Annotated in this window: 430 protein-coding genes, 7 pseudogenes and 3 riboswitches (2 of these 440 running past the window's edge); of the genes and pseudogenes, 215 read left to right on the top strand and 222 right to left on the bottom strand. The window is 68.8% G+C overall.

Annotation, left to right across the window (positions count from 1 at the left end; genetic code table 11):
- From BOX37_RS17110 to BOX37_RS17080, 7 genes are all read right to left on the bottom strand, one after another.
- Nucleotides 1-216: the 5' end (the start) of a 3-oxoacyl-ACP synthase III family protein gene (locus tag BOX37_RS17110; protein WP_071928531.1), read on the bottom strand. 834 nt of this gene lie to the left of the window's left edge; 216 of the gene's 1,050 nt are visible here — the first part of the coding sequence; the start codon lies at nt 214-216; the stop codon falls past the left edge of the window.
- Between the two features lie 462 nt (nt 217-678).
- Entirely contained in the window at nt 679-2,064 is a 1,386-nt protein-coding gene (locus tag BOX37_RS17105; protein WP_071928530.1) for a condensation domain-containing protein, read from the bottom strand.
- A 10-nt stretch (nt 2,065-2,074) separates the two neighbouring features.
- The gene (locus BOX37_RS17100) at nt 2,075-2,932 is read right to left on the bottom strand and encodes an ABC transporter permease (RefSeq protein WP_240504904.1); all 858 of its coding nucleotides are present in this window, start codon (nt 2,930-2,932) and stop codon (nt 2,075-2,077) included.
- Nucleotides 2,929-3,891 carry an ATP-binding cassette domain-containing protein gene (locus BOX37_RS17095; protein ID WP_071928528.1) on the bottom strand — a complete coding sequence of 321 codons (963 nt, stop codon included), beginning with the start codon at nt 3,889-3,891 and terminating at the stop codon, nt 2,929-2,931. The genes BOX37_RS17100 and BOX37_RS17095 overlap by 4 nt, the downstream gene beginning before the upstream one ends.
- Nucleotides 3,888-5,144, bottom strand: a complete 1,257-nt coding sequence (locus BOX37_RS17090; RefSeq protein ID WP_071928527.1) for a glycosyltransferase — start codon at nt 5,142-5,144, stop codon at nt 3,888-3,890. Before BOX37_RS17090 ends, BOX37_RS17095 begins: the two co-directional genes overlap by 4 nt.
- A 2-nt stretch (nt 5,145-5,146) precedes the next feature.
- Nucleotides 5,147-6,574: a condensation domain-containing protein gene (locus BOX37_RS17085; protein ID WP_071928526.1), complete on the bottom strand. Its 1,428-nt coding sequence runs from the start codon at nt 6,572-6,574 to the stop codon at nt 5,147-5,149.
- A 330-nt stretch (nt 6,575-6,904) separates the two neighbouring features.
- Nucleotides 6,905-7,591: a TVP38/TMEM64 family protein gene (locus tag BOX37_RS17080; protein ID WP_084759758.1), complete on the bottom strand. Its 687-nt coding sequence runs from the start codon at nt 7,589-7,591 to the stop codon at nt 6,905-6,907.
- Between the two features lie 145 nt (nt 7,592-7,736).
- On the opposite strand from BOX37_RS17080, the gene BOX37_RS17075 reads away from it, so the two are divergent.
- The 6 genes from BOX37_RS17075 (at nt 7,737) to BOX37_RS17050 (ending at nt 14,378) form a co-directional block, all read left to right on the top strand.
- Nucleotides 7,737-9,608, top strand: a complete 1,872-nt coding sequence (locus tag BOX37_RS17075; protein ID WP_071928525.1) for a methylmalonyl-CoA mutase family protein — start codon at nt 7,737-7,739, stop codon at nt 9,606-9,608.
- Nucleotides 9,608-11,872 carry a methylmalonyl-CoA mutase gene (scpA, locus tag BOX37_RS17070; RefSeq protein ID WP_071928524.1) on the top strand — a complete coding sequence of 755 codons (2,265 nt, stop codon included), beginning with the start codon at nt 9,608-9,610 and terminating at the stop codon, nt 11,870-11,872. Before BOX37_RS17075 ends, scpA begins: the two co-directional genes overlap by 1 nt.
- Nucleotides 11,869-12,966 carry a methylmalonyl Co-A mutase-associated GTPase MeaB gene (gene meaB, locus BOX37_RS17065; protein WP_084759756.1) on the top strand — a complete coding sequence of 366 codons (1,098 nt, stop codon included), beginning with the start codon at nt 11,869-11,871 and terminating at the stop codon, nt 12,964-12,966. Before scpA ends, meaB begins: the two co-directional genes overlap by 4 nt.
- Nucleotides 12,967-13,166: 200 nt before the next feature.
- Nucleotides 13,167-13,496 carry a hypothetical protein gene (locus BOX37_RS17060; RefSeq protein WP_071928523.1) on the top strand — a complete coding sequence of 110 codons (330 nt, stop codon included), beginning with the start codon at nt 13,167-13,169 and terminating at the stop codon, nt 13,494-13,496.
- A 46-nt stretch (nt 13,497-13,542) separates the two neighbouring features.
- Nucleotides 13,543-13,908, top strand: a complete 366-nt coding sequence (locus tag BOX37_RS17055; protein ID WP_071928522.1) for an ArsR/SmtB family transcription factor — start codon at nt 13,543-13,545, stop codon at nt 13,906-13,908.
- The gene (locus BOX37_RS17050; RefSeq protein ID WP_071928521.1) at nt 13,905-14,378 is read left to right on the top strand and encodes an SRPBCC domain-containing protein; all 474 of its coding nucleotides are present in this window, start codon (nt 13,905-13,907) and stop codon (nt 14,376-14,378) included. Before BOX37_RS17055 ends, BOX37_RS17050 begins: the two co-directional genes overlap by 4 nt.
- Before the next feature lie 8 nt (nt 14,379-14,386).
- Here the strand turns inward: BOX37_RS17050 and BOX37_RS17045 are convergent, their stop codons facing one another.
- Complete coding sequence (locus BOX37_RS17045) at nt 14,387-15,874, bottom strand: multicopper oxidase family protein (RefSeq protein WP_071928520.1); 1,488 nt, start codon at nt 15,872-15,874, stop codon at nt 14,387-14,389.
- A 159-nt stretch (nt 15,875-16,033) separates the two neighbouring features.
- Between BOX37_RS17045 and BOX37_RS17040 the strand changes: the two genes are divergently transcribed.
- From BOX37_RS17040 to BOX37_RS17030, 3 genes are all read left to right on the top strand, one after another.
- On the top strand, nt 16,034-17,167 hold the full coding sequence (locus tag BOX37_RS17040) for a sensor histidine kinase (protein WP_071928519.1): 1,134 nt from the start codon (nt 16,034-16,036) through the stop codon (nt 17,165-17,167).
- Nucleotides 17,164-17,793 carry a response regulator gene (locus BOX37_RS17035; RefSeq protein WP_071928518.1) on the top strand — a complete coding sequence of 210 codons (630 nt, stop codon included), beginning with the start codon at nt 17,164-17,166 and terminating at the stop codon, nt 17,791-17,793. Before BOX37_RS17040 ends, BOX37_RS17035 begins: the two co-directional genes overlap by 4 nt.
- Nucleotides 17,794-17,940: 147 nt before the next feature.
- Nucleotides 17,941-18,981: an alpha/beta hydrolase gene (locus tag BOX37_RS17030; RefSeq protein WP_071928517.1), complete on the top strand. Its 1,041-nt coding sequence runs from the start codon at nt 17,941-17,943 to the stop codon at nt 18,979-18,981.
- Here BOX37_RS17030 and BOX37_RS17025 read toward each other — a convergent pair whose 3' ends face one another.
- From BOX37_RS17025 to BOX37_RS17015, 3 genes are all read right to left on the bottom strand, one after another.
- Complete coding sequence (locus BOX37_RS17025; protein ID WP_071928516.1) at nt 18,982-19,863, bottom strand: amidohydrolase family protein; 882 nt, start codon at nt 19,861-19,863, stop codon at nt 18,982-18,984.
- A complete protein-coding gene (locus BOX37_RS17020) occupies nt 19,860-20,903 on the bottom strand; it encodes a nucleoside hydrolase (protein WP_071928515.1) in 1,044 nt (347 codons plus the stop codon). The genes BOX37_RS17025 and BOX37_RS17020 overlap by 4 nt, the downstream gene beginning before the upstream one ends.
- Nucleotides 20,904-21,053: 150 nt before the next feature.
- Nucleotides 21,054-22,481: a CoA transferase gene (locus BOX37_RS17015; RefSeq protein ID WP_240504903.1), complete on the bottom strand. Its 1,428-nt coding sequence runs from the start codon at nt 22,479-22,481 to the stop codon at nt 21,054-21,056.
- 171 nt (nt 22,482-22,652) lie between these two features.
- Here BOX37_RS17015 and BOX37_RS17010 point away from each other — a divergent pair, with 171 nt between their 5' ends.
- Nucleotides 22,653-23,396, top strand: a complete 744-nt coding sequence (locus tag BOX37_RS17010; protein ID WP_071928514.1) for an LGFP repeat-containing protein — start codon at nt 22,653-22,655, stop codon at nt 23,394-23,396.
- A gap of 6 nt (nt 23,397-23,402) precedes the next feature.
- Here BOX37_RS17010 and BOX37_RS17005 read toward each other — a convergent pair whose 3' ends face one another.
- Nucleotides 23,403-23,783 carry a DUF2784 domain-containing protein gene (locus tag BOX37_RS17005; protein WP_071931591.1) on the bottom strand — a complete coding sequence of 127 codons (381 nt, stop codon included), beginning with the start codon at nt 23,781-23,783 and terminating at the stop codon, nt 23,403-23,405.
- A 72-nt stretch (nt 23,784-23,855) separates the two neighbouring features.
- The gene (locus BOX37_RS17000; protein WP_071928513.1) at nt 23,856-25,286 is read right to left on the bottom strand and encodes an SDR family oxidoreductase; all 1,431 of its coding nucleotides are present in this window, start codon (nt 25,284-25,286) and stop codon (nt 23,856-23,858) included.
- 235 nt (nt 25,287-25,521) lie between these two features.
- Between BOX37_RS17000 and BOX37_RS16995 the strand changes: the two genes are divergently transcribed.
- Nucleotides 25,522-26,073, top strand: a complete 552-nt coding sequence (locus BOX37_RS16995; RefSeq protein WP_240504901.1) for a TetR/AcrR family transcriptional regulator — start codon at nt 25,522-25,524, stop codon at nt 26,071-26,073.
- Here BOX37_RS16995 and BOX37_RS16990 read toward each other — a convergent pair.
- Nucleotides 26,070-26,426, bottom strand: a complete 357-nt coding sequence (locus tag BOX37_RS16990) for a hypothetical protein (RefSeq protein WP_071928512.1) — start codon at nt 26,424-26,426, stop codon at nt 26,070-26,072. The two genes, BOX37_RS16995 and BOX37_RS16990, sit on opposite strands and share 4 nt — an antisense overlap.
- A gap of 248 nt (nt 26,427-26,674) precedes the next feature.
- On the opposite strand from BOX37_RS16990, the gene BOX37_RS16985 reads away from it, so the two are divergent.
- Nucleotides 26,675-27,373 (top strand): hypothetical protein, encoded by a 699-nt coding sequence (locus BOX37_RS16985; RefSeq protein ID WP_071928511.1) that lies wholly within the window; start codon nt 26,675-26,677, stop codon nt 27,371-27,373.
- A gap of 3 nt (nt 27,374-27,376) precedes the next feature.
- On the opposite strand, the gene ligD is transcribed toward BOX37_RS16985, so the two are convergent.
- From ligD to BOX37_RS16970, 3 genes are all read right to left on the bottom strand, one after another.
- Nucleotides 27,377-28,378: a non-homologous end-joining DNA ligase gene (gene ligD, locus BOX37_RS16980; protein ID WP_071928510.1), complete on the bottom strand. Its 1,002-nt coding sequence runs from the start codon at nt 28,376-28,378 to the stop codon at nt 27,377-27,379.
- Nucleotides 28,375-29,454, bottom strand: a complete 1,080-nt coding sequence (locus BOX37_RS16975; protein ID WP_206045668.1) for an ATP-dependent DNA ligase — start codon at nt 29,452-29,454, stop codon at nt 28,375-28,377. Before BOX37_RS16975 ends, ligD begins: the two co-directional genes overlap by 4 nt.
- A gap of 132 nt (nt 29,455-29,586) precedes the next feature.
- Entirely contained in the window at nt 29,587-29,979 is a 393-nt protein-coding gene (locus BOX37_RS16970; RefSeq protein WP_071928509.1) for a cold shock domain-containing protein, read from the bottom strand.
- Between the two features lie 217 nt (nt 29,980-30,196).
- Here BOX37_RS16970 and BOX37_RS16965 point away from each other — a divergent pair, with 217 nt between their 5' ends.
- Complete coding sequence (locus BOX37_RS16965; RefSeq protein ID WP_240504900.1) at nt 30,197-31,720, top strand: condensation domain-containing protein; 1,524 nt, start codon at nt 30,197-30,199, stop codon at nt 31,718-31,720.
- Here the strand turns inward: BOX37_RS16965 and BOX37_RS16960 are convergent, their stop codons facing one another.
- The 6 genes from BOX37_RS16960 to BOX37_RS16935 form a co-directional block, all read right to left on the bottom strand.
- Complete coding sequence (locus tag BOX37_RS16960) at nt 31,721-33,034, bottom strand: pyridoxal-phosphate dependent enzyme (protein WP_071928507.1); 1,314 nt, start codon at nt 33,032-33,034, stop codon at nt 31,721-31,723.
- A complete protein-coding gene (locus tag BOX37_RS16955; protein WP_071928506.1) occupies nt 33,034-34,437 on the bottom strand; it encodes a type III PLP-dependent enzyme domain-containing protein in 1,404 nt (467 codons plus the stop codon). The genes BOX37_RS16960 and BOX37_RS16955 overlap by 1 nt, the downstream gene beginning before the upstream one ends.
- Nucleotides 34,434-35,684 (bottom strand): heavy-metal-associated domain-containing protein, encoded by a 1,251-nt coding sequence (locus BOX37_RS33350; RefSeq protein WP_240504898.1) that lies wholly within the window; start codon nt 35,682-35,684, stop codon nt 34,434-34,436. Before BOX37_RS33350 ends, BOX37_RS16955 begins: the two co-directional genes overlap by 4 nt.
- Nucleotides 35,685-35,716: 32 nt before the next feature.
- On the bottom strand, nt 35,717-35,968 hold the full coding sequence (locus BOX37_RS16945; protein ID WP_071928505.1) for a hypothetical protein: 252 nt from the start codon (nt 35,966-35,968) through the stop codon (nt 35,717-35,719).
- A gap of 46 nt (nt 35,969-36,014) precedes the next feature.
- The gene (locus tag BOX37_RS16940) at nt 36,015-36,449 is read right to left on the bottom strand and encodes a CBS domain-containing protein (protein ID WP_071928504.1); all 435 of its coding nucleotides are present in this window, start codon (nt 36,447-36,449) and stop codon (nt 36,015-36,017) included.
- A gap of 88 nt (nt 36,450-36,537) precedes the next feature.
- Nucleotides 36,538-36,771 carry a hypothetical protein gene (locus tag BOX37_RS16935; protein ID WP_071928503.1) on the bottom strand — a complete coding sequence of 78 codons (234 nt, stop codon included), beginning with the start codon at nt 36,769-36,771 and terminating at the stop codon, nt 36,538-36,540.
- A gap of 357 nt (nt 36,772-37,128) precedes the next feature.
- On the opposite strand from BOX37_RS16935, the gene BOX37_RS16930 reads away from it, so the two are divergent.
- Nucleotides 37,129-37,362, top strand: coding sequence for a DUF397 domain-containing protein (locus BOX37_RS16930; protein WP_071928502.1), 234 nt, complete (start codon nt 37,129-37,131; stop codon nt 37,360-37,362).
- Nucleotides 37,363-37,380: 18 nt separating this feature from the next.
- Complete coding sequence (locus tag BOX37_RS16925; protein WP_071928501.1) at nt 37,381-38,265, top strand: helix-turn-helix domain-containing protein; 885 nt, start codon at nt 37,381-37,383, stop codon at nt 38,263-38,265.
- Between the two features lie 77 nt (nt 38,266-38,342).
- Here the strand turns inward: BOX37_RS16925 and BOX37_RS16920 are convergent, their stop codons facing one another.
- From BOX37_RS16920 to BOX37_RS16905, 4 genes are all read right to left on the bottom strand, one after another.
- Nucleotides 38,343-38,597: a hypothetical protein gene (locus BOX37_RS16920; RefSeq protein WP_071928500.1), complete on the bottom strand. Its 255-nt coding sequence runs from the start codon at nt 38,595-38,597 to the stop codon at nt 38,343-38,345.
- Between the two features lie 348 nt (nt 38,598-38,945).
- Nucleotides 38,946-39,602, bottom strand: a complete 657-nt coding sequence (locus BOX37_RS16915) for an SDR family oxidoreductase (RefSeq protein WP_071928499.1) — start codon at nt 39,600-39,602, stop codon at nt 38,946-38,948.
- A gap of 35 nt (nt 39,603-39,637) precedes the next feature.
- Entirely contained in the window at nt 39,638-40,126 is a 489-nt protein-coding gene (locus BOX37_RS16910) for a DUF2599 domain-containing protein (RefSeq protein ID WP_071928498.1), read from the bottom strand.
- A gap of 93 nt (nt 40,127-40,219) precedes the next feature.
- Nucleotides 40,220-40,471, bottom strand: a complete 252-nt coding sequence (locus BOX37_RS16905; protein WP_071928497.1) for a hypothetical protein — start codon at nt 40,469-40,471, stop codon at nt 40,220-40,222.
- 285 nt (nt 40,472-40,756) lie between these two features.
- Here BOX37_RS16905 and BOX37_RS16900 point away from each other — a divergent pair, with 285 nt between their 5' ends.
- Entirely contained in the window at nt 40,757-41,950 is a 1,194-nt protein-coding gene (locus tag BOX37_RS16900) for a lipase family protein (protein ID WP_071928496.1), read from the top strand.
- Nucleotides 41,951-42,181: 231 nt separating this feature from the next.
- The gene (locus BOX37_RS16895; RefSeq protein WP_071931587.1) at nt 42,182-43,543 is read left to right on the top strand and encodes a lipase family protein; all 1,362 of its coding nucleotides are present in this window, start codon (nt 42,182-42,184) and stop codon (nt 43,541-43,543) included.
- 4 nt (nt 43,544-43,547) lie between these two features.
- On the opposite strand, the gene BOX37_RS16890 is transcribed toward BOX37_RS16895, so the two are convergent.
- Nucleotides 43,548-45,098, bottom strand: coding sequence for an acyl-CoA carboxylase subunit beta (locus tag BOX37_RS16890; protein WP_071928495.1), 1,551 nt, complete (start codon nt 45,096-45,098; stop codon nt 43,548-43,550).
- Nucleotides 45,099-45,496: 398 nt separating this feature from the next.
- Nucleotides 45,497-46,723, bottom strand: a complete 1,227-nt coding sequence (locus BOX37_RS16885) for a PucR family transcriptional regulator (RefSeq protein WP_071928494.1) — start codon at nt 46,721-46,723, stop codon at nt 45,497-45,499.
- A 207-nt stretch (nt 46,724-46,930) separates the two neighbouring features.
- Between BOX37_RS16885 and BOX37_RS16880 the strand changes: the two genes are divergently transcribed.
- Nucleotides 46,931-47,407 (top strand): HAD-IIIC family phosphatase, encoded by a 477-nt coding sequence (locus BOX37_RS16880; protein ID WP_071928493.1) that lies wholly within the window; start codon nt 46,931-46,933, stop codon nt 47,405-47,407.
- 145 nt (nt 47,408-47,552) lie between these two features.
- Here BOX37_RS16880 and BOX37_RS16875 read toward each other — a convergent pair whose 3' ends face one another.
- Both BOX37_RS16875 and BOX37_RS16870 read right to left on the bottom strand, forming a co-directional pair.
- A complete protein-coding gene (locus BOX37_RS16875) occupies nt 47,553-49,142 on the bottom strand; it encodes a GMC family oxidoreductase (RefSeq protein WP_071928492.1) in 1,590 nt (529 codons plus the stop codon).
- A 154-nt stretch (nt 49,143-49,296) separates the two neighbouring features.
- Nucleotides 49,297-50,787 (bottom strand): FAD-dependent oxidoreductase, encoded by a 1,491-nt coding sequence (locus BOX37_RS16870; protein ID WP_071928491.1) that lies wholly within the window; start codon nt 50,785-50,787, stop codon nt 49,297-49,299.
- Nucleotides 50,788-50,924: 137 nt separating this feature from the next.
- Between BOX37_RS16870 and BOX37_RS16865 the strand changes: the two genes are divergently transcribed.
- Nucleotides 50,925-51,446: a glutathione peroxidase gene (locus BOX37_RS16865; RefSeq protein ID WP_167659954.1), complete on the top strand. Its 522-nt coding sequence runs from the start codon at nt 50,925-50,927 to the stop codon at nt 51,444-51,446.
- A gap of 11 nt (nt 51,447-51,457) precedes the next feature.
- Here the strand turns inward: BOX37_RS16865 and BOX37_RS16860 are convergent, their stop codons facing one another.
- From BOX37_RS16860 to BOX37_RS35355, 3 genes are read right to left on the bottom strand one after another with little or no spacing between them, the layout of a single operon-like run.
- Nucleotides 51,458-52,675, bottom strand: coding sequence for a DUF7373 family lipoprotein (locus BOX37_RS16860; protein WP_156910434.1), 1,218 nt, complete (start codon nt 52,673-52,675; stop codon nt 51,458-51,460).
- Entirely contained in the window at nt 52,651-53,484 is an 834-nt protein-coding gene (locus BOX37_RS35360; protein ID WP_071928489.1) for a serine/threonine-protein kinase, read from the bottom strand. The genes BOX37_RS16860 and BOX37_RS35360 overlap by 25 nt, the downstream gene beginning before the upstream one ends.
- Nucleotides 53,484-54,080, bottom strand: a complete 597-nt coding sequence (locus BOX37_RS35355) for a serine/threonine-protein kinase (RefSeq protein ID WP_071928488.1) — start codon at nt 54,078-54,080, stop codon at nt 53,484-53,486. Before BOX37_RS35355 ends, BOX37_RS35360 begins: the two co-directional genes overlap by 1 nt.
- Nucleotides 54,081-54,134: 54 nt before the next feature.
- On the opposite strand from BOX37_RS35355, the gene BOX37_RS16845 reads away from it, so the two are divergent.
- The 6 genes from BOX37_RS16845 to BOX37_RS16820 all read left to right on the top strand — a co-directional run bounded on the left by BOX37_RS16845 (nt 54,135) and on the right by BOX37_RS16820 (nt 61,695).
- Nucleotides 54,135-54,890: an NAD(P)H-binding protein gene (locus tag BOX37_RS16845; RefSeq protein WP_071928487.1), complete on the top strand. Its 756-nt coding sequence runs from the start codon at nt 54,135-54,137 to the stop codon at nt 54,888-54,890.
- 95 nt (nt 54,891-54,985) lie between these two features.
- Nucleotides 54,986-55,816 carry an SAM-dependent methyltransferase gene (locus tag BOX37_RS16840; RefSeq protein ID WP_071928486.1) on the top strand — a complete coding sequence of 277 codons (831 nt, stop codon included), beginning with the start codon at nt 54,986-54,988 and terminating at the stop codon, nt 55,814-55,816.
- Nucleotides 55,817-56,108: 292 nt separating this feature from the next.
- Nucleotides 56,109-56,921, top strand: coding sequence for an LppX_LprAFG lipoprotein (locus BOX37_RS16835; protein ID WP_071928485.1), 813 nt, complete (start codon nt 56,109-56,111; stop codon nt 56,919-56,921).
- Between the two features lie 205 nt (nt 56,922-57,126).
- A complete protein-coding gene (locus tag BOX37_RS16830; RefSeq protein WP_071928484.1) occupies nt 57,127-58,596 on the top strand; it encodes a fatty acid desaturase in 1,470 nt (489 codons plus the stop codon).
- A gap of 70 nt (nt 58,597-58,666) precedes the next feature.
- Entirely contained in the window at nt 58,667-59,836 is a 1,170-nt protein-coding gene (locus BOX37_RS16825; protein WP_071928483.1) for a type III polyketide synthase, read from the top strand.
- Nucleotides 59,837-59,847: 11 nt separating this feature from the next.
- Nucleotides 59,848-61,695, top strand: coding sequence for an ATP-binding cassette domain-containing protein (locus BOX37_RS16820; protein WP_071928482.1), 1,848 nt, complete (start codon nt 59,848-59,850; stop codon nt 61,693-61,695).
- A 55-nt stretch (nt 61,696-61,750) separates the two neighbouring features.
- Here the strand turns inward: BOX37_RS16820 and BOX37_RS16815 are convergent, their stop codons facing one another.
- Nucleotides 61,751-62,632 carry a glucosyl-3-phosphoglycerate synthase gene (locus BOX37_RS16815; protein WP_071928481.1) on the bottom strand — a complete coding sequence of 294 codons (882 nt, stop codon included), beginning with the start codon at nt 62,630-62,632 and terminating at the stop codon, nt 61,751-61,753.
- Nucleotides 62,633-62,866: 234 nt separating this feature from the next.
- On the opposite strand from BOX37_RS16815, the gene BOX37_RS16810 reads away from it, so the two are divergent.
- From BOX37_RS16810 to BOX37_RS16785, 6 genes are all read left to right on the top strand, one after another.
- Entirely contained in the window at nt 62,867-64,288 is a 1,422-nt protein-coding gene (locus tag BOX37_RS16810; protein ID WP_071928480.1) for a TerD family protein, read from the top strand.
- A 45-nt stretch (nt 64,289-64,333) separates the two neighbouring features.
- Nucleotides 64,334-64,530: riboswitch (cobalamin riboswitch) on the top strand.
- Between the two features lie 28 nt (nt 64,531-64,558).
- A complete protein-coding gene (locus BOX37_RS16805) occupies nt 64,559-65,596 on the top strand; it encodes an ABC transporter substrate-binding protein (protein ID WP_071928479.1) in 1,038 nt (345 codons plus the stop codon).
- On the top strand, nt 65,593-66,591 hold the full coding sequence (locus tag BOX37_RS16800) for a FecCD family ABC transporter permease (protein ID WP_084759748.1): 999 nt from the start codon (nt 65,593-65,595) through the stop codon (nt 66,589-66,591). Before BOX37_RS16805 ends, BOX37_RS16800 begins: the two co-directional genes overlap by 4 nt.
- Entirely contained in the window at nt 66,588-67,655 is a 1,068-nt protein-coding gene (locus BOX37_RS16795; protein WP_156910433.1) for a FecCD family ABC transporter permease, read from the top strand. Before BOX37_RS16800 ends, BOX37_RS16795 begins: the two co-directional genes overlap by 4 nt.
- A complete protein-coding gene (locus tag BOX37_RS16790; protein WP_071928478.1) occupies nt 67,652-68,440 on the top strand; it encodes an ABC transporter ATP-binding protein in 789 nt (262 codons plus the stop codon). Before BOX37_RS16795 ends, BOX37_RS16790 begins: the two co-directional genes overlap by 4 nt.
- The gene (locus BOX37_RS16785; protein ID WP_071928477.1) at nt 68,437-69,048 is read left to right on the top strand and encodes a (2Fe-2S) ferredoxin domain-containing protein; all 612 of its coding nucleotides are present in this window, start codon (nt 68,437-68,439) and stop codon (nt 69,046-69,048) included. The genes BOX37_RS16790 and BOX37_RS16785 overlap by 4 nt, the downstream gene beginning before the upstream one ends.
- A 300-nt stretch (nt 69,049-69,348) precedes the next feature.
- Here BOX37_RS16785 and BOX37_RS16780 read toward each other — a convergent pair whose 3' ends face one another.
- Entirely contained in the window at nt 69,349-70,092 is a 744-nt protein-coding gene (locus BOX37_RS16780; RefSeq protein WP_071931583.1) for a GbsR/MarR family transcriptional regulator, read from the bottom strand.
- A 227-nt stretch (nt 70,093-70,319) separates the two neighbouring features.
- Between BOX37_RS16780 and BOX37_RS16775 the strand changes: the two genes are divergently transcribed.
- Entirely contained in the window at nt 70,320-71,519 is a 1,200-nt protein-coding gene (locus BOX37_RS16775) for a cytochrome P450 (RefSeq protein WP_071928476.1), read from the top strand.
- Between the two features lie 108 nt (nt 71,520-71,627).
- Here the strand turns inward: BOX37_RS16775 and BOX37_RS16770 are convergent, their stop codons facing one another.
- From BOX37_RS16770 to cysD, 5 genes are read right to left on the bottom strand one after another with little or no spacing between them, the layout of a single operon-like run.
- The gene (locus tag BOX37_RS16770) at nt 71,628-72,761 is read right to left on the bottom strand and encodes a sulfotransferase family protein (RefSeq protein ID WP_071928475.1); all 1,134 of its coding nucleotides are present in this window, start codon (nt 72,759-72,761) and stop codon (nt 71,628-71,630) included.
- 17 nt (nt 72,762-72,778) lie between these two features.
- Nucleotides 72,779-73,564, bottom strand: coding sequence for an SDR family oxidoreductase (locus BOX37_RS16765; RefSeq protein ID WP_071928474.1), 786 nt, complete (start codon nt 73,562-73,564; stop codon nt 72,779-72,781).
- Nucleotides 73,561-74,778 (bottom strand): hypothetical protein, encoded by a 1,218-nt coding sequence (locus BOX37_RS16760; protein ID WP_071928473.1) that lies wholly within the window; start codon nt 74,776-74,778, stop codon nt 73,561-73,563. The genes BOX37_RS16765 and BOX37_RS16760 overlap by 4 nt, the downstream gene beginning before the upstream one ends.
- Nucleotides 74,775-76,652, bottom strand: a complete 1,878-nt coding sequence (gene cysC, locus BOX37_RS16755) for an adenylyl-sulfate kinase (protein WP_071928472.1) — start codon at nt 76,650-76,652, stop codon at nt 74,775-74,777. Before cysC ends, BOX37_RS16760 begins: the two co-directional genes overlap by 4 nt.
- Nucleotides 76,652-77,557 carry a sulfate adenylyltransferase subunit CysD gene (gene cysD, locus BOX37_RS16750; RefSeq protein ID WP_084759746.1) on the bottom strand — a complete coding sequence of 302 codons (906 nt, stop codon included), beginning with the start codon at nt 77,555-77,557 and terminating at the stop codon, nt 76,652-76,654. Before cysD ends, cysC begins: the two co-directional genes overlap by 1 nt.
- A gap of 90 nt (nt 77,558-77,647) precedes the next feature.
- Between cysD and BOX37_RS16745 the strand changes: the two genes are divergently transcribed.
- The gene (locus BOX37_RS16745; RefSeq protein WP_071928470.1) at nt 77,648-78,580 is read left to right on the top strand and encodes an IclR family transcriptional regulator; all 933 of its coding nucleotides are present in this window, start codon (nt 77,648-77,650) and stop codon (nt 78,578-78,580) included.
- 486 nt (nt 78,581-79,066) lie between these two features.
- Nucleotides 79,067-79,999, top strand: a complete 933-nt coding sequence (locus tag BOX37_RS16740; RefSeq protein WP_071928469.1) for a DUF8017 domain-containing protein — start codon at nt 79,067-79,069, stop codon at nt 79,997-79,999.
- Nucleotides 80,000-80,020: 21 nt separating this feature from the next.
- Here BOX37_RS16740 and BOX37_RS16735 read toward each other — a convergent pair whose 3' ends face one another.
- Entirely contained in the window at nt 80,021-80,536 is a 516-nt protein-coding gene (locus BOX37_RS16735; RefSeq protein WP_071928468.1) for a MarR family winged helix-turn-helix transcriptional regulator, read from the bottom strand.
- A gap of 108 nt (nt 80,537-80,644) precedes the next feature.
- Between BOX37_RS16735 and BOX37_RS16730 the strand changes: the two genes are divergently transcribed.
- Both BOX37_RS16730 and BOX37_RS16725 read left to right on the top strand, forming a co-directional pair.
- Entirely contained in the window at nt 80,645-82,720 is a 2,076-nt protein-coding gene (locus tag BOX37_RS16730; protein ID WP_084759745.1) for an MMPL family transporter, read from the top strand.
- A 61-nt stretch (nt 82,721-82,781) separates the two neighbouring features.
- Nucleotides 82,782-83,672, top strand: coding sequence for a DUF5995 family protein (locus BOX37_RS16725; RefSeq protein WP_071928467.1), 891 nt, complete (start codon nt 82,782-82,784; stop codon nt 83,670-83,672).
- A gap of 62 nt (nt 83,673-83,734) precedes the next feature.
- On the opposite strand, the gene BOX37_RS16720 is transcribed toward BOX37_RS16725, so the two are convergent.
- Nucleotides 83,735-85,462, bottom strand: coding sequence for a GMC oxidoreductase (locus BOX37_RS16720; RefSeq protein WP_071928466.1), 1,728 nt, complete (start codon nt 85,460-85,462; stop codon nt 83,735-83,737).
- 99 nt (nt 85,463-85,561) lie between these two features.
- On the opposite strand from BOX37_RS16720, the gene BOX37_RS16715 reads away from it, so the two are divergent.
- From BOX37_RS16715 to BOX37_RS16695, 5 genes are all read left to right on the top strand, one after another.
- Complete coding sequence (locus BOX37_RS16715) at nt 85,562-86,278, top strand: MerR family transcriptional regulator (RefSeq protein WP_071928465.1); 717 nt, start codon at nt 85,562-85,564, stop codon at nt 86,276-86,278.
- A gap of 7 nt (nt 86,279-86,285) precedes the next feature.
- On the top strand, nt 86,286-87,026 hold the full coding sequence (locus BOX37_RS16710; protein WP_071928464.1) for a TetR/AcrR family transcriptional regulator: 741 nt from the start codon (nt 86,286-86,288) through the stop codon (nt 87,024-87,026).
- Nucleotides 87,027-87,133: 107 nt separating this feature from the next.
- The gene (locus tag BOX37_RS16705) at nt 87,134-87,706 is read left to right on the top strand and encodes a hypothetical protein (protein WP_071928463.1); all 573 of its coding nucleotides are present in this window, start codon (nt 87,134-87,136) and stop codon (nt 87,704-87,706) included.
- Between the two features lie 62 nt (nt 87,707-87,768).
- On the top strand, nt 87,769-88,413 hold the full coding sequence (locus tag BOX37_RS16700; protein ID WP_071928462.1) for a LysE family translocator: 645 nt from the start codon (nt 87,769-87,771) through the stop codon (nt 88,411-88,413).
- Between the two features lie 136 nt (nt 88,414-88,549).
- Complete coding sequence (locus tag BOX37_RS16695; RefSeq protein ID WP_071928461.1) at nt 88,550-89,548, top strand: AurF N-oxygenase family protein; 999 nt, start codon at nt 88,550-88,552, stop codon at nt 89,546-89,548.
- Between the two features lie 21 nt (nt 89,549-89,569).
- Here BOX37_RS16695 and BOX37_RS16690 read toward each other — a convergent pair whose 3' ends face one another.
- Complete coding sequence (locus tag BOX37_RS16690; protein ID WP_071928460.1) at nt 89,570-90,295, bottom strand: TetR/AcrR family transcriptional regulator; 726 nt, start codon at nt 90,293-90,295, stop codon at nt 89,570-89,572.
- 38 nt (nt 90,296-90,333) lie between these two features.
- The gene (locus tag BOX37_RS16685) at nt 90,334-91,656 is read right to left on the bottom strand and encodes a family 1 glycosylhydrolase (RefSeq protein ID WP_071928459.1); all 1,323 of its coding nucleotides are present in this window, start codon (nt 91,654-91,656) and stop codon (nt 90,334-90,336) included.
- Between the two features lie 395 nt (nt 91,657-92,051).
- On the opposite strand from BOX37_RS16685, the gene BOX37_RS16680 reads away from it, so the two are divergent.
- Nucleotides 92,052-92,534, top strand: a complete 483-nt coding sequence (locus BOX37_RS16680; protein WP_071928458.1) for a nitroreductase family deazaflavin-dependent oxidoreductase — start codon at nt 92,052-92,054, stop codon at nt 92,532-92,534.
- Here BOX37_RS16680 and BOX37_RS34930 read toward each other — a convergent pair.
- Nucleotides 92,531-92,830, bottom strand: a complete 300-nt coding sequence (locus BOX37_RS34930) for an LLM class flavin-dependent oxidoreductase (RefSeq protein WP_071928457.1) — start codon at nt 92,828-92,830, stop codon at nt 92,531-92,533. The two genes, BOX37_RS16680 and BOX37_RS34930, sit on opposite strands and share 4 nt — an antisense overlap.
- Before the next feature lie 321 nt (nt 92,831-93,151).
- Here BOX37_RS34930 and BOX37_RS34925 point away from each other — a divergent pair, with 321 nt between their 5' ends.
- Nucleotides 93,152-93,454: an NUDIX domain-containing protein gene (locus tag BOX37_RS34925; protein WP_276207202.1), complete on the top strand. Its 303-nt coding sequence runs from the start codon at nt 93,152-93,154 to the stop codon at nt 93,452-93,454.
- A gap of 5 nt (nt 93,455-93,459) precedes the next feature.
- Here BOX37_RS34925 and BOX37_RS16665 read toward each other — a convergent pair whose 3' ends face one another.
- Nucleotides 93,460-94,167 carry a cation diffusion facilitator family transporter gene (locus BOX37_RS16665; RefSeq protein WP_156910432.1) on the bottom strand — a complete coding sequence of 236 codons (708 nt, stop codon included), beginning with the start codon at nt 94,165-94,167 and terminating at the stop codon, nt 93,460-93,462.
- Nucleotides 94,167-94,496, bottom strand: coding sequence for an ArsR/SmtB family transcription factor (locus BOX37_RS16660; protein ID WP_071928456.1), 330 nt, complete (start codon nt 94,494-94,496; stop codon nt 94,167-94,169). The genes BOX37_RS16665 and BOX37_RS16660 overlap by 1 nt, the downstream gene beginning before the upstream one ends.
- 136 nt (nt 94,497-94,632) lie before the next feature.
- Here BOX37_RS16660 and BOX37_RS16655 point away from each other — a divergent pair, with 136 nt between their 5' ends.
- Entirely contained in the window at nt 94,633-95,292 is a 660-nt protein-coding gene (locus BOX37_RS16655; RefSeq protein ID WP_071931580.1) for a DsbA family protein, read from the top strand.
- A 57-nt stretch (nt 95,293-95,349) separates the two neighbouring features.
- Nucleotides 95,350-95,901 carry a dihydrofolate reductase family protein gene (locus BOX37_RS16650; RefSeq protein WP_071928455.1) on the top strand — a complete coding sequence of 184 codons (552 nt, stop codon included), beginning with the start codon at nt 95,350-95,352 and terminating at the stop codon, nt 95,899-95,901.
- Between the two features lie 172 nt (nt 95,902-96,073).
- Here BOX37_RS16650 and BOX37_RS16645 read toward each other — a convergent pair whose 3' ends face one another.
- A complete protein-coding gene (locus BOX37_RS16645; RefSeq protein WP_071928454.1) occupies nt 96,074-97,279 on the bottom strand; it encodes a site-specific integrase in 1,206 nt (401 codons plus the stop codon).
- Nucleotides 97,280-97,352: 73 nt separating this feature from the next.
- Nucleotides 97,353-97,592 (bottom strand): hypothetical protein, encoded by a 240-nt coding sequence (locus tag BOX37_RS16640; RefSeq protein ID WP_071928453.1) that lies wholly within the window; start codon nt 97,590-97,592, stop codon nt 97,353-97,355.
- A 128-nt stretch (nt 97,593-97,720) separates the two neighbouring features.
- Between BOX37_RS16640 and BOX37_RS16635 the strand changes: the two genes are divergently transcribed.
- Complete coding sequence (locus tag BOX37_RS16635) at nt 97,721-98,320, top strand: hypothetical protein (protein WP_071928452.1); 600 nt, start codon at nt 97,721-97,723, stop codon at nt 98,318-98,320.
- A gap of 734 nt (nt 98,321-99,054) precedes the next feature.
- Here BOX37_RS16635 and BOX37_RS16625 read toward each other — a convergent pair.
- Nucleotides 99,055-99,438: a YybH family protein gene (locus BOX37_RS16625; protein WP_167659953.1), complete on the bottom strand. Its 384-nt coding sequence runs from the start codon at nt 99,436-99,438 to the stop codon at nt 99,055-99,057.
- Nucleotides 99,439-99,540: 102 nt separating this feature from the next.
- Here BOX37_RS16625 and BOX37_RS16620 point away from each other — a divergent pair, with 102 nt between their 5' ends.
- Nucleotides 99,541-99,975, top strand: a complete 435-nt coding sequence (locus BOX37_RS16620; RefSeq protein ID WP_071928449.1) for a winged helix-turn-helix transcriptional regulator — start codon at nt 99,541-99,543, stop codon at nt 99,973-99,975.
- Between the two features lie 57 nt (nt 99,976-100,032).
- On the opposite strand, the gene BOX37_RS16615 is transcribed toward BOX37_RS16620, so the two are convergent.
- The 3 genes from BOX37_RS16615 to BOX37_RS16605 form a co-directional block, all read right to left on the bottom strand.
- A complete protein-coding gene (locus BOX37_RS16615) occupies nt 100,033-103,176 on the bottom strand; it encodes a carboxyl transferase domain-containing protein (RefSeq protein WP_071928448.1) in 3,144 nt (1,047 codons plus the stop codon).
- An 84-nt stretch (nt 103,177-103,260) separates the two neighbouring features.
- Nucleotides 103,261-104,211 (bottom strand): aminoglycoside phosphotransferase/kinase family protein, encoded by a 951-nt coding sequence (locus BOX37_RS16610; RefSeq protein ID WP_071931579.1) that lies wholly within the window; start codon nt 104,209-104,211, stop codon nt 103,261-103,263.
- 109 nt (nt 104,212-104,320) lie between these two features.
- On the bottom strand, nt 104,321-105,229 hold the full coding sequence (locus tag BOX37_RS16605) for an LLM class F420-dependent oxidoreductase (RefSeq protein ID WP_071928447.1): 909 nt from the start codon (nt 105,227-105,229) through the stop codon (nt 104,321-104,323).
- A gap of 293 nt (nt 105,230-105,522) precedes the next feature.
- Here BOX37_RS16605 and BOX37_RS16600 point away from each other — a divergent pair, with 293 nt between their 5' ends.
- The 4 genes from BOX37_RS16600 (at nt 105,523) to BOX37_RS16585 (ending at nt 108,738) form a co-directional block, all read left to right on the top strand.
- Complete coding sequence (locus BOX37_RS16600) at nt 105,523-105,885, top strand: hypothetical protein (RefSeq protein WP_156910431.1); 363 nt, start codon at nt 105,523-105,525, stop codon at nt 105,883-105,885.
- Entirely contained in the window at nt 105,882-106,868 is a 987-nt protein-coding gene (locus BOX37_RS16595) for a protein kinase family protein (protein ID WP_156910430.1), read from the top strand. Before BOX37_RS16600 ends, BOX37_RS16595 begins: the two co-directional genes overlap by 4 nt.
- A gap of 683 nt (nt 106,869-107,551) precedes the next feature.
- Complete coding sequence (locus BOX37_RS16590; protein ID WP_071928444.1) at nt 107,552-108,502, top strand: coiled-coil domain-containing protein; 951 nt, start codon at nt 107,552-107,554, stop codon at nt 108,500-108,502.
- A 50-nt stretch (nt 108,503-108,552) separates the two neighbouring features.
- Nucleotides 108,553-108,738: a hypothetical protein gene (locus BOX37_RS16585; protein WP_071928443.1), complete on the top strand. Its 186-nt coding sequence runs from the start codon at nt 108,553-108,555 to the stop codon at nt 108,736-108,738.
- 13 nt (nt 108,739-108,751) lie between these two features.
- Here BOX37_RS16585 and BOX37_RS33345 read toward each other — a convergent pair whose 3' ends face one another.
- A complete protein-coding gene (locus BOX37_RS33345; RefSeq protein ID WP_084759742.1) occupies nt 108,752-110,461 on the bottom strand; it encodes a glycoside hydrolase domain-containing protein in 1,710 nt (569 codons plus the stop codon).
- Nucleotides 110,462-110,744: 283 nt separating this feature from the next.
- On the opposite strand from BOX37_RS33345, the gene BOX37_RS16570 reads away from it, so the two are divergent.
- The 7 genes and pseudogenes from BOX37_RS16570 to BOX37_RS16540 all read left to right on the top strand — a co-directional run bounded on the left by BOX37_RS16570 (nt 110,745) and on the right by BOX37_RS16540 (nt 118,353).
- On the top strand, nt 110,745-112,190 hold the full coding sequence (locus tag BOX37_RS16570; RefSeq protein ID WP_240504897.1) for a S8 family serine peptidase: 1,446 nt from the start codon (nt 110,745-110,747) through the stop codon (nt 112,188-112,190).
- 8 nt (nt 112,191-112,198) lie between these two features.
- Nucleotides 112,199-112,822: a maltokinase N-terminal cap-like domain-containing protein gene (locus tag BOX37_RS16565; RefSeq protein ID WP_071928441.1), complete on the top strand. Its 624-nt coding sequence runs from the start codon at nt 112,199-112,201 to the stop codon at nt 112,820-112,822.
- 116 nt (nt 112,823-112,938) lie between these two features.
- On the top strand, nt 112,939-114,144 hold the full coding sequence (locus BOX37_RS16560) for a GNAT family N-acetyltransferase (protein WP_071928440.1): 1,206 nt from the start codon (nt 112,939-112,941) through the stop codon (nt 114,142-114,144).
- 160 nt (nt 114,145-114,304) lie between these two features.
- A pseudogene (locus BOX37_RS16555) lies at nt 114,305-114,814 on the top strand (ABC transporter); the annotation flags it as partial.
- Nucleotides 114,815-115,098: 284 nt separating this feature from the next.
- A complete protein-coding gene (locus BOX37_RS16550; RefSeq protein ID WP_071928438.1) occupies nt 115,099-115,665 on the top strand; it encodes a DUF308 domain-containing protein in 567 nt (188 codons plus the stop codon).
- Nucleotides 115,666-115,887: 222 nt separating this feature from the next.
- Complete coding sequence (locus BOX37_RS16545) at nt 115,888-117,300, top strand: three-helix bundle dimerization domain-containing protein (protein ID WP_240504896.1); 1,413 nt, start codon at nt 115,888-115,890, stop codon at nt 117,298-117,300.
- 186 nt (nt 117,301-117,486) lie between these two features.
- Nucleotides 117,487-118,353: an alpha/beta fold hydrolase gene (locus BOX37_RS16540; protein ID WP_071931576.1), complete on the top strand. Its 867-nt coding sequence runs from the start codon at nt 117,487-117,489 to the stop codon at nt 118,351-118,353.
- Between the two features lie 50 nt (nt 118,354-118,403).
- Here BOX37_RS16540 and BOX37_RS16535 read toward each other — a convergent pair whose 3' ends face one another.
- Nucleotides 118,404-118,778 carry an SHOCT domain-containing protein gene (locus tag BOX37_RS16535; protein ID WP_071928437.1) on the bottom strand — a complete coding sequence of 125 codons (375 nt, stop codon included), beginning with the start codon at nt 118,776-118,778 and terminating at the stop codon, nt 118,404-118,406.
- A gap of 113 nt (nt 118,779-118,891) precedes the next feature.
- Nucleotides 118,892-119,422, bottom strand: a complete 531-nt coding sequence (locus BOX37_RS16530; protein WP_071928436.1) for a winged helix-turn-helix transcriptional regulator — start codon at nt 119,420-119,422, stop codon at nt 118,892-118,894.
- A gap of 60 nt (nt 119,423-119,482) precedes the next feature.
- Between BOX37_RS16530 and BOX37_RS16525 the strand changes: the two genes are divergently transcribed.
- Nucleotides 119,483-120,127, top strand: coding sequence for a dihydrofolate reductase family protein (locus tag BOX37_RS16525; RefSeq protein WP_071928435.1), 645 nt, complete (start codon nt 119,483-119,485; stop codon nt 120,125-120,127).
- Between the two features lie 6 nt (nt 120,128-120,133).
- Here BOX37_RS16525 and BOX37_RS16520 read toward each other — a convergent pair whose 3' ends face one another.
- Both BOX37_RS16520 and BOX37_RS16515 read right to left on the bottom strand, forming a co-directional pair.
- Nucleotides 120,134-121,534: a DUF2252 domain-containing protein gene (locus BOX37_RS16520; protein WP_240504895.1), complete on the bottom strand. Its 1,401-nt coding sequence runs from the start codon at nt 121,532-121,534 to the stop codon at nt 120,134-120,136.
- A gap of 153 nt (nt 121,535-121,687) precedes the next feature.
- On the bottom strand, nt 121,688-138,031 hold the full coding sequence (locus BOX37_RS16515) for a non-ribosomal peptide synthetase (RefSeq protein WP_071928434.1): 16,344 nt from the start codon (nt 138,029-138,031) through the stop codon (nt 121,688-121,690).
- A 257-nt stretch (nt 138,032-138,288) separates the two neighbouring features.
- Here BOX37_RS16515 and BOX37_RS16510 point away from each other — a divergent pair, with 257 nt between their 5' ends.
- Complete coding sequence (locus tag BOX37_RS16510) at nt 138,289-139,524, top strand: PucR family transcriptional regulator (protein WP_071928433.1); 1,236 nt, start codon at nt 138,289-138,291, stop codon at nt 139,522-139,524.
- A gap of 89 nt (nt 139,525-139,613) precedes the next feature.
- Here the strand turns inward: BOX37_RS16510 and BOX37_RS16505 are convergent, their stop codons facing one another.
- Both BOX37_RS16505 and fdxA (BOX37_RS16500) read right to left on the bottom strand, forming a co-directional pair.
- Nucleotides 139,614-140,090 carry a MarR family winged helix-turn-helix transcriptional regulator gene (locus BOX37_RS16505; RefSeq protein WP_071928432.1) on the bottom strand — a complete coding sequence of 159 codons (477 nt, stop codon included), beginning with the start codon at nt 140,088-140,090 and terminating at the stop codon, nt 139,614-139,616.
- A 308-nt stretch (nt 140,091-140,398) separates the two neighbouring features.
- A complete protein-coding gene (gene fdxA / locus BOX37_RS16500; protein WP_071931574.1) occupies nt 140,399-140,734 on the bottom strand; it encodes a ferredoxin in 336 nt (111 codons plus the stop codon).
- 238 nt (nt 140,735-140,972) lie between these two features.
- On the opposite strand from fdxA (BOX37_RS16500), the gene BOX37_RS16495 reads away from it, so the two are divergent.
- The gene (locus tag BOX37_RS16495) at nt 140,973-142,220 is read left to right on the top strand and encodes a hemolysin family protein (protein WP_071928431.1); all 1,248 of its coding nucleotides are present in this window, start codon (nt 140,973-140,975) and stop codon (nt 142,218-142,220) included.
- A 4-nt stretch (nt 142,221-142,224) separates the two neighbouring features.
- Here the strand turns inward: BOX37_RS16495 and BOX37_RS16490 are convergent, their stop codons facing one another.
- Nucleotides 142,225-142,803, bottom strand: a complete 579-nt coding sequence (locus tag BOX37_RS16490) for a CGNR zinc finger domain-containing protein (RefSeq protein ID WP_071928430.1) — start codon at nt 142,801-142,803, stop codon at nt 142,225-142,227.
- 81 nt (nt 142,804-142,884) lie between these two features.
- Here BOX37_RS16490 and BOX37_RS16485 point away from each other — a divergent pair, with 81 nt between their 5' ends.
- The 3 genes from BOX37_RS16485 (at nt 142,885) to BOX37_RS16475 (ending at nt 144,729) form a co-directional block, all read left to right on the top strand.
- The gene (locus tag BOX37_RS16485) at nt 142,885-144,057 is read left to right on the top strand and encodes an epoxide hydrolase family protein (RefSeq protein WP_071928429.1); all 1,173 of its coding nucleotides are present in this window, start codon (nt 142,885-142,887) and stop codon (nt 144,055-144,057) included.
- Nucleotides 144,058-144,076: 19 nt separating this feature from the next.
- Complete coding sequence (locus tag BOX37_RS34050; protein WP_156910429.1) at nt 144,077-144,280, top strand: hypothetical protein; 204 nt, start codon at nt 144,077-144,079, stop codon at nt 144,278-144,280.
- A gap of 92 nt (nt 144,281-144,372) precedes the next feature.
- On the top strand, nt 144,373-144,729 hold the full coding sequence (locus BOX37_RS16475) for a hypothetical protein (protein ID WP_071931573.1): 357 nt from the start codon (nt 144,373-144,375) through the stop codon (nt 144,727-144,729).
- 56 nt (nt 144,730-144,785) lie between these two features.
- Here BOX37_RS16475 and BOX37_RS16470 read toward each other — a convergent pair whose 3' ends face one another.
- Nucleotides 144,786-145,382: a TetR/AcrR family transcriptional regulator gene (locus tag BOX37_RS16470; protein WP_071928427.1), complete on the bottom strand. Its 597-nt coding sequence runs from the start codon at nt 145,380-145,382 to the stop codon at nt 144,786-144,788.
- Between the two features lie 77 nt (nt 145,383-145,459).
- Between BOX37_RS16470 and BOX37_RS16465 the strand changes: the two genes are divergently transcribed.
- Entirely contained in the window at nt 145,460-145,696 is a 237-nt protein-coding gene (locus tag BOX37_RS16465) for a DUF1272 domain-containing protein (protein WP_071928426.1), read from the top strand.
- 580 nt (nt 145,697-146,276) lie between these two features.
- Nucleotides 146,277-147,587, top strand: a complete 1,311-nt coding sequence (locus tag BOX37_RS16460; RefSeq protein WP_071928425.1) for an SAM-dependent methyltransferase — start codon at nt 146,277-146,279, stop codon at nt 147,585-147,587.
- Here the strand turns inward: BOX37_RS16460 and BOX37_RS16455 are convergent.
- Nucleotides 147,515-148,468 (bottom strand): helix-turn-helix domain-containing protein, encoded by a 954-nt coding sequence (locus tag BOX37_RS16455; protein WP_071928424.1) that lies wholly within the window; start codon nt 148,466-148,468, stop codon nt 147,515-147,517. The two genes, BOX37_RS16460 and BOX37_RS16455, sit on opposite strands and share 73 nt — an antisense overlap.
- A 110-nt stretch (nt 148,469-148,578) precedes the next feature.
- Here BOX37_RS16455 and BOX37_RS16450 point away from each other — a divergent pair, with 110 nt between their 5' ends.
- Both BOX37_RS16450 and BOX37_RS16445 read left to right on the top strand, forming a co-directional pair.
- A complete protein-coding gene (locus BOX37_RS16450; RefSeq protein WP_071928423.1) occupies nt 148,579-149,367 on the top strand; it encodes an SDR family oxidoreductase in 789 nt (262 codons plus the stop codon).
- A gap of 11 nt (nt 149,368-149,378) precedes the next feature.
- Nucleotides 149,379-150,455 (top strand): NAD(P)H-dependent amine dehydrogenase family protein, encoded by a 1,077-nt coding sequence (locus BOX37_RS16445; RefSeq protein WP_071928422.1) that lies wholly within the window; start codon nt 149,379-149,381, stop codon nt 150,453-150,455.
- 2 nt (nt 150,456-150,457) lie between these two features.
- Here the strand turns inward: BOX37_RS16445 and BOX37_RS16440 are convergent, their stop codons facing one another.
- Nucleotides 150,458-152,251, bottom strand: coding sequence for an AMP-dependent synthetase/ligase (locus BOX37_RS16440; protein ID WP_071928421.1), 1,794 nt, complete (start codon nt 152,249-152,251; stop codon nt 150,458-150,460).
- A gap of 45 nt (nt 152,252-152,296) precedes the next feature.
- Nucleotides 152,297-153,646: a YhgE/Pip domain-containing protein gene (locus BOX37_RS16435; protein ID WP_338039860.1), complete on the bottom strand. Its 1,350-nt coding sequence runs from the start codon at nt 153,644-153,646 to the stop codon at nt 152,297-152,299.
- 77 nt (nt 153,647-153,723) lie between these two features.
- Here BOX37_RS16435 and BOX37_RS16430 point away from each other — a divergent pair, with 77 nt between their 5' ends.
- The 5 genes and pseudogenes from BOX37_RS16430 to BOX37_RS16410 all read left to right on the top strand — a co-directional run bounded on the left by BOX37_RS16430 (nt 153,724) and on the right by BOX37_RS16410 (nt 156,424).
- Nucleotides 153,724-154,311, top strand: coding sequence for a TetR/AcrR family transcriptional regulator (locus BOX37_RS16430; protein ID WP_071928419.1), 588 nt, complete (start codon nt 153,724-153,726; stop codon nt 154,309-154,311).
- A gap of 39 nt (nt 154,312-154,350) precedes the next feature.
- Nucleotides 154,351-154,737 (top strand): annotated as a pseudogene (locus tag BOX37_RS36155) (aminoglycoside phosphotransferase family protein); the annotation flags it as partial.
- A gap of 110 nt (nt 154,738-154,847) precedes the next feature.
- A pseudogene (locus BOX37_RS35830) lies at nt 154,848-155,234 on the top strand (aminoglycoside phosphotransferase family protein); the annotation flags it as partial.
- A gap of 24 nt (nt 155,235-155,258) precedes the next feature.
- Complete coding sequence (locus tag BOX37_RS16415) at nt 155,259-156,023, top strand: arsenate reductase/protein-tyrosine-phosphatase family protein (RefSeq protein WP_071928416.1); 765 nt, start codon at nt 155,259-155,261, stop codon at nt 156,021-156,023.
- Complete coding sequence (locus BOX37_RS16410) at nt 156,020-156,424, top strand: VOC family protein (RefSeq protein WP_071928415.1); 405 nt, start codon at nt 156,020-156,022, stop codon at nt 156,422-156,424. The genes BOX37_RS16415 and BOX37_RS16410 overlap by 4 nt, the downstream gene beginning before the upstream one ends.
- Before the next feature lie 296 nt (nt 156,425-156,720).
- Here the strand turns inward: BOX37_RS16410 and BOX37_RS16405 are convergent, their stop codons facing one another.
- From BOX37_RS16405 to BOX37_RS16385, 5 genes are all read right to left on the bottom strand, one after another.
- Nucleotides 156,721-159,108, bottom strand: a complete 2,388-nt coding sequence (locus tag BOX37_RS16405; RefSeq protein WP_071928414.1) for an ATP-binding cassette domain-containing protein — start codon at nt 159,106-159,108, stop codon at nt 156,721-156,723.
- A gap of 52 nt (nt 159,109-159,160) precedes the next feature.
- A complete protein-coding gene (locus tag BOX37_RS16400; protein ID WP_071931572.1) occupies nt 159,161-159,571 on the bottom strand; it encodes a VOC family protein in 411 nt (136 codons plus the stop codon).
- Between the two features lie 10 nt (nt 159,572-159,581).
- Nucleotides 159,582-160,025 carry a helix-turn-helix transcriptional regulator gene (locus BOX37_RS16395; protein WP_071928413.1) on the bottom strand — a complete coding sequence of 148 codons (444 nt, stop codon included), beginning with the start codon at nt 160,023-160,025 and terminating at the stop codon, nt 159,582-159,584.
- 169 nt (nt 160,026-160,194) lie between these two features.
- The gene (locus BOX37_RS16390) at nt 160,195-160,983 is read right to left on the bottom strand and encodes a DUF1460 domain-containing protein (RefSeq protein ID WP_071928412.1); all 789 of its coding nucleotides are present in this window, start codon (nt 160,981-160,983) and stop codon (nt 160,195-160,197) included.
- 49 nt (nt 160,984-161,032) lie between these two features.
- Entirely contained in the window at nt 161,033-162,073 is a 1,041-nt protein-coding gene (locus BOX37_RS16385) for an NAD(P)-dependent alcohol dehydrogenase (RefSeq protein ID WP_071928411.1), read from the bottom strand.
- 286 nt (nt 162,074-162,359) lie between these two features.
- On the opposite strand from BOX37_RS16385, the gene BOX37_RS16380 reads away from it, so the two are divergent.
- The gene (locus tag BOX37_RS16380; RefSeq protein WP_071928410.1) at nt 162,360-163,409 is read left to right on the top strand and encodes a glucose 1-dehydrogenase; all 1,050 of its coding nucleotides are present in this window, start codon (nt 162,360-162,362) and stop codon (nt 163,407-163,409) included.
- On the opposite strand, the gene BOX37_RS16375 is transcribed toward BOX37_RS16380, so the two are convergent.
- A complete protein-coding gene (locus BOX37_RS16375; RefSeq protein ID WP_071931571.1) occupies nt 163,396-164,127 on the bottom strand; it encodes a DsbA family oxidoreductase in 732 nt (243 codons plus the stop codon). The genes BOX37_RS16380 and BOX37_RS16375 overlap by 14 nt on opposite strands.
- A 124-nt stretch (nt 164,128-164,251) precedes the next feature.
- On the opposite strand from BOX37_RS16375, the gene BOX37_RS16370 reads away from it, so the two are divergent.
- Both BOX37_RS16370 and BOX37_RS16365 read left to right on the top strand, forming a co-directional pair.
- Nucleotides 164,252-165,007, top strand: coding sequence for a histidine phosphatase family protein (locus BOX37_RS16370; protein WP_084759736.1), 756 nt, complete (start codon nt 164,252-164,254; stop codon nt 165,005-165,007).
- A gap of 49 nt (nt 165,008-165,056) precedes the next feature.
- Nucleotides 165,057-166,328: a threonine/serine exporter family protein gene (locus tag BOX37_RS16365; RefSeq protein ID WP_071928409.1), complete on the top strand. Its 1,272-nt coding sequence runs from the start codon at nt 165,057-165,059 to the stop codon at nt 166,326-166,328.
- Between the two features lie 71 nt (nt 166,329-166,399).
- Here BOX37_RS16365 and BOX37_RS16360 read toward each other — a convergent pair whose 3' ends face one another.
- A complete protein-coding gene (locus tag BOX37_RS16360) occupies nt 166,400-166,945 on the bottom strand; it encodes a TetR/AcrR family transcriptional regulator (RefSeq protein WP_071928408.1) in 546 nt (181 codons plus the stop codon).
- A 214-nt stretch (nt 166,946-167,159) separates the two neighbouring features.
- Between BOX37_RS16360 and BOX37_RS16355 the strand changes: the two genes are divergently transcribed.
- Together BOX37_RS16355 and BOX37_RS16350 are read left to right on the top strand one after the other, a co-directional pair.
- Nucleotides 167,160-167,768, top strand: coding sequence for a TetR family transcriptional regulator (locus tag BOX37_RS16355; RefSeq protein WP_071928407.1), 609 nt, complete (start codon nt 167,160-167,162; stop codon nt 167,766-167,768).
- A gap of 22 nt (nt 167,769-167,790) precedes the next feature.
- Nucleotides 167,791-168,447: an enoyl-CoA hydratase/isomerase family protein gene (locus BOX37_RS16350; RefSeq protein ID WP_071928406.1), complete on the top strand. Its 657-nt coding sequence runs from the start codon at nt 167,791-167,793 to the stop codon at nt 168,445-168,447.
- On the opposite strand, the gene BOX37_RS16345 is transcribed toward BOX37_RS16350, so the two are convergent.
- From BOX37_RS16345 to mshC, 7 genes are all read right to left on the bottom strand, one after another.
- Entirely contained in the window at nt 168,448-169,284 is an 837-nt protein-coding gene (locus BOX37_RS16345) for an Abi-alpha family protein (protein WP_071928405.1), read from the bottom strand. It abuts the gene before it with no gap.
- A 3-nt stretch (nt 169,285-169,287) separates the two neighbouring features.
- The gene (locus BOX37_RS16340; protein WP_071931569.1) at nt 169,288-170,706 is read right to left on the bottom strand and encodes a DUF445 domain-containing protein; all 1,419 of its coding nucleotides are present in this window, start codon (nt 170,704-170,706) and stop codon (nt 169,288-169,290) included.
- 92 nt (nt 170,707-170,798) lie between these two features.
- Nucleotides 170,799-170,948, bottom strand: coding sequence for a hypothetical protein (locus BOX37_RS34045; RefSeq protein WP_156910428.1), 150 nt, complete (start codon nt 170,946-170,948; stop codon nt 170,799-170,801).
- A gap of 28 nt (nt 170,949-170,976) precedes the next feature.
- Nucleotides 170,977-171,762, bottom strand: a complete 786-nt coding sequence (locus BOX37_RS16335) for a universal stress protein (RefSeq protein ID WP_071928404.1) — start codon at nt 171,760-171,762, stop codon at nt 170,977-170,979.
- Between the two features lie 86 nt (nt 171,763-171,848).
- Nucleotides 171,849-172,547 carry a dienelactone hydrolase family protein gene (locus tag BOX37_RS16330; RefSeq protein ID WP_071928403.1) on the bottom strand — a complete coding sequence of 233 codons (699 nt, stop codon included), beginning with the start codon at nt 172,545-172,547 and terminating at the stop codon, nt 171,849-171,851.
- A 77-nt stretch (nt 172,548-172,624) separates the two neighbouring features.
- The gene (locus tag BOX37_RS16325) at nt 172,625-173,245 is read right to left on the bottom strand and encodes a TetR/AcrR family transcriptional regulator (RefSeq protein WP_071928402.1); all 621 of its coding nucleotides are present in this window, start codon (nt 173,243-173,245) and stop codon (nt 172,625-172,627) included.
- Between the two features lie 148 nt (nt 173,246-173,393).
- Nucleotides 173,394-174,632 (bottom strand): cysteine--1-D-myo-inosityl 2-amino-2-deoxy-alpha-D-glucopyranoside ligase, encoded by a 1,239-nt coding sequence (gene mshC / locus BOX37_RS16320; protein WP_071928401.1) that lies wholly within the window; start codon nt 174,630-174,632, stop codon nt 173,394-173,396.
- Nucleotides 174,633-174,927: 295 nt separating this feature from the next.
- Here mshC and BOX37_RS16315 point away from each other — a divergent pair, with 295 nt between their 5' ends.
- Nucleotides 174,928-175,353 (top strand): helix-turn-helix domain-containing protein, encoded by a 426-nt coding sequence (locus BOX37_RS16315; protein ID WP_071928400.1) that lies wholly within the window; start codon nt 174,928-174,930, stop codon nt 175,351-175,353.
- Nucleotides 175,350-176,201 carry an alpha/beta fold hydrolase gene (locus tag BOX37_RS16310; protein WP_071928399.1) on the top strand — a complete coding sequence of 284 codons (852 nt, stop codon included), beginning with the start codon at nt 175,350-175,352 and terminating at the stop codon, nt 176,199-176,201. The genes BOX37_RS16315 and BOX37_RS16310 overlap by 4 nt, the downstream gene beginning before the upstream one ends.
- Before the next feature lie 60 nt (nt 176,202-176,261).
- On the opposite strand, the gene BOX37_RS16305 is transcribed toward BOX37_RS16310, so the two are convergent.
- The gene (locus BOX37_RS16305) at nt 176,262-176,531 is read right to left on the bottom strand and encodes a hypothetical protein (protein WP_071928398.1); all 270 of its coding nucleotides are present in this window, start codon (nt 176,529-176,531) and stop codon (nt 176,262-176,264) included.
- A 175-nt stretch (nt 176,532-176,706) separates the two neighbouring features.
- The gene (locus BOX37_RS16300) at nt 176,707-177,675 is read right to left on the bottom strand and encodes a helix-turn-helix transcriptional regulator (RefSeq protein ID WP_071928397.1); all 969 of its coding nucleotides are present in this window, start codon (nt 177,673-177,675) and stop codon (nt 176,707-176,709) included.
- Between the two features lie 113 nt (nt 177,676-177,788).
- On the opposite strand from BOX37_RS16300, the gene BOX37_RS16295 reads away from it, so the two are divergent.
- Nucleotides 177,789-178,184 carry a RidA family protein gene (locus BOX37_RS16295; RefSeq protein WP_071931568.1) on the top strand — a complete coding sequence of 132 codons (396 nt, stop codon included), beginning with the start codon at nt 177,789-177,791 and terminating at the stop codon, nt 178,182-178,184.
- Nucleotides 178,185-178,220: 36 nt separating this feature from the next.
- Here the strand turns inward: BOX37_RS16295 and BOX37_RS16290 are convergent, their stop codons facing one another.
- Genes BOX37_RS16290 through BOX37_RS16275 form a run of 4 tightly spaced genes read right to left on the bottom strand, consistent with a single transcriptional unit; the run spans nt 178,221 to nt 181,351 of the window.
- Entirely contained in the window at nt 178,221-179,018 is a 798-nt protein-coding gene (locus tag BOX37_RS16290) for an SCO1664 family protein (protein WP_071928396.1), read from the bottom strand.
- Nucleotides 179,019-179,022: 4 nt separating this feature from the next.
- Complete coding sequence (locus tag BOX37_RS16285; protein WP_071928395.1) at nt 179,023-179,610, bottom strand: DUF3090 domain-containing protein; 588 nt, start codon at nt 179,608-179,610, stop codon at nt 179,023-179,025.
- Nucleotides 179,611-179,660: 50 nt separating this feature from the next.
- Nucleotides 179,661-180,377: a histidine phosphatase family protein gene (locus BOX37_RS16280; RefSeq protein WP_071928394.1), complete on the bottom strand. Its 717-nt coding sequence runs from the start codon at nt 180,375-180,377 to the stop codon at nt 179,661-179,663.
- A gap of 32 nt (nt 180,378-180,409) precedes the next feature.
- On the bottom strand, nt 180,410-181,351 hold the full coding sequence (locus BOX37_RS16275) for an undecaprenyl-diphosphate phosphatase (protein ID WP_206045896.1): 942 nt from the start codon (nt 181,349-181,351) through the stop codon (nt 180,410-180,412).
- 227 nt (nt 181,352-181,578) lie between these two features.
- On the opposite strand from BOX37_RS16275, the gene BOX37_RS16270 reads away from it, so the two are divergent.
- The 5 genes from BOX37_RS16270 to BOX37_RS16250 all read left to right on the top strand — a co-directional run bounded on the left by BOX37_RS16270 (nt 181,579) and on the right by BOX37_RS16250 (nt 186,911).
- Nucleotides 181,579-182,556 (top strand): aldo/keto reductase, encoded by a 978-nt coding sequence (locus tag BOX37_RS16270; protein WP_071928393.1) that lies wholly within the window; start codon nt 181,579-181,581, stop codon nt 182,554-182,556.
- A 17-nt stretch (nt 182,557-182,573) separates the two neighbouring features.
- Entirely contained in the window at nt 182,574-183,587 is a 1,014-nt protein-coding gene (locus BOX37_RS16265) for a heme/hemin ABC transporter substrate-binding protein (RefSeq protein ID WP_156910427.1), read from the top strand.
- Complete coding sequence (locus tag BOX37_RS16260; RefSeq protein ID WP_156910426.1) at nt 183,584-184,705, top strand: FecCD family ABC transporter permease; 1,122 nt, start codon at nt 183,584-183,586, stop codon at nt 184,703-184,705. The genes BOX37_RS16265 and BOX37_RS16260 overlap by 4 nt, the downstream gene beginning before the upstream one ends.
- The gene (locus BOX37_RS16255) at nt 184,702-185,583 is read left to right on the top strand and encodes a heme ABC transporter ATP-binding protein (RefSeq protein ID WP_071928391.1); all 882 of its coding nucleotides are present in this window, start codon (nt 184,702-184,704) and stop codon (nt 185,581-185,583) included. The genes BOX37_RS16260 and BOX37_RS16255 overlap by 4 nt, the downstream gene beginning before the upstream one ends.
- Before the next feature lie 401 nt (nt 185,584-185,984).
- Nucleotides 185,985-186,911: an SDR family NAD(P)-dependent oxidoreductase gene (locus BOX37_RS16250; RefSeq protein ID WP_084759732.1), complete on the top strand. Its 927-nt coding sequence runs from the start codon at nt 185,985-185,987 to the stop codon at nt 186,909-186,911.
- Nucleotides 186,912-186,915: 4 nt separating this feature from the next.
- Here BOX37_RS16250 and BOX37_RS16245 read toward each other — a convergent pair whose 3' ends face one another.
- Nucleotides 186,916-188,508, bottom strand: a complete 1,593-nt coding sequence (locus BOX37_RS16245) for an MFS transporter (RefSeq protein ID WP_071928390.1) — start codon at nt 188,506-188,508, stop codon at nt 186,916-186,918.
- 434 nt (nt 188,509-188,942) lie between these two features.
- On the opposite strand from BOX37_RS16245, the gene BOX37_RS16240 reads away from it, so the two are divergent.
- A complete protein-coding gene (locus BOX37_RS16240) occupies nt 188,943-192,215 on the top strand; it encodes an AfsR/SARP family transcriptional regulator (RefSeq protein ID WP_071931564.1) in 3,273 nt (1,090 codons plus the stop codon).
- Here the strand turns inward: BOX37_RS16240 and BOX37_RS16235 are convergent.
- Genes BOX37_RS16235 through BOX37_RS16225 form a run of 3 tightly spaced genes read right to left on the bottom strand, consistent with a single transcriptional unit; the run spans nt 192,202 to nt 195,197 of the window.
- Nucleotides 192,202-194,298 (bottom strand): MMPL family transporter, encoded by a 2,097-nt coding sequence (locus tag BOX37_RS16235; RefSeq protein ID WP_071928389.1) that lies wholly within the window; start codon nt 194,296-194,298, stop codon nt 192,202-192,204. The genes BOX37_RS16240 and BOX37_RS16235 overlap by 14 nt on opposite strands.
- Before the next feature lie 2 nt (nt 194,299-194,300).
- Nucleotides 194,301-194,834, bottom strand: a complete 534-nt coding sequence (locus tag BOX37_RS16230) for a WKL family lipoprotein (protein ID WP_240505366.1) — start codon at nt 194,832-194,834, stop codon at nt 194,301-194,303.
- A gap of 6 nt (nt 194,835-194,840) precedes the next feature.
- Nucleotides 194,841-195,197, bottom strand: a complete 357-nt coding sequence (locus BOX37_RS16225) for a hypothetical protein (protein ID WP_071931563.1) — start codon at nt 195,195-195,197, stop codon at nt 194,841-194,843.
- 165 nt (nt 195,198-195,362) lie between these two features.
- Here BOX37_RS16225 and BOX37_RS16220 point away from each other — a divergent pair, with 165 nt between their 5' ends.
- From BOX37_RS16220 to BOX37_RS16210, 3 genes are read left to right on the top strand one after another with little or no spacing between them, the layout of a single operon-like run.
- Nucleotides 195,363-196,373: an SMP-30/gluconolactonase/LRE family protein gene (locus tag BOX37_RS16220; protein ID WP_071928387.1), complete on the top strand. Its 1,011-nt coding sequence runs from the start codon at nt 195,363-195,365 to the stop codon at nt 196,371-196,373.
- The gene (locus tag BOX37_RS16215; protein WP_071928386.1) at nt 196,373-196,627 is read left to right on the top strand and encodes a DUF5703 family protein; all 255 of its coding nucleotides are present in this window, start codon (nt 196,373-196,375) and stop codon (nt 196,625-196,627) included. The genes BOX37_RS16220 and BOX37_RS16215 overlap by 1 nt, the downstream gene beginning before the upstream one ends.
- Before the next feature lie 7 nt (nt 196,628-196,634).
- Nucleotides 196,635-197,714, top strand: a complete 1,080-nt coding sequence (locus BOX37_RS16210; protein WP_071928385.1) for a quinone-dependent dihydroorotate dehydrogenase — start codon at nt 196,635-196,637, stop codon at nt 197,712-197,714.
- A gap of 5 nt (nt 197,715-197,719) precedes the next feature.
- On the opposite strand, the gene BOX37_RS16205 is transcribed toward BOX37_RS16210, so the two are convergent.
- Nucleotides 197,720-198,115: a hypothetical protein gene (locus BOX37_RS16205; protein WP_071928384.1), complete on the bottom strand. Its 396-nt coding sequence runs from the start codon at nt 198,113-198,115 to the stop codon at nt 197,720-197,722.
- 354 nt (nt 198,116-198,469) lie between these two features.
- Between BOX37_RS16205 and BOX37_RS16200 the strand changes: the two genes are divergently transcribed.
- The 3 genes from BOX37_RS16200 to BOX37_RS16190 all read left to right on the top strand — a co-directional run bounded on the left by BOX37_RS16200 (nt 198,470) and on the right by BOX37_RS16190 (nt 202,768).
- Nucleotides 198,470-199,963 (top strand): PfkB family carbohydrate kinase, encoded by a 1,494-nt coding sequence (locus BOX37_RS16200; RefSeq protein WP_071931562.1) that lies wholly within the window; start codon nt 198,470-198,472, stop codon nt 199,961-199,963.
- A gap of 98 nt (nt 199,964-200,061) precedes the next feature.
- Nucleotides 200,062-200,811: a GTP cyclohydrolase II gene (locus BOX37_RS16195; protein ID WP_071928383.1), complete on the top strand. Its 750-nt coding sequence runs from the start codon at nt 200,062-200,064 to the stop codon at nt 200,809-200,811.
- 130 nt (nt 200,812-200,941) lie between these two features.
- Entirely contained in the window at nt 200,942-202,768 is a 1,827-nt protein-coding gene (locus BOX37_RS16190) for an AMP-dependent synthetase/ligase (RefSeq protein WP_071928382.1), read from the top strand.
- A gap of 59 nt (nt 202,769-202,827) precedes the next feature.
- Here BOX37_RS16190 and BOX37_RS16185 read toward each other — a convergent pair whose 3' ends face one another.
- Nucleotides 202,828-203,355 carry a YbhB/YbcL family Raf kinase inhibitor-like protein gene (locus tag BOX37_RS16185; RefSeq protein ID WP_071928381.1) on the bottom strand — a complete coding sequence of 176 codons (528 nt, stop codon included), beginning with the start codon at nt 203,353-203,355 and terminating at the stop codon, nt 202,828-202,830.
- A gap of 34 nt (nt 203,356-203,389) precedes the next feature.
- Entirely contained in the window at nt 203,390-204,751 is a 1,362-nt protein-coding gene (locus BOX37_RS16180; protein WP_071928380.1) for a M20/M25/M40 family metallo-hydrolase, read from the bottom strand.
- A gap of 157 nt (nt 204,752-204,908) precedes the next feature.
- Between BOX37_RS16180 and BOX37_RS16175 the strand changes: the two genes are divergently transcribed.
- Nucleotides 204,909-205,868: an endonuclease/exonuclease/phosphatase family protein gene (locus tag BOX37_RS16175; RefSeq protein WP_071928379.1), complete on the top strand. Its 960-nt coding sequence runs from the start codon at nt 204,909-204,911 to the stop codon at nt 205,866-205,868.
- A gap of 121 nt (nt 205,869-205,989) precedes the next feature.
- On the opposite strand, the gene BOX37_RS16170 is transcribed toward BOX37_RS16175, so the two are convergent.
- From BOX37_RS16170 to BOX37_RS16160, 3 genes are read right to left on the bottom strand one after another with little or no spacing between them, the layout of a single operon-like run.
- A complete protein-coding gene (locus tag BOX37_RS16170) occupies nt 205,990-206,538 on the bottom strand; it encodes a DUF1990 family protein (protein ID WP_071928378.1) in 549 nt (182 codons plus the stop codon).
- 23 nt (nt 206,539-206,561) lie between these two features.
- A complete protein-coding gene (locus tag BOX37_RS16165; protein WP_071928377.1) occupies nt 206,562-207,608 on the bottom strand; it encodes a DUF6745 domain-containing protein in 1,047 nt (348 codons plus the stop codon).
- On the bottom strand, nt 207,608-207,934 hold the full coding sequence (locus tag BOX37_RS16160) for a hypothetical protein (protein ID WP_071928376.1): 327 nt from the start codon (nt 207,932-207,934) through the stop codon (nt 207,608-207,610). The genes BOX37_RS16165 and BOX37_RS16160 overlap by 1 nt, the downstream gene beginning before the upstream one ends.
- Before the next feature lie 154 nt (nt 207,935-208,088).
- Here BOX37_RS16160 and BOX37_RS16155 point away from each other — a divergent pair, with 154 nt between their 5' ends.
- From BOX37_RS16155 to BOX37_RS16115, 9 genes are all read left to right on the top strand, one after another.
- Nucleotides 208,089-209,069, top strand: a complete 981-nt coding sequence (locus BOX37_RS16155) for an STM4015 family protein (RefSeq protein WP_071928375.1) — start codon at nt 208,089-208,091, stop codon at nt 209,067-209,069.
- A 6-nt stretch (nt 209,070-209,075) separates the two neighbouring features.
- Nucleotides 209,076-210,170, top strand: a complete 1,095-nt coding sequence (locus BOX37_RS16150) for an STM4014 family protein (protein WP_071928374.1) — start codon at nt 209,076-209,078, stop codon at nt 210,168-210,170.
- Nucleotides 210,167-211,003 carry an STM4013/SEN3800 family hydrolase gene (locus BOX37_RS16145; protein WP_240505365.1) on the top strand — a complete coding sequence of 279 codons (837 nt, stop codon included), beginning with the start codon at nt 210,167-210,169 and terminating at the stop codon, nt 211,001-211,003. The genes BOX37_RS16150 and BOX37_RS16145 overlap by 4 nt, the downstream gene beginning before the upstream one ends.
- Nucleotides 211,000-212,337, top strand: a complete 1,338-nt coding sequence (locus tag BOX37_RS16140) for an STM4012 family radical SAM protein (protein WP_071928373.1) — start codon at nt 211,000-211,002, stop codon at nt 212,335-212,337. The genes BOX37_RS16145 and BOX37_RS16140 overlap by 4 nt, the downstream gene beginning before the upstream one ends.
- The gene (locus BOX37_RS16135; RefSeq protein ID WP_071928372.1) at nt 212,337-213,278 is read left to right on the top strand and encodes an STM4011 family radical SAM protein; all 942 of its coding nucleotides are present in this window, start codon (nt 212,337-212,339) and stop codon (nt 213,276-213,278) included. Before BOX37_RS16140 ends, BOX37_RS16135 begins: the two co-directional genes overlap by 1 nt.
- Nucleotides 213,275-214,192, top strand: a complete 918-nt coding sequence (locus tag BOX37_RS16130; RefSeq protein ID WP_071928371.1) for an ADP-ribosylglycohydrolase family protein — start codon at nt 213,275-213,277, stop codon at nt 214,190-214,192. Before BOX37_RS16135 ends, BOX37_RS16130 begins: the two co-directional genes overlap by 4 nt.
- A 345-nt stretch (nt 214,193-214,537) precedes the next feature.
- Nucleotides 214,538-214,789, top strand: coding sequence for a hypothetical protein (locus BOX37_RS16125; protein WP_071928370.1), 252 nt, complete (start codon nt 214,538-214,540; stop codon nt 214,787-214,789).
- Between the two features lie 31 nt (nt 214,790-214,820).
- Entirely contained in the window at nt 214,821-215,429 is a 609-nt protein-coding gene (locus BOX37_RS16120; RefSeq protein ID WP_071928369.1) for an NAD(P)/FAD-dependent oxidoreductase, read from the top strand.
- Complete coding sequence (locus tag BOX37_RS16115) at nt 215,426-218,611, top strand: ATP-binding protein (RefSeq protein WP_071928368.1); 3,186 nt, start codon at nt 215,426-215,428, stop codon at nt 218,609-218,611. The genes BOX37_RS16120 and BOX37_RS16115 overlap by 4 nt, the downstream gene beginning before the upstream one ends.
- Nucleotides 218,612-218,630: 19 nt before the next feature.
- On the opposite strand, the gene BOX37_RS16110 is transcribed toward BOX37_RS16115, so the two are convergent.
- Nucleotides 218,631-219,719 carry a metallophosphoesterase gene (locus tag BOX37_RS16110; protein WP_071931560.1) on the bottom strand — a complete coding sequence of 363 codons (1,089 nt, stop codon included), beginning with the start codon at nt 219,717-219,719 and terminating at the stop codon, nt 218,631-218,633.
- A 75-nt stretch (nt 219,720-219,794) separates the two neighbouring features.
- Nucleotides 219,795-221,018 (bottom strand): hypothetical protein, encoded by a 1,224-nt coding sequence (locus tag BOX37_RS16105; protein WP_240505364.1) that lies wholly within the window; start codon nt 221,016-221,018, stop codon nt 219,795-219,797.
- A gap of 192 nt (nt 221,019-221,210) precedes the next feature.
- Here BOX37_RS16105 and ppk2 point away from each other — a divergent pair, with 192 nt between their 5' ends.
- Entirely contained in the window at nt 221,211-222,146 is a 936-nt protein-coding gene (gene ppk2 / locus BOX37_RS16100) for a polyphosphate kinase 2 (protein ID WP_206045839.1), read from the top strand.
- A gap of 5 nt (nt 222,147-222,151) precedes the next feature.
- On the opposite strand, the gene BOX37_RS16095 is transcribed toward ppk2, so the two are convergent.
- On the bottom strand, nt 222,152-222,889 hold the full coding sequence (locus BOX37_RS16095) for an SCO6745 family protein (RefSeq protein WP_071928367.1): 738 nt from the start codon (nt 222,887-222,889) through the stop codon (nt 222,152-222,154).
- Between the two features lie 58 nt (nt 222,890-222,947).
- Here BOX37_RS16095 and BOX37_RS35825 point away from each other — a divergent pair.
- Nucleotides 222,948-223,106: pseudogene (locus tag BOX37_RS35825) on the top strand (Sir2 family NAD-dependent protein deacetylase); the annotation flags it as partial.
- Nucleotides 223,107-223,197: 91 nt separating this feature from the next.
- Here the strand turns inward: BOX37_RS35825 and BOX37_RS16085 are convergent.
- Both BOX37_RS16085 and BOX37_RS16080 read right to left on the bottom strand, forming a co-directional pair.
- Nucleotides 223,198-224,742, bottom strand: a complete 1,545-nt coding sequence (locus tag BOX37_RS16085; RefSeq protein WP_071928366.1) for an AMP-binding protein — start codon at nt 224,740-224,742, stop codon at nt 223,198-223,200.
- Nucleotides 224,743-224,775: 33 nt separating this feature from the next.
- The gene (locus BOX37_RS16080) at nt 224,776-225,918 is read right to left on the bottom strand and encodes a hypothetical protein (RefSeq protein ID WP_071928365.1); all 1,143 of its coding nucleotides are present in this window, start codon (nt 225,916-225,918) and stop codon (nt 224,776-224,778) included.
- Between the two features lie 150 nt (nt 225,919-226,068).
- Here BOX37_RS16080 and BOX37_RS16075 point away from each other — a divergent pair, with 150 nt between their 5' ends.
- The 4 genes from BOX37_RS16075 to BOX37_RS16060 are packed head-to-tail and all read left to right on the top strand — an operon-like array spanning nt 226,069 to nt 228,217.
- Entirely contained in the window at nt 226,069-226,326 is a 258-nt protein-coding gene (locus tag BOX37_RS16075) for a hypothetical protein (RefSeq protein ID WP_071928364.1), read from the top strand.
- Nucleotide 226,327: 1 nt separating this feature from the next.
- Nucleotides 226,328-227,002, top strand: a complete 675-nt coding sequence (locus BOX37_RS16070; protein WP_071928363.1) for a HemK2/MTQ2 family protein methyltransferase — start codon at nt 226,328-226,330, stop codon at nt 227,000-227,002.
- Complete coding sequence (locus BOX37_RS16065) at nt 226,959-227,204, top strand: CDGSH iron-sulfur domain-containing protein (protein WP_071928362.1); 246 nt, start codon at nt 226,959-226,961, stop codon at nt 227,202-227,204. Before BOX37_RS16070 ends, BOX37_RS16065 begins: the two co-directional genes overlap by 44 nt.
- Nucleotides 227,201-228,217, top strand: a complete 1,017-nt coding sequence (locus BOX37_RS16060; protein WP_071928361.1) for an iron-containing redox enzyme family protein — start codon at nt 227,201-227,203, stop codon at nt 228,215-228,217. Before BOX37_RS16065 ends, BOX37_RS16060 begins: the two co-directional genes overlap by 4 nt.
- Here the strand turns inward: BOX37_RS16060 and BOX37_RS16055 are convergent.
- Complete coding sequence (locus BOX37_RS16055) at nt 228,189-228,620, bottom strand: ATP-binding protein (RefSeq protein ID WP_071928360.1); 432 nt, start codon at nt 228,618-228,620, stop codon at nt 228,189-228,191. The two genes, BOX37_RS16060 and BOX37_RS16055, sit on opposite strands and share 29 nt — an antisense overlap.
- 148 nt (nt 228,621-228,768) lie before the next feature.
- Between BOX37_RS16055 and BOX37_RS35335 the strand changes: the two genes are divergently transcribed.
- Entirely contained in the window at nt 228,769-229,152 is a 384-nt protein-coding gene (locus tag BOX37_RS35335; protein WP_084759728.1) for a hypothetical protein, read from the top strand.
- Here BOX37_RS35335 and BOX37_RS16045 read toward each other — a convergent pair.
- The 10 genes from BOX37_RS16045 to BOX37_RS16000 all read right to left on the bottom strand — a co-directional run bounded on the left by BOX37_RS16045 (nt 229,132) and on the right by BOX37_RS16000 (nt 237,313).
- A complete protein-coding gene (locus BOX37_RS16045) occupies nt 229,132-229,554 on the bottom strand; it encodes an STAS domain-containing protein (protein ID WP_071928359.1) in 423 nt (140 codons plus the stop codon). The genes BOX37_RS35335 and BOX37_RS16045 overlap by 21 nt on opposite strands.
- Before the next feature lie 137 nt (nt 229,555-229,691).
- Nucleotides 229,692-230,531 carry an RNA polymerase sigma factor SigF gene (locus tag BOX37_RS16040; RefSeq protein WP_071928358.1) on the bottom strand — a complete coding sequence of 280 codons (840 nt, stop codon included), beginning with the start codon at nt 230,529-230,531 and terminating at the stop codon, nt 229,692-229,694.
- Nucleotides 230,532-230,618: 87 nt separating this feature from the next.
- A complete protein-coding gene (locus tag BOX37_RS16035; RefSeq protein WP_071931556.1) occupies nt 230,619-231,056 on the bottom strand; it encodes a hypothetical protein in 438 nt (145 codons plus the stop codon).
- A gap of 40 nt (nt 231,057-231,096) precedes the next feature.
- On the bottom strand, nt 231,097-231,309 hold the full coding sequence (locus tag BOX37_RS16030) for a hypothetical protein (RefSeq protein WP_071928357.1): 213 nt from the start codon (nt 231,307-231,309) through the stop codon (nt 231,097-231,099).
- Nucleotides 231,310-231,749: 440 nt separating this feature from the next.
- Nucleotides 231,750-232,052 (bottom strand): hypothetical protein, encoded by a 303-nt coding sequence (locus tag BOX37_RS16025; protein WP_071928355.1) that lies wholly within the window; start codon nt 232,050-232,052, stop codon nt 231,750-231,752.
- A gap of 60 nt (nt 232,053-232,112) precedes the next feature.
- Nucleotides 232,113-232,772 carry a class I SAM-dependent methyltransferase gene (locus tag BOX37_RS16020; protein WP_071928354.1) on the bottom strand — a complete coding sequence of 220 codons (660 nt, stop codon included), beginning with the start codon at nt 232,770-232,772 and terminating at the stop codon, nt 232,113-232,115.
- Nucleotides 232,773-232,855: 83 nt separating this feature from the next.
- Nucleotides 232,856-233,389: a DUF4334 domain-containing protein gene (locus BOX37_RS16015; RefSeq protein ID WP_071928353.1), complete on the bottom strand. Its 534-nt coding sequence runs from the start codon at nt 233,387-233,389 to the stop codon at nt 232,856-232,858.
- A 17-nt stretch (nt 233,390-233,406) separates the two neighbouring features.
- On the bottom strand, nt 233,407-235,017 hold the full coding sequence (locus BOX37_RS16010) for a GMC oxidoreductase (RefSeq protein ID WP_420811626.1): 1,611 nt from the start codon (nt 235,015-235,017) through the stop codon (nt 233,407-233,409).
- Between the two features lie 50 nt (nt 235,018-235,067).
- Nucleotides 235,068-236,516: a flavin-containing monooxygenase gene (locus BOX37_RS16005; protein WP_071928351.1), complete on the bottom strand. Its 1,449-nt coding sequence runs from the start codon at nt 236,514-236,516 to the stop codon at nt 235,068-235,070.
- Nucleotides 236,513-237,313: an alpha/beta fold hydrolase gene (locus tag BOX37_RS16000; protein WP_071928350.1), complete on the bottom strand. Its 801-nt coding sequence runs from the start codon at nt 237,311-237,313 to the stop codon at nt 236,513-236,515. Before BOX37_RS16000 ends, BOX37_RS16005 begins: the two co-directional genes overlap by 4 nt.
- 152 nt (nt 237,314-237,465) lie before the next feature.
- On the opposite strand from BOX37_RS16000, the gene BOX37_RS15995 reads away from it, so the two are divergent.
- Entirely contained in the window at nt 237,466-238,125 is a 660-nt protein-coding gene (locus tag BOX37_RS15995) for a TetR/AcrR family transcriptional regulator (RefSeq protein WP_071928349.1), read from the top strand.
- Here the strand turns inward: BOX37_RS15995 and BOX37_RS15990 are convergent.
- The 3 genes from BOX37_RS15990 to BOX37_RS15980 are packed head-to-tail and all read right to left on the bottom strand — an operon-like array spanning nt 238,068 to nt 240,288.
- The gene (locus BOX37_RS15990) at nt 238,068-238,736 is read right to left on the bottom strand and encodes a TetR/AcrR family transcriptional regulator (protein ID WP_071928348.1); all 669 of its coding nucleotides are present in this window, start codon (nt 238,734-238,736) and stop codon (nt 238,068-238,070) included. The two genes, BOX37_RS15995 and BOX37_RS15990, sit on opposite strands and share 58 nt — an antisense overlap.
- Nucleotides 238,730-239,818, bottom strand: coding sequence for an NAD(P)-dependent alcohol dehydrogenase (locus BOX37_RS15985; RefSeq protein ID WP_071928347.1), 1,089 nt, complete (start codon nt 239,816-239,818; stop codon nt 238,730-238,732). Before BOX37_RS15985 ends, BOX37_RS15990 begins: the two co-directional genes overlap by 7 nt.
- A complete protein-coding gene (locus tag BOX37_RS15980; protein ID WP_071931555.1) occupies nt 239,818-240,288 on the bottom strand; it encodes a DUF4334 domain-containing protein in 471 nt (156 codons plus the stop codon). Before BOX37_RS15980 ends, BOX37_RS15985 begins: the two co-directional genes overlap by 1 nt.
- Before the next feature lie 92 nt (nt 240,289-240,380).
- Between BOX37_RS15980 and BOX37_RS15975 the strand changes: the two genes are divergently transcribed.
- Entirely contained in the window at nt 240,381-240,944 is a 564-nt protein-coding gene (locus BOX37_RS15975; RefSeq protein WP_071928346.1) for a TetR/AcrR family transcriptional regulator, read from the top strand.
- Nucleotides 240,945-241,145: 201 nt separating this feature from the next.
- Nucleotides 241,146-243,983: an AfsR/SARP family transcriptional regulator gene (locus BOX37_RS15970; protein WP_071931554.1), complete on the top strand. Its 2,838-nt coding sequence runs from the start codon at nt 241,146-241,148 to the stop codon at nt 243,981-243,983.
- A gap of 1 nt (nt 243,984) precedes the next feature.
- Here BOX37_RS15970 and BOX37_RS15965 read toward each other — a convergent pair whose 3' ends face one another.
- On the bottom strand, nt 243,985-245,160 hold the full coding sequence (locus BOX37_RS15965) for an acyl-CoA dehydrogenase family protein (RefSeq protein WP_071928345.1): 1,176 nt from the start codon (nt 245,158-245,160) through the stop codon (nt 243,985-243,987).
- A 103-nt stretch (nt 245,161-245,263) separates the two neighbouring features.
- On the opposite strand from BOX37_RS15965, the gene BOX37_RS15960 reads away from it, so the two are divergent.
- Nucleotides 245,264-246,004 (top strand): PIG-L deacetylase family protein, encoded by a 741-nt coding sequence (locus BOX37_RS15960; RefSeq protein WP_071931553.1) that lies wholly within the window; start codon nt 245,264-245,266, stop codon nt 246,002-246,004.
- A 45-nt stretch (nt 246,005-246,049) separates the two neighbouring features.
- Nucleotides 246,050-246,409 (top strand): SGNH/GDSL hydrolase family protein, encoded by a 360-nt coding sequence (locus BOX37_RS15955; RefSeq protein ID WP_071928344.1) that lies wholly within the window; start codon nt 246,050-246,052, stop codon nt 246,407-246,409.
- On the opposite strand, the gene BOX37_RS15950 is transcribed toward BOX37_RS15955, so the two are convergent.
- On the bottom strand, nt 246,365-246,631 hold the full coding sequence (locus tag BOX37_RS15950; protein ID WP_071928343.1) for a hypothetical protein: 267 nt from the start codon (nt 246,629-246,631) through the stop codon (nt 246,365-246,367). The two genes, BOX37_RS15955 and BOX37_RS15950, sit on opposite strands and share 45 nt — an antisense overlap.
- A gap of 32 nt (nt 246,632-246,663) precedes the next feature.
- Here BOX37_RS15950 and BOX37_RS15945 point away from each other — a divergent pair, with 32 nt between their 5' ends.
- Complete coding sequence (locus BOX37_RS15945) at nt 246,664-246,909, top strand: hypothetical protein (RefSeq protein ID WP_206045838.1); 246 nt, start codon at nt 246,664-246,666, stop codon at nt 246,907-246,909.
- 7 nt (nt 246,910-246,916) lie between these two features.
- On the opposite strand, the gene BOX37_RS15940 is transcribed toward BOX37_RS15945, so the two are convergent.
- The gene (locus BOX37_RS15940; protein ID WP_071928342.1) at nt 246,917-247,555 is read right to left on the bottom strand and encodes a TetR/AcrR family transcriptional regulator; all 639 of its coding nucleotides are present in this window, start codon (nt 247,553-247,555) and stop codon (nt 246,917-246,919) included.
- Nucleotides 247,556-247,735: 180 nt separating this feature from the next.
- On the opposite strand from BOX37_RS15940, the gene BOX37_RS15935 reads away from it, so the two are divergent.
- Both BOX37_RS15935 and BOX37_RS15930 read left to right on the top strand, forming a co-directional pair.
- Complete coding sequence (locus BOX37_RS15935; RefSeq protein ID WP_071931552.1) at nt 247,736-249,145, top strand: NAD(P)/FAD-dependent oxidoreductase; 1,410 nt, start codon at nt 247,736-247,738, stop codon at nt 249,143-249,145.
- Nucleotides 249,138-250,910: a hydroxysqualene dehydroxylase gene (locus BOX37_RS15930; RefSeq protein ID WP_071928341.1), complete on the top strand. Its 1,773-nt coding sequence runs from the start codon at nt 249,138-249,140 to the stop codon at nt 250,908-250,910. Before BOX37_RS15935 ends, BOX37_RS15930 begins: the two co-directional genes overlap by 8 nt.
- A 4-nt stretch (nt 250,911-250,914) precedes the next feature.
- Here the strand turns inward: BOX37_RS15930 and car are convergent, their stop codons facing one another.
- Complete coding sequence (gene car / locus BOX37_RS15925) at nt 250,915-254,403, bottom strand: carboxylic acid reductase (RefSeq protein WP_071928340.1); 3,489 nt, start codon at nt 254,401-254,403, stop codon at nt 250,915-250,917.
- Complete coding sequence (locus BOX37_RS15920; RefSeq protein ID WP_071928339.1) at nt 254,400-255,923, bottom strand: carboxylesterase/lipase family protein; 1,524 nt, start codon at nt 255,921-255,923, stop codon at nt 254,400-254,402. The genes car and BOX37_RS15920 overlap by 4 nt, the downstream gene beginning before the upstream one ends.
- 104 nt (nt 255,924-256,027) lie before the next feature.
- Here BOX37_RS15920 and BOX37_RS15915 point away from each other — a divergent pair, with 104 nt between their 5' ends.
- Together BOX37_RS15915 and BOX37_RS15910 are read left to right on the top strand one after the other, a co-directional pair.
- Nucleotides 256,028-256,807 (top strand): uracil-DNA glycosylase, encoded by a 780-nt coding sequence (locus tag BOX37_RS15915; RefSeq protein WP_071928338.1) that lies wholly within the window; start codon nt 256,028-256,030, stop codon nt 256,805-256,807.
- 128 nt (nt 256,808-256,935) lie between these two features.
- Nucleotides 256,936-257,472, top strand: a complete 537-nt coding sequence (locus BOX37_RS15910) for a P-loop NTPase family protein (protein ID WP_071928337.1) — start codon at nt 256,936-256,938, stop codon at nt 257,470-257,472.
- On the opposite strand, the gene BOX37_RS15905 is transcribed toward BOX37_RS15910, so the two are convergent.
- From BOX37_RS15905 to BOX37_RS15890, 4 genes are read right to left on the bottom strand one after another with little or no spacing between them, the layout of a single operon-like run.
- On the bottom strand, nt 257,460-258,509 hold the full coding sequence (locus BOX37_RS15905; RefSeq protein ID WP_071931551.1) for an ABC transporter ATP-binding protein: 1,050 nt from the start codon (nt 258,507-258,509) through the stop codon (nt 257,460-257,462). The genes BOX37_RS15910 and BOX37_RS15905 overlap by 13 nt on opposite strands.
- Nucleotides 258,506-259,318 carry a molybdate ABC transporter permease subunit gene (modB, locus tag BOX37_RS15900; protein WP_071928336.1) on the bottom strand — a complete coding sequence of 271 codons (813 nt, stop codon included), beginning with the start codon at nt 259,316-259,318 and terminating at the stop codon, nt 258,506-258,508. The genes BOX37_RS15905 and modB overlap by 4 nt, the downstream gene beginning before the upstream one ends.
- Nucleotides 259,315-260,091: a molybdate ABC transporter substrate-binding protein gene (gene modA / locus BOX37_RS15895; protein ID WP_071928335.1), complete on the bottom strand. Its 777-nt coding sequence runs from the start codon at nt 260,089-260,091 to the stop codon at nt 259,315-259,317. The genes modB and modA overlap by 4 nt, the downstream gene beginning before the upstream one ends.
- Nucleotides 260,092-260,102: 11 nt before the next feature.
- On the bottom strand, nt 260,103-260,501 hold the full coding sequence (locus BOX37_RS15890) for a TOBE domain-containing protein (RefSeq protein ID WP_071931550.1): 399 nt from the start codon (nt 260,499-260,501) through the stop codon (nt 260,103-260,105).
- A 158-nt stretch (nt 260,502-260,659) separates the two neighbouring features.
- On the opposite strand from BOX37_RS15890, the gene BOX37_RS15885 reads away from it, so the two are divergent.
- On the top strand, nt 260,660-261,670 hold the full coding sequence (locus BOX37_RS15885) for an Acg family FMN-binding oxidoreductase (RefSeq protein WP_071928334.1): 1,011 nt from the start codon (nt 260,660-260,662) through the stop codon (nt 261,668-261,670).
- 4 nt (nt 261,671-261,674) lie between these two features.
- Here BOX37_RS15885 and crcB read toward each other — a convergent pair whose 3' ends face one another.
- Together crcB and BOX37_RS15875 are read right to left on the bottom strand one after the other, a co-directional pair.
- Nucleotides 261,675-262,040 carry a fluoride efflux transporter CrcB gene (gene crcB / locus BOX37_RS15880; protein WP_071928333.1) on the bottom strand — a complete coding sequence of 122 codons (366 nt, stop codon included), beginning with the start codon at nt 262,038-262,040 and terminating at the stop codon, nt 261,675-261,677.
- Entirely contained in the window at nt 262,037-262,519 is a 483-nt protein-coding gene (locus tag BOX37_RS15875; protein WP_071928332.1) for a fluoride efflux transporter FluC, read from the bottom strand. The genes crcB and BOX37_RS15875 overlap by 4 nt, the downstream gene beginning before the upstream one ends.
- 18 nt (nt 262,520-262,537) lie before the next feature.
- Nucleotides 262,538-262,625, bottom strand: a riboswitch (Fluoride riboswitch).
- Nucleotides 262,626-262,713: 88 nt separating this feature from the next.
- On the opposite strand from BOX37_RS15875, the gene BOX37_RS15870 reads away from it, so the two are divergent.
- From BOX37_RS15870 to BOX37_RS15860, 4 genes and pseudogenes are all read left to right on the top strand, one after another.
- A complete protein-coding gene (locus BOX37_RS15870) occupies nt 262,714-263,124 on the top strand; it encodes a hypothetical protein (protein WP_071928331.1) in 411 nt (136 codons plus the stop codon).
- Between the two features lie 117 nt (nt 263,125-263,241).
- Nucleotides 263,242-263,751, top strand: a pseudogene (locus BOX37_RS35330) (GAF domain-containing protein); the annotation flags it as partial.
- A 106-nt stretch (nt 263,752-263,857) separates the two neighbouring features.
- Nucleotides 263,858-264,079, top strand: a complete 222-nt coding sequence (locus BOX37_RS35325) for a sensor histidine kinase (RefSeq protein ID WP_240505496.1) — start codon at nt 263,858-263,860, stop codon at nt 264,077-264,079.
- A gap of 93 nt (nt 264,080-264,172) precedes the next feature.
- Entirely contained in the window at nt 264,173-265,036 is an 864-nt protein-coding gene (locus BOX37_RS15860; protein ID WP_071928329.1) for a universal stress protein, read from the top strand.
- A 3-nt stretch (nt 265,037-265,039) separates the two neighbouring features.
- Here BOX37_RS15860 and BOX37_RS15855 read toward each other — a convergent pair whose 3' ends face one another.
- On the bottom strand, nt 265,040-265,363 hold the full coding sequence (locus BOX37_RS15855) for a hypothetical protein (protein ID WP_071928328.1): 324 nt from the start codon (nt 265,361-265,363) through the stop codon (nt 265,040-265,042).
- Between the two features lie 170 nt (nt 265,364-265,533).
- Here BOX37_RS15855 and BOX37_RS34035 point away from each other — a divergent pair, with 170 nt between their 5' ends.
- Nucleotides 265,534-265,734 (top strand): hypothetical protein, encoded by a 201-nt coding sequence (locus BOX37_RS34035; protein WP_156910424.1) that lies wholly within the window; start codon nt 265,534-265,536, stop codon nt 265,732-265,734.
- A gap of 97 nt (nt 265,735-265,831) precedes the next feature.
- Nucleotides 265,832-266,005, top strand: a complete 174-nt coding sequence (locus tag BOX37_RS15850) for a CsbD family protein (protein WP_071928327.1) — start codon at nt 265,832-265,834, stop codon at nt 266,003-266,005.
- A 75-nt stretch (nt 266,006-266,080) separates the two neighbouring features.
- Here the strand turns inward: BOX37_RS15850 and BOX37_RS15845 are convergent, their stop codons facing one another.
- The gene (locus BOX37_RS15845; protein ID WP_240505363.1) at nt 266,081-266,506 is read right to left on the bottom strand and encodes a hypothetical protein; all 426 of its coding nucleotides are present in this window, start codon (nt 266,504-266,506) and stop codon (nt 266,081-266,083) included.
- Nucleotides 266,507-266,589: 83 nt separating this feature from the next.
- Here BOX37_RS15845 and BOX37_RS15840 point away from each other — a divergent pair, with 83 nt between their 5' ends.
- On the top strand, nt 266,590-266,847 hold the full coding sequence (locus BOX37_RS15840) for a hypothetical protein (protein ID WP_071928325.1): 258 nt from the start codon (nt 266,590-266,592) through the stop codon (nt 266,845-266,847).
- 19 nt (nt 266,848-266,866) lie between these two features.
- Nucleotides 266,867-267,430, top strand: coding sequence for a type 1 glutamine amidotransferase domain-containing protein (locus BOX37_RS15835; RefSeq protein ID WP_071928324.1), 564 nt, complete (start codon nt 266,867-266,869; stop codon nt 267,428-267,430).
- A gap of 125 nt (nt 267,431-267,555) precedes the next feature.
- Here the strand turns inward: BOX37_RS15835 and BOX37_RS15830 are convergent, their stop codons facing one another.
- Nucleotides 267,556-268,371: an NAD(P)H-binding protein gene (locus tag BOX37_RS15830; RefSeq protein ID WP_071928323.1), complete on the bottom strand. Its 816-nt coding sequence runs from the start codon at nt 268,369-268,371 to the stop codon at nt 267,556-267,558.
- A gap of 237 nt (nt 268,372-268,608) precedes the next feature.
- Between BOX37_RS15830 and pepN the strand changes: the two genes are divergently transcribed.
- On the top strand, nt 268,609-271,086 hold the full coding sequence (pepN, locus tag BOX37_RS15825) for an aminopeptidase N (protein ID WP_071928322.1): 2,478 nt from the start codon (nt 268,609-268,611) through the stop codon (nt 271,084-271,086).
- 156 nt (nt 271,087-271,242) lie between these two features.
- Here the strand turns inward: pepN and BOX37_RS15820 are convergent, their stop codons facing one another.
- The 7 genes from BOX37_RS15820 to BOX37_RS15790 all read right to left on the bottom strand — a co-directional run bounded on the left by BOX37_RS15820 (nt 271,243) and on the right by BOX37_RS15790 (nt 278,151).
- Complete coding sequence (locus BOX37_RS15820; protein WP_240505362.1) at nt 271,243-271,764, bottom strand: DUF8020 domain-containing protein; 522 nt, start codon at nt 271,762-271,764, stop codon at nt 271,243-271,245.
- 217 nt (nt 271,765-271,981) lie between these two features.
- Entirely contained in the window at nt 271,982-272,845 is an 864-nt protein-coding gene (locus BOX37_RS15815) for a M48 family metalloprotease (protein ID WP_071928320.1), read from the bottom strand.
- Between the two features lie 89 nt (nt 272,846-272,934).
- The gene (locus tag BOX37_RS15810; RefSeq protein WP_071928319.1) at nt 272,935-273,723 is read right to left on the bottom strand and encodes a MerR family transcriptional regulator; all 789 of its coding nucleotides are present in this window, start codon (nt 273,721-273,723) and stop codon (nt 272,935-272,937) included.
- Between the two features lie 91 nt (nt 273,724-273,814).
- On the bottom strand, nt 273,815-275,332 hold the full coding sequence (locus tag BOX37_RS15805) for a flavin-containing monooxygenase (protein ID WP_084759721.1): 1,518 nt from the start codon (nt 275,330-275,332) through the stop codon (nt 273,815-273,817).
- Nucleotides 275,329-276,249 carry a reductase gene (locus BOX37_RS15800; RefSeq protein ID WP_071928317.1) on the bottom strand — a complete coding sequence of 307 codons (921 nt, stop codon included), beginning with the start codon at nt 276,247-276,249 and terminating at the stop codon, nt 275,329-275,331. The genes BOX37_RS15805 and BOX37_RS15800 overlap by 4 nt, the downstream gene beginning before the upstream one ends.
- A 1-nt stretch (nt 276,250) precedes the next feature.
- A complete protein-coding gene (locus tag BOX37_RS15795; protein WP_071928316.1) occupies nt 276,251-277,144 on the bottom strand; it encodes an SDR family NAD(P)-dependent oxidoreductase in 894 nt (297 codons plus the stop codon).
- A 2-nt stretch (nt 277,145-277,146) separates the two neighbouring features.
- Entirely contained in the window at nt 277,147-278,151 is a 1,005-nt protein-coding gene (locus BOX37_RS15790; protein WP_071928315.1) for an alpha/beta hydrolase fold domain-containing protein, read from the bottom strand.
- A 111-nt stretch (nt 278,152-278,262) separates the two neighbouring features.
- Between BOX37_RS15790 and BOX37_RS15785 the strand changes: the two genes are divergently transcribed.
- Nucleotides 278,263-279,303: a ferredoxin--NADP reductase gene (locus BOX37_RS15785; RefSeq protein ID WP_071928314.1), complete on the top strand. Its 1,041-nt coding sequence runs from the start codon at nt 278,263-278,265 to the stop codon at nt 279,301-279,303.
- Nucleotides 279,304-279,311: 8 nt separating this feature from the next.
- On the opposite strand, the gene BOX37_RS15780 is transcribed toward BOX37_RS15785, so the two are convergent.
- A complete protein-coding gene (locus tag BOX37_RS15780) occupies nt 279,312-280,091 on the bottom strand; it encodes a helix-turn-helix transcriptional regulator (protein WP_071928313.1) in 780 nt (259 codons plus the stop codon).
- A 230-nt stretch (nt 280,092-280,321) separates the two neighbouring features.
- On the opposite strand from BOX37_RS15780, the gene cynS reads away from it, so the two are divergent.
- Genes cynS through BOX37_RS15760 form a run of 4 tightly spaced genes read left to right on the top strand, consistent with a single transcriptional unit; the run spans nt 280,322 to nt 283,787 of the window.
- Complete coding sequence (gene cynS / locus BOX37_RS15775) at nt 280,322-280,774, top strand: cyanase (RefSeq protein WP_071931549.1); 453 nt, start codon at nt 280,322-280,324, stop codon at nt 280,772-280,774.
- A 29-nt stretch (nt 280,775-280,803) separates the two neighbouring features.
- Nucleotides 280,804-282,051, top strand: a complete 1,248-nt coding sequence (locus BOX37_RS15770; protein ID WP_071928312.1) for an ABC transporter substrate-binding protein — start codon at nt 280,804-280,806, stop codon at nt 282,049-282,051.
- A complete protein-coding gene (locus BOX37_RS15765) occupies nt 282,048-282,935 on the top strand; it encodes an ABC transporter permease (protein WP_084759720.1) in 888 nt (295 codons plus the stop codon). Before BOX37_RS15770 ends, BOX37_RS15765 begins: the two co-directional genes overlap by 4 nt.
- Nucleotides 282,936-282,971: 36 nt before the next feature.
- Nucleotides 282,972-283,787 carry an ABC transporter ATP-binding protein gene (locus BOX37_RS15760; protein WP_071928311.1) on the top strand — a complete coding sequence of 272 codons (816 nt, stop codon included), beginning with the start codon at nt 282,972-282,974 and terminating at the stop codon, nt 283,785-283,787.
- Between the two features lie 20 nt (nt 283,788-283,807).
- On the opposite strand, the gene BOX37_RS15755 is transcribed toward BOX37_RS15760, so the two are convergent.
- Nucleotides 283,808-284,089: a hypothetical protein gene (locus BOX37_RS15755; protein ID WP_071928310.1), complete on the bottom strand. Its 282-nt coding sequence runs from the start codon at nt 284,087-284,089 to the stop codon at nt 283,808-283,810.
- Between the two features lie 198 nt (nt 284,090-284,287).
- On the opposite strand from BOX37_RS15755, the gene BOX37_RS15750 reads away from it, so the two are divergent.
- From BOX37_RS15750 to BOX37_RS15735, 4 genes are all read left to right on the top strand, one after another.
- On the top strand, nt 284,288-285,073 hold the full coding sequence (locus BOX37_RS15750) for a GTP pyrophosphokinase (protein ID WP_071928309.1): 786 nt from the start codon (nt 284,288-284,290) through the stop codon (nt 285,071-285,073).
- 165 nt (nt 285,074-285,238) lie between these two features.
- Nucleotides 285,239-286,036, top strand: a complete 798-nt coding sequence (locus tag BOX37_RS15745; protein WP_071928308.1) for an SAM-dependent methyltransferase — start codon at nt 285,239-285,241, stop codon at nt 286,034-286,036.
- A 225-nt stretch (nt 286,037-286,261) separates the two neighbouring features.
- Nucleotides 286,262-286,522 carry a hypothetical protein gene (locus tag BOX37_RS15740; RefSeq protein WP_071928307.1) on the top strand — a complete coding sequence of 87 codons (261 nt, stop codon included), beginning with the start codon at nt 286,262-286,264 and terminating at the stop codon, nt 286,520-286,522.
- A gap of 90 nt (nt 286,523-286,612) precedes the next feature.
- Nucleotides 286,613-288,175 carry an FAD-binding oxidoreductase gene (locus BOX37_RS15735; RefSeq protein ID WP_071928306.1) on the top strand — a complete coding sequence of 521 codons (1,563 nt, stop codon included), beginning with the start codon at nt 286,613-286,615 and terminating at the stop codon, nt 288,173-288,175.
- A gap of 6 nt (nt 288,176-288,181) precedes the next feature.
- On the opposite strand, the gene BOX37_RS15730 is transcribed toward BOX37_RS15735, so the two are convergent.
- Entirely contained in the window at nt 288,182-289,000 is an 819-nt protein-coding gene (locus BOX37_RS15730; RefSeq protein ID WP_071931547.1) for a cyclase family protein, read from the bottom strand.
- Nucleotides 289,001-289,116: 116 nt separating this feature from the next.
- A complete protein-coding gene (locus tag BOX37_RS15725) occupies nt 289,117-290,775 on the bottom strand; it encodes a bifunctional 3'-5' exonuclease/DNA polymerase (protein ID WP_071928305.1) in 1,659 nt (552 codons plus the stop codon).
- Nucleotides 290,776-290,969: 194 nt separating this feature from the next.
- On the opposite strand from BOX37_RS15725, the gene BOX37_RS15720 reads away from it, so the two are divergent.
- Nucleotides 290,970-292,157, top strand: a complete 1,188-nt coding sequence (locus BOX37_RS15720; RefSeq protein ID WP_071928304.1) for an AI-2E family transporter — start codon at nt 290,970-290,972, stop codon at nt 292,155-292,157.
- Here the strand turns inward: BOX37_RS15720 and BOX37_RS15715 are convergent.
- From BOX37_RS15715 to BOX37_RS15705, 3 genes are read right to left on the bottom strand one after another with little or no spacing between them, the layout of a single operon-like run.
- Complete coding sequence (locus tag BOX37_RS15715; protein WP_071931546.1) at nt 292,126-292,818, bottom strand: TetR/AcrR family transcriptional regulator; 693 nt, start codon at nt 292,816-292,818, stop codon at nt 292,126-292,128. The genes BOX37_RS15720 and BOX37_RS15715 overlap by 32 nt on opposite strands.
- A 9-nt stretch (nt 292,819-292,827) precedes the next feature.
- Nucleotides 292,828-294,993 carry a 3-hydroxyacyl-CoA dehydrogenase NAD-binding domain-containing protein gene (locus tag BOX37_RS15710; RefSeq protein WP_071928303.1) on the bottom strand — a complete coding sequence of 722 codons (2,166 nt, stop codon included), beginning with the start codon at nt 294,991-294,993 and terminating at the stop codon, nt 292,828-292,830.
- 29 nt (nt 294,994-295,022) lie between these two features.
- Nucleotides 295,023-296,234 carry an acetyl-CoA C-acetyltransferase gene (locus tag BOX37_RS15705; protein WP_071928302.1) on the bottom strand — a complete coding sequence of 404 codons (1,212 nt, stop codon included), beginning with the start codon at nt 296,232-296,234 and terminating at the stop codon, nt 295,023-295,025.
- 201 nt (nt 296,235-296,435) lie between these two features.
- Between BOX37_RS15705 and BOX37_RS15700 the strand changes: the two genes are divergently transcribed.
- Nucleotides 296,436-297,584: an acyl-CoA dehydrogenase family protein gene (locus BOX37_RS15700; protein ID WP_071928301.1), complete on the top strand. Its 1,149-nt coding sequence runs from the start codon at nt 296,436-296,438 to the stop codon at nt 297,582-297,584.
- A gap of 27 nt (nt 297,585-297,611) precedes the next feature.
- On the opposite strand, the gene BOX37_RS15695 is transcribed toward BOX37_RS15700, so the two are convergent.
- Nucleotides 297,612-298,223 (bottom strand): TetR/AcrR family transcriptional regulator, encoded by a 612-nt coding sequence (locus BOX37_RS15695; RefSeq protein ID WP_240505361.1) that lies wholly within the window; start codon nt 298,221-298,223, stop codon nt 297,612-297,614.
- A gap of 98 nt (nt 298,224-298,321) precedes the next feature.
- On the opposite strand from BOX37_RS15695, the gene BOX37_RS15690 reads away from it, so the two are divergent.
- The 8 genes from BOX37_RS15690 to BOX37_RS15655 all read left to right on the top strand — a co-directional run bounded on the left by BOX37_RS15690 (nt 298,322) and on the right by BOX37_RS15655 (nt 306,128).
- Nucleotides 298,322-299,203: a metal-dependent hydrolase gene (locus BOX37_RS15690; RefSeq protein WP_071928299.1), complete on the top strand. Its 882-nt coding sequence runs from the start codon at nt 298,322-298,324 to the stop codon at nt 299,201-299,203.
- Entirely contained in the window at nt 299,200-300,225 is a 1,026-nt protein-coding gene (locus BOX37_RS15685) for a PDR/VanB family oxidoreductase (RefSeq protein WP_071928298.1), read from the top strand. Before BOX37_RS15690 ends, BOX37_RS15685 begins: the two co-directional genes overlap by 4 nt.
- Before the next feature lie 19 nt (nt 300,226-300,244).
- A complete protein-coding gene (locus BOX37_RS15680; RefSeq protein WP_071928297.1) occupies nt 300,245-300,454 on the top strand; it encodes a hypothetical protein in 210 nt (69 codons plus the stop codon).
- A gap of 2 nt (nt 300,455-300,456) precedes the next feature.
- Nucleotides 300,457-301,914 carry a flavin-containing monooxygenase gene (locus BOX37_RS15675; protein ID WP_071928296.1) on the top strand — a complete coding sequence of 486 codons (1,458 nt, stop codon included), beginning with the start codon at nt 300,457-300,459 and terminating at the stop codon, nt 301,912-301,914.
- The gene (locus BOX37_RS15670) at nt 301,911-302,786 is read left to right on the top strand and encodes a short-chain dehydrogenase/reductase (protein WP_084759718.1); all 876 of its coding nucleotides are present in this window, start codon (nt 301,911-301,913) and stop codon (nt 302,784-302,786) included. Before BOX37_RS15675 ends, BOX37_RS15670 begins: the two co-directional genes overlap by 4 nt.
- Nucleotides 302,783-303,730, top strand: a complete 948-nt coding sequence (locus tag BOX37_RS15665; protein ID WP_084759716.1) for an alpha/beta hydrolase — start codon at nt 302,783-302,785, stop codon at nt 303,728-303,730. Before BOX37_RS15670 ends, BOX37_RS15665 begins: the two co-directional genes overlap by 4 nt.
- Nucleotides 303,727-305,526 (top strand): fatty acid--CoA ligase FadD11, encoded by a 1,800-nt coding sequence (fadD11, locus tag BOX37_RS15660; protein WP_071928295.1) that lies wholly within the window; start codon nt 303,727-303,729, stop codon nt 305,524-305,526. Before BOX37_RS15665 ends, fadD11 begins: the two co-directional genes overlap by 4 nt.
- A 128-nt stretch (nt 305,527-305,654) precedes the next feature.
- The gene (locus BOX37_RS15655; RefSeq protein ID WP_071928294.1) at nt 305,655-306,128 is read left to right on the top strand and encodes a hypothetical protein; all 474 of its coding nucleotides are present in this window, start codon (nt 305,655-305,657) and stop codon (nt 306,126-306,128) included.
- A 24-nt stretch (nt 306,129-306,152) separates the two neighbouring features.
- On the opposite strand, the gene BOX37_RS15650 is transcribed toward BOX37_RS15655, so the two are convergent.
- Together BOX37_RS15650 and BOX37_RS15645 are read right to left on the bottom strand one after the other, a co-directional pair.
- Nucleotides 306,153-307,697 carry an MFS transporter gene (locus BOX37_RS15650; RefSeq protein ID WP_071928293.1) on the bottom strand — a complete coding sequence of 515 codons (1,545 nt, stop codon included), beginning with the start codon at nt 307,695-307,697 and terminating at the stop codon, nt 306,153-306,155.
- Nucleotides 307,698-307,769: 72 nt separating this feature from the next.
- Nucleotides 307,770-308,690, bottom strand: a complete 921-nt coding sequence (locus BOX37_RS15645) for a D-alanyl-D-alanine carboxypeptidase family protein (RefSeq protein ID WP_071928292.1) — start codon at nt 308,688-308,690, stop codon at nt 307,770-307,772.
- Nucleotides 308,691-308,796: 106 nt separating this feature from the next.
- On the opposite strand from BOX37_RS15645, the gene BOX37_RS15640 reads away from it, so the two are divergent.
- Nucleotides 308,797-309,813 carry a glutathione S-transferase family protein gene (locus BOX37_RS15640; RefSeq protein ID WP_071928291.1) on the top strand — a complete coding sequence of 339 codons (1,017 nt, stop codon included), beginning with the start codon at nt 308,797-308,799 and terminating at the stop codon, nt 309,811-309,813.
- A gap of 27 nt (nt 309,814-309,840) precedes the next feature.
- On the opposite strand, the gene BOX37_RS15635 is transcribed toward BOX37_RS15640, so the two are convergent.
- A complete protein-coding gene (locus tag BOX37_RS15635; RefSeq protein ID WP_071928290.1) occupies nt 309,841-310,560 on the bottom strand; it encodes a class I SAM-dependent methyltransferase in 720 nt (239 codons plus the stop codon).
- A gap of 320 nt (nt 310,561-310,880) precedes the next feature.
- Between BOX37_RS15635 and BOX37_RS35820 the strand changes: the two genes are divergently transcribed.
- From BOX37_RS35820 to BOX37_RS15615, 4 genes are all read left to right on the top strand, one after another.
- Complete coding sequence (locus BOX37_RS35820; RefSeq protein ID WP_276207256.1) at nt 310,881-311,009, top strand: hypothetical protein; 129 nt, start codon at nt 310,881-310,883, stop codon at nt 311,007-311,009.
- 58 nt (nt 311,010-311,067) lie between these two features.
- Complete coding sequence (locus BOX37_RS15625) at nt 311,068-311,610, top strand: HNH endonuclease (RefSeq protein ID WP_167659950.1); 543 nt, start codon at nt 311,068-311,070, stop codon at nt 311,608-311,610.
- A complete protein-coding gene (locus BOX37_RS15620; protein WP_071928288.1) occupies nt 311,607-311,861 on the top strand; it encodes a WhiB family transcriptional regulator in 255 nt (84 codons plus the stop codon). The genes BOX37_RS15625 and BOX37_RS15620 overlap by 4 nt, the downstream gene beginning before the upstream one ends.
- Nucleotides 311,862-311,972: 111 nt before the next feature.
- On the top strand, nt 311,973-313,640 hold the full coding sequence (locus BOX37_RS15615) for a substrate-binding domain-containing protein (RefSeq protein WP_071928287.1): 1,668 nt from the start codon (nt 311,973-311,975) through the stop codon (nt 313,638-313,640).
- Nucleotides 313,641-313,772: 132 nt separating this feature from the next.
- Here BOX37_RS15615 and gcvP read toward each other — a convergent pair whose 3' ends face one another.
- From gcvP to BOX37_RS15580, 7 genes are all read right to left on the bottom strand, one after another.
- Nucleotides 313,773-316,583: an aminomethyl-transferring glycine dehydrogenase gene (gcvP, locus tag BOX37_RS15610; protein ID WP_071928286.1), complete on the bottom strand. Its 2,811-nt coding sequence runs from the start codon at nt 316,581-316,583 to the stop codon at nt 313,773-313,775.
- A gap of 160 nt (nt 316,584-316,743) precedes the next feature.
- Nucleotides 316,744-316,841, bottom strand: a riboswitch (glycine riboswitch).
- A gap of 84 nt (nt 316,842-316,925) precedes the next feature.
- Entirely contained in the window at nt 316,926-317,483 is a 558-nt protein-coding gene (locus BOX37_RS15605; RefSeq protein ID WP_156910422.1) for a MerR family transcriptional regulator, read from the bottom strand.
- Between the two features lie 169 nt (nt 317,484-317,652).
- Nucleotides 317,653-318,126 carry a bifunctional nuclease family protein gene (locus BOX37_RS15600; RefSeq protein WP_071928284.1) on the bottom strand — a complete coding sequence of 158 codons (474 nt, stop codon included), beginning with the start codon at nt 318,124-318,126 and terminating at the stop codon, nt 317,653-317,655.
- Between the two features lie 237 nt (nt 318,127-318,363).
- A complete protein-coding gene (gene ftsR, locus BOX37_RS15595) occupies nt 318,364-319,146 on the bottom strand; it encodes a transcriptional regulator FtsR (RefSeq protein ID WP_156910421.1) in 783 nt (260 codons plus the stop codon).
- 70 nt (nt 319,147-319,216) lie between these two features.
- Nucleotides 319,217-319,702: an oxoglutarate dehydrogenase inhibitor Odhl gene (odhI, locus tag BOX37_RS15590; RefSeq protein WP_071928282.1), complete on the bottom strand. Its 486-nt coding sequence runs from the start codon at nt 319,700-319,702 to the stop codon at nt 319,217-319,219.
- 179 nt (nt 319,703-319,881) lie between these two features.
- Entirely contained in the window at nt 319,882-320,280 is a 399-nt protein-coding gene (gene gcvH, locus BOX37_RS15585) for a glycine cleavage system protein GcvH (RefSeq protein WP_071928281.1), read from the bottom strand.
- 42 nt (nt 320,281-320,322) lie between these two features.
- Nucleotides 320,323-320,958: a CDP-alcohol phosphatidyltransferase family protein gene (locus BOX37_RS15580; protein ID WP_071928280.1), complete on the bottom strand. Its 636-nt coding sequence runs from the start codon at nt 320,956-320,958 to the stop codon at nt 320,323-320,325.
- A 132-nt stretch (nt 320,959-321,090) separates the two neighbouring features.
- Between BOX37_RS15580 and BOX37_RS15575 the strand changes: the two genes are divergently transcribed.
- The 3 genes from BOX37_RS15575 (at nt 321,091) to BOX37_RS15565 (ending at nt 324,143) form a co-directional block, all read left to right on the top strand.
- Complete coding sequence (locus BOX37_RS15575; RefSeq protein ID WP_071928279.1) at nt 321,091-322,488, top strand: DUF2252 domain-containing protein; 1,398 nt, start codon at nt 321,091-321,093, stop codon at nt 322,486-322,488.
- Between the two features lie 100 nt (nt 322,489-322,588).
- Complete coding sequence (locus tag BOX37_RS15570) at nt 322,589-323,479, top strand: hypothetical protein (RefSeq protein ID WP_071928278.1); 891 nt, start codon at nt 322,589-322,591, stop codon at nt 323,477-323,479.
- A gap of 43 nt (nt 323,480-323,522) precedes the next feature.
- A complete protein-coding gene (locus tag BOX37_RS15565; RefSeq protein ID WP_240505360.1) occupies nt 323,523-324,143 on the top strand; it encodes a phosphatase PAP2 family protein in 621 nt (206 codons plus the stop codon).
- Nucleotides 324,144-324,167: 24 nt separating this feature from the next.
- On the opposite strand, the gene BOX37_RS15560 is transcribed toward BOX37_RS15565, so the two are convergent.
- Both BOX37_RS15560 and BOX37_RS15555 read right to left on the bottom strand, forming a co-directional pair.
- Nucleotides 324,168-326,099, bottom strand: a complete 1,932-nt coding sequence (locus tag BOX37_RS15560) for an acyl-CoA dehydrogenase family protein (protein ID WP_071931541.1) — start codon at nt 326,097-326,099, stop codon at nt 324,168-324,170.
- A gap of 162 nt (nt 326,100-326,261) precedes the next feature.
- A complete protein-coding gene (locus BOX37_RS15555; RefSeq protein WP_071928277.1) occupies nt 326,262-327,758 on the bottom strand; it encodes a sugar transferase in 1,497 nt (498 codons plus the stop codon).
- 483 nt (nt 327,759-328,241) lie between these two features.
- On the opposite strand from BOX37_RS15555, the gene BOX37_RS15550 reads away from it, so the two are divergent.
- From BOX37_RS15550 to BOX37_RS15535, 4 genes are read left to right on the top strand one after another with little or no spacing between them, the layout of a single operon-like run.
- Nucleotides 328,242-329,510, top strand: a complete 1,269-nt coding sequence (locus BOX37_RS15550) for a class I SAM-dependent methyltransferase (protein WP_071928276.1) — start codon at nt 328,242-328,244, stop codon at nt 329,508-329,510.
- On the top strand, nt 329,510-330,286 hold the full coding sequence (locus tag BOX37_RS15545) for a glycosyltransferase family protein (RefSeq protein WP_071928275.1): 777 nt from the start codon (nt 329,510-329,512) through the stop codon (nt 330,284-330,286). Before BOX37_RS15550 ends, BOX37_RS15545 begins: the two co-directional genes overlap by 1 nt.
- Nucleotides 330,283-330,933 carry a PIG-L deacetylase family protein gene (locus tag BOX37_RS15540; protein ID WP_071931540.1) on the top strand — a complete coding sequence of 217 codons (651 nt, stop codon included), beginning with the start codon at nt 330,283-330,285 and terminating at the stop codon, nt 330,931-330,933. The genes BOX37_RS15545 and BOX37_RS15540 overlap by 4 nt, the downstream gene beginning before the upstream one ends.
- A 2-nt stretch (nt 330,934-330,935) precedes the next feature.
- The gene (locus BOX37_RS15535) at nt 330,936-331,970 is read left to right on the top strand and encodes an NAD-dependent epimerase/dehydratase family protein (protein ID WP_071928274.1); all 1,035 of its coding nucleotides are present in this window, start codon (nt 330,936-330,938) and stop codon (nt 331,968-331,970) included.
- On the opposite strand, the gene rfbC is transcribed toward BOX37_RS15535, so the two are convergent.
- Nucleotides 331,948-332,511 (bottom strand): dTDP-4-dehydrorhamnose 3,5-epimerase, encoded by a 564-nt coding sequence (gene rfbC / locus BOX37_RS15530; RefSeq protein WP_071928273.1) that lies wholly within the window; start codon nt 332,509-332,511, stop codon nt 331,948-331,950. The genes BOX37_RS15535 and rfbC overlap by 23 nt on opposite strands.
- 14 nt (nt 332,512-332,525) lie before the next feature.
- On the opposite strand from rfbC, the gene BOX37_RS15525 reads away from it, so the two are divergent.
- Nucleotides 332,526-333,641 carry a class I SAM-dependent methyltransferase gene (locus tag BOX37_RS15525; protein WP_071928272.1) on the top strand — a complete coding sequence of 372 codons (1,116 nt, stop codon included), beginning with the start codon at nt 332,526-332,528 and terminating at the stop codon, nt 333,639-333,641.
- An 18-nt stretch (nt 333,642-333,659) separates the two neighbouring features.
- Here BOX37_RS15525 and BOX37_RS15520 read toward each other — a convergent pair whose 3' ends face one another.
- The 6 genes from BOX37_RS15520 to BOX37_RS15495 are packed head-to-tail and all read right to left on the bottom strand — an operon-like array spanning nt 333,660 to nt 340,592.
- The gene (locus tag BOX37_RS15520) at nt 333,660-334,763 is read right to left on the bottom strand and encodes a glycosyltransferase family 4 protein (protein ID WP_240505359.1); all 1,104 of its coding nucleotides are present in this window, start codon (nt 334,761-334,763) and stop codon (nt 333,660-333,662) included.
- Nucleotides 334,750-335,781, bottom strand: coding sequence for a glycoside hydrolase 5 family protein (locus tag BOX37_RS15515; protein WP_156910420.1), 1,032 nt, complete (start codon nt 335,779-335,781; stop codon nt 334,750-334,752). The genes BOX37_RS15520 and BOX37_RS15515 overlap by 14 nt, the downstream gene beginning before the upstream one ends.
- Nucleotides 335,726-337,333, bottom strand: coding sequence for an oligosaccharide flippase family protein (locus tag BOX37_RS15510; RefSeq protein WP_071928271.1), 1,608 nt, complete (start codon nt 337,331-337,333; stop codon nt 335,726-335,728). Before BOX37_RS15510 ends, BOX37_RS15515 begins: the two co-directional genes overlap by 56 nt.
- Nucleotides 337,330-338,391, bottom strand: a complete 1,062-nt coding sequence (locus tag BOX37_RS15505) for a glycosyltransferase family 4 protein (protein ID WP_071931537.1) — start codon at nt 338,389-338,391, stop codon at nt 337,330-337,332. The genes BOX37_RS15510 and BOX37_RS15505 overlap by 4 nt, the downstream gene beginning before the upstream one ends.
- A 5-nt stretch (nt 338,392-338,396) precedes the next feature.
- Complete coding sequence (locus BOX37_RS15500) at nt 338,397-339,761, bottom strand: O-antigen ligase family protein (protein ID WP_071928270.1); 1,365 nt, start codon at nt 339,759-339,761, stop codon at nt 338,397-338,399.
- A gap of 3 nt (nt 339,762-339,764) precedes the next feature.
- A complete protein-coding gene (locus BOX37_RS15495) occupies nt 339,765-340,592 on the bottom strand; it encodes a glycosyltransferase family 2 protein (protein WP_071928269.1) in 828 nt (275 codons plus the stop codon).
- A 269-nt stretch (nt 340,593-340,861) separates the two neighbouring features.
- On the opposite strand from BOX37_RS15495, the gene BOX37_RS15490 reads away from it, so the two are divergent.
- From BOX37_RS15490 to BOX37_RS15470, 5 genes are all read left to right on the top strand, one after another.
- Nucleotides 340,862-342,013 carry a GumC domain-containing protein gene (locus BOX37_RS15490; RefSeq protein ID WP_156910419.1) on the top strand — a complete coding sequence of 384 codons (1,152 nt, stop codon included), beginning with the start codon at nt 340,862-340,864 and terminating at the stop codon, nt 342,011-342,013.
- Nucleotides 342,014-342,102: 89 nt separating this feature from the next.
- A complete protein-coding gene (locus tag BOX37_RS15485; RefSeq protein ID WP_071928267.1) occupies nt 342,103-343,269 on the top strand; it encodes a GNAT family N-acetyltransferase in 1,167 nt (388 codons plus the stop codon).
- A complete protein-coding gene (locus tag BOX37_RS15480) occupies nt 343,269-344,600 on the top strand; it encodes a glutamate-1-semialdehyde 2,1-aminomutase (RefSeq protein WP_071928266.1) in 1,332 nt (443 codons plus the stop codon). The genes BOX37_RS15485 and BOX37_RS15480 overlap by 1 nt, the downstream gene beginning before the upstream one ends.
- Nucleotides 344,597-345,709: a glycosyltransferase gene (locus tag BOX37_RS15475; protein WP_071928265.1), complete on the top strand. Its 1,113-nt coding sequence runs from the start codon at nt 344,597-344,599 to the stop codon at nt 345,707-345,709. The genes BOX37_RS15480 and BOX37_RS15475 overlap by 4 nt, the downstream gene beginning before the upstream one ends.
- Nucleotides 345,710-345,985: 276 nt before the next feature.
- A complete protein-coding gene (locus BOX37_RS15470) occupies nt 345,986-348,010 on the top strand; it encodes an SDR family oxidoreductase (RefSeq protein WP_071928264.1) in 2,025 nt (674 codons plus the stop codon).
- Nucleotides 348,011-348,106: 96 nt separating this feature from the next.
- Here BOX37_RS15470 and BOX37_RS15465 read toward each other — a convergent pair whose 3' ends face one another.
- Entirely contained in the window at nt 348,107-348,988 is an 882-nt protein-coding gene (locus BOX37_RS15465; protein WP_071928263.1) for an NmrA family NAD(P)-binding protein, read from the bottom strand.
- Nucleotides 348,989-349,107: 119 nt separating this feature from the next.
- Here BOX37_RS15465 and BOX37_RS15460 point away from each other — a divergent pair, with 119 nt between their 5' ends.
- Complete coding sequence (locus BOX37_RS15460) at nt 349,108-349,590, top strand: NUDIX domain-containing protein (RefSeq protein ID WP_206045837.1); 483 nt, start codon at nt 349,108-349,110, stop codon at nt 349,588-349,590.
- A 145-nt stretch (nt 349,591-349,735) separates the two neighbouring features.
- Here BOX37_RS15460 and BOX37_RS15455 read toward each other — a convergent pair whose 3' ends face one another.
- Genes BOX37_RS15455 through BOX37_RS15440 form a run of 4 tightly spaced genes read right to left on the bottom strand, consistent with a single transcriptional unit; the run spans nt 349,736 to nt 352,504 of the window.
- A complete protein-coding gene (locus BOX37_RS15455; protein WP_071928262.1) occupies nt 349,736-350,926 on the bottom strand; it encodes an NAD(P)/FAD-dependent oxidoreductase in 1,191 nt (396 codons plus the stop codon).
- Entirely contained in the window at nt 350,923-351,105 is a 183-nt protein-coding gene (locus tag BOX37_RS15450; RefSeq protein WP_071928261.1) for a rubredoxin, read from the bottom strand. Before BOX37_RS15450 ends, BOX37_RS15455 begins: the two co-directional genes overlap by 4 nt.
- The gene (locus tag BOX37_RS15445) at nt 351,102-351,278 is read right to left on the bottom strand and encodes a rubredoxin (RefSeq protein WP_071928260.1); all 177 of its coding nucleotides are present in this window, start codon (nt 351,276-351,278) and stop codon (nt 351,102-351,104) included. Before BOX37_RS15445 ends, BOX37_RS15450 begins: the two co-directional genes overlap by 4 nt.
- A complete protein-coding gene (locus BOX37_RS15440; RefSeq protein WP_071931535.1) occupies nt 351,278-352,504 on the bottom strand; it encodes an alkane 1-monooxygenase in 1,227 nt (408 codons plus the stop codon). Before BOX37_RS15440 ends, BOX37_RS15445 begins: the two co-directional genes overlap by 1 nt.
- A gap of 143 nt (nt 352,505-352,647) precedes the next feature.
- Here BOX37_RS15440 and BOX37_RS15435 point away from each other — a divergent pair, with 143 nt between their 5' ends.
- Nucleotides 352,648-353,256 (top strand): TetR/AcrR family transcriptional regulator, encoded by a 609-nt coding sequence (locus tag BOX37_RS15435; RefSeq protein WP_071931534.1) that lies wholly within the window; start codon nt 352,648-352,650, stop codon nt 353,254-353,256.
- Nucleotides 353,257-353,263: 7 nt separating this feature from the next.
- Here the strand turns inward: BOX37_RS15435 and BOX37_RS15430 are convergent, their stop codons facing one another.
- Complete coding sequence (locus BOX37_RS15430) at nt 353,264-353,926, bottom strand: cutinase family protein (protein WP_071931533.1); 663 nt, start codon at nt 353,924-353,926, stop codon at nt 353,264-353,266.
- Between the two features lie 192 nt (nt 353,927-354,118).
- On the opposite strand from BOX37_RS15430, the gene BOX37_RS15425 reads away from it, so the two are divergent.
- Nucleotides 354,119-355,813 carry an FAD-binding dehydrogenase gene (locus tag BOX37_RS15425; RefSeq protein ID WP_071928259.1) on the top strand — a complete coding sequence of 565 codons (1,695 nt, stop codon included), beginning with the start codon at nt 354,119-354,121 and terminating at the stop codon, nt 355,811-355,813.
- A 9-nt stretch (nt 355,814-355,822) separates the two neighbouring features.
- Here the strand turns inward: BOX37_RS15425 and BOX37_RS15420 are convergent, their stop codons facing one another.
- From BOX37_RS15420 to BOX37_RS15365, 12 genes and pseudogenes are all read right to left on the bottom strand, one after another.
- A complete protein-coding gene (locus BOX37_RS15420) occupies nt 355,823-356,653 on the bottom strand; it encodes an IclR family transcriptional regulator (RefSeq protein ID WP_071928258.1) in 831 nt (276 codons plus the stop codon).
- Between the two features lie 126 nt (nt 356,654-356,779).
- Nucleotides 356,780-357,925, bottom strand: coding sequence for an Mrp/NBP35 family ATP-binding protein (locus tag BOX37_RS15415; RefSeq protein ID WP_071928257.1), 1,146 nt, complete (start codon nt 357,923-357,925; stop codon nt 356,780-356,782).
- Between the two features lie 11 nt (nt 357,926-357,936).
- The gene (locus BOX37_RS15410; RefSeq protein WP_071928256.1) at nt 357,937-359,301 is read right to left on the bottom strand and encodes an FAD-dependent oxidoreductase; all 1,365 of its coding nucleotides are present in this window, start codon (nt 359,299-359,301) and stop codon (nt 357,937-357,939) included.
- The gene (fdxA, locus tag BOX37_RS15405) at nt 359,298-359,633 is read right to left on the bottom strand and encodes a ferredoxin (RefSeq protein ID WP_071928255.1); all 336 of its coding nucleotides are present in this window, start codon (nt 359,631-359,633) and stop codon (nt 359,298-359,300) included. Before fdxA (BOX37_RS15405) ends, BOX37_RS15410 begins: the two co-directional genes overlap by 4 nt.
- Nucleotides 359,630-360,385 (bottom strand): ABC transporter ATP-binding protein, encoded by a 756-nt coding sequence (locus BOX37_RS15400; protein ID WP_071931532.1) that lies wholly within the window; start codon nt 360,383-360,385, stop codon nt 359,630-359,632. Before BOX37_RS15400 ends, fdxA (BOX37_RS15405) begins: the two co-directional genes overlap by 4 nt.
- Complete coding sequence (locus tag BOX37_RS15395) at nt 360,382-361,245, bottom strand: ABC transporter permease (RefSeq protein WP_071928254.1); 864 nt, start codon at nt 361,243-361,245, stop codon at nt 360,382-360,384. Before BOX37_RS15395 ends, BOX37_RS15400 begins: the two co-directional genes overlap by 4 nt.
- 31 nt (nt 361,246-361,276) lie before the next feature.
- The gene (locus BOX37_RS15390; protein WP_071928253.1) at nt 361,277-362,698 is read right to left on the bottom strand and encodes an ABC transporter substrate-binding protein; all 1,422 of its coding nucleotides are present in this window, start codon (nt 362,696-362,698) and stop codon (nt 361,277-361,279) included.
- Between the two features lie 21 nt (nt 362,699-362,719).
- Nucleotides 362,720-362,947, bottom strand: coding sequence for a 4Fe-4S dicluster domain-containing protein (locus BOX37_RS15385; protein WP_071928252.1), 228 nt, complete (start codon nt 362,945-362,947; stop codon nt 362,720-362,722).
- A pseudogene (locus BOX37_RS15380) lies at nt 362,947-365,612 on the bottom strand (fumarate reductase/succinate dehydrogenase flavoprotein subunit). Before BOX37_RS15380 ends, BOX37_RS15385 begins: the two are co-directional and overlap by 1 nt.
- Before the next feature lie 5 nt (nt 365,613-365,617).
- Nucleotides 365,618-366,433 (bottom strand): GntR family transcriptional regulator, encoded by an 816-nt coding sequence (locus BOX37_RS15375; protein WP_071928251.1) that lies wholly within the window; start codon nt 366,431-366,433, stop codon nt 365,618-365,620.
- A gap of 57 nt (nt 366,434-366,490) precedes the next feature.
- A complete protein-coding gene (locus BOX37_RS15370) occupies nt 366,491-367,483 on the bottom strand; it encodes a LysR family transcriptional regulator (protein ID WP_071928250.1) in 993 nt (330 codons plus the stop codon).
- Nucleotides 367,484-367,518: 35 nt separating this feature from the next.
- Complete coding sequence (locus BOX37_RS15365) at nt 367,519-368,112, bottom strand: YdcF family protein (RefSeq protein WP_071928249.1); 594 nt, start codon at nt 368,110-368,112, stop codon at nt 367,519-367,521.
- Nucleotides 368,113-368,230: 118 nt separating this feature from the next.
- On the opposite strand from BOX37_RS15365, the gene BOX37_RS15360 reads away from it, so the two are divergent.
- On the top strand, nt 368,231-369,238 hold the full coding sequence (locus BOX37_RS15360) for a YeiH family protein (protein ID WP_240505358.1): 1,008 nt from the start codon (nt 368,231-368,233) through the stop codon (nt 369,236-369,238).
- 18 nt (nt 369,239-369,256) lie between these two features.
- Here BOX37_RS15360 and BOX37_RS15355 read toward each other — a convergent pair whose 3' ends face one another.
- Entirely contained in the window at nt 369,257-369,670 is a 414-nt protein-coding gene (locus BOX37_RS15355; RefSeq protein ID WP_071928247.1) for a winged helix-turn-helix transcriptional regulator, read from the bottom strand.
- A 110-nt stretch (nt 369,671-369,780) separates the two neighbouring features.
- Here BOX37_RS15355 and BOX37_RS15350 point away from each other — a divergent pair, with 110 nt between their 5' ends.
- Nucleotides 369,781-371,064, top strand: coding sequence for an MFS transporter (locus BOX37_RS15350; RefSeq protein ID WP_240505357.1), 1,284 nt, complete (start codon nt 369,781-369,783; stop codon nt 371,062-371,064).
- On the opposite strand, the gene BOX37_RS15345 is transcribed toward BOX37_RS15350, so the two are convergent.
- On the bottom strand, nt 371,054-371,527 hold the full coding sequence (locus BOX37_RS15345) for a hypothetical protein (protein WP_071928245.1): 474 nt from the start codon (nt 371,525-371,527) through the stop codon (nt 371,054-371,056). The genes BOX37_RS15350 and BOX37_RS15345 overlap by 11 nt on opposite strands.
- Nucleotides 371,528-371,682: 155 nt before the next feature.
- On the opposite strand from BOX37_RS15345, the pseudogene BOX37_RS36375 reads away from it, so the two are divergent.
- A pseudogene (locus BOX37_RS36375) lies at nt 371,683-371,727 on the top strand (hypothetical protein); the annotation flags it as partial.
- A 2-nt stretch (nt 371,728-371,729) separates the two neighbouring features.
- Here BOX37_RS36375 and BOX37_RS15335 read toward each other — a convergent pair.
- Both BOX37_RS15335 and BOX37_RS15330 read right to left on the bottom strand, forming a co-directional pair.
- A complete protein-coding gene (locus BOX37_RS15335; RefSeq protein ID WP_071928244.1) occupies nt 371,730-372,311 on the bottom strand; it encodes a hypothetical protein in 582 nt (193 codons plus the stop codon).
- A 4-nt stretch (nt 372,312-372,315) separates the two neighbouring features.
- Nucleotides 372,316-372,966 carry an HAD family hydrolase gene (locus BOX37_RS15330; RefSeq protein ID WP_071928243.1) on the bottom strand — a complete coding sequence of 217 codons (651 nt, stop codon included), beginning with the start codon at nt 372,964-372,966 and terminating at the stop codon, nt 372,316-372,318.
- A gap of 193 nt (nt 372,967-373,159) precedes the next feature.
- Between BOX37_RS15330 and BOX37_RS15325 the strand changes: the two genes are divergently transcribed.
- Nucleotides 373,160-373,834, top strand: a complete 675-nt coding sequence (locus BOX37_RS15325; RefSeq protein WP_071931531.1) for a PaaI family thioesterase — start codon at nt 373,160-373,162, stop codon at nt 373,832-373,834.
- A gap of 277 nt (nt 373,835-374,111) precedes the next feature.
- Complete coding sequence (locus tag BOX37_RS15320; RefSeq protein WP_084759707.1) at nt 374,112-375,362, top strand: serine hydrolase; 1,251 nt, start codon at nt 374,112-374,114, stop codon at nt 375,360-375,362.
- A 139-nt stretch (nt 375,363-375,501) separates the two neighbouring features.
- On the opposite strand, the gene BOX37_RS15315 is transcribed toward BOX37_RS15320, so the two are convergent.
- On the bottom strand, nt 375,502-375,948 hold the full coding sequence (locus BOX37_RS15315) for a hypothetical protein (protein WP_071928241.1): 447 nt from the start codon (nt 375,946-375,948) through the stop codon (nt 375,502-375,504).
- A 152-nt stretch (nt 375,949-376,100) separates the two neighbouring features.
- A complete protein-coding gene (locus BOX37_RS15310; RefSeq protein ID WP_206045895.1) occupies nt 376,101-376,391 on the bottom strand; it encodes a hypothetical protein in 291 nt (96 codons plus the stop codon).
- A 279-nt stretch (nt 376,392-376,670) separates the two neighbouring features.
- On the opposite strand from BOX37_RS15310, the gene BOX37_RS34030 reads away from it, so the two are divergent.
- The gene (locus BOX37_RS34030) at nt 376,671-376,817 is read left to right on the top strand and encodes a hypothetical protein (RefSeq protein WP_156910418.1); all 147 of its coding nucleotides are present in this window, start codon (nt 376,671-376,673) and stop codon (nt 376,815-376,817) included.
- 61 nt (nt 376,818-376,878) lie between these two features.
- Here the strand turns inward: BOX37_RS34030 and BOX37_RS15305 are convergent, their stop codons facing one another.
- Complete coding sequence (locus BOX37_RS15305) at nt 376,879-377,526, bottom strand: response regulator (RefSeq protein ID WP_071928239.1); 648 nt, start codon at nt 377,524-377,526, stop codon at nt 376,879-376,881.
- Nucleotides 377,523-378,671, bottom strand: coding sequence for a sensor histidine kinase (locus BOX37_RS15300; RefSeq protein ID WP_240505356.1), 1,149 nt, complete (start codon nt 378,669-378,671; stop codon nt 377,523-377,525). The genes BOX37_RS15305 and BOX37_RS15300 overlap by 4 nt, the downstream gene beginning before the upstream one ends.
- 110 nt (nt 378,672-378,781) lie before the next feature.
- Between BOX37_RS15300 and BOX37_RS15295 the strand changes: the two genes are divergently transcribed.
- Both BOX37_RS15295 and BOX37_RS15290 read left to right on the top strand, forming a co-directional pair.
- Nucleotides 378,782-379,330 (top strand): hypothetical protein, encoded by a 549-nt coding sequence (locus tag BOX37_RS15295; protein WP_156910417.1) that lies wholly within the window; start codon nt 378,782-378,784, stop codon nt 379,328-379,330.
- 141 nt (nt 379,331-379,471) lie between these two features.
- A complete protein-coding gene (locus tag BOX37_RS15290; RefSeq protein WP_071928237.1) occupies nt 379,472-380,881 on the top strand; it encodes an MDR family MFS transporter in 1,410 nt (469 codons plus the stop codon).
- A 165-nt stretch (nt 380,882-381,046) separates the two neighbouring features.
- On the opposite strand, the gene BOX37_RS15285 is transcribed toward BOX37_RS15290, so the two are convergent.
- On the bottom strand, nt 381,047-382,051 hold the full coding sequence (locus tag BOX37_RS15285; RefSeq protein ID WP_071928236.1) for a hypothetical protein: 1,005 nt from the start codon (nt 382,049-382,051) through the stop codon (nt 381,047-381,049).
- A gap of 227 nt (nt 382,052-382,278) precedes the next feature.
- On the opposite strand from BOX37_RS15285, the gene BOX37_RS15280 reads away from it, so the two are divergent.
- Together BOX37_RS15280 and BOX37_RS15275 are read left to right on the top strand one after the other, a co-directional pair.
- Nucleotides 382,279-383,271, top strand: coding sequence for an LLM class flavin-dependent oxidoreductase (locus BOX37_RS15280; RefSeq protein WP_071928235.1), 993 nt, complete (start codon nt 382,279-382,281; stop codon nt 383,269-383,271).
- 339 nt (nt 383,272-383,610) lie between these two features.
- Nucleotides 383,611-384,189, top strand: coding sequence for a pyridoxamine 5'-phosphate oxidase family protein (locus tag BOX37_RS15275; protein ID WP_071928234.1), 579 nt, complete (start codon nt 383,611-383,613; stop codon nt 384,187-384,189).
- A 7-nt stretch (nt 384,190-384,196) separates the two neighbouring features.
- Here the strand turns inward: BOX37_RS15275 and BOX37_RS15270 are convergent, their stop codons facing one another.
- A complete protein-coding gene (locus tag BOX37_RS15270) occupies nt 384,197-385,138 on the bottom strand; it encodes a LysR family transcriptional regulator (protein ID WP_071928233.1) in 942 nt (313 codons plus the stop codon).
- A gap of 76 nt (nt 385,139-385,214) precedes the next feature.
- Here BOX37_RS15270 and BOX37_RS15265 point away from each other — a divergent pair, with 76 nt between their 5' ends.
- Nucleotides 385,215-386,432 (top strand): MFS transporter, encoded by a 1,218-nt coding sequence (locus BOX37_RS15265; RefSeq protein WP_071931529.1) that lies wholly within the window; start codon nt 385,215-385,217, stop codon nt 386,430-386,432.
- 66 nt (nt 386,433-386,498) lie between these two features.
- Here BOX37_RS15265 and BOX37_RS15260 read toward each other — a convergent pair whose 3' ends face one another.
- A complete protein-coding gene (locus BOX37_RS15260) occupies nt 386,499-387,230 on the bottom strand; it encodes a glutamine amidotransferase (protein ID WP_071928232.1) in 732 nt (243 codons plus the stop codon).
- Between the two features lie 61 nt (nt 387,231-387,291).
- Entirely contained in the window at nt 387,292-388,209 is a 918-nt protein-coding gene (locus BOX37_RS15255) for an SMP-30/gluconolactonase/LRE family protein (protein WP_071931528.1), read from the bottom strand.
- A 250-nt stretch (nt 388,210-388,459) separates the two neighbouring features.
- Here BOX37_RS15255 and BOX37_RS15250 point away from each other — a divergent pair, with 250 nt between their 5' ends.
- Nucleotides 388,460-389,206 carry a M50 family metallopeptidase gene (locus BOX37_RS15250; protein ID WP_071928231.1) on the top strand — a complete coding sequence of 249 codons (747 nt, stop codon included), beginning with the start codon at nt 388,460-388,462 and terminating at the stop codon, nt 389,204-389,206.
- Here BOX37_RS15250 and BOX37_RS15245 read toward each other — a convergent pair.
- Nucleotides 389,197-389,679 carry a gluconokinase gene (locus tag BOX37_RS15245; protein ID WP_071931527.1) on the bottom strand — a complete coding sequence of 161 codons (483 nt, stop codon included), beginning with the start codon at nt 389,677-389,679 and terminating at the stop codon, nt 389,197-389,199. The two genes, BOX37_RS15250 and BOX37_RS15245, sit on opposite strands and share 10 nt — an antisense overlap.
- Nucleotides 389,680-389,819: 140 nt before the next feature.
- Here BOX37_RS15245 and BOX37_RS15240 point away from each other — a divergent pair, with 140 nt between their 5' ends.
- Nucleotides 389,820-390,737, top strand: a complete 918-nt coding sequence (locus BOX37_RS15240) for an LLM class F420-dependent oxidoreductase (protein WP_071931526.1) — start codon at nt 389,820-389,822, stop codon at nt 390,735-390,737.
- 12 nt (nt 390,738-390,749) lie between these two features.
- Here BOX37_RS15240 and BOX37_RS15235 read toward each other — a convergent pair whose 3' ends face one another.
- Together BOX37_RS15235 and BOX37_RS15230 are read right to left on the bottom strand one after the other, a co-directional pair.
- Nucleotides 390,750-392,786 (bottom strand): CocE/NonD family hydrolase, encoded by a 2,037-nt coding sequence (locus BOX37_RS15235; RefSeq protein WP_240505355.1) that lies wholly within the window; start codon nt 392,784-392,786, stop codon nt 390,750-390,752.
- A 333-nt stretch (nt 392,787-393,119) separates the two neighbouring features.
- Nucleotides 393,120-394,757 carry a PucR family transcriptional regulator gene (locus BOX37_RS15230; RefSeq protein WP_084759705.1) on the bottom strand — a complete coding sequence of 546 codons (1,638 nt, stop codon included), beginning with the start codon at nt 394,755-394,757 and terminating at the stop codon, nt 393,120-393,122.
- Between the two features lie 135 nt (nt 394,758-394,892).
- On the opposite strand from BOX37_RS15230, the gene pruA reads away from it, so the two are divergent.
- Together pruA and BOX37_RS15220 are read left to right on the top strand one after the other, a co-directional pair.
- The gene (gene pruA / locus BOX37_RS15225) at nt 394,893-396,545 is read left to right on the top strand and encodes an L-glutamate gamma-semialdehyde dehydrogenase (RefSeq protein WP_071928229.1); all 1,653 of its coding nucleotides are present in this window, start codon (nt 394,893-394,895) and stop codon (nt 396,543-396,545) included.
- A complete protein-coding gene (locus BOX37_RS15220; RefSeq protein ID WP_071928228.1) occupies nt 396,545-397,501 on the top strand; it encodes a proline dehydrogenase family protein in 957 nt (318 codons plus the stop codon). The genes pruA and BOX37_RS15220 overlap by 1 nt, the downstream gene beginning before the upstream one ends.
- A gap of 67 nt (nt 397,502-397,568) precedes the next feature.
- Here BOX37_RS15220 and BOX37_RS15215 read toward each other — a convergent pair whose 3' ends face one another.
- Complete coding sequence (locus BOX37_RS15215) at nt 397,569-399,635, bottom strand: AMP-binding protein (protein ID WP_071928227.1); 2,067 nt, start codon at nt 399,633-399,635, stop codon at nt 397,569-397,571.
- 314 nt (nt 399,636-399,949) lie between these two features.
- On the opposite strand from BOX37_RS15215, the gene BOX37_RS15210 reads away from it, so the two are divergent.
- Nucleotides 399,950-402,520, top strand: a complete 2,571-nt coding sequence (locus BOX37_RS15210; protein ID WP_071928226.1) for an ATP-dependent Clp protease ATP-binding subunit — start codon at nt 399,950-399,952, stop codon at nt 402,518-402,520.
- Nucleotides 402,521-402,574: 54 nt separating this feature from the next.
- Here BOX37_RS15210 and BOX37_RS15205 read toward each other — a convergent pair whose 3' ends face one another.
- From BOX37_RS15205 to BOX37_RS15195, 3 genes are all read right to left on the bottom strand, one after another.
- The gene (locus BOX37_RS15205; RefSeq protein WP_071928225.1) at nt 402,575-402,967 is read right to left on the bottom strand and encodes a hypothetical protein; all 393 of its coding nucleotides are present in this window, start codon (nt 402,965-402,967) and stop codon (nt 402,575-402,577) included.
- 130 nt (nt 402,968-403,097) lie between these two features.
- A complete protein-coding gene (locus BOX37_RS15200) occupies nt 403,098-403,907 on the bottom strand; it encodes a carbohydrate-binding protein (protein WP_240505415.1) in 810 nt (269 codons plus the stop codon).
- A 482-nt stretch (nt 403,908-404,389) separates the two neighbouring features.
- Nucleotides 404,390-405,613, bottom strand: a complete 1,224-nt coding sequence (locus BOX37_RS15195; protein ID WP_071931524.1) for a cytochrome P450 — start codon at nt 405,611-405,613, stop codon at nt 404,390-404,392.
- Between the two features lie 200 nt (nt 405,614-405,813).
- On the opposite strand from BOX37_RS15195, the gene BOX37_RS15190 reads away from it, so the two are divergent.
- A complete protein-coding gene (locus BOX37_RS15190) occupies nt 405,814-406,368 on the top strand; it encodes a TetR/AcrR family transcriptional regulator (RefSeq protein WP_071928223.1) in 555 nt (184 codons plus the stop codon).
- A gap of 5 nt (nt 406,369-406,373) precedes the next feature.
- Here BOX37_RS15190 and BOX37_RS15185 read toward each other — a convergent pair whose 3' ends face one another.
- From BOX37_RS15185 to BOX37_RS15165, 5 genes are read right to left on the bottom strand one after another with little or no spacing between them, the layout of a single operon-like run.
- A complete protein-coding gene (locus BOX37_RS15185; RefSeq protein ID WP_071928222.1) occupies nt 406,374-407,576 on the bottom strand; it encodes a cytochrome P450 family protein in 1,203 nt (400 codons plus the stop codon).
- A 2-nt stretch (nt 407,577-407,578) separates the two neighbouring features.
- On the bottom strand, nt 407,579-408,178 hold the full coding sequence (locus BOX37_RS15180) for a GTP-binding protein (protein WP_071928221.1): 600 nt from the start codon (nt 408,176-408,178) through the stop codon (nt 407,579-407,581).
- On the bottom strand, nt 408,153-408,503 hold the full coding sequence (locus BOX37_RS15175) for a DUF742 domain-containing protein (RefSeq protein WP_071928220.1): 351 nt from the start codon (nt 408,501-408,503) through the stop codon (nt 408,153-408,155). Before BOX37_RS15175 ends, BOX37_RS15180 begins: the two co-directional genes overlap by 26 nt.
- Nucleotides 408,503-408,913, bottom strand: coding sequence for a roadblock/LC7 domain-containing protein (locus BOX37_RS15170; protein WP_071928219.1), 411 nt, complete (start codon nt 408,911-408,913; stop codon nt 408,503-408,505). Before BOX37_RS15170 ends, BOX37_RS15175 begins: the two co-directional genes overlap by 1 nt.
- On the bottom strand, nt 408,891-410,279 hold the full coding sequence (locus BOX37_RS15165) for an ATP-binding protein (protein WP_071931523.1): 1,389 nt from the start codon (nt 410,277-410,279) through the stop codon (nt 408,891-408,893). Before BOX37_RS15165 ends, BOX37_RS15170 begins: the two co-directional genes overlap by 23 nt.
- A 293-nt stretch (nt 410,280-410,572) precedes the next feature.
- Here BOX37_RS15165 and BOX37_RS15160 point away from each other — a divergent pair, with 293 nt between their 5' ends.
- On the top strand, nt 410,573-411,004 hold the full coding sequence (locus BOX37_RS15160; RefSeq protein ID WP_071928218.1) for a type II toxin-antitoxin system Rv0910 family toxin: 432 nt from the start codon (nt 410,573-410,575) through the stop codon (nt 411,002-411,004).
- 80 nt (nt 411,005-411,084) lie between these two features.
- On the opposite strand, the gene dapA is transcribed toward BOX37_RS15160, so the two are convergent.
- On the bottom strand, nt 411,085-411,987 hold the full coding sequence (dapA, locus tag BOX37_RS15155) for a 4-hydroxy-tetrahydrodipicolinate synthase (protein WP_071928217.1): 903 nt from the start codon (nt 411,985-411,987) through the stop codon (nt 411,085-411,087).
- A gap of 70 nt (nt 411,988-412,057) precedes the next feature.
- On the opposite strand from dapA, the gene BOX37_RS15150 reads away from it, so the two are divergent.
- Nucleotides 412,058-412,954 carry a LysR family transcriptional regulator gene (locus BOX37_RS15150; protein WP_071928216.1) on the top strand — a complete coding sequence of 299 codons (897 nt, stop codon included), beginning with the start codon at nt 412,058-412,060 and terminating at the stop codon, nt 412,952-412,954.
- A 153-nt stretch (nt 412,955-413,107) separates the two neighbouring features.
- Here the strand turns inward: BOX37_RS15150 and BOX37_RS15145 are convergent, their stop codons facing one another.
- Nucleotides 413,108-413,830: a GntR family transcriptional regulator gene (locus BOX37_RS15145; protein ID WP_240505354.1), complete on the bottom strand. Its 723-nt coding sequence runs from the start codon at nt 413,828-413,830 to the stop codon at nt 413,108-413,110.
- A 159-nt stretch (nt 413,831-413,989) separates the two neighbouring features.
- On the opposite strand from BOX37_RS15145, the gene BOX37_RS15140 reads away from it, so the two are divergent.
- From BOX37_RS15140 to BOX37_RS15115, 6 genes are all read left to right on the top strand, one after another.
- Complete coding sequence (locus BOX37_RS15140; protein ID WP_071928214.1) at nt 413,990-414,982, top strand: BMP family protein; 993 nt, start codon at nt 413,990-413,992, stop codon at nt 414,980-414,982.
- Nucleotides 414,983-414,987: 5 nt separating this feature from the next.
- A complete protein-coding gene (locus tag BOX37_RS15135; RefSeq protein ID WP_071928213.1) occupies nt 414,988-416,553 on the top strand; it encodes an ABC transporter ATP-binding protein in 1,566 nt (521 codons plus the stop codon).
- 161 nt (nt 416,554-416,714) lie between these two features.
- The gene (locus BOX37_RS15130) at nt 416,715-417,785 is read left to right on the top strand and encodes an ABC transporter permease (RefSeq protein ID WP_071931522.1); all 1,071 of its coding nucleotides are present in this window, start codon (nt 416,715-416,717) and stop codon (nt 417,783-417,785) included.
- On the top strand, nt 417,782-418,708 hold the full coding sequence (locus tag BOX37_RS15125; RefSeq protein ID WP_071928212.1) for an ABC transporter permease: 927 nt from the start codon (nt 417,782-417,784) through the stop codon (nt 418,706-418,708). The genes BOX37_RS15130 and BOX37_RS15125 overlap by 4 nt, the downstream gene beginning before the upstream one ends.
- Before the next feature lie 29 nt (nt 418,709-418,737).
- A complete protein-coding gene (locus BOX37_RS15120; protein ID WP_071928211.1) occupies nt 418,738-419,718 on the top strand; it encodes an ornithine cyclodeaminase family protein in 981 nt (326 codons plus the stop codon).
- Nucleotides 419,715-420,191 (top strand): nucleoside deaminase, encoded by a 477-nt coding sequence (locus BOX37_RS15115; protein ID WP_071928210.1) that lies wholly within the window; start codon nt 419,715-419,717, stop codon nt 420,189-420,191. The genes BOX37_RS15120 and BOX37_RS15115 overlap by 4 nt, the downstream gene beginning before the upstream one ends.
- A gap of 11 nt (nt 420,192-420,202) precedes the next feature.
- Here BOX37_RS15115 and BOX37_RS15110 read toward each other — a convergent pair whose 3' ends face one another.
- On the bottom strand, nt 420,203-421,573 hold the full coding sequence (locus BOX37_RS15110; RefSeq protein WP_071928209.1) for an MFS transporter: 1,371 nt from the start codon (nt 421,571-421,573) through the stop codon (nt 420,203-420,205).
- A 104-nt stretch (nt 421,574-421,677) separates the two neighbouring features.
- On the opposite strand from BOX37_RS15110, the gene BOX37_RS34025 reads away from it, so the two are divergent.
- Nucleotides 421,678-421,815: a hypothetical protein gene (locus BOX37_RS34025; RefSeq protein WP_206045835.1), complete on the top strand. Its 138-nt coding sequence runs from the start codon at nt 421,678-421,680 to the stop codon at nt 421,813-421,815.
- A 36-nt stretch (nt 421,816-421,851) separates the two neighbouring features.
- Here the strand turns inward: BOX37_RS34025 and BOX37_RS15100 are convergent, their stop codons facing one another.
- Together BOX37_RS15100 and BOX37_RS15095 are read right to left on the bottom strand one after the other, a co-directional pair.
- The gene (locus BOX37_RS15100) at nt 421,852-423,150 is read right to left on the bottom strand and encodes an RNA polymerase sigma factor (protein WP_071928207.1); all 1,299 of its coding nucleotides are present in this window, start codon (nt 423,148-423,150) and stop codon (nt 421,852-421,854) included.
- A gap of 11 nt (nt 423,151-423,161) precedes the next feature.
- Nucleotides 423,162-423,581 (bottom strand): YciI family protein, encoded by a 420-nt coding sequence (locus BOX37_RS15095; protein WP_071928206.1) that lies wholly within the window; start codon nt 423,579-423,581, stop codon nt 423,162-423,164.
- Nucleotides 423,582-423,840: 259 nt separating this feature from the next.
- On the opposite strand from BOX37_RS15095, the gene BOX37_RS15090 reads away from it, so the two are divergent.
- Both BOX37_RS15090 and BOX37_RS15085 read left to right on the top strand, forming a co-directional pair.
- Nucleotides 423,841-424,620 carry a crotonase/enoyl-CoA hydratase family protein gene (locus BOX37_RS15090; RefSeq protein WP_071928205.1) on the top strand — a complete coding sequence of 260 codons (780 nt, stop codon included), beginning with the start codon at nt 423,841-423,843 and terminating at the stop codon, nt 424,618-424,620.
- Nucleotides 424,621-424,696: 76 nt separating this feature from the next.
- Nucleotides 424,697-425,563 (top strand): sugar nucleotide-binding protein, encoded by an 867-nt coding sequence (locus tag BOX37_RS15085; protein ID WP_071928204.1) that lies wholly within the window; start codon nt 424,697-424,699, stop codon nt 425,561-425,563.
- Here the strand turns inward: BOX37_RS15085 and BOX37_RS15080 are convergent.
- The gene (locus BOX37_RS15080; protein ID WP_071928203.1) at nt 425,535-426,149 is read right to left on the bottom strand and encodes a TetR/AcrR family transcriptional regulator; all 615 of its coding nucleotides are present in this window, start codon (nt 426,147-426,149) and stop codon (nt 425,535-425,537) included. The two genes, BOX37_RS15085 and BOX37_RS15080, sit on opposite strands and share 29 nt — an antisense overlap.
- Nucleotides 426,150-426,292: 143 nt before the next feature.
- Here BOX37_RS15080 and BOX37_RS15075 point away from each other — a divergent pair, with 143 nt between their 5' ends.
- Entirely contained in the window at nt 426,293-427,225 is a 933-nt protein-coding gene (locus BOX37_RS15075; protein WP_071928202.1) for a metal-dependent hydrolase, read from the top strand.
- Between the two features lie 12 nt (nt 427,226-427,237).
- A complete protein-coding gene (locus BOX37_RS15070) occupies nt 427,238-428,377 on the top strand; it encodes a DUF7802 domain-containing protein (protein ID WP_071928201.1) in 1,140 nt (379 codons plus the stop codon).
- A 165-nt stretch (nt 428,378-428,542) separates the two neighbouring features.
- Here the strand turns inward: BOX37_RS15070 and BOX37_RS15065 are convergent, their stop codons facing one another.
- A complete protein-coding gene (locus BOX37_RS15065) occupies nt 428,543-429,541 on the bottom strand; it encodes an oxygenase MpaB family protein (protein WP_084760828.1) in 999 nt (332 codons plus the stop codon).
- Between the two features lie 497 nt (nt 429,542-430,038).
- Between BOX37_RS15065 and BOX37_RS15060 the strand changes: the two genes are divergently transcribed.
- Complete coding sequence (locus BOX37_RS15060) at nt 430,039-431,760, top strand: AMP-binding protein (RefSeq protein WP_240505353.1); 1,722 nt, start codon at nt 430,039-430,041, stop codon at nt 431,758-431,760.
- 65 nt (nt 431,761-431,825) lie between these two features.
- Nucleotides 431,826-433,052 (top strand): PucR family transcriptional regulator, encoded by a 1,227-nt coding sequence (locus tag BOX37_RS15055; protein ID WP_240505352.1) that lies wholly within the window; start codon nt 431,826-431,828, stop codon nt 433,050-433,052.
- Between the two features lie 4 nt (nt 433,053-433,056).
- Here BOX37_RS15055 and BOX37_RS15050 read toward each other — a convergent pair whose 3' ends face one another.
- Genes BOX37_RS15050 through BOX37_RS15015 form a run of 8 tightly spaced genes read right to left on the bottom strand, consistent with a single transcriptional unit; the run spans nt 433,057 to nt 441,704 of the window.
- Nucleotides 433,057-433,506: a type II toxin-antitoxin system Rv0910 family toxin gene (locus tag BOX37_RS15050; protein ID WP_071928200.1), complete on the bottom strand. Its 450-nt coding sequence runs from the start codon at nt 433,504-433,506 to the stop codon at nt 433,057-433,059.
- Nucleotides 433,507-433,535: 29 nt separating this feature from the next.
- On the bottom strand, nt 433,536-434,771 hold the full coding sequence (locus BOX37_RS15045) for an aminotransferase class I/II-fold pyridoxal phosphate-dependent enzyme (RefSeq protein ID WP_071928199.1): 1,236 nt from the start codon (nt 434,769-434,771) through the stop codon (nt 433,536-433,538).
- Nucleotides 434,772-434,828: 57 nt separating this feature from the next.
- Nucleotides 434,829-437,636, bottom strand: a complete 2,808-nt coding sequence (locus BOX37_RS34020) for an MMPL family transporter (RefSeq protein WP_167659947.1) — start codon at nt 437,634-437,636, stop codon at nt 434,829-434,831.
- 11 nt (nt 437,637-437,647) lie between these two features.
- Entirely contained in the window at nt 437,648-438,820 is a 1,173-nt protein-coding gene (locus tag BOX37_RS34660; protein ID WP_071928198.1) for a nitroreductase family protein, read from the bottom strand.
- On the bottom strand, nt 438,813-439,553 hold the full coding sequence (locus BOX37_RS15030; RefSeq protein WP_071928197.1) for a class II aldolase/adducin family protein: 741 nt from the start codon (nt 439,551-439,553) through the stop codon (nt 438,813-438,815). Before BOX37_RS15030 ends, BOX37_RS34660 begins: the two co-directional genes overlap by 8 nt.
- The gene (locus tag BOX37_RS15025; protein ID WP_071928196.1) at nt 439,550-440,245 is read right to left on the bottom strand and encodes a dihydrodipicolinate reductase C-terminal domain-containing protein; all 696 of its coding nucleotides are present in this window, start codon (nt 440,243-440,245) and stop codon (nt 439,550-439,552) included. The genes BOX37_RS15030 and BOX37_RS15025 overlap by 4 nt, the downstream gene beginning before the upstream one ends.
- Entirely contained in the window at nt 440,242-440,505 is a 264-nt protein-coding gene (locus BOX37_RS15020) for an acyl carrier protein (protein ID WP_071928195.1), read from the bottom strand. Before BOX37_RS15020 ends, BOX37_RS15025 begins: the two co-directional genes overlap by 4 nt.
- A gap of 20 nt (nt 440,506-440,525) precedes the next feature.
- Nucleotides 440,526-441,704 carry an acyl-CoA dehydrogenase family protein gene (locus tag BOX37_RS15015; RefSeq protein WP_071928194.1) on the bottom strand — a complete coding sequence of 393 codons (1,179 nt, stop codon included), beginning with the start codon at nt 441,702-441,704 and terminating at the stop codon, nt 440,526-440,528.
- 311 nt (nt 441,705-442,015) lie between these two features.
- Between BOX37_RS15015 and BOX37_RS15010 the strand changes: the two genes are divergently transcribed.
- Nucleotides 442,016-443,494: a class I adenylate-forming enzyme family protein gene (locus BOX37_RS15010; protein ID WP_167659946.1), complete on the top strand. Its 1,479-nt coding sequence runs from the start codon at nt 442,016-442,018 to the stop codon at nt 443,492-443,494.
- 20 nt (nt 443,495-443,514) lie between these two features.
- Here BOX37_RS15010 and BOX37_RS15005 read toward each other — a convergent pair whose 3' ends face one another.
- Complete coding sequence (locus BOX37_RS15005) at nt 443,515-444,363, bottom strand: oxygenase MpaB family protein (protein ID WP_071931517.1); 849 nt, start codon at nt 444,361-444,363, stop codon at nt 443,515-443,517.
- Between the two features lie 40 nt (nt 444,364-444,403).
- Nucleotides 444,404-445,567: a thiolase family protein gene (locus tag BOX37_RS15000; RefSeq protein WP_071928192.1), complete on the bottom strand. Its 1,164-nt coding sequence runs from the start codon at nt 445,565-445,567 to the stop codon at nt 444,404-444,406.
- Nucleotides 445,568-445,923: 356 nt separating this feature from the next.
- Here BOX37_RS15000 and BOX37_RS14995 point away from each other — a divergent pair, with 356 nt between their 5' ends.
- The 12 genes in view from BOX37_RS14995 to BOX37_RS14940 are tightly spaced (at most 41 nt apart) and all read left to right on the top strand, a layout consistent with a single transcriptional unit that may run on beyond the window.
- Nucleotides 445,924-446,148, top strand: a complete 225-nt coding sequence (locus tag BOX37_RS14995) for a hypothetical protein (RefSeq protein ID WP_071928191.1) — start codon at nt 445,924-445,926, stop codon at nt 446,146-446,148.
- A complete protein-coding gene (locus BOX37_RS14990) occupies nt 446,148-446,333 on the top strand; it encodes a hypothetical protein (protein ID WP_071928190.1) in 186 nt (61 codons plus the stop codon). The genes BOX37_RS14995 and BOX37_RS14990 overlap by 1 nt, the downstream gene beginning before the upstream one ends.
- A 41-nt stretch (nt 446,334-446,374) precedes the next feature.
- Nucleotides 446,375-447,226: an MlaE family ABC transporter permease gene (locus tag BOX37_RS14985; protein WP_071928189.1), complete on the top strand. Its 852-nt coding sequence runs from the start codon at nt 446,375-446,377 to the stop codon at nt 447,224-447,226.
- 1 nt (nt 447,227) lies between these two features.
- Nucleotides 447,228-448,091: an ABC transporter permease gene (locus BOX37_RS14980; protein ID WP_071928188.1), complete on the top strand. Its 864-nt coding sequence runs from the start codon at nt 447,228-447,230 to the stop codon at nt 448,089-448,091.
- A 9-nt stretch (nt 448,092-448,100) separates the two neighbouring features.
- Nucleotides 448,101-449,534, top strand: coding sequence for an MlaD family protein (locus BOX37_RS14975; RefSeq protein WP_071928187.1), 1,434 nt, complete (start codon nt 448,101-448,103; stop codon nt 449,532-449,534).
- Nucleotides 449,531-450,553 (top strand): MlaD family protein, encoded by a 1,023-nt coding sequence (locus BOX37_RS14970; RefSeq protein WP_071928186.1) that lies wholly within the window; start codon nt 449,531-449,533, stop codon nt 450,551-450,553. The genes BOX37_RS14975 and BOX37_RS14970 overlap by 4 nt, the downstream gene beginning before the upstream one ends.
- Nucleotides 450,550-451,563 (top strand): MCE family protein, encoded by a 1,014-nt coding sequence (locus tag BOX37_RS14965; RefSeq protein ID WP_071931516.1) that lies wholly within the window; start codon nt 450,550-450,552, stop codon nt 451,561-451,563. The genes BOX37_RS14970 and BOX37_RS14965 overlap by 4 nt, the downstream gene beginning before the upstream one ends.
- Nucleotides 451,563-452,669, top strand: coding sequence for an MCE family protein (locus tag BOX37_RS14960; protein WP_071928185.1), 1,107 nt, complete (start codon nt 451,563-451,565; stop codon nt 452,667-452,669). Before BOX37_RS14965 ends, BOX37_RS14960 begins: the two co-directional genes overlap by 1 nt.
- On the top strand, nt 452,666-453,772 hold the full coding sequence (locus BOX37_RS14955) for an MCE family protein (RefSeq protein ID WP_071928184.1): 1,107 nt from the start codon (nt 452,666-452,668) through the stop codon (nt 453,770-453,772). Before BOX37_RS14960 ends, BOX37_RS14955 begins: the two co-directional genes overlap by 4 nt.
- Complete coding sequence (locus tag BOX37_RS14950; protein WP_071928183.1) at nt 453,769-454,953, top strand: MCE family protein; 1,185 nt, start codon at nt 453,769-453,771, stop codon at nt 454,951-454,953. Before BOX37_RS14955 ends, BOX37_RS14950 begins: the two co-directional genes overlap by 4 nt.
- A 16-nt stretch (nt 454,954-454,969) precedes the next feature.
- Complete coding sequence (locus BOX37_RS14945; protein ID WP_071928182.1) at nt 454,970-455,566, top strand: hypothetical protein; 597 nt, start codon at nt 454,970-454,972, stop codon at nt 455,564-455,566.
- A protein-coding gene (locus BOX37_RS14940) for a TetR/AcrR family transcriptional regulator (protein WP_071928181.1) crosses the window boundary here: on the top strand, nt 455,563-455,965 show its start. It continues 821 nt past the right edge of the window; 403 of the gene's 1,224 nt are visible here — the first part of the coding sequence; its start codon is at nt 455,563-455,565; its stop codon lies beyond the right edge, outside the window. The genes BOX37_RS14945 and BOX37_RS14940 overlap by 4 nt, the downstream gene beginning before the upstream one ends.

Genomic DNA, 455,965 nt, shown 5'->3' with positions numbered 1-455,965 from the left:
GGACCGGGAAAGACAGTCCTGCGCGGCCTTGATCGCCAGGGTGAACGAATCCTCGCGGCTCTCCGGCCGGGTGTCACGTACGCGGCGTTCTTTCACACCGGTGATCCGTTCCAGATCGAAGGACGGCGGTGTTTTCAGACGCGATATCAATTCGGCCGTGGACAAGATACTCGACGGAAGATATGCGCCGATGGATTCGAAACGCGAATGCGACACGTGAGCTCCTGAATGCGTTCGGAAAGGGGTGTCAAAGGACGATTTCGCATCGTCGATGGGAACGAACCCTACCGGAGCGTCAGCGCCCTGCGCGTCGTTGATGCGACGGTCACAGTCGGCCGATTCAGCAGGTGCGACAACGGGTTTCGCGGATTGTGGTTATCGGTCGGCAAACTGCGAGTGTGCGTGTCTTGCTGGATGGCAGTCGACGTTCATCGTCAGCGGCTATAACTCGGCTATCGCCTCTGATGGCACTGCCGACCGGTGTGGAGTGTCACAGATCGGTGCCCGCGCAGTGAGTGACTTCACCCTGACGCGGGTCAGCGAATAGATCCCGTGGCGATCCACCTTGTTCTCGGAGCAGAATCGCCCTCCCAAAATTTGTCTCCGGACAGTAGTGCGCGCAACGGCGCCGCCACGCAATTCGGCGAGGCAGTCGTCGGATTCCTGCGTTCGGGTCGGTCACCAGAAGCGCGGAGTGAGCGCCCACGCGGCGAACTCGGCGGCCAGCAATCCGTGCAGAGCGGAACGGGTGGGGAAGCGGTCGGGGTCGGCGCCGGTCACCACCAGGGTCACGGTGTCGTCGTCGCAGGAGAAGGCGAGGTTGACGCCCACCTCGACTTGGCGGAACAACTCGACCGGGCCCGGATTGACGACCGGGCGCATGATCACCGCGCGCGCCCGGTGCCCGCCCAGCATCGCGATGTTCTGGGCTGTACGACCCATGTTGGTGCACAGGCATTCCGGCGCCTTGGCGGTGCGGGCGAAGCGGTGCAGCACCCTCTTCGGCAGCAGCATCTGCACCGGTTGCAGGTGCTGGATCGCGGGGATTGTCGCGGGATCGCGATAGGCGAGTCCCGCGGCCTTGAGCGCGGCCCGGACGGCTGGTAGGTCGGTGCGCGCGCCGTGGCGGTAGGTGACGCTGATCGGCAGGCCGGTGGTGGCATTGGCCCGGGGATCGTCGGTCTCGCGCAGCGAGTGCGGGATGTCGACGCGGACCTGGGCACCGTCGGCGATGCGGCCGCTACGCCCCAGGAGTCCGACCGCCACCCCGATGAGCAGGCCGTTGGTGGTCCCGCCGTGCGCCGCGGCCACGGCTTCCCACTCGGCGAGGTCGAGCTGGACGATGGCGTCGGCGGCCTGCCAGGTGTCGGCGTGCGGCAGGCGTGGCTGCGCCGGACGCGGATTGCGGTCCGGTTCACGCACACCCCGGGCGCGGCGAGCTGCCCGGATCCCGCGGGCGACGGCGCGTAGCTGGCCACGGGCATCGGCGAGGTCGGCGGAGAAACGTCCCGCGCCGGCCACCGGGCCGACGAGCCTGCCCGCGCTGGCGATCCGGTCGGGGGCCTCGCCGCGCGCGAGCCGGTCGAGCGAGTCGACGATGGCGTGCATCATGCCGCCGCCGTCACAGACGACGTGCGAGGCGACCAGGGTGACCACGGTGCCGCCGGATTCGGTGGGAGCCCCGGCGAGCTGCCACACCAGGCCGCGTTCGGGATCGAATTCCACCGCGGCCTGGGCGAGGTACCAGTCGAGCACGTCGTCCTCGGGCACCGGGGTGTCCGACCAGCGCAGCGGCAGGGACTCGGTCGCGGGCTCCCAGTGCGGGCGCGCGATCGGGAACCTGGTGGTGCGCACCCGGCGGGCGATGAACCCGGTTGCCAGATGCGCGTGCCAGCGGGCGAGCAGATCCCGGTCCACCGGGGTGTCGAACCGGTAGGCCAGTTGATTGACCAGGGCGTTCGGGTAGAGGCTGTGCAGTTTGAAGAACAGATCGTCGTCGGCGGTGATGCGGTTGAGGCCGGTGGGTCCGGCGGCCACCGCGACGGCGGGGGAGGTGACGGTCATCGAGGACTCCTCATCGAGAACGCAGGGTGCGCACGGTCAGCGGCGCGAAGACGGCGACGACGACCACCGAGGCCACCAGTGACCACCAGGCATCGGCGCCGACGGTGCCGTGCGCGGACAGGGTGCGCACCGCGGAGACCAGATACGAGACCGGATTCAGGTCCGAGACATGCCGCATCCAGGTGGGCATGGCCTCCTCGGGCACCAGGGCGTTGGAGGCGAAGCCGAGGAAGGTGAGCACGAGCATCGACATGCCCTGCACGGCGGCGGGCCGGGCGACGGTGGCGCCGATGAAGGCGAACAGCCAGCTGATGGCGGTGGTGGCGAACACGACCAGGACCGCGCCCGCCAGGAAGCCCGCGGTGTGCTCGGGCCGGTATCCCATGCAGAATCCGACGATCACGACGGTGATCGCGGCGATGAGATAGCGCACCGTCCCGGCCAGCAACGCGCCGGCGACGGGTGCGGACCGGGCGATGGGCATCGCGACGAAGCGGTCGAAGACGCCGGAATGGATGTCCTCGGACAGTTGCACGCCGGTGGCGACCGAGGAGGTGAGCACGATCTGGACCAGTACACCGGGAATCATCAGCGGCAGATACGCCTGCATGCTGCCCGCGATGGCGGTGCCGAAGATGCTGCCGAACAGGACGGGGCCGATGATGGGCAGCAGGATGGCGTCGTAGAGCAGCTGCGGACTGTGCCGGAAGGTGAGCAGGCCGCGCCAGGCCATCATCAGTGAATGTCGCAGGGCGGCAACCGGATTCACTCGGGTGACCCGAGGCGCGCGGACCACCTGGAGTGGCACCGCGGCGGTGTCGGTGGTGAGAGTCATGGCGGGTCTCGAACTTTCACGCAGGGCGGTCATGCCGCATCCACTCGGTCGGTGGATCGCGCGTGGCCGGTCAAGGCGAGGAACACCTCGTTGAGGTCGGGCCGGTCCACCGCGAAGCCGCGCAGCGCGATGTCGGCGGCGCGGCAGGCCGCGACGATCTCGGCGCCGTCGGCGACCTCGCGCAGCGGGATGGTCAACGTCCCCGACGACGAGCCCTCGGGCACCGCACCGGTGAGCTCGTGGATCAACGCCTCGGCGCGGCGCAGATCGGCGGTGTCGGGGATGTCGAGGCGCAGTACCTGATCGCCGATCGAGGACTTGAGTTCGGCCGCGGTGCCCTCGGCGACCAGCGTGCCACGATCGATGACCGCGATCCGATCGGCCAGCGCGTCGGCCTCCTCGAGGTATTGGGTGGTGAGCAGGACCGTCGCGCCCCGAGCGACCAGACCGCGCACGATGCCCCACATCCGATCGCGGGTGTGCGGGTCGAGGCCGGTGGTCGGCTCGTCGAGGAAGATCAACGGGGGCACCGTGATCAAGGTGGCGGCCAGATCCAGGCGTCGCCGCATCCCGCCGGAGAAGGCGCTGACACTGCGCCGCGCCACCGCGGTGAGCTCGAACTCCTCGAGCAGTTCGTCGCCGCGCCGGGCCGCCTCGCGCCGGGACAGGCCGAGCAGTCGGCCGAACAGGCGCAGATTCTCGGCGGCGGACAGTGTTTCGTCGACCGAGGCGTACTGGCCGGTGAGCCCGATCATCGACCGCACGGCCGTCGCGTCACGCACGACGTCGTAGCCGAACACCTCGGCGCTGCCCCGGTCGGGACGCAGGAGCGTCGCCAGCATCCGGACAGTCGTGGTCTTGCCCGCGCCATTGGGGCCGAGCATGGCGAACACCGAGCCGGCGGGAATGCTGAGGTCGACGCCGCCCACGGCGGTGAAGTCACCGTAGGACTTGCCGAGCCCGCTGGTACGGACGGCGATCTCGGTGCTCACTGTCGCCTCCCGGCATGGTGGAAGACCGGCGTCGGGGCGGTCAGGGGGACAAGGGCTTCCACTTCGTCGGCGGCGCGGGCCACCCCGTGTTCGGGGAAGCGGCTCGCGTAGGCGGCGGCGCGGGCTACGACATCGGGATCGGCGACCCGGTCCAGGAGGGTGGTGAGCGCGCGTGCGTCGAGGTCGGCGGCTCGCGCCGTCGCGGCGAGCCCGAGCCGAGACAGCGCGCGTCCCCAGTAAGGCTGGTCGGCCTGGATGGAGCAGATCACCTGAGGCACACCGGCTCTCAGTGCGGCGGCGGTCGTTCCCGCGCCGCCGTGGTGCACCGCCGCGACACAGCGCGGCAACACCGCGGCATGGTCGAGCTGGTCGACGATCGCCATCTCCTCGCTCAGCAGCGGGGCGATGCCGGCCCAGCCCGCGGCCAGCAGCAGGCGGCGATCACGTCGGGCGCAGACCGCGCGCAACATCGCCACCAGCGCCGCCGGATCATCCACGGTCATCGAGCCGAAACCGACATAGATCGGCGCCGCTCCCGCGTCGAGCCACCGTCCGAGCGCGGGATCGGCCCGGCCGCCGAGGAATCCGTCGGCATCCACGGCGAACCCGGTGACCGGGTGGCGCGCGGGCAGTTCGGCGGCCAGCCCGGGAAACAGGTCGACGTCGTAGGCCTGGATCGACACCCGCTCACGCAGCGGATGCTCGACGATCCCGAACTCGGCCAGTGGCTGGGCCAGCGCGGCATCACGGGCCCAGCGCAGGCCCGCCCAGATGCGCCGATTGAGCGCACCGGGAATCCGGGCACCCCATGCCGTGGGCACCACCGGCACCGAGCGATTCGGGTGGATCGGGAAGAAATGCACTGCGGCCAACGGCACACCGACCCGCCGCGCGGCCTTCTCGGCCGCCTCCTCGCCCGCCATCCCGGTCACCACCACGTCGTGACCGGGCGCGAGGTCGAGCAGATCGCGCACCGCCTCGGCCACCCCGCGCCGTTGCAGATCCAGCACCGCCCGCACCCGCTGCCGCGGCGAGGCGCTGCGGAATCGGCGATCGGCGTGCTGGGTGCGCAACAACTCGGCGCTGTCGCGCCCGAAGCCGACCGCCGCGATGCCGAGCGTGTCGGCGAACTCGACGAGATTGGGCGAGAGCGCGAGTGTCACCGAATGCCCGCGAGCGCGCAGCTCGCGGGCCAGCAGGATTCCCGGCTGGGCATCGCCGCGGCTTCCGGTGAAGGCCAGCAGTGCGCGCATTCTCAGCCCGCGCTCAGTGCCGCCGACGCGGTCTCGGTCGAGGCCGCCGCCGCGGCCGGCGCGGCGATCGTGGTCACCGCGTACATCGCTCTGGCGAATTCGGTGAGGAACCGGTCCATCACCGGATCGGGCAGGCCGGCCGGGTAGCGGGTGGAGACATAGAGGCCGTCGGGGCCGCGCACGACCCAGAAGTACACCTCCTCGGTCGAATACGACACCGCGCGCAGCGTGCGGCCGCGCAGATCGGCGACGAGTTCGTAGTCGGGCAGCATCCGGATGTCGAGGAACGAGGCACCGAAAGTCGGGCCCTCCATCGCACCGACCATCGCCAGCGACCGGCCCCAGGAGGCGTCGTTGCACACGTGCGCGCGTTTGAGCGCGGCGCGCGTCGCGTCGAGCGCGGCGGACATGTCGGCGCCCGGTGGCAAGGTGATGTCGACGGGGACAACGTTGACGAACCAGCCCATCGATTCGAGCCAGGTCAGATCGGGGCGGGTGGCGATCGGCATCACGGTCCGGAAGCGGTCGTCGCCGAAGACCTCCCGGGACGCGGTCGCCAGGGCGGCGAACACGGTGACCGAGAGCCGATGCTTGATCCGGTCGAGCACGTCCTCGACCTCCTCGAGTTCCTCGAGGGTCAACAGGGTGCGCGAGAGACTGGGCTGCGCGTGCTCGCCGGCGAGTTCGGCGACCTGACCGGCGGCGAAGCGAGGCATCGGCGAGCCGGGCGCGCCGAGGAACTCGCGCCACACCGCGACGGCGGGGGAGTCGGGGGTGAGTTCTTCGGCGGCGGCGCGCTCGATCGCGGCGTAGTCGGCGGGGCTGCCGAAGGTGGCCGAATCGCGGATCTCGCCACCGGTGGTGACCGCGCAGTAGAGGGTGCGCAACTCGAGGATGAGCACGGCCTGGGAGTAGGCGTCGAGCACCGAGTGGTCGGCGCCGACCAGGACGGTGAAGTCGTCGGTGTCGTGGGCGACGGTGGCCACCAGCAGATGCGGCCAGGTCAGCGGGGACAGTCGCAGTTCCAGTGTCTCGCAGAGGAACTCGTTGATCAGCTCACCATCGACGAGATCGGGGACCACGGCGGCGGTGACGCGCACCGTGCCGGGCGCGGTCGTCACCCGGTGGTAGTCGCCGTCGCGGGTGGGGGCGACGGTGGTGCGGAAGCCCTCGTGGCGGTCGTGCCACAGTTCGAGGGTGCGCGCCCAGGCCCGCTGGTCGAGCGGGGCGTCCATCTCGAAGACGGTGCCGATCCAGCGCCCACGGCCCGGGCGCGGATCGTCGGGATCGAGAAAGCCCAGATACTGCGCGTGGACACTTGCCAGCGGGCGTTCGTCGTCATACCAGGCATCGGGTGAGGACAGCGCGGGGGTCCAGAGCGACAGTTCCCCGTCGCGAATCCGGAATTCGGACAGATGGGTGTATTCCATGCCGGGTCACCTCATAGGGGGTGCAAGCCGATATCGGCGCGAATGGAGTGCGGTGATCGCGGGATGCGACACCGGGTGTTGCTCTGGATCCCCGCACCGGATGTAGCTGGCGAACCCTGGGCTATTTGCGAGTCTATAACTCTGAGAGTTTTCTGAAACACATCTTAGTCACAACTAAGAGATGTGAAGTAAATCACTTTCAAATTGCGTCGGATTGCCAGCGTAATCCGCGCTCCTGAAGTAGGGAGCCCACTCCGTGTTGTCGGAGGTCCGGACCCGGCCCGCGGGCCGCACCAGCGTGATGTGCGATGGTGCGGGCGCGCCGAGTGGTCAGCCAGCGGTCGGCACGGGTTCGACCGGCTCGGTTTCGGGCGCAGCGGGCAGCGGCAGCCTGGCATCGAGGACCAGTCCGATCAGTCCGAGCGACAGGCAGATCGCCGACATCGCGATCGCCACCGGGTGGGTGTCCCCGGCCAGCGATCCGGCCAGCACCGCGGTCGAGATCGTGCCCGGCGCCGAACCGGCGAGGGTGGCGACGAGATAGGGCGTCAGCCGGACCGAGGACAGGCCGCAGCAGTAGTTGACGATCGAGAACGGGGCGACCGGGATCATTCGCAACGCTGCCACCGAGAGCCAGCCGCGCCGGGCGAGTCGCTCGTCGATTGCTCGCACCGCCGGATGGGTCAGATGCTCGGCCACCCGATCGCGGCCGAGCGCGCGGACCCCGAGCAGGGCCACCGCCGCGCTCACCGCACTGGCCCCGAGCGCGATCGTCGAACCGAGCACCGGACCGAACAGCACCCCGCTGGTCACCGTCAGCACGGTGCGCGGCACCGGCGCCACCGCGACCACCGCATAGAAGAGGAAGAACAGCACCGGCAGCAGCGGACCCGCGCCGCCCGCCCAATCCCGGATCTGCTGCGGGCCAGGCAGCGGCACCTGCGTCGCCAGCACGAACAGTGCGGCGAACCCGGCCAGGGCCAGGAGCAGGCGCGGGGAGCGGATCAGTCGAGACACCGGCTCAGCGTACCGACCGGTAGGGGATGGCCCGAGTGGATGGACACGGTGTCACAGTTAGCATCAAGGAGGAATCCGGGCATATCCCGGTTCACCGGAGTGTCGGACCAGCGCTACAGCGCCGGTGGAAGAGAGAACAGCAGCTATGCCGATTGGTTCAGAGTCCGGGGCGGGCATCGCGCCGGAACCGGTACCCGAATACGCCGCATGGCGTCAGGGCGTGGCGGGCGTGTTGGCCAAAGCGCGGCGGGTCGAGGCCGCCGAACTCCCCGCGGAACCCGAGCACCTGCTCGACGAGACCACCTACGACGGGCTGACCATCGCCCCGCTCTACACCCGCCGCGACGAGCTGCCCGAGCAGCCGCTGCCCGGCGCCTTCCCCTACGTCCGCGGCGGCGACGCCACGCGTGACCCGCAGCGCGGCTGGTTCGTCAGCGCCTTCGCCGGGGAGGACGACGCCGAGGCGACCAACCGGGCGATCCTGACCGGCCTGGAAAACGGCGTGAGCGCCATCGCGCTCGGTGTCGGGCCCTACGGCGTGGCCGTCGACGACATCCCCGTCGCGTTGCGCGGGCTGCTGTACGAGCTGGCCCCGCTGACGCTGGTCGCCGGTGCGGCGACCAGCTCGGCCGCCCAGAAGGTGTTCGAGGTCCTCGACGGCTACTCGATCGACGATCGCGCGCAGATTCGGGTCGGCCTCGCCGCCGCCCCGCTGACCAGTGCCTTCACCGGCGCCGAAGACGTCGACCAGGCCGAGGCCGTCGCGCTGGCCGTCCGCGCGATCGCCCGGCCCGAGTCGGTGCGCGCGATTACCGTGGACGGCATCGCCTTCCACAATGCCGGCGCCGCCGACGCCCAGGAAGTGGGCGCGGCCATCGCCGCCGGGCTGGCGTATCTGCGCCTGCTGACCGGTGCCGGGGTCGACATCGCCGACGCGTTCGGTCAGCTCGAGTTCCGCTTCGCGGCCACCGACGACCAGTTCGCCACCATCGTGAAATTCCGTGCGGCCCGGCGCCTGTGGGCTCGGGTCGCGCAGGTGTGCGGCGCCCCCGCCTTCGGTGCCGCACCGCAGCACGCGGTCACCTCGGCCGCCATGATGACCCAGCGCGATCCGTGGGTGAACCTGCTGCGCACCACCCTGGCCGCCTTCGGCGCCGGTGTCGGCGGCGCCGATTCGGTCACGGTCCTGCCCTTCGACGCGGCACTGCCCCCGGGCGAACTGGGTGTGTCGACCACGTTCTCACAGCGCATGGCCCGCAACACCCAGTTGCTGCTGCTCGAGGAATCCCACCTCGGCCACGTGCAGGACCCGGCCGCCGGCTCCTGGTACGTCGACGCGCTGACCGACGAACTCGCCGCCAAAGCGTGGGCATTCATGCAGGAACTCGAGGCCGAGGGCGGCTACCTCGCCGCGCTCGACTCCGGTGTGCTGGCGGCGCGGATCGCCGAGACCGCCGCCACCCGCGCCGCCGATGTCGCGCATCGCCGCGCCGCGGTGACCGGTGTCAACGAGTTCCCCAACCTCGCCGAGGCGCCGCTGTCGGAGCAGGCCCGCGAGCGGGGGCCGAACGTGCGCTACGGTGCCGCGTTCGAGACGCTGCGCAACCGGTCCGACGCCTACCTCGCCGCCCACGGGGCCCGCCCGAAGGCGCTGATCGTGCCGCTGGGCCCGGTCGCCGAGCACAACGCGCGGACCATCTTCACCGCGAACGTGCTGGCCTCCGGCGGGATCGAGTCGGTCAACCCCGGCCCGCTGGCGATCGACGCAATCGCCGCCGCCGCCAGGGAAGCCGGTGCGCGCATCGCGGTCCTGTGCGGCGCGGACAAGCGCTACACCGAGCAGGCGGGCGAGGCGGTGGACGCCCTGCGCGCCGCCGGCGTCGAGACCGTGCTGCTGGCCGGGCCGGAGAAATCGGTCGCGCAGTACAGCGGAACACAGCGTCCCGACGGGTACCTCGCCCTGCGCATCGACGCGGTCGCGGTTCTGTCGCAGCTGCTGGAGAAGGTGGGAGCCTGATGACCACGTCCGATATCGAGCACGTCGTCGGTAGCTTCGCCGAGGTACCGCTCACCGAGCACACGCCCGACGCGGCCGCCGTCGACACCGAGCAGGTGCGCGAGTTCGTGGCGAACGCGGCCACGGCGAACCACACCACCCCCGAGCAGCTCGTCTGGTCCACGCCCGAGGGTATCGACGTGCCGCCGGTGTTCACCAAGGCCGACCGGGACGCTGTTGTCGCGCAGGGGTATCCGCTGGACACGGTGCCCGGCGTCGCGCCGTTCCTGCGTGGTCCGTACCCGACCATGTACGTGAACCAGCCGTGGACGATCCGCCAGTACGCGGGCTTCTCCACCGCCGCGGACTCCAACGCCTTCTACCGCCGCAACCTGCAGGCGGGCCAGAAGGGTCTCTCGGTCGCCTTCGACCTCGCCACCCACCGGGGCTACGACTCCGACCACCCCCGCGTCCAGGGCGACGTGGGAATGGCGGGCGTCGCGATCGACTCGATCCTGGACATGCGCCAGCTCTTCGATCAGATTCCCCTGGACCAGGTGTCGGTGTCGATGACCATGAACGGCGCGGTGCTGCCGATCCTGGCGCTCTACGTTGTCGCCGCCGAAGAACAGGGTGTGGGCCCCGAACTGCTGGCCGGAACCATTCAGAACGACATTCTGAAAGAGTTCATGGTTCGCAACACCTACATCTATCCGCCCAAGCCCTCCATGCGGATCATCTCCGACATCTTCGCCTTCACCAGCGCCGAGATGCCGAAATTCAACTCGATCTCCATTTCGGGCTATCACATCCAAGAGGCCGGTGCGACAGCCGATCTGGAGCTGGCCTACACCCTCGCCGACGGCGTGGAATACATCCGCGCCGGCATCGCCGCGGGCATGGATGTCGACAAGTTCGCGCCGCGGCTGTCGTTCTTCTGGGCGATCGGAATGAACTTCTTCATGGAGGTCGCCAAGCTGCGCGCCGGGCGCCTGCTGTGGAGCGAGCTGGTGTCGAAGTTCGAGCCCAAGAGCGCGAAATCGCTGTCACTGCGCACCCATTCGCAGACCTCGGGCTGGTCGCTCACCGCACAGGACGCCTACAACAATGTGGCGCGCACCTGCATCGAGGCGATGGCCGCGACCCAGGGTCACACCCAGTCGCTGCACACCAACGCCCTCGACGAGGCCCTCGCGCTGCCCACGGACTTCTCCGCGCGCATCGCCCGCAACACCCAGCTGCTGATCCAGCAGGAGTCCAACACCACGCGCCCGATCGACCCGTGGGGTGGCTCCTACTACGTCGAATGGCTCACCCACCAGCTCGCCGAACGCGCCCGCGCGCACATCGCCGAGGTGGAGGCGCACGGCGGGATGGCTCAGGCCATTGCGGAGGGCATTCCGAAGCTGCGCATCGAAGAGGCGGCCGCGCGCACCCAGGCGCGTATCGACACCGGACAGCAGCCGGTGATCGGTGTCAACAAGTACCAGGTCGAAGAGGACCAGCAGGTCGAGGTTCTCAAGGTCGAGAACTCGCGGGTGCGTGCCGAACAGATCGAGAAGCTGGAACGCCTTCGCGCCGAACGGGACTCGGCTGCGGTCGAACAGGCGCTGGCCAACCTGAGCCGCGCCGCCGCGTCCTCGGAGGGCGGCATGGAGAACAACCTCCTGGCTCTGGCCATCGAGGCCGCGCGCGCCAGTGCCACCGTCGGTGAGATCTCCGACGCGCTGGAGAAGGTCTACGGCCGCCATCAGGCCGAAATCCGTACCCTGTCCGGTGTGTACCGCGACGAAGCAGGCAAGGCCTCCAATATCGGCGCCGCCATCGAACTGGTGGAGGAATTCGCCGAGGCCGAGGGTCGCCGCCCGCGCATCCTGGTCGCCAAGATGGGTCAGGACGGTCACGACCGCGGCCAGAAGGTGATCGCGACCGCCTTCGCCGATCTCGGCATGGACGTCGACGTGGGTCCGCTGTTCCAGACGCCCGAAGAGGTGGCGCGTCAGGCCGCCGACAACGACGTGCACATCGTCGGCGTCTCCTCGCTGGCCGCCGGTCACCTCACCCTGGTGCCCGCCCTGCGGCAGGCACTGGCCGAGGTCGGGCGGCCCGACATCATGGTCATCGTCGGCGGTGTCATCCCGCCCGGTGACTTCGACGAGCTCTACGAGGCAGGCGCCGCGGCGATCTTCCCGCCCGGCACCGTCATCGCCGACGCGGCGATCGATCTGCTGCAGAAGCTGGGCGCCTCCCTCGGGCACGAGATCGGCGGCGGCGCAACCGAATGAGCGACGCCGCACACGGGGCCGAGGGTGGGACGGCCCACCCTCGGCTCGGCACGACCGTAGGTGTCGGCGCACCGCGCAACGCGGGCCGCACCGCGCCGGGTGCGCGGCAGGCCATCGACATCGACGCGCTCGCCACGCAGATCCAGGCCGGTCAGCGGTCGGCGCTGGCGCGGGCGATCACCCTGGTCGAATCCACCCGCTCCGACCATCGGGAACTGGCCCAGCGGCTGCTGCTTCGGCTCGGTACCGAACCCGGTGCGGTCGTGTCGAACCGGGTCGGCATCACCGGTGTCCCCGGGGTCGGCAAGTCGACCTTCATCGACGCGCTCGGCATGAAACTGCTCGCCGAGGGGCATCGGGTGGCGGTGCTCGCGGTCGACCCGTCCTCGACCCGCACCGGCGGCTCGATCCTGGGCGACAAGACCCGCATGGCGCGCCTGGCCCTGGAACCCGACGCGTTCATCCGCCCCTCACCGACCGCGGGCACGCTCGGCGGCGTCGCCAAAGCCACCCGCGAGACCATCGTGCTGCTCGAGGCGGCCGGATACGACGTGATCCTGGTCGAGACCGTCGGCGTCGGCCAGTCCGAGGTGACCGTCGCCAACATGGTCGACGTGTTCTGCTTCCTCACCCTGGCCCGCACCGGAGATCAGTTGCAGGGCATCAAGAAGGGCGTGCTCGAGCTCGCCGAGCTGGTCGCGGTCAACAAGGCCGACGGCAAGCACGAACTGGAAGCCAAGGGCGCGGCCCGCGAACTCCAGGGCGCCCTGCGCCTGATCCACCCGCACGACGCGCTCTGGCGACCCCCGGTTCTCACCATGAGTGGTCTGGAAGGCATCGGCCTCGACAAGTTCTGGGACACCGTCCTCGAACATCGCCGAGTCCTCACCGAGGCGGGCGAATTCGCCGAGAAGCGCCGCCGCCAACAGGTCGACTGGACCTGGACCATGGTCCACGACCAGATCCTGCGCCGCCTGGCCGACAATCCGACGGTGAAATCCGTTCGAGCGCAGGTGGAATCCGCCGTTCGCGCCGGCACCCTCACTCCCGCCCTGGCCGCCGAGCAAATCCTCACGGCGTTCGACGGGGAATAGGCGCGCATCGCGTCACCGCGGATTCGCTGCCATCGTGGTGGTGGTGGTTGCTCGCTTGCTGGTGAGTGCTGTTTGCCCAGCTGAGAGCTAGTATCGCTGGCATGATAGCCGGGCGGGATGGGATTTGCCAGCTGTTGTCTGGGCGGATTTTCGTGGACCGTGGAGGGTGGAAGCGAAAGTCTGGGCCCCGGGAGGCACTGATGGCGATCTTCCGTACGGGTCGAACGATCGGCAGCGATCGCACTCCCGAGCGTGCCGTTCTCGGCGACGACGGCCGCTGGCGCCTCACCTGGCTTCCCGAGCTGCCCCTCACTCGCGACCAGGCCGTCGCGGGTCTGCGACTGGACGAGATCCTCAGTGACCCCACCCTCGTCGACAGCCGGGTGGCGATCGCCGAAGCCGCCACCTGTGCCGACCGTATCGGCATCATCGTCGAACAAGCGGTGATCCGCCTCTGGAAGCGCACCCTCACCTCCCTGGCCCTGTGTGCCGTCGCCATGACGCGCATGGGCCTGAAGCGGGCGGGCTGACGGATGGGGGTTGCGCGAGCGCCGCGTTCCGTGAATATTTAGGTATGTGCCTAAGTATTCACGTGCCGAGCCGGGCGGAGGACTCGACAGTGTCTTCCGGGCCCTGGCCGACCCGACTCGGCGAGCGATCGTCGAGCGGCTCGCGCGGGGGCCCGCGTCGGTGTCGGACCTGGCCGCGCCGTTCGACGCGGCCCTGCCGACGATCGTGCAGCACCTGAAGGCGCTGGAAGCGGGGCAGGTCGTCAGTTCGGCGAAGATCGGCCGCGTGCGCACCTACCAACTGGTGCCGGGCGCCTTCGGAGCCGCGATCGAATGGCTGGGGCGCCAACGTCCACCGGCCGAGCGGCAGCTGGACCGGCTCGCGGCACTACTCGAGAAGTCAGCGAAAACCACACAGGGAGAAGAACAATGAACAACACGGTCACCCGCTCCATCAGTCACGCTCAGTTCACCATCGAACGCGAGGTGCCCGTGGCGCCCCCGGTCGCCTTCGGCGCGTTCGCCGACCCCGCTGTCAAGAGCGAGTGGTTCGGCGGTGAAGAAGGCTGGGAGCTGGGCGAGGTGTCGGTCGACTTCCGCGTCGGTGGCTTGGAGGTCAACGAGGGCACCTTCGAACAGAAGCTGACCTCCCGTTTCGTCGCCACCTACACCGACATCATCGAGAACGAACGCATCGTCTACACCTACGACATGTGGGTCAACGGCACGCACATCTCCACCTCGGTCGCCACCTGGGAATTCGAACCCGTCGCCGCGGGCACCAAACTCACCCTTGTCGAATTCGGTGCCCACCTCGACGGGTTCGACACCGGCGCCGAGCGAGAGGAAGGCACGCGCGTGCTCGTCGACGCGCTGGCCGCCTACCTCGAATCGCAGGCCTGACCGGCTGGTCAGCCATGGTCCATGCCGCTCATGTCCATCGCCATCGGGGCAGGCTGCTGGCCCGGGGCGAGGACGAGGAATTGGCCCATCATGCCCTTGTCCTCGTGGTGCAGGAGGTGGCAGTGGTACATGTACGGGTAGGTGGGGTCGGCGTGGTCGGCGAAGTGCATGGCGAGGGTGTAGGTGGTGTCGGGGGCGGTGTAGACGGTGTCCTTCCAGCCGGACAAGGCCGGGGGCGGGGGATCGCCGTCGATGGCGAGGATCTGGAATTGCACGTCGTGGACGTGGAAGTTGTGTGGCCAGTTGTCCTTGTTGCGGACCGACCAGACCTCGGTGGTGTCGACGGGGATGGTCATGTCGATGCGATTCATGTCCATGCGGCGGTTGTTGATCATGAACCACTGCAGGTCGAAGGTGCGGGTCGGCGCGGCGGTGGCCGCGGCGAGGGGAGTCATCGGGACCAGGGCCGTGGGGAGGTCGGCGGCGGGTCGCAGAGCGTCGGCGGCGCGCAGGGTCAGGATGTCGAAGGTGTCGTCGAAGCCGAACTCGGCGGCGCGATCGACGCCGGTGCGGTCGGTGATCGGCAGCGACCGTAACGTGACGTTCTCGCCGGGGCGCAGGGTGACCAGCAGCTCGGCCCGTTCCCCCGGACTGAGCTGGATCTGTTCCAGCGCAACCGATTCGGAAAGCAACCCGCCGTCGGTCGCGACCAGCTGAAACGGTCTCCCGTCGGCGAAGGCGAGGTTGTAGAGACGCCCGGACGACCCATTGAGGATGCGCAAACGGACACGTTCGGTGGTGACGGTGAGGTGGGCGTCGGTGATCCCGTTGGTGACGATGGTGTCGCCGAGCAGCCCGACATCGGTGGTGTCGGATTCGTCGATCCGGCCATCGGCGGTGAAGCGGCGGTCCTGGATCACCAGTGGAATGTCGTCGACCCCATACTCTCTCGGCAGACCGAACTCCGCGGCGCTGTCGTCGTCGATCAGGAAGAAGCCGGAAAGGCCGCGCTGCACATGCTTCTCGGTCGCGCCGTGCGGATGCGGGTGGTACCACAGTGTCGCGGCGTGTTGCTGGACGGTCCAGCCCGGCGCCCAGACCGCACCGGGGGCGATCATCTGATGGGGGCCACCGTCGAACTCCGCGGGCACGTGCATGCCGTGCCAGTGCACCGAGGTCGCCTCGGGCAGGTCATTGGTGATGGTGAACGCGACCTGCTCACCGCGGCGGGCCCGCACGGTCGGGCCGAGCACCGACCCGCTGTACCCCCAGGTCGGCGTCTGTATCCCGCGAACCATTTCGGTGCTGCCCGGCTGGGCCCGCAGGGCGAACCGGCGGACCCCGTCGGCGCCGACAGTGGACGGGGCCAGCGGCGGGATCGGCAGCGGACGGGTCCCGGTCGTCGACGCCGGCGCCGAGGGCTGGATCGAACATCCGGCGGCGTACGCCACCGGAACGAGGGCGAGACCGGTGAGAAATCCTCGTCGCGAGACCAACGTGCGCTCCTTGTCTGTGCGTGGACCTCCAGTTTCGAGCGGTCGCGGTCGCGGCGACTCCGCCGAACAGCCGGACCCGACCAGCCCGTTTCCGACCGCGCGGTGGTTGCGGACGCGCCGATCGCGTGCTACTGCTCATCCGTCCCCTAGCGTGGGTACGTGATCGACATCCGTGCTCCTCGGCAGCTGCTTCGCTGGCTGCCACTGGTCCTGATCCCGGTGCTGCTGCTGGCCAGCACGTATCCGGGCCAGTACCGGGTGCCCGCGCACTATTGGCTGCTGGCGATGGCCGCGGGCGTGGTGTTCCTCGCGGGCGCGCGTCGGCCACTCACGGTGTCGATCGTGCTGTCGGCCCTGGCCGTCCCGATGCTGCGCACCCCGGCGTGGGGTGTGTCGGGCCTGGTGCCCTACCTGGGCGCGGTGGCGCTCGTCGACGTGATCGCGCGTTCGCACCGGCAGGCGCCGGTCTGGGTGGCGACGGGCGCGTGGGCCGCCGCGGTCGTCTTCGGTCACCTCGGCCTGCACGACACCTCGATCGGGCGTGCCTCCACCGTGGTCGAGGCCGCGGCCTACGTGGGCCTGCCGCTGCTGCTCGGGCTGTACCTGCGCGGACAGCGCGACCTGGCCGAGAACCTGCGGATGCGCGCGGCCGACGCCGAAGCCCGCACCCGCATCGACGAGCGTGCCGCCCTCGCCAGGGAGCTGCACGATGTGGTCGCCCACCACATGGCCTCGATCATCCTGCGGATCTCGGTGGCCGGACATGTGGTGCGCACGGCTGATCCGCGGGTCGTCGCCGTCCTCGACGACGTACGCGGTACCGCCGCCGACGCCCTCACCAACATCCGCCGGCTCCTCGCCGCCCTGCGCGACCCCGACCTCGGCACCGTGGCGCTGGTCGACCCCGAGTCCGTCGCCACCGAGATCGCCGCGGCCGTCGACCGGGTGCGCGCGGCCGGGTTCACCGTCGAGGCCGAGCTCGAACCCGACCTGGACGGACTCGACGCCATCACCCGGCTCACCCTGCTGCGCCTCGTGCAGGAGTCGCTGACCAATGTCATGAAGCACGCGGATCGGGCTGTGCCGGTGCGGTTCCGGATCGGCCGAGGCGACGGCGGCATCGGCGTCGAGGTCGTCAGCGGTGGTGCGGCCACGGCCGCCCTGCCCGGGCACGGCATCGTCGGAATGCGGGAACGCGCCGCACTCGCCGGGGGAACGCTCGCTGTCGGCGCCGAGGAGGCGAACTGGGTGGTGCGGGCCTGGCTGCCCGAGCGAACAGGGGAGCTGAGGTGATCCGGGTTCTGCTGGTGGACGATCAGCGGCTGATCCGCGCCGGTCTGCGGATGCTCATCGAGGACACCGACGATCTCGTCGTCGTCGGGGAAGCGGCCGACGGTGTCGAAGCGGTTCGCCGCTACGCCGAACTCGTGCCCGACCTCGTCGTCATGGACCTGCGTATGCCCGGCCTGGACGGGGTCGCCGCGACACGGCAGATCCTCACTTCCTCGCCGCGAGCGAAAGTGCTGGTACTCACCACCTTCGACGACGACGAGCACCTGTTCCCCGCCCTCGCCGCCGGCGCCGCGGGCTATTTCGTCAAGGACACCGACCCCGCCGTCCTGCTCGACGCGATTCGACGCACCGCCGAGGGGGACCTGCTGTTCTCGCCGACCCTGCTGCGCCGACTGATCGACCGTGCGCTTCAGACCCGAATTGAATCTCCCTCGGCACCAGCGGATTTGACAGCCCGCGAACTCGAGGTGCTGCGCCTGGTCGGCGAGGGACACGGCAACCAGGCGATTGCCGACCGCCTGCACCTCGGTGTGAGCACTGTCAAGACCCACATCGCCAACCTCCTCGACAAGACCGGCACCGACAACCGCGTCCGGCTGGCCGTCTACGCCTCCAAACTGACCTGACGCCGCACACGGTCGAGTTGTCGCCGAGGCGAATCGGACCGTTGTGTTCGGTGACAAATCGGTAAGAGCCGGTAACGGTGATGTGATCTCACTCGATATTGTGACCGACCGCACTGAGCGGTCGGTTTCGGTGTGGAGGTGTGATCGATGAGGTGCCGCGGCGCAGTCTCGGCGTTGGCGGCGGTTCTCGTCGCCGTGGGCTCGACGGTGATGGGTACCGGTGCGGCGGGGGCGAAGGAGCCCGGCGTCGCGGCGGCCAACCGGGCGGTCGCGATCGACGGATCACGGGCCGAGGTGATCGCGGTGCAGGGACGGCAGGTGACGGTGCGGATCCATTCGGCCGCCATGGGCCGCGATGTCGAGGTGAAGGTGCAGCGGCCCGCGGATACCTCGGTGCCGCGTCCGGCGCTGTATCTGGTCAATGGCGCAGGCGGCGGCGAGGACACCGCCACGTGGGAGGAGAACACCGATGTGGTGGACTTCCTGGCCGACAAGCCGGTCAACGTGGTGATGCCGGTCGGTGGCGCGTGGAGTTACTACACCGACTGGCGTGCGCCCGATCCGATGCTCGGCGTGAACAAGTGGCGCACCTTCTTCCTCGATGAGCTGCCCGCGCTCGTCGATGCCCTGTTCGCCACGACCGGGCGCAATGCGATCGCCGCGAACTCGATGACCGTCACCTCCATCCTGCAACTCGCGATCGCCAAGCCGGGGCTGTACCGCTCGGTCGCCGCCTACAGCGGCTGCGCGCAGATCAGCGATCCGATCGGACGGCAGTTCGTGAACCTCGTCGTCGGCACGGGCGGCGGTGACGCGTCCAACATGTACGGCCCGCCCGGCGACCCGGCGTGGGTCGCCAACGATCCGGTGGTCAATGCCGAAGGGCTGCGCGGGACCCGGCTCTACATCTCCACCGGCAACGGGCTGCCCGGCGAGCACGACCGGCTCGGTGATCCACACCTGGTCACCTGGGGGCCGGTCGGCCTGGCCAATCAGGTCGTCGTCGGCGGGGTGATCGAGGCCGCGACCAACTGGTGCACCAAGAACCTGCAGGATCGGCTCATCGAACTCGACATCCCGGCCACCTTCGACCTGTCCACCCAGGGCACCCACTCATGGGGCTACTGGCAGAAGGCATTCAAGAACTCCTGGCCGCTGCTGGCCGAGGGGTTGGCGATTCCCGCCTGATCAGTCGAGGTCGAACAGCTCGACGGCGTTGTCGTGACAGACCTTGCGCAGCCAGTCCGGGCCGAGTTCGAGACGTTCGAGCGCGGCGACGGACTCGGCGTACGGGTACGGGATATTGGGGAAGTCGCTGCCGAACAAGATGCGATCGGCGAAGCGGCGCAGACGATCTCGTTCACCGGTCGGGAAGGGGGAGTCGCCCTCGCTGAAATCGGTCCACACCATGGTGGTGTCCAGATACATCTGCGGGTATTGCTCGGCCAGATCGAGGAACTCGGTGTACTCCGGGGTGCCCATATGGGCGACGATCAACCGCAGTGTCGGAAAGCGCCGCAGCAGTTCGGCGATCGGGATGGGACCGGTGAATTCACCGGGTGCCGGGCCGGATCCGCAGTGGATGACGACCGGCGTGCCTGCCTCGGCCAGGATCGACCACACCGGGTCCAGCAGCGGGTCCAGCGGTGAGAACGCGCCGACCTGGATGTGCACCTTGAAGACCCGCGCGCCACGGTCGAGTGCCGTGCGGACGTAGTCGGGCGCTTCGGGCTCCGGATAGAACGTGGCGGTGTGCAGACAGTCGGGGGTGCGGGCGGCGAAATCGGCAGTCCAGTCGTTGAGCCAGGCACCCATCTGCGGCTTGTGCGGATAGACCAGCGAGGTGAACGCCCGGACACCGAAGTCGCGCAACGTCTTCAGCCGCACCTGCTCGTCATCGCGGTAGGTGATCGGCCAGGCGCGCCCGGTCAGCGGGCCGGCGGCGTCGAAATACGCCCACACCTTGCGCATCACCTGATCGGGCATGAAATGGGTGTGCACGTCGACGATCGCGGGCAGCTCGAGGCGGCGCCGGAAATCGGCGAGGTAGACGGCGGTATCGACGGTCATGACGGCGGCTCCGGGTACAGGCGCCGGGCCAGCGCCCCGACGCGGGTGACGAGACGTTCGAAGAACACGGCGGGATCGGTGCCGATCACGATGTCGGCGTTGGGTTCCCGGCCCCACATGCCCGCCCAGTCGGCGACCGTGGTCGCCCGGGTGATGGTGCCGGCCAGTTCGACGTCCACCGTGGCCGGGCGGGTGGTGGCCAGCGCCGGATCGAGGGCGACCGCGGCGGCGAACGGATCGTGCATGTGCGCCAGATAGCCCAGGTCGTAGAGGTGGTGGAAGTCGAAATAGAATCGCACCGCGTCGGTGAGGTAGCGGATGACCGGATTGCTCGCCGCCGAACGCCATTCGGGCTGGTCGCCCGCGTCGACGCGCTCGATCGGCAGGCTGTGCGCCGCCTCGGCCAGCGCGATCAGGTGCTCGGGGCGCATCTCGATGGTCTCGGTGATGTCGAGCGCGCACACCAGGGGTCTGCGATCCGGCGGCGCCGCCGAGAACGCGTCGAACACCTCCTTGGCCGCCTCCGGGTCGACGTGGATGTTCCACTCGTTGGTGGGCGTGGTGTTGCCGGGATGGTTGAACGCCCCGCCCATGATCACCAGCCGCCGCAGCAGGCGTGGCAGCTCCGGCTCGATCCGCAGTGCCAGCGCGAGATTGGTGAGCGGGCCGGTGCACAGGCCGATCACCTCGCCCGGCTGCGCCCGCGCCAGCTCGACCCACATCGAGGCGGCCGAGCGGTCCGAGAGCGGATGCGTCGGGACCGGCAGTTCCGCGTAGCCGAGGCCCTGCGGGCCGTGGGTGTCCTCGGTGGTGCGCAATGGGACGGCGAGGGGTTCGTCCGCACCGGCTGCCACCTCGATCCCACCCGCCCCCGTCAGCTCGAGCAGCGCCGCGGTGTTGATCGCGACCTGGGCGGTCGGCACATTGCCGGCAGTCGCCGCGATCCCGATGATCTCGGCCTCCGGGGACGCCAGCAGATACAGCAGCGCCAGCGAGTCATCGATCCCGGTGTCGACGTCGAGGATGATCTTCTGCGGCACAGCTCGACCCTAGCCGGGCGCCAGACCAGGTCGGCGGCAGGTCTGCCGATGGAGCGGCCACCGCTGTGCCGAAAGCCTCGCTCGAGGGCCGTGCCGGGCTACTCGGTGGACGTTGCCGAGGCGGTCAGGGTGCTCGCCGGGGATCGATGTTCACCAGCGGGGATCGTGCCCGCCGTATTCCGGTGCGGGCCAGCGATAGTCGGCGTACTCGGCGAAAGCCGGTGCGGCGGTGGTGACAGCACCGTGGGTGACCGCGACCGCCGGGTCGGGCGGTTCGGCGGCGGGGTGGTCCGGTGTGCGGTCACCGGCGAGTAGCCAGGATGCGGTGCGGGCCAGCGAGACCCGGACATCACGGCCGTGCCCGTCGTCGGCGCGGGCTCGCAACGCGTCGATCGTCCCGGCGGCCAGCAGATAGCCCGAGGCATGGTCGAGCGCCTGGGCGGGCAGCGCACCCGGGCGGTCCATCGAGCCTTCGATCAGTGAGATGCCCGTCGCGGCCTGCACGATGCTGTCGAAGCCACGTCGGTCACCCCACGGCCCCGCGACACCCCAGGCCGAGACGCTCGCGTGGATCAGTCCAGGGCGAGTACGGACGCCGACTGTGGCGAGCGCGCCGGGTCGGTAACCGGTCACCAGGACATCGGCCTCGCTCAGCAGCTGCTCGAACAGTGTGAGGTTGGTGCGCAGATCGAGCAGGGTGGATCGTTTGCCCTGGCAGGTGTCGCGGAACTGCCAATCGATCTCGGACAGGCGGGGTGGATCGATGCGGAGCACATCGGCGCCGAGCAGCGCGAGAGTCCGGGTGGCGACCGGGCCGGCCAGCACCCGGGTCAGATCGAGCACCCGGATCCCGCGCAGGGGCCGGTCGACGGTGGGGGCATGCCTGGACAGGGCGCCGGACCGTGGTGGGACCCGTCCCGGCGTCGGTTGTGCCCTCCCGGTGGGTGATGGTGGACGGCCGGTGGTTCTGGTGCTGACCTGGTCGATCGACTCGGCAGTTGGCCGGTCGGCCGCTCGGCGGTCGAGAGCGACCAGTGGTCCCGCCGCCGCGGCGCGACCCATCGGACTGTCCGACCATTCGCCCTCCGCGCGCACGCGCACCGCGATCGCGCCCGCGTCGAGTGCCAGCACTTCGCACTCCGCACCCGGGAGGGCGGCCAGCCTGGCGCCGACCTGCTCGGCGTCGACATCGTCGGCCAGACCGAGTGCCGCGGCGAGGCGTTGGCGGTGATGGGGGTAGTTGGCATGCGTTCGTACCCAGCCATCCGCGGTGCGGAAGAACCCGGACAGGGGGTTGAAGATCGAGGGCACGGCGCCACGGTGACGGAACAGCCGCTCACTGGCGAACGTCGCGGACACCCGGGTGGGGTCGAGCACCACCGGCCGGGGAGCCAGCCCGCTCGCCGCGCGAAATCGGTTCACCGCCAGCTGTACCGCGGCGACCGAACCCCCGGCGAGCGGCCAGACCGGTAGCGTGGCCGCGAGCCGGGCACCCGGATCGGCGAGGTCGGCCCACGTCGACGGCGCGAGTCCCGGTCCGGCCTCGTAGGCGTGCACAAGCTGCTGCGCGGTGGTCACGTCGACCAGCGTAGCTGCGGAAACGATGGGTGAGGAGGTGCTGCGGGTGTCAATAGGACTGCCACGGAATGGATTCGGGCCCTGCGCTTCCCCGCGGTGCCGCTCGGTATCGGGGCGATAACAGCGGCCTGTGCGCCCGCCTCGGCGCAATCCGGGTGGCCGATCTGTTCGGTGACGACTTCGACGCAGACCCTCGCCACCGGATCGGCCATCGACGATCGATACAACGGTGACCCGGCACTGCGTGCTCTGCTCGGCGCCCCGACCGGCCCCGAACGCGAGAGCGAGGAGGGCGGGGTGTTCCTGCGCGACCATGCCGGCCCGCCGGAGGGCCCGGGAACCCTGTACTCGCGGGCCGGCACCGGCGTGCACGAGGTACACGGCCTGATCAAGGAGACGATGTGGAACGTGGGCGGGCACCGCGCGACCGGTGTCCCGATCACCGATGAGTGCCCGACCGCCGCACTCGGTGGCCGCTACAGCCATTTCAGCCGCGGTGGAACCACCCCGGAGGCATCGATCTACTGGCGGCCGGGGACGACGGCGCACTGGGTGCACGACTACGGGCAGGGCGGCTACGGCATCCACCGGAAGTGGGCCGACTCGGACTGGGAGAGGGGTCGCTACGGCTGGCCGACCACCCACACGATGAGCCTGGAGAACGGCTGGTACAACCACTTCACCGGCGGCGACTGGCAGGGCGCGTCGATCTATTGGAGCCCGCAGACCGGCGCGCACGGTGTCAACGGATTGATCCGCGGCCGGTGGGCCCACCTCGGCTGGGAACGCTCCTACCTCGGCTACCCGGTCAGCGACGAGTACGACATCCCCGGCGGCAAGCGCAGCGACTTCGCCGGCGGCTGCGTCACCTGGAACAGCGCGACCGGCGCGGTCAGTGACTCCGCTCGCTGCTGAGAGGCATCAGATGGCACCTGAGCTCATCCGGCGGTGCCGTTGGTGCAGGCGCAGATACCCGAGCCAGGACACCAGCACCGTCACCGCCGCGAGCACGCGCACCAGACCCAGCGCGCTGTCGGGGTAGATCACCCCGGTCAGGTAGTGGTCGATGAAGCCGGTCGCCGGCAGTTCGGCCACTCCGGCCTGCCGGCGCGCCCAGTTCTCGGCGTAGGTCAACGGGCAGTCGAAGCCGATGAGGATGATGCCGAAACCCCACGACGCCGCCAGCAGATGCAGGCCGATGGTGCGCGGCCACCGCCACGCCACGAAACCACCGACGACCACGTACGCGATGAACGCGGCGTGCATGACGGCGATGACATCGACCAGCACCCGGAACGGCACCCTTCCAGGATAGTTCGTGGCCGAGCCCGGATTCATGATCGACATTCCGGTTCGGCATCGCCTGGCTGGCGATCACCACGGGGAGGGCTGGTAGTCCTTGAGGAAGCAGCCGTACAGGTCGACGCCGTTCTCACCCTGCACGATCGGGTCGTAGACGCGGGCGGCGCCGTCGACGAGGTCGAGCGGGGCGTGGAAGCCCTCCTCGGCCAGCCGGACCTTGGTGTAGTGCGGGCGCTCGTCGGTGATCCAACCGGTGTCGACGGCGGTCATCAAGATCGAGTCGGCCTCGAACATCTCGAGCGCGCTGGTCCGGGTGAGCATGTTCAGCGCGGCCTTGGCCATGTTCGTGTGCGGATGGCCGGGACCCTTGTAGCCGCGGCTGAACTGACCCTCCATGGCCGAGACGTTCACCACGTACTTGCGGCGCCCGGCCGCGGCGGCCATCGCCGGACGCAACCGCGAGACCAGGATGAACGGCGCGACCGAATTGCACAGCTGCACCTCGAGCAGTTCGGTGGCGTCGACCTCGGCGACCGTCTGCACCCAGCTGTTGGTGTGCGCGAGATCGGGCACGAGCCCGCCGGCGTCGATGGCGACACCGGCCGCGATCCGCTCCGGCGTCGCGGACCCGGCGACGAGGGCGAGTTCGGCCACGTCGACGGCCGACAGCGACGGAGTCAGCGAGGCGGTGAGCGCGGTCGGGTGGGCCTGCATGGTCTTGCCGAAGCTGACCATCTCCGGCAGCATGCCCGCGGGCAGGGGCGCGGCTTCGGCATCGACGAGCGCGCTGTAGGCGCCCGCCGAGCGGCGCACGGTCTGGGCGGCGTTGTTGATCAGGATGTCCAACGGTCCCTGCGCGGCGACATCCTCGGCCAACGCGACGACCTGGGCTGGATCGCGCAGGTCGATGCCGACGACGCGCAGCCGGTGCAGCCAGTCGGCGCTGTCCTCCATGGCGGCGAAGCGCCGGATCGCGTCGTTGGGGAAGCGGGTGGTGATGGTGGTGTGCGCGCCGTCGCGCAGCAGCCGCAGCGCGATGTACATGCCGATCTTGGCGCGGCCACCGGTGAGCAGTGCGCGCTTGCCGGACAGGTCGGTGCGGGCGTCGCGCTTGGCGTGGCTCGCGGCGGCGCAGTCGGGGCACAGCTGGTGGTAGAACGCGTCGACCTGGGTGTAGCGCTGCTTGCAGATGTAGCAGGGTCGCGCGCGCAGCAGGGTGCCCGCGCTCGCGCCGCTGGTGGCTGAACTGATCGGAATGCCCGCGGTCTCGTCGTCGATGCGCTGCGGCGAGCCGGTGGCGGTGGCGGCGATGACCGCGCGATCGGCGGTGGCGACCTGTTCGCGCGCCTCGATGCGCCGCCGCTGCTTGAGCTTCTTGAACATGTGCCCGACCGCGCGCTGCACCGCGATCGAATCGGGGTGTTCCTTCTCGAGCTGCCCGGCTAGTTCCAGTACCCGCAGACAGGTCGCCAACTCGTCCGGATCGATCATGTTCTCGGTCATCGGGGAGTGCGGCATTCCTTCGTGCGGGAGCGGTGGACGTGAACCATTGTCGCATTGGCCGCGCGCCAGACCCGCTGGGTATCGTGGTGCACCGTCGCCGCAACCGCGCGGCGACCACCGAACCCGACGGAGTCCGCCGATTTCCCCGCTCGACACCGATACCGCAGACGCGCCGCGCCGGCGCAGGCTCGAACCCGACGAGCGACGCGCGCAGATCTTGGCCTGTGCCATCGATATGTTCGGCGAGCGGCCGTACGCGGCGGTCTCGACCGCGGAACTGGCCCAGCGCGCGGGAGTGGCTCGCGGCCTGATCAACCACTATTTCGGCAACAAGCGCGACCTGTATCTGGCGGTCGTGCGCCGCATGGTGACCCTGCCGCGGCCCGAGAAGGTGTCGCTGCCCGAGGGCACCCCCAGCGAACGCGTCGACGCCATCGTCGGCTGGCTGCTCGACACCATCGCCGAACACGGCACCACCTGGGTGAAGGTCACCAGCCACGAGGGCGTGGGCGACGACCCCGAGGTGCAGCAGATCCTCGACCAGGCCGACGACGCCGCCGCCGAGCGCATGCTGGTGATGATCGGGCGCCCTGAACTGGCACACAGTGCACAGTTGCGCGCACTGGTCCTCGCCTACGCGGGACTGGTGAAGGTGGCCGGGCGCGAGTGGATCACCCGTGGGACGCTCACCAGGGACCAGGTGCATCGACTGCTGGCCGACACCCTGCGCACCGTGATCACCGAGACCATCCCGGCCGTGGAACCACGCCCGGGCGCGGTGGACTAGGTACCGAGCCCACCGCGCGGGTTCGGCATCGCGATCTCGCGGACGCTGTAGCGCTGCGGGCCGAGGTGCCCGGGCGCGTGCCCACTGCGGCCGTAGGCGAGCTCGATTCGCTCCTCGCGGCGATGCTCGAACATCAGTGCTGCCAGTCCGCCGAGCAGGAAGACCGCCGTCGCGATCCCGGCGACCACCGCCCAGCCGAGATGTCCAGAGCCCGCGGCGACCAGGGTGCAGGCCAGGCCGACCAATCCGATTCCGCACGCGATGATGCCGGGCACGTTGTAGTCGTCGGCGAGCAGGTCGCCCGCCTGGGCGTGCCAGTGCTGCCGGTCTGCCGGAGTGCTGCTATCGGACATGGGTCCTCCTCGCGAGCCGCGGATGCGCGCAGCGGCTCACCCATGACCAGCATGGACCCGGACCGCTCGCACTGGCAAAGATGTTTGCCGGTTCGTTACCCGTGTCGATACCCCTGGATTCGGGGGCGGGCCAGCGGGAACGCATTTGCCGTTTGCGCTGACCGGTCGGTCGGGAGTCCTTATCCTCGTCGCGTAACCCGGCGTTTCGCTGCGCGCGCCGGGGAGATCGGAGAGGGACCCGGGGTGTGATGGCACGATACGAGGAATGGGATGACGACCCCGAGGACGAGGCGGACGATCGGCGCTGGAACGGTCAGCGCTGGCCGCACGCCACTGCGGCGGAGGCGGAGGCCCGCACCGGTGGGCAGCCACGGGTGAATCCTTACGCGATGGTGGCTTTGGCCGCCGCGTTGGTCCTGCTGTTCCCGATCGCGATCGTATTCGGTTTGCTGTCGTTCGGGCATCCGCGCGGCCGGGGGATCGGGGTGTTCGCGCTGCTGCTCGGCATCACGGAGGTGGCGGCGCTGGCCGTGGTGGGGCTCGCGATGTTCGGCGGACTCGACGTGGAGCTGCCGAATCTCGCCACGACGACAATGACGACCCAGGTGTCCGCGCAGGGCACGCCGTCCGCGACGGTGGTCCCGGTGGTGAGTCCAGCCGAGGACGGCGCGGCCGAACCGAGCGTCGGCGTCGTGGAGAAGGGCACCGCGTGCCCGGCCGAACGGGTCGGCCTGATCGGCGTCGCGGCAGACGGTGCCACGTTGCTGTGCCTGCGCGGAGCCGACGGATACACCTGGTCGGGGCCGTACCGGGTCGCCGGGTCCTACTACACCGAGGGGACGAGTTGCGATCTGTCGGTGGACAAATCGGGTCGCACCTCCGACCACCGCGCGCTGGTGTGCGAGGGCCGAGGCGGCGTCGGCGCCTGGGTGCCGTGGATCGAATAGGTCCTACTCGGTCTTCTTGGCGCGGCTCGGCTGCACGCGGGGCGGTTCGTTCGGCATCTTGGGGTATTGCGGCGGCCAGGGCGCGTCCATCAGTCCGGCGGCCATGTCACGCTCGGACATCTCCAGCAGCGGCTGGATCGACTGCGGCGCGCGGTCGGCCCACGGATCACCGTGTTCGGCCAGGCGGGCGGGGACGGTGGCGAGGGTGAGTTCGTCGGGCACGATCGTGTCGAGTTCGGCCCAGGTGATCGGGGTGGAGACCTGCCCACCAACCTTGGGACGCACCGACCAGGCGCCGAACACGGTCTTGTGCGGTGCGTTCTGGTTGTAGTCGATGAACACCCGTGACCCGCGTTCCTCCTTCCACCAGTGCGCGGTGATCTCCTCGGGATAGCGGCGTTCCAGCTCTCTGGCGAGCGCGACGGCGGCCGCGCGCACCGCGTAGCCGTCCCAGCGCGGTTCCAGCGCGGCGTAGATGTGCAGCCCACGCGAGCCGGAGGTCTTGACCCGGCAGTCGATGTCGTATTCGGTCAGCAGATCGCGGGTGCGCACCGCGGCGCGGCGCAGATCGTCGAAGCCGATACCGGGCGAGGGGTCGAGATCGATCCGCAGTTCGTCGGCGATGCGCAGGTCGCCGACGTGATTGGGCCAGACGTGAAAACCCAGGCAGCCCTGGTTCACCGCCCACAGGACGTGCGCGAGATCGTGGGCGACCAACGCGTCGCTGGTGGTGCCGTTGGGGGTGGACACCTCCACGGTCCGCAACCATTCCGGCGCCGACTTGGGTACCCGCTTCTGGAACCAGGACTTGCCCGAGGCGCCGTCTGGATAGCGTTCCAGCAGCAGCGGACGGTCCCCGATCACGCCGAGTAGTGGCTCGGCGACGGCCTGGTAGTAGCGGACCAGGTCGAGCTTGGTCTCTCCGCGCTTGCTGAAGTAGACCTTGTCCGGATTGCTGATCGAGAGGGTCCGCCCGTCCACCTCGACCTCGACCGCCGCGCTCATCGCCGGGCTCCGAAGATCGCGTCGAGCTCGGCCGGCGCCACCTCGTCGAGCTGGGCGTAGGTACACGACGCCGGGGTGCGGTCGGCGCGGAAACGGACCAGTCGCCCGCCGTGCCGGAATCGCCCCGACTGCACGTGCTCGTAGCGCACCTCGGCGACCAGTTCCGGCCGCAACGGCTCCCACGACAGATCCTTGCCGCCGGTCCAGCGGCTCACCCCGCCCGGCATCTTGCCCTCGGCGTTGGCCTGGGCCACCGCGTCGGCCCAGTCGCGCCACGGGTGATCGACCAGCGCGTTCTCGCGCAGCGGCGCCAGCTCGCCGAGCAGTTCCCGTCGGCGGGCCGCGGTGAAACTCGATGCCACGCCCACGTGATGCAGATTGGCCTCGTCGTCGAACAGACCGAGCAGTAGCGACCCGACGCCTTCGCCGTCCTTGTGCATCCGGTAGCCCGCGACCACACAGTCGGCGGTGCGCTCGTGCTTGACCTTGAGCATCACTCGCTTGTCCTGCAGATAGGCCAGGTCGTCGGCCTTGACCATGACGCCGTCGAAACCGGCGCCCTCGAACCGGGTGAACCAGTCCTGGGCCACGTCGGGATCCTGGGTGATCGGGGTGAGATGGATGCGGCCCGGCGCCGCGTCGAGCAGCGTCTCGAGCTCGCGTCGGCGTTCGGTGAACGGCTCGCTGGTCAGGTCCCGATCGCCGTGGGCGAGCAGGTCGAAGGCGACGAAGCTGGCCGGTGTCTCCACCGCGAGCTTGTTCACCCGGGACGCCGCCGGGTGCAGCCGCTGCTGCAGGGTGTCGAAATCGAGGCCGGCCTCGGTGACGACGACGATCTCGCCGTCGACCACACAGCGGTGCGGTAGCGCGGCGGCCAACAGGTCGACCAGCTCCGGGAAATACCGGGTGAGCGGACGATCATTGCGCGAACCCAGCTCGATCTCGTCGCCGTCGCGGAACACGATGCACCGGAACCCGTCCCACTTGGGTTCGTAGCTCAGCCCGGGGTCACGCGGCAGCGATGGTGTCGACTTGGCCAGCATGGGGCGCACTGGCGGCATCACCGGTAGATCCATCAGATCCTCCTCGCGGGTGGTGGTTCACCCGTGTCGACGTCGCGAGCACGCCCGATTCATCGGCCCGCGTCCCGATCGTAGGTCGGCGCACCGACACAGCGACGGACTTCGACAGCGCGTTGGCGCGCCAGGTCAGGAGTCGAGCCAGCCGTGTTCGTCGGCGAAGATGGCGAACCGGTCGCGGATGGTGATGATCTCGGCCGCGGTGAGGGCGGGGGAGGCGTCGAGCAGCAGTTCGGTGATCTGCTGGCGGAGTTCCTCGGGGGTGAGCCGTTCGCCACCGGCCCGTTCCTTGCGGGCCTTGGGCGCGGTCGCGGGCTGGCCGACGGCGGTCAGGTTGACGGCCTTGGGTCCGCGATCACCCTCGGTGACATCGAATTCGAACAGGCGACCCTGGCGCAGTTCGTCCTCGTCGAGGCCGATGTCGTTGACATGGACGAACACGTCGGGCCCGCCGTCATCGGGGCGAATGAATCCGAAACCCCGTGAACCGTCGAACGACACCAATTTCCCGATGGACACCAACCAGCTCCTCGCTCCGCTTTCCCGAGCCAACTGTAACGTGGCTTTTGGGCGTTTTTTCCAGAAAATGGATAGTCCGGGAAATCGATGCGCGGTCCAGGCTGGTGGACCGGCCACGGTCACAACCCGGTAACTGATTGTTCACGTGCGGTCGTTAACGTCCCACACCTGAGCTGGATGGTGTGGAGGTCGTAGGCGAGTGTTGGACCCCGGTGCGGGGATGAGGTCGGGGGGATACGAGGCCGGTCGCGGCGTGCTGGTGACGACGCGGCGAACCGGGACCGACGCGGTGTGCTTCCGCCCGCCGATACCGCCCGAGGCGGTACTCGTGCCACGGCGGCGGCCCGCGCGGGTGCCACTGGCGCCGGCCCAGGAGCGGATGTGGCAGGCCGCTCGTCTCGGCCGGTCGGCGGACTGGAATGTGGCACGGGCCATGCGGTTACGGGGCGCGTCCATCGATGTGCCGGCCCTACGTGCGGCCATCGGGCACCTGGTCCGGCGGCACGAACCGCTGCGGACCCGCTATCCGGCGACCGAGCACGGACCGATCCAGGTGGTCGTCGACCCTGCCGAGGTCGTCCTCGATGTGTCCGAATGTGTCGTCACCGAAGCGGAACTCGCGCCGGCGATCGCCGCCCTGGCGCGCCTGCCCTTCGATCTCGACACAGATCTCCCGCTGCGGGCGCGGGTGTACGTGCTCGGACCCGACGACGTTGTGATCGCCCTTGTCGTGCACCACATCTCGGTCGACGGCCGGTCGATGGCCCCGCTGATCGGTGACCTGATGATCGCTTACCAGGCCTGCCGCGTCGGAGCCACGCCGGACTGGGCGCCGTTACCGATCACCTACAGCGACTACACGCTGTGGAAGCACGAACAGCTCGGGGAGTTCACCGACGAGTGGAGCCGGGCCACCCATCAGCTGCGCTACTGGGCCAACGCGCTGGCCGGGCGACCCGCGCTGCTCGACCTGCCCGTGCGCGAACCGTCGGGCCCGCCGGCAGATCCGGCCGCCGGTGCGCTGTTGCCGATCTCGTTCGACGCGCGGACCCACGCCGGTCTGCTCCGGTTGGCCAAGGACGGGCGGGCCAGCCTGTTCATGGTGCTGCAGGCCGCCTTCGCGATGGCCGTCGGCGCGTTCGCCCGCAGCGCGGACGTCACCGTCGCCACCACGGTGTCGGGTCGCGATGATCGGCTGCTCGACGACCTGGTCGGCAACTTCTCCGACGATGTGCTGATGCGGGTGCGCCTGGATCGCGCGGGTGACGTCGGCGAACTCGTCGACCAGGTTCGCCGGGTCGCGCTGGCCGCCTACGCCCACCCCGACACCCCCAACCCCCGGCTCAAGCGCTGCCTGCTCCAGGACGCCACCTTCCCGCTGTTCCAAGCGACACTGATCCTGCAACGCGCACAGGCACCCCGCACCACCGCGGAACCCGGTGCAGTGTCGGGCCTTTCGATCACCGATGTGCCGACCGGCGTGATCAGGGCCAAGCACGATCTCGAGTTCGGGCTCACCGAGCACTACGACCTGCACGGCGCGCCCGCGGGAATCGATGGCTCCTTCATCTACCCGACCGCCCGGTTCGACGACGACACCGCCGATCGGTTCGTCGCCCACTTCCACGCGGTCGTCTCCCTGCTCGCCGACGGCTATCGCGGGCCACTGGCTCCCCTGCTGGCCGGCACGGGTCGTGCCCGTTCATCGGCGCCTGCTCGTCGGGCGGTGGGGGTGCTGGTCTGATCAGCCGCCACGCTCCAGTGGGTGGCCCGCGTCGCGCCAGGCGATGATCCCGCCCGCCAGGCTGTATGCCTGGTAGCCGGCTCGGTGTGCCAGCGCGGCGAAGCGCAGGGAGGTCTCGCCGATCGGGCACACGAACACGACCGGTCGGGAGCGGGGGAACGGCACACCCTGGGTGAGCATGTCGTCGAGTTGGTCGTCGCGGATGTTGAGTGCGCCGGGAACGTGCCCGACGCGATAGGCCATGGCGCCGCGGGTGTCGACGACGGTGGGCCTGCCGGTGCGGTCCAGTTCGGCGAGCGCGTCGGGCGTCAGAGTGGGCGCGGGGTCGTCCGGTCCGGGTGCGGGCGGAGCTGTCGGTGTGCCGAACAGATCGGGTCGGCGCTTGGCGAAGTAGGACAGATACGGTTCGAGCCGATCGCACACGATCAGGACCGCGACCACCGGACGATCAGCCGGGCGTGGTGCGGCGGCGAGGGTGCGCAGGGCGGCGGCGTATCCGGCGCCACTGGTGGGTCCGGCGAGCACGCCGTAGCCGCGGACCAGGTCGAGGGTGGCGGTGATCGCGGCCGCCGAATCGACGGTGACGATCTCGTCGTAGAAGTCCGGCCGGAACAGCCCGACCTCCCACATCTCGCGCTCGGAACGGATCCCGGGGATGAAATCGAACCGGTCCGAGACCACCCCGATCGTGCGCAGGGCCGGATGGTTGGCCAGCAGCGCGGTGGCGGTGCCGCGGGTCGATCCGGTGGTGCCGAGGCCGCCGATCAGGTAGTCGAGGTGGGTGATCCCGGCGTCGGCGAGATCGGCGGCGATCTCGGTACCGGTGCCCTCGTGATGGGCGGTGACATTGCGCTCGTTGGTGTATTGCGAAGGGTGATACCACTGGTGCGGTGCCTGACCGATGGTGTGCTCGATAACCGCCGAGACATCGTCGGCGGCATGGGGATCAGGGCACTCCGACAGGCCGGGCAGTTCCACGATCTCGGTCCCCAGCAGTTGCAGCAGCTGCCGCACCTCGGCCACCCTGATCCGGTTGGTCACCGCCCGCAACGGAACGCCGTGCAGTGCACCGAGGACCCGCAGCGCCTTGGCGGTGTTGCCGCTGGAGGCCTCGATGAACGACTGCCCGCCCGCGGCGACCCGATCGAGGTCGTCGCGGATCATCGCCCAGGCCACCCGGTCCTTCACCGAACCGAACGGATTGTGCGACTCCAGTTTCGCGTAGAGCTCGACCCCGTTCAAGCCGTGCACCGCGGGGTCGAGGCGCAGCAGGGGAGTGTTGCCGATGAGCTCGGTGATGTGGGAGTAGACCATCAGCGCGCCTCGGGGCGGTAGTCGCCATCGGGACACAGCACAAAGCCGCCATCATGATGCAGCACAGCGACTTTCGCTGGTAGCGGGTGCATGCCGGCCTGTGCCGCCGACAGATCCGTGTGATAGGCGGCGGTATTGGCGAACACCACCGGGTCGCCGGGTGCGGGGAGCCCGGCGATCCGCACCACCCGTTGGGTGATCAGATCCCGTTCCAGACACAGGTGCCCGGCGAAATACACCCCGACCGCCCCGGATTCGGGTCGCTCGGCGAGCACGATCGGATCGATGAGGACCTCCTGATCGGCGGCGGTCACGGTATCGCGGCTGAGATCGAGATGCACCAGCCGCGCGCCGTTGCCCGCCCGTTTGACGAATTCGACCTGTGCCACGGTGATTCCGGCCTGGTCGACCAGCGCCTTGCCCGGTTCCAGCCACATTTCCAGGAGATTGTCGGCGAGCACCGTGCCCAGTGCCCGCCCGCCGTGACCTGGCAGCGGCGCGGTGAGCAGTTCGGCGAGGATGGCCGCGGCCGGCTCGGTATTGGCGTACTTGTGGAACACCGGACTGCCGTGCGCGATGCCGTCGGCCACGTGGTAGCCGAACGTGTTCGCGCCCCAGTGCATCGCTTCACCGTGCCCGAGCAGGCCTGCCCGCAGGGCGGCATCGTAGGCGTCGTAGTTCGCGGCGTCGGCGGTGAAGACCTGACGCAGGCCGCCACCGACATCGAGCACCGTCGGCGCGAGGTCTCGTGCGTAGGCCCGTTCGATCAGGTCTAGGCAGTCGCCCACCGCCAGGACTCGTTCGGCCGTCGCGGCGGTGTCGAGGTGGAATGCCACCCCGAGGAATCGCAGCCGCTCGCGATGGCGGACCAGCAGATCGAAGGCTCGGTCGACCTCACTGAGGTCGACCCCGAACCGGCTCGTCGCGCTGCCCGCGAAGCCGGACACTCGGAGCAGGACCGCGACATTCGTCGTCGCCAGCTCGGCCAGCTGCTCGAGTTCCCAGAGATTGTCGGCGTTCACCGTCACCCCGGCGGCCAGCGCGGCACGCAGCAGCCCGCCTCCCTTCGGCCCGGTCACCTCGATGCGGTCCGGCGGGAACCCGGCGGCCAGCGCCGAACGCAACTCCTGGACCGAGGACACATCGACGGCGATCCCCGCCCCTGCGGCGGTCCGGACGAACGCCGCCGAGTTGTTCACCTTGTGCGCGTAGCAGATCCGGTAGCGCGCGGCTCCGGCGTCCGACACGGCCCGCAGCGCGGCGAGGTTCGCCTCGAACACCTGCGGGAACACCAGATGCAGGGGCGAACCGAACCGGTGCAGCGCCGCGCGCACGGCGTCGCGGTCGCCGAGAAAGGCGGCCACGAGCGGATGCAGCGCGGCGGGGACGGCGGGCGGGGTCATCCCACCGACGCGCCGGGGGCCGGCGCCGACGCGTCGTCGACCGGGTTGTAACCGCCGTCGCGCAGCGCCTCGAAGACCCGGAACCGGTTGCGAGGGCTTCGGATCCCCGCGACCACGCGCTTGGCCTCCAGATCGATCTCCACGACCGGGATGTCCATCGACTCGAGCAGGGCCGTGATCGTCCGGACGCAATGCCGACAACTCATATCGGGCACCGAGAACACGCCGTCGTCGCCGCGGGCGTCGTCCACCACCGCCACGGTGGTGTCCTCGACCACCTCGACCGTGTCCGCCAGCGCGGCGAGGGTCTCGACGAACCGGTCGACGACCGTCGCCAGCACGTGCACGGTGGTGCCGTCGACCGCCCGGGGCGCAGCGGCCAGGCAGGTGGGCCTGGTACCCGGCGCGAGCAACGCGTACTGACGGGAGATCAGATCGAGGTCGTCGTGGTACTTGGTCACCGCTGCCTCGTTGTCGAGCCCCTCCTCGGTGGTCGCCCGGCCCATCACCGCACCCGCGTCGGCGATGGTCGCGTCCTTCATGGCCCGCAGGGTGGCGATCGACTCGGCGGTGTAGCGCACACTGCCATCGGGTTGGGTGGCCAGGCGCACCGGGATCATCCCGCGCCGGAAGGTGGAAGCCTGCAATTCCCAGAACCAGCGGGTGGCCACCGCGGCGAAGATGCCGGAATCGCGCAGGCCCGTGGCGAGCTCGACGATCCCGCGATAGGGCGTGTCCGCCGCGATCAGCCCGTGCTGGACCAGCGCGCGTCCCGCCGCCTCCACACCGACCCGGAAGATCTCGTGCGGATCGTGATCGGTGGTGGTGGCGGTGAGCACGGCCTGGTCCAGGGCGGGCAGGTCGGCGGCACGCTCGGGCAGCCCGGCGTCCGCGAGGGAGCGCCACAGTGCCAGTACCGTTTCGCGCGCGAGGACGGCGAGTGCGGGACCGGCGCCCGCAGTGTGGAAGTACCCCGTATTGGGCACGCCCGCGCTGTCGGTCCAGGTGATCCGATGCGTCGCGCTGGTCACCTGCTCCGGACGACACGGGCGCATGAACCGTTCCAGATACATCCGCTGTGACTGGGTCAGGTGACTACCGGCCTCGGGCTGTAGAGCCGTGGCACGAAAGGTGATTCGCGCCGGTGCCGCGATCTCGGTGGCCGCGAAGAGGCCGGGGGCGGCCAGGCGGGCCAGTACCTCGGACGCACCGCGGCGATCGTAGTGTGGCGCGGGGGATGTACCCATCGTTGCTCCTCGGCTGCTCGGGCAGGTCGTGCTCAACGCCGGTGCCCGGCAACGCCGGACACACAGGCGATGAATCGATCGATCTCGTCGAGGGTGTTGTAGGGGTGGGCGCTCACCCGCACCGAGCCCGTCCCGGCATCGGCCGAGGGCACACGGTGCGCGCCCGCACGGACCAGGAAGCCCGCGTCGGCCAGGGCGGTGAAGCGCTGCGCGATGGTGGCGGGCAGGGGTGTCGGCGCGTGCGGCATCGGCACGGCGGCGAGCGCGGGCCGGAGAGGGTGCACGCGATCAACGATACGCGCGCACAACGCTTTTCGAGCCAGGGTGGCGTCAGTAGTTGCCTTGGAGATAGTCGACGAGCTGCTCTCGTTCGGCCGCCAGCTCGGTGATCGCGCTCTTGACCACATCGCCGATGCTGACAATGCCGACCAGTCGGTTCTGCTCGAGCACCGGCATGTGCCTGATTCGGTGCTCGGTCATCACCGCGCGCAGGGAATCGACATGATCTTCGGGTCCGCAGGTCCGGACCTGTGCGGTCATGATGTCGGTGACCGGCCGGTCGAGCAGGGCGGCGCCGTGCTCGTCGAGGCGGCGCACCACATCGCGCTCGGAGACGATGCCGGTGATCGTGGCACCGTCGGGCGAGACCACCACCGCGCCGATGTTGCGCTCGGCGAGCACCGTCAACAGGGCGCGCACCGATGCCTGCGGCTCCACCGTGGTGACCGCCGCTCCCTTGTTCCGCAGGATCTCCGCTATCCGCATGTGCCGCTCACCTGTATCCACGCCGACGTTGCCTTACAGCATGCCTCGGCCGACCGGGTCTGACCAGCACGAAGATGTTACGACAGCGTCATTCGTCGTCCAGGCCCGCCGAGAGGTAGGCCGCGGCGGCCAGCCACTGCCGACACTGTGGCCCGTGCACATCGTGCTGACGCAGCATCTCGCGCGCCTGGCGATAGGTGAGCCCGTTCGGCTCGTCGGCACAGGCGCTCGGCGGTGCTCCCGCCGTGCCGAGGTGTCGCGGAACCTCGAAGCCGGCGGTGCCGGCCGAGACTCGACGGGGTGTTCGATACGGAAAGCTCATCCGTGGCCCCTCACATCCGGCGCCGGGAGGCAGGTCTCCGGCTCGTGGCGCCGGATGCACCTCCCGGTGATCTTGCGAACCGAGTCTACGGTCGCGTCAATTGCAGATGCAAGAACATCTGCACAGTCGAATCGGTCGTGTCGGATCGGTGATCGGCTTGTGGCGCTTGCGAATTCAGGGGACTGGACGTCACCTTCTCGCCGGGGCCCAGGTCGTGACGCCGGGTAAGTACCGACCGGTGCGTGGTGGTCGCGAGCATGTTAATCTGCGCATCGCACTGTGCATCTGCAAGAACGTTTGTGCGTGCATCTGTAAGTTTCGTACCGGTGGGCATCATTCGAGAACCAGGAGTGTGGCATGTCCGGAATGCGGCATGATCAGCGTGAACGTCCGAGCACGGGTGCCTGGCGCAAGAGCACGTTCAGCAACCCCAGCGGCAACTGCGTGGAGGTTGCCGAAGCGACGGACGGTTCGGTTGCCGTGCGCAACTCGCGCGATCCGCAGGGCTCGGTGCTCTTCTACACCCGGCCCGAAATCGACGCGTTCATCCGCGGCGCGAAGGCCGGAGAGTTCGACTACCTGACCCGCTGATGGGTAATATCGGCGTCCATGACGGCTGAACCCGACGAGATCGGTCGCGTGCAACCGGTTGTCGACCGCGGCCCCACCGTGCTGCGGATCGCGCTCGGTGGGCAGTTGCGGAAACTTCGCGAGAGCAAAGGCATCACCCGTGAGGCGGCGGGTGATGCGATCCGTGGTTCTCACGCCAAGATCAGCCGACTCGAGTTGGGGCGCACCGGTTTCAAGGAGCGCGACATCCGCGATCTCCTCACCCTCTACGGCGTGCACGACACCGCCGAGCGCGCCTCCTTCTTCGAACTCGCCAGGCAGGCAAGCGAACCGGGCTGGTGGCATCGCTACAGCGATCTGCTGCCCTCGTGGTTCAGCACCTACCTCGGGCTCGAACAGGCGGCCAGCCAGATCAGGACCTACGAGGCGCAGCTGGTGCCAGGTCTGCTGCAGACCCCGGAGTACACCAGGGCGATCGTCACCCTCGGCTTCGACGACGCCGACACCGAGCGTCGGGTGCAGGTGCGCCAGCGGCGCCAGGACGTGCTGCGCCGAGTCGATCCGCCGGTGGTCTGGGCGGTGATCGACGAGGCCGTGCTGCATCGCCCGATCGGCGGACGCGAGGTACACCGTGCCCAGTTGCGCTACCTGGCCGAGCTGTCGATGCTGCCGAATGTGACCGTGCAGGTGCTGCCGTATTCGGCGGGCGGGCACGCGGCGGCCGGTAGTTCGTTCAGCATCCTGCGCTTCGCCGGGCCCGAGCTGCCCGACATCGTCTACCTCGAACAGCTCACCAGCGCGCTGTATCTCGAGCGGCGCCAGGATCTGGCGCTGTATCTGTCGGTCATGGATCAGCTGAGCGTGCAGGCCGCACGGCCGGACCGCTCGCGCGAGATCCTGCTCGACTACGCGAACCGGGACTGAGCCGACCGGAACCGCCCGACGGGCACGTCAGGAATGCTGGCCGACCGAGCGTGCTCGGTCGGCCTCGGCCGCGAACGTCAGTATCGGATACAGCCTGCGGCGATGCGCCAGAAGGTGTCGGGGGTCAGCATCTGCAGATCCCAGTCGTCGGCCAGTTCGTGCGCGGTGGTCACGATCCGGTCGATGTCGAAATCGTTGCGAGTCGCCGCGCCGGTGGACTCCACGGCGTCGATCACGAAAGCGACCGCGGTCTCCCTGGAGCACCCTGCGGTGACGGGGTGGGTGGTCGCTGCGCGATCAGCGAGGCCGTATCGGCCGTTGGTGTTGTTCATGTGAACGCCCCTGTGTTCAGTCAGCGGCAAACCCAAGGCAAATACAGCCTCGGGCGTGCCGCTCGCGGCCTCCCCTGACAATCCCCTGAATGGTGTTGCGGCCCTGAGTTTAGGACGGAGACACTTTCAGATGCAAGCACATCTGCATGATCGATTCCGTCTCGATGCGGTGCATTTCCCGGCTTCTGAGCGGCGAATCCGCGTTTACGTCACCGTCATCGCGACGGGCCGCGGGGGAACAAGGGTGTGACCGGCGGTTCACTGGCGCCACGGGGTGGCGACTGCGTGACCGCCGGTGATGCCGGACCGGCCGACAAGGCGAAATATACTGCGATGGTTAATTTTCGGCTATCGAATAGCCGCCACAGCAGTCTCGATCGACTCCGATCCGGAGACCAGCTCGAGCGTGCGGCGAAACGTATTGTCCGCGAACAAGATCGACGCCAGCGTCGCGGCGACATCGGCGCGCGGCACCTCGCCACGCGGAATCGGCGGTGCGCCGAGCGTGACCAGACCGTTGCCTTCGGCGTCGGTGAGAATGCCGGGACGCAGGATCGTCCAGGCGAGTTCGCGAGACTTCAGGTCCGCTTCGGCCCTGGTCTTGGCGTCGATGTAGGCGGCCCACACCTCGTCGGTGCCCGGCGCGGGCGGACTGCCCGCGCCCATCGTCGAGATCTGCACGAACCGGCGGACGCCGGTCGCTTCGGCGGCCTCGGCCAGTTGAACCGAGCCGTTGAGGTCGACGGTGTACTTGCGAGCGGCCCCGCTGCCGGGCCCGGCGCCCGCGGCGAACACCACTGCGTCCGACCCGGCGACCGCGGCCGCGAGGTCGGCCGGAGTGTCGCGTTCCATGTCGTAGATGACCGGGACGCCGCCGGTCGCGGCGATGTCGGCGGCCTGGCCGGGATCGCGGATGAGCGCGTGGACCTGGTCACCGCGGCGGGTGAGCCGCCGGGCCAGCAGCAGGGCGATCTTGCCGTGTCCACCGGCGACGACGATGCGCATGGGAAGGGCTCCTTTCGAGCGGCTCGGCGGGGGAGTCAGCGTTCCGGTCCGCCGGGATTGCAGTTGGCCGACACCGTGGCCTGGTAGCCGACATCGGGGCGCCACGGTTCGAGATTCCAGCTCGGTTTGTCGGGCGCGACCATCCTCGCCCAGACCCAGTGGCAGATGAATTGGTCGCGCATGCCCGGCGCGTCGGCGGTGGCGTCGAGAGCCAGCACTTCCTGCCAGGCGCGTTCATCGGTGCCGGGGGCGGCGGTCTTGCGGCCCGCGACGGTGGGATAGACCAGCAGTCGCCGACCGTCGATGTTCTCGGTCCACTGGACGGTGTCGATGAGGGGCAGGCCCGCGTACGGGTCGACGGTGGTCGTCGGCGGCGAGATGGTGGCCGGCACCGGGTTGGCGGTGCTGGTCGGTGCGGGGGTGGTGGTCACGAGGACGGTCTGGTCGTCGACGGCCGCGCCGCACCCGGCGAGCGCGGCCACCACGAGCACGGCGAGTGCTGGCCGGTACTGCCACCGTGTCACGAACGCCCCTTCACTCTTCCGGTGCCGCGGCCCCTGACGAGGCCGCCCGGCCAGCCTAGTGCGGCGAGCCGGGCGGTGTCGGTGGCGGTGGATTCAGTGCCACAGTGATCGGCAGGGCAATCGGCGCAGACCTGGGCCGACGCGGCCGTCCACGGTCACCAGCAGACCCGAGTGCACGGCGGCCGAGGTGAACTCCCAGGCCTCGGCCTGGGTGGCGGCGTATTCGAGGACGAGCGCGTCCTGTGGGGTGGGGCCGTCGAAGTAGACGGTGATGCGGCGGGTGGGTATCTCGGCCGGGTCGATGCGGTCGGAGGTGGCGGCGATGTTCTCGTCGAGGGGAATCATGGCGTGTGCTCCTTTCGCCCCGGCACTGGTGAGCGCCTTCCTACTAGACGGTAGGACTCGCGCCATCGAGCAGAACATGTTCTGGTTTTCGCCTGGAGATCTCACAGTCGGCTCGGTATCGCGACGGTGCTGCTCCCACAGGAGTGCGGCAGGTGGCTTGCCTCCGGTCACAAGGGCTCCGAGCGAGTGTTGTGAGCTCCGCCGATGTCGTCCGAAAGGGGTACCGGCGAGCCACGCTACCGGCAAGTATCGCTGCTGAGTACAGCGACACGGGAGGAGGGCCGCATGTTCCGCAGTGTGCTGATCTGTTTCGTCGCGGCAGTGCTGATGCTGGTTCCCGCCGTGGGCCACGGCGCCCCGCTGTATCCGAGCGCCGACCCCGATCCGTTCTACACCCAGCCCGAGGACCTGTCCGGCACCGAGCCCGGCGACGTGCTCGGCGTGCGGGCCATGCCGCCGCTGGCGATGTTCCCCGACACCACGGTCACGCTGATCCAGTTCCGGTCGACGAACTCCGCGGGTGAGCCGATCGCCGCGACGACGACGGTGCTGCAACCCGTCAACCAGCCCGCCGACGCCCCGGTGCTGTCCTATCAGCACATCATCAACGGCCTCGGCGTGCGCTGCGCGGTCTCCAAGGTGCTCTACACCGACGATCCGAACCTGATGGTGCGCGAGGGCGTCGCCTGGAACATCGCGCTGCGTCGCGGGTGGACGATGGTGCTGCCCGATCACCTCGGCCCCGACTTCGCTTACGGCGCCGCGAAATTGGGTGGGCAGGTCACCCTCGACGGAATCCGGGCCGTGCGTCAGGTCGAGCAACTTCGGGTGCGCCACAGCAGAGTCGCGATGGCGGGCTACTCCGGCGGCGGCATGGCCACCGCGTGGGCGGCGGCGCTGCAACCGGACTACGCACCCGAGCTCGAGCTCGCCGGTGCCGCCATGGGCGGGGTGCCGATGAACCTGGTGTCGATGCTGGAGGGTCTCGGCTTCGGTTCGCACCCGGTCTTCGGGCTGGCGCTGGCCGCTGCGATCGGCCTCGAACGTGAATATCCCGAACGGTTTCCGATCAGCGAGCAGATGAACGCCAGCGGCCTGGCCGCCCGCGCGTCGATCGCCGACGCGTGCACCAACGAGATCCTCGGCGCCGGTGCCGGACGCGGCATTCTCGACTTCGCGGCGACGACCTCCATGATCGATGACCCGCAGGCGCGGGGTGTCGTGGAGGAGAACAGCCTCGAGCTCTACTCCGGCACACCGACCATGCCGGTGTTCGAATGGCATTCGCCCATCGACGGACTCATCCCGGTCGACGCGATCACCGCCACCACGCAGCGCTGGTGCGCGGCGGGTACCCCGGTGGTCAGCGAGTCGACGCCCACCCCGGACCACCTGACCGCGGCCGTGCTCGGATTGCCGTCCGCGCTGAGATGGCTGGACGCGCGGCTGCAGGGGGAACCGGCGCCCAGCACCTGCTGAGTCCCGGTTTCGATCGGCCCGGATCCGCACCCCCGATGCGGATCCGGGCCGATTGTTGTTGCGATAGAGCGGCATTGCGCGCACGAGTCGAGAACGACGCCGGGTTCACGCGCTCGGCCGGGCGTACCGTGATTGCACTGATGGCGACGGCGCACTGGGGGAGGTTCGGCGGGATTCGAAGCACCGCATCGCCGCACGTCACCGATGAATCCACCCGAAGGCGTGTGTGTCATGAGATCTGTGCGTGTGCTCGTCTGTTCGTTGCTGCTGCTCTGTTCGTTCGCCGTGGGCAATGCCGCGGCCGATCCGTCGCCACCACCGGAACTCCCGGGTGTGCCCGGTTTCCTGCCCGATCTCCAACGCTGGATCGACCAGGTGCTGCCGTCACCGATCCAGCCCGCCGACGCCGAGGCGGGAGATCCGGCCGCCGAACTCGCCGCGCTGCGCGCGGCGGTACTGCCCTCGCCCGTGGGCGATCCGATCTTCGATCACTGGCCCGAGGGGCTGGCCTCGCTGGCACCGGGGGAGCTGATCGAGACCCGTGACATCACCGGCGTCGCGGGCTTGCTGACGCTGGTCCCGATCCGCTCGGCGACCCTGCTCAAGTACCGCACCGCCGACGCGCACGGCCGACCGTCCTTCGCGACCGCCACGCTGATCGTGCCCGCCACCGACTGGACCGGGCCGGGCGATCGGCCCATCCTGGTCAACAACCTGCCGATCGACGCGCTCGGCCGCAAGTGCACGCCGGGTTACACACTGACGCACGGCCTCTCGACCCAGTCGAGCATGACCGAGTTCCTCCCGCCCACCACCCAGTTGGCCGTGCTGCGCGGCTACGCGGTGATCGTGCCCGATCACCAGGGGCCGTGGATGGCCTACGCCGAACCGTATGTCGCCGGGCACGCGGTGCTCGATGCGATCCGGGCGGTCCGGGGGAGTGACCCCGGGGCCCATGGCACGAGCCGCGTCGTGATGACCGGCTATTCCGGTGGCGCCATCGCCACCCACGGTGCGGCCAAGCTGATCGATTCCTACGCGCCGGAATTGGCCGAGGTCATCGTCGGCGCGGCACTGGGCGGGGTGCCCGCCGACTTCGAGATCCTCGCCCGCAGCATGAACGGCAATCTCGCCTCCGGCATCTTCATGGCGGCCACCTTCGCGATCGGCCGCGAACGCCCCGAGATCCTCGCCGCGATGAACAATCTCGCGCGCTGGGTGGCGACCTCGCCGATGAAGGACCAGTGCGTGAGCGTGTTCGCGGTGCCCGGCGTGCTGCACCTGCCGATCGACGTGGGCGCCAACATCGCCGATCCGCTGCACTCGGAACTGGCCACCCAGATCTACGAGATCACCCGGATGTCGGGCATGCGCTCGGCGACCCCGCTCTACATCTACAACGGCGAACAGGAGTGGTGGATCCCCGCCGAGGGCGCGCGCAACCTCTACGCCGAGCAGTGCGCGCTCGGCGCGAACGCGGTGTACCGCGGCGTGTTCGGCGAACACATCGTCGGTGCCGTCACCGGGTATCCGGAGGCGATGCTGTGGCTCGACGAGCGGCTCCAGGGCGTCGCGGCTCGCAGCGAGTGCTGAGCCGCTACACCGGGAACAGTGCGTGCTTGCGCGGGTTGGGGCGGACGACCGCTTCCTTCTCGCGCAGCAGGCGCAGGGCGTGGCGGATCTCGAGGCGGGTGCGCGCCGGTTCGATCACCGCGTCGATGTAGCCGCGCTCGGCCGCGATCCACGGGGTGGCCACGGTCGCGTTGTACTGGTCGATCATGTACTGGCGCGCCGCGGTTCGGTCGGCGGCGGGCACCTGGTCGAGCTGTCGCCTGCCGACGATGCCGACCGCGCTCTCGGCACCCATCACCGCGATCCGCGCGGTCGGCCAGGCCAGGCTCAGATCGGCGCCGAGCTGCTTGCAGCCCATCACCGCGTAGCCGCCGCCATAGGCCTTGCGCACCACCACGGTCACCATCGGCACGGTCGCCTCGATCACCGCGCGGAAGAAGCGCCCACCGCGTTTGATCACGCCATTGCGTTCCTCGTCGACGCCGGGCAGCACGCCGGGGGTGTCGACGAGGAAGACCAACGGAATCCGGAACGCGTCGCAGATCCGGATGAAATGGGTTGCCTTGTCCGAGCATTTGGCGTCGAGCGCACCGCCGAGCACCATCGGCTGATTGGCCACCACACCGACCGGGCGGCCGTCGACCCTGGCGAAGCCGGTGATCAGATTGGGTGCGGTCGCGGCGCTCATCTCGTGGAACTCGCCGTCGTCGAACAGCCGCAGCACGATGTCGTACATGTCGTAGCCGGTGCGGTCGGTGTCGGGGATGATCGTGTCGAGCTCGCGGTCGGCGTCGGTGATCTCCGGCTCGAGCCCGGGGTTGACGATCGGCGGCTGCTCGTTGCAGCTCGACGGCATGAAGCTCAGGTAGGCGCGCGCCCAGGCGAAGGCGGCGGCCTCGTCGGCGGCGACATGGTGGATGGTGCCGTTGTCGGCCTGGACTCGGGCGCCACCGAGTTCCTCCATGGTCACCACCTCGCCGGTGACCTCCTTGATCACCTCGGGCCCGGTGACGAACATGTAGGACTGCTCGGTCGCGATGAGCACATCGGTGTTGACCGGGGCGTACACCGAGCCGGCCGCGCACTTGCCGAGCATGATCGACACCTGCGGGACCAGTCCGGAGAGCTGTTCCTGGCGGCGGCTCATCATCGCGTACCAGGCCAGCGAGGTGACCGCGTCCTGGATTCGGGCGCCGCCGGAATCGTTGATCGCCACGACGGGGCACAGCGTGGCCAAGGCGAAGTCCAGTGCCGCGGCGACCTTGCGGCCGAACATCTCGCCGACCGAGCCGCCGAAGACGGTCTGGTCGTGCGCGATCACCACCACCGGCCTGCCGTCGATCTCGCCGCGACCGGTGACGACACCATCGCCGTACATGGCGTCCGCACGGCCCGGCTGGCGCACCAATTTGCCCATCTCGACAAAACTGCCCGGGTCGAGAAGTGCCCTGACCCGCTCGCGGGCACTGGGGATCTCCTTCGATTTACGTTTCGCGATGCCGACCTCGCCTGCCGGTTCCTCGGCCAGTTCCAGGATGCCTCGCAGCTGGTCCAGTTTTTCGCGCGTCACGCTCATCGGTGGTCTTGTCCTTCGTGCATTCTTCGCCGTCGTTGGCGACCGTCACGAGCGTAGCCCCCAGATGCTGTGAAGTGTCAGTGTTCCAGAGTATTGCGCGGGAACCCCCCTCGCTGACCGGGTGTTCATCCTGGCGAACATCAATGTCCGCTGATTGTTCGAGGGGTGGATCGAGTCGCCGAGAAATTCCTGTGCGGTGTCATGGCGCTTTTCGGCGACGGGTGGTGACCTGCCCAGAACACCTTACAGAATCGAATTCTCGGTATTTCCGGGACTTATGTTCGGTGCGGTCTCGGAAGGCCATTCTTCCCGCTCCGTGAAGGGCGACGAACTATCGAATCGCACAGGAAGGTACGTCGACAATGAAATCTCCGAGTGGCGGTTCGGTATCGCGAAAATCAGGAACCGGTGGAACGGTAGCTGCGCGCGACCAGTGCCGAACGCAGGTACCACAGCCCCGAGGGCTGGGTGGGATCGAAGCCGGTGAGCTGCCCGATCCGCTTGAGCCGGTAGTCGACAGTATTGGTGTGCACGTGCAGAACTCGCGCGGTCCGCTGGCGATTGAGGTTGTTGGCGATATGACGTTGCAGGGTCTCGAGCAACTCGGGGTACTGATCCAGCGGGTCGAGCAGCGAGCCGAGGAATTCGCGGCCGGGACCGGGACGGGTCAGCTGGTACTCGAGCGCGAGCTCGTCGAAGCGGTACAGCCCCGAGGTGACCTCGAGGCGCTGCACCATGTCGAGCAGTTCGTGGGCCTGGTCGGCGGCGTCGGGGACACCGGTGGTGCTCGTCTCGACCAGTGCCGCGGTGATGCCGACCTGCGCGGCCTGGGAAAGCTGCGCGACCAGCGCGGCCAGACCCTCGCGATCGAAGGCGTCGGCCGGGATCAGCACGGTGCCGCCGTCGACGCTGAGCAGCGACAGCGCCGTGTCCCCGCAGCGCTTGGCCAGCTCGGCCTGCACCCGGCGCAGCTTGCGCCGGGCGACGACCTTGGTGTCGAGCGCGGGGTTGGCCTCCTCGCGATGTGGGGGGATGGCCAGCGCGAGCACTGCGTAGTTCTCGGCGATCGCGATGCCGCATTCGCGGGCCATGGTCGAGGTGCTGTGTCCGCCCAGCAGCGCGGAGGTGAGGGTGTGCACCGCGGTGTGGTGCTCGCTGACCACGCCGCGCAGTTCCCGCACGTAGGCCAGCGAGACCTGCGCGGTGATGGTGTCGAGCAGTTCCATCACCACCTTCACGCCGTCGACCAGGTTGTCGAAGTCCTTGCCCGACGCGTTCGCCACCACCAGGTCGAGGCCCATCTTGAAGCCCTCGGCGATCGAGTGGTGGATCGTGTCGATCGGGACGCCCTCGCGGGCCCAGCCACTGGCCGCGTCCTGCAGCCGCTGCAGCTTGATCGGGATGTCGCGGCCATCGAGCATGCTGACGGCGAATTCGAGGCAGATCCGGGTGATCGTGGTGACGTCACCGGTGATGGCGTCACCCGGCAGCGTGCCGCAGGGGGCGACATTGGCGACGAAATGGCCCACCATCTGGCGCGAGAGCGCGCGGACGTCCTTCAGCGGCGACGACATCGGCTTGCCGGAGACGGTCAGCGATTGTCGGGGTGGATTGTGAACGGACATCTGTGTTCCCTTCGCCCTGTTTCGGCTCTACCCCCTGCTGCCCAGCGACTTCACCCTAGCCAAGAGAACAGAAAACTGGAATGGAACGTCAGCTTCTGGGTAGGGGGCCCATGCCTTCGAGTGCGCTTGGTGACCGGTCACAAGTCTGGTCCACAGCTATCGGGGGTTGTAGAGTTCTCCGCGCCGGAACGAACCGATAGGGGCACCATGCGACCTGCCGTCCGTTGTCTGGTCTGGGAACTGGACGAAACCCTGTGGGATGGTGTGGTCCATGACGGGACCAGCACCGCGGTGCGCCCACAGGCACTGCGCACGCTACGGAAACTGAGCGAGCGCGGCGTGCTGCACGCTGTCGCGGCGCGCGGTGATCGTGCGCGGACGCTGCGCACGCTCTACCGGCACGGCCTCTACGAGATGTTCTCGGCGGTCGAGGTGGGGTGGGGCCGCAAGTCGGCCTCGATCGTGCGGCTGGCCGACACGCTCGGCCTCGGCCTCGACACGCTGGCCTTCCTCGACGCCGAACCGGTCGAACGGGCCGAGGTGTCGCGGGCGCTGCCGATGGTGCGCTGCTACGCCGCGCGCAATGTCGACATGCTGCCGCTGCTGCCGGATTTCCGCCACGACCTGCGCTCGGGCCCACTCCCGACGCCACCGTTGGGGTTCGCCCGGGTCCCCGCGGTCTGACCCGAGTCCGCTCGCGGGGGTTCGTCTTCGCATGCCGTGTCGGCATGCGTCGACCGCGCACGTGCATCGACTGCCATTCGGTCGGTCGACGCGGGCCGCTGCGGTGCGGTGGCGCGCCGTGAACAGGCGCGCCACCGGGTTCAGGTCAGGACTCGGCGAGGATGAAGTCCGCGGCCTGTTCGCCGATGAAGATGGCGGGGGCGTTGGTGTGGCCGCGGATGATCAACGGCATGACCGAGGCGTCGGCGACCCGCAGGCCCTCGACGCCGCGCACCTTCAGCTCGGGGGTGACGACGCTGGCGGCGTCGGTGCCCATCCGGCAGGTGCCGACGGGGTGGTAGAGGGTGTGCGAGAACTTCTCGATGGTCAGCGCGATGGTGCCCTCGAGATCCTCGGGCGCCTGCGGCGGGTAGATCAGCGGGCCGAGGGTGGCCTTGAGCGCGGGCTGCCCGGCGAAACCGGCGCACACGCGCAGCCCGGCTTCCAGGGCCGCGCGGTCGGCGCCGTCGGTGTCGGAGAGATATCGCGGATCGATCACCGGCTTGGCGGTCGGATCGGCCGAGGCCAGACCGATCTTGCCGCGGCTGCGTGGGCGCAGCAGGATGGCACCGAGGACGACGCCGTGCTCGGTCGCCTCGACCAGACCCTCGTGATAGAACGGCGCGGGCGCGTAGATCAGCTCCAGATCGGGGTGCTCGAGCTCGGGCTCACTGCGCACGAACCCGTAGGCCTCACCGACATTGGAGGTGAGCATGCCGCGGTGCCGGACCAGGTAGTTGACCAGCTCGAGCAGCTTCTCCGCCGTGTACAGCGAGTCCGACTCGACGCCGTAGCCCAGCGCCGCGATCAGGTGATCCTGCAGATTCTCGCCGACCTCGGGGGAGTGCGCGACGAGCTCGATGTCGTGTTCGGCCAGCGCCTCACGGTCGCCGATCCCCGAGAGCTGCAGCAGTTGCGGGCTGTTCACCGCGCCGCCGCACAGGATGACCTCGCGATCGGCGGTGACGGTGTGGGTCTGTCCGCCCTGGGTGTACTCCACCCCGGTGGCCCGGGTGCCCTCGAACAGCACACGGGTCGCCAGCGATTCGGCGTGCACGGTGAGATTGGCGCGCTTCATCGCCGGACGCAGGTAGGCATCGGCGGTGCTCCAGCGCCTGCCGTCGCGCTGGGTCACCATCGTCTGGGCGAAGCCCTTGGGCGCGGGACGATTCGGCGCCTCGAGCTCGTGGCCCGCCTGCCGCGCGGCCTCGAGGAACGCGTGAGTGGACGCGCGCGGGCTGCGCTGGCGCTGCACGTGCAGCGGCCCCTTGGAGCCCTCGTCGGGGAACTGCGCGTCCTGCACGTTCTCGATCTTGCGGTACTGCTCGACGGCCGCGGCGAAGTTCCACTTCTCCCCGGCCAGCAGGCCCCACTCCTCGTAGTCGGCGCGGAATCCGCGCACCCACATCATCGCGTTCATCGATGAGGAGCCGCCGAAGGTCTTGCCGCGCGGCCAGTAGATCTGCCGGTCACCGAGTGCGGGCTGCGGCTCGGTGCGGTAGTCCCAGTCGCGCTCGGTGCGGAACAGTTTCGAGAATGCCGCCGGAATATGGGCGAACTTGTCGTCGTCGGCCGGTCCGGCCTCCAACACTACGACCGTGGTTCCCGCGTCGGCGCTGAGCCGATTCGCGAGCACCGCCCCCGCGGATCCGGAGCCGACGATCACGTAATCCGCGGACGTCCCACCTGCTTGCACTGTTTAACTCCGATCCTGCACTGCATCTGTCGTAGCCAACTCGGACACGCCCGCTCGCGAAGGTGAAAAGCCCGTGAGCGCAGCCGAACTCGTGGTCGGCAGCGGCGCTGCAAGCAGAGTACTGACACTGGGCAGTCGGTGGGCGCCGCGTGGCTCAGTCCGTTGCGGCGGCCGCGGCGGCCTTGCCCGCGCGGCGACCGTAGAAACTCCCGTCACCGAGTGAGGCCCCGCTGACATAGCCGCCCGCGCACAGCCCCGACGTGCACCGACCCGCCGCGAACAGTCCGGGAATCGGTTCGCCACTCACGTGCAGCACCCGTGAGTCCAGATCGGTGCGCAAGCCGCCCAGGGTGAATCCGGCGGTGAACCCGCGCAGGTCGAACCCGGCCAGCGACCCCGAGATCGGGCGCACCCACTCGGGCTTCTTGCCCAACAGCGGGTCGCTGCCGTTCTCGGCATGCCGGTTGTAGGTGGCGATCGTGGTCTGCAGGGTCTGCTCGGGCAGGCCCATCTCGGCTTCGAGTTCGGCGACCGTCTCGGCGACCCAGGTGGGCTGGAATCGGAAGAACGGCGTGGCGCTCACGGTGGCGAGGGCTTCCTCGAGCGACTTCTCGTCGATGACGAGGAAGGCCTGGTTGTCCTGCTGCAGCAGCGTCGCCTGCCCGATCCGGCCGGGATAGGTGTCCTCGGTGATGTAGCGCTGACCGCGTCCGTTGACCAGGATGCCGCGCGCCATCATCTGCGGATCGCCGAAGATGGCGACCTCGCTGGCGTCCATGTGCGCCAGCTCCGCGCCGAGCGCCTGCGCGAGCCGGATGCCGATGCCGTCGTGCTCCTCGATGGCCGCGCCGGGCCGCCCGCTCAACTTGGGCGTGTAGCGGTCGATCATCTCGGTGTCGTAGGCGAAGCTGCCGGTGGCCAGTACGACACCGCGGCTGGCCCGCACCGCGACCGGTTTGCCGTAGGTGGTCGCGAGCACGCCGACCACGCGATCGTCCTCATCGACGATCAGCCGTCGGATGCGGGTGTCGTACTCGACGGCGATCCCGAGCTCGGCGACGGTGTCGGCCAGCGGCTTCATCAGCATGTACCCGCCGCTGCGCTCGCCGATCTTCTTGTCCGCCAGCTGCGGCACATGCCCGCGCGGCGCCGGTTTCGCGAGGTCGAGGAACGGCGCGGAGTTCTCGCCGCCGGAGTACATCAGGCCCTCGTCGTGCGGCGGCTCCCAGCCGGGCTCGCCCCAGAACGACTCCTTGAACGGCACCCCGCACTCGACCAGCCAGTCGTAGTGCTCGACGCTGTTCGCGCAGTAGTCGGCGATTTTGGCCTCGTCGACGCCGGGGCCCAGCGCCGCGGTGAGGAAGGTGGCCATGTTCTCCGGGGTGTCGTCGAAGCCCAGCGCCTTCTGCAGCCCGGTACCGCCGCCCAGATACACGAATCCACCCGCCAGCGCGGCTGCGCCGCCCCAGCCGCCGGTGCGTTCCAGGATCTGCACGCGCGCTCCGGCCCGCGCCGCCTCGATCGCCGCGCACACCCCGGCGATCCCGTATCCGGCGACCACGACGTCGGCTTCGAGGTCCCACCGTGCCACGCTGCTCGCGCGCAGCGGCCGGACGGTGTCGATGCGGGGTTGGGGTTCGGTCACAGCAGGCCTCCGGTGCTCGGGTGTGTACCGAAATGGTGCCGCCTCACCGCCGACAAAACAAGAACGTGTTCCAGTGGGCGGGTCATTCTGCTGCACTGGGCGCGGTGCGCGCGCTCCGGTACGGTGGCGCTCGACCGATGCGGACGACGAGATCTGGTGGTGCAGTGGTGAGTGCGAACATTCGAGACATCGCGGTGGAAACCCTGGGCGGTGAGCCGACCACGCTGGGTGAGCTGGCGGGCGAACGGGCGGTGCTGCTGGTCAACGTGGCCTCCAAATGCGGGCTGACCCCGCAGTACGGCGGCCTGGTCGAGCTGCAGAAGGCCTACGGCGAGCGGGGGTTCACCGTGATCGGCTTCCCCTGCAACCAGTTCATGGGCCAGGAGCCCGGCAGCGCCGAGGAGATCCAGGAGTTCTGCGCGGTCACCTACGGCGTCGACTTCCCACTGCTGGCCAAGGCCGATGTCAACGGCGACGACCGCCACCCGCTCTACACGGCGCTGGTCGAGACCGCCGACACCGAGGGGGCGGCGGGCGACATCCAGTGGAATTTCGAGAAGTTCCTGATCGGTCGCGACGGCACGGTCGCCGGCCGGTTCCGCCCGCGCACCACCCCGGACGCCGACGAGGTCGTGCGGGCGATCGAAGCCCAGCTCTGAGCTACTGCGAGCTACTGCGCGTTCGCCAGCAGCGCGCACTGCGCCGCGGCCTGCCGGCGAACGCTGGTGGGCTCGGGCCCGCTGACGAACGCGCCGTAACCGCGATAGCTCACATAGCACCGGGTCAACGCCGGTGCGGTCCCCGCGCGACGTTCGGCGCAGTGCGCGCCCGGCACGCCCTCGGGCACCGGGACCGGATGCGCGGACGCGCTGAGGGTGTCGTGCCAGGTGTCGCCGAACCGGGTCGCCGCGTCCGGGTCACGGAAGCGGAACAGCGTGGTGCTGTAGGAATGGGCGACGCTGTCGACTTCGCCGTTGTCCCAGGCCGCGCTCAGCTCGGCAGGCTCGTTCGGCCGGTAGTGCAGCGTCGCCCGCCCGCTCCACGACGCGAATTCGCGGGAGGAGATGGCGATCTGCTGATTGGCCGGCCCGGGAATCAGGGCGCGGCGCAGCATGTCATCCGGATCGCGGGGTAGCTCGGCGATCTGGTCGGGCGCGGTGGGGGTGAACGCGTCGAGCAGTGGGATTTGGGCGTCGAGCACGTCGGCGACGCGCTGGGCGAGGGCGTCGACATCGGGCGTCGGATGCTGCAGGAACAGGCTCACCGCGATCTCGCCGTGCGCGAAGGTCGCGCCGATCGTCTTGATGCCGGGGCGCCAATGCGCGTGTGCGGCAGGGTATCCGGGAATCGGCACCGCCTGGTTGTCCGGGCTGACCGCGAAGTCGGTCGCCTCGAGATCACGGGCGGCTGCCTCGGCGGCCTCGTCGCCAGGGAAGCGCAACAGAACCACGCGGGTGACCCGCGCGTCCGTCTCGATCGTCGGGGTCGCCGAGTCGAACGCCCGGTTCCCCTCGGCGATGTCGAAGCCGACGATCATGCCGTGCCGTTCCAGCGTCTCCAGATTGACATTCGAGATCGCCGAGGCATCGGCGGTCCGGCGCGGGGTGTCCAGGACATCGGTACCCCAGCTGTCGGTGAGCGACTCATCCACCTCATGCGGGAACACCACCGCGCCCGCCATCCGCAGGCCCTCCAGGATCGGCCCGTCGGTGGGCTTGCGGCCGACCTCGATCTCGGCCGGTGCGGTGGTGTAGCCGCCCACGTCGAGGGCGCGCACGTCGATTTCACCCGCCGTCGCGGCGCCGTCGACGGCGCCGCAGCCGGCCAGCAACGCGGTGAGGGCGACCAGGGCGAGGCGCGCGGTCACAGGGGTGCGCTGGTCAACCATTCGTCGATCATCTCCTGATGGGTGTGGCCCTTCCAGTACACCTGGAGCAGCACGGTCGAATGTGGTGCGGCGTCGAACTGGACCAGCAGCCACGGCCCGGTGGTGCCCTGGAAGCTGCGCACGGTCAGTGGCCTGCCGTAGCGCGAGCGCACCTGCTGGCTCGTGTCGGCGGGCAGGGTCGCCACGAATTGCCCGACGGTTTCGGTGTCGGGATGCGAGAGCACCTGCAGTTCGAGGTTCTCCCGGTCGGTGCAGCTGAATCCGGTGTCCCACATCGCATCCGGATTCTTCGTCGCGAAACTGCACCGCAGGTCCCGGTAGCCCGCACTGTCCGGACCGGCCGGAAGCAGATCGGGGAACATCGCGATGGTGGGCCTGGCCGCCGCCCACGCGTCGGCGGTGGTGGTCGGCGCGGCCGTCGTCGTGCCCGGCGCGTGCCCCGTCCCCGGCTCGTTCCGGTTGGTGAGCACCACGGTCGCCACGACCGCGAGCACCGCCGCCACGCCGACCACGGCTGCCGCGATCCAGGCGGTTCGGCCGCGGCGAGCGCCACCGTGCGCTGACCGGCCGCCGATATCGAGCGCATGGCTGTGCGGTGGAGCGGTTCCGTGCCCGAGTGGGGCGCGCGGGTCGGCGCTCGGCTGTGTCGGGGCAGCGCCCGTGGTCACGGCATGGGCGATTGCCGTGACCATCTCGGCGCAATGGGCGTAGCGATGGTCGGGATTCTTGGCCAGCGCTCGCTCGAAAGCCGTGTCCACCGCGACCGACAACCCCGGCGCGAGCTCACTGATCCAGGGGACGGGCTGCATCAGGTGCGCGCCGACCAGCGCACCGTGGTCGCGGTGTAGGGCGGGCGTCCGGCAAGTAGGTGGAACAGCGTGCACGCCAGCGCGTACTGATCCGAGCGGGGGCCCGCCTGCCTGCCGTCGAGTTGCTCGGGCGCCGCGTAGCGCAGCGTCGCGACCAGTGACCCGGTCTGGGTGAGCGCGGTGCCCTCGTCGATCGCCTTCGCGATCCCGAAATCGGTGAGCAGCACCTGCTGGACGCGCACCCCGGGCGCACCGTCGCGCAGCAGGATGTTGGCCGGTTTCACATCACGATGCAGCAGCCCGGCCGCATGCGCGTAATCCAGCGCCTCCGCCGTCGACCGCGCGATGTGCAGCGCCCGCTCCGGCGGTACCGGGCCCTCGCGCACCGCCGCCTCGGCGTCGCTGCCCGCGACATGCTGCATCGCGATCCACAGCCGGCCGTCCTCACTGCCCCGATCGTGAATCGCCACGATGTTCGGATGATCGAGCCGCCCCGCCAGCTCGGCCTCCCGCTCGAACCGCCCCCGGAACACCGGATCGGCCGGCCGGCCACCGCCGCGTCCCCCGCACGGCAGACCTGATCCGATGTCACACATCGCGCGGCTGCTCCGTCGACCCGATGACAACACACCGAAGAAGGAGCAAGGCAGATGCGAATCGCAGTCGTCGGGGCCAGTGGCCGGATCGGTCGGGAAGTGGTCGACATCCTGAAGCACCGGGGCGAGGAGATCGTGGAGATCACGCGGTCGGCCGGAATCGACGTCCACTCGGGGAAAGGGCTTGCGGCGGCGCTGACCGGGGTGGATGTGGTGGTGGACGCGGTGAACGCCGCCACCACGGAGACGACGGCGGTCACCGAGTTCTTCGGCGCCGTCGCCCGCACGGTCGCAGCGGCAGCCCACGCGGCGGGGGTCCGGCGGGTCGTGGTGGTGTCGATCATCGGCATCGACGGGTTCACCGCGGGACACTACGCGGGCAAGCTCGTGCAGGAACGGGCCTACCGAGAGGGTCCGGTGCCAGTGCACATCGTGCGAGCCGCGCAGTTCCACGAGTTCGCCGAGATGATGCTCGAGTGGACGACCCAGGACGATCTGGCCGAGATCCCGCGCTATCGCGCGCAGCTGGTCTCCGCCCGCACGGCCGCGGAGCAGGTCGCCGAGGTGGCCCTCGCCGGCGGCCCCGACCTCGTCGAGATCGCGGGACCACAGCAGTGGTGGCTCGTGGACGCGGTGGCACAGCTGGTGGCCCGGCGCGGCGGACCCGCCCGGGTGCGCGAGGTCGACGACATCACCGATCCGGACCATCTGCTCCTCGCCGAAGGCGCCCTGTTGGCGGGCCCGAACGCGATCATCGCCGGTCCGACCTTCGAGGAATGGCTCGACGATCGCTGGCCCATCGAGGGCTGACAGCGTCGGGTGCGGGCGGCGGGATTGGTTCTGTGCCAACGGAACCGATGCTCTACGCTGGTTCGAACAGTCGGTTCGAGGCCCGGAGGCGCCCGATGTCGCAATCTTCCGCCGCCTACCCCAGCGCTGTACCAGTCGGGGTGGACACCACACGCGCGAGCATCGCGCGTGTCTACGATGCCGCGCTCAACGGCAAGGACAACTACGAGGTCGACCGCGAGGTCCTGGCTCAGGTCCGCACCGTCGCGCCCCAGGTCAACGATTTGGCCTGGGCCAACCGCGATTTCCTGATCCGCACGTGCCGATTCCTGGCCAAAGCGGGCATCGACCAGTTCCTCGATCTCGGGTCGGGCCTGCCCACCGCGGAGAACACCCACCAGGTCGTCCAGCGGGTCAACCCACAGTCACGCGTGGTCTACGTCGACAACGACCCGTCGGTCCTCGTGCACGGCCAAGCCCTGCTGGCCAGCAACAGCCGCACCCACATCGCCGAAGCCGACATCTTCCGCCCACTCGAAGTGCTCGGAAACACCACGGTCCGCAAGGAGCTCGACTTCACCCGCCCCCTCGCCCTGTTCCACATCGGCACCCTGCACCACTATCTCGGCGACGACGGCCCCGCCCTGATGCAGACCTACATCGACGCCCTGCCCGCGGGCTCCTTCGTGGCCATCGCACACTTCCATGACCCCCAAACCCCCGAATACAGCGACCTCGCCCGCAAAATGGAAGAGAAGTTCATCCACAGCCCCATGGGCAGCGGCCGCTTCCGCACCCGCGCCGAAATCGAAGCCATGTTCGGTAACCTCGAGATGGTCACCCCCGGCTTGGTCCGCTGCGACGACTGGTGGCCCGACGGACCCCACCTCACCCCCCTCAACGCGGTGCGCAACTGCATCGTCGGCGGCGTCGGCCGCAAGAACTGACTGCCGGGCGGAGTACTTCGGTCTTTCATCCAGCGGGTGCTGCGTGGAAGACACACACAACGATCGGCGAGCAGTCGCGCAGTGTGCCGAGGTGAGGTGAGCGGTCTGCGAAGATCGCGAACGATGTCCGAAATCGAGAGTGCGCGCAGATAGTTCGCAGATCGAGATCCTCGGGTATTATCGCCGTCGGGGGAGCACGAGATGTCTGATGGTCTGCATGGTATGTCGCAGGCACGTGGCAGCTACGGCTGCCTCGACCAATCGATAGACGACCATCTCCAGGGGATGAACCTTGATCGACAACACTCCGCACCCCGCTCCCCGGCGCCGCTTCGCACGGCGCCGCGGCATCACCGCGGTCTTCGCGGCGGCGGCGCTGGGCGCGGCCCTCGTAACCGGCTGCTCGTCCGACGATTCGACCACCACCGCGGCGCCGCCGCCGACTGAGCTGCCCGACGGCGCGCGGATCGTGGCGGAATCGGCCAAGACCACTCAGACCCTGCGCACCGTGCACCTGAAGATCGACGTGGACAACCTGCCCGATCTGCCGGTGGAAACCGTATCGGCCGATGTCACCAACGAGACCCAGGGCTCGGGAGCGGCGATGGGCGAGGCGAAGGTCAAGCTCACCCCGGACGATCCGTTCACCGAGGCGAAATTCCTGGTGGTGGACAAAGTTCTCTACACCCAGACCGGCGGCCGCTACGTGCCCGCAGGCCCGGCGGAGAAGATCTACGATCCGGGTGTCATCCTGGACAAGGAACTCGGCATCGCGAATGTCATCGCCAACGTGGCGAACCCGAAAGCCGAGGCCCGCGAGACCATCGACGGCATCGCGACCGTCAGGATCACCGGCACCATCGACGGCGCCGTGATCGACCCGATCGTGCCGCGCATCGGCGAGAACGCCGGCACCATGCCGATCACCCTGTGGATCCAGGACGTCGCCCCGCCCGCCTCTGATTCGGCCAAGCCCTCGGAGGCCGCTTCCACCGGGGACGGCCCGAATCTCGTTCGCGCCGTGGTGAAGAAGGACCAGGGCGAGGTCACCGTCAGCCTGTCCAACTGGGCCGAGCCAGTCAACATCGTCAAGCCCGCGGGCTGATCCGAGCAGTTCGCACCCACACCGGTCCGGGACCGCGTGTCCGGCACTGACCGTGCCGTCCGCGGCCCGGGCCGTGTGCCGTCCGGGTGTGCATCCAACAAGAGATTGTTCAGCGAGATGCAAGGCGCCACAAGGACTATTCGTGTCGGGACACTGGTCGGCAGGCAACACGCATCGACGCCGATCGGACACGGAGGAAGAACCAATGACGATCGATGATCGACCCGATGAGGCGGAACGGGAGCTCCCGCCGCCACCGGGCCCGGGAGGTCGGCCACCCGTCAACAACGTCTGGGTCTACAACGGCAGAGCCTACGACCTGAGCGACTGGATCTCCAAGCATCCCGGCGGCGAATTCTTCATCGGCCGCACGAAGAACCGCGACATCACCTCGATCATCGGTTCCTACCACCGTGACCCGGAGAAGATCGCGCGCATGATCGAGCGCTACAGCCTCGGTCGAAACGCCGTTCCCGAAGACATTCACCCGAAGAACAACGCGCCCGACTTCTTGTTCAAAGAGGATTTCAACAGCTGGGACGACACCCCGAAGTACACCTTCGACGACAAGAACGACCTCCTGCACGCGGTGAAGGCGCGGCTGAAGGAACCCGACCTCGCGGCCCGCCTGAAGCGGATGGACCGGATCTTCGACATCGTCGTCGGCGTCCTGATCGTCGCCTACTTCGCGGTGCAGGGCCTGCGCCTCTACGACACCAGCTGGATGCCGCTACCGGTCTTCGTGATCGCGATGGTCCTGCTCCGCAGTTCGCTGGCCGGCTTCGGTCACTACGCGATCCACCGCGCGCAAAAGGGACTCAACAAGTACGCGGTCAACGCGTTCGACATGAACTATGTCGCACTGTCTTTCGTCACCGCCGACGGCCATGCCCTGCTACACCACCCGCACACCCAGAGTGAAGTCGACATCAAGAAGAACGTCTTCACGATGATGATGCAGGTGCCGCGCCTGTATCGGGTGCCGGTGCACACGGTGCACAAATTCGGCCACCTGCTGACCGGCATGATCATTCGCCTGCTCGATGTCTGCCGCCTCACCCGCAAGGTCGGCATCAAAGACATGTACGGCACCTGGCGGGGCGCGCTGCCGCACTTCATCGGCTCGTTCGGGGTCCGGTTCCTGCTGGTGGCCGAGTTCGTCGTCTTCACGATCGCGGGCGACTTCTGGGCCTGGGCGCTGCAATTCGTGATCACGTTGTGGATCAGCACCTTCATGGTGGTGGCCAGCCACGACTTCGAGATCCCGACCGATGACCTGCCGCACGGCGACACCGAGGACTGGGCGGTCAACCAGCTCGAGCAGGCCTACGACCTGACTGTGGTCGGCAACAAGTACGTCGACTGCTTCCTCTCGGCGGGGCTGAGCTCGCACCGTGTGCACCACGTACTTCCGTTCCAGCGCAGTGGTTTCGCCAATATCGCCACCGAGAACGTGGTGCGTGAGGAAGCCGCGAAGTTCGGGGTGCAGTGGCTGCCTGCCAAGAGCTTCTTCGGTGATCGCTTCCCGAAGCTGTGCCGGACCTACCTGCTCGCGCCCTCGAACGAGGCCGTGGCCAACCGGTGGGGCTTCGTACGCGAACACTGTGCGCCCTCGGCGCTGAAGACCTGCGTCGTCTACACCGCTCAGGGCTTCACCGGCATCGGCACCGTCTGACCCGGTCCGCTGTCACATCTAGTCTGTTTCGAAAGGGATTGTCTCCGTGTCTTTTTCCATTGATGAAGGTATGCGCCGCCCCCACGGCGTGCTCCGGACGGCCGACGTCGAGCACGGGCATGATCTGCTACCACCGACGCCGCCGACCACCGTCGGTGTGATCGAAGCGGTCGCCACGGGCTCACCGCGGCGCGTGGTCGACCAGCGCGCCAACGCCGCTCGCGTCGCCGACCTGTTCGCCGATCCCGCACAGCGCCAGCGCATTCCGCGGATCTATCAGAAGACCAGGATCGACACCCGCCACCTCGCGATCGACCCGCTCGAACCGGAGTTCCTCGAATTCAGCCGCAAGCCCGCCACCATCCGAGAGCGGATGAACCTGTTCTTCGAGCACGCGGTGCCACTGGCCGTGGATGTCGCGCGTCGGGCGGTCGAGAATCTGGCCGATCCGGCCGAGGAGATCGGGCAGCTGATCTTTGTGACAAGTACCGGATTCATCGCCCCCGGCGTCGACGTCGCGGTGGTCAAGCAGCTCGCCCTGTCGCCGACGGTGAACCGGATGATCGTCAACTTCATGGGCTGCGCCGCCGCGATGAACGGTATCCGCACCGCCGTCGACTACGTGCGGGCACACCCGGACAAGAAGTCGATGGTGCTGTGCATCGAAGTGAGTTCGGTGAACGCTGTTTTCGACGACGACGTCAACGACGTGATCACCCACAGCCTCTTCGGTGACGGCTGCGGCGCGGTGGTGATCGGCGCCAACCAGGTGCACCAGCCGCTCGCCGCGGGCAGCGTCGTGATCCGCGACAGCTTCAGCCACCTGTTCGACGACGCCGAGGACGGCATCGTGCTCGGTGTGAAGGACACCGCCATCACCTGCGAACTGGCGACCAGCCTGCCCGACTACATCTACCAGGGTGTCGACCCGGTGGTCTCGCAAGTGCTGGCGCGCAACGGTTTGGACAAGGCCGCCGTCGATCTGTGGGCGATCCACCCCGGTGGCCCCCGCATCATCGAGGAGTCGGCGCGTTCGCTCGGCATCCCGCCAGAGGCTGCCGCGCCGAGCTGGGACGTGCTCGCCGAGCACGGCAACATGCTCAGTGTGTCGCTGATCTTCGTGTTGGAGCGGATGATCCGCGACACGCGGTCGGCGGCGCCGATCTCCACCGGGGTGGCGTTCTCGTTCGCGCCCGGTGTCACCCTCGAGGGCATCGTCTTCGATGTCATCCGCAGCTGAGAGCGCAAGTCATGCAATTGCTCCGTTTTCTCGCCGCGCTGTCACCGGCCAGGATCGCGGCCGTGGTCGCCGCGGGCCTGATCTGCGGCGTGGCCAACACCTACCTGGTGACGCTGATCAACGCGGCCGTCTCACCCCGCCCGCAGCCCGATCATCTGCTGCTCCGGTTCGGACTCACCGGAGTGGTGATCCTGGTCAGCGGTGTGCTCTCGCAGGTGCTGCTGGTCCGGCTCTCACAGGAGGCCATCTACCGGCTGCGCAGTGACCTGAGCTCCGGAATCGTCTCCGCGCCGCTGGAACACCTCGAGCGGCTCGGCATGCACCGCCTGATGGCGACGCTCACCGAGGACGTGCGCTCGCTGTCACAGGCGGTGACCGCCATCCCGTCGATCTGCGTCGACGTGGCGACCATCATCGGCTGCTTCGTTTTCCTGTTCATCGTGTCGGGACCGATCTTCGCGGTGACGGTGGCGGGCACCCTGATCGGCATCGCGTGTGTCGAGATGGTGCTCAAACGGGTGCGCGGGATCTACCGCGAGGCCCGCGAGAACGAGGACGCGTTGCTGCGTTCGTTCCAGGCCGTCACCCTGGGCATCAAGGAACTGAAACTGCACCGGGGCCGTCGGCAGGATTTCATGGACCGGCACCTGCTCGGTTCTGCGGGCACGCTGCGGGATCAGAACACCGACGCGGGTTCGAAGTTCTCCTACGCGCAGGGTTTCGGCCAGGCGCTGCAGTTGACGACGATGGCGCTGATCCTGTTCGTCATCGCGGTGGCGCTGGATCTGCCGCGCGAGACCATGGTCGGCTATGTGCTGGTCACCACGTTCTTGGCGATGCCGATGCAGAACTTCATGCACCGCATCCCCGATCTGCTGCGCGGTGACGTGGCACTGGCCAAGATCCGGGCGATGAACCTGTCGATGGAGACCCTGCACGACGAGGAACTGCTGCCGTACACGGGTCGTCCGGCGGCGGGGGAGGCCAAGCTGGAACTGACCGACGTGAGTTACGTGTATCGATCGGAGGCGCCCTCGCTGGTGCCCCCGCCCCCCGGCCCGCATCCGGATGGCCCTCCGGGGCACGGCGTCCCCCGGCCGCGCCCCGGTATGCCACCGCGCACCGGGCATCTCCGTCCGGGCGGGCACCATCCCGGCGCGCATCCCGGTCCGGCACAGCCGGATGTGAACGGCAAGAACTGGGTCGATCACGGCGCGACCGATGTGCGACCGGTGCCGCTGGGCCCGCCGCCCGGGCTCGACGAGTCCGCGGACTCCGGGTTCCGGCTGGGTCCGATCGACCTGGTCTTCGAACCGGGGCAGATCACGTTCATCGTCGGCGGCAACGGCAGCGGGAAGTCGACGCTGGCCAAGCTGATCACGGGTCTGTATGTGCCGCGCACGGGGTCGTTGTCGCTCAACGGGGAGCGAATCGACCACCACAACATCGAGTGGTACCGGCAGAACTCGTCGGCGGTGTTCACCGATTTCCACTTGTTCGAAGACTACCTGGGCTTCGACCGTCCCGGGATCGATGCCGAGGTCCAGCGGTACCTCGAGCAATTGCAGATCGCGCACAAGGTGACGGTGCAGGACGGTCGTCTGTCGACGGTGGATCTGTCGCAGGGGCAGCGCAAGCGCCTGGCATTGCTGACCGCCCTGCTCGAAGATCGCCAGATCTACGTCTTCGACGAATGGGCCGCCGATCAGGAGCCGCGCTTCCGCGACGTTTTCTATCACGAGATCCTCGGTGACCTGAAGCGCCGCGCGAAGACGGTCATCGTGATCACCCACGACGATCGCTACTTCGGCTGCGCCGACCAGCTGGTGAAACTCGACTTCGGTGTGGTCTCGGCGTAGCTCACGCGGCACGGGCGCTGCACCGGCACGACGCCGGGTCAGCGCCTCTCGTGTGTCAAGCGCTTTCGCGCCGGGCCGCGATCACCTGTGCCATGGGCGGCCGGTCGGCGAGGCTCACTTCCGAAGGTGTTCGCTGCCAGCCGGTTTCGCCGGGCAAGAACTGGACGAGACCGATCCCGGAGTCGCGGATGCCGAGTCGGTCGAGCAGGGTGGCCACCACCTGCCTGCTCATCACCGCGAGTTCGTGGGTCGGCCGGTTGCGGTGGACCCGGACTCCGAGATCGACCTGGGCGATGGCCGAGAGGCCGTGCCGTTGCCAGCAGTCGAGCAGGATGCCGATCTCGGCGCCGTAGCCGCTGGCGAAGGAGATTTCCCCGAGCAGCGTGCGGGTGGCGGCGTATTCGCCGCCCAGGGGCTGCACGATCTCGGCCAGCGCGGGTGCGAGCGCGGTGAGCAGGGGACGCGCCACGAGTTGGGTGATCCGGCCGCCGCCGTCGGCGTCGACGACGGACCCACTGGTCATCGGTCGCCGGTAGTAGCCCTTGACCAAGGCGATCTCGGGATCGTCGAACAATGGCTCGAGCAGCGCGGGCACGAACAGCGGACTGGGCTCGACCAGGTCGGCGTCGAGGAAGACCAGCACGTCACCGGTACACACCGCCAGTGATCGCCACAGCACCTCGCCCTTCCCTGGCCGCGGGGTGATCTCGGGCAAAGCCTCCTGGCTGGTGAACACGGACGCCCCGGCCGCCCGCGCCCGGGCGACGGTGCGGTCGGTGGAGCCCGCGTCCAGCACGAGCAGTTCGTCGACGAGCTCGCCGAGCAGCGGCCGGACCGAGGCGACCACCCCGGCGACGGTGTCCTCGTCGTCGTGCGCCGGGACGATCACCGAGACCCGGCGACCCAGCTTGCGGTCGATCAGCGCACGGACGTCCATGCCACCCAGTGAACGACACACCGGGCTGCACCGCTACCGCTGCGCGTCGACGCTGTGATCATGGCCAACCGGCGAGCGAGCCCCGCTGGCCATCGGGACAAGCGCGCGGACATCGCGCGCCGGATGCGTGACGCGGCGTGGCGTCGCGTCACGCCGGGTACGGTAGGAGCGGAGTCGCCCCGGTGTCCATCCTCGGGCGCGACGGTCGGCGGACGGATGGGGTAGGAGCACGTCATGAGCCAGACAGCGGCAACCGTCGGCGAGGTGGCCAAGGGGTCGAAGACCGATCTGGTCGATGGTCGGTACACGGTGCGGCTCGACCTCGCCGCTCCGGCGGGGGCGGTGGACGTCTCCGCGGTGCTGGTGACCGCGGACGGCAAGGTCCGCTCGGACGCCGATTTCGTGTTCTTCAACAATCCCTCGGCGCCCGGCGTGCAGATGGAATCCGATGCTGTTGTCTCGGTGGATCTTTCGGCGTTGCCGGCCGACATTCATCGGGTCGTGATCGCGGGTAGCACCGAGGCGCAGGGCATTCGGTTCGGTGAGGTCACCGGGTTGCGGATCTCGATCGCCGGTGCGAGCCAGTCGTTGACCTTCGTGCCGCCGGGCCTGGACACCGAGACGGTGCTGCAGGCCGTGGCGCTGTACCGCCGGGGGAGCGGGTGGCGTCTCGACGCGGTCGGACAGGGGTACAGCGCGGGGCTCGCCGCTTTCGCGACCGAGCACGGGATCTCCGTCGAGGAGGAACCCGCCGAGGCCACCGCGCCGTCACCGCAACCTGCTGCGCCGCAACACCCCGTGCCACCGCAGCCTGTCGGTGCGCCGCAACACCCCGGTCAGCCGCCCCGGTACGGCGCGCAGCAGCAAGCGCACGCCGCGGCGCCACATCAGGTTCCGCCTGCGTCGGCGCCCGCGATCGACCTCCGCAAGGTCGATGTCGTCCTCACCAAGGATTCGCCGAGCCGCCGCGCCAGCATCGACCTGCGCAAGGGCGACCCCGGCTACGTCCTCACCGTCGGCCTCGAATGGGACGGTCGCGGTGCGAAGTACGACCAGCACGGCCGCGTCACCCAGTTCGGCACCGGTGACCTCGACGTGTACTTCTTCTGCCGCAACGAGATCACCGGCGACTACGTCGTGATCAGCGGTGAGAAGGGCCACCAGGGCGACCTGAACACCTGGCCGTTCATGCACCACCAGGGCGACAGCCGCGGCCCCGGCGCCAACAACCTGCCCGCCACCGAGCAGGTGATCGTGCGCCCCACCGAGAACGGCGACCTGCTGCTCAACGTCTACCAGTCCGTCGACAACGGCGCGGGCGCCATCGACAAGTTCGGCAACCCTCGCGTCCGCGTCCGCTACGGCCGCCCCGGCCCCGACGGCCTGCCCGGTCCCGATGCCGACCAGATCACCGTCGTGATCGGCAACGGCAAGAACTCCTTCTGGGCCACCGTCGCCCATATCGATGTCCGCGAGGGCATCCTCACCGTCGACGGCACCGTGCAGTACAGCCGGGCCTTCAGTGAGCGCATGCCGGTCCTCGACACGGCGGGCAACTGGGTCCGCTCCGCCAAGAACGGACCCGTGGGCCGCAGCAAGAAGAGCAACGGCCTCGGGCTCAGCAGCTATTCCGGCCGCTGCCCCGACCCTCGCTGATCGGGCGATGCCCCGGGGGAAGACGACTGTCCAGTTGTGATCTTGGTACAGTCGTCGAGCCGTGGTGTTCGGGAAATCGGTGTGAAACCGGTGCGGCCCTCGCCACTGTGATCGGGAGCGACGGATCGATCCGGCCGAGAAGATGTCGGCCGGAGCCACTGGGGCACAGGTGCCCTGGGAAGGTGGATCCGTCGCGTGACCATCCCGTCAGCCAGGAGACCGGCCACGGCCCCGTAGTACCCATTCCACGAGGACCTGGAAGGCCGTCACTTGACCCCCTCTGTTTTCGCGCGCCTGCGTACCAGCGCGCTGATCGCCTGCGCGATCGTCGTCACCGGGTGCGGTGTGCAGCCCAGCCCCGCAGCCACCGGCGCAGACGCCGTGACCCGCGCCAACTGCGGGATCGACATCACCGTCGACGCACCCCCGCAGCGCATCTACGCCGCCTACCAGCCCTCGATCGAGATCGCGCACGCCCTCGGCGTCACCGACCGGCTCGTGGGGACCGCGTACCTCGACTCCACGGTGCTGCCCGAGTACGAGGCCGCGCAGGCGAAGTCCGCCTACGTCGAGAAGCTGCCGAGTCGCGACGAACTGCTCGCCCAGAACCCGGATTTCGTGCTGTCGGGATTCAACGGAGTATTCGCCCGGTCGGCGCAGAACAGCGTCGGCACCCGCGCGAGCCTGCACGATCTCGGTGTCCGGACCTGGGTCGTGAGCCCGCTGTGCCCCAGCGCGGACGGACTCGCCGACGAGGCGATCGACCCCTCGACCGTGCGCTTCGAGAATGTCTACGCGGACCTGCGTGACCTCGGCGCGCTGTGGGCCGTCTCCGAACGTGCCGACGAAGTGGTCGCTGAGCTCAGCGACCGCATCGCCGCGGTCAGCGCGACCGTGGCGAACGCGCCGCGCCCCCGGGTCGCTGTCGTGACGCCCAAGGACGACGGTTCCTACACCGCGGCCGGTGGCATCGACTTCATCACCCAGATCATCGAGGCCGCCGGCGGCGTGAACGCCTTCGCCGATCTCACCGAGCGCCGCAATGTGCAGATCGGTGCCGAGGAACTCATCGCCCGCGATCCCGACATCATCCTCACCAGCGCTTGCTGCAAGGCCACCTACACCCGCGCCGACGGGCAGCCGCAGGTCGACAAGATCGTCGGCAACCCGGCCTTCGCGAATCTGACCGCCGTGCGCAACGGCGTGGTCCACCCCTTCCTGTTCGCGGACCGGGCCGCCGGTGTGCGGATCGCGCACGCGACCGAGCTGGTCGCCGAGCTGATTCACCCCGATCTGTTCGATCGGTGACCCGCGCCGTTCGCGGCACCGGCCTGATCGTCGCCGGTGCCGCGCTCGCCGGTGCCTGTGTCGCCTCGATCCTGATCGGCTCGCACCCGCTCACCCTCGATCAGGCGATCGCGGCGTTCACCGACTTCCGCGGCACCGACAGCGACCGGATCGTGCGCTACATCAGGCTGCCGAGAACGATCGCGGGACTGCTCGCGGGTGTCGCACTCGCGCTGGCGGGCACCGTGATGCAGGGGCTGACCCGCAATCCACTCGCCGGGCCCGGCCTGCTCGGCATCAACGCCGGCGCCTCGTTGGCCATCGTGCTCGCCATGGGCGTGCTCGGCCTGACCGCGCCGACCGGGTTCATCTGGTTCGCCTTCCTCGGTGCGGCGGTCGCGGCCGCGTTCGTCTACGTGCTCGGGTCGTTGGGATTCGGGGGCGCGACGCCGGTGAAGCTGGCCCTGGCCGGTGCCGCGTTCACCGCACTGTGCGGATCGATCACCACCGCGATCACCCTGCTGGATCGGACCACGTTCGACAATTTCCGGTTCTGGGTGGTCGGATCGCTGACCAGGGCCGATGTCGAATCCGTGTGGCGGGTCGCCCCGTTCGTCGCCGTCGGTGCGGTCCTGGCCGTCGCGGTGGCACGACCGTTGAACGCGATCGCCATCGGGGACGATCTCGCCCGCACACTCGGCACCCGCCTGGTCGCGGTGCGGGCCACCGGCGCGGCCGGTGTCGTGCTGCTCGCCGGGTCGGCCGTGGCGATCGCCGGGCCGGTCGCGTTCGTCGGACTGGTGGTTCCGCACATCGCGCGCGCCTTCGCCGGGCACGACTATCGGGGGGTGCTCGTCTGGTCGGCGATCCTCGGGCCCACCCTGCTGTTGCTCGCCGACATCCTCGGCCGCGTCCTCGCGCAGCCCCAGGAGATCCAGGTCGGCATCATCACCGCGTTCGCCGGATCGCCGTTCTTGCTCTATCTCGTGCGCAATCGGAAGGTGGCGACGCTGTGACCCTCGCCGAACGTGGCGTGCTGCCCAGCGGCACGCTGCTGCTGCGAACGCCCGGGCGCCGCGTCGTCATCCGGGCCCAGCGGCGATCCCTGCTGCTCACGGTGCTGCTCACGGCGGCGGCATCGGCCGTGGCGGCCTGGTCGCTCACCGTCGGCCACTATCCGCTCACGGCCGCGGACGTGCTGCGGGTCCTCGCGGGTGGCGGCACGCTCATCGAATACGACGTGGTCGTCAGCGATCGGTTGCCCCGCGTGCTCACCGGGCTGTGCACCGGCGCCGCCTTCGCCATCTCCGGGGCGATCCTGCAGCGGATCGCCACGAATCCCCTGGTCAGCCCGGAGATCATCGGCATCAACGCGGGTGCTTCGCTGGGCGCCCTGGTGGTGAGCGTGCTGCTCGGCGGCTCCGGCCTCGGGCTCGTCGGCGGTGCGCTGGCCGGCGCGTTCGCCGCCATGGCGCTGATCCTTCTGGTGGCGACCAAGGACGGTCTGGACGGCTACCGGCTCGTTCTCGTCGGCATCGGGGTGACGGCAATGTTGACCTCGGCCATCGCGTTCATCCTGACCAGAGCCAATGTCTACCAGGCGCATACGGCAGCCCTGTGGCTCACCGGTAGTCTCGCCAATCGCGACTGGACGCACGTCGGGTTCGGCCTCGCGGCGCTGGGCATCGTCGCTGCGCCGCTGATCGTGTTCGCGCGCTCGCTGCCGCTGCTCGAACTGGGCGACGAGCTGGCGAATTCGCTGTCGGGCAGGCGCGGTCCGCATCGCATCACGCTGATCGTCATCGCCGCGACGGCCGCTGCCCTGGCCACCGCCGCGGCCGGACCCATCGCCTTCGTAGCGCTGGTGGCGCCGCAGATCGTGCGGCGGTTGCTCGCCGAACGCGGCGCCGGACTCGCCCCGGCCGCAGCCGCGGGCGCACTCCTGGTCGTCTCCGCCGACCTGGCCGCGCGCCGGCTCTTCCCGGCGGAACTGCCGGTCGGCGTGGTGACCGCGCTGCTCGGCGCGCCCGTCCTCGTCTACCTCCTCGCTCGCGCAACTCGAATCGGACACGCTGGATGACCGCACATCTCACCACCGAGGGACTCGCACTCGCCTATGGCGACACGGCGATCGTCACCGACGCCACCATCGACTTCCCCGTCGGCCAGATCACCGTCATCGTCGGTCGCAACGGCTGCGGCAAATCGACGCTGCTGCGCGGCCTCGCCCGGCTGATCCCGCCGAGCGCGGGCGCGGTGCTGCTCGACGGCACCGACATCGCGCCCCGTTCGGCGCGCACCGTGGCGCGCCGACTCGGCATGTTGCCCCAACAGCCCATCGCACCCGACGGCATCACCGTGGGCGAACTCGTCGCCCGCGGCAGACATCCCCACCAGCGCTGGTTCCAACAGTGGTCGGCCCAGGACGAGAAGGCTGTCAGTGCCGCATTGACAGCCACCGACACCCTCGACCTCATCGACCGCACCCTCGACCAGCTCTCGGGTGGACAGAAGCAGCGGGTGTGGCTCGCCCTCGCGATCGCTCAGGAACCGGAGGTGATGCTCCTGGACGAACCGACCACCTTCCTCGACCTCGCCCACCAACTCGACATCCTCGATGTCCTGCGAAACCTGCGGCCGCGCACCATCATCGCCGTGCTGCACGACCTGAACCTGGCGGCGCGCTACGCCGATCACCTGGTCGCCATGAAGGACGGCCGCGTGGTTGCTCAGGGCACCCCCGCCGAAATCGTGCGACCCGACCTGGTCGCCGAGGTCTTCGGCGTGGAGTGCACGGTGATCGACGACCCGATGACCGGAACGCCCCTGGTGGTTCCGGCCGGCCGAACGGTGCGCACCGCATGACCCGCCGCTACGTCCTCGTCGCCCGACCCACCCCGTCCGGTGTCGACCTCACCGCCGTCGGCGCACTCGCCGAGGCCTGCGGAATCGGCTACGCGCTCCTCGACCAGGGCGAACCGACCATCCACGACACCCTCGACTCCGCCGTCGCCGCCGACCTCCCGGTCACCCTGATCCCGCTGGCCGTTCCCCGCGACCGCTACCTGGAGACCTGGATCGCCCGCGCGGTCGCCAATTGGAAGGAGACACGCGGTCGCGACCTCGACGTGCGTGTCACCGAAGGAATCGACACCGCAACGGGTTTCGACGACATTGTTCGCGCTCTGATGAACGAAGACGGCAAGCCGGTCACCGCCAGCCCCCGCGCCTTCCGCAGCCCGGCCTGGTCCCGGATTCCCGAGCACACCGAACACATCTTGGTCTGTCGCGGCCCGCGATGCACCGTCTATGGTGCGGCCGAACTGCACCGCACCCTCCGCCAGGACAACCCGAAGGCTCTGGTCACCCCGACCGGCTGTCTCAATCCATGCAATCTGGGCCCGCTCTACATCACCTATCCCGATGGCCGATGGCACACCAACGCGCTGGGTTCTGCGATCGAGAACGCCTAGGTCATCCTCTGGCGCTCGACCTTTGGAAGAGTCGGTCACCCAACCTCGGGCGAAGGGTGGTCCCCGAGCCGCCGCGTGCGCCGAGCCTTGCTGGGTAGCACGAGCTTGACGAAGACCCCGACCGCACCGCGTTCCCGATTCCGACTGCGCTCGTCCGGCGAGGTGACTCAGGCGAGGGCCTCCGTCGACGCACCAGTTCCAACCCTCGCCCAGCTCCACCGGCGGAGCCTGCATGCCGAATCTCGAAGCGAGTTCTTCGGTCTGCGCCCTGATTTGATCTAGATTTCAGAATTTGATGTATCAAGTGACTTTCGGTCGCCCACCGGGTCGGCGATGCGGATCGATCGGGTCCGGCGGCGTCGGTCCGGGGCGGTGCCAGCGTTCGACCACCAAAACCATCTGTTGGCCGAGGTAGTCGAGGTAGCGGCCGATCTCGTGCATCCGGGCGCCTGCGGGGGTGGTGGCGCCGAGGAGCTCGGCGCCGTGACGGGCGGCCTTGACGCGTTCTTCGGCGGCGCGGGCCAGGTTCAGGGTGGTGCGGTACCAGGTGTCGCCGTCGATGTAGTAGTGGTCGCGGCGGCGTGAATCCCGTTCGCGGCGAAGGAGATCCCGTGTTTCCAAGGCGTTGACGGCGGTGGAGATCGACGCTGGGCTCACGTCGAGGTGGCGGGCGAGTTCGGCAGCGGTGAGGCTGCCGGAGTCGGTGAGGTGCAGACAGGTCAGGACTCTGGCCTGCATCCGTGGCATGCCGTCGTAGACGAACAGGTCGGTGAAATGCGCCGCGAAATCACGCACCGCCTCGTCGGGGACAGTGGCCGGGACGGGCGGCTGTGCGGTCGCTCTACTCCGTCGAGCTCGCGCCGTGGTGGCCCGATGGGCGCGGTCGGCGCGGTAGCGGCTCGGGCCGCCGTTGCGGGTCACTTCTCGGCTGACCGTCGAAGCGGGTCGTTCGAGCTGGCGCCCGATCTCGGTGTAGCCGAGGCCGTCGGCGAGTCCCGCTGCGATGCACTCCCGCTCGTGCAGGGTGAGTCTGCCTCCTGGCATCGGTGTGGTGCTCCCTTCGCGGGCATCGGACGGTCGCCAGTATGCGTTCAGCGACACCTCATTGCATGGCGGCGCAGTACTTTTGCGTTCGACGGCAAGGTCATTGCACTGGTGAAATCGCGTCAACCTGCTGAGATGTTGATCAATGACTGATAGCGCGTTGAAATGATCCCTGAATGCGGCCTAGCGTTCGGCGCATCCTGAAACCTGGCGTCAAAGGGGATCCGATGACCGAACCGCTGACAACCGCATTCTCCTTGCCGACCGACCATCCCGCAGGCGTTGGTTCCCCGCTCGACCCGACCCGCCAATGCCGGCCAAACGATCTGTCGCGCAGAGCATTCCCCGATGGACATCACGGGTGGCTGGCGACCGGCCATGGCACTGTTCGCGCGATCCTGTCCGATCCGCGCTTCAGTGCGCGCACCGAACTCCTGCACTCGCCGCTGGCAGACCTGGGCCCACTGCCCCCAGCATCGCCCGGCAGCTTCCTCCACCTGGACGCACCGAAGCACACTCGATACCGAAAGCTGTTGTCCGGCAAGTTCACCGCCCACCGGATGGGACCGCTCACCGAGCGTGTAGCCCAGATCAGCACCGAGCACCTCGACGCCATGGAGCGACGCGGCGGACCGCTCGACCTGGTGACCTCCTTCGCCCAACCGATCCCCGCCCTGACGATCTGCGAACTGCTCGGCGTCCCCGAAACCGACCGCGATCGTTTCCAGCGCCTGGTGACCGCCCTCGTCACCGACCTGAACGACCCTGACTCGCCCCTCGAACACGGCATCGCCGTGCTCGAGGAAACCCAGGAATACGTGCGTGACCTAGTCGCCGCCAAGCGGTCCGCCCCGACCGACGATCTGCTCAGTGAGCTGACCAGCACCGATCTCGCGAGTAGCGAACTCACTGGAATCGGCGTGCTCCTGCTGATCGGCGGCTTCGAGACCGCCGCCAACACCCTCGCCCTCGCGACCCTCACACTCCTGCGCCACCCCGAACACCTGGCCGCCCTCCGCGCCGACCCCAGCCGCGCCGACCGGACCATCGAAGAGCTGATGCGATACCTGACCACGGTCAACACCCTCACCCGTTCCGCCCGCGAAGACGTCGAACTGGCCGGCCACACGATCGCGGCGGGTGAATCAGTGGCCCTGTCCCTCCACGCCGCCAACCACGACCCCGCCGCGTTCACCGACCCCCACACCTTCGACCCGGACAGACACATCACCGGGCATCTGAGCTTCGGACACGGCATCCACCACTGCCTCGGACACCACCTCGCCCGCCTCGAACTACGAACCGCCCTGCCTGCTCTGCTGGTGCGATTCCCGACGCTGCGACTCGCCGTTCCAACGGACGAGATCACCATGCGCCCGGACCGCGTGGGCATCTCCGGCGTACGTCGGCTACCGGTCACCTGGTAGTCGGCACGGCTGGACACGACACGCACGTCGACCGGCAACCGTCGAGGGAGGTGTACGCAAGCGGCCACGGCGCGCGCGGAGGGCGCCCGCCGTGGCCGGTGATGTGTGTCAGCGCGCGAAATGTTCGGCGACGAGCTCTTCGGTGAGTCCGTAGTCGGCGAGGGAGTAGTGGTGGGTGGGTTTGCGCGCGCCGGTGCGACTTTCGTTGTCGAGGGCGGTGATGGCGGTGCGTGCCTGCTCGCTCAGGTCCGCGCCGATCGCGCGGTAGATGCCTTCGACGACAGCGAACGGGTCGGTGCGCAGGTCGTCGAAGTCGATGTCGAGGAAGGTGGCCTCGGGGTGGCGGGCGCGGGCGGCGGTGAATTCGCGCAAGCCCCGGGACCACAGCTCGAGCTGGGTACGGCCGATGGTTTCGCCGGTGAAGACTGTCGACCACCCGCGGGTGGCGTGTTCGTTGAGACTGCAGACCGAGGGGATGATGGTGGCGGGGTCGCGGTGGGTCTGGATGACGACCGCGTCCGGGTACACCGCGAGCAGCGCGTCGAGACAGAACAGATGGCTGGGGTTCTTCAAAACCCAGCGCCGCGTGTCGTTCATCCCGATGAGCTGCAGGTTCTTTCGGTGACGTGCGTAGGCCGGCGTCCAGTCCTGCGTCGACAGCCACTGCGCGTAGCTCGGCACGTGGGCCAGGCACTCGTAGGAGTGCGAGGTGAGCGACTGCCGCAGGAGCTGCCAGCATTCCTCGACGTCGGACGCACTCATGTAGTGCAGGCCCATGAATTCCGGGTTCCGCACCTGGTGCTGACGCAGACCCGCGTCGATCTGCTGATAGGCGGGATTGTCCGCCCAGGTGTCACGCGGCGGCCGCGGCTGCGGGAAATCCGTCAGCCACATCTCGAGCCCTTGGTTGGCAGGATCGGCGGCCAGCAGACGGTGCAGGGCGGTGGTGCCGGTGCGGGGGAGTCCGGTGACGAAAATCGGCCGGTCGATCGGAGTTTCGGCGTACTCGGGATTCGCCTTCCACGCGGCTTCGCTCGAGGCGCGCGCGATCAGACTGCCGCGCAGGAAGAATCGCGACATCTTGCTGCCGAGTTCGGTGAGTCCGGCCTCGTCACGATACGAGTCGAGCAGCACCTGCAGCGCCTCGGTGTAGTCGTCGGAGCCGAAATCGGTGAAGCCGGTGAGTTTGGTGGCCGAAGCGTGCAGGTCGGCGACGGTGCCGACATCGGTGCGCACGGTCATGCGGGGGATCTCCTAGCTCAGTTGTGGTATTCGCCGCAGTTGACGTCGAGGGTCTGGCCGGTGATCGCGCTGGCCCAGTCCGAGGCGAGGAACACCACGGCGCGGGCCACTTCGGCGGGTTCGGGCAGGCGCGCGAGATCGGACTTGGCGGCGGTCTGGTCGTAGACCTGCTCGGCGGTGATGCCGTACTTGCCGGCGATCTCGCCGAAGTACCACTTCAGCTGGTCGGTCCAGATGTAGCCGGGCAGCACGCTGTTGACCCGCACGCCCTTGCCGCCCAGCTCGGTGGCCAGCGTCTGCGACATGGCCAGCAGCGCCGCCTTGGCGAGTTTGTAACTGCCATAACGTGGTTCGGAATGGCGCACGACCATCGAATTGATCATTACCACCGCGCCCTTGGCCTCGGCGAGCGCGGGAGTGAACGCCTGCGTCATGCGCAGTCCCCCCAGCACCGTCATGTCCAGGCTCGACCGGATGTGGTCGAAATCGGTGCGCTCGAGCGGCTTCATCGACGGCGTCGAGAACGCGTTGTTCACCAGCGCGTCGACCCGCCCGAACGCGTCGACGGTCCGCGTCACCAGATTCGCCACCGCCGCCTCGTCGGTGATGTCGGTCGGCACGCTCAGCGTCGCGCCACCCGCGGCCTCGATCTCGGCGGCTACCTCCAGCAGGCGCGCTTCGGTCCGCGCCGCCAGCACGACCGTGGCACCCGCGGCGGCGGCCTCCAGACAGATCGACCGGCCGAGCCCGGGGCCGACCCCGGAAACGACGACGACTTTCCCGTCCAACAGTGCCCCGCTCATCCGAGCATCCTCTCTGCGAAGGCCCGCTGCCGGGCCGCGATCCGATCGCGCCAGCCCGCGGCGGCGATCCGGTTGTTCTCGAAGTGCGGAAGGTGCTGGGCGACTTGGTCGATCCCCGCCACCGCGACGGTGGGGCCATCGGCCTCGGTCATCGGCCGATCGGTGCGCTGCCACCGGAATTGCAGGATGCCGCGGGTGCGGCCGGTGGTCTCGATCCAGTTCGCGATTCCCGGGTTGCGCTTGCAGACCACCATCCGGATCAAGCCGTCCGGGTCCACCTGCGCCTGCGCGTGATTGAGGCTGGTCTGATGGTTGACGTAGTCCAGTGAGATGTACCAGAGACTGCCCAGCTGGAATCCCTGATACGGCGCGTCCGACTTCGGCACGGTGATGATCAGCGCCTGATCGTCGGCGAGATCGAAATGTCCGACCGAGGAATACTGGGTACTCAGCCCACCCGGGGTGAGCCGAGGCGCGGTGAGCGTGTTCACCGGCAGATCCAGATAGAACCACTGGGGGAAGTTGAACCAGGTGTGCACCCGTGTAATCAGCATCTTCCCGGCCGCCCTGTACCGCTTGCGCAGCCGCGCCAGATCGGGTTCGACGGGCGCGGTGCCGATGGTGTCGACCCGCTCGATTCGGATCGAACCCTTGCTTTCGGCCCAGTCGCTGTAGACCTCCCGCACCGCGAGCATCGACGCGCCCTCACCCAGCGCGAAATAGCCGGGCCCGGCATCGGGTTTCGCCGGTCCGAACCGGATCGCGAAGCTCCCGTCGGCGTCGATCGGAATCCGCCGGTCGTCGAAGGCGTCCTCGCCGCCGGGCACGTCGGTCGCGGTGTAGTCACCTTTGAGCACCTGGAAACTCAGGTCGACCGTGCTGCCGCGCACCCCGCTGACCACGTACTCGGCCCCGGGTTCGATATTCGCGTGGTAGTAGAGCGTATCCGGATTGTCCAGGCCCATCTTGGCGTAGGGACCGGTCGAGGAGATGAAGTACGGATGACTGGTGCCGTGCGCGCCCGAGAGTCGCAGGCAGGCGGCGGCGCTCGCCGCGAGGTAGTCGTAGCCCTCGGCGAGGTCTTGCTCGTCGCGGACGAATTCCGCCCCGGCGATGAGCTTCTCGGCTTCGGCGACGGCGGCGAGGAACGGCGCGGTGAGCGGTCCCGGTGGGGCGGTGCTACCGGCTTCGGTGGCGGTACTGGAATGTGTCAACGGTCTGCGATCCCTAGCTCTCGGAGGATGTGGGCGGCGATCTCGGCGGGAGAGCCGAGATCAGGGGTGATGACGAGGTCGGCCTGCTCGGGTCGCTCGTAGGGCGAGCCGATGCCGGTGAAGCCGGGCAGCTCACCAGCGCGGGCCTTCGCGTAGAGGCCCTTGGCGTCGCGGCGCTCGCATTCGGCCAGCGGGGTATCGACGAAGATCTCGTGGAACGGCAGCTCCCGATCGGCGTGCGTCGTCCGGGCGCGGGTGCGCTGGGCGGTGTAGGGGCTGATCACCGAAACGATGGCGACCGCACCCGAATCGGCGAACAAAGCGGCGACCTCGGCGACCCGGCGGACGTTCTCGTCGCGGTCGGCAGGGGAGAAGCCGAGGCCCGCGTTGAGACCGTGGCGCAGATTGTCACCGTCGAGCAGATAGGCGGGCCGGCCGGCGGCGACGAGCTGACGCTCCAACTCGACCGCGATCGTGGACTTGCCCGACCCGGACAGACCGGTCAGCCAGACGGTGCTGCCCTCGTGCGTGCGATCGGCACGACTCACCGCCGAACGATGCCAGACAACGGGCCGCGGTGAGAGCGATTCCTCGGCGTGCTCGATGTGCCCGGCGCCGGTGTCGCGGCCGGTGATCATCCCCGCGGCGACCGTCTGATCGGTCACCGGATCGATCAGGATGAAGCTGCCCGTGCGCCGATTCTCCCGGTACGGGTCGGAGAGCAGCGGGTGCCGGCTGCGCAGATGGATGCGCGCGATGTCGTTGAGCGTCAACGTCTCCACGTCCTCGACGCGGTGCAGGGTGTTCACATCGAGCCGGTAGTCGATGGCGGTGACTTCCGCGGGTGCGGTCTGCGCGGCGGTGCGCACCAGGTATTGCGCGCCTTCGCGCAACTGCGCGTCCTCGGCGAACCAGCACACCATGGCGTCCAGATCGGTGCCGAGTTGCGGCCGGTTGCCGGGCCGGGCCAGCAGGTCGCCGCGGCCGATGTCGATGTCGTCGTCGAGGGTCAGCGAGATCGCCATCCCGGTGAACGCCTCGTCCACCTTGCTGCCACCGGGCCCCCAGATCTCGCGAACACGGGAGGTGATCCCGGCGGGCAGCACCACCACTTCGTCGCCGGGTTTGAAGATGCCGCCCGCGATGGTGCCCGCGTAGCTGCGATGATCGAGTCCCTGCTGCGCCCGGATGACGTACTGGATGGGCAGCCGAGCGTCGATGAGATTGCGGTCCGAGGCGATGTGGACGTCTTCGAGCTGGCGCAGCAGCGGCGGCCCCGGATACCAGTCCATGTGCTCGGACCCGTCGACGACATTGTCGCCGAGCAGCGCCGAGACGGGCACGAAACTCAGGTCCCCGACCGTCAATTTGGCGGCGAAGGTGGCGAATTCGTCGCGGATCTCCTCGAACCGCTCCTGCGACCAGTCCACCAGGTCCATCTTGTTCACGCACACCACCAGGTGCGGTACCCCGAGCAGCGTCGCCAGGAAGGCGTGCCGGCGCGTCTGTTCGCAGACGCCGGTGCGTGCGTCGACGAGGATCAGCGCCAGATCGGCGGTGGACGCCCCGGTGACCATATTGCGGGTGTACTGCACATGTCCGGGGGTGTCGGCGATGACGAACTTGCGGCGCGGTGTCGTGACATAGCGGTAGGCGACATCGATGGTGATGCCCTGCTCGCGTTCGGCGCGCAGCCCGTCGGTCACCAGCGCGAGATCCGCACCGGCACTGCCGCGTTCGGTACTCACCCGTTCGATGGCGGCCAACTGGTCGTCGAACAGCGACTTGGAGTCGTAGAGCAGTCGGCCGATGAGCGTCGACTTGCCGTCGTCGACGCTGCCCGCGGTCGCCAGGCGCAACAGATTGCGGCGCATCAGAAATAGCCCTCTCGCTTGCGGTCTTCCATACCGGTTTCGGAGATCCGGTCGTCGGCGCGGGTGGCGCCGCGCTCGGTGAGGCGGGTCGCCGCGGTCTCGGCGATCACTTTCGCCGGGGTGTCGGCGGCGCTTTCCACGCACCCGGTGCAGGTGGCGTCGCCGACCGTGCGGAATCGGACGGTCGCCTCGAAGGTCCGCTCGCTGGGGGAGGGGGTGACGAATCGGGTCGCCGACAGCAGCATGCCGTCCCGTTCGACGACGGTGCGTCGATGCGCGTAGTACAGCGTGGGCAGGTCCACGGCCTCCCGGTCGATGTACTCCCAGATGTCGAGCTCGGTCCAGTTCGACAGCGGGAACACCCGAATGTGCTCGCCTGCCTGATGGCGCCCGTTGTAGAGGTTCCACACCTCGGGTCGCTGTGCCCGCGGATCCCACTCGCCGAATCGGTTGCGGAAGCTGAACACCCGCTCCTTGGCCCGCGCCTTCTCCTCGTCGCGGCGCGCACCGCCGAACACCGCGTCGAAGCGGTGCTCACCGATCGCGCGCAGCAATGTCGTGGTCTGCAGCGGATTGCGCGTGCCGCCGACGCGTTCGACCGCGCGACCGGCGTCGATGTCGTCCTGCACCCGCGCGACGAGCAGCCTGGCTCCGGTGCGCTCGGCGGTGCGATCTCGGAACTCGAGCACCTCGTCGAAATTGTGTCCGGTGTCCACGTGCAACAGCGGAAACGGCAGTGGTGCGGGCCAGAACGCCCGTCGCGCCAGGTGCAACAGCACCGCTGAATCCTTGCCGCCGGAGAACAGCAGCACCGGCCGTTCGAAGGTGGCGGCCACCTCTCGGAAGATGTGCACCGACTCGGCCTCGAGGGCCGCCAGGTGCGTCAATTCGTACCCCGCCTGCACTATTCACCCACTTCGTTCCCTGCGCTGTCGTCGGGCGGAAATCCGCCGACGAGTTGCGGTGTCGAATATTCGACGCTAGTGTTCGATATTGTGACACCGACGATAGGCCCGGCTGTGGATGCCGGTCAAGAGGCGATTCCGGATCCGGCGCGTGCGGGCGAGGGATCCGGCGCCCTGTCGCCGCCGACGCACCGGGTGGTGCGGGTACTCGAACTGCTGTCCCGGTACGCGACCGAACGACTCTCGCTGGCGCGCATCGTCCGCGAAGCGGGTCTCTCGCGCGCCACCGCGCATGCCGTGCTGGCCCAGCTCACCGCCGATGGCTGGACGGTGCGCGACGATGACGGCTGCTATGGCATCGGCCTGCGTCTGCTCACGGTCACGCGCCGCGCCGAGGCGGCGTTCCCCCTGCGCCGCACCGCCCTGCCGCATCTGCGCACGCTGTCCGAGCAGGTCGGCGTGCCGGTGTTCCTCGCCGAACGCGACGGGGAGAACATCGTGGTTACCGAGGTCGTCGGGAACCCGTCGGCGGGCTGGATCCGGCAGGGGCGCAGACTCCCGCTGGCGCCGCCGGTCTGCCGCGAATTCATCGCCTGGGCACCGGAATCCGCGCGTACCGCCTGGCTCGCCACCGCGGATCCCGCCCACCGCGACCGGCTCACCGGCGTCCTCACCGAGATCCGCGCCCGCGGCTACTCGGTGGAACGCCTCGTCGACGACTCGACCCCGATGCTGGAAGCGCTCGCGGGCCTGCGCGATTCGCCGATCACCGCCGCATTGCGCGCACAACTCGGGTCGGTCATCACCGACCTGATCACCATCGACTACCTGCCCGACGAACTGGGCGCCGAGAACGCGGTGGTCACCCTCGCCGCGCCGATCCGGGATCGCGGCGGCGCGGTGGTGGCCGCGGTCGTCAGCTGCCCGGATACCCGGCTGACCAAGCAGGAGCTGAACGATCTCGGCGCCGCCACCAGCGCGACTGCCGATCGGATCACGACCGGCGGCGAGGACGAGGGTTGACATCGGCCCCGGCATGGACCCGCAGGGCACGGATGCGCCCACCGCCGAGGCGGCCACCGAATCCGCGCCGCCCGCGGTGCCGATCGCTGTACCGGATCGATCGCCGGTCCGGTACAGCGACTCTCGACCCCGAATGGGCGGTAGTCGCGCCGGATGGCCGCCGCGGCCGGATCTCGCGTGTCCCCGAGCGCGGTCCGCCATTACCCTGTCAGGGAACCTGACGCGATACGACCCGACGGACGGTCGCGGCGACAGGTGGCGAGGAAGGACGGGGACGTGGCGAACGACAGCGATCGGTGGTGGGAGGCGCCAGGAATGTCGGAGCCGAACGCGGGGCAACAACCACCCGTGGCGGACCCGACGATGCTGGCGGGCGGATCGAGCGGAAGTCCGCGGCCTGCCGCGCCGGGCCGGACTGGTGCGACCACACCGGGCTCAGAGCCCTACTCTCAGCCCGCCGTCGCACAGCCGTACGGCACTGCGCCGGTGGCCGATCCGACGCTCCTCGCCGGTGGACAGTTCGCGGCACCCCAGGGAAATGTCGCGCCGCCTGGTTCGGGGCAGTACTCGCAGCCCGCGATCTCGCAGCCATATGGCCATCCGCAACAGCACTACCCGCCCCAGTACGCCGGGCAGCAGCCGTACCAGCAGCCCGGCTACGCCCAGCAGCCGTACGGCTACGCTCCGCAGGCGTATCCGGGCCCACCACGCCGCAGCGGTGGTTCGGGACCGATCCTCGCGGTGGTGGCGCTGGTCGCGGTCGTGGTCATCGGCGGTGCGGTCGCCCTCGCCTACGCGGTCGGTGCGTTCGAGGACGGTTCGACCGCTGCCTCCTCGACCACCTCGGTGACCCCGACCGGGCCGTTGACCGGCACGTCGACCGCGCCCCTCTCGCCGGGTGCGCAGGGTGTGCTCATTCCCCAGTATCGGGTCGCCTACGACGTGCCGAGCACGTGGACAATCGACTCCGAATACTCCAGTGTTTCCCTGGTCGGCCGCTCCGGGACCTTCTCCGGGCGCGGCAAGACCTTCGAGGGCGCCGCCTTCTGCCCCGGCTCCGCGTATCGGGCGCTGGCGGGAGTCGGCACCAGCACCGAATCCGACCCGGCCGCCGCCGCGACCGCGGTGGCCACGATGTCCGCGGAATCCGGCTACTCCGACCCCACCGGCGGCAAGCTCACCGCGCCCACGTCACTGACCACCGAGAGCGGCCTGACCGGGCAATTCGTCGAGACCTCTGGCGCGTGGACGCCCAGGGTCGGCGGCTGTACCGCCGACGCCTACTCGGTCTACACCTTCGCCTTCCGCAACGCCGCGGGCCAAGTGCTGGCCCTGACGATCCTGGCCGACCGGAATGCCACCGGGGAACTGACGGCCGCCGACGCCATGACGATGATCGCCAGCCTGCGCCTGGTGTAGCCGATCGACCGCCGCCGATGTCTAGTCCGCGGCCTGGCCGGATTCCGGTAGTTCGGCGTAGAACTCGCGCAACGCGGCGGTGACGCCGACGAGCACGCGATGGGCAGCGGCCAGATCGCTGTCGGGCAGCTCGCCCAGCGCCGCCCGGGTGCGAGCACTGAGTGGACCGAAGAATCCGGCCGCGACGGACATGCCGTGCTCGGTGTAGCCGAGATGGACGCGTCGCCGGTCCGTGGCATCGGGTACCCGCTCCAGATGGCCGGACTCGATCATCCGCTCGAGCAGGTAGGTCACCGCGGGCGCGGAGACCCCCATGAGTTTGCTCAGCTGGCCCGCCGTCACCGGCGCGCCCTCGGCGTCTGCGGTCGCTACGTGCATCAGAGCGCGGAAGTCGTTCGGGCGCAAGCTGTTCGACCGCGCGAAGACATGGCCGATCTGTTCGGAGATGGCGGTCAGTGCACGCAGATCCCGAGCGATCTCGGTTTCGAGCCCCGTCCGGTCGGCATCCGGATCGGTGTTCGCGGTGTCCTCGCCCACGCGCGGTCTCCTCTCACTGTCCGGCTGCGAGCTTAGCGGCTGACGGGCGCGGGCATTGCCAAGTAGTTAAGTTTCTGAAATAGTTTCGGCGTGCGAGTGAACGATGGGATGGGATGGGACCGATTCGCCGGATTGGTCACCGGTCGGCGATCGTGGGCCGTGCTGCTGGCCGTCCTCGCGGCCGCGGTGGCCGTGATGGCGCTGGCGGGCGGCAACGACAGCGCGGGGCAGGCTCCGAATTCGCTACCGTCGTCGGCGGAATCGGCGCTGGCCGCCGAGGCGGCCGCGCGATTCCCGGACGCGGGGACCGCCACCGCGATCATGGTCGCCACCCGCACCGACAACGGCGTGTTGACCCCAGCGGACCTCGCCGCACTGGACACCGCGCTGACCCGAGCGGGTGTGTCGGCGACCGACGGACCCCGCCTCATCCCCGCGCCCGACAATCGTGCCGCTCTCGCGCAGATCCCGGTGCCCGCCGAACTGAACGGTTTCGCGCTCACCGACCGGATCGCCGAGCTACGGGTCGCCTTGACCACCGACCTGCCCGAGCCGCTGCGCGTGCAGGTCACCGGCGGTCCGGCCTTCGGCGCCGATATCGCCGACTCGTTCTCCGGGGCGAACACCCTGCTGCTGCTCGTCACCGCGCTCGTGGTGATGGTGCTGCTGATCGTCACCTACCGCTCACCGATCCTGTGGCTGGTCCCCTTGTCGATCGTCGGCCTGGCCGACCGCGTGGCCATCAGTGTCGACACCGCGCTCGCCCAGCTCACCGGGCTCGCCTTCGACGGTTCGACCTCAGGTATCACCAGCGTCCTGGTCTTCGGCGCCGGAACCAACTACGCCCTGCTGCTGGTGTCGCGCTACCGCGACGAACTGCATCGGCACCCCGACCATCGAGTGGCCTTGCGCGCGGCGGTGCGCCATGCCGCACCGGCCATCGTCGCCAGCAATGTCACCGTCGTTCTCGCGCTGCTGACGCTGCTGCTCGCCCTGCTGCCCAACACTCGCAGTCTCGGCGCGTTCGCCGCCGCGGGGCTCGTGGTCGCGCTGATCTTCGTGCTCGCGGCGCTGCCGCCCGCGCTGGCGCTGTGCGGACGACGGGTCTTCTGGCCGTTCGTGCCGCAGGCGGACGGCCGCGACACCGCCGCCCACGGCGTGTGGTCCGCCGTGGCCACCCGCGTGGTCCGACGCCCCGCCGTGGTCGCCGGTAGCGCGTCGGTGATCCTGGTGCTGCTGGCGACCGGGCTCGCGACCACCGATATCGGGCTCTCGCGCACCGAACAGTTCCGGGTCCAAGCCGAATCGGTGGACGGGCTCGCGACCATGGCCCAGCATTTCCCGTCCGGTTCCTCGGACCCGGCCGTGGTGATCGCGCGTACCGAGGCCGACACCACCGTGCAGCAGGAACTCGATGGTGTGCAAGGTGTTTCGCGTGCGACCGTGACCGGAGCCTTCGACGGCACCACCCGGTGGTCGGTCGTGCTGGACGCGGAACCGGGCTCGGCGCAGGCCTTCACCATCATCGAAGCGATCAGGGCGGCGCTCGGCGCGGTGCCCGGCGCGGAGGCGCTGGTCGGTGGTTCCGATGCCGAGGCGCTCGACATCCGCGATGCCGCCCGCCGCGACCAGGCCCTGGTGATCCCGCTGATCCTGGTGGTCGTGCTCCTGGTCCTGCTGGCCCTGTTGCGGGCCGTTCCGGCGGCGGTGCTGCTCGTCGGTGTGACCGTGCTCAGCGCGCTCGCAGCCCTCGGTGCGGGCAGCTGGATCAGCGGCACGGTCTTCGGCTTCCCGGCGCTGGACACCAACGTGCCATTGTTCGGATTCCTGTTCCTGGTCGCGCTGGGGGTGGACTACACGATCTTCCTGGTGACCAGGGCGCGCGAGGAGGCCGACACCTATGGCACCACCCGGGGAATGGTGCGCGCGGTCGCCTCGACCGGGGCGGTCATCACCAGCGCCGGTGTGGTGCTCGCCGCGGTGTTCTGCGTGCTCGGCGTGCTACCCCTGATCACGCTCACCCAGCTGGGCATCGTTGTCGGTATCGGCATCCTGCTCGATACTTTCGTGGTGCGGACCCTGGTCGTTCCGGCGCTGTTCGCCTTGCTGGGCGACCGGGTCTGGTGGCCGACGACGCCCGCGACAACCGAAGCCACAGACGCCGAGCCGGTCCACGCCAGCTGAGCTGGGGGGCACACGGGCGCGTCGATGAGCGGGATCGGTTCGGACATGGTGAGATCTGCGGATGCGGGTTTCGAGCGGGGCGGCTGCCGTCGCCGCGACACTGATCATGTCCCTGCCGCTGGTCGGCGCCGGACCGGCGTCCGGTGCGGTATCGAACACAGCCTGCGGATCGACACTGTCGGAGACCGACATCGCCGATATCGCGCGTCTTTCGGACACCTCGGCGATCGCCGGCGCCGATGATCTGGCCAGGCTCGAGGACGCGGTCGACCGGCATCACCGCATCACCGAGATCCTCGTCGAGCACCGGGACCTGCGCGGGCTGTTCGCGATCGGGCTCGACGGCGTCGAGTACGCCGCCGTCATGCCGCTACAGCGGGACCCCGGCGCCTTCCAGAACCGCGCCTACGCGCACGCGATCAGCCTGGAGTTGCTGAGTCGGTTCCTCGACAACCTGCACGCCGAATTCACCGGCGGCATCGCCGAACCGCAGTGGGCGCACTACTTCGCGCTGACCAAGGACTGCGAGGTGTCACGAGCCAGAACCGCCATGGCCGGATACAACGCGCACCTGACCGTGGACCTGACCTATTCGGTGGCCGCGATCGGCACCCGCCCGGAGAACGCGCCGGACTACTTCACGATCGTCGCTGCGATCGCCGCGGCGGGTGAGGTGATCGTGGAGCGCACCAAAGCCGTCTACGACGCCGACCTCGGGCCACTGTGGCGGTTCTACTTCGTCGGTGAGGGATTGGATCAGCTCTTCGGCGAGGGTGTCGCCACCGAGCAGCTGCTCATCGCCGCCGACCTCGGCGCGAACACGGTCATCTTCGCGAACGGTCTCGCCCTGCAGGATCCCGCGCTCGCACCCGCGGTCCGCGCCGAAGTGACAGCACTGTGGCAGGCCGCCGACCTGGCGTTCGACGCTTTGGCCCGCATCAACGCCCTCTGACCGACACGGGAGCGGCCCCGGACTCGCGGTGGAACAGCGAGTCCGGGGCCGTCTTTCGAGACTCAGCCCGCAGTCTTCTCCTTGCCCCGGATCTCCACGATCGGCAGCACCAGGGCGGCGGGTGCACCCTCGGGAACCACCGGCTGAACGGGGGCGACCGGCGCGATTCGCGAGTACCCGGCACTCTGCTCGGGCCGGGTGTCCACCTCGCCGTTGTTCGGCCAGTACGCGGCCGCGCGCTCCGCCTGGGCGGTGATGGTGAGCGAGGGATTCACCCCGAGGTTCGCCGAGACCGCCGCACCGTCGACCACGCTGAGCGTCGGGTAACCGAACACCCGGTGGTAGGCATCGATCACGCCGTGTTCGGGGTCGGCGCCGATGGCCGCCCCGCCGAGGAAGTGCGCCGTCAGCGGGACATTGAACACCTCGCCCCAGGTACCGCCCGCGACGCCGCCGATCTTCTCCGCGACCCGGCGGGTCACGTCGTTGCCCGCGGGGATCCAGGTCGGATTCGGTTCGCCGTGGCCCTGTTTGGAGGTCAGCTTGCGACGGCCGAACAGGCCACGCTTGGTGTAGGTGGTGATCGAATTGTCCAGGTGCTGCATGACCAGCGAGATGATGGTGCGCTCGCTCCAGTTCTTCACGCTCAGGAAGCGCAGCATCAACAGCGGGTGCAGGATCACGACCCCGAGGAACCGCAGCCAGCGGGGAATCTTGCCGCCACCGTCGACCATCAGCGTCTGCATCAGGCCCATCGAGTTCGACCCCTTGCCGTAGCGCACCGGTTCGACGTGGGTGTCGGGGGTGGGATGGATCGAGGAGGTGATCGCGACCCCCTTGGTGAAGTCCTGGCCCGGTGCCAGTGTCTTGGTTGCCGCGCCGACGATCGACTCGGAATTCGTGCGGGTCAACAGGCCGAGCTTGTCCGACAGTTTCGGCAGTGCGCCCTGATCGCGCATGGCGTGCAGTAGCTTCTGCGTGCCGAGTGTGCCCGCGGCGAGCACCACATGCTTGGCGGTATAGGTCTTGGGAGCCTTGCGGACCCAGGCGCCGGTACGCTCGGTGGCGACATCCCAGCTGCCGTCGGGCAGCGGGCGCAGCGCGGATACTGTCGTCATCGGAATGACCTGCGCGCCGGCCTGTTCCGCCAGATACAGGTAATTCTTGACGAGGGTGTTCTTGGCGCCGAACTTGCAGCCGACCATGCAGTCACCGCATTCGACACAGCCGGTGCGCTGCGGGCCGACACCGCCGAAGTAGGGGTCGTCGACGGTCTCGCCCGGCTCGCCGAAGAACACGCCGACGGGGGTCTGTACGAAGGTGTCGCCGACGCCCATGTCCTCGGCGACGGACTTGAAGATCTCATCGGCGGGCGTCATGTGCGGGTTCTGCACCACGCCGAGCATCTTCTTGGCCCGCTCGTAGTAGGGGGTGAGCTCGGAGCGCCAGTCGGTGATCTCGCGCCACTGCGGGTCCTGGAAGAACGGCTCCGGCGGCACATAGAGGGTGTTGGCGTAGTTCAGCGAGCCACCGCCGACCCCGGCCCCGCCCAGGATCAGGACGTCGCGCAGCGGGTGGATGCGCTGGATGCCGAAGCAGCCGAGCTTGGGCGCCCAGATGAACTTGCGCAGGTCCCAGCTTGTTTTGGGCAGCTCGTCGTCGGCGAAACGACGACCGGCTTCGATGACACCGACCGTGTAGCCCTTCTCGACCAGGCGCAGGGCGGTGACACTGCCGCCGAAGCCGGAACCGACGATCAGGACGTCGAAGTCGGTGGTGCGCTCGGGCATGCGGGAGCTCCTCGATCGGTGTCGACAGTGACGTGGGTAACGCTAACGTCGACAGCCAGAGCTGTCAAAGTCCGGCCCGGGCGGCCCTATGCTGGTCGCGTGCCCCGATACACCCGCGCCGAACTCGCCGACGTCAGTGGTGTCGCGGCGCGCACCATCCGCTACTACCACTCCCTCGGCGTCCTGCCGAAACCCGGCCGCGCGGGCAAGGAGGTGGTGTACTCCGACCAGCACCTGGACCGGCTGCGCGACATCGTCGCCATGCAGGCGCGCGGGCTGCGTCTCGAGGCCATCCGCGAGGTGTTCGAGGCCGAATCGCAGGCCGGTGACTGGCGCACGCTGTTCGACCCGCGCGCGGGCGAAGGTGCCGCCGCGGTCGACGACGCCGAACTCGCCGCGCTGCTCGGCGACCGCGGCGCCGAAGTACTCACCGAGCTGATCGCCGCGGGGTATCTCGAGCGTGCCGGCGACCGCTGGGCCGTCGGGGACCGGGCCATGTTCAAGGCCGCGCTGGTGCTCTACGACGTCGGCTTCGACGTCACGCTGAGCGGTGTGCTGCGCACGCTGATCAGCTCTCGCCTCGCCGACCTGGCCGACGAAGTCGTCCGCACCGTGCGCGAGGCGGCGGGCACCGCCTACGGCGGTGAGGACGTCACCGTGGACCTGGGCCGATTCCGCGACCGGATGCGGGCTGTCGCCTGGGAGGTCGGCGGCGCCACCTTCGCCGCCGAGATCGAACGCGCCGCCACGCAGGACCGCCCGGTCGACGACACGGCCGGACACCGCGATCTGCACGGCGCCGCCGGTGGGCGATGATCGGAGGATGAGTTCCGATCAGCTCGGCCCGCGGGCCCGCGCCCGCGCGCAGACGATCGCCGAGATCAAACGCATCGGCCGCGAGCACCTGGCCTCCCAGGGTGCCGCCGCGCTCTCCCTGCGGGCCGTGGCCCGTGACCTCGGCATGGTGTCCTCGGCGGTATATCGGTACGTGAGCAGCCGCGACGACCTGCTGACGATGCTGGTGGTCGACGGCTACAACGCCCTCGGCGACGCCGTCGACGCGGCACTGACCGACGCCCCCGTCGACCCAGCGAGCCGGTTCCGGATCATCGGGCGGACCGTACGGGAATGGGCACTGGCCGAACCGGCCTGGTACGGGTTGCTCTATGGCACGCCGGTGCCCGGCTACCACGCCCCGGCCGAGGACACGAGCGCGCCGGGGCTGCGCGTGATCGCGACCCTGCTCGGCGTCATCGACAGCGCCTACCGAGCCGGACTGCTCGACACCCCCGGCGCCGACCCTGCGATCTCCGCCCGCACCGCCGCCGACTTCGCGGCGATCCGCGAGCAGTTCGACCTGATCGCCCCGGACTGGCTGATCGCCGCCGCCCTCGGTGCCTGGACCACCCTGTTCGGCGCGGTGAACTTCGACGTGTTCGACATGTACGGCCGCGACACTTTCGCCGATCGCGCCGAGATCTTCGAGCTGCAGATCGAGCAGTTGCTCGGGTTGCTCGGCTTCGCCGTGCCGCGCCCGGTTTCCACGGACCGATCGGTACGGTAGCGATCTAGGTGGTTCCCGCGGTATGTGGGGTGAGAACTGTGTGAACGGCGAGGCCGGAGGTTTCGCCAACGAACGGGAGTACCCGATTGAATTCTCGCGAGGAAATCTTGCGCCGAGTCCGTGACGGGCTGCTCGACCTCCCCGACGACGAGCGCCGGGTGCCCATGCGCCGCTCCGCGGGCACCGGCGACGCCGCCGACCCGGCCGAGCACGCCGCCGTGCTGGCCCGGTTCGCCGAGCGGTTGCGCGAGCACGGGTCGCTGGTGCGTCACGTCGACGTGGCCGGCCTGCCCGCCGTGGTGGCCGACGTCCTCTACGGGATGAACGTGCAATCCGTCCTCGCCCCTGTCGAGCCCGGCCCGGCCTGGCTCGACCACTGGGCCAGCGCACCGGGGCACCGAGTCCTCCACGGCGGCATCGCCTCGGTGGACGCGGGCGACGCGGTCGTCCGTGACGCCGTGGCGGGGGACGCCTCCACCGGCTCACTCGCCCTCGACGTCGACGGTGCTCCCGGCGTCTCCGAATCCGTCCCTCAGGTGTGCGTCGTGCGCGCCGACCGTGTCTACGGCTCCCTCCCCGACGCCCTCGACCGCCTCGACCCCCGCCGCCCCCTCGTCTGGCTCGGCGGCCCCGGCGACGCCGACCTGGCCCGCCAACTCGTGGTCCTGCTCGTCGAATAGCGGTCCGGCCTGCCGAGGAAACCCGTTGCGGGCGCGGTCGTTCGCCGCTAGCGTCCGGCCCCATGGTTTCCTGGGCCCACCTGCTGTCTTTCGCGGGACTGTCGTTCCTGCTGGTGCTGATCCCCGGTCCGAGCGTGCTGTTCACCATCAGCCGGGCGCTCACGGTCGGACGGCGCGTCGCTCTGCTGACGGTGGTCGGCAACGCCGCCGGCGTGTACGCGCAGGTCGTGGCGGTCGCGTTCGGCCTCGGCGCCCTGGTGGCCACCTCCGCGACGGTCTTCACCGCGGTCAAACTCGCCGGCGCGATCTACCTGGTCTACCTGGGTGTCCAGGCCATCCGCCACCGTGCGGACCTGGCCAGGGCGATCGAGCCGGGCGCGGTCACGCGGACCTTCTCCACCGCGGCCGCCGTGCGTGACGGGTTCGTGGTCGGCTTCGCGAACCCGAAGACGATCGTGTTCCTCGCCGCGCTGCTCCCACAGTTCGTCGACACCGCCCGAGGTTCGGTTCCGCAACAGATGCTGCTGCTCGGTCTGTGCATTCCCGCGTTCGGACTGGTCTGCGATTCGATCTGGGCGCTCGCCGCCGACACCACCCGCACCTGGTTCGCGCGAACACCGGGTCGCCTGGCCGCCCTCGGCGGCACCGGTGGCCTGGTCATGATCGGGCTGGGCGCGTCCCTCGCTTTCACCGGCCGGAAGGACTGAATCGGGGAAGGTCTCGGTTTCGGACTCGCGGGGCCGCGGGGGTTGTCTGGGACTGTGAGTCTCAGTTATTCTCGGATCAACCGGTGTGACGGCGCTTACGGCGCTGGGCGGCCGGATGTGAACCGAGGAGGCACCGATGACGCTGACCGAATCGAGCCGTGGCGAACTCATCAGCGAGGAGTACCGAGATGCGTTGGCAACCCTGTCGCAGGGGTCTGTCGACCGGCATTTCGATCCCTACCTCGACATCGACTGGGATTCGCCCGAGCTCGCCCTTGACCCGAACGATGTGCGGTGGGTGCTCTCGCCGAACGTCGATCCGCTCGGCGCGACCCAGTGGTATCGCGACCAGCCGCTCGACAAGCAGATCGCGATCGGCAAGTGGCGCACCGCCAATGTGATCAAGGTCGGCGCGGCCTTCGAGAGCATCCTGATCCGCGGAATGATGCAGTACATCATGAAGCTGCCCAACGGCTCACCCGAGTTCCGGTACTGCCTGCACGAGATGACCGAAGAGTGCAACCACATCCAGATGTTCCAGGAGCTGGTGAACCGCATCGGCGTCGATGTGCCGGGAATGCGCCCGATGTTCCGGGCGCTCTCGCCGCTGATCGGCGTCGCGGGCGGCTACGCCTACGCGATCCTGTTCATCGGCATCCTCGGCGGCGAGGAGCCGATCGATCATTACCAGAAGGCGGTGATCCGCGAGGGCGAGAGCATGCCGCCGATGGTGTTGCGCACCATGGAGATCCACATCGCCGAGGAGGCACGCCACATCTCCTTCGCCGGTGACTTCCTCACCGCGCACGTCGGCCGGATGGGCAAGTTCAACCGGGGTGCGTGTTCGGTGGCCTTCCCGATCGCCATGCGTTGGCTCGCGAACGAGATCATGGCGCCGCCGCGCTCGTTCGGGCCCGAGTTCGGCATTCCGCGCGAGGTGATCGAGCAGGCGTTCTGGAAGTCCGAGCACTCCAAGCGGATTCTGTCGGGCTACTTCGGTGACATGCGCCGCTTGGCCGATGACCTGGGCCTGATGAACCCGGTCGCCAAGCAGCTGTGGAAGCGACTCGGCGTCGACGGACCCAAGTCGCGCTATCGGAGCGAGCCCGAGCGCAGCGCGCGCCACGTCGCCTGAGCGGGCCCCGGTGGCGGTGGTTCAGCCGCCACCGGTGGCCAGCTGGGTGATGACCGAGGTGAGCTGCTGCTCGGGATCGAGGGTGAGGCCGTGGCGGCGGGCGACACCGTCGACCACGTGCCATGCGTAGGAGGCGACCTCCTCGATCAACTGACTTCTGGTCAGCACCGGATTCGGATCATTGGCCCAGCGGGTCACGGTGGCCTCGGTCATCGAGACGATGGCGAAAGTCATCGCGTCGGCCGAGCCGTCGTCGGCGACACCGACCACCCCTGCCAGACCGGTGACCAGCGTCCTGGTCGAGGCCGCGATGGTGCCGATCAGCTCGCTCATCGCGTCGATGTCGGAACCGGCCTCCGACGGTCCGGTTCGCAGGAAATCGTGTAACCGCGGATGTTCCTGGATCCAGGTCACCACACCGCCCACGGTGCGCACGAGGATCTCGTGGATCGATCCCTCGCCGATGTCGAGCGCGTCCTCGATGTCGGCGACGAACCGGTCGGCGATCTCACTCCTGATCCGGCGATCCAACTCGTCGCGGCCGGCGAACTGCCGGTAGACCACCGATTTCGCGAGCCCGGCGTGTTCGGCGATCTGCACGATCGGCACCTCGACACCGGCCGGCGACTGCTCGAGCAACTCGATCGCCGACAGCACGATCCGCTCCCGGCGGCTGTCGTTGTGCGGTTGCCATCGGGCTTGTCTGCCGCTCACGGCGCTGGAGGGGCGTGACGTTGCGCTCGACACCCGCCCGAGTGTAGAGCACCCGACAGTGTCCGAATCCGCTACCGAGGGACCGACACCGGGTCGGTGCAACTCGTCGGCAGGTGGACCAGAGAACACGCCGCGGGCGGACGCGTCGGCCGATAGCCGGCGGCGACACCACCGGTCGTGGCGATCTCGCGGTAGGCCGCCACCGCATCGGTCGGCCGACGGATGAGGGCCGGGTCGGTCAGCACATCCACGGTGTAGAGACCGAAACGCGGTGTGTAGGAACCCCATTCGTAATTGTCGGTGAGGCTCCAGTAGTTGTAGCCCATCACCGGGATGCCGTCGGCCACGGCGCGTTGCAGCCAGTAGACGGTGTCGCGCAGTGAATCGGCGCGAGTGTAGCCATCCGGGCGCGGCAGACCGTTCTCGGTGGGGATGCCGTTCTCGACAATGTAGAGCGGGCGGCCGGGAAAGCGCTGCGCGTAATGGTCGAGCGCGTAGTAGATGCCCTCGGCCTGAAGCGGCATCGTCCAGAGTCGCTCGAGGTCGGGCACCTGCAGGTCGGTGGGGGAGTAGCCGTAGTAGTAGTCGATGCCGATGTAGTCGAGGCGATCCGCGATCCGGTCGACTATCGGACCGCTGACGGCGTCGTCGACGGCGGGGATGTAGGCGACATTGCTGGTGACCTGCGAGCCCGGGCGCACCTGGTGAATGTAGTCGTAGATGCTGTTGTGCGCCTGGGTGATCCGCTCGCCCATGGTGAGGACGTCGGTGGCGCTGATGCCGCCGTGGCGCAGTTCGTTGACCAGATAGACCGTCGGCTCGTTGAACGTCACCCACAGTGGATCCGTCGCGGCATAGCGGTCGACCACCCGGCGGGCGTTCGCCAGCCAGTTCACCACCATCTCGGTGTCGCGCCAGCCGCCGCGGTCGACGGCCCAGCCCGGGAACACCCAGTGATCAAGCGTCAGCATCGGCCGCATCCCCGCCGCGACGATCGCGTCGACCACACCGTCGTAGAAGGCCAGCCCGGCTTCGTTCCAGACTCCGGGTTGCGGTTGTACCCGTGCCCACTCGATGCCGATGCGGTACACGCGCACACCGAGATCCGCAGCCAGTGCGATGTCTGAGCGGTAGCGGTTCCGGAAGTCGACCGAGTCGAGGTACGGGTCTTCGGTGGCGCCGGATTCGGCATAGCGGCGCCAATTGCTGTCGGGCGCGTCACCTTCGGCTTGGAATCCGGAAGCGGCCACGCCCCAGAGGAATTCGGGACCAACCGGTGAGATCCGGTCTGGTGGCGTTGGCCGGGCGACAGCGGGGGAGGTGCTGGCCGTGAGCAATGCCGCGGCGGTGAGAGCGAGGGCGGCGAGGAGTCGGCGTCCGCTGGGGGAGGGCATGGCGCTCCTGGAGCTAGGGAAGAAGGGGGAGTGCGCTCAGTGTGCGACATCAGGCCCGGTCGGCGGGGGAATTCTCCCGGTGCGCCGAACGTCGGCCACCAGAACAAGATATTATCTCCATACGTAGATATGCGCATTTACTAATGCATATCTCCTGCTCACCTTACTCACACTTGAAGCATGTCCGCACCTTTACAACCCCAAGCAAGGAAGGGGAGGGGTGGCTTGGGAAAGTAGGTCCCGTTCCGGTGTTCAAGTCGATGGCGCATGCGGTGCGCTCCGGCAGGGTGGAACATCCAGCATGTCGCGGCGGCGCTCCGGCCACCCGAGTGAGTTGTCTCTCAGCGGGCCGTCGTGAGTGGGTGGATCGGGTTCGCTCGAGCCAGGATTCGTGGATGGTGTGGAATCCCTTGCCGCGCGTCGCGCGCGTGTTCGCGGAACAACCCTGGGTGATGCGTGGGGGCGTTGTCGTACTTCCGGCCGAGCGGCTGTTGCGCAGGCTCAGTGGTGGCCGGTGGGGTGTGCTCGATCTGGCCGGCTTGCCGTCGATCGAGGTGACTGTCGTCGGCCGGAAGTCGGGGCAGCCGCGGACGACCTCGCTGCTGTGCGTGCCCGACGGGGACGGGTTCTATCTCGTCGGTTCGAACTGGGGCAAGCCTGAACATCCGGCGTGGTCGGCGAATCTGCGTGCCGCGCGTACGGCGTCGGCGCGCTTCGACGGCAGCTCCGCTTTCCCGGTGCGGGTCACCGAGATCACGGGGGTTGATCGCAAGAGCGTGTGGGACCAGGTGGTCGAGTTCTGGCCGGGCTACGAGATGGAGTTCCAGCGTTCGGGTGGCCGTGAGTTCCGGATCTTCCGGCTCGACCGGATCACCTAGTGAACCGCGGACAATCCCGGTGCAGGATCGTCCCACTGGGCGATGGCGGTGTCGGCGAACAGTCGCATGCTGGTGCGGATGGCCGCCGGTGTGGGTCCGGCCGGTTGCACATTGCAGAGGAAGTCGGTGGCGTCGGGCAGGACGAGGTCGCCGCGGAGACTTCTGTGCCGGTGCCGAGGTAGCCGTGACCGGTGTCTCCGCGCGTCGGCCCCGGCGCCGAGGCCGAGTTCGAGCCGTCCGCTGCTCAGCGCGTCCACAGTGGCCGCGTCCTCGGCCAAATCGAACCCGAACCGCATTACCCACCCGTCCCATCACCATCGCCGCTGTTCCACCGTAGTTCGCGATCCCGGGTTGTGCTGGGTCGGGTTGGGACCTTGTCTTACACGCCACCGCCGCTGGTAGATCCTGGTCGTGGCAGGCATCGTGGAGCGGATGAGCGAACGAGTGGAGCGGGTCGACGAGCACGACCGGGTGCTGGGTGTGGTCGGGCGGGGCGAGGCGATCCGGGCGCGGTGGCTGCATCGAGTGGCGACGGTTGTGTGCCGGGATGCCGCGAGTCGGATCCTCGTCCATCGGCGACCGGCTGACTCCCTGCGTTCCCCGCGCACTACAACTGGTTGATCGGGGGCGCGGTGTCCGTCGGTGAGTCCTATGAGCAGGCTGCCGCGCGGGAGTTGGCCGAGGAACTCGGGGTGCGGACCAGGCCGCGGTTCGTCGAGAAGTTCTTGTGCGAGGGGGAGATCGCGCCGTACTGGCTGGCCATCCACGACGTGGTGATAGACGTGGATGTACACCCGGATCCAGCTGAGATCGCTTGGTGCGACTGGATTCCGGAGACAGCGCTGCGGTCCGTGCTCGGACAGTGGCTGTTCGTGCCCGACAGCATCGAGGCGTTCCACCGATTCGCCGCACAGCGGTAGTGAACCTACTGGTCCTTCCCGGTGGCGCAGCAGTTGTCCCCGCAATCATCGCCGCTCCGGCCGAAGGGGGTTGTCGAGCAGCATGTTTCGCCCTTCCACGCGTTGCGGCCCTCCTTGACCGCGATCACCGCGATCACCAGCGCGGCGACCGGATCGGCCCAGGACCAGCCGAACACACTGTTGAGCAGCAGGCCCACCAGCAGAACCGCCGAGAGATACGTGCACAGCAGTGTCTGTTGGGAATCGGCCACCGCTGAGGCGGACCCGAGCTCGCGACCTGCCCTGCGCTGAGCGGCGGCGAGCACCGGCATGATGGCCAGGCTGATCGCGGCCAAGGCGATGCCGATCGTGGAATGTTCGGCTTCGCCGACCCCGAGGAGCGCCCGCACGGAAGTGACGGTGACGTAGGCGGCGAGGGCGAAGAAGGAGAACGCGATGACCCGCAGCGCGAACTTCTCCCGCTTCTCCGGATCACGCCCGGCGAACTGCCAGGCGACCGCGGCAGCGGAGGACACCTCGATGACCGAGTCCAATCCGAACCCGATGAGCGCGGTCGAGGACACCCGAGTGCCCTCGGTGAGCGCGATGACCGCCTCGATCACGTTGTAGGTGATGGTCGCGCCGACGAACCACTGAATCCGACGCACCAGCAACGCTTTACGTGCCGGATCCGGCACGGTCGGAATTGTGGCAGGCAACCCGAGGGATGCCATCAGCAGCACCCCTCGGTGTCGGCGTTGCGGCAGTAGGCCGGATCGACCGAGAGCACCAGCCCGAGCAGATCATCCAGCGCGGCACCGATCCGAGCATCGGCCAGCTCATAGCGTGACCGTCGACCTTCCGGCACCGCGACAACCAGCCCGCACCCCCGCAGGCAGGCCAGGTGATTGGACAGAATCTGGCGCGAGACCCCGATCTTGTCCGCAAGCTCGGCCGGGTACGCCGGCCCGGCGCGCAGTTCGAGCAGGACACGGGTCCGGGTCGCGTCGGACAAGGCGTGCCCGAAGCGGGCCAGCGCGTCGGTGTGCAGTACGGTCTCCATCTTCGTGACTGTACAGTTAAATCTGTATTCAGGGAATATTGGATTGCCCCGCTCCGCGAGATAGCATGGCCGCCATGATCAAAGACTCCCGATATGTCCCGTTTGGCCGAAGTCGGCTCCGGTGACGGTCCGCTCGGTGTCGCGCCGCGTCCGAATCCTGACCACGGTGGCCACCGTGCTGGTCATCGCTGTCGGCGCGGTCGTGCTGGCTGCCGCCCGCACCGACGAGCGCGCACCAGCACGCGACGCGGACAGCACCGCCGAGCCGGCTGTGGCGGTGCGCCCGAACAGTCACCGGTTGTCCGACCCCGCTGGGGCCCGGGTGACATTGGTCGAGTTCCTGGACTTCGAGTGCGAGGCATGCGGAGCGATCTACCCCGCCATGGAGCGCCTACGCGCCGAATACGGCGACCGGGTCAGCTTCGTGGTCCGCTACTTTCCGATCCCCGCCCACCGCAACTCCGGCCGAGCCGCACTCGCCGCCGAAGCCGCTGCCGAGCAGGGCGGATTCGAGCGGATGTACCAACGCTTGTTCGAAACCCAAGCCGAATGGGGCGAGAAACAGTTCCCTCAGGACGCGGTCTTCCGAGGCCTGGCAACCGAAATCGGCCTGGACATGGCAGCTTTCGACCGCGCGTACAACCATCCGAGAACCGCGACCCGCGTCCAAGCGGACTTCGACGAAGGCCTGTCTCTCGGCGTCCAGGGCACACCGACCTTCTTCATCAACGGCAAGAAGATCACGGTCACCGGTTCTCGAGAACTCGCCGCCGCCTTGGACTCCGCGCTGGAGTGATCGCACTCGTCCGGCGAGTACCGGTGAGTTTCGGGTGTGGAGCAGGTCTACTCAGGTATGAGGAAACTGATCTATGGGTTCGGTGTGTCCCTGGACGGCTACATCAACGACCGGGACGGCAAGATCGACTGGACGGACCCGGACGACGAACTGCACCAGTTCCACAATGATCGCTACCGCGAGCTCGAGATCTCGCTGCACGGTCGTCGGCTCTACGAGCTGATGGCCGACTACTGGCCGCACGTGCCCGAGGACGCACCGCCCATCGAGCGCGAGTTCGGCGACCTCTGGACGAACAAACCCAAGGTCGTCTTCTCCCGAACGCTCGCCGATGTCGGCTGGAACAGCACTCTGGTCAGCGAGAATGCGGTCGAGGAAGTCCGCAAGCTCAAAGCCGGTGGCGACGGCGTCATGGAAGTCGGTGGCGCGAACCTCGGCGCCGCACTGATCCCGCACGGGCTCATCGACGAATACCAGCTGTTCGTCTCGCCGGTGATACTCGGTGGCGGGACGCCGGTGTTCCCCGCACTGGATCAGCGCATTGGGCTCCGACTGGTCGAGACCAGGCACTTCAGCACTGCGGTGATGCTGCGCTACCTCGCGGAGTGAGGCCGCTTCGATCAGCGGGTGAGAATGCACGTGTGGACCGAACGGGGCCTGCCCGCGATGGCCGAAGCCATCACGACCATGCGAGGGCCCCTCCCCACTGACTCGGCGCCCGCCGATCTCGCACGCACCGGGCCTCGGCGCGTCGGGTCGGATGGCGGGTGGTGTGGGTGGATCAGAGGCCGAGTTTGGTGACGGCGTTGTCTTCGAGGGGGTTGGCGGTGCGGATGTAGTTGTGCACGGTGCGGGGGTTGGACCAGCGGCCTTGGCGCATGATCTCGCGGTCGCTGGCGCCGCCGAGGGCTGCTTGGGTGGCGAAGCCCGCGCGTAGGGAGTGGCCGGAGAAGAGGGTGGGGTCGAGGCCGGCGCGGGCGGCGTAGCGCTTGACGAGTTCGGCGACGGCGCGGCCGGACAGTGCGGTGGGGGCGATGCCGCCGTGGCGGGTGATGGTGGGGAACAGGGGGCGGTCGGGGTCGGCGCCGAGCGGGGTGCCGGCGAAGCCGTGACAGCGGTGGATGCTGGGGTCGGTCGGCGGATGGTCGGCGGTCCAGGCGCGGGTGCCCCGGTCGCCGGTGGCGGCGTGGACTTCCAGCAGCCGCACCCAGTCGGCGAACGCGCAGATCGGGCAGGTGTGGGGGTGAGTGCCGCGCGGCAGGGCGACGCGTTGTTCGGCGATACCGGTCTGGTCGGTTTTGGTGGTCGGCAGGTGCACGACGAGCAGCGGTTCGCCGGTGGTGTGATCGGTGCGTACGTGTACGTCGCTGATGCGCAGACCAGCGAGTTCGCTGCGCCGCAGCGCTCCGGCGAAGCCGACCAGCAGCGCCAGCGCGTCTCGGCGGCGGGCGGGTTCGGTGGGCCAGCCGGGCTCGGGCAGGTGAGCGAGCAGCTGGTCGAGGGTGTGCAGCAGGACCGGTCGTTTGCGGGTCGGGGGCGTACGCCGGGTCCGTCGGATGCCGCGCAGGGTGAGGCGCACGACGTCGGAGCGCGTCGGCGAGGGCAGGCCGTTGGCGGCGTGCACGGCGGCGATGGCGGCGGATTTGCGGTCCAGGGTCGCGGGACTGAACGCCCAAGCGCCATGGGCACGACGGGCGTCGGCGGCCGCGGCGAGATAGACCGCGACATCGAGGGGGTCGGCGGGCAGGGCCTGGCGTTGCTCGGTCGCACACCACCCCGCCCACGCGATCCAGTCGGTCCGGTAGGCGCGCAGGGTATTGGCCGACTGGGAGGCTTCGAGGTAGCGGCGCAGCGCGCCCGCCTGGTTGTCGTCGAAGCGTTCGCGGACCAGGCGCAGAGCCGCGGTGTCGACGAGGACGCTGCGGACGCCTTTGCGCAGTTCGGTGCGCACCTGCTCGGGTAGTACGACCGCCCCGCTGCCGCTCACCTGGCCGCTCCTCGCGTGAATCAGTCTGTCGCCGATGACTCCTGGCGTTCGAGCCTAGGTCATCGCCGCGCGGTCAGGGCAACTCCTCGAGTTCGGCGAGCTGGGTGTGGATGTAGGCGGCGAGTCGATGGCGCGCCGCGCCGGTGAGGAAGCTGGTGTCGCCGAGCCGCGGGAAGTGGTCATCGATCGGCTCGGACGGGGTTTCGGTGGGGTCGGGCGTATCGCCGACGAGTTCGAGACGTGCCGGATGCTGCTGGGAGAGAGGAACATTCGGTTCGTCCGGGTCGGTGGTTGCTACTCCGGTACGTACCATGCCTGAACCCTAACGTTTTGGTTACAGTCGTTGCCAACGCGATAGGCCAGACAGTGATTACCGCCACGTTTTGATCGCGGCGGGTCTGGATGGGTTTGGCCAGGCTCTCAGCGGTTCATCATGAACGGATGGAGGTCGTCATCGCCGAGACGGAGATCCGCTTCGCGAACTATGAGTTTCCCGGCGCCACCGTGTATCCCGGTGGAGCGGTGCCGGTACCGGAGATCCGGGACATCGATCCACGGGCCATGCCGCCGGAGGTTCGCACCGTGCACGGGGAAACGCTGTTCTTGCCGTCGGCGTGTCAGCCTGAGCTCTGCGAGTTCCGCCGCCGCAACGCCATCCCGGTTCGACGGCGACCTGATATCTGGTCCGACCTGCTCGAACCATTCCTCGACACCTCATTCGATCAAGAACACAGCCGCGCCACCGAGCAGCGGCTGGAACGGGCGGGTCTGTCGCCGGCCGAGGTGATCGAGATCCGCCGCCGCGTCCAACCGGTGATGGTCGCCTACAACTTCGACAGCATGTTGTGGGAGTGGGTGCACCTTGGCCTGTTCGACCTGCTCAGCGCCGCGAGTGGGTCCTTGGTCCCGCCCGCGGTGTGCGCGACCCTGGGTGACCCGGTGACGCTGTACTCCTGGGCCATGCACATCGCCGAACGCACCGGCGGCAAGAGCCCTAGTGGCACCGGTTCTTCGTCCGAGCAGAACTCCTCGACGGGTTGAGCGCCTGACCGAGACGCCTGCGCGCGTTCGAGCGCTACGTCGTCGATGACATCGGACGGACTCGATCTGCTCGCCGGTTCTCAACCATCCGAAGCAGGCCCGGACCGGCGGCCGCGAAGACTGCCGTCCCGCCTGCCATCAGAACACCGATACGCGCGGCGCGCCGGGGCATGCCTTGCCGGGCGGCGACGATCACGGCTCCCGCGTCGAAGAGATCCATCGCGATCCCGGCTCTCAGGGTCGCGCGCCGGACTGCTTCTTCGGAGTGCAGGGCACCGGCCCCGAGGATGACGTCGCGGACACCGAAAGCTTTGATCCAGACACCGCCGTCAGGTCCGGGGTATCCGATGCCACCACAGCGATGGACGTGTGCTGAGCCAAGCGCCGTGGTCAGTCCCCACACGATTCGTGCGACGCCGATCGCGGTGAGTACGCGACGTTCAGCCGAGTCTGATCTGGTGTTGTTCACCTCCCAAGCATTGACGGACCAGCCAGCCCGAACAACTCGCGTTCTGGGCCACCCAGCAGCCTGGGAACTGGTGCCCCAGCTGGAATCCTTCGCCGAGTTGGGGTGGTGGACGTTGTCTACTCGCATTTGCCTCCGGCTGGCGAACTCCCGGTTGTTCCCCCTGGTCCCTGTGGGGTCGTCGGTGCGGTACGCGCGGCTCGACCAGTTGCTCGGGCAACTCGGCGAGGCCGGGATCGAAAGCCGGATCGTGGCAGACCCGGGCCGGTCAGGGAACGAGGCGGGCGCCGAAGGGGTTGTCGAGCGCGATCTTCCAGCTGTCATCGACCTGGTGACGCAGGGTCGCCACGGAGAGTCCACTCTCGGCGATCGCGGTGCCGTCGGCAGCGGTGCCGTTCATCGTCCACGGCGCGATGTGCACGGCGATGTCACCGGAGATCATCACCTCGTGACCGTTGTCGTAGCGGAAATGCGGTTTGAGGGCGGCGAAGGCCGCGAACCCAGCCCGCAGTTGCTCGGCGCCCCGCACCGGCGAGCCCGGTTCGAAGGAGACGACCGCGTCGTCGACGTAAAAGGACATGACGGTGTCGACATCGCCGCGTTCCAGCGCGGCGGTCATCTCCGAGACGGTGTCGATCACGTTCTGGTGCATGTGGATTCCCCGGTTCGAGTGCTGTTGGTGGACGCCGTTCAGCGTCGGACCGACCATACCTCAACATTTTGATAATGCAAATGTTGTGGGTATGGTGGGGGCATGAAGCGCGCGGTAGGCAAATCGACATGCCCGATGAACATGTTCCTCGAGGTGTTCGGAGATCCGTGGACGTTGCTGGTGCTACGCGACATGCTGCTCGTCGGCAAACGGCGCCCGGTGGAATTCCTCGATTCGGCCGAGCGGATCTCGACCAGCGTCCTGCTGGACCGGCTCAAGCGCCTCGAAGCCGCGAACCTGGTCGCCCGGGTGGGCAGTGGTGAACGCAATCAGGTCCACTACGTCCCGACCGAACGCGCCGTCGACGCACTGCCGGTGCTGTTCGAGATGGCCCTGTGGAGCATGGAACACGAACCGCACGCTCAACCACTCGATCAGGTGATCACCCGCATCCGCTCCGATCCCGACGACTACATCGCCGAGATCCGCGCCGAACTCGACCGCGAGATGAGCGAGTCGGCTGGAGCGGGCCGGTAGCACAGGCGAATCCATGCCCGAGGCGACGACCGTGAGCGAGCAGTAATTCCTCGGCCATCAGAACAGCGTGGTGATCCAGTGTCTGGTGTCGGCGGGGTCGATGACGTCGTCGAGTTCGAAGACGGTGGCGGCGTTGAGGGCCTTGCTGTTGGCGTAGGCGAATCGCACCATGGCGTCGAACGTGGACTGACGCTCGGCGGGGTCGGTGATCGCTTCGAGTTGTTTGCGGAAGCCGAGGCGGACCGCGCCTTCCACGCCCATGCCGCCGATCTCGCCGGTCGGCCAGGCGACGACGAAACGCGGGCTGCGGAAAGAACCGGCGGCCATGGCCTGGGCGCCCAGACCGTAGCCCTTGCGCAAGACGATGGTGCCGAACGGAACCGACAGGGCGGCGGCATCGATGAACAGGCGGGCGAACTTGGTGACCACCGCGTCGCGCTCCACCTCCGGGCCGACCATGAAACCCGGAGTGTCACAGAGAGCGAGGACGGGGAGGCCGTGGGCGTCGCACAGCCGAAGGAAGGCGCTGTACTTGTCGGCGGCGGGCGCGTCGATCGCGCCGCCGAGGTGGTGGCCGTTGTTCGCGACGAGCCCGAGCGGGCGGCCTTCGACGCGAACCAGCGCGGTGACGATCCCGCCACCCCAGTCGGCGCGCAATTCCAGCGTCGAGTCGACGTCGACAACGGCGGCGATGGCACCGCGAATGTCGTAGGCGCGTAACCGGTTCTCTGGCACGACGTGTCGAGCCAGGCGCGGATCAGGGGCGGTCCAGTCGGTGACGGCGCCCTGGAAGTAGGACAGGCAGCGGCGGGCCAGGGCGACGGCGTGGGCTTCGTCGTCGGCGACCAGGTGCACCACCCCGTTGCGTCGCTGGATCTGGACCGGTCCGATGTCCTCCGGCGCGTAGACGCCGAGCCCGCCGCCCTCGATCATCGCGGGCCCGCCCATCCCGATGTTCGCGTCCGGGGTCGCGATCACCACGTCACACATGCCGAGCAGCGCCGCGTTCCCGGCAAAGCAGCGGCCGGACACGATGCCGATCAACGGAACTCGGCCCGACAGGGCACCCATGGCGCGGAAGGTGGTGACTTCCAGTCCCGAGACACCGGTGTAGTCGGTGTCGCCGGGTCGTCCGCCGCCGCCCTCGGTGAAGAACACGACCGGAAGCCGCTGCTCGTGCGCGATCGCGAGCAGCCGATCGGTCTTGGTGTGATTGCGAAAACCCTGGGTGCCCGCGAGGACGGTGTAGTCGTAGGACAACACCGCCGTTCGGACCGCGTCGATGGTGGCCACCCCGGTGATCAAGCCGTCGGCGGGGGTGTTCGCGATCAGGTCCTCGTCATTGCGGTGACGTCGTTGTGCGGCGATCGCGAGTGCCCCGTATTCGCGGAAGCTGCCCTCGTCGACCAGCTCGGCGATGTTCTCGCGGGCCGTTCTGCGGTGCAGACGGTGGCGTTTGGCGACGGCGTCGGGGCGCGCGGCATCCTGTCCGATGCGGTGCCGCGCGCGGACCTCTGCCAGGTCGGTGCGGATGGCGTCGAGGTCGATATCGTCTGTCTCGCTGACGGTGTCGTCATGGTCGACGTCGGTCCAGGTCAGCAGGGGAGTTTGCGGGTCGACGACCGTTCCGTGCTCGACGAGGACGCGGGTCACGCGCAGGGCGGATTCGGCGCGGATCACGTGCTCCATCTTCATGGCCTCGACCACCACGACTTCGCCACCGGGCCCAACCATTGTGTCCGGTGCGGCGATGCTGACCACGGTCCCGCCCATCGGTGATCGCACCAGCTGCTCGCCGTCGCGGATCATGAGCTCCGACCCGGCACCGTCCGCTGTTGCCGCCGTCGCGGTCTCGGCGGCGGCAGCGGCCGACAGCTTGTCGAGAGTGTTCTCGAACCAGGCTGTGGTCACCGGCCCGGTCGCCACGAGTTCCTCGACGACCGCACCCAGCAGTGCCACATTCGTCTCGACACCACCGATCACGGTCTCGGCCAGCGCGTCCGCACAGCGTCGAAGCGCGGCGGAATACGACGGGCCGCCCGCGATCACCTTGGCCAGCAAGGAATCGAAATGCGTGCCGATCCTCGTGCCCGGTCGCGCGGCCGTGTCGACGCGCACGCCCACCCCGGTCGGCCCGGCGAAATGCGCCAGCACACCACTGCTGGGCAGGATCTCGCCAGCCGGCGTGACCAGCTCGGCGTTGATCCGCGCCTGCACGGCGAACCCGTGCGGAGCGCCACTGGGCAGATCGAGGTCGGCGAGCGTTCGGCCGTGCGCCAGATCGAGCTGCACGGCGACCAGATCCAGCCCGGTGGTCACCTCGGTCACCGGGTGCTCGACCTGCAACCGCGGGTTCACCTCGAGGAACCAGGCCTGCGTGCCCGTGACGAGAAACTCGACGGTCGCCAATCCACGACACGACACCGACTCCGCGATCCGCACGGCCTCACGATGCAGACGACTCCGCAGCGCACCGGCGAGCTCGGGGGCCGGTGCGATCTCGATCAGCTTCTGGCGCCGCCGCTGCACGCTGCAATCGCGATCACCCACCGCGACCGCGCGAGCACCATCCCCGATCACCTGGACCTCGATATGCCTGGCCTCGGGAGCGAGCACCTCGGCAAAGACGGCAGCGTCGCCGAACCCGGCCAGCGCCTCGGAACGACAGCGGGCATAGGCGTCGACGAGTTCCGCGGCGTCGCGCACGATGCGTTGTCCACGCCCGCCACCGCCGTGGACAGCTTTGATCATCACCCCGGCCGGGTGCTCGGCGAGCAACGCGGCGATCTCGGTGGTGTTGCCGGTGGTGGCGGGCAACACCGACAGCCCAGCGTCCTGGGCGGCGCGGCGTGCCGCGAGCTTGTCACCGAGGAGCCGCAGGGTCTCGGGGCTCGGACCTACGAACACCGACCCCGCCGCCGCACACGCGGCCGCGAACTCGGCGTTCTCGCTCAGGAAGCCGTATCCCGGATGCACCAGCGCACCCTCGCCCGCCTGCCGCGCGGCCGGCACGACCGTGTCGACATCCAGATAGGCGGCCGCACCGGTCCCGGGCAGTACGACGACCTCATCGGCCAGGCGCGCGGGCAATCCGCCGCGCTCCTCGTCGGTGCACAACGCGAACGTCGTGTACCCGCGCTCGCGGGCGGTGCGCAGGATCCGCACCGCGATCTCACCCCTGTTGGCGACAACCAGCCTCACAGACCCCAGTCTGCAACGAGCCGGCGACCGGTCACCGTGAATTCGCCAGGATCGTTCGCCACGCCACCGGTCGTCGGGAACTCCTCAGCCGAGGAGGTCGTCGGGGAACGGTTGCGAGCGCCACTGTTGCATCGCGGGCTCGATGCCCTCGCGCAGGAGCGGCAACTCGTCGACCAAGGCCAGGCAGGCGATGGTTCGTGCCATTCCGACCGCTTCGACGAACCGGAGCACCCGCCGATCCAGTGGGCGCAGGCCCACCCCGGCCGCGGCCGCGTCGTAGGCGTCGGCGGCCTCGGGTCCGAAGGCGGCGAGATCCCATTCGACCGGACCGAGGGTGGTCAGTTCGAAGTCGGCGTACAAGGCACCGTTCGTGGTGGGCACGATGTTGTAGGCCGGGGCGTCGCCGTGGATCGGCTGTACGCCCATATCGGGGAACGCGGCGTCGAAGACGGCACGAGAAGACACCAGCGGTTCAATCAGCTCCCATTCGTGTTGCGCACGTTCGAGTTCGGCGGGCGCAATCAGGTCGGGGCGCTCGGCGAGCACCGCGAAGCTCGCGGTGAGGGTCTTCGGTTCGGCGGCCGAGAGGAAGGGCAGTTCGCCAGGGTATTCGCGTAGGGCCAGATGCAGATCCGCGACCAGTGCGGCATTGCGCACGTAGTCCGGCTCGGCACTCGAATCGCGGTCGACGTAGTGCCAGAACGTCATCGAGAACCCGTCGCGGTGCACCGGTTCGACGTCGACGAGCGGACTCGGCGCGATCACCGGGGTGCCGTGTTCGGCCAGCCACGACACCACCGCGAGTTCGGTGCGCTGCCGGTCGGCGAGGCCGTCCAGATCCATGCCGGGCGCGAGCACGGTCGGCACCCGAACCACCACCGGCGACGGCGCGAGATGCACCACGACGGAGAACACATCGTGCAGGACGATCGGCTCGGTCACCGCGAGCCCCCGCTCCCGTCCGGCGGCCACCGCGGCCGCCACGGCGCGAGTGGTTCTGGCGGCCCGTTGATCGGTCGTCATCGAGGCAGACATGACGGCGATCGTGCCATGCCCGAACACTCATCGCGAACACATATGCGGGCGGGTAGGCGCTCCCCGAGCACCGCAGTGAGGTCCAGGTCGGCGAGCTCGGTAGTCGAGGTCAGTCCAACGACATGAGCAGCGATCTGGTGCGTTTCGCACTGTCGCCTCGGATGAACGGCACCGCGACGAAATCGGTGGCGCCCGCGTCGGCGATGGCCCGGAGGCGGGTGGCGACTTCGTCTTCGGTGCCGATGATCGCCAGGTCGACCGGGGTGGCGGCGCCTTCGCGATCGAGCATGGCCCGGTAGGAGGGCAGCGCACCGTAGAAGCCGAAGGCTTGGGTGGCTTGGTCGCGGGCGTCGTCGGGGTCGTCGGTGACACAGATCGGCAGGGCGCACACGATCCGCGGGGCGGGCCTGCCCGCTTCGGCGGCCGCGGCGGTGATCGTCGGAGTGATGTGTTCGGCGATGGTGCGCGGGCCGGTCATCCACAGCGTGGTGCCGGTGGTCCGCTGCCCGGCCAGCCGGAGCATCCGTGGGCCCAGGGCGGCCAGCAGCACCGGCACGGGCTCGGGATTGGGCACGGTCAGGGCGATCTGGGCGGAGACGGTTTCTCCCTGGAAGGACACGCTCTCGCCCGCGAGCAGCGGAAGCAACACCTCGAGGTATTCGGCCATGTGCTGAGCGGGACGGGCGAAGTCGTAGCCGTAGACGTCCTCGATCACCCGCTGATGGGACAGGCCGACACCCAGCGTCAGCCGTCCGGGACCGATGGCCAAGGCGGCGGTCCTCGCCTGCTGGGCCAGCACCGCCGGGTGGCGCGGATAGCTCGGTACCACCGCGGTGCCCAACTCGATGTCGGGGACCCGGGCGCCGATCACCGTCAGCGCGGTGAGGGCGTCGAGCGCGAAGATCTGCGAGAGCCAGGCCGAGGTGAAGCCCTCATCCTTGATCTCGGCGAGATCGTCGGCGAGCCGGTCGAGGGCGTCGGGGCCGGGACGGTCGGTGAGCATGATGCCGATGTGCAAGGGTCCTCCTGGGTTCGGATGCGGCCGCGGCGCAGACACCCGGTTGTTCTCAGTCGTACCACTTTTGGGTCATAGGTGGTCAAGAACCCGACCAGGACGGGCCCCACCGAAACCCATTACGCAGACAAGCCCGCAAACCTGGTCCTGTCGGTGGGTTCGATAGAGTTTCGCGGCATAAGATCGGCTACACCCGGGTTGCCACCGTAGATCAGAACCCGAACTGAGGTTTCGACTCAGTCCCGAGTCCGATCCCGAGGCCCCGGGCGTGCGAGTTTCTGGTGGAGGTGACTGTGATGGACGTGGCGCCGACTGTGGTCGCGATCTATGACGTCGGCTTCGCGGAACCGCGAAAGGTGGCCGAGTTCCGGTTGGCCACCGACGGGACGGTGGTACTCACTGTCATCGATCCCGGCGGCTGCCTGGTCGCTGAGCAATGGTACGACCGGGGCGTCAAGATCTACGAGCCACTCAGCAGAATCGGTCCGGATGAAGGCACGCGTTTCTTACGTGCCCTGCTCGACACGCCGGGGATGAGCTACTACCGGGTGTTCGATGAAAGCCCGCGTACACCTCCTCATGATCTGCCGGCCGTGTCGCCTTGGGCGAAGACGCGAGAAACCGGTCCAGGGGATTCGCCGCCGCAACTACGGCCATGAGAGACAGTGTTACCCCGGTCCTGCGCACCCTCGTCCAACGTTTGACCAGGACATTGGATTTGGGCACTCGATCGGTCGCGCGTACCTATGAGCGCACCAGCAGCACCGCCAGAACCGGCGCCCGGGCGATTCGAGACGCCGACACCGGCGGCGCGGGTCTCTTGAAAGAGGCTCTCACCGTGCGCCAACCAAACCCGATGTTGGTGCCCACGCCAGCACGGGATTGGAACTACCGCCCCAGCGACACCGAGTCGGCCATGGCAGCTCGCCGACTGACCACCGATGTCGAGTTCACCGGCGATATGCGCGACGCTGTCGCCCGCAGCTCGACAGAAGTACGCAAGATGCGCTCAGAAGACGGCGAACTCAACATCTACAAACCCATCCACGGGGAGCAATTCGACGCGGGCCTGCCCTTCGTCCATAAACCGGGCTCGTTGACCAGCAGAGAAATCGCCGCGTACCGGGTCGATGAAATCCTCGGGTTCGGCCGAATCCCTCCCACCGCCCGCACCGACGGTGCCATCGGCTCCGACGGCCGACCTTTCGGGCCTGGCATGATCCAACAGTTCGTGGACTCCACGCCATCCAGGCCATTCGATGCCTATCCCAGAGTCCAGCAACAGCAAGTCGGAGTCCTGGACTACGTCATCGGTTCGATGGACCGACATTCCGGTAACTATCGCACCGTTGACCGCGGCAATCACCTCGACGTCATCGCCATCGACCACGGTCGGTCCTTCCCCATGGGGCTGCGCCCTCTCGAGGTAGATATCGACTCCGACTTCGTCGCCGCCCAGAAGGGGCGACAACTCGAACCGGAAGTCCTCGACGCTGTACGCAGTGTCGATACCGACCACCTCCGATCAGCACTCGGAGACGCGGGCCTGCACCCCAACACCATCGACGGAGCGCTGGCACGACTCGAGAAGATCCGGGAACTGGGCCACATCCCCGCAGACGTCAGACTCCTTCCACCCTGACCCAGGGTGCCCCTGTGGTCAGCTTCGGGAGTTTCGGGCCCGTTCGTCGCTGAGGTCGGGACTCGCTCACGGTCGGTATCCGTCCATCGTGCCCGGATCGACTGGCGACCCACCACTGTTCATGCGAGCGGGAGTGTGCGTCACGTGTGGTGAGTATGGCGGCACGGTCGCCCCCCGGTGGATGTTCAGGTGATGGCGTCGGGGTTGGGGGTCGTAGTCCTGGCCGGTCTCGCCGTACGAAGACGGTCATGCGGCCACACTGACCCCACGGCGGTGCCTCGCGAGGGCACCAGTTTTCGCACCCTTTCGTCGCCTTTTCGTTTCGTTTGCCGCAACCAAACGTAAACGTAAATATTCTGTGGTGATTCGGAAGTTCGAAGGATCATGGCCCCCGATAATGTTCACTTATCGGGGGTCAGAACTGTCGGGTCGGGATTCGGGTCCTGAACGGGCGACACAGATTTCGTTTCGTGTAATACGTTACGAATTGACGGAATCAACGCTACGATTCTCTGGTGTCGAGTGTCTGCAACTACCCAGGCTGTGCCCGTCCCATTACTCGCGCCGGGGGACCCGGGCGACCCTCCGAATACTGTGATCACCCGGACCACACGCGATGGCGGGCGTGGCGGGAAAGGCAACGACAGCAGCAGGAGTCGGAGGCTGGGGCCGGTTCCGTCACTGTGACGCCGCAGGGGCCGGTGACGGTGGCGCGGTTGCGGGCCGATGAGCTGCTCGGGCAGTTTCGTGGGCTCGCTGAGCAATTGGGGACCACGCTGACCGCGGCGGTCGCGGAGATGCAGACTCTCGGTGATCCGTCGGTAGCAGAGGCGCAGGTCCAGGCGGTGCAGGCCGATGCCGCGCGCAGGATCGCCGAGGCGGAGATGGCGACGGTGACCGCCGAACAGGCTCGGCGGGAGGCCGAGGAGGCACGTGCGCTGGCGGAATCGGTCGCCCAGGACGCGGTCGCTGCCGCGGAACAGGCTGAACATGATGTCGCCGAAGCCCAGACAGCCAGAGACGAAGCGCTGGCCTCGATGGAACAGGTGACCAAACAGGCCGCCGATGATGTATTCGCGGTGCGCAGTGAAGCAGAAGCCGAAGTCCGTGCGGCGCAACGGCGTGCGGCAGAAGAAATCGACCTGGTTCGGCAGGAAGCCGCCGACGCCGTGGCTCGTGCCGAACAGCGGGCCGATACCGAGATCGCCCACCTGCGCCGCGATGCCGAGGCGCGGGTCTCCGCTGCGAACGCCGAACGTGATCTGGCCGAGCAGCGGGCCGCCGACGCCGATCGCGCCACCGAACGCGCCGAACAGGCCACCGCCGAACGGGTGGAAGCGGCCGCCGAGGCACGCGAGGAATGGCGGCGTGCCCGCACCGACCTCGATCATGTCCGCGGCGAACTCGACCGGACCCGGACCGAACTGGCCGAGCTGCGCCGGAGCACGAGCGCCGATGCCGAGCAGCGGCGAACGGAGGCGGCCGCCGAACTCGACCTGGCGCGCACCGACGCCGCCGAGCGGCTCGCCGCTCTCGACGACGCGCGCCAGCAGACACTGGCCCGTGCCGAACGCGCCGAGCGGCAACTCGACGAACTCCTGGCCGCCACCCGCAGCGCGGTGCCACAGACATGAGTGGGGGTATCGGGCGCGGCGAACCGCGCCCTCGACTACCGTCAGGGTTCATGACCGAGCAGCCCGGCCCTCTGGAAACCACCCGCGAGTTCGCCGCCATCGATATCGACGACATGTTGAACGACGAACAGACCTACACCGGCCCCTCATCGCGCACACGACTGATCGCGATCGTGGTGATCGCCGCGCTGGTCCTCAGCGTCGGTGCCACCACCCTCGCGCTCATCCTGGGCTGACCAGGGGGCCGCACTAGGCCGGGCGCGCCAGGGGTGTATCGGGGTCGCCGGAATTGCGCAGCGCGACGATCTGGTCGGGCACCCAGTAGATCCGGCCGAACTCGAATTCCTGGTAGACGCCGTCGTCGTGAGTGATCTCGTCGGAGGCCGGCCAACCCAGCTGGCCGTTCTCGAAACCCGAGGCTGCCCAGCGCGTCCCGATCGCACCGTGCACCCAGTGCGCGGGGTGCTCGGCACGACGGTAGACGGTGCCGCCCTGGAAAGCCTGCGCGAGCCCGGGGCCGGTGCCGCGTGGGTCGGGGAGCTCGGTGTGTTCGGCGATCGGATATCCCAGCGGCCCCGTCTCCCAGCCCAGCTCGGCGAATTTGGTCATGATCGCGGTCGGGATGGCGTGCGCCGCGGTGCTCGGGTGCCAGTAGACGTAGCCGTGCTCGAACTCGGCGAAACGGCCGAGCCCGTCCGGGGTGGCGAGTTCGCCGTCGGTACGACGCGCGCCCAGCCACGGTGTGGATGCCGCGCGAGCGTCGATGGCGGACGGGCCGGTGTGGGTGAAACTCGCGACGTGGGTGGCGAACACGTCCCACGGGAAGTTCGGGCCGACATCGGTGTGGGTGCCGATCCCCAGCGCCCTGGTCACGTACTGGTGGTCGGTGATGCCGTCGGCCACCCGGTAGGGCGGGGCGATCACCTCGGTCGAGTATCCGTGCCGGTGCGCGCTGCGCACCGCGAGATGAGCGGCGATACGCAGGTCGGCGTCGATGGCCAGCCAGTCCGCGCGCGACCAGGCGGTGCGGCTGCCCGCGAAGCACAGGTTCACCGTGAACCGGTTCGCCGAGAGCACCGACCAGGACGCGAGTTCTTCCGGCACGACCCGCACGACCACCGCGTCGCGCAGTGTGTAGTGATAGGAGACGCCGTTGGCGGGGTTGTTCAGGTAGGCGGCCAGGGATTCGGCGGTGCCGTTGCCCTCCTGGGTGTGCAGCACGAAGTTGGTGATGCGGGCGCCCTCGCGCGGGGAGTGTGAGCGGCCGAGCTGGTCGAGTTCGGTGAATGCCGGGATGGTGGTGGTGCGGTCGATGCTCCACTGTCCGAAGTCGGGGGCCAGGATGTCGTTGACGTCGACCCGGGTGCCGTCGATGAGGGGCCCTGGTTCGGACGGGGTGTCGATGATCCGCTGGTACAGCACCGCCCGCGGTTCGCGCTCCCCCCGCGACCACGCGCGTGTCTGCCACGCCCAGCTGGTCTGGCCGTGTCGGCCGATCACACCGTCTTCGATGGCCCACGCGCACACCCGCGAATGCCCGTAGATGCCGGTCCATGCCGTGCCGAGGACCGTGTTGACACCGCGGAAGAACTCCACGGCGGTGCGGTTCCACTGGGTCAGGGAGATGTCCTCGTCGACGGCGAAGAAGATCGGCGCCCGCTGGGGCGCACCCAGGCTCAGATGCGTGGCCAAGGCCTGTTCGGCCATCCGGCGACCACCGTCGAAACCGGTGGTCCAATCCGAGGGGGTGGGGTCTGCGGGTTTGCCGTACTGCCAGATCGAGACGATGTCGAGCCCGGCGGCGGTGAGGGCACGCGCGTAGTCGGCGGTGATCGGTTTGGCCCCGAAATTCGCGCCGGGTCTGCTGGGTGAGACATAGGCCAGCACGGCGGAATGTCCCGCGGCGGCGATGGCGCGCGGATCGATGAGCCTGGCGGCGAAATCGACAGCTGTGGACATGATTGACCCCCTGCATGACTGCGTATCCGATGGAATGTTTTCACGCTCGAACACCGCGCTGCGGCGGCAGGGTGATGCTGGCACCCTGAATCGGTACCGGGGGCGACCTCAGCTCACCCGGCAACCATGGTAGGTGAAAGATTTTCCGGCGCACCGGGATTCACCGATCAGTGGCGCTGACCGGGGCGCTGCGTGTGGACGAGGGCAGCGGCTTCGGCGTGTCGCCGTCGGCTGTCACGGGCCAACGGTGGCGGGCGCATGCCGCGCGCGGTTCACTGTAGCCATGGCCTCCACCGCTCGACCCAGCAGGCAGCGGCGTCCGGGGGTGCCCGGCCCCACGGTCTCGCCTGCCGAACTGATCGTCGTCACCGCGCCGACCGGTCCCGCGATCACCCCGATCGCCCTGCGGGAGAACCGTTCCGTGCGTGCCCGGGTGGACGAACTGCTGCCCGCCACCGCGCGTCTGGTGCCGATCTTCGGGCCCGACAACCGGCTCGCCGCCCGGCTCGCCGACACCCCGCAAGCGCCGGTGGCCGGGGCGTATCTCAGCTACTACAGCGTGCGCGGGGAGACAGGTGACCTCGACGAACTCGCGGATCGGTTGCGTGCCGACGACACGGTGGCCGGCGCCTACGTCAAGCCCGCCGCCGAACCACCCCTGGCACCGCTGGCCGAAAACACCGTCGCCGCGGACGCCCCGCCGGTGACCCCCGACTTCCGTTCCCGGCAGGGCTATCTGGAGCCGGCACCGCACGGCATCGACGCGGTGTGGGCGCACGGGCAGCCCGGTGGCCGCGGCACCGGGGTGCGGGTGATCGACGTGGAAGGTGCGTGGCGGTTCACCCACGAAGACCTGCGCCAGAACCAGGGCGGGGTGATCGGCGGCGCCTCCTCGACGGATCTGGGCTGGCGCAATCACGGGACCGCGGTGGCCGGTGAGATCAGTGGCGATGCCAACGAGTTCGGTATCACCGGGATCGTGCCCGACGCCCACATCAGGGCGATCTCGATCTTCGGGATCGGCTCGGCCGCCGCCATCCGCTCCGCGGCCGACGCCCTGGACCCCGGCGATGTCGTGCTCATCGAACTGCACCGTCCCGGACCTCGATTCGACTACCGGGCGAGACCGGATCAGCGTGGCTACATCGCCGTGGAGTGGTGGCCTGACGATTTCGCCGCCATTCGCTACGCCACCGGGCGTGGCATCGTGGTCGTGGAAGCGGCCGGCAATGGCGGGGAGAACCTCGACGATGCGGTGTACAGCGCTCGGCCCGAGGACTTTCCGGCCCAGTGGCGTAACCCGTTCGACGGTGCGGATTCCGGTGCGGTGCTGGTCGGTGCGGGTGCGCCGCCACCGGGTCTGCACGGGCGAGATCACGGTCCGGCGCGGTCGCGGCTGGCGTTCTCCAATCACGGTGCCCGCCTGGACGCCCAGGGGTGGGGTCGGGAAGTCACCACGACCGGCTACGGCGATCTGCAGGGTGGCGCCGACGAAGACCTCTGGTACACCGACGAGTTCAGCGGCACCTCGAGCGCGTCCCCGATCGTGGTCGGCGCGGTGGCCGCCTACCAGGGAATTCGGGCGAATGGCGCGGGTCGCGTGGGTCCGGCGCAGATCCGTGCCCTGCTGCGCGCGACCGGTTCGGCCCAGACCGCCGCACCCGGGCGAGCTGTCACCGAGCGCATCGGGGCACTGCCTGATCTGCGCGCCATGTTCGCGCGGGGTTAGCCTGCGGTATGGCAGTCATCCATCGCACCACCTTGGTTCCCGGCAAGACCGACCTCGTCGCGGCATGGCTGCCGGGGCGCCAGTGGTATCAGGGGACGGTGCCTCGGCTGCGCAAGGCCGGTGGTTTCCGGCTCGACGATCCCGACGGCGCGGTCGGCATCGAATTCCTGCTGTTGATGGATGATTCGGCGCCCGTATCGGTGCTCTACCAGGTGCCGCTGACCTATCGCGGCGCTCCGTTACCCGGCGCCGAGAACGCGCTACTCGGCACCGCCGAACACGGCACGCTCGGCCGCCGGTGGATCTACGACGCCACCCGTGATCCGGTCGCCGTCGCCGCGGTGCAGGATTTGCTGGCCGGCCGGGCGGTCGCGCAGGCGCAGAACCACAGCGACACCGTCGATTCCTCGGTCGTGGTGACCAGGGTCGAGTTGGCTTCGGCGGGTGGCGAGAACGGTGTCGCGGTCGACGGCGATACCCACACCGATGTGCCCATCGGCGCGGCCGCCTTACGATTCCATCGTCTTCCCGCAGCCCACCAGCGGGGAGCAGGGGGATCGGTGGCCGTGCCGCACACACCCGGCAGTGGACCGGTGCACACTGTCGAGTTGGTCAGCGTCCTCGGCGGCTGAGCCCTTGCGGCAGCCGAGGGCACCTCGGGCTCGGCCTGGGGACATGCCCGACCTGGACTGTTGGTTGGTGAGAAATCCAGGTGTGCGGGAATGGGCTCGCGTGGCATTGTTCGGGAATGACTTCGGCGAAGAGTGTCACCGTGCGGTCCGCGACCGAGCAGGACCGGCCCGCGATCGCGGCTCTGCAGGAGACCGGATTCGGGATGCGGTACGGGGACGACGAGCGCGCGCTCCACCACCAGTTGTGGCCGGTGGAGCGGGCACTGGTCGCGGTCGACAACGGCCGGGTCGTCGGCCACACCACCGATATCACCATGACGGTGACCGTGCCGGGACAGCACACCGTGCGCGCTGCCGGGGTGTCCGGGGTGGCGGTGGCCCCGACACATCGACGACGCGGAATCCTGCGGGAGCTGTATACGGCTCAGCACGAGCGCACCGAATCCGACGGACTGCCGTTGACGGTCTTCACCGCCAGCGAGGCCACCATCTACGGCCGTTTCGGCTATGACACCGCCATCCTCGACACCGCGATCACCATCGATCGCCGCCGGGCCGAATTCCGGCCGAGCACACCGGATCCCGGTGGCGTCGAACTGGCCACCCTCGCCGAGTCGGCCTCCCACATCGAAGAAGTCTACGGCCGATGGCAGCGGCAGGTGCCGGGTGCTCAGGCGCGACCGGCGGCGAAATGGGGCATGGTCTTCGCCGACGTGGAGCGTCACCGTGACGGCGCGACCTCGCTGTTCGTCCTGGTCCATCCCGACGGCTACGCCCTGTATCGGCGCCGCTACCGCGATCACCGGTCCATTGTCTCGGTCGTGGAACTGCGGGCGGCCACCCAGCAAGCGCACCTCGCGCTGTGGCGGGTGCTGCTCAGCATCGACCTGGTGGACTCGGTCGAAGCCGAGATCTCCGACGACGACCCGCTGCCGTATCTGCTCACCGATTCCCGCGCGGTGCGGGTGACCCGCCGTGGGGACTCGCTGTGGGCGCGGGTGATGGACGTCCCTGCCGCGCTCACCGCCCGCGCCTACCGCCACGACCTGGACACGGTGCTGGCCGTGCACGATCCGTTCCGATCCGCGGGCGGTGAGTTCGCCCTGCGCGTGCGCGACGGCGTCGCCGAGTGCGAACCGACGACCCGGCCCGCCGAGCTCGTCTTCGACATCAACGTGCTCGGCGCGCTCTACTTCGGTGCTCACCGTGCTCGTGTCCTGGCCGCCGCCCACCGGATCAGGGTCGAGGACGTGCCGGCATTGCGTGCCTTCGACGAGGCGTTCACCACCGATCGCATGCCCGAACTCGGCTGGTTCTTCTAGCCCCGGAGATCGGTCCCCGTCGTCGAATGTGCCTGCGTGTACGGCGACGGGGACCGGGCCACGGCGGGTAGCCTCGGTAGCTGTGGATTCGCACGAGGTCGATCCTTCGGTTCGGGTGCGTGGTGCCCGGGTCCACAATTTGCGCGATGTCGATGCGGACATGCCGCGAAATGCCCTGGTCGCGTTCACCGGTGGCCCGGGTTCGGGGAAGTCGTCGCTGGCGTTCGGCACCCTTTACGCGGAGGCGCCGCGCCGGTATCTGGAGTCGGTGGCACCGTATGCCCGGAGGTTGCTGCATCAGGTCGAGGCGCGCGAAGGCGACTATCCGGAAGGACCGGCCAGAACCGGGGCCGGTCACTACCCGGAGGGCACCAATCGGCTGTACTCCGACGCGTTCTCACCCAACACCGTCGAGGGTGCGTGTCCACGCTGTCATGGACAAGGCGTCGTGCACGAAGCCACCGAGGCGTCGATGGTTCCCGACCCGTCGCGCAGCATTCGGGACGGCGCGATCGCCTCCTGGCCGAGAGCCTGGCAGGACAAGAACCTGCGGGATGTGTTGGCCGCGCTCGGCTACGACATCGACCGGCCCTACCAGGGCACCTACGCCGGTGCCGAACGGCTGCTGTTGCGTTCGCACGCCGAGTCCAAGAGCGAGACGACGCGGCGCGCCTTGCGCGCGAGTACGGTGTACCTACTCGACGAACCCACCACCGGACTGCATCCCGCCGACACCGATGTGCTGCTGCGGCAACTGGATTCACTGGTCGACCCGGGGGCGAGCGTGGTGGTCGTCGAACACGACATGACCGTGGTCGCACGGGCCGATCACGTCATCGACATGGGGCCGGGCGGCGGCGCGCAGGGTGGGCGGATCGTGGCACAGGGGACACCGGAGCAGGTCGGCGCCGATCCGGACAGCCGGACCGCGCCGGATCTGGCGGAGCGGATCGCATGAACGAGTCGGCGGCGGGGCAGCGGACCCGGCAGGCGCTGCTGATCGCGGGTGGCGCGTCGTTCGTGCTCGGGGTCGCGACCCTGCTGTGGCCGGGGCGTGCCGAGTCGACGCTGGCCTCGCTGTTCGGGATCTCGCTGCTGGTGAGCGCCGGAGTGCAGTCCTATCTGGGGTTCCGGGCGCGGATCGCGGTCGTGGTGCGGCTGCTGGTGCTGGTCAGCGCGGCGCTGACCGCGGTGTTGGCGGTGCTGAGTTTCGGGGGCGGGAGCATCGAGTTGCTCGCGTGGTGGATCGGGCTCGGCTGGGCGGTGCGCGGGGTCGTGCAGGCGTTGGTGGGGGTGTGGGACGAGCAGATCAGCGACGGTTGGCTGCACGAGATCAGCGGATTGGTGACTCTCGGGATCGGGATCGCGATCATCGCGATCACGTTCAAGACCGTGACAGGGTTGGCGACCGTGGCCGGGGGTGCACTGGTGGTGATCGGTGTCCTCGACCTGCTGGCCGGAGGTCTGCTGCGTGCCGGTGCGCCTACCGAGGGTGACGCGGCGGTGGTCGCCGAGCGCTGATCACGAAATATGTACCGGCAGAGCGGGTTTCGGTGGAATCGCGAACTCGCGGACAACACGACATGGCGGGCAGTGGAGCGGGTGTTGAACTCTGCGTGCCCGGGTCTTCCCAATGCGGGTCCGTGTGCTGGGCGTCGGTAGCGTGGCCCGCGGCGTGCGCACGGGAGGGCCCGGACGGCGCGCCGCGTCCGTCAACCCCCAGGTGAGCCCAGGAGAGAAGTGGTGTCACGCGTGAACCCCGGCGCCGACGTCGTCCAGCGTGAAGCGCAGGCGATGCGGCGAATGACCGAGAGTCTGGTCGAAGACCTGTCCGAGAACGTCCCCGTCGACCAGGTGACCTCGGCAGTGGGTGCCGCGCACAAGCGCTTCGCGGGCACCCCGATCCGGGAGTTCGTGCCGATCCTGGTCGAGCGGATCGTGCGCAGCGAACTCGCCGATTCCGACCCGACAGTGCGAGTGCCCGCACCGTCGGCGCGCACCACGGTCGCGGCGTCGGAACCGGCGGCGCGCCAGGAAATGCGGGGTGTGCGAGGGCGGGCGAGTCGACGGGCTGTGGTGCCGCTGGCGCTCGGTGCGATCGCCGTGGTGGCCGCTGTCGTGGCCGGGTTGGTGCTGCTGCCCGGCGGTACGCAGACCCCGGCTGCGGCGCCCGTGGCACCGCCGACAGTGGTGCGTGGGGTCGTCGGGTCGGAGAAGATGGCGTTCTTCGCCGACGACCGTGTCGTGCGGGTGCTGGCCGACAACGGGATCGCCGTCGAGGTCGAACCCGCCGGGTCGCGGCAGATCGCGACCTCGGTCGACCTGGACCGTTTCGACTTCGCATTCCCATCGAGCAGTCCCGCCGCCGAACGCATCCAGCGGGCCCGCGCCATCACCGCCAAGTACACCCCGTTCTCCTCGCCGATCGCCATCGCCACCTTTGCGCCCATCGCCGAGCTGTTGACCGCCGCCGGGGTGATCACGCCGGGCCCGGTGGCGAGTTTCGACATGAACCGGTATCTGGAGCTGGCCGCCGGTGGGGTGCAGTGGGACGATCTGCCTGGCAACACGACCTATCCGGTGGCCAAGAACATCCTGGTCTCGACCACCGATCCGCGCAGCTCCAACTCCGCGGCCATGTACCTGTCGATCGCCAGCTATGTCGCCAACGACCACACCATCGTCCGTGGCGCCACCGCCGAAGCGCATGTGCTGCCCGCGCTGTCGAAACTGTTCCTCGCCCAGGGCTACACCGACAACAGCAGCGAGGGGCCGTTCAACCAGTACCTCAGCAACGGCATGGGCCCGACCCCGCTGGTGTGCATCTACGAGGCCCAGTTCGTCGAAGCGGCGGCCGCGGGGCGGATCACCCCGGACATGGTGCTGACCTACCCGACCCCGACCGTGCTGTCCAACCACACCCTCGTTCCGCTGACTCGCACCGGCGACACGATCGGCCGACTACTCACCGACGACCCCGAACTCCGCCGCCTGGCCGCCGAACACGGCTTCCGCACCGGCGACACCGCCCAGTTCAGCGCGGTCGCCGCCGCCCACGATGTGCCAGTGGTCGCCGATCTGATCGACATCGTCGACGTACCCGCCTACGACACGCTCGAACGCCTGCTCGACGGGGTCGCCAACTCCTACAACTGAGCGAAGGGGGTGACAACGGCGACCGTCGTTGTGTCCGGACCGGCCACCGAGCGAACTGGCGCCATCATCAATGCCGTGACCTGTGGGACAGGGGGTGGTGAAAGAACCTTCGCGGTCAGCGATGAGTTCTTTCGGTGGGCACCGTCTCTATGAGTGCTACCTGTCGCCGAGATCCGGGAGAGTCACATGACCGCCAGTTCCGCCGTCACCACCGGCACCCTCGTGGTGCCCGATGCCCGCCTGTATTACGAGATCCGCGGGGCGGGACCGCTGCTCGTGCTGGTCGGAGCGCCGATGAACGCGGCCGCCTTCGCCTCGACGGCCCACCAGCTCGCCGCCACCAACACCGTGCTCACCACCGACCCACGCGGACATCGCGCCAGCCCCCTCGACGATCCTCGCCAGGATTCGACGGTACCCGCGCGCGCCGACGATCTGGCCCGGCTGATCACCCACCTCGACGCGGGGCCGGCGGTGGTGTTCGGTTCCAGCGGCGGTGCCGTCTCCGCGCTGGCGCTGGCCCAGACCAACCCCGACCTGGTGACCACGGTCATCGCGCACGAGCCGCCGCTGCGCGAACTGCTGCCCGATGCCGATGCCCAGCGCGCGGTCACCGAGGACATCATCGCCACCTTCGCCACCGGGGACGTGGTCGGTGCGTGGCGGAAGTTCTTCGCGCAGGCCGGTATCGAGATTCCGGAACCGATGCTGGAGCAGATGTTCGGTGGTGAACGCGACCCCGAACAGGTCGCCACCGAGCGCTACTGGTTCGATCACGAACTGCGCCACACCACCGCCTGGGTGCCCGATCCATCGCTGCTGCGGTCGATTCCGACGCGGGTGATCGTCGGGATCGGCGCGGACTCGACCGGCCAACTGTGCGACCACGCCTCGCGGGAACTGGCCGCCTCGCTCGGTGTGGAGCCAGTACTGTTCCCAGGCGATCACACCGGATTCGTCGACGATCCCGTCGCGTTCGCCACCCGGCTGCAGCACGTGCTGGACGCACCTGAGTCATGGGTGAAGTTGCCGACCGGTCAGGAGCAGAATTGATGCGTTCCGCCATCTGACGGTGCCCGATCAGGCGAGCTGGGGCTGAGCGGTCAGGACAGCGCCTTGGCCTTGAGCTGGTCGAATTCGGCCTGGGTGATGGTGCCTTCGGTGAGCAGCCGTTTGGCGTCGGCGATCTGGGCGGCCGGGTTGGTGCCCGCGGTGTCACGGATGTAGCGGTCAGCGGCCTTCTGCTGCTGCTCGGCTTCGGCTTGCGCGCGTTCCTGCATGCCGCCCCCGCGTGCGATCAGATACACCAGCGAGGTCAGCACCGGGATGAACAGCAAGAACACGATCCAGATCGCCTTGACCCACCCGGCGGTGTGCTTGTCGCGGAACAGGTCACCGAGAATGAAGAACAACAGCAGCAGGTAGGCGACGAACCCGAAGCTGACGATGATCAGCCACACGACATCCCAGAACGACATGACGCACCTCGATCGACTCGGAGGGAAGACGCCACCTGGTGGCATCCGCCCGAGGCTAACGCCACCGTCGCCGCGTCCACCTCACCCGAACCGGGTGAAATCCAGCGGGCGGTCTAGCCTGTCGTCGTGTCGGCCACCGCTGCCTGGTAGGCGGCGGTCAGTTCCGCGAGGACCCCGCCGGTTGGCGCAGGCACGCTGTGCAGGTGGGTGGCACGCAATTCGGCCATGAATCGTTCCCACAGGGCCGGCCCGCCCGCGGCGAGGAGTTCGGCGCGCACTGTGAGCTCCGGGGTCGTGTCCAGCCACGCGGCGCCCCAGGCGCCGAGGTGCGCAAGCACCGGAACGAGCTCGATCGCGGCCTCGGTGAGCCGGTAGGCGACCTTCTGGCGGTGGCTGGGGTCGTCGTGGCGGGTGAGCAGGCCCGCGTCGACGAGTTTGGTCAAGCGCGCGGCCAGGATGTTGGACGCGATGCCCTCGATGGATCCGGTGAGCAGTTCGCGGAAATGTGTCCTGCCACTGAACATGATGTCGCGTAGCACAATCAGGCTCCATCGGTCGCCGAGGAGTTCCATCGTCATGTTGATCGGACAGCCCGATCTGCCCCGGGGGAACGGCAGCGTGTCGTGAATAACTGGTTGCGACATGAAATCAGTTTAGAGTAGAATCGCAACCACTTGCACAGTGCAATCGGAAAGGGAAGTTCGATGACCCCCATGGTGCGCGTTCAGAACTTCAGCATCTCCAGCGACGGCTACGGCTCCGGGGAAGGGCAGACCCATGAGCGCCCGTTCGGGCATGCCGACCCACGCGACCTCATGAGCTGGGCGGGGGCGACCGCGCACTGGCCCAACCGCACCGAGCCCGGCGGAACCTACGGGCTCGACGACTACATCATCCGTGACTTCGCCAACAACATCGGCGCCGAGATCATGGGCCGCAACAAGTTCGGCCCGCAGCGCGGACCGTGGCAGGACCACGACTGGCAGGGGTGGTGGGGCGACGCGCCGCCGTTCCATACGCCGGTCTTCGTGCTCACCCACCACGAGCGGCCCCCGTTCACGCTGAGCGACACCACGTTCCACTTCCTCGATGCCTCGCCGAAGGACGCGCTCGAGCGAGCCTTCGCCGCCGCCGACGGCAAGGACGTGCGGATCGGCGGCGGGGTCGCCACGGTCAAGGAGTTCCTCGACGCCGACCTCGTCGACACCATGCACATCGCCGTCGCGCCCGTCGAACTGGGTCGCGGCGAACGGTTGTGGACCAGCCCCGACGAGCTGACCGACCGGTTCCACCTCGAGCAGATCCCCAGCCCGAGCGGGGTGGTGCACCACTTCTTCTGGCGGAAGTAGCTCCTCTCACCAACCTCGCTCGGCGGCCTCCACGTCACCGGCGGCGATGGCGGTGACCAGGTCGGCGTGGTCGGTGCTGGTTTGGTCGGCGTAGGCGCGGGCGAAGTCGAGGATGCCCGCGGCGAAGGCCTCGCCTTTGCCGATGTAGCCGGCGATGGCTTCGGGTTCACCGCTGCGGGCGTGCGACTTGGCCAGGGCGACACCGCAGGCGGAAGCGAATTGCGGGAGGTAGCCGGCGATTTCGCGGCCGCTGGGAATGATCTTCATGTCCCGGAACTGGCGGACGTAGTAGTCGTTCTCGTCGACGCGCACATAGCCCAGGAAGATGTCGCTGGCCGACTGCATCAACCGCTGTCCGACCACGACGCGTTCGCCGTGGTTGTCGTAGGCGCTCGGGCCGAGGAACTCCTCGTACACCGACGATGTCGCCTGTTTGACCTGGAAGAACACCGACTGGCGTCGACTGTCGCCCTCCATCAGGTGCAGGTAGACGCGCATGCCGACACTGCCGACGCCGACCACCTGCTGGACGGTGTCGATGCGGGTGAACCGGCCGACGAGCCGTGCCAGATGCGGGGGGATCGAGGCCAGGTAGGTGTCGAAGATCTGCTCGTAGACACTGATCTCCTCCTCGTCGCTGAGCTGGAAATGGCGGCGTTTGAGCGGATCGTCGCTGATGCGCCGTCGCCCGTCGACCACCGTGATCAGCTGGCGTGCCGTGCCCTCCTGAGAGCGTTTGGCGGCCTGCTTGTCGATCGTGTGCTTGGCCTCCTTGGCGAAGGCCGAGGTGAGGTGTTCCAGTGGCATGTCCGCGGTGAAGCGGTCGTACCAGATCTCGAGTTCCCCGGATCGGGCGTAGCGGCGCATGGCGGTGCGGTAGCCGTCGACGGCGGCCACGGCGGCGTCCTCGGCGGTCGAGCGCGCGATACCCTCGGTCTCGGCGAGGACGAAAATGCTGGTGGTGAGGCGTTTGAGGTCCCATTCGAAGGGTCCGGGCAGGGTCTCGTCGAAATCGCGGGCGTCGAAGAGGAGTTGACGTTCCGGGGAGGCCCACAGTCCGAAATTGAGAATGTGGGCGTCCCCGCACATCTGCGCGGTCAGTCCGGAATGCTTGCGCACTCCGAGGTCGGCGGCCATCACCGCGGCCGCGCCGCGCAGGTAGGCCCACGGCGAGGACGCCATTCGGGCGTAGCGCAGCGGCAGCAACTCGCGATCGCGCACGGACTCCTGTGCCCGCAACCGGTCCAGGGCCGACATGGTCCGTGTGCTCGGATCCCACTGCCCGGTGGCACGTCGAGGGGCGCGGGTGCGGGCCGCGCGACCGGCGGCGGCGTCGTGGTCGGTCACCGGCATCGCCCGCACCCGCGCCGACGACGGCGACCCCGATCCAGGTACCTCTGCGCTCATCACAGTCCCTTCGTAGAACGACCCGTTCCCGGCGAACGTTCAGCAACCGTACCGCGCAGGGGTGCCCAGCAGCGGTGTCTGCGCCGTCGCCACCCACGGCACCCAGCACGTCGATGTGACCGCGCGGGCGCCGACCGGCTGATCCCTACCAGGTCAGAGCCGTCCCCGCAGGGTGGTGGCGATCGTGGCGAGGGCGGCGGGGTCGGTCATGCGCCAGTGGGTCGCCTCGATCGGGTGGTTGTGAATCGAGCCGGTGATCGCGGTGGTCCATGAGCAGGCCGCGGTCGTCGCGGTCGGGTCGTCGGCGGCCGCGGTGAAGAAGGTGAGGTCGCCGTCGAAGGGGCGGGGGCGGTAGGCGGCGTCGAGAGTGGCCGAGGTGATCGCCGCGTCGACGATGCGGTCGATGCGTGTGGTGTCCGGGGATGATCCGGGTGCGGTGTGTTCGTACAGGGTGCGGGCAAGGGCTCGGGGATCGGCGTTCTCGGCCGGGTCGAGATGCTCGACGTGGCCGGCGGCGAATCCGCCGAGCAGGTCGGCGGCGGTGACCGGGGTCGCGGGCGCGGGCGCGGCGGAGGTGAGGGTGCTGTCGAGCATGGCCAGCAGGGCGACCTGTTCGCCGTCCTCCTGGAGCTGGACGGCCATGGCGTGGGCGAGCACCCCGCCGAGGGACCAGCCGAGCAGGTAGTAGGGTCCTTCGGCCTGGACCGCGCGGATCTGCTTGAGATACAGCAGGGCCCATTCTTCGATCGAATCCGGCAGTGGCTCGGTCGAGCTCAGCGCGGGCGACTGCAGGCCGTAGAGGGGGCGGTCGGGGTCGAGGTGAGCGGTCAGTCCGCTGAACGACCAGGCCAGGCCGCTGATGGGGTGCACGCAGAACAGCGGTTCGCGGGTGCCGGTGGAGCGCAGGGGCAACAGGATGTCGAAGGCGGCGTCGGTGCCCGCGGCGTCGGCGCAGCCCGCACGCAGGGCCGCGACGATGCCGGCGGGGGTGGGGGCGGTGAAAATCCACGTGACCGGGACGGTGGTGGCGAGCGCGTCGCCGAGCTGGGCCGACAGGCGGGTGGCACTGAGGGAGGTGCCGCCGAGTTCGAAGAAGTGATCGTCGATGCCGACGCGATCCAGGTTCAGGACCTCGGCGAAGAGGTCACAGACCGTCTGTTCGACCGCGGTGGTGGGCGGTCGGTGGGTGCGGGCGGTGAGTTCGGGTGCCGGTAGGGCGGCGCGGTCGAGTTTGCCGACAGGGGTCAGCGGGACCTGGTCGAGGACCATGATGGTCGTGGGCACCATGTGCGAGGGCAGGTGGCGACCGGCCCATTCACGCAGGGCGTCCGCGACGATCTGCTCGCCAGCCTCAGCGAGGACATACGACACCAACACCGTGGCCCCGGCCTGGTTGTCGCGTCCGACCGTGACGGCGAAGCCGACACCGGGATGGGTGGCCAGGACCGCGTCGATCTCCTCGAGTTCGATACGGAAACCACGGATCTTGAGCTGGAAGTCGGTGCGCCCACGGTAGTCGAGTTCACCGTGGGCATTCCACGCCGCCAGGTCGCCGGTGCGGTACAGCCGGGTGCCGGTCCGGAACGGATTCGCCACGAAACGTTCGGCGGTCAGCTCGGGGCGGCCGAGATAGCCCGCGGCCTCTTGTGTTCCGGCCAGGTACAACTCGCCCGGTACGCCCGCCGGGACCGGGCGCAGGAGTGCGTCCAGGACGTAGACCTGGCTGTTCCAGGCGGGCCTGCCGATCGGGACGGTCACGGTGTCGGCGGGACCGACCCGGTGGCTGGTGATCGACACGGCGGCCTCGGTGGGACCGTAGACGTTGAACAGCGCGGTCTCGGGTGCCGCCATGGCGAATCGGCGGGCCAGGGCCACCGGGAGCGTCTCGCCGATGGCGAGGACGCGACGCAGGGTGCTCGGCAGGGTTGTGGTGAGCAGGGCGTCGAGCATGGAGGGCACCGCGTGCAGGGTGGTGACGTGCTCGCGGCCCATCAGCTCGGCGAGGTAGGCGGGGTCGCGGTGACCGTCGGGGGCGGCCAGGACCAGGCGGGCACCGCTGACGGCGGTGGTCCAGAACTCCCACACCGACAGATCGAACGTCGCCGCGGTCTTGAGCAGGACGACATCATCGGCGCCGAGCCCGAATTCCTCTGTTTTCCAGAGCAACTGGTTGACGACGGCGGCATGGGAGATCGCCACACCCTTCGGGCGGCCGGTCGATCCGGAGGTGAAGATGACGTAGGCGGTGTTCGCGGCACGCAGGGTGCCGACCCGGTCGAGGTCGGTGACCGGGGCGCGGCTGTGGCGCGCGAGGTCCAGGTCGTCGAGGCACAGCACACGATGCCCGGCGGCCGTGAACCCGGTGTCGGCGTTGGTGAGTACGAGCAGCGGTCTGGCCGTGTCCAGGACGTATCGCGTGCGGGCCTCGGGATGTTCGGGATCGATCGGCACGTACGCACCACCCGCGGTGGCGACCGCGTACATGGCCACGACCAGGTCGATCGAGCGCCGCATGGCCAACGCCACCCGGGCCTCCGGTCGCACGCCCGCCGCGATGAGGTGGCGGGCGAGTCGGTTCACCCGGGCGTCGAGTTCGGCGAAACTCACCCGCTCGTCGTCGGTGACCAGGGCCACCGCGCCGGGGTTCGAGGACACCGTGGCCTCGAGCAGCGAGACCAGCGTGGCCGTCGGATCCACCGCTCGCGCAGTGCGATTCCAGGTGTCGAGGATCTGGACCCGTTCGGTCGGGGCGAGCAGGTCGACGGTGTGCAGCGGCGCGCCGGGAGCAGCGAGGACCGCGGTGACCAGCCGGGCGAACCGGTCGAGGAAGCCGCGCACCGTGGCCTCGTCGAACAGGTCGGTGGCGTAGGTGCAGTGGCCGCTGATGCCGGCCGGTGCGCCGTCGGGGGTGTAGCGGTCGGCCAGGATCAGGTGCAGGTCGAACTGGGACAGCGCACGGTCCAGCTCCACCGAGGTGACGCTGATGCCGGGCAGGTCCATGCCGACCTCGGCGAGGTTCTGGAACGACAGGCCCACCTGGAACAGGGGATGTCGTGCGGTGGATCGGGCCGGGTTGAGCACTTCGACGAGCCGTTCGAACGGGACATCGGCGTGGGCGAAGGCCTGCAGGTCGATCTCGCGTTGGCGGGCGAGCAGTTCGGCGAAGCTCGCGTCACCCTCGACCTGGGTGCGAAAGACCAGGGTGTTGACGAACATGCCGATCAGGTCGTCGAGTTCGGCCTCGCCGCGCCCGGCGACGGGGGTGCCGATGGCGATGTCGGTGGTGCCCGACAAGCCCGCCAGGAGCACCGCCAGTGCGGTGTGCACGGTCATGAACAGGGTCGCGCCGTGGGTGCGGGACAGTGCGATCAGCGCGGCATGGGTGGGCGCGTCGAGGGTCAGGGGGGCTCGCCCGCCCGCAGACGACTGGATCGCCGGACGGGGGCGGTCGCGGGGTAGGTCGAGTTGGTCGGGCAGCTCGGCCAACGCTCGGCGCCAGTAGGTGATCTGCTCGGCGGCCATCGAGGTGGGGTCGGTCTCGTCGCCGAGCAGGCGCTGGTGCCACAGCGCGTAGTCGGCGTACTGCACGGGCAACGGTGCCCACGCGGGTGCGGCGCCGTGCCTGCGAGCGGTGTAGGCGGTGACCAGGTCGCGGGTGAGGGGGCCGCCGGAGAAACCGTCACCGGCGATGTGGTGCACCGCCATCGCCACCACGAATTCCTCGGGGCCGAGTTCGAACAGGGTGGCGCGCAAGGGCACCTCGGTGGTGACGTCGAAGACCGTCGACACCAGCTGGGCGACGGCGGATTCGACGTCGCCGGTCGTGCGGATCTCGAGGCGCGGTACGTCCGGGTGTTCCGGGGGCAGGACGATCTGCACCGGGGTGTGCTCGAACGCCGGGTACACCGTGCGCAGGATCTCGTGGCGGGCCACAACATCGGCGAACGCGTCGCGCATCGCACCGGGGTCGAGGGCGCCGGTCAGGCGCAGGACGACGGGGATGTTGTAGGCAGCGGTGGCGGTGTCGAACCGGTTGAGGAACCACATGCGCTGTTGGGCGGGTGAGAGCGGGACACGGTCGGGACGCGGGTGGGCGCGCAGGGCGGGGCGACGGCCTGCCTTGGTCAGCCGTGCGAGTTCGGCCGCGCACTGGGCGATGGTGGGTGCGGCGAACAGCACCCGTACCGGAACCCGCAGGTCGACAGCGGCGCTGAGGCGGGCGGTCAGGCGGGTGGCGAGCAGTGAGTTGCCGCCGCGGTCGAAGAAGTTGTCGTCGGCGCCGACGCGGTCGACTCCGAGCACCTCGGCGAACACCTCGGCGACGGTGCGTTCCAGACCGGCCGCGGGCTCCCGGAAGGGCTGGGCCGCGAATTCCGGTGCGGGCAGGGCTTTTCGGTCGAGTTTGCCCGCCGGCGACAGCGGCACCCGGTCCAGGACGACGACGGCCGCGGGCACCATGTGCACGGGCAGCATCGACGAGGCCCACCGCGTGAGCGCGCGGGGATCGATGTCGCTGCCGGTCACATAGGAGACCAGCACGGCGGCCCCGGCCGGGTTCTCGGTACCGAGGGTCAGTGCGAAGGTGACATGCGGGTGCCGGGTGAGGACGGCGTCGATCTCGCCGGGTTCGATGCGGAAGCCGCGGATCTTGAGCTGGAAATCGGTGCGGCCCAGGTATTCCAGCGCGTAGCTGTCGCCGGCGCCACGCACCCAGCGGACCAGGTCGCCGGTGCGGTACATGCGTTCCCCGGTGCTCCAGGGGCTGGCGACGAACCGGCCGGCGGTCGCGGCGCTGCGTCCGCGATACCCGCGCGCCAACGCGGGACCGGCCAGGTACAGCTCACCGGTGACGCCGACGGGTACCGGATGCAACCGGCCGTCGAGGACCATCGCCCGCATGCCCGGCACCGGGCGGCCGATGGTGACCCGCTCACCGGCCCGCAGCGCGGCGTAGGTCGCGCCGATCGTGGCCTCGGTCGGGCCGTAGCCGTTGAGGAAACGGCGGCCGGGCTGCCAGTCGGCGAGCAGGTCCGCGGTGCACGCCTCACCGCCGGCCGAGATGCACGCCAGCCCCGGCAGCCGGGCCGGGTCGAGGGTGCTCAGCAGTGCGGGGGTGATGATCGTGTGGGTCACCAGTTCGGCGCGCAGCAGGTCGGTCAGTTCGGTGCCGCCGACGGTGTCCGGGGGCGCGATCACCAGGGTGGCGCCGCGATGGAAGGCCGTGCTGATCTCCTCGATGGACTGGTCGAAACTCGGGGAGCAGACGTGCAGCATCCGGTGGTCGTGGCGCAGCCGCAGCAGGGCCGCCGAGTGGGTGACCAGCGCGCCGAGCCCGGCGTGGGTGACCGTGACGCCCTTGGGTGTGCCGGTGGAGCCGGAGGTGTAGATCACGTAGGCGGCGTGGTCGGGGCGCAGGGGTGTGGTGCGGTCACGGTCGCGCACCGAGGTCGCCGAGTGTTCGTTGATGCGGGAGCGTACGGCCGGATCGTCGAGGACCACCCAGCGCACCGAGGTGGTGAGCCCGCGGGCTCGCGCGGCCACGGTGAGGCCGATCGTGGCGCCGGAGTCGTCGAGCATGTGCCGGACCCGGTCCGGCGGGTAGTTCGGGTCGACCGGCAGGTGGACCGCGCCCGCTTTCGCGATCGCCCACAGGGCCAGGATCGCCGCATAGGAGCGGGGAATCGCGGTGGCGACGACGGTTTCGGGGCCGATGCCGTCGGCGATCAGCAGCCGGGCCAGGCGGGAGGAGTCCGCGTCGAGGGTGCCGTAGGTGATGGTGCGGCCGTTGTCGCGGACCGCGATGCGGTGTTGGCCGTATCCGGTGCCGCGGACCAGCAGGTCGGGCAGGGTCGCGGTGACCGGCGCGGTGGTGCCGGTGCCGAGGTGGGTGAGGAAGGTGTGCTCGTCATGGTCGGTCAGGGGGAGATCGCCTACCGGTGTTTCCGGGCGTACGACGGTGAGGATTCGGAGGAGACGCCGACCGAAGGTTTCGGCGGTGTCCTCGTCGAGAAATGTTCGGACGAAGGACATGTCGATGGCGAGGCCGCTCGTGTCCTCGTGGATCGCCAGGGCGAGGTCATGGTGGGTGGTCGGTGGACGGTCGACACTCAGGCAGACCTGGTCCAGGCGGGTGTTCTCGATGCCGAGCAGGGCGGGCAGGTCGGTGATCGGGATTCCCGCGTGGGCGTGTGCCTCGGATTCGGTGCGATCGGCTCGGTGGAGCAGGTCGAGGAACCGGGTGCCGGGGTCGACCGCGGTGCGCAGGACAACGCCGGCGGATTCGAGCACGATGTCGTCGGTGGCGGTGAGCCGGGCCAGCAACACGGCCAGGGCGGTGCGGATCACGCTCGACCAGGCCACGCCCGCGGTGTCGGCGAGCAGGTGCAGGTTCTGGTGTGCCGCCGGCGGAACCGGGAAGCGCTTGTATCCCCTGGCTTGCGGCGCGGTGCCCGGGCGGGGCAGGCCGGGGCGAGGGTCGAACGGGACAACGATGGGGCCGGGCAGGTCGGCCAGTGTGCGCCGCCAGTACGCCGAGTGGGCGATCGGATCGGTGGTCGAGGCGAGCCGGTGCGTGATGGTCGACGCCATGGCCGCCGGGGTGGTGACGAGGTCGTCGAGGGCGGTGCGGAGCCGGTCGGTGACCGCTTGCGCGGTGGCGTCGGCGATCAGGTCACGCCGGTACTTGAGCTGCACCTGGGTGTGGGCGCCGAGGAAGACCAGGATCGTGATCGGGTAGTGGGTGTGGTCGGCGCCGCGCAGGTCGTCGATGCTGAGGTTGTCGAGCGCGGCGCCTGCCTGCTGGAGTCCTTCGGCGTCGACGGGGTAGGACTCGAAGGCCAGCATGGTGTCGAACAGTTCGCCCCGACCGGCCACGCGCTGGATCGCGCCGAGGCCCAGATGGTGGTGGTCCAGGACCGAGGCCTGCTCGACCTGGACGGCGCCGACCAGATCCGCGACGGTGCCGGTGGGTTCCAGGCGCACCCGCACCGGGACCGCGTCGACGAACAGGCCGATCATGTCACCGACTCCGTCGAGCTGGGGCGGACGACCGGACACGGTGGCGCCGAACACGACATCGTCGCTGCCGGTGCTCGCGGCGAGCACCAGGCCCCACGCCGTCTGGAACACCGTGTTGGCGGTGACCTCGGTCGCGGCGGCGAAGGCAGTGAGTTCGGCGGTGCGGGCAGTGTCGAGGGTGAACTCGCACAAGCCGAAACCGGCGCCGGTCGCGGGCGGCCAGGTCAGTTCCGGGGCGAGGATGCTCGGGCGCACCCCGGCCAGGACCCGCGACCAGGCGCTGTCGGCGGCCGCGCGGTCCTGGCAGGCCAGCCAGGCGAGGTAGTCGCGGTAGGGGCGCACCGCGGGCAGGACCGTCGCGTCGCCGTCGGTGGCGTAGAGGACGAGCAGTTCCTTCATCAGCAGCGGCATCGACCAGCCGTCGAGCAGGATGTGATGGCCGGTCAGGACGAGGTGGCTGCGTTCGGAACCGGTGGTGTACACGGTGAATCGCAGCAGCGGGGCGATGGCCGGATCGAAACCGGTTCGCTGATCGGTGGCCAACAGCTCCGGGAGTTCGGCCTCGGTGACGGCCACGATGCGCAGCGGTGGTTCGACGGTGTCGGCGACCAGTTGCACCGGGGTTCCGTCGGGTGTGGTGACGAAGGCCGAGCGCAGGTTCGCGTGCCGGTCCAGGACGGCGGCCGCGGCGCGGCGCAAACGTTCGGTGTCGAGGGCGCCGGACAGTTCGGCGACGAGTTGGATGAGGTAGGCGTGGACCGACTCGTCGAGCAGTTCACCCAGTGCCAGCAGGGACTGCTGGAGAGGGGACAGCGGCAGGACATCGGACAGGCCGGGGTGGTCTGCTCGCCAGGTGTCGAGGTCGGATTGGGTGACCCGCACCAGCGCGACATCGGAGGGGGTGAGCCCGCCCGCACTCGGATGCCGGGTGTGTTCGGCGAGTGCGGTGAGCCAGTTCGTCCACTCCTGGGCCAGTTCGCGCACCGCGGATTCGTCGAGGATGCCGGTGGCGTAACGGAAACCGGCCTCCAGCCGTGGACCTGTCTCGGTGGGCACGGCGATCGCGTTGATGTCGAGGACGGCGGTCGCGGGCAGGGCGGGGTCGTAGTCGACGTCGATGTCGCCGAGCTCGGCTGTCGGGAGCCAGGCGGTGTCGTCGGCCTGGGACGTGGTGCTCGCGCGGCCGAGATAGTTGAAGCCGATCTGACCGAGCTCACCGGTCACCGGCGTCGTCGACTCGTGGTGGCGGAGCAGACCGAAGCCGATGCCGTTGTCGGGGACGGCGAGAAGCTGTTCCTTCACGGCGCGGACCGTGGCCGCGAGGGTGTGGTCGTCACGGGTGGGGGCGATGTCGGTGAGGTCGAGGGCGACGGGGTAGACGCTGGTGAACCAGCCGACGGTGCGCGTCAGGTCCGCGCCGGGGACGATCTGCTCCTCGCGACCGTGACCCTCGAGCCGGACTCGCAGGGTGGCGGCGGGCACGCCGCGGCGGGCACGCCAGCTGCGCACGGCCAGGGCCAGGGCGGCGAGCAGGGCGTGGTCGGCGCCCGCTCGGTACTGGGCGGGCAGAGTCGTCAGGAGTGGGCCGGTGACCTCGACCGGCACCTGCACCGTGAACGAGCGTGTGCTCGCCTCGGTGTCGAGCGTGGGGTCGAGTCCGCGGGCGCCCAACAGCGGGTCGGGCACCGACAGGGTTCGCTGCCAGTGGTCGTGTTCGGTGATGCGGTCGGTGGCGGCCAAGGCGTGGGCCCAGCGGCGGAACGAGGTGGCCACCGGTGGTAGCGCGATCGGCTGACGGGCCGCGTGCTGGGCCCAGGCCAGGATCAGGTCGGGCAGCAGGATGCGCCAGGAGACCCCATCGATCACGTAGTGGTGCGCGGCCACGGCGAGGACGTCGCGGGCATGACGCCGGCGGATCCAGGTGAAGGCGATCATGCGGGCCGCCGCGGGATCCAGTGCGCAGAGGGCCGAATCCATGGCGGCGGTGCCGATTCGGGTGAGTTCGTCGCCGTCGGCATCGGCGGCGTCGAGTTCGGTGAGCAGGGTGTCCACGGTGACAGTGCCGGGGGCGAGGACCTCGAAGCGCCAGTCCTCGCCGTCGTGACGCAGGCGTGCGCGCAGCATGTCGTGGTGGGCCAGGACCGCGCCGATCGTGGTGCGCAGACCGGCTCGATCGATGGTCTCGGGCAGGGCGAGCACCATGGTCTGGGCGAACCGGTCGCTGGAACCGGTGGTGAGGAATTCGGCCAGCACCGGGGTCAGCGGGATCTCGCCGACACCGCCGCCGGGTAGCTCCGCCAGCGCCACGGCTGCCGAATCGTTCTCCACGGCGGCGATCGCGGCCAGCTTCGCCACGGTGCGGTGCTCGAACACCGCACGGGTCGTGAAGACGATGCCCGCCGCGCGGGCGAGCGAGACCAACTGGATCGACAGGATGCTGTCGCCACCGAGGGCGAAGAACGAGTCGTTCACCCCGACCGACGACAGCCCGAGGACCTGCGCGAACAGCTCGGCCAGGCGGGTCTCCACGGTGCCCAGCGGTGCACGGGCCGGTGCGGTGACGGCGAGGGGCTCCGGCAGCGCGGCGCGGTCGAGTTTGCCGTTGGAGGTCAACGGCATCGCGGCGAGCACCACGATCGCCGAAGGCACCAGGTGGGCGGGCAGATGAGTGGTGGCATGGTCGGTGAGTTCGGCAGGGTCAGCGGTATGGCCCTGTGCCGCAACGACATAGGACACCAGGGTGATGGCGCCCGTCGTGGTGTGACGGCCTACCGTCACGGCGGAACCGACACTGTCGTGGGCGGTGAGGACCGCATCGACCTCGCCGGGCTCGATCCGGAACCCGCGCACCTTCAGCTGGGCGTCCACGCGGCCCACATACCCGAGGTCCCCGGTCGCGGTGCTGCGCACGAGATCACCGGTGCGGTACAGGCGCGAACCCGGTGCGCCCCAGGGGTCGGCGACGAAACGAGCCGAGGTCGTTCCCGGTTGGGCTCGGTAGCCGCGGGCGAGTCCGGGACCCGCCAGATACAGCTCACCCGTGACACCCGGCGGCACCGGGTTCAGGCGGGCATCCAGGATCATCGCGGAGGTGCCCGAGACCGGGGTGCCGATCGAGATGTGCTGCCCGGCCGTGAGTTCGGCGTAGGTGGAGATGATCGTGGTCTCGGTCGGGCCGTACCCGTTGAGGTAGCGGCGACCGGGCTGCCAAGTGGCCAGCAGCCGCGGGGTCGTCACATCACCGCCGACCGACAGCAGCTCGAGACTGTCCAGGCCCGTGGGGTCGAGTGTGCCGAGGACAGCGGGGGTGATGATCGCGTGGGTGACGGACTCGGCGGCCAGCAGCTCGCCCAGTTCGGCCCCGCCGATGATGTCGGCGGGCACCACGACCAGGGTCGCGCCGGTCGAGAACGCGCACAGCCACTCGAGGACCGACGGGTCGAACCACGGCGAGCAGATGTGCAGGAAACGGTGCCGCGGCGTGAGGCGGTACCGCTCGACCGCTTCCGCCACCAGGGCATCGAGGCCCGCGTGGGTCACCGTGACACCCTTGGGCAGGCCGGTGGAACCGGAGGTGTAGATGAGATAGGCGGGGTGCTGCGGTCGCAGGGGTGCGCGGCGATCGGCGTCGGTGACCGGGGCCGATGACCGGGTGCGGCACGAGCGGGCCAGATCGTGGTCGTCGAGAGGCAGCCAGAACGGTGATCGGGGTGCGGGCGCACCCCCGTCCACACTGTCGGGTAGATGATCGAGTTGGGCGGTCGCGGTGATGCCCACGACGGCACCGGAGTCGGTGACCAGGTGTCGCAGGCGCGCCGGGGGATGGCCGGGATCCATCGGCACGTACACCCCACCGGCCTTGGCGATCGCCAGCGCGGCGACGACCATGTCGGCGGATCGTGGGAGTGCCACGGCGACAGCGACTTCGGGACCGACACCGCGAGCGATCAGTTCACGAGCCAGGCGAGAGGTCTGCGCGGCGAGTTCCCCGTAGGTGACCGAGTGGCCGCGGTGCCGGAGGGCGACGCGGTCTGCGCCGTGCTCGATCCCTCGGGCCGCCACGTCGGGGAACAGAGCCGGGGAGACGATGCGATCGGCGGGTCGCGCGGTCAGGGCCGCGTGCTCTTCTGCGCCGAGCACGGGCAGGTCACCGACGGGGGTCAGCGGCTGCTCGGTCGCTGCGGCCAGCAGCCGGAGCAGCCGTTCGGCGAACGTCGCAATGGTGTGCCGGTCGAACAGGGCACTGGGGTAGACGAACTCGGCGGTCAGGCCTGCCGAGGGAAGGCTGTCGTCGGCGGCACCGGGCGGCGCCGGGACCACGGGGATTTCGTCAGCCGGGTCTGTCGGAACAGTGGATCGGGCCCCTGGGTTCATCGACCGTTCGGGTGTCATCCGCACGCGCAAAGCGAGGTCGCAGTGTGCTGAATCGGCGAGGGGAGCGTCGGCGAGAAGCAGCACCCGCGGGGAGGGACGCTGGGCGTCGGGAGTGCGCAGGGCGCGCAGTTCGGAAGGGGACAGACCTGGACGGGCGAAGGCTTGCCGGGTGACCTGGGCTGCATGAACGAGCAGTTCGTCGAGGCAGGTGCCGCCCGGCACCGGTAGTCGCAGCACCCGGGTGCGGTCCTGCTGGGAGGACGGCACGTCGATGGTGATGTCCTCGGTACCCGAGAGCCGGGCCAGCAACACGGCGTAGACGGCGTGGATGACGGTGAACGCTGTGGTGGCGTGCGCGTGGGCGACATCCTGGATTTGCCGATGCAGGTCGGCGGGGATGTCGAAACCGACACAGGCGTCGGCCGCGACAGCAGCGCCAGGACGAGGACGGTCGGTCGGGAGGTTCAACTCCTGAGGACGATCCGCCAGCACGCTGCGCCAGTACACGGTCTGTGCGATCGGATCATCGAGCGCGGCCAGGGATTCGAGGAGCTCGGCGGCGGGGCGGTCCGGGGTCGCGACGAACGCGTCGAGGACGACGCGCAGCCGCAGCGTGAGGGCCTGTGCGACAGGGACGCTGACCGTGTCGAGGCGATGTTGGACACCGATGCGAATGCCGTCGCCCACCTCGACACCGACCGCTACCGGATAGTGGGTGGCATTGGCGGCCGTGACCTCGACGATGTCCAAACCGTCGATGGCGTCGCGCATCCCCTCGGTGTCGACGGGATAGGACTCGTAGGCCAGGAGCGTGTCGAACAGTTCGCCCGCGCCCGCCGAACGTTGGATGTCGGCCAGGCCCAGGTGGTGACCGTCGAGCAGCGCGACCTGTTCGGACTGCAACCGCCCCAGCACGGTCCGCAGTGGTGCGTCGGCATCGATACGCACCCGCACCGGAATGGTGTTCGCGAACAGCCCGACCATGCCGTCGACCCCGTCCAGCTGCGGCGGCCGCCCCGACACCACCGCACCGAACAGCACATCAGCGCGGCCGACGACCCCGGCCAACACCAGACCCCACGCCGCCTGGAACAGCGTGTTGAGCGTGACATCCTCGGCCGCCGCGCACGCCGCGAGCACCGCGGTCTGCACCGGCGACAGCTCGACAGCGCATGCCCCGTAACCGGTTTCCGGGTCGGTAGCCGGGATCGCCGCGGCCAGCGCGGTGGGTTCGTGGCCGTCGAGGGCTTCCGACCAGGACCGCAAGGCAGCGGATCGGTCCTGGCGAGCGAGCCACGCGAGGTAGTCGCGGTAAGGGCGCACACGCGGGAGCATCGCCTCGGCACCGGCGTAGCAGACGAGCAGTTCCTTCATCAGCAGCGGCATCGACCAGCCGTCCACCAGCAGGTGATGCGCGGTCAACACCAGATGCATGCCGCAGCGGCGGCGGTAGACCGTGAATCGCAGCAGCGGCGCGGTCGGCAGGTCGAAGCCGATCCGCGCCTCGGCCGCGAGGAACGCCTCGGCATCGGAACCGGTGGTCTCCACGACCTGCCACGGCACCGTGACACCCTCGGCCACGAACCCGACCGGTGCACCCGTCGCCGCCGTGCCGAAGGCCGTGCGCAGGATCGCGTGCCGATCCAGCACCGCCTGCGCCGCTCGCCGCAAACGCCCGGTGTCGACCTCGCCCGACAATTCGACGGCCAGCTGGACCAGATACGGGTCCTCGGGCGAGACCTGAGCCAAGAAGAACAGGCCCAACTGCAGTGGTGCCAGCGGGACCACGTCAGCGAGGCCGGGACGTTCGCTGTGCCAGGCGTCGAGCTCGGCTTGGGTCACTCTCACCAACGCGACATCGGCGGGCGACAACCCGCCGGCCGCCGGATCACCGAGATGGTCGGCGAGCAGGGTCAGCGCCTCGGTCCAGCAGTCGGCCAGTTCCCGCACCGACGCCTCGTCGATGATCTGTGACGCGTAGGAGAACGAAGCCCGCAGGCACACACCCTCGGCGGTGTCGGTGGCCAGCGCGTTGATGTCGATCACGGCCGCGGCCGCCAGTGCGGGGTCCTGGGCCGCGGTCGGCTCGCCCCATTCGGCGGTGGGCAGCCAGCTGTGGTCGGTGAGGGTGTCCGACACCTCGTTCGCGGACACGCGGCCCAGATAGTTGAAGCCGACCTGGCCGAGAGCGCCGTCGAGCAGGGGAGCCGATTCGGTGTCGAGGTGCCGCAGCATCCCGAAGCCGATGCCCTTGTGGGGCACCGCGAGCAGTTGCTCCTTCACCGCCTTGACCAGTGCCGCGGTCCCCGCGCCCCCGCACCAGGGATCGCTCTCGCCCAGGTCGAGGGCGACGGGATACATGGTGGTGAACCAGCCGACCGTGCGGGTCAGGTCGGCGCCGTCGAGCGCGGCGGCCTCGCGGCCGTGGCCTTCGAGCCGCACACGGGTGGCGGGCGCCTGCACACCCCGACGTGCTCGCCAAGTGCGCACGGCCAGTGCCAGCGCGGCCAGCAGAGCGTCCTCGGCGCCCGTCCGGTACGTCGTCGGCAGGTCGGTCAGGACTGCCCGGGTCACCTCGACGGGCACCGTGACGCGCCACGTCCGCACTGTCGAGACGGTGTCGAGTGCGGGGTCGAGTGGACGATCACCCAGCAGCGGGTCGGGCACGGCCAAGGTGCGCTGCCAATGGTCGAGCTCGTCACGGCGGCTGCTCGCCGCCTCGGTGATCCCGTGGGCCCACCGCCGAAACGACGTCCCGACCGCGGGCAGGACGATCCGCTGCCCCGCCGCGTACTGGGCCCACGCGGTGACCAGGTCCGACAACAGGATTCGCCAGGACACGCCGTCGATCACCGCGTGATTGGCCGCCACGACCAAGCCCGCGGGACCGTCCGGCCGGCACAACCACGCGAACGCGATCATGCGGGCGGCCTGCGGGTCCAGTGCGTCGAGCGCGGACTCCATGGCAGCATCGGCGATCTCGGCGAGTTCGTCGGCACTGCGGCCCGCCGCAACATCGACGCGCGTGAGCAGATCGCCGACGTCCACCGACCCCGGCGGCAGCGTCCGTAGCTGCCATCGTCCGTCGACCTGCTCGGCCCCGGCACGCAACACGTCATGGTGATCGAGCACTGCGGTGAGAACCTCCACCACCGCGGTCCGGTCGATGTTCTCGGGTAGGGCCAACACCATCTGCTGACTGAACCGGCCGATGAACCGGCCGCCCGCCACGGCGGCCGCCAACACCGGCGTCAGCGGCACCTCGCCGACACCGCCGCCGGGCAGCTCCGCCAACCTCGGCGCCGATTCGTCCCCGAGTACCGCGACCCGCGCCAGCCCCGCCACGGTCCGATGCTCGAACACCTGCTGCGGCGTGAACGAGATCCCGGCCGAACGCGCCCGCGACACCAGCTGGATCGACAGAATGCTGTCCCCACCGGCGGCGAAGAACGAATCCTGCGCACCGACCTCGCGCACCCCGAGCACCTGGGCGAACAGCTCGGCGATACGGGTCTCGACCGGTCCCTCCGGTGCGCGCGAACCGGCAGCGCCGAATACCGGTGCGGGCAGCGCCGCGCGATCGAGCTTCCCGTTCGGGGTCAGCGGGATCTCGGCCAAGGCGATGACGAGCGTGGGCACCATGTGCGCGGGCAGGCACGTGCCGACGAAACGCGCCACCTCCTCGGTGTCGACCGCGACGCTGTCGCGTGGCAGGACATATGACACCAACACCGTCGCACCGGAATCGGCGGTCACACCGAGGGTGACGGCGTAATCGAGGTCGGGGTGGGCGGTGAGCGCGGCGTCGATCTCCCCGAGTTCGACTCGGAACCCGCGGATCTTCACCTGGAAATCGGAGCGACCCAGATGCTCGAGCTCGCCCTCGGGTGTGCGGCGAACCAGGTCACCGGTCCGATACATGCGCGCACCCGCCGCACCCGCGAACGTCGCGGCGACGAACCGGTCCGCCGTGAGCCCCGGCTTGCCCAGGTAGCTCTGCGCCAAGGCCGGACCGGACAGATACAGCTCACCGGCGACCCCGACCGGGACCGGCCGCAGCCGCGAATCCAGCACCAGCACACCGATACCGGTGAAGGCACCACCGATCGTGATCGGTTCACCCGGGCGCAGGCCAGCGCTGCCCGTCGCGAGAATGGTGGCCTCGGTCGGCCCGTAGCCGTTGTAGAACGCGCGACCATCGACAGCCCAGCGCTCGACCAGTGCCGGCCCGAACGCGTCGCCCGCGACGACGACCACGCGCAAGGCGTTCAGATCTCGCGCGTCGACCGACTCCAGCGCGGCAGGGGTGATCAGCATGTGGGTCACCCGCTCCCGGCGCAGCAACGCGGCCAGCTCGGGGCCGCCGAACACCGTCGGGGGTGAGATCACGAGCGTGGCACCGGCAGTGAAGGTCAGCAACAGCTCGAGCACCGAAACGTCGAAATTGGGCGAGCACACGTGCAGGACACGGGCATCCGCGTCGACGTCGTAGCGTTCCCGCGCCGCCGCGACCAGAGAGCCCAGACCGGTGTGGGTGACGACGACGCCCTTGGGCCGACCGGTCGAGCCCGAGGTGTAGATGAGGTAGGCGGGATGCTGATCGGTCAGTGGACGGACCCGGTCCAGGTAGGAGATCGGGTGGGCGGGGTGCGCCGCGATCCGGTCGGCCTCGGTGTCGATGGTCAGCCACTGCACCGCCTCACCCAGTGCGGGCAGATGCGCCGAGCGGGTCAGGCCCATCATCGCCCCGGAGTCGGCGAGCAGATAGGCGATCCGCGCTGCGGGCAGCGCCGGGTCGACCGGCACATACGCGGCGCCGGTCTTGGCCACCGCCCACACCGCCGCCACCGAATCGACCGAGCGGGTGAGACCGAGCGCGATCACATCGCCGGGACCGGCGCCCCGCGCGATCAGTTCCCTGGCCAAACGCGACGAATACGCGTCGAGCTCGGTGTAGGTGAGTTCGCGGCGGTCGCCGCCCGCGGAGCAGGACACCGCGACCGTCTCACCGGCGGTGTCGACGGCGGCGGTGAGCAACTGGGCGAACAGGGCAGTGCTCGACTTGCGATTGCCTCGACCGCGCGGCGCACGACGACCTTCACCCATCCGAGTACTACATCCTTCACCTGTCCGGCCCACAGCTCTGCGATGACCCACGAACCCTGTCGGATTCTGGGCCTACCGAGCGGTGGACCAGTGTCGAACAAGCAAGAAAGGAGTCGGTATCGGGGCGTTCAGCGAACATGACATCACAGGTCACGGTGTCACGACCACACAAGGTGCGGCTACGGCGCACCGACGGCGAAATTTGTGCTGATGGCACAATATCGACGACAGTTTTTGTTCAACGAACGGAGTAGCCGGTGGCGGCCTACGGATCACTGGTCTGGGTCGGCCAGGCGCTGGGCCCGCTCACCGGAGCCATCACCGAAGAGCTCATCCGGGTCACCGAGCAGATGATTCCGGTGACCGACATCGCCTTCGACCTGGCCGACATGCGGGCCGCCAGCATCGCCGAGAACGTCGCTGTCGTGCAGTACGTGCTGGCCAACAACGTCGACCCCGCCACGGTCAGCCCGTCCGCCGCCGCCACGGCCTACGCTCAGCGGCTGGCTCGGCGCGGCGTGCCGCTGACGGTCCTGCTGCGCGCCTACGGGCTCGGCCAGTACCGGCTGCTCGACGCGGCCATCGGGCTGATCCTCGCCGTGCCGGGACCCGATCAGCCCGCCCGGATCGCCGAGCTGCTCGAGTTCGCGGGCCGCTACCTCGATCGGCTCAACTCCTCGATGGGCCGGATCTACGAGGCGGAACGGGATCGCTGGCTCAGCAGCCGTCAGGCGGCCCGCCAGCAGTGGATCGCCCGGCTTCTCGACAGCGACGACGTCGACGTCCCGGCCGCCGAAACGGCCCTGGACTACCGCCTCGACCGGCGACATCGTGCCGCGGAACTGTGGACCACGCCCACCACCACCGGCGCCGATGCCGCCCGCGCCTTCGAGCAGGCGCGCCAGCTGCTGTCGACGGCGATGGGGGCCGAGGGTGCGGAGTTGGTGTCGGCGACCGGTGCGCGCGATATGCGGATCTGGTTCCCGGTCGACGGCGATCCCGTCGCCCACGACGTGCTCGCCGATCCGATCGAGAGCGCCGGACTGCCGGTGCGGGTCACGCTGGGGCCCGTGGGGGAGGGGCTGCCCGGGTTCCGGCGCTCCGCTCGCGGTGCGGCGCGAGCGAAAGCGCTGGTCGTCTCCGCCGGTCCGGACGCACCGGGTGTGGTGGAGTTCGACGCGGTCGCACCGTTCGCATTGCTGGCCGACGAGCCGGACGAGCTCGCCGGGTTCGTTCGTCGTGTCCTCGGCCCGCTGGCCGAGGACACGACGAAGACGACGTTGCTGCGGCACACGCTCGAGGTGTTCCTCGCCGAGGACGGCAGCTTTTCACGCACCGCGCGCGTCCTTCAGGTGCATCGCAATACCGTTCAGTACCGGATCCAGCAGGTCACCGGGCGATACGGCATCAGCTTGGACACCGACAGCTTCGAGGTGCGTTTCGCCTTGGGCGTGTGTCGGTGGCATCGCCAGGTGCTGACGGCGGCGACTTGAATCGGCCTGTCCCGCACCGGCACTGACGCGCCCTATCCATAATTTCGTTCATTTTGTGCACTGAGCACAGTACCGGCCGACCAGTACTTTTATCGCTCTTCGTCGGGAGAGTCCGCCGGCCCGGAGTGGTGGTCCAGCAGTAGCGTCAGCAACTCGGTCAAGTGGCGGCGCTGCTCGGGCGACAGCGGCTCCAGCAGTTCGGCCTGCGCGTCGGCCAGCCGCTTGTCGAGCTTGCGCAGCCGTCGCTTGCCCGCCGTGGTCAGGGAGACGATGTTGCGGCGCCGGTCGGCCGGGTCGGGGGACCGCTGGACCAGGTCGCGCTCGGCGAGTTCGTTGATCGTCGCGACCATGTCGCTGAGATGGATGCCGCTGCGGCGGCCCAACGTCGCCTGGCTGGCCGGGCCGAATTCGGCGAGGGTGGCCAGCAGGCGGTAGTGATAGCCGCGGGCGTCGGCGGCCGAGAACCCTTCGGTCACCAGGCGATGGGCATGGTTGGCGGTCTGGGTGAGTAGCCAGCTGGGCAGGTTCGTCCAGCTCGCCGGTGATTCCTCGGAGGGGGTCGCCATGGAGTCAGCCTAACTTATCGTTTGGCGAACCAACGATTACATTATCGTTCAGCTGGCAAACGTTATTGCCACTAACGAATACCCGGAGTGTCGACCATGAATGCGGCTGGGACACCACCCGCATCGCGCGAGCATGGGCCGAACTGATGCGCCGACTCGGCTACCAGCACTACGGCGCTCACGGCGGCGACTTCGGCACTGGTCGGAATTCGACCGCGGCCGACACTTCGCGGCCATGGAGGTACCGGAACTGCTCGCCGCAGACATCCGCGAGTTCTTCCTGGCCCGGATCACGGGGGAGTATCCCGTCACGGGCGATACTCCCGCACGTACTCCGTGTCGACCCCCAGCACACCGACCCCCGACGCACTACCCGGCTGCCCGAGCGGTGCGTCCCGTCCCGGCAGCGGCTCGGCGAAGAACCGGGCGTTCTCGGCGATGAACTCTTCCTGACCCGCCGGAAGATCGTCCTCGAAGTAGATCGCCTCCACCGGGCACACCGGTTCGCAAGCGCCACAGTCGATGCAGTCATCGGGCTGGATGTAGGCCATCCGGCCACCTTCGAAGATGCAGTCGATCGGGCACTCCTCCACACAGGCCCGATCCAGCACGTCCACACACGCGGCACCGATCACGAACGTCACACTGTTCTCCTCCGCCGCACCACCCCGCGAACGCGGGCTGCCCACCATCCTGCTGTGCGTGCGAGGCGGCGGGTAGTGGCCGACCGGCTACCACCTCATAATCAGGACTTATGGGGTTGATTTCGATTCGCCGCACTTCTTCTATACTGAATGCACATCGCCACCAAGGCTCCGCGAGGAGAAAGGCCATGGACGACCCTCCTGGACCCCACCGACCGATATCGCGTCGGCGCACGCCATGAACTCCGACACGGTTGTCAATATCGCGCTGGTTCTCGTATTCGTGCTGATCGGCGGTGTCTTCGCCGGCACCGAAATTGCGCTGGTGACCTTGCGTGAGAGTCAGATCCGTCGACTGGAGGACCGTGGTAAGCGCGGGGCCAGAACAGCCGTGCTGGCCAGGAATCCGAATCGGTTCCTGGCCGCGGTGCAGATCGGCGTCACCGTCGCGGGCTTCTTCTCCGCCGCCTACGGTGCCTCCATGCTCGCCCCCGACCTCTCCCCGGTCCTCGAGTCCTGGGGACTGCCGCCCGGGCTCGCGGTAGCGACCGCCCTGGTCACCATCACACTGGTGATCTCCTACCTGTCACTGATCCTCGGCGAACTCGTGCCCAAACGCATCGCACTGCAACGAGCCACCGGTGTGGCGATGGCGACGGCACCGACCTTGGACAGGTTCGCCACCGTGGTGCGACCGGTGATCTGGCTGCTCTCGGTGTCCACCGACGCCCTGGTGCGCCTGCTCGGCGCAGACCCGAAGGTCAAGGGCGAGGAGATCACCCATGAGGAGTTGCGCGACCTGCTCACCGGACACTCGACTCTTCCCGACGAGGAACGCGTCATCCTGAACGAGGTCTTCGACGCCGGCCATCGTCGCCTGGCCGCCGTCATGCGACCACGCACCGATGTCGAATTCCTCGAGGCCACCACACCGGTCCACCGCGCAGGCGAGGAAGCTCTGCATCGCGGCCACAGCCGCTATCCGGTCACCGCCGGATCGCTGGACGATGTCACCGGATTCGTTCACCTGCGCGATCTCCTACTCGCCGACGACAGCACCGCCACGGTGGGAGACCTGGCGCGCGAAGTGATGGAGTTTCCCGATTCCAAACCGGCACTGACCACCCTGTCGGAAATGCGGCACGGCAATCAGCAGATCGCCATCGTTGTCGACGAATTCGGCGGCACCGCGGGAATCGTCACGATCGAGGACCTGGTGGAGGAAATCGTCGGCGAGATCGGCGACGAATTCGACCTCCCACATCACCACATCGACGGACTACTGATCGTCGACGACTTCACGACCGCCACCGGGATCACCCTCCCCAAAGGACCCTACGAGACTGTCGCGGGCTTCGTCCTCGACAAACTCCAACGCATCCCCGAACTCGGCGACACCATCACCGTCGACGGCCACCGCCTGACGGTCAGCGCCCTCGACGGCCACCGCATCACCCAGCTCCGATTCCGCCCCGCGACCCGGTGAAGGATCAAGTGGGAGTCTCACCGGCCCCGGTGCGCTGATTGGCAAGGAAACGTGCCTTCTTCTGACGATTCCCGCACGTGTTCATGTCACACCATTTGCGGGTGCGACTCTGGCTGGTGTCGAAGAAGGCAGCTCGACAGCTCGGCGATGCGCACATGGCCAGTTTGCCGTCTCGTTCGCCCGCGATGATGCTGATCGCGTCGGCGGCGATCACACCCAGGGCATCTTCTACGCAGGAAGCCGAGCTGAGTCGCCAGTGCCGATCGCCTTCGGGCGTCAGCACCGCCGACGCCCGGCCCTCAATGCTGCGGTCGTTGATGACCTGGACAGCCGAGGCAGGGGGAGTGGCGTGGCCGGCCGCCGCGGTCGCGGCGGCGTGAATCGACTCCCGCAGCTCCCACGCGAGTTCGAGTTGCGCGGTGGTGCACGAGTCCACGTCCAGGCCGTTCACCACCAGCCAGTCGACGAGCCGCTGTGGTGTGGGAATGCGCTCCACAGCATCGCCCTGACGCTCCGTCACTGTCGCCGTGAAGCTGGTCGCCAGCACGGAACCGAGGCGGAAGTCGGGAAACCCAGCAGGCATGGAACCACCTTAGCTGGTTGCCCGTCGGCAGGTTGGCATGTTAGAACCGTCTTAGCCGGTTCTCGGCTGACAGGAGGTCTCATGCCCCATCCAGCCAACGACGTGGAAGCATTCCAAGCCCGCGCGACTGACGCCGAGCTCGACGATCTGCGCGCACGATTGGCCGCGGCGCGCCTGCCCGAACCCGAGACGGTCTACCGCGCCGCGCCCGACCCTCGCCGATGGGAGCAGGGCGTTCCACTCGCCGACCTCGCCGATGTCGTGCACTACTGGCGCACCGGATATCACTGGCGCTCGTTCGAAGAGCGCCTCCACCGGATCGGCCAATTCCGCACGACCATCGACGAGCTGGGAATCCACTTCCTGCACCGACGATCCGCCCGTGCCGACGCCACTCCGCTGATCTTGACGCACGGCTGGCCGGGCAGCATCGCCGAGTTCATCGACATAGCGGATGAACTGGCAGACCCGAAAGACACCGCCGCACCGGCGTTCCACGTCGTGATCCCCTCGCTACCCGGCTTCGGTTACAGCGACAAGCCGACCACCACCGGGTGGGGAACCGAACGGATCGCCGCCGCGTGGGTCGAACTGATGGGAAGGCTCGGCTACCGCAGGTTCGCCGCTCATGGTGGCGACTGGGGAGGCAATATCACCACCGTTCTCGGCGGCAGATTCCCCGAGCGCGTCCTCGGCATCCACACGCTGTTCGCGGAGGCACCGCCCGGACTGACACCCGACGGACTGACCGCCGCCGAGCGCCAGTGGACCGAGGAAACCCGCGACTTCTGGCAACACCGCGCGGCATACGCGAAACAGCAGGCGACCCGACCACAGACCATCGGCTATTCACTCGTCGACTCACCGGTCGGACTTCTCGCCTGGATCCTGGACAAGTTCGCCGAGTGGTCGGATACCGAAGACAGCCCGTTCGAGACGATCTGCATGGACCGTGTCCTCGATGACGTCACCCTGTACTGGCTGACGCGCTCCGGTGCGTCAGCGGCTCGCATCTACTACGAAAGCCACAACTCACTCGACCCCGACCTGCGAGTCGATGTCCCGTCGGCAATCACCATGTACCCCCGCGACATCGAGAAGTGCCCGCGCCCCTGGGCACAACAGCGGTACCGGCAGATCGTCCGCTGGACCGAACCCGAGACCGGGGGACACTTCCCATCCCTGGAAGTTCCCGAGTATTTCGTCAAGGACCTCCAAGAAGGCCTCGGGGCCATCCTCGCCGTTCATCAGTGATGTAGGTCACTCTGCCGAGTTGTCACGTTCGGGGGCTGTCCTGTCCCATGGTCGACCAGAACAAGACCTCGGAGCACGCGATGACCCCACCGAAAGCCACAGGATCGTCGTCCTCGGCGACCATCCCGTCGGCGCACTCACCTACGACATCCGCATCGAAAACCTCCGCTTCCAGGTCAACCCCGACAAACTCAACGGCCTCCGCCAATCCGCCGATTCCTGACACCGAGCCGAACGACCGTGCACCCACGCAGTGTCTCCGTGGACTTCTTCGGCAGGAGTAAAATTGATCACCCGAGGCGACAGGAGTTCACGATGTCCACTCGCGCAAGGCCAGCGACAGTCCGCACTGCTGCGGTCGTTGTGACCGTGGGCGCCGCCACGCTCTTGGGTCCGGTTGGGCAAGCATTCGCCGATGTCGAACCCGGCCCCTACACGTCCACGACGTGGTCGTCCGGCATCGTGCTCCTGCAGCGCGACGCGCGGGTCGAGGGCGGCGACCTGGTCTTGATAGGGCGTTACCCCATCCACTCGACGCCCGACGGTGGATACGTTGACCTGTTTCCTGGACATCGGGTCGTACTGATCAGCGACGGACACGGCGGGTATACGGGCCCGGCGTATATGGGTGGCGTGGAGGTCGGCGCCATCACGCTGACGCCCCAACGCTGACCGATCGACACATCCGTCCTTCGAGGAGTGCTCACCAGGCCAGCCAGTCGATGCAGTCATCGTGGTTGTCTGAACATCCCGTCGAGCACCGCGCTCAGCTCGGCGTGCGCGGCTGCCAGCGCCTTCTCGCGTGAACGTGATGCGGCTACGAACATCGCGAGCTCGTTGAGACCACCCAACAGCAAGTGCGCGAGCACTTTCGGGTTGTGTCGTGCGATCAGTTCGCCCTGTTCGTGGGCGGCGACGAGCAGGTTCTTGACCAGTCCAAGGGAACGTCCGCCGTCGATTTCGCGCCAGCGCGCCCAGCCCAGGGCGGCAGGAGCCTCCACGAACAGAATCTGCCGGACGGTCTGGTCGGCCAGCTGATCGACGAAAGTGTGACTGACCGCGTGGACCCGCTCGACTGGCGACCCGCTCAGGGCATGCGCCGAAAGGGTGTCGACGACACCGTGATCGACTGCGGCGAAACAGGCCTCCATCAGCCCGGCCATGTTGCCGAAGTGGTGATACAGCGCTCCCCGCGTGACGCCGGCGGCCGCACACACTCGTGCGGTCGTCACCTCGGCGAAGCCGTGCTCGGCGAACAGCGCGGTACCGGCCTCGATCAGTCTCGCCCGAGTCCGTGCTGCGCCCGCTTCGCGAACCGTTGCCATCTTGCCTCCTCTCATCCAGTGACATACATATTGTATGTGACATACAGTTTGCATGTGAGATTGAGGGAGTGGCAGCGATGCTGAAGATGAAGGTCACCTGCGAGACATGTTCGGCGTCGTTGCGCGATGCCGCCGAAGCGTTCATCTGCAGTTATGAATGCACATACTGTTCGGCCTGCGCCGCGGATCACGGGGCGTGCCCGAACTGCGCGGGGGAGTTGGTTCGGCGGCCACGGCGAACCACCGGAGCCGCTGAGATCGCACGGCGGGCACCGGCCCGCCTGCGCCGCAAGATCTGGGGGACCGGTCGATGAGTGCGACAGTGCTGCCCAGTGGCTGGCACCTCTGATCACCTCGACGCCATCGTCGATGCCCTGAATCGGTGGGAGCGGAGACGTTCGCGTCGACTGAGCAGGGCAGCACGGCCCTGCTCAGTCGTACTTGACATAATGTGCATTATCGGCGTTTGAACGCCGCCGGTCGGAAGTGGTTCTTCGAGTGTTTCGGCAGCGTGTGCGATATCGCGCCCAATGCCGCGGTGCACAAACTCCACCCGGCGGATCCTTTCGAATGCTTGCCGTGTTGCGTTGCTCTGCGACGCCGGGTCGGCATAGCCCGGAATGTGGGATTCGGCCGAATTTCACGATTCCAAGGCTGCGCTGACCGACTGATGATCATTGCTGATGAATTGACCGAACTCGCCGGGTGGGCCGGTGTAGCCAATATCGAGAATCGGACCGAACGGGCGCGCCCCTCCCCCTCCCCTTCCCTACGCCATAAAACGTCACAGTGACGTTTTATGGCGTAGGGAAGGGAAGAAAGATCTTGCTACGGCGAGTCCCGTGACCCGAGTCGCTGCCATCGGTTCGGCCCGGTACGGGTCATAGTGGTCGGATGGGCGACGAGACGACCATCGCGGCAGTGTTCGAACCGTTGATACGGGCCGCGTTGGGGCCAGCGTCTTCGGTGCGGTTCGAGTTCTGGGACGGCAGTGCGATCGAGCCTGGCGGGACGTGTACGGGCACGATGCGGGTGCGGTCCCAGGATGCGTTGAGTCATCTGGTGTGGGCACCAGGTGAACTCGGGCTCGCTCGCGCTTTCGTCTCCGGGACAGTGGACTTGGACGGTGACATCTTCGCCATTCTTCGGTCGCTGCAGTCGACGGCGTCGGATGACGCTCGCCTCGGTCTCGGTGCCGCGTGGAAAGCGATCGGGGCGGCGCGCGAACTCGGTGCGCTCACCCGCCGTCCGCCGCCACCCCCGGAGGAGGCCCGTCCGCGCCGCGGCCGCCGGCACAGCAGAGGCCGGGACGCGGCCGCGATCAGTCATCACTACGACGTCGGCAACGACTTCTACCGACTGGTGCTCGGGCCGAGCATGACCTACTCGTGCGCGCGATTCGTCGGGCCCGACGACGACGGTCATGGCGGGGCGGACGGCACGGTGACACTGGCGGACGCCCAGGCCGCCAAGCATGATCTGGTCTGCCGAAAGCTCGGATTGGCCGAACGGCCGGGGATGCGGCTACTCGATGTCGGATGCGGGTGGGGTTCGATGGCGATGCACGCGGCGTCGGTCTATGACGCGCGGGTGGTCGGCGTGACGATCAGCGGCGCGCAGGCCCAACTCGCGCGCCGACGGGTCGACGAGGCGGGCCTGGGCGCGAAAGTCGAGATCCGGCTGTCGGATTACCGCGAGTTGGGCGGTGAGGAGTTCGATGCCATTTCCTCGATCGGCATGTTCGAGCATGTCGGCACCAAGCGGGCCGCGGAGTACTTCGACACGCTGCGTGCGCTGCTCCCTCCTGGTGGGCGGCTGCTCAATCACGCGATCTCCTCCCCCGGCGGGTCGACGATGACCGGCCGCTCGTTCATCGGCCGCTATGTGTTCCCCGATGGGGAGTTGATCGATGTCGGTGAGGTGGTGCTGGCGATGCAGCGCGCCGGGTTCGAGGTGCGCGATGTGGAAGCGCTGCGCGAGCACTACGCGCTGACGCTGCGCCGGTGGGTCGCCAATCTGGAAGGCGACTGGGATCGAGCGGTGGCGTTGTCCAGTGCTGGGCGGGCCCGGATCTGGCGGCTGTACATGGCGGCCTCGGCGTTGGGTTTCGAGGACGGCGGCCTCGGCATCCATCAGGTGCTGGGTGTGGTGCCGGACGCGCGGGGGTGGGTCGGCATGCCGGGGACTCGTCGCGTGTGGGGGTGAGGGTCGAGCGACTGTGAGAGTTGCTCGGCCGCGGTGCGTAGGAGGTCGATGTAGTGCCTGCGTTGGGCGGGTTCGGTGGAGGTGGCCAGGATGCCGAGTTGGAGTTCGTGGTCGGCGCGGCCGTCGCTGATGACCGGCGCCGAGAGGTAGCTGACGGGCAGGGCGGGCGCCTCGGTGATTTCGGTACGGGTGAACGGGTGTGAGGTCAGTCGTGCGATCTGGCGGAGGGCCTTTTCGCGCGCTCCGCGGGCGACGCCCGTGGAGCCGGTGGCGGTGAGCAGGTCGACCAGCACTTCGACCAGGTGACCGTTGCCGTCGCTGGGCCGGAACATGGCGAATCCGTGGTCGGCGACGAATCGGATCAGCTGGCGTCCCTGTCGGGCACCCACCTGCGATGTCGCGAGCCAGGCGTCCTGTTCGGCCCGATCACGCCATGGCATGACGGCCGCTCCGGCGGGGTAGCCCAGCGGAATCGGTTGGTCGATCGAGAATCCGGGGATCACGCGTCCGGTCTCCGGGTACTTCTTCACCACCACGGTCAAGGTGCCCGGTGCGATCCGTGACAGTGTTACTCCGCAGCCGGCCTCGCGTGCGAGTTGGGCGATCACCGATTCAGCGGCCGGGTTGTTGTTTCCGGTTCGGCTGGCGGCCAGGTTCAGGGCGGCTGGGCCCGGTCGGTAGCGCAGGTGTTCGTCACGTTCGACCCAGTGTGCCGCGTGGAGTTCGCGGGTGATCGAGGCGATGGTGGCTCGTGGGATGGGCAGGTGCTGGGCGATTTCCGAGACCGTCACTGCTGTGCCGAGTCGCGCGAGCAGTTCCATGACCGCGATCACGCGCCAGGTCGGCGGGGACGCGCCCGAGTCCGCCGGTCGCTCGAGCATGGGTGTCTCCTTCTGGGCACTCTTGCCCATCGGTTTCCGAGCATCTACAGTAGCGCGACTATTTGCCAGCTCGGTGACGAATATTCGTCACGCAGGAGCGGAGGAGTGCCATGATTCTCGATCAGTTCAAGCTCGACGACCGGGTGGCCATCGTGACCGGTGCGGGGCGCGGTCTGGGTAGGGCGATGGCGATCGCCTTCGCCGAGGCCGGTGCCGATGTCGTGATCACCTCGCGGACGCGATCGGAGTTGGCGGTGGTGGCGGCGGCGATCGAGGAGGTCGGTCGGCGGGCTCACATCGTGGTTTCGGATCTGGCGGTGGATGATCCGGCCGCGCTGGTCGATGCGGCGATCGAGCAGTTCGGTCGACTCGACATCGTGGTCAACAATGTCGGTGGCGCCATGCCGACCCCGTTCATGAATGCCACGGCCGCGAGCCTCGAGGACGCGTTCGCCTTCAATGTCACTGCCGCGCACCGGCTGGTCCAGGCGGCGGTGCCGAGGTTGCTCGAGACGCCGGGTGGTAAGTCGATCATCAACATCACCTCGACGATGGGCCGACTGCCCGGTCGAGCGTTCCTCGCGTACGGCACTGCGAAGGCCGCGTTCGCGCACTACACCCGGTTGGCCGCGCTCGACCTCTCCCCCAGGATCCGGGTCAATGCGATCGCCCCCGGATCGATTCTGACCTCGGCGCTGGAGGTGGTGGCGGCCGATGAGAAATTCCGGTCCGAGCTCGAGCAGAAGACGCCGCTGCGTCGTCTGGGCGCCCCGGTCGACATCGCGGCCACCGCGCTGTTCCTGGCCTCGGATGCGGGCAGTTTCATGACCGGGAAAGTGCTCGAACCCGATGGTGGACTGATCAGCCCGAATCTCGATCTGCCCGTACCCGACTTGTGAAAGGCGCTGCCATGAATCATCGAATCGTCGTCTGGGGAACCGGTAACGTCGGAAAGCTCGCTTTACGTGGCGTCTTGACCGATCCCGCGTTGGAATTGGTCGGTGTGCGTGTTTCCAGTGCGGCGAAAGCCGGGCTCGACGCGCACCAGCTCGCCGGGGTGCCCGGGGCCAGTGGTGTCACGGCGACCACCGATACTCAGTCGATCCTGGATCTGCGCCCGGATTGCGTCGTCTACACCGCGATGGCCGACAACCGGCTGATGGAGGCGTTGGAGGATCTGCGGATGATCCTGGCCGCGGGGATCAACGTCGTCGCCAGTGCGCCGGTGTTCCTGCAGCACCCGTGGGATGTCGTGCCCGCCGAGCTGTCCGCGCCCATTCAGGCGGCGGCCGTCGAGGCCGGAGTCTCGTTGTATGTGAACGGGATCGATCCCGGCTTCGCCAATGACCTGCTTCCCTTCGCTCTGATGAGCACTTGCGAGCGGATCGAACAGGTTCGCTGTATGGAGATCGTGGACTACTCCACCTACGACAACCGGGCCGTCATCTTCGACATCATGGGGTTCGGTGCCCCACTGGCGGAGATCCCGCTGCTGCTGCAGCCGGGGGTGTTGTCGTTGGCGTGGGGCAGTGTCGTGCGGCAACTCGCGGCGGGCATGGGGGTTGTCCTCGACGAGGTGACCGAGACCTACGAGCGTCTTCCCGCGCCCGAGACGTTCACCATCGCCTCAGGTGAGATCGCCGAGGGAACCGCGGCGGCCCTGCGATTCGACGTACGCGGCATGGTCGGCGGTCGAGCGGTCGCGGTCCTCGAACACGTCACGCGGCTGCGCGAGGACCTCGCTGCGGAGTGGCCGCAACCCGCTCGCGAGGGTGGCTCGTATCGGGTGCGGATCACCGGTGAGCCGCACTACGACCTCGATCTGGCGATGTTCAGTGACATCGGGGATCACAATCACGCCAGCCTTGTCGGCACCGCGTTGCGGATCGTGAACGCGATCCCCGATGTCGTCGCCGCGTCGCCGGGTTTGCGGACCACGCTCGATCTGCCGATCAATCCGGGCCGGGGGCGGCTGGCGACCAGGTGAACTCAGCCGTAGATCTTGTCGATCTCGGCGGCGTAGGTCTTCATGACCGCCGAGCGCTTGAGTGACATCTTCGGGGTGAGTTCTCCGGTCGCCTCGGTCCAGTCCACCGGCAGGATGCGAATCTTCTTGATGGCCTCGGCGTGCGACACCAGTGTGTTGGTGTCGGCGACCGCGGCATCGATCGCGGCGACCAGGTCGGGGTTTTCGATCACCGTCGCGAGGGGGGTCTGCTCGGGCAGGTCGTGGTCGTGCTTCCAGCGCAGCAAGACTTCGGGGTCGAGGGTGATCAGGGCGCCGACGAAGGGGCGGCCGTCGCCGACGACCATCGCCTGGCTGATCAGCGGATGCGTGCGTAGGGAGTCTTCCAGCGGGCCCGGGGAGATGTTCTTCCCGCCTGCCGTGACGATGATTTCCTTCTTGCGGCCGGTGATGGTGAGGTAGCCGTCGCTGTCGATGGCGCCGAGGTCGCCGGTTGCGAACCAGCCGTCGAGGAAGGCGTCCTCGGTGGCTTCGGGGTTGCCCCAGTAGTGGTCGAACACGACCGATCCGCGCAGCAGGAGTTCGCCGTCGTCGGCGATCTTGATCGCGTGTCCCTCGATCGGGCGGCCGACGGTGCCGACGCGGGTGTCGGTCGGGGTGTTCACGGTGATGGCCGCGGTGGTCTCGGTGAGGCCGTAGCCCTCGTAGATGGTGACGCCGATGCCGCGGAAGAAGTGGCCCAGGCGTGCGCCCAGCGGTCCCCCGCCGGAGACCGCGGCTGAGCACTGTCCGCCGAGCGCGGCGCGCAGGGTGCGGTAGACCAGTGTGTCGAACAGCATGTGCTTGAACCGCAGTACGATCCCGGGCCCGCCGTTGTCGAGCGCTTCGCTCCAGGCGACAGCCGTGTCGGCGGCGAGGTCGAAGATCTTGCCCTTGCCGCTGTCGTGGGCCTGCTGCTTGGCGCCGTTGAAGACCTTCTCGAACACGCGCGGCACCGCGAGAATGAAATGCGGCTGGTAGCTGCCGAATTGGTCGATGAGGGTGGACCAGTCGGAGCTGAACGCGACGATCACCTTCGCGTCGAGGGCGGCCAGGGTGACCGCCCTGGCGAACACGTGCGCCAGGGGCAGGAACATCAGCGTCTTGTTGTCCTCGGCGACGAACTCGCGCAACGCGATCCGGTCGGATTTGGACTCGGCGTAGAGATTGGCGTGCGAGAGGAGGACACCCTTGGGTCGACCGGTGGTGCCGGAGGTGTAGATCAGCGTCGCCGGTGAGGCTGCGGTGACCTGGGCGCGACGCGTGTGGACGGACTCGTCGTCGAGGTCGGCGCCGCGCGCGGTCAGCTCCTCGATGGCGCCGTGGTCGATCTGCAGGGTCTCGCCCAGGTTCGGCAGCACGTCGGGGTCTATCTGCTCGATGACGGTGCGGTGCTTGTCGCTGTCGACGATCAGCAGTGTGGTCGCGGAGTCCTGCAGTATCCACTTCGCCTGCTCGGCCGCGGAGCTGTCGTAGATGGCGACAGTGCAGGCGGCGGTGGCCCAGATCGCGTGGTCGAGCACGACCCACTCGTAGCGGGTGGGGGCCATGATGGCCACCCGGTCACCGGGTTCGATGCCCGAGGCGATCAGGCCCTTGGCCACGGCGGTGACTGTCTTGGCGAACTCGGCGGCGGTCACGTCGGTGACCTCGCTGTTGTCGTTCGTGACGTGGAACAGCACTGTGTGGGGCGAGTGCTCCGCGTGCCGGAACACGCTGTCGGAATTGTTGGCGTGTTCTGGAATGGTGTAGGAAGCCGGGGCTTCGAACTCTCGCATCAGTGCCCTTCCACTGGGGGTGATCAGTCGGAGATGTGCGGTCCGCTAGTCGGCGGGTACTGGTTGCCTACGGTGTTCGATGCCCAGGCGGTGCAGGCCGCGCAGGTCGTAGGTGTGGGTGGCGACGGCGCCGAGAACGAGGCCGATGGCCAGGCCGGCGAACGTCATCCACAGTCCCTGGCTCAGGCCGGCTTCGAGGTGTCCGTCGAAGAACAGGATGGCGCGCACGGCCAGGTAGATCTGGTGCATGGGTTCGAAGGTGGCCATGTCGGCGATCCAGCGGGGGGTGGCTTCGAGCGGGATGGTGCCCGAGGACGAGGGGATGCCGAGCACCACGAACACGATCAGATTGATCATCAGGCCCGCCGTGCCGAAGGCTGCCATCACCGACAGGCCGGTGATGGCGATGGCGGCGATGGCCAGTGTGCCGTAGAGGAACAGCAGCAGGGGTTGTTCGATGGACATGTTCAGCGCGGCGCCGATGCCGAGGAACACTGCCGAGGCGATCGGTGCGCTGATCGCGGCGATTCCCCATTTGATGAGCAGGGTGCGCCACCGGCTGATCGGGGCGGGCGGGGTCGGCTTGTGCCAGGGCCCGTACTCGGCGGGGATGAATCCGAGTGAGGCGTCGACCAGGGAGTTGATCATCATCGCGCCGCTGAATCCGACGATGAGCAGGACCAGGGTGTAGAAGAACGCGGCCAGGCCCTGGCCGGTGCCCTCGGGTAGCGGGTGGTAGGCGGTGACGATGACGTCGATCGGCGTGGTGAGCTGTAGTTGGGCCGCGCCGCTCAGTGGCGTGTCGCCGACGGCGGTGTGCACCTGGTCGGTGAGCTGGGCGCCGACCGTGCTGTTGACCTCGGCCATGGCCTGGTCGGCGATGGTCTGCATGATCTGGGCGGCCAGGGTGCCCGCGCGCGGGTTGGTGAGCACGGAGATGATCGGCTGCTCGATCTCGCCGGGGACGACCGAGGCGGTGCCGAGAATGGCGACGCGCTTGGTGAAGTCGCCGGGAATCACGATGGCGCCGTAGACCTCACCGTTCTGCAGCTGTCGCTGGGCCTCGTTGAGGCCGACCGTGCGCAGATCGATCTTGTCGGCGGGGATGTTCTCGCCCAGCGCCGTGGTGATCTGGTCGCCGATATTGGTCGGTGTGTCGCCGAGGGTGTCGCCGACATCTTGGTTGACCAGGGCGATCGGGAAGTCGTGCAGATGCTTCTCCGGGTCGGCGGTGTAGCCGAGGTACATGGTGCCCAGCAGGGCCGCCAGGACGGTCACCAAGGTGATCGGGGCCAGCCACTCCCGGAGCGGCATGCTGGCGTGCTTGCGGTGTGGCTTCGAATCGGCCACCGGGGGTTCGCCTGCTCCCGGCGTTGGCGCGCTGTTGTCAGTCATGGCAACGCCAATGTAGTCACCGACAACAAAGTAGTCAATGCAAACATTCGGTGGATGTCGGATATCCTGCTCGTACCATGTCCCTGCACACCCCCTATCACCACGGAGACCTCCGCGCCGCCTTGCTGACGCGCGCCGAGGCGACGCTGCGCGAGGTCGGAGTGGACGGGCTGTCGCTGCGTCAGCTCGCCCGCGACACCGGCGTCAGCCACGCGGCCCCGAGCCGCCATTTCCGCGACAAACAAGCGCTGCTCGACGCTTTGGCCGTCACCGGCTTCGAACGACTCGGCGACCGCTTCGAACAGGCTGTCACCCAAGGTCCGATCACCAAGCGCCTGCAAACTGTCGCCCGCGCCTACCTGCGCTTCGCCGTCGACAACCCCGAACTGCTCCCCCTGATGTTCGTGCGCCGACACGACTCCACCGCCGATGACATCCAGCAAGTCGTCGACCGCGCCTTCGCCGTCCCCATCGCCCTGATCGCCGAGGGCCAAGCCGCCGGCGAGATCGTCCCCGGCGACCCCAAACGCCTCGGCCTCACCGCCTTGGCCGCCCTCCAGGGCCTGGCCACCTTCATCGGCTCCGGCTACACCGCCGACTACGACTCCGAACAACTCCTCGACGACCTCGTCGGCCACCTCACCCTGGGCCTGCTGCCCCGCTGACACTGTGAAAACCCTGCTGGCGCACCTACAGTCGCTGACGTGATCGCCATCCCTGAGCCCTTCGCCCGCGAGACGATCCACCGCGAAGGAGAACCGGGCCGGACATGGATCGCTGCGCTACCGGAACTGATCGACGATCTGCTCCAGCGATGGTCCTGCTCGCCGGAGGGCGCGGTGAGGCACGGAAACGTCGGGATCATCGTGCCGGTGCGGCACAGCGATCTACCTCCCGCTGCCATCAAGATCTCGTTCCCGCACCCGGGCAACGTTTTCGAACCAGACGCATTCGCCACCTGGAACGGACGCGGGGCCGTGCATCTGCTCGAGCGCGATGACGATCACTTCGCGATGCTGTTGGAGCGAACCGGCCGTGGAACGCTCGCCGACGTCACCGATTTCGACACGGCCGTCAGTGCCCTCGGCGAACTGTCGCACCGCTTGGCGGTCCCAGCACCGATGGGACTACCGCGGCTCAGCGACCTGGTCTCCGGCTGGGATGACGAAATCACCGCCGAGGACGCACAACTGGGACATCCGCTGCCGGCAATGTTCTGGACGCTGCCATTGCCACTGTGCGCGAGCTCGGACCGGGCCAACCCGAGACTCTGGTCCACGGAGATCTGCACGATGCCAATGTCTTGGCCGGTGATCGGGAACCCTGGCTCGCGATCGACCCGAAGGGATATGTCGGCGACCCCGCCTACGACACGATCACCGTGATCCGCAGCTACCGCTTCGCTCCCCTGCTTTTCGCCGCCGACCCCGCCGCCGGCCTCCTGCGCGGCCTCGACCTCTATTGCGAAGCAGCCCATGTCGACCGCGTCCGCGCTCGCCGCTGGGCGCAGGTACGAGCGCGGTCCGAATTTCCTGGACACCATGCTCCTGACGCAGACCGATTCCGAAAATACATCAAAAGAAGTTGATGTAATTGATGGTATCCTTGGCCTATGACGTCGACCCGTCAAGCGGTCCCACCGTTTGTTCATCTCGCCGCGCATCCGTTGCGCTGGCAGCTGCTGACCGCGCTGTCAGACAGTGACTATCGCGTGCGCGAGCTGGTGGCCCGCGTCGGCGAGCCGCAGAATCTGGTCTCCTACCACCTCCGGCTGCTGCGGAACGGCGGCCTTGTCACCGCCACGCGCAGCAGTCACGACGGCCGAGACAGCTATTACCACCTGGACCTGGACCGCAGCGTCGAGATGCTCGCCGGAGCCGGGAAGGTACTGCACCCGGCCCTGCGAATGACGCCCGCGCCCATCGCATTCGAACCCTCGGCACCGCTGGCGGTACTGTTCGTCTGCACCGGCAACAGCGCCCGCTCCGCGATCGCCGAAGAGCTGTTGCGGTTGCGCACCGACGGCCGAGTCGAGGTGTTCAGCGCCGGAAGCAACCCGAAACCCGCCATGCATACCGACACGGTGCGAGTGCTGCGGGAGGAATACGGCATCGACCTGTCCGGCCGCGTACCTCGCCGCCTGGAAACTCTCGCCGATCAGCACTTCGATGCGGTGATCACCCTGTGCGACAAGGCCCGTGAGGTCTGTCCGGAATTCGGTGCCGATCCTCGATGGATCCACTGGAGCATCCCCGACCCCGCAGCCGCACACGGCAGCGACGAGGACATCTACCCGAGATTTCAGGCCACGGCCGCCGAAATCGACATCCGCATCCACTACCTGCTGCCGAACCTCACGAAAAGGACCGTCCGATGACAACATCCACCACCGAATACGCCAGCGTCCGCTACCTCGTCGATGACGTCGGGGCAGCCGCCGACTTCTACACCGGCCACCTCGGTTTCACCCTGCACACCAACGCCGCCCCCGCTTTCGCCGACGTCGTCCGCGGCCCACTGCGCCTGTTGCTTTCAGGCCCAGCCAGTTCCGGCGCACGCGCCACCCCCGCCGACACCGCCGGACCAGGCGGCAATCGCATCCACCTCGTCGTCGCCGACCTCGACGCCGAGATCGAACGCCTCCGCGCAATCGACATCGAATTCCGCAGCGACCTGGTCAGCGGCCCCGGCGGCCGCCAAATTCTGCTCGCCGACCCCGCCGGCAACCTGATCGAACTGTTCCAACCTGCCACCGCAGTCAGCAGCACGCCGAGGTGATCGGTCCGGCAGGCGACGCCGCATCACTTTTCCTGGGATCGCGCACCCAGTGCACTCCTGGGTGGCAAAACATGCGCCGTCCTGGTCAACTCGGTCGCGCCTCCGATGGATATCTGCTCATGCCTGCGGGTTCAACAGCGTCGCCCGAAGGCTCGCGATACCCCGGATAGCGGTCTGTTATCCGGGGTATCATCGGAGCCGTGCTGCGGCGATCGCGCTGCCGCGCAACACGAGTCGGCACTGCAATGGCCAAATCGCGACACCGCAAAGCCATGATTCCGTGCTCAGCGCCGGTGTCAGGCGCCAACGTAGCTGGCGAGGTGTTGGGCGGTGAGGGTGGAGCGGGCCTCGACCAGGTCGGCGGGGGTGCCTTCGAAGACGATGTGGCCGCCGTCGTGGCCCGCGCCGGGGCCCAGATCGATGATCCAGTCGGCGTGGGCCATCACGGCCTGATGGTGTTCGACCACGATGACGGACTTGCCCGCGTCGACGAGGCGGTCGAGCAGGCCGAGGAGTTGTTCGACATCGGCCAGGTGCAGGCCGGTGGTCGGTTCGTCGAGGATGTAGACCCCGCCCTTGTCGGACATGTGGGTGGCCAGCTTCAGGCGTTGACGTTCACCACCGGACAGGGTGGTCAGTGGCTGGCCGATGGTGAGATAGCCGAGACCGACCTCGGTCAGGTGGGTGAGGATCTTGTGCGCGGCGGGGGTGCGGGCCTCCCCCTCGCCGAAGTACTCGCGCGCCTCGTCGACCGGCATGGACAGCACTTCGCTGATGTTCTTGCCCGCGAAGGTGTATTCGAGCACCTCGGCCTGGAACCGCTTGCCCTCACACACTTCACACACCGTGGACACCCCGGCCATCATCGCCAGATCGGTGTAGACCACGCCCGCGCCGTTGCAGTTCGGGCACGCACCTTCGGAATTGGCACTGAACAGAGCGGGTTTGGCACCGGTGGCCTTGGCGAAGGCCTTGCGGATGTGGTCGAGCAGACCGGTGTAGGTGGCGGGATTGCTGCGTCGTGAACCCTTGATCGGGGCCTGGTCGATCGAGATGACGCCTTCGTCGATCGGGATCGAACCGTGCACGAGCGAGCTCTTGCCCGAACCGGCGACACCGGTGACCGCCACCAGCACACCCAGCGGAATGTCGACGTCGACATTCTCCAGATTGTTGGCGGTGGCACCACGGATCTTCAACGCGCCCGTGGACTGCCGGACCGAGTCCTTGACCGAGGCCCGGTCGTCGAAGTGCCGTCCGGTGACGGTGTCGCTGCCGCGCAGCCCGTCGACGGTGCCCTCGAAACAGATGGTGCCGCCCTTGGAACCAGCGGCCGGACCGAGGTCGACGATGTGGTCGGCGATGGCGATCGTCTCGGGCTTGTGCTCGACGACCAGCACGGTGTTGCCCTTGTCGCGCAGGCGCAGCAGCAGGTCGTTCATGCGTTGGATGTCGTGCGGGTGCAGGCCCGCGGTCGGCTCGTCGAACACATAGGTGACATCGGTGAGCGAGGAACCCAGGTGCCGGATCATCTTGACGCGCTGGGCCTCACCGCCGGACAGCGTGCCCGAGGGCCGTGACAGCGACAGGTAGCCCAGGCCGATCTCGACGAAGGAGTCCAGGGTCTGGCGCAGGGAGTCCAGCAGCGGCGCCACGGTCGGATCGTCGACGCCCTTGACCCATTCGGCCAGGTCGCTGATCTGCATGGCGCACGCGTCGGCGATGGAGATGCCGTCGATCTTGGACGAGCGGGCTTCGGCGCTGAGCCGGGTGCCGTCGCAGTCCGGGCAGGTGCCGAAGGTGACGGCACGTTCGACGAACGCGCGCACATGTGACTGCAGGGCCTCGACGTCCTTGGACAGCATGGACTTACGGATCTTGGGGATCAGCCCCTCGTAGGTGAGGTTGATGCCCTCGACCTTGATCTTGGTGGGTTCCTTGTAGAGCAGGTCGGCGAGCTGCTTCTTGGTGTAGTTCTTGATCGGCTTGCTCGTGTCGAAGAAGCCGCTGCCTTTGAAGATCCGGCCCATCCAGCCGTCCATGCTGTAGCCGGGGATGGTGAGCGCACCCTCGTCGAGTGACTTGTTCTCGTCGTAGAGCTGGGTGAGGTCGATGTCGTTGACGTGGCCTTTGCCCTCGCAGGTCGGACACATCCCGCCGGTGATGGAGAAGCTTCGACGTTCCTTGACGGTGACACCGTGCTTCTCCACGGCGACCGCACCCGATCCGCTGATCGAGGCCACGTTGAAGGAGAAGGCCTGCGCGGAGCCGATGTGTGGGTCGCCGAGGCGGCTGAACAGGATGCGCAGCATGGCGTTGGCGTCGGTGACCGTGCCGACGGTGGAGCGTGGGTCGGCGCCCAGGCGCGACTGGTCGACCAGGATCGCGGTGGTGAGGCCGTCGAGCACGTCGACATCGGGGCGCGACTGGGTGGGCATGAAGCCCTGCACGAACGCACTGTAGGTCTCGTTGATCAGGCGCTGGGATTCGGCGGCGATCGTGCCGAAGACCAGCGAGCTCTTGCCCGAGCCCGAGACACCGGTGAAGACCGTGAGCCTGCGCTTGGGCAGCTCGACGCTGACATCGCGCAGGTTGTTGACCCGCGCGCCGTGCACGCGGATCAGATCGTGGCTGTCGGCGGGTTCCACCGTCGGTGTGGTGCCGGTCTTGGTGGCCGTGCTCATGGGTCTCCTCGGTCGGTCGGCGTCGGTGGGCATCGTATCGACGGGGTCTGACCTATTTGAGCTGCTGGATGCGGATCAGGTTGCCCGCGGGATCGCGGAAGGCACAGTCGCGGATCCCGTAGGGCTGGTCGGTGGGTTCCTGCACGACGTCGATATCGCCGGCCTGCAGCTTCTCGAACAGTCCGTCGAGGTCGTCGGTGGCGAGGTTGACGCCCGCGTAGGTGCCCTTGGCCATCATCTCGGTGATGACGCGGCGTTCGTCGTCGGTGATGCCGGGGTCGGCGGCCGGTGGGGTCAGCACGATGGAGGTGTCGGGCTGGTCGGCGGGCCCGACGGTGATCCAGCGCAGACCGTTGTAGCCGACGTCGTTGCGGACTTCGAAGCCGAGCTGGTCGCGGTAGAAGGCCAGGGCCGCGTCGGCGTCGTCGTGGGGCAGGTAGCTCTGGTGAATGGTGATGGTCATGGCGACCACGCTAATTGCCGGGTGAGGCGGGTGCTTCTCGATTCCTGATCGGTCTGGTCACCTTCTTGACCACGCACGATGGCATCCCTTCGGTGGATCCGGCCTGCTGCTGGCGGTAGACACTGGGCGCGACGCCGACGAGTTCGGTGAAGCGGGTGCTGAAGGTGCCCAGCGAGGAGCAGCCGACCTCGAAGCACACCTCGGTCACGCTCAGATCGCCGCGCCGCAGCAGTGCCATGGCTCGTTCGATGCGGCGGGTCATCAGGTAGGAGTAGGGCGATTCGCCGTAGGCGAGGCGGAACTGGCGGCTCAGGTGCCCGGCGGAGAGGTGGACGCCGCGGGCGAGCGCTTCGACGTCGAGTGGCTGGGCGTACTCGCGGTCGATCCGGTCGCGCACCCGGCGTAGCAGCGTGAGGTCGCGCAGGTGCTGTGGTTGCCCGGACGTACTGGTCACAGGGGACATCGTCGCACGTCGGAGGCTCTTCGACGATGTGCGCTGCGGTTGGTCGAGAACGAGGCCGAGTTCGGCCCGCCGGGACGGTCGCACGGCGGGTTGTCGCCGAGGCCTTGTTCGTATCCGAAGGTGGTCAGGGACCACCGTGGCTGTTCAGGTCGACCTGAAGTCACGGGATCGGGCGCAGGACGACGATGCCGGGGACGGTGCGCAGATAGTCGGCCAGTGGCGTGTCGAGGACCTGGTAGTCGGCCAGCGAGGACGCATTGCGGAACACCGGGCCCGCGGGGGTCTGCACGATGATGCCGACATGGGTGACGTCCAGGCCCGCCTCGGGGGTGTAGGCGCCGAGGTAGTCGCCGGTGCGCAGGCCACCCACCACGGCCCCGTCGACGGCGGCCGAGGGGATGTGGGTGATCGCCCGGTCGATGACCGGCACGCCGGGCAGATAGGTGCTGCCGTCGGCCTTGGCATTGAGGTGTTTGGTCACCGTGACCGCGGCCGGGCTCAGCTCGGCGGTGATGTCGGTGGCGGCGACGCGTGGCGTGGCTGCCCAGTCGGTGAAGAAGTGCTTGCGCTGGGTGAATTCGACCCGGCCCTCGGCGTAGCGGGTCGCGATCAGGTTGGCGGTGAACTCGTCGCGGTCGGCGGAGCGGGAGGCGGCGTCGAGGTAGTCGAGGTAGGTGAAGCAGTCGACGCGGCGCAGGTCGATGACGAGCTGTTCGGGTTCGGTGGCCGAACCGATCAGCATGTTCGCACCGTAGGGGGTGCCGAGCAGGCGGGCGGAGAGGCGTTCGATCAGCTCGGCCCGGGGGAGGTCACCGGCCTCGGCGCGCACCGCGAGCAGCTCGTCGATCTTGCGGGCGGTCGCGTCGTCGACGGCCGGTGCGGCCAGTGCCGGTGCACCCGCGCCGAGGAAGGTGGCGAGCACGAGCAGGATCCCGACGATGATGCGCAAGAGGCCTCCAGCAGATCGGTGCGAGCGGACTCCACCGTAGCCGAGCCGCTCAGCGCGTGGGCACGATGACGGCCCGGCCGTTGATCTTTCCGGCGTGCAGGCGTTCGTAGGCGAGTGGGGCCTCGTCGATGCCGAAGGTCTCGACGTGCACGTCGAGCGCGCCGTGGTGGGCGAGTTCGAGCACGTCGACGAGTTCGGTGCGGCTGCCCCAGTAGGGCGAGGTGACGGTGGTCTGATACGGCAGCGACCCGAAGCCGACCGCGACCGTGCCACCGCCCAGACCGACGACGGTGATGTCGGCGTCGATGCCCGCCGCCGCGGCGGCAGTGGCCGTCGTGGGCGGGGCGCCGACGAAGTCCAGGATCACCTGGGCGCCCGCACCGCTGGTGAGTTCTTTGACGCGGTCGGCGGCCTTGGCGTCCGAGAGCACGGTCTCGTGCGCACCGACCGTGCGGGCCAACGCGAGGCGTTCCTCGGACAGGTCGAGGGCGATGATGCGGGTGGCGGTCATCGCCCGCAGCAGCTGGATGGCGACATGGCCGAGTCCGCCCGCGCCGATCACCACGGTGGTGGAACCGGGAACGAGCTTGGGCAGCGACAGCATGATCGCGTGATACGGGGTCAGGCCCGCGTCGGTCAGCGACACGTTCTGCACCGGGTCGAGGCCGCGCAGCGGGACCAGGTGACGGGCATCGTCGACGATCATGTACTCGGCCATCGCGCCGGGCGCGCCCAACCCGGGCGGGTAGATGCCGAGTTCCTTGGCGCGCAGACAGTAGTTCTCCTGTCCCTGGGTGCACGGTCGGCAGCGCCCACAGCCCCACGGACCGTAGACGGCCACCATCTCGCCCTCCGCGATCCCCTCGACACCGGCACCGAGCGCGGCGACCGAGCCCGCGCCTTCGTGCCCCAGGGTGAGCGGCAGTGGGAAGCCGAGTTGCTCGGCGGGCATGCTCATGACGGCGATGTCGGAGTGACACACCCCGGCGGCGGCGACCTTCAGCAGCACCTGACCGGGACCGGGTTCGGGATCGGGCACCGTCACCACTTCGGGGGCGGAACCGGGTGTTCGATACTGGACTGCCTTCATGGTGACCCCTCACGCCGACGATGACCGGGACAGACCGAACCTGTCGATCGTGACAGTGCGCGCGGGCATGCGTCAATGCGCCGGTCGGCATCGGTGCCCGGAATTCGCGTTCGGGCGGTCATCGGCGGCCTCCAGCGCCGTTCGCGTACCGTTGACGCAGGTAGTCCGTGTTCGTGGCGAGTTCGTGGCGAGTTCGCGACGGGGTTGCTCTTCCCCCATGTCGTGGCCGTAGGTGGTGCAGTTTCCGGCAGTTCGTGGCCCGGTCCGGGCGGAAGGGAAACCCGAGATGCGCGCGTTGACAGTCGTTCCCCTGCAGGCGAAGAGCGTACGGATCGAGGAGGTCCCCGATCCGGTCCCCGGGCCGGGGGAACTCCTCGTCGACGGGATCTCCCTCGGCATCTGCGGCACCGATCGCGAGATCGCTGGCGGCAGCTATGGCTGGGCGCCTCCGGGCCGGGAACGGATGGTGCTCGGGCACGAATCGCTGGGCCGGGTGCGGACCGCGCCCGACGGAAGTGGTTTCGCGCCGGGCGATCTCGTGGTCGGGATCGTGCGCAGGCCCGACCCGGTGCCGTGCGGGGCGTGCGCACGCGGCGAGTTCGACATGTGCCGCAACGGCATGTACGTCGAACGCGGGATCAAGGAGATCGACGGCTACGGGTCGACGGCATGGTCGGTGCGTGCCGACTACGCGGTGAAACTCGACGCCTCGCTCGAGAAGGTGGGGGTGTTGCTGGAGCCGACCACGGTGGTGGCCAAGGCGTGGGACCAGATCGAGAAGATCAACACACGTGCCTGGTTCGATCCGCGGACCGTGCTGGTCACCGGCGCGGGGCCGATCGGGTTGCTCGCGGCACTGCTCGGGGCCCAGCGCGGTTTGGATGTGCACGTGCTCGACCGCGTGACCGGCGGGGTCAAACAACAGTTGGTCGAGGATCTGGGCGCCACCTTCCACACCGGAACAGCTGGGGCGGTGGCCGTGCAGGTCACACCCGATATCGTGATCGAGGCGACGGGCGCGCCCGCGGTGGCACTGCAGGCGATGGAGGTCGACAACCCGGGGGTGATCATCTGTTTGACGGGGGTGTCCTCCCCTGGCGTGGACACCGGGGTGGACGTGGGCGAACTCAATCGCAACATCGTGCTCGACAACGCGGTGGTGTTCGGTTCGGTCAACGCGAACCGCCACCACTACGAGCAGGGCGCCGAAGCGCTGGCCAAGGCCGACAAGTCGTGGCTGGAACGGTTGATCACCCGTCGGCTGCCGTTGGAGCGGGCGATCGAGGCGTTCGATCCCGGCGATCGTGGCGACATCAAGATCGTCATCGACCTGTAGGCGAAGTGGGGTCGGGCAGTGCGCAGCCATCGGGGCCGCAGGCATCGGAGTCGGCGAGCACCACCGGCGCCGGACGGTCGTTCCACGCGGTGGTCAGGGCCTGGGTGAACACCGCGACGGGCTGGGCTCCGGACACGGCGTACTTGTCTTCGAAGACGAAGAACGGCACACCGGTCGCGCCGAGCTGGGCGGCTTCGCGTTCGTCGGCGCGCACGGCCTCGGCGTAGGCGGTCGGATCGTCCAGTACGGCACGGACTTCGGTCTCGGCGAGCCCGGCGCGCACGGCGAGGCCGACGAGGCGTTCGGTGTCGGCGAAGACCGGTTCGGCCTCGGCGAAGTTGCCCGCGTAGAGGGCGTCGATCAGTGCGTCCTGTCGGCCCTGGTCGAGGGCGAAGTGCAGCAGTCGGTGCATGTCGAAGCTGTTGCCGAAATCGCGCCCACTGGTCAGGTAGGGCAGCCCGAGTTCGGCGGCCTGGGCGCCGATCGCGCGTTCGTTGGCGGCCGCCTGCTCGACGGGGATGCCGTACTTGGCGGCGATGCGCGGGATGACCGGGCCGGTTTCGTCGGTGGGCAGGCCGGGATCCAGTTCGAAGGAGCGATGCACCACCTCGACGTCGTCGCGGTGCTCGAAACGCGAAAGCGCTTGTTCGAAGCGGGCTTTGCCCAGGTAGCAGAACGGGCAGTTGATGTCGGTCCAGATCTCTACTCTGGTGGTCACGGGGGCCTCCTCCGGCACGAATCTGGACAAGCGTTCAAAGTCTTGAGGGTGCAACATCGGCGTCGAAGCCGGTATTCCCCTGGCGCGTCCGGGTATGACAGGACGAGCACGAAGGAACTTCTCGATGACGTTCGATCAGCGAAAGGGGTGGCTGCAGGTGCCCGAAGGACTGGCGGCGCCCCGCGCGCTGGGTGGTTTGTGGGCGATCCGGCACGCGCAGAGCGAGGCCAATGCCTGGTTCGCCGACCCGGCCACCGATCAGCGGCCGATGCCGGGCACCGACGCCGCGGTGGAGCTGACCACGCACGGCCACTGGCAGACCCAGCGCCTCGGAGACTGGCTGGCTTCCCTGGCCGGAGTACAGCGGCCGACCTTGGTGGTCTGCTCCCCCTACCTGCGCACCCGGCTCACCTGGGCGATGATGGCCGAGGCCGCGGCCGGGCGCAATCGGCACCTGAGCCCCATTCGCACCCTCGTCGACGAGCGCTTGCGCGACCGGGAGATGGGTGTGTTCGAACTGCACCCCTACAAGGCCATCCAGCGCCGCTCCCGGGAGGAAGCGGCGCGGCGCGAACGCGTGGGCAACTGGGTGTATCGACCGCCCGGCGGGGAATCTTTGGCCGATGTCGCGCTGCGGGTCCGCGGCTTCCTCGACGAACTCGATGTCGTGGCCGCCGGCGAGCAGGTGCTGGTGGTGACCCATGACGCGGTGGTGGTCTCGCTGCGCTACATCCTCGACGGTCTCGGCGCACCGGTGCCGGACTCCCTCGAACCGGTACCCAACGCCTCGGTGTCGCAGTGGCGGCGCGAAGGTTCGTTGCTGCGGTTGCGGGTGTGGGGTTCGGTGGACCACCTGCGCGCCGACGCGCAGGCCGGGTGACCACGCGTGTCGCGGGATCGGGCGGTGGGCGGGCACTACATTCGACGCCATGTCGAACCAGGACACCGATCGACAGCAGGTCGCGGCCGAGCTGCGGTTCCTGGCCGAGTTGGGCACCTCGTCATTGGAATCCGGGTACGCCACCGAGGCGATGATGCTCATGGTCACCTCGTGCGCCGCCGCGTGGAGCATGTCGGACGTGCTGGTCACCGGGATCGGCCGGACGGTGACCGTGCAGTGCGTCGACGAACACGGCCACTGTCACTCGCGCCAGGCGCAAGCCGCGACCCTGGACGCCTTCGACTGCGACCGGATGCGGCGGATCAAGGCCGTCGCCCGGCGGCTGGTGGTCGATCGCCTCGATCCTGAGACCGCCTGCCGGGAGCTGGCGGCCGCCGATGCCGGTGCGCAACCGTTTCCCTGGTGGACGTTGCAGGCCGGTGGCATGTTGCTGGCGTTCTGCATCTGCCTGCAGATCGGCGGTACCGCCCTCGCGGCGAGTCTGGCCGCCGCCACCCAGCTGGTGGTGAACCTGACCGGGCGCGGGCTCGCCGGCCACAGGGTGCCGAAGTTCTTCGCGGTGGTTGTGCAGGCGACGGTAGCGGGCGCGTTCGGCGGGATCTTCCATCTTGCTGGATGGTTGACGGTGGCTCAAGCGGCGACCCTCGTCGCCACGACCTGGGTGCTCATCGCGCCACTGCCCCAACTGATCTCGATGGCGATCGACATGGTGAGCGCCGACAGTCTCACCGCCTCGGCGCGGGCGCTGGGGGCGACGCTGATCATCGGCGGGATCACGCTGGGCGGACTGCTGGTCCTGTCGCTGTCCTGGCGCTTCGATCTGGGGGTCGCCTCGAACGCGGTGCTGCCCGTGCTACCGGTCTGGCTGGGGATCAGTTTCGCAGTGCTCGGCGCGATCGGCAACGCGCTGTTCAACATGGGCGGGTCCCACCTGCTGGCCCCGGCGGCGGTGGCCGGGCTGGTGACGGCCTCGGTGAACCAGTCACTGATCCATCTCGGGAACATGCCCTCGGCGTGGGCGGGCCCGATCGCGGCGGTCGTACTGGGTTTCCTCGCGGCGGCCTCGGCGGAACGGTTGCGGGTGCCGATGTCGGCGCTGGTGCTGGTCGGGATCACCGGCGCGCTGCTACCCGGTCTGATCGTGTGCCAGGGGCTGATCCTGTCGGTGTATCAGGTGTCGGGGATCGGCTATTTCGTGCAGGCGGGCGCGGTGTGCGTGGGCCTCGGTGTCGGCGCGAGCCTCGGGGTGTTCCTGTGGTCGGTGGTGGCCCGGCACGGGTTCGCTACCTCGACCGGCTAGCGGTCCGCGCGTGCCGCAGTGTCGAGCCAGGTGAGGTGTGGCGTCCGGTGCGCTGTGGACGAGCCGCTCGGTCAGTGCCGGTGCGAGTAGATCAGGCGGGCGTATTCGGCGAGCAGCCGGTCGAGTTCGGTGGGTTCGCCCGCGGCGGCGAGCTGCTGGTAGCCGATCAGCATGGCCATCCCGAACTCGGTGACCACGCTGGAGGTGGTCTCGTCGCCCACGACGCCGTCGATCACGCGGTGCACGGTGCGCCGCCGCGAGGCGTCGACCCGTTTGACGGCGACGTGGACGGATTCGTCGTTGGCCGCCCAGGCGCGCAGGGCCGCTTCGGCACCGTGTTCGAGTCCGCTGGCCAGTTCCGACATCGCGCGCACGTCGGCGTCGGGGTCGCCGTGGCCGACGTCGAGGGCGCGTAGCTCGAGCATCTGCCGGTTCTCCCAGTGCTCGAGCAGCGTGTCGACGAAACCCTGCCAGGAACCGAAGTGGTGGTAGAAGGAACCGCTGGTGACCCCGAGACGACGGCACAGCACACCGATGTTGAGACCTTTGAAGCCGAACTCGGCGAGCACCGCGACGGCGGTGTCGAAGTACTGCTCCTTGGTGACCACTCGGGACATCGCGATGCCGTTCTGTTCGTGCGGGCAGGGCCGAAGAATGCGAACAGTACCCCATCGTTTCGAGGGCCCGGGGAAGCATAACGAAGTCTATGCTGTGGCCCGACGAGTCGAGCCGTTGTCGAATTATCAAGTGCTGGAACGACATCCAGGCGGAACACAGTAGAGAATCCACCCGAATGGAATAACAGAGCGAATGCTCTGTAAACTTTTGTTCATGCCGAGACCGCGCACACACGACCCGCAGACCGTCCTGGACGCCGCCGAGAACCTCGCCGCCGCTTCCGGTCCGACCGCGGTCACCGTGCGCGCCGTCGCCGCGGCCACCGGAGTGTCGAACGGGGCGCTGTATCACACCTTCGGCTCACGCCAGGAAGTACTGGCCCGCACCTGGTTACGCGCCGCGCACCGATTCCTGGACCTGCAATCCGAAGCCGTCGCCCTGGCGCTGGCCGCCACCGATCGCGAAGCCCGGATCGACGCGGTCATCGACGCCGCCGAGACCCCCGCACGCCTGGCCGAGCGCCACCCCGACTCGGCCCGGCTGCTGCTGCTCGTCGACCGCGCCGAGCTGCTCGCCGGTGAACTGCCGCCCGCACTGGCCAAGGAGATCACCGACACCGAGAAGGCGTTGCGCGCCACCCTGAGCCGGCTGGCACGCACCCTGTGGGGTCGCGCCGACCGGCGTGGCGTCGCCACCATCACCACCTGCCTGGTCGACCTGCCGACCGCGCTGCTGCTGCGCCGCGACCGGCTCACCGACCCCCTGGCACGCGCCCAACTGCGCGCCACCGTCCGCGCCGTGCTCGACCTCGGCCCGCACTGATTCCCACCGAAAGGAAACCACCATGCCCTCACTGACCCACCACGATGCGATCGCCGTGCTCGATCTCGGCGACGGCGAGAACCGCTTCTCCCCCGACTTCCTCGACGAGATCCACACCCACCTCGACGCCGTCGTCGCCGACGGTGCGGGCGCCTTGGTGACCACCGCGAGCGGCAAGTTCTACTCCAACGGCCTTGACCTGGACTGGCTGGCGGCCAACGGCGAGAGCGCCACCCAGTACGTCGAAGCCGTGCACACCCTGTTCGGGCGGGTCCTCACCCTGCCGATGCCCACCGTCGCCGCGATCGGCGGACACGCCTTCGGCGCGGGCGCGATGCTGGCCATCGCCCACGACTACCGGGTGATGCGCGCCGACCGCGGCTACTTCTGCTTCCCCGAGGCCGATATCCGCATCCCGTTCACCAACGGAATGGCCGCGCTCATCCAGGCCAAGGTGACCCCGAAGACGGCGATCGCCGCCATGACCACCGGCCGTCGCTTCGGCGGACCCGACGCCCACGCGATCGACCTGGTGGACGCCACCGCCACCGAAGGCGAAGTCCTCACCACCGCGGTGGATCTGGTGACACCACTGACCGGCAAGGATCAGCCCACGATGACCGCCATCAAGTCGGTGATGTTCGCGCGCGTGCTCGACGCGTTGCGCGGCAAGGACTGATCACGGGAGCCGGGGGCCCTTGCCCAGATAGACATCGCCGCGATCGTCGCTGGCCCAACCGCCCCCGGTGTAGCCGTCCAACACGAAACACGCGTCACAGAACTGCCTGCCGAACACCGACAGCTCGATCCGGCGGTACTGGCTGATCGCGCGCATGTTCACCGACTTGTAGGCGACTTGCGCCGAGGGCTGTGCCTCGAGGAAAGCGTAGCGGCGGAAATCGGCGACCGGTTCGGTGGAGAACCGGACCAGCCCGAGGCGGCTGAGGTTGCCCAGATAGTGGTGGTCACGGTCGGGAATCGCGCACCCGGCCATGTAGGCGATCATGTTGATGCCGTCGGCCAGTCGTTGTGAGCCGATCCCGAACGGGGTCCTGGTACGGATGTCGATCGCCGGCTGCGGACCGGCGACAGCGAGGAAGCGCAGAATGCGGGCCTCGTCGGGGGTCAGATCGTGCAGGATCGGGATGAACGAGGGATGCACGTCACGCGGCTGCTGCGCCGAGTCCCATCCCTCGGTGATCATCGCATCGCCCATGGCCTTGAGATCCTCGGCGGCCGCGCCGGGTTCGACCGGGCCGTACACCCCGTTGGCGGTGCTGGTCAGCCCGAGCGCGCCCAGTGCGGTGCGACGCAGCATGTCGACGCGTTCGTCGATGATCTGCGACATCGGTTCGCCCGCGCGGATGTCGTCGACGAGGTCGGTGGCGGTGTGCACCGCACCCTTGGTGACCGCACCGACGATGTGGCGCAACGACAATCCGGCGATGCGGGCCAGACCGACCAGGTCGGTCGGGATCCCGGGATCGGGTTCGGGTTCTTTGCGCGGCTCACCCATGACTCACACTCCGAAGATCAGCAGATGCGCGACGCCGACGAGCACACCGAGCGCCCCACCGTGCGCGTACAGCAGCCAGGCGTCCTGTTCGATGGCGGTGTAGAGCATTTCGACGAACTCCTCCGGTGGCAGTTCGCGCAGCTTCTCGGTGGCCAGGCGGTCGACGCTGGCCGCGGTGGTCTGGGAGAAGTCGACATCGTCGGCCAGCCACGGCTTCATCTCCGCGGCCAGGTTCACCCCCGCGGTGGCCTGGATGGCGTCGAATTGGCGCGGCCCCACCGCGAGTCGGGTCACCGACCGCAACGGACCGAGCACGCGGTCGATCTCGACCTTGAGGAAGTGCGCGATGACGGCGCGGGTCTTGTCACCGCTCGGCCCGTCGAGCAGCTGTTCGGTGACGACATCGAGGGTGACGATCTGATAGCCGATCGCGTGGCCGAGATCGGCGGCCGCCTGATGCTGGCGCTTGGCGAACTTCGCGACCCGCCACGGATACCGGTAGCGCGGCTTCGGCGAAGCTGGTTCGAACACCACCTTGATCGCGATGATGTTGACCACCACCCCGATCATCGCCGCACCCAGGACCACCCACGCCCACGCAGGCAACAGATGCAAGATCGTGTAGAGCCAGCCGGGCAGCTCGATCACCGCGGGAGTGTCACCGTGGGGAGTGCTGTAGTGCAGCAACGACAACCACAGTGCCAACACCACCCCGAACGGGAACCCGATCACCCCGATGCGGGTCATGAACCGAAGCTCCGGCGCGCCGAGCCCGTAGATGACGTCTTTGAGCAGTTCCGGGCGGCGCCGCAGATAGCCGACGACCATCAGCTTCACATCCAGCAACTGGTCGATGTTGGCGCCGATGAAGTCGAAGGCGCGATCGGTGATCGCGGGCAGCTCGGACTCGACCCGCGCGTAGATGGCTTCGCGGGCGCGCGGCGGCATGTCGGCCCACAGCTGCGGATGCTCGGTGACCATGATCGTGTCCACCATCGACCGCACATTCGGCAGTGCGACGTGGGCGACCTGCGCGGAGATCTTGCGCGGATCCATCTGGTCGAAGAAGTCCTTGGCGGTACCGATCTTGGCGACAGCGTTGTCGACCATGAGACTGGCCATCTTCTCGGCGCGGGCCGGGATGAACCCTTGGAACCCGAGAATGCCGCCGGGGGCGAAAGTCGGCAGAATCTGCACCTTGCGCGGCAGGAACGGGAAGATCGTCTTCAGGCCCGGCACATAGAAACCGGTGAACCGCACCGGCGCGAACAACATGATCACCCCGGTCCAGTTGGTGATCAGACCGGCCACCGCGCTGAAGATCGGGATGCTGATCATGTCGAGCCAGAAACGGTTCAGCCCGGTGAGTTCTTCCCAGTCCAGCAGGCCGAAGAAACCGGCCGCCTCGATCCCAGCATTCATCCGGCGTCCACTCCGTCGTGTTCCGAACCGCGCGCGTTCGGTCATCATAGGTGACCGATAGGCCCGTTTCGGGCATGTTCGACGGTTACCGGCTAAACCGGAGCAAACCTGGTATGAACGCCCAGGTACCAGGCGAAATGCTCTTCGGCGGCCCGGTAGAACCGGATCTGGTGCTCCGGGTTGGCGAAACCGTGGCCCTCCTCGGCGGGGACGAACCTGACCGGGGCCTGGCTCTTCGACACCCGATGCTCGGTTCGAGATTCCGGGCGGTCATGGGGTCGTGTTCACCAGCAGCAGGTTGGTGTCGATGTCGTGGGTGACCTTGTTGGCCACCGAGCCGAGCAGCCGGGCCGGGCCGCTCATTCCGCGATTGCCGATGACGACCATGTCGTACTTCCAGGCCGCGTTGCACAGGGCCTCGGCCGCGGGGACACCGGTCAAGACGTCACGGCCGAACAGCTCGGGGTCCTCGACCGCGGCGGCGCCTTCGACTTCGAGCAGCGTCTGTCCTCCCTCGTCGTCGGTCTTGGCGGCGGTCACCAGGAACGGACGCGCACCCATGGCCACGGCGACTTCGTAGCCGCGGCGCACCGCCAGGATCGAACTCGGTGATCCGTCGGTGGCCAGTCCGATGGTGGTCCAGCGTTTGGGGATCTTGTGGGTGAACAGCACATCGCTCGGACTGTGATGGGACACATGATTGGCCGTCGACCCGGTCAGCCGGGCCTTCGAGCTGCCCAGTCCGCGCCCACCGATCACCAACAGCGCGCCCGCCTGCTGCTCGACCACCTCCAGCAGCACCGTGCTCGCCGATCCGGGCAGCTCCAGTCGGGTCACCTGCGGCACTCCGGCCTCGACCAGGATCTCGGCGGCGGCCGCGGTGATCTCCGCAGCCGATTCGGGCCCGATCGCCGCTTTGCGCGAAGAGTCCTTCCACACCGTCAACGCCGTCACCGGGATCTCCCACCGCGCCGCCATCTCACCGGCCACCGCCAACGCGACCAGCGCGTCCTCGGAGCCATCGGTCCCCACCACGATGCGCTGGTAGAACCTCATGGGACGCTCTCCGATCAGACGATGAGCAGATCAGCTGCGAATGGGCACAGTATAAACGCCGCACACCGCGGGCAACCGGGACGCGATCACGCGGTGTCCGTGCGCAGGTGCCGGTCGAAGAACTCGAAGACGCGGCGCCAGGCATCCGCCGAGGCAGTCACGTCGTGGCCGAGCCCGATGCGTTCGAGCACCGCGTTCCCGGGAAACACATTGGCGAAGCCGTGCGTGGCGGGGTAGGTCTTGATGTCGTGTTCGACACCGTTGACGGTGAGCGCCTGTTCGAGTCTGATCGCACCGTCACGCAGGAACGGGTCCCGGGTGGCGTAGCTGGCAACCACCGGGCAGGCACCGGCGAGCAGGGCTTTGTAGTCGCCGTAGAGCGAGGCGTAGAAGGGCGCGGCGGCGGCGAAACCGGCGGGCGCGCTCAGCAGGGCGAAACCGCCGCCCATGCAGAAGCCGAGCACGGCGATGCGGCCGGTGCAGTCGGCCTCGGTGGCCAAGCGGTCACGGGCGGCCACGATCTCACCGACCGCCGGACCCGCGCCGGTGAACAACAGGGCACGGTAGATCTCTTTGATACACCGGGCACGACCACGGGTGAACAGATTCGGCGCGATCGCCAGATACCCGTTGGCGGCCAGATGCTCGAGTTGACCGCGCAGATCATCAGTGACGCCGAGGCCGTCGTGCACGACCACCACCCCCGGCCACGGACCCTGCCCCGACGGCCGCGACAACAGCACGTCGAGTTTCCCCGCCGGTGAGGCGATCTCGATACTGTCCATGGTCCGAAGGTAGGCCCTGCCCGGTGCGCGCGCAGCGATTCCCGGTCAACCGAGATCGTTCGGCTCCTGTCCGCCGGTCACAGGTTTCGCGACCAGCCGCCTGGGTGATGTCCTCCGACGAGCGGGCGGGCGAGGCGGGCGGTGAACGTTTCCTCGAGTTCGGCGAGGATCGCGTCGAGTGGGGCGGTGGAACGGTGCACGCGGCACAGGACCACGGCGCCCTCCATGGCCGCGACCGCGAGGGTGGCCAAGGGCTCGGCCCGCTCGCGGGGGATGTCCTCGGCGGTGAGGGTGGCGACCAGGCCCGCGTGCCAGCGGTCGAAGATCGCGGCCACCACTGGGCCCAGTTCGTCGTCGTCGGGGCCACCGCCCACGGCGACCGAGACGACCGGGCAGCCCGCGGTGAAATCGGAGGCGCGCAGCATCGCGGTCCAGAACTCGCCGAAGAAGCGCAGCGCGCCGAGCGCGCCGCGGCCGGCGGCGTCCTCGATGATGACGCCGATCGTGTCCCCGGCGCGGATCAGTGCCTCGCGCACGAGTTCGGCACGGCCGCCGGGAAAGTGATGATACACCGACCCGCGCGGGGTCTGACTGCGCGCCAGCACCGCGTCGACGGTGACGCTGCCGGCACCGCGTTCGCGCATCAGCTCCACGGCCGCGACGAGCATCCTCTCTCGGGTTCCCGAGCGCGCTCCCATGGCGGGCGATCCTCTCCTCGACGGCTATGCCATCGAGCATAGTGGGCGAGCTCGGTCCGATGGTCGCCGTGCCGACGGCACACCGCGCCGAGCGCCTCACCTCATCGCGCCGGCAGTGGCTACAGGTTGGCGCAGGTCGCCGGTGTTCTCAGAGCGTGATGCCGAGCAGCGCGTCGACGGCGGCGCGGACCAGGGCGGGCGCCTCGGTGTCGGTGCCGCCGTAGGCGATGGCCCGTTCGGCCCAGTTGTCGACGGCGTCGAGCGCCTTCGGGGTGTCCAGATCGTCGGCCAGGTGCTGGCGCAGCCGGGCGATCGTGGCCGTGGCGGCCGGGCCCCCGTCCAGGGAGACCGCTTCGCGCCAGCGGGCCAGACGGGTCTGCGCGGCGGCGAGCACTTCGTCGTCCCACATGCGGTCGCTGCGGTAGTGCCCGGCGAACAGGCCCGCGCGGATCGCAGCCGGGTCGACTCCGGAGCGACGCAGCTTCGACACCAGCACCAGATTGCCGCGCGACTTCGACATCTTCTCGCCGTCGAGGCCGATCAGCCCGGCGTGCACGTAGTGGCGGGCGAAGCGGCGCGCGCCGGTGATCGCCTCGGCGTGCGCGGCCGAGTACTCGTGGTGGGGGTAGATCAGGTCCGAGCCGCCGCCCTGGATGTCGAACTCGGTGCCGATGCGGTTGAGCGCGATCGCCGAACACTCGATGTGCCAGCCCGGACGACCCGCTCCGAACGGCGCCTGCCACGACGGCTCACCGTCGCGTTCGGCCCGCCACAGCAGTGCGTCGATGGTGTCGCGTTTCCCGGCCCGGTCGGGGTCGCCGCCGCGTTCGGCGAACAGCGCCTCCATCGTGGCGCGGTCGTAGCCGGACTCGTAGCCGAACTGCTCGGTGGCGTCGGTGCGGAAGTAGATGTCGGGGTATTCGGCGTCGTCGACGATGTAGGCGGCACCCGCGGCGAGCAGTTTCTGCACCAGCTCCACCACCTCTTCCACCGATTCGATGGCGCCGATGTAGTCGCGTGGAGGCAGTACCCGCAGCGCGGTCATGTCCTCGCGGAACAGCGCGACCTCGGAGTCGCCCAGATCGCGCCAGTCGACGCCGTCACGGGCGGCGCGTTCGAACAGCGGATCGTCGACATCGGTGACGTTCTGCACGTAGTGCACATCGTGGCCCGCGTCGCGCAACTGCCGGTTGACCAGGTCGAAGGCCAGGTAGGTGGCGGCGTGTCCGAGGTGGGTGGCGTCGTAGGGGGTGATGCCGCAGACATACATCTTCGCGGTCGCGCCAGGGGTGACCGGGCGGACCTGGCGATCGGCGGTGTCGTACAACCGCAACGGCGGCCCTGTTCCGGGGACGGTCGGTAGGGCGATATCGGACCAGGACTGCATGATTCGAGGGTAGAGCCCCCGTGCGGGCGCTCGGCCCGCGGCCCGGTCCAGACCTTGCCCGCGGTGCCGGCGCGCGGCTCGCCACCTGCGCACCACCGTGTCCCGACGACACCGTCAAGGCTTCGGCTCACACGGAACCCCTGGTCGTGGCTTTGTCGGCCGGATCGACCGCGTTCAGGGGTGGCGGGCCCGCGTGAGGTGGGCCCACCGCTTGTCCCGCGACCATTCTCACAGTTGAATACTCCTCAAACATCCCTATTGATCTATATGTGCACGTTCGTTTAGGGTTATTTGCATGACAGATCGCTTCTATTCGGTGGAGCAGGTCGCCGAACTGCTCGGACTGCACGTCCGCACGGTGCGCACCTATGTCCGCGACGGCAAACTGCCCGCGGCCCGCATCGGCAAGCAGTACCGGATCGCCCACGACGACCTCGAAGCGTTCACGGGCCTGCCGATCACGACCGCCACGGCAACCGGTGGCACACGGCATGCCGAGGCCTCCTGCATCGTCGAGATCGACAGCATCGACCGCGCCATGGCCGACCGGGTCACCACCCTGCTCACCGCGACGGCCACCACCCGCGGTCCCGGCGGACCGGCCCTGCGCGTGGAAACGAGCTACGACCCGGCGCGGGCGCGCCTGAAGGTCATCGTGCTCGGCGGCCTCGCCGACACCGCACGACTGCTCGACTACATGGACGGAGTCCTCACTTCATGACCACCCTCTACAAATCCGACGCCGGCCGACGCGCCATCGAAGAGCGCTACCGGGCACGTTTGGACGCCTGGCCGGTGCCGCGCGAGGAATTCCGCGTCCCCACCGCCGCAGGTGAGACATTCGTCCTCGCCTCCGGACCGGCCGACGCGCCACCGCTGGTGCTGCTGCACGGCTCGGGCGCCAATACCAGCACCTGGCGCGGCGATGTCACCGACTGGTCGGCGCACTACCGCGTCTACGCGGTGGACCTGCCCGGTGAACCCGGCTTCAGCGCGCCGACCCGGCTCGACCTGAGCACCGACGCGACAGCGAGCTGGCTCGACGAGGTCCTCGATCGCCTCGGACTCGACACCGTCGCACTCGTCGGGATGTCGCTGGGCGGATGGACAGCGCTCGACTTCGTGCTGCGCCGACCAGGGCGGGTCACGAGCCTGGTCCTGCTCTGCCCCGGCGGGCTCGGCAAACACCGGTACGGGTGGCTGGTGAAGGCGCTCGGGCTCCGGCTGCTCGGCAGGCACTCGGTCCGCGACGCGGCACGGGTCGGGCTCGGACTCGGCCCCGAGGACGCGGCAGCCGAGGAGATACTCGACGAGGTGGAATTGACGTTCACCCACTTCTCGCCCCGCCCGGGACGACTACCCCGATTCCGTCGCGAGCAACTCCAGGAGGTTGACATCCCGGTACTGATAATCGTCGGCGAGGACGACGCGCTGTTCGACTCCACCCGCACCGCCGAAATCGCCCGCGGTGGCTTCACGCGCGGCGAGGTGCGCCTACTGCCCGGTGCCGGCCATGCACTGGTCGGGCAGACAGTACCGGTTCGGGAGTTCTTGCAGGACAACGCTTGACACCCCGAACGAGAGGTGGTGTCGCCGCGCGTCGGGAGCGGCGACACCACACTCAACTGATCACTCCTTGGCGTAGCACTGCACGTTGAGGGTGTCGGCGTCGGCACCGAAGTGCGGCAGCGCGTAGTAGGCGGCACCGACCTGATCGGGGGCCTGCACGGTGACATCGGGCAGCGGCGCACCGGTGTTGCGGTCGGTCGCGGTGCACACGAAGGTCTTCTCCTTCCACCAACCGGCCGGGAACGCCTGCGCGGGCGCGGCGACAGCGGCGACCGCGCCGGTGAGCAGCAGCGCGGCGGCGGAGGTGGTGACGATCGAACGGGTCGACATAGGTTTTCCTCTGATCTAACGGTCGGGACGAAAGTGCTTGGAGCACATTAACACCGGCTCTGACCGGGAAAACAGAACAATCGGCGAACCCTGCGAAGACCGAGCGAACCCACCGTGTGCAGGCACGATCCGGCCCTCACCCCGCCGGCGGACACGAACACCGTGAGCGGTGCGCTCAGGCGCGGTAGCGGTCGGCGAGCGCGGCGGCACGGTCGTGCAAGGCGACGCGCAACTCCGGCGGGGACAGCGCTTCGGCGTCGGATCCGAGCTGCCACAACGCCCATTCGGCATGTCGTGAATCCTGGAAAGTCAGCTCCAAGCGCGACCAGCCATCCGCATCGGGTGCTTCCACGAGAACAGCCACCGCGGTGTTCAACACTTCCTCCCGCCGGGACGGATGCACCCGTACCAGCACCGCGATCTGATCGCCCCCGGCCCGGAACCGCGCGCTGCGTTCCCGCCAGATCCGGTCCAGATCCACCTGATTCGGACGCTGGGCGGGTTCGGGCAGTTCCGCCGCGGCCACAACCCGCGAAAGGCGATAGGTGCGGTCCACACCCGACCGGGTGGCCAGCAGATAAGCCCGGTCACGCACCGTCACCAGGCCGATCGGGTCCACCGTGCGCCACTGCGGCGGCTGATCGGCGGCCGCGTAATGAATACGCAGCTTGCGCCCAGCGAGCACCGCGCGCCGCACCGCGATCATCACCGCGCTCGACACCTCCTCGGTGACCGCCCGACGGGCCAGCAGATCGGTCTGCGGGTCGACGAGAAACCGTTGCGCCGCATCGCTGGTGCTCACCCGACGACTTTCCGGTAGCGCGTCGACCACCTTGCGCATGGCCGAAGCCAGCGCCGAACCGAGGCCGAACACCTGCTCACCACGCCCGGATCCGGCCGTCAGCAGGGCAAGGGCCTCGTCGTGATTGAGCCCGGTGAGCTCGGTCCGGAAACCAGGCAGCAGCGCGAAACCCCCGTGGCGACCACGTTCGGCGTACACCGGCACGCCCGCCGCCGACAGCGCCTCGATATCGCGCAGAACGGTGCGAGTCGACACCTCGAGCTCACGGGCCAACGTCTCCGCGGTCAGGCGACCGCGCTGACGTAGCAGCAGCACCAGCGAAACCAAGCGGTCGGCGCGCATCCGAGAACTCTATCGGAATACCTGACCGAGGATGTCGTGATTTGTGGGCAGGCTCGTCCACACCCGTCGACGACGGCGGCTACCGAAACGCAGCGAATGGAGCAGAAGTGACAATCGAACGAACCGCGGTCAACCCGGTGACATGGTCACAGGAGCTGGGATTCAACCAAGGCGAGATCGTCTCCGGACACACCCGCACCCTGTACTGCTCCGGGCAGACCGCCACCGACAAGGACGGAAAACCCGAACACGACGGGGACATGGCCGCGCAGCTGGGACTGAGTCTGGACAACCTCGAGGCCGTTCTCGGCGCGGCGCGGATGTCACTGGCGAACCTGGTCCGGCTCAACGTCTACACCACCGACGTCGACCTGCTGTTCCAGCACTACGGCGTGCTGGCCGCACGATTGGGCGCCGCCGGGGTGGCACCAACCACCACGATGCTCGGCGTGACGCGCCTGGCGCTACCCGGCCAGCTCATCGAGCTGGAAGGGACCGCCATCGGATGAGATGACCAGCCACCGACCGCTGAGGCCGGTGCCGACTCAGAACGCGGGCCAGGGAATCGGGCGCGCGGAGTTCGGCACCGGCATCACCGGGTCCTCGAGCAACGCCTTCGTGCGCTCGGTCAACGCGGTGACCTCGGCATCGGTGATGTGCACCGCCAGCGAATCCGCCACCGCACCGGACAGATTCGCGGCGAAGGTCATGATGTCGGTGAGCAGCGACTCGTGCACCGCGTGCCCGGCCCACCCCCACAGCACTGTCCGCAGTTTCGGCTCAGTGTGCAAGCAGATGCCGTGGTCGACCCCATACACCTGACCATCGACGCCTTCGAGCGCGTGCCCGCCCTTGCGATCGGCGTTGTTGAGCAACAGATCCAGCACCGCCATCCGCTGCAGGCGCGGATCGTCGGCATGGATGAGCGAGACCTCGTTGCCGTCACCATCGAGCGCGCGCAGCACCTCGCAGAACCCGGTCGGGACGGTGCCCGGCGTACACAGATCGACCAGGTCGTGCCGCTGCCTGGCATCGGTGTGATTGTCCACCGAGGTCACCCAGCGCTGCACCATGCCCGGCCCGAACGGCCCATCACGCAACACCGTCTCGGGGATCACACCCCAGCCGAGCTGCTCGGAGATCAGATAGGACGCCACCTCACGCCCGGCGAGCGTGCCATCGGGGAAATCCCACAGCGGCCGTTCCCCACGCACCGGCTTGTAGACCACCCGCAGCGGAGCACCATCGGGTTCGGGGGCGGCGATCTCACACACCAGCGTCAGATTGCTGGCGACACCCACCCGCCCGACGATCTCCAACTCGCCCTCGGTGATCACCGACACCCGGTCACTCCTCCTCGATCTCGGCCGCGCCGAAGATCTCGCCGCGCTTGTAGCCGTTGGTGCGCACACACATGTGCCCGCGCGCCGAGAGCGGCTCCCCACACAACGGACACGGCGGGCGCCCCGCCGCGATCACCCGCGCCGAACGCAACGCGAACTCCCGGGCCTGGATCGGGGTGAGAAACACCCGCACCGCATCGGGACCCTCGTCGGTGTCATCGAGCACCACCGACTCGTCGACCTCGGTCTCGGTGATCGCCAACAACTCGACCACCACGGCATTGGCGTCGGCGTCCCAGCCCAGACCCATGGTGCCGACCCGGAACTCGGTGTCTATGGGGGTGACCAGCGGCGCCACATCGTGCACGTCCTCACCCTCAGGCGGCACCTCGGCGTTGAAACGGCGCGCCACCTCGTCCAGCAGCAGGCCCATCCGGTCGGCGAGCACCTTCACCTGCTGCTTCTCCAGCAGCACGCTGACCACGCGCGGTTCCTGCACGGCCTGCAGGTAGAACGAACGATCGCCCGGCTCGCCGACGGTACCGGCGACGAAACGATCGGGGGTGCGGAATACATGGATTGCGCGTGACACATGCACCTCCTGATACGTGACCCTGATCGACACACACGAACACCCTCCCTCTAAGGGGAATCGCGGTGCCTCGCATTCCCATTATCCGCGCTCGCGGCCCCCGGCACCTCTCCACCAGGCGTCGACGACGTCGGTGCGGCGGCGGCCAAGGCGGACAGATCGGCGCCGGTGTCGTTGAACTTCCACACCGCCGGTCCGTGCCGGGTGTAGCGCACGACGCTGATCGAGGCCGGCTCCACCGCGATCCGCTGGAAGCCGTCCAGATGCAGGCCGAGCGCGTCGGCCAGGATCGACTTGATGACATCTCCGTGCGCGCACGCCAGCCACAACACATCGCGGCCCGCACGCTCGGACAGGCTCCGCTCGATATCGCGCACCGCGCCCACCGCACGCTGCTGCATCTGCGCGAGCCCTTCGCCACCGGGGAACACCGCACCGGAGGCGTGCCGCTGCACGACCTGCCACAGCGGTTCGGTGAGCAGTTCAGCGATCGGGCGCCCGGTCCAGTCACCGTAGTCGACCTCGATGAGCCGCTCGTCGCAGTCCGGTTCCAGCCCGAGCTTGTCGGCCAGCGGCGCCACCGTACGCTGACAGCGCAGCAGCGGTGAGCTGGCGATGTGCTCGATCGGCAGCGTCGCGAGCCGGTCGGCGACCGCGGCCGCCTGCTCGGTGCCGCGTTCGGTCAGCTCGACTCCGGGTGCGCGCCCCGCGAGGGTGCGCGCGGTATTGGAGGTGGACACTCCGTGCCGGAGCAGGATCACCGTCATGACACCAGCCTAGCCATCAGTGCTCACCGCGCTCAGGTCGCCGAGACGACGCCCGCGGCGAGCAGGCCCATCACGATCAGGCCGACGATGATCCGGTAACCGACGAACCAGTACAGCGAATGGTTGCTGACGAACTTGAGCAGCCAGGCCACCGAGGCATAGCCGACGACAAAGGCCACGACGGTGGCGACCAGCAACTGCATGCCACTCGCATTGAGCCCCTCACCGGCGGGTTCGAAGGCATCGGGCAAGCTGAACAGGCCCGACGCGGTGACCGCGGGAATGGCCAGCAGGAACGAGAAGCGCACCGCCGCCTCGCGCTGCAGACCCAGGAACAGACCAGCGGTCGAGGTCGCCCCCGAACGCGAGACGCCGGGAATCAGCGCCAGGCACTGGGCCAGACCCATGATCAACCCGTCGCGGGTGGTCAGCTTCTCGATCGGCCGGATCTTGCTGCCGTAGTACTCGCCGGCGGCGATGACCAGTGCGAACGCGATCAACATGAACGACACCAGCCACAGGTTGCGGGCCCCGGTCCGGATCTCGTCCTTGAACAGGAAACCCAGCACACCGATCGGGATGGTGGCGATGATCACGTACCAGCCGATGCGATAGTCCAGCTCACGCTGGGTGTCGCGTTCGTGGGCGTCGCGAGCGCTGCGATCCATCACCGGCAGTTTCGTGGTCACCCGGTCACCGACGGCGACCTCCCGCTGCGAACGTTCCCGCCACCGCATACCCAGCGTGGTGAACCAGGCGATGACGATGCGCCGGATGTCCTTGGCGAAGTACACCAGCACCGCGAGCTCGGTGCCGAGCTGGGTGACGGCGGTGAACGAGGCACCCGCGTCGTCACCGAAGAACACGCCCGAGACGATCCGCATGTGTCCGGAGGAGGAGATCGGCAGGAACTCGGTGAGCCCCTGCACCAGTCCGAGTATCAATGCCTGGAACCAGGTCATCGACTCGCCCACCGCGTCCTCCTGCTGCCTCACGCCCGAAAGACCGCGTCCTCCTGGGCTTTTGCCTCACCTGCGGCCGATACCGGCCGCGATCACGCAGCGACCCTACCCGCCGCCGCCCACAGCCGCCGCCCGCCACCATGCGATCGGATTCACACCGGTGCGCCCCCGGGTCGTCGGAGCAGGGCAGACAGGTGGGCCCATTAGGCTGTCGCCGTGACGAAAGCGCGGGCGCGGTGATGGAACAGCGGACGGTGGGACGCAGCGGCCTTCGGGTGTCGCGAATCGGCTTGGCGACCCATACCTGGGGGACTCATACCGACGCCGACGAGGCATCAGTGCAGTTGACAGCGTTCACCGAAGCCGGTGGCACGCTCGTCGACCTCTCCCCCGTCTACGGCGACGGCGCCGCACAGCGGATCCTCGCCGATCTGCTCGGCGACCTCGTCGCCCGTGACGATCTGGTACTCAGCGGCAGCGCGGGCGTCGTGCTGCACCCGCCCGGCGCCGGTGTCGGCGACAGCATGCCCGCCCCCGCGGCGACCGGCCCGGTGATCGACGCCTCGCGCCGAACCCTGCTCAAGCAACTCGACCGCAGCCTGCTCGAACTGGGCACCGACCACCTCGACATCTGGAGCATCGCCGCCTGGGACCCCTACACCCCGCTCGACGAGGTCGCCGCGACCCTCGAGACCGCGGTGCGCACCGGGCGGACCCGGTACGCGGGTGTGCGCGGCTTCGCGGCCTGGCAACTGGCCAGTCTCGCGGCGATCGCCCCGATCGCCGCGGCACAGAGCCCGTACTCGTTGCTCGCCCGTGGCACCGAGAACGATGTGATTCCCGCCGCTCGCCACCACGGCGTCGGCATCATCGCCTCGGCACCACTGGCCGGCGGCGTCCTCACCGGCAAGTACCGCGACGGGGTCCCCGCGGACTCGCGGGGCGCGGACGAGGCCACGGCGGCCGAGATCCGGCGCAGGCTCGACGACGACCGCGCGACCAGGGTGGTCGACGCGCTGGTGACCGCCGCCGACGGACTCGGCACCTCGCCACTGGCGGTCGCCCTCGCCTGGATTCGCGATCGACCGGGGATCGCGAGCATGATCGTCGGTGCCCGTGACATCGGTCAGCTCACCGGCGTGCTGGCCGCCGAGACCCTCGAGTTGCCGCGCGCGATCGCCGCGGCACTGGACGATGTGAGCGCCCGTTCCGAATGATGGCTAGCCTTACCTTCATGAAACTGCGTGGTCTGCTGACGGCGATGATCACGGTGACGCTGCTGACCGGAGTCACCGCGTGCACCGACAGCAATACTGCATCGACTGCAACAACCGGCGGACCGTCGACGGCGCAACTCGGCGACCTCGACCCGGTCCCGATCGGACCCGCGCCGACGCCACAGCTCCCGACGACCGCGCGGTCCTTCGACGGCACCGAGGTCCCCGTCACCGACGTGTCACGGATCATCGCCGTCGACCGCTACGGAACCATCGCCCAGACCGTGTGGGCCCTCGGCCTCGGCGAGAACCTCGTCGGCCGCAGCACCTCCGCCTCCTTCCCGGCCGTCGCCGACGTGCCGAACGTGGCGGGCGGCAACGGCGCCCTCAGCGTCGAAGCGGTCCTCGCGCTGCGCCCGTCGGTCTTCCTCACCGACACCACCAGCGCCGCGCCCGCCGTGCGCGACCAACTGCGCGCCGCGGGCGTCACCGTCGTCTACTTCGATCCGCAGCGCACCATGGACGGCGTGGTCCCGCAGATTCAGGCCGTCGCCGACGCACTGGGCGTCTCCGCCGCGGGTACGGCACTCGGACAGCGCACCAGCGACGAGATCGCCGCCGCCAGCGCCGCCGTACCGGCACAGGACCCGCAACCCAAGATCGCGTTCCTGTACCTGCGCAGCACCGCGATCACGATGATCGCCGGACCCGGCTCGGGCGCGGACTCCCTGATCACCGCCATCGGCGGGATCGACGCGGGCACCGCCGCCGGGATCGACGAACCGTTCGTCGCCATCACCAGCGAGGCCATGATCGCCGCCGCGCCCGATGTGATGCTGGTGATGTCGGACGGACTGGAGTCGGTCGGCGGCGTCGACGGACTGGTGAAGATCCCCGGCATCGCCCAGACCCCCGCCGGGCGCGGCCACCGCGTGGTCGACATGTCCGACGCCGTGGTCCTGAGCTTCGGCCCCAACACCGGACGCGTCATCTCGGCCCTGTCCGAGGCCGTCTACGGCGAACCGGCATGAGCGATGCCCCCGACCTGACCACCTCCGCGACCACCCCGCGGATCACCGACGCGACCCCCGACCCGCTGCCACACCCCAAGCATCGGACCACCCGCGTCACCATCGTCTTCGCCGCCGCACTGCTGGCGCTGGTCGTGCTGGCGCTGGTGTCGTCGGTGCTGGGCCAGGTACCGACCACCGCCGCCGAAGTACTCGGCAGCGTCGCACACCGGATCGGCCTCGACCTCGGCCCGGTGCCCGCGCACCCCGCCGGCGAGGTGACGCTGTGGGAGGTGCGCTTCCCGCGCGTCGCGCTCGCCATCCTGGTCGGCGCGTCCCTGGCGACAGCGGGTGCGCTGTTGCAGGGCGTGTTCGCCAACCCGCTCGCCGAGCCGGGAGTGATCGGAGTGTCGGCCGGCGCCGCGGTGGGCGCGGGCACAGTGATCGTGGTCGGTGGCGCGTTCATGGCCTCCTGGTCGATCGCGGCCGCCGCGTTCGTCGCCGGGCTCATCACCACCGCGCTCGTGTACGTGCTGTCGCGGTCGGGCGGGCGCACCGAGGTCGTCACGCTCATCCTCACCGGGGTCGCGATCAACGCCTTCGCGGGCGGACTGATCGCGTTCCTGCTGTTCGTCGCCACGCCCGCTGCCCGCGATCAGATCGTGTTCTGGCAACTGGGCAGCCTCAACGGCGCCACCTGGTCCGCGGTCGCGGTGGTGACGACGCTGGCCTGCGCCGGCATCCTCGCCGCGATCCTCATCGCGCCCCGGCTCGATCTGCTCGCACTCGGCGACTCCGCGGCCCGGCATCTCGGTGTCGATGTGGAACGGTTGCGCAGACAGGTCATCGTGGCGGTGGCCGTGCTCACCGCCGCCGGGGTGGCGTTCAGCGGCATCATCTTGTTCGTCGGCCTGATCGTGCCCCATCTGGTGCGGATGCTCGTCGGACCGGGGCACCGCGTGCTGGTCCCGCTCAGCGCGATCGTCGGCGCGGTGGTCCTGCTCGGCGCCGATGTCGCCGCCCGCACGCTCGTCGACAATGCCGACCTGCCGCTGGGGATGCTGACCTCGCTGATCGGTGGCCCGTTCTTCTTCTGGCTGCTGCGCCGAACCCGGGCGCGGGCGGGAGGCTGGGGATGACCGACCTCCGCGCGCACAAGCCCCGAACCCGACGGCGCCCGACCCCCTGGCGGTCGCTGTTCGCCCGCACTCCCGATGTACCGGCCCGGCCGGAACCCGGCACGGTCACCCTGCGCGCGACCGGGCTCACCGTGCAACGCGGCAACCGGACCGTACTCGCGGACGTCGATTTCGGGGTCGCTGCGGGCGAGATCGTCGCACTGGTCGGCCCGAACGGAGCGGGCAAGTCGAGCCTGCTCGCCGCCCTCGCGGGCGAACTCGAGCCCACCACCGGCACCGTGAAACTCGAAGGCCACGCCCTCTCCCACTGGACCCATGCCGACATGGCCCGCCGCCGTGCCGTGCTGCCCCAGTCCCACAGCGTCGGCTTCCCGTTCACCGCCCGCGAGGTCGTCGCCATGGGCCGCTCCCCCTGGCTGCACACCCCTGCCGCCGACCGCGACGACGAACTCATCGCCGAAGCCCTCGCCGCCACCGACGTCGCCCACCTCGCCGCACGGATCTTCCCGTCGCTGTCCGGCGGCGAACGCGCCCGCGTTGCCCTGGCCCGGGTCCTCGCCCAGGACACCGCCACCGTGCTGCTCGACGAGCCCACCGCCGCCCTCGACATCGGCCACCAGGAAGCCGTCCTACGCCTGGCCGCCGCCCGGGCCGCCGACGGTGCCGCGGTGGTCGTGGTCGTCCACGACCTCGGCGTCGCCGCCGCCTACGCCGACCGCGTCACGGTCCTGGACGAGGGCCGCGTCGCCGCCGACGGCCCACCACGCGACGTCCTCACCCCCGAACTGCTCACCGACATCTACCGGCACCCGGTCGACGTCTTCGACCATCCCACCACCGGCGCCCAGCTCGTCCTGCCGGAGCGCCCCAAAGCCTGATCAACAGAGCGGGAGCTCGCCTGACCCCGCTGCCGTCCGTGGCCTGTTTTGAATTCGAGTTTTCGTGCTTGATGGATGAGCAGTGGGTTTATTATCATCAATAGATGCGCATATCTACGTATCTAGATTGATCATTATCTTGCTTGCTGCCGCTCCGGCCGAGTCGAAGCTGCACATGCCACAACCTCCCGACTGCTCCCCGCACCTTCCCGGGCGTTCACGACCGCACTCCCCCGCATGGGAAAGCTCGTCGACATCGGCACCCCCTCCCCTACCTCGATAAACCATTGCGCTGTTCCCGCAAGACGAAACGTCTCGTCTTGACAATCAGTTGAATGGGCGCAATGATCTACTCATCAACGAGACGGAGCGTCTCGGCACCGTAGTGGAGGAGCACACAGTTGACTCGCGGCGAAACCAGCAATGTCCGTCCCACCTCGACGGGAGCCGACACCGGAACTCCATCGGCGAGAACCTGGTTCATCACCGGCGCCAATCGTGGTCTCGGCCGGGCGTTCACCGTCGCTGCCCTGGCGGTCGGCGACACCGTCGTCGCCACCGCCCGCGACCCGCGCTCCATGTCCGACCTCGCCGAGGAACGACTCACGGTGCTGCCCTTGGACGTGCGTGATCGCGAGCAGGTCTTCGCCACGGTGGCCAAGGCGTTCGATGTCACCGGCCGCATCGAGGTCCTCGTCAACAACGCCGGCTACGGTCTGGTCGGCGCGCTCGAGGAACTGACCGAAACGCAGATCCGCGATCAGATGGACACCAACTTCTACGGGGCGCTGTGGGTTTCGCAAGCCGCACTCCCCCACCTGCGCGCCCAGGGGTCGGGCCACATCGTGCAGATCTCGACAGTCGGCGCGGTCGGTTCCCTGCCACTGTTCAGCATGTACAACGCCAGCAAGTGGGCGCTCGAAGGCTTCAGCGCCTCCCTCGCCGACGAACTGCGCCCCTTCGGTATCAAGGTCACCCTGGCGCAGATGGGCGGCTTCGACACCGACTGGGCGAAGTCGAGCATGAAGTTCGCCGAGGCCGTTCCGGCCTATTCGGCCGCCCGCGAAGCCATCCTCGGTATGCCCGACTACCCGGACCTGTCGGCCCTGCCGTCGACCGAGGAAGCCTCGACCGAACCGGCCGCCGAGGGCGAATGGGTCGAAGCCGCACCGGAGCTCGCCGCTGTCGGCTTGCTGGCCCTCGTCGCCGAGCCCCATCCGCCGCTGCGCAAGATCATCGGCCCCGGTGCGCACCAGATGGTCACCATGGCTCTCGATGCCCGCCGCCAGGACTACCTCGCGGACCCCGAATTCAGCTGGCCGAGCTGACCGCTCAGCTCGTGGGCTCCTCGAGTCTCGCCCCGGATTTCTCTTCCTCACCCGCGGAACCGGATTCGTCAGAGCCCTCGCCTCGATCCGATGGCACGACCAGTAGCACGAGGCCGACGATGCAGGCCACGAGCGCCGCGCCGAGGTAGCCGGCGGCCGCGAACCCGGTGGTGAACGCGGTTCGGGCGGTGTCGACCAGCGCGACGCCGACTTCGGTGGGCAGGGCACGGGCCGCCGACTCGGCTGCGGCGACACCCTCGTTCGCCGCCGCGGCGGCTTCGGTGGGGACGGTCGCGGGGAGCTGGTCGGCCATCGTGGACTGATAGACGGCGGCAACCAGGGTACCGGTGAGCGCGATGCCGACGCCGACGCCCATTTCACCGGCGGTCTCGGTGATCGCGGCGGCCGAACCGGCGCGCTCGGGCGGCGCGGAACTCACCACCAGGTCGGTGCCGAGCACCCCGGTCGGTGTGTTGCCGAGCACCGCCAGCGACACGCAGACCAGCAGGATCGGTAGCGCCGTATCGACCTCGAGGAAGGTCAGTCCGAGGCAACCGGCCGCCGCGAGCACCCCGGCACCGGCGAGCAGGGCACGGCGCCCGAACTGGCGCGCCAGCCGGGGCGTGCACAGCGAGGCGAGCACCGAGACTCCGGCGATCGGGATCATCCACAGTCCCGCGGCGAGCGCCGAGACGCCACGGACGAGCTGAAGATACTGCGGCACAAGGTAGAACACGCCGTTGATCGCGATCGTACCGAGCAGCATCAGCGCGACGGCCCCGACGAACACGCGCCTGGTGAACAGCGAGACGTCCAGCATCGGATCGGGCAGCCGGCGCTGCCTGCGCACGAACAGCACGCCGGCGCCCACGCCGATGCCGAGCGCTGTCATCGACGAGACCGAGATGCCATGCGCCACCGACTCTTTGAAGCCGTACACCAGCGGCAACATCGTCGCCAGGGACAGCGCCGAGCTGGGCAGGTCGATCCACCCGCCCGCGCTTCGCCCCCGCTCCTCGGGCAGCAGAATCGGCCCGAGCGCGACGAGCAACGCCATCACCGGCACCGCGAGCAGGAACACCGATCCCCACCAGAACAGCTCCAGCATCACCCCGCCGACCACCGGGCCGACAGCGACCCCGGCGGAGAACACCGTCATCCAGATCGCGATGGCGAACCTGCGCTGATGCGGATCGACGAACATGGTGCTGATCAGGGCCAGGGTCGAGGGCATCAGGGTCGCGCCCGCGATGCCCAGCAGCGCCCGCGCGGCGATCAGCAGCTCCGCCGACGGCGCGAAGGCGGCCAGCACGGACGCGGCCGCGAAGGCGGCACCGCCGATCAGCAGGAGCCTGCGCCGCCCGATCCGGTCACCGAGTGACCCCATGGTGACGAGAAAGCCCGCGATCAGGAATCCGTAGATGTCCAGAATCCACAGTTGCTGCACCGCGGTGGGCGCGAGGTCGGCAGTCAGCTGCGGCGCGGCCAGGTACAGAACGCTGACGTCGAAGGCCAGGACGAGCAGCGGCAGGGTGAGCAGCGCCAGTCCGAACCATTCCCGCCGGCCTGCTTTCGGCACGAGTTCGGCGGCGGTCATCGCAGGGCCGCCGAACGCGACGGGTGATGACCGCTGCCAACGGGGACTGCGAGCGGTTTCGGTTCCTGCGACATGGCGGCTCCTACTGGGTTGTCGTCTGCGCGACCTGTCTTCGGTCACGGGCCCCGATCATCAGGCGCACTGGTTCGGATCTACTGCGGATCCACTGCGGGTCCGCTTCGGCCGGGTAGGTGACGGGCCGCCGGTGGCGGCTGAACCACCGCCAGGAGGCGACTCCTCGATCTCCTGATCTCTGGTCGATGCCCGACGGCAATGCCCCTGCGACCGCATCAGACCGCGAACTGCACCTGACAGCTGGCTCCACGACCACCTGGAACCCCCGAGTGGCTCGCGTTGCTCCCAGTCGGAGGTTCCTGAGTTGTCGGGTGTCGTGCGAGGTCGGTCCCGATGTCGCATCCGGTAACGTCGGTCCCGTGCAGTTCGGGGTCCTCGGCGCGATCGAAGTACGTACCGAACGCGGCGATCCGGTACGCGTGCCGGAGCTCAAGGTTCGGCTGTTGCTCGCCCACCTGTTGCTGCGCGGCGGTGAACCGATGTCGGCCGATCAACTCATCGACCAACTGTGGGGCGAACGGCCGCCGTCTGATCCCAAGGGCGCACTCCAGGCGAAGGTCTCTCAGCTACGGCGCGCACTCGGCGACGCGGAACCGGGCGGACGAGATCTGGTGGTGACCGATCCGGCGGGCTACCGGTTACGGCCGACGAAGCTCGCGCTCGATTCCGACCGCTTCGCCGACCTGCTGAGCCGGGCGCGCGCCGAGCCCGCACCGCGAGCCAGGGCTGTCCTGCTCGACGACGCCCTCGCGCTGTGGCGCGGTCCGGCCTACGCGGATGTGGCCGAGGCATCGGCCGCGCAACCTGTCATCGGCCGGCTGACCGAACAGCGGCTCACCGCGATCGAAGACCGGGCCGAAACGCTGCTGGAATTGGGTGAGCATCTGACGGTCGCCGGCGAGCTCGCGCAGGTCGGGGCCGAACATCCACTGCGAGAGCGGCTGCGGGCAGCGCAGATGCGCGCGCTGTACCGGGCGGGCCGGGCCAACGAAGCGCTGGCGATCTTCGACGAGCTACGCCGCAGGCTGCGCACCGAACTCGGCGCAGATCCCGGCCCAGAGCTGGTGAACCTGCATCGCGACCTGCTCGAGCACAGCCCGCGCCTGCGTCCGACCGTCACCCGATCCGCCCGGCACCGCACCGCACTCCCGGTTCCGCTGACCGAACTGATCGGCCGCGCAGCGGATTCGGCTCGGGTGCTTGCCCTGTTCGACCACTCCCGGCTGGTCACGCTGACCGGAATCGGCGGGGTCGGCAAAACCAGGCTCGCGCTGGCGGTAGCCCTCGAACTCGACGCGCGACAGCCCGACGGCGCTCGCTTCGTCGAACTGGATCCGCTGCCGGCCACCGGATCCGAGACCGGTGCGACAGCGGTGGCCGCTGTCGCCGAAGTCATCTGCGCGGCCCTCGGAGTGAAGGCAGCCGCGAGCGCGGGTGCCGTGCCCACCGCAGACCCGGTCGCGATGCTCACCGAGTTCGCGCGCGACTTCCGCGGCGTGCTCGTGCTGGACAACTGCGAGCATCTGATCGGTGCGGTCGCGAAGCTGGTGGCCGGGCTGCTCGCCGCGGCACCAGGGGCGAGCGTGCTCGCGACCAGCCGGGAACCCCTCGCGCTCGCCGGTGAGGCGGTACACCCGGTGCAACCCCTTCCGGTGGACGGCTCGGCGGTCGAGTTGTTCGCCGCGCGGGCAGCGGCGGCCGATCCGGACTTCGTCCTCGACGCGAGCACCGACGCCGATGTCCGTGCGATCTGTCTGCGCCTGGACGGGATCCCGCTGGCATTGGAGCTCGCCGCGGCCAGGGCGCGATCGCTCGGCGTGGCCGAGCTGGCCACCCGGCTCGATGACCGCTTCCGCGTGCTCTCGGCGCGCCGACCGGGCGCACCGGCCCGCCAGCAGACGCTGCGCGCCACGATCGACTGGAGCTGGGCGTTGTTGACCGAGCCCGAGCGTCTCGTGTTGCGCAGGCTTTCGGTCTTCGCCGGTGGTGCGACCCTGGCGGCGGCCGAGCACGTCTGCGGCGATGCGGACGATCGCGTCCCAGTGCGGCGGGCCGATCATCGGGGCCGAGGCGGCGACGTGGCGCCGGTCCTGGGCGCCGCGCACCACGAGCGCATCGGCGTGGCCGAGGTGATCGCCGGGTTGGTCGACCGGTCGCTGGTGGTGCGCGGATCCGATGCGCGGTTCCGGATGCTCGAATCGGTGTCGGCCTACGCCACCGAGCGGCTGGCGGACGCGGGCGAGACCGAGCGAATTCGGGACCGACATGTCGGCTACTACCTGGCGCTGGCCGACTCGGCCGACTCGCACCTACGCGGCCGGGAGCAGCGCGAGTGGCTGTCCGACCTCGATGCCGAGGACCCGAACATGCGCGCCGCGCTGTGTGCTGCCTCGACCGACCAGGGATTGCGCCTGGTGTCGGCGCTGTCGTGGTATTGGTTCCTGCGCGGCCGACCCGGCATCGCCATCGACGCCGCCGACGCGGTGCTGGCCGCGCCGGGTGGAGACGACCGGCTCCGCGCGCAGGTCCTTGTGTGGCGAACGGGTCTGGCGCTGTGGTCACGCGACGAGACCGCGGCACCTGATCACGGTGCCGCGGTCCTGGCGTCGGTGCCGCCGGACAGCCCGCACCGGGCCCGCGCACACTGGCTGATGTCCTTCGCGCACTGGGGTTTCGGTGATCCGGCGGTGCCGATCGGGTGGGCCGAGACCGCGCTGCGCGATTTCGGCGCGGCCGGCGACGAGTGGGGAATGGCCGCGGTGCTGGCCATCCGGGCGTCGTTCGCGATGCTGCGCGACGATCTCGACGCCAGCAGACGCGACGCGGAACGCGCCGACGAGATGTTCACCGCGCTCGGCGACCGGTGGGGCCGCGTGCAGGCCCTCGACACCCTGGCCGGTGTCGCCGAGATCACCGGGGCGTACGCCGAAGCCATCCGCCTGCAATCCACCGCCCTGCGCATGGCCGAGGATCTGGCGCTGTGGCCCGAGATCGCGGCCAGACTGTCCGGTCTCGGGCGGGTGGTCATGCTCACCGGCGATCTGGACGCCTCCGCCGACCTGCACCACCGTGCTCGGCGCCTGGCACTGGACCAGGGCAATCTCGCCCTGGTCGGCTTCGCGGAGTTCGGGCTGGCACTCACCGCTCGCCGGCGCGGCGACCTCGATACCGCCGAACGCCTGCTGCTGTCCTGGCTCACCGACGACGAGCCGAAGTCGATTGCCGCGCTCACCCCGTTGGCCGAACTGGGCTTCCTCGCCGAGATGCGCGGCGACGGCGCGGCGGCGCGTGCGCTGCACACGAAAGCCCACCACCTGGCCTTGGCAACGGGTGCCGGCCCGCGCGCGCTCGCTCTCACCCTGGAGGGCCTGGCAGGGGCCCACTCGATCCTCGGCGAACCCGGCTGGGCGGCCCGGCTCCTCGGGGCCGCCGACGCCACCCGCCGCACCGTCGGCGCGGCGCTCCCGCCCGGGGAACGCTTCGACGTCGACCGAATCACCGCCACGGCGAGCGCCGTACTCGGCGCGAGCACCTTCGCCGACGAATACGCCGAGGGCGCCGCCGATCCCGACCTTCCCCGCAGCGCCGACGACGGGAGCTACGAGCAGGGTGGGTCGGCTACCGCCAGATGATCTTGAGTAGGGCCGGGGTCAGCACCATGCGAATGATGGTGGCGTCGATGATCAGCGCCACGATCATGCCGTAGGCGATGTATTTCATCAGGACCAGATCCGAGAAGCCGAACGCGCCGGTCACCACGATCAGGATCGCGGCCGCGGAGGTGATGACGCTGCCGGTGTGGGCGACGCCGTAGCGGATGGATTCGGTCGCGTCGGCGCCGGAGGCGCGTTTCTCCGCGATCCGGGACAGCAGGAACACCTCGTAGTCGGTGGACAGGCCGAAGATCACCGTGACGATCAGTGCCACCACAGCGAACATCAGTGGCCCCGGCGTGAAGGCGAAGACCTCCGATCCGTGGCCCTGCACGAAGATCCACGTCAGCACACCCAGGGTTGACACTAGGCTCAACGCGCTCATCGCGACGGCCTTCAGCGCCAGGATCACCGACCGGAACGCCACGATCATCAATGCCAGCGCCGCCGCGATCAGGATCGCCAACAACAGGGGCAGCCCGTCGATCAGTCCGTTGATGCTGTCGCGTTCGAGCGCCGGGATTCCGGCGACCATGATCTGCACGCCCGGTGGTTCCGGGAGGTCACGGAGTGCGTCGATCACCCGGTCGGCGTCGCGTTTGTCGTCGAGTCCGGCCGAAAGGACGTTCACGTCGTCCTTCGTGGGCGCGGCGGGCTCGAAGCGACCGGTCAACCCGGGAATCTGATTGGCCTCGTAGCGGATGTCACCGAGCTGCTGCGGGGAGGCACCGACCACGACCATCTTCAACGGTTCGGTCCGGAATCCGGGGAACAGGTGGTCGAAGTCCTCCTGCGCCACCCGCGCGGGGTTGTCGGCGGCGAGGTACTTCTCGCTGATCCCGCCGAACTCGATGTGGCGCAACGGAATACTCAACGCCAGCAGACCGAGCACGATCGGGATCACCACCGCCCACGGCCGCCGCATCGACCACTGCGCGAGCCGGGAGAAGAACCCGGCGTCGATCTGGGCCTCGGTCTTGCTGCGGGAAAACCGTTTCCAGCCGAGCCAGTCGATGCGCCGCCCGGCGATGCTCAGCGCGGCGGGCAGGGCGGTCACCGACAACAGGGCCGCCAGCATGACCGCCGAGATGCCGCCGTAAGGCACTGATCGCAGCACGCCGTTGGGAAAGATGAACAGCGCGCCGAGGCTGATCGCGATGATGCCCGCCGAGAAGAGAACCGTCCGCCCGGCGGTGGCGACGGTGCGCGCGGTCGCCTCTTCCACATCGCGACCCGCGGCCAGTTCCTCCCGGAATCTGGTCACCGTGAACAGTCCGTAGTCGATCGCCAGACCCAGCGCGACCAGCGTCATCACCGCGCTGGCGAAAACGTTGACCTCGATGTGGGCAGTGAGCAGCCGCAGGATCCCGGAGGTGCCGAGAATGGTGAGCCCACCGATCAGCACCGGCAGCAACGCGCCGACCAACCCGCCGAACACGAAGTACAGCAGCACGGCCACGATCGGCAGCGCGATCATCTCCGCGCGCCGGATGTCGTGCTGCATGCCGATGTTGATGCCCTCGACGACCGGCTGCAGCCCGGCCAGCTGCACTGTCGTCCCACCGGGGCCGCCGCCGGGCACACCGGCGTTCAGGTGTGGTTTGAGCGCCAGATAGTTCTCGACCGTGGCGGTGCCACCACCCCCGGCCAGCCCGATGCTGGCGAAGGCGTGCTGTTTGCTCTCGTCCGAGGCGTTCGCAGAGAACGGGCTGTCCCAGTAGCTGTCGATCTTCTGGATGCGTTCGCCGTGGTCGGCGCGCAGATCGTCGAGTGCGGCCATGACCGGCCCACGCACACCGGCGTCGTCGACGGTGGCACCCGGTGGGGCGGTGTAGATGACGATCAGGTCGCCGTCGGTGTCGCGACCGAAGGTGTCGTCGGCCAGTTTCGAGGCCGCCACCGACTCGCTGCTCTCGTCGAACCAGCCTTCCTGGGTGTAGCGGTCGGCCAGGTCGCGGCCGAACCAGCCCGAGACCAGCACGGTGAACACGAACAGTCCGAGCACCAGGAAGCGGTGGCGGTGGACGAACCGGCCCCACCGCATCGATCGCGATTCCCGCATGCTCAGCCGCAGGCGGCGGTGCGGTAGTCAGCCGAGCGCAGGATGCCGCACAGATCGGTGCGCGAGATCTTCCACTTCCCGTCGAGCAGCACGAAATGCACGATCGTGGTGCGGATATTGGTGCCCGAACCGTCTTTGTCCAGGCGCATGGTGGCGGTCAGGGTGCCGTCGCGGTTGTCGAAGACCGGGTCGACGACGCCGTAGACCGCGTGCGGGTTGTCCCGCAGCGCCTTGTACATGTCGGGGATGGCGTCGGAGAACGCGTCGCCGTCCTCGATCAGGTCGGTGCGCTCGGCATCGGGCAGGTTCGGGTCGAGCGCGCTCTTGATCTGCGCGTCGAGTTCGGCGGCGGTGGGCAGCGGCACATTGGCCTTGCTGGCCGAAACCGCGACCGAGGAGGCGAGGGAGGCGTTGGCCGAGGACCGTGCGGCGTCGACCGAGGCCTCGTCGGCGCCACCACCGCAGGCGGTGAGGACGACGAGGGCCGTGAGGCAGGCAGTGGCCGCAGCGGCCCTGGCGAAAAGTGTGGAAGACATCACCATCTACATACCATCAATTGCGGCACTGATTCGGCCCAGTATGCCGCGCATGGTCGTGGTGTCCCTGCTCGCGGCCGCCGGAACCGGGGTCGCGTCGGGCAGCAGATCGCGCACGAACGCGGCGACACTGCGTTCGTCGCCGAGGTCGATGTCGGTGACCTGAGCCTGCGCCTGGGCCACCACGTCCTGGGCTTCGGGCACGGCATCGCCCAGGTCGGCGCGGTAGATCTCCACGGTGAGGGTGGCGCGGCGGGTGCGGAAGGCGAAGGGGTGACCGTCGTCGGTGGTGCCGAAGCCGTGGGCGAACGGACCGACCGAGATGTCGTCGATATCGAAACCCACTGGTGTCCGGTCGGTCATCGTTCGGATCTCCTGCCGCTGCCTGGCGATCATTTGTCGACGTGTCAACAGTAACTTGTGGTACCGACGGTCCCGACGCGCCCACCCGGTCGGAGCTACCGGTGAGTCATCATGGTCAGATGGTGATCAGCGGTCATCTCGTGCGGAGTTAAAGGAGTTCGGTGCATGCGCCCTCGCGGCTCGGTCGCCTCAGCGTTGGTCGGCGTGGCGGCACTGGTGGTGCTGACCGGATGCTCCGGTGAGGACAACGGCCCCAATGTGCCGACGAGGGAACCGGCCACCGCGGCCGTCTCCCCCGCGACCACCGTCACGCCCGCGGGACAGGTCTATCCCGCCGCCGCGACGAAGGCGCTGCTCGCCGAGCGCGAGACCGGTCGCCTGGCCGCACTCGACACCGCGGGCACCGCGCTGACCCTGACCGATCCCGCCGCGCCGGCCGAGGCGCGCACGATCACCCTGCCCGCCGCGGGCGCCGCACTCGCTCAAGGTCAGCCGGGCGAAGTCCTCGTTGCCGCGGCGAACCGGATCCTGCGGGTCGACGCCGCCACCGGCACGGTCACCGAGCTCCCCGTCGACGGTGATGTGCAGAGCGTGCAAACCCGCAGCGACGGCACGCTCGTCGTCGGCACCGCCGACGGCTCGATCCACGAACTGAACACCGACGGCAGTGTCGCGCGCACCGTCACCGGCTTGGTCTCGGCCGACGCGATCGCCCTCACGGGCGAGGAAATCACCGTGCTCGACCGCAAGCAGACCGCCGTCGTCGGCGTGCGCGAGGACGCGCTCGGCCTGATGCTGCGCGCCGGCGACGGCGCGGTCAACGCCGTGGCCGACGCGCAGGGTCGCATCATCGTCACCGACACCGCGGGCGGGGAACTGCTGGTCTACACGGCCGGTCCGCTCGTCCTGCGGCAGCGTTTCCCGGTAGCATCATCGCCTTACGCGCTCGCCTACGATCCGCGTTCGGACACGGTGTGGGTGACCTGCACGCAGAGCAACGAGGTCCTCGGCTTCGACCTGTCGACCGGGATCGGTGTCGAGGTGGGGCGGTTCCCGACCCTGCGCCAGCCCGACGCGGTGACCGTCGACGAACGCACCGGCGACCTGTTCGTGGCCTCGGCCACCGGCGACGGTCTGCAGCGGATCGGGGCGGACGAGCGGAAGAGAGGGCAGTGATGGCAGCCAGATCTCGCGGTTCGCGCTCGGCGGTTCCGCCGAGCTGGGAGACCAGCAACGACGACTACGAGTACGTGCCGCTGCGGCTGCCACCCGAGGTCACCCGGGTCACCGCCTCGATGCGGCTGGCCATTCAGGCCGAATTCGGTGGCTGGGAACTGTCGCGCGTGCGCGCCTACACCGACGGCAGCCGCCGGGTGTTGTTGCGCCGCCGCAAGAACGCCGTCCTGCCTGTGCCCGAACCCGGATTGTGAGCCGATCATGTACGCCCTGCTATTACGCCTGATGTTCCTGATCCCGCCGGAGCAGGCGCATCACCTGGTCTTCAGCGCGTTGCGGTTCGGAACCTGGTTCCCGCCGACCCGCTGGCTGGCCCGCAAGCTGACCGTCGTCGAGGATCCGATCCTGGCCACCACCGCGTTCGGTGTCGATTTTCCCGCCCCGCTCGGCCTGGCCGCCGGTTTCGACAAGAACGCCGACGGCGCGAACGTCTGGGGCTCGCTGGGATTCGGTTTCGCCGAGATCGGTACCGTCACTGCTCGCGCGCAGCCCGGCAACCCGGCCCCGCGCCTGTTCCGGCTCCCCGCCGACCACGGCCTGATCAACCGGATGGGTTTCAACAATCACGGCGCGGCCGCGGCCGCGGCCCGACTACACGGCGCACACCCGAGTGTTCCGATCGGCGCGAACATCGGCAAGACCAAGGTCGTCGAACCCGAGGACGCCGCAGGCGATTACGCGACCAGCGCGCGACTGCTCGGCCCGCTGGCCGACTTCGTCGTGGTGAACGTCTCCTCCCCCAATACCCCCGGTCTGCGCGATCTGCAGGCGGTGGAGTCGCTGCGCCCGATTCTGCAGGCCGTCCTGGCTTCGGTCTCGGTGCCGGTGCTGGTGAAGATCGCCCCCGACCTGTCCGACGACGACATCGACGCCGTCGCCGATCTCGCGGTCGAACTGGGCTTGGCCGGCATCGTGGCCACCAACACCACCATCCGCCGCACCGGGCTGCGGACTCCCGCTGCCGAGGTCGAGGCGATGGGCGCGGGCGGGCTGTCCGGTGCGCCGGTCGCCGTGCGTTCCCTGGAAGTGCTGCGCCGCCTCTACGCCCGCGTCGGCGATCAGGTCGTGCTGATCTCGGTGGGCGGCATCGAAAACCCCGAGCAGGCCTGGCAGCGCATCCTCGCTGGTGCCACCCTGCTGCAGGGCTACACCGGCTTCATCTACGGCGGGCCCTTCTGGACCACCCGCATCCATCGTGGCATCGCCGCCCAGCTGCGCGCGGGCGGCTTCGCCTCCCTGGCCGACGCGGTCGGCGCCGAGCACCGCACGCACTCGGCCTGAGGTCCTCAGCCCAGAACCACGCGCCGGGTCGCGTCGGGATGGGCGAACAGCCAGGTCGCGGTGCGCGGTCGGCCGGTTGGCGTCGGCTGACCGGCCACCTCCTCGGGGTCGCCGTCGAGACGCTCGAGCATCCGAAGGAACAGTCGGCCCGCGGCCTCTGTCCAGGCGATGCCGAGACCGGCGGCGCAGAACTCGATCTGGGCGTGGGCCCGGGTGTCGAGCACGGTGTGGGGATCGCTGAGCAGCTCGTCGAGCTGCATGCCCGCGAAGGCCTGCTTGCGAGTGAGGGTGCGCTCGGGCAGCCAGCTGAGCTGCCACACCTCGGGGTCGGCGCCGGTGCGAACGGCGCATTCGGGGGTGCGCGTGCTGCGCATGTCGTCCGGGGTGAGGTGAATGGTCATCGGAGGCTCCGATTCCACGAAGGGGAGTCGCCGCTCCCGTTTCCTGGGATGCGGAACGCGCCACGTCTGAGCGGGTCGCGTTCGGCAAGCGCATCGGCGGTGGCGCCGTCTGCACCGAGAGCCCGCCAGATACGGGGCGAACTCGTCGCGTAGGGGAATCAGACAGTGTCCGGCGGACGGGTCGGTGGTTGTCTGCACCAGACTTCCCGGGCCGGTCTGGTGGGCGATACCTCGCCAATTCCAGTGTGGCATTTGCCCTTCGCTGCGGTCAATTGCCGTTGTAAATTGGTAATTGCCCGAGGAGCCGGTGGATAAACCACCTTCGTCCGACTCTTGGAGGTCGATCGCGTGCCGATGGTTCCGCAAGACCCACGAACCGATGTCGTCCGCGGCATCCTCGCACGACTGGGCAAGTTCGCCGGGCTCAGCGCAGATCGCCTGCGGCACACCGAGATCGACGTGGACTCCCTGCTCGATCTGCCGGTTGTCGCTCGCCATGCCGAACGTGGTGGGGTGCCGCGGGAGGACGCGATCCTGCCGGTGTTGCGCGAACAGGCGCGGCAGTTGCCACCAGCCGAGCTGCTCATCGTCGACGCGATCCTCGCCCTCGGGCTGCTGCGCGACAGCACGACAACCGACATCGACCCCGACCGGCTCTACGCCGTCGTCCTCGGCGCCCGCCGTGAATACCTCGCCGAACACTGGACAGCGCTGCACGCCGCGATCGGCGCCGAACCCGCGATCGAGGCACCCACGGTCAAACGCCTGCGCACCTACTCCGAACACGCGGCGCTCACCACACTGGCCGCCGCGCTCAGCGCCGAGCCACGCACCCCCGCACACTCACCGGTCCCGCCCTCGACCCCGTCGCGCGGTGCGACCGTCACCGTGGTGGGCGACGCGGTGATCGACCACATCTACCGCGTGGACACCTTTCCCGCCGATCAGTCCCCCGTCGCGGCCAGCTTCGTCGGTGCCCCGGGCGGCAAGGGACTCAACCGCGCGGTGGCCGCCGCCGTCCTCGGCCTCGATGTTCACCTGATCGCGGCCATCGGTCGGGACGCCGATGGTGCCCGGGTACTCGACCTGCTCACCGACAGCGGCGTGCGCACCGACCTGGTCCGGATCCGGCCGGACGCCCCCACACTGGTCACCGCTGTGATCATGAATCCCGGTGGCGAAGTGCGCCTCATCGGCTGCCACGACCCTCGCGTCCAGCTGAGCGAGGAGGACCTGCGCAGCCCCGACATCCATGTCGCGCTCGCCGATTCGGCGGTTGTCGTACTCACTTTCGAGCGCTCCCCGCTCGTCGAACAGGTACTCGCGCTCATCCGCGAACTGCCCGAACGGCCGAGGGTCATCGTCTGCCCGACGCCGAGCATGGCTGTGCCGCAAGGGTTGTACCCGTATCTCGACGTGGTCGACTATCTCGTCGGCACCACCGTCGAACTCGACGCACTGCTGCCCGAGGTGCACACCGCCTCCTCCGCCGACACCGCGATCCGGCTGCGCGGGCTCGGCGTGTCCACCGTGTGCGCGGTCGATGGATTCCGGTGCACGGTGTATTCCGACGACGCCGACATCGTCATCGACCACTTCCCCCGCGTGCTCAAGGCTTCCGCCGGCGCCGCCGCGGCGTTCGCGGGCGCGCTGGCCTATCGCGTGATCGCCACCGACGGAGAGCTCACCGCGGCGGATTTCGAATTCGCCACCGCCGCGATGGTCCCGACACAGAAGCTCGTCGCGTTCTCGGACTCGTTGCCACGGCGCGCCGAGATCGAACGAATCGTCGCGCTGCACGCGCCCGAGGGCGGCGGCACTCGTAACATCGCCGCGACAGACAGGTGATGTGTCCGGCATCGGGCCCGGAGTAGAGTCGCGCCGTTGCCCTGCTCATACGGTCCTCGCAGCGGTTCGCCCGGTGCGCCACATTCTCGGAGGAGCGCTTGACGATCATCGAGTCCGTCCAGGTCACGCCAGGTACGGCGGCCGGACGAGGCGCAGACGATCTCCGCCCGGAACACCTGTTCAGCCGCAACGGCGAACAGATCCGCGTGCAGGTGCACACCATCGACGACCCCACCGACGGTGGCTACGCCCTGGTCTTCGGCGAACCCGGCCCCCAGCCGCTGGTCCGCGTTCACTCCCGCTGCCTCTACGGCGACGCGCTGGGCTCCGATGACTGCGACTGCGGCCCCGAACTGGCCCGGTCGATGGATCTGATCCAGGCCGAGGGCGCCGGTGTGCTGGTCTACCTCGAGCAGGAGGGCCGCGGCGCCGGGCTGATCTGGAAGGCGATCGGCTACCGGACCAGCGAGCGTTTCGACCTCGACACCTTCGACAGCTACGAGCGGCTCGGCCTCGAGCCCGACACCCGCCGCTACGAACTCGTCGCCAAGACCCTGCTCGACCTCGGCCTGCACCAGGTGCGCCTGCTGACCAACAACCCCGACAAGGTCCGCGCGCTGACCGAGCAGGGCATCTCGGTCGAAGTGATCCCGCTGGCGATCCGGCTCGACACCGAGCGGGGACGCCGCTATCTGGATGCCAAAGTGCGCCGTCGCAGGCACATGATTCCCCGTGATTTCGCACCGTGGGCACCGCAGTACACCCCCGGCCCGGCCGCCCGGCCACCCCTCACCGCACCGGATCGGCCGTGGTGGCGCAGGTGGCCCCGATTCGGCGGTCGAGGGTAACCACCGCCACAATCCCGTATGTCCGGTTACGATGGGTGAGCCGCGCCACTGTGATGCCCATCGCTCGAGACGATGAGACAGCACTTCTCGCATTGGCTCGGTGTCCGCACGGCCTATCGGGAACAGGAATATGACAGACATCGGTTTCGCGCACGCTTCCGGCGTCACGGTGCACACCGTGCCCGCCGCCTTCCAGCAGACTGCCGCCTTGCGGCCCGACCAGATCGCCTTGCGCACCGTCGGCGGCACCCAGGAGATCACCTGGGCCGAGTACGCGACGCGGGTGCGAGCGCTGGCCGCGGGGTTGGCCAAACTCGGTGTCGGACACGGTGACGCGGTCGGCATCATGCTCACCAACCGCCCCGAATTCAACCTCATCGACACCGCCGCGCTGCACCTGGGCGCCACGCCGTTCTCGGTATACAACACCAGCTCCGCAGAGCAGATCGCGCACGTGTTCGCCAACGCGGGCAACAAGGTGGTCGTCACCGAGCAGGCGTTCCTCGACGTCCTCCGGGAGGCGGGTGCCGACACCGAGCACACCGTCCTGGTCGACGGCACCGCCGAGGGCACCATCACCCTGGCCGACCTCGAGTCGGACCCGGCGCCCGATTTCGACTTCGACGCGGCCTGGCAGGCGGTGAAATCCAGCGATCTGGCCACCCTGATCTACACCTCGGGCACCACCGGCCCGTCCAAGGGCGTCGAGCTCACCCAGAGCAATGTGATCGCCCAGGTCGTCGGCCTGGTGCAGGGTCCGCTGCCGGTCGGTTTCGACGACCGCGCGGTGTCGTACCTGCCCGCCGCGCACGTCGCCGACCGCATCTCCGCGCACGCGATGAGCCTGCTCACCGGCATCCAGATCACCACGGTGCCGGACCCGCGCGAGATCGCGGCCGCCCTGCCCGATGCCCGCCCCACCGTGTTCTTCGGGGTGCCACGGGTGTGGCAGAAGATCAAGGCGGGCATCGAGAACAAGCTCGCGGTCGAGCCGAGCCCGGTGAAGAAGGCGCTGGCCAACTGGTCGATCGGGGTCGGTGTCACGCAGGCACGAGCGAAGCTCGCCGGCGAGGGTTCCTCGCTGCTGCTGAGCGTGCAGCACAAGATCGCCGACGCGCTGGTGCTGTCGAAGCTGCGTGCGGCGCTCGGCTTCGCCGAGCTGAAGGTCGCCGCGTCCGGCGCGGCGCCGGTACCGCCGGAGACCCTCGAATACTTCCTCGGCCTCGGTTTCGCGGTCAGCGAGGTGTGGGGCATGTCGGAGACCACCGGTGTCGGCACCTTCACCGAGATCGACAAGCCGCGACCCGGCTCGGTCGGTCGCGTGATGGACGGGGTGGAATTGCGCCTCGACGCCGACGGTGAGGTGCTCATCCGCGGTCCGATCATCACCCCCGGCTACCGCAACATGCCCGAGAAGACCGCCGAGGCGATCGATGACGCGGGCTGGCTGCACACCGGTGACATCGGCACCCTCGACGCCGACGGCTACCTGCGCATCGTCGACCGCAAGAAGGAACTGATCATCAGCGAGGCGGGCAAGAACATCGCCCCCTCCAACATCGAGAACGCCATGAAGGCCGCCTCCTCGATGATCGGCCAGGCTGTCGCGATCGGCGACGCACGCCCCTACATCACCGCGCTGATCATGCTCGACCCCGATGTGGCGGCCCTGCGCGCCAAGGAGTTCGGCGCCACCGACGCCACCCACGCCGAGCTCGCCCGCCGCAAGGAGATCGTCGACGAGGTCACCGAAGCCGTGCAGGCGGGCAACCGCAAACTCTCACGGGTGGAGCAGATCAAGCGCTTCGTCATCGTGGAGACACTGTGGGAGCCCGGTGGTGACGAGCTGACCCCGAAGATGTCGCTCAAGCGCACCCCGATCGCGAACAAGTACGCCACGACCATCGAGGAGCTCTACGCGGCGACGCCGCCGGAGCACGTCACCGATGTGAAGTAGGCCCGATGACGAGGGTGGCCCCCGGGAGTTCGCTCCCGGGGGCCACCCTCGTGTTCGCGTCAGTGCTGTTCGTGGGTCCCGATCAGGGTGGCCCTGGCGAGGGTGTGTGAGAACAGGTTGAAGCCGAGGAATGCCGGTGACGCGTCCGGTCCGACCTCGAGTGCGGGCACGTCGACCGCGTGCACGACGACGAAGTAGCGGTGCGGGCCGTGGCCGGGCGGCGGGGCGGCCCCGACGAAGCCGGGGAAGCCGCCGTCGTTGCGCAGGGTGACAGCACCGGCGGGCAGAGTGCCGCCTTCGCTGCCCGCGCCGGCGTCGAGCTCGGTCACCGACGCCGGGATGTTGGCGACGGCCCAGTGCCAGAACCCAGCCGCGGTGGGGGCATCGGGGTCGTAGACCGTCACCACGAAGCTCTGGGTCGCTGCGGGAAAGCCCGACCAGCTCAGCTGAGGTGAGATGTCCTTGCCCCCCGCCCCGAACACACCCGACACCTGGTCGCCGGCCAACGGCTGACCGTCGGCGATGTCGGTGGAGGTGACGGTGAACGAGGGGACCTGGGGCAGTGCGTCATAGGGGTTGTGGCTCATGGGCGTCTCCGAATCGTGGTCGGTTGCTCGGCGATCAGCTGTGCAGGAGGAAGTGTTCCAGCACCCGGGTGCCGAATTCCAGTGAGTGCACCGGCACCCGCTCGTCCACCCCGTGGAACAGGGCGGTGAAGTCCAGGTCGGGCGGCAGCTGCAGGGGCGCGAAGCCGAAGCAGCGAATACCCAAGCGGGCGAACGCTTTCGCGTCGGTGCCGCCGGAGAGCATGTAGGGCACGGTGCGGCCGTGGGCATCGTGGGCGAGCACGGCGTCATTCATGGCGTCGACGAGGTGGCCGTCGAAGGTGGTCTCGTAGGAATCCAGTTTGGTGATCCACTCGCGCTCGACATCGGGGCCGATCAGCTCGTCGACCTCGCGTTCGAACGCCGCCTGTCGGCCCGGCACGACGCGGCAGTCGACCACGGCCTCCGCGGTCTGCGGGATGACATTGGCCTTGTAGCCGGCCTGCAGCATCGTCGGGTTCGCGGTGTCGCGCAGGGTCGCGCCGATGATGCGGGAGATGGTGCCGAGCTTGGCCAGCTGACCCTCGATGTCGGGGCCATGCGGGTCGAAGTGCAGGCCGGACTCCTCGCTGACGGCAGCGAGGAATTCGGCCACCGAGTCCGAGAGCACCACCGGGAAGGTGTGGCGGCCCAACCGGGCGACGGCTTCGGCGAGGATGGTGACCGCGTTGTCGTCGTGCAGGAACGAGCCGTGGCCGGCACGGGCCTTGGCGCGCAACCGCATCCAGCCCAGGCCCTTCTCGGCGGTCTCGACGAGGTAGAGCCTGCGTTCGGAGCCGTCGGGGCGGGGCACGGTCAGCGAGAAGCCGCCGACCTCACCGACCGCCTCGGTGACGCCGTCGAACAGGTCGGGCCGGTTGTCGGCCAGCCACTGCGAACCCCATCTGCCGCCGTTCTCCTCGTCGGCCAGGAACGCGAACACCAGATCGCGCGGCGGCACCGTACCCTCGGCCTTGAACTGGCGGGCCAGGGCCAGCGTCATGCCGACCATGTCCTTCATGTCGATCGCGCCGCGACCCCACACGTAGCCGTCGCGTACCGCGCCGGAGAACGGGTGCACGCTCCAGTCGGCAGCCTCGGCGGGCACCACGTCGAGGTGGCCATGGATCATCAGCGCGCCGCGGCTCGGGTCGGCGCCCTTCAAGCGCGCGAACACATTGCCGCGGCCGGGCGCGCCCGACTCGACGTATTCGGTCTCGTACCCGACTTCCTGGAGCTGCTCGGCCACCCACTGCGCGCATTCGCGTTCGCCCTTGGTGGTCGCCAGCTCACCGGTATTGGAGGTGTCGAACCGGATCAGCGCGCTGACCAGCTCCACCACCTCGTCCACCGCGCGGGATCGACCGTTCGAACCAGAATTCTCGCCAGATGCCGACACGTTTCCCTTCCTACCACCCCGCGCGTCCACCCCGCGCCACCTCCCCTGGCTCGCGCGGATTCCGCGCTGTCGGCCGCCGCCACGCGATTCGGACTCGGGCCGAGCGGAATTCCCGCCGCATTCGTCCGCGAAACGGGTCGTGTGTTTGGCTTGCTCGATGAGCGCGCGGGTGGTTCGGATCGGGATCGTCGGCTCGGCCGGTGCAGCCACGCTGGCCGGAGTCGTCGGGATCGCCCTGCACTTCCTGCACTGGCCCGCGGAGCCGCTGGTGCTGGCGGCCTCGGGCGCACCGTATCTGATGGCCGTCGCTGTGCTCGGTGTGGTCGGGTTCGCGGCGGCGCGGCAGTGGCTAGGGGCCGGGGTCGCGGTGCTGGTCACCGCGGTCGGGGCGGCGACTCAGGTGCCGTTGTATGTCGCCGACGGTGGCAGGGACGGGCACGCGATCGTGGCCATGCAGGCCAATCTGCTGTTCGACGGCGCCGATCCGACCGCGCTGGTCGAGCAGGTGCGCACGCGCGACATCGCGCTGCTCACGGTCAACGAACTCACGCGAACTGCCGTCGACGACCTGTCTCGCGCCGGTCTCGACCGGCTCCTGCCCCACCGGTACCTCGCCCCCGGGCAGACCGCGAGCGGCACCGGGATCTGGAGCCGGTATCCGCTTTCGGACACCGTGGAGTACGACGGTTTCGTTCTCCATCAGATCTCGGCGACCGCGCAGATCCCCGAAGCCGGGCCGGTCGCGGTCTACGCCTTCCATCCGGTCCCACCGATCTATGACAGTGGGGTCTGGGCCGCCGAACTGGCCCGCCTGCACGCCATCCTGCGCCGCGCTCCCACCGATCGCCCGGTCATCGTCGGTGGCGATTTCAACGCCACGCACGATCACGCCCGGTTCCGCGCCATGGCCTCTGACCGTTTCGCCGATGCCGCCGCCCAGGCGGGTGCGGGTCACCTGCGTACCTATCCCACCGACAAACGCTTCCCGCCGCTGGTCGGCATCGACCATTTCCTGCTCGCCGACGCGCACGCGACGGCCGTCGAGACCGTCGACCTGCCTGGAGCCGATCACCGTGCCCTGGTCGCACGGATCGTCGTGGAGCGATTCGGGCGGTGACACCGACGCGGGCAGATCGTCCGTCTACGTCCTGTCCGTGCTGGACCAACCCACCGTCGCCGCGGTCACCGAATTCCTCACCACCACGTCCCATCGTGCACAGCGCTGATCCACCCGCGCGCTATCGAACCAGCGCGCGCAGGTAACGCCGCCGAAAGAACCATTGCGCCAGGAGCAACGCGGGAAATACTTGCCGCCAGAGGCCATCTGGCGCGGCCCTGGTGAGCGAGCGCAGAGTCAACGACACCGTCCCATCAGCGCAGCGGTGCACCACGAACGCCTCCTCACCCGATACCGGATGGCCCGGCAGAGTGCCGTAGGCGAACCCGCAGCGGTCGGAGGTGTCGACCACGGCCACCACCCGCACGGGTTCGTGGACAGTGACCGGCCCCCACCCGGCCACGATGCGATACTCCGAACCCACAGCGACCTGTTCCCCCGCACCACCTTGCGGCAGCACTCGGAACCCACTGCGGCGCTTGATCTCCCACTCCAGAACCGCCCCGCGAACCATTACCCAGGTGTCGTCACCACGACCGATCACCACGGTCTGCTCGAACCGCCGGAATCCTGGCGCCGACACGCCCCACTCCGCCTCGCCCGGTGTCGTGGCACCGGCAGGCCCGTAGCTGAGGTCGGCCGGAGCGGGGCCATTGACGTGCGCGTTCACGAGATGACGATAGGGGCCGCGGCTCAGGTCTGCTGGAGCGGTTCGTAGATGTCGGCACCCAAGCCGAAGGTCCAGGCGACGCCCTCGCGGGCGGTGCGGGTGGTGGGTGGGACGCGGAGCCAGTAGGTGCGGTAGGCGCCGTCGGGTTCGGGGGTGGAGTTGACCACTTCGACCATGACCACGTCCTCGTCGCCGTCGAGCGCTATTCGCCACAAGATGCCTGTTTCATCGCGGTGCAGGGGGCGGGCGTCGGATTCGGTGAGATAGCGGTCGTAGCCGTAGTACTCGAGCATCACCCGGCGCAGTTCCGCGTTCTCCTCCTCCCGGATCCGCTGCGGGGTCAGCGAGCGCAAGCTGTCGAGGAACTCGGCAGTGACCGGCATTCCACGCCAGGCGTGCAGAACGAAGCCGTCGGCGTACGCCAGGGCAGGTCCGTCGCCGCGGTCCAGTCGTCCGGCTTCGTCGCGGTGAAGCTCGAGCGGCCGCTCGGTGATCACCGCCACCTTCGCATAGGGCCACCACCAGCCTGCCTGCGCGGCCACCGCGGCGACACCGTCGAGGGGATGACCGGGCGCGGTGTCGTAGGCGCTGAGCCAGGCGGCCTCGTGCTGGCCGAGGACGGCGTCGAGCAGCAGTACCCGGATCTGCCGTTCCCGCTTGCGATCACCGGCCGCGGCGTCGATGACACCGGCCCGGATGCGTTCCACCACCGAATTCGTCAGGTCCCACAGGTCCGCGCCGGTGGCCCGCCAGTGCGCGCTGTAGCCGTTCGTGCCGAGCGCGGTGTGCAGGCGCGCGCGTTCGGCGGCCCATGGACCGTTGCGCACGGCCTCCCGGACAGGAGCTCCTGGCGCGATGCTGCCCGAGGTCAGCAGCTCGACAGCCGCCAACGGCGAGGCGGCCCACACGATCCGCTCCGGTTCGGCCAGCCCGGCGCGGGTGTAGGCCAGCCGCACGCCGGCCTCTGCCGCCGTCCGGTCACCACTACCCGTCGCGGCCGCCACCGCACGCCAGTCTCGCGGCGTCGTCTCGATGCTCGTTTCCGTTGTCGCCGAAAGGTTGCGCGTCATCAGTCGGCCACCACCCGGACCGAACCGGGGACGTACTCACGCTGGCGGACCACCCGGTACCAGCCTTTCGGTAATCCGATGGCCGCGTGTTCCTCGTGCACGACCCGCCCGCCCTCGGGCAGGTGCAGCAGCATCGGGCCGAAAGCCCCGGCCTCCCTGATCAATCGGCCGGGGCCGGCGATCGCGTGCGCGTGCCCGGTCACCTCGCCGAGCGCCAGCACCAACCGCCCCCGGCCATCGCGCTTCTCCCCCATCGCGGCACGCGCGTGCTCGGGCACCGCGTGCTCGGCCAGCGCGACGATGAGCACATCGCCTTGTCGATACATGATTCTCCTCCCGCCACGGCCCGCGTTTCGCTGCCGTTGGCCAGGACGGTAGCGGCAGGTCCCGACAAGTCGGCCCGGCGCCGGAATTGTCGGCGGGCCTTGGTAGAAAGCAGCTGTCGCGAACACGGCACGACGCCAGAAGGGGCGGGAACACATGACCATCGGAGATCATCTGCGCGAGTGGGGCGGCCTGCCCGCCTACACCTTCCCCGACCCGGAGAAGGACGCCGAGAACCAGGCGGCGGCCGTGCGATCGCTGCCCGCCGCGGACTCGGTGGCGTGGCGGATCGCCGTCGATTCCTACGAAGCGCCGGAATCCTGGGAGGACGCGTTCGCCCGGTTCCTCGACACCGTCGACCCCGGTGCGGTGCGGGCCATCATCGTCGGTTCCTGGACCGATGCCTACGAGAACCGCCCCGACGGCGCGATCGAGGCCATCGTTGCCGCCCGCGAACAGCTTCCGGCACTGCGTGCGGTGTTCGTGGGCGACATCATCGGCGAGGAATGCGAGATCTCCTGGATCAATCAGGGCGAGGTGACCCGCCTGCTCGAGGCGTTTCCCGCGCTCGAGGAGCTGGGCGTGCGCGGCGGGGAGCGCCTCGAGTTCACCACGGTCCGGCACGAGAGCCTGCGCAAGCTGACGGTGGAGGCCGGCGGTCTGCCAGTCACGGTGGTGCGCGGTGTCGCGGCCAGCGAGCTACCCGCCCTGGTCGATCTCGAACTGTGGCTCGGCACCTCCGAATACGGTGGCGACAGCGATGTCGACGACCTCGCCCCGATTCTGTCCGGTGACCGGCTGCCGAGTCTGAAGCGACTGGCCCTGCGCAACAGCGAGATCCAGGACGTCATCTGCGCGGCGGTGGCCTCGGCGCCGGTCGTCGCGCGGCTCGACGAACTCGACCTGTCGATGGGGGTGCTCACCGACGACGGCGTCGCGGCCCTGCTCGGCGGCCAGCCTCTGACCCACCTGACATCGCTGGACCTGCACCACAACTACGTGAGTTCCGAGCTCGGTGCCCGCTTGACCGACACCCTCACCGCAGCCGGTGTCGAACTGAATCTGGCGGTCGACGACGCCGACGAGGACGAGGACGACGACGGCTCGGTCTGGCGATTCGTCGCGGTCGGCGAGTGAACTGACATGCGATGGGCGGTGGTCGGCAACGCCGAGAACCGGCGGGTCCGGCTGTTCACCGACGCGGTGCTCGCCGCCGGACACGCCGCGCCCCGGGTCGTCGCCTGGCACGCGGTGTTGACCGAGGGCGGTCACGGCTTCGCCGACGACGAGTTCGTCCGGCTGGACTCTCCCGGCGAGAATCCGGCAGTCGATGCACTCTTGCGCGGTGTGCCCGAGCCGACGCGCGTGGAGGGTTCCGCCCGCTGGTACGCGAACTTCGTCGGGGCCGTGCGGTCCCTGCGCGGTGGTCGACGCCTCGACGACCCGGCAGATCTGGCCGTGCTGTTCGACAAGCGGCGCTGCCACGCACGACTCGCTGCCGCGGGTGTCCCGGTCCCGCCTGCACCGGCGGCCGGCCCGCTGCGAGGCTGGACCGATGTGCGGGAGCGGATGCGCGCGGCCGGAATGTCGCGGGTGTTCGTCAAACTCGCCCACGGGTCCTCGGCCTCGGGCGTTCTCGCTGTCGAGTCGACGACCTCGGGACGCTGGCAGGCCAGCACCTCGGTCGAGGTGGATCGTGACGGCGCGTTGCACAATTCGCTGCGCGTGCGCCGCTACCAGGACGAGTCGACGATCGCCGCGATCGTGGACCGGCTCGCACCCGACGGCCTGCACCTCGAGCGCTGGATTCCCAAGGCCACGCTCGGTGGGCGGTCCGCCGACCTGCGCGTGGTCGTCATCGCGGGCCGTGCCACCCATGTCGTCGTCCGCACCAGTCGCTCGCCGATGACCAATCTGCACCTGGGCGGCGCGCGCGGCGACCTCGACGCGGTCCGGGCCGCGGTGGGTGCGCGGTGGGCGGAGGCGATGACGATCTGTGAACACGCCGCCGCGTGCTTCTCGGATACCCTCTGTGTCGGGGTCGACCTGCTGCCCGGTCTCGGCTGGCGCCGGTTCACGGTCGGCGAGGTCAACGCCTTCGGCGACCTGTTGCCGGGACTGACCGGGCTCCCCGGCAGCTCCGCCGAGGGGCTCGACACCTACGCGGCGCAGCTGTCCGCCGCGTCCCGCTTCGCGGCCGCGACACCGCGACCGGCCACGATCGGACCCCTTCGATGACCGAACCCACGCTGACGCGACCCGACATGACCGAGGTCATCGGCCGCGACGACCTCCTGCTGCTCACCCTCGACACCTTGCGCTACGACGTCGCCGTCGAACTCGCCGCGGCAGGCCGCCTACCGACCCTGTCGGCCCACCTGCCCGAGGGCCGCTGGCAGCGCAGGCACGCGCCCGGCAGTTTCACCTACGCCTCCCACCAAGCCATCTTCGCCGGTTTCCTGCCCACTCCGGCCGCGCCCGGCCCGCATCCACGACTGTTCGCCGCGCGTTTCGCCGGCAGTGAGACCACCGCCGAGGGCACCTTCGTCTTCGACGAACCCGATCTCGTGACTGCCCTGGCCGGCCGTGGCTATCACACCGTCTGTATCGGCGGCGTCGGATTCTTCAACAAGCAGGGTGCGCTCGGCAGCGTGCTGCCCGGCCTGTTCGCGGAGAGTCACTGGGAGCCGGAGTTCTCCGTGGCCTCGCCGACTTCGTTCGAGGCTCAGGTGGCGTGCGCCGAGCAGGCGGTCGCCGCCCTGCCCGACGAGCAGCGGATCTTCCTGTTCCTCAACGCCTCCGCGCTGCACCAACCGAACTGGTTCCACCTGCCGGGCGCCACCCGTGCGGCCGGGGACAGCCGCGAAACTCACGCCGCCGCACTGGAATACATCGACACCCAGGTCGGACGTCTGTTCGAGGTGATGCGGTCGCGTCGCCGCTGCTTCGCGATCGTGTGCTCCGACCACGGCACCGCCTACGGCGACGACGGATACACCGGTCACCGGCTCGGCCACGAGAGCGTCTGGACGGTCCCCTACAGCCACTTCTTCCTGGAGCCGTCACCATGATCGACACCGCCCTACCTCGCCCGTATCAGAACTACGTCTACGCCTACCCGCACAAGACCGCCTACCGTCCGCTGCCGGATCGCCCCGCGCTCGCCCGCGTCTGGGCGGGCGAATCCCGTTCCGCACTCTCGCTGTATCTGCACATCCCGTTCTGTGAGGTGCGCTGCGGCTTCTGCAATCTGTTCACCAGAGTCGGGGCACCGGCCGACCTGACCGGCCGCTATCTCGACGCCCTCGCCCGCCAGGCCACCGCCGTCCGCGCGGCATTGGGCGAGGCCGAATCGCCCCGGTTCGCCAATGCTGCCTTCGGCGGCGGCACGCCGACCTTTCTCGACGCGGGTGAGCTGACCAGGCTGTGCGATATCGCCGAACAGATCATGGGCGCGGATCTGCGCGCGATCCCGCTCTCGGTGGAAGCGTCCCCGTCGACCTGCACCGCCGACCGGCTGGCTGTGCTCGCCGAGCGCGGTGCGACCCGGCTCAGCTTGGGCGTGCAGAGCTTCGTCGACGAGGAGGCCCGCGCGGCGGTGCGACCGCAGCGCCGCGCCGATGTCGAAGCCGCACTGGGCCGAATCCGCGACGCGGGGATTCCGGTGCTCAACATCGACCTGATCTACGGCATCGACGGCCAGACCGCCGCGAGCTGGCGGCACTCCCTCGACGCGGCGCTGGCGTGGCGGCCTGAGGAGATCTACCTGTACCCGCTCTATGTGCGCCCGCTCACGGGGCTGGCCAGGCACGCCGATCTCGATGTCGCCGAACAGGACTGGGATCGGGAGCGGCTCGCCCGCTACGCTCAGGGCCGCGATCACCTGCTGGCGCAGGGCTACCAGCAGGTGTCCATGCGCATGTTCCGCCGCGGCGACGCCCCGCCCCAGGGCCCGGACGACTACGCCTGCCAGACCGACGGCATGATCGGGCTCGGCTGCGGCGCCCGCTCCTACACCTCCCGACTGCACTACTCCTTCGACTATGCCGTCGAGCTGCGCGAAGTCCGCGGCATCATCGACAGCTACGTCGCCACCACGGATTTCGGTTCGGCCGTGCACGGCCGGGTGATCGATGGCGACGAAGCCGCACGCAGGCACCTGCTGCAATCACTGCTGCAAACCGAGGGCCTGCCCGTCGCGGACTACCGCCGACGCTTCGGCGCCGATCCCTGGGATCACTTCGGTGAACAGTTGCACGCACTCGCCGGTCGCGGCTGGCTCGCCGAGACCGGCGCCGAACTGCTGCGCCTGTCCCCGGCGGGCCTGGCCTACTCCGACGCCATCGGCCCCGGCTTCTTCTCCCCCGACGTGCGTGCCGCCATGGCCGCCTACGAGCTGCGCTGATGGACCTGACGATCCTCTACCGCGGGCCGCTGTCCTCGTGCGACTACGACTGCCCGTACTGCCCCTTCGCCAAACGCCGTGACAGCACCGCACAGCTGCGCGCCGATCGCGCCGCGCTGCAACGCTTCACCGACTGGGCGTGCGCGCAGACCGATGACCGGCTCGCGGTGCTGTTCACGCCCTGGGGCGAAGCTCTGGTGCGGTCGTGGTATCGCAAGGCCTTGGTCGAGCTGTCGCGGCAGCCCCACATCGATCGCGTCGCGATCCAGACCAACCTCGGCGGCCGGATCGAATGGACCGCCGAGGCCGATCCCGGCATCCTGGCCCTCTGGTGTACCTACCACCCCGGTCAGACACCGTATCGACGATTCCTGGACAAGGCCGAACGTCTTGCCGCCCAGGGCATCCGGTTCAGCGTCGGTATCGTCGGGCTGCCCGAGCACCTCGACCATGCCCGCCGCCTGCGTGCCGACCTGCCCGACCACGTCTATCTCTGGGTCAATGCCGCCGACGGCCACACCTACACCGACGATCAAGCCGCCGACTGGACCGCCATCGACGAACTGTTCCCGTTCAGCCGCCACCCCCACCGCTCAGCCGGAGCACGGTGCCGCACCGGCTCTTCGGTGATCTCGGTCGACGGTGAAGGAACCGTCCGCCGCTGCCATTTCGTCCCCACCCCTTTGGGCAACCTCTACGACGGCTCCTACCGCGCCACCCTCGCACCCCGCACCTGCCCGCTCGCGGTGTGCGACTGCCACATCGGCTACGTCCACCTCGAAACCCTGCCGCTGTACGACGTGTTCGCCGGTGGAGTCCTGGAACGGATTCCGGCGCGTTCGCCCGTCGAGCTGCCCCGACAGCCGCGCCCTACCGAGGCGCCCACGTCGACACGCATTGCGCCGGTCAGCCGGGAACTGACACAATTCGACACCGTATGACGCCGGTTCCCGATATCGCTCGCGACAGCCTCGACGGTCTTTCCGTCGGAGACGCGCTAGGAGCACAGTTCTTCGTTCCCGGTCGCTCGTTCCCCGAGCTCCGTGACGGCAGCCCACCTGCCGCCCCGTGGCCGTGGACCGACGACACCGAAATGGCCTGCTCGGTCCACGAACAGATCCAACTCCTCGGTCACATCGACCGTGACACCCTCGCCGCCCTGTTCGCCGACCGCTGCGAGCCCTATCGCGGCTACGGCGGTGGCACCGTGGTGGTGCTGCACGAGATCCGCGATGGCCGCCCGTGGTCCGGGGCCGCGGGCGCGGCCTTCGGTGGCCGTGGCTCCTGGGGCAACGGTGCCGCGATGCGAGTGGCCCCACTCGGCGCCCACTTCGCGGGCGACCCCGACCGAGCGGCCACCGAAGCCGCGTCGTCCGCCGAGGTCACCCACCGCCACCCGGAAGCCATCGTCGGCGCCATGGCGGTCGCCGTTGCGGCGAGTCACGCGGCCGCTACGCGCGGAAGAAGCTGCGCACCAGAGGAATTGCTCGACGCAGTCGGCCCGTACCTGGTGGACGGCCGGACCTCGGAAGGAGTCCGACGTGCCCGACGACAACTCGGACGCTCCGTCGCCGAGGCCGCCTACTCGCTGGGCAACGGCGCATCGGTCAGCGCGCAGGACACGGTTCCGTTCGCACTGTGGGCCGCAGCCACCTACCTCACCGACTATCCCGCGGCGATCACCGCCTGTGTCGAGGCAGGCGGCGATGTCGACACCACCGCCGCGATCGTCGGCGGAATAGTGGCAGCGCACACCGGCATCGGTGAGCGCGACACGATCCGCGGAGTCCCGGAGTCGTGGCTGTCGGCCCGCGAGCCCTTGCCTTCGTGGGCAGCTGATCGCCGAGTGTCCTGACGATCACGGGCAACACACCTCAGGCGAGTTCGAGGGTGGTGGTCGAGGTCGCCCTCAGCGGTGACCGCGATGCCATCGACCGCCACATCCAGTCGTTGTGCCCAGAAGCAGTAGGCATGGCGTCGAAACACCTACTGCTGCTCGAGATTTGGCTACAGTGTTCTCGTCACGCGGGGTCTGCGCGCTGCTCGTAGGGGGATTCGTTGCTCGACACACGTAACCACCAGGGCACATTCGGCGCCGACATCGGCTACTACACCTCGCTGCGCACCGAAGCGCGCCTGTCCCCGAGAGACACCCGCCGGCGCGGTCGCCGACCTCCGCCGACTCGACGCCTCCTCCTCGGTGAACGCGCTGGCAGACCTCGGCGGCGTGTCCGCCTTCGACCTGCGTTTCCGCTGGTCGCTACGCCTGCCTCGCACCGAGGAATCCGTGGCTTTCCCGCCCAGTTCGGGTGAGCGGCTGCGCGCGGTGGTCAAACGCGCGGACCAGCTACCCCTGTGGCACTCGGTCGGCGTCCACGGCCCGATCGCGCGCATCGCGCGCCCGACCGGAATCGTCACGGCGGCAGATGGTTTCACCGTGCACCACCCATGACCACCACCTCAGAGAAGAAACGGGGACAGCCATGTCCGATGACCGATTGACGCTGACCGAGCGCTGTGTGCTGCTCGTCTTGATGGCCGAAGCGCGTGAACTCACCAATGCCGAGCTGCACGCCATCGCCGGACTCAAACTCGACGGCAGGTACCGTCGCAACCTCAACGACCTGGGCCTGGTCACCAGCACGCTGGTCAACCGTGCCTATGTCCACGAACTCACCGACCGTGGCGCCGTCCGGTGTGTCGCCGAACTCGGCGCCCAACGCCCGGACCGCTCCGGCCCCGCGGGCGGTGCGCTCTACGCGGTGCTCGCCGGGCTCGGCCGCTACCTCGGCGACTCCGGTCACGCGCTGGCCGAGCTGTTCCGGCCCGATGTGGCGGGCCAGGTGGAAGCGGCCTACACCCACGTCACCCGTGGCAGCGGCGCACCGGTGCGCCTCGCGGTGCTGCGCGAGCGCCTCGACGGTCTGCCGCGCGGCGACTTCGACCGGGCACTGGAACTGCTCGCCCGGCGCGACGGTGTTCATGTGCGGTCGGAAGCAGATCAGAAGACTCTCACCGACGCGGATCTGGACGCGGCGGTCGTGCTGGGCGGGACCCCGCGACATCTGCTCACGATCGAGGGGGCACGGTGAACGAGGAGCACCATCATGCCCTCGCCTCGATCCAGTTCAGCAGCGCGCTCGGCCCCGACGAGATCTGGAGCCCGCTGAGCCATCACGTCGACGGACTGCACCCGCGCGCCGTCGGGGAGATCACCCGCGCCGTCGCCGCGGCCGTGGCGCGACCGCGCAGCACCCCGACCGGGTTGGTGCTCAGCGGTGAGCGTGGCGTCGGCAAGACCCACATGCTCGGTTGGCTGCGTCAGCACGTCCAGGACAGCGGCGGCGCGTTCTTCATGCCCAAACTGATCGACGGCAAGTCGTTCTGGGCGGGCGCGGTGCACGGTGTCGTCAGCCAGCTGCTCGGCGCCGACGGCGGGCAGCTGGGCCGGATGCTCGGGGTACTGGCCGAGCGCAGCGGCTGCGACCAGGAACTGCGTATGCGGCTGCGCGGCACGCTGCGGGTCACCCGGGCCGATCTCGACGAATTCCTCTCGCGGGTGGAGGATCTCGATGTCCAGGCGATGCAGCAGTGCCAGGACACGCTGCGGGCGCTGGTCCTCTACCAGGCGAAAGGGCAGCTGCGCGAGATCGGGCACAGCTTCCTCGTCCTCGCCGACGGCATCGAGGACGCCGAGCGCGCGGAATGGGGGTTTCGCGAGCGCAACTGTGTGCCGCAGTTGACCTTCCAGCACCTCTCACGGCTGTTCGCCCTCACCGGGCCCGTCGTGCTGGCCATCGACCAGATCGACAGCGTCATCGCCCAGTCGGATCAGATCGACGAGGATTCACTGGCCAACCGGCTGGCCGACGGGCTCATGGCGATGCGGGAGGAGACGACCCGGACGATCATCGTGGCGGCCTGCATTCCGAAATCGTGGGAGCTGCTCGAGACCCGCGCGGTGAATTCGGCGGCCGATCGATTCACGGTGCTCGAACTGTCGACCAAGCTGCCCAGTGTCGATGTGGCGACCGCCATCGTCGAAGGTCATCTCGGCGGCCTGTACGGCGAGATCGGTTTCGTGCCGCCGTATCCGACGTGGCCGGTGCTCCCGATCGCCTTCGAGGACACCGACACCGCGAACTTCACGCCGCGGCGGCTGCTGCAGCGGGTCGAGGAACACGTCCGCGACTGCCTGGCCACCGACGAGGTCTCCGAAATGACGCATTTCCGCGCCTCGACCGTGGATCGCGCGCAGGTCGCCCCGTCGGCTGTCGGCGAACTGGCCACACTCGACGAGGAATTCGCGCGCCTGCGCGCGGAGGCCGACGTCGTGTCCCCGTTCGATCCGACCTACGAGGACGAACGCATGTTCGCGCTGCTCAATGCCGCGCTCACGGTCTACACTCTCGAACGGCGCGACGAGGGGTTCGCCCTCACCGTCGATCCGGCGACCATCGTTCGCCCCGCCCTGCACGCACGGTTGCGCCACACGCTCGACGAAGCCAGTGAGGCGGAGGAGCACTGGGGTTTTCGCGCGATCAGCCATCCACATCATCGCGCGGTGCTCACCCGGTTGCGCTCGGCGAGTCTGGAAGCCGGTCTGCACGAAAAGGCACCGAAACGGCATCTGATCATTCTGCGGAACACCCCGTTCTCCAGCGGGCCCGTCACCGCCGCCACGCTGGCCGAGTTCGAAGCGGCGCACGGGGTGGCGGTGCCTGTCTCCGAGGACGACATCCGGACGTTCTCCGCCCTCGGGGCGATGTCCGCCGCGGCCAGGCCCGGATTCCTGAGCTGGCTCGCGATCCGACGCCCGGCGAGCCGATCACAGCTGCTGGCCACGGTGTTGAGTCTCGGCCCCGCGGCCACGCGGCGCCCGGAGCTGGTCGAGCCGGATCGAGCACCGTCGCCACCGGCCGACGCACCGACCGCAGCAACGGCATCGGGCACGACACAGCTCGCGGATCCACCGCTCGCCGAGCCGACCACGCGCCGGCTGCTCCCCGCTCCCCCGCATCCGCTGCCTGGTGACGCCGACGCGCCACCGTCGGTCCTGCTCGGCCACCATGTCGAGCACGGCACACCCTTCACCGTCCCGCTGGTCCTGCTGCGCAAACACACCGCCGTCTTCGCGGGCAGCGGCTCCGGCAAGACCGTGCTGCTGCGCAGGCTGGTCGAGGAGGCCGCCCTCCACGGCGTGTCCTCGATCCTCATCGACAGCAACAACGACCTGGCGCGCCTGGGTGACCCGTGGCCGTCGCCACCGCCCGGCTGGAGCCCGGGCGACATCGCCCGCGCCGATCAGTACTTCGCCGGAACCGACGTGGTCGTCTGGACACCGCGCCGCGAGGCAGGCCGACCACTCGCCCTCAATCCCCTACCGGATTTCGGTGGCGTGCTCGATGATCCGGACGAGTTCCGCACCTCGATCGATGCCTCCGTCGCGGGCCTGGTCCCCCGCGCCGGACTCACCGCGCGCCGGGTCGGCACCGGCAAGGCCGTGCTCACCGAGGCGCTGACCCACTTCGCCCGCCGCGGCGGCAGCGATCTCGGCGAATTCGTCACGCTGCTCGGCGATCTGCCCGAGAACATCAGCACCATCAGAGACGCCCACCGCCTCGCCGAGGGCATGGCCGAGGAACTCAAGGCGGCGATGATCAACGACCCCGTCTTCGGTGGCGCGGGCGTGCGACTGGACCCGGGCATGCTGCTCACCCCCGCACCGGGCAAACACGCCCGAGTCTCGGTGATCAGCTGCATCGGATTGCCGACCGACGAGCAGCGCCAGACCTTCGTCAATCAACTGCAATTGGCGCTGTTCGCCTGGATCAAGCGCCATCCCGCCGGCGATCGCCCGCTGGGTGGTCTCCTCGTGCTCGACGAGGCCCAGACCTTCGTCCCGTCGCGAGGCAGCACCGCGTCCACCGAGAGCACCCTGAAGCTGGCGACCCAGGCCCGCAAATACGGTCTCGGCATGGTCTACGCGACCCAGGCCCCGAAAGCGTTGCACAACTTGGTCACCGGGAACGCGGCCACCCAGTTCTTCGGACTGCTCAACTCGCCGGTCCAGATCCAGGCCGCCGCCGAACTGGCCAGGGCCAAGGGCGGCCGCATCGACGATGTCGCCCGCCTGCCCGCCGGCCGGTTCTACGGCGCCACCGAAGGAGCGGGCTTCGGCAAGCTCAGCGCACCGATGTGCCTGAGCCACCATCCAGCCAGCGCGCTCACCGAGGACGAGGTCCTGCGACGGGCCAGACCCGAACAGGACTGATCCGCGCGGTGTTCGACCGTCAGCCCAGGCGGCGGTCGAACACCTCGGTGCTGGTGCCCGAGGCCAGGTCGACGGTCACCACGCGCAGGTTGACCGCGTCCGGGCTGAGGTCCATGACCATGAAGCCCAGTTCGTCCTGGGTGTCGAACAGGGCGGGGTGGGCCGGGCCCGCTGAGGATCCGGTCAGGGCGCCGTGGCCGCCTGTGGTCTTGGCCGCCGCACCGGAGACGAGCTGGCGGGTGCCTTTGGTTTCCGGGGTCGGTTCGAGCACCTGCAGCGTGTGGTCGTGGCCCGACAGCAGGAACGAGACCTTGCCCAGCACATGGTCTTCGAAGAAGCGCTTGGCGTGCACGCCGTTGAGTGGTTCGATCGGCAAACCCTCGTAGTTGCCCGCGTCGCCGTGCGGGCCGTTGCTGAGGTAGGGGTGGTGGGTACAGGCGATCTTCCACTTCGCCGGTGATTCGGCCAGCGCGCGGTCGAGCCAGGCACGTTGTTCGTTCATGTAGGGGCCGTCGACCGCCCAGTAGGGGTCGAGCAACGGCGGGATGTAGGCGGCGAGAGGGTTGATGTCGAGGATGAAGAACTCCACGACGGGGTTCTGTTCGGGCACTCGCACCGAGTAGTAGCGGCTCGGCATCCACCAGCGGGCCGACCTGGCGTGATACTCGACCTCGTGGTTGCCGCGGGCCAGCCAGCCGCCGTCGCCAGGAAAGATCGCGCTGGTGTCGTGGTTGCCGAGCACCATGGCCCACGGGAAGTCCAGCCCCGCGTTGGGATCTTCGAACTTCGTGGCGAACTGGATGTCGTCGGGTCCGGTCGGACCCGATTCATAGATGTTGTCGCCCAGACCTACCGCCAGCGAGAACGGTTCGCGCGCATGGAATTCCCTGGCCGCGTCGGCGACCGCCCACTGAGTGCGGGTGCCGGTGCCGGCGTCGCCGGTGATCAGCACGCGCACGTTCTGTCCGGCCCGCGGCGCGAACTTGGTCACCTCGGCGGGGACCGCCGCTGCGGGCGTGAGACCCACCAGGGTCAGGCCGGCGAGGACTCCGGCCGTGCCCGCGAGGACTTCCCGACGGCCGATACCGGCCGGGTTCTGCTCGTGCATGCTCACCTTCTGACTAGAGGTTCTGGACAACTGACCTGATCGAAACACAATGGCACTCGCACGCGCCGCGCGGACCTAGATCGCGCACATCGACTGCATGACACCCCGCACGATCGGCGCGCCGTAGTCGGTCGGTGCGAACACCAGCTTCTGCACGATCGACAGCGGCGTGGTGATCGTCTCGGCGACTCCGGCGAACCCGGCGATCGAGGTGCCCGCCGAGAACAGCAGACTGGCGATGTCGAGGCTCAACGTCGCCAGATCGTAGGCGTTCTCGACCCGAACCTGTGCGAGCGGCACGGTGTCGAGCGCGGTCCCCTCGGCCAGATCGGCGCCGAGGTTGGCCAGGAACGTCACCGGACCCATGTCCAGTGCCTCGACCAGCGGCCCGAGATCGTCAGCGCGCCGCATCAGCATCACCTTGGCCACCCGGTTGGCCGCGAGGAACTCCTGCAGCGTGTCGGCGGCCTCGTTCATCGCGACCCGGTCCATATCCACCGCGCCGCTGTCGAGGAAGGCGCGGGTGCGCTCGACCACGGTCGCCATGGTCAGTTCGGCGACGGGCGTGCAGGTGCCGTCCGCGGTCATCACCAGGGCGGCGAGATCGCGGATCGGCTGGGGCACCGGCACCGGCACCACCGTGGGCTCGTCGAGCACCAGCGGCGGATACACGTTCGGGGCGAGGCAACCCGCCTCGATCGAGTTCTGCACCGCGCGGGCCAGCGCTGCGGTTCCGGTGAACATCGCACTGACGACCGGTTTGAGAAAGAACCCGACCGTGGGCACCATGCCCGCGGCGAGCTTCGCCGGAATCTTGACGATGCCGGTCGCGAGGACGAACACCTCGATCGCGTCGTTGACCGTCAACTGCGAGACCGACATCGTCTCGTCGATGCGGCCGGTGCGCACCGCATCGAGGCCGTTCACGATGTAGGTGACGATCGGATCGTCGAGCTCGGCGGGCCGGGCGCCGACCAGTTCCGGGTGTCTGGGCAGCCCGTCGCGGTGCACCCGTGCCGCGGCCAACGCCGCGCGCACGTCGGCGACCCGCTGGTCGTAGGCCGTGAGGTCGGCGGGCCCGACAATCCCGCGCACGACGGAGGCGGCGGCGGTGACCACGTCGTCGAAAGTCGGCGCACCACTGACGCACAACTGCGGCGCGTCGACGACCGGGGTCGAGGCCAGCGTCTCGACAGGCTCGGCGTGCGCCCCCGGCGCGAGCAGCAGGCCCGCGACCAGGGTGAGTGCGGTGAGACTGCCGACGCAGGAGGCGGTCAGTCGGGACAGGGGCAAGCGCATGCGCGGTGATCTCCGGCTCGAACGGGCGAACGTGCGCTCCGAACGTAGGACCTCGCGGTTGCCGAAACAGTGCCGGTTATATGAACACTTGCCCAACTTGGACAGTCGTTCAGTTCGATCCAGGTCGACAGCGGAAACCGTCCACACCGCGTGTTCACCCCCGCGTCACGCATGTCGTTTACCGTCCCCTGGATGACCGAGCTCGAGACACGCACGATCCCGCGCGCGATCAGCGAGATCGCCGATCTCGCGACCGCGGTGGATCTCGCCGACACCACCGCGTTCTCCGTCGACGACACCGACGACGACGATCCGATCCTGCTCACCGAACCCGGTGGCCTGATCGTCGACACCTGGCGCGAGGGCTACCCCTACGACGAGCGCCTCTCGCGTCTGCAGTACGAGGCCGACAAACGATTGCTGCAGATCGAGCTGCTGAAACTGCAGAACTGGGTGAAGGCGACCGGTCGCCGCATCGTCATCGTCTTCGAAGGACGCGACGCCGCGGGCAAGGGCGGCACCATCAAACGCTTCATGGAGCACCTGAATCCGCGTGGCGCGCGGGTGGCCGCGTTGGAGAAGCCCTCGGCGCGCGAGTCGACCCAGTGGTACTTCCAGCGCTATGTCGAGCATCTGCCCGCCGCCGGTGAGCTCGTACTGTTCGACCGGTCCTGGTACAACCGCGCCGGTGTCGAACGGGTGATGGGTTTCTGCACGCCCGAACAGCATCGCCGCTTCCTGGCCCAGGTGCCGCTGTTCGAGCGCATGCTCGTCGACGACGGCATCGACCTGGTGAAGTTCTGGTTCTCGGTGTCGCTGCTGGAGCAGCGCACCCGCTTTGCCATCCGGCAGGTCGACCCGGTCCGACAGTGGAAGCTCTCGCCGATGGACCTGGCCTCACTGGACAAGTGGGAGCAGTACACCGCCGCCAAGGAAGAGAACTTCGAGCACACCGACACCGATCACGCGCCGTGGATCGTGGTCAAGAGCAACGACAAGAAGCGCGCCCGGCTCAACGCGATGCGCCACGTACTCGAGCGCTTCGACTACGAGAACAAGGATGACGAGATCGTCGGCGCCGCCGACCCGCTCATCGTGGGCCGGGGACGCGACGTCCTCGGGTCCTGAACGACCTAGCGCACCAACGCGACTCGGTGCGCGGCGGTCATCAGAGTGACCAGTTCGGCACTCTCGTCAGCGTCGAGGACCTCGAAGCAGGGCGCGATGAGCGCGTCGGTCACCGCCTCCGCCGCCGTCCAGCGCGCCCGCTGGTCGTCGGTGATCGTCTCGAACGGTTCGTTCCAGCCGAGGAGTCGCGCCTGGTTCGGACCGTTGGAGACCGGCGATCCGGCGATCAGCACCGACTGCAACGGGGTCAGCCCCTGCGCGGTGACGGCGAGCAGGTGCAAGCCACCGCGCAGCTCTCGCAGCACATGCGTCAACTGCAGGACCGCCCCGCGCCCGTCCTCGGCGACCGGCATCGCCCGCCACCCCGCGAACAACGGCACGGCCACCGGCGAGGCGGCCGCGACCACGCGCCCCAACAGCTCGGCCAGCCGGTCGGACTGCTCGAAGGCAGCCAGTTTGCGGCGACCGAACTCCTGACAGGCGTTCAGGTACGCCGCGGCCGCCTTGTCGGCGGGCAGCGGCACCGATTCCCATGCCGCACGGACACAAGCGGGTTCGAAGAATCCGAAGGCCGCGGTGACGACATCGGCGTCCACTTCGCCGAGCACCCCGCCCCGGCCGCGCGTGTAGGCGCCGTGGAAGCCGGGCACCCCGGTATCGGTGCCGAACTGCCGGGCCTCGCGCGAGAGCATGAACGCCCCGCCGAGTTCGAGCACCTGCTGTTTGACCGCTGCCGCCGTCATCGTCTGCCACCTTCCGCTGTAAGTCCGTTCCCAGCAGACTTTAGCGTTCAATAGTCAGATCGGGTCGGGTTCGGGGAAATACCGTGGCGCCGATGTCTCCACCGACAGCGGCATCCCCGACTATCGCGACCCGAACGGACTGTGGCAGCGCGACCCCGACGCCGAGAAGCTGGTCACCTCCGACCACTACCTGCGCGACCCCGACATCCGCCGCCGGTCCTGGCTCATGCGCGCCGAGCACCCGGCCTGGCGCGCCGAGCCCCATGCCGCCCTGACGCCGGCGCCCCGCCTTCGCCGCTCCACGGTGCTCAGCGGTGGGAGTCGCGCAGCTCGCGCTTGTAGATCTTTCCCGAGTCGTCGCGCGGCACCGTGTCGACGATGCGAATCTCCGAGGGCACTTTGTAGTTCGCCAGCTCACCAGTCAGCCTGGCGCGCACCTCGTCGGCATCCAGCGAGAATCCCGGCCGCGGCACCACATACGCCACCAGCGCTTCTCCCAGATCATCGCCGGAGGGCACGCCGAACACCGCGACATCCTCGACCGCCGGTATCGCCATCACGGCGTTCTCGATCTCGGCCGGCGAGATGTTGACCCCGCCGCGGATCACGATCTCACTGGAACGACCGGTCAGAAAGAGGAAACCGTCGGCATCGAGGTGACCGGTGTCGCCTACCCAGATCAGGTCGTCGTGTGCGGTCACCGCGCCCTCGCGGTGCAGGTAGCCGAAGGCGGGCCAGTAGTCGGCGCCGCGCACGTAGACGCGTCCGGTCCGCCCGGCGGGCAGCGCGGTGCCCTCCTCGTCGAGGATCGCCACCGCCGACCCGTCGACCGGTCGGCCGACACTGCCCGGATGCGCCAGCCACTCCCGCGCCCCGATCCAGGTGATCGTGCCGGTCTCGGTCGAGCCGAAGTACTCGATGACGGCCTCGCCGAACCAGTCGATGGCGGCGCGTTTGATCGCCGGTGGGCACGGCGCCGCGGAGTGGATGAGATGGCTGAGCGAGGAGATGTCGTAGCGGTGCCGGACCTCCTCGGGCAGTGACAGCAGCCGCGAGAGCATGGTCGGCACAATCTTCGCCTGTTGAATGCGGTGCTGGGCGACCAGCTGCAGGAACCGTTCGCTGTCCCAGCGCGGCATGATGGTGATGTCGGTGCCCATCCGCAGCGCGAGCACGGCGACCGCGTTCGGCGAGGTGTGATACATCGGCCCGGCCACCAGCATCCGCCCGCCCGGCGCCAAGCCCATCCGCTGCGCGATGCCACCCGCGATCGAGAGCAGCTGGTGCGGCGTCATCCGTTCACGCAGTACGCCTTTGGGCGTACCGGTGGTGCCCGAGGTGTAGATCAGGCCCATCGAATCGGCCACCGCGCCCTCGAGATGGCCGACCGGCGTGTGCTGGGTGGCGATCCACTCCTCGAACAGCCGGTGGCGTCCGGTCGGCGTCGCCCCTGCGGGGTCGAGCCCGGCTTCGACGAGCGTCTCCGTCGGCATGGCGATCTCGACGACGGGCGCGTCGAGCCCGGCCCGGCTCAGCGCGTCTTCGACGACCGGCACGAATTCGGTGTGCGCGAAGACAATCCGCGGTGCGCAGTCGGCCAGTACATGCGCCACCTCACCGGCCCGCCAGCGGGTGTTGATCGGTACCGGGTTGGCCCCGGCGGAGGCGATGGCGAGGCAGACCTCGAGGAACTCGATGTCGTTGCGAGCCATCACCGCGACCCGTTCCCCGCGTTCGACCCCGGCGCCCAGCAGCGCGGTGGCGAGCAGACCCGCCCGGTGATGGGCCTCTGCCTGCCGGCGGACACGACCGCCGCAGGTGATCGTCGGCGGCTGATCGGTGGTTGGGGTCATGTCAACCTTCGGTCGGAGCGAACTGGGGACACCTCACAGGCGCAGCGGTGCGGCGGCAAGGCGGAGTACCGACCACACCAGCAGCGCGCCGATCCCGATCGTGAAGAACACGATCATCGGGATATCTACGGAATCATGGGCTTTCGTGACGATCTTCACCACCGCGGCCTCGAGGAAGAAGGTCGCGACGATCACCGTGACGAGCGCGACGGCCGCCCACATCGCCGCCGGCTGGAACGCGAAATATCCCACGATCCAGCCGAACAGGAGGGTGATCGGCAGGACGAACAGCATCCAGCCGAAACCACGCAGATACAGACTCTCGCCGTGCTCGGCCGCGTCGAACTCCTCCTGCTCGGCGCTCGCGCGTAGTCGTACGCGTCCCACCTGTACCACGGCATGGCCGAGGCACGCGACCGCGCAGGCGACGAGGAGCGCGAAGTACCCCGCCCGCACGTCACCGGCGTCGGCGGGTGCGGACCTTCCCCAGTGCGCGGGTATCCAACCGACCACGATCATCAGTGCCGCGGCGGCCAGCGCGGTCGGGCGGGCGCGCAGGCGTCGACGCGCGTAGCCGGCGGGCAAGATCGTCTCGGCCCGAGCATAGAGCCAGCCGAACCACATCGGCGCCATGATGCCGACACCGATGGTCAGCCAGCGCCACTGCGCGGGCGGCAGCAGCATCGACACCAGCGCGATCAGCCAGCTCACGACCACGATCAACACCGCAGGCCTGGCCAGCGCGGTCCACAGCTTCTCGGCCCGGGCCACCGGCGTCTCGGGCGCGGGAACCTCCGGTTCGGTCCACTCCGAGAACGTCGCCAGTTGGGCAGCCCGCCACGCCTCGATCACGTCCTCCGGCGCGGGCTGCCAGCCCCCGGCACGGGCCGATCCCGCACACAGCACCGGACTGTCGTCGGTGTCGTAGTCGTAGTCCGGGTCCAGACCGCTGTAGTCGCGCATGAACGCCATCCGCGCGGTGACCGCGAGCCCGTGCCACGGTTCGGTGCAGTGCGGATTCGGGCAGGGCGGATAGCTCGGATCGCCGAAGTTGTAGCCGGTCCGCGGTTCCCCGCCGCGCATGCTCTCCTCGACGAGTTCGTCGATCTCGTCGAGGAGACGCCCGACCGATTCGGAGGCCGGCTCGCCGCCCGAACCCCGGAATACCGCTGACACAACAATCCCCCCACGACCAGGACACGATCCCGCCGATCCTAGGGTCGTCCGCCGTCTCCGGTCCACACAATCGCGGTCGCTGATTGTTTCGCCGAGATCGGGGCATGTCGAGAACAAGACCGTGACGCAGCAGCGAAAGGAACGCACCTGATGAACCAGCCCGACCACGAATTCCCCGACGAGTCCCGGACCATTCGCCCGCACGCGGGCGAATCCATCGAGGACACCCGCAATTGGCCCGGCCTCGCCCTCGTCGCGGTGGGTTTGGTCCTGCTCGCGCTGACGCTCACCGCGGCCGGATACGGGTTCGCGGGGTGGGCGGTGATCGCCGGCGCGTTGTGCGGGGTGTGCCTGCTGGGTGGCATCGGCATCGTGGTGGCCGAGCATCGCCGGGTGAAGGCCCGGTGAGGTGATCGTCTTCCGAGCGCCAGGTGTCTACCGCCCTCAGGCCGACACCTGGCTGCTGGCACGCGCGCTGCGCGAGCTTCCGGGGCTGCGCGGCGGCCGAGTGCTCGAGGTGTGCGCGGGCACCGGCGTGGTGGCACTCGCTGCGGCCAGGGCCGGGGCCTGCAGTGTCACCGCGGTCGACTTGTCGCGCAACGCGTTGCTGTCGACGTGGCTGAACTGCCGGTTGCGGGGGGTGCCGATACGGTTGTTGCACGGCGATTTCGCCGCCGCCCTGCACTTGCCACGTTTCGACGTGGTGCTGGCCAATCCGCCGTATGTACCCGCCGTGCGGGATCGCGGCGACGGGGCAGCGCTGGCCTGGGATGCCGGCCCGAGCGGCCGGAGCGTCCTCGACCGGTTGTGCGCGACACTGCCGGACCTGCTCACCGATCGCGGCGTCGGGTTGATTGTGCACTCGGCGATCAGCGATACCGATCGGAGCCTGGCCCAGTTGCGTGACCACGGGGCGCGAGCATCGGTGATCGCCGCGGGCACCGTCCCGTTCGGCCCGGTGTTGCGGGCCCGCGCTCGCTGGCTGGCCGCCCACGGCCTCATCGCCCCCGGACAGGACGACGAGCGACTGGTGGTGATCCGTGTCGAGCGAACCTCATATCCCGCCGTCGTCGACCTCGCCTGATCGCCGACGGATCGTGCTCACCGACGACGGTCCCGCCCTCGTCGACGGCCCGATCGACCTGGTCACCGCCGACGGCACCGTGCTGCACTGCGACCGCTTCCGGGTCGCGCTGTGCCTGTGCCGTCGCTCGGCGATCTACCCGCTCTGCGACACCAGCCACCGGCGCACACACCGCCGAGAATCCGGGAGTACCGACCGATGACCAGCACCGCCGAAACCCGCCGCCTGCCCCTCCCGCGCGGCGAGCTCTCCGCCGCCGTGACCGAATTGCTCACGGGCCCACCGGGATCGGGCGCGCCCCTGGCGACCAACGCCGATCCCTACGGCGAGGACCTGCTGCTGGCGCTGCACACCTGCTACGAATTGCACTACCAGGGCTTCGCTGAGGTCGACGAGAACTGGGAATGGGATCCAGACCTCTTGCGCCTGCGTCGCGACCTGGAACAGTCTTTCCTCACCGCCCTGCGCGCTGATGTACCCGGCGGCGACGACGTCGACACCGAACTCGATCGGCTGCTCGAACCGACCCGCGACACCGACGGGATCGCCGGATTCCTCGCCGACCAGGGGACCCCCGATCACCTCCGCGAATACTTCGTGCACCGGTCGATCTACCACCACATCGAGGCCGACCCCAATGCGTGGGTCATCCCCCGGTTACGCGGGCTGGCGAAAGCGGCGCTGGTCGCGGTGGAGTTCGACGAGTTCGGCGGCGGCCGGGGCGACCGCGTCCACGCGCAGCTGTTCGCCGATCTGCTGGCCGGCGCCGAGCTCGAGCCGGGCTACCTGCACTATCTCGACGTCGTCCCCGCGCCCATGCTCGCCCTGGTCGACATGATGTCGCTGTTCGGCCTGCACCGCGCTCTGCGCGCCGCCTCGGTGGGCCATTTCGCCGCCACCGAGATCACCTCCTCGCCCGCCTCGCGTCGGCTCGCGGCCTTGGCGCGCACCCTGCTCCCGCATCCGGCGTGCGAGCACTTCTACACCGAGCACGTCGAGGCCGACGCCGTGCACGAGCAGGTGATTCGCCGCGAGGTGATCGCCGAACTACTTGCCGGAGAACCGGATTCGGCCGCGACCATCGTGTTCGGCATCCAGGCCACCACCCTGCTCGAGGACCGCTTCGCCGACCACGTGCTGACCTGTTGGCGCGCGGGACGAAGCTCACTGCTGCGGAACGATCCGGTCACCGATGCAGCCGCCGCACGCGACTGAACGTCACGACCACCGGCCAACCACTACGGACCGTGTCATAAGGCGCGTGTTCGACCGCCAAGTGGTCGGTGATCGTGTGGAGCACATTCCAGCCGAGCCCCGATTCGTTGACCGGGTCGGGCTCGGCGCACACCCCCCGCACGGTGATCCGCATCCGGAAACCGTCGGCGATGAACTCGCACCGGATCTGCGATCCGGGCGCGGCGGCCAGTATCAGGCAGGTGGCCGCCTCGTCGAGCGCCATGCGTATGTCGGCCACCTCGTCGAGGGTGAATTCGGAAAGGAGGGCGGCTGTTTCGGCGATGGCGCGGACCAGTACCAGCTGCCCGAGCTCCGCGCCGATCCGGACGTGGACCGAGGCCGACTGTCGTGAATCCGCGATGATCCGCTCGCTCGAAACCACGGCGTACCTCCTCCCAGGATGTCGTTTCCGCCGGAGTGGGTCTCCCAGCGCCTACCCTCGATACCGTCGGCCAAACGCCGTTTGGTCGCGTCGGCGCGGGGCATTCGCCCACAGCAGGACAACTACGGCGAACGGAGATGATCTCGCCATGACCAGACGCCTAGCGGGTGCCGTCCTGATCGGCGTTCTCGCCCTCACCGGATGCGCGACCAGCACCGAAGCCCCCGAACCCGGGCTCCCGCCGGTACCCGCGGACTCCCCCGAGGTCTCCGACGAGGCCGCGGCGCACCTGTGCGACATGATCGCGCCCGAACTCGACAACTGGCGCACCCAGGGCACGGCGGTGGCGAAGGTGTCGTTCAACGGCACCGTGCACAACTGGGCGGCGCGCAGCGGCGGCATCAATGCCGCGGTGACCCGCAATCGAGCGGTGATCGACACGGTGACCAGCCAGCACTGCCCCGAGGTGCGCGAGCGGGCGATCCAGATCCTCGAAGTGCCCGATCTGGCCTCAGCCCTGGCCGGTTTCTGAACTCGTCGCGTCGTCCACCGACAGGTAGTACCGGAACAGTGGCCGCACGCCGGCGAGCTCGAGCGCCCGCTCGACCTCCACACCGCCGGTGAGCAATCGCAGTTCGACGCCGTGGTCCCAGGCGTCGGATTTGGCCTGGCCCAACAGCGCGGCCACCCGGATGCTCAGGAAATCGGTGCCGCGCAGATCGAGCACCACCACGTGCGCGCCTGAACGAATCGACCGAGCCAACAACGCCGAGAACTGCGGCTGGCGCGCCGCGTCCAGTTCACAGCCCGCCCGCAGTACCCAGCAGCCGTGTCTGCCGGGCTCGTCGATGCGCAGAGAGGCTTCGTCGCGATGCGAGGATCCGCCGTACCAGCGGAGTCGGCTGGAACGCCTGCGATCCGTGACGACAGACATAGAACCTCCTGTGCGACAGGGTCCCGATTCCCGCGTGCCGACAGCTCTGACCGACTGTCCGGTGGGTAACGCACGAGAACCGGGGGTCGGCTGGAAGTCTCAACCTGGAACAAGTCTGGCACGCGGAACGGCTGCTGTCACGACACGGAAGTGTGTTCTTCCAGTGCCTCGTCGCGCAATGAGCGCAGGGTGCGCGACAGGATGCGCGAGACCTGCATCTGGGACACGCCGAGAGCCTCGGCGATCTGGTTCTGTGTCCTGGACTCGTAGAACCGCATGATCAACACTCGCCGCCCCTCGGCGGGCAGCGCGGCGATCAGCGGGCGCACCGCCATCGCGTCCTCGGTGAGCTGATAGCAGGGCTCCTCGACACCGAGGGTGTCGGTGATGGGCTGGGAGGAGTTGTCCCGATCGTCCTGGGTGACACCATCGATCGAGTTGGTCTGATAGCCGTTGCCCGCGACCAGCGTGCGGGTGACCTCGATCAGGTCGACCTCGAGTTCGTCGGCGAGCTCGCGGGCATTGGGCAGCCTGCCCAGCCGCTGGGACAGTTCCTCGGTGGCCGGGCCGATCCTGAGCTGGATCTCCTTGAGCCGGCGCGGGACGCGCACCGCCCACGTGTGATCACGGAAGTGCCTGCGCACCTCACCCATGATCGTCGGAATCGCGAAGGACAGGAACGAGGAGCCCCGGCTCACGTCGTAGCGATCGACGGCGAGGACCAGCCCGACCCGGGCCGTCTGCTCCAGATCGTCGAACTGCTCGCCGCGTCCGGTGAACTTGCGCGCGATGTGATCGGCCAGCGGCAGACTCAGCCGGATGACCTCTTCGCGGAGGTCGTCGTAGTGCGGATCGCCTTGCGGCATGGCGCGCAGCTTCTCGAACCACGGCTCGATGTTGTCGTAGCTGTCGCCGCGCGAATGTGACCGCCGTGCCGTCGTGTTCTGGGTTGTCGTCGCTTCCCCGGTACTCACCATGTGCCTCCATTCGGTGGCTTCGGATGAACGAGGGATACCCGATCGCTACCGAGAGTACTCCCCTCGGAGCGATCTCCGTGGTGTCGGTCAGATGGTGGAGGGGCCGTGCGAGCGGCGGATCCAGCCGAATTCGACCGTGGTCGGATACCCGTTGTGGTCCGGGTCGAAGGCGGCGTTCTCGGTGCGCAGGGCGTCGGTGAGGGTGGCGACGACGTGCCAGCCGAAGGCGTGTTCGTCGATCGGGGAATCGGTGTGCGACACTGCGGTGATGCGGGCGCCGAGCGCGCCGTCGCCCCCGGTGAACGCGCAGTCGATGAGCGAGTCCGGCACCGCGACCAACACCAGCGCGGTCACCACCTCGTCCACGGCGAGCAGCAGGTCGGTGACCTCGTCGAGGGCGAATCCGCCGACGAGCAGCACGGTCTCGGCGAGCGCGTGCACCATGGTCAGCTGATCGAGCTGGGCGGGGACCTGGAAGCCGACCGAGGTCGACCGGGGTGCGGTATCGCGATCTTCTGCCCGCATGCCGCCTCCCTCGTTCACCTCCGCCGTTCGTGGTCGCAGGTTACCCGTCGATGGCCGAGCTATTCGTCGCCGGGGATTGCGCTGCCCGGCGACGGTCGCGCACCAGCAACACCACCGCGGCGATCGACCAGATCACCGCGAACGCGACCGCCCGCATCAGGCTCCAGTTGGCGAGCAACATGATGATCGCGACGCCGCCGAACAGACCTAGCAGTCGGTTTGTGCTCGTCTGTCCACTCATGTCGCCGATCATTCCACGGCTTCCGCCGCCCGTCCCGCCGGACCGTACCGGTCGAACGGGCTCGACCCTCGCCGATGGCCGATCGGCGGAGGCCGACGGATTAGGAGATCCGGCCCACCGGTGAGCTCTCGCCACCGACAGGCTGGATGATTCGTCAGGCGCTAGTTGTCGTCGTCCTGGTGCAGACGTTCGCGCTCGCGGTGCAGTTCGGCTGAGCGCCTTCGGTGATGTTGCCGTCCCTGGACCGTTCGTTCATGGTGTTCTCACCTCACGTTGTGTCGTCGGAACGTCGACACTGGGTGGCTACCCGGTCGCCCATACCCCAACAGCGCCCACGATCCGTCATCGGATCGCCAACGATGTTTCACCGCAAACTTCCGTACGCACAGCCATCAACACCGGACCGCCCGTATCGATGGCGATCTTACCTGGTCAGCGCTCCGGAGCTGTCGTCAATGCCCGCGTGGATCGCGCAGGCGAAGCCCTTCGAGCCCTTTGATTCGACTGTGTTCGGCGAGCACGATCAAGACCCCGGCGAGCAGGCAGACACCACTGGTGATTCCGGCGATCAACGCCCAACCCGCGAACCCGTAGCCTGCCGCGGTCAGCGTGGCGGCGAGGGCGACGATGCCGATGCCGACCAAGAGCAGGCCCGGCCAGTTCAGATAGTCCTCGATCGATTCTCCGACGTGCGATCGGGTGGTGCGGTCGTTGTCGGGGAAATGGTGCTCATGGGAAGGGCTGGTGGCGTTCATGGCCGACCGTCCTTTCGGTGGTTTCCCTATTCGCAGCCTACCCGGGTTCGGGGCCGTCAATCACTGATGATCCGAACGGTCCCGGTCCTGGCCCGGTTTGCGGGCGAGCACACGGAAGGTGATGCCGCCACGTCCGCCGCGATGGGATTGCTCGATGACGAACCCGGCGGCGGTCAGGTACGGGATCGGGTCGCGCAGCAGATGGTCGGCACTGAAGCGCAGGGCCAGTGGCTGGGCCAGGCGCAGCAGCATGCGCCACGGTGCGGAGGTGGCCGGTCCGTGCTCGGCCAGGACGAACCGTCCGCCCGGCGCCAGGAGGCGGAACGCCTCCTCGGCCGCGCGACCCGGATCGGGCACGGTGCAGAAGCTGAAGGTCGACACGACCGTGTCGACCGTGGCATCGGGCAGGTCGATGTCCTGCACGTCGCCCTGGCGCAGCTGGACATGGGCCAGCCCGAGGCTGCGCACGCGTTCGCCCGCGATGCCGAGCATCCGCGAGGACAGGTCGATCCCGATGACCTGTCGGACCTCGGCGCCGTAGTGCGGCAGATTCAACCCGGTGCCGACGGCGAACTCCACCACTTTCCCGGTGGCCAGCGCGGTGACCCAGCGGCGCGCGTCGCCGAGCACCACCCGCTCGAACCACCCGATCTGCTGATCGTAGGCCGCCGCGTTCTTGTCGTAGATCGCCGCGATCTCGGCACCACTGGGCTGTCTCATCCGCTCCCTCTCATCGACCGACTCCTGCCCAGTCTGGCCCGCGAGCACCGTCGGCACATCCGGGACAACCCCGAATCGCCCGCTCAGTCGCGAGCGAGGACGAAGAAGTACGGTTCGGGGATGTCGCGGAAGTCCATGACGCCGAGCACGGTGTTCTCGTCGACGCGCCGGAACACGTCGATGATCGGCAGGTGGTCGTAGACCATCGCCGTGGTCACCACCCCGCGGTGTTCCACCGACCGCAGTCGCGCCCGGTACCTGCGGGTACGCAGTGCCGGCTTGAGCACGCCGAGCAGGCCGCGTCCTCGGTCGACGAGCGCGGTCGGCACCTTGTCGGCGACGCCGAGCGGGACCCGCTTCGGGTCGACGGCGAAGATGTCGCCGCCGGGATCGCAGAACAGCAGCGGGTGCACCCGCTCGGCGTCCTCGAACTGCTTGCCGTACCAGCCCGAGGCCTCGAGCAGACCGTCGAGCCGGTGGCCGGTGGCCAGCTCACGGCCGTGCCAGCGCCCGGTCAGGTCGGTGACGGGAACCGGCGGCAGGCTGTCGAAGAAGGCGAGTGCGGCCTCGCGGGTGCAGGTGGGCTCGAGCCCGGTGAGTTGATCGGTCGCGGTCACGAAGTCCTCCGAGGGGTTCAGACGGGCAGGCGCAGGGCGCCGGGCGCGGATGCGGGCACGGCCGGTCGAGCAGGCACGACGGGGTTGATCCGCTGGTAGGCGTTTCCGAGTTCGGGCCGCGGGTCCGGCTCGCCCTTGTTGGGCCAGTAGGCCATCGCGCGTTCGGCCTGCGCGGTGATGGTGAGCGAGGGGTTCACGCCGAGATTGGCGGTGATCGCGCTGCCGTCGGCGATGTGCAGCCCCGGATAGCCGTAGACGCGCTGGTAGCCGTCGATCACCCCGGTGTCGCGGGAGTCGCCGATGGTGCAGCCGCCGATGTAGTGCGCGGTGGCGGGGATGTTGAAGATGTCGGTGGCGATGTTGCCGCTGATGGCGTCGGATTCGGCGGCGTAGCGGCGGGCGATGTCGTGCGCCAGCGGAATCCACTCGGGATTGGGTTCCCCGCCGCCTTGCTTGGTGACCATCCGCCGCCCCTTCAGATACGAGGTCAGCGAGTTGTCCAGCGACTGCATGACCAGCAGGATCACCGACCGGTCCGAGGCGCCGTGCGCGTTCTGCGAGCGCAGGAACTGGATCGGGTGCAGCAGGATGGTCAGCAGCAGCCGCAGGAACCGGAACGCGCCACCGTCGACCATCGGCACGGTTTGCAGGAACAGCGCGTTCTGCCCCTTGCCGTAGGTGCAGACCTCGACGTGGGTCTGCGGTTCCGGGTGGATCGAGGAGGTGATCGCGACGCCCTGGGCGAAGTCGCGGCGCGATTTGCTGGTGACGCCGATGATCGCCTCGGAATTACTGCGGGTCAGTTCCCCGAGGCGTGGGGACAGTGCGGGCAAGGTGCCGTCACCGCGCAGCTTGTGCAGTAGCTTCTGGGTGCCGAGGGCGGCCGCGGCGAACACCACCTGTTCGGCGCTGAAGGTGCGACGCTGCTTGCGCAGCCAGCCGTTGGACTGCACGGTCTCCACCCGATACCCACCCTGCCCGTCCGGGGCGACCGAGGTCACCGTCGTCAGCGGATGCACTTGCGCGCCTTTGCTTTCCGCCAGGTGCAGGTAGTTCAGCGTGGTGGTGTTCTTGGCGTTGTGCTTGCAGCCGGTGAAGCATTCCGAGCAGTGGATGCATCCGGCCCGGCGCGGGCCGACCCCGCCGAAGTACGGATCGTCGACCTCGACGCCCTCCTTGCCCTCGTTGAAGAAGACGCCCACGTGAGTCCGGTGGAAGGTGTCGGCGACGTCGAGCGTACGCGCGACCTGGAGCAGCACTTCGTCTTTCGGGCCCAGCCGCGGGTTCTCGACCACGCCGAGCATCCGTTTGGCCTGGTCGTAGTACGGCGCGAGTTCGGTCTTCCAGTCGGTGATGTGCGCCCAGGCTCGATCGCGATAGAACTCCGGCAGCGGCTCGTAGAGGGTGTTGCCGTAGATCAGCGACCCACCGCCGACGCCTGCCCCACTGAACACCAGGCACTTGCCGAGCGCGCTGATCCGCTGCGGACCGGTCAGCCCGAGCCGCGGCGCCCAGATCGCCTTGGGGATGTTCCAGTTGGTCTTCGGGTAGGTGTCGGCATCCCAGCGGCGCCCGGATTCGAGAACGCCGACCCGGTACCCCTTCTCGGTCAGGCGCAGCGCGCTCACGCTTCCGCCGAATCCGGAGCCGACGACGATCACGTCGTAGTCATAGGTACTCATCGAGCCATCACCTCGTAATCGGCGGGGTCGAACCGCGCCTGCTTCTTGTATTGGATGCCCAGCAGCGGCCAGTTGGTGGTGATCCGGCCGTCGGCCTGGCGATACCACGACGAACACTGACTCCACACGCTGCTGGTGAGCTCTGTCTGGATGCGCGCGTCGTAGGCTTTCTCGACCTCGCGCCGCACGGCCAGCGCGCCACCGGTCGCGGCGAGATGGGCGACGTAGCGGCCCAGGTACTTCGCCTGCGCCTCCAGGAAGTAGATGATCGACCCGCCACCGGTGTTGGTGTTGGGGCCGTACATCAGGAACAGATTCGGAAATTGCGGCACGGTCATGCCGAAGTAGGCGTGCGCGCCCTCGCGCCACTCCTCGGTCAGCGGATGACCGCCGATACCGGTGACCGCCATGGGCGCGAGGAACTCCGTCGTCTTGAACCCGGTCCCCCAGATGATCACGTCGACCTCGTGCTCGCGTCCGTCGGCGGTGCGCACACCCGTCGGCGTGATCTCGGCGATCCGCTCGGTCACCACCTCGGCATTCGGCTCCGCGAGCGCGGGAAGGTAGTTGTCGGAGAACAGGATCCGCTTGCACCCGATCGCGTAGTCCGGCCACACCTTCTCGAACAGGCCGGGCTTGGCCGCGGTCTGCCTGCGCATGTGCCACTTGGACACCGCCCGGATCGCGGCGGCGAGCGGCTTGGCGTAGACCCAGGCCAGGCTGAGTCCTTCGACCACGCCGTACCAGGTGCCGCGCTCGGCCAGCTCGGTCACCGGCAGTTTCTCGAACACCCGGTGGTGCCGCGCGGAGAACTCGCGATCCGGGCGCGGGATGATGTAGGGCGCGGTCCGCTGGAACAGCGTCAGAGCGTGCACCCGCGGCTGGATCTCGGGCACGAACTGGATCGCGCTGGCCCCGGTACCGATCACGGCCACCCGCTTGCCGGTCAGATCGACGTCGTGATTCCACTGCGCGGAGTGGAAGCTGGTGCCGCCGAAGGTGTCGCGGCCCTCGATAGCCGGCAGCGCGGGCCGTGACAGCTGACCGACCGCCGAGACCAGCACGTCGACGACCACGGGCTCCCCCGTGCTCAACTCGACGGTCCACTTCCCTGTCGCCTCGTCGAAGGCGGCGCCGAGGACTTCGGTCCCGAAGCGGATGTGACGGCGGACGTCGTATTTGTCGGCGACGTGCCGGATGTAGTCGAGAATCACCGGCTGCCGTGAGAACCGATGCGGCCAGCGCGGATTCGGCTCGAAGGAATAGGAGTAGAACGGCGAGGGCACATCGCAGGCGGCGCCGGGATAGGTGTTCTCCCGCCACACGCCACCGACCTCGTCGGCCTTCTCGAACACGACGATGTCGTCGAAGCCCTGCTTCTTCAACTCGATGACAGCGGCGAGACCGCCGAATCCGCTTCCGATGACCGCGACCGACGGCTTCACATCTGCCTCACGTTCTCGAGGACCAGGCGCGCGCACCCGTCCGGTTCGTCGCTGAAGGGCAGGTGCCCACAGCCGGGCAGGTCCACGTGCCGCGCGAACGGCAGCACCGCACGGGCCCGCTCGCTCTGCGTGCGGTGGATCAGCACGACGTCGCGAGTGCCCCAGGCGATGGTCACCGGGATCTCGCGCAGCGCGCCGAGGTCCTCACCCACACTCAGCGTGTAGTTGGCGAAGTCGTCGCGGGCCGCGGTGAACGCCGTGGCACCGGCGAGTCCGGCCAGGTCGATCCGCGCCGCCGCGGGGGTGACGCGATCGGGCTTGCCGAACATCGCCGAGAGCAGCGCGAATCGGCCGATCCGGTGATCGACCGCCCGGCCGAGGGCGGGACCGGCGAGGCGGGCGGCGCCACGCATCCCGGTGAGCAGGCCATGGGTCCAGCGGCGTCCGGCGGTGCCGTAGAAGCCGACCGGGGAGAAGGCGGTGACCGCCGAGGCCACCCCGGCGCGGCCGAGTTCGATCGCGATGCCACCGCCCATCGAACTGCCGACCACGTGCGGGCGGCGGATGTCGTTGTCGGACAGCCATCCGGTGAGCCAGTCGGCGTAGCCGCGCGGACCGGGCCGCACCGTGTCCTGTGCGGGGGATTCACCGAAGCCGGGGAGATCGACCGCGATCACCTCGTGCTGTTCGGCGAGTCGGTCCAGGATCGGCGTGAACACCTGCCAGCGACTCCCGAGGCCGTGCACGAGCACGATCGGCGAGCCGCTGCCTCGGCGACTGTGGGAGATCTGCGTCATCGCAGCCCTTCATCCAGGAAACAGTTACTGCGTACGGTTTGTTGATTGCATCAGCTCGGACGCTCGTCGTCAATAGCGGATATCGTCGGTTCCAGGCCGAGACCGCCGTCACAGTATCCCGCGACCAACCGTCAGGGCGTACGATTTCTCGGGTGACCGTGCAACGACCCCGCCGTACCCAGGCCGAGCGCCGGGCCTCGACCAGGGCCAGGATCTTGGCCTGTACCGCGGAATGCCTGCTCGAACGCGGCTACGCGGCCACCACGGTGAGCGCGGTGCAGGAACGCACCGGACTGGCCCGCGGCACCGTGCAACACCATTTCCCCACCAGGGCCGAACTGCTCATCGCGGCCACCACCGAGGTCGTCGACATCCGCCTCGCGCGTTTCCGGCACGAGGCCGAACTGCTCCCCCCCGGCCGCGACCGGCTGCAGTCCGTCGTCGACCTGGCCTGGCGCGACCTCAACAGCCCGGCCTTCTTCACCGCCCTGGACCTGTGGGTCGCCGCGCGCACCGACGCCGACCTGCGCGAACGGCTCGTGCACGAGGAGCGGCGGGTGTTCACCGAGATGCGCAGGCTCTATGTCGAGGTGCTCGGCGAGCCCTACGCCTCGGACCCGCGCGCGCAGATCCTGGTCGAGTTCACCATCGACCTGCTGACCGGTCTGTCGATGACGGCCATGCTCACCGGCACCCTCGGTGAGCGCGAGGCCGTCGTACGGCGCTGGAAGCGCGCGCTGGCGGTACTGGTGGGTCAGCTCCCCAGCGACGACCTGCTCGACGGCTCCCCGTTGCCCGCCGCCGCGAACTGAGCCGCCGCCTGCCGGATTCCGGACAGCCCGGTCCAGTACAGCGCGACCGTGGTATCGATCGCGTCGTCCTTCGGAATCGGCCGCCCGGCGTCGAGCCAGTGGCGCGCGGCCGCGTGACTCGCCCCGACCAGGCCGAACGCGCACGTGTAGGCCCGGGCGTCCGGCATTCCCGCCGCGCGCAGTTCGGCGCTCACCAGTACCGCGCATTCGGCCATGGCATTGCGCACCCGCCACCGCACCACCGGTTCGCTGGGCACCGCCGATTCGAAGACCAGGGTGTGCCCGCCCGCGTCCTGGTCGACGAAGTCGAAGTAGGAGCGCACAGCGCGCCGCACCTTGTGCTCGCCCGGCGGAGAGTTCAGTGCCTCCCGGGTGCCCTCGACCATGCGGTCCAGATAGATCTGCAGCACGGCCAGATAGAGGTCGAGTTTGCTCGGAAAGTGCGTGTACAGCACCGGTTTGCTCATCCCGGCCCTGATCCCGATGTCGTCCATGCTCGCACCGTGATAGCCGTGCCGCACGAAGATCTCCCGCGCCGCGGTGAGCACGATCCGGCGTCGTTCGGCCCGGGCGCTCTCGGCGCGGGTGTCGCCGGGCAGCACGCTCACCATGTCAGCACCGGCTTGACCACTCGGCCCGCGCGCTGGTCGGCCAAGGCCGTGGCGATGTCGGTGTGCGGATAGCGCGTGATGAGCCGCTCCACCGGGAACCGGCCTTCGGCGTGCAGGTCGAGCAGCTGCGGCACGAAGGTTGCCGGGACACTGTCGCCTTCGAGGCAGCCACGAATCGTCTTGCCGCGCAGCACGATATCGCTGACATCGATCGGCGGTGTGCCGAGCCCGAGGCCGACGGCGACCACCGTGGCACCGATGCCGAGCGCGGCGACGGCCTCCCCGAGCACGGCCGGGATGCCGGTGGTGTCCAGCGCGTGGGTCGCGCCGCCGCCGGTGAGTTCGCGGATCCGCGCCACGGTGTCCCCGTCGGCGGGGTCGAGCGCGGCGTCGGCACCCAGCTCCAGCGCGAGTTCCCTGCGTGCGGCGGAGGTTTCGACGACGGCCACATGAACTCCGGCGATGGAGCGGGCAGCCAGTAGCGCGGCCATCCCGACCGCGCCCGCGCCATACACCGCGAGCCAGGCTCCCGGCTCGGGACGCAGCACGTTGAGCACCGCGCCCGCGCCGGTCTGGAAACCACAGCCGAACGGGGCCGCCAGCGCCAGATCCACCGCGGGGTCGACCACGATGGTGTTGTCCTGGGTGGTCAGCGCGTAGCCGGCGAAGCTGGACTGGCCGAAGAATCCGTCCAGGATCGGCGCGCCGTCGACGGTCAGCCGCGGGGTGTCGTGGCCGCGGCGACCGAACTGGTTGAGCGCGACGGACCGAAGACAGTAGGCCGGGCGATCCGCGGCGCAGTTGGCGCAGGCGCCGCAGTGCCGAAAGGTGAGCACCACAGGGTCGCCCGGCCGCACAGTGCGGACCTCGGGTCCGACCGCTTCGACCAGGCCGGCGCCCTCGTGCCCGAGCAGGACCGGCCGGTCGGCGGCGCCGGCGCGGCGGGTCGCCAGGTCGGTGTGGCAGATCCCGGCCGCGGTGATCCGCACCAGGATCTCCCCGGATCGGGGTTCGTCGATCTCGACCGGTTCGATCGAGAAGTCCGCCTTGGGATCGCGCGACAGGACCGCCGTGGTGCGCATCAGGACACCCGTTCCAGCAGGAAGTAGAAGTGCTCGCCGCGGGACAGGACCAGCTCGGCGCGCCCGTTCATGATCCCCATCAGCGTGGTGGAGTCGAGCCATTTGAAGTGGTCGAACACCGCGCGGCCGTCGTAGACCATGGTGGCGGTGACCTCGCCGCGGAACTCGATGTTCCACAGTGTCGCCTCACCCTGTCCCAGTTCGACATTCGAGAACAGCGTGCCGTCTTCGCCGCGGCAGATCAACGGCTTGGCATCGTCGAGGGCCAGGAAGTCCTTGCCGTACCACCGGCTCGCGGGCAGCGCCCGGCACAGCGGATGACCGGTCTGAAAGGCGTCGCCGCGCCACGATCCGAGGACCTCCTCGGCGCGAGCCGGGCGTAGCCGCGTCCACAGGTCGTCCAGTTCGGCGGTCGAGACCCCCTCGGCCTGTTCCCGGAGTTGCTGCCAGCGTGGCTTGTCCGCGCCCATCATGTCCTCGTCTCACCGATTCGCCAACCATGCGGTTCGCGAATCGACCATAGTTCCGAACCAGATGGTTCGGCAAGGGGTACGATTCGGACATGCGTGCGGCAGGAGCGGCGACCAGGGAACGAATACTGGACGCGGCGAAGGCGGAATTCGCGCGGTACGGCGTCGCGGGCGCGCGGATCAACCGGATCGCGGCGGCGGCACGTGCCAGCAAGGACCGGCTCTACGCCTATTTCCCCGGCAAGAACGAACTCTATGCCGCGGTCACCGAGCGCTGGACCGGTGAGGTCAGCGCCGAGACCGCCCTCAGCGCCGAGGACGTACCCGCCTACGTCGGCCGCCTGTTCGACCACTTCGTCGCCCACCCCGACAACGCCCGCCTCCAGGCCTGGGCGGATCTGGAACCCTCCGGCGACCACGTCGCCCAGGCACTGCGCGCCACCCTCGAGACCAAACACGCCGAACTGCGCCGCGGCCAGCGCGCGGGCTTGATCACCGCCGACATAGCGGCTCCCCTGCTGTTGCTCATGCTCACCGACCTGGCCCGCACCACCGCCACCCGCGCCCGCTTCGCCGCCGAGCACTCCGGCAGCGATCAGCTGGCGGCCCAGCGTGCGGCGACAGTCCTTGCCGCCCAACGCATCACGGCCCCATAGCTCGCGCGAGTCATGACCTGGCCGCGAGCAGCCGGAACAGGACAGGAACGCACTGTCGTAGAACAACGCGAGCCCGCAGACTCTCGCCCGCCACAGTCGCACCACATCAGCCGGGTCTGCGATGGCGCGCCGGGCCCCGGCGTCGCAGTCCCGCGAGTACACTTGCCGGGTTGTCCTGCGCCTTCACTCGGAGTGAGCTCGGTGAAATCTGGTCGATTTCGGATCGACGTGCTCGGCCCGCTGCGCGCACGTACGCTCGACGGTGTCGAGGTCACCCCCGGCGGCACACTCCCACGCAAACTCCTGAGCCTGCTCATTCTGCGTCGCGGCAGGACGGTCACCGCCGACGCCGCGATCGAACTGCTCTGGCCGACGGGTGGTCCCACCGATCCGGTGGCCGCGCTGCACAACCAGATCGCTCGATTGCGGCGGGTCTTGCCCGACCTCATCACCTCGGTCCCCGACGGCTACTGCCTGGACCCACACAAGGTCGATGTCGAGGCCGATGAACTCACCGATGCGCTCGCGAACCCGACCGTCGAGAACACCCGAACAGTGGAACGCATTCTCGACCGCTGGCGCGGCCCCGCCTACCAAGACCTGGAGGACTACCCCGACGCCGCCCCCGACCTCGCCCACTGGGAGGAACTCCGAACCCGAGCCTGCGAGTACTCCGCGGAACACCGCCTCACCAGAGGCGACACCGACGGCCTCGCCGCCCACCTGCGCGCCCTCGTCGACCAACACCCGCTCCGTGAGCGCCCTCGCGCCCTGCTCATGGACGTCCTCGTCGCCACCGACCGCCACGCCGACGCCCTGCGGATCTATGACGAGTTCCGCCGCCTGCTCGCCGACGAGCTGGGCATCGACCCCTCCCCCGAGCTCGCGGCCGCACATCGCCGGATCCTGGATTCCGCGGGGATGGCGCAATGGTCCCCGGAGAGTCGGCTGCCGTTGCCGCCGACATCCCTGATCGGGCGCGACGAGATGCTGACAGAACTGGTGGCGCTGACGCGGGAATGCCGGTTGTTGACGCTGGCAGGGCCCGGCGGTGTCGGGAAGACGCGGCTGTTGCTGGAACTAGGACATCGGCTGGCGGTGGCGCGGCCGGAAATCCCAGTGATGTTGTGCGAGCTGGGGCGAGTGGAGACGGCGACGCTGAACGAGGCGCTCGCGGCGGGCCTGCGGATCGATCAACGGCCAGGGGTGCCGCTGGTCGAGCGGGTCGCGGCAGTGGTGGGTGGCGCCGAAGTGATGGTGCTGCTCGACAACTGCGAACATGTGCTCGGGCCGATCGCCGGGTTCGTGGAGCAGTTGATGGCTCGGTGCGCGGGAGTTCGGGTGGTGACGACGAGTCGGGAGCGGTTGCGCGCGGCGGGGGAACACGTGCGTCCTGTTCCGCCGTTGCCAGCCGACGGGCCGGATTCGGCTGCGGTGCGGCTGTTCCTGGAGCGTGCGCGGGCTGTGGGCGTGGTGGAGGGCGATGCGGCCCGGCAGGTGGCGGGGATCGTCGCGCGGCTGGACGGCTTGCCGTTGGCGATCGAGTTGGCTGCGGCGCGGATGTATTCGCACGACCTGGCCGAGATCGCGGCCGGGTTGGAGCAACCGTTCGAGTTCCTGTCGGCGGGGTATCGGACATCGATTCGGCACGGGTCGTTGTCGGCGGCGGTGGCGTGGTCGTTCACGTTGCTGGACGAGCGTCGCCGGCGGGTGTTCACCGAGCTGTCGGCGTTCACGGAGTCGTTCGAGGTGGCCGCTGCGGCCGCGATCTGTGAGCTGCCGGTGACCGAGGTGGCCGAACTGCTGACGCAGTTGGTGGAGGGGTCGCTGGTCATGCGGTATCCGGGTCGGCGGTATGTGCTGCTCGAGACGTTGCGGGCATTCGGCAGGGAGCAGCTGCGGGCCGAGGGGCGGGAGACGATCGTGGACGGTCGACACGCGCACTTCACAGTGGTCTGGGTCGAGCAGGCGAACCAGCGGCTCGCGTTGTCGGGAAGTTCGGCGATTCGCGAGATCGATGACCACGTCGGCGAGTTGCATCGCGCGCTGGACTGGCTGCTGGCACACGGGGAGCCGCGCGAGGCGGGGCGGATCGTCGCGGCGCTGTCGGACTACGGTCTGTTGCGGCTGCGACCGGATGTGCTGGGGTGGGCCGACCAGGTGCTGGCGGCGGCACCGGAGGACATCGGGCAGGTAGCGGCGCAGGTGTGGGCGGTGGCCGCGTACGCAGCGTGGATGGTCGGCGACATCGATGAGTCGGGCAGACGCGCTCGCCGCTCGATCGAATGTGCCGACCTCGCAGCGGATTCCCTGCCGGCCCGGGTGTTCGGGGCCAACGGCGTGTACGAGCTGTTCGCGGGCAGGCTGGCGGAGTCCGCTCGCTGGTACGACCGAGCCGCCGAGCGGGCGGATGCGGTGGGCGACCGAGCCTATCGGCTGATTCCACAGGGCACCGCGATCATGGTGCGCGGCTACGCCCACGACCCGGACGCGCCCGGGCTGGCCGCCGAACTGATCGCCGAGACGGGCGACAACACCTCCCCCTACGCGGCCTACGCCTGGTATTGCGCGGGCGAGGCGATCCTGGACACCGACCCTGAACTCGCCCGAGAACGCCTCGAAACGGCCTTACACATCGCCGAACTCACCGCGACGACGTTCGTCACCGGCGTCGCGGGCGCGTCGAAGGCCTCGCTGGATGTCCGCGCGGGCAGGTACGACGGCGCCGCCAGCACCTATCCACGCCTCATCCGTCACTGGCGACGCGCGGGCATGTGGGCGACACAGTGGGTGATGCTGCGCTCCATCGCACACCTGCTCGAAGGACTGGGTCGGCCCGAAGACGCCGCACTGCTGGAGGGCGCGATCCGTGCGGCGCCGATCGGACAGCGGCCCAGCGGCGCCGACGGCACCGCGATGGACGAACTCGCGGCGAGGCTGCGCGCGGCCCTCGGCGACGAACGGTACGAAACCGCCCGCCGCCGCGGCGCCGCGATGGACGGCGACAACCTCATCGAATACGTCTCGAGCGCACTCTGAGCTACCAACGCGGCTGTTCGCCGAGCAGCCCGAGCGCCGCCTTGCCGACCAACTCGTGGGTGAGCGCGGCGTTGGCGGGATGGAAGCCACCGCAGCGCACGTCCCGGTAGAGTCGCTCGAGTTCGTTGCCGCGGAACATGCCCGCACCGCCACTGACGTCGAGTGCGATGTCGACCACGCGTTTGGCGGCCTCCACGGCGCGCCACTTCATCGAGTACACCTTCGGCACCCACGCCTCGCCGTGGTCGACGCCACCCAGCCAGTCCTGGAGGAAACGCTCCAACACCGCGGAGGCGGCGTCGAGTTCGAGGTACATCTGCGCGACCTGATGCTGCACGAACGGGTTGTAGGCGTAGGAGCCACGCTCGATGGCCACCGACTTCTTGCGGCGGGCGTCCGCACACGCCAGTTCGAGCGCCCGGTCGGCGATGCCCAAGTACACCGCTGCCATCAGCGACAGCGGCCACATCGTCATGCCGACCAGGAACGGGTGGGTGCCGTCACCGGCGGGCGCGACACAGCCGATGCGCTCGTCGGGGACGAACACCTCGGTGAGCACGGTGTCGTGGCTTTGCGTCGGGCGCATACCGAGGGTGTCCCAGGTGTCGACGACCTGCACGCCGTGGCTGGTTCGTTCGACGAACGCATGCACGATGTGCGGGCCGCCGGGAGCGTCGGCGTCGACGCCGTGTGCACCGAGCCACTTCCAGGCCGGGCCGTTGGAGCCGAACTGTTTGCGCCCGGTGAACACATAGCCGCCCTCGACGCGGCGGGCGCGGCAGGTCGACATGAGAACGGGCAGGTCGTTGCCGGCCTCGGCGTGGCCCGCGGCGATCACCTCGCCTGCGACGGCCTCGTGGTGGATCCACTCGAGTGAGCGGTCACCGGCGCGCTCCATCTCGGTGGCGACGCCGATCCAGTACGAGTGCATGGTCATCGCCAAGGCGGTGGCCGGGGCATAGCGAGCCAGGCGGCGCTGACTGGCGGCCAGCTGGCCCAACGACAAGCCCCAGCCGCCACGGTCGACGGGGACTGCGGCGGCAAGGTATCCGATCGCGCGCAGGTCGGCCAGGTCGTCGGCGAGGTAGGTGTTGTCGCGGTCGTGTGCGCCCGCACGGGCACGGAAAGCGTCGAGCAGCTCGTCGGGGATGGCTGTGGTGATGAGAGTGTTCGTCATGGGTTCAGCGTCACCATCACCGATGTCAGGGCGCTGTCACGCGCTGTTCTCGGTGTCGATGTGGCGACAGCGCGGTGACAGCGGCGGCCGGGACAGTGGCCCCATGTCTGATCTCACCGAACTCGGAACCATCCTGTCGATCTGGGCGCACCCGGACGACGAAACCTATCTCGCGGCCGGGATCATGGCCGCCGCCAGCGACAACGGCCAGCGCGTGGTGTGCGCGACGGCCAGTGCGGGCGAAAGGGGTTCCTCGGACCCCACGACCTGGACGCCGACGCGACTCGGCCGGATCCGGCGATGGGAGGCCGCCGCGGCGATGGCGGTGCTCGGCGTACACGAGCACGAGGTGTACAGCCTTCCCGACGGCGAGTTGTCCGGGCACGAGTCGGCTGGGCGGGACTGGGCAGATCGGCTGGTCGAGGACGTCCGGCCCGACACGATCCTCACCTTCGGCCCGGAGGGCATGACCTATCACCCCGACCACATCGCGGTGCACCGCTGGGTCACCCGAGCCTGGCGCGAGACCGGATGCCGGGTCAGGCTGCTGTATGCCACACCGACGGTGGACAAGCTGGCCCGGTTCCTGCCGCTCTACGAGGAGTGGAACATGTACATGAGCAATGAGCGTCCGGATGGCGTTGCGCACGAACATCTCTCGTTGCACCTGGAACTGCAGGCCGAGCGGCTGGACCGCAAGATCACCGCGCTGCGGGTGATGGCGAGCCAGACCGCCGCGGTGATGGACGCCGTCGACGATCAGCTCTTCCGCGAGATGGTCGCCGAGGAGAGCTTCGTCGCGGCTGAGGTATCCGCCGCGCCGGTCAGTCGCCTGCTGATCTGAAAACACCCCCGTCTCGGCGCCGCGACCTCCTGCTACGTTCCCCCGGTGAGCGGAGATCTACGTATCTGTTTCGTCGGCGATTCCTTCGTCCAGGGCATCGGTGACCCGGAGTATCGCGGCTGGGTCGGTCGCGTCCTCGCGGAGACAGGCACCGACATCACGGCCTTCAACCTGGGTATCCGACGCAACACCCCCGACGATATCCGCCGCCGGTGCTGGGCCGAGGTGGAGCCTCGATTCCTGCCCGCCGAATTCATCGACATCACAACTCTTTTGGCCGACGATCCTGGGTGGGCCGAGGAAGCGCGGGCAGGCGATGGCGCCCACCCGGGCAGCGGCGGCTACCGCCGCCTGGCCGACCTAGTCCTCGACGGCGGCTGGCGGGAATGGATCGCCCGGCCGTGAGGCGAATCCGCCGGGCCTGGGGTACTCGGCGGCCTGCAACAACTGGCGGGCGATGAGGTCGGTCAGCTGGTCGCGGGCGGTGTCGAATTCCCCGCGCATCCAGACGGCGACGAGTTCGAGGGCTCCGCTGACCAGGGCGTAGGCGCTCATCGCGGCATCGAGAGGGTCGTGGTCGGGGTCGTGGTCGGGGTCGGGGCGCAGTTCGCGGCCGACCGCGGCCATGGCATCGCTCGCCCGCGCTGTCGCATGTGGTGATGATCCTCGGCTGCGGCATCATGCATCCCGACGTGCGCGCCCGGATGCCCATCACCTGGACGCGCCGCCACGACCGGGAAATCCAGATGATCACCGCCGCGCTGCGCGTCGCCTTCGACCGGCTACCGACCGACCTGACCGACTCCCCCATGGCCCGCAACCGCCGGGCGTACCAGTGGCTCGTCACCCGCTACCGCGATGTCGGCCTGACCTCGTTCGCCCCGGACGCCGCGGTGCGTTCGTGAGCGCGGATCAGGGCGCGTCTCCGTAGACGACGAGCCAGATGGCGCGGCCGAGCGCTTCGGCGACCTCCTCGTCGCTGATCCCGGTGTCGAGGCCGCAGGCAACGGTGATCGTGCGCTCGACCATGGAGGTGAGGACCAGCGCGGTCGCCGTCGGATTCAGGTCGTCAGCGAGACGGCCGGCGGCGCGGTCGGCGTCGAGGCGGGTGTGGACCAGTGCGGCGAAGGTCGCGACCCGCGAACGCCAGTAGGCGCCGACCTCGCGGTCATAGGTGGCCACCTCGCTCAGCGCCAGTAGGAGATGGCGGTGGGCGCGGAAGCCCTCGATCATCACGCCGATCGCCCGCACGACTCCGGCACGGCGATCGGCGTGTTCGTCGGCCCACCACTGTTCGGCGGCGGCGAACAGGTCCGTGGTCGCCAGCTCGGCCATCCGGATGAGCAGCCTGCTCTTGTCCGGAAAGTATCGGTAGAAGGTCGATCTGGCCGAGCCGGAGGCGGCGGCGATCTTCTGCACGGCCAGCTCGGTGAACGGAATACCTTCGGCGAGTAGCTCTTCCACCGCGCGCAGGACCCGGCGTTCGAAGTCGACCCGGCGGTCCTCGGCGGGTTTTCGCGCCGAGCGCGGAACCCGGGTCAGCGAGGGCATCGTCGGCCCGGTGCCGGGATCGAGGGGGCATTGGCCATGCCCACATTGTGCCCGGCCGACGGTCAGAGGGCGTCGGCCACGGCAATCCCCTTGGCGCGGAGCGCTATTGACATGTGACCGACATCACCTCATCATCGAATCGGACACACTGTCCGAGACGCGATGACCGAGGCGGTTCCCATGGATCATTCCCCCGTCACTGCGATCGAGTGGGCCGACGTCGTCGTGGTCGGCGCGCGCTGTGCGGGCTCGGCGACCGCCGCGGCCCTGGCCAGGGCCGGCCGGGATGTGGTCGTCCTCGACGCCGCCACTCTCCCCTCGGACACCCTGTCCACCCACCTGCTCTGGCCCGCCGGGGTCGCCGAACTGCAACGCCTCGGCGCACTGGACGAGGTCACCGCCCTCGGCGCACCCCGACTGACCCGCGCCTACGCCGAGGGCGCCGGGTTCGGTATCGGCACGGCGTTTCCCGCCGTGGACGGCATCGACTACGCGTTGTGCGTGCGGCGCACCGGCCTCGACGGCGTTCTCGCGCGCACCGCGAAAGCCGCGGGCGCCGAGGTGCGGCAACGGTGTCGCGTCGAATCGCTGGTGTGGGAGGACAATCGATGCGCGGGAGTGCGATACCGTGACAGCGGCGGCGCGATGGTCGAACTCAGAGCCGCACTGGTCGTCGGCGCGGACGGTCGGCGCAGCACCGTGGCCCGCCTGGTGGGTGCCGAGTCGCCGTTCCTGTCGGTGCCCAGCGGTCGCGACTGCTACTTCGCCTACTGGCGCGACACCGTCGACAGCGCCCGCCACATCGCCGCGCAGTGGCGCGAGGGTGCCGATCTGGGCACGGCGTTCCCCTGCGATGACGGCCTGGTGCTGAGCCTGGTGCAACCACCGGCCACCGGCGACCGGCCGGGGCCCGGCGCGGCGGAGCGGCGCTATACCGAAGCAGTGGCACGCATTCCGGCGCTGGCCGAGCGACTGCGCGGTTGCGAGCGGGTCGGGCGCGTCCGCGCGGCGACCCACCTGGCCTCCTACTTCCGCCGTTCCACGGGCCCGGGCTGGGCACTGCCCGGCGATGCCGGACATTTCAAGGACCCCGTCACCGCCCAAGGAATTCGCGACGCCCTGCACTACGGACGCCTCCTGGCCGAATCGGTCACCGAGGTCCTCGACGACCCACTCGCACTGGACTTGGCGCTGGCCGCGTGGGAACGCAGGCGTATCGCCGAATGCCGCGAGATCTTCCACTGGACCAACCGCCTGGCGCGCGGAGAAGCCATGCGCCCCATGGAGATCGAGCTCTATCGCCGAGCCGCCACCGATCCCGAACTGGCGGAGATCACCACGGGAATCTTCTCCCGCACTCGTCGCCCCGCCGAGCTGTCCACCCCGGTTCGCGCCACGAGCCTGCTACTCAGCGCGCTACGCCGGCAGCCGGCCGCCGCCGTGTTCACCGACGTCGCCCGCGAGATCCGCGGCGCCGCGCACGAATGGCGCACCACGCGAACAACACTGCGCGGCACGCTCGCGCCCGCCAGCACACCGCCCGAGGCCCGCTCGGCGCGCTCCACCGCCTTGGGAGAACAGCATGTCTGACCCACTGCCCCCGATCACCCGCCGCACCGCGCTGCGCGCCGGACTCACCGCCGGTGCCGCGCTGGCCATCACCACGCCGACTGTCGCGAGCGCGGCCCGCCGCTCCCCACTGCTACGCACCGGCGGCAAGACCGTCGCGATCTTCGGCGGCGGGATGGCCGGGCTCAGCGCCGCGCACGAACTGGCCGAACGCGGCTATCAGGTGACGGTCTACGAACCCGCCTACCTCGGCGGCAAGGCCCGCAGTCTCGGCGTGGCGGGCACCGCCGCCGGGGGCAGACAGGACCTGCCCGGCGAGCACGGCTTCCGCTTCTTCCCCGGCTGCTACCGCAACGTGCCCGACACCATGAGCCGAATCCCGTTCCCCGGCAACCCGAACGGGGTACTGGACAATCTCGTGCGGGTCGAGGGCACCATCGCCGGATTCCAGGATCTGCCGCCGATCTTCCTGCCCGTCGAACTCGGCGGTCTACGCCAGCTGACCCCGGAGGTGTTGCAGAACAACCTCATCGGCACGCTCGGCTTCGTCCCGGAGCTGCCTGCGCACGAACTCGCCTTCTTCGCCAAGCAGATGCTCGTCTGGTTCACCTCGAGCACCGAGCGCCGCTTCGGGCAGTGGGAGTACGTGACGTGGGAGCAGATCATGCGCGCCGAGGGCAAGTCGCCCGCCTATCGCAAATACCTGGTCAACGCGCTGACCCGGATCACCGTCGCCGCGAAACCGCAGACCAGCTCCGCGCGCACCATCGGCACGATCGGTGAGGCCCTGGTCCTGGCCGGCAGCGGGGTGGTGCCCGAGTTCTCCGGCGGGGTCGACCGGATTCTCAACCGCCCGACCAATGCCGCGTGGATCGATCCGTGGGTCGAGCACCTGCGCGCGCTCGGCGTGCGATTCGTCCTCGGCCAGGGCGCGAGCGCTCTGCACCTGCGCGGTGGCCGGATCGCCTCGGTCACGGTGACCGGCACGGCGAGCGCCAGCACCGTCACCGCCGACCACTATGTGTGCGCGATGCCGGTCGAGCGGGCAGCGCCGCTGCTCAGCGGCGCGATCCTCGACGCCGACCCACGCCTGGACGGCATCCGTCGTCTGCACACCGACTGGATGGTCGGCATCCAGTACTTCCTGCGCCGCCCGACCGAGATCCCCGAGGGCCACATCGCCGCGCTCGGCTCGCCCTGGGCCCTCACCGCACTGCGCCAGGCGCCGATGTGGGTCGGCGATTTCGCGGCCACCTACGGTGACGGTTCGGTGGTGGAGTGCCTCTCGGTCGACATCTCCGACTGGGACACCCCTGGCATCCGCTACGGCCGGACCGCGAAAGAGTGCACGGCGCAAGAGATCGCCACCGAGGTCTGGGCGCAGCTGCAGGCGTGGCTGAACACCGGGACCGGCTGGCTGCGGGAGGAGGACATCCACTCCTGGCACCTCGATCCGGGCATCACCTGGTCCGGCGGTGCGATCCACAACGCCACCCCGCTGCTGGTGAACACCGTCGGCTCCTACGACAACCGGCCCGACGCCCACTGCGCGATCCCGAACCTGTTCTTCGGTGGCGACCACGTGCGCAGCCACATCGACCTGGCGACCATGGAGGGCGCCAACGAATCCGGGCGCGCCGTCGCCAACGCGATCCTCGACGCGGCCGACGATCCCGCCCCCCGCGCACCGATCCTGCCGTTGGTTTCGCTGCCCGTCTTCGACGCCGCCAAGGCCATCGACGCCGACCGGTTCCGGGCCGGACTGCCGCACCTGCTCGACGGCTGACAGGTCAGGTCGGCGCCACCAGGCCGAGGTCGGTGAGGTCGCGGACGTACTTGCCGATGAGTTCCGGGCCAAGGTGGGGGATGTCGTGGTCGGGGCCGATCCGCGCCGCGCGCACCGCGGCCCGGAATCCGTCGGCGGGCAGGGCCGAACCGGGCAGTGCGCGGCCCGGCCGCCGGTGGGCGTGCAGCAGGGGCAGCAGGGTGTGTTTGCGTTGCTGTTCGGGCAGTGCGCGCAGCGCGGCGTCGATGCGGGCGTACCAGTCGTCGTAGTCGTCGATGCGGTCGATGCGGTGGCCCGCCGCGATCAGCCAGTCGACGAAGACATCGAGGCTGATGCCGTCGTCGTGCGGATTGACGACATCGTAGGTCCGGTAGCCGCTGGTCGCGGCGGCACCCAGGTCGGTGATCGCGGCGGCGACGAAGTCGGCGGGCAGTCCGTCGTAGTGTGCGCGCCGACGCTTCCCGTCGGAGTCGGTGCGGTAGAACGACTTCGGTGCCAGACCGGTGAGGAGCACGCTCAGCAGCAACCGGGTGAACACATCGGGCACATTGAGCTGCCCGCGATAGCGTGAATGCGCCAGGATCATGTCCGAACGGAACACCGCCACCGGCAGCCCGAACCGCTGCTGCGCCTCACGCAGCAGCACCTCACCGGCCCATTTGCTGTTGCCGTATCCGTTGGCGTAGCTCTGATCCAGGCGCCGTACCGGGCTCATCACCCGCACGTCACCATCCTCGGCGAAGGTCTCCCCCTGCGCCGCGACGGCCACGGTCGACAGGTAGCTCACCGGTGTGCGTTTCGCGGTCAGGGCCAGCCGCAGGATCTCGGCGGTGCCGACGACATTCGGGCCGAACAGTTGCGCGTAGGGCAGCACGTGGTTCACCAGGGCCGCCGAGTGCACGATCAGGTCGACCTGTTCGGCCAGCCGCCGCCACACCGGCTGCGGCAGACCGAGTTCCGGTTCGCCGATGTCACCGGGCAGCACCTCCAATGCCTGTTTCGCCAGGAGCAGGAAGTTCTCGCTCAGCTCGTCATCGCTGTCGAAGGCCGCGTCGAGGCGGGCGCGAGCCGCGGCGGCATCGGCGCCGCGCACCACGCAGATGACGGTGCCGCCGCGCGGGGCGAGGCGTTCGAGCCAGCTCAGCAGCAGGAACCTGCCGAGGTAACCGTTCGCGCCGGTGATCAGGACGGTGTTCACCGCGGTGGTCGCGGGCAGCGCAGCGGCCGCGGCGAGGGTCGGAGCATCGAGGAACTTCTCCAGCACCAGGTCGGCGGCACGGATCTCGGTGGCACCGACACCGTGGACGGCGTCGGCATCGGTTCTGCGCGTGCCGGGTTCGCGCTCGCGGCGGATGTAGTCGGCGATGCGGGTCAGGTCGCTGTCCGGGCCGAGCAGCACGTTCACCGGCACCTCGACGGCGAGCAGTTCGCGCAGCAACGTCGAATAGGACAGTGCCGCCAGCGAATCCCCGCCCAGGTCGGCCAGCCGCGCGTCCGGGCGCAGGTCCTCGGGCGCGCAGCCGAGCACGGCGCGGGCCGCGCGGGCGACGGTCTCCGACACCGACAGGCCGGATACATCGCGGCGCAGGCGCTGTAGTTCGTCGTCCTGGTCGCGTGCCACTGCCGCGTAGAGCTCCTCGAGCCGGTGGCCATAGCGCTGTTTCAGTTTCGGCCGCAACAGTTTCCCGACGCCGGAGAGCAGCCCGTCGGCGACCGTGAACGGTTCGGTTTCCAGCAGGAAGTCCCGCGGGATCTCGAAGGGTTCGAGATCTGCCGCCGCCGCGGCCCTGTGCAGCGAAGCCCGCACCGCGCCACGCAGTTCCGCGGCGGGCAGGGCCAGCGCGGCGGTGGTCGGCACGACGACCGCGAGCAGGTACGACCGTTCGCTGCTGCCGTAGACGTAGATCTGATGCACCAGATCGGCCCCGGCGTAGATCGCTTCCAGCCGCGACACCGTCACGAACTCGCCCTGGGACAGTTTGAGGACATTGTTGCGGCGGTCGACATAGGCGAGCCGGTCGGGCGCGAGCTCGGCCACCACGTCACCGGTGCGGCAGAACCCGTCGGCGTCGAACACCTCGGCGGTCACCTCGGGGCGGCGGTAGTACCCGGCGATCATGGTGGTGGTCTTGAGCAGCAGCTCCCCGCGCGGATAGGGCTTGTCGGTGCTGAAATAGCCGAGTTCGGGCACGTCGACGAGCTTGTAGTCCAGCACCGGCGGACGCATCACCTTGGTGTCGAAGATGACCCCGCCGCCGGTCTCGGTGGAGCCGTACCCGTCGTGCAGCCGCAGCTGCAGCACCGATTCGACGAAGACGCGCAGGTCGGGTGCGATCGGCGCGCTGCCGCACAGTACCGACAGCAGGCGACCGCCCAGGAACTGTTCGCGCAGTTCGGTCCGCACCTGTTCGGCGAGCACCTCGGCATCGATGTCGGGACCGCCGCGCTGTTCGACTTCGTACCGGAACCGTTGCTGGATCAGGTCGCAGACGCGGGGCACGAGGAAGATCTCGGTGGGCCGCACCAGCGCGATGTCCTCGAACAGGGTTGACATGTCCGGCGCCGCGGCGAAATAGGCGGTGCCACCGCGGGCGAGCGCGCTGTTGAGGGTGAGCCGGGCGGCGATATGACTCATCGGCAGGAAGTTGACGTTGATCGCGGCCAGCGGACGTGGCGGCTGCCAGCCCACCGCGACCAGTCGCTGGGTGTACATCGCGCCCTTGGGTGTGCCGGTACTGCCCGAGGTGTAGATCAGCAGTGCCAGTGGATCCTCCCCCGCTGCGGGCTCGGACAGCGGAGCGGCAGGGGCGTGACGGCCGTGCTCGACGAGGTCGGCCAGCGTGCGCAGCACTGTCGTGGACCCGGCGACGCCGAGCCGGGTGCGGGCGGCGGCGAGGGCGTCGCGGTGGTCGTCATCGTCGGCGTGGTGGTCGAACACGACCAGGGTGCGCGGTGGCGAACCGGCGAGGACCGCGTCGACGGCGATGCCGAGGTGGGCGGTGTCGACCGCGAAGATCCGCGGCGCGGTCTCGTCGAGGATCGAACGCAACTGGGCGAGACCGGCACCGGATTGCCAGGGCACCGCGACCGCGCCGAGGTGGATGGCGGCCAGATCGAGCACCGTGTAGTCGACGCCGGTGAACCCGAGCATGGTGACGAAGTCGCCCGCGACGAAACCATCGGCATGCCACGCCGCGGCCAGCGCGCGAGCCCGTTCCCACACCTCGCCATAGCTGCGCAGCTCGAACTCCGGCAGCAGCCGTCGGGTGGCGCGGCCGGTCGCCGTGTCACGGACCAGTTCGGTGCGCCGGGCACCGAGTGCCGGACGTTCGGCATAGCCGGTCATCGCGGTCGCGACGACGCGCGCCAGCGACAGCCCGGGCGCGGTGACGGCGGCATGGACCGCCTCGTCGGGCCGGGCCGCCCGGATCTGCGCATCGTTGGCGTAGAGGTCCTCGATGCGCCGCGCCAGGTGTCCGCCGTCGACGGTCATGCCTCGTTCTTCCGATCCACGGCGGTCTCGGCGAGCCGAATGCCCTGCCAGGCTTCGCGCTGCGCGGAGTCCGGGTCGATGAGCACCCGCGGTGGATGGTCGATGATGCAGGTGGCTCGGCGTTCGGCGGTGTAGGTCGGCCAGCTCGATTGCGGTTGGCCGGTGCGGGCGAAGCTGGTCCAGTTGTCCTGCATGAAGTCCTGGACCGCGCGGAATCCCCGCCTGCCACCGGCGGCAGTCATGGCCCGGCCCACCGGACCGTCGACCCAGCCGAAGACGGGCACGAGGTCGAGCGCGTGGGTGGCGCCGAGTCCGGCCAGCCGCAGCGCGCGCGGTGCGAAATCGAATCGGTAGGCGTAGGTCGGCGCGTGCCGACTGTGGCCTTCCAGCACCGCCAGGGTCGGGCGCAGGAACATCAGATCACTGGCCACCCGCACCGCGGTCCGCGCGGCCGGATAGCCCGCATAGCGGCTGGTCACTTGTTGTTCGGCGCCCGGTTCGTAGCGGCCGAAGGCGGTGCTGAGCTGCTGTGGGGTGTGCGGGACCGTTTTGGCGAAGCGCTGGAACAGGGTCACCTCGTCACGGTTGGTGCCGATGATCAGCGGCACCGGATGGGCGCGGCCCGCGGCGATCGCGTCCAGGGGTGCCTCGGGCAGGAAATCGCCGTCGACGACCGGGGCATACGGGAAGCTGCCCGGTTCCTCGCGCAGGGCGCGGCCCAGCGCCCGATCGCCCGCGCGGCCGAGTTCGCTCGCGGGTACGGCGTTGAGAACGGTCGCGGCGTCGGTGGGGTCGGCGCCGAGCCGCTCGAGGCAGCGGTGCGCGAAGCGGCCGGCTTCCTCGGGCCGCATCGTCCAGTCCGCGGGGGCGCTCTGCGCGATCGCCCGGTGGAACAGCCCGCGCGCCGCGGGCGTCGCCAGCAGGGTGATCACGGCGTGCGCGCCCGCCGATTCGCCGAAGACGGTGACATTGTCGGGATCGCCACCGAACGCGGCGATGTTGCGCTGCACCCAGTCCAGGGCCGCGACCTGATCGCGCAGGCCCAGGTTCGAGTCGAATGGTCTTTCCGCGGTGGAGAATTCGCTGAAATCGACGTAGCCGAAGGCGCCGAGCCGGTAGTTCACCGACACGACGATCACATCACCGCGCAACGCCAGCCGGGCACCGGAGTACATGCTCGAGGTCCCGAGCAGATATCCGCCGCCGTGGATGAACACCAGCACCGGCCGCGGCGATGCCGAGGGTGTCACCGGAGCGGTCACATTCAGAGTCAGGCAGTCCTCGCCGGTGGGTTGCCAGGTGCGCGGCCCGGTGCGCGCGCCGCCGGGGTTCTGCACGGCGGCGAAGGAGAACTCGGTCGCCGCGCGCACCCCCGTCCACGGCTGGACCGGTTGCGGCGCCCGCAAGCGCAAATCTCCTGTGGGTGCGGCGGCATACGGTAGCGCGCGCCAGCGCGCTACTCGACGGCCCGCACGACCGCGCACGACTCCGTCGGCGGTCACGATCTCGGGGGACACCATGTCCTCACAGTACGTGGTACCGCTGGTACCGCGCAGGAAGTTCGCCGGGCTAACCGCCCCGCGCGGCTCGATGACCGAGGTGGCGCGGCGACTAAGCTGGGGCGATGGCGGGCGACGGGCGTAGCGAACCTACCGACCTCCGCTCCCACGGCCCGGAGAAGGCGCCGCTCGCGGCGGAGAACACGCACGGTATCGCCGAACTCGACCGCTTGGTTTCCTCCTGCTTCGCCTGCCCGCGCCTGGTGGCCTGGCGTACCGAGGTCGCTCGGGTCAAGCGGGCCGCGTTTCGCGACGAGGACTATTGGGCCCGTCCAGTTCCCGGCTTCGGTCCCGACGACGCCGCGTTTCTGGTCGTCGGGCTCGCCCCGGCCGCCCACGGTGGCAATCGAACCGGGCGCATGTTCACCGGCGACCAGAGCGGCGACGTCCTGTTCGCCGCCCTGCACGCGGTCGGATTGGCGACCGGCGCGCAACCGGTCAGCGCCGACGACGGCATCGAGATGATCGGCACCCGGCTCACCGCGCCCGTGCATTGCGCGCCGCCGCAGAACAAGCCGACCGCGGCAGAACGTCGTCGGTGCGCGCCTTTTCTCAGCCGCGAATTGGAACTGCTCAGGCCGTCGCTGAAGGTCATCATGGTGCTGGGCGAATTCGGCTGGCAGGCCTTGTTCACCGTGCTCGGCGAAGGTGGCTGGACAATCCCACGCCCACGCCCGCGTTTCGGCCACGGCGCGGAACTCGCCCTGACCCACCCCGACGGGCGAACGGTCACCGTACTCGGTTGTTATCACGTGAGCCCGCACAACACTTTCACCGGTCGCCTCACCCCGGCCATGCTCGAGAACGTTCTGACGCGAGCGAAAGCGCTCGCCGATCTCGACTAGCCGTCGACGCACCGAAGGTTCGACAATCACCGCCCCTGATCGGTGGCCGCTGACGATCATCGTCGTCGAACTGCTCGACGGCGCCACCGGTCGCTGACCTCACGCGAGCAGCCCACTAGGGTGCTCTGGTGGAGAGGATTCTGATCAGCGGCATCTCGGGAGCCGGAAAGACCACGCTGGCAAGGCGATTGGCCGATCGCCTGGGGATCCCCCGCTATGAGCTGGACGCACTGCACCATGGCCCCGGCTGGGTGAAACGCCCCGAGTTCGAGGACGATGTCGAACGATTCAGCTCCGGCTCCCGTTGGGTCACCGAGGACCAGTACCAGAGACTGCTCGGCGATCTGCTGTGGACCAGGGCGGACACCGTCATCTGGCTCGATCTGCCGAAACGCACCGTCATGACCCGCGTCCTGCGGCGCTCGTTCACGCGCGCGATCGACGGCCGCGAGCTGTGGAACGGAAACCGCGAGTCCTTTCGCGACTGGCCGAAACCGGACCATCCGATTCGATGGGCCTGGAGCCACCACCAAGCACGGCGCGAACGCACCGGGCAACGAATCGCCCACTTCCCCGCCGTCGACATCGTGCATCTGGCATCGGCGAGCGAGGTTCGGCGATGGTTGGGCGGAGTGGCGGATGGCGGCACCGATCATGCTGGGTAGGTGCGGATCTCGGTGGCCTTGACGGTTGCCCACAGGCGGGCGCCGGTGTGCAGGCGGAGTTCGGCGACGGTGGCGGGGGTGACTTCGGCGAGCACCGAGGGTGCGCCGTCGAGGCGGACGCGGGTGGTGTGGGCGTGTTGTTCGAGGCCGACCACGGTTGCCGGCCAGGTGTTGCGTGGACTGCCTTCGGGCCGTTCGGGATACAGGCTGACCGCGTTGGGCGCGAAGGCGAGATGGACGGGGCCGTGGGCGGGCTCGGCGACGGTGAGCCGGGCGCCGTCGCCGAGGTCGACGGTGGTGCCCTCGGCGGTGCCCCGGTAGAGGTTCAGGCCGACCAGGTCGGCGACGTAGTCGGTGCGGGGGTGGCGGGCGACATCGCCCGGAGCGCCCTCTTGGACGATCGCACCGTTCTCGATGATGATCAGCCGGTCCGCCAGCACCATCGCGTCGAGCGGATCGTGGGTGACCAGCACGGTGTGGCCGGGGTAGTCGCGCAGATGACTCGCCAACTCCGCGCGGACCTGCAGCCGGGTGCCCGCGTCGAGGGCGGCCAGCGGTTCGTCGAGCAACAGCAGGTCCGGATCGGTGGCCAGCGCGCGGGCCAGCGCCACCCGCTGGGCCTGCCCACCGGACAGCGCCCTCGGTTTCGCCTCGAGATGCTCGCCGAGACCGACCCGCTTCAGCCAGCCCGCCGCCCGCTCGCGTGCCTCCCGACGATGCTCACCGCGCGCCCGCAACCCGAACGCGACATTTTCCTTGGCGCTCATGTGCGCGAACAGCAGATAGTCCTGGAACACCACACCGACCGAGCGCCGGTCCGCGGGCACGAAATGCCCAGGCGGCTCGTCCCAGCGCCGCTCGTCGAGGCGGATCCGGCCGCCGGTCAGTGGTGTCAATCCGGCCAGGGCCCGCAGCGCGGTGGTCTTTCCCGCGCCGTTGGGGCCGAGCAGTGCCACCACTTCCCCCGGTGCGACGGCGAAGGCGACATCGAGTTCGAACTCCGCGCGGCGCACGCGGATCGTGGCATCCAGGGTCACATCGGCCCCCGGGTCCATCGATCGCGCAGCGCGGCTAGCACCACCACCGACACCGCGAGCAGCACCAGGCTGAGCACGATCGCGTCCTCCGGATTGGTTTCCAATGCCATGTACACCGCCAGCGGCATGGTGGTCGTGGTTCCGGGGAAGTTGCCGGCGAAAGTGATCGTCGCCCCGAATTCCCCGAGTGCCCGCGCCCAGCACAACACTGCGCCGGCGACGACGCCCGGCATCACCGAGGGCAGGGTGACACGCCGAAAGGTCAACCACCGCGACGCACCGAGGGTGGCGGCGGCTTCCTCGTAGCGGGGGTCCGCGCCGCGCAAGGCGCCCTCGACCGCGATCACCAGGAACGGCATCGCGACAAAGGCCTCCGCGACGATCACCCCGGGCGTGGTGAACGGCAACGAGAACCCGAACCACTCCTCGAGATGGCGTCCGATGATTCCCCGCCGCCCCAGCACCAGCAGCAGTGCCACCCCACCGACCACCGGGGGCAACACCAGCGGCACCGTCACCAACGCGCGAACGAGCCCGAGCCCGGGCAGGTCACCGCGAGCCAGCAACCACGCCAACGGAATCCCGAGAACCACACACACCACCGTGGCCGCGGTCGCACATACCAGCGACAGCTGTAATGCCTCCACGACTTCGGGGCTGGACAGCCGTTCGGGCAGACTCCGCCACGGCGCGCGCAGCAGCAGGCCGACCAGCGGCAGGATCAGAAACGCCAGACCGCACACGGCGGGCAGGACCAGGATCAGCGGTCGCCGTCCTCGTACCGCCCGCCGGCGCGCGACCTCGGTCACGGGGTATCGAACCCCGCCTGACCGAACACCGTCCGGGCCTGCTCGGACCCGATGAACTCGACGAACGCCGCCGCGGCGGCCGCGTTGGGCGCCTTGGCCAGCGGCGCGACGGGGTAGTCGGTCATGGCCCTGTCCGCCTCCGGGAACTCGATGCCCTCGACCTTGTTCCCCGCGGCCCGCACATCGGTGCGGTAGACCAGCGCGGCATCGACCTCCCCGAGGGCCACCTTCGTCAGCACCGCTTTCACATCGGCTTCCCTGGTGTCGGGACGCGGGTCGACCCCGGCAACCTCGAACACTGCTGTGCCCGCCGCGCCGCAGGGCACCTGCTCGGCGCACAGCGCGATCTTGGGTTCGGTCTCGCCGAAGTCGGCCAGACCGGTGATGTTGCCCGGATTGCCCTGCGGCACCACGATTTCGAGACGGTTACGTACGAAGGTCACCGGTGCTGCCGTGATGTCGCCCGCGTCGACGACCTGCTGCATGTCCTTGGGCGCCGCCGAGGCGAACACGTCCGCCGGCGCGCCCTGCTTGATCTGTTCGGCCAACGCCGAGCTGGCGCCGAAGCTGTAGACCACCTTCGTCCCGGGATGCGCGGCTTCGAACCGCTGGCCCAGCTCGGTGAACGTCTCGGTCAACGAGGCGGCCGCGAAGACCGTCACCGTCCCGTTGATGCTGCCATCGACCGCGGGCTCGGTGGTGTCGGTCCCGCAGCCCACCGCGGCCACGGCGAGGGCCCCGGCAAGGGCCGCCGCGCGCACTGTCCGAATCATGTGCGACCTCGTCAGCTTTCCGGGATTTCGACGACGACGTGCGTCGATTTGACCGAGGCGACCGCGATGCTGCCGATCTCGAGGCCGAGCTCGTCGACGGAGTCCCGGCTCATCAATGACACCAGGCGAAACGGACCGGCCTGCATTTCGACCTGGGCCATCACGGTGTCCTTCACGACACGGGTGACGATCCCGGTCATCCGGTTGCGCGCCGACGTCGCGACGGTGACACCCGGTTCGGGACGGTCCGCGCCCGCTCGGAGGAACTGCGCGACCTCACGCCCGTCCACCCCCTTGCGGCCGTTGTCGAGCTGGACGGCGGTCAGCCGGCCCTGGTCGATGTAGCGGCGCACGGTGTCATCGCTGACACCGATCAGGGCAGCCACTTCGCTTATGCGCAGATTCGACACCACATAAGCATATTCCACGTAGATGCGGATCTCGACACGGATTGGCACCGCAACACGCCGGTACGAGCCGCGCCCTGACGGCAAGGAGGGCCGGAGGTCCCTCGCGATGGTGCTCAAAGACCATTTCCACCCGGCCGACGGCGGACGAGACTGGCCACATGACAGTCATCGGCAACTCCTCGGCACCCACCTCGCCCGACGAACCGACGATGCGGGCCGCGCTGCTCCGCGGCTGCCGTGCACCCTCGGTCCACAATTCGCAACCGTGGCGGTGGTTCTTCGACGGCGCGCGGCTACACCTGTTCAGCGATCCCGAACGACAGTTGCCGGTCGCCGACCCCCAGGGCCGACAGCTCGTGATCAGCTGCGGCGCCGTCCTGGATCACGTCCGGACGGTCTTCGCCGCCCTGGGCTGGCACACCGACGTCGTGCGCCTGCCCGACCCGGCCCACCCCGACCTGCTGGCGACCATCGAGTTCCGCCCGTGGGACGACCCGTCGACCAGTACGACCGAGCACGCCGCGGCCGTCGAGCGCCGCTACACCGACCGACTGCCGATGCGCCCGCCCGAGGGCTGGGACGCGATGACGCCGGTGGTGCTGGGCGAGATGGCCGCGGCCCACGGGGTCGACTTCGACATGCTGCCCGACAACGCCCGCGACCGACTGGCAAACGCCTCCGAACAGTCCGCTGCTCTGCACCGCTACGACATGGAATACCAGACCGAACTGCGCTGGTGGACCGGCCACGATCGGCCCGCCGACGGTATCCCGCCCGCCGCGCTGCCCACCGACACCGAACTCACACGGGTGGGCGTCGCCCGGTCGTTCCCGCCGGTTCGGCACCCGACACACCGCCCCGACGCCGTCGATCAGTCGGCTCTGATCGTGTTGAGCACGGCCGCCGACTCACCCCAGCAGTGGTTGCGCACCGGCGAGGCGCTCTCGGCGATCCTGCTCGAATGCACCGTCGCGGGGTGGGCCACCTGTCCGCTCACCCACATCACCGAGACCTCGGCGGGCCGTTCCCTGCTCCAGGGATTCACCACCAACCGGGGCAACCCTCAAGTGTTGCTGCGCGTCGGCACCGCTCCCGATACCGATCGTCCCCCGGCGACACCGCGACATCCACTGACGGAGGTGTTCACCGAACGTCCCCCCGAGCGCTGATCGCTCACAGCCCGGCCAGTCCCAGACCGACGGCCCCCGCGGCGACGGTCACCACCAGCGTCGCGAGGGCATTGGTCACCCCGGCGAGATAGCGCCGACGTTGGATCAGGCGAACGGTTTCGACACTGGCGGTGCTGAAGGTCGTGTAGCCACCGCAGAACCCCACGCCGATGATCGTCTGCACCTCGCTCGGCGCACCGCGGAACACGACCAGGCCGACGACGAATCCCAGCAGCAACGACCCGGTCACGTTGATGATCACCGTCCCCCAGGGGAATTCGGTGGCGCGCCGGGAGCGGATCATCCCGTCGAGGACGAACCGGGCGACCGCGCCCACGCTCCCGGCCAGCGCGACCCACAGCGTCATCATGTCGCCTCCTCGGCGGATCTGGACGTCATCCACGCACTGGCGGCGATGCCGAGCACGGTGGCGACCAGGCCGGCCGCCAGACTGCCGAACGCGTAGCAGATCGCGGTCCACCGCTGATTCGCGCGCAGCAGCAGATCGGTGTCGACGGCGAGCGTGCTGTAGGTGGTGAACGCGCCGAGCAAGCCCGTGCCGACGCCGAGGCGAACCCGCAGCCGCCACCCGGAATCCTGGCCGGAGCGGGCCAGCGCCTCCAGCAGCCCGCCCAGCAGGAACGCACCGGCCACATTGATGGCGAAGGTCGTGAACGGCCATTGCTCCGCGGTCTCGGGAAAAGCGACACCGAGCCCATATCGGGCGGCGGTACCGAGCAGGCCACCAAGGGCGACGGCAGCGATCGACGACGGGCGGACGTGCAGCGCGGGCACGCCCACATCGGGATCGACCGGCAACGCGGCATCGGGATCGTGGCGACCGAACATCGGACAGACTCCTTCCTTGCGAGGGAAGGAACCATCAGCCCCGGTCCGGGGCGGTTCAGACACTCCCACGGGGCTGCCTCGGCGGAGATCCATCGCCACGGAAGAGCATAGCGCGACCGGAGACGACCTAGGGCCCTGGGCCCGGGGACATTGGACCCTGCCCAGCACGCCCTTCGACCGACGACACTGAATCCATGATCAGCACCCACTTCCACCGGATGACCGCGCCGCGGACGGCGTTGTCCCTGGTCAGCGGCGCAGTGGCGATCTGGGCCGCAGCGGGTGCGCTCGGGCTGGCCACCGGCGCACTCGCCGTGAGCGCCGAGCTCGAAGGCCGGCTGCCGTGGCAGAGTCCCACGCTCGCGGCGACAGGGCTGGCGCTGGTCGTGGCCGTGCCGATGACCCTGGTCGCCGTTCTCGCCACGCAGGACGATCACCGGTGCGCTCGCGCCGCGATCGCCGCCGGATTCGCGCTCGTCGCCTGGATCCTGGCGCAGATCGTGCTGCTGCGCGAACTCAGTTGGCTGCAACCGGTCTGTATCCTCGCCGCCATCGGTGTCGCGGCACTGGGGATGGCCCTGCAAGACGAACGCGCCCGGCTGTGAACACTCCGGACCCGGCGCGGGCAAGTCGATGCTCGACAACCGCGCGGCCGCGGCCCTGATGGCCCAACTGCGCTCGATCACCCCGCCTCGGTGGGCTTTCCGGCGCATCATCCGCCCATGGGCACCTTCCTCGGCGTCGTGCAGGCGCTGGCCGCCGCGGCCGGGATAGCCATCGAGAACGCGCGCCTCTACGAGCAGTCCCGCATCCGTCAGCAGTGGCTCCAGGCCACCGGTGAGGTCGCGACCGAGTTGCTGGCGGGCAGAGAACCGCATCAGGTGCTGGAGTTGGTCGTCCAGCGCGGTCTGGCACTGACCGGCTCCGCCCGCACTTTTCTCGCGCTGCCCGAGGATCCCGATGCCGTCGCCGAGGAGGTCACCGAACTCGTCATCGTCGCCGGGGCCGGTTCTGATGCGGAACATCTTCTCGGACAACGTCTTTCGCTGGCCGATTCGGAGGCGGGGGCGGCGTTCCGCTCCGGCGGTCCGGTCTCGGTCGAGCAGCTGGCGGGTGATTCGATCGCCGGTGTGGGCACTGAATTCGGTGCGGCACTGATCCTTCCGCTGCGTGCCGGTCAATCGGTGACCGGTGTGCTCATTACCGTGTTGCCCGCGGGTGCCCCGCCACTGACCGCCGCGGCGCAGTCGATGATGGCCTCTTTCGCCGATCAGGCGGCCCTGGCGCTGCAACTGGCCGACACCCAGCAGCGCCGACGCAAACTCGACATCCTCTCTGGTGCGCCACGCCCACGCGACAACCGTCTCGGTCGAACTGGTGATCCGCGACGAGGTCACCATCGAAGTCGGCGACGACGGCATCGGCCTCGCCGCCGACCCCACCCACCACAGCGGCCTGGCCAATCTGGCCGCCCGCGCCGAACAGGCGGGCGGCACCTTCACCATCGAGAAGCGGCCCGACGGCGGGACGCTGCTGCGCTGGTCGGCGCCGCTGCCCTGATTCGACGACCTAGGGCCCCGCGGCCGGGGCCCTGCGGCCCTGCCGCCGAGGATAGTGGGGGAGCACAGTGAAACCGACAGAAAGGCACACATCATGTCTCTCCCGGTGAATCCGAATCCGCCCGTGGTCGTCGGCGTCGACGGCTCCGAACAGGCCCGCACCGCGCTGAACTGGGCCGCGGCTTTCGCCGCGCACCACCGCGCGCCGCTGCGGCTGATCTGCGTCATCGACGTGCCGATGGACTACGGCCCCGGTGTCTCCGCACCGCTGTTCGACCACGAGGCGCTGCGCCGGCACGCCGAATCCCTGCTGGTGGACGCGACGAGCCGAGCCGCCGCGATCACCGACACCGACATCACCACCACCATCACCGAGGGCGCCCCCGTGCTCGCGCTGGGCGAGTACAGCGAGTCGGCACGCCTGCTCGTCGTCGGCAGCCGTGGCCTCGGCGCCTTCCGCCGGACCCTGCTCGGCTCGGTCAGCTCGTCACTGGCCCGGCGCGCCGCCTGCCCGGTCGCGGTGATCCCGGAGCGCGAGTTCGCGACCGACGGGCCGGTGGTCGTCGGCGTGGACGGGTCCGAGTGCAGTATCGCCGCCGTCGCCACGGCCTTCGACGAGGCCGCACACCGCAACGCACGCCTGATCGCGGTCCACACCTGGTCGGAGTTCTACCACTACGAATCTCGCGCCACGATGCAGACAGCGGCCGAGGCCGTGCTCTCGGAAAGCCTTGCCGGATACGGCGAGAAGTATCCCGACGTCCGGGTCGATCGCCTCGTCGTCGAGGACCGGCCCGCCCGCGCGGTGCTCCAGGCCGCCGAGGACGCCCAGCTGATCGTGGTCGGCAGCCGCGGCAGGGGCGGGTTCGCCGGCATGGCGCTGGGCTCGGTGGCCCAGGCGGTCCTGCACGGTGCCGAGTGTCCGCTGATCATCATCCGATCGGCGAACCAGAGCTGAGGGCTACCGCGGAGACAGGATGCCGCTGAGGTCGGCTTCGCGGATCGGCGTTTCGGGGTCGGCCTGGGCGCCACACATCAGGTCGATGGCCGCGATGGCGAGGTCGACGGTGGTCCGGTCGGGTGCCTCGCCGCCGTTGCCGCGTTCCTCGTCGAGGTACTTCGTCACAGTGATGCGCTTCTTGTCCGCGTCCTGCTCGATGTACTCGGTGCACGGGGTGTCGCCACCTTTGTTGACGGCTTCCTCCACCTCGGCGCAACCGGTGGCCAACACGGCTACCGCCGCGGCGGCCAGCATGGTAGCGCCGACGTTCCTTCGCAGTGTCATATATTCACCATACATATTGCCGATCCACACAATTGCCACCCTGACAAAATGTCCGGATCGCGCGTTGTACCCACGGGATATCGAGGGTAAACACGTCGATACAGTGTCCATCGACACTCGTTTCACCAATCACGGTTTGATAACCATTCACGCGGGATACTCATGAATACATGACCAACTCACGTAATCGGACAACGAGTACGACGAGCATGGATCTGACCAGCACCGCCATCATGTTGGCCACCTGCGTGTTCTTTCTGTTCGGACTGGCGACGCTCACCGGTTCGCTCCCCCTCGCGACGCTCGGCGCCGCCGGACTGGCCGCCGCGATGTTCGCGGCGACCAGATTGATGGGGCTGCACCGCCCTTAGCTGTTTGCACTCCACCTGCCCGGGTAGACGGTCGGTGGGTCCAACGGACGGCCCACGGTCACTCGGTGGCCGAGCGAACTGTCTGGAAGGAACAAGCATGAGCATCGCTGACAAGGCGAAGAACAAGGCCGAAGAGCTCGCTGGCAAGGCCAAGGAGGCTATGGGCAGCGCCACCGATGACAAGGACCTCGAAAACGAAGGCCGTGGCGAACAGGCCAAATCGAACCTGAAGGACGCGGGCGAGAAGGTCAAGGACACGTTCCGCGACTGACACCCCCGCGCGGGCCCCGATCCCCCCGGATCGGGGCCCGCGCGCTGTCCGCGTGCGGAGGGCTCGCCGACCGGTTCATCGTGCGATCGAACCCGCGCCTATCGCCAGGTAGGCGGTCATGAGCACGAACAGAAACCAGCCGGCGCCCTGAAAGGCCCGCCAGTTCCGCCCCGCGCGGAACCGCCGAAAAGTCAGCACGAAGGCGCCGATCCCCCCGGCCAACAGGATCACGCCCGGCCCGAACAGCACCGCGGTCTTGGCCGCGTCGTCGCAGAGCCGGGTATCGGCCGCAGCGCACGCACTGCGATTCGCCGCCCACACGGCCGTGAGCACACCGACCACGACGGCGACCGCGATCACCGACACACCGTAGGTCACGGCCTGCCGGAACGCCTGCTGCTCATTTCCACGCTTGTCGACGTCATCAGCCAACGCTGGTACCTCCCTCAACTGGGCGGCGGTCGTCACTCCATCAGAGCACACAAAGCCGCCACTGCCCACCTGCCACCATCCTGTTTAGGAACCGGGATCCGCGGTATCGCCAGGAGGACAACGGCCGTCCCGGCGGAGCAGAGGAGAAACTCGTGGTCGAATCGAATGAACACGCGATCATCACCAAGGCCGATCTGCGCCAACTCCTCGACGCCGCCGCCCCCGACGCCCGGCTGGTGTTGTCGGAAGGCAAGGTCGGCATCCACTCCGGCAGTGACGACGCCGGTGGCGGCATACTCGTCATCTCCCGCGCCGACCTGGTCGGCAGCCTCGGCGATCCCGGCGACGAACGCCGCCTGGCCGAACTGGCCGCCGTGCTCGACTCCGACATCCGCCTGCTCGGCGCCTGATCAGAGAGGAGCCAACACCATGACCGAACAACCGCTGAAAGGAAGGCGCGTCGCCATCCTCGCGACCGACGGCGTGGAACAGGTCGAGCTCGTCCGGCCCCGCGCTGCGGTCGAGGACGCGGGCGCGGGCACCGCGCTGCTGTCCCTGGCACCCGGCAGCATCCAGGCCATGAACCACGACGTGGAGAAGGGCGACGTCTTCGCCGTCGAGGGGACCGTCGCCGAGGCCAGTCCCGATGACTTCGACGCGCTGATCCTGCCTGGTGGCACCACCAATCCCGACAAGCTCCGCCAAGACCCGGCTGCGGTCCGCTTCGTCAAGAACTTCGCCGCCACCGGCAAACCGATCGGCGTGATCTGTCACGGACCGTGGACCCTGGTCGAGGCCGACGCGGTCCGTGGCCGCACACTGACCTCCTACCCCAGTGTGCGCACCGATATCCGCAATGCCGGTGGCACCGTGGTCGATCAGGAGGTCGTCGTCGACAACGGTCTGGTCTCGAGCCGCAACCCCGACGATCTGCCCGCCTTCTGCGCCGCGATCGTCGAGGAGTTCGCCGAGGGCAGGCACTTCGCCACCTAGACGAGCGCGGGTTTCCAGCCACGTCCTGGCACGATCAGCTCGCTCGTCCGCGCGTGGACGTGACGGTTCGCCGCACAGGCCCGGATCGCGCTCAGGCCGAACGCAATCCGGGCCGCCTGGCGCGGTCAGTCGGCGGTGAAGAGCGCGGCGTTGTCGCTCGCCCACTGGGCGAAGGTCGTCGCGGGACGGCCGGTGATGTCCGCGACGCTGGTGATGGGCAGGGACTCGGGCTGGGGATCGAAGTCGATCAGGACGTTGTCGACGTACCATTCCGCCTGCTCGCCCATGGACGACCGCAGCGCAGCGATGGTTTCGTCACGGGTCGACTCGATCAAGGAGAGGTCGCGGCCGAGCGCGTCGGCGAGGTGGCCGAGGAGTGCGGTGCGACTGAGGACTTCGGGCCCGCCGAGTGGATAGGCACGGTTGAGGTGCCCGTCGGACAGCAGGATGGTCGCGGCGACCGAGGCGATGTCGACCATGGCGATGGGCGCGCTCGCGCTCTCGGGCCTCGGCTCGCGGACGCTGCTGGCCTCCCGGATCTGCGGCGCCCAGGTCAGCGTGTTCTCCATGAAGTCCGCCGGCCACAGATGGGTCCACCCCAGCCCACTGCCCTCGACCGCCGTACACACGCTCCCCCACCAGCTCTCCGGCTCCCCGGACAGATCGACCACGTGCCGCACACCGGCCTCCCGCGCCATCGCGAGCACTTCGGACACATACTCCGGCGCGGGAGCCAGGTACATGCGATCCACACCGGCGAAGGCCGCGGGCAGGCTGTCGAGTCGCCCCAGATGCCCTTCTGCCACCTCGACGTGGGCGGGCAGCGCCGCCTTACCCGGGTTGTTGGTGAGCGCGCGAACATCGGTGGCACCGCGAGCGAGCAGCTGGTCGACGACCTTCCGCCCGATGTTCCCGGTAGCGCCTGTGACGAGAATTGTCATCTATACCCCTCCGTCGTTGACTGATCCGCTCCATCCTGCCAACGGATTTCGACCCGCGCCCATGGCAATCTCATGGCGCGCCTCCGCGTCCTTCGCTTCTTTTGGCTGAGGTGTCATCAGAACAAGCTGCGGCCAGGTGCATTTACATTGTTTAATGCGCATATCTGAGTATCGGCATCTTATGACGAGCAGAACCGTGAGGCACCGGAGGTGCCTCCGAGCTGGCAGGATCGAAGCGTGTCCACCGCGAACCTGACCCGCTCCGAGACCGCCGCGCGCTCGGCCGCGGTCACCGTCCGCGACTATCGCGTCGACCTCGACTTGTCCGGCGCCCGAGAACAATCCACCGACGGCTTCCCCACCACGACCACTGTCGAGTTCGATTCGACCACCGAGGAGACCTGGCTCGATTTCATCGGGCTGTCGGTGGAGTCCGTGACGGTCAACGGGGTCGAGGTCGACGCGGCGTACGACGGTGCTCGACTCACGCTCCGCGGCCTGGCCGAGTCGAACGTGGTGGTCGTCCGGGCCAGCGGCGCCTACAGCCGTTCGGGTGAGGGTCTGCATCGGTTCGTCGATCCGGTCGACGAACAGACCTACCTCTACACCCAGTACGAGCCCGCCGATGCGCGCCGGGTGTTCGCGTGCTTCGAACAGCCGGACATGAAGGCACCGTTCACGTTCGTGGTCACCGCGCCGTCGGGGTGGGAGGTCATCTCGAATCGGCCGGTCGCCGCGGTCGAGACCGACGGCGGGCACCAGCGGGTCGAGTTCTCCCCCACCCTGCCGATCTCCACCTACATCACCGCGATCGCGGCCGGACCGTACGTCCGCGTCGAATCCTCGTGGACGCGAGAAGAACTCACCGTTGCGCTGGGCGTGCTGTGCCGGGCCTCGCTCGCCCGCCATCTGGACGCCGACACCATCCTCACCGTGACGAAGCAGGGCCTCGACTTCTTCGCCGAACAGTTCGACTACCCGTACCCCTGGGGCAAGTACGACCAGATCTTCGTGCCCGAGTACAACCTGGGTGCGATGGAGAACCCCGGCCTGGTCACCTTCACCGAGTCCTACGTGTTCCGTGGTGCGGCGACGGCCGCGCAGTACGAGGGCCGGGCCACTACGATCCTGCACGAGATGGCGCACATGTGGTTCGGCGATCTCGTGACGATGGTGTGGTGGGACGATCTGTGGCTCAAGGAGTCCTTCGCCGACTACATGGGTGCCCTGGCCAGCTCCGAGGCCACCGAGTGGACCGATGCCTGGGTCGCGTTCGCGAATCGCCGCAAGGCGTGGGCCTACCTGCAGGATCAGCTGCCGACGACGCACCCGATCGTCGCCGACATCACCGATCTCGAAGCCGCCAAGCTCAACTTCGACGGCATCACCTACGCCAAGGGCGCCAGCGTGCTCAAGCAGCTGGTCGCCTATGTCGGGCGAGACGAGTTCTTCGCGGGTGCTCGCCGGTACTTCCGGACCCACGCGTTCGGCAATACGACGCTGGCGGACCTGCTGACCGAGTTGTCCGCCGGATCCGGCCGGGACCTGGCGGGCTGGGCGCGCGCGTGGCTACAGACGTCCGGGGTCTCGACGCTCACGCTCGACGGTGCCGAGATCGCGCAGACCGACCCGCGACCGCATCGGCTCGCCGTCGGTCTCTACGACTTCGACACCGCGGGCGACCTGGTGCGCCGCGATCGGGTGGAGCTCGACCTCGACGCCGAGCGCACGCCGGTCGACCTGCCGCCCGCTCCCCTGCGCCTGCTCAACGACGGCGACCTCACCTACGCCAAGGTCCGTCTCGATCCGGATTCGCTGGCCACAGTGGCGCGTTCCCTGGACCGGGTGACCGATCCGCTGGCGCGCGGGTTGATCTGGTCGGCGCTGTGGAACGCGGTGCGTGACGGCGAACTCGAGGTCGACCGCTTTCTGCGGATGGCGCGTGACTTCGCGCCCACCGAGCCGAACATGGCGCTGCTCACCGCGGTGCTCGCGAACGCGTCCTTCGCCATCAATCACTACCTGCCCGCGGGCATGCGCGACCGGTGGCGCGGTGAGTGGCTCGAATCATGCTGGGCCACAATGCACTCCTCGAAACCCGGCGCCGGGGCGCAGCTGGCGTGGGCACGGGCAACAGCGGCCGCCGCTACCGTCGATGGCCGTCGAGCGGCCGACATCCGGCAGATCTTGCTCGGCGAGGCGCCGGCGCCGGCGGGTCTGGCGCTCGATCCCGACCTGCGCTGGTCACTGTGGACCGCACTCGCGGCCACCGGCGCCGCGAATGCCACCGACGTGGACGCCGAGCTCGGCCGCGACGCCACCGCGTCGGGCCGCACCGCGCACCGCCGGGCACTGTCGGCACGTCCGGACGCGGCGGTGAAGGCCGCCGCATGGGCCTCGGCGCTCACCGACACCACCCTCACCAACGACCACCTCGACGCCGTCATCGACGGGTTCCGCGCGGGCGGACGCCGCGACCTGATCGCCCGCTACGACGACGAGTACTTCACCGTCTTGCGCACCGTCTGGGAGCAGCGCAGCATCGAGATCGCCCGCCGCGTCGTGCTGGGCCTCTTCCCCGCCACCGAGTCACTCGACCAGGTCGACGCGTGGCTCACCACCCACACCGATGCCCCGTCCGCCCTGCGCCGCCTGGTCATCGAACAGCGCGACCACCTCGCCCGTGATCTGCGGGTTCGCGGCCGCACCCGGTAGACCCTCCGCTCGGCCCGAACCAGCCAAGCCGGCGGCGAGTTCGGCTATGCCGGTCAGCCGGAGGCGTTCGCGCGCAGACTGCGCGAGGTCCTCGACGAGTGACGACGGACCGACTCGCGTGGTGACCGGAACGACGACCGGTCACCACGCGAAGCACTACGGCGTCGAGTAGCCGATGAGGGCGCCGATGCCCGCACCGATGGGAATGGTGATCAACGCGCCGACACCGCCGAGGAAGAACCCGAGCACCGCGCCGATGCCCGCGCCGACGAGGGCGCCGATCCCGGCGTTGTGCTGCTTGCGGGCCTGGGTGTCGGCGGCTTCGTCGACGAAGCTCGCCAAGTTCTCGGTGACGACGGCCGGTGCGGCGATCGGGCGCAGGGTGATCGAACGGCCGTCGGCGGAAACGCCCGCGGCCAGGTCGAACTGCCCTGCGCCGGTGGCGATTCGGGTCGGCACTGTCGCGACTACCCGGCCGTCACGATCGGCGAGGGTGACCGCTGTCCCGGCGAGCCGGAAGACACCTTCGGCGACCGAGGCGGTGACCCCGGAACCATCGGCGAGCGGGCTCGCCGTGAACGCCACCCCCTTCTCCACTCCCCGCACGGCCGGAACGGCCGCCGCGGGTTCGGCCTGTGCGACAGTGGCCGCGAGGCCCAGAGCTCCCGCGGTGAGCACAGCGACCGAACCCCATCGCCGTGCACCAGAACGTGTTCGAGACGCGAATGTCATCTTGCCCCTCCAGTCTGCCCGTCGATGACGACGGAACATCCTCTGCCGGACCGGATCTCGGTCCGAGATCATTTTCACATCGGGCAGGCCTCGATGGGAACCCACCAGCGGTGATACCGGAAAAACATCATCACTTCGACACACCGCGTCGACGATGCGCCCGTCAGGGTCGCGCCGCGCGTCGAATCGCTTGCAACCGTAGGGTTGTCGATGGGTACGTACCGACCCAGCGCGCGTACGCAGCGAGCAGGCCCGTGGGCGGCGGCGGGTCGTATCGAGCTCGTCGACGCAGCGCCGAATGCAGCGCACGCCCGTATCCGAGGTCGACCGCCACGCGATCCGCGGCCAGTTCCGCCCGCCGCGAGCGTGCCGCCGAGGTGAAGGGCTCGATGCCGAGCACGACGACCAGTACTGTCGCGGTGGGGATCCCGATCAGCGGGACCAGGGCGATCGCACCCGCGATCGGTAGCGACATGGCAGCCGCCGTACGGAGCAGCGTCGGCACGGTCGCGCGCCCGCGTACCAGGCCGGCAAGTGCTCCCGCGATCCCACGGACCATCCGGACCGGGAGCGCGCAGCAGTCGCCGAGCAGACGCAGGCGCGGATCGGTCATCAACTGATGGCCGAGTTCATGCGCGAGTACGGCGGCCAGCTCACGTGGTTTCAACACAGAGATCGCCCAGCTGGTGACCGCGACGATCCGCGCGGGCGCGGCATAGGAGTTCAGCGACGACGACTCCTGCACCCAGAGCGAATACGGCCATCCGTCCACCGCGGCCGTCCGGGTGACATCGGACCAGGCCGACGCGAGCAACTCCGGCTCGGACCCGATGGGTCGGCGGAATCCGTAGGCCGCGGCCGCCTTTCCCCGATTCGGGTGCAGCCACAGAGCACTGAACACCGCGCACGTGACGAGAACCCACACCGCCACGACCACGAGGGCCGCCCAGAGGCCGAAGCCGACTCCGCAGACGTACACCAGCAGTAGACTCGATGCCGCAGTCGGTAGCGACAGCAGGAAGCCCATGCCACTGATTCTCGTGGACTATGGGCTTCGCGCAACATGTCTCGCCGTCGGCGGGCCCATCACTGAGCCCGCCGGAGTGCCCGACCGCGCTATTGATGGCTCGTCTCGTCGGGGTTCGGCTTGCCCTGGCGCGCCGACACCTGTGCCTCGGCGGTCTCCGCGAGATATTCGCTCAGATCCTGGGTGAGGGCGCGGTCGAGGGCTTGGACGAGGGTGTGCTGGACGGCGGCGACGGCGACGTCACGCAGATGATTGATCATCGTGGTGGTCTCGGCGATCTCGTCGTCGGTGGTCGGCAACCATCCTTCACCGTGCAGTTCGACGAGATGGTCTCTGGTGACGGTGAACATCTGGTGCGCGATGTCGTCGAGGTGATGCTTGACCACCGCCTGCAGGTCGGCCAGGCGGCGCAGGTCGAACCGGTATCCATGCAGGTCGGCGAAGGTCTCCAGGAGCTGCGGGTCGGTGAATTCCACGGTGTCACCGCGAACTCGGAGCAGACCGAGCTCGCTCAGGCGGGCCAGCATGGCCGGGTCGATCGCCTCGGCACCGAGAAAGGATTCGACCAGTTCGAGTGGGACCTCCAGTGAAGCGGTCTCGCGGTCGGTGGTGGCGCTGCGCGGCAGCCCGAGGACGTCGATGAGGTCCTTGCCGGTTTCCCAGCTGGTGATGAAGTCGGAGATGTGCGCGGTGGTGAAGCCACGCTGCAGCAGCGCGTCGATGAGCTTGAGGCGCTCGAGGTGGGAGTCGTCGTAGATCAGTGCGCGCCCGGAGCGGGTGGTCGGCACCGGCAGGAGCCCACGCTCCTGATATGAGCGCACATTGCGGGTGGTGGTCCCGGCGGCACGGGCGAGATCGTCGATGCGGTACTCCGACACCCCGTCTCGCTCCTGTTCGTCTGGCGGCCATCGATCCGGTTACGGTGTCCTCGGCTCCGCGAAACCGAGGACACCGCGGTCGTCATCGAGACTAGCCGAACGGAGCCACGGCATGGTCTCCGGTGCCGATCACCGATTCCGTGTCCGCCGGGGTGAGCAGGTAGTCGTCGGTGTCGACGGCGGCCAGCTGCCGGACGTACTGGGTGCCGAAGCCGGGGAACATGGTGGCGTTGAAGCCGTCCTCGGTCAGATACCAGCTGCGGCAGCCGGAGTTCCAGGTCGTGGCGGTCAGTCGCTGCTGCAGTCGCTCGTTGTACCGGTCCTGCTTGTCGCGGCGCACCTCGAGAGTCCGCAGGTTCTGATGCAGGATCATGCCGATGGCATCGGTCAGGTAGTCGATCTGCGCTTCCATGTACACCAGCGCCGAATTGTGACCGGGCCCCGAGTTGGGTCCGAACGTCAGGAACATGTTCGGGTATCCCGCCACCGCGACGCTCTTGTACGCGTAGGCCCCTTTGTTCCATTCGTCGGCGAGCACCCGCCCGTCACGGCCGGTCACCGGGATGGGGCTGCCGGTCTTGGATACGTCGAATCCGGTGGCGAAGACGATGCAGTCGAAGCGGTGCTCGATGCCCTCGGCGGTGCGGATGCCGTGTTCGCTGAGGCGGGCGATCGGCCAGGTAACCAGGGTGCAGTTGTCCCGTTGCAGGGCCGGGTAGTAGTCGCTGGTCATCAGCAGGCGCTTGCATCCGGCCCGGAATCCGGGCGTGAGCTGGCGGCGCAGCCACGGGTCGCGCACCTGGGTGCGCAGATGCAGCTTGGCCACCGACTCCACGACTCTGGTCAGCGGGGTGTTCCAGACGACGCCGAGCGCCACCGATTCGTGCCCCCAGAACCACCCTTGCCGGGCAATCGATTGGGTGATGGGCAGCTGCCGGTAGATCTGCATGGTGCGCGGGCTCGTCGGCCGGTTCAGCCGGGGCAGCACCCAGCCGGGAGTGCGCTGGAAGACCTTCACCGCCGCGGCCTGCCGCACGAGCTCGGGCACGATCTGCACGGCACTGGCACCGGTACCGACCACGGCCACGCGCTTGCCGGTGAAGTCGTAGTCGTGATCCCACCGCGCACTGTGAATCTTGTGGCCCTGGTAGTCCTCGATCCCGGGAATTCGCGGGAAGCCGGCATTGGACAGGGGGCCGGAGGCCAGGACCACGGTGCGCGCCCGTACCGTCTCGCGACCTTCGAGGGCGATGTCCCACAGGCCGTCCGCCTGGTCGAAGACCAGACCGGAGACGTTGTGCCCGAACCTGATCCGGCCGCGGAGACCGAATTCACCGACCATCGACTCGATGTAGTCGAGGATCTCCTGGCTGCCGGAGTAGGTGTGCGACCAGTCCGGATTCGGCGCGAAACTGTAGGAGTACAGGCGCGACGGAATGTCGCAGGCCGCGCCGGGATAGGTGTTGTCGCGCCAGGTTCCGCCCACCTCGGTGCCCCGTTCGAAGATCACGAAATCGGTGATCCCCTTCTGGCGCAGGCGGATCGCGGTCCCGATTCCGGCGAAGCCCGCACCGATGATCGCCACGTCCAGTGGCCTGGTGGCGCTCATGCGACGGGCTCGTAGGTGAGTTCCTTGGACCACGTGGGTTGCGGTCCGAGGAAGCGATCGGGAACGCGCGCGGTGATCTTGACCAACGCGTCGGCGAGCAGGTGATACGGGTGGTCGCGGTTGATCACCCAGCCGGCGTGCATCTTGACGATTCGGTACATGGGTACGCGGTTGGCGATCGGATTGCGCTCCCCCACTGCCTTGAACCGGCGCATGGCCGCGTACAGGCGCTCCTCGTCCACGCCCATCTCCACGACGTTGTCGCGCATCTTGTTCAGCAACGGCACATAGCTGAGCACGCCGATCAGCAGCGACGGCTTGATCCAGCCGCCCACCAGATCGATGAAGAGTTTGCGGGCGGTGGAATGACCGAGCAGCTCCATGACCGCGTAATCGGTGGCCAGATGCCGCGATTCATCGGCGTTGATCTTCTTGAACGCCTCCTGCGCGACGGGATCGGTGATCTCGTCGGTGATGAATTTGATCAGTGCGCCGTCCAGGGCGACCTCGAGCATCGGGATGACCGTGCCGAGGAACGACAGCGACATGCCGTCGGCGTACTTGTCCAGGAAGTCGATCACCAGTTTGACGTTGATGTTCGGCTCCGGGATCTCGTCGCCGTCGAGCATCCCCCACCGGCGCATGAGCGCCAGTTCGGCATTGGCGTGGCGCTGCTCCTCGGCGTGGAAGTAGCGGTAGATCTCGCTCAGCGTCTCGGTGGGCGCCTTCTGGGCCATGGCGGCGAATCCCCGGGCGCCGACGTTCTCGATCCACATCAGATCGGCCATGAACGGCTTGAGTTTGGCGTGCAGCTCGGGTTCGATGAGGTCCGCGCCCGGCGCATCCCAGTCGATGTCGGCCAGTGCCCACTGCCGAGCCTTGATCTTGGCGAGCATGTCGTCGAAGTCGAAGGACATCTCAGACTCCTGTCTTCTCGGTGGTGGCGATGAGGCTCGGGCTCGAATCGCTGTGCGGGAGCATGCGATCGAGGGCGCCGAGGCCGCGGGTGTACAGGGTGGGGAACTGCCGCTTGAGCAGCCAGATCAGCCGCGCGTCGAGCTGGGGCAAGACGTAGAGCCGACCGCGGTCGTTGGCATCGAGGGTCATCCGGGCGACGCGCTCGGGCGAATAGCCGGTCCAGTGCATGAGGGTCTCGGCCAGTTTCATCGCGTCGGCGGCGATCCGCCCGTCGCGCGCGACATTGGTCTTGACGAAGGTCGGGCACAACACGGTGACCGCGACGCCGCTGCCGGACAGCTCGGCGGCCATCGTTTCCGACAGCGACAGCACCGCCGCCTTGGAGACGTTGTAGGGGCCCATGGTCGGCGCGGCGGTGAAGGCCGCCGCCGAGGCGACATTGATGATGCCGCCGCGGCCGACGGCCCGCAGTTGCGGGGTGAACAGTTCGCACCCGTGGACCACGCCCCACAGGTTGATGCCGAGTGCCCACTGCCAGTCGTCGAGACCGATGGCGCCCACCGGGCTGCCACCGATGCCGACACCCGCGTTGTTGATGACCAGGGTGGGCGCGCCGCCGAGGAGCAATTCGGTGTGCAGCGCCAAGCTCTCCATGTCGCCCCGGTCGGCCACATCGCAGAACAGCGCGTGGGCGGTCGCGCCGTGCACGCGCGCGATCAGGCGCACCGTCTCGTCGGCGCGTTCCTTGTCGACATCGGCACACACGACCTGCCCGCCGCGGGCGGCCAGTTCGAGCGCGAAGGCCCGCCCGATACCACTCCCGGCACCGGTGACCACGGCCTTCGCGCCATAGGACCGGCGACTGTTGCCCAGCAGATTGTCCAGAATTCCCATGATCAGCTCACTCGCTCTCGGGTGGGGGCATCGGCGGACGCCAGTGCGTCGGCGAGGAAACGGGCCGCTCGGCGTAGCGCCGGTGCCGCCTCGGGCACCAGCAGGGGCAGCGCCTGGAAGACGTGAACCTGCCCCGGCCACAGCTCGAGCTCGCAGGAGCCGCCCGCGGCCACCACCATGTCGCGCAGGTGCAGGGCGTCACCGACCAGCATCTCCGCGGCGCTGGCCTGCACGAACAGCGGCGGTAGCGGCGTGCCCGGCGGCACGGCCAGCCGCAGTCGCGGCGAGTCGGCCGGTGCCTGGGCGATGTACAACTCGGCGGCCCGGCGCCCGATGCGGGCCGAGGCCATCGCCTCGGTGCCCGCTCGCTGATGGTGCTCGGCCAGGGCGAAGGTCAGGTCGATCAGCGGCGAGAACAACGCGACGCCCGCGGGTTGTGGGATTGCGGTTCTGGCGTTGTCGAGCAGTAGATCCATCGTCAGGTGTCCACCGGCGGAGTCGCCCGCGATCACCACATTCGCTGCCCGATACCCGTTGCCGAGCAGCCACCGGTACCCGGCGGTGACATCGTCGGCCGCGGCCGGAAACAGATGTTCGGGCGCGAGTCGGTAGTCGAGGACGAACACCGGCAGTCCCGTGTCACGTGACAGCCGAGCCGCCACGCCGCGGTGCGTGCGCGCCGAGCACAGCACGAAACCGCTCCCGTGGACGAAGTAGACAGCGCGATCACCGAATTCGACTCCGGCCGCGCGCACCCATTCCCCGCGCACCGGTCCCGAACGCACCGGCGTCACCCGGGTTCCCGGCGGAGTCGGCCCGCCCGCGGCCATGATCGCGGCGACCATGCCGCGGGCCGCCGCGATGCCGAGCCGATTGTGTGGAAGTGCGCAGTTGACGGGACGGAGTACGTAGTGCCCCGCCGCGAGCGCCAGCCGAGATCGCCAGGTGGATGTCACCGGCACCGGGGTCGCCAACCGTGAGGTCGCCGTTGACCTTGTCGTTGTCATGGCCCCAGTGTCATCTTGGTATGTGCCATTTGTCAATGGCACATTCTTCGGCCACACTTTGGTTGGCGAAACACAGACCGCTCGCCACCTGCCACGAGGAGTTGCACGACGATGTCAGCCACAGCTCGCCACACCTACCAGGTGGAAGTCCGCGAGGTCGTCCAGGAGACCACGGACGCGGTCTCGTTGACGCTGCACGCGGTGACCGGTCCGACAGACTCGCTCGACTATCGGCCCGGCCAGTTCCTGACGCTGCGCGTGCCGCACCCGGACGGTCCGCTCACCCGCTGCTACTCGCTGTCGAGCGCACCGGACTCGACCGCGTGCCCAACCATCACGGTCAAGCGCGTCCACGGCGGTCGCGCCTCCCAGTGGATCTGCGACAACGCCGTCCCCGGCACCATTTTCGATACCCTCGCACCCGCGGGCACCTTCGTCCCACAGGACTGGTCCGCGCCGTTCCTCCTGGTGGCCGCGGGCAGCGGGATCACCCCGATCATGTCGATTCTGCGGACAGCGCTGGCCGCACACGAGAATCCGATCACCGTCGCCTACGCCAACCGTGACGCCGAGTCCGTCATCTTCACCCGGGAACTCGATCTACTGGCCCGGCACCACCGCGACAGGCTCACCGTCACGCACTGGCTGGAATCCGAATCCGGCCGACCCACCGAGGCCACGCTGCGCACCTGGCTCGCCGCGGCCCCGAACTCACACGCCTATCTCTGCGGACCGGCGCCCTTCATGACGTCTACTCGGAATGCGCTGGTCGCCAACGGTTTCGATGCGTCCCACATCTACGCCGAGGTCTTCACCTCGCTGACCACCGACGCCTTCGGCCCGGCGCCCGTGCCCGAGGTCGGCGGCAGCGCCGCGACCTCGACGGCAACGGTCGAGCTGGACGACGAGGTGCACACCATCACCTGGCCCGAGGACACCGTGCTGCTCGAGGTGCTGCTCGCCCAGGGCCTGAACGCGCCCTACGTGTGCCGGGAGGGGACCTGTGGTGGCTGCGCGTACACCCTGCGCCGAGGCGAGGTCCATCTGCGCGAGAACCACACGCTCGACCAGCACGATCTCGCTCGCGGCACTCGGCTCGCCTGCCAATCCGAACCGCGTAGCGACACCCTCGACATCGTCTTCGACCAGTAGTCGAGGCGTCAGCGAGCCGCGGCGCCGGTTCCGGCGGACCCGCTGACCGTCGTTGTTCGCAGTGCGGTCGGCGGCGTGCCGTAGTGCCGCCGGAACGCGCGACGGAAAGTGGAGGGGTCGGCGAAGCCGGACTGGCCGACGACCTCGGTGACGGTGAGCCCGGCTTCGAGCAGATTCGCCGCTCGGCTCAGGCGGGCGACGCGGATGCTGCGCGCGGGTGAGGTGCCCGCTTCGGCGAACGCGGTCTGCAGGTGGCGCAGGGACACGTGCAGCTGGTGCGCGATGGCATTCGGTGCCAGCTCGGGATCGCCGGCCTGGACGGCGATCAGGTCGCACGCCTTCTCGTAGAGCGCACGCCGCTCGAGCGCCGAGGCCCGCTCGCGGACCGCGTGGGTGAAGGGTTCGTCGTCGAGCCGGTCGAGCACCGTGAGCGTGACCAGCATGAGTTTCGCGGCGTCGAGCTGCAGTTCCGAGGCCGACCAGGACACCGGGAGCGCGGTGCCGGTGCGGCGGATCATCCACTCGGTACCGCCGCGATAGCGCAGCGGGCGCCGGGTGGCGTGCAGGATCGGGCAGCTGGACGGCTCGTAGGGCTCCCCGTCGATGTGGTGATGATGGAACGCCGCGTGGCTGCAGGAGCCGACCACATCGTCGTCGGTGCGGTACCCGAGCGCGGACAGTGCCGAACGGTTGATCATCACGATTCGGCCGCCTGGGTCGATGACCCAGGCGGCTTGATCCATCGACCCGATCACCTGCCGTGCTACGGCGATGGCGGCTGTACTCATCTGTCGTCGCGCTTCCGTCCCGCAAAATCCCAGTGTAGGTCCGCCATTGTTACGTTCCCGGCCGCGTCCAGTTACGTCGCCGTTAATCGGACCCGCGAAGGCAATTCGCGCGCGAATTGCCTCTTTCTCGTGCGCCCTTTTCGCTTCTGCGCACCCGGCTGGAAATGGTCGACTGAACGAGCGGACGAACCGCTCGGATGTCGAGTGGCGCCAGTGACGAAGGAGTGCCGATGACCACCATCATGGACAAGTCCGAGGCGACGAAACATGTTGTCTCGCAGCGCATCAGGAAGAAGCTGACCTGGCGCGAGATCGCCGACGAGATCGGCAAACCGCTGGCCTGGACCATCGCGGCCCTGCACGGCCAGCATCCCATGCCGGAGGCGGACGCGCGCGGCGTCGGCACTCTGCTCGACCTCGACGAGTCCGTGATCGAGTCGCTGCGGACCCAGCCCTATCGCGGCACCTTCGACAATCCGATTCCCAGCGATCCGACGATCTATCGGTTCTACGAGGCGCTCACAGTCTATGGACCCGCCATCAAAGAGATGATCCATGAGGAATTCGGTGACGGCATCATGAGCGCCATCAATTTCACGCTGACCGTCGACCGCCGGCCCGACCCGGAGGGGGATCGCGTGGTCGTGACATTCGACGGGAAATTCCTCGATTACCGGTTCTGACCACACGATTCACCGAGAGGAACCCGAGGATGGCCGAATTCAGCCGTCGGCGGCTCCTGGGCGCTGGAGCCGGCGTCGCCGGAGCGCTCGCCGCAACCGCCTGCGCGCCACTGGCACCCGCACCACCCGCGCCCGCCCCGTCGAGCGCGACGACCGCGCCGGGCGCGGCCGTCGGACCGCTGCCCGGCATCGAGAAGCCGAAGATCACCGTCGGCTTCATTCCGATCACCTGCTCGTCGCCCATCGTCAACGCCAAGGCACTGGGGATCTACGCCAAGCACGGACTCGACGTCACGTTGAAGAAGTTCTCCGGGTGGGCCGAGGTGTGGGCCGCCTACGCCACCGGCGAGATCGACGCCTCGCACATGCTGGCACCGATGCCACTGGCCATCGATCAGGGGCTGGCCTCGGGCCGGATGCGCACCCGCCTGCCGCTGATCACCAATACCAACGGTCAGGCGATCACGTTGCATCGCAAGCATCTCGGCAGGGTGCGCGAACCGGCGGATTTCGCCGGTTTCCGGCTGGCCATCCCGTTCGACTACTCGGTACACAACCTGTTGCTCCGGGACTACCTGTCGATGGGTGGGCTCGATCCCGATGTCGATGTGGAACTGCGAGTCCTTCGCCCGCCGGACATGGTCGCCAATCTGCTCACCGGTGGAGTCGACGGCTACCTCGGGCCCGACCCGTTCAATCAGCGGGCGGTGGCCACCGGCGCGGGATACCTGTTCACGCTCACCCGTGATCTGTGGAACGGCCACCCCTGCTGCAGCTTCGGGGTGAACGACGAGTTCGCCCGGGAGAATCCGGTCACCTATCAGGCCCTCACCCGCGCGATCCACGACGCGGCGCTGTGGAGCGACCAGACGCAGAACCGTTCGGCCGCCGCCCGATCCATGGCGCCCGAGCAGTTCCTCAACCAGCAACCGGCGCTGCTCGAAGCCATTCTCACCGGGGAGTACCAGGACGGCACCGGCATCCCGCGCCGGGTGCCCGACCGCGTCCGGTTCCAGCCCTACCCGCAGGAGACGTTCGGCCTCTGGATGCTGACCCAGCTCCAACGGTGGGGCCTGGCCGAATCCGACCGCTGGGTGACACCGCAGCAGTATCGCGACACCGTCGGCGCGGTTTTCGACGCCGAAGCCTCGCGCGCGGCGTTCGACGCGCTCGGCGTCCCACTCCCCGCACCGGCGACCGGCCTCGACATCAACGGCCGCCGATTCGAACCCGACAACTTTCTGCACTGGACCGCGAAGCAGGTATCGACGACATGACCCGAACAGAAGAACCGACCGCAGGGCCGGACACCGCGCCCGCGAGCGTCCAACCACGCGAGATCTCCCTGGGCCTGGCCGCCAAAACCGCCGCCGACCGGGCCGCCCGCCGCGCACAGGTGGCCGGCGCGGCCCTGCTGTTCGTGGTGATCTGCGTGATCGGCCTCGGGATCTGGTCGGTGGTGACCGCCGACCAGGGCGCCGACGGCCTCGCACCCACGCCGGGCGCCACCTGGAATCAGCTGGTGACCATCCTGTCCGACCCGTTCTATGTCTCCGGTCCGGCCAGTGTCGGGATCTTCTGGCATCTGGTCGCCAGTCTGCAACGAGTGCTCACCGGCTTCCTCATCGCGGCGGCCATCGCCATCCCGCTCGGTTTCCTCCTCGGCAGCGCGACCCGAATCCGCTGGGCGGTGGAACCGTTCGTCCAGGTCCTGCGACCGGTCTCGCCACTGGCGTGGCTGCCGCTGGGTCTGGCGCTGCTGCGCGATGCCGAGAACACGGCGATCTTCGTCATCGTGATGGCCTCGCTGTGGCCGATGCTGCTCAACACCATCGAGGGCGTGCAGAAGGTCGATCCGCTGTACATGCAGCTCGCGCGCACGCTGGAAGCCTCCCGCGCGCAGGTGATCCGCACCATCCAGCTGCCCGCCGCGCTGCCGTCGATTCTCACGGGTCTGCGGTTGTCGCTGTCGACGGCGTGGTTGGTGATCATCGCCGCGGAGATGCTCGTCGGCAGCCGCGGCATGGGCTATTTCGTGTGGAACCAGTGGAATCGGCTGTCGGTGCCGGCGATCCTCGTCGCGATTCTGCTGATCGGCGCGGTGGGATTCGCGCTCGACCGGCTCGTGGTGTGGGGCGCGACGAAGATCCCGCACGGCTGATCCACCGACCCTCTTTGCGAACAGGAAGTGAAACCCATGGCCACACACAATGATTCGGACGCCGTGCGGAGCGGCTCGCTGGTCCTCGAGAACGTCGAGAAGTGGTATCCGGCGAAAGAAGGCTGGAACCAGGTCATCGCGCCGACCACGATCTCGATCGACGAGGGTCAGTTCGTGACGCTGATCGGACCGTCGGGCTGTGGCAAATCCACGGTGCTGTCGATGATCGCGGGGCTCACCGAACCCGACGGCGGAATACTCTGGCTGGACCGCCAACCGATCACCGGTCCCGGCAGCGACCGCGGGATGGTGTTCCAGCAGCACGTGCTGCTGCCCTGGCTGACCGCGCGGGAGAACGTGCTGTTCGCACTGAACTGCGCCAGAGCCGAGCTGTCGAAAACCGAGCGCGCCGAGCTGGCCGATCACTACCTCGACACGGTCAAGCTGGGTAAGCACAAGGACAAGAAGCCCCGCGAACTCTCCGGCGGTATGCAGCAGCGGGTGGGTATCGCGCGCGCCTTCGCGCTGCAGCCCAAGGTACTGCTGCTCGACGAGCCCTTCGGCGCACTCGACGCACTCACCCGCGTCGACCTGCAGGGTGAGCTGCTGCGCCTGTGGGAGTCCGAACGGCGCACCGTCGTGCTGGTGACCCACGATGTCGACGAGGCGATCGTGCTGTCCGATCGGATCCTGGTGATGTCGCACGGTCCGGCGGCCACGGTGTCCGAGGACATCCCGGTCACCTTCCCGCGCCCCCGTGAGCAGGCCGAACTCAACCGCGACCAGGCATTCTACGAACTGCGCAGCACCCTGCTGACGTCGCTGACCGCCCCGCATCCCGCCGCCGCCTGACGGGCTGGGGCGCGGGCAGCTCAGCGGACGGCGTATTCCACGCTGCAGTCACCGTTGGTGTAGTTCTGGTCCGAACCGTGGTTGGCGGCGGCCAACACGAAGGCGACGCGGCCCGGTTCGGTCCGCACCCGCGGAATCGAGAGCACGTTGTCCGGGCCTTCGACCGCAGCGGTGACCTGCTCCTGACCGTTGCGACCGGTGTCGAGGTCGGCCCCGATCACCGAGAACCGCTGCTCGTAGGGAACCTCGGAATTGGCGTCGGTGTGCAATTCCAGATGCACCGCACCGTTCCCGTTCGACACCGCGATCGCCGTACTCGAGGCGACGGCGGCGATCGCCCACCGACCACACGATCCCTCGACGGACGACGCGTTTCCACCCCAATCACGCCCGCCACCGGCCAGATCCCGGCGTCGCGTCCGCCCGGGACCAGGCTCGCGATCACCACCGTGACCAGCACCACGGCAGCGCGCCGAGCGGGAAAGGCACAATGGAGGTCGATGAGACCCTGGCAGCTCGACCACAGCACCGACGCCCCGTTCGGCAACGGCGAGCAGATCGCCGTCGACGATCTCCGGGTGCTCCGGGAGCAGTTCGTCGACTTCATGCTCGGCTACAAGTTCGCGATCGACGAAGTCACGACCAAGATCAACATCTTGCGCGAGGACTTCAACAACACCCACGAGTACAACCCGATCGAGCATGTCGGCTCACGACTCAAGTCACCCGAGAGCGTGCTGGAGAAGGTCCGGCGCAAGAACTACGCGATGAATCTGGCCGCCATCCGGGAGAACGTGCTCGACATCGCCGGAGTCAGGGTGGTCTGCAGCTTCATCTCCGACATCGGCGCGATCCGGGACATGCTGGCCGGGCGCGAGGACATCACCGTGCTCGAGGAGCGCGACTACATCACCCACCGCAAACCGAACGGCTACCAGAGCCTGCACCTGATCGTGTCGATCCCGGTGTCCCGCTCCGACCGCACCGAGCGCATTCCGGTGGAGATCCAGATCCGCACGATCGCGATGGACTTCTGGGCCAGCCTCGAACACAAGATCTACTACAAGTACCGCGGCGAGGTCCCGCCGAATCTGCGCGCCGACCTGGCCCAGGCCGCCGAGGTGGCCACCCAGCTCGACGAGAAGATGGAAGGCCTGCACCGCCAGGTCGACCGTGGCGCGCACACCAGGAAGTCCGAGGCCGATTCGCTCGATCTGAGCGTGCTGTACAACAACCTCATCGCCGATCATCCCCGGCACGCACGCCCCGGCGATCTCTCGACCTGACCCGCTCGCGCGCCGCTCCTCTGCCGCGCTGATCCGCATTGTCATCCACCACACCCTGGCGGCGTGAATCTTGTACTGTCGCAAACAGATCAGATGCTGTGCCGCTGGTGGCTCCTGCCCAGGGTGGGTACCACCGCTGTCAATTTTGCAGAGGAGCGAGGGCTCATGACCGACGTGCACACCCCGGTGATCCGGACCGACATCCCGCATTCGGCGCGGATCTGGAATTACTGGATGGGTGGCAAGGACCACTACGAGATCGACAAGATCGCCGGTGACGCGGGCCTGGCCGTCGACCCGGACATCTCCACCATGGCCGTGCAGTCGCGCCAGTTCCTGATCAGGGCCGTGCGCTTCCTGGCCCGCGAGCGCGGCATCCGCCAGTTCCTCGACATCGGCACCGGGCTGCCGACGATGCAGAACACCCACGAGGTCGCCCAAGGCGTCACCCCCGATGCCCGCATCGTCTACGTGGACAACGATCCGCTGGTACTCACCCACGCGCGGGCGCTGCTGACCAGCACCACCCCCGAGGGCGTCACCACCTACATCGACGCCGACTTCCACGATCCGGAGCGGATCGTCGCCGACGCGCGCAACGTGCTGAACTTCAACGAGCCGATCGCGGTGATGTTCATGGGCGTGCTCGGTCACGCCAAGACCTACGACGACCTGCTGCGGATCGTGGGCACCGTGCTCGGCGAGGTGCCCTCGGGCAGCCACCTGATCATGTGGGACGGCACCGACGACAGCCAGGCCTACGTCACGCTGTGCGAGAACTACACCGGCACCGGCGGCACGCCCTACATCCCGCGCACCCAGGCACAGATCCGGGCCGTGTTCGACGGCCTGGAAATGGCTGACCCCGGCTTCGTCTCGATCACCCAGTGGCGCCCGGAAGGCGTCGAGGTGGGTGAGGTCCTGCCGATCTCGGCCTACGGCGCCGTCGCCCGCAAGCCCTGATCCCGGAACCGCGCGAGGTGGTCTTCCGCGCATCGGCGCCGCAGGCCACCTCGCACCGGTGACCTGCGCGAGGCCGACGGGGAAGGCCACCGAGGAGCCGAACTCGCGCCGTCCCGGAATTCGAGGGTTCGAACGCGGCGATGCCGGGTAAAAGACTCTCGAATACCCGTTCGCTCATCCGGCAAACGGGACGCGGATTCGCGACGCTGCACAGGTGGAGAGAGCATGCTGAGTTTGATCGGTGTCATCCGGCGCAACGGCACAGTCGACGAGTGCGATGGCGCGCCCACTCCGGCCGGCCGGCTCCGATCGGGCGACATCGTGCTCGAGACCGGGCGCAGCTACCGGGTGATCAGCACGAGTTTCGCCGGTGAGACCCCGGACACCGGTTTCGTGGTCGCCGACGCGGTCGATGTCGCCAGCGGGCGCCTGCGTGTTCTCCACTACCCCAGCACCGACACGACGGTCACCGTCCAGGCGGCGTAACCGCGCCGGGCGCCCTCACCCCATCGCACCGGCGATTCCGCTACTGTCCGAGCAGATTCGTCTCGAACACTGTTGGGCGGAAGGAGTCCGGTGCCGATCTCCCGTCGACGGTTGATCACCGCGGCCACGGTGGGTGGCGCGCTCGCCGCCCTCGGAATGCCGACCGCCCGTGCCGGTGAGCGAGTGCTCGGTGCGGGCGATGCCGAGTATCAGGCGCTCGCCCAGCGCGGTTACAACCGCCGGTTCCTCGCCCGGCCGGCCAAGATCTACGTGCCGACCACGGCCGAGGAGGTCCGGCGTGCGGTCGCCGCGGCCGTCGCCGAGGATTCGGCGATCGCGGCCCGCTCAGGCGGCCACTGCTTCGACGACTTCGTCGACAACGCGCGCACCCGGTCGATCATCGACCTGGGCCGCCTGAACACCGTGCACTGGGACGAACGTCAGCGCGCCTTCTCGGTCGACGCGGGCGCCGACATCGGCACGGTGTACGAGGCCCTGCATCGCTGGGGCGTCACCGTGCCGGGTGGGATCTGCCGCGGCGTCGGGATGGGTGGCCACGTCCCGGGCGGCGGTTACGGACCGCTGTCGCGGCGCTTCGGGCTCGTCGCCGACCATCTGGCCGGGGTGGAGGTGGTCACCGTCGACGCCGACGGGGCCGCGAAGATCGTCCTCGCGACCAGGGATGGGCCCGATCACGACCTGTGGTGGGCGCACACCGGTGGCGGTGGCGGCAATGTCGGAGTGGTGACGCGCTTTCTGCTGCGGTCACCGGACGCCGAGGGCACCGACCCCGCGCACGCCCTGCCGAGACCGCCGGCCCACCTGCTCAACGCCCGCCTGATCCTGCCTGTCGCCACGGAGGATTCGTTCGTCCGGTTCCTCGGGAACTACCTCGGGTTCTTCGAACGACACAGCGCGCCGGGGAACGATTTCGCCGGACTGTACGCGCCACTGATGATCCGGACGACCGGCACCGCCGCGGCCGAGTTGCTGATCCTCGTCGACGCCGATTCTCCCGATGCCCGAACGCGATTCGACGAATTCGTGGCCACGGTGAGCGAGGGCGTGTTCCCTCCACCGGCACTTCTGCCGGTGCGGCGGCTGTCCTATCGGGACACCGTCGACCGAACCTACTACGCCAAGGCCGAGAGCACCTTCCGGGTCAAGGTCAAAGCCGCCTACCTGCGCAAGGCCTACTCGCCCGCGCAGCTCCGGATCTTCTACCGCTACATCACCGATCTCGCCTTCCTCGGCGAATCCCAGCTCGAATTCCTCCCGTTCGGCGGCGCGATCAATGCCGTCGCACCCGATGCCACGGCCACCCCCGCCCGGGATTCGTTCATGAAAATGCTCATCCATGCGGCGTGGCGGTCACCGGCCGACGACGACAGATATGTGCGGTGGGCTCGCGAGATGTATCGCGAGGTGCACGCCGAGACCGGTGGGGTACCGGTGCCGAACGAGGTCTATGGCGGAAGCTACATCAACTATCCGGATCCGGATCTGGCCGACCGCACGTGGAACACCTCCGGTCTGCCGTGGCACGCCTTCTACTACGGCGACAACTACCCACGACTGCGCCGGATCAAAGCGCAGTGGGATCCGGGCAACACCTTCGCGCACCAGCTCTCGATCGGCCGGCCGGACTGGTGATGCCGCTCAGGTGAGGGCCAGCACCCGGCAGGGACCGCCCGTGCCACCCGCGTGTTTCGGCGCACCGATGACGATTCGCGCCCCCACCGGCGGCACCGTCGCGAGATTGGCGAGCATCTCCACGCCATAGCGGCCTGCACCGAGAAGGGCGGTGTGCGCGCCGAAGTCGGGATCGACACCACAGTCCAGGCTGAGCGTGTCGACGCCCGCGCCGACGATCCCGCACTGCGCGACAAGGTGGTGCGCGGCCTCCCCCGAGAACCCTGGTGCGTGGGGCCGCCCCTGCGCGTCGAGGCCGAGGAAGGTCGACGGCTCGGCGATGCGGTGCTCCCATCCGGAGTACATCGCGACGAAGGCCCGCTCGGGAATCTCCCCGTGCTGGCCGCGCCAGCTGTCGATATCGGCAACGGTCACCACCGCGTCGGCGTCACCGGCGGCTTTGGCGCTGATATCGAGGACGACGAGCGGCGCGACGAGGTCTTCGACCGCGAGTGCCTCGGTCGTGGCACCGCCCGGTATCCGGTGCGCGGGTGCATCGAGGTGGGTGCCGGTGTGCTCCCAATACCCCAGCGCGAGCTGGTCGAAGCCGCCCGAGGCGTGCCAGGCCACCGGGACCATGGCGATCGGCGGATTGCCCGGCCAGACCGGCAGCTGCGGTGTGAGCGTGTGGGTGAGATCGACGACAGCGCCGGGCCGGGGCGCGGCGAGCGCGGGCGCCGGAGCCACCGCGGCGAGGGCGGCGAGGGCGGCGAGGCCGAACATCGCCCGTCGACTCGGTCGCGGCGCACCGTCATGGGCGAGGCGAACGATCTCCGGCGAGCACATCCGAACCAAGATAGCCGAGTGCTCCGCCTCCAGCGCCGGATCCGCCGGCAGCGTGTCCGGCGGGCCGAGAGCGCGCAGGATCCGCCGGTCGTCGATCGCCGGTTCGGTGAGATGGCCTACTTGGCGTCGCCGTAGCACTCCACGACCGCGGTCGTGAACGGGAACCGTACCGGTGTGGGACCGAACGCGAGCCGCCCTGCGGTCTCGGCTGCGGCCGAGATCGCCTCGGCGACCTCGGTGGCCTCGTCCACCGGGCAGTGCACGATCACCTCGTCGTGCTGGAAGAAGACCAGTTCGGCGCGCAGCCCCGCCCGCGCGATCGCGTGCCGCACACCGGCGAGGACGAGCAACGCCCAGTCCGCGGCACTGCCCTGCACCACGAAATTCCGGGTGAAGCGACCACGAGCGCGGGACGCGGAGGTGCCGGCATACCCGCTGAGATCGGTCTGGTCCGGCGAGTCGACCGAGACCGGGGTGCACGTGCGCCCCAGCCGAGTCCGCACCAGACGTCCCTCCTCCCCCGCACGCGCCGCGTCGTCGACGTAGGCCACCGCGGCCGGATATCGTCGTCGCAGACCGGCCATGTGGGTCAGGGCATCCCCGGAGGTCTGGCCGTAGATCGCGCCCAGCAGCGCGAGTTTGGCTTGCGCGCGGTCACCGCCGAAACCTCGGGCGGCCAGGTCCGCGTACAGATCCGCGTCCCGAGCCGCGACCTGCATCAGTCCCGGATCGCGCGAGACGGCGGCGAGTACCCGCGGCTCCATCTGCGCGGCGTCGGCGACGACCAAGGTCCAGCCGGGGTCCGCGCGGATCGCCTGCCGAATCACCTTCGGGATCTGCAGCGCACCACCACCATTGGTGGTCCAGCGACCGGACACCGTGCCGCCGGGCAGGTATTCGGGCCGGAACCGGCCGTCGTGCACCCACTGTTCGAGCCAGGACCAGCCGTGCGCGGTGTGCAGGCGGTACAGCGACTTGTATTCCAGCAGCGGCGCCACCGCCGGATGGTCGATCTGTTGGAGCTCCCATTTCCGGGTGGAGGACACCAGGATTCCCGCCCGGGCGAACGCCCGCACGATCTCGTTGGGCAGATCCGGACGCACCCGCACTCCGGTCCCGAACGCCCGCGACACGTCATCGGCCAACTCCGCCAACCGGCGCGGTTCGGACCCGCCCGCGAAACGCTCCCCCAGCATCGTGTCCAACAGCTCGCGGTGCACATCGGCGCGCCAGGGAATGCCGGACCGCGACATCTCCGCGGCGACCAGCATGCCCGCCGACTCCGCCGCCAGGAGCAGTCGCATGCGGTCCGGGTGCTCGGTCCGTGCCGTGCGAACGAGCTGGCCCGCGTACACCTCCAGCAGCGCGGTGAACTCGTCGGTACCCGAGGGCAACGGCACCGGAGCCGACTCGAACAGCGACGGCTGGGTCTCGGCGGCCCGCGCGGGCGCGTCGGCGGGAACGGGCAGGTTGCGCAGGCGAGCCCAGGCGGCCGCGAGCGAACGAGCCTGCCCCGATTGACCTTCCTCGTACCCGATCAGCAGACCCTCGGCGGCCTGTACGTCATAGCAGCGTTCGACCCGCACGCCGGCCGCCAGCAAGTTCCGATAGATCTCCGCCGTCGACCGCCACACCCACCGCTCGACCTCCGGCCGCGACCGCACCGCCTCGACCAGGGAGCTCTCCTGGATCACTGGACCCGCGGGCCGGCCATCCGCATCGAGCGGACACAGCCGTGCGCCACCGTCCCCCGTCTCCGCCACTGCCCATCGCACACCGCAGAGTCTGGCACCGGGGCCCGACACGGACGGCGACGGCGCGCGACCGTCACGGCGGAAGAACCCGGGCCCGCTGTCACGGGGGCGGATGTCATTCCGACTGAGGTACCGAGCTCCGCTGGGGCGCGTGGCGGCACAGGAAGCCGCGTCGGTGCCACCGAGCGGGCTCGTGCGGGACGACACTGGGAGCCGTGGACACCGACTCCCCGGACAATGCTCCGCAGGTCAGCACCCATACCAGGATGCCGCCATGGCTTCCGAAGGCGATGGTGCTCGCCCTGGTGTTCTTCGGGCTGTTCCTGCTGGCCGACTGGGCGTTCCACCGGCTGACCGGCCTGCTGATCGTCCTGGTGGTCGCCTTCTTCATCTCGCTGGCGATGGAACCGGCGGTCGCGGCGCTGGTACGCCGTGGCCTACGACGTGGTCTGGCCACCGCGGTGGTGTTCGTCGCCACGTTCGCCTGTGTACTGGCCTTTCTCGGCGCACTGGTGACGCTGCTGGTGGAGACCGCGACCAATCTGGCCCACGAGACGCCACGGTTGCTCGACGAGGGCGTCGCCTGGGTCAATCGTGCCTTCGGCCAGCGTTTCACGGTGCACGATCTGAGCCAACGGCTGCTGCACGAATCGAACCTGATCGAGGAGTACGCGCACACCGCGGCCAACAATGCCTGGGGTGTGTCGACGACGGTGCTCGGCGGACTCGCCCAGGTCCTGACGATCGCGTTGTTCAGCGTCTACCTCACCGCGGGCGGGCCGAAGGTGCGACGCACCGTGTGTTCGCTGCTGCCGCCCGCCCGGCAGCAGCGGTTCTTGCACGCGTGGGATCTTGCCATCGACAAGACCGGCGGCTACCTGTACTCACGGGTGGTGCTGGCCATCATCTCCGCGGTCGTGCACGGCGGGTTCCTGGCGATCCTCGGCCTGCCCAACCCGATCGCCCTCGGCGTGTGGTTCGGGGTGATCTCCGCGTTCATCCCCACGGTCGGCACCTACCTCGCCGCCATCCTGCCCGTGTTCGTCGCGCTGACCGTCGATCCGCTCGACGCGGTGTGGATCATCGTGTTCGCGGTGGCCTATCAGTGGCTCCAGGACTATCTGCTGCAACCGCGGATCACCGCGCGCACCGTCGACGTCAACGCCGCCATCGCCCTGCTGTCGGTGCTGGCCGGTGGCGCGCTCTTCGGCGCGGTCGGGGCGCTGCTGGCCATCCCGGCCACCGCGACGGTGCAGGCATTCCTGTCCGAGTACGTCAAACACTATGCAGTGACCGAGGATTCGCGCATCGACCAGACCACCCCGCGCCGCCAACGCACCGAAACGGCACCCGAGCACGACGGACCCGACGTCACGCCGACCGACGCGTCGGAGCCGAGCTGACCTGATCAACGGCGGACAAGCCGTTCCAGCACAGCGCGACCACGGTCTCGACCGCCTCGACCTTGGGGATCGGCCGTCCCGCGTCGAGCCAGTGGCGGGCGGCGAGATGGCTCGCCCCGACCAAGCCCCACGCACAGGCGTCCGCGGTGAACGCCGCCGCACCGGCGGCCCGCAGCTGCGCACCGACCAGGACCGCGCATTCGTTCATCGCGTTACGCACCCGCCATTCGACGCAGGGTTCACTCGGCACGGGCGATTCGAACACCAGCACATGCCCGCCCGCGTCCTCGTCGACGAAGTCGAAGTACACCGTGACCGCGCGATGGACCCGTTCCCGGTGCCCGACATCGGCCGCGAGGGCGTCCCGGACGCCGGTCACCATCCAGTCCAGATAGTGCTGCAGCACCGCCAGATACAGGTCGAGCTTGCCTGGGAAGTAGCTGTAGAGCGTGGGTTTGCTCATCCCGGCCACTGCGCTGATCTCGTCCATCCGCGCGCCGTGATACCCGTGGGCGACGAACACCTCGCGGGCCGCCGCCATGGCCGTGCGGCGCCGGTGTGCCCGCAGGCCGGGGCCCCTGACATCGTGTGCCGGTGCCACGGCCCCGCATCCGGCACCCGGGGTCACCAGGTGTCGGATGTCGCTGTGCGTCATCGTCATGGCGACCACTCAGCCGAGCGTTTCCCCGGCAGCGGCCTTGGCTCGCAGCGAGCCGGGTACCTCGAAGCGGTCGCCGTAGGCGGCGCGCAGTTCGTCGGCCCGGGCCACGAATCCGGCCAGGCCGCCCGCGTACTGGTTGATGTACTGCACGACACCGCCGGTCCAGGCCGGGAAGCCGATGCCGAAGATGGACCCGATGTTCGCGTCCGGCACGGTGCGCAACACACCCTCGTCGAAACACCGTGCGGTGTCGAGGGATTCGGCGAACAGCATCCGTTCCTGCATATCGATGAACGGGATGCCGTGGTCGTCCCGGGTGTACTTCTCGGCCAGCCCGGACCACAGCCCGAGCTTCTTGCCGTCGGCGTCGTAGTCGTAGAAGCCACGCCCTTCGAGCCGTCCCGGCCGGTCGAAGTCGTCGACCATGGCGTCGACGAGCGGATACGCCTTCGACTCGACCCAGCGGCGCCCCTCGGCGAGCAGGTTCTCCTTCAGGCTGCGCCGGATCTTCTGCGCCAGCTTCATGTTGATCTCGTCGGCCAATGCCAGCGCGCCCACGGGGTAGCCGGCCTGGGTGGCGGCCTGTTCGACCGAGGCCGGGTGCACGCCCTCGGCGACCAGCGCGATCGCCTCGTCCATGAACTGGCCGATCACCCGGCTGGTGAAGAAGCCGCGGCTGTCGTTCACCACGATCGGGGTCTTCTTGATGGCCAGGGTGTAGTCGATGGCGCGCGCGATCGCCTCGTCGCTGGTCTGCTCGCCGACGATGATCTCCACCAGCGGCATCTTGTCCACCGGCGAGAAGAAGTGCAGGCCGATGAAGTCGGCCGGCCGCGCCACGCCGGTGGCGAGGTCGGTGATGGGCAGGGTGGAGGTGTTGGAGCCGAGCAGGGCGTCCGGGTTCACCAGCGCCTCGATCTCGCCGAAGACCTTCTTCTTCAGGCCCGGATCCTCGAACACCGCCTCGACGACGAAGTCGCAGCCCGCGGCGTCGGCCGGATCGGCGCTGGGGTGGATGCGGCCGAGGATCTCGTCGTACTTGCCCTGGGTGATCGCACCCTTGCGCAAGGCCTTGTCGAGCAGCTTGCGCGAGTAGTCCTTGCCGCGCTCGGCCGCTTCGATCGTCACATCTTTGAGCACGACCCGCATCCCCGCACGGGCCTGCACATACGCGATGCCCGCGCCCATCATTCCGGCACCGAGCACGAGGACCTTCCCCGGTGTGCGCACGGGGAATCCGTCGGGGCGACTGCCGCCCTTGTTGATCGTGCCGAGGTCGAAGAACAGCGATTTGATCATGTTGGTCGAGACCTGACCGCAGATCAGGTTCGTGCAGTAACGCGTCTCGATCGCGAAGGCGGTGTCGATGTCGACCTGCGCGCCCTCGACCGCTGTGGCCAGCACCGCGACAGGTGCGGGCATCGGCGCGCCCTTGAGCTGCTTGCGCACATTCGCGGGGAAGGCGGGCAGGTTGGCTGCCAGGGCCGGGCTCGACGGGGTGCCGCCGGGAATCTTGTAGCCCTTGACATCCCAGGGCTGGGCGGCCTCGGGATTCGCCGCGATCCAGGCGCGAGCCTTGTCGAACAGCTCCGCACGGGTCGACACCACCTCGTCGACGATGCCGACCTGCAACGCCTTGGCCGGCTTCATCCGCTGACCCTGGCCCACGACGTTGAGCACCGCGCTGGTGACGCCCAGCAGCCGCACCGTGCGGGTGACACCGCCTGCGCCGGGCAGCAGACCGAAGGTCACCTCGGGCAGACCGAGCAGAGTTCCCTTGGCGTCGAGGGCGATCCGGTGATGGGTGGCCAGCGCGACCTCGAAGCCGCCGCCGAGCGCGGTGCCGTTGATCGCCGCGACCACCGGCTTGCCCAGTCGCTCCAGCCTGCGGAACGCGGCCTTGTACGTATCGAGTCCGAGCGCGATCTCCGGCGCGGTCGCAGGGGTGGCGTTCATCAGCAGATTCAGGTCGCCACCGGCGAAGAAGGTGTCTTTGCCCGAGGTGAGGATGACACCGTCGTAGGTGTCGATCTCGGCTTCGAGCCGGTCGACGGTCGCGGTGAGGTCACGCGCGAACGCCGCGGTCATGGTGTTGGTGGACTGGCTCGGGTCGTCGATGGTGAGGGTGAGCACCCGGTCGGCGCCGAGATCCCAGGCAATCGTGGTGTCGGTCATGGTCTTTCCTCTGTATCCGGGTCCGGCGCTCAGACGCGCTCGATGATGGTGGCGATGCCCATGCCGCCGCCGATGCACAGCGTGATCAGCGCGCGGCGCGCACCCCGGCGTTCCAGTTCGTCGATCATGGTGCCGGTGATCATCGCGCCGGTGGCGCCCAGCGGATGGCCCATCGCGATGGCGCCACCGTTGACGTTGAGCTTCTCGTCCGGGATGGCCAGCTTCTTCTGGTAGTTGAGTACCACCGACGCGAACGCCTCGTTGAGCTCGAACAAGTCGATGTCGTCGACGGTGAGCCCGGCCAGCGCCAGCACCTTCTCGGTCGCCGGGATCGGACCGGTGAGCATGATCGTGGCATCGCTGCCGCTGACCGCCGAGGCCACGACCCGCGCACGCGGCGTCAGTCCAGCGGCGCGTCCGGCCGCCGCGCTGCCGACCAGCACCAAGGCCGCACCGTCGACGATGCCCGAGGAGTTGCCCGCGTGGTGGACGTGGTCGATCTTCTCCACGTGGTGATAGCGCTGCAGCGCCACGGCGTCGAAACCGCCCATCTCCCCCATCGCCGCGAACGAGGGGGTCAGTCCGGCAAGGCTTTCCACGGTCGTGTCGGGCCGCATGAACTCGTCGTGATCGAGCACGACGGCACCGTTGATGTCGGTCACCGGGACCACCGACTTGGCGAAGTAGCCGCCGGCCCAGGCCGCGGCCGCCCGCTGCTGGGAGCGCACCGCGAACGCGTCGACGTCCGCGCGGGAGAAGCCCTCGATGGTGGCGATCAAGTCGGCGCCGATGCCCTGCGGAACGAAGTACGACTCGTAGTTGGTGATCGGGTCCATCGCCCACGCACCACCGTCGGACCCGAGCGGAACCCGCGACATCGACTCCACACCACCGGCGATCACCAACTGCTCCCAGCCCGAGCGCACCTTCTGTGCCGCGGTGTTCACCGCTTCCAGACCCGAACCGCAGAACCGGTTGAGCTGCACCCCGGCGACAGTGTCGGGCAGCCCGGCCGCGAGCGCGGCGGTCTTGGCGATGTCGGCGCCCTGATCGCCCACCGGTGAGACGACGCCGAGCACGATGTCATCGATCAGCCGCGGATCCAGGCCGGGATGGCGGGCCTTCAGTTCATCGATGAGCCCGACCACCAGGTCCAGCGGCTTCACACCGTGCAGCGCGCCGGTCTTCTTCCCGCGCCCCCGTGGCGTGCGGATCGCTTCGTAGATGAATGCCTCGGTCATGTTTCCTCGATTGTTCGACGGTCAGGGTGAGCGAAGTGGGTGGCGCGCCGGTCCGGTGGTGGTCCAATAGTCGGATGTCCGATCAGATGCACAATGACACCCCTATTGGCGACCTGTCAACAGAATCTCCGTCCTATTGACATTTCGCCAACAGAGTGGTCACCCTGAGCGCAGTCCATCGACAACGAGGAGAGCAACTCGATGAGCACAGCCGACATCGACGCCGAGTCGGAGCTGCACGGCCTGGCCGAGCTGGCCCGCAACTTCTTCGCGAACACGGTCGCGCCGCGGCGCGAGGAGTTCGCCGAGCAGGGATTCCCCAGCCGTGAGGTCTACCGGCAGGCCGGTGAACTGGGTCTGCTGTGCATGTCCGTGCCCGAGGAATACGGCGGTGGTGGCGGCACCTTCGCCCACGAGGCCGTGCTGTTCACCGAGCAGGTCAAAGGTGGGGACTCCTCGATGCAGCTCGGCGTGCACACCGGCATCGTTCCGCACTACCTGCTGGCGTATGCCTCGGAAGAGAACAAGAAGCGCTGGCTGCCCGAGCTCGCCTCCGGCGAATGGATCGGCGCGATCGCCATGACCGAGCCCGGCACCGGCTCCGACCTGCAGAACATCGCCACCAAGGCGGTCAAGGACGGCGACGACTACCTGATCACCGGCGCCAAGACCTTCATCTCCAACGGGCGCAACTGCGACCTGTTGATCATCGCGGTGAAGACCGACCCGAATCAGGGTGCCAAGGGCGTGTCGCTGGTGGTCGCCGAGGTCGGCGACGACACCCCCGGCTTCGAACGCGGCAGGCTCTTGAAGAAGATCGGCCAGAAGGGCCAGGACACCACCGAGCTGTTCTTCGACGAACTTCGCGTGCCGCAGGCCAATCTGCTCGGCACCGCCGAGGGCCAGGGTTTCGTCCAGCTCATGCAGCAGTTGCCGCAGGAGCGGCTGATCTGCGGTGTCGCCGCCGCGGCCGCGATCGAGGCCGCCGTCGACGAGACCCTGGCATATGTCAAGCAGCGCAACGCTTTCGGCAAACCGCTGTTCGCCATGCAGAACACCCGGTTCGAGATGGCCGAGTGCGCGACGATCGCCGAGGTGGTGCGCACCTTCGTCGACTCCGCCGTGGAGAAGCATCTGCGCGGCGCGCTGGATGTGAAGACCGCCGCGATGGTCAAGTACTGGACCACCGATCAGCAGTCCCAGGTGATCGACCGGTGCGTCCAGCTACACGGCGGCTACGGCTACATGGAGGAGTACCCGATCGCGCGCATGTGGGCCGATGGCCGCATCGCCCGCATCTACGCCGGGGCCAACGAGGTCATGAAGGACCTCATCGCCCGCTTTCTCTGACATCGAGGCGCCCGCGTCGACCGTGGATCACCGAGTGAGAATCGGAACCACATAGGCGCGGGCGAAGGCCTCCAGCGCCTCCTCGGAAGACGTGTCAATGGTGCCGACCGGCTGCAGGACCAGCGAGTGGACGAGGCGACAGGCCACCTCCACCCGGTTGGCGAGGTCGGCAACTTCGGGAAACCGACTGTCCTCGAGTACCTTTCGCAGGATCTCGGTCGACGCGGCGACCGAGAGCAGGAAGAACGACGCCCCGTCGACGGTGAGCTGCGGCAGAATCCGGTCGGCTTCCAGCGTCAGCAGCCGTTCGACCAGCGGATGGGTCCGCCACCGCACGATCACCGTGGTGAAGACGTCGACGACGATCGCCTCGAACGTGTCGTGGCGGGCGGGTATCTCGCCCAGGTCCGCCAGCAGTCTGCGCACCTCGCGTTCGAACGCCGCGTTCACGACATCGTCGCGCGAGCCGATCCGGCGGTAGACCGTCGCCCGGTCGACCTCGGCCGCCCTGGCGATGTCCTCGATCGTCGTCTTGCGCACGCCCACCCGCTCGAACTGCACGAGGGCCGCGTCGATGATCCGTTCTTCGACGGAGTCGGCGGCGGGCGGGTTTCCCGAGGTCGCAGCGGTGGAGAGCACGCTTCGACGGTAGCAGGCGCGCTGCCGGACACCCGACATCGCCAATCAATCTTCGCTGCAACATTGCGATGATATTTGTTGCACTGTACGGTCGGTGCATGGCTGATAACAGTGCAACGACGCGCTCCTATCAGGAAGAAGCGCACGCGATCCAGGCACGAGATGTGCATTTCGACTTCTCCTCGGTACCCATGCACTACATCCCCGGGGAGGTGCTGGCCACCCACGTCACCAACGTCATGCACCTGGTGCTGCCCGAGGGCGAACGGGCGATGGCCAACTGCCTGGCCGAAGCGCTCCCGCACATCGACGACGAGCGGCTGCGGGAGGAGGTCACCGGGTTCATCGGCCAGGAGTCGATGCATGCCAGCAGCCACGAAGGCGCGCGGCGGCATCTGCAGTCGATCGGACTCGATGTCGAGTCCTATGTCGCCAAGATCGCCTGGCTGGTCGACCGGGCCCTCGGCGATCAGGGTCTCACCGGCCGGGCCAGGCAAGAGTGGCTCAAGGAACGGCTCGGCCTGTTCGCCGGGATGGAGCACTTCACCGCGGTCATCGGCGAATGGCTACTCGAGTCCGAGGTGTTGGCCGAGATCGGGATGGACCCGACCATGCTCGACCTGGTGCGCTGGCACGGCGCCGAAGAGGTCGAGCACCGCAGCGTCGTGTTCGACGCCTACATGCACGTCGACGGCGGTTATGCCCGCCGGGCGCGCACCGGGCTGCTGGCCGGCGCAACGCTGCTGCCGCTGTTCGTGATCTCCACGGCGTACCTGTATCGCAAGGACCCGAGCACCGACAAGGGCAGCTCGTGGGCTCGGCAGTTCGTCAGTGCGACGGTGCGCGGCGTCATCCCGAGCTTCACCACGTTCGTCACCGAGATGCCACGCTATCTGAATCCGCGTTTCCATCCGTCCCACCTGGGCTCGATGGACAACGCCCTGCGGTATCTGGCCCATTCCCCGGCGGCGCGCGGGTGAGCAGCGCGGGCGAGGTCGCGACGCCGAGCCTGCGGGTGATCGGTGCCGCCGTGGATGTCTACAAGAAGGTCTTCACCCGACCCACCATCTCGCATCCGGTGCGGCACATCGGTTTCGATCTCGACCTGACGGTCGAATCGGTGCGCACCGAGGCCACCGACGTCGTGAGCTTGGCACTGACCCACCCTGGCGGCGAGGCACTGCCGAGCTGGCGTCCCGGCTCGCACATCGATGTGTTCCTGGATTCGGGCAAGCAGCGCCAGTATTCGCTGTGCGGTGACCCGCGCGACCGGCATCGCTACCGCATCGCGGTGCGCCGGATCGCCGACGGTGACGGTGGATCCCGCGAGATGCACACCCTGTGCGCCGGTGACCGGCTGCGCATCCGCGGCCCGCGCAACGCGTTCACCTTCGTCGAGACCGCTCCGTCGTATCTGTTCGTCGCCGCGGGCATCGGGATCACCCCGATCCTGCCGATGGCCTGTGCGGCGGGCGCGCGGGGGCGCCTGGTGTATCTGGGCCGATCCCGCGACACCATGCCGTTCCTCGACGAGGTGCCCGACCACACCGAGATCCGGCCCGACGACGAGGTCGGCACCTCCGACATCGCCGCCCTGCTCGCCACGGCGGCGCCGGGGGCGGCGGTCTATGTGTGCGGGCCTCCCCCGGTCCTCGACCTCACACAGCGCACCCTGTTCGCCCTCAATCCCACCGCCTCGCTGCACACCGAGCTGTTCTCGGCCCGTCCGGTGACCGACGGCCAGGAGTTCGAGCTGGTCCTGGCCCGCAGTGGCGAGACCGTGCGCGTCGGCGCCACCGAGACCGCTCTCGCGGCACTGCGCCGGATACGCCCCGATGCCGTCTATTCCTGCAGGCAGGGCTTCTGCGGCACCTGCAAGACCCGGGTACTGGCCGGCGAGATCGATCACCGTGATCGGCTGCTCACCCCCGGCGAGCGACCCGATCACCTGCTCACCTGTGTCTCCCGGTCCACCGGTGGCGCGCTCACGCTGGACCTCTGACCGCGAAAGGCACGGTCTCATGACCTCCCTCACTCTCGACCGATCCACCTTCGACGTCCACGACCCCGCGACGGGAGCCGTCGTCGGCACCTATCCGAACCACGACGAGACCGCCGTCGCCGCCGCGGTCGCCCCCTCGCCACTGGCCCTCACGACAATCACCCGCAGTGCCCGGATCGACACCGTCGTCGACCGTGGGGTTTCGGCGCTGCCCGCAAGGATCGGCTGACCATGCCCACAGAACACACGCGCATCGCCGTGCTCGGCGCCGGTTTCGGTGGCATCGGACTGACGATCAAATTACGCGAGGCCGGTTTCGACGACATCGTGGTGCTCGAACGCGCCGACGACCTCGGCGGCACCTGGCAGGCCAACACCTATCCCGGCTGTGCCTGCGACGTGCCCTCACAGCTCTACAGTTTCTCCTTCGCCCCGAACCCGGAGTGGTCGCGCACCTACGGTAAGCAGCCGGAGATCCTCGACTACCTGCGCACCGTCGCCGAGCGCCACGATGTGCTCCGGCACCTGCGCCTCGGTTCCGAACTGCTCGATGCCCGCTGGGACGACGAAAACTCGCTGTGGCGGATCGAGACCTCCCGCGGCGAGCTCACCGCGGACTACTTCATTTCCGCCGCGGGCGTTTTCGCCGAAGCGAAGTTTCCGTCGCTGCCCGGCCTCGACACCTTCGCGGGCCGCGCGTTCCACTCCCTGCACTGGGATCATGATCACGATCTGACCGGGGAACGGGTCGCGGTGATCGGCACCGGCGCCTCCGCGGTGCAGTTCGTGCCGGAGATCCAGCCGAAGGTCGAGGCACTGACGGTGTTCCAGCGATCGGCGCCGTGGATCGTGCCCCGCCTGGACCGGCCGACGCTCGGCGTGGAACGTCTGCTGCTGCGGCAGATCCCTTTGGCGCAGAAGGCCGTCCGGGGCACCTGGTACACCCTGATCGAAGGCTTCGGCCTGGTCGGCTTCGTCGACAACCGCTTCCGCCACCCCTACGAACTGCTCGGCCGGATCCAGTTGCGCCGCCAGATCCGCGATCCGCGATTGCGCGCCAAGGTGACCCCGGACTACATGATCGGCTGCAAGCGCGCGATCTTCTCCGACGCCTATCTCCCCGCTCTCGACCAGGACAATGTCGACGTGGTGACCGACGGCATCGCCGAGGTGCGCCCGCACTCGATCATCACCCGCGCGGGTGCCGAGATCCCGGTCGACACCATGATCTTCGGCACCGGGTTCACCTCGATCCCCACCGCCTTCGATCGCATCGTCGGCCGCGACGGGGTCTCGATCGCCCAGCTCTACCATCAGCGCCCACAGACCTACCTCGGTGCGGCGGTGGCCGGGTTCCCCAACTTCTTCTGCACGCTCGGCCCGTTCGGCGCGGCCGGGAACCAGTCGGCGATCTTCATGCTCGAATCGCAGATCGCCTACATCGTCGACGCGCTCACGACCCTGCGCGCCCGCGGCGAGCACCGGGTCGAGGTCCGCGCACAGGTGCAGGACGATTTCGTCGAGGAGATGCGGCGGCGCAGCGCCGACACGGTCTGGTTGACCGGCGGCTGCGAGAGCTACTACACCACCCCCGACGGCGGCAATGCCGGGCTGTATCCGAACTGGAGCTTCGAATATCGCCGTCGCACGAAGCGGTTCGACATCGAGTCCTACGAGGTGTCGGCATGATCGGTCTGCCCGTTCTCGATCCGGCGTCCTGGTTCGCACCCACCTACGACGTGAACGACAAGGTCGTCCTGGTCACCGGCGCGGGTCAGGGGATCGGCCGGGAACTCGTCGCCCTCCTGCACCGCCGCGGCGCGATCGTCATCGTGGTCGATGTCGACGCCGAGTCGGCCCGCCGCACCGCCGCCGACCTGTGGACGCGCGCACACGCCTTCGGCGCCGATGTCGCCGACCGGGCCCGGATGGCCGAGGTGGTCGACGAGGTGGTGCGACGGTTCGGTCGTCTCGACGTGGTCGTGGCCAATGCGGGTGTGACGCCGGTGCCCTCGACCGTCCGCACCATGGACCCGGCGGATTTCGACCGGGTGCTGAGTATCAATCTGACCGGGGTGTTCAACACCGTGCGTCCGGCCTTGGATCACGTCGTGGCCGCACGCGGGCACGTGGTCGTGGTGTCCTCGTGTGCGGCGTTCGCGCCCGGCATGGGCGGTTCGCCCTACATGGTGAGCAAGGCCGCGGTCGAACAGTTCGGCCGCGCCCTGCGCGTCGAACTCGCCGCTGTCGGCGCCAGTGCCGGGGTGGCCTACTTCGGCATCGTCGAGACGGCCATGACCCACGACATGCTCGACGCCGACGACCTCGGCCGAGAACTCGACGGGCTGCTGCCCTGGCCGCTCAGCGTGCGCATCACTGCCGAACAGGCGGCGCGCACCATCGCCGACGGCATCGCCCGCCGGGCCCCGCGCACCATCGCGCCCAGCGGCTGGCAGCCCTACGCGCTGCTGCGCGGGGCGATCAATGTCGTGCTCGACCGCCGGCTCGCCGCCGACGAGACCGTGCACCGTCTCGTGCACGCGATCGAGCAACGACGATGACCGCCGAGCGGGGATCGTTGCGGGCCCGCACGATCCGTCAGGTGTCGGCGCTCACGGCCGGGAGGCTCGCCGCGCTTGCCCCGGTGAACGCCTACACGATCCCGGCCGCGCGGCTGATCGTCGACCAGGCGTTGCGGGCCGGGGCGCCACCGTTGCGCGGGACCTCCACCGAAGCGTTGGTGGAGAACGGTTTTCGCGGGGAAAGGGTGCGTGGGCCGCGCGCCGAACGCACCGACGCCGTCGTGCTGTATGTCCACGGCGGCGGGTTCATCGCGGGGTCGGCCTTCGGATATCGCGGGGTTGCGTCCCGATTGTCCACCGCGACACGGCTTCCGGTGTTCACCTTGGACTACCGCCGCGCGCCCGAACATCCGTTTCCGGCCGCGCCCGGTGATGTCGCCGCGGCCTTCCGGTGGCTGGCCGACCGGCACGGTCCGGGCAATGTCGTCGTCGCCGGGGATTCGGCCGGCGGGTTCCTCGCGGCCCATCTGGCAGTCGAGAACGCGCGCGCCGGGCTGCCACCACCGGGCGCGCTGGTCCTGTTCTCCCCCATGGCCGATCTGAGTCTGGCGCTGGCCCTCGGACACGACAATGTCGACCGCGACGGGCTGCTGTCCACCGAGATGGCCCGGCAGGCGATCGCTCACTTCACCGACGAGCCGTTCGATCTCCGTCCCACACCCGGGATGCCGTTGCCGCCCGCGCTCATCCACGCCAGCGACACCGAGTACTTCGGCGCCGATGCCGCGGAACTCGCGCGACGGTGGCGAACCACCGGTGCGCCGTGCGAGCTGCGGGTCTGGCCGGATCAGATGCACGCCTTCCAGACCCTGCCCGTCGTGGTTCCCGAATCCAGGACGGCTTATCGCGCGGCGGCCCGCTTCGTCGCCGCGCACCTGCCTACCGCCTCGGCGGTCATCACCCAGAAAGTCACTGCCTCGTGAGCACTTCTCGTTTCGACACCCTGCCCGCCGCGTTCCAGCACACCGCCGCGATCGATCCCGACGCCACAGCCCTGCGCACCCCCGGCGACGCCCAGACCATCACCTGGCGCGAGTACGCCGACCAGGTGCGCGCGGTCGCCGCCGGCCTGTCCGGGCTCGGGGTGCGACGCGGCGACACCGTCGCGTTGATGATGAGCAACCGCGTGGAGTTCTATCCGCTCGAGGTCGGCGCCCAGCACGTCGGCGCCACCTCGTTCTCGGTGTACAACACGCTCTCCCCCGACCAGCTCGCCCACGTCCTCGGCAATGCCGGAACGCGCGTGGTGATCTGCGAACCGCAGTACGCGAAGCTGGTCGCTTCCGCGGGCGTGCAGCTCGAGCACATCGTGTGCGTCGACGACGCGCCCGAGGGGACGCTGTCGGTCGCCGAGTTGCTCGCCGCCGCGCCCGACGGCTTCGACTTCGAGGCGGCCTGGCGCGCGGTCCGCCCCGACGACGTGGCCACCCTGATCTACACCTCCGGCACCACCGGCGCCCCGAAGGGCGTGGAGACCACCCACGCCGCGCTGCTGTTCCAGGTACACGGCATCGCCGACATCCTCGGCATCGAATTCGGTGACACCATCACCTCGTTCATGCCGACCGCCCACATCGCCGACCGTCTCACCGCGCTCTACGTCCAGGAGGTGCTCGGCACCCAGGTGACCAGTGTGAGCGACCCCAAGCAGATCGCCACCGCGCTGGCCGAGCTGCGGCCCACCGTGTGGGGCGCGGTGCCGCGGGTGTGGGAGAAGCTCAAGGCTGCCATCGAATTCAAGGTCGCGGCCGAGCCGGACGAGGCGCGCCGCCAGGGGATGCAGTGGGCGCTGTCGGTGGCCGCGGCCCGCAGCCGCCATCAGCTCGCGGGCGAACCCGTGCCCGACGAGCTGGCCGCCGAGTGGGCGCGCGCCGACGAGCTGGTGCTGAGCAAGTTGCGCGGCGCGCTCGGCCTCGACCGGGTGCGCTGGGCGCTGTCGGGAGCGGCCCCGATCCCGCCGCAGACGCTGGCGTTCTTCGCCGGGCTCGGCATTCCCATCGCCGAGATCTGGGGCATGTCCGAACTGGCCTGCATCTGCAGCGTGAGTCACCCGCGAGACGCGAAGTTGGGTTCGGTCGGAAAGTTGTTGCCCGGCATGGAATCCCGGGTCGCCGACGACGGTGAACTCCAGGTGCGAGGACCGCTGGTGATGAAGGGTTACCGTGGGCGGCCCGAGCAGACAGCCGAGGCCGTCGATGCCGAGGGCTGGCTGCGCACCGGCGACATCATCAGCCTCGACGCCGAGGGCTACCTCACCGTCGTCGACCGCAAGAAGGAGATGATCATCAACGCGGCGGGCAAGAACATGTCCCCGACCAATATCGAGAACGCCGTCAAAGCCGCCACACCCCTGATCGGCGCCATGGCCGTGATCGGCGACGGCAAGCCCTACAACACCGCGCTGATCGTGCTCGACGCCGAATCCGTCGAACCCTACGCCCGAGCACACGGACTCCCCGACGCCTCGCCCGCCGCCCTGTCCATCGACCCCGGCGTGATCGCGGCCATCCGGGCCGGCGTGGCCCAGGGCAACAACGCACTCTCGCGCGTGGAACAGCTCAAGCGCTTCCGCATCCTGCCGACCTTCTGGGAGGCCGGTGGCGACGAGGTCACCCTCACGCTGAAACTCAAGCGCCGAGTCATCGCCGCCAAATACACCGCCGAGATCGACGATCTCTACGCCGCGAACCCCCACGAGGCAATCCTCAGCCCGCGGTAGCGGATCGCGGTCGCGACGATCGGCGTCGATGACCGGGCGCTCCGCTCCCGGGATCTCAGCTCGCTAGTCTGGCAGCAGCGCACGACGGTGTGCGCTGCTGCCCCTACCAGTGAGGAGAACCCGCGCCCATGTGGCCGTCCGGCTGGCCGACACCAGCCCGCACCATCGCGATCACGATCGAATCGGCCGTCACCGCCGCACAGGCCGCCGACGAACCGGCGTTCACCACCGCCGTCACCGACCTCGCCGCGCTCCCCGCCGACCAGGTGGGGTCGGTCCTGTCGACGATGGTGCGCGAACTCCTCGAGGTCGCGCACCCGGACGGACTCACCGGCGACGACGTTCGCGCCGTCCTGAACGCGGTACTCGGCCGCTCGATCACCTGGCTGCCGACTCTCGCCCCCACAACAGTGATCAGCGTCCTCACCGGTGCACTCGGCATCGCTGACCCTGACGAACAGGATCGCCCCGACACCAACCCCCAGCCCGCGGCGATTCTGCTCATCGACTACCTCGCCACCCGCGCTCGGGTGGCGCCCCACCACGCCGTCGAGCGAGCCGTCGCCGAGATCGCCAGGGCCGAAACCATCGAAATGCCCTGACGCCCCGCCGAGCCCGGTCGAGCGCTACGTGACTGCGGCGCGGTGGCGGGCCGAATCGAGCGCGGTGTACGCCGCCGCGGCCAGGATCAGGCAGGCCGAGACGAGCAGGGCCACATCCAGGCCGTGGTGGAACGCGACCTTTCCGGCCTCGATCGCCTCGTTGACTTTCGACAGGTACTGCAGATATGGCGTGATGTTGGTGCCCTCCGGGATGCGGCCGCGTTCGACGGCTTGGATGGCGTCGGGCTGCAGGGTGGTCGGCAGGCCCACTTCGTCCATGCGCGCCTTCAGGTCCGCGGACAGGAACGCGCTCACCAGCGCCCCGAGGATCGCCACACCGAAGGCCGAACCGACCTGACGCATCGTATTGGTCACCGCCGCGGCCATACCCGAATGTTGCGCCGGGACACCGGACATGACAGCCGAAGTCAGCGGCACCACCGCGATCCCGAAGCCGAACCCGGCCACCGCCATCGCGGCCGACAGGGTGGGGTCGTGCAGTTCGCCGGCCAACTCGTAGCGGGTCAGCAGGATTCCGCCCGCGCCGAGGACACAGCCGAGGATCATCGGTACACGCGCGCCACGCCGCGCCACCCAGTAGCCCGCGGCCAGTGACCCGACCACGATCGCGGCGGCCATCGGCGCGAACACGGTGGCGGTGCGCGCTCCCGAATACCCCTGCATCACTTGCAGATACAGCGCGGTGAAGAAGAAGATCGAGAAGATGCCGAAGTAGACGGCGAAAGCGACCACCAGCGCGCTACGCACGGCGGGCAACCGCACATAGTGCAGGTCGAGCATGGGTGCGCGCGCTCGCCGCTCGACGACGATGAACCCCGCGAAGGCCAGACCACCGAGCGCGAACAGCGCGAGCACCGACGGCGAGGTGTAGCCCCAGTCCGGGCCAACGGTCGCGGCATAGATGACCGTACCGAAAGCCGTTGCGGCCAGCAGGGCTCCGGCCCAGTCGACGGGTGCCTCGCTCGGGTCGGAACTCTCCGGCACCGACCACAGCGCGGCGACCAGCGCCACCCCGGCGACGATGAGGTTGAACCAGAAGATCGACCGCCACCCGTACGCGTGGACCAGCACGCCGCCGAGCACCGGCCCCGCCGCCAGCGCCAGCCCGGACACCGCCGCCCACACACCGATCGCCTTGGCGCGCGTGCGGCCGTCGGGGAAGACGTGGCGCAGCACCGACAGGGTTCCCGGTTCCGAGGCCGCGGCGCCGAGGCCCATGATCGCGCGGCCGGCGATGAGCATCGCGACACTGCTCGCGGCCGCGCACACGACCGAGCCGACGCAGAAGATCACCAAACCGATGATCATGACCTTCTTGCGGCCGTAGCGGTCACCGAGTGAGCCGCCCGCCAACATCAACCCGGCGAAGACCACCGTGTAGGAGTTGACCACCCACTGCAGCAAGGTGACATCGGTACTCAACTCGCTCCGGATGTCGCCGAGCGCCACACTCACGACGGTGGTGTCCAAGAAGGTCACGAACACCACGATCACGACTGCGCTCAGTGCGATACCCGGCCGTCCCGGCGCACCCGGGGCTTTGGCCATCGGTCTCACCGGCACAGGGTACTGGCGAGATCATCCCAGTGCTGACCGAGTCTCACCGGCACCGCGCGTCGGTCAGCCCGCGGCGGGTTCGAGCACGCGCAGGACCGGATCGTAGGCCCAGTTCAGCATGCGCACGGCGTCGTCTTTCGCCGCGGCGCTGCTGTGGTCGGAGCTGTGCAGCACCACGCCGATCAGGGGGATGCCCGCCCGGACCGTCTCGAACAGCAGGCAGTGTCCCGCGGCATTGGTGTTGCCGGTCTTGATGCCGATGGTGCCGGGGTATTCCTGCAGTAGCCGGTTCGTCGTCTTCCAGTGGCGCTCACGGTTACCCGGGCCCGCGGGGACGTGGAAGTCCCTGGCACCGACGATCTCGCGGAACAGCGGCAGGGTCATCGCGCGCACGCCGAGGGTGACCAGATTCGCCGGGGTCGAGTACGTCGTGTGGTCACCCGGGTTGGGCAGCCCGCTGGGGTCGGTGAAATGCGTTCCCGCCAAGCCCATGAACCGCGCGGTGTCGTTCATTCTGGCCAGGAAACCGCCTTGGCCGGGTCCGAAGGACTCGGCGAGGGCGTAGGCGGCGTCGCAGCCGGACGGCAGCAGCAGCGCGTACAGCAACTGCCGGGCGGTGAGGACTTCGCCGGGGGCGAGTCCGGCGGTGCTGCCGTTGTGTCGCGCGCAGTAGCCGACGGCCTCCCCCGGTATGGTCACCGGCCGTTCGAGGTCACCGTCGACGATCACGACCACCGCCGTCATCACCTTCGCGATGCTGGCGATCGGGACCGGAGTGTTCGCCTCCCGCGACCACAGCACCGTTCCGGTGACGCCGTCCGCCAGTGCCGCGCCCGTCGCCTGCAAGCCGTCCGGCCCCCGCGCCGCCCAGGGCAGCAGACCATCGGAGCTTCCGGTGGGTACCGCGGCCGCGACACCGTGACCGAGCGCGACGACGACGACCCCAGCGACAACAGCGTGCAACACCCGGGCAAATGTCCGCATGACGACACATACTGCCGTACGACACCCGCGACACCGGGGATTTGCGACCTCGTTTCCGCGAGTCCGGTCCGCGCCCACCAGCAGCGGGATCTGCCAGACTGGGGAGGTGAGCGATACCGATGCGGGTACGGGCAGCTACGTCGAGGCCGGGGAGTTCCGCCGCGACACCAACTACATCACCACGCGGATCACCGCCGACGGTCGCGACGGCTACCGGGTCGAACCCGACCGCTACCGGCTGGTCGCGGCTCGCGCCTGCCCGTGGGCCAACCGCACGCTGATCGTGCGCAGACTGCTCGGGCTCGAACCCGTGCTGTCGTTGGGCCTGTGCGGACCGACGCACGACAAGCTCAGCTGGACCTTCGATCTGGACCCCGGCGAGGTCGACCCGGTCCTCGGCATCCACTACCTGCGTGAGGCCTACCTGGCCCGGTTCCCCGACTATCCGCGCGGCATCACCGTGCCCGCCGTCGTCGAGGTCTCGACCGGCCAGGTCGTCACCAACGACTACGCCCAGATCACCCTCGACTTCTCCACCGAATGGACCGCCTACCATCGGCCCGGCGCCCCGCAGCTGTATCCGGCGGCGCTGCGCGAGCAGATCGACGAGATCAACCGGGAAGTCTTCCGCGACGTCAACAACGGGGTCTACCGCTGCGGTTTCGCCGGCGAGCAGGACGCCTACGACGCCGCCTATACCCGCCTCTTCGCCGCCCTGGACCGGCTCACCGATCGCCTGCGCACCCAGCGCTACCTGGTCGGCGACACGATCACCGAGGCCGATGTGCGCCTGTTCACCACACTGGCCCGGTTCGACCCTGTCTACCACGGCCACTTCAAGTGCAATCGCAGCAAGCTCAGTGAGATGCCGGTGCTGTGGGCCTACGCCCGGGACCTGTTCCAGACACCCGGTTTCGGCGACACCGTCGACTTCGGACAGATCAAGGAGCACTACTACGCGGTGCACCGCGACATCAACCCCACCGGCATCGTCCCGGTGGGCCCGGAGCTGTCGAACTGGTTGACCCCGCACCACCGCGAGGAACTGGGCGGACGCCCCTTCGGCGACGGCACTCCCCCGCCGCCACCGCTGCCCGCGGAACAGGTTCCCGAGATCGGGTGAGATCGCTTGGCCCTCAGCCGATTCGCGTCACGGTCGTTTGCGGGCCTCGATGAGGTAGCGCGCCGAGTGGGCGACGAACGGGCCGTCGGTGACGATCCGCTCATGGAGCTCGCGCAGGCGGTCGCGGTAGGTGTCGACACGGAAGCCCGGAACGATCCAGATGACCTTGCGCAGGAAGTAGATCACCGCGCCGATGTCGTGGAACTCCATGCGCAGGCGTTCGGATCGCAGGTCGGTCACCGCGAGACCCGCGGCTTCGGCACCGTCGCGCGCGAGCTCGGGATGGCGGCGGCGACGCACCTCCTCGGGCTGCGGACCGAGAAAGAACTCGCACAGCTCGAACACACTCGCCGGGCCGACGTGCTGGGCGAGATAGACACCTTCGGGTTCGAGGACGCGGGCGATCTGCGCCCAGTGCACGACGACCGGATGACGGCTGATCACCAGGTCGAAGGCCCCGTCGGCGAACGGCAGCGGCGGCTCGTCGTCGTCGGCCACGACCACCACGCCACGGGGACGCAGCAGGGCCGTCGCCTTGGCGACATTCGGCGGCCACGCCTCCGTCGCGACGGTGACCGGCGGTAGCTGCGCGACACCGCCCAGCACTTCACCGCCACCGGTCTGAAGGTCGAGCGCGGCGGACGCCACCGCCAGCCGCTCCCCGATCAGCCGCTGATATCCCCACGACGGGCGTTCCTCGGTCGCCCGTCCGTCGAGCCAGGAGAACTCCCACCCGTCCACCGGCACGGCGGCCGCTCGTCAGGGAGATGGTCTGCCGCGGCACCGTGGCGACCATCCGGCGTGAAGGCCGCAAGCCCGGTTCGTTGTTCGCGCTGAGGGGATCCGGCCACCGCGCGGAGCAGCTACGCCGGACCGAGTAGGCCTGCTCCTCGGCGCCGTCGCCACGCACCTGGACGACCCGAAGCCGTGACCGGCCGGCAGGCCCGAACTGTCCGTGACCGGAAATAAATCAGCCGACATTCGACGGCTCGTGTGCCACCATGAATTCCACGCCGGTGATTCAACCCGACGGTACCGACGACCAGCATCGAGAGGAGGAGACGGCCGTGCAACCCCTTGCGCCACAGCGACAGTCCGACAAGACCTATCGTCGCGAGGACCTGGCCCCCAGCGTGTCGCAGGAAGCGACACCGACGGGCAACCATCGCGCGGCCGGTCTCCGGATCGCGGCCTGACCGCCCACTCCCCGCACTGTCCGCTGACGTTCGATTCTCTCGAAACATGGTGATTCCCATGACGATCCGTCATGTCGTCGACCCGACGGCACCCACGTCCGACACCTGGATACGCACCAGGGTGCTCGTGCTCAACGCCAGCTACGAGGCACTCGACGAGATCACCGCCGACCGTGCCGTGACACTGCTCATCAGCGGCGCCGCGGAGACCGTCATCGAGCGGGCGCCGCGGTTCCCGATCCGGTCCCAGCACCTGGTGATCGGATTACCGGAGACCATCCGGCTGCTGCGCTACGTCTACCTGGCCCACGTGGCCCCGGTCGGCGACGACAGCCGCGCCACGCTGGCCGGTGTGCTGCGCCGCGACAAGCACCGGTGCGGATACTGCGCCGACTGGGCCCAGACCGTCGACCACATCCGCCCGCGCAGCCGGGGCGGACCCAACACCTGGAGCAATCTGATCGCCTGCTGCGCGCCGTGCAACGCGGGCAAAGCCGACCGCACCCCGGAAGAGGCGGGGATGCGGCTGCTGTGGGAGCCCAAGGCGCCCGCCCCGCTCGCCCGTACGCAGCGCCGGATCTGGAAGGAGTACGCGCCGTGACCACCACCGACCTCGCACTGACCGAACTGCTGACCCTGTCCGATTCGGGCCGGTGGCACCGCGCCGCCTGCCGCGGTGACCCCAACCACGAGGCGTGGTTCCCGTACCCGTCGCAGGACTTCGACTACGCCCGCGAGATCTGCGCCGGGTGCCCGTTGCTCGCGGGGTGCACCGAGTACGCGGCGCGGACGGGCCAGTCGGGGGTCTGGGGCGGCCGCGAATACGACCGCGGCCGGGTGATCCGCGAGTAGCGGCCACGGGCCGGGTGCCGGACATGCGCCCGGCCCATCGCTGTGAACTGGGGCGATGCGCACGGGCATGCACTGTGTCAGTCCGTCGTCGGCACTCCTTAAACTTGCCGCGTGGGTACACATCGCAGCGGGACCAGATCTCGAAGCATCAGCAAAGGTCCGGTGATCGCGGCATCGGTACTCGTCCTGGTGCTCGTCGGCGTGTTCGGGTGGTTCCAGCTCAGTGATCGCGCGGCGAGCACCGATGTCGCGGCCGCCGCCGAATGCGTGGAGGGGCCCGCCTCCCTCGACATCACCGTCGACCCGGCGATCGCGGGTCCGGTCCTCGCCGCCGCGGACCGCTACAACGCGAGCAAGCCCCGCGTGCGCGACCACTGCGCCCAGGTGAAGGTGTCGGCCCGCCCCTCGGAGGCCCTGGTCGCCGGGCTCGGCGCGGTCGACCAGTGGGATCCGGCGCTGGGCCCGAAGCCGGGCCTGTGGATCGCCGATTCGAGCCGGTCGATCGATCTGGTTCGCGTACCCGGGCTCATCGAGGGCGCGCCCGCCTCCATCGCCACCAGCCCGATCGTGCTCGCCGTTCCCGACGCGCTGCGCCAGGCGCTCGAGCAGTACCAGATCACCTGGTCCGACCTGCCTCGCCTGCAGCAGGGCTCGCTCGACGAGGTCGGGCTGTCGGGCTGGGGCGGGCTGCGCATGGCGCTGCCCGTCGGTGACGCCACGACCGCTGCGGCCGCCGCGATCGGCGCGGAGATCTCGGGCACCGAGCCGCTCACCGAACAAGCCGCGGGCTCGGGTCAGGTCGTCGCCGCGATCTCCGGGCTGGCCGCGGGCGCGCAGACCCCGGCGGACCTGATGACGGCGACGGCGGCCATCAGCGACGATCCCACCGCCGACGACATCCACGCCGTGGCCGCCACCGAGCAGCAACTCGGCGTCGGCGGTCTCACCGCGTTCCGTCCAGCGGGCACCGCGCCGATCGCCGACTATCCGGCCGCCGTGATCTCGGGCCCGTGGGTCGACACGACGCAGAACCTGATCGCCTCGCGCTTCATCGACTTCCTGCGTGCCCCCGAGTCGGCCGGTGCCCTGGCCGCCGACGGGTTCGGCCCGGCCATCGGCTCTGCCCCGGCGAACCCGTCGAAGGAGGCCCTGCAGAAGGTGCGCGCCACCCTCGCCAACCCCGTCCTCGGGGTGAACGCCACGGTCCTGCTCGACGTGTCCTCCTCGATGGGGACCGCGGAGGGCTCGATGACCCGCCTGGCCAACGCGGGCGCCGCGATCGCCTCGACCCTGCAGGTGATGCCGCCGGACTTCGGCCTCGGTCTGTGGACCTTCGGCAAGAACCTCGACGGGACCACTCCCTACCAGGTCCAGGTCGAGACCGAGCTGCTCACCGACAACCAGCGCACCGCGGTGGCCTCGGCCGTCACCTCCACACGCGCGAGCCAGCTCAGCGCCGACCAGGCCTATCCGAGCCTGCTCGCCGCCTACCGCGCCGCGATCACCGGCTACTCCCCCGGCCGCACGAACTCGATCTTGCTGATCACCGACGGCCCCGACGACGACTCGACGCTGAGCGGTACCGATCTGATCAACCAGATCGCCGCGGCGACCAAGCCCGGCACACCGGTACGCATCGACGTCATCGTGGTCGGCGGCGAGGGCTCCCAGACCCTGCAGACCGTTGCCGAACAAACCGGTGGCACCTACACCCGTCTGTCCACCAGCAACGATCTGGGCTTCGGCACCGCGGTGGTCAAGGCGCTCACCACGCCCTGACGCTGCAAGGAAACTCCACCAGCGCAACGGGCGCCCCGCGCGCCGCCGACGCCGCGATCGCGGTGGCTCGGCTGCCGGGTGGCCGCGAAAGCCCGGACCACCTGGGTGGTCCGGGCTCATCAACGCGGAGCGTCAGTCGGCGTAGGCATCCAGCGGCGGGCAGGAGCACACCAGGTTGCGATCACCGAAGGCACCGTCGATGCGACGCACCGGCGGCCACACCTTCGGCCGGGTGTGGCCCACACCCCGTGGGTAGACCGCGATCTCGCGGCTGTAGGGGTGATCCCATTCGCCGACCAGACTGGCCGCGGTGTGTGGGGCGCCGCGCAGCGGGTTGTCGGTGACCGGCCAGACCCCCGCCGCGACCTGGTCGATCTCGGCACGGATGGCGATCATGGCGCCGATGAACTCGTCGAGTTCCTCGAGGTTCTCGCTCTCGGTGGGCTCCACCATCAGGGTGCCCGCGACCGGGAAACTCATGGTCGGGGCGTGGAAACCGTAGTCGGCCAGGCGCTTTGCCACATCGTCGACGGTGACGCCGGTCTGCTTGGTGATCTCGCGCAGATCCAGGATGCACTCGTGGGCCACCATGCCGTTCTCGCCGGTGTAGAGGACCGGGAAGTAGGCGTCGAGGCGGCGGGCGATGTAGTTGGCCGAGGCGATCGCGGTCAGGGTCGCCGCGCGCAGGCCCTCGGCACCCATCATCCGGATGTAGGCCCAGGTGATCGGCAGGATCGAGGCCGAACCGTACTTCGCGGCCGACACCGCGTGCGAGTCGGTGGCGAGCGGATCGCCGGGCAGGTACCGCGTCAGGTGCGAGCGCACCGCGACCGGGCCGACGCCGGGGCCGCCGCCGCCGTGCGGGATACAGAAGGTCTTGTGCAGGTTCAGGTGGCTCACGTCGCCGCCGAAGCGGCCCGGACGGGCAAGGCCGACAAGGGCATTGAGGTTCGCGCCGTCGACGTAGACCTGGCCGCCCGCATCGTGCACCAACGCGCACAGCTCGGCGACTTCGTGCTCGTAGACGCCGTGTGTGGACGGGTAGGTGATCATGATGCACGCCAGCCGCTCGGCATGGTCGGCGATCTTGGCACGCAGGTCGTCGAGGTCGACGTCACCGTTGGCCCGGCACTTCACCACCTCCACCCGCATGCCGACCATCGCCGCCGACGCAGCGTTGGTGCCGTGCGCGCTGGACGGGATCAGGCAGGTGTCGCGGTGGTCGTCGCCGCGGTCGAGATGGTAGCGCCGGATCGCGAGCAGGCCCGCGTACTCACCCTGGCTGCCCGCGTTGGGCTGCAGGCTCACCGCGTCATAGCCGGTGATCTCGGCCAACCACTGCTCGAGGTCACCGATCAGCTTCAGCATGCCGGGCACGTCCTCGGTGGGCGCGAACGGGTGCAGCCGGGCGAAACCGGGCCAGGTGATGGCCTCCATCTCGGCGGTGGCGTTGAGCTTCATGGTGCAGGAACCGAGCGGAATCATGCTGCGGTCCAAGGCGATGTCCTTGTCCGACAGCGATCGCAGATAACGCAGCATGGCGGTCTCGGTGTGGTGGCGGGTGAACGCCGGGTGCGTCAGGTACGCCGAGGTGCGGGTCTCGATCGCGACGGGTTCCGCGCCTGCGCCGATATCGGAAGCCGAAGCGGTGCCGAAGGATTCGATGACCGAGGCCACGTGGGTGTCGGTGGTCGCCTCGTCACAGGCGATCGCCACGTGATCGGCGTCGACCAGCCGCAGGTTGATGCCCTGCGATTTCGCCTTGGCGACAACGGCTTCCGCGCCGCCGGGCACGTGCGCGAGGACCGTGTCGAAGAACGCGCCGTGCACCACCGCGTCACCGAGACCGGCAGCGATGGCAGCGGCCTGACCATGCACCCGGCGCGCGATCGCGCGCAGCCCGTTGGCGCCGTGGTAACTCGCGTACATGGCGGCCACGATGGCCAGCAGCACCTGCGCGGTACAGATGTTGGACGTCGCCTTCTCGCGTCGGATGTGCTGCTCACGGGTCTGCAGGGCGAGGCGGTAGGCGGGGGCGCCGTCGGCATCGACCGACACGCCGACCAAGCGGCCCGGCAACTGCCGGGCGAAGGCGGTGCGCACGGCCAGGTAGCCCGCGTGCGGGCCACCGAAGCCCATCGGCACACCGAACCGCTGGGTGGTGCCGAAGCACACGTCGGCGCCCTGCTCGCCGGGCGGGGTGATCAGGGTCAGCGCCAGCAGATCGGCACCGGCAGCGACCAGCGCGCCCCGCTCGTGCGCGGCGGTGAACAGCGCGGTCCAGTCGACGATGCGCCCTGACGCGCCGGGCGTCTGGACCAGTACGCCGAAGAACTCGCCCTCGGGCAGCACCCCGGTCGACAGCTCGGCTTCGACGATCTCGATGCCCAGCGGCTCAGCCCTGGTGGCGAGGATGGTCTTGGTCTGCGGGAACAGATCGGCATCGATGAGCAGCCGCGGCGACTTCGACTTGCCCGCGCGGCGCAGCAGCGTCATGGCCTCGGCCGCGGCGGTGGCCTCGTCGAGCATCGACGCGTTGGCGACGTCCATGCCGGTCAGGTCCGAGACCATGGTCTGGAAGTTGAGCAGCGCCTCGAGGCGGCCCTGGCTGATCTCGGGCTGGTACGGGGTGTAGGCGGTGTACCAGGCCGGATTCTCCAGCAGATTGCGCACGAGCACCGGCGGGGTGAGCGTGTCGTAGTAGCCGAGGCCGATCATCGAGGTGGCGACGGTATTGGCACCCGCCAGCGCGGCCAGCTCGGCGAGCACCTCGTGCTCGGAGGCGGGGGCGGGCAAGGCGCCCAGGCCGGACTCGTCGAGGATCGTGGCGGGCAACGCCGTGGTCGCGAGCGCGTCGATGGACTCGACACCGACGGTCGCGAGGATCCGGGCGAGTTCGTCGGAATCGGGTCCGATGTGGCGGTCGGCGAACAAACGGGTCACGGCAGCTCCAGGTCGGGCGGGTCGACCTCGTGGTCGACGGGTACCAGCCCTCCCCCTCTGTCTGTGCGCCTGAGAGATTCGGCGACCCGGCCAGGTGGTGCGGCCGTGCCCCTTTCCCCGTGGGCGGGCAGCCGGGTGCCACCGCTTTCCAGAGGCGTCGAATCATCGCGCGGTCCCTGTTGCCTGAGAGATTGACGGGGAGGTGCTGCTCCTTCGGCGCCCGGACTCACGAATCCAGGACTCTCCCGCACGACGGCGACGCACCAACGAGTCTAGAACGAGCAAACCCCCGGCCGCGCCACCAGGGGCACGCCGGGGGTGTAGTGCTCATCACTCTTGTTACTAGCCGGTCTTACGGTTCTCTCGCGCCTTGCGCCGATAGGACAGTTCGTCCTCGGGGCGGTCGGTGATGGCGGTGGCCCGTTCGGCGGGGAAATCGGCGATCGCCCCGGTCAGTTCTCGCATGGCACCGCTGACCGCGATGCCGAAGACGCCCTGCCCGCCCTGCAGTAAATCGACTACCTCCTCGGGCGAGGTGCACTCGTACACCGAGGTTCCATCGGAGAACAGCGTGATCCCCGCCAGATCAGCCACGCCGCGGCTGCGCAGGTGATCGACGGCGATCCGAATGTTCTGTAAAGAGATTCCCGCGTCCAACAGCCGTTTCACGATCTTGAGGACAAGGATGTCCTTGAACGAGTACAGCCGCTGACTCCCCGACCCCGCCGCGCCTCTTATGGACGGCACGACCAGCCCGGTCCGGGCCCAGTAGTCGAGTTGACGGTAGGTGATTCCCGCGACCTGACACGCACTGGGCACCCGGTAACCGACCAGATCGTCCGGCACCGAGTCGTCCGGGAACAAGCCAGGCTGAACCACATCCTGCGTTTGCTCTTCCACTGACCGCTCCTTGCTCTGCCGACGTTCGCTGGCCCCACAGTCACGACGGATGTTGCCCGACCTTCGAGGTTACTCCTGCCATTGTCCGACGAGCACAGTCGTCACACCAAGCACCACGGACGGCGATTCCCTAGACCTCTACTTCAGGTATAGAAGATCGCCCGGTCGATCAACTGTCGGTGGCCTTGAAATCGTCGGGCGAGACCGACTCCAGGAACTCCTTGAACTTCTCGACCTCGTCCTCGCGTTCGTCGGGCATCACCAGCCCCGCCTCGACCAGGACCGGCTCCTCCGCGTAGATCGGGCATCCGACGCGCAACGCGATCGCCACCGAATCCGACGGCCGCGCGGAGACTCGGAGATCGCCGTCGAAGACCAGGTCGGCGTAGAAGGTGCCCTCCTGCAGATCCACGATCCGCACTTCCTTGAGGGTGTGCCCGAGTTCGGTGATCAGAATCTTGATCAGATCGTGAGTGAGCGGACGGATCGGGGTGACCCCCTCCTGCTCGAGCACGATCGCGGTGGCCTCGGCCTGCCCGATCCAGATCGGCAGGTACCGCTCACCGTCAGCCTCCCGCAGCAGCAGCACGGGCTGGTTCTGTGGCTGTTCGACACGAATGCCGATGACGCGCATCTCGCTCATCCCTCCACCTCGCTTGCGCTCGGCTCCGGCATGATCGAGGACTCGACTGTGTCCACTGTTCGCTCGCTACGCTCACTCACGCGTTGCCCTGCCTCCCATACTCGCCGCCGGCCTGGCACGACCCCTGCCCAGCTCGACGTACCACGAGTCTAGGCGAATTCCCGGCCGGGCAACGAGGACGTTTCCGCCGAAATCGGTGCGTTGCCGGGGTTATACCGGATCACCGGGTCGGGTGTGTCAGCCACCGAGTGCGGTGCGCACCGCGGCTTTCACCAGTGCCGCGTGCAGGTTCAGTGACAGTGCCGCGAGTTCGCGGACGGTCTCCTCGGCCCTGGCACGTGCGTCGGCGTCGCGACTCTTGGCGATTGGCGCGGCGATCTGGGCAACCAGTGCCGCCTCTCGGTCGGCGGCCAATTTGAACGCGCGCAGGTGCCGGGCCTCCAGCCCGAACTCGGCCATCGCTGCGGCCGCGCGTGCCAGCGTGACCGCATCGGGCTCGAAGAAGCCGCCCGCTCCGGGGACGATGAGTCCCGCGCGCAGCAGATCGTCGAGGAAACGGTCGTCGATCTCGGCCCTGGTGAGCACATCAGCCCTGGTGAGCCGCACGCCGACTTCGACGCGCAGTTCCTCGGGGGTGATTTCGCCCGGCACGACACCGAGCCTGCGGGGCGCGGCCGGAGCCGCGTCCTCGGTCCCGGCGCCCGCGGAGCCGGACCGCTGTCCGGACTCCGCGGCACCCCGGTGGTGGGCGCGGGCGCGCGCTTCACGCACGCCCAGCGTCGCCGCACCGCTGTCGATCGCCTCCAACTGCTCCTTGATCACCTTCAGCGGCAGATACTGATCGCGTTGCGCGGTCAGCACGAAGCGCAGCCGCTCGTAGTCGGCAACAGAAAACCGTCGGTATCCCGACGGCGTTCGTTCCGGCCGGATCAGGCCCTCGGATTCGAGGAACCGGATCTTGGAGATGGTGATATCAGGAAAATCAGGTCGCAGCAGGTCGAGAACGGAGCCGATCGACATCCCTCCGCGCGCCCACTGCGCCGCTCCCGTCACAGCACTGTGCCCTTCGCGGGCACCAGCACCGTAGGGGTCATCGCGACCCCGCGCCCGACGCCGATTCGTTCGCCTGGGCGCGCGGCCCGGTCAGGAAGACCAGCCGGAACTTGCCGATCTGGACCTCGTCGCCGTTCTGCAGCTCCGAGGAGTCCACCGGCTCCCGGTTGACGTAGGTGCCGTTGAGGCTGCCCACATCGACGACCTGGAACGAGTCGTCGTCCTGACGGAACTCCGCGTGCCGACGGCTGACGGTGACATCGTCGAGAAAGATGTCACTGTCGGGATGGCGGCCGGCTGATGTGGTCGGCTGATCCAGCAGAAAACGCGAGCCCGCGTTCGGGCCACGCTTGACCACCAGGAGGGCCGCGCCGACCGGCAGGCCCTCGACGCCCTGCACCGGCTGTTCGCCGGCCGGCTCTCCGGAGCGCGACGCGTCGACCTCGTTGAGGAAGTCCGCGCGGAAGACCGATGTCGTCTCGGCCGCGGTCTCCCCGTAACCCGGGTCCCTGTTCTCGCTCACCGTTTCTCTCCTCCTCGAACCTGATTATCCATGCAAACAGGTGCTGTATTCGGCGACACGACCGGCGCGATCACATCGCCAGGAAAAAGATCCCGGCGTCGATTTCCCCGACGTATCCGCTTGGCTTTGACCGTACCCTGCCGGGGCGCACCCGTGCAGGGAGAACTGTGAAGGCTGACTCAGCCCCCGATAACTCCTTGATAACCCGCCGCATCCAGCAGTTCACCAAGGGCGGAATCGAGCGCTGCCCCGTCGTCGAAGGCCAGCTCGAACAGCCATCCCTCGTCGTAGGGATCGGTGTTGAGCGTCTCCGGCGACTGCACCAGATCCTCGTTCACCGCAACGACTTTCCCGTTCAGCGGAGCGTAGATGTCGGACACGCTCTTGGTCGACTCGACCTCGGCGATGCTCTCGCCGGCGGTCACGTCCTTGTCGACCTCGGGCAGCTGCACGAACACCACGTCACCGAGCTGTGACTGGGCGTAGTCGGTGATACCGACGCGGACCGCCGTCGGTCCGGTCCGCCGTACCCATTCGTGCTCCTCGGTGTAGTGCAGATCCTCGGGGGTCCGGGTCACAGGACGTCCTTTCGTCGTCAACGTTGCACGCAACAGTATCGACTAGCTCCCGCGGTGCGGCACAGGCGGTATCGATCGGGCCACGGCGACCGCCAGCCCCGCGTAGAGCAGCCCGGTCCACACGTACAGTGCGGTGCCCCAGATCAGCAGGGCCCAGCCGAACGCCCAGCCCAATCCGGCCCCCGCCCAGTCCATTTCCCCGGTGAGTATCCACGGCAGGGCGGACATCAGCGCGAATGTGGCGGCTTTGCCCAGGTAGATCACGGTCGGTGCGGGCAGATCACGGCGTTTGTACACCGACAGCGTCGCGGTCAACACCAGGTCACGACCGATCAGGATCACCGCGATCCACCACGGGATCAGCCCGCGCGCGACGAACGCCACCAGGGTCGTCACCAGATACAGCCGGTCCACGAGCGGGTCGAGCAGCGCGCCGAGGCGCGAGGCCTGGTCGAGCATCCTGGCGAGTTTGCCATCGAGGAAATCGGTGATACCGCTGGCGATCAGCAGGGTGAATGCCCAACCGTCGGCATGGCGAACCAGCAGCAGCCAGAGGAACACCGGTATTCCGATCAGGCGGAGCATGCTGAGCACATTGGGCACGGTCAGGATGCGGTCGCTGAACACGCCACCGGTTTCGGTGTCGTGCGTGCCCGGCGTTCCCGATTCGGTTGCCACGCCCCTGCTTACCGCACCGACCCCGGGTTGCGCCATCCGGCCACGCCGAAACTCCCCCGACGGCGTCCACATCGGGCCTGGTCGTCGCCACCGCGCTGCCGCCCGCACACCGAACCGCTAACCTCGGCGGTCGTGTCTGTCAGTGGTATCGATCTGCGCTCCTACGTCTCCGCCGAGGATGCCCGCGAGCGCGGTCGCGCCGCCCGTGAACAGGTTCCGGTCACCCTGCGCGATCGGGCCGCGCACAGCCCGGATCGGCCCGCGGTGCTCGACTTCGTCGCGACCAGCAATCGCGGCCGGATCGACCGGCTCGTCCCGCTGCGCATCGGCCGGATGACGGCGACGCCGTTCACCTTCTTCCGCGGAGCCGCCGGGTTGATGGCCGCCGACCTCGCCGCGGGTCCGGTCAGCGGTTTGCTCGCGCAGATCTGTGGCGATGCTCACGCTGCCAACTTCGGCCTCTACGGCACTCAGCGCGGCCAGATCGTCATGGATGTCAACGACTTCGACGAGACGATCGTCGGACCGTGGGAGTGGGACCTGGAACGACTGGCGGCGAGCCTGGTGCTGGCCGGCCGGGAGAGCGGCGCCACCGAGGACGACTGCGTCCGCGCCGCGCGCGATGCCGCGTGGTCCTACCGGCACACCATCGACGACCTCGCGACGATGCCGTTCATGCAGTCCTGGAGCGTGCTGCACGACGAGTCGATCCTGACCACCGCCAAGGCCGAGGACCTGCTCGACGACTTCGAGAAGGCCGCCAAGAAGGCGCGCAAGAACACCAGCGCCAAGGTGGTGGCGAAGTGGACCGAGCATCTGGAGGACCACGAGACCGGCATCAGCGAGCACCGGTTCGTCAGTGACCCGCCGATCCTCACCGCCGTCGACCCGCAGGTCGCTGCGGCGGTCATCGACAGCCTGGAACGCTACGCCGGCACCATCCGGGAATCGCGGCGCAATCTGCTGGCCCGGTTCGCGGTCTCGGATGTGGCGTTCCGGATCGTCGGCACCGGCAGCGTGGGCTTGCACAGCTACGTGGCGCTGCTGCACGGCAATGCCGGGGAGTCGCTCGTTCTCCAGGTCAAACAAGCGACCCCGTCCGCGCTGGCGCCGTTCCTGCCCGCGACGGCGCCCCGGCACGAGGGCGAGCGCATCGTGGCGGGCGCGCGGACGGTGCAGTCCGAGACCGACATCCTGCTCGGCTGGACGACCGTCGAGCTGGCCGAGCCGCTGCCGTTCATCGTGCGCCAGTTCCGCAACCTCAAGGGCAGTATCGATCCGGCCGAGCTCTCCGCCGACGACCTCGACGACTACGGCAGACTGGCCGGTGCGCTGCTCGCCAGGGCGCACGCACGATCGCTGGACCCACGGGCGCTGGCGGGCTATCTGCAGACCGACGGAGCCGAGGACGACCGGTTCGAGGCGGCGATCGCCCGGTACGCGGTGCGTTACGCCGACCGCACCGAGGCCGACCACGCCGAGCTGGTCGCGGCCGTGGCGGCGGGTCGACTCCCCGCCGAACCGAGCTGAACACCGGCACCGTCCTGCCCGGCATCGACCGGCGAGCGAGCTACGATGTACGCCAACGGTTCTCGGCCCGCGGCGCCAACGACCCAGAAGGGTGGTCCCCATGCTCGTGCGCGTGCAGAATGCGGCAGGCACCGAAGCCGAGCTCGCACTGTTGGATTGGCTGCGCACCTGGCGGGAGCCGGGCAATCCGCACGGCATCGCCGTCGTCAACTGCAGCATGTTCCACGCCGACCAGCTGCACCACTTCGACGCCGTGGTCTTCACGCCGACCAGCTGCGTGGTGATCGAGGCGGAGTTGTTCGCCGTCCCCCAGGACGGTGTGCTCGAGATCCCGCTCAACGGCCCGTGGATGGTGTCCGGCGAGATCGCCCAGTTCACCGACACGGAGAAGTCGACACCGCTGGAACGCTCGCGCGCGCACACCTTCGCCCTGCAGGACTATCTCGCCGCGCGCGGGCTGGGCCAGCGCGCGGTCCACGGGCTCGGCCTCATCGTGCCGATGCCCGAGGCCCAGATCGACGTCCACCAGGAGTGGACCGATCCCAGCTTCGACGTGATCGTCACCGACGATCCGCACCGGCTGGAGATGTACTTCGAGATGCTGTCCAAGAAGGACCACAACCGCTGGACGGCCAACGACATCGCGATCGTGTTCCGCGGCATGGGCATCCTGCCGTATCTGCCGGGACCGCAGGATCTGCTCGACGAGGGATTCTTCGGCCCGATCGATGTGACGCTGTGGCACGGCGGCCCCAGCCAGGCCCAGGCCGAGGCCTATGCCGAGGAACTGGCCCAGCGCGAGCGCGACGCACAGTCGGGTCGACTGGTGGCGCCGTGGTACAGCCCGTGGAAGCTGTACCCGCGCGTCGGCGGCGATCTCCACTTCGGTCGCGCATTCCTGCGGATCACCCTCGCCCTCGGCATGCTCGTCGCCATGGTGTGGGTGCTGTGGATCCTGGTCTCGCTGGTACTCACCTACGGCCCTGCCTGAGCTGTCGGTACCGACCGGAGGGGCGACGGCTACCGTCGCCTCCGTGATCGACTCCGCGACCCGTTCCGGCGCCCTGCGCGCCACGGTGATCGCCGCGGGCGCCGCGGTCACCGCCGCGATCCCGGCGACCTTCCCCGCGGACGGCGGCCCGACCCCACTCGATGCCGCGATGTCGACGCGGATCGATGAAGCGGTCTCCCCGACGCTCGGACAGTGGCTCGTCGCGCCGAGCAACGGGCCCGTGGTGCTGCTGGCACTCATCGCGGGATGCGCCTGGTTCGCACTGCGCCGGCGGTGGTGGGCGGCGTTGACCATGCTGGTGGTGCCCGAGGTCGCGGTGGCGATCAACACCTGGGTACTGAAACCGGTGTGGGAGCGGCAGCTGCACGACTATCTCGCGTACCCGAGCGGGCACACCGTCCACCTGGTCACCGTCGCGACGGCTTTCGCGTGCCTGGTGCGAGATCTGCGCGCACGGTGCGTGATCGCGGCGCTGACCGTGCTCGCGGTACTCGCCCTCGTGGTCGGCATGGTCGAACGCGACCACCACTACCCCACCGATGTGCTCGGCGGCGCCGCGGCGGGAGTCTCGATGGCGGTCGGACTGTGCTGGATCTCGCAGATGCTCCGGACACACGCACGCCGCGCCAGCTCGTCGAGGTGACGAGCGGGCGCGGCGAAAGTGAAACTACCTGCGGTCGAAAACGCTGGCGTCGTGCAGCATCTCGGCGCGCAGCATGGTCTCGGGCACGCCCATCGCCTCGACCAGGGTCAGCGCGTCGGGGCGCAGCCGGTCGACGAGTTCGTTGACGCCGCGACGCACGGCCTTGGCCCGCTCCACCGACATGAACCGGTGCATGATGAACCAGGCCAGGTTCTCCTCGAGCGTGGAATACACGTAGAGATCGCAGACGGTTTCGGCCAGTGCCCTGGCGTCGGGGTCCTCGATGGCGGCGATGCCGTCGACGAATTCCTCGAGTATCAGCCGGTCGATGTGCGCGGCGCCGGCGGCCAGGATGTGGTCCTGGGCGTTGTTGAACGCCTCGAACGGGCCGGTGTCGGCGGCGCGGGCACGCAATCGGTGCGCGGCGGTGCGCAGCAGGTAGTCCTCGCGGTCGGCGAACAGCTGCAGCTGCACCGAGCGCTTGGACAGGTCACCCTCGTCGACGGTCTCGTCGCTGCGGTCGCGCAGGGTCTGGATCAGCTGGCGCACACCCGAACGCTTGCGCACCACATCGCCGGCCATGGTGGCCGCGAACTTCACCCAGCCGAGCGCGTCGAGGTCGCGGACCTCGTCGGAGTAGGCGGTGAGCAGTTCCTTCGCGACGAGCTGGGTGAGCACCACGTTGTCGCCCTCGAAGGTGGTGAACACATCGGTGTCGGCCTTGAGGGTCACCAGGCGGTTCTCGGTGAGGTAGCCCGCGCCACCGCAGGCTTCGCGGCATTCCTGGATCGCGCGGGTGGCGTGCCGGGTCTGGGCGACCTTGAGACCCGCGGCGCGCTTCTCCAGCGCGCGCTGGGCGCCGGGTTCGGTCTCGCGACCGGTCTGCACCAGATCCATCTTGCGCACGAGATCGTTCTGCGCGAAGGACAGCGCGAAGGACTTCGCGACCAACGGCAGCAACCGGCGCTGATGGCTGCGGTAGTCCAGCAGCAGGGTCTCCTCGCCGGTGTCGGGGTCGGCGAACTGCCTGCGGGCCAGCGCGTAGCGCACCGCGATGCTCAGCGCCACGCGCGCACCCGCCGCGGCCGCGCCACCGACGCTGACCCGGCCGCGCACCAGGGTGCCGAGGGTGGTGAAGAAGCGGCGACTCGGGTTCTCGATCTCGGAGCTGTAGGTGCCGTCGGGGGCGACATCGGCGTAGCGGTTGAGCAGGTTCTCCCGCGGGATCCGGACCTGGTCGAAGACGATGCGGCCGTTGTCGACACCGAGCAGGCCGCCTTTGAGTCCGTCGTCGTAGGTGGTCACGCCGGGCAGGTCGGCGCCGCGCTCGTCGCGGATCGGCACCAGCAGGCAGTGCACGCCCTTGTTCTCGCCGCCGACGATCAGCTGCGCGAACACCGCGGCGATGCGCGCGTGCACCGCGGCGCCGCCGATGTAGTCCTTGCGCGCCGACGGGGTTGGGCTGTGGATGACGAATTCCTGCGTGGCCGGGTCGTAGGTCGCCGTGGTCTCGAGGTCGGCGACATCGCTGCCGTGGCCGGACTCGGTCATGGCGAAACAACCGAGCAGGTCCAGCGAGATCAGCTGCTTGATGTGGTCGCGGTGGCGTTCGGTGCCCAGGTTCTCCACGGCACCGCCGAACAGGCCCCACTGCACACCGGCTTTCACCCACAGCGACAGGTCGGTGTAGGCCAGCATCTCCAGCCCGGTGACCGCGCCGCCCGGATCACCGGTGCCGCCGTTCTCCGGCCGGAACCCGCGCTCGGCGTAGCCGAGGGTGGTGATCGCCTTCATCTGGTCGAGCACGCGCTCGCGCTGGGCGTGGTAGTCGAGTTCGGGGTCCCCGAAGAACCGGTCTTCGGCGAGCTGGATTCGTGCCTGTTCGCGGACCGCGCGCCAGGGTCCGTCCAGGGCCGCGCGGAGATGTTCTGCCGTCGTCGATGTGCCGGTAGCCATGAACTCGACCATAGTCGGGCGCCGGTCGAACGGGTCGCCGACGAGTCCGACACGACAATTTTCTCCCAGCGCGTCGGTGTCACCGCCGTCGCGCTCACCGGCAGCGTGCTCGGCCCTGACGCAGACCGGCCCCGTGATCCGCGTCAGTGGTCGGCGGGGTCGTCAGTACGCGCCATCGCCGCGGGTGACCACCCCGATGGTTCGGCCGATCAGGGCGAGGTCGAGGAACATCGACCAGTTCTCGACATAGGAGAGATCGAGGCGCACAGAGTCTTCCGGTGACAGGTCCGAGCGCCCGCTGACCTGCCATAGCCCGGTGACTCCCGGCTTGACCAGCAGGCGCCTGCGGGTCTCGCCGTCGTAGCTGTCGACCTCACGCTGGACCTGCGGGCGCGGGCCGACCACACTCATGTCCCCGCGCAGCACGTTGAAGAACTGTGGCAACTCGTCGAGGCTGTACTTGCGCAGGAATCGGCCGACCGGTGTCACTCGCGGATCGTCCTTGACCTTGAAGAACACCGGGTTGCCGCCGTGACGTTCGATGAGCGCGTCCACGGCGGCATCGGCGTCGACGAGCATGCTGCGGAACTTGATCATCCGGAACGGAACGCCGTCGCGACCGATCCGCTCCGACAGGTAGAACACCGGACCCGCGCTGGTCAGTTTGACGGCCACCGCGATGGCGGCCAGCACCGGCGCCACGAGCACCAGCACGATCGCGGCGAAGCAGAAGTCGAACACCGCCTTGCGGCTGGACTTGGCGCGGCCGTACCGGGGCGGGTCGATGTGCAGCATCGGCATGCCCGCGACGAGCCGGTTGGTCAGCCGGACGCCCGCGATGTCGACGACGCCCGGCGCCACGATCAGATCCACCCCCAGGGGATCCAATGCCCACGCCATGCGTCGCAGTTCGGCCGGACCCAGATGATCGGTCGCGGCGACCGCGACCGAATCGGCCCGGCTGCGGCGCACCGCGTCGAGCACCGATCGATCGTCACCGAGGACAGCCGGACCGTCGCTCGCATCGAACTGTGGCCGCACCGCGCCGGTGGGCACGCACACGCCGACCACCCGATAGCCCGACCCCGGATCACCGGTGAAGGCGGTGGCCATCGCGTGCGCCGCCTCGGACGAACCGACGACGAGCACGGCGGTGTGGCAGCGGCCTTGCGCACGCCACCGCCGCAATCGCAGTCGCCAAGCCGCGCGGCCCACGAGCAGGGCGCACAATCCGGCGGGCAACGCGATGGCGAGATACCCACGCGCCACTTCGACCCGCAAGAGCAGGGCCAGGATCGCGAGCACGCCGAACAGGCCAAGCGTCGCCGACACCAGCCGACGGAATTCCTCGGTCCCGGTGCCGATCACCTGCGGCGTGCGAGTGCCGTACCCGTGCAGCAGCGCCAGCCAGCCCGCGGCCAAGGCCAGTGACACCACCGAATAGCCGACCTCGTAGGGCAGCGGCCAGGCCAGTGGCGGCGCGGCTGGACCACCGAAGCGGATGATCTGCGCGGCGACCACCGCGCCGAACACCGCGACGACATCGGTGACGACCAATCGCTGGACGAACGCGGCCTGCCAACTCTCCCGCTGCGTGCGCAGCATGCCGATGCCACGGACGACATCGAGGTCACCACCACTGGTGAGCTCGTAGCTCATGAACCCACACTCCCCCTCGGGAGACGAATCGTTTCCCGATCCCCATCGATCGGAACGCGGCCGCTGCGGCCGTCCTACTTCCGTCGATTCGATACCCGTCCGCTGATTGTTACAGACCGTCCGGCGGACGTCACACCGAAAAGGCAGTGCCGCAACGTGTTCCAGAGATTAGCCGGAAGACGCGGCCATCGCCCGGCAAGCGCGTCAGAATTCGATTGCCTGTGGACATCAATCCAGTACAGTCATCTCGCCCGGTGAGTGACATCACTTGCGAGCGAGGAACAGTCGCCGTCGCCAACCGATTGCTGACGGGCGCTGAGCTGGTCCAACTCCGAAACATATCACGGACAAGTTTCCGTCCCAGCTGTTTCAGGAGGCCGTTCCGGCGCCCTCGCTGTAACGTCTGAGCCCGTCGGGCCGACGTTCGGCATGTCCGGCAGCGGTGCGGGACGATCTCGCGAACGTGCAAGAAGGTGGGGCCCCGTGCAATGTCGACTCTGTGATTCCGATCGACTCACGAGCGTGCTCGATCTGGGTGCCACGCCGCCGTGCGAGAGCTTCCTCGCCGCGGACGACCTCGACCTGCCGGAGGCGACGTATCCGCTGCACCTGCGCCTGTGCCAGGACTGCCTGCTGTTGCAGATCCCGGCGCTGATCACCCCCGAGGAGACCTTCACCGAGTACGCGTACTTCTCCTCGTACTCGCAGAGCTGGGTGCGCCACGCCGAGCAGTTCGTCGCCACCGCCGTCGAGCGGCTCGCCCTCGATACCGACTCGTTCGTCGTCGAGGTGGCGAGCAACGACGGCTACCTGCTGCGCCACGCGGTCGCGCGCGCAATTCCCTGCCTCGGTATCGAGCCCTCGGTCAATGTGGGCGCGGCGGCGCGCGCGGCGGGGGTGCCCACCGAGACAACGTTCCTCGACGAGGACTCGGCCGCTCGGGTGCGCGCCGAGCACGGTCCCGCCGATCTGGTGGTCGCCAACAATGTCTACGCCCACATTCCCGATCTGCGCGGCTTCACCCGCGCCTTGCGCACCCTGCTCAGCGACGACGGCTGGCTCAGCATCGAGGTGCACCACGCGCTGAACCTGGTCCAGCTCGGCCAGTTCGACACCGTCTACCACGAGCATTTCCAGTACTACACCGTGTACTCCGCGCAGCGAGCCCTGGCCGTGGCCGGGCTGACGGTCGTCGACGTGGAATTGCTCGACACCCACGGCGGCTCGATCCGGCTGTGGGCACGCCCCGAGCCGGTGGCGGTGGCGACACCGCGGGTCGCCGAGGTGCTCGATCTCGAACGCGCGGCCGGGCTGCACGATCCGGCGGGCTACGCCGAGCTGGGCCCGCGAGCGGAGTCGGTGCGCCAGGAGCTGTTGCGGTTCCTGCTCGACTGCCGGGCGGCGGGCAAGCGAGTGGTCGGCTACGGCGCGCCCGGAAAGGGCAATACGCTGCTGAACTACTGCGGCGTCCGGCCCGACCTGCTCGAGTACACCGTGGACCGCAACCCCTACAAGCACGGTCGCTACACCCCCGGCACCCGGATTCCGATCCATCCGCCGGAGCGCCTCGACCTCGACCGGCCCGATGTGGTGCTGGTCCTGCCGTGGAATCTGGAATCCGAGATCACCGCCCAGCTCCACCATGTCGGGGAGTGGGGCGGCGAACTGATCTATCCGCTACCGGTGCTGCATCGCGGCGTACCGATGGGCGAGCCGGTCGCAGCCGGTCTCGCCGACACGAAGGTGAACTGATGAAGGTCGTTTTGTTCTGCGGCGGTTACGGCATGCGCATGCGCGGCGGTTCCGACGACGTCGTTCCCAAACCGATGCAGCTGGTGGGGCCGCGCCCGCTGCTGTGGCACGTGATGCGCTACTACGCGCACTTCGGGCACAAGGAGTTCGTGCTGTGCCTGGGTTACGGCGCCGAGCACATCAAGAACTTCTTCCTCACCTACCAGGAGTCGGCGTCCAACGACTTCGTGATCCGCAACGGTCAGGTGGAACTGCTCGGCAGCGACATCAGCGACTGGTCGATCACCTTCGTCGACACCGGCGTCGAGTCCGCAATCGGTGAGCGGTTGCGCCGGGTGCGCGAGCATCTCGACGGTGACGAGTACTTCCTGGCCAACTACGCCGACGTCCTCACCGACGCGCCCCTGAACACCATGATCGAGCGTTTCCACGAATCGGGTGCGGCCGCGTCGATGATGGTGGTGCCGCCGCAGTCCTCGTTCCACTGCGTCGATCTGACCCCCGCCGGTGAGGTGAAGGAGATCATGCCGGTGGCGCGTATGCCGCTGTGGGAGAACGGCGGCTACTTCGTGCTCAGTCAGGAGATCTTCGAGCTGCTGCCACCGGGCGGCGACCTCGTCGCCGACGCGTGCGGTGCGCTCGCCGGGCAGGGCAGGCTGTTCGGCTATCAGCATCTGGGCTTCTGGAAGCCCGCCGACACGTTCAAGGAGCGTGCCGAACTCGACGACGCCTACCGCAATGGTTCCCGGCCGTGGATGGTGTGGGAGTCGGCGTGATCGGGCTGTTCACCCGCCCGCCGCGCCGGATCGCGGTGCTCGGCGCGCACTGCGACGACATCGCGATCGGCATGGGGGCGACGCTGCTGGCACTGACCGGGGCCGATCCCGAGGTCGAGGTCCGGGCGCTGGTGCTCTCCGGTGCCGGAACCGCGCGCGAAGACGAGGAGCGCGCGGCGCTGACAGCGTTCTGTTCCGGCACGAAACCGCAGCTCGAGGTGCTCGACATCCCCGACGGGCGCGCGCCAGCGCACTGGGACCGGATCAAGGACGCGCTGGCCCGGTTCCGGCGCGACGGCGACGACGAGGTGGTGTTCGCCCCGCACCGCGGCGACGCGCACCAGGACCACCGGCTGCTGGCCGAGTTGGTGCCGACCGAGTTCCGCGACCACCTGATCCTCGGCTACGAGATCCTCAAGTGGGAGACCGACACTCCGGCACCCACGCTGTACCACCCGATCAGTACCGAACTCGCGCAGGAGAAGTCGCGACTGCTGCACGAGCACTATCGGTCACAGACGGGCCGCGACTGGTTCGACGACCAGGCCTTCCTCGGGCTTGCCCGGCTGCGTGGCGTGCAGTGCCACGCACCGTATGCCGAGGCGTTCGTGCTCGACAAGGCGATCATCAGATGGGAACAGAAGTGAACATGCGGGTACTGGTCACCGGGCACCAGGGCTATCTCGGCACCGTGATGGTGCCCGTGCTCGAGGCGGCGGGTCACACGGTCACCGGCCTGGACATCGGCTACTTCGCCGACTGCCTGCTGGGCGAGTTCGCCGGTGATCCCGAGGGGTTGGCGGTGGACCTGCGTGAGGTCACCGTGGAGCAGTTGCGGGGTTTCGACGCGGTGATCCACCTGGCGGCGCTGTCGAACGATCCGCTGGGCGCGCTCGCGCCCGAGATCACCTACGACATCAACCATCACGCCTCGGTACGGCTGGCGCGGCTGGCCAAGGAGGCCGGGGTGCGCCGGTTCCTCTACGCCTCCACCTGTTCGGTGTACGGCGCGGCGGGCACCGAGCTGGTCACCGAGGACGCGCCGCTGCGCCCGATCACGCCCTACGCGCAGAGCAAGGTGCGCGTCGAAGACGATGTCGCCGCCCTGGCCGATGACGATTTCACGCCGGTATTCCTGCGCAACGCCACAGCTTTCGGCTTCTCGCCGCGTCTGCGCGCCGACATCGTGCTCAACAACCTGGTCGGCTACGCCGTGCTCACCGGTGAGGTGAAGGTGCTTTCCGACGGCACACCGTGGCGTCCGCTGGTGCACGCGCGTGACATCGCGACCGCGTTCGCGACCTGCCTGACCGCACCCGCCGCCGACCTCTCCTGCCGGGCGTTCAACATCGGCTCCGAGGTCAACAATCTGACCGTCGCCGAGATCGCCGCCGCGGTGGTCGAGGCGGTACCGGGTTCGCGCCTGCTGATCACCGGCGAGAGCGGCGCCGATCCGCGCTCGTACCGGGTCGATTTCTCTTCCGCGCGTGAGGTTCTCGGTTTCGAGGCACAGTGGACGGTGCCGGCGGGCGCGGTGGAACTCCGCACCGAGTACACCGCGCGCGGGCTCACCGCCGAGGCGTTCTTCCAGCGGTTCACCCGCCTGCCGCACCTGCAGGGGCTCTGTGACGCGGGGGTGCTCGACGCGCGATTGCGGCGGATCAGTGCGTCGGCGTCAGCGTAGCGCGCAGCGCGGCCCAGCTCCCCGCCTCGGCGTCGCGCGCGGACACGAGCCCGGCGGGCAGCGGCCAGTCGATCGCCAGCTCGGGGTCGTCGTAGGCGACGCCGAGATCCTCGGCCGGATCGTGCGGGCGATCGATGCGGTAGCAGACATCGGCGAGCTCGGTGAGGGCCTGAAAGCCGTGCAGGAAGCCCGGCGGCACGTAGAGGTGGTGGAACCGCTCGTCGTCGAGCCGGAAGGCTTGCCGCGCACCGAAGGTCGGCGAGTCAGGGCGGATGTCGACGAGCACGTCGTACACGGCGCCGTGCGCGCACCGCACCAGCTTGGCTTCGCCGCGCCCGCCACGTCCGTGCATGCCGCGGATCACCCCCCGCACCGACCGCGACTGCGAATCCTGCACGAACGCCGCCGCCGCGCCGTCGATGCCGAGGTGAGCGTCGAACTCGTGGGCGTCGAAGGTCCGGGTGAACAGGCCGCGATCGTCGCGGAACGGTTCGGGCACCAGTACCACCACGTCGGCCAACTCTGTCCGCTCGATTCGCACGGGGCAATCCTGCCATGACCCGGCGCTGCCGTGGCTGCGGCGAATCCACGCTCACCACCGTGCTCGACCTCGGCACAGTGCCCGCGGCCGACCACTTCCCACCACACGACTCACCTCCCGACCCGGCCGAGACCGGTCACGGGCTGCGGATGGACCGGTGCGACGACTGCGGTTTGGCGCAACTCGCCGACGATGACACTGTCACAGCCGAACCCCACGGCATCGAACCACAAGCCCTGCGCGACCAGGCGGCCGACGCCGTGCGTCGCGTCCACACCGCCGGACTGCTCCGTGGATCGACAGTGACCGAGTTCGGCAGCCCGCACGGCGGAACCTGGCTGCCGCTACTCGCTCAGCGCGGCTTCGTCGAGCGACCCGACGGCGCGGCTGATGTGGTCCTCGACTGCTTCGGGATCATGCACGAACCTGACCAGCGGGCGGCGTTCGCGGCGCGGGTGGCCGCCACCGCGCCCGGGGGCGTGCTGCTGATCCAGTACCATTCGCTGGCCGCGATCGTCGCACAGGGACAGTGGAATGCTCTGCGGCACGGCCATTTCGCCTACTACTCGCTGGCGACGCTGCAGGCGCAGCTGCGGGCAGCCGGGATGAGTCTGGTCACCGCGTGGGAGTTCGATCTCTACGGCGGCACCGTACTGGTCGCCGCCCGGCACGGCGTCCACGCGCCCGATCCGACAGTCGGGCGAGTGCTCGCCGCCGAGGAGGCCGCGCTCACTCCCGCGGCGATCGCCGCCGTGCAGGAAGTCGTCGACCACCACGTGCGCGGGTTGCGTGACTGGCTGGAACACGCTGCGGCACAGGGTAAACGGGTCTACGCCTATGGCGCCGCCTCGCGCGCCGTCGCCCTCCTGGCCATGGCGGGTACCCACCGCGGCCTGCTCGCCGGCGTCGCCGACGCCTCGCCCGGAAAACAGGGCTGCCGCATGCCGGGCACCGATGTGCCCATCATCTCCCCCGCCGCCCTCGTCGCCGCCGACCCCGACCTGGTGCTGTTGACACTGCCCGACCTGCTCGCCGAGGTCTGCGCCGCGCTGCCCTCCCTCGACGGCCGCTGGATGATCGACGATCCCGCCGGCCCCCGCCCACCCGATGCCGAGGACGTCTCCATCTGATCGACACGGGCCTGGCGTCTATCGCTCGTACTCGGAGCCGAGCATCATGTCGAGCATCCTCGGCTCCGTCTCGGACCGGTCGTGGCAGGCGGCGACGCGGGCACGACCTGCCTCGCTCAGTTGTACGCGCAGCTGCGGGTCGTCCACGAGCCGCTGCAGGGCGGCGTGCAAAGCGATCGGGTCGTCGGCCGGTACGCACAGTGCGACGTCCTCGGTGACGTTGCCGCCGTGGTCGGTCGCCACCACGGGGACACCCAGACTCATGGCCTCCAGCACCACCAGCGGACCGGCCTCGGGCAGTACGCTCGCCGACACCAGGATGTCCCATTCGCGCAGGGCCGCCCAGGCGTCCACCCGACCGAGAAAGCTGACCCTACCGGCCAGATCCGCGCGCTGCGACCGCTCCCGCAGAGCGGCCAGGTACGGTTCGTCACCTGGGTGGGCCGTTCCCGCGATCTCAACGCTGATCTCGGGAAGTCCCGCGGCCGCGGCCAACAGCACGTGCTGGCCCTTCCACTCGGTGATCACACCGAGAATGCCGACCACGAGCGGCGTGCGCTCGACCATGGGGACCGGTTCGACCGGCCACACCACCCCCTGCACAGCGACCTGCACCTCGAAGCCCAGCTGCCGCACCGGCGCGGCGGCGCGTTCGGAGACCGCGACAGCGCGGTGGACCGCCGCGCGCCCCACCCTGGCCACCGTCACTTGACGGCGGCTGGCCAGCACATCGTGCACCAGCCACACCGCGGACCGACGGCGCGGCAGTGCCAGCGCCACGGCGGGCAGGGCCATGGTCGAGTTGACGATGATCTCGGCACGATCACTCCGCGACAGTGCCCGGAGCACGACCGCGGCCCGCAACCAGTGCCGTGCCATCGTCGCCGCGGCGAGGAGCCGTCGACCGCCCCGCTGACCCGCCAGGCCGAGTTCTGGAATCCGCACGTGACCGGCCGACGCGGGCAGCAACTCGCGAAGCGGGCCCTCGGGACAGGCCACCCGCACCCGGTGCCCTCGGCTCAGCGCCAGGTCCACCAGGCCGAGCATGACCTTCTCCGCACCCGAGGCCTGGGCCGAGTGCGCGACGAACACGAGATCGCGCACCACGTCATCGGCCGACACGCAGGCCCTCCGCTCGTGCGCGCAGAACCGCCACGGCAGGCTTCTCGGTGTAGTCCCGCCGGAGCACGCCGAAGTTGTCCTCGAGATCGTCGCGGTCGTCACCCGCGTCGACCAGCGAGTACACGAATACCGGGCCGACCTCGTGGAGCTCGGCGATCATGTCGAGTCCCCGATCGAGGATCTCGGCCTGCCGAAGCTCGCTGACCGCCCGCGCGCCGGTCCCGGTCGGCGCCCCGAATTCGGTGGGCCACAACAACTTCGCCTGGTCGCCGCGCTCGTCCATGATTCGCCTGATCCACGTCAGATTCTGAAACGCGTTGTACCAGGCCGGTGAATCCGGCAACTCCGGGTAGGAATAGGGATGCATCGCGATTCCATCGAAGTCGGCGTCGGCACCGAGTGCGTAGAGCGACTCGACGAACGAGGTCGGCGAGATGTCCCGGCCGTTGTTCGTCGACGGCGCCAATCCGCCGACGATGACCTGACCGTGCGGCTGGCGCGCGCGCACCGCCAGCGCCGCCTGCCGCAACAGGTGCGCGTACAAGCCGACATCGGGTGCCGGTGCGAAGAACGCGGTGACATTGGGTTCGTTCCAGATCTCCCAGTGCGAGATCTGGTCACCGTAGTGATCGACGGCAGCGCCGGCGAACTCCCCGAACAGCACCGGATGCGGGGCGGCTTTGCTGCCGCCGACCCCGCCGTGCGGCCCCGCCCACGCCGGCGCGTAGGTGAGAATGGCCAGCACCGACAGCGCGTGCGCGCGCGCCGCGCGCACGACCCGATCGGTGGCAGTCCAATCCTTCTGTCCGCGAACAGGTTCGATCAAGGCCCAGTCGATGTCGAGACGAACCCAGGTGGCACCGGCACCCGCGACGATCGCCATCTGCCGATCCAGTTCGGCGGCATCGAGCCGGAGCCAGGAGTGCCCGCCGGAGATACCGAGCCCGGCACGGACCGGCGGGTCATTCATCGCGGTCGGCGCCGGTGCGCAGCCGAGCATCATCGCGGTGGCGACCATCGCGGTGCACACCGCTCGCGCGATTCGCCACAGTCTCATCAGCTTTCGGACCCCGCAGGTTTCGTATCGTCAATCCATCGGTTTTTCGCAGGATGCCTCCGGCGAGAAGAAGATATATCAGGCAGGCGGCGACCGAGGTGAGAATCCACGGAGGCCCCCAGCTCTGGTCGATTCGGGTCGCCGCGACGATCACCACCCCGGCGACGCCACCGATCATCGCCACCGTGGCGATCGGCACCAATCGGCGCAGCCGGAGCGTGAGCACCAGGGCCAGCCACACCGCGACCAGCAGCACCACCTGCGCCAGCAATCCGGCGATGGCGGCCCCCTCGAACGACAATCGGGAGATCAGCGGCCACGACACACCGAGATTGACGGCGAGGGCCGCCAACGCGATCCACGGAATCAAGTGGTTCCGGCCGGTCGCCATCAGCGCCACCAGGCCCAGGTGCGCGAGCGCCCCGAGGAGCCCGCCGACGATCTGGATCCGGCTGGCGTCGACGGCGGCATCGAAGTTCGGACCGAACAGCAGCGCGACGACCTGGGTGGCGACCGGCCAGAAGGCGACCAGCGCAGTGAGTCCGAGAGCGATCACCGCGACAGTGGCTCGGCGGAAGTACTGGCGGAAACGATCCGGGTCAGACGGCCACAGCGCGATCAGCAGGGTCGTCATCGGGGCGACCACAGCGATCGCCGCGGTATCGACCAGGTCGGCGAACTTCATGCCGATGGCGAAAAGGCCGACGGACTCGAAGCTGTCGAAATGGCCGAGCAGCAGCAGGCCCACCTTCTGCAGCATGATGATCAACGCGAGGCCGATGCTCAAGGGCAGTGCCTCGCGCAGCATCTCGCCCCACCAGCGCAGTTCGACGCGCCGAGCGGGGACGGGTCCGCCGTGACCGCGCGCCACCGCGACGATCTTGACCGTGACCGCGACGACCTCGTACAGGAGGGCGGGTACCACGACGACCAGCAGGGTGGGTGCCCAGAGCACCGCCACCACGGTCAGCGCCAGTTGCACGGTGCGGGCAAGGGCTTCGGCGGCGGCGACCAAGGTCAAGCGCATGGTCGACTGGAACAGGACCGTCAGGGCGTGGCTGGGTGTGGCGATGACCACCACCAGCCCGGCGATCGCGGTCGCGGCGATCACCTCGGGCGGACAGCGCAGCACGAACACATAGGCCATGGCGAGCCCGTAGCCCAGCAGACCCAGCACCGTCCGCAACATGATGAACGACGTGGCGATCTCAGCCGATTCGGCGGGGTCGCCGTGCACCAGTTTGCCGATGACCGCTCGGCCGACGCCCAGGTCGGTGATGATGGCGAGCATCCCGAGCAGGCCGAAGACGAAGGAGAAGTATCCCCATTCGACCGCGGGCAGCGCGCGCGCGATCAATGTCGTGCCGAGCAGGCCGAGTACCGCCGCGAAGATCCGGCTCGCCAGCATGGCCGCGGTGTTGTTCGCCGCGGCCCGGCCCGACAGCGCGCGCGACCGGGATTCCAGGGGCCCGGGCGGGTGATCGGTACCGGGGGGCGCGGCTTCGGCGGTCACGGTAGCAGCCCCGCGGTGCGGTAGGCGGTGACCGTCGCCTCCGCCGTGGACTGCCAGCTCAATGCGGCCGCCGCGACGAGACCGCGATCACGCAGGTCCTGATTGGCGCTCTCGTCGTGCAGCAGCGGCCGCAGCGCCCGCACCCAGGCTTGCACGTTCGTCTGCTCCACCAGTACCGCGCCGTCGCCGCAGACCTGGGGCAGCGCGCCGACGGCACTCGCGACGACCGCGCCACCGCAGGCCATCGCCTCGACCGGGGGCAGACCGAATCCTTCGTACTGCGAGCAGTACGCCACCACGGTCGCGGCCGCGTACAGCGCGGGCAGATCGGCGGTGTCGACGTAGCCGAGCCCGAGCGCGGACCGGGGTGCCGCGGGCCCGTCGGACCCGCCACCGGCCAGGACGAGGGGAATGTCGAGCAGGCGTGTCGCCTCGTCGAGCATGGCGACCTGCTTGCGCGGCTCCACGGTGCCCACCTGCAGCACGAACCGATCCGGCAGCCCATACCGCGCGCGTACCTTGTCCACGGCCCGTTCCTCGGGCACCCGTGCCCATGTCGCGGGGGCCAGTGGCACCACCACGGCCTCGCGGCCGAATCGGTCGGCGATCCGCTGCGCGGTGAACTCCGAGACCGCGATGAGCAGATCGGCCCGGCGCAGCGCCGTCCGCACGAGGAGTTGCTCGCCGCCCGCCCGATAGCGGCTGAACGCCCACGGCACATCGAAGACCGACAGATCGTGCACCGTGGCGACAGTGGCGCGCGGACCCGCCAGTGGCACATCGACATCGAGCCCGTGGAACAGGTCGAACCCGCGCAGGGGCGCCACCCCGTGCCAGGCGCGACGCGCCCCCGCCGCGACCGGCCGGGTCAGGGCGGCGATACCCGAGGGCAACACCGGGGCGGCATCGGCCTGCACCAGCGCCGACAATCGCGACTGCGGCATCACCCCGACCAGCCGGGCCAGCAGCTCCCGCTGGTAGGTCGCGACTCCCGCACCATCGGGGCGGTAGGCAAGCGCGCCGAAACACACTGTCGCGCTGCGCTTCTCATTGCTCATGCTGTTCACGACACCTGCTCGGGTACGGCATCTCGCGCACCGGTCTCGGACGCGGACTGCTGGGTGAGGGCGCAGCCGAGAACCCCGGCCAACAACCAGAAGTAGAAATCGCTCGGGAAGATCTCGAAGTAGCTCGAGGCCACCGCCGATACCGCGCAGGCCAGCACCGAGGCCGCGATGCCTAGGGCGAGGGCCGAATCGGGGCCGCGCATCGTGCGGGCACCACGGATGGCCATCAGCCAGATCACCACCAGGATCACCGCGAACAGCCACAGCCCGATCGGGCCCAATTCGATGAGGAGCTTCATGTAGTAGTTGTCGGGCTGATAGGGGCGGCCGTAGATCTGGACTTCGCCGGTCGCGTAGGGAAGCTTCTCGGCCATTGGACCGAGTTCCTGGACGAGCTGACGCGCCTTCGCGGCGCCGGTCGAACCGAGTCCGTCACCGAACGGGTGGCTCCCGATCGACTGCATGACCGAGTTCCACCCGGTGCCACGATCGGCGAGGCTCGACGACGAGAACAGCGAACTTCGGGCCTGCGAGGACATCGCGAAGGCCCCGACCACGATGAGGCCGACGCCACCGAGCAAGGCGTACTTCAGCTCTTGCCGATAGCGCACCACCGCCAGCACGAGCACACCGACCAGCAATCCCACCAGTGCGGCCCGCACGACGGTGGCCGCGAGTCCGACGAGCAGTATCGGCGTGGCCATCAAGAACATCCGATTACGCGGCCGCCTGGGGTGCGCCATCGCGACCGACCCGCCGACCAGCAGCACCGTCACCAGATAGAACGCGAACGGGAACGGCTGATTGAAGGTGCTGAACGAGCGCAGCACGCCACCGGCGAAGCGAATCGTCTCGTTGTACTCGTAACCCATCCGGGCCAGGCCCGCGCCACCGATCGCCTGCTGCGCCACACCGAAGGCCGCGATGCCGACCGATTCCACCATCATGATCGTCACCAGCAGATCGCGGTCGCGCGCGGTGAACGGCCGCAGGTAGAGGATCAGCGGCACCACGACGAAGTAGAAGAACGTGATCTTGATGGCGAACAGGCCGAGCGTTCCGGCGGTGACGAACGCCGAGATCACCCCGAAAACGCACAGCGCCACACCCACCGGCCACCACGCCAACGCGGGGCGTGGCTCCGCGGGCCGGTGCGGAACGAACGCGGCCACGGCGAGCGTCAGGACCAGCAGCAGTTCCTTCCAACCGGTGACCTGGAGCCAGGCGGGCGCGATCTCGAGCAGGCCGTTGAACGGAACCAACGCCGCGACCAGCAACAGTCCGCGCTGCGGCCGATCCCAGATCCAGCGCAGAAACAGCCAACCCAGCGGAATGGCGGCCAGATACCACGGGGAGCCCATGCCTCAGCCTCTCCGCACGAGGTATTCGATCCGCGCGACCAGCCGCACCAGCGCCTGGCGCACCACCGCGCCGTCGCCGATCACGACGTCCGAGAGGCCGACCAGGTCGCGATGTGCGCGCCGGTGATGATGGTTGAAACGCACCACGTCGACGAGTTTGCTCACTGTCGAGGTCGTGGACGAATGGTTGAACAACGACGCTCGATTGACCGCCAGCACCTGATCGTGACCGAAGAACGCGCCGGTCGCGCACGCCCGCGCGACGAGGTCCATGTCCATGGCGTACAGGAAATCGGTCCGGACGCCCCCGATCGCCTCGATGTCGCGGCGGCGGAACATCAGCGCCGCCGTCGGGCACACGTCGTCGGGCAGCGCGCGAACCAGCGCACCCAGCGCGGTCCGCGACGAGCACCGGCCGATCAGTGGTCCCAACCCACGGGCCCGGCTCAGCGTCACGCCCTCGTCATCGATGATGTCGAATTTCGCCCCGGCCACCGCGATCTGCGGGTCCTGCATCGAGCCGACCTGTTCGGACAGGCAGCGCGGGGTGATCAGATCGTCGGCGCAGACCAGCTTGACCAGTTCACCGGTGGCCAGGCCGAGTGCCCGATTCCAGTTCTCGGCCATCGGCACCACGTTGGTGTTGGTGTGCAGCCGGATTCGATGGTCGTCGAAGGCCCGCACCAGGTCACCGGTCCCGTCGGTGCTGGCATTGTCGACCACGACGATGTCGAAATTCTCGTAATCCTGAGCACGGATCGATTCGAGAGTCTCGACAATCGTCCGTGCCGCGTTGAACGCCGGCACACAGACCGACACCCGAACCCCCACCAACGATCAATCCTCCAGCGATCTCCGCACCACGAATCAGCGACGTCGCGGGCCCGTGTCGTGCAGACTACGTGTCGAGCGGAAGACAACCACACCGACGTGCACGAATTGTGCCAGGTTTTCCGGCGCGGTGGTGTTTCGTCGCGATCGCTGGTGGGTAAAGTGTCCGACGCCACGGCGCACCCCCTCGCGGCATACCAGAACCCGAGATAACATCGCCAGGATTCGGGTGTGCGGAGTTTGAGGGAAGTGTGAGGGAGACCGGCGTCGTGGACACGAAGGACAAGGACGGTCCAGCGAATCCGCCGGTCTCCGGAGTGAATATCGCCGCGCACCTTCGCGAACTGCTCCGGGCCCTGCCGATCGCCCTCGTGATCGCGGTTCTGGTGGGCGGCGGCGTGTGGCTGGTCCGCGACCGCGGCGAGCGCACCTATGAGGCGAGCCTCACCGCGCAGATCTCCCAGCAATCCATCGGCGCGGTCTTCAACGAGTTGACCCAGCCCTACATCGTGATGATCACGCAGGACCGGGTCCTGTCGGATGTGGTCAAGAACGGACTCGCCTCCTCGGAGGCGGATCTGCGCCCGCGAGTCTCGGCGATGACGGGCCCGGCGCCGTCGCTGTTGATCATCAAGGCGCAGGCCGATTCGCCCGTTCACGCCGAGCGTTTGGCGCTGGCGGTGCAGCAGTCGCTGGACCGGACCGCGTCCCAGATGCGGGCCGAGGCCATTGCCCGGTCGACGGCGGATCTCGAAGTCCACCGCCGAGTGGTCGAGGATACCTTCACCGAGCGGCTGGCCGATGATCCGCTGCGACCGGAACTGAGCTTCGACGCCCGCGACGTCGCCCGCGAGATCGAGTTCCGCCAGGTACTCGGTATGGCACGCCTGACCGTGATCGGCAGCCCCCGTTCGGAGCTGGTCGCACCCCACCCGGTCCAGGAAGGTCTGTTCGCGGCCCTCGCCACCCTGATCATCGTCGCGGAGGCCATCGTGCTCGCCCGAGGAGCCCTCGGGCGGCGGCGCAGTGGCAAGCCCGACACCGCGGGACCGACGCCGCCGGCCGCCGGTGCCGAGACCGGGCCACCTGGCATGTCGGCTGCGGCACCGACCACGACCGCCGCTGCCGCGGCAGACCTGCCGGTCGCCACGCCAGCGGCTCACCCCGCTGCGCCGAATCGCGCGGCTCCGCCGGCGACCGCAGCTCCGAGGGCTGCGCCCGTTCCCCGCGCCCACCCCGCGCCGAAAGCCGTCGGCACCCCGGACAACCAGCGGGACAATCAACGCCCCGCGCAGCCCTCGGCGCCCTACGATCCCGAGACCACGGTGCTCCCCCGCGTCCGGCCTGTTCGCGCCGCCCCTGTGCCGCCCTCCACCGGAACCCGCAACGACTCGTCGCCGAGCGGCCGCTCACCGAACTGAGTCACGGTGGACCGAAAGTGAGACATCCCCTGTTGTCCCGGACGACGACATCGTATGGTCAGCCCGCCGCTGACCTGTCACGGATCACGATGGGCCCCGTCGACATCGGTGCCTGCGTCATTCGGCTGCGGCGTCCACAGTTGTCCGACGCGGCGCTGTGGCACGAGATCCGACTACGTGACCGTCGCTGGATCGAACCGTATTCGATCAGCTCACCGCTGGATTGGGAACGTCGTCACCTCCCCCGACGGTGGGCTCGTGAGTGCTTTGTCGCGTGGGCCGACATGCGGGCCGGACGTCGCTACTCCGGGGTGATCGAGGTCGACGGACAGTTCGCGGGACAGGCGGAGTTCTACATCGTCGACAAGGAATCGCGGACTGTGGAATTCAGCGGGTGGATCGACTCGCGCTGGGCAGGCCGCGGCGTCATGGTGCAGACGAGCGCGATGGTGGCGAACTACCTGTTCACCTCGCTCGGGATCACCCGGATCATCGCGCCGATATCGCTGGACAATGCTGCCGCCATCCGGTGTGTGCGAAGCCTCGGCTTCCAGCGGGAGGCCACGATGGCGTTGTCGTTCGATGTCGGTGGCTCACCGCGAGATCACGCGCTGTGGGCGTTGACCTCGGCCGACGTCCCGGATGCGGGGTTTCCCGGCATCGAGACAGCCGCGGTCCGGCAGTCCGCGGCCATGCCGACGGCGCCGCGCCGAAGCGGAGGGCCGTCCCCGGCGGTGGTCGCCCTCGCCGCCGGTCGACTCCTCGCCTGGCAGACCTGGCAACGGCTGCGATGGCGGCCGCGCATCGAACCGGCGTCCCTGGCGGTGCCGAACCACCCGGCCGTTGTCGTGCACACGCTCGCACCCCTGGGTCGGCGTCGCACACCGCGGTCGCCGACGGAACTGATCCTGGTGCTGCGGGTCGACGGTCGTCACGCCGGTGAATTCCGGCTCTACGAACCGGATCTCCCGGGCCACGCGCTCGGTCTGCACTCCTGGGCCGACCCCGACCTCGCCGATATCGGCGTGCGCGCGGCCGCCCTGCGCCAGGTCGTCGATTTCGGATTCACCGTGCTGGGTCTGCGACGGATCTCGGCGGAGATTCCCACCAGCGACCCGGTATCGCTGTCCGTCGCCGCCGCCGCGGGCTTCACGCACGAAGGCGTGCTCCGGGACCATCGTGGTCCCACCGGTCTTCGCACCGACCACGCACTGTGGGCGAGAACAACACCCACGACCGACGAACGGGACAGTTGATGCGTAGCTTCGAACGCAGCACCGCGATCCAGGCCCGCCTGCACGATCTGATTCCCGGCGGGGCCCACACCTACGCCAGGGGCTCTGATCAGTACCCCGACGACATGGCACCGATTCTGGTGCGCGGCAAGGGTGCTCGGGTCTGGGATGTGGACGGCAACGAGTTCGTCGAATACGGGATGGGGTTGCGGGCGGTGACCCTCGGCCACGGCTTCGAGCCGGTCCTGCGCGCCGCGGCGCTGGCGGCCGCGGACGGTCTGAGTTTCACCCGGCCGTCCGAACTCGAGCTCTTCGCCGCCGAGGATTTCCTCGCGCTCGTGCCCGGCGCCGACATGGTGAAGTTCGCCAAGAACGGCTCCGACGCCACCACCGCCGCCGTACGCCTGGCACGGGCCGTCACCGGCCGCGACACCGTCGCGATCTGCGATCAGCCGTTCTTCTCCGTCGACGACTGGTTCATCGGCACCACCGACATGGCCGGTGGCATCCCGACGGTCGACACCGTCAAGTTTGCCTACAACGACCTCGACGCGCTCGCGGCGATCCTGGCCGACGGCCGGGTGGCGGCGGTGGTCATGGAGGCCGCGACCGCGATGGCCGAACCACTGCCCGGATACCTCGAAGGCGTTCGCGCACTGTGCGATCAATACGGCACGCTGCTGGTGTTCGACGAAATGATCACCGGCTTCCGCTGGTCGGCAGGCGGTGCCCAGGCCGTGTACGGGGTGACACCGGACCTGTCGTGCTGGGGCAAGGCGATGGGCAACGGCTTCCCGATCTCGGCGCTGGCGGGCAAGCGCGAACATCTGGAACGCGGCGGCCTGCGCACCGACCACGACCGGGTCTTCCTGCTGTCGACCACCCACGGCCCGGAGACCGCTTCGCTGGCCGCTTTCCGGGCGGTGGTCCAGACCTACCGCACCGAGAACCCGGTGGCACGGATGGAGCGGGCGGGACGGACACTGGCCGAGGGCGTGAACGCTGTCGCCACCGACCTCGGGATCGCCGATCACCTGCAGGTTCGTGGACGGCCGTCCTGCCTGGTCTTCCGCACGCTCGACGCCGAAGGTGAACCGTCGCAAGCCTTTCGGACCCTGTTTCTGCAGGAACTGCTCGTCCGCGGGATTCTCGGCCAGTCGTTCGTCACCTCCGCCGCCCACGATGCCGCCGCCGTCGACGCCACGATCGCGGCGTGTACCGAAGCGGCCGAGGTCTATCGCCAGGCCATCGAACGCGGCACTGTCGACGGTCTGCTGCGCGGCCGACCGGTCGCCCCCGCCCTGCGTCGTACCGCGGCGCCCCGACACCTCGAAACGAGCACCTCCCGATGACCCGTGTCGCCATCGTGCACGAACGCTTCACCGAGTTCGGCGGATCCGAGGCGGTGGTCGGCGAATTCGTCCACACCTGGCCGGACGCCGAGGTCTTCGCCCCGATCGTCGATCCGGACGGTCTGCGCGAACCCGTGCGCACCGTGCACGACACCTGGCTCAGCCGGGCGCACGCCTACACCGGTGGTCGACACGCTCCCCTGCTGCCGCTGGTGCCTCGCGTGCTACGTCGAATGCCGTTGCGCGACTTCGACATCGTCGTCGTCAGCCATCACGCTTTCGCCACCCAGGCGGCCCTGGCCACCGACGCCCCGGTGGTCGCCTACGTGCACAGCCCGGCCCGCTGGGCCTGGGACCGCGAATTCCGCGCCCAGGAGGCCGGTGGCCGGGCGGGCCAGCTCGCCCTCGGCGCGCTCGGCACCCTGGCCCGCCGGGGCGAACTGCGGGCCGTGCCGCGCCTGACGCATGTGGTCGCCAACTCCCACGCCGTCGCCCAGCGCGTTACCGACTGGTGGGGCCTGCCCGCCTCGGTGATCAACCCACCGGTCCAGGTCGACCGGTTCACCCCCGATCCCTCCGTGGTCCGCGAGGACTTCTTCCTCTGCGCGGGCAGGCTGGTCCCCTACAAGCGTGCCGACCTGGCCATTCGCGCGGCCCAGCAAGCCGGGGTTCGCCTGGTCGTGCTCGGCGAGGGCCGGTTCCGAGCCCAGCTCACCGAGCTCGCCGGATCGGAGACGACCTTCCTCGGCGCGACCTCCGCCGAGGTACTGCAGGACATGTACCGCCGCTGCCAGGCACTGCTCATGCCCGGCGTCGAGGACTTCGGCATCGTCCCGGTGGAGGCGATGGCGTGTGGCACGCCGGTGCTCGCCGTCGGCGCGGGCGGGGCCCTGGACACAGTGCGTCCCGGCGTCACCGGAGAGTACGTCCCGGCCGGGTCCGACGATGCGGTGGTGGCGGCCCTGGCCGAGCGCATGCGGGAGTTCCGCTCGGCCGCCTACGATCCCGCGGTCATTCGCACGCACGCCGACACCTTCGCCCCCGAGGTGTTCCGCGCCAGGATGGCCGAGACCGTCGACGAGGTCGTCACCGCCCGCTCGCGCGGGTAGCGACGAGTTGTCCGAAACTCCCAGTTACTGAAATTTCCTGTCACACATACCCTTTGACCTGCGGTGATGGGTGACAATTCCCACACGGCACCGCGCCGCCATCAGCTTGCCCGGCTAGGTTACTGGCGAGTACGGTTAGCGCAGCCGGGACGACGAAGTGCCCGGTTTCTCTTCCAGCCACTGGCGCTGGACCTCAACCGTTGATGCCCGCATCCACCGCCGCATGCCGGATCACTGTTGCGCGACACCGTGTTTCGAACATTTTCAGGAGGGGCGATGGTTTCCTACATCGTGACAGGCGGTACCGGATTTCTTGGTCGGCGAGTGGTGCGGGGGCTGCTCGCGGCCGACCCCACCGCGATCGTGCACGTGCTGGTGCGTGCCGAATCGCTGACCAAGTTCAACGACCTCACCGCGCAGCACCCCCACGGCGATCGCGTATTCGCCCTGGTCGGCGACCTGACGGCCGAGGGTCTCGGCCTCGGCGACGAGCCGCCGCGCGCCGATCACGTGTTGCACCTGGGCGCGGTCTACGACATGACCGCCGACGAGGCGACCGCGCACGCGGCCAATGTCGCGGGCACCCGCTCGGTGATCGAGCTGGCCCGCCGCCTCGACGCCGTGCTGCACCACGTGTCCTCGGTGGCCGTCGCGGGTGATCACCGCGGCAAGTTCTTCGAGGAGGACTTCGACCTCGGCCAGAACCTGACTTCGCCGTATCACCGCACCAAGTTCGCCGCCGAGAAGCTCGTCCGCGAGGCCACCGACGTGCGCTGGCGGGTCTACCGGCCCGCGGTCGTGGTCGGTGATTCGCGCACCGGCGAGATGGACAAGATCGACGGTCCCTACTACTTCTTCTCCGCCATCTCGGCCCTGGCCGCACTGCCGGCCGACCTGCCGTTGCCGCTGCCCGATCTGGGCGCGACCAATGTGGTGCCGGTCGACTACGTGGCCGAGGCGATGGTCCGGCTGGTGCGCCGCGACGGTCTCGACGGCCGCACGTTCCACCTGGTCAACCCGGACCCGCAGCCCTTCGGTGAGATCTACCGCGCCCTCGCCCAGGCCGCGGGCGGTCCGGTCGGCATCGGCACCGTTCCCGGCAGTGCTCGCGCGCTCACCGGGCTCGGCCAGGTGCCCGGTGCGCACGCGGTGCGTGACTTCCTCTTCGAGCAGGCGGGGATTCCGGCCGAGGTCGCCCCGCACATCGGGTTCAACGCGCAGTTCGTGGCCGAGTCCACCCAGGCGCAGCTGCCCGGTCTCACCGTGCCCGCCTTCGACACCTACGCCGGGCGCCTGTGGGACTTCTGGCGCGACAACCTGGCGCCGCACCGTGGGCGGCCCGCCGCCGACGCGGACCGGCTCGCGGGCCGGGTCGTGCTGATCACCGGTGCGTCCTCGGGCATCGGTCTGGCCACCGCGCACGCGGTCGGTCGTCGCGGCGCGACCGTGCTGATGGTCGCGCGCGGTGTCGACGATCTCACCGCGGCGGCCGAATCCGTGCGTGCCGCCGGCGGCACGGCGTTCGCCTACCCGTGCGACATCACCGACGCGGTCGGCGTGGAAACCCTGGTGAAGCAGGCACTCACCGACCACGGCCACGTCGATTACCTGATCAACAACGCGGGCCGCTCGATTCGCCGTTCGGTCGCCAACTCGGTGGACCGTATGCACGATTTCGAGCGGACCATGGCGGTGAACTACTTCGGCGCGGTGCGGCTGATCCTGGCGCTGCTGCCATCGATGCGCGAACGGCAGTTCGGGCACATCGTCAACATTTCCTCGATCGCCGTGCAGACCAAGGCCCCGCGCTTCGCCGCCTACGCCGCGAGCAAGTCCGCCCTGGACAACTTCAGCGACATCGCCGCCGTCGAGAACCGTGGTGACGGAGTCGGTTTCACCTCGATCCGGATGCCACTCATCCGCACCCCCATGATCGCCCCCACCGACCTCTACCGCGCCCTGCCCCTGCCCGACCCGGACCGCGCCGCCGATGTGGTGGTCCGCGCCCTGCTGGAACGCCCCGACCGCATCGACACGCCCGTCGGGACCTTCGCCCAGGCCGTCGAGATGTTCCTGCCCTCGGTCAAGCGCACCATCATGCACACCGGGTTCCGCCTCTTCGGCGAATCCACCGCCGCCAAGGGCAAGCCCGCCGCACTCCCCGGCGAACCCGACCAGACCGAACCGGCCGAGCCCACCCGCAACGCCCTCACCGCCTTGGCCCCGGTCCTCACCCCCCTCATGGTGATGCCCGGCTCCGCGGCCCGCATGAGCCGCGTCCTGCCCGGCGTGCACTGGTAGTCCTACACCACACGAAACAGCGGTCCGGTCACGAACTTTCGTGACCGGACCGGTTTCGTCTTTCTCGACCGGCGCATGACCAGGCGTGGTCGCTCGTCACAGGTGCGTGCGGGCCCAGGCCGCCAAGGTTGTCGGGGTGGTGCTGAGTAGGGTGCGGGGGATCTCGGGAACGAAGCCGGGGCCGAGGCCCGCGGACATCCCGGCGATGCCGTCGACGTGGGCGGGGCCCAGGCCCGCCGAGGTCAGGGCGGCTCGGAGGTCGTCCTGGGAGATCTGGATCGGGGTCACCTCGTGGCCCAGTTCGCGACTCAGAATTTCGGCGACGTGGGTGAAGGTGAGGTCCTCCGGGCCGTGGACGCCCTGTACCTCGCGTCCCGACCAGGTGTCCGAGAGCAGGCGGGCGGCGGCGATCTCGCCGATGTCGCGGGGGTCGACCCAGGCCAAGGCGTGGTCGAGGGGCCAAGGGGTCGACAGGGTTCCGGCTCGGATCTCGTCGAGTTGGGTGAGTAGGTTGGTGAAGAAGTAGCCGCAACGCAGGTGCACGACATTCGCGCCGGTCGCGTCCAACAACTGTTCGGTCCGGGCCAGTCCGTCGATCTCCCCCGCGCCCGATCGGAGCTCGGCGCCCACGCTGCTCAGGAACACCGTCGCGCCGATCCCGTTCTCGGTCACCGCTCGGGCCGCGGACTCCCCCATGCGCGCGTAGCCGGCGACCGGGTCGCCGTCGACCAGGGCGGGTGGGTCGACCCAGAACAAGCGATCGGCCCCGCGCGTCGCCCGCACCACCGCGTCCGCGTCGCCCTGGTCGGCCTGCTCTACGTCGACATACTCCCGGAGTTCGGGCGTCAACCGGCCTGGATCGCGCATCAGCACCGTCGGTCGAACGCCCGCTTGCACCAGTAACCGCACCACCCGCGAGCCCACGTGCCCGACCGGGGTGGTGACGACGATCCGCTTCGTATCCTCTCCATGTCCCATATCCGCACCCTAGAACCGAGCACCGACACCTTTCGGCCTCACGCGGCCTCACCCGGATCCATTCGACCGAATTTCCGCAGTCGGCCTCCAAATACGCGCTGCCACATAGGGTGGCGTGCATGGACGCCGAGCGAGCTGAGCTGATCACCGAGCTGCCTGGTAAGCGCATGGGCGCGGGTGCGCTGTTCGTCGACTACGTGGGCCGGGTGCTGCTGGTCGAGCCCACCTACAAGGACCACTGGGAGCTACCCGGTGGTGTCGTCGAATCCGGTGAGTCGCCTCGGGCCGCGGTGATCCGCGAGATCAGCGAGGAACTGGACCTCACGGTGCCGCTCGGTCGGCTACTGGTGGTGGATTGGGTCCCGCCCGGCATCTACCCGAATGACGGCGTCATGCTGGTCTATGACGGCGGGTTGCTCGGTGCCGATCGGACGGCGCGCATCACGCTGCGGTCCGAGGAGCTGCGAGGGTGGTCGTGGTGTGATGCCGCCGAAGCCGCACAGCGACTCCCGGGCGTCCTGTCCCGACGGGTGGCGGCGGCGCGCCGAGCCCGGGTGGAGGGAACGACGGTCTATCTCGAGGACGGCCTGCCCGCGGCGTGACGGCGCGCCGGAGACGGTCACCCCCACGCCCGCAGGTTCCCGGGTTTCCGGCGAACCAGTGGACCCGGAAGCCGGACGGGCGTGGCGGTGCCGTGTTCGAACGCGACGGCCAGGGACACGGTTGACCGCAGCGTGCAGCCGTTGTTCAGCGAACCCGGGCCAGCTCGGGCGGTATCGCGGACCAGGGTTCGCCGGCCGCGATGAGTGCGCGGGTGGCGCGCAGTTCTCGCGGCCTGGCCATGGCGACGGCGCCGACGGGGCGACCGCCGCGCAGGGCGACCGCGAGAAAGTCCCGCGATTCCAGGGTTCCGTCGACCGCGATTTCGTCGTAGGGGTGTATCCACCCGGCGAATTGCAGGGACAGGCCATGCTGGTCGGTCCAGCCCCACGGCACCTCGACGGGACCGGCCGGTTGGCCGAGAATCGCCTTGGCCGCCGCGGCGCCCGAGGTCATGGCGGTGTTCCAGTGTTGGCCACGATCGAATCCTTCTCGGAGCGGATGGAATCCGGTGGTGACGTCGCCCGCGGCGAAGACCCCGGGTGCCGAGGTGCGATAGTGCTGGTCGATGACGATCCCGTCGTTGACAGCCAGCCCTGCGGCTTCGGCCAGCGTGGTGTCGGGTTCCGAGCCGATCGCGACCAGAGCGACGGCCGTCGTCCAGGTGCGACCGTCCGCGCCGGTGGCAGTGACACCTTCCCCGGTATCGACCAGTTGCGTTGTCACGACGCCGTTCTCGACCTCGACACCGTGCTCGACATGGATGCCTCGCACGAGTTCGGACACGCTGTCGGGCACCACCCGATCGAGCAACGCGGGTCCCGCGTTCAACAGCGTCACCTCCGCACCGAGCCCACGGGCGGTCGCCGCGACCTCACAGCCGATGAGTCCACCACCGACGATCAGCAGGGACCCCCCGACATCGATCGCTTGTTGCAGCGCGGTGACATCGGACCGCGTTCGCAGCGTGTGGACCCGGGTGGCAGCGGTCTCGAGCGAACGCGCACGGGCGCCGGTAGCCAGCAGCAGACTGTCGTAGCCCAGCATCTCACCGGTGCCCAATCGCACTGTCGCACCGTCGGTATCGATCGACTCCACCCGCGTGGCGGGCCGCAGGTCGATCCGGTTGTCCGCCCAGAACTTCACCGGTTTGAGCACGGTCCGATCGAAGGAGGCGGTCCCGGCGAGCAGTTCCTTCGACACCGCGGGCCGACGGTAGGGCAGGTCCGGTTCCGCGCCGAGAAGCACGATCTCCCCCACGTACCCCTCGCGGCGCAGGGTCTGGGCCGCGGTGGCACCGGCGACTCCGGTGCCGACGATGACGACGCGCCCGCTCATCCGCGACTCACCTCGAGCATCTCGAAATCGGCCTTGGCGGCGCCGCAGTCGGGGCACGACCAGTCCTCGGGGATGTCGTCCCAGCGGGTGCCCGGCTCGATGCCGTCTTCGGGCCAGCCCAGTGCCTCGTCGTACTCGAAGCCGCACTGCACACAGCGGAACAGTGTGTAGTCATTCATCGCGCTGCTCCTTCGCTCAGCTGGAAATCGACCTTCTCGCGAACGCCGCAGTCCGGGCAGCACCAGTCGTCGGGAATCGACGACCACGCGGTCCCGGCGGCGAAACCCTCACGGGGAGCGCCGATCCGCTCGTCGTAGACGTAGCCGCACACGGGGCAGGTGTAGGCGGCCATCAGTTCGCTCCGTACTTCGCCAGGACCTTGGCCCGCTGGGCGGGCTGGATGTTGACCAGGGTGATGTCGCCGTCGTAGTGGGCGAGCACCCGCGGGTCCATCACCTTGCGCCACAGCGGAGTCAGGTAGGCCAGCCCGATCAGGCTCGCGTAGCCGCTGGGCAGTTCGGGCGCGCCGTCCATGTGCCGCAGAGTTTGGTAGCGCCGGGTGGGGTTGGCGTGGTGGTCGCTGTGGCGTTGCAGGTGGTAGAGGAAGATGTTGGTGACGATGTGGTCGGAGTTCCAGCTGTGCTCGGGGGTGCAGCGTACGTAGCGGCCCGAGGCGGTCTTCTGCCGCAGCAGCCCGTAGTGCTCGAGATAGTTGACCGTCTCCAGCAGGGAGAACCCGTAGACCGCCTGGATCAGCAGGAACGGCAGGATGGCCGGACCGAACACCGCGACCAGCCCGGCCCACAGGACCACCGTCATCAGCCAGGCGTTGAGCACGTCGTTGTGCAGGGTGAACGGGCCCTTGCCCACTCGCTCCAGCCGGGTGCGTTCGAGCTCCCAGGCGGATGTCAGGCTGCCCCACACCGACCGCGGCAGGAAGGCCCAGAACGATTCACCGAAGCGCGCGCTCGCGGGGTCCTCGGGCGTGGAGACGCGCACGTGGTGGCCCCGGTTGTGCTCGATGTAGAAGTGGCCGTAACCGGTCTGCGCGAGGGTGATCTTGGACAGCCAGCGTTCCAGCTCGTCCTTCTTGTGCCCGAGTTCGTGCGCGGTGTTGATGCCGATGCCGCCCATCGCGCCGATCGTGAAGGCGAGACCGATCTTCGACACCACCCCGAGGCCACCGTCGATTCCGAGCCAGGACAGGTTGTCCGCAGTCCACAGATAGCAGGCGAAGACCAGGCTGGTCAGTTGCAGCGGGATGTAGGCGTAGGTGCAGTAGCGGTAGTACCGGTCGTTCTCGAGCAGTTCCATCACCTCCTCCGGCGGGTTCTTGCCGTCGGGGCCGAAGAAGCGGTCCAGGATCGGCAGCAGCACATAGAGCAGCACCGGTCCCAGCCACCACCAGACCGGGGCGGCCGCGTGCCAGCCGAACTGGTTGAAGATCCACACGAAAGCCGTGGCGACCAGCGCCGAACTGGGCGCGACCAGACCGAACAACCACAGGTAGCGCTTGGGATCACGCCAGTGCAGTACCGCGGCCGACCCTTCGTGGTCATCGATTCGAGATGTCGTCATCGTCATTTCTCCTGATCGCCGAGACACAGTCCCAGATTCTGCTTACTTTGTTTACAAGCTAGCCGATAGTGTCCTCAGTGAATACACTTTTGGCTATGTTGTCAATGAACGAGCAGATTCGATAGCACATGTACGATGATCGAGTGGCCGAATCGCCGAACTTCCAGACCGAGATGCGTCAACTGCTGCGCGACCGCATGCTCGACGCCGCCCGCACGATGGTCGTCGCCGAAGGGTGGGGCGCGGTCAACATGTCGCGCGTGGCCAAGGAGGTCGGCATCAGCCGACCGGTCCTCTACAAGGAGATCGGCACCAAACAGGCGCTCGCGGAGGCACTCATCGAGCGCGAGACCAGCATCTACCTCACCGGCGTCGCCGAGACGCTCGCCGAGCATCCCGACGATCCGCTGGCCGGAATGACCGCCGCGGCGGACTACACCTTGCGCAACGCGGGCGACAACACCCTCATCAAGGCCGTGCTGTCGGCCCGCCAGGATGCCGACACCGCCCTGCTGCCCGCCCTGGTCAGCGACCCGGAACCCGTACTCGGCCGGGCCGTCGCCGCGCTCACCGGCACTGTCCGCGACCAGTACCGGATGAGCGAACTCGCCGACGACGAACTGACCTCGATCGTCGAGATCATGGTCCGGCTCACCCTGAGCCACCTGTTCCAGCCCACCGGCAGCACCGACCGCGCGGTGGCGCAGGTCGGCATCGTCCTGTCCGGGGTACTGCCCGCCGTCCGGGCGTGAACCCGGCTCACAACCGACTGTTCACCTGTCCGGCCGCGGCCGCGAACGCCCACTGGTAGCTGCCGTGCGCGGCCGGGAAGACCCCACCCGCGCACACGGGATCGCCTGCGGCGCAATAGTTCGCGGTGCGATCGGCATACCACGGCGCGACCGTCCCGCCGACGAGTCGCAGTGGGTCACCGAACAGCAGCACCGCGACGACGCGCGAGGACAGCTCCGGCGGCAGCACCCACATGCCCGGCACCACGGTCGTCGCCGGCGAGCCGAGGACACCGTGGGTGACCAACGCGCCTTGCGAGTAGCCCACCAGCACGAAACGCTGGCCAGGGCAGGCCGCGGCCTGAGCCAGCAGATGTCCGGTCATGGCCCGCGTCCCGTCGCTGATGGACGTGGGAACCAGCAGGTCAGCCGGATACTCGACCCGGTGGGCGGTGGTGTCGACCGGTAGTTGCGCACTCAACACCGCATAGAGCGGGTCGCCGATCGCGGCGCCGAGATGTCCGGGTTCCGCTGTGCCACGGGCGATCACGACGTCGAGCGGGGCGCAACTGCGCGCCCACGCCGTCAGCCCAGGAGACATCGCTGTCCCGATCCCCATGGCCAGTAGCACCACCGACAGCGCACGCGCCGCGTGCCTCGCGCCGATTCGAATTACCTTCCGGTTGGTCATCGTGCCCACCCACTCACGCCGTTGTGAGAAATAGAGAACGAGCGATCACCGCCTGCCACAACGACATTCGGTGTGCTCACTCACGGAATACCCGCTGACCTGCAGCGATACGGCCTGCAGTCGGCATCTGTCGAGCCACGGTTACGTCTCGAATCGTCCCGCCCGACCGCGCGCGAATGCTACGTTCCTGACATGTCGAGCGCAGCGCCAACACCCACCGATGACTTCACCCCCGACGCGATCGTCGTCGGCGCCGGACTGGCGGGACTGGTGGCCACGCACGAACTCGTGCTGGCCGGGCGCAAGGTGCTCGTCCTCGATCAGGAGAACCGCGCCAATCTCGGTGGTCAGGCGTTCTGGTCGCTGGGCGGACTGTTCCTGGTCGACAGCCCGGAGCAGCGCCGTCTCGGTGTCAAGGACTCCTATGAACTCGCGCTCCAGGATTGGCTGGGTTCGGCGGGTTTCGATCGCGACGACGAGGACCGGATGGCTCGCGAGTGGGCCCGCGCCTATGTCCGGTTCGCGACCGAGGAGAAGCGGGATTACCTGCACGCCTTGGGATTGCGATTCACACCGCTGGTCGGCTGGGCCGAGCGCGGTGGCGGCCTGGCCGACGGGCACGGCAACTCGGTCCCCCGCTTCCACCTGACCTGGGGTACCGGACCCGAAGTGGTCCGGGTCTTCCTCGAGCCTGTGCTGGCCGGTGAGGCGCGCGGCCTGGTGCGCTTCGCGTTCCGGCATCGGGTCGACGAACTGATCGTCGAGGACGGTGCGGTCACCGGGGTCACCGGTAGCGTGCTCGCACCCAGCGAGACTGAACGCGGTGTGGCCTCGAACCGGGATGTGCTGGGCGAGTTCAGCGTCCACGCACCGTCGGTGCTGGTGAGTTCGGGCGGGATCGGGCACGCGCACGACCTGATCCGACGCAACTGGCCCACCGAACGCCTCGGCCCGTGCCCGGAGACGATGATCTCGGGCGTGCCCGCCTCTGTGGACGGCCGGATGCTCGGCATCTCCGAGCAGGCCGGCGCGGCGCTGGTCAATCGCGACCGGATGTGGCACTACACCGAGGGGATCAACAACTGGGATCCGGTCTGGCCCGATCACGCCATCCGGATCATTCCCGGCCCGTCGTCACTGTGGTTCGACGCCAACGGTATTCGGTTGCCCGCACCGTGTTTTCCCGGCTTCGACACCAATGCCACCATGCGCCAGATCCTGTCCACCGGCTATGACTACTCGTGGTTCGTGCTGGACCAGACGATCATCGAGAAGGAGTTCGCGCTCTCGGGCTCGGAGCAGAATCCCGACATCACCGGCAAGGACCTGAAACTCACCCTGCGCAGCAGGCTGGCCAAGGGCGCGCCGGGTCCGGTGGAGGCGTTCAAGCAGCACGGGGTGGACTTCGTCGTCGCCGATTCGCTGACCGAGCTCGTCGACGGGATGAACGCCATCGCGCGCGGGCCCCGGCTCGACGCCGCCGAACTCGAGCGCCAGATCGTGGCCAGGGACCGCGAGGTGACCAATGCCTACACCAAGGACGCGCAACTGGCCGCGATCGGCAACGCGCGCAGGTACATCGGCGACAAGGCGGGCCGGGTCGTCAAGCCGCACCGCATCCTCGATCCCGCGCACGGCCCGCTCATCGCGGTGCGCCTGAACATCCTGACCCGAAAGACCCTCGGCGGCTTGCAGACCGACCTGGATTCCCAGGTGCTGCGTCCGGACGGCGCGGTCTTGTCAGGGCTGTACGCGGCCGGTGAGGTCGCCGGTTTCGGCGGTGGCGGCGTGCACGGTTACAACGCGCTGGAGGGCACGTTCCTCGGCGGCTGCATCTTCTCCGGACGTGCGGCCGGACGTGCGATGGCGCGCCGCGCTCGGGGCTGACTCCCGCGGCTAATGGGGGCGTCCGTGCCGGGGTGCGAGGGCCCGCGACGCCTCCTTGGCGACCTCGGCGAGGGCACGGGCGAGGCGGGCGGTGTCGAGCGCGCTGCGCTCGCCGTTGACGGTGCCCGACAGCGAGATCGCCGCCAGCGCGACTCCGCGTCCGCGGATCGGCACCGCCACGCAGGCGACGCCGGGCAGCGATTCCTCGGTGTCGACGGCCACGCCCTGCCGATTGCGGATGCGGGCCAGTTCACGGTGCAGTTCGGCGCGGTCGACAATGGTGCGGGCCGTGCGCGCGGTGCTGCCACGCAGCGAGGCCTCGGCGATGCCCGGTTCCAGGGTCGCCAGCAACGCCTTGCCGACCGCGGTGCAGTGCGCGGGCAGGCGCCCGCCGACCCGCGTCGGGATCGCCACGCGACTGCGTCCGCCTGCCCGGTCGAGGATCAGCACCTCGCGGCCGTCCAGCACGGCCAGGTGCCCGATCAGGCCGGTGCGCTGGCTGAGGTCGTAGAGCAGCGGGCCGACCACCTCGCGCAGCTCGTTGTGCTCGGCGGCGAGACCGCCCAGTTCCAGCACTCGCAGGCCGAGCCGATAGCCGCCGGGGGTGTGTGCGAGCCAGCGCAGCCGGATCATCTGGTCGAGGATGCGGTGCACGGTCGACCGTGGGAGCCCCGTACGTTCGGACAGGCCGAGCAGGGTGAGGGAAGGGGTGGTCGAGTCGAAGGCGTCGAGGATGAGCGTCATCCGCTCGATCATCGACGTCGGCGGTGTGGCAGTCTCCCGGCCCGATCCGCTCCACAACTCATCCGGCGCGGGCTCGGTCACGATCTCGACCGTCATTGATCCAACCTCCACAGTGCGTAGCGACTACAGACTAGATCTGTCGCGACCCCTTACGCACCATTTCCCTGTACCGAGCAGTACACCAAGGGATTCCGCCCGCGCTCCGACGCCGGGCCGGTCGGCTCACGGCGCCCCGACCGGCATCAGCGGCAGCAGGCATCGCGGCTTCGGGCGGGTGTTGCCGAGCCCGAGCGCGGCGGCGATCTCCCCGATCGCGCGGGCGGGCGCCGATCCGGGGTCGGCCTCGACGAACGGCGTGCCCTCGTCACCCGCCGCGCAGACCACAGGGTCGAACGGTATCCGGCCGATCACCGGGCAATGGGTGTCGAGCAACGCGCTCAGTGCCCGGCTGACGGCGGTGGCGCCGCCCGCGCCGAACAGCGTGTGCCGCACACCGTCGGCCGTGTCGTACCAGGACATGTTCTCGATGATGCCCGCTACCCGCTGCCCGGTCTGCGCGGCGAGAGCGCCCGCGCGTTCGGCGATGCGGGCGGCGGTGCGCTGCGGCGTGGTGACCACGAGCAGTTCGGCGGCAGGCAGCAGCTGGGCCAGCGAGATCGCGATGTCACCGGTGCCTGGTGGCATGTCGATCAGCAGGATGTCCAGCTCACCCCAGTAGACGTCGTTGGTGAATTGTTGCAGCGCGCGATGCAGCATGGGTCCGCGCCAGACCACGGGAGCGTTGCCGTCGACGAACATGCCGATCGAAATCGTTCGGACTCCGAAGGCGCTGGGCGGCATGATCATTCGCTCGACCAGCGTCGGTCCGGTGGTGATGCCGAGCAGCGCGGGCACCGAGTGGCCGTGGACGTCGGCGTCCATGACGCCGACACGCAGGCCCCGCCGCGCCAGCGCCACGGCCAGATTGACGGTGACGCTGGACTTCCCGACCCCGCCCTTTCCCGACACCACGCAATACACCTTGGTCGGCGAGTCAGGTGCGGCCAGCGCCGACGCCGATTCCGCCTCGGGGCCGCGCAGCTGCGTGCGCAGCTCCCGCCGCTGAGCTTCGGTCATCACGCCGAATTCGAGTGCCACGCCGGTGACCCCCGCAAGGGAGGTCACCACGGAGCGGATGTCGTCGCTGATCTTCGCGCGCAAGGGGCATCCCGCGATGGTGAGCAGCACTCGCACACTCACGACACCCGCGGGGTCGACCACGACTGTCTCGACCATGTTCAGTTCGGTGATCGGGCGGCCGATCTCTGGATCGTCGACGCCGGCGAGCGCCGCCCTGATCTGCTGTTCGGTCGGAATCGGTGGTTGCATGGATCGCCCTTTCAGTGGCAGAGGCTGGCGCGGAGCATGTCCTCGCGTTCGACGACCTTGACCCGTTCACGCCCCTCGGGCTCACCCAACGCCCGCTCGTGAGCATCGAGGCGATACCAGCCCGCCCACGTGGTGAACGGAATACCCTTGCCCTCGAGGAACTCGGTCACCGCATCGAGCTCGGGGCTGGGCGCGGGAGCGAAGTCCTTGGCGTCATCGAGCAGGCAGGCGATGGTCTCGTTGGCATCACCCTTGGTATGGCCGATCAAACCGACCGGACCACGCTTGATCCAACCCGTGACATAGGTCGCGGGCATGAAACGCGCCGAACCCTGCGCGGTGTCATCACCGATCACCCGACCGGCCTCGTTGGGCACCGTGCCGGCCTGATCATCGAAGGGCAACTGGTTGACGTTCTGCGACAGGTAACCCACCGCCCGGTAGATCGCCTGCACATCCCACTGCCGGAACTCACCGGTGCCCTTGACATTGCCGGTCCCGTCGAGCTGGGTGCGTTCGGTCTTGAGCCCGACGACCTTGCCGTCGGAGCCGAGGATCTCGGCGGGGGACTCGAAGAAATGCAGGAACAGTTTGTGCGGGCGATCACCCTGATCACGGATCGCCCACTGCTCGAGGGTGTTGGCGACCATGTCGACCTGCTTGGAGTTACGGCGGGCGGCTTCAGAGCCCTCGTCGTAGTCGATGTCCTCGGGATCGACGATGACCTCGATGGTCGGGGAATGGTCGAGTTCGCGCAGTTCCAGGGGGGTGAACTTGGCCTGGGCGGGGCCGCGACGGCCGAAGACGTGGACCTCGACGGCCTTGTTGGCCTTGAGCCCGTGGTAAACGTTGGGCGGGATCTCGGTCGCCAGCAGCTCGTCACCGGTCTTGGCCAGGACCCGGGCCACGTCCAAGGCCACGTTGCCCACACCCAGGACCGCGACCTTTTCCGCGTCCAGCGGCCACGCGCGGGGCACGTCGGGGTGCCCGTCGTACCAGGACACGAAGTCCGCGGCACCGTAGGAGCCGTCGAGGTCGATACCCGGGATCGCCAAGGCGCGGTCGGCGTTGGCGCCGGTGGAGAAGATCACCGCGTCGTAGAACTGACGCAGGTCATCGAGGGTGATGTCGGTGCCGTAGTCGATGTTGCCGAGCAGGCGGACCTGGTCTTTGTCGAGGACCTTGTGCAGGGCGGTGATGATGCCCTTGATCCGCGGGTGGTCGGGGGCGACGCCGTAGCGGATCAGCCCGAACGGTGCGGGCATGCGTTCGTAGAGGTCGATCGAGACCTCGGCGTCGGACTTCATCAATGCGTCGGCGGCGTAGATACCGGCCGGGCCCGCGCCCACGATCGCGATGCGAAGCGGGCGGGTCATTTCTCGTACTCCGCCACGAAGGGCGTATCGACGCCGAGATCACCGACCTGGGCCGCGCTGCCCGGCGAGCCCAGCGCGCTGTCACGACCGGGTAAGGGTGTATCGAAGAAGGCCGCGTTCGTGGCGACGAAACCTTCCTGGCCCGCCGGGACGTCCCCGGCGAGGGAGATCGCCTCGACGGGGCAGACCGGCTCGCAGGCACCGCAATCCACGCATTCGGTGGGGTGGATGTAGGCCATCCGGTCACCGGTGTAGATGCAGTCGACCGGGCATTCCTCCACGCAGGCGCGGTCCATCACGTCCACGCAGGCGGCTCCGATGACGAAAGTCATGGCTGGGGTTCCTTTTCGCTCGGCTCACCGAGGGCGGCGAGGATCTCGTAACGCAGGCGCGCGAATTCGGGTTCGAACCGGGCACCGGGTGCCCGCGGCGAGTCGATCTCGATGACCCGCTGGATGCGAGCGGGTCGCGGGGTGAGCAGCACGATCCGGTCGGCCAGCAGCAGGGCCTCGTCCACGTCGTGGGTGACGAACAACACCGTGGTCCGGCGCTGCTCCCAGACCGAGACGAGCAGGCGTTGCATGTCGGCCCGAGTCTGCGCGTCGAGCGCACCGAACGGTTCGTCCATCAACAGCACCCGAGGGCGGGCGGCCAGCGTCCGAGCCAGCTGCACCCGTTGCCGCATGCCTCCCGACAGTGCACCGGGCAGGTGGTCGCCGAAGCCGTCGAGTCCCACCAGGTTCAGCAATTCCCGCGCTCGGCCCCGGCGCTCCCGGCGCACGACACCGCGCAGCGCCAGCGCGAATTCGACATTGCGCGCGGCGGAGCGCCACGGCAGCAACGCGTCCTCCTGGAACACCATCGAGCAATGCTGCGCCGCGGGCCCACCGTCGACGGTGACGGTGCCGCCGACCGGCGGCAGCAGGCCGGCCATCGCCCGCAAGACGGTGGACTTGCCGCATCCGGAGGGCCCGAGCAGGACCACGATCTGGCCCGCGTCGATCTCGAGGTCCACTTCGGCGGCCAGGCTGTCGCCGTAGGCGATGCGCAGGTTGTCCAGCCGCACCGCGGCACCGGCGCTCATCGCTGCGCCCTGGGCAGCCACCGGTTCACCCGGCGTCCCGCCAGCTCGACCAACCACGCGGTGAACCAGCCGAGCAGGCCGATGGTGAGCATCCCGACAATCACCCCCGGGTAGTCGAGCAGGCCATAGGACTGCCAGGTGAAGTAGCCGATGCCGAATTGGCCCGAGATCATCTCGGCACTGATCACGCAGATCCACGCCACACCCATGGCGACGGAGAGTCCGGAGAAGATGCCGGGCAGCGCACCGGGCAGCGCGATCCGGAAGAGGATGTCGAGCCGACGCGCGCCCAAAGTCTGCGCGGCCTCTTCCCACACCCGCGGCAGCGCGTGCATGGCGTGGATGGTGCTCACCGCGACCGGGAAGAACGCGGCGAAGAAGGTGATGAACACGATGCCCTGCTCCCCGGTCGGGAAGAGCAGGATGGCCAGCGGCACCAACGCGATCGCGGGGATCGGCCGGAACACCTCGAGCACCGGGCGCACCAGCGCGCTGACCACGGCCGAGCGTCCGACGGCCATGCCGATCAGGACACCGGACACGGTCGCGAGGCCGAAGCCGACGAGGATGCGCCGGGTACTGGCCAGGATGTCGCGGTAGTAGCTCGCCGCGCCGAGTTGGGCCCGCAGCGAGTCGGCTACCTCAGCCGGCGTGGGGATCTTGTCGAAACGCAGCCAGAACACCACCTGATTGGTGGTGAGCAGGTACCAGGCCAGGAGCAATCCGGCCAAGGGGACCGCGGTCAGCACGGCCCGGCGGGCCCTGGGTGGCACGGCGAAACGGGTAGGCGCGTCGGAGCGCGGTATGGCGGTCCGCGCGGCCCCCGAAGGGGCGGCGATGGGTTCGGCGGAAACGGTCATGATGAGCCTCCTGGTCACATCGGTGACAGATCTAGCGGGCTTGCAGTGCGGCCTGGTAGTCGATGACCTCGGTGCCGGGACGCGCGGCGGCGTAGTTCTCGGCATCGGCGCGAATCGCGAAGGGCAGCAAGCGATCCTCCGGCCCGGCACCTGGGTCGCTGACCCAGGTGGCACTCTCGGCGAACAGCCGGATGCCGGTGGCGTGGTCGGGGACATAGGCCGCGCGCACGGACGCCGCGCTCGCCCCGATCCGGCGCAGCAGGCACGTCGGCGTCTTGGCCACGGCCGTGGTCTCGGAGTCGGTGAACCACACCTCCGAGGCCGTCACCACACCGTCGACCGCTCCGCCACAGGCGTCGTCGGTCCCGGTCAGCGGTGCGGGCGAGTCGACCGAGGCCGCGGCCGCCTCGTATTCGTCGCCGTACACCGTGCGCAGGTACCGGTCGTCGACGAACTCGCCGAGATCGAGATCCGACAGCGCTCCCAGGCTCTGCAGGAACGGCAGCAGCTCGCCGAGCGCCGTGACCAGCTGTGGCTTGATCGTCGGGTCGAAGTGGACCAAGCCGTTCGGTCCGTTGTAGAGGTAGACCACCTCGACGGGCAGCCCGGTGGCCGCCGCGACCTGCTCGGCGGCCGCGAGCGGATGCTGGTTCAGATAGTCGGTCGTCTTCCGCTGTGCAGTGAGGAAAGCGGTCACCACCTCGGGATGTTCGACGCCGAATCGCTCGTTGGCCACCACAGCGTGGAAAGTCGCGATGCCCGCGGCGCCGCCATCGTGGAGCAGACGCGCGGTGCCGTCGAAGACGAGTTTCTGCGGCCAGGGCACGAACTGGGCGAGCGCCGCCACCTGATCGCCATTCAAGGCCGAGGCCCCGACCGCCGGATCCTGGCCGAGAACCTGGACGTCGTCGAGAGTCATCCCGGCCGCGGACAGGCCGGTGGCGAGCATGCCGTGCGCCGCCGAGCCGACACTGGTCGAGACGACCTGCCCACGCAGATCGGCGAGCGTGGCCGCCGGTGAATCCAGCGGCACCACGATCTGATTCAGCGATCCGCGAAGGTTGTAACCGGTGACGGCGATCAGTTCGGATCGCACGTCGGCGTGCTCGCGGGTCTTGGAGCCGTTGACCAGGATCGGGGCATCGCCCATCGATCCGATGTCGACCTGACCGGCCAGCATCTGGGCGGTCAGCGGAGGTCCGGCGGCGAAGTCCTTCCACTCCACCCGGTAGGTGACACCGGTGGTCTTGCCCAGTTCGGCCAACTCTGCTTCGAAGGTGCCGCGATCACGCAGCAGCGTGCCCGCGGTGACGGTGTTGATGGTCTTGGACTGGTAGCCGATGTTCACGGTAACGGTCTTGCCGTCGTCGTCGGCACCGCAGGCGGTGGCCAGCGACACGGTGACGGCGGCGCCGAGGAGCAGCGCGGATACGCGCAGGCGGAGAGAGCTCATGGTCGTCGATCCATTCTTCTTCTAGCGCAACAGGAACGGGATGTCGACGGTGACCGCGCCGACCGGGCACCGCGCCGCACACGGCCCGCAGTACCAGCACTCGTCGACGTGCATGTACGCCTTGCCCGAATCCGGGTGGATGGCAAGGGAATCGAGTGGACACATGTCCACGCACAGCGTGCAGCCATCGATACACTTCGCTTCGTCGACCGAGACGGGGACGTCGAGTCGGGCGTTGACCTTGGCCATCAGAGTTCCTTTCCAGAGTTCGCGATGCCGATGCGGGCGAAGGCGCGGACATCGGCGTCCGGGTCGTCGAGTGCCCGCTGCAGCGCGGAGGTGATGTCGCGGCGCTCGGCGATGCGCTCGGCCAGTGCGCGCACCGCGGCCTTGCGAACGTCGAGGTTGGGGTCCGAGACCGCCGACAGCAGCGGCGCCGCGGCGAGTTCGGGCTCGGCGGCGGCCAAGGCGATCGCCGCCGCCTGCCTGACCTGCCAGGCGGAGTCGGTGATGGCAGCGGTGGCGACGGCGGCGGCGTGTTCGTCGCAGCCGGTACCGGTCAGGCTCGCCAAGGCGGCGGCGCGCACGAGCGGCTCCGGGTCCTCGGCCAAGGCCAGCAGGGTCACCGCGCCGCGGGGGTCGCCCACGGCGGCGATACCCTTCGCCACGCCGATCCGCACGTCCTGGTCGTCGTCGGCGGCCGCGGCGGCGAGTTCATCGATCGCATCCACGGAGGTGAGCCCGCCGATGACGGTCCGGCGCACCGCGACGTTCGGGTCGGTGAGCCAGCCGGCGAGTTCCTCGGCGCTCACTCGCCGGTGCCGCCACAGCGCCTCGATCGCGGCCGAGCGCACCGCCGGTTCGGGTGCGGTCGTGCATCCGCGCAATACGGCGTCGAACTCCGGCCCCGGCACCAGTACCTCGAGCAACTCGGTGAGCAGACCGATCGCGGTGTGGCGGACGTCGACGTCGACGTCGGCGAGGGCCGCGGCGATGATCGGGGCCGCCCGCGCCCACGCGTCGGTGGTCTCGCTGAGCACCGACAACGCCGTGCGGCGGACCTCCGGGTCGGCGTCGGTGAGGAACGGGGTGAGCTCGTCGAGCTCCGGACACTCGTCGACCAGGTCGAGCAGGGCCAGCAGCCGCGCGCTCATCGCGCGCTCCAGGCGCCGACGAGGTCCGGTGCGGCGACATCGGCGACGCCGTCGGGCCGCGTGAACCCCGGCACCGGCACGATGTAGGGCGCGACCGGCCTGGTGCGGAATTCCATCCCCCCGCTCGCACCGCGATACAGGTTCAAGTGGCAGAACCATTCCGCGTCGTCGCGCGCGGGCCAGTCGGCGCGCTGGTGATAGAGCCCCCAGCGGCTTTCGGTTCGGCGCAGCGACGCGCGCGCCGCCATCTCGGCGCAGTCGCGAATGAAGGTCACCTCCGCGCAGCGCATCAATTCGTGGGGTGTCTGGCCGCTCATGGCGGCGATGTCGGCGTTCATCCGCTCGAATGCCTCGACGCCCAAGGCGAGGTAGGACTGCGCCTTGGGCGGCTGCAGATAGTCGTTGACGAAGCGACGCAGCTTGTATTCGACCTGCGGTTGCGGCGGACCGTCGGGGTTGCGCAGCGGCCGGTAGATCAACTCGTGCGCGGCCTCGATCTGGTCTTCGGGCAGCTCTGGATGCGCTGCGGCACAGCCGAACTCACTCGCGTTCGCACCGGCGATGTCGCCGTAGACGAACGCGCCGATCATGTAGTTGTGCGGCACGAGCGCCATGTCACCCGCCGCGTACAGCCCCGGCACCGTGGTCGCGGCGTGCTCGTCGACCCAGACACCCGAGGCGGAATGGCCACTGCACAAGCCGATCTCGGAGATGTGCATCTCGATGTCCTTGGTGCGGTAGTCGGTACCGCGCCCTTCGTGGAAGGTGCCGCGCGTCGGGCGCTCGGTGGTGTGCAGGATGCCCTCGATCTCGCGGATCGTGGCGTCGGGCAGGTGGCTGAGTTTCAGATAGATCGGCCCGCGGGCACTGTCGAGTTCCCGTTTGACCTCGGCCATCATCTGACCGGACCAGTAATCGCAATCGACGAAGCGATTGCCTTCGGAATTGACCTGATAGCCGCCGAACGGGTTCGCGACGTAGGCGCAGGCCGGCCCGTTGTAGTCCTTGATCAGCGGATTGATCTGGAAGCACTCGATCCCCGACAGCTCCGCGCCCGCGTGATAGGCCATCGCGTAGCCGTCACCGGCGTTGGTGGGGTTCTCGTAGGTGCCGTAGAGATAGCCCGACGCGGGCAACCCGAGCCGACCGCAGGCTCCGGCCGCCAGGATCACCGCGCCCGCGGAGATGGTGACGAACTCGCCGCTGCGCGTGTCGAATCCGACCGCGCCCACCGCGCGCCCGTCGACGGTGAGCACGCGCACCGGCATCACCCGGTTGCTGATGGTCACCTTGGCTCGCACGTCACGGGCCCGCAGGGTGCGATACAGCACCTTCTTCACATCGCGACCCTCCGGCATCGGCAGCACGTAGGAGCCGGAGCGGTGCACCTTGCGGACCGCGTACTCGCCGTGCTCGTCCTTTTCGAACTTGACGCCGTAGCCCTCGAGCCGCTGCACCATCTCGAATCCCCGGGTCGCGGTCTCATAGACCGTGCGCTGATTCACGATGCCGTCATTGGCGACGGTGATGTCGGCGACATAGTCCTCGGGGCTGGCCTTGCCGGGGATCACGGCATTGTTCACGCCGTCCATCCCCATGGCCAGCGCACCGGAGTGACGCACGTGCGCCTTCTCCAGCAACAGCACGTTCGCGCCGTGGCGGGCGGCGGTGAGGGCGGCCATGGTGCCCGCGGTGCCGCCGCCGACGATCAAGACGTCACAGACCAGTTCTCGCCGGTCGGTGGGCGATGGGATCTGCATGGGGATCAACCCCTTTCGTTGTGGTCACGGTTGCCGGTGCGCCGCGGTGTCACCGGGATGCGGTCGAGCCGTCCGGACAGCGAGAACCGGTCCCCGCGGTAGCGGATGTACTCGAGGTCGACGGGGCGACCGGAATCGGTGTAGGTGAGCCGTTCCAGGAACAGCAGGGGGGACCCCGCCCGGACCTGCAGGAGCCCGGCGACGGTCGGGTCCGCGGCGACCGCTTCGATCGCGACAGCGGCCGAGCCCAGCGGCAGACCGAGTTCTGCCTCGAGGAGGCCGAACACGTCACAGCCGTCGAGGTCCTTGTCGAGCAGCGGGATACCGACGTCGGCGCTGAGGTAGCTCGCGTCCAGGGACAGCGGAGTGCCGTCGAGGTAGCGCACCCGTTCCAGGGCGACGACCGGATCACCGGATTCGAGTTCGAGCCGTTCGGCGACCAACGGCGTGGCCGGGACCACCTCGGCGAGCAGAACCCGGTTCACCACCCGGTCGCTGCGGGTTTCGAAAGTCTCGGCGAGGCCGCGCAGTCGATCCAGGCCCTGCACCGCCTTCTCCGCGACCACGAAGGTGCCCGCACCGGGTACACGGTCGATCAAACCCTCGTCGCGGAGGAGGGCGAGCGCGTCACGGACGATGTTGCGGCTGGTGGTGAAGTCGGCGGCCAGTTGGGCCTCGGCGGGCAGGGGGCGGTCACCATAGACACCGCTGCGGATGCGGGCACGCAGAACGTCGCGGATGCGCCGGGCTGGGGCGCTGCGGCGACTCTGGCCGGGATCGGGCGGCCGGGGCCGCGCGGTGGAGAAGGGAGTGGCTGTCATGCGGCACATGCTCCGAACGCCTCGTTACGAGGGACGCTTCGGGCAATTACCGGATGGTTACGCCAGTTCCTCGTTCACGTCCGAGCTCTCTACCTGCGACGATGCGATCTCATCGGCGAGTCCCACCACTGCCGAGCGCGCGCGCTCGAGGTGCGTCGCCCGGATCACGAGCAATTCGCCTGGCCCCGACGGCGGGCTGTTTCGGCGCCAGATCGCCCGGAACTTGCGGGTCAGGCGGGCGACGTCGACGGTGGGGACCGCGACCAGGGAGCCGGTGGCGAGATCCGGTGCCGCGATCAACCGGCTCAGCACCGCGGGCGCCATGCCGGTCCTGGCCGCGGCGAGAATCGCGGCCGCCGACCCGAGTTCGGCGGCCGGACCTGTCGGTGGGCCCTCGGTGCTGAGCAGGTCCCACACGGTGTCGCGGGTGCCCGACCCCGGTTCACGCCAGAGCAGGGCGGTGGCGGCGAGTTCGCGCAGCGTCACCGGGGCCTCGCGACGCGCCCACGGGTGGTCGCGGGCCACGACCACGACCAGGTCGTCGGTGCCGAGCACGCGGCTGCCGAGCCCGGCGGGTGGATGCGGCCCCTCCACGAAGCCGAGGTCGGCCACGCCCGTCCTGACGAGTTCGGCGACCTGGGTCGAGTTCTCCACCTCCAGGGCGATGACGACCTCGGGGTGATCCTGCCGCAGGGCGGCGAGCCAGTGCGGAATCCGATGGTCGGCAATGGTTTTCGATGCCGCGATGCGCAGTCGCGGCGCCTGGGCCGCACGGAGTCGGTCCACCTCGTCGACGAGCTCGCCCACGGCGGCGAGCACCGTGCGCGCGTGGTCGACCACGGCCCGGCCCGCGTCGGTCAGTTCCGAGCCGGTGGGACCGCGGTCGAGCAGCTTCACGCGTAGCCGGCGTTCCATCGCGCTGATCCGCATGCTCGCGGCGGGCTGACTGATCCCGTGGCGGCGGGCGGCGGCACCGAGGCTGCCCAGTGCGGCCACCGAGACGAGCAGGTCGAGGACCTCCAGGTCAGGGGTTCCGGGTGGCAGCGTCATGGGGTGATTATCGGGCACGTTCGGCGATGGGGGTGTCAGACATCGTCGACGGCTCGGGTTCGGCGGCGCCTACCCTTGGCCACGCCGTAGAGCGCTACCACGGGTTTGAGTGGCATCCATTCACCGAACCGGTAGTCCTTGCCCCGGACGAGCCGCTCGGCCAGCTCCGGACTCTGCTCGGCGAGATAGTGGCGCGCGGTCTCGGCGTGGGTCGGCAGCGAGACGATCTTGATCCGGTCGACATCCTTCAGACAGGGAATCGCGAAAGCCACGTTCTCCCAGGTGGATCGACTGGACTCCTCGAGCACGATCTCACCCTCGTAGCCACGGGAGTCTCGCGCGTAGCGCGCCATCAGCGCCGCTTCGGACCGCGGGCCCGCGCAGGCACCCCCGCACAGGACCAGCCGGGACTCGGCGGCGGGATCGATGGAACGAAGTCCGGCCCTGACCCGCCACCTGTTCATGGCATTGGCGTCGGGTCCGGCATTGCGATAGCCCAGGACGACGACTGCCTCCGACCCTGCGGGCACGGTGCCGACCCACCTGCGTGAGGCGCGCCAATTCGCCCATTCACCCCACAGCATCACGCTGATGCCGGCGGCGAGTGTCAGCCGGGTCCGTTTCCGCACACCTCCAGCAAACCACAGTCGCGGGTCCCACCACGCCCGAAGAGCCATAAGGCCAACTTATGCCCACCTCATGACTCGGCCTCTACCTGCCCTTTCCATGCGCGGCGAAGGTAAGGGGGTGAATCGCGCATGTGCCCTCGCTCCCGGCCTCGCCCTCGCCGCACTCGTGGCCACCGTGGCCACGCCGGTCGGCACAGCGCTACCGATGGTCGGGGCGCCGGTGCTGGCACTGGGCGGGGGCGCGGCGGCCGGAATCCTGCTTCGGCGCCGGGAGGGCGCGGACGCGGTGTTCGATCCCGGTCTCGACCTCGCCCGGCGCCGTCTACTGGGGGTGGCGATCGTGCTGCTCGGGCTGGGATTGCCGATGGGGGCGGTGCTGAGCGTGGGACGCGAGACCGCGATCGTGCTGATCGGCACGCTCATCGTCGGCGCGGTCGCCGCGTTCGTGGTCGGGCGGATGCTGGCGGTCGATCGGGAATCGGCGACTCTGGTCGCGGTGGGAACCACCATCTGTGGCGCCTCCGCCATCGCGGCGGCCACCGCGGTCCTGCGGCCGGACCGGCAGCGGGTCGCCTACGCCCTGGGCACCATCTTCGTCTTCAATGTCGCCGCGGTCCTGGTGTATCCCCCCGTGGGCCGGGCCCTCGGCCTGTCGCAGGAGGCGTTCGGCCTCTGGGCGGGGACCGCGATCAACGACACCTCCTCCGTGCTGGCAGCGGGCGTAGTCTTCGGTGCGGGTGCCGCGCAATTCGCGGTCATCGTGAAGTTGATCCGCAGCCTGGCCATCGTCCCCCTGTGCGTCGGCCTGCACGTGGGGCGTCGTCACATCACCGGGGAGACCGGTGCCCCGGCGGGCTCACTGCGTCAAGCCTTTCCGCTGTTCGTCGTCCTGTTCGTCGCCGCCTCCGTCATCGCGGGACTCGACATCCTCCCCGCTGCTCTCACCCACCCCCTCGCCACCACCAGCAGTTGGCTCATAGCCGTCGTCCTCGCCGCGATCGGCACCTCGCTGAGCATCGACCGGCTGCGCAGCGCGGGCGCACGACCACTGGTCCTCGGCGGCGTCCTCGGCCTGATCCTCGGAGCCGGCAGCCTGGGGTTGATGTACCTCACGGGCTGGTGCTGATTCTGCGCGGGCACGCGGCTACGCCGAGGCCGAGTTCGACGCCTTCGACGACTGGTGCGAGGGCGACAAGGACTGATCCTCACCCCGCTCGGCCAGTCCGGCCACATACTCCCCACCCCACCGGTCGAGTTCGGTGACGAAACCACGCAGACCCTGCCCGGTCGCCGTCAGGGAGTAGTCCACCCGGGGCGGCACCTCGGGGTAGGCGTGGCGGACGACGATGCCGTCCTGCTCGAGTTCGCGCAACTGCCGGGTCAGGACCCGCGGTGTCACGTCACCGACTCGGCGGCGCAGTTCGCCGTAGCGCACCGGCCCGGCGAGCAGATGCTTGACGATCGTCATCTTCCAGGACCCCCCGAGTACCGCGATGCTCACCTCGACGGGACAGACGGTCATCGCTCGGCGAACCGACGGCCGGACCTCACCTTCCATACCTGCAAGAGTATCCCTATCGTCCATATGGACGAAAATGTACATACTGTCAGAAGTGATCGGACGCTGTTAGAACGACGGTAGGACAGCCGGACTACCGAAGGATCCAGGTGAGGATCTCCGACGCTAGAATCCACGACACCTCCGCTCGCGCCAGGCCCCGCATCCATCCCGCGTGGACCATGGTCGCGGTCGCGGCGCTCGCGCTGATCGCGGCCGGATCGTTCACCACGATCGCGGGGCTGATCACCGAGCCCCTGGTGACGACGCGCGAGTGGAGCCGCGGCGGGATCGGCGTCGCGGTGGCGGTCAACATGGTCCTCTACGGCGCGGTCGCCCCGTTCTCGGCGGCGCTGATGGACCGCTACGGCATCCGGCGGGTGACGGCGAGCGCACTGGCGGTTCTGGTCGCCGCGTCGGTGCTGATGGTCACAGCGGCGCCGACCGTGGTCTGGTTCGCGCTGTGGTGGGGCTTGGCCGTCGGCGTCGGTACGGGGTCGATCACGATGGTCTTCGGCGCGACCGTGGCGAACCGCTGGTTCCGGCGCAGGATCGGTCTGGCCACCGGAATCCTCACCGCCGCCGGTGTCTTCGGCCAGTTCGCGCTGCTACCGGTGCTGTCGGTGCTACTCGCACACCAGCATTGGCAGCGTCCGGTCCTCGCCTGCGGCGCCTTCGCCGCCCTCGCGCTGATCGTGGTACTCGTGTTCCTGCGCGAACGCCCCGAGTCGGTCGGCGTCGGCCGATACGGTGCCGCGCCGGGCGAGGATCCGGACGACACCCGCGCGGTGAATCCGTTCGCTCGCACTGTCGGCGCGCTCACCGCCGCGCTGCGTGATCGCAGGTTCTGGTTGCTGGCCACCATGTTCGCGCTCTGCGGCGCGACCACCAACGGCCTGATGTGGAGCCATTTCACTCCGGCCGCGCACGACCACGGCATGGCGGCCACGGCGGCGTCGAGCATGCTCGCGGTGATCGGCGTCGCCAATATTCTCGGCACGGTCACGGCCGGATGGCTCACCGACAGAGTCGAACCCCGGTACCTGCTCGCGGTGTTCTTCGCGGCGCGGGGCGTCTCGCTGGCACTGCTGCCCGCCCTGTTCAGCAGTGGTCTGTCCCCCGACCTGGTCGCGTTCGCGGTGGTGTTCGGCATCCTCGATGTGGCGACCGTGCCGCCGACCCTGACCCTGTGCCGTGCGTGTTTCGGCGATGACAGCGCCCTGGTCTTCGGCTGGATCAGCGTGTTCCATCAGGTCGGCGCGGGAGCGATGGCCTTGGCGGGCGGTCTGATCCGCGAGCTGGACGGCTCGTATACGCCGGTGTGGCTCGCGGCCGCCTGCGCGTGCGTGCTCGCGGCGGTGCTCGGCGCTGTCGCGCCGCGGGCTAGTCGTTGAGGTCGAGGTCGCCGAGCAGTTCGTCGGCGCGAGCCAGGGCGCTGTCGAGTTCGTCGGTGACCGTGTCGAGCACTGACATGCCGTCGAGCATGCCGGAGAGTTCCTCGTGCAGGGCATGCAGTTCGGCGAGGGCGGGGTCGACGGTGGTCCAGGCGACGGTGTCGGACCACCAGCTGTCGCGCTGGATCCAGGACCAGACGATGTCACGGACCAGCAGCGCGTCGCTGGTGTAGAGCTGACGGCTGTGCGTCTGGGCGGTGTGCTCGACCTCGTAGGTGCCGTCGTCGAGACAGCGGGCCTGGATCCGCTCCGCCGGGTCGCGCGTGAGCAACAGGAACGGATGGTCGGACGCGGGATCGGCTGGGGCGGGACCTGGTCGGGCGGGGTCGACCGGGCGTGGCGCGTCGGAGCCGTCACCGACATGGACCACGACCTCGGGCGAGTCATCGGAGGGAGCACCCATCGGGCCAGTGTGCCGGATCGATGGGCAGGACGGCCAGTGCGTCTGGGGCGCCGCGAAAATCACCCTGCGTCACCGCGAATCGGCAGGTACCGACGGCTCCACGTTGCGGTGGGTCCACCTGCACATGATCGAGGTGCGCCCACCACAACGGACACGCCGATCTGCTCCGCGAGCGCATCGACGGCAGTACGGGCAGGTGAGCTCAGCTCTCGCTCGCGCGCAGGAACGCCGCGCCGCGCGGTGAGATCTCGTAGCCGATGTCCAGGCTCCAGGTCAGACCCAGGTTCTTGAGTTTGCGGACGTCCAGTTTCAGCGAATCCTTGTCCCGGCCGAGCAGAACCGCCACCTCGGCGGCGCGAACACGAGGATGGGACGCGATGGCGGCGAGAACTTCGGCGGTCCACGGCCCGCGTCGGCTGGCTCGGTCCAAGCGCGCGAGCGCGGCGGTGATGTCCTCGACGTCGCTCGCGGAAAGATCGACCCGTCTACTCGATTCCACCCGCTCGTCGGGGCCCGCGTAACGCACCGTGATCCGGTAGACCGGGTCGTCGGGAGAACCGCGGAAGCTCGCCGTCACCACCTCGGCATCACGCTCACCGGCCGCGTGTGCGTCCGCGTCGGAGATGTCGTGCGCGGCGATCGGGTCGATGCCGACGATCTCGACGACGCCGGCACTGGTGTGCAAGCGGGTACCGGCCCGCACCCTGGGCTTGGCCCACCGCCGGAAGACCTGGATCACGACCCCGGCGGCGACTGCCCGCGCGATACGGTCGGTGAGGATCACGCGATCAGCCGGTGACGACTTCGGTGGTGAGCTGGTCGACACCGTCGATGACCACATCCGCCAGGGCCAGCGCCTCGCGCGACGGCGGGAAGTCCGGACGGGGCGCGGCGATCAACCGCATCCCCGCCGCGTGCGCCGAGCGCAATCCGTTGGTCGAATCCTCCACGGCAGTACAGTCTTTCGGGTCGACACCGAGGCGCTGCGCGACGGTCAGGTACACATCGGGCGCTGGTTTGCCGCGACCGACCTCCTCGGTCGACAGGACCGCGGCGAAGGCGTCGATCAGGCCCGATTTCGCCAGCACCAGGTCGATCAGAGTGGCCGGTGACGAGCTGGCGAGGCCGAGCTGCCAGGACTCGGCGCACCGGCGCACCGCCTCGACGGCGCCGGGCAGCAGCGGGACGTGATGGGCGTATTTGTCGGCCATCAGGTCGATGACATCGGCGGCCACCTGATCAGCCGGCTCGGCGACACCGAGATCGTCGGCGAGATAGGCCGACCACTCGACGGTGCTCATCCCCATCATCTTCACCTGCGAATCCGGTTGCCACCGACCACCTTTGAGGTCGACGTACTCGTGTCTGACCTGCTCCCACACCGATTCGGAATCGATCAGCACACCGTCCATGTCGAACACAACCGCCGCGATACCCATACGCCCAGCCTTTCGCCGCTCACACGGAGGGCACCACCCCGGTGCGCCGACTCTCCGTCTAGGTCCAGACCTGCTCGATAATCGAGTTCCAGACTAATCGACCGACCCGCCCGTCGTGAGCCCCGTCACGGGGCGTGCGGCGTAGGTGACACCCGACGCGAACATCCAGCTCGGCAGCGATAACGTGTTGCATATGGACGATACACAGGTCGGCAACTCGCTCCCGGACGAAGCGCACCACGAAGGCGGGTTCCGACCGATGGCCGAGCTGATCCAGGCGCGCAAGGACGAAGGCGCCGACAAGACAGCGGGCGGCTCACACTACGGCGAACTGATCGAACAGGTGCGCGAGCTGATGGACCGGGCACGCCTGGTCAATCCCTCCGACGAGCTGGCCAAAGAGGCGATCTCGACCCTCGAGCAGCTCAATGCCCGCCTCGGTACCGCGGTGGTCGACGAGTGGTCATCGCCCAGCTGGACGCGCACCGACCTGCCCGCGCGCGGCAACATCACGCTGCCGCCGTACACGGTGGTCAGCGGCAGCAGCGAGGGCGTCACCACCGAGCTCGTCTTCCGCACCTTCCACCTCGGCGGCAACGGCGCCGCGCACGGTGGGCAGATCGCCGTCGCCTTCGACGACATCCTCGGCATGACCGCGGCCCTGCACACCAAGGCGGTGACCCGCACCGCGTCGCTGACCATCGACTACCGCTCGATCACCCCGCTCAACCGCCCGCTCACCGTCCGCGCGCACGCCGAACGCCGCGACGGGCGCAAGGTGTACCTGCGGGCGACCATGCACGACGGCGAGCGCCTGTGCGCCGAGGCGAACGGGCTGTTCATCGTGCTCAACCCCGGCCAGCCCTGAGCCCGCAGGCACGTCCGGCGTGCGCCCGGATGGGGCGATAGCCGTTCCCGACCGGAATCGCGCAGGTCGCGCGACGCCGTTGCTGTGCGACGAAGGACTCATCGATCACGCGCCCGGGGTCAGCGCGGGCCACGGACTCGACGCGCGGGACACCGCGCGAGATGTTGGACGGCGCAGCTCAGGTGGGTGCGATGGTGGAGTCATCGGGACAGACGGGCGGTGGGGAGGGGTCGGTCGGCGGGCCAGGGGTGGGTGGGCGCGTGGTTAGTGTGGTGGGATGAGTGCAGTGGGCGGGACGTTGGTGACGGTCCTCGAGGATCTCGATGCGGTGACGACCATCGGGTACGAGGACGATCCGCGGGATGCCGGGTCGTCGGCGCGCGAAGTCGAGGCGGTGTGGGAATCGGTACGGGCGTGGTACCGGATGGGGACGACGCCTGCCATCCAGGTGTGTGTGCGGCGCAACGGCAAGGTCGTGCTCAACCGGGCGATCGGGCACGGGTGGGGTAACGCGCCCGAGGATGGGCCGGACGCCGCGAAGATCCTGGTGACGCCGGAGAGCCCGTTCTGCGGATTCTCCACCGCGAAGGGGGTGGCCGCCACGGTGATGTCGATGCTCGCCGAACAGGGCGCCTTCGCGCTGAACGACCCTGTGTGCGACTACATTCCGGAATTCGCCGCGCATCGCAAGGGCACGATCACCATCGCTGATGTGCTCTCGCATTCGGCGGGTATCCCGTTCATCACCCCGCCCTACAAGGGTGCCGAGGTGGTGCTCGACGAGGATCTGGCTCGCGCGGCGCTCACCGACCTGGTGCCGAGCTGGCCACCGGGCCGATTCCGGGTCTATCACGCGTTGACCAGCGGATTGATTCAGCGGCTACTCGTCCAGCGGGCCACCGGCAAGCGGATGCGGGAACACCTCGACGAGCAGGTGCTGACGCCACTGGGCTTCCGGTGGACCAACTTCGGGGTCGATCCGGCCGATGTCGGCAAGGTCGTGCCGAGTGTGAAGACCGGGCCGCCGACATCGCGGTTGTCGATGTTCTTGGCGCGCAAGGCGCTCGGCGGCGGGATGGACAGAGTGTCGAAGCGGGACAACGACGCATTCCTCACCGCCGAACTCCCCTCCGGCAACCTCGTGACGACTGCCGAGGAACTCTCCCGATTCTACGAAATCCTCACACGCGGTGGTGAACTCGACGGAACACGGATCATCGATCCCGACGCCCTGCGCGCTGCGATCGCCCCCGCCGACCGCCTGCCCGGCCTCGCGGGCCGGGTCAGCCGCGCGGGCTTCGAACTGGGCGCCCGGCGCTCGAAGTTCGGCCGCGACACCGCCACCCACTTCGGCCGCAGCGGCCTGACCACCCAGTACGGCTGGGCCGACCCCGCCCGCAACCTCGCCGGCGCCATCCTCACCAGCGGCAAGGCCACCACCGACACCGATCGCCCCGCGAAACTGGTCGCCCAGATCTCGGGCACCTTCCCACCCGTGTCCCCCACCGCCCAGTTCTTCCACGTCTGAGTCCAGGCTGCCCGATACAACATTGGACAGTTGATCACCAGGCGCCCAGGGAAGCATCCGCCCCGAGTAGCGCACGCCACCAGAGCCTGGTGATCAACAGTCCAGGTCCGGGATGCGGCGACCGGGCCCGAGTGGGCGCCTATTCGCCCCGGGCGTAGCGGATGGATGCGGCCACGGCTTCCCGGTCGATGACCAGGCTCGGGTCCCGCTCGAGTACCTCGTCGAACTCGAGCAGGGCATCTGCGACCGTGCTGCGGCGAGCCGAGGTGATCAACTCCTGGCGCATGTAGTCGGCCAGCGAAATCGCCGATGCTGCGGCACGATCGGCAAGGACGCTCCACACGTGCGCGGGCAGCTCGTAGGCGTGGATCACGGCCGCGGCGTCGGCATCGGGGGCCGGAGACGGATGGCCCGGCCGCTCGGCAGCGAGAAAGTCGACAACGCCGTCCAGTGCGATCCGCCGCTGCGCCAGCGCGAACAATTCGCGACGCAGGTATTCGCGCGTCGGCAGTCCGGCGGCGCGGGCGCGGCGGCGCATGACCTCCGTGGTCGGTTTGGGCAGGGCAGCGATCTCGGTCAGCGTCATACCGGCCACCGTAGGCAGGCCGAAAGACCTCGGCAACAGGCATATCGGGGACGAAGCAGATCACCGCCGCGGCGAGGCCGTCGGCGTCGATGCCACCGCGTAGGCCCCGGTGGCGCGTATCGCCCGTGGCGCGCACACCACGGGCGGGGTTGTCAGGCGCCGATGACGGCGTTCATGATCGTGCCCGCGCTGGTGGCGACCGCGCCGCCCGCCATCGCGCTGGCGATCATCTTCGGCGACTGCAGACCGCCGCCGTTCCACTTCTCCCAGGCGAAGCGACCACCGCCGTAGGTGATGGCGGTGACGCCGGAGAGCAGGATTCCCCAGGTGAAGTACCGGCTGAGCTGCATAACCTTGTCGGCCATCGGCGGTGCCTCCGGCGTCGGGTTGCCCACCTGGGCGACGGCGATGCCGTAGGTGTCGTGCAGTGCGGCCAGGATCATGCTCACGATCGTGCTCCTTCGTCGGTTGTTCGTGGTGAAGCCGATGTCGAGAACTCGTGACGCGGTAGAACCCCAGATCTATTGAACATTCAACCTCAGGACACTTCGGTGGCCTGGGCGACACTCCGCACGGATCATGACCGCCATCACACCCGCGGGGTCGTGCCGTGGTCGCGCCGTGGCCCTAGAATCGAACGCGCGGGGCATGTCCAGAAATCGGCGCGACGAGGCGCTGACCACCACCTTCATCGCACATCTACCGTACCGCGAGGAGGGCACATGGCTTTCCTGATTCCCTTGATCGTCGCGTTTCTTCTGGTGACAGCGGCAGTGGTAGTGGCGTCTTACGCCACGGTTTCGCTGACCTATTGGTTTGAATCCCGCCGCAACAGTCCGGACCAGTCCGACCCGCATCCAGCACGCTGAACGCCGCCCCGACACCCCGATGCCCCGGAACCGATCTCTTGGTGCCGGGGCATCGCCGCGTTCAGGGTCGGTGCGATTCGAGACCGGCCTGGGTCGCGATGATCGCGGCCTGCACACGTGACTGGACGCCCAGTTTGGTCAACACCCGGGACACGTGGGTCTTCACGGTTGTCTCCCCGATGAGCAGCCGGGTGCCGATCTGATGGTTCGACAGGCCGGCACCGAGGCCGGCGAGCACCTGCCGCTCGCGGTCGGTGAGTGTCGACAGATCGGGCGGTGCGAGGGCCGTGGTCCTGGGCAGGGCGGCGATCACCGCGCGGGTCACCTTCGGGTCCAGCACCGCGTCGCCCTCGGCCACCGCCAGCACCGCGCGGACCAGTTCGTCACCGCCGACCGACTTGAGCAGGAAGCCGCTCGCGCCCGCCGAGAGGGCGCCGAGGACATATTCGTCGATGGCGAAGGTGGTGAGCACCAGAACCTTCGCGTTCGTCTCGGCGACCACCGCGGCGGTGGCGGCCAGTCCGTCGACGCGCGGCATCCGCACATCCATCAGCACCACGTCGGGGCTCAGCGCGCGGGCCTGCCGGAGCGCGGCGACGCCGTCGGCGGCCTCGCCGACCACCCGCACCTGTCCGGAGGACTCGAGCAGCATGGTCAGGCCCGCGCGGATGGTGGCGTGATCGTCGGCCACCAGCACCGTCACCGTCACGCGGCCCCCAGCGGGATGCGCGCGCAGACGCGCCAGATGCCGTCCTCGGCGTCGGCGGTGAGCGAGCCGTCCATCGATTCGGCACGGAACATCATGTTGCGCACTCCGTTTCCCTCGCCGGTGCGGGCACCGGGCTCGATCGGATTCGAGGCGGTGATCACCAGGCGGGTCCTGTCACGACGGAGGTCGATGTCCAGGGGCGCGCCGGGGGCGTGCTTGGTGGCGTTGGCGATGGCCTCGCCCAGGATGCGGGTGATCACGGCTTCGACCGCGGTGGGCAATTCCAGACCCTCGGCCCGGTGCACGGCCACCGCGGCGCCTGCCGCTTTCGCCGCGTCGATCAATCCGTCCAGCGATGACAGTCGGGTGGTGACGGCGGTGTCGTCGGGAGAGGTCAGCAGGTCGATCGTCGCGCGCATCTCCTCGAGCGCGGCCAGGCTGCCCGCCCGGATCGAACGCAGGACGGTGGTGTTGCCCGGTTCCTTCTGAGCCACCTCGGACAGGATCGCGACGGCGGACAGGTGACCGGCCACTGTGTCGTGCAGGTCGCGCGCCAGCCGACGACGCTCGTCGCCGAGGGCGGCCGAACGCTCGGCGTCGAGAACCGCGAGTTGGGCGCGCGCCGCCTCGCGCTCCATCCGCGCCATCCGGCGTGAGGCCCGCACGGCCCGTGCGTAGCCGAGCGGTGACCAGGTCAGCGCCACTCCGGCCAAGGCGGCATAGAGCCCCACCCGAACATCGAGCAGGGCCGCCGCCAGGAGCGCCCCGCCCAGGGTCAGGATCAGCGAGAACCAGACGACCACCACGCCCAACCGGTCCGATCCCTTGCTGACTGCGAGGAAGATGACGTCGGCCAGCGCGATCCACAGCGGCAGCGACGGACTCACCGCGAGATCCCCGGCCAGCAGGGCGACCATCAGCCCGAAGGCCAGTGCGGGCCGTTGCTGCGCGGTCAGCTGGATCGCGAACGCCGTGGACAGCAGAGCGAGCTTCACCAGCGGCGGATAGACGTCGTCATTCGCCACGACCGCCCAGCCCCCGGCGGCCCACAGCAACAGCCCGACCAGGAAGATGCCGACCGCGGCCGTGGTCGAACTGTCGAACACGTCCGCGAGCCGACTCATGGGCGCGCGCGACGAAGACATGTCCCCCATTCCAGCACACGCGCGCCAAGTCTCGGGTCCTCCGAAAGGCGGACCCGCGGCGAGCGGAAAGCCCGACGACCGCGGACCGGTGTGCCTGCCACAGTCGAGGAATGGACGAGATGACGAACCCGGTGCTGGTGACCATCCTGGGCTGCGAGATCGGCTTCTGGGTGCTGGTCGTCGGCGGTCTGCTCCTGCGCTACGCGGTCCGGCTGCCGCGCGCGGGCCTGGTGACGCTGGCGCTGGTGCCGGTGCTCGATGTCGTGCTCGTGGTCGCGGTGGCCATCGATCTGCATCGCGGTGGGGAGGTGGGCTTCGCGCACCGGCTGGCCGGGATCTACCTGGGCTGCACCGTGATGTTCGGGCACCGGATCATCCAGTGGCTCGACGAGCGTTTCGCCTACCGGTTCGCGGGCGGACCGGCGCCGGTGAAGGTCCCGAAATACGGTCCCGAACGGTCCCGCAAAGAGTGGGCCGATTTCGCCCGCTGGCTCGGCGCCGCCGCCATCGCCGCCGTCCTGACGGTAGCGCTGAGCTACACGGTGGCCGACACCGAGCAGCGCGAGCAGCTGATGGGCGTATTCGGCACGCTCGGGGTGATCACCGTGATCTGGCTGCTCACCGGACCTGTGTGGGTGGCGGGATCGCGCCGCGACTGACGACCTCGCGCGACGCGAACCACACCGCACGACAGCGCGGGCGGCCGATCGTGTCACATCCTGGGAAAACACCGGGCGGGAACAGTCCCGGCATCGATACGTTGTCCAGAGTGGTCAGTCGAAGCAACGAGAGGATCGCCGGTGGCAACGGAGACCGCGAGTCCGGCCATCGGCCTGCGCTCCGAGCGGGGCCCGATTCTCGCGTCGCTGATGCTCGCGACCGGATTGATCGCGCTCGACTCGACCATCATCGCCACCGCGGTGCTCACCATCACCGACACCCTCGGTGGATTCGCGCTGTTCCCCTGGTTGTTCTCGATCTATCTGCTCGCCCAGGCGGTGACGGTGCCGATCTACGGCAAGCTCGCCGACATGGTGGGGCGCAAACCGGTGATCCTGGTCGGGATCGCGGTCTTCGCGCTGGGCTCGCTGCTGTGCGGGCTCGCCACGAGCATGGTGGGCCTGATCGTGTTCCGGGCCATCCAGGGTATCGGCGCCGGGGCGATCCAGCCGATGACGATGGTGATCGCCGGAGACCTCTACACCCTTACCGAACGGGCCAAGGTGCAGGGCTACCTGGCCGGGGTGTGGGCCAGTTCGGCGGTGCTCGGCCCGCTGCTCGGTGGTGTGTTCGCCGACTATCTGAGCTGGCGGTGGATCTTCCTGATCAACCTACCGCTGTGCGCGGTCGCGGCCTGGATGTTGGTGCGCCACTTCAGCGAATCGGCGCCCCGGCGCGCCCAGCGCATCGACTACCTCGGCGCGGTATTGCTCACGCTCGGCGCGGGCGGGCTCATCCTGGGCCTGCTCGAGGGCGGTCAGGCCTGGGCGTGGACCTCGCCGGTCTCGCTGGCGCTGTTCACGGGCAGTGTGGTGGTGCTCGGCTTGTTCACCATGGTCGAGCGGCGGGCGACGAATCCGATTCTGCCGCTGTGGATCTTCACCCGCCGGGTGGTGATCGCGAGCAGCACCGTCTCGCTGCTGATCGGCGCGGTGGTGCTCGGACTCACCTCGTACGTGCCGACCTTCGCCCAAGGCGTGCTCGGCACCGGTGCGCTGGTCGCCGGACTGACGGTCGGCGCGCTGACGCTGGGCTGGCCGCTGGCTGCCTCGAATGCGGGAAGGCTCTACCTGCGGTGGGGATTCCGGGTGACCGCCGTGGTCGGCAGCATCCTGGTCATGCTCGGCTGCGCGACCACCCTGCTCATCGGTGAGCAGTCGAGCACGGCGCAGATCGCGCTCTCGTGCTTCCTGATCGGCGCCGGGATGGGCCTCGTGGCGACGCCGACGCTGATCGCGGCGCAGGCCAGCGCCGAATGGCAGGAGCGCGGTGTGGTCACCTCGGCCAACATGTTCGCTCGCTCGCTGGGCAGCGCGGTCGGGGTGGCGGTGTTCGGCGCGGTCGTCAACGCGGGCATCCGCGACCCCGACCACCCCGCGCCGACCGAACTCGCCCACGGCATCCACCTGGTGTTCGTGGCCATGTTGGTCATGGCGGTGGTCATGCTCGTCGCCGCGGTGACGATGCCGGGACGAACGAAGTCCGCCTAGTTGGACGCTGCTCGGTGTCGTCGAGGAAGTGTGGGGAATCGGGCATCCGACTGCGGACATGGATCTGGCGACTCGGCGGCGCAGCGAGCGTAGTCGTTCGGGATACAGGCCTCCGTATACGCCGAACGTGGTCGTCGTCGGACCGTCGCTCAAGGTCTGGACCGCCTAACCGGCTCGACCCTCCCGGCGGCGTACGACGTCGACGACCTCGCCGGGGGCGAACTCGACGACGCGGCGGACTCGCGAGTTCGCGACCGGGGCCAGGTCGACCACCACCGGGGCGCCGGGGCCCGTGTGGGTGATCGCGGTGATTCGGTCCTGGAGGTAGCCGCCGTCGGGGACCTGCACACGGATGACGTCGCCGACGGTGAGCCCTTCGGCGTGGATCGCGCCGCCGGGGACGATGGTGTCGACGGTACCGCACCGGGTGTGACCCACGCTCGCGCCCAGACCGCGTTCGGCGATGGTCCACCACACCGGGGTGTCCGGCTCGCCCGCGCCCAGGCGGCTGTGCCAGGCCAGGACCCGATCACGTTCGGCTTCGGCGCCCGCGCGGGTCTCGTGCAGGGAGATCTGGCGGCGGACCGGGGCGTTGCGGGGTCGGCTCGTGCCCGCCGCGCCGTCGATGACCAGGATCCAGCGGGCACCCGCCGCATTGTCGCGGTGCGCCGAGACGCGCTTGGCCAAGGCCAGCCCCGGTGTCGCGCCCAGCCGATCGGCCGCCTCCTCGATGCTGTCGGCGAGGCCGAGCGAGCGCAGCAGTTCGGCGACGGTCAGCTCCGAGGTGCCCAGTTCCTGCGCGAGCGCGGGCATCGGGGTGCGGCGACGCCAGCCGATCCGGGCGCAGTGCTCGTGCCTGGTGAACCACAGGCCGCTGCGGGAGCGACGGTGCCGGTCGACGACCACCGCCCACCAGTCCCATTCCGGTTCGGCGACCAGCCGCCCGCGGACCCAGCGTTCTCGTTCCGCCGTGGACACGCGGTCCTCGGGCGCGACGAAGTTGCGCAAGGCGGCGCGCACCGCGGATTCGGTTCGCCCCAGTGTGTGCGCGGTGCGGGCCAGGTCGACCCCGGCGCGCAGATCGTCGGCCAGAACCCGGTACTCCGATTCCCGCCAGGTGGTGCCGTGCCTGCTCGGTGGCAGCAGCTCGCCACGGTCGTTGTCACTCATCCCCGTGCCCCCGTTCTCGCACCGCCCGGCCACCCTCGCGCCGGGCTCGTAGTGTGACCCTTCGACGATACCGGTGGGGTATGACAGAAAATGCCTGTCTGCCAGCGGCTTTCCAGCAAATCCCGCGCGGCGACCGAGACGGGGACACCGCACCCACACGCCAGGAAATACCGCGAGCACCGAACCGGTTGGCCTCAACAGGGGGTATCGCACACTCGAGGAGGCTCATGAACGCGGTCACGCTGTCGGTTCTGGATCTGGCGCCGGTGCAGGCCGACGTGACGGCGGGCGATGCGCTGCGCGCGACGACGCAGCTGGCCCAGCACGCCGAGGAGCTGGGCTTTCACCGCTTCTGGGTCGCCGAGCACCACAACATGCCCGGCATCGCGAGCGCGGCGCCCGCGGTGGTGCTGGCACATCTGGCGGCCTCGACCACGCGGATCCGGCTCGGCTCGGGAGGGGTGATGCTGCCCAACCACGCGCCGCTGGTGGTCGCCGAGCAGTTCGGGACTCTCGAGTCCCTGCATCCCGGCCGGATCGACCTGGGTATCGGACGCGCACCCGGCACCGATCCGGTGACCGCGCGCGCCCTGCGCCGTCATGCCGACGGCCTCGGCGCCGAATCCTTCCCCCGCGAGCTCACCACGCTGATCGGCTTCTTCCGCGGCACCGACACCGACGGAATCGTCGCCAGTCCCGGGCGCGGCGCCGAGCCGGAGGTCTGGCTGCTCGGCTCGAGCGGGTACAGCGCCCAGGTGGCCGCGGCACTCGGGCTACCCTTCGCCTTCGCCCATCACATCGCCCCCGACAACACCGCCGCCGCCCTCGACCTCTACCGCGACAACTTCCGTCCGTCGGAGACCAGAAGCGCGCCGTACACCATCGTCGCCGCCTCGGCCATCTGCGCCGACACCGACCACGAAGCCGACCGCCTCGCCGCCCCCCGCGACCTCGCCTTCGCCAACCTGCGCTCGGGCCGCCCCCAAGCACTGGCCACCCCCGACCAAGCCGCGGGCTTTCCCGGCAGCGACGCCGAACGACACTTCGCGGCCCAGCGCAAGGCCGGTCAGCTCCAGGGCTCCCCGGAAACGGTCCGCGCCCAGGCAGCCCAACTTCTCGACGCCACCTCCCCCGACGAGCTCATGCTCAACACCCTCGTCTACGACATCGACGCCCGCATCCGCTCCCTCGACCTCACCCGCAAAGCCATCAACGGTTGACCGGTCGCCTGCTCGATGCCGACGGCGTCCTCTGACGGCCGAATCGGAAGGGGCGGCGAGATACGTTGGCGGCCAGGCGGGCCACGAGGCGTTCGGTCCGATGCGCTGTTCGCACTCGGACACCGGGTTCCACTGCGCGAGAGCCTCGGTGGCCGGATCGGCGGTGGGCTGCGGCATCGGGTGATCCCGGCCGAGAGCGGTTCGCGTCAGACGTGTCTTCGTCGGTCACCGCGGTGGCGCTCGTCTGCGTCAACCCCTGATCGTGAACCGTCGGGGCTCAGGTCGGTCGATACACTCGGCGCCGGGGAGCTCGCCGCTCGGCGAGACGGAAAGAGCGTCATGGGCAAGATCTTCGACCGGATCGATGACAAGCTGCGAGCCTTCATCACGGCGCAGCCGATGTTCTTCGTCGGCACCGCGCCGTCGGAGGGCGGGCATGTCAATGTCTCGCCGAAGGGCTATCGCGACACCTTCGCCGTCGTCGACGATCACACGGTCGCCTATCTCGACCTGTTCGGCAGCGGCTCGGAAACAATCGCCCATCTGCGCGACAACGGCCGGATCACCGTCATGTTCTGTTCGTTCGACCGCGTCGCCCGCATCCTTCGCCTGTTCGGTACCGGCCGGGTGGTTCGCCCGGATTCCCCCGAATTCGCCGCGCTCAGTGCGCATTTCGGCACCGGACACACCGGAATTCGCGCGGTGGTCACGATCTCGGTCGACCGGATCGCCGATTCGTGTGGGTGGTCGGTGCCTCGCCTCGACTTCGTCGAGGAACGCGCCGTCCTCGACGAGGCCCACACTCGTCGCACCGACGCCGATTTCGCCCGGCGCATCGCGGGCGACAACTCCGCCAGCATCGACGGCCTGCCCGCGCTCGAACCCGATCACCCGGTGCCGTCCACCGTGCGCGGCTGACCCAGGTCTAGACGGCGACGAGCGGCTCCGCGTCGGCGGGGCCGCCGAGTTCGAGCAGCCCCGCGAGGGCGGTCAAGGCCGGGCTGGTGCGGTCGGTGCGCCAGATCAGACCGAGTCGGCTGGTGCCCTCGAGCCCGCGTACCGGCAGGAAGCGCAAGTCGGTGCGGACATGGTGGTCGAGGACCGGGCGGCACACGAGCAGGGCGTGCTGCCCGGCGGCGGCCAGCGCCATCCCCTGCTGGATGGTGGTGATGCCCGCTGTCGACGGGATCGGTGCGCCCGACGGGGTGACCGGTGGGGTGCGGGCGGCTTTCCAATAGTCGGCCGCGTCACCGACCCGGTGCAGTAGGTCGAGTTCGGCGAGGTCTTCGACATCGATGGCGTCGCGCCGCGCCAGGCGGTGTTCGGAGGCCAGGGCGACGAACTGATCCTGTGGCGGGAAACGGAAGCCGACGGTGAGTTCGGCTTCGTGGACGGGTAGTTCGGCGATGACGGCATCGACCGTGCCATCGAGGACGGCCGAGAAGGGCGAGCCGAGTGGCAGGTCGTGCACGTCGACAGTGACTCCGTATTCGGCGCGCAAGGCACGGAAACTGCGGGTGATCTCCTCGTAGACCATGCCGGTGAATCCGATCCGCAGTTCCTGCAACGCGCCGCGCATGGCCCGCTCCCGCGCCCGCGTGAAGGTCGTCGCCAGGGCGCGGTAGGCGGGCCGGACCTCCTTGACGAACTGCTCGCCGAGTCGGGTCAGCGCCACGCGCCGGCTGGTGCGCTCGACCAGCCGCGCACCGACGCGGCCCTCGAGCGCGGCGACGAGCTGGCTCACCCGCGACTGGGAGTAGCCGAGACGCTCGGCGGTGCGGCCGAAGTGCAGTTCCTCCGCGAGGGTGATCAGGCATTCGATCTGCTGGAGTTGCACCTGGTGCATCGTGGGGTGTTCACCGGCCATATCCATCAATCTAGCTCATTGATCGGTGAGCAGATCGGCGTTGTTCCACCGGTCGCCGGGCGGTGGACTGGTGGGTATGACGACTACGGTTCTTCCCGCCGCGCCCGAAAGAACATCGCCCGCCCGGTGGGGTGCGGTCGGTGTGCTGACCCTCAGCACCTTTCTCGTGGTGACCTCCGAGATGCTTCCGGTCGGTGTGCTCACGCCGATGGGAGAGGGCCTCGGGATCTCGCCGGGCAAGGCAGGGCTCAGCCTCACCGTCACCGGGCTGGTCTCGGCGGTGACCGCGCCGATCGTGCCTCGGCTGCTCGGGAACCTGGACCGGCGCATCGTGCTGGCCGCCGCGATGGTCCTGCTCGCCGCCGCAAACGCGCTGACCATGGTCGCGAGCGGATTCGGGACGCTCATGCTGTCGCGGGCCGTCCTCGGGATCGGGATGGGCACGGTGTGGGGTCTCGCGTCGGCGGTGGCGACCCGGTTGGTCGCTCCCCGGCACATCGCGCTGGCTGTCTCGTTCACCGTCAGCGGCGTCGCCGCGGCCTCGGTCCTTGGTGTGCCGCTCGGCACATTCGTCGGGAACGGATTCGGTTGGCGCGCCGCGTTCGGTGCGCTCACGGCTGTCGGGCTGGTTGTCGCCGCGGGTCTGGTGCTGGTTCTGCCGCGCCTGCGCCGCCCCGAAGGACCGGGCGACGACGCGGTGTCGACGGCGCCCCGGCCGCTGCTTCGGCCCGCGGTCGTCACCGGTCTGGTCGTGGTGGTTCTGCTGGTGACCGCGCACTTCGCCGCCTACACCTATGTCCGGCTGGTCCTCGAGGATCGCGCGGGGCTGGCCGCGAACGCGATCGCGCTGCTCCTGCTGCTGTACGGCGTGTTCGGCATGGTCGGCAACTTTGCCGCCGGTGCACTCGCGGCACGTCGCCCGGTGCACACCGTGGCGCTGCTGGCCGTCGGCATCGGCGTCGCGGTCACGACCCTCGCGGTGTTCGGCACGGCGGCGCTCACGGCGGGGGCGGCCATCGCGCTGTGGGGGCTGGCCTATGGCGGGCTCTCTGTGGGCGCGCAGTTGTGGATGACCGCGGCGGCACCGGATCGGATCGAGCACGTCACGGGGCTGTACGTCGGGGTTTTCACCGCCGCCATCGCGGCAGGCGCGTTTGTCGGCGGACTCGTCGTCGAAAGTGCCGGAATTCTTCCCCTGCTGTGGAGCGCCGCCGCCCTCGCGGCCGCGGCACTGTTGGCCGGGGTTCTCGGCCCCGGACCGAAATCCGGCACCGTGAGCGGTACAGCGCGCTGATCGGCCGACTCGCAGCCAGCCGACCCGCACCGGCGCCGAGTCCCCGCTTCGACGTCACCGCCGAACTCAGCTTCTACTCCGGGCGGTGAAGCGGCGCAGGAGTTCCCTGGGCACCGGGACCGATTCCCGGCGCCCGAGTTCGGCCAGCTCGTCGGCCGCACTCGGATCGAAATAGCCCGCGTGCCGGTAGGTTTCGATGCGAACCGCCAAGCCGTTTCCGTCCAGTTCGGGATGGAACTGGGTGGCGTAGACATTGCGGCCGACCCGGATCATCTGGACCGGGCAGTCGGCGGATTCGGCGAGCAGGACCGCGCCGGGTGGCACCTGCTGAACAGCCTCCTTGTGGCCGACGAACGCGCGGAAGGAGCGCGGGATGTCGATGAGCAGCGGGTCGTCGGCGCCGTCGGTCAGGATGATCGTGGCGGCGCCGACGGGTTCGCCGTAGCGCTCGGCACCGACTTCCCCGCCGAGCACCTCGGCCAGAATGCCCAACCCGTAGCAGGCGCCGAAGTACGGGAAGTCCCGGTCGACGATCTCGGCGATCAACTGCCGCAGCGGTGGTTCGAATCGACGCTGGTAGTCGTACTTCTCGTGTTCGGGATTGCTCACATTGCTCGGTCCGCCGCCGACGATCACCGCGCAGAACTCGTCCAGCTGGATCTCGGGGAACCCTTGGTCCATCTGGACGCGCACCACCTCGCCGACGGTCAGGCCGGCCGCGTGCAGCAGCGCGGTGTACTCGTCGTCGGCGGCCGCCCGCTCCGGGCGCAGCTGCAACAACAGGCAGGGCTTGGACATCGTCGGACCGTCCCCTCAGCGCGGTGCACGTGCCGGACGAGTTCGACGATACTGCGCGAGGTCACCGCACAGCGGTCACCGCGGCGGCCGATTCGGACAGGCTGCCGAGATACAGGGTGCCATCGTGTTCGGCGACCGAGGTGACCATCGCGTAGGTGTCACCCGCCCGCTGGAGATCGTGGACGACGGTGCCACCGAAATCGAGGGCGAGCACCCAGGTCGAGCGCACCGGCGCGGGTTGCAACCGGTCCGGCAGCGCCCAGGACAGGCGGCGGAACAGGCCGGGCAGCGCGAAGAGGCGGTCGAGCAGCGGGTTGCGGGGTGCGACCATGCCGACCCAGACCAGCCCATCGCTGCCGAGCGACATGTTGTCGGGTGAGCCGGGCAGATTCTCGACGAGGTGGTCGTGGGTGCCCGCGCGCGGACCCGTCAGCCAGTAGCGGGTGATCCGGTAGGCGCCCGTCTCGGCGACCAGCAGGCAGGAGCGGTCCGGCGCGAGTACCACGCCGTTGCCGAACTGCAGCCCGTCGACGAGCACCTCGAGCGTCCCGTCCGGATCGCGGCGCACCAGCTGCCCGCTGCCGGAATGCTCGAGAATGTCGGCCATCCACTGTTCGAACGGCCACCGTCGCGAGGCGATCGAGAAGTAGATGGTGCCGTCGTCGTCGCGCACCACATTGCTCGGGAAGGCCAGTGGCACCCCGTCGATCGTGCCGATCACCACTTCCAGCTCGGCGCCCGCTTCGGCCAGCCGGAGCACGCCGTGGCCCGCCACGCAGATCAGCAGCGAACCGTCGGCATCGGCGTGCATGCCCAGTACGCGGCCACCGGCCTGCGCGATCCGCTCGACCGAGCCGTCGGCCGGATCGATGCGCCAGATCGCTCCGTCATCGGTGCCGGTGACCACCTTCCCGTCCGGGGTCAGCACGACGTCCTCGGGGCCCTTGCCCGGCAGCGGCAGCAGTCGCGGCGACGGCATGGGTGGTTCGCTGTGTGTCTGCCGCGCACGGGCGGTGGGGCGGGGCGGAGTCCAGCGGTGAGGGCGCATCTGCATGCCCATTGCTACCACGGCTAACGATCGTCGTGGTACCCGATGGCGAAACCACCGATCCCTGAAACAGCCGCTCGCACAAACGAGTACAGCGCCGCCGGCATCGGGCTCGGGCGAATCCCGGGCGAGTGGGCTGGACCGGGCGGTGCCGACGGCGATTCGCGGCTAAGGTGCGGCGGTGGACACCGGATCCGTCAGCTCGTCGTTCGAACAACTGCTCGCCCCGCAAGACGCGCCACCGTGGTGGCTGGTGCTGGTCACCGCGGTGCTCGCGCTCGTCCTCGTCGGATATCGGCCACTGTGGCGGTTGACCAGGGCCGTGGTCACCGTGGCGCACGAGGCGGGGCACGCGCTGTTCGCCCTGCTCACCGGGCGCAGGCTGCACGCGATCACCCTGCACACCGACACCTCGGGGCTCACGGTCTCGAGCGGCAAGCCGACCGGACTCGGCATGATCGTCACCGCCGCTGCCGGATATCCCGCGCCGGCGCTGCTCGGGCTCGGGTACGCGGCGCTGCTGGGCTCGGGGCGGGTCACGGTGATGCTGTGGGCGACACTGGTCATGCTGGCTGCCGTCCTGGTCAAGGTGCGCAACGTCTACGGCGTGGTGACCGTGCTCGTGCTCGGCGGGGCGGTGTTCGGCGTCTCCTGGTTCGGTGACGAGTTGCTGCAGGCCGGTTTCGCCTATCTCGCCGCCTGGTTCCTGCTCGCGGCCGCGGTCCGGCCGGTGATCGAGCTGCAGCGCAGCAGGCGCAGGCAACGCGGTCCCGGGGTGTCCGACGCCGATCAGCTGGCCCGGCTCACGCATCTGCCCGCGCTGCTGTGGGTGGTGTTCTTCGCTGTTGTCTGCCTGGCCGCCCTGGTCGTCGGCGCGGGGTTGATGCTCGCCCCGGTCGAGCAACTGCATCCGTTGCTTCAGCGGTGATCGGCGCGCCAGGCGTCGATCGCCTCGTTCACCAGGACACTCGGCGGGGCAAGCGCGTCGAGGGTCACGCCGGGCTCGTCGGGTTCGAGTGGCTCCAGCGTCGCCAGTTGTGAGTCGAGCAGGATGGTCGGCATGAAGTGGCCGTGCCGGCCCGCCATCCGGCGCAGCAGTTCGTCGCGACCTGCGGCCAGATGGACGAAGTACGCCTCGGGCGCACCGGCGCGCAGCCGGTCCCGGTAGGCGCGCCGCAGCGCCGAGCAGGCCACGACCCCGCCGGAGACGCGATGGTCCCCGAGCCAGGCCGCGACGATGTCGAGCCACGGGGCCCGGTCCTGGTCGGTGAGTGGAATGCCGGCCGCCATCTTCTGGATGTTCGCGGTGGGGTGGAAGTCGTCGCCTTCGGCGTAGGGCAGTCCGAGCCGTTCGGCGGTCAGCACGCCGATCGTGGACTTGCCGCATCCGGACACACCCATGACGACGATGATGGGCTGCGCCACCACACGACCTCCTCACGACGAGTCGAGCACACCAGAATCCCACCATCCTGTCGCACCCGGCGGGCGCCCGGCACCGAATCGAACCCGCCGGAGCGGGATCGGGCACGATGGTGATCATGGACCTCCGCATCTTCACCGAGCCCCAGCAGGGCGCCGACTACGACACGCTGCTGTCGGTGGCGCGCACCGCCGAGGAGCTCGGCTTCGACGCGTTCTTCCGCTCCGACCACTACCTCGCCATGGGCGACGCCTCCGGCCTGCCCGGCCCGACCGACGCCTGGATCACCCTGGCCGGGCTGGCCCGCGACACCTCCCGCATCCGGCTCGGCACGCTGGTGACCGCCGCGACCTTCCGGCTGCCGGGACCACTGGCCATCCAGGTCGCCCAGGTCGATCAGATGTCGGGCGGACGGATCGAACTCGGCCTGGGCAGCGGCTGGTTCGCCGCCGAGCACGCCGCCTACGGAATACCGTTCCCGGACAACCGTTTCGGCCTGCTCGAGGAGCAGCTGGCCGTCATCACCGGACTCTGGGAGACCAAGCCCGGTGAAACGTTCGGCTTCGCGGGCGACCACTACCAGCTCACCGACTCCCCCGCCCTGCCCAAGCCGGTGCAGGATCCGGTGCCCGTGGTGATCGGCGGCAACGGCAAGGTCCGCACGCCGCGCCTGGCCGCCCGCTACGCCACCGAGTTCAACATGCCGTTCGCCTCGATCGACGACAGCGTCGCCCAGTTCGACCGGGTGCGTGCCGCGGTCCGCGCGGCAGGGCGCACCGACGACCTGGTGTACTCCAACGCGCTGGTGGCGTGTGTCGGGCACACCGATGCCGAAGTGGCGCGCCGGGCGGCCGCGATCGGTCGCGAGGTCGACGAACTGAAGGAGAACGGGCTGGCCGGTTCGCCCGCCGAGGTGGTCGACAAGATCGCCCGCTACCGCGAGATCGGTGCGAGCCGGATCTACCTGCAGATCCTGGACCTCGCCGATCTCGATCACCTCGAACTCATCGCCGCCGAGGTGAAATCGCAGCTCTGAGGTCGACGGCGGTCACGGGATCGGCTTGTCGGTGGGCAGGTTGACGAAGCTCGGGGCCGCCGGATCCAGGTGCAGGTGCTGGGGTTTGAGCTCGGTGTTGTTGAGCATCGGCCGGAAGGCCAGACCCTTGGGCGAATTGCCCGCGAAGACGTCGACGCGCACCCGGTGGCCCGGCGCCAGCACCGCCTGGGTGGGAATCACGGCGATGTCGATGGCCACCGGGTGCCCGGTCGGCACCGGCAGGAGCCGGTCGAGACTGAGCGGGTTGAACGGGGCGGTGAGGTCGCCGTTGACCGAGCGGGCGCTGCGGCGTTCGTCGATCGCCCGCATCGATGCGGTGAGCTGGCCGGTGGTGAGCACGGTCGAGGTACCGTCGGGGGCGACGTCGTTGACGGTGACGTTCCAGTAGCCATCGGCGGCGTCGTGAACAGTGTTGAGCCGCACGTTGATCGGGCCGGAGATCACCGTCTGTTCGGTGAGCGGCGCGCTGGTGAAGGTGAGCCCGTTGCGTTCGGCGATGCGCGCGTCTTTGGCGCACAGGTCGAGGAACGCAGTCATTCCCGCCGAGCCCTGGGCCGCGTCGCGAGAGCAGGCGGTGGTGATTCCCGGTGCGACGGTGAGGGTTTCGGCTGTACCGGGGCCGGTGGCCGAGAGCGATCCGTCGTGCAGGCTGTCCTCGGTGCTGCCGCTGGCCGCGGCGGACAGGTAGACGCGGCGGTGGGTGACGCCCGGCTGCGGGAACTGGTCGAGGGTGATCCAGTCGCCGCCTTGCTGTTTCACCGTGACCGGGCCGAAATCCTCGATGCCGCTGTCGATGTCCTTGAGCCACTTGTCGAACCAGGCGCGCTGCAGCACATCCAGGCGCGGCGGCGCACCTGGCACACCGGTGCCCGCACCGGGATTGGCATGGTAGGTGTCGCCGACGACGAGCTGTTTGCGGCCGGCAGGCAGTGGGATCTGCTCGTAGAGCTTGGTGGCGCTGTTGGCGAAGATGTCGTGCCAGCCGCCGTAGACGAAAGTGGGTACGGTGATCTCCTCGGGACGGCCCTGGATCGCCTGACGGAAGTCGGATTTGTCGTCCAGCGCCGCGGCCAGCTCCGGGGGCATGTCGTCCAGGGTGGGGGTGAGCAGGGCCTGGGCGAGCAGGTCGAAGTTGGTGGTGGGATCGGCGATGCGGTCGTTGAGCCAGGTCCAGTCGAACTCGCCCTCGACCATCGAGGCCACATCGGGCACGAGCTTGAACTGATTGACCGAGTTCAGCCACATGGGCAGGAAGGTCGTGCCGACTCCGCCGCCGGGGGCGACCACGTCGCGCATGAGGTCACTGCCGGGTTCCACGGGGAAGATGGCCTGCAGGGCGGCCGGCGCGTTCTCCGCGGCGCGCAGCTGGTTGATACCGGAATAGGAGCCGCCGCTCATCCCGATCCGCCCATTCGACCACGGCTGCGTGGCGGCCCAGTCGATCACCTCGCGGGTATCGAGCTGCTCGCGCGCGCCGAGGGTGTCCCACTTCCCCTGCGACAGGCCGGTTCCGCGCACATCGGCGACCACGACGGTGTAGCCGCTGCGGATGAGGGCGCGGTCGACGCCGAGCATGGTCTGGATCATACCGCCGTCGAGTGCCTGCATCAGATCGCCGAAGCCACTGATCGGCGTGGTCGACAGGTTCAGCCTGCGCACCAGGTCGACTGCCATCGGCTGCAGACCCGGTGTGGCGGCGGCCGATTCGATCAGCCCCGTCATCAGTTTCGAATACGGGGTGAGGCTGACGATCGTCGGCAGCGGGTTCGTCTCGACGACGCCCGCGGCGTCGGCGGGCCGGTAGAGATCGGCCTTGAGCTCGACGCCGTCACTCATCCGGATGGACACGCCGCGCTCCACCCGCACCTCGGGGTAGGCGGTGTGCCCGTCGTGCAGGGCCGTCCAGTGCGTGGCCGGATCGTCGCCGGGATGCCCGGCGGCCGATCCACCACCGCAGCCGAGCACCACGACCACCGCGAGAATCGTCACCAGCATCCGGACGAGTCCGCGTTCGGAACCTCTAGCCATATGTGTCGCTCCCCGACCGGTTCGTCTCCATCGTTGACCAAGCCACCGTGCGATCGGCGCGGAAACTGTAACAGCGCTAACGACACGGAACGCTGAGCGTCGGCCCACTCGGGCTGTCGCAGTGAACACGCATCGTTCCAGTTCAGCGGTGTTCCGGGCGCTGCACCGATATCGGCAACACTCCGGATCACACCATCGCGGTGCCCGGCCAGAAGCGCGAGGGCGTGATCGACCCAGCCAAGGCCGTCGGGGAGGTCGAGCCCGCGGACCCGGTAGCAGCCCGAGACCGCGCCCCGTTCGCTATCCATCACCGCACCCTCACTCAGACTGTCGTCAGCGCAGGGAAACGGGCACAGCGGCGAGTTGGATCTCGAGCAGGAGGCGATCCGCGGGGTCGGTCAGGTCGACGCCGAGGATCGCCTCCACGCGCCGTAGCCGGTAGCGCAGCGTGTTCGGGTGAACGCGCAGTTCGGCGGCGGCGGTGCTGACCTCACCGTGTGCTCGCAAGTACGTCTGCGCCGATACGCGCAGTTCGGCGGCGTGCGTTCGGTCGTATTCGTCGAGCGTGCGCAGTCGCGGGTCGTGCAAATCGGGACGTTCTCGGATCAGATCGACGATCTCGGTGAGCAGCACCGCGGTGCGCGCGTCGGCCAGGGTGGTGACGCGGCCGCCGGAGGTGGCGGCCGCAGGTGAGTCCAGTACCCGGTCGACTTCGGCACGGGCACCTGCCACAGCGGTCAGACCGGCCACCGGTGCGGCGATCGCGGCTCGCACGATCAGCGCGCGTGACCGTTCGAGCTGAGCGACCAGCCGCCGCGCCCAGGAGCTCAGGCCGGCCTCGGAGTGATAGCCCGGCAGGAGGACATAGACTCGGTCACCGATCACCTCGGTCACCGAGTCATCACGAAACGCGCTGGCGTGCAATCGGAGCAGTCCGCTCGACGCGTTCAGCCGGGCGGCCGGGTCATCCGCACCGACCGGGGCGAAGCCGATCACCGCGGCCGGACCGGCGACGGGCAGGTTCAGCGCGGCGGCCACCGACGGGACATCGACGCCTTCGCCGTGGGCGCCGAAGAGGCGCCGTATCAGTAGTGCTTCGGTGGAGGGCGCGTCCAGCCCGCGCGCGATGATCCGGGCCGCCACCGCGGAGGCACCGCGCAGCACCTGGGCCGCGTCGGGACGCAGAGGTCGATCGCCCTGCTGAAGCCAGATGGTGCCGAGCATTCTGGACTGCGCGCCGTCGGCGCCGCGCCGGATGCCGACGACGAGGCGGCGACGGATGTCGAGTTCGGGATGCTCGGGCACGTCGACGACCTCGTCGCTGCGCCGCACTCGGTCGAAGACACCCCATTCCCGCAGGATTCGCAGATAGTCGCCGGGGCCTTCGCGGCCGAGGATGGAGCGGATGCGCAGCTGGTCGGCGGAGGCGTCGGAGGCCGAGTAGGCGAGCACGTGCGAGTGCGGGTCCTCGATGGAGACCATGCCGTCGGTCTCTCTCGCCACCACCTGGGCCAGCGCGAACAGGTCGGTGTCGGGGGCGAGCAGATCGGGCTCGTCGGCCGTCCGCTGACCGGGCGAGCGGTCCAGCGCGCGGCGCACCAGTGCGAACACCTGGTCCCAGCGGGCGTGCCGGTGCACGTGCACCAGCGCGATCCCGGCGGCGTGCGCGGCCGAGCGCACCGCGGGCGAGTCGTTGGCACCCTTGGTCATCAGCACCCGCGGCCGCTGCCCGCTGTCCCGCTCGCCGACAGTGTGCAGCCAGCGGGCGGTGGCCTCGGCATCGACACCGACGAGCAAATACACCGCGGGCAGCGCCCCGTCGGCACCGAGGTGTTCGGGCAGATCGGCAGGTTCGACCAGCACGACCGACCGCACCGGCACCCGCTCCCCCGCCGGTGCGTCGACCAGGGTGGCGACGGTCTGGTCGAGCGCGCTGAGCAGCGCGCCGAGCGTGGTGTCCTCGTCGAGCATCGCGCGCCTCCCCGGATGTTGGCGGATCGGATCAAAGAATCACCATCGATTCGTCCGATCAGACGATTATGACCGCTCCGGACCAGTGTTGACTACGTCACATCAGGTATCCGCCACGACGCAGGAGCCGCACCCATGGACGCCATCGCGACCACCCCGCCGCCGGTCAACGAGCCGGTCGGCACCTTCGCTCCGGGAACGCCGGAGCGCGCCCGTCTGCAGTCCGCGCTCACCGAGTTGACCGCCACGCCCACCGAGATCCGGCACGTCATCGACGGCCGTCATCTGCGCGGCGACGGCCCGGCCTTCGACGTGGTCCAGCCGCATCGGCACGCCGCGGTCCTGGGCACCCTCCACGAGGCGAGCGCGGCCGAGGCGGCCGCCGCCGTCGAAGCCGCCGAGGCCGCGGCCCCCGTCTGGCGGGCCAGGTCGTTCGACGATCGCGCCGCCATCTTCCTGCGCGCCGCCGACCTGCTCGCCGGTCCGTGGCGGACCACGATCTGCGCCGCGACCATGCTCGGGCAGTCCAAGTCCGCCTACCAGGCCGAGATCGACGCCCCGTGCGAACTGGTCGACTTCTGGCGGTTCAACGTGTCCTTCGCGCGCCAGATCCTGGCCGAGCAGCCGATCTCGACGCGCGGGGTGTGGAATCGGATGCAGTACCGCTCACTCGAGGGCTTCGTCTACGCGGTCACACCGTTCAATTTCACTGCCATCGCGGGCAATCTGCCCACCGCGCCCGCGCTCATGGGCAACACCGTGGTCTGGAAGCCCGCGCGCACCCAGGCTCTCGCCGCCTACCTGACCATGCGCCTGCTCGAGGCCGCAGGCCTGCCGCCCGGGGTGATCAACCTCGTGCACGGTCCCGGCCCGGAGATCTCCGAGGTCGTCCTGGCCGATCCGCGACTGGCCGGTGTGCACTTCACCGGATCGACGGCCACCTTCCAGCACCTGTGGCGCGAGGTCGCGGGCAGACTGGACCGGTACCGGACCTATCCGCGCCTGGTCGGTGAGACCGGTGGCAAGGACTTCGTGCTCGCGCACTCCTCGGCCGACCCGGCGGTGCTCACCACCGCCCTGCTGCGCGGCGCGTTCGACTACCAGGGCCAGAAGTGTTCGGCCGCCTCGCGCGCGTTCGTCCCGCGGTCGGTCTGGGCGCGGATGTCGGAAGAGCTCATCGAGCACACCGCGGCGCTGCGCTACGGCGACATCACCGATTTCACGAATTTCGGTGGGGCACTGATCGATCAGCGCGCCTTCGAGCGCAACACCGCCGCGCTGGACCGGGCCAAGGCGACCCAGGGGCTCACCGTGATGGCGGGCGGCCACAGCGACGACAGCGTCGGCTGGTTCGTCGAGCCCACCGTCGTGGTCGGCGACGATCCCACCGACGAGATCTTCCGCACCGAGTACTTCGGCCCGCTGCTCGCGGTGCACGTCTACGACGACAGCACCCCGGCCGGTTTCACCGAGGCCATGGACCTCGTCGATGGCGGCAGCGCCTACGGCCTGACCGGCTCGATCATCGCCGAGGACCGCGCGGCGATCACGGCCGCGACCCAACGGCTGACCTTCGCGGCGGGCAACTTCTACATCAACGACAAACCCTCCGGCGCGGTCGTCGGCCAGCAGCCCTTCGGCGGCGGGCGCGCCTCGGGCACCAACGACAAGGCCGGGTCCGCGCAGAATCTGCTGCGCTGGACCTCCGCGCGCACCATCAAGGAGACCTTCGACCCGCCGACCGAGCACTGCTATCCGCACCAGATACCCGAGACGGAGGCCCACTGATGTCCGCACTGCGCTCGACCATGCTCGCCGCCGCCCGGTCCGCGCGGCTGGAACGCACCGTCACCCGGCTGCCGGTGAGCCGCGCGGTGGTGGCCCGGTTCGTCGCGGGAACCACCGAGCAGCAGGCGGTCGACACGGCGCGGACCCTGTTGCGATCCGGTCGTTTCGTCAGCATCGACCACCTCGGCGAGGACACCACCGATCTGGCGAGCGCGCAGGCGATCGTCGCGAACTACCGCTCCCTGATCACCGCGCTCGGCAGCCTCCCCCATGCCGATGTCACGACGGGAGCTGTTCGCCCGCTGGAGGTTTCGGTCAAGCTGTCCGCACTCGGCCAGGCCCTGCCCCACGACGGGCACGCGATCGCCCGCGACCACGCCCACCAGATCTGCGCCGCCGCCGAGGCCGCCGGGCTGTGGGTCACCGTCGACGCCGAGGATCACACCACCACCGACTCCACGCTTTCGATCGTTCGGGAGCTGCGTGCGGAATTCCCGTGGCTCGGCACGGTGTTGCAGGCCTACCTGCGCCGTACCGAAGAAGACTGCCGAGCGATGGCGGGGCCCGGATCACGAATCCGGTTGTGCAAGGGCGCCTACGACGAACCGGAGTCGGTGGCCTTCCGTGACCGCGCCGAGGTCGATGCCTCGTATCTGCGCTGCCTCGCCGTGCTCGTCGCCGGGACGGGCTATCCGATGATCGCCTCGCACGACCCGGCGGTCCTCGGCGCCGCCGAGGTCGCCGTGCAGTCCGCGCAGCGCAAGACCGAGGAGTACGAGTACCAGATGCTGTTCGGCATCAGGTCCGACGAGCAGCAGCGCCTCGCCGACGCGGGCAAGCACGTGCGCGTCTACGTCCCCTACGGCGACCAGTGGTACGGCTATTTCCTGCGCCGCCTGGCCGAACGTCCCGCCAACCTCGGGTTCTTCCTGCGCGCGCTCGTCGGCGGGCACTGAACCATCCGGGTGGCGGTGACTGACCGCCGAACAAGCCTCGACCACGATCGAGCGCGCGCTGTGGCGGCTACTCGCTCAGCGCTGACTCCGGCCGCACCAGCACCCGCTTGAGGATCTTGCCGGTCTCCCCGCGCGGCAGCGCGCTGAGGAAGGTGACATCGCGGGGCACCGAGAAGCGGCTGAGCCGGTTACGGATGTAGGTCCGGACCATGTCCGAATCCAGGCCCGCGCCTTCGCGTTTCACCACGAACGCCGCGAGCCGCTGACCGAATTCCCGATCGGGCACACCGACCACGGCCACCTCGGTGATCTGGGGCAGATGGGCCAGCGCTTCCTCCACCGGACGCGGGAAGACGTTCTCGCCGCCGGAGATGATCATCTCGTCGTCGCGGCCCGCGACGAACAACCGGCCCGAGGCGTCGAGATAACCGAGGTCGCCGGTGTCGAGCATGCCGTCGGCTTCTTCGGGCGGTGCGGCGTTGACGTAGCCGTCGAAGAGCATGTGGTTGGCGACGAAGATGTGCCCGGTGGATCCGACCGGCACCGGCCGCAGATCCGGGCCGAGCACCGCGACCCTGGTGCCGAGCGGGGGCCGACCGGCGGTGGTCGGCGAGACCCGCAGGTCATCCGGTGTGGCGACGCTGGCCCAGGAGACCTCGGTCGAGCCGTAGACGTTGTAGAGCACGTCGCCGAAGGTGTCGAGGAAACGCAGCACGGTGGCCCCGGCCAGCGGCGCGCCGCAGCTGATCACGTGCCGCAGGCTGGACAGGTCGAAACCCGCCCGCATGTCCGCGGGCACGTCGAGCAGCCGCTCGACCATGGTCGGCACCACGATCAGGGTGCTGATCTTGTGCTCGGCGATCGCGCGCAGGCAGTCCAAGGCGTCGAATCCGTCGGTGAGCACCACCGTGGCGCGCAGCGCCGTGCTCAGCTGCAGACCGGCCAGGCCCCAGGTGTGGAACAGCGGCGCCGGAATCAGCATCACGTCCTCGACCCGCAGCGGAATCCGCGACAGCAGCGCGGCGATGGTGCCGAAGCCCTTGGCGTGCGGACGGCGCGCCCCCTTGGGCGAGCCGCTGGTGCCGGAGGTGAGCACGATCAGCCGACCGGGGTGGGCGGGCACCGGGAAGTCGTCCTGGCCCAGGGCGATCAGGCCGTCCACGGTCGTGCGCTCCGGGTCGGGCGGGCACTGATCGGTGGTGAAACGCGGGATCTCGCTGTGCAGGTAGCGGATCAGCGTTTCCAGCTCGCCGTCGACGAAAACCGCGCTGAGGCGGTGCCGCTGCACGATCTCCTCGATCCGGCGCCCGGACAGCCCGGCGTTGAGCAGCGCGACGTCGACGCCGAGCTTGCCTGCCGCGACCATGGTCTCGACCATGCCCGCGTGATTGCGCGCCAGCAGGCCGATGGCGTCACCCGCGCGCAGGCCCACCGCGTACATCGCCCCCGCCAGCGCGCTCGAGCGCGCGTCGACCTCGGCGAAGCTGCGCTGCCGCGTCGGGTCGATGATCGCCACCCGGTCCGGTTCGTGCGCGGCGCCCGCGGCGTAGCCGCCGGCGAGGTTGAAGCCCCATTTGGACAGCGACCGCAGCTGCTTCACCATCGACACCGGGTCGGGCCGCATCAGACCGGTGGCCGCGATGCTGCGCGCGACGCCGGCGTTGCGGCGCAGCGGCGAACGTTCGGCGTTGATCACGACCGAGGAGCGCGTCCCCGCGATCACGTCGGAGGTTCGTCGCAATCCGGCCTTCACCCAGTCGGTGACCGCCGAGTTGCTGCGGTTGGCCAGCGCGGGATGGACATTGGCCGCCGCGAACAGGGTGATGTCGAGCCGGGTGCGTTCCACATCGCCGCGCAGCCGCACCGACACGAAACTGCCGAGCACCGGGCTGCGCAGTTCGAAGCTCTCGTACCAGCGCCCGATCGAGAGGACGAACTCGTGGGTCTGGATGCCCGCGGCGGCCGAGCCGACCCGGACCTGCCAGACCACCGCCCCGTCGGGGCGCTCGACACGTTCACAACTACCGATGCCGGTGAACATCCGCGGATAACTCTGCGGATCCAGCAGCACATCCCACAATGCCTGACGCGCGATGGTGAAATCCGCGCTGACATCGATGACGTCGTTGACCAAACTCCGTGCTCTTCCCGTCGGCCTGTTCGACCAGCTCGGTCGGCGGGCAAAAATGGACGCGACGGCCAATACCACCGCGCGGGTCGTCACGCTACCCGTCCGTGCCGTTCCCTGATCAAGAATCAGACAAAACCGGTGGTTTCGGGGCGATTCGGCCGGATTTTGGTTTGCGCGCCACACCTCATGATGTTGCTGATGTGAAACTGTCCAACCGCTTGCACGCCACCGCGCATTGCCGAAGTATTGCTGGCAGTACCGACCCGATCTGCAGGAGTCGCCGCTACGCGCGGCATGACGAGCGAAGAGGTGTGGACATGACAGCGAGCTGGCCCGGTTCCAGGGACCCATTCGACGACATCTTCCAGCGGTTCTTCGGCTCCGGGATGTCCTCGACACCGCCCGTGCAGCGCATCGATCTCGGCAGGCTCATGACCGACAACGCCAAGTTGCTGGTCGGTACGGCGCGCGAGGCGGCGCGGGACTGGGGCAACCCCGAGATCACCCCGGAGCACCTGCTCTACGCTGCCACCGAGGCCGAACCGGGACGCAGCATCCTGGCCGAACTGGGGCTCGACCCCGACCAGCTCGCCGAGGATTTGCAGGACTACCTCGACACCGGCGCGCCGAGCGAGAACGACCTCGCCGACATCACCCTCAGCCCGGCCACCAAACTGGCCCTGCGGGCGGCCCAGCGCCAAGCCGCCCAGGCGGGCAGCAGCTACCTCGGCCCGGAACACATTCTGCTCGGTATCGCCTCCCTGCCCGACAGCGTGGCGGCACAGATCCTCGGCTCCGGGATCGCCGCGACCCGGAGCAGCGACGAAACCACCGGCGCGGGTCGTCAACCGTTGCCGTCGCCGCGCAAGGAGAAGTCCGACACCCCCACCCTGGAGGAATACGGTCGCGATCTCACCGCCGAAGCCAGGGAAGGGCTGGTCGACCCGGTGGTCGGGCGGGCGGAGGAGATCGAGCAGACCATCGAGATCCTCTCGCGGCGGCGCAAGAACAATCCGGTCCTGATCGGTGATCCCGGGGTCGGCAAGACAGCCATCGTGGAGGGGTTGGCGCAGCGGATCGTCAACGGGGATGTGCCGTCCACGCTCACCGACCGGCGCGTCATCGCGCTCGATGTCGGGTCGCTGGTGGCGGGCAGCAAGTATCGCGGTGAGTTCGAGGAGCGGCTGACCAAGATCCTCGACGAGGTGCGCGCGCACAAAGACGAGCTGATCGTGTTCATCGACGAGTTGCACACGATCGTCGGCGCCGGCAGCGGTGGCGAGGGGTCCATGGACGCGGGAAATCTGCTCAAGCCTGCGCTCGCCCGCGGTGACCTGCACGTGGTCGGCGCGACCACGATCGACGAATACCGCAAGCACATCGAGAAGGACGCCGCGCTCGAGCGCCGGTTCCAGCCGGTGATGGTGGCCGAACCGTCGGTCGCCGACACCATCGAGATCCTGCGCGGCCTGGTCGATGTCTACGAGGAGCACCACCAGGTGCGCTATTCCGACGCATCGTTGGTCGCGGCCGCCGAACTCTCCGACCGCTACATCACCGACCGGTTCATGCCGGACAAGGCCATCGACCTGATCGACCAGGCGGGTGCGCGCGTCCGGTTGCGCTCGGGCACCCGCGATCCGGAAGTCAGGGCCAGGGACGAGGAACTGGCCCGGCTCAACCGGGAGAAGGACGCCGCGGTCGCCAACGAGGACTACGAGAAGGCCAAGGCACTCAAGGCCGACATCGCCGCCGCCGAGGAGGAGCTCGCGGAATCCGGCGTCAGCGCCGCGGACCCCGAGGTCGACGTGGTCGACATCGCCGAGGTGATCTCGCGCCAGACCGGCATTCCCGTCGCCGACCTCACCGCCGAGGAGAAGCAGCGCCTGCTCGAGCTCAAGGACGTGCTGCACCAGCGAGTGATCGGCCAGGACGAGGCGATCGTCGCGGTCGCGGAGGCGGTGCGCCGGGCCAGGGCGGGACTCAAGGACCCGAACCGGCCGATCGGCTCGTTCCTGTTCCTGGGCCCCACCGGCGTCGGCAAGACCGAGCTGGCCAAGGCATTGGCCGAGGCCGTCTTCGGCGACGAGGACCGGCTGGTCCGGTTCGACATGAGCGAATTCCAGGAGAAGCACACCGTGTCCCGGCTCGTCGGCGCGCCGCCCGGATACGTCGGCTACGACGATGCCGCCCAGCTCACCGACAAGGTGCGCAGGCAGCCGTACTCGGTGATCCTGTTCGACGAGGTCGAGAAGGCGCACCCGGATGTGTTCAACGTCCTGTTGCAGTTGCTCGACGACGGTCGGGTCACCGATTCCAAGGGGCGCACGGTCGATTTCAAGAACACGATCGTGATCATGACTTCCAACATCGGCTCGGACCTGATCCTGAAGGCTCCCGAGGGCGACCTGGACGCGATCGAACCGCAGCTGATGGAGCGGCTCGGTCAGCACTTCCGGCCCGAGTTCCTCAACCGGATCGACGAGACGGTGGTGTTCCACCGGCTCGACAAGTCGCAGCTGGAACGGATCGTGAATCTGATCCTGGACCGCACCCGGCGCATGCTGGCCGCCCAGGACATCGGGCTCGACATCAGCGAGTCCGCGGTGGACTGGCTCGGAGACAAGGGGTTCCAGCCCGAGTTCGGCGCCCGGCCGCTGCGCCGCACGGTGCAGAAGGAACTCGACAACCGGGTCTCGCGGCTGCTGCTCGACGGCGGGCTGGAACCGGGCGCCATGGTGAACGTCGACACCGCCGAGGACGATCTGGTCGTCACCGCCGTGACGCCGACCGAGAACATCTCCGGCAACGGATCGGCGCCGAAGAAGGGTGCGAAGAAGTCGGCTGCCAAGAAGGGCGACAAGAAGAAGTTGGTCGACTCGAAATAGTCCGGCGACGAGGGTGGCCCGGTCCGTACGGACCGGGCCACCCTCGTCGGCGGGTCAACCGCCGGTGATCACGCAGGATTCCCCGAACCGGTAGCCACGGCCGACGCTCACATCGATTCCGCGGCCGACACCGTTCTGAATGGCTGCGAGCGAGTGCGCTCCGGTGCTCGACGGCACCCATTCGAAGGTGGCGATGCCGTCGGTGGGGGTGACCACCGCCAGCAGCGATCCGTTGTCGTAGAAGGAAACAGGATCGATGCCGACGCTGAGGCGGGCCAGCAACTGATGGGTGCACCCCGTGCCATAGTCGGTCGACAAGCCGAAGCTGAGTCCGGGGAGCACGCTCAATTGCGAGACGCCGGCCGATGCCGTGGGCGCGCCGATCGTCATGGCCAGCAGGGCGGTTCCGGTGGCCGCGACGGCGAGGGCGAATTTCCTGTCACTCATATCTCACGTCCCTTGTGCTGCGGGGCCGACCGAACGCGAGGTCGGCGAGTCGGTGTCAATCCTCGCCCCATCGTCGGATCGATGGGGGGAGAACACACGAAACGTTTCCTGTTCTCGCCGACCCCGTCGCTCACACCCGCGACCAGAGGGCGGGTGTATTCGGTGGTGTCCAATTCGGGTCGTGAACGGTGTGCGCCTGGCGGCAGCTGTAGGTGACACCCCGGTAGGTGACCTTGTCGCCGACGGCGTAGGCGGCGCCCTGCTGCCAGGAAGTGGGTGGGGTGGTCGGGTGTTCGTGGCCACCGCCGGGAGTGGTCGTGGTGGCCGGTGGTTTCGTCGTGGTGACGGGCGGTTTCGTGGTCGTCTCGGGCGGGGTCGTGGGTGGGGTGGTCGGCTTCGGCGTGGTGGTGGTCGGCTTCGGCGTGCTGGTCGGCGACGTGGTGGTCGGCGGCGTACCGCCGCCCCCGCCGGTGATCTCGAGGTCGACGCAGCTGTAGAACGCCGCCGCGGTGTCACCGATGTTCCAGACCGCGCGCAATTTCTGGCGACCGGAGTACTTCGACAGGTCGATCGTATGGCTCACCTGCATGGGCGGTTGTTCATTACGCCCGTCGAAAACTGCGATCCGCGTTCCGCCGATGAAATACTCCCAATTCAAGGTGCGATGATTGGCGGTCTTCTGCCAGGTGAATGTGGTACTCCCGGAAACTTTCTGTGGCACCCAGCCCAGACTGTCATCATCGAGTTCGAGATATCTGTTCGCGCTGCAATTGGTCAAGCCTTTGGGCCCCTCGACACTTTGCGGCTCATACCGTATCGGTCCACACGGCACGATCCCCTTGGCGCATTGCTCCTGCCTGCTCGCCGGTCCGGTGACCCAGCCGTGGGCCTCGGCCTTCGTGGCCGGAACGAGCGCAGTGACAAGGGGCGCCAACACCATTGCACCGACGATGGACAGCATTCGACTTCGCACTATCATTACTCCTAGGAAACGCACACGGAGGACGGCAGGGGCCGGCGTGCCATCCGGGAAACCATTTCGAGCGATAACACCGGACACTTCGATATCGAACTGTGCCAGGGACAGTAAAACGAGGAAGATCGCCCGTCAAGCGATCTCGAATCGGAAAATCGCGCTACCGGCCGGTATTCATCGGCAGATTCCTTCGTGTGCGAATTCGGCGAACAATCTCGACCGAACCAACCGGTATCCCTATCTGGCAAATAGCCAGCTAATCCACCTGCTCCGCCCTGTCCCAGGATTTGCCAGATTCTCACGATAGGTAGCCATGTTCACAACAAGCACTCTTGTCAACTATTGGCTCACACCCCGCGGCAAGCGCTGGCGAACATTGCGCGACTCTCCGGAATTCGTGCGCCCAGGCCCGCACCCCGCGCAAGTCGGCAGTCCGTGCCTGACGGTCAGCGGCAGATGATGCGCAAGGGCAGCGTCACGTGTCGGCGCACGAAAAGGCTCGGCACCCAGCGCGGCGGCTCCGCGTCGATGAGGGTGAACGATTCGGTGCGCTCGAGCAGCAGCGTGATCGCGGCTGTCGCCTCCAGGCGGGCCAATGCCGAGCCGATACAGAAGTGGGCTCCCGCGCCGAAGGCCGCGTGGGCGCGGCCACGCGGACGATCGAAGGCGACGACGTCAGGATCGGGGTAGGCCACCGGATCCCGATTCGCCGCGCCCCACAGCAACAGCAGGTGACTGCCCGCGGGCAGGTCGACGCCATCGAGTCGAGTGTCGGCCAGGACGTGGCGGTGATGGCCACGAAACGGCGACTCCAGGCGCAACGCTTCGTCCAAGAACGCGGGAATCAGGTCGGGGCGCTCACGCAGCCGTGACTGCAAAGCCGGGCCGGTCGCGAGCAGCCGGGCCGCCGACGCGATCAGGCCCGCCGTCGACTCGCCGCCCGCACCGATCAGCTGCACCAGGATCAGCACCGCCTGCGGCTCGTCGATCGTGCCTGCTCGCACGGCCGCGACCAGCGCATCGAGCAGTGTCCGCGGCGAGCCGATCCGTCGCTTCGCGCCGGTCACGGCCAGGTAGGCGTAGTGGGCCAATTCGGTCGCCGAGGCGATCAGCGCCGGCATCCGGTCCTCGGCGACGACGCCGCCCAGCATTTCGGTGGAGTCGTAGGCCAGGGTGAGCAATCGCGACACGTCCTCGCCGGGCAGCCCGAGGAGTTCGGCGAGCAGCGCCAGCGGCAGTCGGTCGGCCATCCCGGTGGCCCAATCGATGCGGTCACCGTCGAGTTCCCCGGACCAGAACCGCTCCGCCAGCGCGGTCACCACCGGCCCGAGGCCGCGAACCCGTTTGGCCAGTGCCGGGCCGACGATGCCACGATGCACGCTGTGCACCTCGGCGTCGGCGGTGGCGAGCACATGCAGTCCCTGACCGGTCGCGTCGAGGTCGAAGGTCACCGGTGCCGCGCCCGCCCGGGCGACGAGTACGCCCGTCAGATGCGAGGAGAACTCCGCCGGGCGACGGGTCGCCTCGGTGACCGCCTTCCAGGAGGAAACGAGGAAGAAGTCGGTCCCCGGCACGCGGTACACCGGCGCCGTATCTCGCAGCGTCCGGTACAGCGGGGTCGGATCGTCGAGCACCGTCGCGTCGAACAGATCCAGCGTATCGAGGTCCATGGTCACCTTCTGCGGTCGGCTGTCGAGCACTGACCATGCCTCGGTCCCGAGCACCCGGCAACGACCGTCTCACCGTGCGACAACCGACCGATCCGGATGACGACACCCGAATTCACCGAAACAACGATCTTGCGGCACCGATTCGACTAGACAGATCACGGAGAACGTCTCAACCCGAGACACCACCCTGGGAGTCGCCGATGACCGGACAGGCGGACTGGCTCGCGGGCGGTGACCGGCGCGCCCTGGCGATCGACCGGATCGAACGCGCCGCCCTCGCCCTGTTCCTCGACCGCGGCATCGACTCGGTCAAAACCGAGGACATCGCGGCCGCGGCAGGCTGCTCACGCGCGACGCTGTACCGCTACGTCGGTGGAAAACCACGGATCGTGCGGGCCGTCATGGTCAGAGCCGCGGGCAACGTCGTCGCCAGGGTCGAGGCGGCCATCGATCCGGTGCCGCCGAGCCGACGACCGGTCGAAGCGATCCTGGCTGCCGTCGCTGCCCTCCGCGCCGACCCGGTGCTGCGGCAGTGGCTGATCCGGCACCGGTCCGCCGACACCGACGATTTCCTCGCCAACGCACCCGAACTCGGCCGCATCGCGACCACCCTGACCAGTATCGCTCCCGACGACGCGGCCGCGAGCTGGATCGTGCGGGTCGTGCTCTCGCTGCTCACCTGGCCGCTGCCCGACGCCACCGCCGAACGACGCCTGGTCGAACGATTCGTCGGTCCCGTGCTCCGGAGCCGATGACCTGCTCAGGGCATGGGCAGGGGCGGGGTTTTCGGGAATTCGACCGGGAGGGCGGCCAGGGAGCGATGGAAGGGGCCCGGCCGCCAGACGAGGTTCTCGGCGGGAACGGCCAGGGTGATTTCGGGGAGTGCGTCGAGGAGCTGGTCGATCGAGTCCTGGACGATCAGGTAGGCCACCGATTTGGCGGGGCAGCCGTGCGGGCCCGCGCTCCAGGCCAGGTGCGCGCGATTGTCGACGACATCGCGTCCGGCGATGGCCGGATCGTTGTTGCACGCGGACATGCTGATCACGACCGGCTCGTGCGCGGGCAGCCAGGTCTGGTCGACCAGGATGGGCTGGCGCGGATAGGTCATGCAGAAGTTGGCCAGTGGCGGATCGGTGAACAGCACCTCGTCGAGCGCGTCGCGGGTGGACAGGCTGCCACCGAGGACGCTGCCACCGAAGCGGTCGTCGGTGAGCATCAGCCGCAGCGTGTTGACCACCAGGTTCAGCATCGGCTCGATGCCCGCCCCGTAGAGCACCAGCAACTGGTGCACCATCTCCTCGTCGGTCAGGGCCGCCGGATGGTGCAGCAGGCGGGTGGCGACATCGTCGCCGGGCTCGCTCTGGCGCAGCGCGACCAGGTCGGCCAGCGCCGTGGCGAGCAGGTTGTTGCCCGCCTCTGCCTCGTCACCCTCGAAGATCTGCGCCATCCCGGTCGCCACTTTCGCCCCGATCTCCGGCGTGCAGCCGAGCATCGAGTTCAGCGCCTGGAAAACCAGCGGAAAGGCGTACTGGCTCAACAGATCCGCTGATCCGTTCGCGCAGAAGCTGTTGATCAGGGGGATCGCGAACTGTTCGACCGTGCTGTGCATGGCGTACAGGTCGACTCCGGCGATCCCGGCCACGTTCGCCTGCCGGTACCTGGCGTGCTCGGCGCCGGTGGTGCGCAGCGCGGCGGGACGGAACTGCAGCATCGGCAGGACCGGGCAGTCCGGCGGAATGTCGCGCTGCCACATCCGCGGATCGGCCGGGAAGTGGTCGGGATCGTTGAGAATGCGGACCGCAGTGTGGTAGCCGATGACCAGCGTCGCCCGGATACCCGGCGACAATTCGACGGGCACCAGGGAACCGAAGCGGCGCCGCATCTCCCGGTAGGCCGCTTGCGGATCGGCCGCGAACTCGGGCGCGTACATCGGCACCCGGTCCTCGACCAAGGGGTCGAGCATGGTCACACTGCTGCTTCCTGCCTGCGGAACAGATACTCCGCCAGGGTGATCAAGGCGCGCAACCCGTGATCGCGCCGTCGCGCGTCCACCGCGACCACCGGGGTGTCCGGGGCCAGGTCGAGCGCCTCCCGCACCTCCTCGAGCGGATAGCGCCGGAATCCTTCGAACTCGTTGACCGCCACCGCGTAGGGCACCCCACGCTGTTCGAGCGCCGAGAGCACGTCGTCGGCCTTCTCGATGCGCCGGGTGTCGACGAGCACCAGCGCGCCCAGCGCACCGCGAGCCAGCTCCTCCCACAGCGGGGCGAACCGTTCCTGACCGGGCGTACCGAACAGGTACAGCGCCAGCTGCGGATTGAGCGTGAGCCGGCCGAAATCGAGGGCGACGGTGGTCTGTACCTTGCTGCCGAGCCCCGCCATGTCGTCGACGCCGATGCTGGCCTCGGTGATCGTCTCCTCGGTTCGCAGGGGCCGGATCTCGGAGACCCCGCACACGAATGTCGTCTTGCCGACGCCGAAGTTCCCCGCGACCAGGATCTTCACCGACCGGGTCACGGTCTCCGCGACGTATTCGACCTCAGCCCGCGATGGCACGGAGACCATGGAGCACCTCCTTGATCAACGCGAGTTCCGGCTTCACCTCAGCCGGTGTCGGGCACTGCAGATGGCCGCTGTCGAGCAGATCGGACACGATGATCTTCACGACGGAAGCGGGTAGATCGAGATAGGCCGACAACTCCGCGATCGACAGCGCGCCGCGGCGGCTGGTGAGCGCCAGCAGGCGGCGCTCGTCGGGACGGTGGTCGGGCCGGCCATCGGCCACGGCACGGACCAGGGTCACCAGGTCGAGTTCATGGGCCGCTCTGACTCGCCCGCCCGTGCGCACATATGACCTGACCAGGTCGGGATCACGCCTGCCCCGGCTCATTACCTGCCACCGTGCCGTGGCGCGGCACCGATTTCGTGCCCGACGCGCGAGGCCAGTTCGTTCATCCGGTGCGCCACCAGCGCGACATCGACGTCGACCGTCGTCGCGACACCGAGCAGCGCGCCGGCGCCGGCGGCGGTGATCATGATCATGCCGTCGTCGTACTCGGTCATGCTCTGGCGCACCGAGTTCGAGGAGCCGCCACAGAACTCGCCGAGCGCCTTGCCGAGTGAACGCAGGCCCGACGCGGCCGCGGCGAACCGTTCGGCATCGTCTTTGGTCACGCCACGGGAATGGGCGATCCGCAGTCCATCATCGGACAGCAGCACCGCGAAGCGGACGCCGGGGATCTCCAGATCCTCGAGCAGCCACGCCAGTCGGTTCGTGCTATCGGCCACCGGTGTGCTCATCGGCTGTTCCTTCCGTGGTTCGCTCGGCCGCAGCGGCGCGACCGCTGCGGGAACCGCTGTGCCAGGCAGCGGCGAGGTCGGGGCGAGCCTGCCCCGATTCGGTGGCCACCCCCGCCGAATCCGGGGCAACCGGCCTTCGGCGGCGCTTGGGCAGCCCGCCACTGGTGATCTCGTGGACCGCGGCGCTGGGCGCTTCGGCTTCGACCAGAGTAGGCACCGCGACCGGAATATGTGCGGGAGCGGCGAGTTCGGGCTCGGGCAACCGCGGCGCGGCACCGCTGACCAGCAGCGCCGACGGCACATAGACCATGGCCCGCATGCCGCCGAAGATGTTCGGTCCATCGACGTGGACGGAGAACCCGTAGCGACTCGCCAGTGCAGCGATGCCGGGGAAGCCGACCTTCGGCGCGGGGCCGAGATCGTGGATGTCGACCGGACGTTCACCGCTGAGCACCAGCCGCGCGTCCTCGAGTTGTTCGGGACTCATACGCATGCCGGCGTCATCGATGATGACGGTGACGCCGTGGTGGCCCTCCTGGAAGCCGACCTCGACGAACGACGACGGCGGCGAGTAGCGCAGCGCGTTGTCGAGCAGGGTGGCGAGAGTGTGCACCAGCGGCTCGACCGCACGGCTGATCACGATCCGTTCGCACTGTCCCGAACGCACGCGCAGGAATTCGCGCACCCGCCCGGTGGCACCGCCCGCGACATCGGTGAGCGACTGCTGTGGCCAGCGACGGCCGGGCAGGCCACCGGAGACGATCACATAGGACTGCGCCTGCCGGATCATCTGCTGCACGGTGTGGTCGATGCGGGTGAGGGTCTCGTAGATCGCGTCGTCGCGATGCTCGCGCAGCGCGGCACTGACCACCTGGCCCAGGTCGGTGCCGAGGCTGACCACCGAGGTGCCGAACGAGCGCACCGCGGCACTGGTCGCCGCGCGCGAGGACGCCGCCACCTCGGCCCGCGCCTGCTCCTGGGCGGCCTGGACCTCACTGGTGCGGCGCTGCTCGCTGTAGCGTTCGACCATCGCCCTGGTGTCCTCGGTGACGGTGCGCAGGTCCTCGGCGTGCCCGGTCGCGATCCACTGCAGCGCCTGGCCGAACTGCGAATCGCCGAGTTCCGCGGGCACGTCGACAGCGACGGTCGGGATCTCGTGGCGGCGCACGGCTTCGGTGATCGCGGGTAAGGTGGTTCGTGCCAGCTGGAGCAGGGCGTCTTCGGCGGCGAGGCGTTCACGGATCGCGGCGTCGGCGCGCAGTCGTTGCTGGCGCTCGTTACGCATCGCCAGCACGGCAACGGCCATCGCGAGCAGTAACAGCGGTGCTCCGATGGCGAGTAACAGCACCGCGATTCCTGAGTTCATCAGATCTTTCGTCGTCGTGACCACGCGACGCCCTGGCCGGTGGGCCCTGCCCGGCCTGCCCGGGAGGCATTCGCCTTCGACCGCGGGATGGGTCCGAATATCCGATCCACATGCTCCGCTTCCAGCGACCCGCACACACTAGCAGCATCATGATCGACTCCGAAGTGGATCATCGTGTCCGCCATCAGAATTCCCACCGAAGCCGCCCCCGCTCCCGGACGATTGATCTATTCTTATTCGCTATGCCTCGAGCCGCCCGACGCGGAACCTCGGGTACCGGATACCATCCCGGCGTGGCGAAACTGAAGCTCTCCGTCGATGTCCCCGTCCCGCCGGATCAGGCGTGGGCCCACGCCGCCGACCTCCCGCGACTCGGCGACTGGCTGACCATCCACGAGGCCTGGCGCGGCACCCTGCCCGAGGACCTGATCCCCGGCACGGTGCTCGTAGGCATCGCCCGGGTCAAAGGCTTCCGCAACAAGGTCACCTGGACCGTGCGCACGGCCGAACCCCCGCGTCGGCTCGCGCTCACCGGCTCGGGCATCGGCGGCACCAAGTTCGGTCTCGGGATGCTGGTCGAGCCCAAGGGCACCGGGTCGAAGGTGAGCGTCGACATCGATCTCGGTGGCGCACCACTGTTCGGCCCGATCGGCTCGGCGGTGGCGAAGGCGTTGCGCGGCGACATCGAGCGCTCACTCGAGGCGTTCGTCAAGCTCTACGGCTGAGGTTTCGCCCGACTGTGCGACGGTGTCCTTCCGGGGCAGTCGGGCACCTTCGGCGGCGAACACGACTCGCAGAGGCGGGACTACCCCACCGGCTCCACGACGCTCATCACGACCCGATACCTTCGCAGTGCCTGCTCGGTCGCGTCGGCCGTGGCGGCGAGCAGCGGCAATCGGACTCCCGGATCGGGAATCTCACCGCGAGCGGCGAGCACGCTCTTGATCACCGCCGGGTTCGGTTCGGCGAACAGGGCGGTGCTGAGCGCGTCGAGGCGGTTGCCGAGCGCTCGGCCCCGGAGGACGTCACCGGCGAGCCAGGAGGTGACGAGGTCTGCGTAGGCGGCGGGGGCGACATTGGCCGCGGCGAGGATCGCGCCGTGGGCGCCGAGGGCGAGCTGAGCCGAGGCGAAGCGGTCGTCGCCGCCCAGAATCGTGGTGCGCGAACCGGCTTCGGCGAAGAGTTGGACGGTGGCCGCGGTAACGCCGCCGACGGCGTGCTTGAAGCCGGCGATGTTCGGGATGTCGGCCAGCCGGACCAGGGTCTCGCCGCTCAATGTCCGGGCGGTCCGGTAGGGCACGTCGTAGACGAGCACCGGCACCGGACTGGCCGCCGCGACCCGCGTGAAGTGCGCGATGACGCCATCCTCGGTGGGCCGGACGTAATACGGCACCACCGCGAGCACCGCCGCGACGCCGGGTGGCAGTGCGGTGATCGCGTCGACCGACTCCGCGGTCGCGTTGCCGCCCGCGCCCACGATCAGCGGTGCGTCCCGGTCGGCGCACACCCGCACGCAGATGTCGAGGACCCTGGCTCGTTCGACGACGGTCAGGGCGGAGGCCTCGGCGGTGGTTCCGAGCGCGACGAGCCCGGTCGCGCCCGCGTCGAGGACGGTGTGCGCGTGCCGCTCCAGCGCATCGCCAGCGACGGCGCCGTCACTGGTGAATGGGGTGATCAACGGGACGAAGAGTCCGTGCAGCGAGGTCATGGGTCCATGGTCGGTCCCCGAATGCATCAGGTCCAGTTCACATTTACATTGTCAACCGTAAGCTGAACTGATGCTGGATGTCCGCAAACTGCGCCTGCTCCGCGAACTGGCCCATCGCGGCACCATCGCCGCGGTCGCCGAGGCCCTCAGTTACACGCCATCGGCGGTCTCGCAACAGCTCAGCGCGCTCGAACGCGAAGCGGGCGTCCCGCTCCTCGAACGCACCGGCCGCCGCGTCGAACTCACCCCCGCCGCCCACCTGCTGGTCGGCCACACCGAGACGATTCTCGCCGCCCTGGAGCACGCCGACGCCGAATTGTCTTGCACCCGAACCGAACTCATCAGCGCCCTGCGCATCGGCGCATTCCCCACCGCCGCACGCACCCTGCTGTCCCCCGCCCTGGTCACGCTCAGCACCGACCACCCACGCCTGGAACTGACGGTCACCGAAATCGATCCCGCCGACGTCCCCGACGCCCTGCGCGCGGGCACCATCGACATCGCCCTCACCCACGACTACGACCTCGTCCCCGCCGACCAGGACCCGTCCCTGCAGACCGAGCCCCTGCACACCGAAACCGTCTACCTGGCGACCCGAGAACCCAGCCCCGGCGCCGATCCCCTCCGCGCCCACCGTGCATCACCCTGGATCGCGGGCACCCCCGGCACGCTCTGCCACACCATGACCATTCGCGCTTGCCAGGCAACAGGATTCACGCCCCACGTCCGCCACCACGCCGACGACTTCGACACCGTCCTCGCCCTGGTCGCCGCGGGCGCGGGCACCGCCATAGTGCCCGCCCTGGCCCTCTATGCCCCACCCACCGACATCGCGCTCACCCCACTGTCGACCCGCCGTCGCACCCACCTCGCCTACCGCAACGGCGCGGCCTTCCACCCCGCCATCACCGCAGCCCGCACAGCGCTGCACGCCGCCGCGACATCATCCGAGGACCGTCGCACCTGATGTCGCTGACCCGCGTCACGCTCGCAAGCCGGCCCGCGCCCCCATCGCCAGGGGACCGCGCCGGACTGGTGCATCCACCCCTCGAACCCGAACGAGAAGCTGCCGCCACCAACGCCTCGTGATCAACAGCCCAGTTCAACGATGCCGACTCACTCAGGCCGTCTTCTCCCGTGCGGACCCGCGCTGGCGGGTGCGAGTCGCGGTGACCGGGTCGAAGTCGGGCATGGACCACTGGGCCGACAGGGCCAAGCTGGGTTCGCGGCCGGAAGCCACATGGCGGTAGGCGATTTCGGCTGCGGCGTCGGGGTCATTGGCGGCGATGGCGGCGTAGAGGTCCTCGTGTTCGTCGCACTGGGTGCCGGGGTCGCGTTCCTTGGTGAGGTGAAACAGCCAGCGGACGCGCGATTCCAAGGGGCGCAGCAACGATTGCAGCAGTGGGTTGCCGGAGACTTCCACGATGACGGCGTGGAATCCGGCATTGGCGGCGGCGATGGCGGCCTGGTCACCGCGAGCGGTGGCCTGGCGCGCGGCGGAGAGCTGGGCACGCAGCGCCGCGAGGTCGGCGGGCTCGGCGCGCTCGGCGGCCAGGCGGGCGGCGAGCACTTCCAGGCTCTCGCGCACGTCGAACAGATCACGCACATCGGCGACGGTGAACGGCGCGACAATGGCGCCCTGGCGCGGCACGATCACCACCAGGCCCTCGCGTTCGAGCATCTGCAGCGCCTCGCGCAGCGGGATCCGCGAGATGGCCAGCTCGGTGGCCAGGTCCCGTTCCACCAGTCGCTGACCAGGACTCAATCGTAGGTCGATGATCCGATCGCGCAGTTCCTCGTACGCCTGATCCCGCAGCGACTTCTTCACCGGTTCCTCAGCCACCACAGCATCCTTCCGCTCCCGCACGCTTCCCACGGTAGCCCGCTCGCGGGAGGCGACCGTTTCTTACGTTTCGGTAATCCGCTCGTCATCTCCGGGCACCAGGCTCTCACTTAACGGTATACCGCTAAGTGAGCGGTTCGTTCGATCAAGGAGTACCCCGTGCACAAGTCCACTCGGCGCGCGATCGCCTTCGGCTCGGCCGCCCTGACCGCCGCTGCTCTGCTGTCGGCGTGCGGATCCGCCGACACCGCCGCTTCGGGCGACAAGCTCGCGGTCGGCGTGTTCTTCCCCGGTTCGCTGTCGGACACCGGCTTCATGCAGTCGGGGTACCTCGGCTACCAGCGCATCGCCGAGACCCTCGGGGACAAGGTGGAGCTCAGCAAGGTCGAGCAGGTCGCCGCGGCCGACTACCAGCAGGCACTGGTCCGGTTCGCCTCCACCAACGACCTGGTGATCTCCCTGGGCGGCCAGACCGACGCCGACCTGCGCAAGGTGGCCCCGCAGTTCCCCGACGTGAAATTCGTCGAGATCGGCGGCCCGGCCGACGCGGTGCCGATGGCCAACCTCGCCTACTACGACCCGCAGCAGGCCGAGGCGGAGTTCCTCAGCGGCGCGGTGTCGGCGGCGGGCTCCAAGTCCGGCGCGGTGGCCTTCGTCGGCGGTGTGGAGCTGCCGGCGATCGTCAACGCCGCCACTGCCTTCGGCAACGGCGCGCGCTTCGCCAAGCCCGATGTCAGAGTGCTCACTCCGCAGTACGTGGGCGACTTCAACGACCCGGCCAAGGCCAAGCAGGCGGCACTGGCCAACTACGGCGCGGGCGCGGGCGCGCTGGGGCAGATCGTGAACCTGGGCAAGGCCGGTCTGGAACAGGCCGCGACCCAGTCCAACGCGAACGTCGTCGGCGGACCCATCCCCGGCGATTGCGGCAACCCCGTCTACCTGGGTTACGTGCACACCGATATCGGCGCCGAGGTCGAATACGCCGTCCAGGCGGTCCTGGATGACACCTGGAAGGCCGAGAACGTGCAGTTCGGGCTGACCTCGGACAACGACGGCACCGATTTCGTGCTGTGCAGCACCGACACCGCGGTCGCCGAGGCGCTCGACAAGGCCAAGACCGCACTGTCCACCGGCGCCGTGAAGCCGTACTGACGATCATGAGCACTCCCGCATTGACCCTGCAGGGGTTGGGGAAGAGTTTCGGTGACGTGCGAGCCCTGCACGACGTGGACGTCACCGTCGAATCCGGCACCGTCCACTGCGTGCTCGGCGAGAACGGCGCAGGCAAGTCGACGCTGTGCAATCTGGTGTTCGGCGGCTACCGGCCCGACGCGGGCCGAATGCTGCTGGGTGGCAACGAGTTCCACCCCGACTCCCCGGCCGCCGCGATGGCCGCCGGTGTCGCCATGGTGCACCAGCACTTCAGCCTGGTCACCACGATGACCGTCGCGGAGAATCTGCTGCTCACCCAGCACGGCCTCCGGATGCGCCGCAGGGATCTCACCGACCGGCTCGACGAGATCGCGCAGCGCTACCGGCTGCGCGTCGACCTCGATCAGCGGGTCGCGACGATGCCGGTCGGGGCGCGGCAGAAGGTCGAGATCGTCAAGGCGCTGCTGCGCGAGCCGTCGCTGATCCTGCTGGACGAACCGACGGGAGTGCTCGATCCGGCAGAGATCGACGCGTTGATCGACACCTGCCGGGCCGTCGCCGCCGACGGCACCGCGGTGGTGCTGGTGACGCACAAGCTCGGCGAGGTGGCCAGGGTCGCCGATGCCGCGACCGTGCTGCGGCGTGGCACGGTCGCGGGCGGCGGGCGGATGTCGAAGACGAGCATCGCCGAACTGCTCACCGCGATGGTCGGGCGCACGGCCGCCGACCTCGATCCGACCGTGGCCGCCACGCTCGGCCTCGACACCGCGGGGCCGAGAGCCGCGGCGAGACAGCGCCATTCGACCGCGCTCGACGCGACCGCCCCGGTCTTGTCGGTCGAGGGCCTGTGCGCCGAGCGCGCCGACGGCAGCACCGCGCTCGCCCAGGCGCGCCTGGCGGTCCGCCCCGGCGAGATCGTCGGCATCGCCGGGGTGGAGGGCAACGGCCAGAGCGAACTGGTCGCGATTCTGGCCGGCAGCGCCTCGGCGACCGGGGGCACCGTCACCCTCGACGGCACCGACATCACCGCCGCGCGCCCCGCCACCCGCACCGAATTGGGCCTCGGTGTCGTCCCCGAGGACCGGCATCGCGACGGCATGGTCGCCGGCATGACCATCGCCGAGAATCTGTTCCTCGGTCAGCTCGGCCGGTTCCGCCGCTTCGGGCTGCTGGACCGGCGGGCGATCGGTCGCGCCGCCCAGGCCGAACTCGACCGGTTCGACGTACGCGCGTCCGGCCCGTGGGTGCGGATGGGCTCACTGTCGGGCGGCAACCAGCAGAAGGTGGTGCTCGCCAGGGAACTGTCCGCCACGAACCTGCGCTGTCTGGTCGCCGCGCAACCCACGCGCGGATTGGACATCGGCGCGGTCGATTTCGTGCTGACCCAGCTACGCCGCGCGGCCACCGAGGGCTGCGGGGTGCTGGTGGTCTCGAGCGAGGTACCCGAACTGCTGGCCCTGTGCGATCGGGTGTTCGTCGCCTACCGCGGCGCGCTCACCGGCCCGGTCGAGACCGCTGATCTCACCGCCGCACAACAGATCAGCGAACTGATGATGGGAGTAGCGGCATGAGCACACCGCATCGGGAACCGAAGCCAACCGTGGCCGACCCACACCCCCACCGCGGGGAGCGGACCGTGCGACGCGCCACGGCAACCTTGCGTGGCACTGGTCAGCGACCGGTCGACCTGCGTCAGTGGGCCCACCACCCGATCGTCGTCGCGGTGGCGGCGATGCTCGCCGCTGGTGTGATCGGGCTCATCCTGGCCGCCGTCGCCGGGGCCGCGCCTGGGGCCGCGATGTCGGCCCTGTGGGAGGGCATGTTCGGCAGCGACTACGCCATCGGCGCCTCGCTCAATGTGGCGGCCACGCTGATGCTGGTGGCCGTCGGCTTCACCATCGCGCACCGCGCCGGGCTGGTGAATGTCGGTGGCGAGGGCCAGATCTGCGCGGGCGCCATCGCCGCCACCGCGGTCGGCACCACGTTCACCGGCGCGCCCGCCGCGATCACGGTGCCCGCCGTGCTGATCGCGGCAGCGGCAGCGGGGTGGTCGTGGGCGGCGATCGCGGCGTATCTCCGAGTCCGGCGCGGCACCAGCGAGATCATCACCACGCTACTGCTCAACTTCGTCGGCCTGGCGCTGGTGCTGCTCGTCGTGCACGAGCCCGCGCTGCTGCGCCAGCCGGTGACCTCTTCGGAGACCCTGCCGCAGTCCGCGCCGCTGACCCCGGCCGCGCATCTGCCCCTGCTCGGCATCGAGCGCTCCCCCGCCACCGTCGCGCTCTGGATCGCGCTGCTGGCCGCGTTCGGCACCGCGATCCTGGTGCGCCGCACCGCACTCGGTACCCGGCTGCGCGCGGTCGGGCTCAATCCCGAGGCCGCCGCGCGACTCGGTCTGCCCGTGCAGCGGCTGCGCTTCCTCAGCCTGTCCAGCGCGGGCGCGTTCTCCGGCGTGGCGGGTGGCCTGCTCGTGGCCTCGGCGCCGTTCGTGCTGGCCGAGGGCTTGTCCTCTGGGTACGGCTTCTCCGGACTCGTCGTCGGCCTGCTGGCGCGCGGCTCGCTGGCCGCGGTGGTCGCGGTCTCGCTGCTGCTCGGATTCCTGGTCTCCGGCGGGATCAATCTGCAGTTGGCGGCCGGGGTACCCGCCTCGACCGTCTCGGTCGTGGAGTCGCTGATGATCGTGTTCATCGCGGGCGCCGCGCTCTGGACCAGAACCATCCGCAAGTCCGAACCCGCTGCGCCGCAGCCGGTTTCCCCGATTGCATCCCCCGACACCACCGACCTGGCAGGAGCGCCGCGATGAGCCTCGACACGGTCACCGACATCGCCACCAGCGGGATCGGTTTCACCCTGCCCATCCTCGTGGCCGCCAGCGGCGAACTGGTCAGCGAACGCGCCGGAGTGCTCAACCTGAGCCTCGAGGCGATGATGCTGACCGGTGCGTTCGCCGGGGTACTCGGCGCCGTCACCACCGGGTCACCGGTGCTCGGCGCGGTCACCGCCGTCGCGGCGGCCCTGATCTTCGGTGTACTGCAGTCGATCTGGAGCATCGGGCTGCGCGCCGATCAGATCGTCGTCGGCATCGCCAGCAACGCGCTGGCCCTCGCCGCCACCACCTACGGTGCGCGGCTGCTGCTGTCCGACGGCAAAGGCCACCGCGTGCCCGGCTTCGATCCGCTGGAAATCCCGCTGCTGCACCAGATTCCGATCATCGGCCGCGCCCTGTTCGGACAGACCGCCCTCGGCTACCTGTGCATCGCGGTCGTCGCCGCGCTGGCGTTCGTGTTCGCCCGCCGGACGAAGCTGGGTCTGATGATCGACGCGGTCGGCGAAGACGCCGTCGCCGCCGACCGCACCGGCCTGTCCGTGCGCGCCGTCCGCTACGGCTGCGTCCTGCTGGCCGCGTTCGCCGCGGGTCTCGGTGGCGCGCAACTGGCGCTGTCGGAGGTGCATTCGTTCAGCGACAACATGACCGGTGGCATCGGCTATCTGGCCGTGGTCGCGGTGATCGCGGGGCGCTGGCGCGCGCTCGGCGTGATCTGGGCGTCGGTGTTCTTCGGCATCGCCCAGGCGCTGCAGTTCGCGCTGCCCGCGCTCGGCGTGACCGTCCCGTTCGCGCTGCTGGTGATGCTGCCCTATCTGATCGCGATCGTCGCCGTGAGCGGCCTGGTCGGCAACAGCCGCTCACCGCGCGACCTGACCGTCGCCTTCGCCCGCACGTCCTGACCTTTCCCTGCTTTCCCGAGGAGCCGACGTTGACTCTGATCCTGTCGCATTCCGATGTGGCCACCGTGCTCGACCGCGGCGAGGTGCTCGCCGCCGTCGAACGCGCGCACGCCGACCTCGCGCTCGGCACCGCGCTCGTGCCCGCCCCGCCTGCGCTGACGCTGGGCGACGCGGCGTTCGTGCCGATGGTCGCCGCCGCCGAGTCCGCAGGCGCCGCGGCGGTGAAACTGCTCGCCGACCTGCCCGGCAACCGGGCGCGCGGGCTGCCGGTGCAGCGGTCGGTGATCGTGGTGACCTCGGCGGCCGACGGTGGCTGCGAGGCACTCATCGACGGACGCATGGTCACTGCCGTGCGCACCGCTGCCGCCAGTGCGGTTGCAACGAAACACCTTTCCCGGCAAGAGAGTTCGGTGCTCGGGCTGATCGGTGCCGGGGGCCTCGCCGTCGAACACACCCGCGCCATCGCGCAGGTCCGCGCGCTCGAGACGGTGTTCGTCTGGTCGCGTACGGCCGCCACGATCGAATCGTTCTGTGCCGAGATCGCCGATCTCGGTCTCGAGGTGCGAGCGCTGGACTCCCCCGAAGCGGTCACCAGAGCGGCGCACGTCCTGTGCACGTTGACCCCTTCGCGCACACCGATCGTGCACGGTGCCTGGTTCGGCCACGGACTGCACGTCAACGCCGTCGGCGCCCCGCCGCGGGCCGATCATCGCGAGGTCGACGGCGAGGCCATGCGGCGCGCCACCGTGGTCGTAGACTCGATCGGCACCACGCTCGCCAAGTCCGGTGACACGTTGCTGGCCATCGCCGAGGGCGCGATCACCGAGACCGCGGTGGGCACCGAACTGGGTGCGGTGATCGTCGGCCACGCGCCCGGCCGCACCGGTGAACACGACATCACCCTGTTCAATTCGGTCGGGATCGGCCTGCAGGATCTGGCCGCCGCCCGCCTGCTCATCGACAAGGCCCGCGCCAACGGCATCGGAACGGAAGTGGATCTGAGCTCATGACCGCACTCACCGAGATCGACCTCACCCATCTGCGCCGCGCGATCGCACTCGCCGAGCAGGCATCAGTACGCGGAGACCGGCCGTTCGGCGCCGTGGCCGTCGACCGCGCCGGCGGTGTGATCGCCGAGGGCGAGAACGCGGTCAGCACCAGCGGCGATGTGACGACCCATGCCGAACTCGCCGCGATCACCACCGCCACGGCGGCGGGCCGGGCCGAGTCGCTGCGCGGCGCGACCGTCTACGCCAGTGGCGAACCGTGTCCGATGTGCGCGGCGGCGATGGTGTGGGCCCAGGTGGGTCGCATCGTCTTCGCGGCCGCGGCGGCCGAGTTCGGACCGATCCTGCCCGGTGGGCCGCGATTCGCGCTCACCTGCGCCGAACTGGTCGCCACGTCGAACGTGCCCGTCGAGGTGAGCGGACCGCACCTGGGTGAGGAAGCGCTCGCCGTCTTCCGGGCCGCCGCGGCGAGCTGATCCCGCGGCACTCACTTCACCGGGACCGACTGACTCGCCTCGGTGAACTCGCCCAGTTCACGCTGCTCCTCGATGGCCTCCGGGGTGCCGGGTACCTGGGTGCCACGCAGCGACACGCCCTTGGTCTCGATCAGGAAGTACGCCGCGATCAAACCGATCAGACAGGCGCCGAACATGTAGTAGGCGGGAATCAGCTGATCGCCGGTCGCCTCGATCAGCGTCTGGTTGATCACCGGCGCGGTGCCGCCGAACAGCGAGGTGGCCACGTTGTAGCCGATCGCGACGCCGGCGAAGCGCACGATCGTCGGGAACATGGCGGGGAAGGTCGCCGAGATGGTGGCCAACTGGGGTGCGTAGAGCAGGCCGAGGATGGCGAAGCCGACGATCGCACCGGTCAGTGAGGTCCCGATCAACTTGTAGATCGGGATCACCATGATCATCAGCGCCGCGCAGGAGAACAGCCACATCGGCCGGCGGCCCACCCGGTCGGAGAGCGCGCCGAGGAACGGCAAGGTCAACAGCATGGCGATCTGGCCGATCAGCGGGACGAGCAGCGCGTCGGATTCCGCCATGCCGAGCGTGGTGCCCAAATACGTCGGGGTATAGCTGAGCAGCGAATAATTCACCACGTTCAAGGCGATCACCAGACCGAACAGGGTCAGCACCGGGCGCAGGTATTTCGTCACCAGATCGCGGTAGACGCCGACGGTTTCCTCGGTGGCGTCGTTGCGCTCCACCTCGCGGAAAACCGGCGTGTCCTCGACTCTGCTGCGCAGATACATGCCGATCAAACCCAGCGGCCCGGCGATCAGGAACGGAATGCGCCAGCCCCACGAATGCATCGATGATTCGTCGAGCACATTCACCAGCAGCAGGGCGGTCAGATTACCGAGCGTGAAACCGGCCAGGGTGCCGACTTCCAGGAAACTGCCATAGAAGCCGCGCTTGCGGTCGGGCGCGTATTCGGCCATGAAGGTCGCGGCGCCACCGTACTCACCGCCCGCGGACAGGCCCTGGAGCATGCGCAGCAGGTAGAGCAGGATCGGCGCGGCGATCCCGATGACCTCGTAGCTGGGGATCAGGCCGACGACCATCGTCGAACCTGCCATCAGAATGATCGTCATCGCGAGGACGCGCTTGCGTCCGATCCGGTCACCGAGCGGCCCCCAGATCATGCCGCCGATCGGCCGGATGAGGAATGACACGGCGAATCCGAGCAAAACGTAGACAACGCTGGATCCCTCCCCGTTTCCGGGAAACAGCGACACGGCGATATAGGTCGCCAGATAGGCATAGACGCCATAGTCGAACCATTCGACCGCATTGCCGATCGCCGATGCACCGATGGCCCGATGCAGCACCGATTTCGATTCCTGTGACATCCACAAAACCTCTCTTCGTCGCCAATGCGGGCTACCCGGGCCGATCAGCGAACAAACGTGTCGGGGGTGCGAAGAACATCACTCATACCCTCTACACGGCGGAAATGGCGCTGCGACACGGGGTTCATCTGCCACCGTTCGGCGAACTCGCCGATCCGCGCGTGCTGTCGGAGGTCGCCGCCGAGGCCGAAACGGCGGGCTTCGACGGGGTGTTCGGCTGGGGCGTCGGGCTCGCGGGGTGACGGCGCTCGGGCGACGCCGCCCGGAGAGCCTGGCGGTCAGTGGTCCGGTGTCGGGAGGGCCGCGAGTTTGTTCGTGAGGACGGCGCGTTCGCGGTCGTTGGCGCAGCGGCGGACGGCCTCCGCGAGTTCGGTACGGGCTTCCTCGGTGCGACCGAGCCGGGTGAGCAGTTCGCCGCGCACACTCGGCAGCAGGTGCGAGGTCGACAGGGCGCCCGCGTCGACCAGCTCGTCGACGATCCGGAGCGCGGCAGCCGGACCGTTGGCCATCGACACCGCGACCGCGCGGTTGAGATCCACCACCGCCGACGGCGCCAACCGCCCGAGCGCTTCGTACAGCAGCACCACCCGTTCCCAGTTGGTCTCGGCCACCGAGGCAGCGACGGCGTGGCATTCGGCGATCGCGGCCTGCAGGCCGTAGGCACCGAGCCCGCGCCCGACCTGTCCGGCCTTGACCAGCGCGGCCCGACCACGACCGATCGCCGAGTGGTCCCAGCGGCGGCGGTCCTGCTGTTCGAGCAGCACCGGTTCGCCGTCGGGTCCGGTGCGGGCGGGGAATCGGGCCGCGGTCAGTTCCAGCAGGGCGAGCAGTCCGAACACCTCGGGCTCGCCGGGCATCAGCCGGGACAGGACGCGAGCGAGCCGCTGGGCCTCCCCGGCCAAGTCGAAGCGAATGAGATCACCACCGGAACTGGCCGATGACCCCTCGGTGAAGATCAGGTAGATGACGCCGAGCACCGAGCCGAGCCGAGCACCGCGCTCGGCGGCGGGCGGCACCTCGAAGGCGACCCTCGCCGCCCCGAGTGTCTTCTTCGCCCTGGTGATCCTGGCCTGCACGGTTGCGGTCGGCACCAGGCACGCCCTGGCGATCTCGTCGCTGGTGAGACCGCCGACCACGCGCAGTGTCAGCGCCAGCCTGGCCTCCCGCGACAGCACCGGGTGACACGAGATGAAGATCAGCGCGAGCACGTCGTCGTCGATCTGATCCGGATCCCACAGCACCTCCGCCGCCGCGCGCACCGGATCGGCGCCCTCGCCTCCGGTGAGCACGCCGCCCTCGCCGAGATCGCCGGCGAGAGCGGCGTACCGGTCGTCGAGGGCGGCGCGGCGCCGGAACGCGTCGATCGCGCGGCGCCGCCCGACGGTGAGCAACCACCCGGCCGGGTGTCGCGGCACGCCCTCGCGCGGCCAGCTCACCAGCGCCTCGGCCAGCGCCTCTTGGGCGAGGTCCTCGGCCATCGCGAAATCGCCGGTGTAGCGGGCGAGGGCGCCGACGATCCTGGCCGATTCGATCCGCCAGACGGCGGCGACGGCCTCGCGGCCGGTGTGGTCGCTCATCTCGGTCGGGCTCAGAGCTGGCCGGTGGCCTCGCGCCAGGCGCGTTCCTTCTGGATCCAGATGTTGTCCTGCGGGAACTCGTCGATGCTGCTGACCCGACGGATCTCGGTCTTCACCCCGGGTCCGGCGCCGGGCATCCGCTTGGCCCACTCGATCGCTTCCTCCTTGGAGGCGACGTTGAGGATGTAGTACCCACCGAACAGTTCCTTGGTCTCGCCGTACGGGCCGTCGGTGATCACCGGAGTCTCCGAGGAGTAGTCGACGACCACCCCCTCCGCCGGGTCCTCCAGCCCCTCGGCGGCGACGAGGACCCCGGCGTTGATCAACTCGTCGTTGAACTTGCCCATGGTCTCGAGAATCTCGTCGAAGTTCACCTCGCCCATCGCGGCATAGGCTTCGTCGGTCGCGCGCATGATCAGCATGTACTTCATGTTCTGTCTCCTCGAATCGGTGCGGATCCGCCTGCCGGATCCTGCTGTTCATCCCTAGGTCGAACGGGCACCAGCGCGAATCGACACCCGATCGAATTTTCTTTTCGCGAGTTTCCGGCAGCCTACGACGCGGCGCGACGTGGTGCCCGGAAAGGCGAGCGCGGATACGCGATCCGGATGCCCGGGGACCGTCGGCGTGATACATGTCGACGGGATCTGGCACGCCTACTGTGCGCAGACATCGACAAAGGAGTCACCGGTGACCGCAGTTCTCGTCGAGCAACGCGAGCACGTACTCGTCATCGTCCTCAACCGGCCGCAGGCCATGAACGCGGTCGATGCCGAGGTCAGCACCGGCGTCGGCGAGGCACTGGAACGGGCCGAAGCCGATTCGCAGATCCGGGCGGTGGTGCTCACCGGCGCCGGGGAACGCGCGTTCTGCGCGGGCGCCGATCTCAAGGCGCTCGGGCGCGGTGAGTCGATTCTGGCCGCGGGACACGAGGACTGGGGCCTGGCCGGCTACATGCGCCACCCGATCTCCAAGCCGACCATCGCCGCGGTGAACGGCTTCGCGCTCGGCGGCGGCACCGAACTCGTCCTCGCCAGCGACCTCGCCGTCGCCGCCGACACCGCCACCTTCGGCCTGCCCGAGGTCGCTCGCGGCCTGTTCGCCGCCGCGGGCGGCGCCTTCCGCCTCCCCGAACAACTCCCCCACAAGATCGCCATGGAGATGATCCTCACCGGTGACCCCATCACGGCCGCCCGTGCCCTGGAACTCGGCCTGATCAACCGCGTGGTCCCCGCCGCCGAAGTCCTCGATGCCGCACTCGCCCTCGCCACCCGCATTGCCGACAACGCTCCCCTCGCCGTCCAGGCGAGCAAGCGGGTGGCCCTCGGCATCCTCGACGGCAAACTCGCCGACGACGCCGCCTGGGACCACACCAACCGCGAAATCGCCGCCCTCTTCATGACCGAAGACGTCCGCGAAGGCACCCTCGCCTTCGCCCAGAAACGCACACCCACCTGGCAGGCCCGCTGACCGTGACGCAGAACTTCGTCCCCGGATCCACTGTGCTCGGTCGCGAAGTCCGTCCGGACCTGGGCAAGGGGCCGGGATGTCCGTGCGGTCTGGCTACGATCACCGGATGCGGACCCACTGCTTCCGGCTTCTGATTCTCGGTGCTTCTGGGTTCGTCGGGAGTGCGTTGCAGGCGCGGCTCGGTGCGCGGCACGAGGTGGTGGGGGCGAGTCGGAGCGGGCGTGTGCGGGTGGATCTCGGAGATGGAGCAGCGGTTCGGGGGCTGGTGCGGCAGAGATTCGATGTGGTGATTCATACTGCCGGTGTTGTGGACCTGGCTGCGGCACAGCGGGATCCGGAACTCGCCTACGCGGCGAATGTGGAGCCGATGGCGGCATTGCTCGACGCGGTCGAGGAGACCGGGGCCAAGCTCGTGTATTTGTCGACCGACAATGTGTTCGACGGGACTCGTGAGTTCTACGACGAGACCGCCACGCGGGCACCGATCAATGTCTATGGGCGGACCAAGGCCGCGGCGGAGGACTTGGTGCTGGCGCACGATCGGCATCTGGTCGTGCGGCTTCCGCTCGTCTACGGGCGCAGCCCGGGTTCGGACAAGTTTCTCGCTCGGTTCGCCGCGCCCGAGATCGAAGCGCGCACCGATATCGTGTGCAATCCGCTGTATCTACCCAGTCTGGCCGTGATGCTCGAGCAGCTCTTCGATCTCTCGGGCGTGGCACACGTCGGTGGCGCCCAGACGCTGAGCCGCTTCGAGTTGACGACTCGCGTGCGCGATCGGCTCGGCGCCCCCGCGCAGATCATCCCGACGGACGCGAGCACAAGGGTCGAGGACTGCCCGCGGCCGCGACGACTGGTGCTGCGCAGCGTCCGGCACCCGCTCACCGGACCCGATGTGGACTCCGCGCTCGACGATCTCACCGGGGTGAGGTGGACTGGGCGCTGATCGCCGTGCCCATCCAGCGGCGCAGATAGCCACGCAGTTCCTCGTCGTCGCGCTGGGGGTTGCCGGGCGAGAGGAAGAACGACTGCATGGTGCGCAGCGCGTATTCGACGAGTTCGCGCAGGGCGGGTTCGTCGTAGCCGTGGTCCGCCCAGTCGACGTCGAAGCGACGGATCATCGTCATGCCGAAAGCTTGGGCCTCGTCGGAGGTGAGACTGTCGGGGTGGGCGTTGGAGTAGGAACTCGACAGCAAGATGCCCAGGTGCGGGGTGCGGCGGACCTCGGCGAGGGTGTAGACGATGGCTTCGATCATGGCGGTGGCCGGATCACGCAGGCCGGTGACATGCGCGGTCAGGCGGTCGAGGAAGCCGTCGACCGAGGCGATGGCAGCCGCGGTCATCAGCGCGTCCGCGCTCGGAAAATACCGGTAGACGGTCTGGCGGATCACGCCGAGTGATTCGGCGACGTCGGCGATGCTGATCTCCGCGCCGGTCCGGCCGATGAGTTCGACTGCGGCGGCGATGATTCGGCGCGATGCCTCCGCATCATCCGCCGGTGGACTCCCACCCCAGCCACGTCTTCGCGCCACCGGGTGGACGCTAGCACAAGCCCAGGTCACAGCGAATTCCCCGAAAGTGATCATACAGAGAGATGTCCATTCGTATGATTGCTTCAACCACCCGAGTGGCAGGCCCGACACCGGCGCATGCCCGAACAACGAGGTACTCGACCGTGACCGATCTTCACGTCCGCAAAATGGACTTCGCGTTCTCCGACTACGACGTGCCGTTTCTGTGGAACCCGCAGAACCCGGCCTTCTCCTCGATGGCCAACGCCGTCTCGTTCCTGGCGATCGGCTTCGAGAAGATGATCGTGCAGCTGATCACGCAGGCGAAACCCCAGTTCACCGACCCCGAGGTCGCCGAGGAGGCCGACGCCTTCATGCGCCAGGAGGGCCAGCACTCGACCGCGCACCGCCAGCACGTCAAGGCGCTGATCCGGCGCTACCCCGGCCTGCAGCAGACCCTGGACGCGGTGATCGCCGAGTTCGACAAGCTCACCGCGACCACCCCGGTGAAGTACCGCCTCGCCTACACCGCCGATCTCGAGGCCACCTTCACCCCGGTGTTCAAGCTGATGCTCGACAACGACGCGAGCCTGTTCGCCCCCGGTGACGACCGGGTGGCCTCGCTGTTCATCTGGCATTTCGTCGAGGAGGTCGAGCACCGCAGTTCGGCACTGATCCTCTTCAATTCCGTGGTCGGCAGCGAGCTGTACCGGATGCGGGTGGCGCCCTCGATCTTCCGGCACGTCATGCAGGTGATCCGGGTGGCGTGCGCGGGCTTCAACGAGCATGTACCGCTGGAAGATCGCCAGGTCGACGCGATGTCGATGTTCGCCAGCTACCGCAATCAGCAGAAGCTGCGTCGACTGCTGCCATTCCTCGGCGCCCCGATCGAGAACGGGACCTCACCGCGCGCCTTCGACGACCTCGCGCTGCGTGAACAGCTCGTCGCCCTGGTCGGCATCGTGCGCAGTCAGATGCCGCACCACAATCCCGCGCACGAGAACCTGCCCGAACTCGCCAACGAATGGTTCCGGCGCTACGACGAAGGCTACGACGTCACCCGTTGGTACACCGCCGATTCCGCCGCCAGCTCGTAGAAGGAACGCCCGATGGCCGAGCTTTGCTCACCCACCTTTGCCGATCTCGCCGAACGTCTCGGCTTCTCCTGCGCGGAAGCGGGCGGACTGGTCGAGTTCCGTAGTCCGACCGACCTGGAGAACTGGACGCTGCCGGTTCTCGAACTGACCATCACCGTCGGCGCCGTGCTGGCATTGATCTACGCGATCGTGCGCCTGCGCCGCCACGGCGACCCCACCAATCTGGTGTTGTGGTTCGGCGCCTGCGCCTACCTGTTCATCATCGAGCCGCCGCTGTACTTCCCGGCCGCGTTCGGCATCGAGGAACATGTCGACACGATGTTCGCGCACAACGTGTTCACCGTGGACTTCCTCTGGGGACGTCTCCCCCTCTACATCATCGCGATCTATCCGCTGATGGCCACACTCGCGTTCGGCATCGTCCGGATGCTCGGCATCTTCCGCCGCTACGGCGTGCTGGTCGGCGCCATCTGTGTGGGATTCGTGCATCACGCGTTCTACGAGATCTTCGATCACCTCGGCCCGCAGCTGCGCTGGTGGGAGTGGTCGCTGGACAATCCGATCAACCAGCCGATGTTCGACTCGGTCCCGGTCGGCAGCGTGGTGGTCTTCGCGGCCCTGTGGCCGATGTCGTTGGCGTTCTGCGTGCAGTACTTCGTCGGCCGTCACGTGGACGCGGGCCAGAGCTTCTCCGGGCTCGCACTGACCTGGCGCACCGTGGTCATCGGCCTGCTGGCCTCGGTCGGCACCTTCCTGCTCCCGCTGCCCGCCACGGTGATCGGGATGAGCGGTGACACGGTCCGCGGGGTGGTCTATCTGCTCGAACTGGCGGTGATGGCGGTGGTCGCGACGGTGGTCATGACACGTCAGTGGCGGCAACTACGCCAGGGAACCGCGGACGACCCGGGCTACGTCGACCGCTTCGTCAAGATCTTCGCCTCGATCTACCTGGTCGTGTTCGCTTTCCTCTGGCTCACCGCGCTCCCGGACTACTTCACCGCGGTCGACGGCGTGACCAGCAACGGCGACCCGATCGGAAACCTCTGGTACACCCTGGCCTGTTTCGTCGTCGCCATTGTCTCGGTGGTCGCCACGGTCACGGTGCCGCAACCGGCGCACGCGCCGACGCCGGCGAAGGCGCCGACGGCCTAGCCTCGGCTCACCGCGGGTCGTTGCCTGTCGATTCGGGTTCATCCGGCGGTCGAGTCGTCGACCGCCGGTACGCGATGACGCCGATGACCAGGACGATCAGAGCTGCGATAGCGAGTATCTCCATGGTCGGCGCCTACCCCGCGAGGCGCCGGCCAATCGCCGTTCTCAGATCAGCGCCTTCTGCTTGCGGATGCGGCGGCGCACATCACGCATCATCGAGTGGGTACCGGCGAACCGGATGAACTTCGGGATGAATCGGTTGACGAAACCGACGAACAGGAAGAGGTGCTCGAACCGGCGCTGGTCCGACTCGCTCCACTCGATCGCCATCTGCTCGCGGAAGTGCGGCGGCAGAAAGCCCGCGGTCAAGAACTGCAGGAGCCCGCCCGCGACGATCCGCAGCGACCAGTGGATCATCCGAAGGTGCACCAGGTCGTCGATATAGGCACGGAATTCGTCGTCGCACACCACGCCCTTGCAGGCCTCGAGCCAGTAGGCGTCGAAATCGGCGCGGGTCTTGGGCCACATGTCGGGGTGCACCTGCAAGGTGGTGCCGAAAGTGTCAGCGCCCTGGTAGAAGGCCTCCAGCTCCTCGGCGGTCATCTTGCCGTGCAGCATTTGGTTCGTGTCCTCGAAGCCGATGTAGATGGCAGCGGCCACATACATCTGCAGGTTGCGGTCGAAGGCGTTGTACTTGACCTTCGATCCCGGCCGCGACTTGACCTGACGGTGCGCGACGTTGACCGCCTCGCGCATGGCCTTCTTGTCCTCGTCGGTACCCAGCACCGCTGTCGCGAGGTAGGCCGACGTCGTGCGCAACCGCTTCCACGGATGCACCATCAGCGCGCCGGATTCGACCTGGCTTTCCATCACACCGGCCGCGACACCCTGGTGCGCGAACTGCATCGCCACGTTCGCCGCCGCGCCGGCGAACATCCAGAAGTCCAGCGAGTCGGCCAGTTGCGCCGGCTTCTTACGCGGGGAGCGGTACGTGTCGGGGATGTGAATGCGCACCTGCTCGAGGGTCAGTTCCTCGACGGCTTGCTCCTGCGCCGGGAACGGGCGCTGCGCGGATCGCCACTGTGCCGCAGGCCCCTCCTCGACGTATCCGTCGCTGTTCGGATCTCCGTACTCGGGTTCGCCGGGCTTCGTTGCCGTGGTCATCGTCATCCTTTCCCAGAGGTGCCCGCGCCTCGGCTGTCACCAACGCGGATCGACGCCGAGGGGCAGTTTCGGCAGCCTCCAACTATGTTACTGATGATTCTCACTTCTGACACGCGGATTCATCGATACGGAACGAATATAAGTTGGCGATCGTTCTCCACTGAACGAGCGGCCACGCCGGCGACCGGGCACCCGTCGCCTCCATGAGATTCCCACCCTGACCCGGCACCTGCGGATACCGGCGAGGCCAGTAGCCGAAAGGGCTGCTCCGCACAGACTCGCGCGTCACCACGAGGACCCGGCGGCCCGCCGCGCACAGCCGCTCGAGAATCTCCTGCCGGCACGGACTCCAGTCCAGGCCCAGCTGGGCGCGGAATCACGAACCTGCACCCAGTAAGTTACTGTGCATTTTCTCCTAGGTAGCAGAACCTGGCGATGCTCGGACCTACAACCTGCGACTTCTTGCCAATAAGTTACTACTCATTCTCTGACTTGCTATGCTCCGCAATGACGAGTCGGCACCCGGCTCCGACCGCTCAGCCCTGATGACCACCCAGCTCTCGGAGGTATCCGTGCCGTCCGCCCCCTCCGCGCCGACCGCCGTCGTGCGTGCCGTCGCCGATGCGCTCTCCGCAGCCCTCGTCCTGTACCGACGCGGCGCGGTCGAGCTCCGGCACCCGCTCGAGCTGGTTCGCACGGCGCGTGACGCCACCACCCTCGGCCCGGTGGTGACGACGTTGGCGCACGCGACCCGCGCCGCGGGCTCGACCACCGCACTCATCGACGACCGCGGACCGATCACCTTCGAACAGCTCGATCAGGCGTCCAACCGGCTGGCCAACGGCCTTGCCGCGCGGGGCGTCACCACCGGCACCGTGCTCGGCGCGATGTGCCGCGACCACCGCGGCTTGGTCCTGTCGCTGGTCGCCGCGGGCAAACTCGGCGCGCGCATCGTGCTGCTCAACACCGGCACGGCCGGTCCACAGCTGACCGCGGTCCTGGAACGCGAACAGATCGGCGTACTCCTGGTCGATGCGGAGTTCGCCGACCTGTTCGACGAACTCCCACCGGAGATCTCGATCATCCTCACCCGTGCCGGGGAAACCAACCAGCGCGGCCTACCGACGATCCACGGCATCTCCGCGTCGCGCTCGGCGCTTCCCCTGCTCGCCCCGGAAGACCCCGGCGGCATCGTCGTACTCACCAGCGGCACCACCGGCACACCGAAAGGTGCTCCGCGCGGCAAGGTCTCACCGCTGCAGTCGGCTCAATTCCTGGACCGGATCCCGTTGCCGAAGGCGAGCACGATCGTGCTCGCGGCGCCGCTGTTCCACGGCACCGGCCTGTCCCAGCTGATCCTGGGCTGGGCGCTGGGCAACACGATGGTGGTGCTGCCGGACCGGTTCGATCCTCGCCGCACGCTGGCCGCCGTGGCCCGGCATCGCGCGAGCGCGCTGGTCCTGGTACCGACCATGCTCCAGCGAATCGTCGACCTGGACCCGGCGGTGCTGGCCGAGTACGACACCACCGCGCTCACGGTCATCTTCTCGGCGGGGTCGGCGCTCTCGCCGGACCTGAGCCGACGCACCGCACAGCACTTCGGCGACGTGCTCTACAACCTCTACGCCTCCACCGAGGTGGCCGTCGCGGCGGTCGCGACACCCCAGGACTTGCGCGAGGCGCCGGGTACCGTCGGCCGACCGCCGGTGGGCTGCCGGGTCGCGGTCTACGACGAGAACCGCCGCCGCATCACCACCCCGGGCGTGGTCGGGACCCTGTTCGTCGCCAGCGGGCTCAGCTTCACCGGCTACACCGACGGGACCGGCAAGGAGATCGTCGACGGCATGCATTCCACGGGCGATCTCGGGCATTTCGACGACGAGGGCCGATGGTTCATCGACGGCCGCGACGACGACATGGTCATCTCCGGCGGCGAGAACATCTATCCACTCGAGGTCGAGTACCTGCTCGTCGACCGTCCCGACGTTCTGGAGGCGGCGGTCGTCGGTGTACCCGACCGCGATTTCGGACAACGCCTGCGCGCGTATGTGGTTCGCGCCCCTGATTCCTCGTGCACCGAGCAGGAGATCAAGGACTACGTCAGGGAAACACTGGCCCGGCACAAGGTTCCCCGCGACGTGCGTTTCGTCAGCGAACTACCACGCAACGCCACCGGAAAAGTGCTGCGCCACCGTCTCGAAGCCGTCGATACGCCGTGACAGCCCTGGATCCACCGGGTGCGGCTGTCCGCGGGCTCGGCTCACCGGCGACCCCACGCGGTGCGATGAATGCGACCAAGGAGAAGCCGACGATGGCGATCGACATGGACTACTCACCGACTCGGCGTCCGCAGGCCGATGTCGGAGACTTGACCGGGCAGGTGGTCAGCCACTTCCTCGACCATGTGGCCGCGCGCCGCACTCAGTTGGGCGACGCGATCTCGGGTGAGATCACGACGGCGACAAGGATGTGCGCGGAGATCGGCCGCGGCATCGTCGACGGCTGCGATGTCTCCGACAAACTGGACTGGCTCTCCACCGCCGCGGCGGGCTGGGCCCGTGAGGGCCTGCCGATCGACACCATTGTCCGCGCCTTCCACGAAGCGCTGCGGCTGAGCCTGGACGCGGTCTACGCCGCCGGTACCACCTACGACCGCGACACCTTGACCAACGGACTCCGCGCCGCGCTCGCGGTATCGAACCTCATGTCCACCACCATGATCAGCGCGTACCTGGACGAATACCGCCTGGTGGTCGGCGAGCACCACACGGCGATACGCACCGTGACCTCGGCCCTCCTCGCCGGGCGCGCCACGACGACCATGGCCCGCGAGTCCGGCGTCCATGTGGCCGAGAACTACCGGGTGATCGGCATAGCGATCCCCCGGAGCACCCATGATCGCCCTCCCGACGACGAGGCACTGAGCGCACGGCGCAGGCTACACAGAATCCGCGCGGCGCTCGCACACCATGGCGACCCCGCACTGGCGATGCTGTCGGTCGACGGCGGGACCGTCCTGATCCCCGGTGAGGACCCCGACGACGCCGAACTCGATGCCCTGATCGAGTCGCTCTCGACCGCCGCCCGGGTCGATGTCGTCGCGGCCGTGATACCCGCCAGGACCGGCGCGATCCCGGACGCCGTACAGCGCGCACACGAACTTCTCGACATCGTCGTCCGGCTCGGCTATACCGCGCGGCTCTACCGATTCGAAGATCTCGCGCTGGAATACCAGCTCACCCGGCCCGGCCCCGGCTTGGCCGAGCTCGGTGAACTGCTCGCGCCGCTGGATGCCCATCCCGAGTTGTCGGAGACATTGCGCGTACACATCGCCAATGACCTGAACCGCCAGCGCACCGCCCGACACCTCCATCTGCACACCAATACGGTCGTCTACCGGCTACGCCGTATCGCGAACCTGACCGGACTCGACGCGACGCACACCACTGGCCTCTGGCGACTGAAGTCGGCCGTCGTCGCCCGGGCGTTTCACCCTTCGCGAACGGCCTGAGCGATCACCTCGGCGGACCGGCATCCGCGACGTGGGCAGCGAGCAGGTCCAGCGTCGCGCCCAGTTGGTCGCGTCCTTGCTTCTCCAGTGCTCGGGCGAGCAGACCGGTGATGAGCGGTCCGGAGAAGTCACCGCCGGCCGCGAGCTCGGTACCCCCGCCGGAATCGCGCATGAGGTAGGTGAATTCGCATCGGACACCCGCCTTGCCGCGACCGAGCAGGGCGATGCGACTCGACCGCTCGGCCGCGGTCACGGTCCATTCGATCTCATTGGTCATCCCGAGCAGCGCCACCTTCGATGTCAGCACCGAGTCCTCGGCCAGCCGCTGGGGCGGCACACCGACGAAGCAGCGGTGGATACTGAACCAATGCTCCCAGGTCGCGGGGTCGATGATGGTGTCGAAGACGGCGTGCGGCGTGCTGGACAGGTGTTTGGTGAGGGCGATGGTTCCCATCGGGCGGATCCTTGTCGGTGGTTCGAGGTTCAGGAAGCGGACGGTTCCATGGCGTGGCAATACGTTTCGGCGATCGTGTCGGCGGCGAACTCGAGGTCCGGGACCGAGTGGGTGGCCTGTACACACAGGCGCAGCATGGGGCTGCCGAGCCGGACACCGGGAAATACGCTGATCCCGGCGAAGATCCCGCGCTCGAACAGCTGATTCCACTGCTCCACCAAGGCGGGCTCGTCCGCGACCGGGACCGGCACGATGGGGCCGATGACATCGTCCCCCCAGGGCGTGACAGTCGTCCCCTGGACCGGAATGCCTCTCGCCAGCAAGGCATCTCGCAGTTTCCGGGAATTGCCCAGCAGGCTGTGCGCCAGCTCGGCGCCCTCCGCGGAACGGATCACCCGCACCGCCGCCAACGCGGCCGCGATCGACGCCGGGGTACCCGCGGTACTGAACTGATACCCCCGGTTGTGGGTGCGCAGGTAGTCGATCAGGTCGCGCGACCCGGCGAGGTAGCCACCGATGGAACCGATTCCCTTGGACAGGGTCCCCATGCGGATGTCGACAGCGCCACTCGCGCCGTAGAGTTCCACCGCGCCGGTGCGCTCGGCGCCGAATATTCCCACGCCGTGTGCCTCGTCGACCATCAGCAAGGCATCGAATTCCGTACACAGTGCGGCGATCTGGTCGATCGGTGCGATGTCACCGTCCATCGAATAGACGCTGTCCACGATCACGAACACCGGCGACCGAGCCGCGGACAGGATCGAGCGCAACTCGACCACGTCGTTGTGGGCGAACCGGCTGACCTGCGCGCCCGACATCCTCGCGCCGTCGTGCAGTGACGCGTGCGCCGCCCAGTCGAGCACCACCGCGTCACCGCGCCCGGCCACAGCGCTCACCACGCCGACGTTCGCCTGGTAACCCGTGGTCACCACCATGGCGGCCTCGGTGCCGTGCCAGTCGGCCAGTTCGGCCTCGAGTTCGGTGTGCACCTCGCAGCTACCGTTGGCCACCCGGCTCCCGGTGCTCGCCGCACCGAATCGATCGAGGGCCCGATGAGACGCCGCGATCACCTCGGGGTGGGTGGCCAGACCCAGGTAGTTGTTGGATCCCAGCATCAGCCGGGGGCGGCCCGCCACCCGGACATGGGAAGTGGTGGCGGACTGCATCACCCGGAAGATCGGCGACCTGCCGAGGTCCTCCAGCTCGCGCACCAGCAATCGCATTCCCGCGTAATCGATCCGCTCGCGGAACTTCGCCAGACTCATCGTGGTCTCCCCGTATCTGTTGTCGGTGTCCTTGGTGTCGCCGCGCTGTCGGCTGGCCTACTCACGCAATGCCATCCGTTCGAGGGTGGTCCGCGACCATGCCGGAGCCCACCAATTCCCGGTGCCGAGCAACCGCATGAACGCGGGTACCAGCAGCATCCGGACCAATGTGGCGTCGACGACGACAGCCAAGGTCAGCCCCAAGCCGAACATGCGCATCAGCGACAGATCGCTGGTGATGACGGCCGAGAAGACCACGGTCATCAGCACCGCGGCCGCGGTGATCACCCGTCCGGAGCGCGCGAGTCCGACCGCGACAGCGGTGTCGTTGTCAGCCCTGGTTCGCGCGGAGTTGTCCCATTCCTCCTTGAACCGCGTGAGCAAGAAGATCTCGTAGTCCATCGACAACCCGAACGCGGTGCAGAACACCAACGCCGGAACGGTCGCCGCGATATAGCCGGGGGCGACGGTGCCGAGGCCACCCAGGTGTCCGTCCTGGAAGATCCACACCATCGCGCCGAAAGTCGCCGACAGCGACAGCGTATTGAGCACCAGGGCTTTCAGCGGCAGGAGCACACTGCCGGTGAGCAGGAGCAGCAGCACGAACGTGACCACCGCGATCCAGGCCAGGGCCAGGGGGAAGGCCTGGCTGATGCCGCTGGCGGTGTCGCGGGTCTGCTGGGCCAGTCCACCGAACGCGGTGTCCCCCGGCGCCGGGACGGCGTGCAGGGCATCGAGTTGGTCACGTGCTTGGGTGGAATACGGATCGGAGGTGGTCGACAGGGTCAGGTACGCGGATCGCTGGCCTGCCATGGCCGTGTCACCGTCGGCCACGCGCAGACCACCGGCGTAGGCACCCGTTGGTCCGACCACGCCCGATACCCCGGCTACCCGGGAGATCTCGGCCGAATAGTCGGCCAGCGCGACCGCGTCGTCGGCCCGGTCCCCGGTCACCACGATCTGGACGACACCGGTCGGGTTGTCGGAGAAGCGTTCCCGCAGGTCGTCGCCGACCTGATGGGCCGCGGCCGTCGCCGGCAGCACCCGATCGTCGGGCAATCCGAGCCGCAAGCCGAGCACCGGTGCCCCGAGCGCCAGCAGCAACGCCACGATCGGCACGGCGACCAGCAGTGGCCGTCGCTGTATCGCGCGGGCGGTCCGGTACAACCGGGTCTGCTCGACGGGGGTGGCCTCGCGCAGCGGTTTGCGGTTGATCCGCTCGCCCAGCACGGTGAGCAGAGCGGGAACCATGATGAGTGCCAACAGAACCGTCAAGGTGACGACAGCCACGCCCGCGTAGGCGATGGAGCGCAGAAACGGCATCGGGAAGAACACCATGCCGACGATGCCGATGGCCACGGTCGCGCCGGCGAACACCACGGCGCGCCCGCCCCGGCGCATGGCCATCGCGATGGCATCCGGTGGCGCGCTGCCCCGGGCCACCTCCTCGCGGTACCGGCTGATCAGCAACAGTGAATAGTCGATGGCGAGGGCGAGACCGATCGCGGTCGTGAGATTGAGCGCGAACACCGACAATTCGACGACGAACGTCAAGGCATACAGGATCGCGGTGGTGCCCACGATGGCGACCATCCCGACGATGATCGGGATCGCCGCCGCGATGGCACTGCGCAGAAACCACACCAGCAGCAGGAAGCACAACGGCAGGGCGACCGCCTCGGCCAGCAGCAGGTCGCGCGCGGCCTGGGTGTTGGCGTCGTGGAAGAGAATCGACTGGCCGCCCGCACGCACCTCGACACCGCCGTCGCTCCCGGTGTGGCGCTCGGCCACCTCGTGCGCGGTCCCCGGAGCCGAGTCGTCACCACCGCGAACGGTGGCCACGATCAGTCCGATCCGGCCGTCGTCACTGACCAGTGTGGCGCGGGCCAGCGGCTCGGTCCACGGCGACAGCACCGCCTGAATCCGTGGATCGGCGCGCAGTTCGGTGACGATCCGGTTCGCCCGCTCGTCTGCGGCTGCCCCCAGCGCGCCCGAGTCCGACTCGACCGCCAGCACCAACTGCATTCCCGACAGACCGAAGTCACGCTCGAGAATTGCTGTGGCGCGCGCGGATTCGGCCTCGGAACCGATGAATCCGCCGGCGGACAACCGCTCGGCCACTGGTGCGCCGAGGACTCCGAGGACAACGAAGGCGATGCCGATGACGGCCAGCACAGCTTTGGGGGCGCGGCCGGCGATGCCCGCCAAACGATCGATCATCGATGTTCCGTTCTCGGAAGGCCTCGCAGGGGCAGGGTGGTTCGGTGGATCCCATCGGGCGGGGGTCAGCTGGCGGTCGTCTCCGATGTCGATCGGTTCCGACATCCGCCAACCCAGAATTCGCATGATTTCCCGTGACTCGGGCGATTTGGCCTCGCCGTAGGCCGGAAGTCCCGCGTGCTCGGCGATTCGCATCAACCGCTTCAGCAGAGCGGCTCCGCCACCGAGCGTGGTCGACCCGGCATAGAAGCCGTACACATGGGGGTAGTCCGGTTGGTGTGCCTGGGCGGCCAGCGCCATCCGAGCTGCCCGGAACGTGCGACCCGGGCCGAGCAGGACCATGGCGGGAATCCGCAGAATGGCAGTCCACCACGGGAATCCCGGTCGGGACCGCGAGTAGGCGATGACGACGGCGGTGATGTGGCGGTCGATGTCGCGGGCTGCGAGCAGGTGGCCCCCGAGCGCCCTCGCGATGGTGATCTCGCAGCGAAAGATCCAGTACAGCGCCAGGTCGGCACGGCGGCGGCGGCGGGGTCTCAGCGCACGCCACACCGGGTCGTCGGCGAAGGATGCCGCGAGAACGCGGCTCGCCTGCCGATGCTCGGCGCGCGACACCTCGGCGGCGGACGGAATCGTCGTGGTCATCGTGTCGCCCCTCAGCCGTGGCTGCCCGGGTGCAGCGCGTCGAACTTCTCCCCGTCGGCGGAGCCGCCCACGGCGATGAGATAGAGAGCCTGTTGACCGGCGGGGAGCACCCGGTTCCACGCGCTCGGGTCGATGCCACCGATTCCGGTGACCGCGGCACCCGATTCGGTCGCCGCGAGATAGAGCGCTTGCCCGACGACCCCTGCGGCGATCAGCAGGCCCTGACGCCGGTGATCGATGGTGTCGTCGCCGCGGGTCGGCACACCGATCACGACGTAGGCATCCGCGCCGATCAGATGGTCCTGTCCGCCCAGTGCCGCCAGCAGATCGGTCGGCGGCCGCGTCACCGCCGCGGCACCGTGCCCGGTGACCTGCACCACGGGCCGCGGCAGGTTCAATTGCTCGAGCGCGCTGTCCGCGCATCGCACCCCCGAGGCGATGACTCGCCGCAGCGGTTCGGTGTCGTAGCCCGGGGTGAACGACCCCGCCGACCGGCGCGCGGTGACGGCTCGTTCCGGCTGTCCGGGCAGGTTCCCGACGCGATCGAAGACCACCGGGGCCGGGGCAGGCGGGCTGATCCGCGTGGCCCACTTCTCGAAGGCGGTGCGTCCGGACTGCACGTGCGCGTCCGCGGTGGTCACCAGCCGCCATCTGCTCGACGAGCGAGGTGCACCGGCGGTGATCCTGCCCGCCGCCAGGACGTCACCGATCACGGTGTCGTGTGAACCGGGCAGCAGACCCGTACCCGGACCGGGCGGTGGTTCGGTGACGCTCAGCAGCGCCAGGTCGAAAATCGCATGACCACCGTCGATCAGGTGATACAGATATCCGCGCGGACCGTACTTGCGCATCGACAGCCACGGGCGTCCCACGAGCAGGCAGGCATAGCTGTCGGCGTCGACATCGAAGCAGTCACCTGCGCGAGCCACCACCTGCCGACGAACCAGGTCCACCAGGACCACCGACGTCGAAGCCGGTGAGACGAGCAGTATTTCGTACGGATAGGTGGCACCCGCGGAGGGAACACGGCGCAGCGACGAGGCACCGCCGCGGCCGATCATCTCCTCGATCCGGGTCACGACCCCGGCTACCCGGCCCCCGAGCGGCTCCATCCGCGCGATCTGTGGCGCGACGGGGTCGATGAGATCCTTCCAGGCCATCGGCGCGGTGGCGATGCTATGCATGTCGAACCCAGCTTTCGATGTCGGGGTGCGAACGCCGGACCCGGCGGCGGGTGTGCTCCCAGTAGGACCGCACCGAGAGGTCGGCGAAGATGTAGTCGCGTTTGGCCGCCACATCCACCGCGGTGGAGACCGCGTAGTCGCGGCCGGTGGCGAGCACGTCCAGTTGCAGGCGGCACGCGCGTTCCAGCATGAGCGCGAAGACCACGGCATGGCGCACGCTGCGGCCGACGACGACACTGCCGTGGTTCACCAGAAACACCGCGATCCCATCGCTGAGGCATCGCGCGATGGCATCGCCGGTCTCACGCGTCAGTACCGTGTTGCTCGTGTCGCGGAATCGACGCACCGCACCCGCGAGCAGCGCGCCCTCGTGACTGAGCGATTCCACCTCCGCGTCGAGGGCGCCGAAGGCCAGTCCGGCGGGTGCGTGGCTGTGCACGATGCCACCGATCTCCGGTCGGGCCGCGTAGATCGACTGATGCAGGGGAAGCTCCGGCGGCGCTTGCGCGTCCACGTCGGCGCCGGGGGCGATGTCGGCCTCGACGAATCGCGACGGTGTGGCCTCGTCGAAGCCGACCAGGGCACCCTTGATCATGAACCGTGTGCTGCCGGGGCGTCGGCAGGAGATCTGGCCCTGGTTGAAATCGTCGTGACCGTGCGCCGACAGTGCGCGTGCCCCGATGGCGGCCTGAATGACGAGCGGCGAGTGGCCCGATGGTCGTTCCGATGTCATCGGTCCCCCTCGCGTCGGCAGGTCAGCTGGGTGTAGAGCTCATCGGTGCTGAACACCCCGGGTGCCGAGCCCGCCAGCTGTGCGGCCAGGCGCACGGCCGCGGCCGCGACCAGGTCGAGGTCCCGGACCGAATGCGCGATCTCGTAGGTCTCACCGCGCGCGGTCAACACGACCCGGTGGTCGCAGACGCGGGGACCGAAGCGCTCGGAGGCCACGGTGGCCGAGAGTGGCAGCGCCGATGCCAGCAGCCGGGCCGTCGCAGACGGGGCGTCGGCCTTGGCGGCGGGGTGCCGGTCGATCACGGTGACTTCGACGGGCAGCTGCAACATGCCGGCCAGTCGTGCCGACAGCTGCGCCGACCGGGTCTGAATCCATTGCAGTGGACTGAGATTCGTGACCAGGCCGACCGGCACGTCCCGGCCGAGCACCCGCAGTCGCCGCAGGCCCTCCGGCGTCGGGTTCGACACGCAGTACAGCAGCGCGGCGCCGGACCGTGCGCAGAAGTCGATCGTCGAGGGCAGCGCGGCGGGTCGGCTCGCGTCGACGACCACGGCCGGCGTGGCGGATTCGGTGTTCCACCCTGCCGAGCCGGCGGTGGCGACCACGGCGACAGCGTTGTCGTCGCATGCGCGGTGGATCGCCGAGCCGAGCCGCCCGGTGGCACCGATGATCGCTACTCCCCCGCTGATCACGGCAGCCCTTGGGCGCGCAGGTATTCCACGATCAGCGCTACCGTGCGCATCGATCCGATGTCGTGTTCCAGGTCGATCTCGATGCCGTAGCGGATCTCCAACGCGTCGACCAGCCGCAGGAACGACAGCGATGTCATCCCGGCATCGGCGAAGCTCGTTCCGGCGGTCTCCGTGCTCGACACGTCGATGATGCCGTCGGTGGCCTGAGCCACCAGATCGGCCACCGCGTGGGTGAGGGTGTCGTCGGCTGGGTGGGGCACTGGTTGTCCTCCCGTGCTGATCATTCGAATGGCGTGGTGGGCAGGTCGGGAGCCGCGTCGCTCCTGGTCGGCCGTGCGGAGCCGCCGAGCCGCGCCACGATGGTTCTGCGTTGAATCTGGTTGGTGCCCTGCAGGATCTGCAGCAGCGACGCCTGACGCATCCACGTCTCGACCGGTTCATCGGGAAGGTAGGCGCTGGCGCCCAGGATCTGGACGGCGTCGGCGGTGACCCGCTGGGCGGTATCGGTGGCGAACAGCTTCGCCTGCGCGCACGCCAGAACAGCACCGTCGGGGTCGTGGTCGAACACCTCGCAGGCGTGGCGCAGCAGCTGGCGACCGGCCTGCAGGCCGGTCGCCATATCGGCGAGGGCGAATCCGATGCCCTGATGTTCGATGATCGGACGCCCGAATCGCACCCGCGTTCTCGCGAATTCCAGCGCCCGCTCGAATGCCGCGTTCCCCAGTCCGAGTGCGCAGGCCGCAAGACCGAGCCGCCCCTGGGTGAGCAGGATGGTGGCGACTCTGACACCACGATTCGGGCGGCCGAGAACCCGGTGGGCCGGCACGAGTACGTCGTCGAAAGCTATGTCGGACACCGGAATCGACAACCCGCGCAGTTGTTCGGCGGCGGGCGAAATGGTGACCCCCGGACTGTCGGCGGGCACCAGGAAGGCGGTGATCCCACCGAGACCGGCGGCACTGGTGCGCGCGTAGACGATCAGTTCGCCTGCCTGCGAGGCGTAGGCCGCCCAATCCTTGTAGCCGCTCAGCCGAAAGCAGGGGCCGTCACGGGTGGCCGCGAGCTCGATGGCCGACAGATCGGACCCGGCCGCGGGTTCGCTGAGGCAGTTGGCGATCGGCACGGCACCCGAGCGCAAGCCCTCGCCCAGTTCCGCCCACAGCGCCGCAGTGGCGTGGCGTCGGATGGTGCGCACCGAAAAGGCCTGCACCTGAACGGCTTCGGCCAGCTCTACGGAGTGGAGCGCGATCGTCTCCAGCGCCGTGCAGAACAGGCGCGTCGGATCGTCGACGGCCGAGGGCTCGATGACGAGGTCGATCAGACCGGTGCCGAGCAGCTCACTCACCGCGCGGTGTCGGCGGTGGGCATCCGGCTCAGCGTCCGAGCCGGTGTATCGCAGGGTTGTCGCCCGCACCTGCCCTGCCAGCGAGCGGGCTGCGTGCTGCGCAGCGTCAAGCATGTCTTCCTCCCCCACGATGCGATGACCCACAGAACTTCTCACACCAACAGCCGGAGCGCAAGCATTAAGTTACCGTTCATTCTCAGCATGGAAACCCCCTGAGTACACGAACCAGCCTGCTTACGCGCTATTGAATGGCGCCTTAGCTGCTCCTTCGGCAAGATAAGTTACCGTTCGTTCTGTGTATAGTTGACTCCGGCGGGCGCCCGAACGATGATGGGCCCAGGATCGTTGGCAGAGATCCCATCACCTGCTCGGAGGGGCCACATGACGTACGAAAACCAGGTTCTCGACCACGCGGGACGCCGGCCGTGCGCAACCGAGCTCGACGTGGCGCGCTAGCTGTGCGCCTCTACGAAGCCCTGGCCACGGCGCTGCGTGCGCGCCCGGACGGGCGGATCACCACGACCCGGGCGGCACGCACATACCGTGATGTCCTCATCGACAGCACCGCGAAGGCCGTCCTGCTGGATCGGATCGCGCCCCGCGGCGCGCGGGTGCTGCTGGCGATGCCCAATCATCTCGGCTATGTCTCGAGCCTGCTCGCGGTGTTGTCGCGCGGCGATGTGCCCGTGCTCGCCGATCCGAGCCTGACCACCGCCGAGATCGACACCCTCATCACCGGTTGCGGAATCGACGCCGTCATCGCCGCCGACGACACCGGAGGAGTTCAGATCGACAACCGATCCTGGGCGCGTGTCACCGGCGCCGAGGGTCCGCGTCCCGTCCTCGCACCCGACACCGAACTGTGCCGGTTGACCTCCGGATCGACGCGCTCGCCCGCCTGTATCGAATTCCGCGCCGAGGCCGTGCTCGCCGCGGCGACGACCTGGGCCGAGGCGAGTGAACTGACCCCGGACGACCGCAGCCTCTGCTTCGCGGGCCTGTACAACGGACTGGCGTTCAACACGACCCTGATCCCGAATCTGCTCACCGGAGCGCAGGTGATCCTGGCGACGGGACTGCCGTCAGCGGGCAGCATTTTGCGCCAGATCACCAGCACCGAGCCGACGATCCTGGTCGCCTTCCCCGAGGCGTACAACCGGGTGACCGAGTACCCGGCCGAGAGTATTTCCGCGCCGACGCGCGCAGCCCTGGCGGCGATTCGGCTCCGCCTGTCCTCGGCCGCGCCGCTGTCGGCGCGGACCGCCGCGCGCATGGTGGCGCTGTCGGGTCCGGTGTCGGACTACTACGGAATCGCCGAGACCGGACCGATCACCTTCCACCGGACACCCACGGCAGGCGGCAGCCATGGCCGCCTGTTGCCCGGTGTCTCGGTGACGAGCCGCCCTCGGGCCGACGGAATACCGGTACTGCAGGTACGCACCCGGTCGATGGGAACGAAATACCTGAACTATCCGGGGGAATTCGAACGCTCGGTGGCCTCGGACGGCAGCTATGTCACCTCCGACACCGGCACCGTGATCGAGGGCCAGGTGACCTTGAGCGGGCGGGCGCACCCGACCCTCGAGATCGGTGGGCGCAAGTTCAGCGTGGACTCCGTCCGCGACCCAATTCTGTCCTTCGACGGCGTGGCGGACTGTCATGTCGTCCAGATCACCACGCCCAGCGGCCGACCGTGTGTCGCCGCGGCGGTCGAAACCACCGGCGTCGTCGACATGACCCGGCTACGCACGCACCTGCGCGCCGCGATCGCGGCCCACAAGGTGCCCGAGGTACTCCTCGGCGTCGACGCACTGCCACGCGGCGCCACCGGGAAGGTGAAATCGGCGGCGGTGCGCGAACTCCTGCTGCGAACCTTCCGGCAATCACGCGACGGCGGTCAGTGAGATCGAGCCGGGCACGGCCGTCACACCAAGGGCTTGCCCTGATCCCGGCGTCGGCGCATGTCACGCAAGTACGACTCGAAGGGGTACAACCGCCAGGACTGGGGAGCCACCGACAGGACGCGGCCGATGGCACGCATCGTGAGCTCGAACGCCCGCTGCTTGCGAGCACTCCACGGCAGTCCGAGCTCGTCTCGAAAGTGTTGTGGCAGAAAGCCGGTCGTGAAGAACCTGTTCACCCGGCGGAAGAGCCGCCGTTCCCAGGGACGATACGGGCCCATGTCGACCACCTGACTCAGCAGATAGTCCCGCACCTCGTCGTCCACGGAGAGCTCACGCAGTGTCGAATCCCAGTACTCGGCGAAGGCGGCGCGATCGGGCGGCCAGAGTCGCTCCGGCATCTGCAAGGTGGTGCCGAATCTGGCTGATTCGGAGTACACCTCGTCGGCGAACTCCTCGTCCACCGGCCCGAACAGAAGAGTCAGCGAGTCGATCGTGCCCCGGTAGAGACAGGCCGCGACCCACAGTTGGAGTCGCGGATCGAAGGCGTTGTACGGCACCGGGCTGCCGGGGCCCGAACGCACATGCCGGTGCGAGGTGTTGGTGGCGGCGCGAAACGCGGCCCGGTCCTCCTCCGTGCCCAGCATCGCCACCGCCAGATAGGTCACCGTGGTGCGGCCCCGCTTGCGCGGGCGCAGATCGAAACGCCCACTGGTCACGGTGCTTTCCACGACACCGCGACCGACCGGCGCCAGGCTCAGCTGCATGATCACATTGGCGGGCCCGCCGAGAAATGCCGCGGGCCCTGCCATGTAGCGCCGACGATCGCGCGACGGGGCCGATGTTTCCACAGCTGGGGTCTGATGCTGCATGTTCACTCCAGAGTTCCGGGAAAGGCCGACGCGCTGCGCGTCAGAGCCGCTCGATGATGGTGGCGTTGGCCAGCCCGCCGGCCTCGCACATGGTCTGCAGCCCGTACCGACCGCCGGTCTGCTCGAGGTGGTTGACCATCGTGGCGAGCAGGCGCGTGCCCGAAGCGCCGAGCGGATGCCCGAGCGCGATCGCACCGCCCCGCGGGTTCACCCGGTCCGGATCGGCGCCGAGTTCCTGCTGCCAGACCAGCGGCACGGGCGCGAATGCCTCGTTCACCTCGAAGGTGTCGATGTCATCGATGGTCAGCGCGACGCGCTCGAGCGCCTTGCGGGTCGCCGGGATCACCGCGGTCAGCATGAGCGTCGGGTCGTCGCCCAGGACGGCGAAGGAGTGGAAGCGGGCACGCGGGGTGAGCCCCAGCTTCGCCGCCATCGCCTCGCTCATGATCAGCGCGGCCGAGGCACCGTCGGTCAGGGGCGAGGAGTTGCCCGCGGTCACCGACCAGTCGATCTCCGAAAAGCGTTCCCGCATCGCCGGGTCGGTGAACGCGGGGCGCAATCCCGCCAGGGTTTCCACGGTGGTTCCGGTCCGGATCGTCTCGTCGGCGGTGAGCTCACCGGCGGCGACGAGCTCGGCGTCGAAGCCACCCGCCGCGGCGGTGGCGGCGGCGAGCCGGTGTGAGCGCGCGGCGAACTCGTCGAGGGTCGCGCGGTCCAGCTTCCAGCGGGCGGCCAGGATCTCCGCGGCGATGCCCTGTCCGATCAGACCGTCCGGGTAGCGCGCGGCGAGCGGACCGCGCAGGGAATCCTTGCCCTGGGTGTTGGAGAACATCGGCGCTCGGCTCATCGACTCGACGCCGCAGGCGATCGCGATGTCATAGGCGCCGGCGAGCACACCTTGGGCCGCGAAATGCACGGCCTGCTGGCTCGATCCGCACTGGCGGTCGACCGTTGTGGCGGGCACCGATTCGGGGAAACCCGCGGCCAGCACCGCGGTGCGGGAGATGTTGTTGGCCTGCTCGCCGCTCTGGGTGACACAGCCGCCGATCACGTCGTCGACGAGGGCCGGATCGATCCCGGTGCGCGCGACCAGCTCGGTCAGCACCCCGGCCAGCAGGGTGGCCGGATGCACGGACGACAGTCCGCCGCCGGCTTTGCCCCGGCCCGAGGGCGTGCGAACCACATCGACGATGACTGCGGACATTGTTCCTCCTGCGCAGTCGCCGACCCTCGGCGACTTCGGCAACAAGTTACTCATGATTCTCGCGAACGACAACCTTGGCGACATTTCCCACGGCAGCCGGTAGGCAATCTCCGATACATGAGCTATGTTACCGGTAATTCTCGTCACAAACCCGAGAATTAGTAGTAACTTAGCCGAGGTGCTGACCGCGGATCACCGCAAGCATCTCAGAGTAGTCCCGAGAACACGGGGAGGATCGACGGACGTCAAGCGCCCTTCCCCAAGAACGCACAGCAACATCATGCGACCGTCAGCGCTGTCGGCCATCACCGCCCCGCACTGGCACGGTCCCCGCAGGAAGGAACATCGGTAGCGCCATGCTGCGACGGCTGGACAGGTTTCTCAGCTACGAGATGAAGGTGTCGGAGTTTCTCGGCACCCTCGTCATCATCGGCATCCCCTACGGCCTCGTCGGGGTTGTCTGGTCACTCACCCACACGAGCCATCTCGGCGATCTCCACGGTGTCGACCTGGTCGTCTCGTTCCTCGGGTCGATCGTGTGCTGGCCCGTGCTCATCTTCGCGAACGTGACGATGACCTGATGATGGCACTGGTCTGGGTCATCGATCTCGTGGTGATCATCGTCAAGATCCTCGGCGGGCGCACACAGGTCAATCCGGTGCTCCGACTCGGTATGTGGCTCGCTGTTCTCTGCGTGCTCGCCCTCGGTCTGGCCGCCGTCGCCGGACTGGTCGCCCTGCTCCACCACTGGCTGAGCACGCTCTAGCCACCGAGCCCACCCCCGCAGCAAGAAAGGATCGGTGCAGCGTGACGCCGCAACCGGCCACCGAACCGTCCGAGGTCGGACGGATCATCGACAGTGCCACCGGGCTCTGGCGACGACATCCCCAGCAGTCGATCGAGACACTGGGCAGGCAGGTCCTGCTGGGCAGGGCCGCGATCGCCCAGCTGTTCCTGTCGCTGGTGCGACGGCGATTCCCGTTCCAGGAGTTCGTCAAGCAGTGCGCGTTCATGGCCAACGTCTCGGCCCTGCCGACCGTCTTCGTCGCCATCCCGGTCGCGGTGGTGGTCTCGATCCAGGTCGGGGCGCTGGTCAACCAGGTCGGCGCCACCACCTTCATCGGCGCGGTCGCCGGGCTCGGCATCATCCGCCAGGGCGCGCCGCTGGTCACCTCGCTGATGATCGCGGGCGCGGTCGGCTCGGCCATCTGCGCCGACCTCGGTTCGCGCACCATTCGCGAGGAGATCGACGCGATGAAGGTGATGGGCGTGGATCCGGTGCGCCGGCTGGTCGCCCCGCGCTTGGCGGCGGCGGTCCTGGTCAGCATGCTGCTGTGCGGATTCATCGTGTTCGTCGGCTTCGCCACCGCGTACCTGTTCAACGTCTACGCCCAGAGCGGCACGCCCGGTTCGTTCATCAGCTCGTTCGCCTCCTTCGCCGTGGCCAACGACCTGCTGGTCGCGCTGTTCAAGGCGGCGATCTTCGGTTTGCTCACCGCGATCATCGCCTGCGACATCGGCCTGCACACCAAGGGCGGCCCCGGCGGCGTGGCCAACTCGGTCAACTCGGCGGTGGTCACCTCGGCGCTGATGCTGTTCGCCACCAACATCATCGTCACCCAGCTCTACAACAGCTTCTTCCCCTCGAAGGTGGTCTGAGATGGCCGCCGAGTACATCCCGCCCACGTTGCGCCCGGTCCGGGTGATCACCACCGCGGCCAAGGTTCCGGTCCACGCCAACCAGCGCATCGGCCACCAGGCCATCGTGTTCTTCCAGGCGCTGATCGCCATCCCGTTCACCCTGCGCCACTACCGCAAGGAAGTCGCCCGGCTGGTCGCCGACGTCGGCTGGGGTAACGGCTCGCTGATCGTCGGCGGCGGCACGGTGGGCGTGGTGGTCGTACTGTGCGCCTTCGGCGGCATCACCGTGGGCGTCGAGTCGTACACAGCGCTGAACCTGCTCACCATGGGACCGCTGACCGGTGCCATCTCCGGCTTCGCCACCACCAGGGAGATCGCGCCGATCCTGGGCACGCTCGCCTTCGCCATCCAGTCCGGCTGCCGGTTCACCGCCCAGCTCGGCTCGATGCGGATCTCCGAGGAGATCGACGCCCTGGAATCCATCGCCATCCGGCCACTGCCCTACCTGGTCACCACCCGGATGATCGCGGCCACCATCACCATCATCCCGCTCTACACCCTGGGACTGGCGGTGGCCTATGTGGCGACCAAGCTGTCGGTGCTTTTCCTCGGCGGGACCACCGCGGGCACCTACGACCACTACTTCTTCCAGTTCCTGGTCGGTGGTGACGTGTTCTTCTCACTGTTCAAAGTGGTGGTGTTCGTCCTGATCGCCGCGTTCATCCAGTGCTACTACGGCTTCGTGGCCACCGGTGGACCCGAAGGCGTCGGGGTGGCGGCCGGACGCGCGATCAAGATGGTCATCGTCGTCATGGTCTTCGCCAATCTTTTTCTCACCCTTGCTATCTGGGGCATCGACCCCGGATTCCGGATCTCGGGATAGGTCGATCGAATGATTCTCGATCTCAGCGGCCGCGGCCCCAAACCCCTGCAGCTCACGCTCGCGGGGCTGGCGGTCATCACCGCGTTCGCGGTCGCGCTGTTTCTGCTCGCACTCCGCTACAACGGGGAGTTCGAGGACACCGTGGTGGTCGGCGCCGATCTGACCAGCACCGGCGACGGGCTACCGCAGCGTGCCGATGTGAAGTTTCGCGGCATGGTCGTCGGCGCGGTCGGTTCGGTGGAGATGGTGGCCAAAGGCGAACGCCAGTACGCCACCTTCGAACTGAAACCCGGTCTGGCCGAGACCATCCCGGACACGGTGACTGCCCGCGTCGTGCCCGACAACATCTTCGGTGTCTCCTCCATCCAGCTGGTCGACAACGGCGCCGCGGCCTCGACTCTGCGCGCGGGCGTTGTCATCGCCGAGGACACCAGCGAGGCGACGATCCAGCTGCAGTCCACCCTCAACACCCTGCGCGATGTGCTGTCCACCATCCAGCCGGAAAAGCTCGGCCGGGTGCTGGCCACCCTGTCGGCGGCGCTCGACCCGAGTGCCCGCGTCCCCGGGTCGACCATCGAGCGGCTCGACACCTGGCTCACCACCGTGCACCAGATTCCCGAGATCGGCGACCTGCTCGGCGATCTCGGCCGCGCGGCGACCGCGCTGAGTCAGTCGGCGCCGGAACTGGTCGGCGTGCTCGCCGATTCGGTCACCTCGGCGCGCACGCTCAACGAGCACCGCACCCAGCTGATCGAGCTGCTCGTCCAGGGCAACGCGACGGTGGACTCGGTGAACGTGCTCTTCGCCGCGAACCCGAATTCGGGCAAGGAGCTCGTCGCGGGCCTGGACGACCTGTTCGGCGGCATCGCCCGAGACCCCGGTGCGCTGCAGTCCACGGCGGCCAACCTCAACGAATCGTTGCGGAAACTGCAGCAGGTGTTCAACTTCGGCCCGCGCAAGCAGATGACCTGGCGGATGAACGTGACATTCACGCCGTTCCAGCAGTACACCGCACAGGACTGCCCGCGCTACGGCGAGATGACCGGTCCTCGCTGTGGTGGCCCGACCGTGCCCGACGTCGCGCCACCACAGGAGTATCCGGCCTCGATGGTGCCCCAGTGGCTCGCCTCCGCCGGGCCCGCACCGGTGGCACCGACCCTGACGCTGCCCGAACTGCCCCCGCTGCCCAGCTTCACCATGCCGACGATTCCCGGCCTGCCGCCGATCCCGGGGCTACCCGCCATTCCGGGGATCACCGCACCGGCCGCGGCCATCGATCCCGCGCCCGCCGCCGCCCCGGCGGCACAGCCCGGACTCACCGGCATCGCCGCGGTGTCGGCACTGGTCGGCGGTACGCCGACGTTCAGTCAGCTGCTGCTGCTCGGGTCGATCCTGGGCACCGTTCCCGTCGTCCCTGACACAGAAGGTGGTGTCCAACAGTGAAATCCACCAAAGCGCTCATCGGATTCAGCTTCTTCGTCGTGCTGGCGACGGTGCTCACCTACACGATCTGGTCGACCCTGCAGCGCAGTGTCCCCGGCCAGACCTCGAGCTATTCGGCAGTGTTCACCGATGTCCTCGGACTGCGCGTCGGCGACGACGTCCGGATGGCGGGGGTACGGGTCGGCCGGATCGACAAGATCGATTTCACCGACGACTACGCCGCGCAGGTCGATTTCCAGATCGAGGCGCGCCAACAGCTGACCGATTCCACCAAGGCCCTGGTGCGCTACCAGAATCTGATCGGTCAGCGCTATCTCGCGCTCGCACCCGGTACCGATGCGGGATCGGTGATCCCGCCTGGTTCGCGGATTCCGCTCGACCGGACCGAGCCGTCGTTCGATGTCTCCTCGCTGCTGTCGGGGTTCGAGCCGCTGTTCAGCGTGCTGCAGCCCGATCAGATCAACTCGCTGTCGGAGACGCTGATCCAGGCGCTGCAGGGCAACGAGGTGTCGCTGTCGGCGCTGATCACCCAGGCCGCGCAGCTGGCCAGCACCTTCGGTGAGCGCGATCAGATCCTCGGCGACGTGCTGAGCAACCTCAGCTCGGTGCTGGCCGGTCTGGCCAACCGCAGCGGCGAACTGGAAACCCTGATCACCCAGACCCGCAGCCTGATGGACGGGCTCTACGTCGAAGGAGAATCGTTGAAGAGTTCGGTCGAACGGGTGGCCGGTGCGACGGACTCGCTGGTCTCGCTCATCGGAGCGGTCAAACCCGGTATGGCGAGCGCGCAAAGCAACGCCACCACGGCGGTGATGATGCTGCTCTACAACGGCGCGGCACTCGATCGGATGGCCGTGGAGTTCCCCGACTTCCTCAACGGCGTCGCCCGGTTCACCCAGTACGGCACCTACGGCAACGCCTACATCTGTCGCCTCGACGTGTCGCTGTGGGGCGTTGCCCTGCCCGAGGGCCTGTTCTCACAGGTCGGCGGCGACGCGCAGTCGGGGGTGTGCCGATGATCAGCCCCCGTATCCCAGAATTCCTGCGCACCAACCGGCACCTGAGGCTCGGACTGCTCGCGGCTGCCACGGTGCTGGCACTGCTCGGCGCGTCGAGCCTGCTGACGCAGGTCCGGCTCGGCGACATCACCATTCACGCCGAGTTCGCCCAGGCCGCCGGCCTGCGACCGGGCGCGACCGTCGACATCTCCGGAATCGAGGTCGGTGCGGTGCAGTCGGTGAAACTGGTCGACGACCGGGTCGATGTGGCGCTGCGTATCCGCCACGACATCCGGCTCGGCGCCGACGCGCGCGCGGCGATCAAGATGTCGACCATCCTCGGCCGCCTGCACATCGAGCTGGTCCCCGGTGACGGAAAAGGACTGCCCGATAATCGGATCGGCATCGACAACACCTCGGTGCCGTACAACCTGAGCAAGGTGATCCAGGACCCGACCTATACCTCCTCGTTCGAGCGGATCGAACGCATCGACCCGGACAAGCTGCGCACCGCGCTCGATGTGTTCAGCGCCCAGCTCGGCGATTCGCCCGCCATGGCGGTACAGGCCCTCGACAGCATCGGCGCGCTCGCCCAAGTGATCAACAGCAGGCGCGACGAGGTCGACATCCTGTTGAAGAGCATGGACCAAGTCTCCCAGCTGGTCTCGGACAACCGCAACAGCGTGCTGGTACTGCTGACCAGAGGCGAGGCGATCGGTGCGGCCGTCCAGCAGCGCCAGACGCTGCTCACCCAGCTGCTCGACAATGTCGCCGAGATGTCGAAGCTGCTGCAGGACATGGGTATCGAGAACAACGGTGAGCTCGGACCGCTGATCGCCGATCTCAACACCATGTCCGACGGGTTGACCAAGAACAAGGAGAACCTGGACCGGATCTACGAGATCGCCCCGGTCACGCTGCGCCAGTTCAACAATCTGCTGGGCAACGGTCCGTACGGGGAGATCTGGGCGCCATGGATCCTGCCGGACAACTGGCTGTGCTTCGCGCAGGCCGTACAGGGGTGCAACTGATGAGCACGAGTACCACACGCGCGGGCAAGCTGGCGGCGGTCTGCCTTGCCGCACTGCTCGCGTCGGGCTGCGCCCTGCTGCCCGACAGCGTGACCGGCCTCGGCGACCGGATGCTGAGCGAGCAGAAGCGCATCAGCGCCGACTTCGAGAGCGTGGCGGGCCTGTACCCGGGCAACGAGGTCGCCATCCTCGGGGTGCCGGTCGGTGTCGTCGACTCGGTGACACCGCGCGGCAGTTTCGTCGAGGTGGTGATGTCGGTCGATCGCGACGTGCGCATCCCCGCCGACGCGATGGCGGCACTGATCTCCCCGCAGCTGATCACCAACCGCCACGTCGAACTCGCCCCGGCCTACACCGGGTCGGGACCCGAACTCGCCGACGGGGCGCACATCCCGCTGGCCCGGACCAGGACACCGGTCGAGCTGGACCGGATCCTGGCCAACTTCGACCAGCTCGGCGAGGCGCTGAAGGGCAACAGCGAAGACGGTCCGATGGCGAGCCGGGTGCTGTTCCCGCTGCTCGACGGCAACGGCGACCGGCTGCGCGAAACGCTCGACGAGCTGTCGGCGGCCTTCGAGGTCACCTTCGCCAACAAGGACCAGATCGCCAACACCATCATCGAACTCGGTGAGATCACGCAGATCATCGCCGAGAACGACCAGACGGTCCGGGATTTCAGCGGGCGCATCACCGAACTGGTGGCGCTGTTCGGTCAGCAGTCCCCCGGGCTGCAGGCGGTGCTGACCCAGCTCGACGACTTCATCACCAACACCTCCTCGGTGGTCGGCGAGAACCAGGATCAACTCGCGGGCGCGCTCACCAAGTTCGTCGCGATCGCCGCCCAGATGCGGGCCAACGCCCGCAATCTCACCGAGATCATCGATGTCGGGCCCCTGATGTTCGAGAACTTCGACAACGCGATCAGCCGCGAGCACCAGGCCCTGCGCCTGCACGGTCTGCTCGACAAGATCGTGCTCGACAGCGAGGTGATCGCGACGTTCTGTGAGCGGGTGCAGATGCGCCTCGACGGGTGCCGCACCGGCAAGATCTCCGACATGGGCCCGGACTTCGGGCTCACCGCCGCGCTGTTGGGACTGACGCGATGACTCTTCGCACCACGCTGACCGCGGCCTTGTGCGCCGTCGCCGTCACCGCCAGCGGTTGCTCGATGACCGTGGCCGAGCTGCCGATGCCCGAACCCGGCATCGGCGGACCCGGCTACACCTTGCACGCCACCTTCCGGGACGCGCTCAACCTGCCCGATCGCGCGCATGTCAAGATCGGCGGCACCGATATCGGTGTGGTCACCGGCATTTCGACCACCTCGTTCCTGGCCGATGTCGAGATGCTGATCCGCACCGACATCCAACTGCCCGAAGGCACCACCGTCGAACTCCGCCAGGCGACCCCGCTGGGCGACATCTTCGTGGCGGTGACCCTGCCCAGCGCCGAGGAGGCCGGGCCGCCGCTGCGCGCGGGCTCGACCATCGGACCCGAGCACACCGCCTCGGCCGCCTCGGTCGAGCAGCTGATGATGTCGGTCTCGATGCTGATCAACGGCGGCGGCCTGAACCAGGCGGCCAGGGTCACCGCCGAACTCGACTCCATCTTCGCCGGCAAGGCGCCTCAGCTCCAGCACCTGATCGGTGAGATGACCGCGGTCATCGCCGCGCTCAACGCACGCACCGGCGACCTCGACGCGACGCTGTCCGGCCTGTCGGTGCTGACCGGCGAATTGGCGAGCCGCAAAGCCGAACTCGGCGCCGCGGCGGACAGTTTCCCGGAGCTGATCGGGCTGTTCGCCGAGAACAACCAGGCCATCGTCGACCTGATCAACAAGGTCGCGGTGACCATGGACGCGCTCGGCGACTTCAGCGCGACGAACGGACCACAGTTCGTCAGTCTGTTCCAGAGTATCCAGAATCTGATGTCCGGATTCGTGCAGATGGACGATGACCTGGCCGGCGCGCTCGAGGGCTTCCACCAGATCTATCCCTCGGTGATGGACAGCATGCGCGGACCCAACCTCTCGGTCGGGGCGATCGTGTCCTACCTCGACGTCGGCGCGGTCACCGATCCGGCAGGCAGCCGCTGGCCCGACGGCACCGACATCCCTGCTTTCGTCGGCAGTCTCGCCGACGTGATCGCCAAGGTGACCGGCCGCCTCAACAGCACACCGCAGCAGCCATCGCAGGAGGGCCCCCGATGAATTCTCCGTTGTGGCAGTGGCTGGTTCGCCAGCGCGTCGCGGTGGCCAACGTCGGCCTCGTCGTCGTCATGGTGCTGGGCAGCTTGTACCTGGGCGGCGCGATCCTGCGGATCGACCCGACCAGCTCACCGTTTGCCGTCACCGTCGAACTGGAGACCTCGGGCGGACTCACCGCGGGCAGTGACGTGACGTTCCGTGGAGTCCGAGTCGGCCGAGTCGAGGACGTGCGCGTGGCGGGCGAGGGTATCGCCGCGGTGGCCGAGATCGAGGAGGGCACGATGATTCCGGTCGGCGGCACGGTCGCCGTCGCCCGCCTGTCGGCGGCCGGTGAGCAGTATCTGGACTTCCGCCCCGACACCGACACCGGGCCGTACCTGGGTCACGGTGCCGTCGTCTCCCGGGCCGACACCGCGGTGCCCGTTCAGGTGTACTCGGTGCTGGGCAATATGGCGGGGCTGGTCGGCGGCATGAACCCCGAACGGCTCAACGTCATCGTCGACGAGCTCGACAAGGCGTTGTCCGGCGGGCCGGACGGTTTGCGCAACATGATCTCCGGGCTCAGCCGCGCGATGTCCGGGCTCACCGATCTGCTCCCGCAGACCGAGCACCTGCTGCGCAATCTCCAGGTCATCGCCGAGACGACTTCGCATGCCCAGCCCGACCTCGGCACCATCACCAATGCGGGCAGCGCCTTGTTCCAGCAGTTCACCGCCGCCGACGCGGAGCTGCGGCACCTGCTCGAGTACGGGCCCGGCCAGCTGTCCACCCTCGGCGGGTTCATCTCCCGCACGCACGATCCGATCACCGACCTGGTGACGAACTTCGTCGCGATCACGCGCGCGGCGAAACTGCGTCAGCCCGCCATCGAGCTGCTGTTCCCCAGCCTGAGCCGTTTCGCCGAGGCGGTCGGCGTCCCGGCCCACGACAACGCCTTCTTCACCCTCGTCGATCCCTGGCCGCGACCGACCTGCGACTACGACACCGTTCCGATCGTGCCGACCACCCCGACGACCGACACCAGGGTGCGGCTCTACAACTACTGCGTCACCGACAATCCCGCGCTGCAGGTCCGCGGCTCGGCCAACGCCCCGCGACCCGCCGGCCCCGACAACGGTGCGGGACCGCCGCCCGGGGTGACCGGCGACGAACTGTCCCAGCCCGCGGTGCCCGCACCCCGATGAAGGAGTCCGAAGAATCATGAGCAGCGACGAAACACCCACCAGCTCAACAGCATCCGAGACACCCGAAGCCACCGCGAAGGTCTCGGCCAAGGCCAAGTGGTGGGCGATGGATCGCAAGACCCTCGGCCTGCGCTGCGCCGCCGCGATCGTGCTCGGCGCCTCGGTGGCCACCTCGGTGTACCTGTTCGTCGAGAACAAGGACACCAAGGATCTGCTCGCGGCGCAGCAGCAGGCCCGCGAAGCCGCCTGCCACTACGGCCCGGTACTGGCCGACTACGACAGCAAGAGCCTCGATCCCTACTTCGCGGCGGTGCTCGACGGCGCGACCGGCGACTGGAAGAAGCAGTTCGAATCGACCAGTACCGAACTGCGCGATGCTCTCACCCAGGGCGAGGTCGTCTCCAAGTCCACCGACACCCAGTGCGCGCTGCGCAGCGGCGACGAGGCCTCGGCCGAGGCGATCGTGGTGATCGGGACGACCATCTCGAGCCTCGGCACCGAACATCAGGCCAAGCCCAGCCAGCTGTCGATGGTGCTGAGCCTGCGCAACGACGACGGCCGCTGGCTGGTCGAGAAGGTGAACTCCCCGCTACCGGCGGTGCCCGCCCAGTGATCGACCCAGCCTCTTCCGCCGCGCCGCCGCGCCAGGTGCGACGCAGGCCGAAGAACCGCCGTGCCCAGATCGCGGCCGAATCAGCCGCCGCGTTCGGCGCCCACGGCTACCACGGCGTCAGCATGGACGAGATCGCGCGTCGGCTCGACATCAGCTCCACCGCGCTCTATCGGCATTTTCCCAGTAAGTACGCGCTGTTCCGGGAGGAGCTGCTGCGGTTGTCGGGGCTGGCGGTGCGCGCGGTGGAACTGCCCGAGGCCGCGGTCGAGTGGTCGCCACGTCAGCGCCTCGATCACGTGCTCGACGCGGTCATCGTGCTGACCATCACCAACCGTCCCACGGTCGCGCTGGCCCGGTGGGAGCGTCGCTACCTCGAGCCCGTCGACTTCGTGGAGTTCA

Origin of the sequence: Nocardia mangyaensis (assembly GCF_001886715.1) — a bacterium.
Lineage (GTDB): Bacteria > Actinomycetota > Actinomycetes > Mycobacteriales > Mycobacteriaceae > Nocardia > Nocardia mangyaensis.
Note: the sequence above shows the minus strand (reverse complement) of the source record. Positions and strands in the feature narration are given on the sequence as shown.

Excerpts from the sequence above, each read along its gene's own strand:
- BOX37_RS17105 (WP_071928530.1), bottom strand. The coding sequence starts at position 2,064 with ATGACCGTCACCTCCCCCGCCGTCGCGGTGGCCGCCGGACCCACCGGC.
- BOX37_RS17100 (WP_240504904.1), bottom strand. The coding sequence starts at position 2,932 with ATGACCGCCCTGCGTGAAAGTTCGAGACCCGCCATGACTCTCACCACC.
- BOX37_RS17090 (WP_071928527.1), bottom strand. The coding sequence starts at position 5,144 with ATGCGCGCACTGCTGGCCTTCACCGGAAGCCGCGGCGATGCCCAGCCG.
- BOX37_RS17085 (WP_071928526.1), bottom strand. The coding sequence starts at position 6,574 with ATGGAATACACCCATCTGTCCGAATTCCGGATTCGCGACGGGGAACTG.
- BOX37_RS17075 (WP_071928525.1), top strand. The coding sequence starts at position 7,737 with ATGCCGATTGGTTCAGAGTCCGGGGCGGGCATCGCGCCGGAACCGGTA.
- scpA (WP_071928524.1), top strand. The coding sequence starts at position 9,608 with ATGACCACGTCCGATATCGAGCACGTCGTCGGTAGCTTCGCCGAGGTA.
- meaB (WP_084759756.1), top strand. The coding sequence starts at position 11,869 with ATGAGCGACGCCGCACACGGGGCCGAGGGTGGGACGGCCCACCCTCGG.
- BOX37_RS17060 (WP_071928523.1), top strand. The coding sequence starts at position 13,167 with ATGGCGATCTTCCGTACGGGTCGAACGATCGGCAGCGATCGCACTCCC.
- BOX37_RS17050 (WP_071928521.1), top strand. The coding sequence starts at position 13,905 with ATGAACAACACGGTCACCCGCTCCATCAGTCACGCTCAGTTCACCATC.
- BOX37_RS17030 (WP_071928517.1), top strand. The coding sequence starts at position 17,941 with ATGAGGTGCCGCGGCGCAGTCTCGGCGTTGGCGGCGGTTCTCGTCGCC.
- BOX37_RS17025 (WP_071928516.1), bottom strand. The coding sequence starts at position 19,863 with ATGACCGTCGATACCGCCGTCTACCTCGCCGATTTCCGGCGCCGCCTC.
- BOX37_RS17000 (WP_071928513.1), bottom strand. The coding sequence starts at position 25,286 with ATGACCGAGAACATGATCGATCCGGACGAGTTGGCGACCTGTCTGCGG.
- BOX37_RS16995 (WP_240504901.1), top strand. The coding sequence starts at position 25,522 with ATGTTCGGCGAGCGGCCGTACGCGGCGGTCTCGACCGCGGAACTGGCC.
- BOX37_RS16990 (WP_071928512.1), bottom strand. The coding sequence starts at position 26,426 with ATGTCCGATAGCAGCACTCCGGCAGACCGGCAGCACTGGCACGCCCAG.
- BOX37_RS16985 (WP_071928511.1), top strand. The coding sequence starts at position 26,675 with ATGGCACGATACGAGGAATGGGATGACGACCCCGAGGACGAGGCGGAC.
- ligD (WP_071928510.1), bottom strand. The coding sequence starts at position 28,378 with ATGAGCGCGGCGGTCGAGGTCGAGGTGGACGGGCGGACCCTCTCGATC.
- BOX37_RS16975 (WP_206045668.1), bottom strand. The coding sequence starts at position 29,454 with ATGGATCTACCGGTGATGCCGCCAGTGCGCCCCATGCTGGCCAAGTCG.
- BOX37_RS16965 (WP_240504900.1), top strand. The coding sequence starts at position 30,197 with ATGAGGTCGGGGGGATACGAGGCCGGTCGCGGCGTGCTGGTGACGACG.
- BOX37_RS16960 (WP_071928507.1), bottom strand. The coding sequence starts at position 33,034 with ATGGTCTACTCCCACATCACCGAGCTCATCGGCAACACTCCCCTGCTG.
- BOX37_RS16955 (WP_071928506.1), bottom strand. The coding sequence starts at position 34,437 with ATGACCCCGCCCGCCGTCCCCGCCGCGCTGCATCCGCTCGTGGCCGCC.
- BOX37_RS33350 (WP_240504898.1), bottom strand. The coding sequence starts at position 35,684 with ATGGGTACATCCCCCGCGCCACACTACGATCGCCGCGGTGCGTCCGAG.
- BOX37_RS16940 (WP_071928504.1), bottom strand. The coding sequence starts at position 36,449 with ATGCGGATAGCGGAGATCCTGCGGAACAAGGGAGCGGCGGTCACCACG.
- BOX37_RS16935 (WP_071928503.1), bottom strand. The coding sequence starts at position 36,771 with ATGAGCTTTCCGTATCGAACACCCCGTCGAGTCTCGGCCGGCACCGCC.
- BOX37_RS16930 (WP_071928502.1), top strand. The coding sequence starts at position 37,129 with ATGTCCGGAATGCGGCATGATCAGCGTGAACGTCCGAGCACGGGTGCC.
- BOX37_RS16925 (WP_071928501.1), top strand. The coding sequence starts at position 37,381 with ATGACGGCTGAACCCGACGAGATCGGTCGCGTGCAACCGGTTGTCGAC.
- BOX37_RS16920 (WP_071928500.1), bottom strand. The coding sequence starts at position 38,597 with ATGAACAACACCAACGGCCGATACGGCCTCGCTGATCGCGCAGCGACC.
- BOX37_RS16915 (WP_071928499.1), bottom strand. The coding sequence starts at position 39,602 with ATGCGCATCGTCGTCGCCGGTGGACACGGCAAGATCGCCCTGCTGCTG.
- BOX37_RS16905 (WP_071928497.1), bottom strand. The coding sequence starts at position 40,471 with ATGATTCCCCTCGACGAGAACATCGCCGCCACCTCCGACCGCATCGAC.
- BOX37_RS16900 (WP_071928496.1), top strand. The coding sequence starts at position 40,757 with ATGTTCCGCAGTGTGCTGATCTGTTTCGTCGCGGCAGTGCTGATGCTG.
- BOX37_RS16895 (WP_071931587.1), top strand. The coding sequence starts at position 42,182 with ATGAGATCTGTGCGTGTGCTCGTCTGTTCGTTGCTGCTGCTCTGTTCG.
- BOX37_RS16890 (WP_071928495.1), bottom strand. The coding sequence starts at position 45,098 with ATGAGCGTGACGCGCGAAAAACTGGACCAGCTGCGAGGCATCCTGGAA.
- BOX37_RS16885 (WP_071928494.1), bottom strand. The coding sequence starts at position 46,723 with ATGTCCGTTCACAATCCACCCCGACAATCGCTGACCGTCTCCGGCAAG.
- BOX37_RS16880 (WP_071928493.1), top strand. The coding sequence starts at position 46,931 with ATGCGACCTGCCGTCCGTTGTCTGGTCTGGGAACTGGACGAAACCCTG.
- BOX37_RS16865 (WP_167659954.1), top strand. The coding sequence starts at position 50,925 with ATGCGGACGACGAGATCTGGTGGTGCAGTGGTGAGTGCGAACATTCGA.
- BOX37_RS16860 (WP_156910434.1), bottom strand. The coding sequence starts at position 52,675 with ATGGTTGACCAGCGCACCCCTGTGACCGCGCGCCTCGCCCTGGTCGCC.
- BOX37_RS35360 (WP_071928489.1), bottom strand. The coding sequence starts at position 53,484 with ATGCAGCCCGTCCCCTGGATCAGTGAGCTCGCGCCGGGGTTGTCGGTC.
- BOX37_RS35355 (WP_071928488.1), bottom strand. The coding sequence starts at position 54,080 with ATGTGTGACATCGGATCAGGTCTGCCGTGCGGGGGACGCGGCGGTGGC.
- BOX37_RS16845 (WP_071928487.1), top strand. The coding sequence starts at position 54,135 with ATGCGAATCGCAGTCGTCGGGGCCAGTGGCCGGATCGGTCGGGAAGTG.
- BOX37_RS16840 (WP_071928486.1), top strand. The coding sequence starts at position 54,986 with ATGTCGCAATCTTCCGCCGCCTACCCCAGCGCTGTACCAGTCGGGGTG.
- BOX37_RS16830 (WP_071928484.1), top strand. The coding sequence starts at position 57,127 with ATGACGATCGATGATCGACCCGATGAGGCGGAACGGGAGCTCCCGCCG.
- BOX37_RS16825 (WP_071928483.1), top strand. The coding sequence starts at position 58,667 with ATGCGCCGCCCCCACGGCGTGCTCCGGACGGCCGACGTCGAGCACGGG.
- BOX37_RS16820 (WP_071928482.1), top strand. The coding sequence starts at position 59,848 with ATGCAATTGCTCCGTTTTCTCGCCGCGCTGTCACCGGCCAGGATCGCG.
- BOX37_RS16815 (WP_071928481.1), bottom strand. The coding sequence starts at position 62,632 with ATGGACGTCCGTGCGCTGATCGACCGCAAGCTGGGTCGCCGGGTCTCG.
- BOX37_RS16810 (WP_071928480.1), top strand. The coding sequence starts at position 62,867 with ATGAGCCAGACAGCGGCAACCGTCGGCGAGGTGGCCAAGGGGTCGAAG.
- BOX37_RS16790 (WP_071928478.1), top strand. The coding sequence starts at position 67,652 with ATGACCGCACATCTCACCACCGAGGGACTCGCACTCGCCTATGGCGAC.
- BOX37_RS16785 (WP_071928477.1), top strand. The coding sequence starts at position 68,437 with ATGACCCGCCGCTACGTCCTCGTCGCCCGACCCACCCCGTCCGGTGTC.
- BOX37_RS16780 (WP_071931583.1), bottom strand. The coding sequence starts at position 70,092 with ATGCCAGGAGGCAGACTCACCCTGCACGAGCGGGAGTGCATCGCAGCG.
- BOX37_RS16775 (WP_071928476.1), top strand. The coding sequence starts at position 70,320 with ATGACCGAACCGCTGACAACCGCATTCTCCTTGCCGACCGACCATCCC.
- BOX37_RS16770 (WP_071928475.1), bottom strand. The coding sequence starts at position 72,761 with ATGACCGTGCGCACCGATGTCGGCACCGTCGCCGACCTGCACGCTTCG.
- BOX37_RS16765 (WP_071928474.1), bottom strand. The coding sequence starts at position 73,564 with ATGAGCGGGGCACTGTTGGACGGGAAAGTCGTCGTCGTTTCCGGGGTC.
- cysC (WP_071928472.1), bottom strand. The coding sequence starts at position 76,652 with ATGCGCCGCAATCTGTTGCGCCTGGCGACCGCGGGCAGCGTCGACGAC.
- BOX37_RS16730 (WP_084759745.1), top strand. The coding sequence starts at position 80,645 with ATGGGATGGGACCGATTCGCCGGATTGGTCACCGGTCGGCGATCGTGG.
- BOX37_RS16725 (WP_071928467.1), top strand. The coding sequence starts at position 82,782 with ATGCGGGTTTCGAGCGGGGCGGCTGCCGTCGCCGCGACACTGATCATG.
- BOX37_RS16720 (WP_071928466.1), bottom strand. The coding sequence starts at position 85,462 with ATGCCCGAGCGCACCACCGACTTCGACGTCCTGATCGTCGGTTCCGGC.
- BOX37_RS16710 (WP_071928464.1), top strand. The coding sequence starts at position 86,286 with ATGAGTTCCGATCAGCTCGGCCCGCGGGCCCGCGCCCGCGCGCAGACG.
- BOX37_RS16700 (WP_071928462.1), top strand. The coding sequence starts at position 87,769 with ATGGTTTCCTGGGCCCACCTGCTGTCTTTCGCGGGACTGTCGTTCCTG.
- BOX37_RS16695 (WP_071928461.1), top strand. The coding sequence starts at position 88,550 with ATGACGCTGACCGAATCGAGCCGTGGCGAACTCATCAGCGAGGAGTAC.
- BOX37_RS16685 (WP_071928459.1), bottom strand. The coding sequence starts at position 91,656 with ATGCCCTCCCCCAGCGGACGCCGACTCCTCGCCGCCCTCGCTCTCACC.
- BOX37_RS16680 (WP_071928458.1), top strand. The coding sequence starts at position 92,052 with ATGGTGTGGAATCCCTTGCCGCGCGTCGCGCGCGTGTTCGCGGAACAA.
- BOX37_RS34930 (WP_071928457.1), bottom strand. The coding sequence starts at position 92,830 with ATGCGGTTCGGGTTCGATTTGGCCGAGGACGCGGCCACTGTGGACGCG.
- BOX37_RS16665 (WP_156910432.1), bottom strand. The coding sequence starts at position 94,167 with ATGGCATCCCTCGGGTTGCCTGCCACAATTCCGACCGTGCCGGATCCG.
- BOX37_RS16660 (WP_071928456.1), bottom strand. The coding sequence starts at position 94,496 with ATGGAGACCGTACTGCACACCGACGCGCTGGCCCGCTTCGGGCACGCC.
- BOX37_RS16650 (WP_071928455.1), top strand. The coding sequence starts at position 95,350 with ATGAGGAAACTGATCTATGGGTTCGGTGTGTCCCTGGACGGCTACATC.
- BOX37_RS16640 (WP_071928453.1), bottom strand. The coding sequence starts at position 97,592 with ATGGTACGTACCGGAGTAGCAACCACCGACCCGGACGAACCGAATGTT.
- BOX37_RS16635 (WP_071928452.1), top strand. The coding sequence starts at position 97,721 with ATGGAGGTCGTCATCGCCGAGACGGAGATCCGCTTCGCGAACTATGAG.
- BOX37_RS16625 (WP_167659953.1), bottom strand. The coding sequence starts at position 99,438 with ATGCACCAGAACGTGATCGACACCGTCTCGGAGATGACCGCCGCGCTG.
- BOX37_RS16620 (WP_071928449.1), top strand. The coding sequence starts at position 99,541 with ATGAAGCGCGCGGTAGGCAAATCGACATGCCCGATGAACATGTTCCTC.
- BOX37_RS16610 (WP_071931579.1), bottom strand. The coding sequence starts at position 104,211 with ATGTCTGCCTCGATGACGACCGATCAACGGGCCGCCAGAACCACTCGC.
- BOX37_RS16600 (WP_156910431.1), top strand. The coding sequence starts at position 105,523 with ATGGACGTGGCGCCGACTGTGGTCGCGATCTATGACGTCGGCTTCGCG.
- BOX37_RS16595 (WP_156910430.1), top strand. The coding sequence starts at position 105,882 with ATGAGAGACAGTGTTACCCCGGTCCTGCGCACCCTCGTCCAACGTTTG.
- BOX37_RS16585 (WP_071928443.1), top strand. The coding sequence starts at position 108,553 with ATGACCGAGCAGCCCGGCCCTCTGGAAACCACCCGCGAGTTCGCCGCC.
- BOX37_RS33345 (WP_084759742.1), bottom strand. The coding sequence starts at position 110,461 with ATGTCCACAGCTGTCGATTTCGCCGCCAGGCTCATCGATCCGCGCGCC.
- BOX37_RS16570 (WP_240504897.1), top strand. The coding sequence starts at position 110,745 with ATGGCCTCCACCGCTCGACCCAGCAGGCAGCGGCGTCCGGGGGTGCCC.
- BOX37_RS16565 (WP_071928441.1), top strand. The coding sequence starts at position 112,199 with ATGGCAGTCATCCATCGCACCACCTTGGTTCCCGGCAAGACCGACCTC.
- BOX37_RS16560 (WP_071928440.1), top strand. The coding sequence starts at position 112,939 with ATGACTTCGGCGAAGAGTGTCACCGTGCGGTCCGCGACCGAGCAGGAC.
- BOX37_RS16550 (WP_071928438.1), top strand. The coding sequence starts at position 115,099 with ATGAACGAGTCGGCGGCGGGGCAGCGGACCCGGCAGGCGCTGCTGATC.
- BOX37_RS16540 (WP_071931576.1), top strand. The coding sequence starts at position 117,487 with ATGACCGCCAGTTCCGCCGTCACCACCGGCACCCTCGTGGTGCCCGAT.
- BOX37_RS16535 (WP_071928437.1), bottom strand. The coding sequence starts at position 118,778 with ATGTCGTTCTGGGATGTCGTGTGGCTGATCATCGTCAGCTTCGGGTTC.
- BOX37_RS16530 (WP_071928436.1), bottom strand. The coding sequence starts at position 119,422 with ATGTCGCAACCAGTTATTCACGACACGCTGCCGTTCCCCCGGGGCAGA.
- BOX37_RS16525 (WP_071928435.1), top strand. The coding sequence starts at position 119,483 with ATGACCCCCATGGTGCGCGTTCAGAACTTCAGCATCTCCAGCGACGGC.
- BOX37_RS16520 (WP_240504895.1), bottom strand. The coding sequence starts at position 121,534 with ATGAGCGCAGAGGTACCTGGATCGGGGTCGCCGTCGTCGGCGCGGGTG.
- BOX37_RS16515 (WP_071928434.1), bottom strand. The coding sequence starts at position 138,031 with ATGGGTGAAGGTCGTCGTGCGCCGCGCGGTCGAGGCAATCGCAAGTCG.
- BOX37_RS16505 (WP_071928432.1), bottom strand. The coding sequence starts at position 140,090 with ATGGCGACCCCCTCCGAGGAATCACCGGCGAGCTGGACGAACCTGCCC.
- BOX37_RS16495 (WP_071928431.1), top strand. The coding sequence starts at position 140,973 with ATGAACTCCGACACGGTTGTCAATATCGCGCTGGTTCTCGTATTCGTG.
- BOX37_RS16490 (WP_071928430.1), bottom strand. The coding sequence starts at position 142,803 with ATGCCTGCTGGGTTTCCCGACTTCCGCCTCGGTTCCGTGCTGGCGACC.
- BOX37_RS16485 (WP_071928429.1), top strand. The coding sequence starts at position 142,885 with ATGCCCCATCCAGCCAACGACGTGGAAGCATTCCAAGCCCGCGCGACT.
- BOX37_RS16475 (WP_071931573.1), top strand. The coding sequence starts at position 144,373 with ATGTCCACTCGCGCAAGGCCAGCGACAGTCCGCACTGCTGCGGTCGTT.
- BOX37_RS16470 (WP_071928427.1), bottom strand. The coding sequence starts at position 145,382 with ATGGCAACGGTTCGCGAAGCGGGCGCAGCACGGACTCGGGCGAGACTG.
- BOX37_RS16465 (WP_071928426.1), top strand. The coding sequence starts at position 145,460 with ATGCTGAAGATGAAGGTCACCTGCGAGACATGTTCGGCGTCGTTGCGC.
- BOX37_RS16460 (WP_071928425.1), top strand. The coding sequence starts at position 146,277 with ATGGGCGACGAGACGACCATCGCGGCAGTGTTCGAACCGTTGATACGG.
- BOX37_RS16455 (WP_071928424.1), bottom strand. The coding sequence starts at position 148,468 with ATGCTCGAGCGACCGGCGGACTCGGGCGCGTCCCCGCCGACCTGGCGC.
- BOX37_RS16450 (WP_071928423.1), top strand. The coding sequence starts at position 148,579 with ATGATTCTCGATCAGTTCAAGCTCGACGACCGGGTGGCCATCGTGACC.
- BOX37_RS16445 (WP_071928422.1), top strand. The coding sequence starts at position 149,379 with ATGAATCATCGAATCGTCGTCTGGGGAACCGGTAACGTCGGAAAGCTC.
- BOX37_RS16440 (WP_071928421.1), bottom strand. The coding sequence starts at position 152,251 with ATGCGAGAGTTCGAAGCCCCGGCTTCCTACACCATTCCAGAACACGCC.
- BOX37_RS16435 (WP_338039860.1), bottom strand. The coding sequence starts at position 153,646 with ATGACTGACAACAGCGCGCCAACGCCGGGAGCAGGCGAACCCCCGGTG.
- BOX37_RS16430 (WP_071928419.1), top strand. The coding sequence starts at position 153,724 with ATGTCCCTGCACACCCCCTATCACCACGGAGACCTCCGCGCCGCCTTG.
- BOX37_RS16415 (WP_071928416.1), top strand. The coding sequence starts at position 155,259 with ATGACGTCGACCCGTCAAGCGGTCCCACCGTTTGTTCATCTCGCCGCG.
- BOX37_RS16410 (WP_071928415.1), top strand. The coding sequence starts at position 156,020 with ATGACAACATCCACCACCGAATACGCCAGCGTCCGCTACCTCGTCGAT.
- BOX37_RS16405 (WP_071928414.1), bottom strand. The coding sequence starts at position 159,108 with ATGAGCACGGCCACCAAGACCGGCACCACACCGACGGTGGAACCCGCC.
- BOX37_RS16400 (WP_071931572.1), bottom strand. The coding sequence starts at position 159,571 with ATGACCATCACCATTCACCAGAGCTACCTGCCCCACGACGACGCCGAC.
- BOX37_RS16385 (WP_071928411.1), bottom strand. The coding sequence starts at position 162,073 with ATGAAGGCAGTCCAGTATCGAACACCCGGTTCCGCCCCCGAAGTGGTG.
- BOX37_RS16380 (WP_071928410.1), top strand. The coding sequence starts at position 162,360 with ATGCGCGCGTTGACAGTCGTTCCCCTGCAGGCGAAGAGCGTACGGATC.
- BOX37_RS16370 (WP_084759736.1), top strand. The coding sequence starts at position 164,252 with ATGACGTTCGATCAGCGAAAGGGGTGGCTGCAGGTGCCCGAAGGACTG.
- BOX37_RS16365 (WP_071928409.1), top strand. The coding sequence starts at position 165,057 with ATGTCGAACCAGGACACCGATCGACAGCAGGTCGCGGCCGAGCTGCGG.
- BOX37_RS16360 (WP_071928408.1), bottom strand. The coding sequence starts at position 166,945 with ATGTCCCGAGTGGTCACCAAGGAGCAGTACTTCGACACCGCCGTCGCG.
- BOX37_RS16355 (WP_071928407.1), top strand. The coding sequence starts at position 167,160 with ATGCCGAGACCGCGCACACACGACCCGCAGACCGTCCTGGACGCCGCC.
- BOX37_RS16350 (WP_071928406.1), top strand. The coding sequence starts at position 167,791 with ATGCCCTCACTGACCCACCACGATGCGATCGCCGTGCTCGATCTCGGC.
- BOX37_RS16345 (WP_071928405.1), bottom strand. The coding sequence starts at position 169,284 with ATGGGTGAGCCGCGCAAAGAACCCGAACCCGATCCCGGGATCCCGACC.
- BOX37_RS16340 (WP_071931569.1), bottom strand. The coding sequence starts at position 170,706 with ATGAATGCTGGGATCGAGGCGGCCGGTTTCTTCGGCCTGCTGGACTGG.
- BOX37_RS16335 (WP_071928404.1), bottom strand. The coding sequence starts at position 171,762 with ATGAGGTTCTACCAGCGCATCGTGGTGGGGACCGATGGCTCCGAGGAC.
- BOX37_RS16330 (WP_071928403.1), bottom strand. The coding sequence starts at position 172,547 with ATGGACAGTATCGAGATCGCCTCACCGGCGGGGAAACTCGACGTGCTG.
- BOX37_RS16325 (WP_071928402.1), bottom strand. The coding sequence starts at position 173,245 with ATGGGAGCGCGCTCGGGAACCCGAGAGAGGATGCTCGTCGCGGCCGTG.
- mshC (WP_071928401.1), bottom strand. The coding sequence starts at position 174,632 with ATGCAGTCCTGGTCCGATATCGCCCTACCGACCGTCCCCGGAACAGGG.
- BOX37_RS16315 (WP_071928400.1), top strand. The coding sequence starts at position 174,928 with ATGACAGATCGCTTCTATTCGGTGGAGCAGGTCGCCGAACTGCTCGGA.
- BOX37_RS16310 (WP_071928399.1), top strand. The coding sequence starts at position 175,350 with ATGACCACCCTCTACAAATCCGACGCCGGCCGACGCGCCATCGAAGAG.
- BOX37_RS16305 (WP_071928398.1), bottom strand. The coding sequence starts at position 176,531 with ATGTCGACCCGTTCGATCGTCACCACCTCCGCCGCCGCGCTGCTGCTC.
- BOX37_RS16300 (WP_071928397.1), bottom strand. The coding sequence starts at position 177,675 with ATGCGCGCCGACCGCTTGGTTTCGCTGGTGCTGCTGCTACGTCAGCGC.
- BOX37_RS16280 (WP_071928394.1), bottom strand. The coding sequence starts at position 180,377 with ATGACGGTGATCCTGCTCCGGCACGGAGTGTCCACCTCCAATACCGCG.
- BOX37_RS16270 (WP_071928393.1), top strand. The coding sequence starts at position 181,579 with ATGGAACAGCGGACGGTGGGACGCAGCGGCCTTCGGGTGTCGCGAATC.
- BOX37_RS16265 (WP_156910427.1), top strand. The coding sequence starts at position 182,574 with ATGAAACTGCGTGGTCTGCTGACGGCGATGATCACGGTGACGCTGCTG.
- BOX37_RS16260 (WP_156910426.1), top strand. The coding sequence starts at position 183,584 with ATGAGCGATGCCCCCGACCTGACCACCTCCGCGACCACCCCGCGGATC.
- BOX37_RS16255 (WP_071928391.1), top strand. The coding sequence starts at position 184,702 with ATGACCGACCTCCGCGCGCACAAGCCCCGAACCCGACGGCGCCCGACC.
- BOX37_RS16245 (WP_071928390.1), bottom strand. The coding sequence starts at position 188,508 with ATGACCGCCGCCGAACTCGTGCCGAAAGCAGGCCGGCGGGAATGGTTC.
- BOX37_RS16235 (WP_071928389.1), bottom strand. The coding sequence starts at position 194,298 with ATGCGGGAATCGCGATCGATGCGGTGGGGCCGGTTCGTCCACCGCCAC.
- BOX37_RS16230 (WP_240505366.1), bottom strand. The coding sequence starts at position 194,834 with ATGTCTTCCACACTTTTCGCCAGGGCCGCTGCGGCCACTGCCTGCCTC.
- BOX37_RS16225 (WP_071931563.1), bottom strand. The coding sequence starts at position 195,197 with ATGACCGACCGGACACCAGTGGGTTTCGATATCGACGACATCTCGGTC.
- BOX37_RS16220 (WP_071928387.1), top strand. The coding sequence starts at position 195,363 with ATGCGCCCTCGCGGCTCGGTCGCCTCAGCGTTGGTCGGCGTGGCGGCA.
- BOX37_RS16215 (WP_071928386.1), top strand. The coding sequence starts at position 196,373 with ATGGCAGCCAGATCTCGCGGTTCGCGCTCGGCGGTTCCGCCGAGCTGG.
- BOX37_RS16210 (WP_071928385.1), top strand. The coding sequence starts at position 196,635 with ATGTACGCCCTGCTATTACGCCTGATGTTCCTGATCCCGCCGGAGCAG.
- BOX37_RS16205 (WP_071928384.1), bottom strand. The coding sequence starts at position 198,115 with ATGACCATTCACCTCACCCCGGACGACATGCGCAGCACGCGCACCCCC.
- BOX37_RS16200 (WP_071931562.1), top strand. The coding sequence starts at position 198,470 with ATGGTTCCGCAAGACCCACGAACCGATGTCGTCCGCGGCATCCTCGCA.
- BOX37_RS16190 (WP_071928382.1), top strand. The coding sequence starts at position 200,942 with ATGACAGACATCGGTTTCGCGCACGCTTCCGGCGTCACGGTGCACACC.
- BOX37_RS16185 (WP_071928381.1), bottom strand. The coding sequence starts at position 203,355 with ATGAGCCACAACCCCTATGACGCACTGCCCCAGGTCCCCTCGTTCACC.
- BOX37_RS16175 (WP_071928379.1), top strand. The coding sequence starts at position 204,909 with ATGAGCGCGCGGGTGGTTCGGATCGGGATCGTCGGCTCGGCCGGTGCA.
- BOX37_RS16165 (WP_071928377.1), bottom strand. The coding sequence starts at position 207,608 with ATGACGCGCAACCTTTCGGCGACAACGGAAACGAGCATCGAGACGACG.
- BOX37_RS16160 (WP_071928376.1), bottom strand. The coding sequence starts at position 207,934 with ATGTATCGACAAGGCGATGTGCTCATCGTCGCGCTGGCCGAGCACGCG.
- BOX37_RS16155 (WP_071928375.1), top strand. The coding sequence starts at position 208,089 with ATGACCATCGGAGATCATCTGCGCGAGTGGGGCGGCCTGCCCGCCTAC.
- BOX37_RS16150 (WP_071928374.1), top strand. The coding sequence starts at position 209,076 with ATGCGATGGGCGGTGGTCGGCAACGCCGAGAACCGGCGGGTCCGGCTG.
- BOX37_RS16145 (WP_240505365.1), top strand. The coding sequence starts at position 210,167 with ATGACCGAACCCACGCTGACGCGACCCGACATGACCGAGGTCATCGGC.
- BOX37_RS16140 (WP_071928373.1), top strand. The coding sequence starts at position 211,000 with ATGATCGACACCGCCCTACCTCGCCCGTATCAGAACTACGTCTACGCC.
- BOX37_RS16135 (WP_071928372.1), top strand. The coding sequence starts at position 212,337 with ATGGACCTGACGATCCTCTACCGCGGGCCGCTGTCCTCGTGCGACTAC.
- BOX37_RS16130 (WP_071928371.1), top strand. The coding sequence starts at position 213,275 with ATGACGCCGGTTCCCGATATCGCTCGCGACAGCCTCGACGGTCTTTCC.
- BOX37_RS16120 (WP_071928369.1), top strand. The coding sequence starts at position 214,821 with ATGTCCGATGACCGATTGACGCTGACCGAGCGCTGTGTGCTGCTCGTC.
- BOX37_RS16110 (WP_071931560.1), bottom strand. The coding sequence starts at position 219,719 with ATGCACGAGCAGAACCCGGCCGGTATCGGCCGTCGGGAAGTCCTCGCG.
- BOX37_RS16105 (WP_240505364.1), bottom strand. The coding sequence starts at position 221,018 with ATGCGCTTGCCCCTGTCCCGACTGACCGCCTCCTGCGTCGGCAGTCTC.
- ppk2 (WP_206045839.1), top strand. The coding sequence starts at position 221,211 with ATGACCGAGCTCGAGACACGCACGATCCCGCGCGCGATCAGCGAGATC.
- BOX37_RS16095 (WP_071928367.1), bottom strand. The coding sequence starts at position 222,889 with ATGACGGCGGCAGCGGTCAAACAGCAGGTGCTCGAACTCGGCGGGGCG.
- BOX37_RS16085 (WP_071928366.1), bottom strand. The coding sequence starts at position 224,742 with ATGACCCCAACCACCGATCAGCCGCCGACGATCACCTGCGGCGGTCGT.
- BOX37_RS16075 (WP_071928364.1), top strand. The coding sequence starts at position 226,069 with ATGAACCAGCCCGACCACGAATTCCCCGACGAGTCCCGGACCATTCGC.
- BOX37_RS16060 (WP_071928361.1), top strand. The coding sequence starts at position 227,201 with ATGACCAGCACCGCCGAAACCCGCCGCCTGCCCCTCCCGCGCGGCGAG.
- BOX37_RS35335 (WP_084759728.1), top strand. The coding sequence starts at position 228,769 with ATGACCAGACGCCTAGCGGGTGCCGTCCTGATCGGCGTTCTCGCCCTC.
- BOX37_RS16045 (WP_071928359.1), bottom strand. The coding sequence starts at position 229,554 with ATGTCTGTCGTCACGGATCGCAGGCGTTCCAGCCGACTCCGCTGGTAC.
- BOX37_RS16040 (WP_071928358.1), bottom strand. The coding sequence starts at position 230,531 with ATGGTGAGTACCGGGGAAGCGACGACAACCCAGAACACGACGGCACGG.
- BOX37_RS16035 (WP_071931556.1), bottom strand. The coding sequence starts at position 231,056 with ATGCGGGCAGAAGATCGCGATACCGCACCCCGGTCGACCTCGGTCGGC.
- BOX37_RS16030 (WP_071928357.1), bottom strand. The coding sequence starts at position 231,309 with ATGATCGGCGACATGAGTGGACAGACGAGCACAAACCGACTGCTAGGT.
- BOX37_RS16025 (WP_071928355.1), bottom strand. The coding sequence starts at position 232,052 with ATGAACGCCACCAGCCCTTCCCATGAGCACCATTTCCCCGACAACGAC.
- BOX37_RS16020 (WP_071928354.1), bottom strand. The coding sequence starts at position 232,772 with ATGAGACAGCCCAGTGGTGCCGAGATCGCGGCGATCTACGACAAGAAC.
- BOX37_RS16000 (WP_071928350.1), bottom strand. The coding sequence starts at position 237,313 with ATGACGCAGATCTCCCACAGTCGCCGAGGCAGCGGCTCGCCGATCGTG.
- BOX37_RS15990 (WP_071928348.1), bottom strand. The coding sequence starts at position 238,736 with ATGGTGAGCGTGCTGCCCGGCGACACCCGCGCCGAGAGCGCCCGGGCC.
- BOX37_RS15985 (WP_071928347.1), bottom strand. The coding sequence starts at position 239,818 with ATGCGCACCACGGCGGTCCTGTCGCGCGATCCCAAGGCGGACTTCTCG.
- BOX37_RS15980 (WP_071931555.1), bottom strand. The coding sequence starts at position 240,288 with ATGGGCGCGGACAAGCCACGCTGGCAGCAACTCCGGGAACAGGCCGAG.
- BOX37_RS15975 (WP_071928346.1), top strand. The coding sequence starts at position 240,381 with ATGCGTGCGGCAGGAGCGGCGACCAGGGAACGAATACTGGACGCGGCG.
- BOX37_RS15965 (WP_071928345.1), bottom strand. The coding sequence starts at position 245,160 with ATGACGAACACTCTCATCACCACAGCCATCCCCGACGAGCTGCTCGAC.
- BOX37_RS15960 (WP_071931553.1), top strand. The coding sequence starts at position 245,264 with ATGTCTGATCTCACCGAACTCGGAACCATCCTGTCGATCTGGGCGCAC.
- BOX37_RS15950 (WP_071928343.1), bottom strand. The coding sequence starts at position 246,631 with ATGGCCGCGGTCGGCCGCGAACTGCGCCCCGACCCCGACCACGACCCC.
- BOX37_RS15945 (WP_206045838.1), top strand. The coding sequence starts at position 246,664 with ATGATCCTCGGCTGCGGCATCATGCATCCCGACGTGCGCGCCCGGATG.
- BOX37_RS15940 (WP_071928342.1), bottom strand. The coding sequence starts at position 247,555 with ATGCCCTCGCTGACCCGGGTTCCGCGCTCGGCGCGAAAACCCGCCGAG.
- BOX37_RS15935 (WP_071931552.1), top strand. The coding sequence starts at position 247,736 with ATGGATCATTCCCCCGTCACTGCGATCGAGTGGGCCGACGTCGTCGTG.
- BOX37_RS15930 (WP_071928341.1), top strand. The coding sequence starts at position 249,138 with ATGTCTGACCCACTGCCCCCGATCACCCGCCGCACCGCGCTGCGCGCC.
- car (WP_071928340.1), bottom strand. The coding sequence starts at position 254,403 with ATGACCGTCGACGGCGGACACCTGGCGCGGCGCATCGAGGACCTCTAC.
- BOX37_RS15920 (WP_071928339.1), bottom strand. The coding sequence starts at position 255,923 with ATGGTGTCCCCCGAGATCGTGACCGCCGACGGAGTCGTGCGCGGTCGT.
- BOX37_RS15915 (WP_071928338.1), top strand. The coding sequence starts at position 256,028 with ATGGCGGGCGACGGGCGTAGCGAACCTACCGACCTCCGCTCCCACGGC.
- modA (WP_071928335.1), bottom strand. The coding sequence starts at position 260,091 with ATGATTCGGACAGTGCGCGCGGCGGCCCTTGCCGGGGCCCTCGCCGTG.
- BOX37_RS15885 (WP_071928334.1), top strand. The coding sequence starts at position 260,660 with ATGACAGTCATCGGCAACTCCTCGGCACCCACCTCGCCCGACGAACCG.
- crcB (WP_071928333.1), bottom strand. The coding sequence starts at position 262,040 with ATGATGACGCTGTGGGTCGCGCTGGCCGGGAGCGTGGGCGCGGTCGCC.
- BOX37_RS15875 (WP_071928332.1), bottom strand. The coding sequence starts at position 262,519 with ATGTTCGGTCGCCACGATCCCGATGCCGCGTTGCCGGTCGATCCCGAT.
- BOX37_RS15870 (WP_071928331.1), top strand. The coding sequence starts at position 262,714 with ATGATCAGCACCCACTTCCACCGGATGACCGCGCCGCGGACGGCGTTG.
- BOX37_RS15860 (WP_071928329.1), top strand. The coding sequence starts at position 264,173 with ATGTCTCTCCCGGTGAATCCGAATCCGCCCGTGGTCGTCGGCGTCGAC.
- BOX37_RS15855 (WP_071928328.1), bottom strand. The coding sequence starts at position 265,363 with ATGACACTGCGAAGGAACGTCGGCGCTACCATGCTGGCCGCCGCGGCG.
- BOX37_RS34035 (WP_156910424.1), top strand. The coding sequence starts at position 265,534 with ATGACCAACTCACGTAATCGGACAACGAGTACGACGAGCATGGATCTG.
- BOX37_RS15850 (WP_071928327.1), top strand. The coding sequence starts at position 265,832 with ATGAGCATCGCTGACAAGGCGAAGAACAAGGCCGAAGAGCTCGCTGGC.
- BOX37_RS15835 (WP_071928324.1), top strand. The coding sequence starts at position 266,867 with ATGACCGAACAACCGCTGAAAGGAAGGCGCGTCGCCATCCTCGCGACC.
- BOX37_RS15830 (WP_071928323.1), bottom strand. The coding sequence starts at position 268,371 with ATGACAATTCTCGTCACAGGCGCTACCGGGAACATCGGGCGGAAGGTC.
- BOX37_RS15815 (WP_071928320.1), bottom strand. The coding sequence starts at position 272,845 with ATGGGCTTCCTGCTGTCGCTACCGACTGCGGCATCGAGTCTACTGCTG.
- BOX37_RS15805 (WP_084759721.1), bottom strand. The coding sequence starts at position 275,332 with ATGAGCGCCACCAGGCCACTGGACGTGGCGATCATCGGTGCGGGCTTC.
- BOX37_RS15800 (WP_071928317.1), bottom strand. The coding sequence starts at position 276,249 with ATGTCCTTCGACTTCGACGACATGCTCGCCAAGATCAAGGCTCGGCAG.
- BOX37_RS15795 (WP_071928316.1), bottom strand. The coding sequence starts at position 277,144 with ATGGGAATTCTGGACAATCTGCTGGGCAACAGTCGCCGGTCCTATGGC.
- BOX37_RS15790 (WP_071928315.1), bottom strand. The coding sequence starts at position 278,151 with ATGACAACGACAAGGTCAACGGCGACCTCACGGTTGGCGACCCCGGTG.
- BOX37_RS15785 (WP_071928314.1), top strand. The coding sequence starts at position 278,263 with ATGTCAGCCACAGCTCGCCACACCTACCAGGTGGAAGTCCGCGAGGTC.
- BOX37_RS15780 (WP_071928313.1), bottom strand. The coding sequence starts at position 280,091 with ATGAGTACAGCCGCCATCGCCGTAGCACGGCAGGTGATCGGGTCGATG.
- cynS (WP_071931549.1), top strand. The coding sequence starts at position 280,322 with ATGACCACCATCATGGACAAGTCCGAGGCGACGAAACATGTTGTCTCG.
- BOX37_RS15770 (WP_071928312.1), top strand. The coding sequence starts at position 280,804 with ATGGCCGAATTCAGCCGTCGGCGGCTCCTGGGCGCTGGAGCCGGCGTC.
- BOX37_RS15765 (WP_084759720.1), top strand. The coding sequence starts at position 282,048 with ATGACCCGAACAGAAGAACCGACCGCAGGGCCGGACACCGCGCCCGCG.
- BOX37_RS15760 (WP_071928311.1), top strand. The coding sequence starts at position 282,972 with ATGGCCACACACAATGATTCGGACGCCGTGCGGAGCGGCTCGCTGGTC.
- BOX37_RS15750 (WP_071928309.1), top strand. The coding sequence starts at position 284,288 with ATGAGACCCTGGCAGCTCGACCACAGCACCGACGCCCCGTTCGGCAAC.
- BOX37_RS15745 (WP_071928308.1), top strand. The coding sequence starts at position 285,239 with ATGACCGACGTGCACACCCCGGTGATCCGGACCGACATCCCGCATTCG.
- BOX37_RS15740 (WP_071928307.1), top strand. The coding sequence starts at position 286,262 with ATGCTGAGTTTGATCGGTGTCATCCGGCGCAACGGCACAGTCGACGAG.
- BOX37_RS15730 (WP_071931547.1), bottom strand. The coding sequence starts at position 289,000 with ATGTGCTCGCCGGAGATCGTTCGCCTCGCCCATGACGGTGCGCCGCGA.
- BOX37_RS15715 (WP_071931546.1), bottom strand. The coding sequence starts at position 292,818 with ATGACGATGACGCACAGCGACATCCGACACCTGGTGACCCCGGGTGCC.
- BOX37_RS15710 (WP_071928303.1), bottom strand. The coding sequence starts at position 294,993 with ATGACCGACACCACGATTGCCTGGGATCTCGGCGCCGACCGGGTGCTC.
- BOX37_RS15705 (WP_071928302.1), bottom strand. The coding sequence starts at position 296,234 with ATGACCGAGGCATTCATCTACGAAGCGATCCGCACGCCACGGGGGCGC.
- BOX37_RS15700 (WP_071928301.1), top strand. The coding sequence starts at position 296,436 with ATGAGCACAGCCGACATCGACGCCGAGTCGGAGCTGCACGGCCTGGCC.
- BOX37_RS15690 (WP_071928299.1), top strand. The coding sequence starts at position 298,322 with ATGGCTGATAACAGTGCAACGACGCGCTCCTATCAGGAAGAAGCGCAC.
- BOX37_RS15680 (WP_071928297.1), top strand. The coding sequence starts at position 300,245 with ATGACCTCCCTCACTCTCGACCGATCCACCTTCGACGTCCACGACCCC.
- BOX37_RS15675 (WP_071928296.1), top strand. The coding sequence starts at position 300,457 with ATGCCCACAGAACACACGCGCATCGCCGTGCTCGGCGCCGGTTTCGGT.
- BOX37_RS15670 (WP_084759718.1), top strand. The coding sequence starts at position 301,911 with ATGATCGGTCTGCCCGTTCTCGATCCGGCGTCCTGGTTCGCACCCACC.
- BOX37_RS15665 (WP_084759716.1), top strand. The coding sequence starts at position 302,783 with ATGACCGCCGAGCGGGGATCGTTGCGGGCCCGCACGATCCGTCAGGTG.
- BOX37_RS15655 (WP_071928294.1), top strand. The coding sequence starts at position 305,655 with ATGTGGCCGTCCGGCTGGCCGACACCAGCCCGCACCATCGCGATCACG.
- BOX37_RS15650 (WP_071928293.1), bottom strand. The coding sequence starts at position 307,697 with ATGGCCAAAGCCCCGGGTGCGCCGGGACGGCCGGGTATCGCACTGAGC.
- BOX37_RS15645 (WP_071928292.1), bottom strand. The coding sequence starts at position 308,690 with ATGCGGACATTTGCCCGGGTGTTGCACGCTGTTGTCGCTGGGGTCGTC.
- BOX37_RS15625 (WP_167659950.1), top strand. The coding sequence starts at position 311,068 with ATGACGATCCGTCATGTCGTCGACCCGACGGCACCCACGTCCGACACC.
- BOX37_RS15600 (WP_071928284.1), bottom strand. The coding sequence starts at position 318,126 with ATGAGCGAGATGCGCGTCATCGGCATTCGTGTCGAACAGCCACAGAAC.
- ftsR (WP_156910421.1), bottom strand. The coding sequence starts at position 319,146 with ATGTCGATCGGCTCCGTTCTCGACCTGCTGCGACCTGATTTTCCTGAT.
- BOX37_RS15570 (WP_071928278.1), top strand. The coding sequence starts at position 322,589 with ATGCTCGTGCGCGTGCAGAATGCGGCAGGCACCGAAGCCGAGCTCGCA.
- BOX37_RS15560 (WP_071931541.1), bottom strand. The coding sequence starts at position 326,099 with ATGGCTACCGGCACATCGACGACGGCAGAACATCTCCGCGCGGCCCTG.
- BOX37_RS15555 (WP_071928277.1), bottom strand. The coding sequence starts at position 327,758 with ATGAGCTACGAGCTCACCAGTGGTGGTGACCTCGATGTCGTCCGTGGC.
- BOX37_RS15545 (WP_071928275.1), top strand. The coding sequence starts at position 329,510 with ATGAAGGTCGTTTTGTTCTGCGGCGGTTACGGCATGCGCATGCGCGGC.
- BOX37_RS15535 (WP_071928274.1), top strand. The coding sequence starts at position 330,936 with ATGCGGGTACTGGTCACCGGGCACCAGGGCTATCTCGGCACCGTGATG.
- BOX37_RS15525 (WP_071928272.1), top strand. The coding sequence starts at position 332,526 with ATGACCCGGCGCTGCCGTGGCTGCGGCGAATCCACGCTCACCACCGTG.
- BOX37_RS15515 (WP_156910420.1), bottom strand. The coding sequence starts at position 335,781 with ATGGTCGCCACCGCGATGATGCTCGGCTGCGCACCGGCGCCGACCGCG.
- BOX37_RS15505 (WP_071931537.1), bottom strand. The coding sequence starts at position 338,391 with ATGAGCAATGAGAAGCGCAGCGCGACAGTGTGTTTCGGCGCGCTTGCC.
- BOX37_RS15500 (WP_071928270.1), bottom strand. The coding sequence starts at position 339,761 with ATGGGCTCCCCGTGGTATCTGGCCGCCATTCCGCTGGGTTGGCTGTTT.
- BOX37_RS15485 (WP_071928267.1), top strand. The coding sequence starts at position 342,103 with ATGGGCCCCGTCGACATCGGTGCCTGCGTCATTCGGCTGCGGCGTCCA.
- BOX37_RS15480 (WP_071928266.1), top strand. The coding sequence starts at position 343,269 with ATGCGTAGCTTCGAACGCAGCACCGCGATCCAGGCCCGCCTGCACGAT.
- BOX37_RS15475 (WP_071928265.1), top strand. The coding sequence starts at position 344,597 with ATGACCCGTGTCGCCATCGTGCACGAACGCTTCACCGAGTTCGGCGGA.
- BOX37_RS15470 (WP_071928264.1), top strand. The coding sequence starts at position 345,986 with ATGGTTTCCTACATCGTGACAGGCGGTACCGGATTTCTTGGTCGGCGA.
- BOX37_RS15465 (WP_071928263.1), bottom strand. The coding sequence starts at position 348,988 with ATGGGACATGGAGAGGATACGAAGCGGATCGTCGTCACCACCCCGGTC.
- BOX37_RS15460 (WP_206045837.1), top strand. The coding sequence starts at position 349,108 with ATGGACGCCGAGCGAGCTGAGCTGATCACCGAGCTGCCTGGTAAGCGC.
- BOX37_RS15455 (WP_071928262.1), bottom strand. The coding sequence starts at position 350,926 with ATGAGCGGGCGCGTCGTCATCGTCGGCACCGGAGTCGCCGGTGCCACC.
- BOX37_RS15450 (WP_071928261.1), bottom strand. The coding sequence starts at position 351,105 with ATGAATGACTACACACTGTTCCGCTGTGTGCAGTGCGGCTTCGAGTAC.
- BOX37_RS15445 (WP_071928260.1), bottom strand. The coding sequence starts at position 351,278 with ATGGCCGCCTACACCTGCCCCGTGTGCGGCTACGTCTACGACGAGCGG.
- BOX37_RS15440 (WP_071931535.1), bottom strand. The coding sequence starts at position 352,504 with ATGACGACATCTCGAATCGATGACCACGAAGGGTCGGCCGCGGTACTG.
- BOX37_RS15430 (WP_071931533.1), bottom strand. The coding sequence starts at position 353,926 with ATGACCAACCGGAAGGTAATTCGAATCGGCGCGAGGCACGCGGCGCGT.
- BOX37_RS15425 (WP_071928259.1), top strand. The coding sequence starts at position 354,119 with ATGTCGAGCGCAGCGCCAACACCCACCGATGACTTCACCCCCGACGCG.
- BOX37_RS15420 (WP_071928258.1), bottom strand. The coding sequence starts at position 356,653 with ATGACGGTCGAGATCGTGACCGAGCCCGCGCCGGATGAGTTGTGGAGC.
- BOX37_RS15415 (WP_071928257.1), bottom strand. The coding sequence starts at position 357,925 with ATGCAACCACCGATTCCGACCGAACAGCAGATCAGGGCGGCGCTCGCC.
- BOX37_RS15410 (WP_071928256.1), bottom strand. The coding sequence starts at position 359,301 with ATGACCCGCCCGCTTCGCATCGCGATCGTGGGCGCGGGCCCGGCCGGT.
- fdxA (WP_071928255.1), bottom strand. The coding sequence starts at position 359,633 with ATGACTTTCGTCATCGGAGCCGCCTGCGTGGACGTGATGGACCGCGCC.
- BOX37_RS15400 (WP_071931532.1), bottom strand. The coding sequence starts at position 360,385 with ATGAGCGCCGGTGCCGCGGTGCGGCTGGACAACCTGCGCATCGCCTAC.
- BOX37_RS15395 (WP_071928254.1), bottom strand. The coding sequence starts at position 361,245 with ATGACCGTTTCCGCCGAACCCATCGCCGCCCCTTCGGGGGCCGCGCGG.
- BOX37_RS15390 (WP_071928253.1), bottom strand. The coding sequence starts at position 362,698 with ATGAGCTCTCTCCGCCTGCGCGTATCCGCGCTGCTCCTCGGCGCCGCC.
- BOX37_RS15385 (WP_071928252.1), bottom strand. The coding sequence starts at position 362,947 with ATGGCCAAGGTCAACGCCCGACTCGACGTCCCCGTCTCGGTCGACGAA.
- BOX37_RS15375 (WP_071928251.1), bottom strand. The coding sequence starts at position 366,433 with ATGACAGCCACTCCCTTCTCCACCGCGCGGCCCCGGCCGCCCGATCCC.
- BOX37_RS15370 (WP_071928250.1), bottom strand. The coding sequence starts at position 367,483 with ATGACGCTGCCACCCGGAACCCCTGACCTGGAGGTCCTCGACCTGCTC.
- BOX37_RS15355 (WP_071928247.1), bottom strand. The coding sequence starts at position 369,670 with ATGGAAGGTGAGGTCCGGCCGTCGGTTCGCCGAGCGATGACCGTCTGT.
- BOX37_RS15345 (WP_071928245.1), bottom strand. The coding sequence starts at position 371,527 with ATGGGTGCTCCCTCCGATGACTCGCCCGAGGTCGTGGTCCATGTCGGT.
- BOX37_RS15330 (WP_071928243.1), bottom strand. The coding sequence starts at position 372,966 with ATGGGTATCGCGGCGGTTGTGTTCGACATGGACGGTGTGCTGATCGAT.
- BOX37_RS15325 (WP_071931531.1), top strand. The coding sequence starts at position 373,160 with ATGGACGATACACAGGTCGGCAACTCGCTCCCGGACGAAGCGCACCAC.
- BOX37_RS15320 (WP_084759707.1), top strand. The coding sequence starts at position 374,112 with ATGAGTGCAGTGGGCGGGACGTTGGTGACGGTCCTCGAGGATCTCGAT.
- BOX37_RS15315 (WP_071928241.1), bottom strand. The coding sequence starts at position 375,948 with ATGACGCTGACCGAGATCGCTGCCCTGCCCAAACCGACCACGGAGGTC.
- BOX37_RS15310 (WP_206045895.1), bottom strand. The coding sequence starts at position 376,391 with ATGATCCTGGCCGCACTGCACGACACCTACGGCATCGCCGTCGCCCAG.
- BOX37_RS34030 (WP_156910418.1), top strand. The coding sequence starts at position 376,671 with ATGGCTTTCCTGATTCCCTTGATCGTCGCGTTTCTTCTGGTGACAGCG.
- BOX37_RS15300 (WP_240505356.1), bottom strand. The coding sequence starts at position 378,671 with ATGTCTTCGTCGCGCGCGCCCATGAGTCGGCTCGCGGACGTGTTCGAC.
- BOX37_RS15295 (WP_156910417.1), top strand. The coding sequence starts at position 378,782 with ATGGACGAGATGACGAACCCGGTGCTGGTGACCATCCTGGGCTGCGAG.
- BOX37_RS15285 (WP_071928236.1), bottom strand. The coding sequence starts at position 382,051 with ATGAGTGACAACGACCGTGGCGAGCTGCTGCCACCGAGCAGGCACGGC.
- BOX37_RS15280 (WP_071928235.1), top strand. The coding sequence starts at position 382,279 with ATGAACGCGGTCACGCTGTCGGTTCTGGATCTGGCGCCGGTGCAGGCC.
- BOX37_RS15275 (WP_071928234.1), top strand. The coding sequence starts at position 383,611 with ATGGGCAAGATCTTCGACCGGATCGATGACAAGCTGCGAGCCTTCATC.
- BOX37_RS15270 (WP_071928233.1), bottom strand. The coding sequence starts at position 385,138 with ATGGCCGGTGAACACCCCACGATGCACCAGGTGCAACTCCAGCAGATC.
- BOX37_RS15265 (WP_071931529.1), top strand. The coding sequence starts at position 385,215 with ATGACGACTACGGTTCTTCCCGCCGCGCCCGAAAGAACATCGCCCGCC.
- BOX37_RS15260 (WP_071928232.1), bottom strand. The coding sequence starts at position 387,230 with ATGTCCAAGCCCTGCCTGTTGTTGCAGCTGCGCCCGGAGCGGGCGGCC.
- BOX37_RS15255 (WP_071931528.1), bottom strand. The coding sequence starts at position 388,209 with ATGCCGTCGCCGCGACTGCTGCCGCTGCCGGGCAAGGGCCCCGAGGAC.
- BOX37_RS15245 (WP_071931527.1), bottom strand. The coding sequence starts at position 389,679 with ATGGGTGTGTCCGGATGCGGCAAGTCCACGATCGGCGTGCTGACCGCC.
- BOX37_RS15240 (WP_071931526.1), top strand. The coding sequence starts at position 389,820 with ATGGACCTCCGCATCTTCACCGAGCCCCAGCAGGGCGCCGACTACGAC.
- BOX37_RS15235 (WP_240505355.1), bottom strand. The coding sequence starts at position 392,786 with ATGGCTAGAGGTTCCGAACGCGGACTCGTCCGGATGCTGGTGACGATT.
- BOX37_RS15230 (WP_084759705.1), bottom strand. The coding sequence starts at position 394,757 with ATGCTCGACGAGGACACCACGCTCGGCGCGCTGCTCAGCGCGCTCGAC.
- pruA (WP_071928229.1), top strand. The coding sequence starts at position 394,893 with ATGGACGCCATCGCGACCACCCCGCCGCCGGTCAACGAGCCGGTCGGC.
- BOX37_RS15220 (WP_071928228.1), top strand. The coding sequence starts at position 396,545 with ATGTCCGCACTGCGCTCGACCATGCTCGCCGCCGCCCGGTCCGCGCGG.
- BOX37_RS15210 (WP_071928226.1), top strand. The coding sequence starts at position 399,950 with ATGACAGCGAGCTGGCCCGGTTCCAGGGACCCATTCGACGACATCTTC.
- BOX37_RS15205 (WP_071928225.1), bottom strand. The coding sequence starts at position 402,967 with ATGAGTGACAGGAAATTCGCCCTCGCCGTCGCGGCCACCGGAACCGCC.
- BOX37_RS15200 (WP_240505415.1), bottom strand. The coding sequence starts at position 403,907 with ATGGTGTTGGCGCCCCTTGTCACTGCGCTCGTTCCGGCCACGAAGGCC.
- BOX37_RS15195 (WP_071931524.1), bottom strand. The coding sequence starts at position 405,613 with ATGGACCTCGATACGCTGGATCTGTTCGACGCGACGGTGCTCGACGAT.
- BOX37_RS15190 (WP_071928223.1), top strand. The coding sequence starts at position 405,814 with ATGACCGGACAGGCGGACTGGCTCGCGGGCGGTGACCGGCGCGCCCTG.
- BOX37_RS15185 (WP_071928222.1), bottom strand. The coding sequence starts at position 407,576 with ATGCTCGACCCCTTGGTCGAGGACCGGGTGCCGATGTACGCGCCCGAG.
- BOX37_RS15180 (WP_071928221.1), bottom strand. The coding sequence starts at position 408,178 with ATGGTCTCCGTGCCATCGCGGGCTGAGGTCGAATACGTCGCGGAGACC.
- BOX37_RS15175 (WP_071928220.1), bottom strand. The coding sequence starts at position 408,503 with ATGAGCCGGGGCAGGCGTGATCCCGACCTGGTCAGGTCATATGTGCGC.
- BOX37_RS15170 (WP_071928219.1), bottom strand. The coding sequence starts at position 408,913 with ATGAGCACACCGGTGGCCGATAGCACGAACCGACTGGCGTGGCTGCTC.
- BOX37_RS15165 (WP_071931523.1), bottom strand. The coding sequence starts at position 410,279 with ATGAACTCAGGAATCGCGGTGCTGTTACTCGCCATCGGAGCACCGCTG.
- dapA (WP_071928217.1), bottom strand. The coding sequence starts at position 411,987 with ATGACCTCGCTGCACGGACTCTTCGTCCCGTTGATCACCCCATTCACC.
- BOX37_RS15150 (WP_071928216.1), top strand. The coding sequence starts at position 412,058 with ATGCTGGATGTCCGCAAACTGCGCCTGCTCCGCGAACTGGCCCATCGC.
- BOX37_RS15135 (WP_071928213.1), top strand. The coding sequence starts at position 414,988 with ATGAGCACTCCCGCATTGACCCTGCAGGGGTTGGGGAAGAGTTTCGGT.
- BOX37_RS15130 (WP_071931522.1), top strand. The coding sequence starts at position 416,715 with ATGCTCGCCGCTGGTGTGATCGGGCTCATCCTGGCCGCCGTCGCCGGG.
- BOX37_RS15125 (WP_071928212.1), top strand. The coding sequence starts at position 417,782 with ATGAGCCTCGACACGGTCACCGACATCGCCACCAGCGGGATCGGTTTC.
- BOX37_RS15115 (WP_071928210.1), top strand. The coding sequence starts at position 419,715 with ATGACCGCACTCACCGAGATCGACCTCACCCATCTGCGCCGCGCGATC.
- BOX37_RS15110 (WP_071928209.1), bottom strand. The coding sequence starts at position 421,573 with ATGTCACAGGAATCGAAATCGGTGCTGCATCGGGCCATCGGTGCATCG.
- BOX37_RS34025 (WP_206045835.1), top strand. The coding sequence starts at position 421,678 with ATGGCGCTGCGACACGGGGTTCATCTGCCACCGTTCGGCGAACTCGCC.
- BOX37_RS15100 (WP_071928207.1), bottom strand. The coding sequence starts at position 423,150 with ATGAGCGACCACACCGGCCGCGAGGCCGTCGCCGCCGTCTGGCGGATC.
- BOX37_RS15095 (WP_071928206.1), bottom strand. The coding sequence starts at position 423,581 with ATGAAGTACATGCTGATCATGCGCGCGACCGACGAAGCCTATGCCGCG.
- BOX37_RS15085 (WP_071928204.1), top strand. The coding sequence starts at position 424,697 with ATGTCCGTGCGGTCTGGCTACGATCACCGGATGCGGACCCACTGCTTC.
- BOX37_RS15070 (WP_071928201.1), top strand. The coding sequence starts at position 427,238 with ATGGCCGAGCTTTGCTCACCCACCTTTGCCGATCTCGCCGAACGTCTC.
- BOX37_RS15065 (WP_084760828.1), bottom strand. The coding sequence starts at position 429,541 with ATGACCACGGCAACGAAGCCCGGCGAACCCGAGTACGGAGATCCGAAC.
- BOX37_RS15060 (WP_240505353.1), top strand. The coding sequence starts at position 430,039 with ATGCTCCGCAATGACGAGTCGGCACCCGGCTCCGACCGCTCAGCCCTG.
- BOX37_RS15055 (WP_240505352.1), top strand. The coding sequence starts at position 431,826 with ATGAATGCGACCAAGGAGAAGCCGACGATGGCGATCGACATGGACTAC.
- BOX37_RS15050 (WP_071928200.1), bottom strand. The coding sequence starts at position 433,506 with ATGGGAACCATCGCCCTCACCAAACACCTGTCCAGCACGCCGCACGCC.
- BOX37_RS15045 (WP_071928199.1), bottom strand. The coding sequence starts at position 434,771 with ATGAGTCTGGCGAAGTTCCGCGAGCGGATCGATTACGCGGGAATGCGA.
- BOX37_RS34020 (WP_167659947.1), bottom strand. The coding sequence starts at position 437,636 with ATGACCACGACGATTCCGTCCGCCGCCGAGGTGTCGCGCGCCGAGCAT.
- BOX37_RS34660 (WP_071928198.1), bottom strand. The coding sequence starts at position 438,820 with ATGCATAGCATCGCCACCGCGCCGATGGCCTGGAAGGATCTCATCGAC.
- BOX37_RS15030 (WP_071928197.1), bottom strand. The coding sequence starts at position 439,553 with ATGACATCGGAACGACCATCGGGCCACTCGCCGCTCGTCATTCAGGCC.
- BOX37_RS15015 (WP_071928194.1), bottom strand. The coding sequence starts at position 441,704 with ATGCTTGACGCTGCGCAGCACGCAGCCCGCTCGCTGGCAGGGCAGGTG.
- BOX37_RS15005 (WP_071931517.1), bottom strand. The coding sequence starts at position 444,363 with ATGCAGCATCAGACCCCAGCTGTGGAAACATCGGCCCCGTCGCGCGAT.
- BOX37_RS15000 (WP_071928192.1), bottom strand. The coding sequence starts at position 445,567 with ATGTCCGCAGTCATCGTCGATGTGGTTCGCACGCCCTCGGGCCGGGGC.
- BOX37_RS14995 (WP_071928191.1), top strand. The coding sequence starts at position 445,924 with ATGCTGCGACGGCTGGACAGGTTTCTCAGCTACGAGATGAAGGTGTCG.
- BOX37_RS14990 (WP_071928190.1), top strand. The coding sequence starts at position 446,148 with ATGATGGCACTGGTCTGGGTCATCGATCTCGTGGTGATCATCGTCAAG.
- BOX37_RS14980 (WP_071928188.1), top strand. The coding sequence starts at position 447,228 with ATGGCCGCCGAGTACATCCCGCCCACGTTGCGCCCGGTCCGGGTGATC.
- BOX37_RS14975 (WP_071928187.1), top strand. The coding sequence starts at position 448,101 with ATGATTCTCGATCTCAGCGGCCGCGGCCCCAAACCCCTGCAGCTCACG.
- BOX37_RS14965 (WP_071931516.1), top strand. The coding sequence starts at position 450,550 with ATGATCAGCCCCCGTATCCCAGAATTCCTGCGCACCAACCGGCACCTG.
- BOX37_RS14960 (WP_071928185.1), top strand. The coding sequence starts at position 451,563 with ATGAGCACGAGTACCACACGCGCGGGCAAGCTGGCGGCGGTCTGCCTT.
- BOX37_RS14955 (WP_071928184.1), top strand. The coding sequence starts at position 452,666 with ATGACTCTTCGCACCACGCTGACCGCGGCCTTGTGCGCCGTCGCCGTC.
- BOX37_RS14950 (WP_071928183.1), top strand. The coding sequence starts at position 453,769 with ATGAATTCTCCGTTGTGGCAGTGGCTGGTTCGCCAGCGCGTCGCGGTG.
- BOX37_RS14945 (WP_071928182.1), top strand. The coding sequence starts at position 454,970 with ATGAGCAGCGACGAAACACCCACCAGCTCAACAGCATCCGAGACACCC.